Origin of the sequence: Streptomyces sp. NPDC102270, assembly GCF_044766405.1 — a bacterium.
Lineage (GTDB): Bacteria > Actinomycetota > Actinomycetes > Streptomycetales > Streptomycetaceae > Streptomyces.
The window spans coordinates 132,953-513,307 of sequence record NZ_JBIWLX010000004.1; the positions used below are offsets into that span (position 1 = coordinate 132,953).

At 69.8% G+C, this 380,355-nt stretch carries 354 protein-coding genes, 4 tRNA genes, 4 pseudogenes and 2 riboswitches; of the genes and pseudogenes, 132 read left to right on the forward strand and 230 right to left on the reverse strand.

The genetic code is table 11. The features are described from left to right. The 5 genes from ACIRP7_RS08415 to ACIRP7_RS08435 all read right to left on the reverse strand — a co-directional run. Positions 1 to 1,330, reverse strand: a 1,330-nt coding sequence (locus ACIRP7_RS08415; RefSeq protein ID WP_403655363.1) for a hypothetical protein, incomplete at its 3' end; no start/stop codon positions are given. A 172-nt stretch (positions 1,331 to 1,502) separates the two neighbouring features. Beyond that, positions 1,503 to 2,504, reverse strand: coding sequence for a hypothetical protein (locus ACIRP7_RS08420; RefSeq protein ID WP_403655365.1), 1,002 nt, complete (start codon positions 2,502 to 2,504; stop codon positions 1,503 to 1,505). Positions 2,505 to 2,728: 224 nt separating this feature from the next. Continuing rightward, on the reverse strand, positions 2,729 to 4,000 hold the full coding sequence (locus ACIRP7_RS08425) for a VWA domain-containing protein (protein ID WP_403655940.1): 1,272 nt from the start codon (positions 3,998 to 4,000) through the stop codon (positions 2,729 to 2,731). A gap of 271 nt (positions 4,001 to 4,271) precedes the next feature. After that, positions 4,272 to 6,887, reverse strand: coding sequence for a DUF5682 family protein (locus ACIRP7_RS08430; protein WP_403655942.1), 2,616 nt, complete (start codon positions 6,885 to 6,887; stop codon positions 4,272 to 4,274). Positions 6,888 to 7,145: 258 nt separating this feature from the next. Next, positions 7,146 to 8,276 carry an AAA family ATPase gene (locus ACIRP7_RS08435; RefSeq protein WP_403655367.1) on the reverse strand — a complete coding sequence of 377 codons (1,131 nt, stop codon included), beginning with the start codon at positions 8,274 to 8,276 and terminating at the stop codon, positions 7,146 to 7,148. A gap of 157 nt (positions 8,277 to 8,433) precedes the next feature. Here ACIRP7_RS08435 and ACIRP7_RS08440 point away from each other — a divergent pair, with 157 nt between their 5' ends. Both ACIRP7_RS08440 and ACIRP7_RS08445 read left to right on the forward strand, forming a co-directional pair. After that, positions 8,434 to 9,789 (forward strand): SWIM zinc finger family protein, encoded by a 1,356-nt coding sequence (locus tag ACIRP7_RS08440; protein ID WP_403655369.1) that lies wholly within the window; start codon positions 8,434 to 8,436, stop codon positions 9,787 to 9,789. A 41-nt stretch (positions 9,790 to 9,830) separates the two neighbouring features. Next, positions 9,831 to 11,453 carry a DUF5691 domain-containing protein gene (locus ACIRP7_RS08445; protein ID WP_403655371.1) on the forward strand — a complete coding sequence of 541 codons (1,623 nt, stop codon included), beginning with the start codon at positions 9,831 to 9,833 and terminating at the stop codon, positions 11,451 to 11,453. Positions 11,454 to 11,789: 336 nt separating this feature from the next. Here ACIRP7_RS08445 and ACIRP7_RS08450 read toward each other — a convergent pair whose 3' ends face one another. Next, on the reverse strand, positions 11,790 to 12,206 hold the full coding sequence (locus ACIRP7_RS08450; protein ID WP_403655373.1) for a cobalamin B12-binding domain-containing protein: 417 nt from the start codon (positions 12,204 to 12,206) through the stop codon (positions 11,790 to 11,792). A gap of 560 nt (positions 12,207 to 12,766) precedes the next feature. Here ACIRP7_RS08450 and ACIRP7_RS08455 point away from each other — a divergent pair. After that, on the forward strand, positions 12,767 to 13,630 hold the full coding sequence (locus ACIRP7_RS08455; protein WP_403655375.1) for a lipase family alpha/beta hydrolase: 864 nt from the start codon (positions 12,767 to 12,769) through the stop codon (positions 13,628 to 13,630). A 311-nt stretch (positions 13,631 to 13,941) separates the two neighbouring features. Then, positions 13,942 to 15,477 carry a M23 family metallopeptidase gene (locus tag ACIRP7_RS08460; RefSeq protein ID WP_403655377.1) on the forward strand — a complete coding sequence of 512 codons (1,536 nt, stop codon included), beginning with the start codon at positions 13,942 to 13,944 and terminating at the stop codon, positions 15,475 to 15,477. Between the two features lie 31 nt (positions 15,478 to 15,508). Here ACIRP7_RS08460 and pcrA read toward each other — a convergent pair whose 3' ends face one another. Then, positions 15,509 to 17,992, reverse strand: a complete 2,484-nt coding sequence (pcrA, locus tag ACIRP7_RS08465) for a DNA helicase PcrA (protein ID WP_403655379.1) — start codon at positions 17,990 to 17,992, stop codon at positions 15,509 to 15,511. A 311-nt stretch (positions 17,993 to 18,303) separates the two neighbouring features. Then, positions 18,304 to 18,449, forward strand: a riboswitch (cyclic di-AMP (ydaO/yuaA leader). An 8-nt stretch (positions 18,450 to 18,457) separates the two neighbouring features. Between pcrA and ACIRP7_RS08470 the strand changes: the two genes are divergently transcribed. Continuing rightward, positions 18,458 to 19,603, forward strand: coding sequence for an NlpC/P60 family protein (locus ACIRP7_RS08470; protein WP_403655381.1), 1,146 nt, complete (start codon positions 18,458 to 18,460; stop codon positions 19,601 to 19,603). 40 nt (positions 19,604 to 19,643) lie between these two features. Here the strand turns inward: ACIRP7_RS08470 and ACIRP7_RS08475 are convergent, their stop codons facing one another. After that, positions 19,644 to 19,997 (reverse strand): hypothetical protein, encoded by a 354-nt coding sequence (locus ACIRP7_RS08475; protein ID WP_403655383.1) that lies wholly within the window; start codon positions 19,995 to 19,997, stop codon positions 19,644 to 19,646. Positions 19,998 to 20,455: 458 nt separating this feature from the next. On the opposite strand from ACIRP7_RS08475, the gene ACIRP7_RS08480 reads away from it, so the two are divergent. Next, entirely contained in the window at positions 20,456 to 21,517 is a 1,062-nt protein-coding gene (locus ACIRP7_RS08480; protein WP_403655385.1) for an NlpC/P60 family protein, read from the forward strand. A gap of 3 nt (positions 21,518 to 21,520) precedes the next feature. On the opposite strand, the gene ACIRP7_RS08485 is transcribed toward ACIRP7_RS08480, so the two are convergent. Continuing rightward, entirely contained in the window at positions 21,521 to 22,231 is a 711-nt protein-coding gene (locus ACIRP7_RS08485; RefSeq protein WP_352389156.1) for a response regulator transcription factor, read from the reverse strand. Next, complete coding sequence (locus ACIRP7_RS08490) at positions 22,228 to 23,556, reverse strand: PspC domain-containing protein (RefSeq protein WP_403655388.1); 1,329 nt, start codon at positions 23,554 to 23,556, stop codon at positions 22,228 to 22,230. Before ACIRP7_RS08490 ends, ACIRP7_RS08485 begins: the two co-directional genes overlap by 4 nt. A gap of 142 nt (positions 23,557 to 23,698) precedes the next feature. Between ACIRP7_RS08490 and ACIRP7_RS08495 the strand changes: the two genes are divergently transcribed. Both ACIRP7_RS08495 and ACIRP7_RS08500 read left to right on the forward strand, forming a co-directional pair. Beyond that, the gene (locus tag ACIRP7_RS08495) at positions 23,699 to 25,168 is read left to right on the forward strand and encodes a PspC domain-containing protein (RefSeq protein WP_403655390.1); all 1,470 of its coding nucleotides are present in this window, start codon (positions 23,699 to 23,701) and stop codon (positions 25,166 to 25,168) included. Then, a complete protein-coding gene (locus ACIRP7_RS08500; protein WP_403655392.1) occupies positions 25,155 to 25,424 on the forward strand; it encodes a hypothetical protein in 270 nt (89 codons plus the stop codon). Before ACIRP7_RS08495 ends, ACIRP7_RS08500 begins: the two co-directional genes overlap by 14 nt. Before the next feature lie 33 nt (positions 25,425 to 25,457). Here ACIRP7_RS08500 and ACIRP7_RS08505 read toward each other — a convergent pair whose 3' ends face one another. Both ACIRP7_RS08505 and ACIRP7_RS08510 read right to left on the reverse strand, forming a co-directional pair. After that, complete coding sequence (locus ACIRP7_RS08505) at positions 25,458 to 25,985, reverse strand: DoxX family protein (protein ID WP_403655394.1); 528 nt, start codon at positions 25,983 to 25,985, stop codon at positions 25,458 to 25,460. A gap of 116 nt (positions 25,986 to 26,101) precedes the next feature. Beyond that, a complete protein-coding gene (locus ACIRP7_RS08510; protein ID WP_403655396.1) occupies positions 26,102 to 27,391 on the reverse strand; it encodes a hypothetical protein in 1,290 nt (429 codons plus the stop codon). A gap of 231 nt (positions 27,392 to 27,622) precedes the next feature. Between ACIRP7_RS08510 and ACIRP7_RS08515 the strand changes: the two genes are divergently transcribed. Then, on the forward strand, positions 27,623 to 28,519 hold the full coding sequence (locus tag ACIRP7_RS08515; RefSeq protein ID WP_403655398.1) for a DUF4429 domain-containing protein: 897 nt from the start codon (positions 27,623 to 27,625) through the stop codon (positions 28,517 to 28,519). 144 nt (positions 28,520 to 28,663) lie between these two features. On the opposite strand, the gene ACIRP7_RS08520 is transcribed toward ACIRP7_RS08515, so the two are convergent. After that, the gene (locus ACIRP7_RS08520; protein ID WP_403655400.1) at positions 28,664 to 29,350 is read right to left on the reverse strand and encodes a hypothetical protein; all 687 of its coding nucleotides are present in this window, start codon (positions 29,348 to 29,350) and stop codon (positions 28,664 to 28,666) included. Between the two features lie 36 nt (positions 29,351 to 29,386). Here ACIRP7_RS08520 and ACIRP7_RS08525 point away from each other — a divergent pair, with 36 nt between their 5' ends. Together ACIRP7_RS08525 and ACIRP7_RS08530 are read left to right on the forward strand one after the other, a co-directional pair. Beyond that, positions 29,387 to 30,046 carry a hypothetical protein gene (locus ACIRP7_RS08525; protein ID WP_403655402.1) on the forward strand — a complete coding sequence of 220 codons (660 nt, stop codon included), beginning with the start codon at positions 29,387 to 29,389 and terminating at the stop codon, positions 30,044 to 30,046. Positions 30,047 to 30,468: 422 nt separating this feature from the next. After that, positions 30,469 to 31,326 (forward strand): ANTAR domain-containing protein, encoded by an 858-nt coding sequence (locus ACIRP7_RS08530; RefSeq protein WP_403655404.1) that lies wholly within the window; start codon positions 30,469 to 30,471, stop codon positions 31,324 to 31,326. A gap of 66 nt (positions 31,327 to 31,392) precedes the next feature. Here the strand turns inward: ACIRP7_RS08530 and ACIRP7_RS08535 are convergent, their stop codons facing one another. Then, entirely contained in the window at positions 31,393 to 32,199 is an 807-nt protein-coding gene (locus ACIRP7_RS08535; RefSeq protein WP_403655406.1) for a class II aldolase/adducin family protein, read from the reverse strand. 140 nt (positions 32,200 to 32,339) lie between these two features. Between ACIRP7_RS08535 and ACIRP7_RS08540 the strand changes: the two genes are divergently transcribed. After that, on the forward strand, positions 32,340 to 32,807 hold the full coding sequence (locus ACIRP7_RS08540; protein ID WP_403655408.1) for a pyridoxamine 5'-phosphate oxidase family protein: 468 nt from the start codon (positions 32,340 to 32,342) through the stop codon (positions 32,805 to 32,807). A gap of 18 nt (positions 32,808 to 32,825) precedes the next feature. Here the strand turns inward: ACIRP7_RS08540 and guaA are convergent, their stop codons facing one another. Continuing rightward, a complete protein-coding gene (guaA, locus tag ACIRP7_RS08545; RefSeq protein WP_403655410.1) occupies positions 32,826 to 34,403 on the reverse strand; it encodes a glutamine-hydrolyzing GMP synthase in 1,578 nt (525 codons plus the stop codon). Between the two features lie 316 nt (positions 34,404 to 34,719). Here guaA and ACIRP7_RS08550 point away from each other — a divergent pair, with 316 nt between their 5' ends. Further along, complete coding sequence (locus tag ACIRP7_RS08550; protein ID WP_403655412.1) at positions 34,720 to 34,974, forward strand: chorismate mutase; 255 nt, start codon at positions 34,720 to 34,722, stop codon at positions 34,972 to 34,974. A gap of 573 nt (positions 34,975 to 35,547) precedes the next feature. On the opposite strand, the gene ACIRP7_RS08555 is transcribed toward ACIRP7_RS08550, so the two are convergent. Then, positions 35,548 to 36,645 carry a hypothetical protein gene (locus tag ACIRP7_RS08555; RefSeq protein WP_403655414.1) on the reverse strand — a complete coding sequence of 366 codons (1,098 nt, stop codon included), beginning with the start codon at positions 36,643 to 36,645 and terminating at the stop codon, positions 35,548 to 35,550. Between the two features lie 214 nt (positions 36,646 to 36,859). On the opposite strand from ACIRP7_RS08555, the gene ACIRP7_RS08560 reads away from it, so the two are divergent. Next, positions 36,860 to 37,885 (forward strand): LPXTG cell wall anchor domain-containing protein, encoded by a 1,026-nt coding sequence (locus ACIRP7_RS08560; RefSeq protein ID WP_403655416.1) that lies wholly within the window; start codon positions 36,860 to 36,862, stop codon positions 37,883 to 37,885. A 104-nt stretch (positions 37,886 to 37,989) separates the two neighbouring features. Here ACIRP7_RS08560 and ACIRP7_RS08565 read toward each other — a convergent pair whose 3' ends face one another. From ACIRP7_RS08565 to ACIRP7_RS08605, 9 genes are all read right to left on the reverse strand, one after another. Next, positions 37,990 to 39,768 carry a GMC family oxidoreductase N-terminal domain-containing protein gene (locus ACIRP7_RS08565; RefSeq protein WP_403655418.1) on the reverse strand — a complete coding sequence of 593 codons (1,779 nt, stop codon included), beginning with the start codon at positions 39,766 to 39,768 and terminating at the stop codon, positions 37,990 to 37,992. Positions 39,769 to 39,808: 40 nt separating this feature from the next. Then, positions 39,809 to 41,422, reverse strand: coding sequence for a succinic semialdehyde dehydrogenase (locus ACIRP7_RS08570; RefSeq protein WP_403655420.1), 1,614 nt, complete (start codon positions 41,420 to 41,422; stop codon positions 39,809 to 39,811). A gap of 125 nt (positions 41,423 to 41,547) precedes the next feature. Beyond that, positions 41,548 to 42,480, reverse strand: coding sequence for a serine/threonine-protein kinase (locus ACIRP7_RS08575; RefSeq protein WP_403655422.1), 933 nt, complete (start codon positions 42,478 to 42,480; stop codon positions 41,548 to 41,550). Positions 42,481 to 42,555: 75 nt separating this feature from the next. After that, entirely contained in the window at positions 42,556 to 43,080 is a 525-nt protein-coding gene (locus ACIRP7_RS08580; RefSeq protein ID WP_403655424.1) for a DUF3710 domain-containing protein, read from the reverse strand. Continuing rightward, entirely contained in the window at positions 43,080 to 44,663 is a 1,584-nt protein-coding gene (locus ACIRP7_RS08585) for a serine/threonine-protein kinase (protein WP_403655426.1), read from the reverse strand. The genes ACIRP7_RS08580 and ACIRP7_RS08585 overlap by 1 nt, the downstream gene beginning before the upstream one ends. A 74-nt stretch (positions 44,664 to 44,737) precedes the next feature. After that, complete coding sequence (locus ACIRP7_RS08590) at positions 44,738 to 46,348, reverse strand: serine/threonine-protein kinase (protein WP_403655428.1); 1,611 nt, start codon at positions 46,346 to 46,348, stop codon at positions 44,738 to 44,740. 58 nt (positions 46,349 to 46,406) lie between these two features. Further along, the gene (locus ACIRP7_RS08595) at positions 46,407 to 48,161 is read right to left on the reverse strand and encodes a serine/threonine-protein kinase (RefSeq protein WP_403655944.1); all 1,755 of its coding nucleotides are present in this window, start codon (positions 48,159 to 48,161) and stop codon (positions 46,407 to 46,409) included. Between the two features lie 152 nt (positions 48,162 to 48,313). Next, entirely contained in the window at positions 48,314 to 50,956 is a 2,643-nt protein-coding gene (locus tag ACIRP7_RS08600; RefSeq protein WP_403655430.1) for a protein kinase, read from the reverse strand. Between the two features lie 174 nt (positions 50,957 to 51,130). Beyond that, positions 51,131 to 53,260: a serine/threonine-protein kinase gene (locus ACIRP7_RS08605; protein WP_403655947.1), complete on the reverse strand. Its 2,130-nt coding sequence runs from the start codon at positions 53,258 to 53,260 to the stop codon at positions 51,131 to 51,133. A gap of 204 nt (positions 53,261 to 53,464) precedes the next feature. On the opposite strand from ACIRP7_RS08605, the gene ACIRP7_RS08610 reads away from it, so the two are divergent. Beyond that, positions 53,465 to 54,523 (forward strand): serine hydrolase domain-containing protein, encoded by a 1,059-nt coding sequence (locus ACIRP7_RS08610; RefSeq protein ID WP_403655432.1) that lies wholly within the window; start codon positions 53,465 to 53,467, stop codon positions 54,521 to 54,523. A 97-nt stretch (positions 54,524 to 54,620) separates the two neighbouring features. Here ACIRP7_RS08610 and ACIRP7_RS08615 read toward each other — a convergent pair whose 3' ends face one another. Continuing rightward, on the reverse strand, positions 54,621 to 56,327 hold the full coding sequence (locus tag ACIRP7_RS08615; protein WP_403655434.1) for a glycerol-3-phosphate dehydrogenase/oxidase: 1,707 nt from the start codon (positions 56,325 to 56,327) through the stop codon (positions 54,621 to 54,623). 311 nt (positions 56,328 to 56,638) lie between these two features. Here ACIRP7_RS08615 and ACIRP7_RS08620 point away from each other — a divergent pair, with 311 nt between their 5' ends. Together ACIRP7_RS08620 and ACIRP7_RS08625 are read left to right on the forward strand one after the other, a co-directional pair. Then, a complete protein-coding gene (locus ACIRP7_RS08620; RefSeq protein WP_403655436.1) occupies positions 56,639 to 57,844 on the forward strand; it encodes a nucleotide sugar dehydrogenase in 1,206 nt (401 codons plus the stop codon). Between the two features lie 123 nt (positions 57,845 to 57,967). Then, a complete protein-coding gene (locus ACIRP7_RS08625) occupies positions 57,968 to 58,567 on the forward strand; it encodes a hypothetical protein (protein WP_403655438.1) in 600 nt (199 codons plus the stop codon). Positions 58,568 to 59,153: 586 nt separating this feature from the next. Here the strand turns inward: ACIRP7_RS08625 and ACIRP7_RS08630 are convergent. The 4 genes from ACIRP7_RS08630 to ACIRP7_RS08645 form a co-directional block, all read right to left on the reverse strand. Further along, the gene (locus ACIRP7_RS08630) at positions 59,154 to 60,278 is read right to left on the reverse strand and encodes a GuaB3 family IMP dehydrogenase-related protein (protein WP_403655440.1); all 1,125 of its coding nucleotides are present in this window, start codon (positions 60,276 to 60,278) and stop codon (positions 59,154 to 59,156) included. Positions 60,279 to 60,395: 117 nt separating this feature from the next. Continuing rightward, positions 60,396 to 61,898, reverse strand: coding sequence for an IMP dehydrogenase (gene guaB / locus ACIRP7_RS08635; RefSeq protein ID WP_352389182.1), 1,503 nt, complete (start codon positions 61,896 to 61,898; stop codon positions 60,396 to 60,398). A 158-nt stretch (positions 61,899 to 62,056) separates the two neighbouring features. Next, positions 62,057 to 62,644: a sigma-70 family RNA polymerase sigma factor gene (locus tag ACIRP7_RS08640; RefSeq protein ID WP_007384137.1), complete on the reverse strand. Its 588-nt coding sequence runs from the start codon at positions 62,642 to 62,644 to the stop codon at positions 62,057 to 62,059. 286 nt (positions 62,645 to 62,930) lie between these two features. Further along, on the reverse strand, positions 62,931 to 63,542 hold the full coding sequence (locus ACIRP7_RS08645) for a response regulator transcription factor (protein WP_003948568.1): 612 nt from the start codon (positions 63,540 to 63,542) through the stop codon (positions 62,931 to 62,933). Positions 63,543 to 63,923: 381 nt separating this feature from the next. Here ACIRP7_RS08645 and ACIRP7_RS08650 point away from each other — a divergent pair, with 381 nt between their 5' ends. Then, on the forward strand, positions 63,924 to 64,250 hold the full coding sequence (locus tag ACIRP7_RS08650) for a WhiB family transcriptional regulator (protein WP_007384136.1): 327 nt from the start codon (positions 63,924 to 63,926) through the stop codon (positions 64,248 to 64,250). An 85-nt stretch (positions 64,251 to 64,335) separates the two neighbouring features. Here ACIRP7_RS08650 and ACIRP7_RS08655 read toward each other — a convergent pair whose 3' ends face one another. Next, positions 64,336 to 65,232: a LysR family transcriptional regulator gene (locus tag ACIRP7_RS08655; RefSeq protein WP_403655443.1), complete on the reverse strand. Its 897-nt coding sequence runs from the start codon at positions 65,230 to 65,232 to the stop codon at positions 64,336 to 64,338. Between the two features lie 80 nt (positions 65,233 to 65,312). Between ACIRP7_RS08655 and ACIRP7_RS08660 the strand changes: the two genes are divergently transcribed. The 3 genes from ACIRP7_RS08660 (at position 65,313) to ACIRP7_RS08670 (ending at position 67,558) form a co-directional block, all read left to right on the forward strand. Further along, positions 65,313 to 65,981: an MOSC domain-containing protein gene (locus ACIRP7_RS08660; protein ID WP_403655445.1), complete on the forward strand. Its 669-nt coding sequence runs from the start codon at positions 65,313 to 65,315 to the stop codon at positions 65,979 to 65,981. Between the two features lie 50 nt (positions 65,982 to 66,031). Beyond that, positions 66,032 to 66,805, forward strand: coding sequence for an SDR family NAD(P)-dependent oxidoreductase (locus ACIRP7_RS08665; RefSeq protein WP_403655447.1), 774 nt, complete (start codon positions 66,032 to 66,034; stop codon positions 66,803 to 66,805). Between the two features lie 63 nt (positions 66,806 to 66,868). Further along, a complete protein-coding gene (locus ACIRP7_RS08670; RefSeq protein ID WP_403655449.1) occupies positions 66,869 to 67,558 on the forward strand; it encodes an ester cyclase in 690 nt (229 codons plus the stop codon). A gap of 87 nt (positions 67,559 to 67,645) precedes the next feature. Here the strand turns inward: ACIRP7_RS08670 and groL are convergent, their stop codons facing one another. The 4 genes from groL to ACIRP7_RS08690 all read right to left on the reverse strand — a co-directional run bounded on the left by groL (position 67,646) and on the right by ACIRP7_RS08690 (position 71,725). After that, positions 67,646 to 69,271 carry a chaperonin GroEL gene (gene groL / locus ACIRP7_RS08675; RefSeq protein ID WP_403655451.1) on the reverse strand — a complete coding sequence of 542 codons (1,626 nt, stop codon included), beginning with the start codon at positions 69,269 to 69,271 and terminating at the stop codon, positions 67,646 to 67,648. Between the two features lie 111 nt (positions 69,272 to 69,382). Continuing rightward, positions 69,383 to 69,691: a co-chaperone GroES gene (groES, locus tag ACIRP7_RS08680; protein ID WP_007384130.1), complete on the reverse strand. Its 309-nt coding sequence runs from the start codon at positions 69,689 to 69,691 to the stop codon at positions 69,383 to 69,385. 298 nt (positions 69,692 to 69,989) lie between these two features. Further along, a complete protein-coding gene (locus ACIRP7_RS08685) occupies positions 69,990 to 70,781 on the reverse strand; it encodes a polysaccharide deacetylase family protein (RefSeq protein WP_403655453.1) in 792 nt (263 codons plus the stop codon). Next, a complete protein-coding gene (locus ACIRP7_RS08690; RefSeq protein WP_403655455.1) occupies positions 70,778 to 71,725 on the reverse strand; it encodes a polysaccharide deacetylase family protein in 948 nt (315 codons plus the stop codon). The genes ACIRP7_RS08685 and ACIRP7_RS08690 overlap by 4 nt, the downstream gene beginning before the upstream one ends. Positions 71,726 to 71,816: 91 nt before the next feature. Between ACIRP7_RS08690 and ACIRP7_RS08695 the strand changes: the two genes are divergently transcribed. Next, on the forward strand, positions 71,817 to 73,010 hold the full coding sequence (locus ACIRP7_RS08695; protein WP_403655457.1) for a methyltransferase domain-containing protein: 1,194 nt from the start codon (positions 71,817 to 71,819) through the stop codon (positions 73,008 to 73,010). Here ACIRP7_RS08695 and ACIRP7_RS08700 read toward each other — a convergent pair. The 7 genes from ACIRP7_RS08700 to ACIRP7_RS08730 all read right to left on the reverse strand — a co-directional run bounded on the left by ACIRP7_RS08700 (position 72,988) and on the right by ACIRP7_RS08730 (position 82,034). Continuing rightward, positions 72,988 to 75,030, reverse strand: coding sequence for a cell wall-binding repeat-containing protein (locus tag ACIRP7_RS08700; protein WP_403655459.1), 2,043 nt, complete (start codon positions 75,028 to 75,030; stop codon positions 72,988 to 72,990). The genes ACIRP7_RS08695 and ACIRP7_RS08700 overlap by 23 nt on opposite strands. A gap of 114 nt (positions 75,031 to 75,144) precedes the next feature. Then, the gene (locus ACIRP7_RS08705) at positions 75,145 to 76,422 is read right to left on the reverse strand and encodes an RNA polymerase sigma factor (RefSeq protein ID WP_403655461.1); all 1,278 of its coding nucleotides are present in this window, start codon (positions 76,420 to 76,422) and stop codon (positions 75,145 to 75,147) included. Between the two features lie 47 nt (positions 76,423 to 76,469). Next, positions 76,470 to 76,826, reverse strand: coding sequence for a YciI family protein (locus tag ACIRP7_RS08710; protein ID WP_403655463.1), 357 nt, complete (start codon positions 76,824 to 76,826; stop codon positions 76,470 to 76,472). A gap of 137 nt (positions 76,827 to 76,963) precedes the next feature. Beyond that, positions 76,964 to 78,355 (reverse strand): FG-GAP and VCBS repeat-containing protein, encoded by a 1,392-nt coding sequence (locus ACIRP7_RS08715; RefSeq protein ID WP_403655465.1) that lies wholly within the window; start codon positions 78,353 to 78,355, stop codon positions 76,964 to 76,966. Between the two features lie 83 nt (positions 78,356 to 78,438). Further along, positions 78,439 to 79,485 (reverse strand): LCP family protein, encoded by a 1,047-nt coding sequence (locus tag ACIRP7_RS08720; RefSeq protein WP_403655467.1) that lies wholly within the window; start codon positions 79,483 to 79,485, stop codon positions 78,439 to 78,441. 61 nt (positions 79,486 to 79,546) lie between these two features. Beyond that, the gene (locus ACIRP7_RS08725) at positions 79,547 to 80,890 is read right to left on the reverse strand and encodes an endo-1,4-beta-xylanase (protein WP_403655469.1); all 1,344 of its coding nucleotides are present in this window, start codon (positions 80,888 to 80,890) and stop codon (positions 79,547 to 79,549) included. 82 nt (positions 80,891 to 80,972) lie between these two features. Then, a complete protein-coding gene (locus tag ACIRP7_RS08730; RefSeq protein ID WP_403655471.1) occupies positions 80,973 to 82,034 on the reverse strand; it encodes a LacI family DNA-binding transcriptional regulator in 1,062 nt (353 codons plus the stop codon). Between the two features lie 128 nt (positions 82,035 to 82,162). On the opposite strand from ACIRP7_RS08730, the gene ACIRP7_RS08735 reads away from it, so the two are divergent. Then, on the forward strand, positions 82,163 to 84,463 hold the full coding sequence (locus ACIRP7_RS08735) for a glycoside hydrolase family 3 N-terminal domain-containing protein (RefSeq protein ID WP_403655473.1): 2,301 nt from the start codon (positions 82,163 to 82,165) through the stop codon (positions 84,461 to 84,463). A gap of 9 nt (positions 84,464 to 84,472) precedes the next feature. On the opposite strand, the gene ACIRP7_RS08740 is transcribed toward ACIRP7_RS08735, so the two are convergent. The 4 genes from ACIRP7_RS08740 to tsaB are packed head-to-tail and all read right to left on the reverse strand — an operon-like array spanning position 84,473 to position 86,982. Next, the gene (locus tag ACIRP7_RS08740; protein ID WP_403655475.1) at positions 84,473 to 84,724 is read right to left on the reverse strand and encodes a hypothetical protein; all 252 of its coding nucleotides are present in this window, start codon (positions 84,722 to 84,724) and stop codon (positions 84,473 to 84,475) included. Continuing rightward, positions 84,721 to 85,806 carry a tRNA (adenosine(37)-N6)-threonylcarbamoyltransferase complex transferase subunit TsaD gene (gene tsaD, locus ACIRP7_RS08745; RefSeq protein ID WP_403655477.1) on the reverse strand — a complete coding sequence of 362 codons (1,086 nt, stop codon included), beginning with the start codon at positions 85,804 to 85,806 and terminating at the stop codon, positions 84,721 to 84,723. Before tsaD ends, ACIRP7_RS08740 begins: the two co-directional genes overlap by 4 nt. Beyond that, positions 85,799 to 86,329, reverse strand: a complete 531-nt coding sequence (gene rimI, locus ACIRP7_RS08750) for a ribosomal protein S18-alanine N-acetyltransferase (protein ID WP_352389199.1) — start codon at positions 86,327 to 86,329, stop codon at positions 85,799 to 85,801. The genes tsaD and rimI overlap by 8 nt, the downstream gene beginning before the upstream one ends. Then, positions 86,326 to 86,982 (reverse strand): tRNA (adenosine(37)-N6)-threonylcarbamoyltransferase complex dimerization subunit type 1 TsaB, encoded by a 657-nt coding sequence (tsaB, locus tag ACIRP7_RS08755; RefSeq protein ID WP_403655479.1) that lies wholly within the window; start codon positions 86,980 to 86,982, stop codon positions 86,326 to 86,328. Before tsaB ends, rimI begins: the two co-directional genes overlap by 4 nt. Before the next feature lie 178 nt (positions 86,983 to 87,160). Between tsaB and ACIRP7_RS08760 the strand changes: the two genes are divergently transcribed. Beyond that, positions 87,161 to 87,712, forward strand: coding sequence for a hypothetical protein (locus ACIRP7_RS08760; protein WP_403655481.1), 552 nt, complete (start codon positions 87,161 to 87,163; stop codon positions 87,710 to 87,712). A gap of 71 nt (positions 87,713 to 87,783) precedes the next feature. Here the strand turns inward: ACIRP7_RS08760 and ACIRP7_RS08765 are convergent, their stop codons facing one another. The 6 genes from ACIRP7_RS08765 to ACIRP7_RS08790 form a co-directional block, all read right to left on the reverse strand. Further along, positions 87,784 to 87,957, reverse strand: a complete 174-nt coding sequence (locus ACIRP7_RS08765) for a hypothetical protein (RefSeq protein ID WP_393600353.1) — start codon at positions 87,955 to 87,957, stop codon at positions 87,784 to 87,786. Positions 87,958 to 88,106: 149 nt separating this feature from the next. Then, positions 88,107 to 88,613: a tRNA (adenosine(37)-N6)-threonylcarbamoyltransferase complex ATPase subunit type 1 TsaE gene (gene tsaE / locus ACIRP7_RS08770; protein WP_403655483.1), complete on the reverse strand. Its 507-nt coding sequence runs from the start codon at positions 88,611 to 88,613 to the stop codon at positions 88,107 to 88,109. Further along, positions 88,585 to 89,838 carry an alpha/beta fold hydrolase gene (locus ACIRP7_RS08775; RefSeq protein WP_403655485.1) on the reverse strand — a complete coding sequence of 418 codons (1,254 nt, stop codon included), beginning with the start codon at positions 89,836 to 89,838 and terminating at the stop codon, positions 88,585 to 88,587. Before ACIRP7_RS08775 ends, tsaE begins: the two co-directional genes overlap by 29 nt. 84 nt (positions 89,839 to 89,922) lie before the next feature. After that, the gene (gene alr, locus ACIRP7_RS08780; protein ID WP_403655487.1) at positions 89,923 to 91,092 is read right to left on the reverse strand and encodes an alanine racemase; all 1,170 of its coding nucleotides are present in this window, start codon (positions 91,090 to 91,092) and stop codon (positions 89,923 to 89,925) included. A 118-nt stretch (positions 91,093 to 91,210) separates the two neighbouring features. After that, the gene (locus ACIRP7_RS08785; RefSeq protein ID WP_403655489.1) at positions 91,211 to 91,834 is read right to left on the reverse strand and encodes a M23 family metallopeptidase; all 624 of its coding nucleotides are present in this window, start codon (positions 91,832 to 91,834) and stop codon (positions 91,211 to 91,213) included. Between the two features lie 113 nt (positions 91,835 to 91,947). Continuing rightward, positions 91,948 to 93,381, reverse strand: coding sequence for an NAD(P)H-hydrate dehydratase (locus tag ACIRP7_RS08790; RefSeq protein ID WP_403655491.1), 1,434 nt, complete (start codon positions 93,379 to 93,381; stop codon positions 91,948 to 91,950). A gap of 202 nt (positions 93,382 to 93,583) precedes the next feature. On the opposite strand from ACIRP7_RS08790, the gene ACIRP7_RS08795 reads away from it, so the two are divergent. From ACIRP7_RS08795 to ACIRP7_RS08855, 13 genes are all read left to right on the forward strand, one after another. Next, positions 93,584 to 94,663 carry a lytic transglycosylase domain-containing protein gene (locus tag ACIRP7_RS08795; RefSeq protein ID WP_403655493.1) on the forward strand — a complete coding sequence of 360 codons (1,080 nt, stop codon included), beginning with the start codon at positions 93,584 to 93,586 and terminating at the stop codon, positions 94,661 to 94,663. 66 nt (positions 94,664 to 94,729) lie between these two features. After that, positions 94,730 to 95,773, forward strand: a complete 1,044-nt coding sequence (locus ACIRP7_RS08800) for an RNA polymerase sigma factor (protein ID WP_403655495.1) — start codon at positions 94,730 to 94,732, stop codon at positions 95,771 to 95,773. A gap of 180 nt (positions 95,774 to 95,953) precedes the next feature. Next, a complete protein-coding gene (locus tag ACIRP7_RS08805; protein WP_403655497.1) occupies positions 95,954 to 96,898 on the forward strand; it encodes an ABC transporter ATP-binding protein in 945 nt (314 codons plus the stop codon). Continuing rightward, a complete protein-coding gene (locus ACIRP7_RS08810; RefSeq protein WP_030679597.1) occupies positions 96,895 to 97,665 on the forward strand; it encodes an ABC transporter permease in 771 nt (256 codons plus the stop codon). The genes ACIRP7_RS08805 and ACIRP7_RS08810 overlap by 4 nt, the downstream gene beginning before the upstream one ends. Positions 97,666 to 97,668: 3 nt before the next feature. After that, the gene (locus ACIRP7_RS08815; protein ID WP_306977468.1) at positions 97,669 to 98,484 is read left to right on the forward strand and encodes an ABC transporter permease; all 816 of its coding nucleotides are present in this window, start codon (positions 97,669 to 97,671) and stop codon (positions 98,482 to 98,484) included. A 5-nt stretch (positions 98,485 to 98,489) separates the two neighbouring features. After that, positions 98,490 to 99,743 (forward strand): MCE family protein, encoded by a 1,254-nt coding sequence (locus ACIRP7_RS08820; protein ID WP_403655500.1) that lies wholly within the window; start codon positions 98,490 to 98,492, stop codon positions 99,741 to 99,743. Beyond that, the gene (locus tag ACIRP7_RS08825) at positions 99,740 to 100,777 is read left to right on the forward strand and encodes an MCE family protein (protein ID WP_403655502.1); all 1,038 of its coding nucleotides are present in this window, start codon (positions 99,740 to 99,742) and stop codon (positions 100,775 to 100,777) included. The genes ACIRP7_RS08820 and ACIRP7_RS08825 overlap by 4 nt, the downstream gene beginning before the upstream one ends. Before the next feature lie 107 nt (positions 100,778 to 100,884). Next, complete coding sequence (locus ACIRP7_RS08830) at positions 100,885 to 101,865, forward strand: MCE family protein (protein WP_403655950.1); 981 nt, start codon at positions 100,885 to 100,887, stop codon at positions 101,863 to 101,865. Beyond that, on the forward strand, positions 101,862 to 102,986 hold the full coding sequence (locus tag ACIRP7_RS08835) for an MCE family protein (protein ID WP_403655504.1): 1,125 nt from the start codon (positions 101,862 to 101,864) through the stop codon (positions 102,984 to 102,986). Before ACIRP7_RS08830 ends, ACIRP7_RS08835 begins: the two co-directional genes overlap by 4 nt. Before the next feature lie 11 nt (positions 102,987 to 102,997). Beyond that, positions 102,998 to 104,284, forward strand: coding sequence for an MCE family protein (locus tag ACIRP7_RS08840; RefSeq protein WP_403655953.1), 1,287 nt, complete (start codon positions 102,998 to 103,000; stop codon positions 104,282 to 104,284). Continuing rightward, positions 104,281 to 105,558: an MCE family protein gene (locus ACIRP7_RS08845; protein WP_403655506.1), complete on the forward strand. Its 1,278-nt coding sequence runs from the start codon at positions 104,281 to 104,283 to the stop codon at positions 105,556 to 105,558. Before ACIRP7_RS08840 ends, ACIRP7_RS08845 begins: the two co-directional genes overlap by 4 nt. Then, complete coding sequence (locus ACIRP7_RS08850; protein ID WP_403655508.1) at positions 105,555 to 106,046, forward strand: hypothetical protein; 492 nt, start codon at positions 105,555 to 105,557, stop codon at positions 106,044 to 106,046. Before ACIRP7_RS08845 ends, ACIRP7_RS08850 begins: the two co-directional genes overlap by 4 nt. Positions 106,047 to 106,084: 38 nt before the next feature. Next, positions 106,085 to 106,900 carry a hypothetical protein gene (locus ACIRP7_RS08855; protein WP_403655510.1) on the forward strand — a complete coding sequence of 272 codons (816 nt, stop codon included), beginning with the start codon at positions 106,085 to 106,087 and terminating at the stop codon, positions 106,898 to 106,900. Positions 106,901 to 106,972: 72 nt separating this feature from the next. Here ACIRP7_RS08855 and ACIRP7_RS08860 read toward each other — a convergent pair whose 3' ends face one another. Then, positions 106,973 to 107,095: a hypothetical protein gene (locus ACIRP7_RS08860; RefSeq protein ID WP_403655512.1), complete on the reverse strand. Its 123-nt coding sequence runs from the start codon at positions 107,093 to 107,095 to the stop codon at positions 106,973 to 106,975. Between the two features lie 174 nt (positions 107,096 to 107,269). Next, entirely contained in the window at positions 107,270 to 107,641 is a 372-nt protein-coding gene (locus ACIRP7_RS08865; RefSeq protein WP_403655514.1) for a holo-ACP synthase, read from the reverse strand. Between the two features lie 907 nt (positions 107,642 to 108,548). Here ACIRP7_RS08865 and ACIRP7_RS08870 point away from each other — a divergent pair. Then, a complete protein-coding gene (locus ACIRP7_RS08870) occupies positions 108,549 to 109,172 on the forward strand; it encodes a histidine phosphatase family protein (protein WP_403655516.1) in 624 nt (207 codons plus the stop codon). A gap of 9 nt (positions 109,173 to 109,181) precedes the next feature. On the opposite strand, the gene ACIRP7_RS08875 is transcribed toward ACIRP7_RS08870, so the two are convergent. Continuing rightward, complete coding sequence (locus ACIRP7_RS08875) at positions 109,182 to 109,595, reverse strand: ATP-binding protein (RefSeq protein ID WP_403655518.1); 414 nt, start codon at positions 109,593 to 109,595, stop codon at positions 109,182 to 109,184. Between the two features lie 174 nt (positions 109,596 to 109,769). Here ACIRP7_RS08875 and ACIRP7_RS08880 point away from each other — a divergent pair, with 174 nt between their 5' ends. The 4 genes from ACIRP7_RS08880 (at position 109,770) to ACIRP7_RS08895 (ending at position 113,612) form a co-directional block, all read left to right on the forward strand. Continuing rightward, on the forward strand, positions 109,770 to 110,603 hold the full coding sequence (locus ACIRP7_RS08880; RefSeq protein ID WP_403655520.1) for a helix-turn-helix domain-containing protein: 834 nt from the start codon (positions 109,770 to 109,772) through the stop codon (positions 110,601 to 110,603). Between the two features lie 7 nt (positions 110,604 to 110,610). Next, complete coding sequence (locus ACIRP7_RS08885) at positions 110,611 to 110,799, forward strand: DUF397 domain-containing protein (protein ID WP_403655522.1); 189 nt, start codon at positions 110,611 to 110,613, stop codon at positions 110,797 to 110,799. A gap of 66 nt (positions 110,800 to 110,865) precedes the next feature. Beyond that, positions 110,866 to 111,822 (forward strand): hypothetical protein, encoded by a 957-nt coding sequence (locus ACIRP7_RS08890; protein ID WP_403655524.1) that lies wholly within the window; start codon positions 110,866 to 110,868, stop codon positions 111,820 to 111,822. A gap of 17 nt (positions 111,823 to 111,839) precedes the next feature. After that, positions 111,840 to 113,612 carry a M16 family metallopeptidase gene (locus ACIRP7_RS08895; RefSeq protein WP_403655526.1) on the forward strand — a complete coding sequence of 591 codons (1,773 nt, stop codon included), beginning with the start codon at positions 111,840 to 111,842 and terminating at the stop codon, positions 113,610 to 113,612. On the opposite strand, the gene glmS is transcribed toward ACIRP7_RS08895, so the two are convergent. Next, positions 113,599 to 115,446, reverse strand: coding sequence for a glutamine--fructose-6-phosphate transaminase (isomerizing) (gene glmS / locus ACIRP7_RS08900; RefSeq protein ID WP_403655528.1), 1,848 nt, complete (start codon positions 115,444 to 115,446; stop codon positions 113,599 to 113,601). The genes ACIRP7_RS08895 and glmS overlap by 14 nt on opposite strands. A 506-nt stretch (positions 115,447 to 115,952) precedes the next feature. Here glmS and ACIRP7_RS08905 point away from each other — a divergent pair. The 5 genes and pseudogenes from ACIRP7_RS08905 (at position 115,953) to ACIRP7_RS08925 (ending at position 124,146) form a co-directional block, all read left to right on the forward strand. Continuing rightward, positions 115,953 to 120,549: pseudogene (locus tag ACIRP7_RS08905) on the forward strand (RICIN domain-containing protein). 65 nt (positions 120,550 to 120,614) lie between these two features. After that, the gene (locus ACIRP7_RS08910) at positions 120,615 to 121,082 is read left to right on the forward strand and encodes a hypothetical protein (protein ID WP_403655530.1); all 468 of its coding nucleotides are present in this window, start codon (positions 120,615 to 120,617) and stop codon (positions 121,080 to 121,082) included. Between the two features lie 118 nt (positions 121,083 to 121,200). Then, the gene (locus ACIRP7_RS08915; RefSeq protein WP_403655532.1) at positions 121,201 to 122,370 is read left to right on the forward strand and encodes a CbrC family protein; all 1,170 of its coding nucleotides are present in this window, start codon (positions 121,201 to 121,203) and stop codon (positions 122,368 to 122,370) included. Beyond that, the gene (gene coaA, locus ACIRP7_RS08920) at positions 122,306 to 123,199 is read left to right on the forward strand and encodes a type I pantothenate kinase (protein ID WP_403655956.1); all 894 of its coding nucleotides are present in this window, start codon (positions 122,306 to 122,308) and stop codon (positions 123,197 to 123,199) included. The genes ACIRP7_RS08915 and coaA overlap by 65 nt, the downstream gene beginning before the upstream one ends. Positions 123,200 to 123,225: 26 nt before the next feature. Further along, positions 123,226 to 124,146, forward strand: a complete 921-nt coding sequence (locus ACIRP7_RS08925; RefSeq protein WP_403655534.1) for a DUF389 domain-containing protein — start codon at positions 123,226 to 123,228, stop codon at positions 124,144 to 124,146. Between the two features lie 223 nt (positions 124,147 to 124,369). Here ACIRP7_RS08925 and glmM read toward each other — a convergent pair whose 3' ends face one another. The 3 genes from glmM to rplM all read right to left on the reverse strand — a co-directional run bounded on the left by glmM (position 124,370) and on the right by rplM (position 126,931). Further along, positions 124,370 to 125,728 (reverse strand): phosphoglucosamine mutase, encoded by a 1,359-nt coding sequence (gene glmM / locus ACIRP7_RS08930; RefSeq protein ID WP_403655536.1) that lies wholly within the window; start codon positions 125,726 to 125,728, stop codon positions 124,370 to 124,372. A gap of 189 nt (positions 125,729 to 125,917) precedes the next feature. After that, the gene (rpsI, locus tag ACIRP7_RS08935) at positions 125,918 to 126,445 is read right to left on the reverse strand and encodes a 30S ribosomal protein S9 (protein WP_352389220.1); all 528 of its coding nucleotides are present in this window, start codon (positions 126,443 to 126,445) and stop codon (positions 125,918 to 125,920) included. A 42-nt stretch (positions 126,446 to 126,487) separates the two neighbouring features. After that, the gene (gene rplM / locus ACIRP7_RS08940; RefSeq protein WP_045559465.1) at positions 126,488 to 126,931 is read right to left on the reverse strand and encodes a 50S ribosomal protein L13; all 444 of its coding nucleotides are present in this window, start codon (positions 126,929 to 126,931) and stop codon (positions 126,488 to 126,490) included. Between the two features lie 340 nt (positions 126,932 to 127,271). On the opposite strand from rplM, the gene ACIRP7_RS08945 reads away from it, so the two are divergent. Then, complete coding sequence (locus ACIRP7_RS08945) at positions 127,272 to 128,159, forward strand: hypothetical protein (protein ID WP_403655539.1); 888 nt, start codon at positions 127,272 to 127,274, stop codon at positions 128,157 to 128,159. Positions 128,160 to 128,193: 34 nt separating this feature from the next. Here the strand turns inward: ACIRP7_RS08945 and ACIRP7_RS08950 are convergent, their stop codons facing one another. From ACIRP7_RS08950 to ACIRP7_RS08975, 6 genes are all read right to left on the reverse strand, one after another. Further along, on the reverse strand, positions 128,194 to 128,721 hold the full coding sequence (locus ACIRP7_RS08950; RefSeq protein ID WP_403655541.1) for a GtrA family protein: 528 nt from the start codon (positions 128,719 to 128,721) through the stop codon (positions 128,194 to 128,196). Between the two features lie 5 nt (positions 128,722 to 128,726). Beyond that, positions 128,727 to 129,485, reverse strand: coding sequence for a polyprenol monophosphomannose synthase (locus ACIRP7_RS08955; RefSeq protein WP_403655543.1), 759 nt, complete (start codon positions 129,483 to 129,485; stop codon positions 128,727 to 128,729). A gap of 68 nt (positions 129,486 to 129,553) precedes the next feature. After that, positions 129,554 to 131,359 (reverse strand): glycosyltransferase family 39 protein, encoded by a 1,806-nt coding sequence (locus tag ACIRP7_RS08960; protein ID WP_403655545.1) that lies wholly within the window; start codon positions 131,357 to 131,359, stop codon positions 129,554 to 129,556. Continuing rightward, positions 131,356 to 133,314, reverse strand: a complete 1,959-nt coding sequence (locus ACIRP7_RS08965; RefSeq protein ID WP_403655547.1) for an ArnT family glycosyltransferase — start codon at positions 133,312 to 133,314, stop codon at positions 131,356 to 131,358. The genes ACIRP7_RS08960 and ACIRP7_RS08965 overlap by 4 nt, the downstream gene beginning before the upstream one ends. Continuing rightward, entirely contained in the window at positions 133,311 to 134,360 is a 1,050-nt protein-coding gene (locus tag ACIRP7_RS08970; RefSeq protein WP_403655549.1) for a glycoside hydrolase family 26 protein, read from the reverse strand. Before ACIRP7_RS08970 ends, ACIRP7_RS08965 begins: the two co-directional genes overlap by 4 nt. Beyond that, positions 134,357 to 135,949, reverse strand: coding sequence for a glycosyltransferase family 2 protein (locus tag ACIRP7_RS08975; protein ID WP_403655551.1), 1,593 nt, complete (start codon positions 135,947 to 135,949; stop codon positions 134,357 to 134,359). The genes ACIRP7_RS08970 and ACIRP7_RS08975 overlap by 4 nt, the downstream gene beginning before the upstream one ends. Before the next feature lie 291 nt (positions 135,950 to 136,240). On the opposite strand from ACIRP7_RS08975, the gene ACIRP7_RS08980 reads away from it, so the two are divergent. Then, positions 136,241 to 140,647, forward strand: coding sequence for a choice-of-anchor D domain-containing protein (locus ACIRP7_RS08980; RefSeq protein ID WP_403655553.1), 4,407 nt, complete (start codon positions 136,241 to 136,243; stop codon positions 140,645 to 140,647). A gap of 30 nt (positions 140,648 to 140,677) precedes the next feature. Here the strand turns inward: ACIRP7_RS08980 and truA are convergent, their stop codons facing one another. The 50 genes from truA to ACIRP7_RS09230 form a co-directional block, all read right to left on the reverse strand. Then, positions 140,678 to 141,532 carry a tRNA pseudouridine(38-40) synthase TruA gene (gene truA / locus ACIRP7_RS08985; protein ID WP_403655555.1) on the reverse strand — a complete coding sequence of 285 codons (855 nt, stop codon included), beginning with the start codon at positions 141,530 to 141,532 and terminating at the stop codon, positions 140,678 to 140,680. Between the two features lie 72 nt (positions 141,533 to 141,604). Continuing rightward, positions 141,605 to 142,117, reverse strand: a complete 513-nt coding sequence (rplQ, locus tag ACIRP7_RS08990) for a 50S ribosomal protein L17 (RefSeq protein ID WP_403655557.1) — start codon at positions 142,115 to 142,117, stop codon at positions 141,605 to 141,607. An 84-nt stretch (positions 142,118 to 142,201) separates the two neighbouring features. Beyond that, complete coding sequence (locus ACIRP7_RS08995) at positions 142,202 to 143,224, reverse strand: DNA-directed RNA polymerase subunit alpha (protein WP_003966937.1); 1,023 nt, start codon at positions 143,222 to 143,224, stop codon at positions 142,202 to 142,204. A gap of 278 nt (positions 143,225 to 143,502) precedes the next feature. After that, on the reverse strand, positions 143,503 to 143,907 hold the full coding sequence (rpsK, locus tag ACIRP7_RS09000) for a 30S ribosomal protein S11 (protein WP_003956432.1): 405 nt from the start codon (positions 143,905 to 143,907) through the stop codon (positions 143,503 to 143,505). Between the two features lie 70 nt (positions 143,908 to 143,977). Further along, entirely contained in the window at positions 143,978 to 144,358 is a 381-nt protein-coding gene (rpsM, locus tag ACIRP7_RS09005; RefSeq protein WP_403655559.1) for a 30S ribosomal protein S13, read from the reverse strand. 186 nt (positions 144,359 to 144,544) lie between these two features. Continuing rightward, positions 144,545 to 144,658 carry a 50S ribosomal protein L36 gene (gene rpmJ / locus ACIRP7_RS09010; RefSeq protein ID WP_003998809.1) on the reverse strand — a complete coding sequence of 38 codons (114 nt, stop codon included), beginning with the start codon at positions 144,656 to 144,658 and terminating at the stop codon, positions 144,545 to 144,547. A 59-nt stretch (positions 144,659 to 144,717) separates the two neighbouring features. Beyond that, the gene (infA, locus tag ACIRP7_RS09015) at positions 144,718 to 144,939 is read right to left on the reverse strand and encodes a translation initiation factor IF-1 (protein WP_003948620.1); all 222 of its coding nucleotides are present in this window, start codon (positions 144,937 to 144,939) and stop codon (positions 144,718 to 144,720) included. A 153-nt stretch (positions 144,940 to 145,092) separates the two neighbouring features. Further along, positions 145,093 to 145,929: a type I methionyl aminopeptidase gene (gene map / locus ACIRP7_RS09020; protein ID WP_387721851.1), complete on the reverse strand. Its 837-nt coding sequence runs from the start codon at positions 145,927 to 145,929 to the stop codon at positions 145,093 to 145,095. A gap of 149 nt (positions 145,930 to 146,078) precedes the next feature. After that, positions 146,079 to 146,741 carry an adenylate kinase gene (locus ACIRP7_RS09025; protein ID WP_057607909.1) on the reverse strand — a complete coding sequence of 221 codons (663 nt, stop codon included), beginning with the start codon at positions 146,739 to 146,741 and terminating at the stop codon, positions 146,079 to 146,081. Further along, the gene (gene secY, locus ACIRP7_RS09030; RefSeq protein ID WP_403655562.1) at positions 146,741 to 148,054 is read right to left on the reverse strand and encodes a preprotein translocase subunit SecY; all 1,314 of its coding nucleotides are present in this window, start codon (positions 148,052 to 148,054) and stop codon (positions 146,741 to 146,743) included. Before secY ends, ACIRP7_RS09025 begins: the two co-directional genes overlap by 1 nt. 176 nt (positions 148,055 to 148,230) lie before the next feature. Next, positions 148,231 to 148,686 carry a 50S ribosomal protein L15 gene (rplO, locus tag ACIRP7_RS09035; protein WP_007384079.1) on the reverse strand — a complete coding sequence of 152 codons (456 nt, stop codon included), beginning with the start codon at positions 148,684 to 148,686 and terminating at the stop codon, positions 148,231 to 148,233. Positions 148,687 to 148,688: 2 nt separating this feature from the next. Then, positions 148,689 to 148,871: a 50S ribosomal protein L30 gene (gene rpmD / locus ACIRP7_RS09040; protein WP_005481207.1), complete on the reverse strand. Its 183-nt coding sequence runs from the start codon at positions 148,869 to 148,871 to the stop codon at positions 148,689 to 148,691. Then, positions 148,871 to 149,479 carry a 30S ribosomal protein S5 gene (gene rpsE / locus ACIRP7_RS09045; protein ID WP_005481208.1) on the reverse strand — a complete coding sequence of 203 codons (609 nt, stop codon included), beginning with the start codon at positions 149,477 to 149,479 and terminating at the stop codon, positions 148,871 to 148,873. The genes rpmD and rpsE overlap by 1 nt, the downstream gene beginning before the upstream one ends. Before the next feature lie 38 nt (positions 149,480 to 149,517). Next, complete coding sequence (gene rplR / locus ACIRP7_RS09050; RefSeq protein ID WP_352389235.1) at positions 149,518 to 149,901, reverse strand: 50S ribosomal protein L18; 384 nt, start codon at positions 149,899 to 149,901, stop codon at positions 149,518 to 149,520. A gap of 3 nt (positions 149,902 to 149,904) precedes the next feature. Further along, positions 149,905 to 150,444, reverse strand: a complete 540-nt coding sequence (rplF, locus tag ACIRP7_RS09055; RefSeq protein WP_403655566.1) for a 50S ribosomal protein L6 — start codon at positions 150,442 to 150,444, stop codon at positions 149,905 to 149,907. Between the two features lie 24 nt (positions 150,445 to 150,468). Continuing rightward, entirely contained in the window at positions 150,469 to 150,867 is a 399-nt protein-coding gene (gene rpsH / locus ACIRP7_RS09060) for a 30S ribosomal protein S8 (protein WP_007384075.1), read from the reverse strand. A 210-nt stretch (positions 150,868 to 151,077) separates the two neighbouring features. After that, positions 151,078 to 151,263, reverse strand: a complete 186-nt coding sequence (locus ACIRP7_RS09065; protein WP_003948630.1) for a type Z 30S ribosomal protein S14 — start codon at positions 151,261 to 151,263, stop codon at positions 151,078 to 151,080. Between the two features lie 5 nt (positions 151,264 to 151,268). After that, the gene (rplE, locus tag ACIRP7_RS09070; protein WP_007384074.1) at positions 151,269 to 151,826 is read right to left on the reverse strand and encodes a 50S ribosomal protein L5; all 558 of its coding nucleotides are present in this window, start codon (positions 151,824 to 151,826) and stop codon (positions 151,269 to 151,271) included. Beyond that, positions 151,826 to 152,149, reverse strand: coding sequence for a 50S ribosomal protein L24 (gene rplX, locus ACIRP7_RS09075; RefSeq protein ID WP_052839850.1), 324 nt, complete (start codon positions 152,147 to 152,149; stop codon positions 151,826 to 151,828). Before rplX ends, rplE begins: the two co-directional genes overlap by 1 nt. A 2-nt stretch (positions 152,150 to 152,151) precedes the next feature. Further along, on the reverse strand, positions 152,152 to 152,520 hold the full coding sequence (gene rplN, locus ACIRP7_RS09080; protein ID WP_003998823.1) for a 50S ribosomal protein L14: 369 nt from the start codon (positions 152,518 to 152,520) through the stop codon (positions 152,152 to 152,154). Positions 152,521 to 152,617: 97 nt separating this feature from the next. Continuing rightward, positions 152,618 to 152,905 carry a 30S ribosomal protein S17 gene (gene rpsQ, locus ACIRP7_RS09085; protein ID WP_007384073.1) on the reverse strand — a complete coding sequence of 96 codons (288 nt, stop codon included), beginning with the start codon at positions 152,903 to 152,905 and terminating at the stop codon, positions 152,618 to 152,620. Further along, a complete protein-coding gene (gene rpmC, locus ACIRP7_RS09090) occupies positions 152,905 to 153,129 on the reverse strand; it encodes a 50S ribosomal protein L29 (RefSeq protein WP_005481220.1) in 225 nt (74 codons plus the stop codon). The genes rpsQ and rpmC overlap by 1 nt, the downstream gene beginning before the upstream one ends. After that, positions 153,129 to 153,548 (reverse strand): 50S ribosomal protein L16, encoded by a 420-nt coding sequence (gene rplP, locus ACIRP7_RS09095; protein WP_006140905.1) that lies wholly within the window; start codon positions 153,546 to 153,548, stop codon positions 153,129 to 153,131. The genes rpmC and rplP overlap by 1 nt, the downstream gene beginning before the upstream one ends. A gap of 5 nt (positions 153,549 to 153,553) precedes the next feature. Continuing rightward, positions 153,554 to 154,387: a 30S ribosomal protein S3 gene (gene rpsC / locus ACIRP7_RS09100; RefSeq protein ID WP_352389237.1), complete on the reverse strand. Its 834-nt coding sequence runs from the start codon at positions 154,385 to 154,387 to the stop codon at positions 153,554 to 153,556. After that, the gene (gene rplV / locus ACIRP7_RS09105; RefSeq protein WP_006604878.1) at positions 154,387 to 154,734 is read right to left on the reverse strand and encodes a 50S ribosomal protein L22; all 348 of its coding nucleotides are present in this window, start codon (positions 154,732 to 154,734) and stop codon (positions 154,387 to 154,389) included. Before rplV ends, rpsC begins: the two co-directional genes overlap by 1 nt. A gap of 44 nt (positions 154,735 to 154,778) precedes the next feature. Then, positions 154,779 to 155,060, reverse strand: a complete 282-nt coding sequence (gene rpsS, locus ACIRP7_RS09110) for a 30S ribosomal protein S19 (RefSeq protein WP_007384069.1) — start codon at positions 155,058 to 155,060, stop codon at positions 154,779 to 154,781. Between the two features lie 12 nt (positions 155,061 to 155,072). Then, positions 155,073 to 155,909 carry a 50S ribosomal protein L2 gene (gene rplB / locus ACIRP7_RS09115; RefSeq protein WP_007384068.1) on the reverse strand — a complete coding sequence of 279 codons (837 nt, stop codon included), beginning with the start codon at positions 155,907 to 155,909 and terminating at the stop codon, positions 155,073 to 155,075. 38 nt (positions 155,910 to 155,947) lie between these two features. Then, positions 155,948 to 156,367, reverse strand: coding sequence for a 50S ribosomal protein L23 (rplW, locus tag ACIRP7_RS09120; protein ID WP_403655570.1), 420 nt, complete (start codon positions 156,365 to 156,367; stop codon positions 155,948 to 155,950). Beyond that, on the reverse strand, positions 156,367 to 157,023 hold the full coding sequence (rplD, locus tag ACIRP7_RS09125) for a 50S ribosomal protein L4 (RefSeq protein WP_057607914.1): 657 nt from the start codon (positions 157,021 to 157,023) through the stop codon (positions 156,367 to 156,369). Before rplD ends, rplW begins: the two co-directional genes overlap by 1 nt. 5 nt (positions 157,024 to 157,028) lie before the next feature. Continuing rightward, positions 157,029 to 157,673 carry a 50S ribosomal protein L3 gene (gene rplC, locus ACIRP7_RS09130; RefSeq protein WP_020135811.1) on the reverse strand — a complete coding sequence of 215 codons (645 nt, stop codon included), beginning with the start codon at positions 157,671 to 157,673 and terminating at the stop codon, positions 157,029 to 157,031. Between the two features lie 17 nt (positions 157,674 to 157,690). Further along, the gene (gene rpsJ / locus ACIRP7_RS09135) at positions 157,691 to 157,999 is read right to left on the reverse strand and encodes a 30S ribosomal protein S10 (RefSeq protein WP_003948644.1); all 309 of its coding nucleotides are present in this window, start codon (positions 157,997 to 157,999) and stop codon (positions 157,691 to 157,693) included. A gap of 492 nt (positions 158,000 to 158,491) precedes the next feature. After that, positions 158,492 to 159,214 carry a hypothetical protein gene (locus ACIRP7_RS09140; protein WP_403655573.1) on the reverse strand — a complete coding sequence of 241 codons (723 nt, stop codon included), beginning with the start codon at positions 159,212 to 159,214 and terminating at the stop codon, positions 158,492 to 158,494. Positions 159,215 to 159,392: 178 nt separating this feature from the next. Next, on the reverse strand, positions 159,393 to 159,746 hold the full coding sequence (locus ACIRP7_RS09145) for a hypothetical protein (RefSeq protein ID WP_403655575.1): 354 nt from the start codon (positions 159,744 to 159,746) through the stop codon (positions 159,393 to 159,395). A 75-nt stretch (positions 159,747 to 159,821) separates the two neighbouring features. After that, positions 159,822 to 161,024 carry an acyltransferase family protein gene (locus tag ACIRP7_RS09150; protein ID WP_403655959.1) on the reverse strand — a complete coding sequence of 401 codons (1,203 nt, stop codon included), beginning with the start codon at positions 161,022 to 161,024 and terminating at the stop codon, positions 159,822 to 159,824. A 287-nt stretch (positions 161,025 to 161,311) separates the two neighbouring features. Continuing rightward, a complete protein-coding gene (gene tuf, locus ACIRP7_RS09155) occupies positions 161,312 to 162,505 on the reverse strand; it encodes an elongation factor Tu (RefSeq protein WP_403655577.1) in 1,194 nt (397 codons plus the stop codon). 155 nt (positions 162,506 to 162,660) lie between these two features. Further along, positions 162,661 to 164,787 carry an elongation factor G gene (gene fusA / locus ACIRP7_RS09160; RefSeq protein ID WP_020118526.1) on the reverse strand — a complete coding sequence of 709 codons (2,127 nt, stop codon included), beginning with the start codon at positions 164,785 to 164,787 and terminating at the stop codon, positions 162,661 to 162,663. A 39-nt stretch (positions 164,788 to 164,826) separates the two neighbouring features. Next, positions 164,827 to 165,297, reverse strand: a complete 471-nt coding sequence (gene rpsG / locus ACIRP7_RS09165; RefSeq protein WP_007384059.1) for a 30S ribosomal protein S7 — start codon at positions 165,295 to 165,297, stop codon at positions 164,827 to 164,829. 2 nt (positions 165,298 to 165,299) lie between these two features. Further along, positions 165,300 to 165,671, reverse strand: a complete 372-nt coding sequence (gene rpsL / locus ACIRP7_RS09170; protein WP_003948652.1) for a 30S ribosomal protein S12 — start codon at positions 165,669 to 165,671, stop codon at positions 165,300 to 165,302. A gap of 333 nt (positions 165,672 to 166,004) precedes the next feature. Further along, positions 166,005 to 166,553: a DUF1707 and DUF4190 domain-containing protein gene (locus ACIRP7_RS09175; protein ID WP_403655580.1), complete on the reverse strand. Its 549-nt coding sequence runs from the start codon at positions 166,551 to 166,553 to the stop codon at positions 166,005 to 166,007. A gap of 256 nt (positions 166,554 to 166,809) precedes the next feature. Next, positions 166,810 to 170,709 (reverse strand): DNA-directed RNA polymerase subunit beta', encoded by a 3,900-nt coding sequence (locus ACIRP7_RS09180; protein ID WP_403655582.1) that lies wholly within the window; start codon positions 170,707 to 170,709, stop codon positions 166,810 to 166,812. Between the two features lie 100 nt (positions 170,710 to 170,809). Continuing rightward, on the reverse strand, positions 170,810 to 174,295 hold the full coding sequence (gene rpoB / locus ACIRP7_RS09185; RefSeq protein WP_352389247.1) for a DNA-directed RNA polymerase subunit beta: 3,486 nt from the start codon (positions 174,293 to 174,295) through the stop codon (positions 170,810 to 170,812). Between the two features lie 558 nt (positions 174,296 to 174,853). Next, complete coding sequence (gene rplL, locus ACIRP7_RS09190; protein WP_403655584.1) at positions 174,854 to 175,237, reverse strand: 50S ribosomal protein L7/L12; 384 nt, start codon at positions 175,235 to 175,237, stop codon at positions 174,854 to 174,856. Between the two features lie 115 nt (positions 175,238 to 175,352). Next, on the reverse strand, positions 175,353 to 175,883 hold the full coding sequence (rplJ, locus tag ACIRP7_RS09195; RefSeq protein ID WP_007384048.1) for a 50S ribosomal protein L10: 531 nt from the start codon (positions 175,881 to 175,883) through the stop codon (positions 175,353 to 175,355). 277 nt (positions 175,884 to 176,160) lie between these two features. Next, positions 176,161 to 177,012 (reverse strand): DUF1396 domain-containing protein, encoded by an 852-nt coding sequence (locus tag ACIRP7_RS09200; protein ID WP_403655586.1) that lies wholly within the window; start codon positions 177,010 to 177,012, stop codon positions 176,161 to 176,163. Positions 177,013 to 177,102: 90 nt separating this feature from the next. Beyond that, the gene (locus ACIRP7_RS09205; RefSeq protein ID WP_403655588.1) at positions 177,103 to 177,945 is read right to left on the reverse strand and encodes a hypothetical protein; all 843 of its coding nucleotides are present in this window, start codon (positions 177,943 to 177,945) and stop codon (positions 177,103 to 177,105) included. Between the two features lie 114 nt (positions 177,946 to 178,059). Continuing rightward, positions 178,060 to 178,785, reverse strand: a complete 726-nt coding sequence (rplA, locus tag ACIRP7_RS09210) for a 50S ribosomal protein L1 (RefSeq protein WP_403655590.1) — start codon at positions 178,783 to 178,785, stop codon at positions 178,060 to 178,062. 86 nt (positions 178,786 to 178,871) lie between these two features. Then, complete coding sequence (rplK, locus tag ACIRP7_RS09215; protein WP_403655592.1) at positions 178,872 to 179,306, reverse strand: 50S ribosomal protein L11; 435 nt, start codon at positions 179,304 to 179,306, stop codon at positions 178,872 to 178,874. A 166-nt stretch (positions 179,307 to 179,472) separates the two neighbouring features. Further along, on the reverse strand, positions 179,473 to 180,372 hold the full coding sequence (nusG, locus tag ACIRP7_RS09220; protein ID WP_403655594.1) for a transcription termination/antitermination protein NusG: 900 nt from the start codon (positions 180,370 to 180,372) through the stop codon (positions 179,473 to 179,475). A gap of 80 nt (positions 180,373 to 180,452) precedes the next feature. Then, positions 180,453 to 180,740, reverse strand: coding sequence for a preprotein translocase subunit SecE (secE, locus tag ACIRP7_RS09225; protein WP_403655596.1), 288 nt, complete (start codon positions 180,738 to 180,740; stop codon positions 180,453 to 180,455). A 108-nt stretch (positions 180,741 to 180,848) separates the two neighbouring features. Beyond that, positions 180,849 to 180,921: transfer RNA gene (locus ACIRP7_RS09230), tRNA-Trp, on the reverse strand. Between the two features lie 248 nt (positions 180,922 to 181,169). Here ACIRP7_RS09230 and ACIRP7_RS09235 point away from each other — a divergent pair. Together ACIRP7_RS09235 and ACIRP7_RS09240 are read left to right on the forward strand one after the other, a co-directional pair. After that, positions 181,170 to 182,396: a pyridoxal phosphate-dependent aminotransferase gene (locus ACIRP7_RS09235; protein WP_403655598.1), complete on the forward strand. Its 1,227-nt coding sequence runs from the start codon at positions 181,170 to 181,172 to the stop codon at positions 182,394 to 182,396. Positions 182,397 to 182,512: 116 nt separating this feature from the next. Beyond that, on the forward strand, positions 182,513 to 183,553 hold the full coding sequence (locus ACIRP7_RS09240) for an adenosine deaminase (protein ID WP_403655600.1): 1,041 nt from the start codon (positions 182,513 to 182,515) through the stop codon (positions 183,551 to 183,553). On the opposite strand, the gene ACIRP7_RS09245 is transcribed toward ACIRP7_RS09240, so the two are convergent. The 9 genes from ACIRP7_RS09245 to ACIRP7_RS09285 all read right to left on the reverse strand — a co-directional run bounded on the left by ACIRP7_RS09245 (position 183,534) and on the right by ACIRP7_RS09285 (position 189,529). Continuing rightward, entirely contained in the window at positions 183,534 to 184,202 is a 669-nt protein-coding gene (locus tag ACIRP7_RS09245; protein ID WP_403655602.1) for a hypothetical protein, read from the reverse strand. The genes ACIRP7_RS09240 and ACIRP7_RS09245 overlap by 20 nt on opposite strands. Positions 184,203 to 184,289: 87 nt before the next feature. Further along, on the reverse strand, positions 184,290 to 185,345 hold the full coding sequence (locus ACIRP7_RS09250) for a UDP-N-acetylmuramate dehydrogenase (RefSeq protein ID WP_403655604.1): 1,056 nt from the start codon (positions 185,343 to 185,345) through the stop codon (positions 184,290 to 184,292). Between the two features lie 480 nt (positions 185,346 to 185,825). Further along, a complete protein-coding gene (locus tag ACIRP7_RS09255; RefSeq protein ID WP_403655606.1) occupies positions 185,826 to 187,280 on the reverse strand; it encodes a DHA2 family efflux MFS transporter permease subunit in 1,455 nt (484 codons plus the stop codon). A gap of 85 nt (positions 187,281 to 187,365) precedes the next feature. Further along, a complete protein-coding gene (locus ACIRP7_RS09260) occupies positions 187,366 to 187,935 on the reverse strand; it encodes a TetR/AcrR family transcriptional regulator (RefSeq protein ID WP_403655608.1) in 570 nt (189 codons plus the stop codon). A 157-nt stretch (positions 187,936 to 188,092) separates the two neighbouring features. Beyond that, positions 188,093 to 188,521, reverse strand: coding sequence for a MaoC family dehydratase (locus tag ACIRP7_RS09265; RefSeq protein WP_403655962.1), 429 nt, complete (start codon positions 188,519 to 188,521; stop codon positions 188,093 to 188,095). 8 nt (positions 188,522 to 188,529) lie between these two features. After that, positions 188,530 to 188,982, reverse strand: a complete 453-nt coding sequence (locus tag ACIRP7_RS09270; RefSeq protein ID WP_403655610.1) for a MaoC family dehydratase N-terminal domain-containing protein — start codon at positions 188,980 to 188,982, stop codon at positions 188,530 to 188,532. Positions 188,983 to 189,084: 102 nt separating this feature from the next. Next, on the reverse strand, positions 189,085 to 189,249 hold the full coding sequence (gene rpmG, locus ACIRP7_RS09275) for a 50S ribosomal protein L33 (protein ID WP_003948671.1): 165 nt from the start codon (positions 189,247 to 189,249) through the stop codon (positions 189,085 to 189,087). Positions 189,250 to 189,337: 88 nt separating this feature from the next. Then, a tRNA-Met gene (locus tag ACIRP7_RS09280) sits at positions 189,338 to 189,410 on the reverse strand. 46 nt (positions 189,411 to 189,456) lie between these two features. Continuing rightward, a tRNA-Thr gene (locus ACIRP7_RS09285) sits at positions 189,457 to 189,529 on the reverse strand. A gap of 256 nt (positions 189,530 to 189,785) precedes the next feature. On the opposite strand from ACIRP7_RS09285, the gene ACIRP7_RS09290 reads away from it, so the two are divergent. After that, on the forward strand, positions 189,786 to 191,060 hold the full coding sequence (locus ACIRP7_RS09290; RefSeq protein WP_403655612.1) for an amidohydrolase family protein: 1,275 nt from the start codon (positions 189,786 to 189,788) through the stop codon (positions 191,058 to 191,060). A gap of 189 nt (positions 191,061 to 191,249) precedes the next feature. Further along, the gene (locus tag ACIRP7_RS09295) at positions 191,250 to 191,906 is read left to right on the forward strand and encodes an NAD(P)H-binding protein (protein ID WP_403655614.1); all 657 of its coding nucleotides are present in this window, start codon (positions 191,250 to 191,252) and stop codon (positions 191,904 to 191,906) included. A 115-nt stretch (positions 191,907 to 192,021) separates the two neighbouring features. Here the strand turns inward: ACIRP7_RS09295 and ACIRP7_RS09300 are convergent, their stop codons facing one another. Then, entirely contained in the window at positions 192,022 to 192,234 is a 213-nt protein-coding gene (locus tag ACIRP7_RS09300) for a hypothetical protein (protein WP_352390602.1), read from the reverse strand. Positions 192,235 to 192,373: 139 nt separating this feature from the next. Here ACIRP7_RS09300 and ACIRP7_RS09305 point away from each other — a divergent pair, with 139 nt between their 5' ends. Continuing rightward, a complete protein-coding gene (locus tag ACIRP7_RS09305; protein ID WP_403655616.1) occupies positions 192,374 to 192,913 on the forward strand; it encodes a hypothetical protein in 540 nt (179 codons plus the stop codon). Positions 192,914 to 193,038: 125 nt separating this feature from the next. Here the strand turns inward: ACIRP7_RS09305 and ACIRP7_RS09310 are convergent. Continuing rightward, a tRNA-Tyr gene (locus ACIRP7_RS09310) sits at positions 193,039 to 193,120 on the reverse strand. Between the two features lie 234 nt (positions 193,121 to 193,354). On the opposite strand from ACIRP7_RS09310, the gene ACIRP7_RS09315 reads away from it, so the two are divergent. Continuing rightward, entirely contained in the window at positions 193,355 to 193,843 is a 489-nt protein-coding gene (locus tag ACIRP7_RS09315; RefSeq protein WP_020135872.1) for a YajQ family cyclic di-GMP-binding protein, read from the forward strand. Between the two features lie 108 nt (positions 193,844 to 193,951). On the opposite strand, the gene ACIRP7_RS09320 is transcribed toward ACIRP7_RS09315, so the two are convergent. Further along, positions 193,952 to 194,218: a GlsB/YeaQ/YmgE family stress response membrane protein gene (locus tag ACIRP7_RS09320; RefSeq protein WP_403655618.1), complete on the reverse strand. Its 267-nt coding sequence runs from the start codon at positions 194,216 to 194,218 to the stop codon at positions 193,952 to 193,954. A gap of 212 nt (positions 194,219 to 194,430) precedes the next feature. Between ACIRP7_RS09320 and ACIRP7_RS09325 the strand changes: the two genes are divergently transcribed. Beyond that, entirely contained in the window at positions 194,431 to 195,675 is a 1,245-nt protein-coding gene (locus ACIRP7_RS09325) for an APC family permease (protein ID WP_403655620.1), read from the forward strand. 36 nt (positions 195,676 to 195,711) lie between these two features. On the opposite strand, the gene ACIRP7_RS09330 is transcribed toward ACIRP7_RS09325, so the two are convergent. The 13 genes from ACIRP7_RS09330 to ACIRP7_RS09390 form a co-directional block, all read right to left on the reverse strand. Next, positions 195,712 to 196,281 (reverse strand): SMI1/KNR4 family protein, encoded by a 570-nt coding sequence (locus tag ACIRP7_RS09330; protein ID WP_403655622.1) that lies wholly within the window; start codon positions 196,279 to 196,281, stop codon positions 195,712 to 195,714. Between the two features lie 81 nt (positions 196,282 to 196,362). Next, positions 196,363 to 196,755 carry a YccF domain-containing protein gene (locus tag ACIRP7_RS09335; protein WP_403655624.1) on the reverse strand — a complete coding sequence of 131 codons (393 nt, stop codon included), beginning with the start codon at positions 196,753 to 196,755 and terminating at the stop codon, positions 196,363 to 196,365. Continuing rightward, positions 196,752 to 197,615, reverse strand: coding sequence for a zinc metalloprotease HtpX (gene htpX / locus ACIRP7_RS09340; RefSeq protein WP_352390627.1), 864 nt, complete (start codon positions 197,613 to 197,615; stop codon positions 196,752 to 196,754). Before htpX ends, ACIRP7_RS09335 begins: the two co-directional genes overlap by 4 nt. Positions 197,616 to 197,821: 206 nt before the next feature. Beyond that, a complete protein-coding gene (locus tag ACIRP7_RS09345; protein WP_403655966.1) occupies positions 197,822 to 199,366 on the reverse strand; it encodes an NADH-quinone oxidoreductase subunit N in 1,545 nt (514 codons plus the stop codon). A gap of 14 nt (positions 199,367 to 199,380) precedes the next feature. Next, a complete protein-coding gene (locus ACIRP7_RS09350; protein ID WP_403655627.1) occupies positions 199,381 to 200,955 on the reverse strand; it encodes an NADH-quinone oxidoreductase subunit M in 1,575 nt (524 codons plus the stop codon). Between the two features lie 6 nt (positions 200,956 to 200,961). Further along, entirely contained in the window at positions 200,962 to 202,956 is a 1,995-nt protein-coding gene (locus tag ACIRP7_RS09355) for an NADH-quinone oxidoreductase subunit L (protein WP_403655629.1), read from the reverse strand. Next, positions 202,953 to 203,369: an NADH-quinone oxidoreductase subunit NuoK gene (nuoK, locus tag ACIRP7_RS09360; RefSeq protein ID WP_352390630.1), complete on the reverse strand. Its 417-nt coding sequence runs from the start codon at positions 203,367 to 203,369 to the stop codon at positions 202,953 to 202,955. Before nuoK (ACIRP7_RS09360) ends, ACIRP7_RS09355 begins: the two co-directional genes overlap by 4 nt. Beyond that, positions 203,369 to 204,133 carry an NADH-quinone oxidoreductase subunit J gene (locus ACIRP7_RS09365; protein WP_403655631.1) on the reverse strand — a complete coding sequence of 255 codons (765 nt, stop codon included), beginning with the start codon at positions 204,131 to 204,133 and terminating at the stop codon, positions 203,369 to 203,371. Before ACIRP7_RS09365 ends, nuoK (ACIRP7_RS09360) begins: the two co-directional genes overlap by 1 nt. Further along, entirely contained in the window at positions 204,130 to 204,699 is a 570-nt protein-coding gene (locus ACIRP7_RS09370; protein ID WP_403655633.1) for a NuoI/complex I 23 kDa subunit family protein, read from the reverse strand. The genes ACIRP7_RS09365 and ACIRP7_RS09370 overlap by 4 nt, the downstream gene beginning before the upstream one ends. A gap of 2 nt (positions 204,700 to 204,701) precedes the next feature. After that, positions 204,702 to 205,670, reverse strand: a complete 969-nt coding sequence (locus ACIRP7_RS09375) for a complex I subunit 1 family protein (protein WP_352390633.1) — start codon at positions 205,668 to 205,670, stop codon at positions 204,702 to 204,704. Then, positions 205,667 to 207,598, reverse strand: a complete 1,932-nt coding sequence (locus tag ACIRP7_RS09380; RefSeq protein ID WP_403655635.1) for an NADH-quinone oxidoreductase subunit C — start codon at positions 207,596 to 207,598, stop codon at positions 205,667 to 205,669. Before ACIRP7_RS09380 ends, ACIRP7_RS09375 begins: the two co-directional genes overlap by 4 nt. After that, positions 207,595 to 208,299, reverse strand: a complete 705-nt coding sequence (locus ACIRP7_RS09385) for an NADH-quinone oxidoreductase subunit B (RefSeq protein WP_403655637.1) — start codon at positions 208,297 to 208,299, stop codon at positions 207,595 to 207,597. Before ACIRP7_RS09385 ends, ACIRP7_RS09380 begins: the two co-directional genes overlap by 4 nt. Continuing rightward, the gene (locus ACIRP7_RS09390; RefSeq protein ID WP_403655639.1) at positions 208,290 to 208,712 is read right to left on the reverse strand and encodes an NADH-quinone oxidoreductase subunit A; all 423 of its coding nucleotides are present in this window, start codon (positions 208,710 to 208,712) and stop codon (positions 208,290 to 208,292) included. The genes ACIRP7_RS09385 and ACIRP7_RS09390 overlap by 10 nt, the downstream gene beginning before the upstream one ends. Positions 208,713 to 208,933: 221 nt before the next feature. Here ACIRP7_RS09390 and ACIRP7_RS09395 point away from each other — a divergent pair, with 221 nt between their 5' ends. The 5 genes from ACIRP7_RS09395 (at position 208,934) to ACIRP7_RS09415 (ending at position 215,787) form a co-directional block, all read left to right on the forward strand. Further along, positions 208,934 to 210,157 carry a sensor histidine kinase gene (locus tag ACIRP7_RS09395; RefSeq protein ID WP_403655641.1) on the forward strand — a complete coding sequence of 408 codons (1,224 nt, stop codon included), beginning with the start codon at positions 208,934 to 208,936 and terminating at the stop codon, positions 210,155 to 210,157. A gap of 110 nt (positions 210,158 to 210,267) precedes the next feature. Beyond that, positions 210,268 to 211,611, forward strand: a complete 1,344-nt coding sequence (locus ACIRP7_RS09400) for a sensor histidine kinase (RefSeq protein ID WP_352390638.1) — start codon at positions 210,268 to 210,270, stop codon at positions 211,609 to 211,611. A gap of 266 nt (positions 211,612 to 211,877) precedes the next feature. Further along, the gene (locus ACIRP7_RS09405; protein ID WP_028808164.1) at positions 211,878 to 212,537 is read left to right on the forward strand and encodes a response regulator transcription factor; all 660 of its coding nucleotides are present in this window, start codon (positions 211,878 to 211,880) and stop codon (positions 212,535 to 212,537) included. Between the two features lie 249 nt (positions 212,538 to 212,786). Further along, positions 212,787 to 214,715, forward strand: a complete 1,929-nt coding sequence (locus ACIRP7_RS09410) for a 2-oxoacid:acceptor oxidoreductase subunit alpha (protein ID WP_403655643.1) — start codon at positions 212,787 to 212,789, stop codon at positions 214,713 to 214,715. Then, positions 214,708 to 215,787 carry a 2-oxoacid:ferredoxin oxidoreductase subunit beta gene (locus tag ACIRP7_RS09415; RefSeq protein ID WP_403655645.1) on the forward strand — a complete coding sequence of 360 codons (1,080 nt, stop codon included), beginning with the start codon at positions 214,708 to 214,710 and terminating at the stop codon, positions 215,785 to 215,787. Before ACIRP7_RS09410 ends, ACIRP7_RS09415 begins: the two co-directional genes overlap by 8 nt. A 377-nt stretch (positions 215,788 to 216,164) precedes the next feature. Here the strand turns inward: ACIRP7_RS09415 and ACIRP7_RS09420 are convergent, their stop codons facing one another. Together ACIRP7_RS09420 and ACIRP7_RS09425 are read right to left on the reverse strand one after the other, a co-directional pair. Then, positions 216,165 to 216,374 carry a hypothetical protein gene (locus tag ACIRP7_RS09420; RefSeq protein WP_403655647.1) on the reverse strand — a complete coding sequence of 70 codons (210 nt, stop codon included), beginning with the start codon at positions 216,372 to 216,374 and terminating at the stop codon, positions 216,165 to 216,167. Positions 216,375 to 216,484: 110 nt separating this feature from the next. Beyond that, positions 216,485 to 216,910 (reverse strand): winged helix-turn-helix transcriptional regulator, encoded by a 426-nt coding sequence (locus tag ACIRP7_RS09425; protein ID WP_403655649.1) that lies wholly within the window; start codon positions 216,908 to 216,910, stop codon positions 216,485 to 216,487. Positions 216,911 to 217,001: 91 nt separating this feature from the next. On the opposite strand from ACIRP7_RS09425, the gene ACIRP7_RS09430 reads away from it, so the two are divergent. Continuing rightward, positions 217,002 to 217,856: an SDR family oxidoreductase gene (locus ACIRP7_RS09430; protein WP_403655651.1), complete on the forward strand. Its 855-nt coding sequence runs from the start codon at positions 217,002 to 217,004 to the stop codon at positions 217,854 to 217,856. Between the two features lie 185 nt (positions 217,857 to 218,041). Next, positions 218,042 to 218,989, forward strand: coding sequence for an EamA family transporter RarD (gene rarD / locus ACIRP7_RS09435; RefSeq protein ID WP_403655969.1), 948 nt, complete (start codon positions 218,042 to 218,044; stop codon positions 218,987 to 218,989). Between the two features lie 32 nt (positions 218,990 to 219,021). Here rarD and ACIRP7_RS09440 read toward each other — a convergent pair. Next, positions 219,022 to 220,176: pseudogene (locus ACIRP7_RS09440) on the reverse strand (MFS transporter); the annotation flags it as partial. Here ACIRP7_RS09440 and ACIRP7_RS09445 point away from each other — a divergent pair. The 3 genes from ACIRP7_RS09445 to ACIRP7_RS09455 all read left to right on the forward strand — a co-directional run bounded on the left by ACIRP7_RS09445 (position 220,175) and on the right by ACIRP7_RS09455 (position 222,200). Further along, positions 220,175 to 220,606 (forward strand): winged helix-turn-helix transcriptional regulator, encoded by a 432-nt coding sequence (locus ACIRP7_RS09445; protein ID WP_403655653.1) that lies wholly within the window; start codon positions 220,175 to 220,177, stop codon positions 220,604 to 220,606. The pseudogene ACIRP7_RS09440 and the gene ACIRP7_RS09445 sit on opposite strands and share 2 nt — an antisense overlap. Positions 220,607 to 220,645: 39 nt before the next feature. After that, complete coding sequence (locus tag ACIRP7_RS09450; RefSeq protein WP_403655654.1) at positions 220,646 to 221,098, forward strand: VOC family protein; 453 nt, start codon at positions 220,646 to 220,648, stop codon at positions 221,096 to 221,098. Positions 221,099 to 221,249: 151 nt separating this feature from the next. Continuing rightward, a complete protein-coding gene (locus tag ACIRP7_RS09455; RefSeq protein WP_403655655.1) occupies positions 221,250 to 222,200 on the forward strand; it encodes a M28 family metallopeptidase in 951 nt (316 codons plus the stop codon). 15 nt (positions 222,201 to 222,215) lie between these two features. Here ACIRP7_RS09455 and ACIRP7_RS09460 read toward each other — a convergent pair whose 3' ends face one another. Next, positions 222,216 to 223,697 (reverse strand): hypothetical protein, encoded by a 1,482-nt coding sequence (locus ACIRP7_RS09460; protein ID WP_403655657.1) that lies wholly within the window; start codon positions 223,695 to 223,697, stop codon positions 222,216 to 222,218. A gap of 140 nt (positions 223,698 to 223,837) precedes the next feature. Here ACIRP7_RS09460 and ACIRP7_RS09465 point away from each other — a divergent pair, with 140 nt between their 5' ends. The 3 genes from ACIRP7_RS09465 to ACIRP7_RS09475 all read left to right on the forward strand — a co-directional run bounded on the left by ACIRP7_RS09465 (position 223,838) and on the right by ACIRP7_RS09475 (position 226,264). After that, complete coding sequence (locus ACIRP7_RS09465; RefSeq protein ID WP_403655659.1) at positions 223,838 to 224,323, forward strand: DUF6668 family protein; 486 nt, start codon at positions 223,838 to 223,840, stop codon at positions 224,321 to 224,323. Further along, positions 224,320 to 225,588 (forward strand): amidase, encoded by a 1,269-nt coding sequence (locus ACIRP7_RS09470; protein ID WP_403655661.1) that lies wholly within the window; start codon positions 224,320 to 224,322, stop codon positions 225,586 to 225,588. Before ACIRP7_RS09465 ends, ACIRP7_RS09470 begins: the two co-directional genes overlap by 4 nt. 85 nt (positions 225,589 to 225,673) lie before the next feature. Continuing rightward, a complete protein-coding gene (locus tag ACIRP7_RS09475) occupies positions 225,674 to 226,264 on the forward strand; it encodes a flavodoxin family protein (RefSeq protein WP_403655663.1) in 591 nt (196 codons plus the stop codon). Here ACIRP7_RS09475 and ACIRP7_RS09480 read toward each other — a convergent pair. From ACIRP7_RS09480 to ACIRP7_RS09495, 4 genes are all read right to left on the reverse strand, one after another. Further along, positions 226,254 to 227,183, reverse strand: a complete 930-nt coding sequence (locus ACIRP7_RS09480) for an ABC transporter permease (protein WP_403655665.1) — start codon at positions 227,181 to 227,183, stop codon at positions 226,254 to 226,256. The genes ACIRP7_RS09475 and ACIRP7_RS09480 overlap by 11 nt on opposite strands. Beyond that, positions 227,170 to 228,168, reverse strand: a complete 999-nt coding sequence (locus ACIRP7_RS09485; protein WP_403655667.1) for an ABC transporter ATP-binding protein — start codon at positions 228,166 to 228,168, stop codon at positions 227,170 to 227,172. Before ACIRP7_RS09485 ends, ACIRP7_RS09480 begins: the two co-directional genes overlap by 14 nt. Before the next feature lie 34 nt (positions 228,169 to 228,202). Then, positions 228,203 to 229,441 carry an outer membrane lipoprotein carrier protein LolA gene (locus tag ACIRP7_RS09490; protein WP_403655669.1) on the reverse strand — a complete coding sequence of 413 codons (1,239 nt, stop codon included), beginning with the start codon at positions 229,439 to 229,441 and terminating at the stop codon, positions 228,203 to 228,205. 234 nt (positions 229,442 to 229,675) lie between these two features. Next, positions 229,676 to 230,686, reverse strand: a complete 1,011-nt coding sequence (locus tag ACIRP7_RS09495) for a polyprenyl synthetase family protein (RefSeq protein ID WP_403655671.1) — start codon at positions 230,684 to 230,686, stop codon at positions 229,676 to 229,678. Between the two features lie 524 nt (positions 230,687 to 231,210). Further along, positions 231,211 to 231,383: riboswitch (cyclic di-AMP (ydaO/yuaA leader) on the forward strand. A 5-nt stretch (positions 231,384 to 231,388) separates the two neighbouring features. Between ACIRP7_RS09495 and ACIRP7_RS09500 the strand changes: the two genes are divergently transcribed. Further along, positions 231,389 to 231,871 carry a transglycosylase SLT domain-containing protein gene (locus tag ACIRP7_RS09500; protein WP_403655673.1) on the forward strand — a complete coding sequence of 161 codons (483 nt, stop codon included), beginning with the start codon at positions 231,389 to 231,391 and terminating at the stop codon, positions 231,869 to 231,871. Between the two features lie 3 nt (positions 231,872 to 231,874). Here the strand turns inward: ACIRP7_RS09500 and ACIRP7_RS09505 are convergent, their stop codons facing one another. The 5 genes from ACIRP7_RS09505 to ACIRP7_RS09525 all read right to left on the reverse strand — a co-directional run bounded on the left by ACIRP7_RS09505 (position 231,875) and on the right by ACIRP7_RS09525 (position 237,242). Next, on the reverse strand, positions 231,875 to 232,687 hold the full coding sequence (locus ACIRP7_RS09505; protein ID WP_403655675.1) for an HAD family hydrolase: 813 nt from the start codon (positions 232,685 to 232,687) through the stop codon (positions 231,875 to 231,877). Positions 232,688 to 232,993: 306 nt separating this feature from the next. Beyond that, on the reverse strand, positions 232,994 to 234,022 hold the full coding sequence (locus tag ACIRP7_RS09510; RefSeq protein WP_403655677.1) for a LacI family DNA-binding transcriptional regulator: 1,029 nt from the start codon (positions 234,020 to 234,022) through the stop codon (positions 232,994 to 232,996). A gap of 30 nt (positions 234,023 to 234,052) precedes the next feature. Continuing rightward, complete coding sequence (locus ACIRP7_RS09515; protein WP_403655679.1) at positions 234,053 to 234,916, reverse strand: carbohydrate ABC transporter permease; 864 nt, start codon at positions 234,914 to 234,916, stop codon at positions 234,053 to 234,055. Further along, positions 234,913 to 235,908, reverse strand: coding sequence for a sugar ABC transporter permease (locus tag ACIRP7_RS09520; RefSeq protein WP_352390659.1), 996 nt, complete (start codon positions 235,906 to 235,908; stop codon positions 234,913 to 234,915). The genes ACIRP7_RS09515 and ACIRP7_RS09520 overlap by 4 nt, the downstream gene beginning before the upstream one ends. Beyond that, entirely contained in the window at positions 235,905 to 237,242 is a 1,338-nt protein-coding gene (locus tag ACIRP7_RS09525; RefSeq protein ID WP_403655682.1) for an ABC transporter substrate-binding protein, read from the reverse strand. The genes ACIRP7_RS09520 and ACIRP7_RS09525 overlap by 4 nt, the downstream gene beginning before the upstream one ends. Positions 237,243 to 237,622: 380 nt before the next feature. Here ACIRP7_RS09525 and ACIRP7_RS09530 point away from each other — a divergent pair, with 380 nt between their 5' ends. Together ACIRP7_RS09530 and ACIRP7_RS09535 are read left to right on the forward strand one after the other, a co-directional pair. Beyond that, the gene (locus tag ACIRP7_RS09530; protein ID WP_403655684.1) at positions 237,623 to 238,771 is read left to right on the forward strand and encodes an arabinogalactan endo-beta-1,4-galactanase; all 1,149 of its coding nucleotides are present in this window, start codon (positions 237,623 to 237,625) and stop codon (positions 238,769 to 238,771) included. Between the two features lie 153 nt (positions 238,772 to 238,924). Beyond that, entirely contained in the window at positions 238,925 to 239,335 is a 411-nt protein-coding gene (locus ACIRP7_RS09535; protein WP_403655686.1) for a hypothetical protein, read from the forward strand. Between the two features lie 902 nt (positions 239,336 to 240,237). Here ACIRP7_RS09535 and ACIRP7_RS09540 read toward each other — a convergent pair. Continuing rightward, positions 240,238 to 241,440 (reverse strand): FAD-dependent oxidoreductase, encoded by a 1,203-nt coding sequence (locus ACIRP7_RS09540; protein ID WP_403655688.1) that lies wholly within the window; start codon positions 241,438 to 241,440, stop codon positions 240,238 to 240,240. 50 nt (positions 241,441 to 241,490) lie between these two features. Next, complete coding sequence (locus ACIRP7_RS09545) at positions 241,491 to 242,729, reverse strand: ATP-grasp domain-containing protein (RefSeq protein ID WP_403655690.1); 1,239 nt, start codon at positions 242,727 to 242,729, stop codon at positions 241,491 to 241,493. 274 nt (positions 242,730 to 243,003) lie between these two features. On the opposite strand from ACIRP7_RS09545, the gene fahA reads away from it, so the two are divergent. From fahA to ACIRP7_RS09585, 8 genes are all read left to right on the forward strand, one after another. Further along, positions 243,004 to 244,239: a fumarylacetoacetase gene (gene fahA, locus ACIRP7_RS09550; RefSeq protein ID WP_403655691.1), complete on the forward strand. Its 1,236-nt coding sequence runs from the start codon at positions 243,004 to 243,006 to the stop codon at positions 244,237 to 244,239. A gap of 178 nt (positions 244,240 to 244,417) precedes the next feature. Further along, positions 244,418 to 245,359 (forward strand): M56 family metallopeptidase, encoded by a 942-nt coding sequence (locus tag ACIRP7_RS09555; RefSeq protein WP_393600291.1) that lies wholly within the window; start codon positions 244,418 to 244,420, stop codon positions 245,357 to 245,359. A gap of 211 nt (positions 245,360 to 245,570) precedes the next feature. Further along, a complete protein-coding gene (locus ACIRP7_RS09560) occupies positions 245,571 to 246,356 on the forward strand; it encodes a GntR family transcriptional regulator (RefSeq protein WP_352390667.1) in 786 nt (261 codons plus the stop codon). 32 nt (positions 246,357 to 246,388) lie between these two features. Beyond that, a complete protein-coding gene (locus ACIRP7_RS09565; RefSeq protein WP_007383981.1) occupies positions 246,389 to 246,616 on the forward strand; it encodes a ferredoxin family protein in 228 nt (75 codons plus the stop codon). Between the two features lie 16 nt (positions 246,617 to 246,632). Continuing rightward, complete coding sequence (locus ACIRP7_RS09570) at positions 246,633 to 247,979, forward strand: ABC transporter substrate-binding protein (RefSeq protein ID WP_403655694.1); 1,347 nt, start codon at positions 246,633 to 246,635, stop codon at positions 247,977 to 247,979. Continuing rightward, positions 247,976 to 248,866, forward strand: a complete 891-nt coding sequence (locus ACIRP7_RS09575; protein WP_403655696.1) for an ABC transporter permease — start codon at positions 247,976 to 247,978, stop codon at positions 248,864 to 248,866. The genes ACIRP7_RS09570 and ACIRP7_RS09575 overlap by 4 nt, the downstream gene beginning before the upstream one ends. After that, positions 248,850 to 249,638 carry an ABC transporter ATP-binding protein gene (locus ACIRP7_RS09580; RefSeq protein ID WP_403655698.1) on the forward strand — a complete coding sequence of 263 codons (789 nt, stop codon included), beginning with the start codon at positions 248,850 to 248,852 and terminating at the stop codon, positions 249,636 to 249,638. Before ACIRP7_RS09575 ends, ACIRP7_RS09580 begins: the two co-directional genes overlap by 17 nt. Positions 249,639 to 249,649: 11 nt before the next feature. After that, complete coding sequence (locus ACIRP7_RS09585; RefSeq protein WP_403655700.1) at positions 249,650 to 252,436, forward strand: fumarate reductase/succinate dehydrogenase flavoprotein subunit; 2,787 nt, start codon at positions 249,650 to 249,652, stop codon at positions 252,434 to 252,436. A 108-nt stretch (positions 252,437 to 252,544) separates the two neighbouring features. Here the strand turns inward: ACIRP7_RS09585 and recQ are convergent, their stop codons facing one another. Next, entirely contained in the window at positions 252,545 to 254,575 is a 2,031-nt protein-coding gene (recQ, locus tag ACIRP7_RS09590) for a DNA helicase RecQ (protein ID WP_403655972.1), read from the reverse strand. A 251-nt stretch (positions 254,576 to 254,826) separates the two neighbouring features. Here recQ and ACIRP7_RS09595 point away from each other — a divergent pair, with 251 nt between their 5' ends. Further along, entirely contained in the window at positions 254,827 to 255,369 is a 543-nt protein-coding gene (locus tag ACIRP7_RS09595) for a hypothetical protein (RefSeq protein WP_403655702.1), read from the forward strand. Between the two features lie 63 nt (positions 255,370 to 255,432). On the opposite strand, the gene nuoN is transcribed toward ACIRP7_RS09595, so the two are convergent. The 14 genes from nuoN to ACIRP7_RS09665 are packed head-to-tail and all read right to left on the reverse strand — an operon-like array spanning position 255,433 to position 271,537. Continuing rightward, entirely contained in the window at positions 255,433 to 257,082 is a 1,650-nt protein-coding gene (nuoN, locus tag ACIRP7_RS09600; protein ID WP_403655704.1) for an NADH-quinone oxidoreductase subunit NuoN, read from the reverse strand. After that, positions 257,079 to 258,650: an NADH-quinone oxidoreductase subunit M gene (locus ACIRP7_RS09605; RefSeq protein ID WP_403655706.1), complete on the reverse strand. Its 1,572-nt coding sequence runs from the start codon at positions 258,648 to 258,650 to the stop codon at positions 257,079 to 257,081. Before ACIRP7_RS09605 ends, nuoN begins: the two co-directional genes overlap by 4 nt. A 5-nt stretch (positions 258,651 to 258,655) precedes the next feature. Continuing rightward, positions 258,656 to 260,620 (reverse strand): NADH-quinone oxidoreductase subunit L, encoded by a 1,965-nt coding sequence (nuoL, locus tag ACIRP7_RS09610; protein ID WP_403655708.1) that lies wholly within the window; start codon positions 260,618 to 260,620, stop codon positions 258,656 to 258,658. 14 nt (positions 260,621 to 260,634) lie between these two features. Beyond that, on the reverse strand, positions 260,635 to 260,934 hold the full coding sequence (gene nuoK, locus ACIRP7_RS09615; RefSeq protein WP_003974374.1) for an NADH-quinone oxidoreductase subunit NuoK: 300 nt from the start codon (positions 260,932 to 260,934) through the stop codon (positions 260,635 to 260,637). Further along, positions 260,931 to 261,788, reverse strand: coding sequence for an NADH-quinone oxidoreductase subunit J (locus tag ACIRP7_RS09620; protein WP_403655710.1), 858 nt, complete (start codon positions 261,786 to 261,788; stop codon positions 260,931 to 260,933). The genes nuoK (ACIRP7_RS09615) and ACIRP7_RS09620 overlap by 4 nt, the downstream gene beginning before the upstream one ends. Beyond that, positions 261,785 to 262,435 carry an NADH-quinone oxidoreductase subunit NuoI gene (gene nuoI / locus ACIRP7_RS09625; protein ID WP_403655712.1) on the reverse strand — a complete coding sequence of 217 codons (651 nt, stop codon included), beginning with the start codon at positions 262,433 to 262,435 and terminating at the stop codon, positions 261,785 to 261,787. The genes ACIRP7_RS09620 and nuoI overlap by 4 nt, the downstream gene beginning before the upstream one ends. Continuing rightward, positions 262,428 to 263,804 carry an NADH-quinone oxidoreductase subunit NuoH gene (nuoH, locus tag ACIRP7_RS09630; protein ID WP_403655714.1) on the reverse strand — a complete coding sequence of 459 codons (1,377 nt, stop codon included), beginning with the start codon at positions 263,802 to 263,804 and terminating at the stop codon, positions 262,428 to 262,430. Before nuoH ends, nuoI begins: the two co-directional genes overlap by 8 nt. Next, entirely contained in the window at positions 263,801 to 266,305 is a 2,505-nt protein-coding gene (locus tag ACIRP7_RS09635; RefSeq protein WP_403655716.1) for an NADH-quinone oxidoreductase subunit G, read from the reverse strand. Before ACIRP7_RS09635 ends, nuoH begins: the two co-directional genes overlap by 4 nt. After that, positions 266,302 to 267,651: an NADH-quinone oxidoreductase subunit NuoF gene (gene nuoF / locus ACIRP7_RS09640; protein WP_352390680.1), complete on the reverse strand. Its 1,350-nt coding sequence runs from the start codon at positions 267,649 to 267,651 to the stop codon at positions 266,302 to 266,304. Before nuoF ends, ACIRP7_RS09635 begins: the two co-directional genes overlap by 4 nt. Then, entirely contained in the window at positions 267,651 to 268,532 is an 882-nt protein-coding gene (gene nuoE / locus ACIRP7_RS09645) for an NADH-quinone oxidoreductase subunit NuoE (protein WP_403655718.1), read from the reverse strand. Before nuoE ends, nuoF begins: the two co-directional genes overlap by 1 nt. Continuing rightward, positions 268,529 to 269,851 carry an NADH-quinone oxidoreductase subunit D gene (locus ACIRP7_RS09650; protein ID WP_398936394.1) on the reverse strand — a complete coding sequence of 441 codons (1,323 nt, stop codon included), beginning with the start codon at positions 269,849 to 269,851 and terminating at the stop codon, positions 268,529 to 268,531. Before ACIRP7_RS09650 ends, nuoE begins: the two co-directional genes overlap by 4 nt. Continuing rightward, entirely contained in the window at positions 269,848 to 270,612 is a 765-nt protein-coding gene (locus ACIRP7_RS09655; RefSeq protein WP_403655721.1) for an NADH-quinone oxidoreductase subunit C, read from the reverse strand. The genes ACIRP7_RS09650 and ACIRP7_RS09655 overlap by 4 nt, the downstream gene beginning before the upstream one ends. Then, positions 270,609 to 271,163 carry an NADH-quinone oxidoreductase subunit B family protein gene (locus ACIRP7_RS09660; protein ID WP_018528252.1) on the reverse strand — a complete coding sequence of 185 codons (555 nt, stop codon included), beginning with the start codon at positions 271,161 to 271,163 and terminating at the stop codon, positions 270,609 to 270,611. Before ACIRP7_RS09660 ends, ACIRP7_RS09655 begins: the two co-directional genes overlap by 4 nt. Positions 271,164 to 271,177: 14 nt before the next feature. Then, the gene (locus ACIRP7_RS09665) at positions 271,178 to 271,537 is read right to left on the reverse strand and encodes an NADH-quinone oxidoreductase subunit A (protein WP_007383963.1); all 360 of its coding nucleotides are present in this window, start codon (positions 271,535 to 271,537) and stop codon (positions 271,178 to 271,180) included. A gap of 734 nt (positions 271,538 to 272,271) precedes the next feature. On the opposite strand from ACIRP7_RS09665, the gene ACIRP7_RS09670 reads away from it, so the two are divergent. Together ACIRP7_RS09670 and def are read left to right on the forward strand one after the other, a co-directional pair. Further along, positions 272,272 to 273,078 carry a C40 family peptidase gene (locus ACIRP7_RS09670; RefSeq protein WP_352390684.1) on the forward strand — a complete coding sequence of 269 codons (807 nt, stop codon included), beginning with the start codon at positions 272,272 to 272,274 and terminating at the stop codon, positions 273,076 to 273,078. A 177-nt stretch (positions 273,079 to 273,255) separates the two neighbouring features. Next, positions 273,256 to 273,903: a peptide deformylase gene (gene def / locus ACIRP7_RS09675; protein WP_403655724.1), complete on the forward strand. Its 648-nt coding sequence runs from the start codon at positions 273,256 to 273,258 to the stop codon at positions 273,901 to 273,903. 105 nt (positions 273,904 to 274,008) lie between these two features. Here the strand turns inward: def and ACIRP7_RS09680 are convergent, their stop codons facing one another. Then, the gene (locus ACIRP7_RS09680) at positions 274,009 to 275,295 is read right to left on the reverse strand and encodes a geranylgeranyl reductase family protein (RefSeq protein WP_351990383.1); all 1,287 of its coding nucleotides are present in this window, start codon (positions 275,293 to 275,295) and stop codon (positions 274,009 to 274,011) included. Between the two features lie 122 nt (positions 275,296 to 275,417). Here ACIRP7_RS09680 and ACIRP7_RS09685 point away from each other — a divergent pair, with 122 nt between their 5' ends. Both ACIRP7_RS09685 and ACIRP7_RS09690 read left to right on the forward strand, forming a co-directional pair. Then, a complete protein-coding gene (locus tag ACIRP7_RS09685; RefSeq protein ID WP_403655726.1) occupies positions 275,418 to 275,942 on the forward strand; it encodes a GNAT family N-acetyltransferase in 525 nt (174 codons plus the stop codon). Between the two features lie 110 nt (positions 275,943 to 276,052). Further along, positions 276,053 to 276,370 carry a PASTA domain-containing protein gene (locus tag ACIRP7_RS09690; protein ID WP_403655728.1) on the forward strand — a complete coding sequence of 106 codons (318 nt, stop codon included), beginning with the start codon at positions 276,053 to 276,055 and terminating at the stop codon, positions 276,368 to 276,370. 65 nt (positions 276,371 to 276,435) lie between these two features. On the opposite strand, the gene ACIRP7_RS09695 is transcribed toward ACIRP7_RS09690, so the two are convergent. The 4 genes from ACIRP7_RS09695 to ACIRP7_RS09710 are packed head-to-tail and all read right to left on the reverse strand — an operon-like array spanning position 276,436 to position 281,072. Further along, positions 276,436 to 277,131, reverse strand: a complete 696-nt coding sequence (locus ACIRP7_RS09695; RefSeq protein WP_389999766.1) for a demethylmenaquinone methyltransferase — start codon at positions 277,129 to 277,131, stop codon at positions 276,436 to 276,438. 22 nt (positions 277,132 to 277,153) lie between these two features. Continuing rightward, the gene (locus ACIRP7_RS09700; RefSeq protein ID WP_403655731.1) at positions 277,154 to 278,464 is read right to left on the reverse strand and encodes an acyltransferase; all 1,311 of its coding nucleotides are present in this window, start codon (positions 278,462 to 278,464) and stop codon (positions 277,154 to 277,156) included. Then, positions 278,464 to 280,743, reverse strand: coding sequence for a bifunctional polysaccharide deacetylase/glycosyltransferase family 2 protein (locus tag ACIRP7_RS09705; protein ID WP_403655733.1), 2,280 nt, complete (start codon positions 280,741 to 280,743; stop codon positions 278,464 to 278,466). The genes ACIRP7_RS09700 and ACIRP7_RS09705 overlap by 1 nt, the downstream gene beginning before the upstream one ends. Before the next feature lie 17 nt (positions 280,744 to 280,760). Then, the gene (locus ACIRP7_RS09710) at positions 280,761 to 281,072 is read right to left on the reverse strand and encodes a hypothetical protein (protein WP_403655735.1); all 312 of its coding nucleotides are present in this window, start codon (positions 281,070 to 281,072) and stop codon (positions 280,761 to 280,763) included. Positions 281,073 to 281,464: 392 nt separating this feature from the next. On the opposite strand from ACIRP7_RS09710, the gene ACIRP7_RS09715 reads away from it, so the two are divergent. Then, the gene (locus ACIRP7_RS09715) at positions 281,465 to 282,499 is read left to right on the forward strand and encodes a chitinase (protein ID WP_403655737.1); all 1,035 of its coding nucleotides are present in this window, start codon (positions 281,465 to 281,467) and stop codon (positions 282,497 to 282,499) included. 87 nt (positions 282,500 to 282,586) lie between these two features. On the opposite strand, the gene ACIRP7_RS09720 is transcribed toward ACIRP7_RS09715, so the two are convergent. The 5 genes from ACIRP7_RS09720 to ACIRP7_RS09740 form a co-directional block, all read right to left on the reverse strand. Continuing rightward, positions 282,587 to 283,144 carry a hypothetical protein gene (locus tag ACIRP7_RS09720; RefSeq protein ID WP_403655739.1) on the reverse strand — a complete coding sequence of 186 codons (558 nt, stop codon included), beginning with the start codon at positions 283,142 to 283,144 and terminating at the stop codon, positions 282,587 to 282,589. A 7-nt stretch (positions 283,145 to 283,151) separates the two neighbouring features. Next, on the reverse strand, positions 283,152 to 284,351 hold the full coding sequence (mqnC, locus tag ACIRP7_RS09725) for a cyclic dehypoxanthinyl futalosine synthase (RefSeq protein ID WP_389999746.1): 1,200 nt from the start codon (positions 284,349 to 284,351) through the stop codon (positions 283,152 to 283,154). 82 nt (positions 284,352 to 284,433) lie between these two features. After that, a complete protein-coding gene (locus tag ACIRP7_RS09730) occupies positions 284,434 to 285,162 on the reverse strand; it encodes a prepilin peptidase (RefSeq protein WP_403655741.1) in 729 nt (242 codons plus the stop codon). Continuing rightward, complete coding sequence (locus ACIRP7_RS09735) at positions 285,159 to 286,916, reverse strand: serine/threonine-protein kinase (protein WP_403655743.1); 1,758 nt, start codon at positions 286,914 to 286,916, stop codon at positions 285,159 to 285,161. Before ACIRP7_RS09735 ends, ACIRP7_RS09730 begins: the two co-directional genes overlap by 4 nt. A 38-nt stretch (positions 286,917 to 286,954) precedes the next feature. Beyond that, entirely contained in the window at positions 286,955 to 287,803 is an 849-nt protein-coding gene (locus ACIRP7_RS09740; RefSeq protein WP_403655745.1) for a menaquinone biosynthetic enzyme MqnA/MqnD family protein, read from the reverse strand. 285 nt (positions 287,804 to 288,088) lie between these two features. Here ACIRP7_RS09740 and ACIRP7_RS09745 point away from each other — a divergent pair, with 285 nt between their 5' ends. Then, positions 288,089 to 288,292, forward strand: coding sequence for a cold-shock protein (locus ACIRP7_RS09745; RefSeq protein ID WP_003992177.1), 204 nt, complete (start codon positions 288,089 to 288,091; stop codon positions 288,290 to 288,292). A gap of 95 nt (positions 288,293 to 288,387) precedes the next feature. On the opposite strand, the gene ACIRP7_RS09750 is transcribed toward ACIRP7_RS09745, so the two are convergent. After that, a complete protein-coding gene (locus tag ACIRP7_RS09750; protein ID WP_403655748.1) occupies positions 288,388 to 288,954 on the reverse strand; it encodes a helix-turn-helix domain-containing protein in 567 nt (188 codons plus the stop codon). A 68-nt stretch (positions 288,955 to 289,022) separates the two neighbouring features. On the opposite strand from ACIRP7_RS09750, the gene ACIRP7_RS09755 reads away from it, so the two are divergent. The 3 genes from ACIRP7_RS09755 to ACIRP7_RS09765 are packed head-to-tail and all read left to right on the forward strand — an operon-like array spanning position 289,023 to position 290,672. After that, entirely contained in the window at positions 289,023 to 289,691 is a 669-nt protein-coding gene (locus ACIRP7_RS09755; protein WP_403655750.1) for an AzlC family ABC transporter permease, read from the forward strand. Continuing rightward, entirely contained in the window at positions 289,688 to 290,002 is a 315-nt protein-coding gene (locus ACIRP7_RS09760) for an AzlD domain-containing protein (RefSeq protein ID WP_352390698.1), read from the forward strand. The genes ACIRP7_RS09755 and ACIRP7_RS09760 overlap by 4 nt, the downstream gene beginning before the upstream one ends. Before the next feature lie 31 nt (positions 290,003 to 290,033). After that, positions 290,034 to 290,672 carry a class I SAM-dependent DNA methyltransferase gene (locus ACIRP7_RS09765; protein ID WP_403655753.1) on the forward strand — a complete coding sequence of 213 codons (639 nt, stop codon included), beginning with the start codon at positions 290,034 to 290,036 and terminating at the stop codon, positions 290,670 to 290,672. Between the two features lie 3 nt (positions 290,673 to 290,675). On the opposite strand, the gene ACIRP7_RS09770 is transcribed toward ACIRP7_RS09765, so the two are convergent. From ACIRP7_RS09770 to ACIRP7_RS09780, 3 genes are all read right to left on the reverse strand, one after another. Further along, a complete protein-coding gene (locus ACIRP7_RS09770) occupies positions 290,676 to 290,882 on the reverse strand; it encodes a hypothetical protein (RefSeq protein ID WP_403655755.1) in 207 nt (68 codons plus the stop codon). Positions 290,883 to 290,974: 92 nt separating this feature from the next. Next, a complete protein-coding gene (locus tag ACIRP7_RS09775; RefSeq protein WP_403655757.1) occupies positions 290,975 to 292,228 on the reverse strand; it encodes an NAD(P)/FAD-dependent oxidoreductase in 1,254 nt (417 codons plus the stop codon). Further along, positions 292,195 to 292,383, reverse strand: a complete 189-nt coding sequence (locus ACIRP7_RS09780) for a ferredoxin (protein ID WP_403655759.1) — start codon at positions 292,381 to 292,383, stop codon at positions 292,195 to 292,197. Before ACIRP7_RS09780 ends, ACIRP7_RS09775 begins: the two co-directional genes overlap by 34 nt. 310 nt (positions 292,384 to 292,693) lie before the next feature. Between ACIRP7_RS09780 and ACIRP7_RS09785 the strand changes: the two genes are divergently transcribed. The 10 genes from ACIRP7_RS09785 (at position 292,694) to ACIRP7_RS09830 (ending at position 302,960) form a co-directional block, all read left to right on the forward strand. Beyond that, entirely contained in the window at positions 292,694 to 293,269 is a 576-nt protein-coding gene (locus tag ACIRP7_RS09785; protein WP_403655761.1) for a CGNR zinc finger domain-containing protein, read from the forward strand. A 98-nt stretch (positions 293,270 to 293,367) separates the two neighbouring features. Continuing rightward, complete coding sequence (locus tag ACIRP7_RS09790) at positions 293,368 to 294,345, forward strand: LuxR C-terminal-related transcriptional regulator (RefSeq protein WP_403655763.1); 978 nt, start codon at positions 293,368 to 293,370, stop codon at positions 294,343 to 294,345. A gap of 705 nt (positions 294,346 to 295,050) precedes the next feature. After that, positions 295,051 to 296,301 (forward strand): diaminopimelate decarboxylase, encoded by a 1,251-nt coding sequence (locus ACIRP7_RS09795; protein WP_403655765.1) that lies wholly within the window; start codon positions 295,051 to 295,053, stop codon positions 296,299 to 296,301. Beyond that, positions 296,298 to 297,227: a 4'-phosphopantetheinyl transferase superfamily protein gene (locus ACIRP7_RS09800; protein ID WP_403655767.1), complete on the forward strand. Its 930-nt coding sequence runs from the start codon at positions 296,298 to 296,300 to the stop codon at positions 297,225 to 297,227. The genes ACIRP7_RS09795 and ACIRP7_RS09800 overlap by 4 nt, the downstream gene beginning before the upstream one ends. After that, positions 297,227 to 298,777 (forward strand): class I adenylate-forming enzyme family protein, encoded by a 1,551-nt coding sequence (locus ACIRP7_RS09805; RefSeq protein WP_403655769.1) that lies wholly within the window; start codon positions 297,227 to 297,229, stop codon positions 298,775 to 298,777. Before ACIRP7_RS09800 ends, ACIRP7_RS09805 begins: the two co-directional genes overlap by 1 nt. A gap of 52 nt (positions 298,778 to 298,829) precedes the next feature. After that, complete coding sequence (locus ACIRP7_RS09810) at positions 298,830 to 299,093, forward strand: phosphopantetheine-binding protein (protein WP_403655771.1); 264 nt, start codon at positions 298,830 to 298,832, stop codon at positions 299,091 to 299,093. After that, entirely contained in the window at positions 299,090 to 300,352 is a 1,263-nt protein-coding gene (ectB, locus tag ACIRP7_RS09815) for a diaminobutyrate--2-oxoglutarate transaminase (protein ID WP_403655773.1), read from the forward strand. The genes ACIRP7_RS09810 and ectB overlap by 4 nt, the downstream gene beginning before the upstream one ends. A gap of 22 nt (positions 300,353 to 300,374) precedes the next feature. After that, positions 300,375 to 300,914 carry a diaminobutyrate acetyltransferase gene (gene ectA, locus ACIRP7_RS09820; RefSeq protein ID WP_403655775.1) on the forward strand — a complete coding sequence of 180 codons (540 nt, stop codon included), beginning with the start codon at positions 300,375 to 300,377 and terminating at the stop codon, positions 300,912 to 300,914. A 34-nt stretch (positions 300,915 to 300,948) separates the two neighbouring features. Then, positions 300,949 to 302,154, forward strand: coding sequence for a cytochrome P450 (locus tag ACIRP7_RS09825; RefSeq protein ID WP_403655777.1), 1,206 nt, complete (start codon positions 300,949 to 300,951; stop codon positions 302,152 to 302,154). Between the two features lie 182 nt (positions 302,155 to 302,336). Next, on the forward strand, positions 302,337 to 302,960 hold the full coding sequence (locus ACIRP7_RS09830; protein ID WP_403655779.1) for a LysE family translocator: 624 nt from the start codon (positions 302,337 to 302,339) through the stop codon (positions 302,958 to 302,960). 22 nt (positions 302,961 to 302,982) lie between these two features. Here ACIRP7_RS09830 and kstD read toward each other — a convergent pair whose 3' ends face one another. The 3 genes from kstD to ACIRP7_RS09845 all read right to left on the reverse strand — a co-directional run bounded on the left by kstD (position 302,983) and on the right by ACIRP7_RS09845 (position 305,728). Beyond that, a complete protein-coding gene (kstD, locus tag ACIRP7_RS09835) occupies positions 302,983 to 304,713 on the reverse strand; it encodes a 3-oxosteroid 1-dehydrogenase (protein ID WP_403655781.1) in 1,731 nt (576 codons plus the stop codon). 125 nt (positions 304,714 to 304,838) lie between these two features. Beyond that, a complete protein-coding gene (locus ACIRP7_RS09840) occupies positions 304,839 to 305,132 on the reverse strand; it encodes a hypothetical protein (RefSeq protein ID WP_403655783.1) in 294 nt (97 codons plus the stop codon). Between the two features lie 179 nt (positions 305,133 to 305,311). After that, a complete protein-coding gene (locus ACIRP7_RS09845) occupies positions 305,312 to 305,728 on the reverse strand; it encodes an ATP-binding protein (RefSeq protein ID WP_403655785.1) in 417 nt (138 codons plus the stop codon). A gap of 117 nt (positions 305,729 to 305,845) precedes the next feature. Here ACIRP7_RS09845 and ACIRP7_RS09850 point away from each other — a divergent pair, with 117 nt between their 5' ends. Beyond that, entirely contained in the window at positions 305,846 to 306,700 is an 855-nt protein-coding gene (locus ACIRP7_RS09850) for a helix-turn-helix domain-containing protein (protein WP_403655787.1), read from the forward strand. Beyond that, positions 306,697 to 306,894, forward strand: a complete 198-nt coding sequence (locus ACIRP7_RS09855; RefSeq protein WP_403655789.1) for a DUF397 domain-containing protein — start codon at positions 306,697 to 306,699, stop codon at positions 306,892 to 306,894. Before ACIRP7_RS09850 ends, ACIRP7_RS09855 begins: the two co-directional genes overlap by 4 nt. Here ACIRP7_RS09855 and ACIRP7_RS09860 read toward each other — a convergent pair. Next, complete coding sequence (locus tag ACIRP7_RS09860; RefSeq protein WP_403655791.1) at positions 306,866 to 307,501, reverse strand: FG-GAP and VCBS repeat-containing protein; 636 nt, start codon at positions 307,499 to 307,501, stop codon at positions 306,866 to 306,868. The genes ACIRP7_RS09855 and ACIRP7_RS09860 overlap by 29 nt on opposite strands. Before the next feature lie 13 nt (positions 307,502 to 307,514). After that, a complete protein-coding gene (locus ACIRP7_RS09865) occupies positions 307,515 to 307,706 on the reverse strand; it encodes a hypothetical protein (protein WP_403655793.1) in 192 nt (63 codons plus the stop codon). A gap of 675 nt (positions 307,707 to 308,381) precedes the next feature. On the opposite strand from ACIRP7_RS09865, the gene ACIRP7_RS09870 reads away from it, so the two are divergent. Next, a complete protein-coding gene (locus tag ACIRP7_RS09870) occupies positions 308,382 to 311,072 on the forward strand; it encodes an RICIN domain-containing protein (RefSeq protein WP_403655795.1) in 2,691 nt (896 codons plus the stop codon). A 118-nt stretch (positions 311,073 to 311,190) separates the two neighbouring features. Here ACIRP7_RS09870 and ACIRP7_RS09875 read toward each other — a convergent pair whose 3' ends face one another. Next, positions 311,191 to 311,820, reverse strand: a complete 630-nt coding sequence (locus ACIRP7_RS09875; RefSeq protein WP_403655797.1) for a transposase family protein — start codon at positions 311,818 to 311,820, stop codon at positions 311,191 to 311,193. 756 nt (positions 311,821 to 312,576) lie between these two features. Between ACIRP7_RS09875 and ACIRP7_RS09880 the strand changes: the two genes are divergently transcribed. The 3 genes and pseudogenes from ACIRP7_RS09880 to ACIRP7_RS09890 form a co-directional block, all read left to right on the forward strand. Then, a complete protein-coding gene (locus ACIRP7_RS09880; RefSeq protein WP_403655799.1) occupies positions 312,577 to 312,834 on the forward strand; it encodes a hypothetical protein in 258 nt (85 codons plus the stop codon). Positions 312,835 to 312,865: 31 nt separating this feature from the next. Then, positions 312,866 to 313,687, forward strand: coding sequence for a DUF2637 domain-containing protein (locus ACIRP7_RS09885; protein ID WP_403655801.1), 822 nt, complete (start codon positions 312,866 to 312,868; stop codon positions 313,685 to 313,687). A 442-nt stretch (positions 313,688 to 314,129) separates the two neighbouring features. Further along, positions 314,130 to 314,537, forward strand: a pseudogene (locus tag ACIRP7_RS09890) (transposase); the annotation flags it as partial. Between the two features lie 317 nt (positions 314,538 to 314,854). Here the strand turns inward: ACIRP7_RS09890 and ACIRP7_RS09895 are convergent. Then, the gene (locus tag ACIRP7_RS09895) at positions 314,855 to 316,243 is read right to left on the reverse strand and encodes a condensation domain-containing protein (protein WP_403655803.1); all 1,389 of its coding nucleotides are present in this window, start codon (positions 316,241 to 316,243) and stop codon (positions 314,855 to 314,857) included. Between the two features lie 606 nt (positions 316,244 to 316,849). Between ACIRP7_RS09895 and ACIRP7_RS09900 the strand changes: the two genes are divergently transcribed. Continuing rightward, the gene (locus ACIRP7_RS09900; protein ID WP_403655805.1) at positions 316,850 to 317,521 is read left to right on the forward strand and encodes a chaplin; all 672 of its coding nucleotides are present in this window, start codon (positions 316,850 to 316,852) and stop codon (positions 317,519 to 317,521) included. A gap of 618 nt (positions 317,522 to 318,139) precedes the next feature. On the opposite strand, the gene ACIRP7_RS09905 is transcribed toward ACIRP7_RS09900, so the two are convergent. Continuing rightward, positions 318,140 to 318,427 (reverse strand): hypothetical protein, encoded by a 288-nt coding sequence (locus ACIRP7_RS09905; protein WP_403655807.1) that lies wholly within the window; start codon positions 318,425 to 318,427, stop codon positions 318,140 to 318,142. Between the two features lie 193 nt (positions 318,428 to 318,620). Between ACIRP7_RS09905 and ACIRP7_RS09910 the strand changes: the two genes are divergently transcribed. From ACIRP7_RS09910 to ACIRP7_RS09925, 4 genes are all read left to right on the forward strand, one after another. Further along, the gene (locus ACIRP7_RS09910; RefSeq protein ID WP_403655809.1) at positions 318,621 to 318,965 is read left to right on the forward strand and encodes a hypothetical protein; all 345 of its coding nucleotides are present in this window, start codon (positions 318,621 to 318,623) and stop codon (positions 318,963 to 318,965) included. A 703-nt stretch (positions 318,966 to 319,668) separates the two neighbouring features. Then, the gene (locus ACIRP7_RS09915; RefSeq protein WP_403655811.1) at positions 319,669 to 320,139 is read left to right on the forward strand and encodes a hypothetical protein; all 471 of its coding nucleotides are present in this window, start codon (positions 319,669 to 319,671) and stop codon (positions 320,137 to 320,139) included. Between the two features lie 191 nt (positions 320,140 to 320,330). Continuing rightward, complete coding sequence (locus tag ACIRP7_RS09920; protein ID WP_403655813.1) at positions 320,331 to 320,618, forward strand: hypothetical protein; 288 nt, start codon at positions 320,331 to 320,333, stop codon at positions 320,616 to 320,618. Positions 320,619 to 320,832: 214 nt separating this feature from the next. Continuing rightward, positions 320,833 to 321,120: a hypothetical protein gene (locus tag ACIRP7_RS09925; RefSeq protein WP_403655815.1), complete on the forward strand. Its 288-nt coding sequence runs from the start codon at positions 320,833 to 320,835 to the stop codon at positions 321,118 to 321,120. 611 nt (positions 321,121 to 321,731) lie between these two features. On the opposite strand, the gene ACIRP7_RS09930 is transcribed toward ACIRP7_RS09925, so the two are convergent. From ACIRP7_RS09930 to ACIRP7_RS09945, 4 genes are all read right to left on the reverse strand, one after another. Beyond that, positions 321,732 to 322,076 carry a hypothetical protein gene (locus tag ACIRP7_RS09930; protein WP_403655817.1) on the reverse strand — a complete coding sequence of 115 codons (345 nt, stop codon included), beginning with the start codon at positions 322,074 to 322,076 and terminating at the stop codon, positions 321,732 to 321,734. Positions 322,077 to 322,251: 175 nt separating this feature from the next. Then, positions 322,252 to 322,509 (reverse strand): hypothetical protein, encoded by a 258-nt coding sequence (locus ACIRP7_RS09935; RefSeq protein ID WP_403655819.1) that lies wholly within the window; start codon positions 322,507 to 322,509, stop codon positions 322,252 to 322,254. Between the two features lie 161 nt (positions 322,510 to 322,670). Next, a complete protein-coding gene (locus ACIRP7_RS09940) occupies positions 322,671 to 323,015 on the reverse strand; it encodes a hypothetical protein (RefSeq protein ID WP_403655821.1) in 345 nt (114 codons plus the stop codon). An 84-nt stretch (positions 323,016 to 323,099) separates the two neighbouring features. Then, the gene (locus ACIRP7_RS09945; RefSeq protein ID WP_403655823.1) at positions 323,100 to 323,342 is read right to left on the reverse strand and encodes a hypothetical protein; all 243 of its coding nucleotides are present in this window, start codon (positions 323,340 to 323,342) and stop codon (positions 323,100 to 323,102) included. Between the two features lie 203 nt (positions 323,343 to 323,545). Here ACIRP7_RS09945 and ACIRP7_RS09950 point away from each other — a divergent pair. Then, a pseudogene (locus ACIRP7_RS09950) lies at positions 323,546 to 323,706 on the forward strand (transposase family protein); the annotation flags it as partial. Positions 323,707 to 323,827: 121 nt separating this feature from the next. Here the strand turns inward: ACIRP7_RS09950 and ACIRP7_RS09955 are convergent. After that, positions 323,828 to 323,959 (reverse strand): hypothetical protein, encoded by a 132-nt coding sequence (locus ACIRP7_RS09955; protein WP_403655825.1) that lies wholly within the window; start codon positions 323,957 to 323,959, stop codon positions 323,828 to 323,830. 520 nt (positions 323,960 to 324,479) lie between these two features. On the opposite strand from ACIRP7_RS09955, the gene ACIRP7_RS09960 reads away from it, so the two are divergent. Continuing rightward, complete coding sequence (locus ACIRP7_RS09960) at positions 324,480 to 324,908, forward strand: hypothetical protein (RefSeq protein ID WP_403655827.1); 429 nt, start codon at positions 324,480 to 324,482, stop codon at positions 324,906 to 324,908. A gap of 4 nt (positions 324,909 to 324,912) precedes the next feature. On the opposite strand, the gene ACIRP7_RS09965 is transcribed toward ACIRP7_RS09960, so the two are convergent. Both ACIRP7_RS09965 and ACIRP7_RS09970 read right to left on the reverse strand, forming a co-directional pair. Then, positions 324,913 to 326,829, reverse strand: coding sequence for an AMP-dependent synthetase/ligase (locus ACIRP7_RS09965; protein ID WP_403655829.1), 1,917 nt, complete (start codon positions 326,827 to 326,829; stop codon positions 324,913 to 324,915). Positions 326,830 to 327,050: 221 nt separating this feature from the next. Continuing rightward, the gene (locus ACIRP7_RS09970; RefSeq protein ID WP_403655831.1) at positions 327,051 to 328,337 is read right to left on the reverse strand and encodes an acetyl-CoA C-acetyltransferase; all 1,287 of its coding nucleotides are present in this window, start codon (positions 328,335 to 328,337) and stop codon (positions 327,051 to 327,053) included. Between the two features lie 86 nt (positions 328,338 to 328,423). On the opposite strand from ACIRP7_RS09970, the gene ACIRP7_RS09975 reads away from it, so the two are divergent. Together ACIRP7_RS09975 and ACIRP7_RS09980 are read left to right on the forward strand one after the other, a co-directional pair. Continuing rightward, complete coding sequence (locus ACIRP7_RS09975) at positions 328,424 to 329,722, forward strand: 3-oxoacyl-ACP reductase (protein WP_403655833.1); 1,299 nt, start codon at positions 328,424 to 328,426, stop codon at positions 329,720 to 329,722. Further along, positions 329,722 to 330,651 (forward strand): MaoC family dehydratase, encoded by a 930-nt coding sequence (locus ACIRP7_RS09980; protein WP_403655835.1) that lies wholly within the window; start codon positions 329,722 to 329,724, stop codon positions 330,649 to 330,651. The genes ACIRP7_RS09975 and ACIRP7_RS09980 overlap by 1 nt, the downstream gene beginning before the upstream one ends. Here the strand turns inward: ACIRP7_RS09980 and ACIRP7_RS09985 are convergent. From ACIRP7_RS09985 to ACIRP7_RS10015, 7 genes are all read right to left on the reverse strand, one after another. Next, positions 330,636 to 331,313, reverse strand: a complete 678-nt coding sequence (locus ACIRP7_RS09985; protein WP_403655837.1) for a TetR/AcrR family transcriptional regulator — start codon at positions 331,311 to 331,313, stop codon at positions 330,636 to 330,638. The two genes, ACIRP7_RS09980 and ACIRP7_RS09985, sit on opposite strands and share 16 nt — an antisense overlap. 46 nt (positions 331,314 to 331,359) lie before the next feature. Beyond that, positions 331,360 to 331,689, reverse strand: a complete 330-nt coding sequence (locus tag ACIRP7_RS09990; protein ID WP_352390717.1) for a DUF4229 domain-containing protein — start codon at positions 331,687 to 331,689, stop codon at positions 331,360 to 331,362. Between the two features lie 96 nt (positions 331,690 to 331,785). Further along, complete coding sequence (locus tag ACIRP7_RS09995) at positions 331,786 to 332,310, reverse strand: GNAT family N-acetyltransferase (protein ID WP_403655840.1); 525 nt, start codon at positions 332,308 to 332,310, stop codon at positions 331,786 to 331,788. A gap of 58 nt (positions 332,311 to 332,368) precedes the next feature. Beyond that, positions 332,369 to 333,019: a UdgX family uracil-DNA binding protein gene (locus ACIRP7_RS10000; RefSeq protein ID WP_403655842.1), complete on the reverse strand. Its 651-nt coding sequence runs from the start codon at positions 333,017 to 333,019 to the stop codon at positions 332,369 to 332,371. Positions 333,020 to 333,402: 383 nt separating this feature from the next. Further along, positions 333,403 to 334,566, reverse strand: a complete 1,164-nt coding sequence (gene mqnE / locus ACIRP7_RS10005; RefSeq protein ID WP_403655844.1) for an aminofutalosine synthase MqnE — start codon at positions 334,564 to 334,566, stop codon at positions 333,403 to 333,405. A 56-nt stretch (positions 334,567 to 334,622) separates the two neighbouring features. Next, entirely contained in the window at positions 334,623 to 335,078 is a 456-nt protein-coding gene (locus ACIRP7_RS10010) for an Lrp/AsnC family transcriptional regulator (protein ID WP_007383915.1), read from the reverse strand. Between the two features lie 90 nt (positions 335,079 to 335,168). Further along, complete coding sequence (locus ACIRP7_RS10015) at positions 335,169 to 335,852, reverse strand: UbiX family flavin prenyltransferase (RefSeq protein ID WP_403655846.1); 684 nt, start codon at positions 335,850 to 335,852, stop codon at positions 335,169 to 335,171. 81 nt (positions 335,853 to 335,933) lie between these two features. On the opposite strand from ACIRP7_RS10015, the gene ACIRP7_RS10020 reads away from it, so the two are divergent. Next, positions 335,934 to 336,536, forward strand: a complete 603-nt coding sequence (locus ACIRP7_RS10020; protein ID WP_403655848.1) for a rhomboid family intramembrane serine protease — start codon at positions 335,934 to 335,936, stop codon at positions 336,534 to 336,536. On the opposite strand, the gene ACIRP7_RS10025 is transcribed toward ACIRP7_RS10020, so the two are convergent. The 4 genes from ACIRP7_RS10025 to ACIRP7_RS10040 all read right to left on the reverse strand — a co-directional run bounded on the left by ACIRP7_RS10025 (position 336,527) and on the right by ACIRP7_RS10040 (position 339,991). After that, positions 336,527 to 337,045: a Uma2 family endonuclease gene (locus ACIRP7_RS10025; protein WP_069762903.1), complete on the reverse strand. Its 519-nt coding sequence runs from the start codon at positions 337,043 to 337,045 to the stop codon at positions 336,527 to 336,529. The genes ACIRP7_RS10020 and ACIRP7_RS10025 overlap by 10 nt on opposite strands. Positions 337,046 to 337,146: 101 nt before the next feature. Next, entirely contained in the window at positions 337,147 to 338,070 is a 924-nt protein-coding gene (gene mqnP / locus ACIRP7_RS10030; RefSeq protein WP_403655850.1) for a menaquinone biosynthesis prenyltransferase MqnP, read from the reverse strand. Continuing rightward, complete coding sequence (locus ACIRP7_RS10035) at positions 338,067 to 338,537, reverse strand: hypothetical protein (protein WP_403655852.1); 471 nt, start codon at positions 338,535 to 338,537, stop codon at positions 338,067 to 338,069. The genes mqnP and ACIRP7_RS10035 overlap by 4 nt, the downstream gene beginning before the upstream one ends. Beyond that, positions 338,534 to 339,991, reverse strand: a complete 1,458-nt coding sequence (locus ACIRP7_RS10040; protein ID WP_403655854.1) for a menaquinone biosynthesis decarboxylase — start codon at positions 339,989 to 339,991, stop codon at positions 338,534 to 338,536. Before ACIRP7_RS10040 ends, ACIRP7_RS10035 begins: the two co-directional genes overlap by 4 nt. An 87-nt stretch (positions 339,992 to 340,078) precedes the next feature. On the opposite strand from ACIRP7_RS10040, the gene ACIRP7_RS10045 reads away from it, so the two are divergent. Continuing rightward, entirely contained in the window at positions 340,079 to 340,471 is a 393-nt protein-coding gene (locus ACIRP7_RS10045; RefSeq protein ID WP_403655856.1) for a PLD nuclease N-terminal domain-containing protein, read from the forward strand. 81 nt (positions 340,472 to 340,552) lie between these two features. Then, a complete protein-coding gene (locus ACIRP7_RS10050) occupies positions 340,553 to 341,950 on the forward strand; it encodes a purine-cytosine permease family protein (RefSeq protein WP_403655858.1) in 1,398 nt (465 codons plus the stop codon). Positions 341,951 to 342,151: 201 nt separating this feature from the next. Here the strand turns inward: ACIRP7_RS10050 and ACIRP7_RS10055 are convergent, their stop codons facing one another. Then, positions 342,152 to 343,126, reverse strand: coding sequence for an isopenicillin N synthase family dioxygenase (locus ACIRP7_RS10055; RefSeq protein ID WP_403655860.1), 975 nt, complete (start codon positions 343,124 to 343,126; stop codon positions 342,152 to 342,154). Beyond that, entirely contained in the window at positions 343,119 to 343,568 is a 450-nt protein-coding gene (locus ACIRP7_RS10060) for a nucleoside deaminase (protein WP_403655862.1), read from the reverse strand. Before ACIRP7_RS10060 ends, ACIRP7_RS10055 begins: the two co-directional genes overlap by 8 nt. Positions 343,569 to 343,661: 93 nt before the next feature. On the opposite strand from ACIRP7_RS10060, the gene ACIRP7_RS10065 reads away from it, so the two are divergent. Further along, positions 343,662 to 344,951 (forward strand): PucR family transcriptional regulator, encoded by a 1,290-nt coding sequence (locus ACIRP7_RS10065; RefSeq protein ID WP_403655864.1) that lies wholly within the window; start codon positions 343,662 to 343,664, stop codon positions 344,949 to 344,951. Here the strand turns inward: ACIRP7_RS10065 and ACIRP7_RS10070 are convergent. Continuing rightward, positions 344,909 to 345,844 carry a transglutaminase-like domain-containing protein gene (locus ACIRP7_RS10070; RefSeq protein WP_403655866.1) on the reverse strand — a complete coding sequence of 312 codons (936 nt, stop codon included), beginning with the start codon at positions 345,842 to 345,844 and terminating at the stop codon, positions 344,909 to 344,911. The genes ACIRP7_RS10065 and ACIRP7_RS10070 overlap by 43 nt on opposite strands. Before the next feature lie 183 nt (positions 345,845 to 346,027). Here ACIRP7_RS10070 and ACIRP7_RS10075 point away from each other — a divergent pair, with 183 nt between their 5' ends. Together ACIRP7_RS10075 and ACIRP7_RS10080 are read left to right on the forward strand one after the other, a co-directional pair. Beyond that, complete coding sequence (locus ACIRP7_RS10075) at positions 346,028 to 348,124, forward strand: hypothetical protein (protein WP_403655976.1); 2,097 nt, start codon at positions 346,028 to 346,030, stop codon at positions 348,122 to 348,124. Further along, positions 348,124 to 349,686 (forward strand): hypothetical protein, encoded by a 1,563-nt coding sequence (locus tag ACIRP7_RS10080; protein WP_403655868.1) that lies wholly within the window; start codon positions 348,124 to 348,126, stop codon positions 349,684 to 349,686. Before ACIRP7_RS10075 ends, ACIRP7_RS10080 begins: the two co-directional genes overlap by 1 nt. Positions 349,687 to 349,698: 12 nt before the next feature. Here ACIRP7_RS10080 and ccsB read toward each other — a convergent pair whose 3' ends face one another. From ccsB to hemL, 7 genes are all read right to left on the reverse strand, one after another. Next, the gene (gene ccsB / locus ACIRP7_RS10085; protein WP_403655870.1) at positions 349,699 to 350,796 is read right to left on the reverse strand and encodes a c-type cytochrome biogenesis protein CcsB; all 1,098 of its coding nucleotides are present in this window, start codon (positions 350,794 to 350,796) and stop codon (positions 349,699 to 349,701) included. After that, entirely contained in the window at positions 350,793 to 352,670 is a 1,878-nt protein-coding gene (locus ACIRP7_RS10090) for a cytochrome c biogenesis protein ResB (protein ID WP_403655872.1), read from the reverse strand. The genes ccsB and ACIRP7_RS10090 overlap by 4 nt, the downstream gene beginning before the upstream one ends. 3 nt (positions 352,671 to 352,673) lie before the next feature. Further along, positions 352,674 to 353,447, reverse strand: a complete 774-nt coding sequence (locus tag ACIRP7_RS10095) for a cytochrome c biogenesis CcdA family protein (RefSeq protein WP_403655874.1) — start codon at positions 353,445 to 353,447, stop codon at positions 352,674 to 352,676. A 1-nt stretch (position 353,448) separates the two neighbouring features. After that, the gene (locus ACIRP7_RS10100) at positions 353,449 to 354,057 is read right to left on the reverse strand and encodes a TlpA family protein disulfide reductase (RefSeq protein WP_403655876.1); all 609 of its coding nucleotides are present in this window, start codon (positions 354,055 to 354,057) and stop codon (positions 353,449 to 353,451) included. Between the two features lie 66 nt (positions 354,058 to 354,123). Further along, on the reverse strand, positions 354,124 to 355,410 hold the full coding sequence (locus ACIRP7_RS10105; RefSeq protein WP_403655878.1) for a hypothetical protein: 1,287 nt from the start codon (positions 355,408 to 355,410) through the stop codon (positions 354,124 to 354,126). Positions 355,411 to 355,596: 186 nt separating this feature from the next. After that, a complete protein-coding gene (locus tag ACIRP7_RS10110) occupies positions 355,597 to 356,286 on the reverse strand; it encodes a histidine phosphatase family protein (protein ID WP_403655880.1) in 690 nt (229 codons plus the stop codon). Continuing rightward, positions 356,283 to 357,602: a glutamate-1-semialdehyde 2,1-aminomutase gene (hemL, locus tag ACIRP7_RS10115; protein WP_403655882.1), complete on the reverse strand. Its 1,320-nt coding sequence runs from the start codon at positions 357,600 to 357,602 to the stop codon at positions 356,283 to 356,285. Before hemL ends, ACIRP7_RS10110 begins: the two co-directional genes overlap by 4 nt. 270 nt (positions 357,603 to 357,872) lie before the next feature. Between hemL and ACIRP7_RS10120 the strand changes: the two genes are divergently transcribed. Further along, positions 357,873 to 358,520 carry a hypothetical protein gene (locus ACIRP7_RS10120; protein WP_403655884.1) on the forward strand — a complete coding sequence of 216 codons (648 nt, stop codon included), beginning with the start codon at positions 357,873 to 357,875 and terminating at the stop codon, positions 358,518 to 358,520. 538 nt (positions 358,521 to 359,058) lie between these two features. Here the strand turns inward: ACIRP7_RS10120 and ACIRP7_RS10125 are convergent. Continuing rightward, positions 359,059 to 360,459 (reverse strand): MFS transporter, encoded by a 1,401-nt coding sequence (locus ACIRP7_RS10125; RefSeq protein ID WP_403655886.1) that lies wholly within the window; start codon positions 360,457 to 360,459, stop codon positions 359,059 to 359,061. A 104-nt stretch (positions 360,460 to 360,563) separates the two neighbouring features. On the opposite strand from ACIRP7_RS10125, the gene ACIRP7_RS10130 reads away from it, so the two are divergent. Both ACIRP7_RS10130 and ACIRP7_RS10135 read left to right on the forward strand, forming a co-directional pair. Beyond that, positions 360,564 to 361,133 carry a TetR/AcrR family transcriptional regulator gene (locus ACIRP7_RS10130; RefSeq protein ID WP_403655888.1) on the forward strand — a complete coding sequence of 190 codons (570 nt, stop codon included), beginning with the start codon at positions 360,564 to 360,566 and terminating at the stop codon, positions 361,131 to 361,133. Positions 361,134 to 361,206: 73 nt separating this feature from the next. After that, a complete protein-coding gene (locus ACIRP7_RS10135; protein WP_403655890.1) occupies positions 361,207 to 361,812 on the forward strand; it encodes a dihydrofolate reductase family protein in 606 nt (201 codons plus the stop codon). A 16-nt stretch (positions 361,813 to 361,828) separates the two neighbouring features. On the opposite strand, the gene ACIRP7_RS10140 is transcribed toward ACIRP7_RS10135, so the two are convergent. Genes ACIRP7_RS10140 through ACIRP7_RS10155 form a run of 4 tightly spaced genes read right to left on the reverse strand, consistent with a single transcriptional unit; the run spans position 361,829 to position 366,375 of the window. Further along, positions 361,829 to 363,187, reverse strand: coding sequence for a GH1 family beta-glucosidase (locus ACIRP7_RS10140; RefSeq protein ID WP_403655892.1), 1,359 nt, complete (start codon positions 363,185 to 363,187; stop codon positions 361,829 to 361,831). Between the two features lie 20 nt (positions 363,188 to 363,207). Then, positions 363,208 to 364,047 (reverse strand): carbohydrate ABC transporter permease, encoded by an 840-nt coding sequence (locus tag ACIRP7_RS10145; RefSeq protein WP_365118232.1) that lies wholly within the window; start codon positions 364,045 to 364,047, stop codon positions 363,208 to 363,210. Between the two features lie 13 nt (positions 364,048 to 364,060). Then, the gene (locus ACIRP7_RS10150; protein ID WP_403655894.1) at positions 364,061 to 365,053 is read right to left on the reverse strand and encodes a carbohydrate ABC transporter permease; all 993 of its coding nucleotides are present in this window, start codon (positions 365,051 to 365,053) and stop codon (positions 364,061 to 364,063) included. Positions 365,054 to 365,058: 5 nt separating this feature from the next. Continuing rightward, on the reverse strand, positions 365,059 to 366,375 hold the full coding sequence (locus tag ACIRP7_RS10155; protein ID WP_403655896.1) for an ABC transporter substrate-binding protein: 1,317 nt from the start codon (positions 366,373 to 366,375) through the stop codon (positions 365,059 to 365,061). A gap of 160 nt (positions 366,376 to 366,535) precedes the next feature. On the opposite strand from ACIRP7_RS10155, the gene ACIRP7_RS10160 reads away from it, so the two are divergent. Beyond that, a complete protein-coding gene (locus ACIRP7_RS10160; protein ID WP_403655898.1) occupies positions 366,536 to 367,771 on the forward strand; it encodes an ROK family protein in 1,236 nt (411 codons plus the stop codon). Positions 367,772 to 367,934: 163 nt separating this feature from the next. On the opposite strand, the gene ACIRP7_RS10165 is transcribed toward ACIRP7_RS10160, so the two are convergent. From ACIRP7_RS10165 to ACIRP7_RS10175, 3 genes are all read right to left on the reverse strand, one after another. Further along, entirely contained in the window at positions 367,935 to 368,228 is a 294-nt protein-coding gene (locus ACIRP7_RS10165; RefSeq protein ID WP_403655900.1) for a putative quinol monooxygenase, read from the reverse strand. Between the two features lie 15 nt (positions 368,229 to 368,243). Continuing rightward, complete coding sequence (locus tag ACIRP7_RS10170) at positions 368,244 to 369,884, reverse strand: glycoside hydrolase family 32 protein (protein WP_403655902.1); 1,641 nt, start codon at positions 369,882 to 369,884, stop codon at positions 368,244 to 368,246. A 236-nt stretch (positions 369,885 to 370,120) separates the two neighbouring features. Further along, entirely contained in the window at positions 370,121 to 370,243 is a 123-nt protein-coding gene (locus ACIRP7_RS10175; RefSeq protein WP_403655904.1) for a hypothetical protein, read from the reverse strand. 355 nt (positions 370,244 to 370,598) lie between these two features. Between ACIRP7_RS10175 and ACIRP7_RS10180 the strand changes: the two genes are divergently transcribed. From ACIRP7_RS10180 to ACIRP7_RS10195, 4 genes are all read left to right on the forward strand, one after another. After that, positions 370,599 to 371,615 carry a sugar ABC transporter substrate-binding protein gene (locus ACIRP7_RS10180; protein ID WP_403655906.1) on the forward strand — a complete coding sequence of 339 codons (1,017 nt, stop codon included), beginning with the start codon at positions 370,599 to 370,601 and terminating at the stop codon, positions 371,613 to 371,615. Between the two features lie 128 nt (positions 371,616 to 371,743). After that, positions 371,744 to 372,757 (forward strand): ABC transporter permease, encoded by a 1,014-nt coding sequence (locus ACIRP7_RS10185; RefSeq protein ID WP_062042051.1) that lies wholly within the window; start codon positions 371,744 to 371,746, stop codon positions 372,755 to 372,757. Continuing rightward, a complete protein-coding gene (locus ACIRP7_RS10190) occupies positions 372,754 to 373,590 on the forward strand; it encodes an ATP-binding cassette domain-containing protein (protein ID WP_403655908.1) in 837 nt (278 codons plus the stop codon). Before ACIRP7_RS10185 ends, ACIRP7_RS10190 begins: the two co-directional genes overlap by 4 nt. A gap of 77 nt (positions 373,591 to 373,667) precedes the next feature. Further along, positions 373,668 to 374,699 (forward strand): LacI family DNA-binding transcriptional regulator, encoded by a 1,032-nt coding sequence (locus tag ACIRP7_RS10195; protein WP_403655910.1) that lies wholly within the window; start codon positions 373,668 to 373,670, stop codon positions 374,697 to 374,699. A 4-nt stretch (positions 374,700 to 374,703) separates the two neighbouring features. On the opposite strand, the gene ACIRP7_RS10200 is transcribed toward ACIRP7_RS10195, so the two are convergent. Next, a complete protein-coding gene (locus tag ACIRP7_RS10200; protein ID WP_403655912.1) occupies positions 374,704 to 375,750 on the reverse strand; it encodes a CU044_5270 family protein in 1,047 nt (348 codons plus the stop codon). After that, positions 375,747 to 376,394 carry an RNA polymerase sigma factor gene (locus ACIRP7_RS10205; RefSeq protein WP_403655914.1) on the reverse strand — a complete coding sequence of 216 codons (648 nt, stop codon included), beginning with the start codon at positions 376,392 to 376,394 and terminating at the stop codon, positions 375,747 to 375,749. The genes ACIRP7_RS10200 and ACIRP7_RS10205 overlap by 4 nt, the downstream gene beginning before the upstream one ends. Before the next feature lie 155 nt (positions 376,395 to 376,549). Here ACIRP7_RS10205 and ACIRP7_RS10210 point away from each other — a divergent pair, with 155 nt between their 5' ends. The 3 genes from ACIRP7_RS10210 to ACIRP7_RS10220 are packed head-to-tail and all read left to right on the forward strand — an operon-like array spanning position 376,550 to position 380,155. Next, positions 376,550 to 377,893 carry an MFS transporter gene (locus tag ACIRP7_RS10210; protein ID WP_403655916.1) on the forward strand — a complete coding sequence of 448 codons (1,344 nt, stop codon included), beginning with the start codon at positions 376,550 to 376,552 and terminating at the stop codon, positions 377,891 to 377,893. Next, positions 377,890 to 379,260, forward strand: coding sequence for an alpha/beta hydrolase family protein (locus ACIRP7_RS10215; RefSeq protein WP_403655918.1), 1,371 nt, complete (start codon positions 377,890 to 377,892; stop codon positions 379,258 to 379,260). The genes ACIRP7_RS10210 and ACIRP7_RS10215 overlap by 4 nt, the downstream gene beginning before the upstream one ends. 52 nt (positions 379,261 to 379,312) lie before the next feature. Continuing rightward, on the forward strand, positions 379,313 to 380,155 hold the full coding sequence (locus tag ACIRP7_RS10220; RefSeq protein ID WP_403655920.1) for a PaaX family transcriptional regulator C-terminal domain-containing protein: 843 nt from the start codon (positions 379,313 to 379,315) through the stop codon (positions 380,153 to 380,155). The last annotated feature ends 200 nt before the right edge of the window (positions 380,156 to 380,355 follow it).

The following is a 380,355-nucleotide window of genomic DNA, read 5'->3' on the forward strand; positions in this document are numbered from 1 at the left end:
GCTCGACCGTGCGGGTGACCGTGCCGACGACGGGCTGAACGGCCCCGGCGACACCGTGCGCGAAGACCGGGACCTCGCCCGCGACGCCATACGCCAACGCCGTCGCACTGCCGGCCACCGGCTCGACCGTGCGGGTGACCGTGCCGACGACGGGCTGAACGGCCCCGGCGACACCGTGCGCGAAGACCGGGACCTCGCCCGCGACGCCATACGCCAGGTCGGTGGTGTGGCCCGCCACGCCGTACGCGAGCGACGGGACGTCGCCGGTGACTTCGGTCGCGAAGGGCCGGACGTCCTGCGTGACGCCGTACGCCAGGGTGCCCGCGTCCGCGACGGCCTGCCCGGCGACCGGCACGACGCCGTGCACGGCGGTGTTCACGACCGGCGGCAGCACGGCGTCGGTGGTGTCCTGGGCGACCTGCCCGACAAGACCGGCGGCGTACGGCGGCACGTCGGCGACGACGGCGTCGGCGACCGGGCGTACGCCGATGACCGTGCCGGTGGCGTACCCGGACACGCCGTCCTGGATCCCCCCGACTCCGGCGACCGTGCCGCCCACGACCGGGAAGACGTCCCCGACGACGCCGTACGCCAGCGTGGTCGCGCCACCCACGGCGCCTCCGGCGACCGGCGTCACGTCGGCCACCGCACCGGTGACGGCCGGGGGCACGCCGTCCACGGTTCGCCCGACGACGGGCATGACCTCTTGGGCGACCGGCAGGACACCGTCCACGGCGGCAGTGACGACGGGCGGCACCATCGCCGCGCCCGTCTGGTCGACGACGGGCGTGACGGTGCCGGGGACGGCGGAGACGTCGGTGATCCGGCTCTCCTCGGGGGCGAAGGCGGAGAGAGGGCCGAAGAGGTAGTCGACGCCGTGCTGGGGGGTGGTGGGTGTGCGGCGCGCGGCGGATACGGCTGCGTCGGGGACGTTGGCGGCCTTCGCGGCGGCTGCCTGCGCGGCGTTCGCCTGCGCCTCGGCCTGCGCGGCCCGGGCCGCCTTCGCGCCCTGGATGGCCGCGGCGCCCTTCACCTTGGACACCTTCGCCCTGGCGGCCTGGGACACCTTCGGGGCCACGGTGGCCGTCGTGTCTGCGGGACGGCCGGCCTGATCGGTGGTGCTGGTTGCCGTCTTTCGCGCAGTGGTGGTCGCGTCGGCGACCGTGCCGTCGAGCGTGTCGGTGACCGTGGTGGTCGTGTCGGACGCGGTGTCCGTCGCGGAGAGGGCGGTGGCCGGGAGTTCGTCCGCGTCGGCCACGGCGGAACCGAGTGCCCACGCACCGGTGACACCGGCGGCTATGACGAGGGAACGGCGGATGTTCTTGTTCATGAGTGCGTCAGATCCCTGGATCTTGGGAGGCCTGGAGAGGCTTGGGGACATCCGGAGCCATAGGGCTCCAGGGGGATCCGTCCGGAGATCTGAGGAGATCTGGGGGGTGTCCGAACGGCTGGGGCAGACCTGTTCCTCCCCCGCGCGGCAGGTCGGCGGGGGAAGGTCTGTCCTAGCCGGGGAAGACGGGGATGTCCCGGTGCCTGTCCCGGGTCCCGGCCGCGTCGACGCTCGCGGCGGCACCGGCCACGAGCCGCAGCGGCGCCCGCTGGTCGGGGGTGATGGCATGCGCGTCGGTGTGTCGCGACGAGCCGCTGTCCACCGCCGACTTGCCGCCCAGGGCTCCGCCCCGGTTGTCGGAGGGCGCCTGGTGCGCGGGCGCGTGGGCGGCGGAGGTGGAGGTAGGGGTGGAGGTGGTGCGGTGGGCGGAGGGGCGCGCGACGGACTCGGTCACGGTGCCGTGGCCGGCGAACCGCGGCCCGTACACGCCACCACCGTCCGCCGATTCCTCGTCACCGGCCGACTTCCCCGCCGCGTGATCGTCCGACTGGGGCTGCGGCGCCGAGGTGACCGGGGCGGGTGCGGGCAAGGTCTGGCCCGGGACCGCGGGCAGGCCCGGCACCGTGGGAGCACTCGGCACGGTCGGCAGAGTCGGCAGGGTCGGCCACGACGGGGACTCCGGGAACTGCGCCATCGTCGGCCACCCCGGCAGCGGGGGCTGCGCCGGTATCCCGACCGTCTCGGTCAGCCCCGTGGTCACCGTCCCGACCAGTTCTCCGACCGGCTGCACGACACCGCTGACCACGGCCCCGACGACGTCCTCGGTCACCGGGCGAAGCACCTTGTCGTCGGACGGGTGGGTGGGGGCATCGGCGCCGGGCTTGGCGGCAACCGGCTGGGGAGCGCCAGCCTTTGCCGTATCCGTGGTCGTGGTCGTGGTCGTGTCCATGGCCATGTGCGGCGTGAACTTCGGCTCCGCCGGGGGCTTCACCAGCTGACCGACCGTCCTGCCCGGCAACGCCCCGATGCCGTCCGCCGCCTGCGCCTGCTCCCCGCAGAGGAAGCCGAGCACGAACAACCCGCCCACCAGCAGCCCCACTTGCAGCGCTCGCCGTCCCACCACCGCGCGCAGCACGCGCACGGTGGCACCGGGAAAGGCTGCTGACCAGGTCACGAGGGGCAGGTCCTTCCGTGCGGCGGAACGAAGCGAGCGAAGCAAAAAGGAGCGGAGGCGCAAGGGAAACGGAGGGGAAGGGTGAAGACTCTGGAGAAAGCCGATCCTTGCACGGGGTGCCCGAGGTCGCGCAACCCCCCTGTTACCGATGCGTAGTCATGTCCGTTTTGCTGGGTGAAGCCGCAGGTCACCGGGTCGACAAATCGCCAACAGGGAGCCCGGGTTCACACCGGGTCCGGTATCGGAAGCGGCCGCTTCTCGATGGCCGCCGCCATCACCTCGGGGAACAGGTCGGGCGTGCAGGCGAAAGCCGGTGCACCCAGCGCGGCGAGCGCGGCAGCGTGCTCCCGGTCGTAGGCCGGCGCCCCCTCGTCCGACAGCGCGAGCAGCGTCACGAACTGCACCCCGGACGACTTCATCGCCGCGACCCGCTTGAGCATCTCGTTGCGTATGCCGCCCTCGTAGAGGTCGCTGATCAGCACCATCACCGTCTCCGCGGGCCGGGTGATCTGCGACTGGCAGTACGCCAGCGCCCGGTTGATGTCCGTGCCGCCACCGAGCTGCGTGCCGAAGAGTACGTCCACCGGGTCGTCGAGCTGGTCGGTGAGGTCGACGACCGCCGTGTCGAAGACGACGAGCCGTGTGTCGATCGACCGCATGGACGCCAGCACCGCCCCGAACACGGACGCGTAGACGACGGACGCCGCCATCGAGCCCGACTGGTCGATGCAGAGGACGACCTCCTTCTTCACCGACCGCGAGGCCCGGCCGTAGCCGATGAGCCGCTCGGGCACGATCGTCCGGTACTCCGGGAGGTAGTGCTTGAGGTTGGCCGAGATCGTGCGGTTCCAGTCGATGTCGTGGTGGCGCGGCCGGTTGATCCGGGCGCTGCGGTCGAGGGCGCCGGTGAGCGTGGCGCGGGTGCGGGTGGCGAGCCGCTTCTCCAGATCCTCGACGACCTTCCGCACGACGGCCCGGGCCGTCTCCTTCGTCGTCTCCGGCATCGCCTTGTTGAGCGAGAGCAGCGTGCCGACCAGGTGTACGTCGGCCTCGACCGCCTCCAGCATCTCCGGTTCGAGAAGCAGGGTGGACAGCCCGAGCCGGTCGATGGCGTCCCGCTGCATGACCTGGACGACGGAGGACGGGAAGTACGTCCGGATGTCCCCCAGCCATCGCGCCACCGACGGTGCCGAGGCCCCGAGGCCCGCCGAACGCTCCTTGCCCGCCTGTCCCTTCCCGTCTCCCCGGCCGTAGAGCGCGGCCAACGCTCCGTCCATCGCGGCATCCTGTGCACTGAGTGCGCACCCGGTGCCGTCGGCCGCCTCCCCGCCCAGCACAAGCCGCCAACGCCGCAGCCGCTCGTCGGCGGGGCCGGCGGGGTCGGTGGAGGAGGCAGACAGGGCTGCCGTGCCGACCGACGACCGTGCCGGGGCGGCGGCTGGGGCTGGGGCTGGGGCTGCGGCCGGCTCCCCGGCCGGTTGCCTCTCCATATCCATCTGCGCGTGCCCCGGACCCGTGGCGGGTTCCGTCGTCCTCGGTGTCGCCGGTGTCGCCGCTGCCGCCGGTGCCGTCAGGTCGTTCGGATCGGTCGTCATGCCCGCTCTCCCGTCCGGAACCGGTCCCAGAGCGGGACCACGGCCACGCTCGTCACCGAGCCGTGCTTCGCCCGGGACCCTGTCCTCCCGGGTGGGACTTCGCGCCCGTCCCCGACCGCGGCGGCTGCCGCCCTGCCTGCCCCGCCCCGCGGTGTCCGCGATACCTCGGTCATCATCCCGCCACCCCCGCAAGGTCGTTGTCGTCGTGCGCCAAGCCGTCGTCGTGGTCGTCGTCGTGGTTGTCGTGGTGGTTGTCGTCGTGGTTGTCGTCGTGGTTGTCGTCGTGGTTGTCGTCCAAGCCGAGCAGCAGCCGCACCACCGACAGCACGGCGTCGGCCCGGTCGCTGTCGAGGTCGGCCCCGAAACCCGGTATCCCGGAACCGGCTCCCGCCGCGCTCCCCCGCTGGCCCGGGCCCCGCCGGACCAGTTCGCCCAAGGTCCGCCGCACTCCTGGCTCGTACGCCGAGAACGTGCGCCGCAGCAGCGGCAGCACATCAGTGAACGCCTCCGCCGACACCCCGGTCAGCCAGGCGTCGACGAGTCCGAGCAGCCGCTCGTCGTGCAGGAGAAGCATTCCGCCGCCGGACCCGCCCCCGACGAAACCCTCGATCCACGCGGCCGCGTCTCCCGGCTCCGTCCCCGGCGAGAGCACGAGCCCCATGAGCCGAGCCGCCTCGTCCTGCGCCAACTCCCCATCGTCCAGCAGCAGTCGGACCGCCCGCCCGCGTATGACACCGGGCACGGTGTCCCGCAGGGACAACACCGTGAGCACGGCCTGCCAACGGCCACGGAGACCGTGGTGAGCCGGAACCGGCGCGTCCCCCCTGCCGCCCGGTTCCGAACCCGAGGCCGCGTCCTCGGGAGAAGCCACCTCACCCAGTAGCCCCACCGCCCCGTGCACCGCGTCCACATGACGCCGCATCTCCTCCGCCGCCTCCGCGTCGAGCGCGGCACAGGCCGGGGGCAGGCCGACGAAGACCCGCTCGGCGAGGCCCGCGGCGACCTCCGTCAGGGCGCCGGTGTCGGTACCGCGCACATCGCCGTAGCGCAGGGAACGGACGAGGGCCGGCAGGGCCTGGGCGAGGTGGCCGACGTCCGCGTCCAGAGCGGCGCGGTCGGCGAGTATCTGCATCACCGTGGGCAGGGCGTCGGGGAGTTCGGCCAGCAGACAGCGCTCGGCGAGGGCGGTGACGTCGGCGAGTCCCGGCGCGGAGACGGCGTCCGCCTCCGCCTTGGCCGTCGCGGCGGAGAGCACGGTCGTGCCCCACACCCCCGCCTCGGCGACCCGCACCGACAGCTCCGGCTCCCACCGCAGTCGCCACGTCTCGCGGAACGTGCCCGTGCTCCCCCGCGAGGCGGCCGGTTCACCCCACGCCACGCCCAGAAGTCGCAGCCGGTGCAGCAGCGTGCTGCGCCCGGCGTCGTTCTCCTTGCGCAGGTCCAGCTCCAACTCCCGCTCCAGCGCCTCCGGTTTGAGCCGCAGCCGCCGCTGGATCCGGTCGAGATCCCGCTGCAACGGCACCGCGGGCGCCGCCTGCGGCACCTCCCCCAGGACGTCCCCGACCACCAGCCGGTCGTGCACCAGCGCCAACGGCACGTCCGAGCCCTCGCACATCACCGCCCGCACCGCGTCGGTCGTCTCGCTCAGGCCGGGCAAGGGCCGGCCGCGCATCGCCGCGAGCGTCTCGGCCAGCCGTACGGCCTCGATGACGTGCGCCGAGGACACGATCCGGTCCTCGTCGCGCAGCAGCCCCGCCACCTTGGTCAGCCACCGCTCGACGGGCCGGTCCGGCGCGCCGAACAGATGCCCGTACCAGCCGGGCGAGTCGATACCGGCGCCGTAGCCGCTGTGCCGCGAGAGCCTGCGGTGTGTCCACGGCACCCATGTCATGTCCGCCTTGACCTTGGGGAGCCCCTTCAGCAGCGCCTTGTCGCCGGCGACCGTGCTCTTCCGCCGCAACGCCGGCACATGCCAGGCCCCGCACACCACGGCCACGTCGTCCCCGAACTCCCGCTGGGCGGCCCGCAACTGGAGCCGCATGTACGCCTCCCGCACGAGGTCCCGGTCGTGTCCGCCGGTCCCGTACGTCTCCCGCAACACCTCCATCGCCTCTTCCAGCACGGTGAACGGCTCGAACACGTCACCCTGCCCCGCTCCCCGGTGCTCGACGACGTCCTCCCACCACCGCTCGGGATCGTCGTATCCGGCGGCCTCGGCGAGCACCCCGAGCGGGTCGACACGGACGGCGTCGTGAAGGTCGGGCTGGTCGCCCGGAGGTGGGTTCCCACTGGTGGAAGAGGGCTCCGCTTCCCCCGGGGCGGCGTTCTCGTCGGCCGGAGCAGGCCGCTTCTCGGGCCCACTCGGGTCCGATCCCTCGGCGGCGGGCTCGTCCGGTCGGTCCGTCGGCCCTTCGTCCGCCACGTCCCTCCCCCACGCCAGGGTGTGCGTGGCCGGCAGGTCGACGAAACGGGCCGGGACCTCGTGCTCCAGCGCCCAGCGGATCGCCACCCACTCCGGGGAGAACTCGGCCAGCGGCCAGAACGCCGAACGGCCGGGCTCGTCCACGGCATGGGCGAGCAGTGCCACCGGCGGTCGCATGTCCTCCTCGGCGGCCAGCGGAATCAACGCGTCGGCCTCGGGCGGCCCCTCGATCAGCACGATCCGGGGCAGGGCCGCGTCCAGCGCCGCCCGCACCGCCCGCGCCGACCCGGGCCCGTGATGCCGCACCCCGAGCAGCAACGGCCCGGCGCCGGACCTCCGGCTCCCCCGAACGCCGGCGTCGGCCACCCCCTCACCGCCATGAACGCCCACGTCGACCAGCCCCCCGTCCCCGGCCCCGGCCTCTGCGGAGCCGCTCGCCGCCCCGCTCTCGACCTCACTCACACCCGTCACACCGAACCCCTCCCCTCCATGGCCACTCGGAGTCGTCCTCTCCGCCCCGCCCGGTCCCGTTGCCGCCGCCCCGCTCCACACCCGTCACGACCGCCCGTCATGACCGCCCCCCCTGTCTCCGGGTTCCCCTCAGCACGAACCCCGGGCCATCTCTCACGCACTGACCTCCCGGCAGGCCCGGTAGAAGTCCTTCCAGCCGTCCCGCTCGCGGACGACCGCCTCCAGGTACTCCTGCCAGATGACCCGGTCGGCAACCGGATCGCGGACGACGGCGCCGAGGATGCCCGCGGCGACGTCTCCGGCCCGCAGGACGCCGTCACCGAAGTGGGCGGCGAGGGCGAGACCGTTGGTGACGACCGAGATGGCCTCGGCGGTCGACAGCGTGCCGCTGGGTGACTTGAGCTTCGTACGGCCGTCGGACGTGATCCCGTCGCGCAGCTCGCGGAAGACCGTCACGACCCGGCGGATCTCGGCGATGCCGTCCGGCGCGGCCGCCAGGTCCAGGGAGCGGCCGATCTGGTCGACGCGGCGCGAGACGATGTCGACCTCGGCCTCGACACTCTCCGGCAGCGGCAGCACCACCGTGTTGAAACGGCGACGCAGGGCGCTGGAGAGGTCGTTGACCCCGCGGTCGCGGTCGTTGGCCGTGGCGATGAGGTTGAAGCCGCGGACCGCCTGCACCTCCTGGCCCAGCTCCGGTATCGGCAGCGTCTTCTCGGACAGGATCGTGATCAGCGAGTCCTGCACGTCGGCAGGGATACGGGTCAGCTCCTCGACCCGGGCCGTCATCCCCTCCGCCATGGCCCGCATCACGGGACTGGGCACGAGCGCGGCACGGCTCGGGCCGTTGGCGAGCAGCTGTGCGTAGTTCCAGCCGTAGCGGATCGCCTCCTCCGGGGTGCCCGCCGTGCCCTGCACGAGCAGGGTCGAGTCGCCGCTGACCGCAGCGGCGAGATGTTCGGAGACCCAGGTCTTGGCGGTGCCGGGCACGCCGAGCAGGAGCAGGGCGCGGTCGGTGGCGAGGGTGGTGACGGCGACCTCGACCAGGCGCCGCGGGCCCACGTACTTCGGAGTGATCACCGTGCCGTCCGGCAGGGTGCCGCCGAGGAGGTACGTCGCCACCGCCCACGGCGACAGCTTCCAGCGGACCGGGCGCGGGCGGTCGTCCTGCGCGGCCAGCGCGGCGAGTTCACCGGCGAAGGCTTCCTCGGCATGCGGCCGCAACGCCTCGGCCGGTGATCCCTGCTTCGGTTCCACGTTCGTCGGTTCAACAGACACAGACATGGCTGAGGCCCCCTCCAGCTCGGCCGGTTCGGATCTGTCACCAACCGTGCACCACGCCACTGACAATGCGATCCGACCTGCGGAAACGCGCTCACGGGGGTTGGAGCGGCCGTCGGTCCGGGGCCGATTGTCAGTGGGGGGATCTACCTTCGATGACATGACTCAGCAGGGGGTGCGCTGGACGGCGGATCAGGTGCTGGCACTGGCTCCTGACGCCGCCTCACGCAAAGCGGGAAGCAAACTCGGCGCGGCCGGGCCATGGTCCGAGGCGGGGAGTTCCGACGAGGGGACGGTGTGGGGGCTGTGCAAAGGCAGTGGCAGCAAGCCGTATCAGACGGTCATCGACGTCGCGGACGCCGCGGGTCCGGCGTACAAGTGCAGCTGCCCGAGCCGCAAGTTCCCGTGCAAACACGCGCTCGGGCTGCTGCTGCTCTGGGCCGGCGGGGAGGGAGCGGTGCCGCCGGGCCGGGCACCGGACTGGGCGGAGCAGTGGATAGCGGGGAGAAGGCAGCGGGCGCAGGAGAAGGGGACGGCGGACGCGGCGGGTTCGGGCGCCGGGGCCGGTGATCCGGAGGCGGCGCGGCGCAGGGCGGAGCGCCGGGCCGTGCGGATCACGGCGGGGGCGACAGAGCTGGAGCAGCGGCTGGCGGACCTGCTGCGGGGCGGTCTGGCGGGGGCGGAGCAGGCGGGATACGGCATGTGGGAGGAGACGGCCGCGCGCATGGTCGACGCCCAGGCGCCGGGACTCGCCGGCCGGGTGCGGGAGTTGGGGTCGATCCCGTCGTCCGGTCCGGGCTGGCCGGTGCGGCTGCTGGAGGAGTGCGCCCTCATCCACCTTCTCGACCAGGGCTGGCTGCGCCGCGAGCGGCTGCCGGACGGTCTGGCGTCGACGGTCCGTTCCCGGATCGGCCTGCCCGCCTCGGCGGACGGCCCCGGAATCCGGGACCGCTGGCTGGTGCTCGCCCAGTACGACACGGCGGACGCCCGTCTGACGACCCGCCGGATCTGGCTGCACGGCACGGACTCGGGCCGCACGGCCCTGCTCCTTTCCTACGGCGCGGCCGGCCGCGCTCCCGAACTGGCGCTGCCGGTGGGGCTGGAGCTGGAGGCGGAGGTGTCCGCCTACCCCGGTACCGGTCAGCTGCGGGCGGCGCTCGGCGAGCAGTTCGCGCCGCCCGCACCCTCGGCGACCCGCCCACCCGGAGTGACGACCGAGCAGGCGGCCGCCCAGTACGGGGCGGCGCTGCGGGACGACCCCTGGCTCGACTCCGTCCCCGTGACCCTGGACCGGGTGATACCGGCCCCGGACGGGAACTCCTGGCAACTGGCCGACGCCGAGGGCGACTCGGCCCTGCCGCTCACCGCCTCCGGTGGCTCCCGTCCGGGCCTGTGGCGCCTGGTCGCGCTCTCGGGCGGGGCCCCGGTGAAGGTCTTCGGCGAATGCGGCCACCGCGGCTTCACCCCGCTGACGGCGTGGCCCGAGGGCGCGGGCGAGGCGGTGCGACTGTGCTGAACGGAACCGACCCAGCAGCCGACCGGACGGAAAGGAACCGCATGGACAGGACCTCCGCTACGGCCAAACCCTCCGCGTCGGACGCCTGGGAGGAGCTCGTCACCTCGGCCCTGCTCGGCACCGCCCGGCGCACACCGCCCGGCATCCCGCCCGGTCCCGAGGCGCCGGTGGCCTTGCTGGACGCCGCGGCCGTGGAGACCGTACGGCGGCGGGCCGGGCTCAGGCCCGCGCGGGCGGCACAGCGGCCGCAGCCTGCGCCCGAGGACCCGCGCCCTCCCCTGCCCGCGGCGGCGGCCCGCCGGCTCGCGATGCTGCTCGCCGACCGGCCGGGCACGGGCGGCGGCGGCCGCAGGGGTACGGCACCGGATCTGGTGGAGCTGCTCCCGCAGTGGCTCTCGGCGGCGAACGCCCGCGGCTACGCGGCCCCTGCGGAGCTGCTGCCCGCGTTGCTGGACGCGGCCCGGGGGCGTACGGACCTGCGGCCGGCAGCACTGGCGTTCGCGGGTTCGCGTGCCATCTGGCTCGCCCGGCTGAACCCGGACTGGCGATTCGCGCTGCGGGCGACACCCGGCGGCGGAGCGGCGCTGCCGCCGCCGCAGGACACCGCGGGGATCCGACGTCTCTGGGAGGAAGGCCTGTTCGCCGAGCGGGTGGCCCTTCTCGGGGCGATACGGGCCCGGGAGCCCGCCGCCGCGCGCGAGCTGCTCGCGGCGACCTGGGCGACCGAGCGGGCCGAGGACCGGCTGATGTTCCTCGACTCGCTGCGGACGGGCCTGGGGCCGCACGACGAGCCGTTCCTGGAGCAGGCACTGGCCGACCGGAGCCGCAACGTACGGGCCACGGCCGCGGAGTTGCTGTCCGCGCTGCCGGGTTCGGCGCTGGCGGCGCGGATGGCGGTCCGGGCCGGGGCGTGCGTGGCCGTCGACCACACCCAGGACACGCCGACGATCGTCGTCGAGGCGCCGCACGAGTGCGACCCGGGCATGGAGCGCGACGGCGTCGTGGCGAAGGCGCCCTCGGGGCGGGGGGAACGGTCGTGGTGGTTCGGGCAGTTGGTGGAGGCGGCGCCGCTGGCGGTGTGGCCGGGGCGGCTCGGTGGGCGGACGCCCGAGGAGATCGTCGTGTTGCCGGTGGCGGACGACTGGCGGAACGAACTGCACGCGGCGTGGTGCCGGGCCGCCGTACGGCAGCGGGACGCCGGGTGGGCGCGGGCGCTGCTCGGAGCCCCTGCGGCGCCGGAGGCCGGGGGGCCGGGGGCGGTGTCACTGGCGGAGCGGGCCAAGCTGCTGGCGACGTTGGGCTCCGCCGAACGGGCCGAGTGGGTCGCCGGGTTCATCGCGACGCACGGGTTGTCCGAGGCGTTTCAGCTGCTGGGAGTGTGCGGAGTGCCGTGGGCCGGGCCACTCGGGCGGGCGGTGGTCGACGCGCTCAACATCGCCCGGGACGCGGGGAGTTACCCGTGGAGTTTCAGCGGGGTGATGGGGCTGGCGGAGCGGTGTCTCGATCCGGCCGAGGCGGGGCGCCTGGAGGGACTGATGGCGGTGCCGGACGAGGGAGAGGACGCGAGTCCCGGGGCGGGGGGCTACTGGGCCGAGGCGTTCCAGCGGCTGGTGACGACCTTGCGGTTGCGGGCGGCGATGACGGAGGAGCTGGGGGACGCCTAGGCACGCAGGCGGGCAACGGGGCGCCAGGCCATGCCGTCCGGCGGTGCAAGTTCGTCCTAACCGGTGCCGGGCGCCACATCATGCCGCCCGGGCGGCTGCGGGTTCGTCCCGGCTGCCGGTTCGTCCCGGCTGCCGGTTCGTCCCGGCTGCCGGTTCGTCGGGGCTGCAGGTTCTCGCGGCCGACCACGTCCCGCCGCGGAGCCGCCGCCGTTACAGCCCGGCGCCCAGGCCGGGGTACGGCCGGGCACGCGTGACGGCACCCGCTGAGGGGCGCGGGGAACTGCGCGACCGGCCCCCACCGGCCCGCACCCGGCATCCAACCCCTGCACGCGCCCCCTACGCCCCCGTCGGCTGCCGCACATTCGCCCGCACCCAGTCCACGATCGACTGGGTCGTCGCCCCCGGCGTGAAGATCTCCGCGACCCCCTTCTCCTTCAGCGCAGGGATGTCCCCGTCCGGGATGATCCCGCCGCCGAACACCAGGATGTCCGCGGCATCCCGCTCCCTGAGCAGGTCGATCACCGCGGCGAACAACGTGTTGTGGGCGCCGGAGAGGATGGAGAGACCGATCGCGTCGGCGTCCTCCTGGATCGCCGTGTCGACGATCTGCTCGGGAGTCTGGTGGAGGCCGGTGTAGATGACCTCCATGCCCGCGTCGCGCAGCGCCCTCGCGATCACCTTGGCTCCGCGATCATGACCGTCGAGGCCCGGCTTGGCCACCACTACGCGGATCGGACCGGCTGTCACACCCATCACTGCCTCCATGAAGCGACTGCGTCCATTCCTGCCGACTAGTACCGCACAGACCGGGAATGTGAACGAACGTTATCGCCGCCATCTCGCACCATGCTGTTTCGCAGTGGGCACCGAGGGGGAAATCATATGGTGGGACACGTTCGGGAGCCGCAACGAGGTCGCCGCACCGCCGCGCCGCAGGCCGCGCGCCACGGGGGCGCGGCGCGCCGGCGACGGCACGAAGGGCACGTAGGACAGGTAAGGCACGACAGCGGGGAGCCTCGTCGCCACACCGACAGGGCGGCTCGTCACGTCACCGGCGCACCACCAGCACCGTCAGCAGCATCGGCACCACCGATACGACCGGAAACCGCACCGGCACCGTCGGCATCGCCCGCACCACCGGTTCTGTCAGCGCCGCCGGCCCGCCCGGTGGCCCCGGAACCGAGCGCCGACCGCCGTACCCACCCTCCGCGCCCCACTCGCGCCATGTCGGCGCCGGCGACCTTCGCCGCGACTCCCCACGAGCGCACACGGGGGACGGAGCTGTCCTCCCGTGTGCCGACAGGAGGTCGGCCATGAAGGTCACCAAGGCGCTGCTGCCCTTTCTCCCGCTCTGCCAGCGTCTGCTTCCCGGCAGGCTGGCGGGACTCTCCCTGGCCCTCCTGAAGGCGACCACGCTCGAGATCGCGATCCTCGCGGGACATCTCCTCCTGTATCCGTCCGGCATCGTCCAGGAGCGCCGTTCCCCCCTGCCCCCGCTCCCGGAGGACGGCGCCGCACAGCTGCCGACGGAGGCCAAGCCCCCGGTCGTCCTGCTGCACGGCTTCATCGACAACCGTTCGGTCTTCGTGCTCCTGCGCCGCAGCCTCGCCCAGCACGGCAGGCAGCAGGTCGAGTCGCTCAACTACTCCCCGCTGACCTGCGACATCCGCGCCGCGGCTGAGCTCCTCGGCCGGCACATAGAGGGGATCTGCGAGCGCACGGGCAGCGAGCGGGTCGACGTCGTCGGGCACAGCCTCGGCGGCCTGATCGCGCGGTACTACGTGCAGCGTCTCGGCGGCGACACCCGGGTCCGCACGCTGGTGACGCTCGGCACCCCGCACTCGGGCACCCGGGTGGCGCCACTGGCGAACGCGCACCCCATCGTGCGCCAGATGCGCCCCGGCTCGGAGTTGCTCGAGGAGCTCACTGAGCCGGCCCCGGGCTGCCGTACGCACTTCGTCAGCTTCTGGAGCGACCTCGACCACCTGATGGATCCGCTGGAGACCGCCTGCATCGACCATGAGGACCTGATGGTGGAGAACGTCCGGGTGAGCGGGATCGGGCATCTCGCCCTGCCCGTGCATCCCGCCGTCGCGAACGGCATACGGCAGGTGCTCGACACCGCGCGAGCCGGGGAGGAGACGGCCGGCCGCGCGGGCGGACTGACCGTGGCGTAACGGTCGTATCGGCCACCGGACACCAGCCGCCAACTGCTCCTCACCCAGTCCGCCGACCGCTCCTCACCCAGTCCGCCGCCAGCGCGTCACACAGGCCTCCGACAGCGCTCCGACAGCCGACTGACCACGGACCAACATCGAACACTCTTCGAACACAGAGCCAAAGTCCAGCCCGCGCTCCCCCGAAACACGTCCGAATGCCCGTTTCCTGCGCGCCCAAAACCAGTTGAAGATTGTCGCGCCCGCATACCGCCGGGTACAGTCACCGCACTGCTCTGGCAGCCCCTGTTGTCGAGGCGAAAGAGAAGTTGGTGAACGACCGTCACCCGTCGGGGACCATGACCACCCCGGCTCCGGCCTCCGACGCCGACTCGTCGTACGGCACCCAGGAGGCCCAGTACGGCGACTTCACCACGTACGGCGGCTATGACGCCACTGGTTTCGACGCCCTGGGCACGACCGGCGCCCACGCCACCGGCACCTTCGAGACCGACCCGCTCTTCGGCAACATGCCGGCCGACACCACCGGTTCGTACGACTCCTCGACGTGGAACACCGGCGGTCACCAGACCCTGAACTACGACATGTACGCGGCCCAGCACCACGCCGCCTACGACACCGGCGCGTACGACGCCACGCAGTGGGGCGCCGACCAGCAGCAGCTCGCCGCGATCCCGCCGCAGGCCCGCAGCGTCGATCACAGCGGACAGTGGGACGCCAGTTCCTGGCACCAGCCCGACCAGTCCGCGGGCCCGGCCGACCAGACCCAGCACTGGGAATGGGGCACGCAGGCCTTCGACACCGGGACGTACGACGCCACGCAGTGGAACTCCGACGGCACGGCGGCCGACCCGCAGCCGACCGCCACCTTCGAGCAGGCCGGGTACGACGAGACCCACGCGTACGGCGAGGCGAACCCTTACGGCGACGCCTACGCCGAACACACCTTGCACGACGGCGAGTCGAACGCCACTACGGACACGGCCACCACCGACACCGGCGAGATGCCCGCCGTCCTCGACGCCGACGCCCCGCTCCTGGACGACCAGGAAGAGGCCCCCCGAGCCGCGGCGCCCGCCCCCGGCTCCCGCGTCGCCGCGCGCAACGCGGGCCGCTCCCGCCGCCGTATGCCCGCCAAGCGCTCCGCGCTGCTGACGATCGCCGTCCCCTCGGCGTGTGTCATGGGGGTCGCCGGGATCGCCGCCGCCTCGGTCGGCACGCTGACCGGCGACGACAAAGACACCTCGACGACCCTCGCGGACACGAGCGCCGTCAAGCCGGCCATCGCGAACAACAAGCTGGACACCCAGCTCGAGAGCCTCAGGGCCGGTGCCGACGACTTCGCCGACCGGGCCAGCCGCACACAGGAACGCATCGACCTCAAGACCCAGCAACTGGCCGAGAAGAGGAAAGCTGCGGAGGAGGCGGCCCGCAAGGAGCGGCTGCGCCCGAAGTTCGCGCTTCCGGTCGCGCAGCGGGGGCTCAGCGCCTACTTCGGCCAGGCCGGCGTCAACTGGATGTCCGTCCACACCGGCATCGACTTCCCGGTGTCGTACGGCACGACGGTGCTGGCCGCGACCGACGGCACCGTCCGGACGCAGTGGAACAGCGCGTACGGCAACATGATGGTCGTGACGGCGAAGGACGGCACCGAGACGTGGTACTGCCACCTCTCGAGCTACCGCGTCGCCTCCGGTACGACGGTCAAAGCCGGCGACCCGATCGCCTACTCCGGCAACTCCGGCAACTCGACCGGACCCCACCTGCACTTCGAGGTGCACCCCGCAGGCGGTTCGGCCATAGACCCCCTGCCGTGGCTGCGCAGCCACGGGCTGGACCCGACGTAACCTCTCGGACCCAGCCCGCCCCTTTGCGGAGCTACAGCTTCTCCACCGGCGCGTACCGCAGCAGCAGCCGCTTCGGCTTGGCCTCCCCGAAGTCGATCGTCGCCTCGGCGTTCGCGCCCGTGCCCTTCACCCCGACCACCGTGCCCAGACCGAACTGGTCGTGGGTGACACGGTCGCCGACTGCCAGGGACACCACCGGCTTCTCCGAGGTCCTGCGCGTCGCGAAGCCGGACGCGCCCGACGCCGAGGAGCGGGAACGGGACGACGACAGCGAGGCGGCGACCCCCGAGACCGGCCCCGCAGGAGCGCCGGCCGCCCCCGTGCGCTTCCAGTCCACGTGCTGCGCCGGGATCTCCTCCAGGAAGCGGGAGGGCGGGTTGTACGACGGCTGCCCCCACGCGCTGCGCAGGGAGGACCGGGTCAGGTACAGCCGCTCACGCGCGCGCGTGATGCCGACGTAGGCCAGGCGCCGCTCCTCCTCCAGTTCCTTCGTCTGGCCGAGGGCGCGCATGTGCGGGAAGACGCCGTCCTCCATGCCGGTGAGGAAGACGACCGGGAACTCCAGGCCCTTGGCGGTGTGCAGGGTCATCAGGGTGATGACGCCGGAGCCGTCCTCGTCCTCGTCGGGGATCTGGTCGGAGTCGGCGACGAGCGCGACCCGCTCCAGGAAGTCGGAGAGCGAGCCGGTCTCCTCGCCCTCGCCGGACTCCTGCTCGAACTCCAGGGCCACGGCGGCGAGTTCCTGGAGGTTCTCGATGCGGGTCTCGTCCTGCGGGTCGGTGGAGGCCTGCAACTCGGCGAGATAGCCGGTGCGTTCGAGGACGGCTTCCAGGACGGTCGCCGGGCCCGCGCCGGACTCGACGATCGTACGGAGCTCCTCCATCAGCACGTTGAACCGCTTCACGGCGTTGGTCGAGCGCGCGGCCATGCCGTACGCCTCGTCGACGCGCTTGAGTGCCTGCGGGAAGCTGATCTTCTCGCGCTGGGACAGGGCGTCGATCATCGCCTCGGCCCGGTCGCCGATGCCGCGCTTGGGGACGTTGAGGATCCGGCGCAGCGGCACGGAGTCCTCCGGGTTGGCGAGAACGCGCAGGTAGGCCAGGACGTCCCGGACCTCCTTGCGCTCGTAGAAGCGGACGCCGCCGACGACCTTGTAGGGCAGGCCGACGCGGATGAAGACCTCTTCGAAGACACGGGACTGCGCGTTGGTGCGGTAGAAGACGGCGACATCGCCGGCCTTCGCGTCACCCGCGTCCGTGAGGCGGTCTATCTCGTCGGCGACGAACTGCGCCTCGTCGTGCTCGGTGTCGGCGACATAGCCGGTGATGCGCGCGCCCGCGCCCGCGTTGGTCCACAGGTTCTTGGGGCGGCGCGACTCGTTGCGCTCGATGACGGCGTTGGCGGCGGTGAGGATCGTCTGGGTGGAGCGGTAGTTCTGCTCCAGGAGGATCGTCGTCGCGTCCGGGTAGTCCTCCTCGAACTGGAGGATGTTGCGGATGGTCGCGCCGCGGAAGGCGTAGATCGACTGGTCGGCGTCACCGACGACACAGAGCTCGGCGGGCGGCAGGTCGTGCTCGCTCGGCGGCACGTCCACCGGGTGCTCGGAGGTCCCGACCAGCTCCCTGACCAGCGCGTACTGCGCGTGGTTGGTGTCCTGGTACTCGTCGACGAGGACGTGCCGGAAGCGGCGGCGGTAGTGCTCGGAGACGTCGGGGAACGCCCGGAGCAGGTTGACCGTCGTCATGATCAGGTCGTCGAAGTCGAGGGCGTTCGCCTCGCGGAGGCGCGACTGGTACATGGCGTAGGCCTGGGCGAGGGTCTTCTCGAAGCCGTCGGTGGCCTGGGCGGCGAAGTCCTCCTCGTCGATCAGCTCGTTCTTCAGGTTGCTGATCTTGGCGCTGAAGGACTTCGGGGGGTAGCGCTTGGGGTCGAGGTCCAGATCGCGGCAGACCAGGGCCATGAGCCGCTTGGAGTCGGCGGCGTCGTAGATCGAGAAGGAAGAGGTGAACCCGAGCTTCTTCGACTCCCTCCGCAGGATCCGCACGCACGCGCTGTGGAAGGTCATGACCCACATCGCGTTCGCGCGCGGGCCCACGAGCTGCTCGACGCGCTCCTTCATCTCGCCCGCGGCCTTGTTGGTGAAGGTGATCGCGAGGATCTGGCCCGGGTGGACATTGCGCTCGCCGAGGAGGTGGGCGATGCGGTGGGTGAGCACCCGGGTCTTGCCGGAACCGGCGCCGGCCACGATGAGCAGCGGGGTGCCGGAGTGCACGACGGCCGCGCGCTGGTTCTCGTTCAGCCCCTCCAGGAGCGCGGCCGGGTCCACCACCGGGCGCGGGGCGCCGTCGCGGTAGTAGGCGTCCCGGTCCGGGGGCACGTCGAACTTCCCACCGAACAGGTCGTCCGGAACGGGTTCCGGCACGTGGTCGTCCTCGGGCGGCGGCGGGGGCTCCTCCGCATGCCCGCGAGGGGCCTGGAGGTCCGCCAGGAAGCTGTCGTCAAAGAGGCTGCTCATCGCTCTCCGAGTCTAGGGTGCCCCACTGACAGCCCGCCGCCGCCCTGAGAACATCCACCCTGCCGTCACGGTCCGTGACGGGCCCCGGACCGACGTGCCGTGCCCGGAGCGCCAGGAACGGCGAACACCCCCTCACCACGACAGATCACCCCGAATCCCCGCCATGGAGCGACGCCCGCGACGAAGGTCACGAAAATGTATCGGGCATATCGACCAGCAACCTTCACATGGGCCACACCCGTTGGCTACCGTTCCGGGCAGGCCGTACGACCCCCTCCGGCGAACGTCGCCGGGCCGCACGGCCTCCGCCGAGTCCGCAGGCGCCGCCGCGCGCCCGGAGCCGGGGACCCACCGAACCCGGGGTGAATCGGCCGACTCCCGCCCACGGGAGCGCCGTAGGGCAACCCTTCCCGCCCGAACCCGACAGCTAACCCGGTAGGCGGAGCACGGAAGGAGTCGCCTCCCTTGGCGTCGCACCGCAAGTCGCGTCCCGTCGGTACGCGCGCAGCAGGCATACGGACCCCGGCCTTCGCGACGGCCGCCCTCACCTCCGTGGCCCTGCTGTCCCAGTCGGCGAACGCCGCGCCGGCCGATGACAAGCCGAGTCTCGAAGAGGTCGAGAAGAAGGTCGACGACCTCTACCGCCAGGCCGAGTCGGCGACCGACACCTACAACGCGGCCAAGGAGAAAACGGCCAAGCAGCGCAAGCAGGTCGAGACGCTCCTGGAGGACGTCGCCCAGCGCACCCAGAAGCTCAACGAGGCACGGGAGGAACTCGGTTCCTTCGCCGCGGCCCAGTACCGCACCGGTGCCGCCGCGCCCGACACGGCGACCTTCCTGCTCGCCGACACCCCGCAGGACTACTTCGACCAGACGCAGCTGATGGGCCGCTTGACGAGCCGCCAGAAGGGCGCGGTCGACGATTACGTCTCCGAGCAGTCCGCGGCGATGAAGAAGCGCCAGGAGGCCTCCCAGAGCCTTCAGGCGCTCACCGACACGCAGAGCAACCTGAGGACCGCCAAGGCGACCGTCCAGAAGAAGCTCGCCGACGCGCGCGAGCTTTTGTCGGAACTGACCGCCCAGGAGAAGGCGCGTCTCGCGGCGATCGAGAAGCGCGAGCAGCAGGAGGCGGCCCGCAGGGCGGCGGAGCTGGCGCGGCAGCAGGAGGCGGCGGAGAAGGCCGCCCAGGAGACCGCCCAGAAGGCCACCGGCCCGCAGGTGAGCACGTCGACGGCGGCCGACTCCTCGTACGCCACCAGGGCCGCCAAGGCCCTCGCCTTCGCCCGCGCGCAGATCGGCAAGCCGTACGTCTGGGGCGCCACCGGCCCCGACTCCTACGACTGCTCAGGGCTCACCCAGGCCGCCTGGAAGGCCGCCGGCGTCGACCTCCCCCGCGTCACCTACGACCAGGTCGGTGCCGGCACCACGGTCTCCCTGGCCGACGCCCAACCCGGTGACCTGGTCTTCTTCTACGACGACATCAGCCACGTCGGTCTCTACATCGGCAACGGCATGATGATCCACGCCCCCAAGCCGGGCGCGTACGTCCGCGAGGAGTCGATCTACTACGACGGTGAGTCGGGGATCCACAGCGTGGTGCGCCCCGCCTGAGGCCGTCGGGGCGGTGCGGTCGGCTCCGCCCGTACCGCGGTCAGGTCCACAGCACCGCGATGAAGATGTTGGCCGAGGTCAGCGCGCCGACCAGGCCGAACAGGCCCTTGTCCACCTTCTCGTCGTCCCGTTTCACATAGACGAGGCCGAGGATCACGATCAGCAGGGCCAGCTTCACGCCGATCTTGATGTTGTTGACGTGCTGGTCGTCGGCCTGGTTGAGGCCGACCAGGATCATCCCGGTGACCAGCATCGTCGCGGCGCCGTGCAGCATCGCGGGGACGAACCGGGCGGCGCCCTGGCCCATCGCCTTCATCTGGGTGAGGAAGCCGCCGAGCAGCGCGGCGATGCCGATGATGTGCAGGCCGACGAAGAGATGGATGAGTACGTCCATGAGGCCGGAGCCTATGCCGGAGCCCGAGGGGCACGCGCACCGGGCCCTGTGAACGGATCTCGCATATATGCGGCCTTTAGCACTCCACGCCTGCCGTGCGCTCCGGAATCCCTACTTCGGTCAGCGCACCGCGCGAAGTCGACGGCGCCACCCCGGCATCACGGTCACCTTCGGTCACCCGGCGGTCCCCTGGCGGCAGTTCCGCACAACGCGTTACCTCCCGGACACGCTCAGGTTTAGCGTCCTCCCTCAGGTGACCGGCTCCCCACCGCCGCCCGGGCCAGGGGCGGCAGTCGGCCACCACCGCCGAGAAGGTCCGGCGGCGGCCTGCTCCCCCTGTGCGGGCCGTCGCCGGACGCGCACACCGCCCCGGGCGGGTCGTACGGCCGCTCATCCCTGGCGTTCGTACGTCCCGGAGCCCCGGGGCGGGCGATCGCAGGAAAGGACGTGCAGTCCACGTGGCAGCGCACCGCAAGCCCCGCAGCCGCTCGGCCGGCGGCCATACGGTCCGTACGGCAGCGACCATCGCCCTCGCGGGGGCGGCGACCGCGACGGGCTTCGACGGGATCGGACACGCCGAGCCGCAGCTCACACCGGCGCAGGTCAAGGCGAAGGTGGACCAGCTGTACCAGGAGGCCGAGTCGGCCACCGAGAAGTACAACGGCGCGAAGGAGAAGGCCAAGGCGGCCGAGACCCGGCTGGACAGCCTGCGGGACCAGGCGGCCCGCAGGACGGAACAGCTCAACGAGGAGCGGGACGCGCTGGGTTCGATGGCCGCGGCGCAGTACCGCGGCGGCGGCCTCGACCCCGCGATGCAGCTCGCGCTCACCGACGACCCCGACCGGTACCTGGACAGCGCCGAGTTCGCCGAACGAGCCGGCAACCGCCAGGCCACCTCCGTGGCGAACGTACGCCGGCAGCTGCGGGAGATCGAACAGCTGCGCGGGGCCGCGCACATCGAGCTGGCCTCCCTGAAGTCGCGCCAGGCGGAGCTGAAGCGCCACAAGAAGACGATCACCGGCAAACTGGGCGCGGCCCGTCGCCTGATGTCCCAGCTGTCGGCCGAGGAACGGGCGGTGCTCGGCGCCGACGGGGATCGCGCCTCACGGGCCACCACGGGTGCACGCGAGGAACTGACGTCCCCCGGCGCTGCCACTACGGCGGCCCCCAACTCCCGCGCCGCAGCGGCCGTTTCCTACGCCTACGCCAAGCTCGGCAGCCCCTATGTCTGGGGTGCCACCGGTCCGGACGCCTTCGACTGCTCGGGGCTCATCCAGGCCGCCTACCGCTCGGCGGGCATCTCCCTGCCCCGCACGACCTACGCCCAGATCGACGCGGGCAGACGCGTCGCCCGCTCCGAACTCCTCCCTGGCGACCTGGTGTTCTTCTACTCGGGCATCAGCCACGTCGGCATGTACGTCGGCAACGGGCAGATGATCCACGCTCCGAACCCGTCGGCACCGGTGCGAGTGGCGCCCATCGACCAGATGCCGTTCGCGGGCGCGACGCGGGTGGTGTGAGTGTCAGACGAGCCGCCGGGCCGTCGCCCACCGGGTCAGCTCGTGGCGGTTGGAGAGCTGGAGCTTGCGCAGGACCGCGGAGACATGGGACTCGACCGTCTTCACCGAGATGAACAGCTGCTTGGCGATCTCCTTGTAGGCGTAACCGCGCGCGATGAGCCTCAGCACCTCCCGCTCGCGCTGGGTGAGGCGGTCGAGGTCCTCGTCGACCGGCGGGGCGTCGGTGGAGGCGAAGGCGTCCAGGACGAAGCCGGCCAGGCGCGGCGAGAAGACGGCGTCGCCCTCCTGGACGCGGAAGACGGAGTTGACGAGGTCCGTGCCGGTGATCGTCTTCGTCACATAGCCGCGCGCACCGCCCCGGATCACTCCGATCACGTCCTCGGCCGCGTCCGAGACGGACAGGGCGAGGAAGCGGACGGGCTGCTCGGCGTCGGCCATCAACGGGGCGCACCGGCGCAGCACTTCGACTCCTCCGCCGCCCGGGAGATGGACGTCGAGGAGAACGACCTCGGGACGGGTCGCGGTGATGACGGTGACGGCCTGGTCGACGTCGGCGGCCTCCCCGACGACCTCGACGCCGGTCTCCTCGGTCCGGCCGATCTCGGCCTGGACGCCCGTACGGAACATGCGGTGGTCGTCGACGAGGACCACGCGCACCCGGCGCTCGGCCGCGCCCCCGGTGACCTCCGTCGTGCCATTCGCCTCGTCGCTCATGACGTCTTCTCCGCCCTCTCCATCTCCAGCTCGACCTCCGTGCCGCCGCCCGGCACCGCGCGCAGCCGGGCCGTGCCGCCATGGCGCTCCATGCGGCCGATGATCGATTCTCTGACACCCATCCGGTCGGCGGGTATCGAGTCGAGGTCGAAGCCGGGGCCGCGGTCCCGGACGGACACGAAGACCGTCCTGCCCTCGACTTCGGCGTAGACCTGTACGGCGCCACCCTCGCCACCGTACTTGGCGGCGTTGACCATCGCCTCACGCGCGGCCTGCATCTGTGCGCCGGTTCTCTCGTCGAGCGGGCAGTCGCCGACGACCACGACCTCTATGGGGACGCCGTGCTTGTCCTCGACCTCGGCCGCGTTGCGCCGCACGGCGTCGCCGAGGTCGGTGGGTTCGTCGGCCTCGTCCTTGCCGGTGCCCTCGGGTTTGTAGAGCCAGGTGCGCAGGTCGCGCTCCTGGGCGCGGGCCAGGCGGCGCACCTCGCTCGCGTTCTCCGCGTTGCGCTGGATCAGGGTCAGGGTGTGCAGCACCGAGTCGTGGACGTGGGCCGCGACCTCCGCGCGCTCCTGGGCACGGATGCGCATGAGGCGCTCCTCGGAGAGGTCCTGGGTCATGCGGACGAGATACGGCCCGGCGAGGAGCGTTATCCCGACGAGGACGGCGAGGGCCGCCTGGAGGACGGAGCCGAGGTGGGCGGTGGAGCCCTGGAGGACGAAGACCCCGGAGACGCCCGCGGTGACGAGGAGGACTCCGCCCGCGGCACGCAGCAGCGTCAGGGTGCGCCGACGGCGGCCCACCTCCATCCAGCGGGCCCGGCGGGCGTTGTCCGCCTGGCGCCAGACGAGGGCGACGCCCGCGCCGACCAGAACGGCCGGCCAGAGGTAGGCCTTGGCGCCATTGCCCACCTTGACATTGCCGACGAAGACCATGGCCACGACGACCATGAGCAGCAGGGCCACGATCTGGCCCTTGTCCGGGCGGCGGGCGACCAGTCTGCGGCGGCCGTCCGGCGAGGTCTCGGTGGTGACCAGGGACGGGGGCTTCTGGCCGCCGACCCCGCCGATGCCGAGCGGCACGAAGAACCAGAACGCGGCATACAGCAACGCGCCGAGCCCGTCTGCCATGAACAGGCCGACGAAGACGAGCCGCACCCAGATCACGGGCAGCCCGAGGTGCCCGGCGAGCCCCCGCGCCACACCACCCAGCCAGCGTCCGTCACTGCTGCGGTAGAGCTTGCGCGGCGGCCGCGGTTCGACGAGGGGCGCTGCTGCGGCTTCCGGCATGCCATCGATGGTCACACGGCCGCAGTGCGGGGGCATCAGGGTTGTCCCCCGAGACTCCCCTGATCTTCGAACGGCGCGTCTTGCGAACACCTCCCTCCCCCCTCTCAGGGCCGATATCAGGGTCCGACCAGGGTCGTTCCGACTCCCGTCCCGCCCCGGCGCCCGTCACCATGGACACATGACAGATCACCAGCACGCCGTGGGCGCCGGATCCGGCGGAGGCCCGGACCCGGGCACCGGCCCCGGCGCGGGCCCGGCCGCGGGCACCGGCCGGGCTTCGGGCGCGCACGGGCGGGCGGACACGCGGAGAGAAGGAGGCACACCGGCCCCGCCCACCGTCACCCCTCAGGACACGCCCGTCGAGGACGCGCCCCCGGCGCCCCCGCGCTTCCGGCGGGACCGACGGCACAAGCTGCTCGCCGGGGTGTGCGCCGGACTCGGGCGGCAGTACGACATGGACCCGGTGATCTTCAGGATCACGCTCGCCGTGCTGTCGGCGACCGGCGGCATAGGTCTCATCTTCTACGGCTTCGCCTGGCTCTTCGTCCCGTACGAGGACGAGGAGGAGAACGAGGTGCGCAAGCTGCTCACCGGCCGGGTGGACGGCCAGGCCCTGACCGGCGTGCTCTTCGCCCTGGTCGGCTGCGGGGTGTTCCTCACCATGCTGAGCAACACCAGCGTGCTGGCCTTCGCCGTGGTGCTCTCCCTGCTCCTCGCGGGCGCGGGGTACTGGTCGCGCAACCGCGGCACCCCGGACCCCGACCCGCTCGCCGCCCAGGCCGTCGCCGACGCCCCGCCGGAGGCCCAGGCCCCACCGGTGCCGGCCGGTTACCCGTCCTGGTGGCGCGACCCCATAGTCAAGGACGGCACCCACGTCGGTGGCACGGGCTATCTGTGGGGCCCGAGCGACTCCCGCGACCGTGACATCGCGGCGGCCGTCAACATCGGCCGGGGCGTCTCCTGGAGCCGGCGCGAGGACATCGACGCGGCCCGGATCCGCCCGCCGAAGCCCCGCGGCCCCCGTTGGATCGGCGGCTGGGTCTTCCTGCTCGCCCTGTTGGCGGGCGGCCTCGGCACCGGGGCGACCTGGCAGGACCACGCCCTGGGCACCAGCCTGCAGACCGGCCTGTCCTGCGCGCTGATCGTCCTGGGCCTGGGCATGGCGACCAGCTCCTTCCTGGGCCGCACCGGGGCGGGCTCGGTCTTCCTGGCGATCGTCACAGCGGGCCTGCTCGCCACCTCGGCCGCTCTCCCGAAGGACATCACCACGCACTGGGTCCGCACGAACTGGACACCGGCAGCGACACAGAACATCCGCGCGCAGTACGAACTCGGCACCGGAGTAGGCACCTTGGACCTGTCCCGCGTCGATTTCACCAAGGGCCGGACGGTGACGACCCAGGCCGACGTCGGAGTGGGCCGGCTGGTGGTGATCGTGCCGCCGGACGTGACGGTGAAAGCGGTCATCGACGTGGGAGTGGGCGACATCCAGTTGCCGGGCGACGACCAGGCGGACGTGGACGTGGCACCGGGCAAGCGCAAGGAGATCACCCTGAAACCGGTTTCGGACGCGAAGAACACCGCCACCCTCGACATAGACCTACGGGTGGGCATCGGCCAGGCGGAGGTGAGCCGTGCTGCGTCATGAGTTCCAGCCGGGAAAACTGATCGCCGGCCTCTTCTTGACCGTCGCGGGCATCACCTACGCCGGTGACGCGGGCGGCGCCTGGGACACCCCGTGGTTCGCGGTGATCCCCATGGTCGTCGGCGGCCTCTGCCTCGCGGGCGCAGTGGGCCTGCTGACCCGTGCCGTGCGCCACCACCACGACAACCGCCGCGACAGCCGCCGTACGACCACCGCACCGGAGGCCGACCAGACACCTCAGCCGCCCGTCACCCGCTGACCACCGACCACTGATCAGCTCCGTCGGCCGGAGCTACCGATAACCACCCGATCGCCGCCGTCGACCCTGCCAGACTGCGTCCACGGAGAACACGGAGGCCCCAGCGAGGACGAGAGGCAGCCAGGCCATCAGATAGGCGAGGTCGTTGCCGTAGTAGTAGGGGTCGGAGGCCCAACTCACGGTCAGCCACAGGCTGAGCGAGATCAGCGCACCGCCGAGTGCGGCGAGGCGGGCGAGGATGCCGAGCAGGGTGCCGATACCGACGGCGAGTTCCCCGAAGGCGATGGCGTAGCCGAAGCCGACGGGGTTCTTCAAGGACAGGTCGACCAGTGCGGGGATGGCCGAGGAGTCCCGGACGCTGCGCATCATGTCGCCGACGGAGCCCGAGCCGGAGCCCTTCATGAAGGCACTGTCGGTCAGTTTGTCCAGGCCGGCGTAGATGAATGTGACACCGAGGAAGAGCCGCAACGGCAGCAGGGCGTACTGGCCGATGCTGTCCCGCCAGGACCGTTGATCGTCGTAGTAGGGGGCGTGCGTGTCCGTACGGAAACTGTGAGTCATCGCTTCGAGCCGCCTCTCACCAGCGTGCCGAGACCCCTCACCAGACCATACGCACGAAGGGGCGGCGCCACTCAATGGATGGCGGGTTTTCCCGCGCCCCTGCCGACACGACCCCCTCAGTCGGTCACATCGATCGCATACCGATTGGTCTCCACGCCCGCCGCCGTCACCACCTGCACCTCGACCCGGCCGGGCTCCACATCGGCCGGCACCGGCACGGTCAGCACCTGGTCCGTTGGGTTGCTGAATCCCCCGGCCACCGGCACCAACGGCACATGCACGTTCACCGGGCCGATCCGCACCACCATCCGGGACAGCCGATCCGCCCCCTGTGCCCCCGGCGGCACGAATCCCGCACCCCGGATCTCGATGTCGTCCCCGGTACGGACGGGCCCGTCGAGGTCACCCGCCTCCCGCGACCGCACCACGGAAAGGATCACCGGCCGCCCGCCCTCCGCGTACTTCCCGGCGACATACGTCGCCGCGGACACCAGCACCACCACCGCCAGTCCCCACGGCAGATCCGGCAACTGGTCCGGCCGCCGGGCCAGCCGTACCGCCGCGAACAGCAGGGCGACCCCGCTGATCACGGCGTACTGGATGTCGGCGAAGGCGCCCCGTCCGGAGTCGTCCGTCAGCAGGTCGGCGGCGCGCGGCCGGTCCGCCCGCACCTTCTGCAGCCGCTGCCCGAGCACCCGCAGCCCGACCACCCGCCGCACCAGCACGGCGATCCCGCACACCACGGCCAGCACGGTGACGACCCCCGCGCCCCGGGCCAGTTCGAGCCCGGAGATCAGCCTGTCCCGCTCATGGGTGTCGGAGGCCGCGGCCAGCCGGCCCACCAGCACGAGCACCGCGTAGGCGACGAACAGCACCCACGCGACCGCGACGGCCCGCGAGGTGGACAGCCGGTTGTCCTCACCGATGACCGGCGCGAGCACCCCGCCCCGGGACCGGTGGAACCAGGACGCCGCGGTCAGCGAACCCGCGACCACCAGCGCCGCCACCAGCCCGGCCGTACGCGCCGTGGTCCACCCCGCGCCGATGGCGGTCAGAGCCTGGACGAGGAGGAGCACCACGACAGCGGCCCACACCGCGTACGCGGTTCGACGCCACAGCCGCGCGAGCCAGACGGCACCCTCCGCCCGCCCCCGCTCGGCCACGGCCTCCGCGGACTGGGTCAGTTCCTCCGAGACCCACTGCCGGGAGGCCGACGCGGAGTGCGCCACGGCCGCCGGCAGGCCCTGCCCGGCGGCGAACTCGTCGCGCTTCAGGAGGAATGCCGCCACCGCCCGCCGATGCCCGGCGCGCGCCCCGTGCGGACAGTCCCCACAGGCGCAGCCGCCCTCGTGCGCCCCCGCGGGCACACCCCCGGTCGCGCCCTGTCTCGCTTCCTGCACCGCCACGACCGACGCCTGCCTTCCCACAACGCTTGCTCTCCGGCCCCGGATGACCCCATGGCCGACCGACCGCACAACCCGCAAACCCTCGCGCCCCGCACCCCACGGAGAACCCCGGACAACTCCCCCGTGATGACAGCGAATTGTGCCCTACAGCACACCGCCCTCGCTTGGCAGGTCTGGTCAGCGCGGGTGAAGCGGGGCCCGCCGTGTTGACCCGGCTGCGAGAATTTCCCCATGGCCGAGATCATCCAGCGTGACGGGACCTGGGTCTTCGACGGCACAACGGTCAGGATCACACCGGGACTCCACCGTTCCGTGCCGCTGTTCCGGCAGACGTACGGCGAGGTCGCCGTGCCCCTGGAGGCCATCGCGGGCGTGGCGTTCGAACCGGAGCGCAAGCGCGGCCGGCTGCGGATGCGGCTGCGCGAGGGCGCGGATCCGCTGCTGCACGCGACCGGCGGCCGCCTGCCGGACCCGGCCGATCCGTACCGCCTGACCGTGGACGTCGACCGTGCCGGGGTCGCCGAGTACGTGGCCGAGGAGATCCGCCGCGCCCTCCTCCTCGACGAGATCCCGAACGAGCCGACGAAGGCATATCTGCTGTCCGGCCCGCCGGTCCCGGTCTCGGTGCGCTCCTCCGACGGCACGGTGTCCTTCGACGGCACCCAGGTCCGTATCGACTGGTCCGACACCTCCGACCGGGTGAAGCGGGCGACCGGACCGCGCATCATCGACGTGGGTGACGTCGTCCAGGTCGAGTGGCTGCCCAACTCCGGTTTCGAGGACGGTTTCCTGCGGTTCGTGACCCGCGGGACGTCGTTCTCGAAACTGCCGCCGGACAAGGACCCGTACGCCCTCGACCTGTGGGGCAGCACCCGTCGCGACCTGCTCACGGCGCTCGTCGCGACGGCGGTCACGGCCCGGTTGCCGCACCCGTCCACCCGCTGGGACCTCCCGTACGGCGACGCGGGCGCCCACCGCCACCGGCTCACCGCGGCCGCCGCCACCCCGGCCGACCACCACGACGTACTGCTGCGCAGACTGCGGGAGTTGGGTGAGCTGTACCGCGACGGGGTGCTCACGGACGAGGAGTTCGCGATGACGAAGGCCGCGGTGCTGCGGGGCTTCTAGTGCTCCGACCGCAACGGTTCACCGGGTTGGAGCGCCGACCAGCTTCACGGGCCGAGTCCATGGGGCGATCTTCGAACGCCTGCGACGCCGCCTAGCTGAAGTTGCTGCCGTCCTGCACGGACGCGGGAGCGGGCGCGGGTGCGGTCAATGCGGTAGACGGCGAGCGCGGCGCCAGGCGTTTTGCCAATGGTGCCAGAGGTCCGCGCCATTGACTCCGACGGCCAACGCCACGACGGCGATGGAGCCCAGCCCGAAGATCCAGGAGAAGGAGAACCCGGCGAGGATCGCCGTCCCCGCAAAGCTCACTCCGCCGTACAGGGCGACCAACCTCTCGGCCAGTTCTCTGTACCGGCTGTGCCCCTCGATGAGCAGCTCGCTCGCGAAGTTCAGTACGAACCAGCCGCCGATCAGGATCACTGAGAGATAGATGAGTGTCCGCAGCGGCCATGTTTTGTACAGTTCTTGCCATCGGTGGTGCGCGCTCTCCTGCCAGGCCCAGACCTTGCCCTGCAGGTCGGCGACGACCACTGTCGAGCTGTCCCGCTCGCTCCAGTGCGGCGAGATCTCGAACGCCGGCTTCGAGGCCCCGTCGAGATACACGTCCAGCATGTCCCCGCCGAACGTCTGCTTCAGCTTGACTGTTTTGGTGATGGCGGCGGTCCGCACCGGCAGGCACTGCTCGACACCACGCTCGGCGATACACGCCGACGCGACCCGTTGCTGGTGCTCGCGGTGGTGCGCCGGCCCGATGCGCCAGGCGCCCAGAGCCGCGAGGACCAACCCGAAAACGATGTTGGCGACACACCATGAACTGCTGTCTCGCCAGCGCATTCCGCAAGTAAAATAGCGAGAGGCGGAACCGTACAGGTGGCAGCGGATCCGCTGTTCCTGGCCCTCGAACCCGGGCCCCTGCAGAACCACTTGCTGCGCCGCTCCTACCGCGTCGAGCTGCTCCGCCCGGTCAACGAACCCCGTGTCCTGCAGCGCACCCGGCTCCAGGCGCACCTGTGGGAGGGGGGCCATATGCCGATCGTGGTGGTGACGTGGAGTTTGCCGTCGCGCCAGCGGATGTCGTCGATGCGCCACGCCAACGGTGAACCCCTCGTCCTCGTCGAGCGCTACGGCCCTATGCTCCTCGACCCCGACCTGCTGGCCGGCATCAAGGGCGCCGACGGCTGGGAGGCCCCGCACCCGCTCGGGCACGCCTACGGCGAACTCCTGGTCCACGAGACGGCCCGGAACATGTGGTGGTTCCCGGAGGCCGATCCGATCCCGTGCACCCAACCGCTCGGCGGTGGCCGCCACCGCGTCGTGGTCACCGGCGAGACGGCCATCGACCCCCTCACCCTGACCGACGGCCGGGCGATGGAAACCGGCACCCACGTGGTGTGGGCGAGCGCCCAACTCCTCGGCGTCGGCCGCAGGGCGAGAGTGACACGCAGCGACGACGCCACGCGCGGTGCAGGCCCCGACGTCGGCTTCGGCTCGGTAAGGGGCGGAGTCCGACCCCACCTGCACCGCCGCTAGCCGCGCACCACATCGGCCCCGCCCCTGCGCCGGACGGCCCGTAAGGTGCTCCACCACCTCCCCCGGACCTACGCCGCCGAGCGAAGAAGCCGGCACGCAGGGCCGACCCATGCAGCGGCGGCCGACCACGGCAGCCGCGGCGGTGAAGCTGAGCACGTCCCGGCCCGGCAAGAACACCGCAGCCCTGGGCGACGGACACGCACCGCCATGACGATCACAACGTCCAGCGCTGAAACCCGACGACAAGGCGGCGAGCCCGCGATGGCGAACTTCTGGCAGGTGAGGCCCTGTGTCGAGCTGGGCAGTTGTGTGTTTAGGGTGATGGTGAGTGCTTAGGCCACAGGCACACCGCGGGACGCGTCGCGAGCAAGCGTGCGCTCCTGCGGTCCCTTCGTGTCCTTATGCCCTCAGGAGGTGCCGTTGTGATCGACGAAAGCCAAGGTATGTCCGGCCCCTTGCCGGTCGGTCCCCGCACGGACGGGCCTCGTGAGGGCATACCCACCGCGTCAGCGGCTGCACTTGAGGTGCGCAACCGGCAGCTCGCGCGGGCCGCGGTCGAACCGGCACAGCGGATCCTGGTCCACCGCTACCGTCTGGCCGGTCCCGCCGCAGGGTTCGAACTGCTGAAGCAGACGTCTCAGCGCTTCAACATCAAACTGCACACGCTCGCTGATGCCGTGGCGCGCATCGCCGGCCCGGACTCCGGTGCCGTGCAGTGGTTTCCGCGCCGGGCCCGCTTCGTCGCCCCCGCGCTGCCGGATCTGGCGCTGCAAGGGGCGGGGGCCGAAAGCCACGCACTGGTCCTTCGGACGGCGCTGCGGCGGGTCCTGCACGTCACCGAAACCGATATGGGCAACGTTCAGCTCGCCGAACACGGGATGCTGCGCCTGGAGAAGCACACGGGCCTGAACCGGCATTTCACCGACTTCTTCGCCTTCGTCCAGGATTCGACCACCTTGTGCGCGCAAGCTGCCCAGCAGCGTCAGCAGATCACCGTGAAAGACGTCGAATCAGCCGACATCTTCGATGACGATTCCCGCCACGCCATCCTCCAGGCCGGCAGCCGCGCCGCCCACAGCCTCCCCCTGACCAGCCGTGGCCACGTGCTCGGCATGATCTCCTCCCACCACGAACGACCCCTGGCGGGCCTCAGCCGGACACAGCTCACCGCCTTGGAGAAGACCGGCGCCGCCGTGGGTCGGTGGCTGCACTGGCATCGCCACACCGTCGTCCTCGACGCCCTGGAACACCTCCACACCACCGCGCGCAATCACCGCTGACCGTTTCGTGTCCGGTCAGTGAGGATCCACACCCGCCCAACCCGGCGAAGATATGCGGTCAGAGCACTAGCTCAGCAGATCCGGCTCGCTGCGGCTGATGTCCTGCCACATCGGCTGGTAGTTGATCCACGCCACGAGATCCCCGCCCAGCTGCTGCCAGGTCGCCACCGCCGCCCGGTGGTCGATGAGCACGGGCCGTCCGGCGGCGCGGGCCAGCAGCTGCACCTGGCTGGACCGTTCCATCGACAGGAACCACCAGGCCGCCGCGTCCACCGAGTCCCCGACGGTCAGCAGCCCGTGATTGCGCAGCACCAGCGCCTTGCGGGACCCGAGCGCGGCGGCGATCCGGCGGCCCTCGTCGGCGTCGACGGCGACCCCGGTGTAGGCCTCGTACAGCGCGTGGTCCTCGTAGAAGGCGCAGCTCTCCTGGGTGAGCGGGTCGAGGAGCTCGCCGAGCGTGGACAGCGCCCGCCCGTGCACGGAGTGGCAGTGGGCGACGGCGACGACGTCGGGGCGGGCGGCGTGCACCTGGGAGTGCACGGTGAAAGCCGCCTGGTTGACGTGGTAGCGGCCGTCGAGCACCTGCCCGTCGGAGTTGGCGAGCACGAGGTCGCTCACGGTGACGTGCTTGAACGGCATGCCGAAGGGGTTGACCCAGAAGCAGTCGGTGAACTCCGGGTCCCGTGCGGTGATGTGCCCGGACACCCCGTCCTCGAAGCCGAGCCGGCCGAAGATCCGCAGCGCGCCGGCGAGCCGCTCCTTGCGGTACCGGCGTTCCTCCTCGACGGAGTCGTGCATCGGCGGCATCGCGAACTGCAGCTTCTCGGTGGGCAGCGGCATCGGCGGAGTGGGCCCGAGGGGCGTCCCGTGCATGTGCTCCTCCAGCACTGGGTTGCTTTACGTGGCGGAAGTTACCGTCGGTCAGCGCAAGAGAACAGGGGTGATTCGTAAAGATGGCGTGCCCGGCGGATACCAGACAGAGGATGTCGGGTATCGAAGGAACACTGTCCGGTATGAACTGGGCTGCCTTCTCCGCCGCGGAACCCGACCTCGCCAGGACCGTCGAGGACCGGTTCGCCGCCTTCACCCACCACGTCCTCGCCACGCTCCGCAAGGACGGCTCCCCGCGTACGACGGGCCTGGAGGTCCGCTTCCTCGGCGGCGAGCTCTGGCTCGGCATGATGCCGGACTCGCTGAAGGCGCGGGACCTGCTCCGCGACCCCCGCTTCTGTCTCCAGGCGAACCCCGGCGAGGGCCAGAGCATGGGCGGCGGTGACGTAAGGATCAGCGGTCACGCGAGAGAGGTCACCGATCCCGGGACCAAGGCCGCATACGGCGAAGAGGTGAAACCGCCGGAGCCGTTCCACCTCTTCCGCACCGAGCTGACCGAGGTCGTGCGGACCTCCGTCGAGGACGAGAAGTACCTGGTCCTCCAGGTCTGGAAGCCCGGTCACCCCCTGCGCACGATCAAGCGGACCTGACCTTCAGGAGCGGGAGCCCTACTCCCACTCGATCGTCCCCGGCGGCTTCGACGTCACGTCGAGCACCACACGGTTGACGTCGGCCACCTCGTTGGTGATCCGCGTCGAGATCTTCGCGAGGACGTCGTACGGCAGCCTCGACCAGTCGGCGGTCATGGCGTCCTCGGAGGAGACCGGGCGCAGGACGATCGGGTGGCCGTAGGTCCGCCCGTCGCCCTGGACGCCGACCGAGCGGACGTCGGCGAGCAGGACCACCGGGCACTGCCAGATGTCGCGGTCGAGGCCGGCCGCGGTCAGCTCCTCGCGGGCGATGGCGTCGGCGTCGCGGAGGAGGTCGAGACGCTCCTTCGTCACCTCGCCGACGATGCGGATGCCGAGTCCCGGGCCCGGGAACGGCTGGCGCTGGACGATCTCGTCCGGGAGTCCGAGCTCCTGGCCGACCATGCGCACCTCGTCCTTGAACAGCTTGCGCAGCGGCTCGATGAGCTGGAACTCGAGGTCCTCGGGGAGGCCGCCCACGTTGTGGTGGGACTTGATGTTGGCGGTGCCGGTGCCGCCACCGGACTCGACCACGTCCGGGTAGAGCGTGCCCTGGACGAGGAACTCCACCGCCGGACCCTCGTCCGCGATGATCTCCGCCTGGGCCTGCTCGAAGACCCGGATGAACTCCCGGCCGATGATCTTCCGCTTCTCCTCCGGGTCGGAGACACCCTGCAGAGCGGTCAGGAAGCGCTCCTCCGCGTCGACGACGACCAGCTTCACGCCGGTCGCGGCCACGAAGTCCTTCTCGACCTGCTCGGTCTCGCCCTTGCGCATCAGACCGTGGTCGACGTACACGCAGGTCAGCTGGTCGCCGATGGCGCGCGCGACGAGCGCTGCCGCCACCGCGGAGTCCACGCCGCCGGACAGGCCGCAGATCGCGCGCCTGTCGCCGACCTGCTCGCGGATCGCGGCGACCTGCTCCTCGATCACGTTGCCGGTGGTCCAGTCCGGCTTCAGACCGGCACCCCGGTACAGGAAGTGCTCCAGGACCTGCTGGCCGTGCGTGGAGTGCATGACCTCGGGGTGGTACTGGACGCCGTAGAGCTTCTTCTCGTCGTTCTCGAAGGCGGCGACCGGGACGACGTCCGTGGACGCGGTCACACTGAAGCCCTCGGGGGCGGCGGAGCAGGCGTCGCCGTGGGACATCCACACCGACTGCTCGTCCGGGGTGCCCTCGAAGAGGGTCGAGCCGGACTTCGAGACGTGCAGCGGGGTGCGGCCGTACTCGCGGGCGCCGGTGTTGTCGACGGTGCCGCCGAGGGTGGTGGCCATCAGCTGGAAGCCGTAGCACATGCCGAAGAGCGGGACGCCGGACTCGAACAGCTCGCGGTCCAGGCGCGGGGCGCCCTCCGCGTACACCGACGAGGGGCCGCCGGAGAGGATGATCGCCGCCGGGTTCTTGGCGAGCATCTCCGCGACCGGCATGGTGCTCGGCACGATCTCGCTGTAGACCCGGGCCTCGCGGACACGACGGGCGATGAGCTGGGCGTACTGCGCACCGAAGTCGACGACCAGGACGGTGTCGGGGGCGGCGGCGGGGTTCGCTGATGACACGGGTTGCCTTCCGGCGGTGAGCGAGGTGTGTGTGGTACCGAGTCTACCGGGAGTCGTGGAGCCGATTCGGGGCCGAGCTCCGTCTCAGGATGCGAACCCGGTTGGACCCTCCCGTCCGGCCCGGCATACTGCTGCCATGCTCACGCAGACGACCTTCCTGTTCACCTATGGCACCCGGCCCGCCGGCTGCCATGGTCGTGCTGCTTGAGCAACTGACAAGCGACTTCCCAGGCGCCCCGGGCCGACAAGGTCCGGGGCGCCTGGTGTTTTCCGGACCTTGCCGCTCGGGGGCACCCACCCCACCCAGGAGCCCCACGTGACCACCACACCGGAAGCGACCATCGCGGACGCCCGAGAGCGCATCGACGCGCTCGACGACCGGATCATCGGTCTGATCCAGGAACGGATGGCCGTCTCGTCCGTCGTCCAGCAGACCCGTGTCGCCTCCGGCGGCCGACGGGTCCACCTCGCCCGCGAGATGGAGATCCTCGGCCGCTACCGCGACGCCCTCGGCAGGCCCGGCACCTCCCTCGCCATGACGCTGCTCGAACTGTGCCGCGGTCGCATCTGAGTTCGGGCCCCGCCTCACCCGTACGGCGCGTGACCGCGGCGCGCACCGCCTCGTTGGTGGTGGTGTCCGTGCCAGCCAGGGGCGGGCCCGAGAGAACCACGCGTGGCTCGCTGGAGCGATGAGGCACACGGATCACGCCGTGCGCCGTGGGACCTCGCTCCAGGAAGTGACCGGACGGCAGGGGACAGCAGCCCGGTCACCCAAGAGAACGGCCGGCTCCGGGGACGCCCGGGGTCGGCCGGCGGGACAAGTACCGGCACAAGGCTGGGTCAAACGGTTGCGGAGGCCGCGTCCATCCAGCACGATGCCTACAAAGCCCCCAAGTCCCGCCGTAGACAACCACATCCGTATTGCGTTGCCGTACTGCCAGAGGTCCAGACCATCCGCGCGCCCCCTGCGCGCCGGGGCGCCGACCCAGGGCAGCCAAGGCAAGCGGCGCAACCCCCCGGCGCCGCTCCCAGGCACCGGCGCAGCCCTGACGTCGGTGCTGACGAAAGAAGGGCCCCGCGGCTCCGTCCCGCGGGGCCCTTCGCCTGCCTGGACTCAGGCGCTCGCGTCCTCGGGCACGTGGACTCAGACCCGGGACACCGTGCCGCAGTCCTTGGCCCGGCCGATGTCCTCGCTGCGGTCGTACGGGTCCCTGGTCTCCCCCGAGGGCTCCGGTTCCGTGGGCTGGGACGACGGGAAGTTCGGGTGCAGGAAGCCGTCGTAGACATCGCAGGAGGTGTTGCCGGCGCTCTCGTCGTGGCGCAGGACGGTGAGCCTGCCCGGTGTGACCCGGTACTTGGCCGGGTCGGGAAGCTCGACGTCGAGGACGCGGCGGACGATGGTGCGGGTGACCTCGGTGGTGCCGTCGGTGCGGACGACCGGGTAGACGAAGGTGTAGTCGGCGTGGACGGCCACGGAGGCGTGCTCGCCCGCCTTGACCGTGATCCGGCCACGGAGCTTGACCACGTCACCGGCGAGCCTGACCTCAGCGGGATCGAAACGGCTGAACATCGACAGCGGGTCGTGGTCCTTGTCCGGCGTGCGCAGGCCGGTCTCGAGCCGGTCGAGGACGTCGCCCTGCCGCGGGTCCAGCAGGGCGAGCGCCGCGGCGGGCCGTTCGCCGCGCAGCGTGGCCGGGGAGAGGTTGGACTCGACCAGGAGCTTTCTGGTCAGCTTCAGGGCCTGGCCGACCTTCGCCGCGGACCGGCCGCCCACGGCCTTCGCCTCCGGTACGACGATCCCGCCCTCGCCGTCGGCCCACTGCTTGGCCGGGGAGCCGGCGAAGGGGTCGTCGAGGGTGGGGGTCTCGGCGTCCACGGCGCCCGGGGCCGTGGTCGGGGCCGCCGTCTCCATGGGCAGCGGGGAGGACGCGGCCTCGGAGGTCCCGGCGCCGAAGGGATCGCCCGGCACCAGGGACGGCTTCACCGCCACGACGGCCACCACGACCGCGACGGCGACACCGAGAACGCCCCACAGACCCCGTCGGCTCTTCCTCTGCTGCCGGACCGGCCCGGTGCGCCAGCCCTCCGGCAGTTCACCGCGCGCTTCCTGTCGCCGCAGCCGCTCCGTCACCTCACGGGCCCGTGCGGACGGCTCCTTGGGGGCGGAGTCTCGGATGTCCCGCTCGGTATCACGGGCGAACTGTTCCCAGACGTCGTCCGGGATCTTGGGGTCTTCAGACACGTCGGTCAGTTCTGAGGCCTGGGAAAGCCCTTTCACAAGGCGAACCTGCATGTGACTCAGCCCACATAAGGTTTCTGTGAACGCCCGCACAACCATTCACAGTTGTCGCGAATCAAACGTCACGAATCACGGGCCCCACCCGCGCCCCACACGCGGAGGCCTCTCCTTGACGCGTGCCGCGGACAATGCGGCACACCTGACATCCGAGGTCTTCATGAAGCTTCGTCGTGCACTGGCCGCCGCGGCCGCGACCGCCGCGATAGCGCCGCTGGCGCTGTTCGCCGCGCCGAGCGCGTTCGCTGACGAGTCCCCCACGCCGACCGCCGCCGAGAGCACGCCCGCCGGCGAGACCACCCCGGCGGCCCCCGAAAGCACCCCGGCCGCCCCGGAGTCGACCCCGGCCGCCCCCGAGACCACGCCTGCCACGGGTGAGAGCTCCCCCGCCGCCGGCCAGTCCAGCCCGGCCCCCTCCACCAGCGCCTCGGTGAGCCCGTCCGGCTCCGCCAGCGCCAGCCCCTCGCCGAGCGAGAGCGGCAAGCCCGTCGACGAGTGCGCGGTCGAGGAGGACGACGGCCCGATCTTCAACAACAGCGACGCCCTGCACAGCTCCCTGACCGGCCTGCCCGAGAGCATCGTGGCGGGCAGCGGCTGGACGAACTTCAAGTTCAACGTCAGCAACACCGGCGACGACACGATCAAGGACATTCAGCCCATCGTCGGTGTCGGGGCGGTCGACTGGGACTTCGAGGAGGACTACAGCGACCTGCTCACCCTGCAGGTGAAGCAGGGCGGCGCCTGGGTCGACGTGACCACGGAGTTCGGTGAGGGCGGCGCGTTCAACGCCTTCTCCCTCGACGGCGGCGACTCCCTCAGCTACCAGCTGCGGGTGAAGGTCGACCGTCAGGTCCCGAGCGCCATCGGCATCGCCATCGGTCTCGCGCAGTACTCGGACGACAAGGGCTGCTGGGTCTCCTCCGACGAGAACGCCGGCATCTACTACTTCGAGGTCCTGCCGGCCGGCTCCGACGCGGGCAAGCCGAACGACTCCAAGCCGCAGACCGGCGGCAAGAACGTCATCTCCGACGTCAACACCGTCGACGCCGACGGTCAGCTCGCCGAGACCGGTTCGAGCTCGGCCCTGCCGGTCCTCGGCCTCGTCGGCGGCTTCGCCGTCGTCGCCGGTACCGGTGTGGTCTTCGCGGTGAAGCGGCGCAAGGGCGCGGCCGGCGCCCACGCCTGAGTCGTAGCGCGGTAGGCGCGACTCGGCGCAGGACAGGAGAAGGACCCGCACTCGGAGGGGGGTGCGGGTCCTTCTCTTCTGTCTTTCTTGTGTCTTTCTTGGCGCTACGACTTCTTCGGCACCGCCGGCATTCCCAGGAACGGCAGCTTCAGCGCGCCGAAGGCCTCCGCCGGGACCGCCGGCGACTTGGGCTCGACGGCGTCGAGACGGACGTAGGCCTCGCCCTGCGCCGGACGCGGGTCCTGCTCGCCCTTGTTGGGCCAGTACGACATCGCCCGCTCGGCCTGCGCGGTGATGGTCAGCGAGGGGTTCACACCGAGGTTGGCGGAGACCGCGGCGCCGTCCACGACCGAGATCCCGGGGTGGCCGTAGAGCCGGTGGTACGGGTCGATGACGCCGGTCTCGCGGGAGGAGCCGATGGGGCAGCCGCCGAGGAAGTGGGCGGTGAGCGGGGCGCCCATCAGCTCGCCGACGTTGGAGCCGGCGAAGCCGTTGATGTCGGCGGCGATCGCGGAAGCGGCCTCGGAAGCGGCCCTGATCTGCTTGGGGTTGGGCGAGCCGTGGCCCTGGCGGGCGGTGAGCAGGCCCCTGCCGACGCCGTCCGGTTTCAGGTACGTCGTCAGGGAGTTGTCCAGTGACTGCATGACCAGGCCGATGATGGTCTTCTCCGACCAGCGGCGGTTGGAGAGGGAGCGCAGCACGAGAAGCGGGTGCTTCGCGGCGTTGGCCAGCCAGGCCATGACCCTCGACGAACCCTCGGCGTAGGGCACCTGGAGGATCGAGAGGCTGCCCATCGAGTTGGAACCCCTGCCGTAGCGGACCGGCTCGATGTGGGTGTTCTCGTCCGGGTGGATCGACGAGGTGATGGCGACGCCCCGGGTGAAGTCGGCCTTCGGCGCGCCGGTCGCCCTGCGGTAGCGGCGGTCGTCGGTCTGGGCGCCGACCAGGGCCTCGGAGTTGGTGCGGGTGAGCTCGCCCAACCGGTCCGAGAGGTACGGAAGTTGACCGCCCGCCTTCATGCGGTGCAGCAGGGTCTGGGTGCCGTAGGTGCCGGCGGCGATGACGACCTTGCGGGCCTTGAAGGTGCGGCCCTTCGCCTTGCGACGGTCGTCGGTGGGGAGGGTCGCGATCGCGTAGCCGCCCTGGGAGTCGTCCGTGACCGACACGACGGTGGTGAGCGGGTGGACGACCGCGCCCGCCTTCTCGGCGAGGTAGAGGTAGTTCTCGTTCAGGGTGTTCTTGGCGCCGTGCCGGCAGCCGGTCATGCACTCGCCGCACTCGATGCAGGCCTTGCGGGAGGGGCCCGCGCCGCCGAAGTAGGGGTCGTCGACCTGCTCGCCGGGGGCTGCTTTCCACTTGCCCTCCGCGTCCTCGCCGTCGCCGAAGAAGACACCGACCGGGGCCATGTGGAAGGTGTCGCCGACGCCCATCCGTTCGGCGGCCGCCTTGAGGTGGACGTCGGAGGGGGTCATCTTCGGGTTGAGCCGTACGCCGAGCATGCGGCGGGCCTGGTCGTAGTACGGCTTCAACTCCTCCTGCCAGTCGGTGATGTCACGCCACTGCGGGTCCTCGAAGAAGGGTGTCGGCGGGACATAGAGGGTGTTGGCGTAGTTGAGGGAGCCGCCGCCGACGCCCGCCCCCGCGAGGACCATGACGTTGCCCAGGAGGTGGATGCGCTGGATGCCGAACATGCCGAGCTTCGGCGCCCAGAGGTAGTTCTTCAGGTCCCAGGAGTTCCTGGGGAGCGTCTCGCGGGTGAAGCGGCGGCCGGCTTCCAGGACACCTACGCGGTAGCCCTTCTCGGTGAGGCGAAGGGCGGTGACGCTGCCGCCGAAGCCGGAGCCGACGACGATGACGTCGTAGTCGTAGGTGTCCTGTGGCACGTGCTCTCCTCGTTGAGAACGTCGTTGAGAACCGGTGTTCCTACTTGAAGCGGAAGGCCTTCATCACCTTCAGGCTCCGGCTCATGAACTGCGCGTACTTCTCGTCGTCCATGCCCAGCGAGGGCGCCATCGGCAGCAGCCGCTGCTGGGCGATCGTCTGGGCCTCGGTGTACTTGAGGATGCCCTCGGAGCCGTGCCGGCGCCCGAGGCCCGAGTCCTTCATGCCGCCCATCGGGGACTGGACGCTGCCGTAGGCGGAGGCGTATCCCTCGTTGACGTTGACGGTCCCGGCCCGCACCCGGGAGGCGATCTCGCGGCCGCGCCTGCCGTCCTTCGTCCACACCGACGAGTTCAGGCCGTACGGCGTGGAGTTGGCGAGCTCCACCGCCTCGTCCTCGGTCGTGAAGCGGTAGATCGAGACGACCGGGCCGAAGGTCTCCTCGGTGCAGACCGCCATGGGCTCGGTGACGCCGTCGAGGATGGTCGGCTCGAAGAAGTACGGGCCGACGTCCGGGCGGGCGACACCGCCGGCGACGACCTTCGCGCCCTTGGACACCGCCTCCTCGACATGCCGGGTGACGGTCTCCAGCTGCCGCTCCCCGACCAGGGATCCCATATCGGCGCCGTAGGCGAGGGACGTGCCGAGCCGCATGGCCTTCGTACGGGCGGCGAAGCGCTCCAGGAAGGCGTCCGCGATCGACTCGTGGACGTACAACCGCTCGATGGAGATGCAGAGTTGGCCGGCCGAGGAGAAGCAGGCGCGGACGGCCCCGGCGGCGGCCTTGTCGATGTCGGCGTCCTCCAGGACCAGCATGGCGTTCTTGCCGCCGAGTTCGAGGGAGACGCCGACCAGTCGGGCGGCGGCACCCTGGGCGACCTCGCGGCCCGTGCGGGTGGAGCCGGTGAAGGAGACGTAGTCGGCGTGCCGGACGACCTCGGGGCCGACGACGGGACCCTCGCCGAGGACGACCTGGAACACCTCGGCGGGAAGGCCCGCCTCGACGAGCAGGTCGCGGGCCCACAGGGCGGTCAGGCAGGTCTCGGTGTCCGGCTTCATGACGACGGCGTTGCCCGCGACGAAGGCGGGGAGCGCGTCGCCCACCGACAGCTCCAGCGGATAGTTCCAGGGGGCGATCTGGCCGACGACCCCGCGCGGGTGGCGCAGCTCGGTGACCTTGGTGAGGGTGGGCACGGCACCGGTGTGCCGCTTCGGCTTGAGATAGGCGGGCGCTTTACGGCCGTAGTGCCGGGCTGCCACGGCGACCGCCTGCACCTCCTCGTGGGCGTGCAGCCGGGCCTTGCCGGTCTCCAGCTGGATGAGGTCGAGGACCTCCGCCTGGCGTTCGAGGACGAGGTCGTGGAAGCGGAGCAGGACGGCCGCGCGCTGCCGTACGGGGGTCTGCTCCCACACCGCCTGCGCCCGGCGGGCCGACTCGAAGGCCCTCTCCACGTCCTCGGGGGTGGATTCGGGCAGGTCCGCCAGCTTCTCGCCGGTGAACGGCGTGTGGTTGGCGGTGCGGCCGGACCCGGTCACCCCCTTGGTGAGCTGGGCGACCAGCTCCGGGGTGACCACGTCGGCCGCGGTGCGGGCGCCCTGCGGCGCGGGGGCGAGGGGGTTCGTGCCGGTCTTGGCCGGGGCCTGCGCGTCCGTCATGAGCCGCAGGGTATTCGGGAGCGGGGGCTTTGGGTACCCGTCGGTAACGGGCGTTCCCGACGACACCCACTGTGCCAGTGATGACTGGCGATGAATGTGCTGATCAGGGCGTTGGGAGGGGACGATCAGCCGCGTTCGGGTTTTTTCTGCAGCAGGAGGCCGAGGGCGGACAGCGCGGTGAGGCGGCGGGGCTCCTGGGGCGCGGTGGCCGGGTCGGGGATGTCGGTCACGGGCAGCGCGGGGGTGTGTGCCGGGGCTTCCGGGGCCGGAGGCGGGGCGGGCGTTTCCGCGGCCCACTCCGGCAGGCTCGCCCCGGCGACCTCGGCCAGCACGCGGGCGACTTCCTCCGCCGGGGGCCGCTTCTCCGGCTCGGGGACGAGGAGTCGCTCCAGCAGTGACTCCAGCGGACCGGACCGGGCGTCGTCCGCCACGGCCACCCGGAGCACCGCCCCCAACGACCACAGATCGGAAGCGGGCCCGGCGCCGGGCCCCGACGCGCACTCCGGGGCGGCGAACCCGGCGGAGGCCTCCCGGCCGTCGGTGTGCCCGGCGCCGCCGATCCCGAAGTCGGTGACGACGACGCGTCCACTCCCCGCTTCGAGCAGGACGTTGGCCGGCTTGAGGTCGCGGTGAACGATGCCGACGCCGTGGGCCGCGTGGAGTGCGCCGAGGACGGCGAGCCCGATCCGGGCGGCCTCGGCGGCAGGCAGCGGCCCCCGCCCGGCGAGAGCGGCGTCCAGCGACTCGCCCTCCACCAACTCCATGACGATCCAGGGCAGTCCGTCGTCGAGGAGTACGTCATGGATGGCGACGGCCGCCGGATGGTCGACCCACGCCGCGGCCCGTGCCTCGTGCGGCAGCCGGTGCGCGGCCCGCCGCCGCTCCTCGTCCTCCGGATCCCCGGTCAGCCGGGGCTCCTTGACGGCGACGTACCGCTCGTCCTGCTCGTCTCGAGCCCGCCACACCGTGCCGCCCGGCCCGGAGCCGACCCGTTCGACGAGCCGGTAACGCCCACCGATCAGACGTCCGTCGGGCGGGAGTTCGCCGTCTTCACTCATGGCACATGAGTACCGTGCGGATCATGCCGTTGTCGAAGTGACGGGGTCAGAGGCCCGTCAGTCCATGACGTGGACTCAGGCCCCGTCCTGCGGTTGGCGCAGGACGATCAGCGCGTCGGTGCGCCGGGGAGCGGAGGACGCGCACACGACGGTCCCCCGGAAGGTGTCGTAGGGCCACTGCTCCCCGCTGTCGGGCTCTGCCCCCACTCCCGTCACGAAGCCGCGGAGAACCCAGCCCGGGCCGTCGGAGCCGAGGACCCGCGCAGTCTGCCGGTCCTTGCCCGTGGGGCCCTGGATTCGCACCACGGCCTGGAGTTCGGTTCCCGCCCGGCCGACGCGTTCCTCGACGGAACCGCCCTGACCGCGTATCGACCGGGTCAGCCGCTCACGGACGGTCGCCCAGGAGGTGTCCGAGGGCACTCGGAAGGCCTGGAGCTGGATCGCCGTCCGGCCGCGCATGACGGTGACAGCCGCTGGGGAACCGTCACGGGACGTCATGAGCTCCGTCTTCACTCCCGGTCCGGTCGGCACCAACAGGCCCCCGAGATCGACCAGTTCGCCGTCCCGCGGCCGACCGGCGTCGAGCTCCTCCTCCGGCATCAGAGCCTGTCCACCCCCAGATTCGCGATCGCCGTCCGCGCCACCTCCCGCCCCCTGTCCGTGAAGTCCCCCTTGCCGGGATAGCTGACGGTGAGCTTGTACATGTCGCCGGTGGTGGTCCGGTAGTAGAAGATCTGGAGTTCGCGCGGGCGGGAGTTCTGGCTGTCGGTCGTGTTGTACGTGACGGTGTTCTTGGCGGCCTTCCGGCCCTGGTACGTCTGGTCCTCCGGCCGGGTCTTCGCGGTGTCCGGCATGCTGAGGTCGTACTCGCCGCTCTCCTTGAACTGACCGTCGTCGTCGTACATCTCGGCCGCCGCGGAGCCCGCGATGTTGTGGGCGGTGTCCTCGGCCTTCCGCTGCAGGGCCAGGCCGATCCAGATGCCGCCGCTGTAGTCGGTGTACGTGATCCAGTGGGTCTTGTCCGTCTTCCGGTCGGGCGTGGTGGGCCGGTAGTCCGCCGGCACCGCAAGCGTCGCGGCGACGTCCTTGGTGTGCTTCTTCGTCCAGCCGTCCGGCAGCGGTCCCGCGAACGGGTCCGCGATCACCAGATACGCCGTCACCGCGGCCGCGACGACCGCCGCGCCGAGCCCGATCCCGAGCCTGAGCCACGCCTTGCGGCCCAGCCGGAGGCCGCCGCCCACCGGCACCTCCACGGTCCGCACGACCTGCGTGGGCTCCGGGGCGGGCGGGTTGGCCGTGGCCTCCAGGAGCGCCCTGACCTGGGCGGCGTTCGGGCGGTGCGCCGGGTCCTTCTGGAGGAGGCCGTTGATGGCGTCGGCGAGCGGGCCGGGCGCGGCGGCCGGTGGCGCGGGCGTGGCGTTGAGAACGGACTGGAGGGTCGCGGGAGTGTTGCTGCGGCGGAACGGCGAGACGCCCTCCGTCGCCGCGTACAGGACCACGCCGAGGGACCACAGGTCGGAGGCGGGGCCGGGGCGCTGGCCCAGCACCCGCTCGGGGGCGATGAACTCGGGGGAGCCCACGAAGCCGCCGGTGTCGGTCAGGTTGGTCTCGCCCTCGATCTGGGCGATGCCGAAGTCGGTGAGCACGACCCGGTCGTGGCGGCCGAGCAGGACGTTGTCCGGTTTCACATCCCTGTGCAGGATGCCCGCCGCGTGCGCGGCCTCCAGCGCGCCGAGCACCTCCAGGCCGATTCTCGCCGCTTCCCGTGCCCCGAGGGTGCCCTCCTGCAACGCGTCGCCCAGCGAACGGCCCTGCACCAGCTCCATCACGATCCACGGCCGGCCGTCCACGACCGCCACGTCGTGCACGTTCACGACGGCAGGGTGGTCCAGCCGGGCCGCGGCACGCGCCTCACGACGCATCCGCTCGAAGGCGTTTCCCTGTTCGCGTTCGGGAAGGTGATCCGGGAGGCGAGGCTCCTTGACGGCCACCTCGCGGTCCACCGTCTCGTCCTTGGCCCGCCACACCGTGCCCATGCCACCGTGCCCGAGCTTGGCGAGCAGCCGGTACCGGCCCGCGATGAGCCGGCCGACGCCCGGCTCCGACTGACGGGGCCTGGGAGGTTGCAGAACATAACTCGTCGTCTCGTCGGACTCGTGGCCGACTCCCCCGCTGCTGCTCATGGTTCATCCATATCGCGCCAGACCCGCGGGCATCCAGAGGTGACGCGTTCCGGTCACACACCCGTGACGTATCCCTACCGTCTCGTGAAGGTGTCGACGGCCACGTCGAAGTGCTCCCTGGCCTCCCGCACCTTCCCGACCGGCGCCGACACCCACACGTCGTACAGCCGCCCGTTCTCCTCCCAGCACATGTCGTAGGTGTGCCGGGCGCCCTCGGCCGCGCTGAAGCCGTCCCAGGTGAACTCCCAGAGCGCGGCGGGGTGTCCGCGGTGCGTGACCGAGGTGATCCGGCCGTCGCGGTAACCGGGGTTGGCCTCCGGCCCCTTGGCGGCCGCGCGCCGCATCACGCCCAGCGGGCCCCCGGGCTGGGGGTCGGTGACCTTGACACCGAGGCGGAAGGTCTCACCGGCCGACAGATAGAAGACCCGCTCCCCCTGCGGCTCCCGGGTGAACCCGTCGGGCACGGCGAGCGCGAACCCGGCGGGGTCCTCGGCGACGTGATATCCGGAGGGCGCGGAGGGCAGGGTCGCGGTCGGCGCGGTGGGCCCAGTGGGCCCGGTGGGCGTGGGCTCCCGTGTCCCGGTGGAGCCGCTCGCGGGGGTCCCGGGCGCCGAGGTGCCGACGGTCGTACGGCCGTCCCGCCCGCCCCGGTCCATCAGCAGCACCGCCGCCGACGCCCCCGCTCCCGCCAGCACGGCGACCAGCAGCGCCGCCGTGAGCACGCCCCGCCTCGACCGCAGCGGCGCCATGAGCCCACCGTTCTTCGGCCGGTCCGGCGCCGGGGAACGCCGTAGCGGAAGATCCCGCTGGGTCGGCGTGTACGACCGCTCGGGCGCCCGGCGCGCGGGCGTGCGGCCCGTCTCCAGGAAGGCCCGCAGCATCCGCTCCGCCTCCACCGCGTCCAGCCGCCGCTCGGGATCCCGCTCCAGCAGGCCCCGTACGACCGGGAGGAGCGGCGCGGCCTGCGCGGGCGGCCGGATCTCGTCGATGACGACGGCGTGCAGGATGCCGCCCAACGAGTCGCGGCGGAACGGCGATTCGCCGCTGAGAGCCGTGCACAGCAGCGCGCCGAGCGACCACAGGTCGGCCTCCGGACCGGTCCTGACCCCGGACATCCGCTCGGGCGCGGTGTACTCGGGCGAGCCGACGAAGGAGCCGGTCTCGGTGAGCGTGGTGGCGCCCGCGACCTGGGCGATGCCGAAGTCGGTGAGGACGACCCGGCCGGTGCCGGACTCGACGAGGACGTTGGCGGGCTTGATGTCCCGGTGCAGCACCCCGGCCGCGTGCGCCGCGCGCAGCGCGCTCAGCAGGTCGGCGCCGATCCGGGCGGCCTCGGCGGCATCGACCGGGCCGTCGGCGGAGATCCGGTCGGCGAGGGAGCCGCCGTCGATCAACTCCATGACGATGTACGGCCGTTCGTCCTGCTCGACGACGTCGTGGACCACCATGATGTGCGGGTGGCTGAGCCGGGCGACCGCGCCGGCCTCGCGCAGGGTGCGCTCGCGCTGGAGCCGGGCGTCCTCGGCGGAGAGTGTCTCGTCGAGCGGGATCTCCTTGACGGCGACCTGCCGGCCGAGCAGTTGGTCGGTCGCCCGCCACACCACGCCCATGCCGCCGCGCCCGATCCTCGCCTCCAGGCGGTAACGGCCCGCGATCACACGGAAGGTGTCCCCCTCGGTCCCCATGCGCCCCATCATGCCGCAGCGGACGGATGCCCTCCGGGACGGTGACCGGCCAACTCCATCAACTGTTCGGCTCCTTCCAGCCCTGGAGCACCCTCGTGAACTGCTTGCTGGTGGTCGGCCAGCTCTCCGCGGGCGCCGACATGTAGAGCACGTACTCGACACCGTCCCGGGACATGTACGTCTCCTCCACGGCCCGGCGCGGTCCGGGGAAGGCGATGTCCTTCGCCAGCGCGGTCCAGGTGTACTCCCACCGGGCGCCCGGCCGGTCCCGGTAGGTGTTCTCGACCATGCCCACGCGGTGGTAGTCCTTGAGCCCGTCGATCTGCTTCTCCAGGTCGCGCTGGTGCTGGAGGGGATCGTCGAAGTCCGGCGAGGTGTCGATCGCGATCCGGAGGAAGTGCTTGCCCTCGTCCGGGGAGTAGTCGATCTGGGTCAGGCCGTCGGCCGGGGTCCCGAAGACCGAGCGGTCCCAGCCCTTGGGGAGGGACACACTGAAGCCCACGGGGTCGGGGTACCGGACCCAGCCGTCCAGGACCTCGTCCGAGCCCGCCCCCGCCGTGCTGCTGGGCGAGGCGCTCGAGGAGGCCGAGGAGCCGCCCCCGCCCCGCCCCTCGTCCCACTTCTGCAGCGCGACCACGGTCCCCGCGCTGACGACCGCGGCGAGCGCGACGACGAGCGCGACCGAGCGCAGCCTGCGACGCCTGGACGGACCGGCCGGGGCCGTCCCGGTGTGGTGCGGCGGGCCGATGACCGTGGGGGCGGGGGCCTGGGCGTACGGGGAACCGGAGTGGTACGTCGGGCCGGAGCCCGAGGAGTACGACGGCCCCGAGGCCGAGGGATACGACGTTCCGCCGACCGGTGTGCCCGTCGCCTGTGCGCCCGTTGGCGGTGCGCCCGTTGGCGGTGTGCCGAACCCACTGTGGGACCCGCTGTGCGCCCCCGGCTCATGGCGGGAACGCACATGTTGGGTCGGCACATACGCCTGTGCCCCGCTCGGCCGCCGTCCCTCCGCCGCCTCGGCGAGCATCTGCTCGGCCTCGGCCGCGTCGGGCCGCAGGGCGGGGTCCTTGTGCAGCAGGGCGGCGATGACGGGCCCGAGCGGGCCGGCGTTCAGCGGCTCGGCGGGCTCCTCGTCGACCACGGCCTGCATGGTGGTCAGCGGCGTCGTACGCCGGAACGGCGAACGTCCCTCGACCGCCGTGTACAACGTGGCACCGAGCGCCCACAGGTCCGCGGACGGGCCGGGGTCGGCGCCGCGGACCCGCTCGGGGGCGAGGTAGTCGACCGAGCCGACGACCTCTCCGGTGCGGGTGATGGTGGTGTCGCCCTCGATCTGGGCGATCCCGAAGTCGGTGAGCAGAACGCGGCCGTCGCGCGCGAGAAGGACGTTGCCGGGTTTCACATCCCTGTGCAGGACGCCGGCGGAGTGCGCGGCGCGCAGAGCCCGCAGCACCCACAGCCCGATCCGGGCCGCCTCACGCGCCTCGATGCGGGCGTCCTCCTTGACGGCGTCGGCCAGCGAGCGGCCCTCGACCAGCTCCATCACGATCCAGGGCCGGCCGTCGTGGTCGAGCACGTCGTGCACGGTGACGACGGCCGAGTGGTTGATCCGGGCGGCCGCGCGTGCCTCGGCGCGGGTGCGGGCGAGCAGTACGGCCTGGTCGCTCTCGGAAACATAGAGCGCGGCGGTCAACTCCTTGATGGCCACGGCCCGGTGCAGCACCTCGTCGTGGGCACGCCAGACCCGGCCCATACCGCCCTTGCCTATCGGGTCGGCGAGCCGGTAGCGCCCCGCGAGGAGCAGGCCCTGCATCTGATTCACGTTTCCCCGCAATGCTCTTGACGCAGTCAGACTAAGGACCGGCCCGCGCCGAGGGGAACCAGGGGGGCGTCAAGGAGACCTCACTGTGACGGTTGTCGCTTCCGCGAAGAACGGGTGAACCCGCGGCGCCGGTACGGCGTCCGTCAGCCGGTCACCTGGTACGTGGCCGACGCCTGCTCGTAGAGCCGGGTCACCTCGTCCCGCTCCGCCTCCGGACCGCGCACCTGCACCACGTGGTACTTCCCGCCGATCAGGATCGCGACATTGCGCACGTACAGCTCGCGCCCGTCGTCGCCGGTCCAGGTGAACTGCCCCTCGGCCATGCTCCTGGTGCCGACCTGGATCGACTTCAGCCCGGTGGCGGTGGCCCAGCTGGAGTCGCGGTACGGCTGGAGTTCGGGCTCCTTCTCGCGCTGGTAGACCATGGGATCGCTGCCGTTCGCGGCCGCGGTGTCCCGCCCGGGGACGACGATCAGCTCGAAGTTGCCCTGCGAGTAGACCACCTGACCGCGGCCGTTCCTCGGGGTGCGGTCCCAGCCGCCGGCCACCGCGACCTCGAAGCCCTCGGCGTCCGTGCGCAGGGTGAAGCCGTCGGCGACCTCGGGCCCGGCGGTCTGCGTCTCGGCGGCACCGCTGGACTGCGACGGCTCGGGGGTGGTCGGCTCGGGCCGGGGCTCACCGCCTGCCTCCGGGGACTGCGCCGGATTGGCCTGGCTGGTGGAACCCGTCTCCTGTGCGGCGCCCTTGTCGTCGGGGTCCGCCTTCGGCATGAAGTACATGGCGTACGCGATCGCCGCGGCCATCACCAGCAGGATCAGCAGCAGCAGAGTGCGGCCGAGGCGGCGTGGTGCGGGGGCGGCCTCCTCCCGGGCCCGCTTGTGCCGTCCGTGCCTCGCGGGCAGCCCGGCACGCCGCCGGCGCACCAACTCGCCCCGGCGACGCACGATCGGCAGCCGGTTCGCGTCCACGGGCGGCGCGGCGATGACATGGGCGCCGGCCTCCGGTTCGGGCGCGGACCGCACCAACGACCGCAGCCAGCCGCGCAGTTCCTCGAAGTCCAGCCGCTCGGTCGGGTCCTGCCGCAGCAGCGACTCCACGACCGGCCTGAGCGGCCCGCACTCCTCCGCGAAGGCGGGCGGCTCGGCGCACACCAGCTGCACCAGCTCGGCCGTCGACTCCTCGGGATAGGGCGCGTGCCCCTGGACGGCCCGGAACAGCAACGCCCCGAGAGCCCACAGGTCGGTCGCGGGCCCGATGGGCGCGGCGAGCTGCCAATTCTCGTGCACCGGCCCGGCCTGCTCCGGTGCCCACCGCTCGGTGACGGGCCCCACCACGGCCATCCGTGCCTGCCGGGCCCGCTCGGCGGCGAGCGCGGTGGCGGGACCGCGACGGGCGGGGGCATCGCTCGGCGGCAGGTCCTCCCGGCGGGCGGGCTCGGACGCCGCGACCGCATCGCGCGGCACCGCCCCGTGCCAGGGGGTGGGGCGCACTCCGTAGGGATGATCGGCCGTCCGCCCCGCCGCCCCGGCGCCGGGCACCTGCTCGACACCGTCCACGGCCGGATACGGCGACTGCGCAAGCCCGTTGGCCGAGGGATACGCCGACTGCGGTGGCTGCGGCACGACGTTGGCCTGTACGGCGGGGTCGGCCTCCGGTGCCGGACGGGCTCCCGGCAGGGCGGTCCTGCCGCTCTGCGCCTCCTGGACCCGGGCCGCCGCCCGTGCGCCCGCGCGGTACGCGGCGATCGCTCCGGCCCGTGCCGCCCGGATGTCCGTACCGCTGTCGGGCTCCCTGCGGACGAGTTCGGCCGACGCCCCGGTCCCGTTCGCCGCCTCCACCCCGGCGCTGGGCAGCCCACGGGCCTCCCGCGCCTCGATGGCGGCCCGCCGGGCGGCCTCGGGATCGCCTCCACCGAAGGTGAGCGCACTGCCCGGGCCCGGCCCGGTGCTCTGGGCGCCCAGTCCGAAGGCCGCACCGGCGCCGCTCTTGCCGAGAGCCGTACGAGCGCCGGCCGCCCCGCCGGGTACCCCGGCCCCACCAGCCCTGCCCGTCGCCTGCCCGGGAACCACGTGTGCACCCGGTGCACCACGCCTGTCGACCCCGGCGCCCGGACCGTCGTCCGCCCCGGGCCCGAACTCCTCGCCCCCGGCGCCCCATTCACCCGCCTCGACCGGCACCGGGTCATAGCCGCACAGTGCCTCCTCGGCAGCGCCGACCGCGAGACCGGTCAGCATGACGCGGCCGTCGTCACAGACCAGCACCGTACGGGCGGTGATGTTGCGGTGCACCCAGCCGTGCGCGTGCAGCACCCGCAGCGCCATGAGCACGTCGGAGGCGACCTCGGCCGCCCGGTACGGTGTCAGCGGCTTCTCGGCGAGCAGCGCCGCCAGCGGTCGCGCGGGCACCAACTCGCTGACGATCCACAGCGAACCGCCCTCGGCGAACACGTCGAAGACCTGGTCGAGCCGCGGATGGTCGGGGATCCGGGCGGCGGCCTGCGCGGCCTCGACGGCCCGCCGCACGGCAGGCTCGGTGGGCCGGCGTGGGCCGCGCCTCCCCGGGGTCCGCCGCGCGTCCCGGGGTTCCCGGGCCGTGAACCCGTCGGGCAGCCCCTCGGCGTCGAGCACCTCCGCCTCGACGACCTCGGGCAACGGGACCTGCCGGACCAGGACTTCCTGCCCGCTGTAGGTGTCGAAGGCGCGCGTCTCGGTGAGTTCGTACTCGTCGGACGGAGGCAGCGGCAGGCGGTAGCGGTCGGCGAGCACCCGACCCGCATAGTCGTCCACGTTGCCTCCCCCGGCCGCCCGGTTGGTCAATTCCGTTCGCCTCGCGGCCCGTTCCGCACCCGAACCTGGATGCGGACGGTCCACGAACCTTCACGATACGTGCCGGAGGCAACCCGCAAAGAGGGGATTCCAGATCTCAGGCTTCAAACACATGACCGTTTACCGCACAGCGCTTCACGACTTCGGTTCGAAGGTGCGAGCGAGCGTGTGCCATGTGTCCTTGCGCAGGCCAGTGCCCCAGTTCGCGGCTTTCGCGGTGTACATCAACGCATATCCGAGATGGCCGTTCACGACGAACCCACGGTCTATGGTCCGGTACTTCGTCCCGCTCTCCACATAGGTGAACTCCCAGTCGGCCGCGTTCCAGCCCCGGTAGCCCACCTTCTCTATGCGGATCTTGGTGTACTGCGCGCGGCGCATGCCCTGTTCCTGGCTCTTCCAGTCCGCCACCGGGTCGCCCTTGGGCGTGCTGGTCCAGGCGATGAGCAGCTTCTGCCCGTCGGGCCCGGTGAACCGGTCGCCCGCGGAGCTGCTGGTCTGGAACTTCCACCCCTCGGGCATCCCGATCGCGTACCCCTGGCTCCCCCTGTACGTCGAGGCCACCGCACCGTCATCGGCGGAGCCCCCCGAACCGGAGGACCCTTGCGAACTCCGGCCGCTCTCCTCCGTGCTGGGCGTGTTCGCGGCCCCCGCGCCCGTCTCCGGCGAAGCGGACCCGGTGGAGGACCCGTCGGTCCCGGTGCCCCCGCTCTTGTCCTCCTTGGTGCCGGCACTGGAGCTCGCGCCCGCCGTCACCTTGGCGCCGCCGCCCTTCGCCCCGTCGCTGCCGTTGTCCCCGCCGAGCGTGAGGGCCAGCACGGTACCGATGACCGCCAGCGCCACGACCACCGCGATGATCACCAGCGTCCGCCGCGGCACCACGTCGGTCAGCGGCGCCCTGGGCACCGGCCTCGGAGCCAGGTCCGGCGGCGGCGTCATCACGGGCCACCCCGAACTCCGCCCGCCGGAGACCGCGTCGACCTGCCGCGTCTTCGCGTCCCGGGCCCCGGCCGCCCCAGTGGAGGCCGACGTCGAAGCGGGCGCCGGAGCCGATGCCGGGGCCGCCTCCGCCGCGGAAGTCGCCGGGGAAGCGGGAGAGGCCGAAGCAGCCGGGGCGACCGGAACCGCCGGGGAGGCCGGAGCAGCCGAAGCAACAGGAGCCGTCGAAGCAGTCCCGGAATCCTGGGCGGGCACCTTCCCGCCACGCGGACCCGCCCCGCCCGAAGCCGCCGTACCGCTCCCGGACTTGGTGAGGGACACGGCCGCCGACGTCGCCGCCGCTCCGGCGGCCTTGCGCACGGAACGCAGCGCCCCGCGCAGCCGCTCCCCGCCCGCACGCTCCTGCGGCTGGGCCGGCAACGGCACCACCCGGGTCGCGTCGGCCGTCGGCTCCGGCTCGGACTGCTTCGGCTCGGGCGCGTGGATCACCGCGGTGAGCATGGCCCGCGCGCGGACGTCGTCGAGCCGCTGGGCGGGGTCCTTGGTGAGCAGGCCGTAGATGACGTCCTTGAGCGGACCGGCGTTCTTCGGCTCCTCCAGCGGCTCGGTCATCACCGCCGTGAGCGTCGCGATCGCGGACCCCTTGTCGTACGGCGGGGCTCCCTCGACCGCCGCGTACAGCAGCCCGCCGAGGGACCACATGTCGGCCGCGGGCCCCGGCTTGTGCCCACGGGCCCGCTCCGGGGAGATGTAGGAGGGGGCACCGACGAGCATGCCGGTGGAGGTGATGGACGGGTCACCCTCGACCTGGGCGATGCCGAAGTCGGTGAGTACGACCCGGCCGTCCTCGGAGATCAGCACGTTGGACGGCTTCACGTCCCGGTGCAGGATGCCCTCGCGGTGCGCGGACCTGAGCACGTCGAGGATCGCGAGGCCCACCTCCGCCGCGCGCTTGGGCTCCAGCAGCCCGTCCTCCCGGATGACCTCGGCGAGCGACTTGCCCTCGACGAGCTCCATCACGATCCACGGCCGGTCGTCCTCGTCGACCACGTCGTACACGGTCACCGCGCTGGTGTTGCGGATCCGTGCGATCGCCTTGGCCTCACGCAGCGTGCGTGTGATCAGCCGGCGCTTCTCGTCCTCGTCGATGCTGGACGGGAACCGGAGCTCCTTGACGGCCACCGTCCTGCCCAGGGTCTCGTCCTCGGCCCGCCACACCGTGCCCATGCCTCCGCGGCCGAGCACTCCTCCCAGCCGGTACCGCCCGGCGAGGAGACGCTCGCTCTCGTCCTGCCGGGATGCTCCCGCCCGCTCCGCGTCCGACATGCGTCCCCTCATGAACCCGCCCTGACAGAGCCTCCATTGTCCCTCACCCGACAAGTGCCCGACGCCCAGGGGTGCCGGGTCGGTTTGTGGGGCGGGTACGGGTCGGTGGGGGTTGGGGCGCGGGGAACTGCGCACAACGCCCGCCCCCACCGAACCCGCACCCCCGCAACCCTGCATGATGGCCCCGACAAGGGAGGATCCGCGATGTCGCTACTTCGGGCACTACTGGCCGTCCCGGTGTCCCTGATGCTGCTCGCCCTGACTCCCGCAGCCTCCCCGGCCCCCTCCGCCCCCGCCGCCCAGCCCACAGACACACTGCTCCCATCGCTGGTCGCGCAGGGCGGTGCTCCCGCCGCGGCGCTTCTGGCGAAGGAGCAGAGCGGCGGCGGAACCCGTTACGCCGAGGCGGGACCGGGGATCGCCCGCGCCGACCACTTCCGCGCCGGCAGCATCACCAAGACCTTCATCGCGGCCGTCGTCCTCCAACTGGCCTCGGAGCATCGGCTGAAGCTTTCCGACACGGTGGAGCAGCACCTGCCCGGCCTGGTGCGCGGAGCGGGCAACGACGGTCGCGGACTGACCCTGCGCGCCCTGCTCACCCACACCAGCGGCCTGAGCGACTTCACCACGGACACCCGGGGCCTGGTCCCCCTCACTCCTGTTCAAGCCGTCCGTATCGCACTCACCCACCCTCCGGCCGGCCCCGGCCGCTACTCCTACTCGAACACCAACTACGTCCTGCTCGGCATGGTGATCCAACAGGTCACCGGCGACTCCTACGCCACCGAGGCCGAGCGGCGGATCATCGCCCCGCTGCGTCTGACGGGCACCTCCTTTCCTGGTTCGCGCACCTCACTGCCCTCCCCGCACGGCCGCGCCTACACAACCGACGGATCCGACATCACCGGGCTCGACCCGCGGGTGGCCGGGGCCGCGGGCGAGCTGGTGAGCACCCTCGCCGATCTGGACCGCTTCTACGCGGCGCTGCTCGGCGGCCGGCTGCTGTCCCCGTACTGGCTGCACGAGATGACGGACACCCGCACCGCACACGGCCTGTACGGCATGGGCCTGTTCCCGGTGAAGCTGCCGTGCGGCACCACGGTGTGGGGGCACAACGGCCGCATCGCCGGCAGCTACGTGCGCACCGCGGCCACGGTCGGCGGCCGTCGCGTCCTCACCTTCCGTGTGAACACGACGTGGATCGCAGATCCCGACCTCGAACCGGCCCTGCTCGCCACCGAGTTCTGCCCCCGCACCTCGTAGAACGACCGGGTTCCGAACGGAGATCCCGACTCCCGACACTCGTTCGAGTGCGGTCGACGGAGAGGGCTCTTCCGGCGGACTACGCGGACTACGCGGACTACAACGGCGATATGTCCGGCGCCCCCAACCGCGCCGCGTCCGCCGTCAGGTCGTCCGGCTGCCGCTGCGACTCCCGTTCCGCCTCCACCCGCTTCTCGTAGTGCTCGACCTCGCGCTCGATCTGGTCCTTGTCCCAGCCCAGCACCGGCGCCATCAGCTCGGCGGCCTCGCGGGCGGACCGCACACCCCGGTCGAAGGTCTCGATGGAGATACGGGTGCGCCGGGTCAGCACGTCGTCCAGATGCCGCGCGCCCTCGTGCGAGGCGGCGTAGACGATCTCGGCACGCAGATAGTCGTCGGCGGCCTGCATCGGCTCGCCCAGCGTGGCGTCCGAGGCGATGAGGTCGAGGACCTCCTCCGCAAGGCTGCCGTACCGATTCAGCAGATGCTCGACCCGGACGACGTGAAGCCCGGTCCGCGCCGCGATCCGCGCCCGCGCGTTCCACAGCGCCCGGTAGCCCTCGGCGCCCAGCAGCGGTACGTCCTCCGTGACGCATTCGGCGACCCGGGTGTCGAGCCCGTGCACCGCCTCGTCGACGGCGTCCTTGGCCATCACCCGGTAGGTCGTGTACTTGCCGCCCGCCACGACGACGAGTCCCGGCACCGGATGCGCCACGGTGTGCTCGCGCGACAGCTTGCTGGTGGCGTCCGACTCACCGGCGAGCAGGGGCCTGAGGCCCGCGTACACGCCCTGGACGTCGTCCCGGGTCAGCGGTACCGCGAGCACCGAGTTCACGTGTTCCAGCAGGTAGTCGATGTCCGCGCTGGAGGCGGCCGGGTGGGCCTTGTCGAGGTCCCAGTCGGTGTCGGTGGTGCCGATGATCCAGTGCCGGCCCCAGGGGATGACGAACAGCACGGACTTCTCGGTGCGCAGGATCAGTCCGGTCGTGGAGTGGATGCGGTCCTTGGGCACGACGAGGTGGATGCCCTTGGAGGCGCGGACGTGGAACTGTCCCCGCTCGCCGACCATCGCCTGGGTGTCGTCGGTCCACACCCCGGTCGCGTTGACCACCTGCTTGGCGCGGATCTCGTACTCGCCGCCCGCCTCGACGTCCTGCACCCGGGCCCCGACCACCCGTTCGCCCTCGCGCAGGAACCCGGTCACCCGCGCGCGGTTGGCCGTCTTGGCGCCGTAGGCGGTCGCCGTGCGCACGAGGGTGGCCACGAAGCGGGCGTCGTCCATCTGGGCGTCGTAGTACTGCAGCGCGCCGACCAGGGCGTCCTTCCTCAAGGCGGGCGCGACGCGCAGGGCGTGACGGTGGCTCAGGTGCCGGTGCGTGGGCAGGCCCCGGCCGTGTCCACGGGCCATCGACATGGCGTCGTAGAGCGCGACGCCCGAACCGGCGTACAGGCGCTCCCAGCCCTTGTGCTGCAAGGGGTACAGGAAGGCCACGGGCTTCACGAGATGCGGGGCGAGCCGCTCGAGGAGCAGTCCGCGCTCCTTCAGCGCCTCGCGGACGAGGGCGAAGTCGAGCATCTCCAGATAGCGCAGGCCGCCGTGGATCAGCTTGCTGGAGCGGCTGGAGGTGCCCGAGGCCCAGTCACGCGCCTCGACAAGGCCCACGGACAGGCCACGGGTCACCGCGTCGAGCGCGGTTCCCGCACCGACCACGCCGGCTCCCACCACCAGGATGTCCAGTTCACGCTCGGCCATTGCCGCGAGTGACTCGGCGCGCTGCGCCGGCCCCAGTGTCGCTGTCCTCACCACTGCTGCCTCCAGCTGTAGATCGCGCCGGTCACGGTCGCGGGCCGGATCTTCCTTGAGGAGTGGCCCGGTCCGTATCCCTCATGCCCAATCCTGACCGGCTTGCCCGACTTCAGCCACCAGTCACCCTCAGCCTGTGGATAACTTTCACCACTGCGCAGGCCAACGCTCACAACCCCACAGGAAGACACACGGGATCAATCCCGTATATCGGTCATATTTACTCCTAGTCTGACATTGCGCTCGCTCGTCCAGTCCACAGGGCTTGCGCACCTGTCCCGCTTCGGTTACTGGGAAGGACGGCCCACGCCATGCCCGCAGATCTCGCCGTGATCGGACTCGGTCCCTACGGACTGCCCCTGGCCCAGGCCGCTGTCGCCGCCGGCATCTCCACCCTCGGCTACCGCACCGGCCCCGAGGCCGGCTCCCTCAGCCCCGCCGAACTGCGCCGGATGCTCTCGGGGGGCTTCCGGACGGCAGCGGGCCCCGCCGAACTCGGCCGGGTGCGCACGGCGGTCATCTGCGCCCCGACCCCGCCGGGCCCGGACGGCGGCCCGGACCTGAGCCAGGTGGAGGCGGCCGCCCGCACGCTGAGCACACACCTGCGCCCGCACACCACCGTCATCCTGGAGTCCCCCGTCCCGCCGGGCACCACCGAGGAATTCCTGCGCCCGCTCCTCGAAACGGGCTCGGGCCTGCGCGCGGGCCGCGACTTCCACCTCGCCTACTCTCCCACCCGGGTCGACCCCGGCAACCGCGACTTCACGCCCGCCACCACCCCCAAGGTGATCGGCGGCCTCACGCCCGCGTGCACGGAGTCCGCCGCCGCCTTCTACTCGCGCCTCACCGACAAGGTGGTACGCGCGCGTGGCCCACGCGAGGCGGAGACGGTCCAGCTCCTGGAGACCAACTACCGGCACGTCAACATCGCCCTCGTCAACGAGATGGCCGTCCTCTGCCACGACCTCGGCGTCGACCTGTGGGACGTCATCCGCTGCGCGGAGACGAAACCCTTCGGCTTCCAGGCCTTCCGCCCCGGCCCCGGCGTCGGCGGCCACGCGATCCCCCGCGACCTCAGCAGCGCCGGCCGCTCCCTGCGCATGGTCGAACTCGCCCGGCAGGTCAACGACCAGATGCCCCGTTACGTGGTCCAGCGCGCCGCGGCCCTCCTCAACGAGCACGGCAAGTCCGCGCGCGGGGCCCGTGTCCTCCTCCTCGGCGTCACCTACAAGCCCGACCTCGCCGACCAGCAGGGCACCCCCGCCCAGGAGGTCGCCGTACGCCTGATGGAACTCGGCGCCGCCGTGAGCTACCACGACCCCCACGTCCCGTCCTGGAGCGTCCTGGACCGCCCGGTCCCACGCGCGGACTCCCTCTACGAGGCGGCGGCCGACGCGGACCTGACGATCCTCCTCCAGCAGCACCGCACGTACGACCTGCAAGGCCTGTCGGTGAAGGCCCAGCTGCTGCTGGACACACGGGGGGCCACGCCTACGGGGGCGGCGCACCGCCTCTGACGTCAAAACGCAGGTGGCTCTGTCGGACCCACCTGTTAGCCTCCCCCCACTCGTCGCACAGTCGTGCGCACGCTTCTCTGCTTCACCATTCCGTTTGTTCCATCCCGTGGGGGGATTTCTGTCATGAGCCAGTCAGCACCACCGCCTGCCCAGCCGCCTGTCGAGCCTGCCGAGCCGCAGGCCCAGCCCCAGCCGGTCGACGGCAACCCGTACGCGCAGCAGTCGGCCGACGGCGCTCCGTCCGCCCCGCAGTCGGGCGCCGTACCCCCGCCTCCGGCACCGGGGGTCCCGTACGGGGCCGTCCCCGCCCCCGCTCCGGTGCGCAACAACGTCGGCCTCGGTCTGGTGGCCGCCTTCGTCGCCGCCGTGGTCGCCAGCGGTGTCTACGGCGCGATCATCGGCCTGACCAAGCACGAGATCGGCTGGGCGGCGGTCGGCGTCGGCTTTCTGGTCGGCCTCGCCGCAGGGCGTCTCGGTGGCCGCAACCCCGTGCTGCCGGTCGCGAGCGCGGTCCTGTCGCTGGGCTCCGTCTACATCGGCCAGCTGGTGGGCGAGGCCGTGATCGCCGCCAAGGAGACCCCGCTGAGCTTCAGCGAACTCTTCTTCCAGCACTTCGACGTCCTCCAGGAGGCATGGAAGGCGGACGCCGACCCGCTGACGTTCCTGTTCTTCGCGATCGCCGCGTACGTCGCCTTCACCGGCGCCAAGAAGGCGGCGCACTGACGCTGCCGGTACCCGGCGAAGGGGCGGCGCATCGGTTGTGAAGGGGGCGCGTGGGTGCGGCGGGCTCCGGGGCTGGTGGCACGCGGGGCGCGGCGCGGGTACCTTACGGAGACAGGTGGAGCCCACCGCAGCGGTCACTGCGGCAGGCTCCTGATGGTTCACGGAGTGTCCGCCCCTAGTTCTCATGGGGGCGGCCGCTCACCATCCGAAAATCCGCAAGATCCACCTCCTCCGGCACTTCACCATCCGCAGACGGAGTCGGTCCCAGCGAGTGGGCTTGCGGTGACGTCCCATGCACGCCCCCTTCCACGACACCGCCCATTGACCCGGTAGGCGGTCCATTGGAAATCGGGCCGGGCCCCGAGGAGCGGGGTCCGGAACCAAATCCTTGGAAGGGGGCGCTCCAGGAACCTGGGGCGCCGACACGGACGTTATCGCCCTCGGCCCGGCTGACCAGCCCGTTTCCACGCCGAACGCAACCGCACGCCCCCGCACCACCCCACGCGCCGCCCGCCCTGCAAAGCCTCAGGGCACGCAAAAGGCCGGCCACCCACCCGGGTGACCGGCCTTGCAGTCGCCGTGAGACCTACCGCTTGTGCTGCGAGTCCGCGACCGTCACCTCGACCCGCTGGAACTCCTTCAGCTCGCTGTACCCGGTCGTGGCCATCGCCCGCCGCAGCGCGCCGAAGAAGTTCATCGAGCCGTCCGGGATGTGCGACGGGCCCGCCAGGACCTCCTCGATGGTGCCGACCGTGCCGAGGTCGACCTTCTTGCCGCGCGGCAGCTCCTCGTTGACGGCCTCCATGCCCCAGTGGTGGCCGCGGCCGGGCGCGTCCGTGGCACGGGCGAGCGGGGAGCCCATCATCACGGCGTCCGCGCCGCAGGCGATCGCCTTGGGGAGGTCGCCGGACCAGCCGACGCCACCGTCCGCGATGACGTGCACATACCGGCCGCCGGACTCGTCCATGTAGTCCCGGCGGGCGGCGGCCACGTCCGCGACGGCCGTCGCCATGGGCACCTGGATGCCCAGCACGTTGCGCGTGGTGTGCGCCGCACCGCCGCCGAAGCCGACCAGGACGCCCGCCGCACCGGTGCGCATCAGGTGCAGGGCCGCGGTGTACGTGGCGCAGCCGCCGACGATCACCGGGACGTCCAGCTCGTAGATGAACTGCTTCAGGTTCAGCGGCTCGTGCGAGCCGGAGACGTGCTCCGCCGAGACCGTCGTGCCGCGGATGACGAAGATGTCCACGCCCGCGTCCACGACCGCCTTGGAGAACTCGGCGGTGCGCTGCGGGGAGAGCGCGGCCGCCGTGATCACGCCCGCGTCGCGCACCTCCTTGATGCGCTGCCCGATCAGCTCCTCCTTGATGGGAGCGGTGTAGATCTCCTGGAGGCGGCGGGTGGCGTTGTCCACGTCCAGCTCGGCGATCTCGTCGAGCAGCGGCTGCGGGTCCTCGTACCGAGTCCACAGGCCTTCGAGGTTCAGCACGCCGAGGCCGCCGAGCTCACCGATGCGGATCGCGGTGGCCGGGGAGACGACCGAGTCCATGGGGGCGGCCAGGAACGGCAGCTCGAAGCGGTAGGCGTCGATCTGCCAGGCGATCGAGACCTCCTTCGGGTCGCGCGTACGACGGCTGGGGACGACGGCGATGTCGTCGAAGGCGTACGCCCGGCGGCCGCGCTTGCCGCGCCCGATCTCGATCTCAGTCACGATGTGTGGCCTTTCCCTGATGCGTTGCAGCGCCTCCCAGTATCCCCGACGGGTACGACAAGGGCGGCCCCGGTGCTCCGGGACCGCCCTCACGCGCGCGTGGACTTCAGCGAAGGCTCACTTACGGCTGTAGTTCGGTGCCTCGACCGTCATCTGGATGTCGTGCGGGTGCGACTCCTTCAGCCCTGCCGAGGTGATCCGCACGAAGCGGCCCTTGGACTCCATCTCGTCGATGGTGGCCGCGCCCACGTAGCCCATGGTCTGGCGCAGGCCGCCGACGAGCTGGTGCAGGACGCTGGACAGCGGGCCGCGGTAGGGCACCTGGCCCTCGATGCCCTCGGGCACGAGCTTGTCGTCGGCGGAGACCTCGGCCTGGAAGTAGCGGTCCTTGGAGTACGACTTGCCCTGGCCGCGGGACTGCATGGCGCCGAGCGAGCCCATGCCGCGGTACGACTTGAACTGCTTGCCGTTGATGAACTGCAGCTCGCCGGGCGATTCCTCGCAGCCCGCGAGCAGCGAGCCCAGCATCACGGTGTCGGCGCCGGCGGCGAGCGCCTTGCCGATGTCGCCGGAGTACTGCAGGCCGCCGTCGCCGATCAGCGGGATGCCCGCGGGACGGGCGGCGAGGGAGGCCTCGTAGATGGCGGTGACCTGCGGGACGCCGATGCCGGCGACCACGCGGGTGGTGCAGATGGAGCCCGGTCCGACACCGACCTTGATGCCGTCGACACCGGCGTCGATCAGCGCTTGGGCGCCGTCACGGGTGGCGACGTTGCCGCCGATCACGTCGACGCCGACGCTGGACTTGATCTTCGACATCCAGCTGAGGGCGTTGCTGTTGTGGCCGTGCGAGGTGTCGACGACCAGGAAGTCCACACCGGCCTCGGCGAGTGCCTGGGCCCGCTCCAGGGCCTCGGGGCTGGCACCGACGGCGGCACCGACGAGGAGCCGGCCCTCGGCGTCCTTGGCGGAGTGGGGGTACTTCTCCGCCTTGACGAAGTCCTTGACGGTGATCAGGCCCTTGAGGACGCCCGCCTCGTCGACCAGGGGAAGCTTCTCGATCTTGTGGCGGCGCAGCAGCTCCATGGCCTCGCTGCCGGAGATGCCGACCTGGCCGGTGACCAGCGGCATCGGCGTCATGACCTCGCGCACCTGACGGCTGCGGTCCGACTCGAAGGCCATGTCGCGGTTGGTCACGATGCCGAGGAGCTTGCCGGCCGGGTCGGTGACCGGGACACCGCTGATGCGGAACTTGGCGCACAGGGCGTCGGCCTCGGCGAGGGTCGCCTCCGGGTGCACGGTGATCGGGTCGGTGACCATGCCGGACTCGGACCGCTTCACCAGGTCGACCTGGTTGACCTGGTCCTCGACGGAGAGGTTGCGGTGCAGCACGCCGACGCCGCCGAGGCGGGCCATCGCGATGGCCATGCGGGACTCGGTCACCTTGTCCATGGCGGCCGAGAGCAGCGGGATGTTGACCCGGACGTTGCGGGAGATGCGGGACGAGGTGTCGACCGCGTTGGGGAGTACCTCGGACGCTCCCGGCAGCAGCAGCACGTCGTCGTAGGTCAGCCCGAGCGTCGCGAATTTACCGGGCACTCCGTCGACGTTTGCAGTCATGACACCTTCCCCAAATGGCCTTGATCGGTGCGGATGTCCATGCTAACGGGAAGCAGGGATGTCACATTCCGCGGATTCCGCGGATCCACGGTTTCGGACCCGCTCCGGGCTTCGTATGTTCGTACGGGACGGGCGTGCCGCCTGTTCAGGAGCGCGCCCTACTGCTCGGCCAGCGCCCGCAGTCTGCTCAGCGCCCGGTGCTGCGCCACCCGGACCGCACCGGGTGACATTCCCAACATCTGACCCGTCTCCTCCGCCGTCAACCCCACGGCGATGCGCAGCAGCAGCAGTTCACGCTGGTTCTCGGGGAGGTTGGCCAGCAGTTTCTTGGCCCATTCGGCGTCACTGCTGAGCAGCGCGCGCTCCTCGGGGCCGAGCGAGTCGTCGGGCCGCTCCGGCATCTCGTCGGACGGCACCGCCGTCGAACCGGGGTGGCGCATGGCCGCGCGCTGCAGGTCGGCGACCTTGTGCGCGGCGATGGCGAAGACGAACGCCTCGAAGGGGCGCCCGGTGTCGCGGTAGCGCGGCAGGGCGAGGAGAACGGCTACGCAGACCTCCTGCGCGAGGTCCTCCACGAAGTGCCGGGCATCACCCGGGAGACGGGACAGCCGGGTGCGGCAGTAGCGCAGGGCCAGGGGGTGGACATGGGCGAGCAGGTCGTGCGTGGCCTGCTCGTCCCCTTCCACGGCACTGTGGACGAGCGCACCGATCGCCCCATGGGGATGAGCCGCCTCGTCGTCACGCATCGGTCCATGGTGCCTTGGCGTCGTTGGATCCGCGGCATCGCGCTGGTTGTTGTGCACCGAAGCGTTATGAGCAGGTGCGCCGGAAGCCATACCCTGCGCCCTCCCCTTCCGCTCGACCGAATCGTCCCCGAGAGACTCCACATCTCAAGGATGCGGCATCCGCGCCGAAACAAGCAGCGGGCGCCGATGTGACTGCCCGGCCGACCCCGCGACCGCGCCCCTTCAGGGGCGCGGAGAGCTGCAGGACCAGCCGGTGGCGACCCGCAGCTTCACTACGGCGAGGTGCTCAGCGAACCAGGCCCCACCGGAACCCGAGCGCCACGGCGTGCGCCCGGTCCGAGGCGCCGAGCTTCTTGAAGAGCCGCCGCGCGTGGGTCTTGACGGTGTCCTCGGACAGGAACAGCTCCCGCCCGATCTCCGCGTTGGACCGACCGTGGCTCATACCTTCGAGGACCTGGATCTCACGCGCGGTGAGCGTGGGCGCCGCGCCCATCTCCGCCGACCGCAGCCGGCGCGGGGCGAGCCGCCAGGTCGGGTCGGCGAGCGCCTGCGTCACCGTGGCGCGCAACTCCGCGCGTGAGGCGTCCTTGTGGAGGTAGCCCCGCGCACCGGCGGCGACCGCGAGAGCGACCCCGTCGAGGTCCTCCGCGACCGTGAGCATGATGATGCGCGCACCGGGGTCCGCGGACAGCAGCCGCCGTACGGTCTCGACGCCGCCCAGACCGGGCATGCGTACGTCCATCAGAATCAGGTCCGAACGGTCCGCGCCCCAGCGGCGGAGGACTTCCTCGCCGTTGGCCGCGGTCGTGACGCGCTCGACGCCGGGCACGGTCGCGACCGCGCGGCGGAGCGCCTCTCGGGCAAGCGGGGAGTCGTCGCAGACGAGGACGGATGTCATGGCCGTCCTCCGCAGCTGATGCACGTCACCTTGAGCCTCCAGGCTGGTACGAAATCGTCACCTGTGCGGTCGACCGTCTCGGACGCCTGCCCGAGCACTTCTTGTTTCAACCGCCTCCGCACTCTCAACGACGGTCACCCGAAAGAGTTACGGGGCTGCGCACTGTCTTCGGCACTCTACGTGAGGGGGCGGACACGGTGCAGACATGCACGACGGACCCACAACGTTTCATCACAACCCATGCCCCATTCAGACCCTTTTCTTCCCATTTACTGGTGTCTGAGGCTAGATTCGCAATGAGTCATATTTTCATCTCCTTAGATCGTAGATGTACGGTCGTAGACACCGTATCCGCCCAGAACGGCTACAAGGGGTCACGCAATGGCAGATTTCTCCCGCCTTCCCGGACCGAACGCGGACCTGTGGGACTGGCAGCTCCTGGCCGCCTGTCGCGGAGTGGACAGCTCGCTCTTCTTCCATCCGGAGGGCGAGCGCGGTGCGGCCCGGAGCGCTCGCGAGAACTCGGCCAAGGAGGTCTGCATGAGATGCCCCGTGCGTGCACAGTGTGCGGCGCACGCGTTGGCGGTGAGAGAGCCGTACGGCGTCTGGGGCGGACTGACCGAGGACGAGCGCGAGGAGCTCATGGGGCGGGCGCGGCACCGGCTGGTGTCGGCTTCATCCGTCGGGAGCGGCGCATCGAACAATTGAAGGAACGTTTCTCCATAGAGGGCACGCACGCGCGTGCCCTTCCTTCTGTTCGGCGGGCGGCGGGGCGGCTGGGCGGCGCCCCTGCCTATCGGTCGGCCGCGTGCGCCAACTGCTCCAGGGTCGCCGCCACCGCCGGCACCTGTGCCAGATCGGGCAGGGTGAGTGCGACGATCTCCCGCCGGACCGCCGGTTCCAGCGTCACCGTGCGCGCACCCCGGGGCCGTACGGACTCGACGGCGAGCTGGGGCAGGACGGCGACGCCGAGACCCGCGCCCACCAGGCCGACGACCGCCGGGTAGTCGTCGGTCGCGAAGTCGATGCGGGGCGTGAAGCCGGCGCTCTCGCACACCTCGACCAACTGGCCCCGGCAGCGCGGGCATCCGGCGATCCACGACTCCCCGGCGAGCTCCCCGATGGCCACGGACCCCGCGCGCGCCAGCCGGTGCCGCTCCGGTACCAGGGCGACGAGCCGGTCGGTCAGCAGGGGTCGTACGACGAGGTCGTCCCACTCGTCGCCGCCCGCGGCCCCCTCGTACCGGAAGGCGAGCGCGATGTCGCAGTCGCCCTCTCGCAGCAGGGTGACGGACTGCGGGGGTTCGGCCTCCTCCAGGGAGACCCGGGTGCCGGGGTGAGCGGCGCGCAGGGCGGCGAGGGCGGTGGGGACGAGGGTGGAGCTGCCGCTGGGGAAGGAGACGAGCCGGACGCGCCCGGCCCGCAGCCCGGCGATGGCGGCGACCTCCTCCTCGGCCGCGGTGAGGCCCGCCAGGATGCCGGCGGCGTGCCGCACCAGGGCCTGCCCCGCCTGGGTCAGCCGCATCTCGCGTCCGGTGCGGATGAGCAACGGCGTGCCCACGGACGTCTCCAGGGCCTTCATCTGCTGGCTGACGGCGGGCTGGGTGCAGCCCAGTTCGCGCCCCGCCGCGGAGAAGGAACCGGTGGCGGCGACGGCGCGCAGGACACGGAGATGACGGGCCTCGATCACTCTTCGAGGATAAGCCGCGCTTTGATGCGACGCCGAATAATGCCTGGCACCTTTGGGCGCCGGTCGCCTACCGTGCCGCCATGAGGCTTCTGTCGGTGAATCTGGGTCGCGAGAAGGCCGTTTCGTACACGGACAACCCGGAGGGCGTCACCGGTATCGACAAGCGGCCGGTCGACGGACCGGTGCGGGTGGCCGCGCCCGGGCCCAAGGGCATCGGCGGCAGCGCGCTCGCCGGGGACGCGGTGTGCAAGAAGCAGCACCACGGCGGCGACGACCAGGCCGTGTACGCGATGGCGCGCGAGGACCTGGACGTGTGGGAGGGCGAGCTGGGGCGCACCCTGGCCAACGGCGCGTTCGGCGAGAACCTCACGACCGAGGGCATCGACGTCTCCGGCGCGCGGATCGGGGAACGCTGGCGCATCGGGCCCGAGGTGGTGCTGGAGGTCACCAGCGCGCGGATCCCGTGCGGCACCTTCCAGGGCCACATGGCGGAGGAGCGGTGGGTGAAGCGGTTCACGCAGAAGGGCGCGCCGGGCGCGTACCTGCGGGTGATCCAGCCGGGCGAGATCCGTACCGGGGACCCGGTCGAGATCGTGCACCGGCCGGACCACGACGTGACGGTCGCCCTGGCCTTCCGGGCGATGACCACCGAACGGCCGCTTCAGCCACGGCTGTTGGCGGCGGGAGAGGCGCTCCATCCGGAGGTGCGGCAGTGGGCGCTGGAGTATGTGGAGAAGTACGGCGCCTGACGGGCCCTCGGCAAGCGGACGCTGTCGGTCCAGGTCATTAACCTTGCGCCATGACAACGGCATTGATTACGGGATCGACCGCGGGCATCGGTGCCGCGTTCGCACGACGGCTGGCGGCTGACGGGCACAACCTGGTGCTGGTGGCCCGCGACACCAAGCGGCTCCGGGAGCAGGCGACCGAACTCCACGACCGGCACGGCATCGAGGCCGAGGTCCTCACCGCCGACCTCGCCACGGACCCCGGCATCGAGGCGGTCGCCGCCCGCCTCACCGACCGCAGGTCCCCCGTCGACCTTCTCGTCAACAACGCCGGCTTCGGCAACAAGGGCCGCTATCTCGACGTCTCCATGGCCGACGAGCTGAAGATGCTCAAGGTGCACTGCGAGGCGGTGCTGCGACTGACGTCGGCGGCGACGGAGGGGATGCGGGAGCGCGGGCGCGGGGGCGTCGTGAACGTCGCGTCGGTGGCCGCGTTCGTGCCTCGCGGGACGTACGGCGCCTCGAAGGCGTGGGTCGTGCAGTTCACGCAGGGCGCGGCGAAGGACCTGGCGGGGAGCGGGGTCCGGCTGATGGCCCTGTGCCCGGGGTTCGTGCGGACCGAGTTCCATCAGCGGGCCGGGATGGGCACGGACAACATCCCGGGCTGGATGTGGCTCGACGCGGACAAACTGGTCGCCGCGGCCCTCGGTGACCTGTCCCGCGGCAAGACCCTGTCGATCCCGGATCCGCGGTACAAGGCGCTCATGGGGCTGGTGAAGGTGGCGCCGCGGGGGCTGCTGGGCGGGATCACATCGAGGACGGGCCGCAAGTACGGGCCGCAGTAGGGCCCGAAAAGGCGGACAATGGTGCCGTAATGCCGGACCCAGGGGGGCCGGAGGCGATCGCGTATGACGTTCGTACAGCTCATCGACTGCAGGACCAGCCGTTTCGACGAGATGGACCGGCTGATGGACACGTGGGTCGAGCAGACCAAGGGGAAGCGGACCGCGACGCACGCGGTGGTCGGCAAGGACCGCTCCGACGCGTCGCACTTCGTCGAGATCGTGGAGTTCCCGTCGTACGAGGAGGCGATGCGGAACTCCGGACTGCCGGAGACGGGGCGGATCTTCGAGGACATGGTCGCCCTGTGCGAGGAGACGCCCACCTTCACGGACCTGGACGTGGTGCGGGACGAGCAGCTCAACCCGGCGACGTCACGGCAGTTCTTCGAGCGGGCCGGGCGGTCCGAGACGGATCTCGTGTTCGAAGGGTTCTCCGACGACTACCTGGAGCATGTCCCGGCCTACCCCGGCGACGTGGACCTGGAGGGTTCGCGCCAGGTGTATGCCGGGTGGAGCCAGGCCTTCGATCTCGCCTTCCGGGTCGACGACCAGATCGCCCAGGGCGACCAGGTGTGCACCCGCTGGACCCTGGCCGGCCGGCACAAGGGCGATTTCCTCGGAATTCCGGCCACCGGCCAGGACATCACCATGACCGGCATCACCTGGCACCGGTTCCGGGACGGGATGATCTGCGAGGGCTGGTGGCAGTACGACCGGGCCGGGCTGCTGGAACAGCTGGGAGTGCTCGGGGAGTGACCCGCGAAGGGGGGCGTGACCCGCGAAGGGGAAGGGCCCCGGTCCGGCACTCGTGTGCGGAACGGGGCCCTTTGCGAGCGGTGAGGCTCAGTGGGAGTGGCCGTGGCTGTGACCACCGGCGGCCGGCTCCTCCTCTTCCTTCTTCTCGACGACCAGGGTCTCGGTCGTCAGGAGGAGGGAGGCGATGGAGGCGGCGTTCTCCAGGGCGGAGCGGGTGACCTTGACCGGGTCGATGACGCCGGCCTTGACCAGGTCGCCGTACTCGCCGGTCGCGGCGTTGAAGCCCTGGCCCTTGTCGAGCTCGGCGACCTTGGAGGTGATGACGTAGCCCTCGAGGCCGGCGTTCTCGGCGATCCAGCGCAGCGGCTCGACGACGGCCTTGCGGACGACGGCGACACCGGTGGCCTCGTCGCCGGTCTTGCCCAGACCGCCTTCGAGCACCTTGGCGGCGTGGACCAGAGCGGAGCCACCACCGGAGACGATGCCCTCCTCGACCGCGGCGCGGGTCGCGGAGATGGCGTCCTCCAGACGGTGCTTCTTCTCCTTCAGCTCCACCTCGGTGGCGGCGCCGACCTTGATCACGCACACGCCGCCGGCCAGCTTCGCGAGGCGCTCCTGGAGCTTCTCGCGGTCCCAGTCGGAGTCGGTGTTCTCGATCTCGGCCTTGATCTGGGCGACGCGGCCCGTGACCTCGGAGGAGTCGCCGGCACCGTCGACGACCGTGGTGTCGTCCTTGGTGACGGTGACGCGGCGGGCGGTGCCGAGCACGTCCAGGCCGACCTGGTCGAGCTTGAGACCGACCTCCTCGGAGATGACCGTGGCGCCGGTGAGGACCGCCAGGTCCTGGAGCATCGCCTTACGGCGGTCACCGAAGCCGGGGGCCTTGACGGCGACCGCGTTGAAGGTGCCGCGGATCTTGTTGACGACCAGGGTCGACAGGGCCTCGCCCTCGACGTCCTCGGCGATGATCAGCAGCGGCTTGGAGGCACCCGACTGGATGACCTTCTCGAGCAGCGGGAGCAGGTCCTGGATCGAGGAGATCTTGCCCTGGTTGATCAGGATGTACGGGTCGTCGAGGACGGCCTCCATACGCTCCTGGTCGGAGACCATGTACGGCGACAGGTAGCCCTTGTCGAAGGCCATGCCCTCGGTGAAGTCCAGCTCCAGACCGAAGGTGTTGGACTCCTCGACGGTGATGACACCGTCCTTGCCGACCTTGTCCATCGCCTCGGCGATGAGCTCGCCGACCTGGCTGTCCTGGGCGGACAGACCGGCGACGGCGGCGATGTCGGACTTCTCGTCGATCGGGCGGGCGGTCGCGAGGAGCTCCTCGGACACGGCCTTCACCGCGGCGTCGATGCCCTTCTTCAGGGCAGCCGGGGAGGCACCCGCGGCGACGTTCTTCAGGCCCTCGCGGACCAGCGCCTGGGCGAGCACGGTGGCGGTGGTCGTACCGTCACCCGCGATGTCGTTGGTCTTGGTCGCCACCTCCTTCACCAGCTGCGCGCCGAGGTTCTCGTACGGGTCGTCGAGCTCGACCTCACGGGCGATCGTGACACCGTCGTTGGTGATGGTGGGAGCGCCGAACTTCTTGTCGATGACGACGTTGCGGCCCTTGGGGCCGATCGTCACCTTGACCGTGTCGGCAAGCTTGTTGACGCCGCGCTCGAGGGCGCGACGGGCGTCCTCGTCGAACTTCAGGATCTTCGCCATGGGAGCGTGAGCCCTCTCGGAAATCTAGGGGAAAAGAGACTGCGCCCCGGGCGCCCGGCTTGTCAGTGGTCGGGGGGCCAGGGGCGCAGCTCAAAGAAATGCTTCGGTGAATTACTTCTCGATGATCGCGAGCACGTCGCGAGCCGAGAGGACGAGGTACTCCTCGCCGTTGTACTTCACCTCGGTGCCGCCGTACTTGCTGTACAGCACGATGTCGCCGACGGAGACGTCGAGCGGAAGACGGTTACCGTCCTCGAAGCGGCCCGGGCCCACGGCCAGGACGACGCCCTCCTGGGGCTTCTCCTTCGCCGTGTCCGGGATGACCAGGCCAGAGGCGGTGGTCTGCTCGGCGTCGAGCGGCTGGACCACAATGCGGTCCTCGAGCGGCTTGATGGCAACCTTGGAGCTGGTGGTCGTCACGATCCGACCTCCCCCTTCGGAGATCACGGGGTTGACTGTCTGAGGTGGCGACCAGGTGGATCCGTCGTCGCGGGTGCCGGACCTGCCCGTCGCTGTGTTGGCACTCTCCAGGGGGGAGTGCCAGACCCGAGACTATGACCGTGATTAGCACTCGGTCAAGCGGAGTGCCAATTCGCGGCGCGCCTGAGCGGAATTCGGGTGCGCGTGAGTGGGGGTTGCCGTTCTGGTGGGCTGCCGCCCCCAGGCTCCCGCTTCGGCCCAAAGCCCTCGTCCTCGATCGCCAGACGGGCTGGATTGCCTACAGATAGTCCTCCAGCCGCCCCACTGCCAGCCCCCGCCGCTGGATCTCCCGCAGCAGCCCCGTCGTGCGTTCCGTCAGGGTCGGTCCCCTCGCCTCTCCCGACGCCACCGAGACGATGTCGCCCGCCCGCAGCGGCCGCCGTGGCCCGTCCTCCTCCAGCGCCACGCTCCACAGCACCACCGCCGAGAGCCCGCAGTCGGCCGCCGCGCGCAGGGTCGTGCGGTCGTACGTGCCGTAGGGCGGCCGGAACAGCCGTGGCCGGATCCCGAAGCGGGAGCGCACCTTCTCCTGCTGGCCGCAGATCTCGGCGCGCTGGCCGGTGTACGGCAGCCCGCGCAGGGCGGGGTGGTCCAGGGTGTGGTTCTGGATGCTCGCGCCGACCGACCGCAGGCGCGCGAAGTGGCCGTAGCCGGGGCCGATGACGCTGTCCGTGAGGAACATGCTGACGGGCAGCCGCAGTTCACGGACCAGGTCGACGAAGCGCGGGTCCTTCTCCGCGCCGTCGTCGTAGGTGAGGAAGACGACCTTGTCGGACGTCGGCACCCGCTTCACCACCGGCGGCACCCGGCCCGGGTCCGCCACCGGGCGCGCCGGCACCCGCGGGGGCGACGGCAGCGGGGCCGCGAGACCCCAGTGGCGGTACGGCCGTCCGTCCGCCCTTGCCGGCCCGTACGACCCCACCCGCTGGGCCGCCTTCTTGCCCAGCCGTTCGATGGGGTCGACGGACTGGGCGCAGCCGGCGAGGAGTACGGCCGCCAGTGCGGCGGCGAGCAGGGTCCGCGGTCTCACAGGTAGTCCTCGAGGCGTGCGACGGCGTACCCCTCGGCCGTGACCTTGTCCAGGAAACGGCGGGCCATGTCGGTCATCGTGCCCTTCCAGTCCTCCCGGCCCCGGAAGTGGCTGAGCACGATGTCGCCGGGGTGGATCCTCTGGTCCCACTCGCGGTACTCCCAGTGGTCGACGAAGACCTCTTCGTTCCAGATCGGCGCGTACCCGATGCCGCAGGACCCGGCCGCGCGCAGGGTGTCCTCGTTGTAGTTGCCGTACGGCGGGCGGAAGAGCGCGGGCCGCGTGCCGTAGTGCTTCTCGATGACGTCCTGCATGCCGCAGATCTCGTGCTTCTGGCGGGCGTACGACAGCGCGGGCAGGTAGGGGTGGTGGAGGGTGTGGTTGTTCAGCACGACCCCCGCGTCCCGCATCTTCGCGAAGTAGCCGTAGTCGTCCTTGACCAGGTAGTCGCTGAGGAAGGCGGTGTAGGGGATCTTCAGCTCGCTCATCATCCGCAGGAACGCGGGGTCCTTCTCGGCGCCGTCGTCGATGGTGAGGAAGACGATCTTCTCTTCGGTGGGGATCGTGGTGAAGACCGGGGGCAGCCCCTTCTCCTCGTGGCCCTCGACCTCGAAGCCCTCGCGGGTGGTGATGCGGGGCTTGGTCACGGGCGCGGGCGGCGCCGTCAGTGGGACCTGCTTCAGCCCCCAGCGCCTGGCGGCGGCGATCCGCCTCTGCTCGGCGCGGAGCCTGGCGGCCCGGATGACGGTCTTGTCGGCCTGGAGGTCGGCGGCGGGGGCGGCCGCGGGGGCCGCAGGTGCCTTGAGGGGCCGCTGCGGCCGTGCGTCCGTCCCGGCCGGGCGGGCGCAGCCGGAGACCAGGGCGGCCACGGCCAGGAGGACGAGTCCGCCGCGGATCGACACCCTCAACGCACCATTTTTATCGTTTTGTCCTACTGTTCCCATGGCGCCGGATCCTCGCAGGTCAGGGCGGAGCACCCGGGCCGACACCGCCGCCCGGAAGCGGACCGTCCACCGACTGGCCCACAATGACCCGGTGACCGACCTCGCCCCCCTCCTCACTCCCGAGGGCCGTGCCCTCCTCGACGACGTGCGCGGCACCGCCCCCGCCGACGAACTCGCCGTCGCCACCCGGCTGCGCCGCGAGCACCCCGCCGAGCTGGTCTCCGCGGCGCTCGGCCAGGCCCGGCTGCGGCAGCGGGCGGCGGCGAAGTTCGGGGCCGAGGACGCGGAGCGGATGTTCTTCACGCCCAACGGGGTCGAGCAGTCGACGCGGGCGAGCGTGGCGGCGTACCGGGCCGAGCGGCTGCGGGCGCTCGGTGTCACCTCCGTCGCGGACCTGTGCTGCGGGATCGGCGGTGACGCGATCGCGCTGGCCCGCGCCGGGATCCGGGTCCTCGCGGTGGACCGGGACCCGCTGACGGCGGCGGCCGCGCGGGCCAACGCGGACGCGCTGGGACTCGCCGGCCTGATCGACGTACGGGAGGCGGATGTCACGGAGGTCGACACGGCCGCGTACGACGCCGTGTTCGTGGATCCCGCGCGGCGCGGCGGGCGGGGTCGCATCTTCGATCCGGAGGCCTACTCGCCGCCGCTGTCCTGGGCCGTGCGAGCGGCTCTCAAGGCCCCGCACGCCGCGCTGAAGGTCGCGCCGGGCATCCCGCACGAGGCGGTTCCGTCGGAGGCCGAGGCGGAGTGGATCTCCGACGGCGGGGACGTGAAGGAGGCGGTGCTGTGGTTCGGCACCGCGCCGGGCGCCGTCCGGGCAACGCTGCTGCCGGGACCGCGGACGCTGCTCGGGCGGGGCCTCCCCGACCCCGAAGTCCGGTCCGTGGGGCGGTACTTGTACGAGCCCGACGGTGCCGTCGTCCGGGCCCATCTGGTCGCCGAGGTGGCCGAGGACCTGGACGGCGGGCTGATCGACGAGACCATCGCCTACGTCACCGCCGACGCACTGCACCCGACGCCGTACGCCACCGCCTACGAGATCACCGACCGGCTCCCCTTCAACGTGAAGAAGCTGAAGGCGCTGCTGCGGGAGCGGGGGGTCGGGATCCTCACCGTGAAGAAGCGGGGGTCGGCCGTCGAGCCGGAGGAGTTGCGGCGCAAGGCGCTGCCGAAGTCGCAGGGGCCGCACTCGGCGACCGTGTTCCTGACCCGGGTCGCGGGGGCGCCGACCATGCTGATCGGCGCCCCCGCGAGGGCCCTTACTGGTGCTGGACCGTCCTGAGCGACTCCAGGTGCGGGTCGGCGCCGACCGGGCCGGTGCGCGCCGCGGTGGCGTTCCGGGTCTCGTCGCCGCCGGTGCGCAGGGCGCTCGTGCGGCTGCTCGCCGGCTCGTCGCCGTTGCGGAACGGTGTGTAGACGACCTGGGCGCTGTTCGCGGCGACCGAGGCGCCCGCCGAACCGAGGGTGCCCGCCGAGAGGTTGCCGGTACCGCCGAAGGCGATCACGGAGTTGGTGCTCGCGGACTCGCGCAGCAGATAGCTCGTCAGCTCGGGCGAGAGGGAGGCGCGGGAGGTCCACAGGACCGGCCCGAAGACGTTCATCGCCCCGGCCGCCGACAGCCCGTCACGCCAGGAACCGGAGTAGGCGAGGGCCACGTTGCTCGGCGTGCTCCACCAGAACTTGGCGACGGCCACCGAGAGGGCGGCCCTGGTCTTCCCCGAGATCGGGTAGTACGAGTACGAGGAGGGCCACCGGGAGAAGTCCGTGTGGGTCAGCGCGTACCTGGCGTCCGCACCCACCGGGATGAGCATGGTCTTCGCGGGGTTGAGGCCGTTGAGGTACGACTTCACCGACGAGGACAGCTTCTTGCCGTTGGTCAGGACGAGGCCGCCCGCGCTGCTCGTGCCGTCGGCGCCGGCCGCGGCGGCGGCCGGGAGGGACGCGTAGGCGTCGGTGCCGGAGGCCAGGAACACGTACTTCGGGCTGGTGGTGATCGTCTTGGCCACGGCCACCGAGGTAGCGAAGCGGTCCGCGCCGGTCAGCCGCTTGGGCGTGAAGCCGAGGGCCTTGACCTGGGAGGTGACCGTGGAGCTCAGGACGGACGGGGAGCCGAGGAGATAGACGTTGGCGCCCCGCTTCAGCACCCGCTTCAGCTCGGCCTTGACCGCCGCCGACAGCCCGCCCTTCGGGGTCGCGAGGACCGGCCCCTGCTTCTTGCCGGCCAGCGCGGGCGCGGTCAGCGCGTACGCGGTGCTGTCCTGGTTGGTCAGCACGGCCGCCTTGGCGTCCATCAGCCCCGGCGCGCTGGTGCCGACCTTGTTCCAGGTCCAGCGGGAGGCCGCGACGACGGTCGGGGTGCTGCCGGAGCCCCAGATCCGGGCGGTGTTGTTCTTGCGCAGCGGCTGCCAGCTGGGGTCGCTGCCCTGCGGGGTGCCCGGGACGGCCGTGCGCTCACCGGTGGCGACGTCGGCGTACTCGGTGGTCTGTACGTCGGTGCTGTCGCCCGTGGTGTGCGCGTCGAAGACGATCCGGGTGCCGGTGGGCGACCAGGACGGGTTGGCGACGTAGCCGGGCCCGGTGGTGAGCTGCTTGACGTCGGTGCCGTCGGCCTTGGCCGTGAAGATCTGCTGCTTGCCGTCGGTGTCCTTGCGGACGAAGGCCAGCTTGGTGCCGTCGGGCGAGTAGGCGGGCTGCCCGGCGTTGCTGAGGACCCGCTTGACCGTCTTGGCGGTCGGGTCGTAGACGTACACGCCGGCGTTGTCGTAGCAGCCGTAGTTGATACGGCGTTCGAAGGCGACCGTGCCCGACGGGCTCACCGTCGGGTCGGTGTCGCAGACGCTGGACGGCTCCAGGGCCGACGACAGCAGCGGGCGGGGCGCCCAGGAGGCGTCGGAGGGGCCGTAGGCGAGCTGGCCGCCGGTGGAGAAGACGACGTAACGGCCGCCCCACCAGAACGTCAGGTCCTGGTACTGGGCACTGGAGCGCACGCCCTCCGCCCAGGGCAGGGTGAACTTCGAGCCGCCGCTGGGGCGGATGCTGCTGATCTGACTCGCGGAGGTGACCAGACGGCTGCCGTCCGGGGCCCAGGCGGCGTAGCCGCCGTAGGTGTTGGGCACCGCGGTCTGCTTGCCGGTGGCGGTGTCGACGAGCACCGGGCCGTCGGTGAGGATCCGGCCCTCGGTGCCCGGCCAGGGGCCCGCGTCGTCGGCGGCGGCGCCGGGGGCGGCGGCCAGGGTGCCCACCGCGGCGAGCGCCGCTGCGGTCGCGAGCGCCGCGGCACGGCGGCGCGTGAACAGTCTCAAGTTGTCATCCTCTACAGGGTTTTCACGGTCTCCACACAGAGACTGAGTCACTGTAGGTCGCCAACAGGACAGCAGGGGAACGAATTTACTGATGTGCAACTGTTCGACGAAGGATTACTGACCGCACTCCCGCGCCCGGTCCAGCAGCAGTTCCCGCTCCCGCTCGTTGCGGGTCAGCGCGGCCGCCCGTGCGAACTCGGCCCGCGCCTCGGTCGTCCGTCCGAGGCGGGCGAGGAGATCGCCGCGCACGCTCGGCAGCAGGTGGTAGTCGAGCAGGGCGGGTTCGGCGGTGAGCGCGTCGACGATCTCCAGGGCCGGGCCCGGGCCCTCGGCCATCGAGACGGCGACCGCGCGGTTGAGTTCGACGACCGGGGAGGGGGTACGGGCAGCCAGCAGGGCGTAGAGGGTGGCGATGGCCGGCCAGTCGGTCTCGTCGTAGGAGTACGCGTGCGCGTGGCAGGCGGCGATGGCGGCCTGCAGGACGTAGGGGCCCGGGGCGCCGGTGGCCGTCGCGTCGGCGCGGCCCAGGGCCTTGATGCCGCGGGCGATGAGCATGCGGTTCCAGCGGCTGCGGTTCTGGTCCCTGAGCAGGACCGGCTCGCCGCGCGGTCCGGTGCGGGCGGCCGTGCGGGAGGCCTGGAACTCCAACAGGGCCGCCAGGCCGTGCACTTCGGGTTCCTTGGGCATGAGGGCGGACAGCAGGCGGGCCAGGCGCAGGGCGTCCTCGCACAGGGAGGGGCGCAGCCAGTCGTCGCCCGCGGTGGCCGCGTACCCCTCGTTGAAGATCAGGTAGATGACGTCGAGGACCGAGCCGAGACGGGCCTCGCGGTCGGGGCCGTAGGGCACCTCGAAGGCGATGTTCTTCGTGGCGAGGGTCCGTTTGGCGCGCACGATGCGCTGGGCGACCGTCGCCTCCGGGACGAGGAAGGCGCGGGCGATCTCCGGGGTGGTCAGACCGCCGAGCAGCCGCAAGGTGAGGGCGGTACGGGCCTCGGCCGACAGCACCGGGTGGCAGGTGGTGAAGACGAGCCTGAGCAGGTCGTCGTCGATGTCCTCGGGGTCGGCGGGCTCCTGGGGCGGGGCGGTCTCCGGCAGGTCCCGGCCGATCTCGACCAGCTTGCGGGCGTAGTTCTCCCGGCGGCGGACCAGGTCCACGGCCCGTCTGCGCGCGATGGCCATGAGCCAGGCGCCCGGGTTGTCGGGGACGCCGTCGCGCGGCCACTGCTCCAGCGCCGCGACCAGCGCGTCCTGCGCGAGTTCCTCGGCGATGCCGACGTCCCGGACGACCCGGGTGACGCCGGCGATGATGCGCGGCGACTCCATGCGGAAGACGGTCTCCACGACGGTCTGCACGGAGGAGCGGGCGTCGGTGGTGGGGGGCTGTGAGGTCACAACCCCCCATTCGACACCCGTACGTCCCCGCAGCCAAGGAAGAGGGCTCAGCCCTCCGCGATCTCCCGCACCTCGCAGGTGACCGTCCAGTGCTCCTCGTGCACCTTCAGGAAGCGCTTGGTCCACTCGATCGCCTCGGCCATGTCCTTGGCCTGGATGATCGCGTACCCCCCGACGACCTCCTTCGCCTCGGTGAAGGGACCGTCGGTCACCGACAGCTGCCCCTTCTCCCAGCGCACCCGGGCCCCCTGCGCGGTCGGCGTGAGCCCGGCGGTGTCGAGCAGCACCCCGGCCTTCGTCATCTCCTCGATCAGCTCGCCCATGCGCTGCATGAGGGCGTCGCTGGGGCCCTCGGCGGGGGCGGTCTTCTCGTCGATCTGGACCATCGACAGGTAACGCGGCATGGTGACTCCTCGGTCGCTACGGGGCCGGTCCTTCCCGGCCTCTCACCCATGCGTCGATCGGGAGAGGCCGGGATCGACAGACCCCGCGGATTTCTTCGGAGATTTTTTCCAGGGCCCCGAAACAGGGTCCTGACCTGCTACGACAGCACCCCGCCGAACCACGCCTTGGCGGACGGCGCCCCGATCGTCACCGGGCCGAAGGTGAACGCCGCGTCCGTCACGATGCCGGTCGGACGCCCCCGCAGCGACCAGACCGCGCCGTCGCCGGTGTTCTCGCGGGGGGCCGCCGCCGCGAGGTCCGCGTAGCCGTTGCCGTTGATGTCGAGGAGGCTGACCGAGCCGCCGAAGTTGTCGCTCGACTCCGCGGCACCGGGGACGCCGTCGGTGTCCTGGGTGAAGCCCTGGGCGGCATTGCCGGTCAGGCCGTCGTGGCTGCCGTAGAGGACGTTGACCATGCCCGCCCCGCCCTTGTCGCCGAGCGCCTCGCCGGGCGCGCCCACGGCCACGTCGGCGTAGCCGTCGCCGTTGACGTCACGGGCGGAAACCGCGTCGCCGAAACGGTCCTCCTCCTCCGTGGCGCCGGGGACCCCCTCGGTGTCCTGGCTGTACGACTTCCAGGTCGACGCCGGCTTCAGACCGGAGGCCGAGCCGAGGGCCACGGTGACCGTGGACTGGTTCGGGACGCCCCGGACGACGTCGTCGAAGCCGTCGCCGTTGACGTCGCCGAAGGCCACCTGACCGCTGCCCTCGGGGCCGGCGGCATAGGTGAAGGCGCCTCCCGAGGCGTTGGACAAGTAGAGCTGGGAGCCGATGCCGCCGTCGCCGAGGTAGACGGTCAGCGCGAGGTCGTCGCGGCCGTCGCCGTTGACGTCCCCGGCGGCGGCGTACATCACGTCGAAGGGCTCCACCTTGGTCGAGCCGAAGTCCTGCGTGGCGGTCGGCTTCCCGGCCCTGGAGATCGGGCCCCGCCAGACGGTGGCCTCGGTGCCGAGCGGGTCGTCGCCCGGGGAGCGGCCGCCGCGGAACAGGACCAGGTCCGGCCAGCTGTCACCGTCGAAGTCGCCCGCCTGGGTGGTCGCCGCGGGCACGGACACCCCGCCGGACAGGCCCTCCTTGGTGCCCCAGACGACGACCGCGTCCCGGGTCGAGGAGGCCTGCCCGATGATCAGGTCGGTGCGCCCGTCGCCGTCCAGGTCCCCCGTGGACAGCTGGTAGCCGAAGTTCTCGCCCGCGGCGGGATCGCCCGGGATCCCGCTGGTGGAACGGCTGATGATGGTACGGCTGTCCTTGGTCAGGCCGTGCGGGCCGCCGTACATGACGGTGACGTAGCCCGCCCCCTGCTTGCCGCCGACCGTGGCGATCGGGGCGCCGACGGCGAGGTCCTTGTAGCCGTCGCCGTTGAAGTCGTTCTGGACGGCCTTCGATTCGGCCGCCGCGGCGGTGCCCGCCAGGGCGGGTATCCCGCCGAGCGCGAGCACTCCGGCGATCAGCGGCACGGACCAGGCTTTGTACGAACGCGAGTTGGACATCGGTGATCCCCCTGATTACTGCAATGTGGTCACCGCAACAGACACCACTGGACGCCCGATGGTTGCAACCGTCGTCCCGTGTTTCAGCGCAGCGACTCCCACAACTCGCTCGCCGCGGGCTCCTTCGCCACCACCCGGTTCGGGTTCGAGGGCGCGGTCACGACCGGCATGGTCACCGTCTTCACGTCGTCGGCCGCCAGGCCCTTCAGGCTCTCGCCGAGGCTCATGAGCTCGGTCAGGGAGTCGAGGCCGGTGTCGGTGGTGAGGCTGCCGGTGACGGCGTCGGCGACGGAGTACAGCTTGGTGGGGCTGGCCAGCAGGTTCGTCGAGGAGATCTGCTCCAGCAGAGCCGTCACCAGCTTCTGCTGGAGGCCTATGCGGCCCAGGTCGCTGCCGTCGCCTATACCGTGCCGGGTGCGGGCGAGGGCGAGGGCCTGCTTGCCGTCGAGGTGGTGGGTGCCCGCCTTCAGATGCAGGTGGCTGTCGTTGTCGTCGATGTCCTCGTCCGTGGTGACCGTGACCCCGCCGAGCGCGTTCACCAGCTTCGCGAAGCCCGAGAAGTCGATCTCGATGTAGTGGTCCATGCGGACGTCCGTGATCGACTCGACGGTCTTGACCGCGCACACCGGACCGCCCACCGCATAGGCGCTGTTGAACATCGCGCCGTACGAGACCGCCGTGGAGCCTCCGCTCTCCAGGGGGCAGGACGGGCGGGTGACGAGGGTGTCGCGCGGGACGCTGACGACGGTGGCCGTGGTGCGGCCCGCGTCGATGTGCACGACCATCGCGGTGTCGGACCGGGCGCCGGTGCTGCTGCCGCCGCCGAGCGCCTGGTTCTCCTTGCCGCTGCGCGAGTCGGAGCCCAGGACCAGGATGTTCAGCGCCTCGGTGGGCAGCGGTGCCTCCTGCGAGACCGAGGGTGTCGGGGTCGCCTTGGCGGGGCGGTCGTCGCCGAGCGCGCTGTTGATGTCGACGCTCTTGATGTTGCTGTTGAGGTGCCAGTACGCCCAGCCCGCCGCGGCGCAGCCCACGACCAGCGCACCCGCGAGGGTGAGGCCGACGGCTTTCAGTACGCCCGGCCGCCGACCCACTCGTCTGTCCTCGTCGTCTCCGATCACAGAGAGGAACATAAGTCCGAATTATTACGAGGAACGCCTCCCGGGCGGCTTTCTTCGAAAAATCTCAGACTTCTCAACCCAGCGTCACGACCGGAACGGGATTGCTGCCGCTCCACGAGCCGTTGAATCCGAAGGTCACCGAGCCGCCGTCCGGCACCGTCCCGTTGTAGGCGGCGTTCGAGCAGCTGACCGCGGTCCCGGACTGGGTGCAGATCGCGTTCCAGGCCTGGGTGATCCGCTGCCCGGCGCCGTACGTCCAGCCGACCTTCCAGGACGACAGGGCGGCACCCGAGCAGGAGATCGTCACCTGCCCCGTGAAGCCGGTGTTCCACTGACTGGTCACGCTGTAGGCCGCGCTGCACGCACCCGTCGGCTCAGGGGTGGTCGTTCCGCCGAGCGCCTCCGCGATCGCGTGGTACGCCGGTTTCGGCGCGTAGTTCTCGTCGTACGGCGTCGCCGCGCCCTGGCCCGGGAATGTGCTCGGGATCCAGGAGTCGGAGTCGGTGAAGCCCCAGACGGTCGCGCCGACGCAGCGGGCGACCGCCACGCACGCGTTCAGGACGGCCTTGTAGTCGGCGGCCTGCTGGGTCAGCTTGGCGCTGTCGGAGGGCAGCGTCATCCGGATGTCCAGCTCGGTGATCGCCACGTCCACCCCGAGGTCGGCGAAGCGCTGGATGTTCTGTTGGAGCGTGGCCGGGACCTGACCGACGATCAGATGGGCCTGGAGACCGACGCCGTCGATCGGGACGCCCTGCTCCTTCAGCGACTTGACCAGGTTGTACAGGGCGGTGGACTTCGCGTTGACGCCCTCGACGTTGTAGTCGTTGATGTACAGCCTGGCGGCCGGGTCGGCGGCGCGGGCGGCGGTGAGGGCCTGGGCGATGTAGCCGGTGCCGAGGCCGTTGTACCAGAGGGTCTGGCGGTAGGTGCCGTCCTCGTTGAAGGGTTCGTTGACGACGTCCCAGGCGGCGAGCCGGCCCTTGTAGCGGCCCACTTCGAGCGCGATGTGGTCGTCCAGGAGCCGGCTGAGCTGGGCCGGGGTCCAGGTGCCGTTGGTCAGCCAGTCCGGGTTCTGGTTGTGCCAGACCAGGGTGTGGCCGCGCACCTGCTGGCCGTGGGACTCGGCGAAGTTCACGATCTGGTCGGCCTCGGCCCAGTTGTAGCTGCCGCGGCTCGGCTCGACCGAGCCCCACTTCATGGCGTTGCCGGGGGTCAGCGAGTTGAACTGTGTCCCGGCGAGGTCGCCGTAGGTGCCGGTGAGTTTGGACCCGGTGACGGCCGTACCGATGACCTTGCCCTTGGCTGCGGCGAGCTCGCGCAGGGGTACGTCGGCGGCGCTCGCCGTGGGGGCCGGGGCGAGCAGCGCGAGGCCGCTCAGGAGGGACACAAGGGATAAGCCGGTTCTCAGAGATCTCATTGCGGGTGCCTCCGAAAGTTTCGGTCGTGCAACCGATTGGCTTCGGAGGAGTGTGGGCGCACGCACCCCACCCGTCAATAGCTCACCCGCGGGCCTCAGCGGTACTGCTGCGCACCACCAGGCTCGTCGCCAGTTCCACCCGGGTGGCCGCCGGGCTGCCGCCCTCCCGGCCGAGGTCGAGCACCAGCTTGGCCGCGGCCTCGGCCATCTCGGTCAGCGGCTGCCGTACGGTCGTCAGCGGCGGGCCCACCCAGGGCGCCACCGGAAGGTCGTCGAAGCCGACCACGCTCAGGTCCTCCGGGATGCGCAGGCCCAGCTCGCGGGCCGCCTCGTAGAGGCCGAGCGCCTGGAGGTCGTTGCCGGCGAAGACCGCGGTGGGCCGGTCGGGGCGGCGCAGCAGTTCCAGGCCCTGGCGGTAGCCGGTCTCGTGGTGGAAGTCACCGGCCATGATCAGCCCGGGATCGACGGGCAGCCCCGCCGTCTCCAGGGCGGCCCGGTAGCCGTCGATGCGGGCGCGGCTGCACATCATGCGGGAGGGCCCGCTGATCGCGCCGATCCTGCGGTGCCCCAGCTCGACCAGGTGGCGGGTCGCGGCGAGCCCGCCCTGCCAGTTGGTCGCGCCGATGGAGGGCACGTCGGCGCCCGGATCGCCGGCCGGGTCCATCACCACGAACGGGATCGATCTGCTGCCCAGCAACGCGCGCTGGGACTCGTCGAGCCCGGACAGTACGAGGACCACCCCGTGCGGGCGGCGGGCGGCGACCTGGTCGGCCCAGGTGCGCCCGGGGGTGAGCCGTCCCGCGCTCTCGCTCAGCACGACACTGAGCCCGGCGTCGCGGGCCACGTTCTCCACACCCCGGATCACCTCCATCGCCCACGCGCTCTCCAGTTCGTGGAAGACCAGGTCGATCAGGGGCGAACGGCTCGCCTCGGCACGCCGGCGCCGGTAGCCGTGCGCGCGCAGCAGGTCCTCGACGCGGGCGCGGGTCGCGGGCGCGACGTCGGCCCGGCCGTTGAGGACCTTCGAAACTGTCGGCGCCGACACACCCGCCTCGCGGGCGATCTCGGCGAGCGTGGCCGTCTGCGGCGATCGTCCTGCCGTCGGGGAAGTCGTCCGGGTTTCAGCGGGCTCGGGGGGTGTCATGGCGGCGATCGTATCCCTGCGCGACCTCTTGACGAACCCTTCGTGCGGCCCTAGGTTCCCAAAACATTCGGATTAAATGTCGAAACATTCGCGAAGTCGGCCCGACAGTCGAGCCCGACAGGAGTTACATGACCACCGCGCCCTGGCGTGACCCCGCCCTGACCGCCTCCGCCCGCGTCGACGACCTCCTCTCCCGGATGACCCTGGAGGAGAAGACCGCCCAGCTCTACGGCGTGTGGGTGGGCGCCAGCACGGACGGGGACGGAGTCGCCCCCCTCCAGCGCGAGATGACCGCCGACTACGACTGGGACGAGTTGATCACCCGGGGTCTGGGGCAGCTCACCCGGCCCTTCGGCACCGCCCCCGTGGACCCGGCGCTGGGCGCGCAGGCACTGGCCCGCGCCCAGCGCCGTATCGCAGACGCCGGCCGCTTCGGCATTCCCGCGCTCGCGCACGAGGAGTGCCTGGCCGGCTTCACCACCTGGCGGGCCACCGCCTATCCGGTCCCGCTCGCCTGGGGTGCGAGCTGGGACGCCGAACTGGTCGAGGAGATGGCCGGCGCCATCGGCCGCGACCTGCGCACGGTCGGCGTCCACCAGGGTCTGGCCCCCGTCCTGGACGTCGTCCGCGACCCGCGCTGGGGACGGGTCGAGGAGACGATCGGCGAGGACCCGTACCTGGTGGGCACGATCGGCGCCGCCTACGTCCGCGGCCTGGAGTCGGCGGGGATCGTCGCCACGCTCAAGCACTTCGCCGGGTACGCCTCCTCGGCCGGCGCCCGCAACCTCGCGCCCGTGCGGGCGGGCGTGCGCGAGTTCGCCGACATCACCCTGCCGCCCTTCGAGTTCGCGCTGCGCGAGGGCGGGGCCCGCTCGGTGATGGCCGCCTACACCGACACCGACGGCGTCCCGGCCTCCGCCGACCCGGGCCTGCTGACCGAACTGCTGCGCGAGGAGTGGGGGTTCACCGGCACGGTGGTCGCCGACTACTTCGGCGTCGGCTTCCTCCAGACCCAGCACCGGATCGCCGGCACCGAGGCGGGTGCGGCGCACGCGGCCCTCGCGGCGGGCCTCGACGTCGAACTGCCGACGGTGAAGTGCTACGGGAATCCGCTCCTCGATGCGGTCCGGGCAGGGGACGTGCCCGAGTCCCTGATCGACCGGGCGGCCCGCCGGGTCCTGCTCCAGAAGTGCGAGCTGGGCCTCCTGGACGAGGACTGGAGCCCGGAGCCCACCGAGCGGATCGACCTCGACTCGAGGACGAACCGCGCCCTGGCACGCCGCCTCGCCGAGGAGTCGGTGGTCCTCCTCGACAACCCGGACGGCCTGCTCCCGCTGGCCCCGGACACCCGGATCGCGGTCGTCGGGCCCCGCGCCGCCGACGCCCTCGCCATGCTGGGCTGCTACTCCTTCCCCTCCCATGTCCTCACCCACCACCCCGACATCCCGATGGGCATCGAGATCCCCACGGTCCTGGAGTCCCTGCGCACCGAACTCCCCGACGCCAAGGTGACGTTCACCGAGGGCTGCGGGGTCGACGAGCCGGACACCGGCGGCTTCGAGGAGGCGGTGGCCCGGACGGCCGAGGCGGACGTCTGTGTGGCGGTGCTCGGTGACCGGGCGGGCCTGTTCGGGCGGGGCACCTCGGGCGAGGGCTGCGATGTGACGGACCTGCGACTGCCGGGAGTGCAGGGCGAGTTGCTGGACTCGCTGGTCGCCACCGGCGTCCCGGTCGTGCTGGTCCTGCTGACCGGCCGCCCCTATGCGCTCGGCCGCTGGGACGGCCGGCTCGGCGCGGTCGTCCAGGCCTTCTTCCCCGGGGAGGAGGGCGGCCCGGCGGTAGCGGGAGTGCTGTCGGGCCGCATCAACCCTTCGGGCCGCCTCCCGGTGAGCGTGCCGCGGGTGCCCGGCGGTCAGCCGTGGACCTATCTCCAGCCGCCGCTCGGCCTCGCGGGCGAGGTCAGCAACCTGGACCCGACCCCGCTGTACGCCTTCGGACACGGCCGCTCCTACACGGAGTTCGCGTGGGAGGACTTCACGGGCGGTGCACCGGCGGAGATCGGCACGGACGGCACGTACGACGTGTCGCTGACCGTGCGCAACGCCGGGGGCCGGGCGGGCGCCGAGGTCGTCCAGCTGTATCTGCACGACCCGGTCGCCTCGGTGACACGCCCGGACGTCCGGCTGATCGGCTATCAGCGGCTGGAGCTGGAGCCGGGCGAGTCCCGACGCGTGACCTTCCGCTTCCACGCGGAGCTGTCGGCGTTCACCGACCGCAAGGGCCGCCGGATCGTCGAACCGGGCGACCTGGAGCTACGGCTGTCGGCGTCGAGCGCGGAGGTCCGGCACACGGCACGGCTGCGTCTGACGGGCCCGGTGCGGGAGCTGGGTGCGGACCGCCGGCTGCGCTGCGAGACGGAAGTGTCGTAGCAGTCGCCGTCACTCCACCGACTCGAACCGCCACCGGTGCACCGCCCTCGCTGCCAACTCACCGTCCGGCTCCGGGAGTTCGGGCAGCTCGGCGTCGTAGGCCGCGTCCCACCACGTGACGACCAGGACGCGGTCCTGCGGCGCCCGGAAGGTCTCCCGCCGCAACGGCCGTACGGCAAGCTCCTGTCGGCGGGCCCAGGCGAGCAGGTCGTCGCCCCGGCCCTCGACCGCGCGGGCCTCCCACATCAACGCGACCGTCACGAGTAGAGGTTCTCCTTGCTGACCTCGTGCACGTGGTCGTGGCCCGGCACATGGGGGTCGGTCACCGGCAGGGAGGAGTCGGCGGAGAGGTCCCAGCTGGAGGCGGGGCGGTTGCGGGCCACCATCTCGGCGCCGAGCGCGGCGACCATCGCGCCATTGTCGGTGCACAGCTTGGGACGCGGGACCCTGAGGCGGATCCCGGCGGCCTCGCAGCGCTCCTGGGCGAGGGCCCGCAGCCGGGAGTTGGCGGCCACGCCACCGCCGATCATCAGATGGTCGACGCCCTCGTCCTTGCAGGCCCGCACGGCCTTGCGGGTCAGCACGTCCACCACCGCCTCCTGGAAGGAGGCCGCCACGTCACGCACCGGCACCTCCTCCCCCGCGGCCCGCCTGGCCTCGATCCAGCGGGCCACCGCCGTCTTCAGACCGGAGAAGGAGAAGTCGTACGCCGGGTCGCGCGGCCCGGTCAGTCCGCGCGGGAACGCGATCGCCGACGGGTCGCCCTCGCGCGCGTACCGGTCGATGACCGGGCCGCCCGGGAAGCCGAGGTTCAGCACCCGGGCGATCTTGTCGAAGGCCTCGCCGGCCGCGTCGTCGATGGTCGCGCCCATGGGCCGTACGTCGGAGGTGATGTCCGAGGACAGCAGCAACGACGAGTGACCGCCGCTGACCAGCAGCGCCATCGTCGGCTCGGGCAGCGCCCCGTGCTCCAGCTGGTCGACGCAGATGTGGGAGGCGAGGTGGTTCACGCCGTAGAGGGGCTTGCCGAGCGCGTAGGCGTACGCCTTCGCGGCGGAGACCCCGACGAGCAGCGCGCCGGCGAGTCCGGGACCCGCGGTGACGGCGATGCCGTCGAGGTCCTTCGCGGAGACACCGGCCTCCTTCAGGGCGCGCTCGACGGTCGGCACCATCGCCTCCAGGTGCGCCCTGCTGGCCACCTCCGGCACCACGCCGCCGAACCGGGCGTGCTCGTCGACGCTGGACGCGATGGCGTCGGCCAGCAGGGTGGTACCCCGGACGATGCCGACGCCGGTCTCGTCACAGGAGGTCTCGATGCCCAGGACAAGCGGTTCGTCAGCCATTGATCTCGGTTCCTCGTTCTGATGTCGGTCGCTCGGCGGAGCCGCTGTCGGATGCTGTGGTCAGCCGCATGACCAGGGCGTCCACATTGCCCGGCTGGTAGTAGCCGCGCCGGAACCCGATGGCCTCGAAGCCGAAGCGCTCGTAGAGCTTCTGGGCGCGGATGTTGTCGATCCGGCACTCCAGCATCACTTCGGCGCACTCGAAGGCGGTCGCGGCCCGCAGCAGCTCGGTCAGCAGCGTCGCCCCGAGTCCGGTGCCCCAGTGGTCGCGGGCGACGGCGATCGTCTGGACGTCGGCCAGCTCGCCCGCGGAGGCGAGTCCGGCGTATCCGACGATCCGTTCGCCCTCCTCGGCCACCACGAACCGCCGGGTCGCCTCGGGCCCCCGGGAGTGCGCGAGTTCGGACCAGAACATGCCCCGGGACCAGGCGTCCTCCGGGAACAGGTCCCGCTCCAGCTCCAGGACGGGCTCGATGTCCCACCACCGCATCTCGCGCAGCACAGGGATCACGGGTGTGGTCACTTGGGGGTGACCACCTTGTAGTTCTTGGGCACCTGCGCGTCCGGCCGCCGCAGATACAGCGGGCGCGGGGCGGGCAGTTCCGCCCCGGCCTCGATGCGCTCGGCGGCGAGGGCGGCGAGCGAGGCGGCCGACACGTGCTCGGGCTCGCGGGCGTCGGTGAAGGTGTCGGGGTAGAGCAGCGCCCCGGCGCCGACCGCGGGCAGCCCCTCGACCTGCTCGGCGATGTCGGCGGGCCGGTCGACCGCGGGATCGCTCACGCGGGTGCGGGGGTCGGAGTAGGTGGCCCAGTAGACCTCCTTGCGCCGCGCGTCGGTCGCCACGACGAAGGGTTCGTCGCCGACGTCGGCCGCGTAGGCGAGTCCGTCCAGGGTGCACACCCCGTGGACGGGGATCTTGAGCGCGAGCCCGAAGGTGTCGGCGGTCATGAGCCCGACGCGCAGCCCGGTGTAGGGCCCGGGTCCGATTCCCACGACGATCCCGGTGACCGCGTCCAGCTTCACCCCCGCGTCCGCGAGCACCCGGTCGACGGCCGGCAACAACAGCTCCCCGTGCCGGCGCGCGTCCACCTGACTGAACGAGGCGACGACGTCCCGCCCGTCATGCAGGGCGACGGTCACGGCGGGGGTGGCGGTATCCAGAGCGAGCAAGAGCACGCAAACAGCCTACGGCTCCGGGCGCCCCCGAGTGGCCGCAGGCCGCTGCCGGCACCCGGGGGTGTACGGGTGTACGGCTCCGCCGCTCGGGCGCGCGACCAGCCTCGACGGCGCAGCACGCCCTCGACGACCTGCTACGGTCGCCACAAATCAGGACCAAGTACTCGAGAGGTGACCGGTGGCAACCAGCAACGCGGCTTTCGTGACCGCCCTCACCACAGCGGCCCTCGCGACGGTCGGCTTCCTCGCCTACCAGGCGTCCGCGACGGTCCCCACCAGGGCGCACACCAGCAGTGTCCCGGCGGCCGTCACCTCGAAGGTCCCCCGCGACGGGCGCAACCCCGCCGCGCTGCCGCCGGGCTCGGGCGCCGGCGAGCGCGTCGTGTACTCCCTGGACGACAACCGTGTCTGGCTGGTCAACGCCGGCGGCCAGGTCACCCGCACCTTCCAGGTCATCCCCGGCACCATCGACCCCGCGCCCGGCGTCTACGTGGTGACCTCCCGGTCGAACTCCGTGACCGGCACCGACGGCACGCCCATCGAGCACGTGGTCCGCTTCACCAGCATCGACGGCGTGGCGATCGGCTTCAGTTCGGCCGTGGAGCAGGCGGGGCGTCCGGCCCCCGCCGCGACCACGGTGCCGACGGGTGGCATCCGGGAGTCCCGCGAGGACGGCGACGCGATGTGGGCCTTCGCGACGATCGGCGCGAAGGTCGCGGTCATCCACTGACTCGACCGCCTTCGGGCGGCTCAGGCCGATTCGGTGCTCAGGCCGCTTTGGAGCTCAGGCCGCTTTGGAGCTCAGGCCGCTTTGGGGCGCTCGGCGGCAGCCGTCCGCGTCGTCCCCGGATCGGGCAGCCGCGGCGGTGTGGAGACGGCCTCCGCGGCCGCGCAGGACGCCAGCAGATCACGCATGGACACACCGCCGACGAGCACGTACGGCTGCGGCTGGGGCCGGTTCTCGGTGGCCGACATGGACGCCTCCTGGAGTTCGGGGGCGGGCGTAGTTAGGCAGACCTAACCACGAGCTGGGTACCATGTGACCACGCATACGACGCACTGTGCAATATCTTGCCGACGGATTGTCGGAAACGTTCACACGACGGGCGGTGGCGGACGGCTTCTCAGGCCGTGAGCACGCTGAGGTCGGTCGCGGCCCACCGCTCTCCGACCGGCGTCAGCGTCACGTGCCGCACCTCGTCGGTCGTGTCACCGACCGCGCGGTGGATCTGCACCTGGAGCCGGTCGTCGGTCAGCTCCTCTACCTTGCCCTCGCCCCACTCCACGACGATCACCGACTCCGGCAGCGAGACGTCGAGGTCGAGGTCTTCCATCTCGTCGAGCCCGCCGCCCAGGCGGTACGCGTCGACGTGGACGAGCGGCGGCCCGTCCCCCAGGGACGGATGCACCCGGGCAATCACGAAGGTCGGCGAGGTCACGGCCCCCCGCACCCCGAGCCCCTCACCGAGTCCGCGGGTCAGTGTCGTCTTGCCCGCGCCGAGTTCCCCGCTGAGCATCACGAGATCCCCGGCGCGCAGCAGCTTGGCGAGCTTCAGGCCCAGCTCGCGCATCTGCTCGGGGGAGGTGACGGTCAGCTCGGTCTCAACCGGGTTGCGCGGTACTGCTTCCATAACCGCCAACGGTAGCCCCTGCCGGTACCGCCCCCGCGCGGGTGAGCAGGTCGGCGAGGCGGTCGGTGACCACTTCCGGGTGTTCCAGCATGACGAGGTGCCCGGCGTCGGGGACCAGCACCAGCTCCGCCTCCGGCAGCAGGGAGGCGATCGCCTCGCTGTGCTCGCTGGGCGTGACCATGTCGCCCACTCCGGCGAGCACGAGCACCGGCTTGTCCACGAAGTGGGCGAGGGCGGCGGTCTTGTCGTGGTTGTCGAACGCCGGGTAGTACTCGGCGACCACGTCGATCGGGGTGCCCTCGATCATCCGCTCGGCGAACCGGACGACGGCCGGGTCGACGTCCCGGGAGGCGAAGGAGTAGCGCTTGATGACCCCGGCGAACAGGTCGGCGGTGGCCCGTCGGCCCTTCTCCACCAGGTCGGCCCGCTGCCCCAGCGCCTTGAGGACGCCCGGCAGCACCCGCCGTACGGCGTTGACGCCCGCGACGGGCAGCCCGAAGTTGACCTCGCCGAGCCGCCCGGACGACGTACCGACCAGGGCCACCGCGACCACGCGGTCGCGGATGAGTTCGGGGTACTGGTCGGCCAGTGCCATGACGGTCATTCCGCCCATGGAGTGACCGACGAGCACGATCGGGCCCTCGGGGACGGTCGCGTCGATGACGGCTTTGAGGTCGCGCCCGAGCTGCTCGATGTCGACCGGCACCCCGTCCCGCACCTGCCGGGCACCCCGCCCCGACCGCCCGTGGCTGCGCTGGTCCCAGTGCACGGTCCGTACGACACCCCTGAGCGCCGCGCGCTGGAAGTGCCAGGAGTCCTGGCTGAGGCAGTAGCCGTGGCTGAAGACCACCGTCACCGGAGCGGGGGCCTTGCGCCCGAACAGCCGGCGCCGGCGCGGCGACAGCGCGGGAGCGGCCTCCGGATCGACGTCGTCGACCTCGTAGTACAGCTCGGTGCCGTCGTCGGCTTGCGCCTTTCCGGGGGTGCCGCGCACTGCGCCGTACGGCCCGGTCGAGTCGAGGGCGAGCCGGGCCCGCTCCCGCATGCCGCGTCCGACGGTGAGCCGCTCGAGGGCGACACCCGCCGCGGCGCCCGCGGCGATCACGCCTATCGCGGCGCCGGCGAACCCGGTCGCCCGGCGCCACCCGCCACCCGCCGCCGTAGCGGAGGCGAGGGCCACCGAAGCGGCGGCGTCGACGACGGCCTCCGCACTGCTCTCGCTCACGTACCGCTCCTGTTCGCTGGGTCGTTCAAGGGCCGGGTGATACCGGTGTTGCGGGACTGGCCGATCTGACGCGCACTGTTGCGGTTACCCCGCTTGTCCCTCATTCACATAGACGCGGGGAACGCGCGTTCCGATGCGGGTCACGATTTCGTAGGCGATGGTGCCCGCTGCCTGGGCCCAGTCCTCGGCGGTGGGCTCGCCCCGGTCGCCGGGGCCGAAGAGCACGGCCCGGGTGCCGGTGGCGGGCTCGTCGCCGCCGAGGTCGACGACGAACTGGTCCATGGCGATCCGCCCGGCGACCGTGCGCCACTTGCCGTCGACCAGCACCGGTCCGGCGCCGGAGGCGTGCCGGGGGATGCCGTCCGCGTATCCGACGGGCACGAGACCGAGGGTCGTGGCACCCGGGGTGACATAGCGATGGCCATAGCTGACGCCATGGCCTGCGGGAACGCGCTTGACCAGCGCGAGCGACGCCGACAGCGTCATCACCGGGCGCAGTCCGAAGTCGGCGGGGTCGCCGATCTCGGGGCTCGGCGAGATGCCATAGGTCGCGATGCCGGTCCGGACGAGGTCGAAGTGGCTCTCCGGAAGGGTGAGGGTGGCCGGCGAGTTGGCGATGTGCCGCACCTCGGGGCGCACGCCCTGGCCCTCGGCGTACGCGAGCATCTCGCGGAAGAGGGTGAGCTGGGCGGCGATGGAGGGGTGGCCCGGCTCGTCGGCGCAGGCGAAGTGCGACCAGAGGCCGGTGACGCGCAGGAGTCCTTCGGACTGTGCGCGCAGGGCCTCGGCGACCAGCTCGGCCCAGTCCTCGCCGGGCTGGCAGCCGCCCCGCCCGAGGCCGGTGTCGGCCTTGAGCTGCACGCGCGCGGGTACGCCGGCCTCGCGGGCCGCCGCGACGAGCTCCCGCAGCGCCCACATCCCGCTGGCGGAGACGTCGAGGTCGGCCTCGATCGCCTCGCGCCAGGGGCCGCCGGGCGTCCACAGCCAGCACATGATCCGCCCCGGCAGCCCCGCCCTGCGCAGCGCCAGAGCCTCCTCCGGCGTGGCGGTCCCGAGCCACCCGGCCCCCGCCTCGACCGCGGCGCGGGCACAGGGCACCGCGCCGTGGCCGTACGCGTCGGACTTGACCACGGCCATGAGGGCGGACCCCGACGCGCGGGCGCGCAGGGCCCGCACATTGGCCCGCAGCGCGGTCAGGTCGATCTCGGCGCGGGCGCGCAGCGGTGCGGTCGGGGCGGTTGCTGTCTCGTTCATGGCGCCCCCAGTGTCTCAGAGGCGACTGACACCGCCGATGAGCACGTCCCGGGACGCACACACACGCGTGTGGGTCACGCGTCGGGTCACGCGTCGGGTCACACGTGGGTCGCGCGGGTCAGAGGATCAGACCGTGCCGGGCCAGGTACTTCACCGGGTCGATGTCATAGCCGTACGGGCGGCGGGAGCGCACCTCGAAGTGCAGGTGCGGGCCGGTGGCGCGCCCGGTGGCGCCGCTGCTCCCGATGCGGGTGCCGGCCTTGACCTTGGCACCGCGCGCGACGGAGATGCGCGAGAGGTGGGCGTAGAGCACGTACCGGGAATCGCTCATCTTGATCGTCACGGCCTTTCCGTACGACCCCGACCAGCTGGCCAGGACGACGACGCCGGTGCCCACCGCGTAAACCGGGGTTCCCTTGGCCACGGCAAGATCCACTCCGGTGTGGTATCCGGCCAGCCAGTTTCCCCGCACGCGGTAGCGCATGGTCACTCTGGCCCGCTTCCGGATGGGGCGAGTCCACTTGGCCGCTGCGAGGGAGCGGTCGCTGACCTCGACGTCCTCGGCGGACTCGAGGAGTTCCTCGTATTCCGCGTCGTAGTCGCTGCCGCAGTTCCCGCCGTGCTCTTCCTCTAACGGTTCGGGGGTGTCCTCGCGAAAACCGAGAAGGGGACTCCCCAGAACGACTGCCGCTCCTCCCAGCAATTCACGCCGGGTGGTGCCTCGTATATTTGGCTCATCCATGCGGCCAGCGAAACATCGCCCTTTCGGCTCCGCATATTCGACCGACCGGTATTGGTCCCATCAGGTAGTAGTTCGCGGTGACTCGCCCGTTTGCCGGGCCCAATGGCCCAGGGTCACGCGTCCGTGACGTCCCGCCAGGCCGCCGGTACCGCCTCGGCCACGTCGTGGGCACCCACCGGGGCCCCGTCGGCCGCGAACCGTCCGGCCAGCCCGTGCAGGTACGCGCCCACGCTGCCGGCGTCCAGGGCGCTCAGCCCCGACGCCAGCAGGGACCCCGCGAGGCCGGACAGGACGTCCCCGCTGCCGGCGGTGGCCAGCCAGGCCGTCCCGGTCGGGTTCACGCGTACGGCCCCGCCGCCCGCGTCGGCGACCAGCGTGGTCGAGCCCTTGAGCAGCACGGTCGCGCCGTAACGCCCGGCGAGTTCCCGAGCGGAGGCCAACCGGGCCCCCTCGACCTCCTCGCGCGCCACCCCGAGGAGCGCGGCGGCCTCTCCGGCGTGCGGGGTCATGAGCGTCGGGGCGGTACGCGCGCGTACGGCGTCCCGGTCGGCGAGCCGCAGCCCGTCCGCGTCGACGAGCACCGGCACGTCCGACGCCAGCACCTCCGCGACGGCCGAGGCGTCGTCCCCGGCCCCCGGTCCCACCACCCACGCCTGCACCCGCCCGGCCTGCTTCGGCCCCCGGTCGGAGACGAGCGTCTCGGGGAAGCGGGCGAGCACGGCGTCCCCGGCGGGCCCGACGTACCGTACGGCCCCGGCGCCGCCCCGCAGCGCCCCGTACACGGCGAGCACGGCGGCCCCCGGGTACCGCGCGGACCCGGCGGCGATCCCGACGACGCCCCGCCGGTACTTGTCGCTCTCCCCGGTGGGTACGGGCAACAGCCGCCGCACGTCGGCGTGTTGGAGGGCCTCCACTCCGGCCTCCTCCGGGAGCGCGAGCCCGATGTCGACGAGCCGCACCGACCCGGCGTACTCCCGCGCGGGATCGATCAGCAGCCCCGGCTTGTGCGTCCCGAACGTGACGGTCAGGTCGGCCCGCACGGCCGCCCCGCGCACTTCCCCGGTGTCGGCGTCGACCCCGCTGGGCAGATCCACGGCGACGACGGCGGCGCGGGACCGCTCGGCGACCTCGGCCAACCGCGCCGCGTCGGGACGGAGCCCGCCCTTGCCGCCGATCCCGACGATGCCGTCGAGGAGGAGGTCGGCCCGCTCGATCAGTTCCTCGGCGCCACCTGAACCTACCGTCCTGCCACCGGCGCGCCGCAGCGCCGCGAGCCCCCCGCCATGGGCCCGCTCGGGCGCGAGCAGCACGGCGGCGACCCCGGCCCCGCGCCGGGCCAGCCGGGCTCCGGCATACAGGGCGTCACCGCCGTTGTCCCCGCTCCCGACGAGCAGCACGACCCGCCGACCGTACACCCGCCCCAGCAAGTCCGCGCAGGCGGCGGCGAGTCCGGCAGCCGCCCGCTGCATCAGCGCGCCCTCCGGAAGCCGCGCCATCAACTCCCGCTCGGCGGCCCTGACCGTCTCCACGTTGTACGCAGTACGCATGGGATCGAGTCTCCCCCGCCGCGGGCGGAGATGAACAAGGCGGGCCCGGTGCGCCGGCGCGGCGCCGACGAGCCTCTCGCCCTCTCCGTTGACGCGCGTGCGGACCCCGCCTCCCGAAATCTTCCTCTTCCGTGCGACGGACGCGCCGCCCTGCCCCGTAGAGCAGAGCAGACGACATCAGCCCACAGGGAGGGAGCACGACGTGGCAGGGCACGGAGTCAGAGGTGCCAGGGGGGCGGTGATCGCGGCGGCGGCCATGGCGGCGCTGACCGCGTCACAGGCGCCGGGGTCGGTCCCGGCACGGGCCTCCGCACCCCAGCGGGAGGCACCCGTCGAGCACGGCCAGAGCGTGTCGGGCGACACCCCGTACCGCACCGCACTCCCGCCGCTGCGGACGCGGGAGCGCAAGAGTGGGGCATCTGTGCGTGGGGCGGTGGGAACGGGCGCCGCGCTCCCGGCGAGTGTCTTCGCCGCCTACCGGCGCGCCGAGGCGGAGCTCGCGCACACCGCTCCCGGCTGCCGGTTGCGCTGGCAGTTGCTGGCCGCGATCGGCCAGGTGGAGTCCGGGCAGGCGCGGGGCGGCCGGGTGACGGCGGACGGTACGACCGTGGCGCCGATCCTCGGGCCGCGGCTGGACGGCGGCGCCTTCGCCGTCGTACGGGACACCGACGGCGGCGCGTACGACGGGGACCCGGCCTACGACCGGGCGGTCGGACCGATGCAGTTCATCCCGTCGACCTGGGCCCGCTGGGGCATGGACGGCAACGGCGACGGGCGGGCCGACCCGGGCAACGTCTTCGACGCGGCACTCGCCGCCGGGCGCTACCTGTGCGCGGGCGGGCGGGACCTCTCCGACCCGGCCGCGCTGGACCGGGCGGTCCTCGGCTACAACCACTCGCAGGCGTATCTCCGCACGGTCAGAGCCTGGTACGCCTACTTCCTGGAAGGGCACCGGGTGGTGCCGGACAGCTCCGCTCAAGGATTGAGGCGCTCCGACCCGTCGCGGCCGAAACCTGTGCCGAATCCCACGCCGAAGCCGACCCCGTCCCCCCGTCCCAGCGCCTCCCCGTCCCCGACTCCGTCGGCACCTGGCTCGCCGACCCCCGGCACGTCCCGTCCATCTGCCGGGGGCACGGAGACGGAGGAACCCCAACTCCCCACGCCCGGCACGGACATCGAACTGCCCGGCGCCGACCTGCTGCCCAGCGGCGCTCCGCTGGGCGGCAACGGCGTCGACTCGATGGCCTCCACCCCCTCCACAACCGCGGATACTCGGCGGTAATGTCGCCATCCGCCGGACAGCACGAGACCGGCGGATGAGCGCGAAGGGGCCCTCATGGCGATGGACATGCCTGACATGCCTGCGGAGATACAGGCGGCCCACGACCGTTGGCAGCGCATGTGGAGCCACCGCGAGCACCTGCTCAAGGTGGCCCGGCGCAGGTCGATGAGCCCTGAGGACGCCGAGGACGCGGTGCACGAGGCCATGCTGCGCGCCGCGGAGCGCCCCGACCTGGACGACGAACGCCTCGGCGCCTGGCTGACGACCGTGACCATGCGGCTGTGCGTCGACCGGTACCGCCAGGTCAACCGCGAGGCCGAGGTACGCAGCAGCCCCACGCTCGTCGCGCCGGGCCCGGTGCCCGTCGAGGAGGCGGTGTGCGACCGGGCCGAGGCCAAGTGGCTGGCCGTGCGCAGCGGGGAACTGCCCGCGCGCCAGGCCGAAGCGCTCCGGCTGAAGTCCGAGGACCTCGACGTCGGCCAGGTCGCCGTGCGTATGGGGCTCAGCTATCGGACCGTCGAGTCACTGCTCGCCCGGGCCCGGCGCACGCTGCGTACCTCGCTGGCCGGAACGCTGGGCGTCGCGCTGTTCCTGTGGGGGCGCGGGAAGCTGCGCGCGGGCGGACACGCGCAGGCGTTGGCGGTGACCTCAGCGGCCACGACCCTGGTGGTGGCGGGGTTCGTGGTGCCGTACATCCACGACGGGGACGGGCAGGACACTCCCCGGCCCTCGGTGTCCCGTATGGCCCAGGCGACCACGCGGACCGTCGGGCCCGACGACGTCGGCCGGCCAGCCACCCCGAACGCCCGTGATCTGTCGGCCGCCTCGACGACTCACGAAGCGACGCCGACGCCGACAGTGCCGCCCGGCGATCACGACCGGTCGCAGCTGCCACTGTCGGTGCCACGGCTGCCGGACGCCTCACTGACAGCGGTGCCGCCCGTTCCCGATGTTCCCGACATCCCCGACCTGCCGAACGCGCCCGACCTCCCCCACCTCCCCGATCTGTCGGCCACGTCCACCGTCCCGACGACACTGCCGGCCCTCTCTGAGGCTTCCGCCGCGTCCTCCGCCCCGGCCGGCGTGGCGACGCCGACCCCACTGCCTTAGAACCGCGCCGAGAGCGCCGCCGTAGAACCAGTGGTACCGCCGGGAAAGACGCCGCCGTCGACCTGGCGGAAACCCCGCCGCAAGACCCCGGAAAAAAATCCGGTGTCCGTCGCGACGGACACCCCGCCCCTCCCCGTAGAGCAGATGTCGGAGCTGCTCCATGGCTGAAGGGTGGACCGGATGGGTGTCGAGATCTGTGTGGAAGGGCTGACGAAGTCCTTCGGTCACCAGGTCATCTGGCAGGACGTCTCGCTGACGCTGCCCGCCGGGGAGGTCTCGGTCATGCTCGGCCCCTCGGGTACGGGCAAGTCGGTGTTCCTCAAGACGCTCGTCGGACTGCTGAAGCCGGAGCGCGGCTGCGTGAAAGTCGCGGGCCGGGACGTGACCAAGCTGCGCGAGCACGAGCTCTACGAAGTGCGGAAGCTCTTCGGCGTGCTGTTCCAGGACGGCGCACTGTTCGGCTCGATGAACCTGTACGACAACATCGCCTTCCCGCTGCGCGAGCACACCCGCAAGTCCGAGAGCCAGATCCGGCGCATCGTGCTCGAGAAGATGGACATGGTCGGGCTGATCGGGTCGGAAGGGAAGCTGCCCGGTGAGATCTCCGGCGGAATGCGCAAGCGGGCCGGGCTGGCGCGGGCGCTGGTGCTCGACCCGGAGATCATTCTGTTCGACGAGCCGGACTCGGGCCTCGACCCGGTGCGCGTCGCGTACCTCAACCAGCTCATCGTCGACCTCAACGCGCAGATCAACGCGACGTTCCTGATCGTCACGCACGACATCGCCTCGGCCCGGCAGGTGCCGGACAACATCGGGCTGTTGTTCCGCCGCGAGCTGGTCATGTTCGGGCCCCGCGAGAAGCTGCTGACCAGCGACGAGCCGGTCGTACGGCAGTTCCTGAACGGCCGGATGCAGGGCCCGATCGGCATGGCGGAGGAGAAGGACGCCGCCCAGGTCGAGCAGGAGCTGGCCCAGCTCGGCGACGGAGCGCACCCGAGGACTCCCGGCGGTCAGGCTCTGACGCCCCGCCTGTTGCCGGGCCCGGGCATCACCCGCCCGCCCCGGTGGGAGGCGATCGCGAGACGCGAGGCCGAGCTGCACCGGAAGGAGGTGGCGGACGCATGAGCCTGTCACCGACCGGGGCGCTCAGACAGTCGGGGAACCTCTTCGCGATGGCGCTGGACGTCGTCCGGACCGTGCCCCGACGGCCTTTCCAGGCACGGGAGTTCATCCAGCAGGCCTGGTTCGTCGCGAGCGTCACCATCCTGCCGACGGCCCTCGTGTCCATCCCCTTCGGCGCGGTCATCGCGCTGCAGATCGGCAGTCTGACCCGGCAGCTCGGCGCCCAGTCGTTCTCCGGGGCCGCCTCGGTCCTCGCGGTGCTCCGGGAGGCATCGCCGATCGTCACCGCGCTGCTGATCGCGGGCGCCGGCGGCACGGCCATCTGCGCGGATCTCGGGGCGCGGAAGATCCGCGAGGAGATCGACGCGATGCAGGTGCTGGGCATCGACCCCATTCACCGGCTGGTCGTCCCGCGCGTGCTGGCGTCGATGGTGGTGGCGGTGCTGCTCAACGGGCTGGTGTCCGTCGTCGGTGTCGCAGGCGGCTACTTCTTCAACGTCGTGCTGCAGAACGGCACACCGGGCGCCTATCTCGCCTCCTTCACCACGCTGGCCCAGCTGTCCGACCTGTGGGCGGCCGAGATCAAGGCGCTGGTGTTCGGTGCGATCGCGGCGATCGTCGCCTCCTACAAGGGACTTACGGCGAAGGGCGGGCCGAAGGGCGTGGGTGACGCCGTGAACCAGTCGGTGGTGATCACCTTCATGTTGCTGTTCGTGACGAACTTCGTGATGACCGCGGTGTACTTCCAAGTCGCCCCGCAGAGGGGTTAGCCGATGCGACCACTCCAGCGCCCCCTGCGCTCCCTCGAAGAACTCGGCGCCCAACTCTCCTTCTACGGCCGCTCGCTCGCCTGGACCGGCCGCACCCTGCGCCGCTACAAGAAGGAGATCCTGCGGCTGCTCGCCGAGGTGAGCTTCGGCCGTGGCGCGCTCGCCGTCGTGGGGGGCACGGTCGGCGTCATCGCCTTCCTGTCGTTCTTCACCGGCACGGAGGTGGGCCTGCAGGGGTACGCCGCGCTCAACCAGCTCGGCACCTCCAATTTCGTGGCGTTCCTCTCGGCGTACTTCAACACCCGGGAGATCGCCCCGCTGGTGGCCGGGCTCGCCCTGTCCGCCACGGTCGGCGCCGGGTTCACGGCGCAGCTCGGCGCGATGCGGATCAGCGAGGAGACCGACGCGCTCGAAGTCATGGGCGTCCCCTCGCTGCCGTTCCTGGTGACCACCCGGATGATCGCCGGCTTCGTCGCGGTGATCCCGCTGTACGTGGTCGGGCTGCTGTCCTCGTACTTCGCCGCCCGCACCATCACCACCGGCTACTACGGGCAGTCCGCGGGCACCTACGACCACTACTTCCAGCAGTACCTGCCGCCGGTCGACGTGCTGTGGTCCTTCGGCAAGGTGCTCGTCTTCGCCGTCCTGATCATCCTGGTGCACTGCTTCTACGGCTACTACGCGAGCGGCGGCCCGGCGGGCGTCGGCGTCGCCGTGGGCCGCGCAGTGCGCACCTCGATCGTCGCCATCAACGTCCTGGACTTCTTCCTGTCGCTCGCGATCTGGGGCGCCAACACGACCGTGCGGATTGCGGGGTGAGCCGTATGAGAGTGCTGAGACTGCGGTTGTACGGCCTGGTGTTCCTCGCCGTGCTCGGCCTGCTGCTGTCCCTGTCCGTCGCCGTGTACCAGCAGGTGTTCACCTCGGCCGTACGGATCGAGCTGGAGGCCGACAGCCTCGGCAACCAGCTCGATCCGCGGGCCGACGTCAAGCTGCGCGGGCTGCTGGTCGGCGAGGTGCGCGCGGTGCACGCCGACGGGACGAAGGCGACGCTCGACATCGCACTGAAGCCGGAGTACGTCGCGCACATCCCTTCCGACGTGCACGCACGGCTGCTGCCCAAGACGCTGTTCGGCGAGAAGTACGTCGATCTGGTCGCACCCGCGCACTCTGGGCACTCTGCGCGCTCGTCGGCTCGCCCCATCCGCGCCGGGGACGTCATCACCCAGGACCGCACCCGTGTCGGCATCGAGCTCCAGCAGTTGATGAACGACCTGCTGCCGCTGCTGCGGACCGTGCAGCCCGGCAAGCTCGACGCCACGCTCTCCGCGTTCGCCACCGCCCTCGAAGGGCGCGGCGACCGGATCGGCGACAACCTCACCCGCGTGGAGGACTATCTGCACCGCCTCAATCCCCACCTGCCGTCCCTCACCGCGGACTTCGCACGCCTGGCCGACGTCGCCGAGGTGTACGGCGACGCGGCTCCCGACCTGATGAAGATCCTGCGCAACACCGTCACCACCAGCCGCACCATCGTCGAGCAGCGGGACCGGCTCGCGTCCGCGCTCACCACGACGGCCACCGCCGCGGGCACCGCGGACGACTTCCTCGCCGCGAACGGCGACCGGCTGATCACCCTGGGCCGGATCTCCCGCCCCACGCTCGACCTCTTCGCCCGTTACTCACCCGAGTACCCCTGTCTCCTCGCCGGCCTGGTCCGTGAGGAGCACGCCTCCGAGCAGGCATTCCGCGGCGGCAAGATGCACATCACGCTCGAGGTCGTCCGCCAGCAGGGGGCGTACGAACCCGGTGAGTACCCCCGCTACGGCGAACGGTCCGGGCCCGACTGCCGCGACCTGCCCCGTCCGCCGGTGCCCGCACCCGGGGCCCACCTCAACGACGGTTCGAAGAAGGGGAGTCCGTCCGGCCCGGCCGGCGTGTCCGCCACCCGGGCCGAGCAGCGAGCCGTCGGATCACTCGTGGCGCCCGTCATGGGCGTGCCCGCCGACCAGGTGCCGCCGGTGGCGACCCTGCTGTTCGGGCCGATGGCGCGCGGGACGGCGGTGAGCGTCGCATGAGGAACACCGGAGCCCGACAGGCCGCCGCACCGCTGATCAAGTTCAGCCTCTTCGCCCTGGTGACGATCCTGGCGACGGCCCTGCTCGCCGCCACCATCGTCAACATCTCCCTCACCCCCGAGCACACGTACCGCGCGGTGTTCAGCGATGTCACCGGCCTGGAGAAGGGCGACGACATCCGGGTGGCCGGGGTACGGGTCGGCGAGGTCGAGGGCATCAGCATCAAGGACCGGACGCTGGCCCAGGTCACCTTCACGGTCAGCGCGGACCGCCCGCTGCTCAGCGGCACCGGCGCGGTCGTCCGCTACCGGAACCTGGTCGGACAGCGCTATGTCGCCCTGACCGAGGGCGCGGGAGACGGCACCCGGCTGAAGCCCGGCGCCACGATCCCGCTGTCGCGCACGCAGCCCGCGCTGGACCTCAACGCACTGCTGAACGGCTTCAAGCCACTGTTCGCCGCGCTCAGCCCGCAAGACGTCAACCAGCTCGCCACCGAGATCATCCGGACGCTCCAGGGCGAGGGCGGCACCGTGAACAGCCTGCTGGCGCACACGGCTTCGCTCACCACGACCCTGGCAGGCCGCGACGAGCTGATCGGCTCGGTGATCGACCATCTCAACACCGTGCTGGGCACGCTGGACAAGCGCGGCACCCGCTTCTCCGGGCTGCTCAAGCAGCTGCGCCGTCTGATCTCGGGCCTGTCCGCCGACCGCAAGCCCATCGGGCAGTCGCTGGTGAGCATCGGCGACCTGACGGACGCCACCTCGGGGCTGCTCACGGACGCGCGTCCACCGTTGAAGGACGACATCGCCGAGCTGACCGAACTGACCGGAACGCTCAACAAGAACGAGAAGACCGTGGAGGGCGTGCTGAAGCGGCTGCCGAACAAGCTGAACGAGCTGACCGGGACCGCGTCCTACGGCTCGTGGTTCAACTTCTACCTCTGCGACTTCGACGGCCGGATCGTGCTGCCGAAGACACAGCAGGTGCTCACACCGGAGCTGCACGTGGCCAGGGCGAGGTGCGGCGCATGATGAAGCGTTCCCGCAAGCGCCGCCCGGAGCCGTTGGTCAAGGTCCGCGTCGACCCACCCAAGCTCCCGAACATACGGCTGCCCCGCATACGGATACGCCGCCCGCGCCTGACCCCGTTCCGCGAGCGGAACCCGGTGATGATCGGAGCGGTCGGCCTCACCGTCCTCGGGCTGCTGGCCGTGGCCGCGTTCAACGCCGACAGCCTGCCGCTGATCGGTGACGGCGAGACGTACAGCGCGGCCTTCTCGGAGGCGGGCGGCCTCAAGCCCGGCGACGAGGTGCGGATCGCCGGAGTCAAGGTCGGCAAGGTCGAGGACGTCGATCTGAACGGTGACCACGTCAAGATCACCTTCAAGATCAAGGGCGACCCGGAGTTCGGCACCGAGACCGGAGCGTCGATCCGGGTCAAGACCATCCTCGGCGCGAAGTACCTCGCGCTACAGCCCAAGGGACCGGGGCAGCTGCCTGCCGGCAGCGAGATACCGCTGAAGCGGACGGTTCCGGCGTACGACGTCGTACAGGCGTTCAGCGATCTCACCACGACGACGGAGGCCGTCGACACCGACCGGCTCGCGAAAGCCCTGGACACCATCTCCACCACCTTCCAGGACTCGCCCGCCGAGGTGAGGGCGTCCATCGAGGGCCTGTCGAAGATCTCCCGGACCGTGGCCTCGCGCGACAAGGCCCTGAGCGAACTCCTGGACCACGCGAACGGCGTCACGGGCGTACTGGCCGACCACTCCAAGGACTTCTCCGCACTCGTCAAGGACGGCGACAAGCTGTTCAAGGAGATCAGCAGGCGGCGCGAGGCGATCCACAAGCTGCTGAAGAGCTCCGCGACGCTCGGCATCGAGCTCTCCGGCCTCGTCGACGACAACGACAAGGAGATCGGACCCGCACTCAAGGGCCTGGACCGCGTGGTGCGGATGCTCGAACGCAATGAGTCCAGCCTGGACCGGAGCGTCGAGCTGCTCGCGCCCTACGTACGGGTCTTCACCAACGCCCTCGGCAACGGCCGCTGGTTCGACAGCTATGTCCAGAACCTGGTCGCCGCTCCGGTGGAACCGCGAACAGGAGGCTCGCAGTGAGAAACCCGAAGAGGCGCCTGGCCCTGCTCACCGCACTCGCCCTGGTCGCCGCGCTCACCTACGTGCTGTGGCCGCGCTCCGAGTCCGTGCGCGTCACCGCGTACTTCCCCCGCACCGTCGGCATCTACCCCGGCTCGGACGTCCGCGTCCTCGGCGTCCGGATCGGCGAGGTCAAGGGGATCACGCCACAGGGCGACCGGGTGCGCGTGGAGCTGGAGTACGACGCGGGCCGCAAGGTCCCGGCCGACGCCAAGGCCGCGATCATCAACTCCTCGGTGGTCAGCGACCGTTACGTACAGCTGCTGCCGGTCTACCGCGGTGGTCCGGCGATGCACGACGGCGCCGTCATCCCCGAGCAGCGCACGGCCGTACCGGTCGAACTGGACCGCGTCTTCGACAGTCTGCACACGACGGCCGAGGCACTCGGCCCCAAGGGCGCCAACAAGGACGGCTCGCTGTCGCGGCTGCTCGGGGTGAGCGCGGACAACCTCCACGGCCAGGGCAAGAACCTCAACCAGACGGTCGAGGACCTCTCGCAGGCGGTCACCACGCTGTCCGACGGCCGCACGGACCTCTTCGGCACAGTCCGGAACCTTCAGGTGTTCACCGCGGCGCTGGCCGCCGACGACACGAGCGTGCGGTCGTTCAACACCAGCCTCGCCGACGTCGCCGGTCAGCTCGCGGGTGAGCGCGAGGACCTCGCGGCGGCGCTGCGGAACCTGGCGGCGGCGCTCGGCGACGTGTCCCACTTCGTGAAGGAGAACAAGAAGTCGCTGACCTCGAACGTGAAGGGTCTGAGCAAGGTGACCAAGGTTCTCGTCACCCAACGGGCCGCACTGGAGGAGCTGTTGAGAGTCGCGCCCACGGGTCTGTCGAACCTGAACAACGCCTACAACCCGTCCGCGGGCACCCTCGACACCCGCAACAACGCCCAGCAGGCGCAGGATCCGGCCGCGCTGCTGTGCTCCGTGCTGAGGACGACCGGCGACGAAGGCGGCAAGAACCCCGACTGCAAGGAGCTCAAGGAGCTCTTCGACTCCCTGCCGAAGGTGCCTCAGGGCTCCGCGGTGACCGGCACCACCGACCGCACCCTCGGCGGAATTCTGGGAGCCGACGCATGAGCGCACAACGCGTGAGCGCCCTGCGCAAGGGCGGGGCGGTCGCCTGGGCGGCCGTCGGCTCGCTGCTGCTGACCGGCTGCGAGTTCAACGGCTGGTACGACGTCCAGCTGCCCGGCGGTGCCGCCGCGGACGGCCACGCCTACCACGTCACCGTCGAGTTCCGCGACGTACTCGACCTGGTGCCGCAGTCGGCGGTGAAGGTGAACAACGTCACCGTGGGCGCGGTCGAGAAGGTGCGGCTGAACGGCTGGCACGCGCGCGTACGGCTGCGGGTCGCCGACTCGGTGAAGCTGCCCGCCAACGCGGTCGCCGAGCTGCGCCAGACCAGCGTGCTCGGCGAGAAGTACGTGGCGCTCTCCGCCCCGCCCGGCACCGCGCCCGTGGGCCGGCTCCGCGACGGCGACCGCATCCCGCTGTCCCGCAGCGGCCGCAACCCGGAGATCGAGGAGGTGCTGTCCGCGCTGTCCGCACTGCTCAACGGCGGCGGAGTGGCCCAGCTCAAGACGATCACCGTGGAGCTGAACAAGGCCCTGAACGGCCGGGAGAACCGGGTCAGGTCGCTGCTCAAGGAGCTGAACACGTTCGTCGGCGGCCTGGACGACCAGCGCGCGGACATCGTCCGTGCCCTCAAGGCCGTCGACGCGCTCGCCGAGCGGCTCGGGAAGGAGAGGAAGACGATCGCCGAGGCCGTCGACACGATGCCGCCCGCCCTGAAGGTCCTCGCCGACCAGCGGCGCGATCTGACGAAGATGCTCACCGCCCTGGCGAAGCTGGGCAGGACGGGCACCAGGGTGGTCACGGCCTCGCACGACGACACGGTCGCGAACCTCAGGCGACTGCGGCCGGTCCTGCAGCAGTTGAACAAGGCGGGCGACGATCTGCCCAACTCCCTTGAACTGCTGACCACCTACCCGTTCCCGCGCAACGCGGTGGACGCCGTCAAGGGCGACTACGTCAACCTCGACATGACCGCCGACCTCGATCTGTCGGACCTCTACGGGAACCTGGCGGGCGGGTCCGGCACGTCCGGCAACGGCGACTCGAAGGATCCCGGCGTCCCCGACGTACCCGGTCTTCCGGACCTGCCGGCCGTCCCGGCACCCACCGCGCTGCCCAGCGCCCCGAGTGTGCCGTCCCCCTCGGTCCCCTCGGTTCCGTCGGCCCCGTCGGCCTCGCAGGGCGGCGGCGGTCCGCTGTGCCCGCCGGTGTGCACCAGCAGCTACACCACCCGAGGAGAGCTGCCCGAGGGGATCGACCTCGCGCTCGCGGAGCTGATGCTGAAGGGGGTTCAGCCGTGATCACACGTACGGTCAAAGTCCAGTTGCTCGCCTTCGCCGTCGTCACCGCCGTCGGGGTGTCGTACGTCGGCGCCGAGTACACCGGACTGGTGGACGACGTCCTGGGCCACGGTTACACCGTGCGGGCGGACTTCGCCGACTCCGGGGGCATCTATTCCGGCGCCGAGGTCACCTACCGCGGGGTGCCGGTGGGCCGCGTCGGCGCCCTGCGGCTGACCGGCTCCGACGGGATCTCGGTCTCCCTCGACATCAAGGACGGCGCACCGCACATCCCGGCGGACACCCTCGCCGTGGTGGCGAACCGTTCGGCGGTGGGCGAGCAGTACGTCGATCTGCAGCCGCGTACGTCCCACGGCCCGTATCTGCTCGACGGCAGCTCCATCCCACGCGGCAGCACCCGCGTGCCGCTGCCCACGACGGATCTGGTCCTCAGCCTGGACCGGCTGGTGAACTCGGTCGGCAAGGACGATCTGCGGGTCACCGTCGACGAGTTGGGCAAGGCGTTCTCCGGCACCGGACCGAACCTGAGCCGGCTGGTGGACTCGGGCAACGCGCTCGTCGCGTCCGCGTCCGACTCACTGCCCCAGACGATCTCACTCATCGAGGACTCGCGGAAGGTCCTCAAGACGCAGGCCGACCAGGGCTCGTCCATCAAGTCGTTCGCACACGACCTGGCGGCGCTGTCCTCGCAGCTGAAGTCGAGCGACGGGGACCTGCGCAAGCTGATCGGCAACACGACGCCGGCCGCGCAACAGGTGAATTCGCTGCTGAAGTCCACCGGACCACGGCTGTCGGTCCTGCTGGCCAACCTGATCAGCGGCGGCCAGGTCACACGGGCGCAGCTGCCCGGCGTGGAGCAGGCCCTGGTCACCTTCCCGGCAGTGGTCGCGGGCAGCTACACGGTCGTTCCGGGCGACGGCACCACCCACTTCGGCCTGGTGGTGAACGCCGACGACCCGCCGCCGTGCACCCAGGGATACGGGACGACCCGGCGCGACCCCGCGGACACCAGCACGCGCGAGGCGAACACCGACGCGCGCTGCACGGCCCGGCGCGGAAGCAAGACGTCGGTGCGGGGCGCGCAGAACGCCCCCGGCGCGTCCGCCGCTTTTGGCGGTACGAACCAGACGGCGTACGTCACGCCGTACGACCCGGAGACCGGCACTGCCACCGGCCCGGACGGAAGGCCCGTCGAGATCGGCTCGACGGGCGGCCAACAGGCCGTGTTCGGAAAGGAGTCGTGGCAATGGCTGCTCGTTGGACCGATGGCATGAGCAGGGCCCTGACGGGCAAGGCGTGGTCGGTGGGGCTCGTCGTGGCCAGCGTCCTCACCATCGCCCTGACGATCTGGCTGAGCGTTGAGCGCTACGACCAACGCGAGGAGGAGCAGCGGCGCCAGGACATCCTGGCCGCGAGCCGCCAGTCGGCGCTGAACTTCACCTCGCTCGACTACCGGCACTACGACCGGGACAGCGCGAACGTCCTCAAGGACGCCACCGGCGACTTCAAGGAGCAGTTCGCCGCGCAGACCGGGCAGTTGACCAGGCTCGTCGCCGAGAACAAGTCCGTGTCCGAGGGCCAGGTCCTCGAAGCGGGCATCGTCCGGTCCGACGAGCACTCGGCCCGCGTCCTGGTGGTCGCCGACAGCAAGGTGACCAACACCGCCGCGCCCGAGGGCGAGGCCCGTACTTATCGGCTGCAGCTCGACCTGGTGCACCGGGGTGGCCGCTGGCTGACCTCCGACGTCGAGTTCGTCGGCTGACCGCACCCTTTCGCCGTACCACCATGAGGAGTAAGACCGTGGCGAAGACGACCACCCGAGGCAGCGGCTCCGGTCCCGGCACCCGGCGCACCATGACCGCGGCCGCCCGCGCGGCGGCCAAGCGCGCGGAGCGCGGCCGCCGCGAGCCGGGCCCGGCGGCCACCGACGAGGAGGCCCCGGGGCGGCCCGAGGCGCCGGCCGCCGGACGCACCGTGCTCGTCGAGGCCGCGAAGGATGACGGCTGGGAAGACCCGCCCGAGCCCTCGCCGGAGTCCTTCGGGGAGGACCCGCCGCAGGCGGAGGACGAGACGCCGGCGGAGGACGAGCCCGGCCCCGGTACGGCGACGCGGCGCGGTCCGCTGCGGCGACTCAACGCGGTCCTGTGCGTCCTGCTCGCGGCGGGCCTCGTCGCGGTCGGCGTGCTCGGGTGGCACTACCGGGAGGACGTGCGGGCCGACCAGGCCCGGGTCCAGGCAGTCACGGCCGCGCGGCAGGCGGCGCCCGTCGTGCTGTCGTACGACTACCGGCATCTGGACCGCGACTTCGCCGCGGCCCGCGCCCGGCTCACGGGGCACTTCCGCGACACCTACCGGAAGACCACCACGACGGTGGTCGGGCCGACAGCCAGGAAGTACCAAGGGGTGGTGAAGGCGACGGTGGCGCAGCCCGCCGGCGGCTCCCCGGCAGCCTCCGTGGTCTCGTACTCGGCGGACCGGGCCGTGATCCTCCTCTTCGTCAACCAGGTGACCCGGAGCACCCGGGTCTCAGGCTCCCGGGTGGACCTGAACCGGGTGCGGATGACGCTGACCCGTACGGCCGATGGCTGGAAGGTGAGTGCCGTCGACGCGCTCTGACCTGCGCGGACACAAGGTCGTTGAGTGCGGAGTCCGGGTCGGTCAGTACGCGCGTCAGCCGGCCGGCGAGGCTCATCGGGCACCCCTCTTGATCTGGTGGAGGATGGTCTCGTCCGTGATCTTGGTGTCGGCGGCGAGCAGGAACGCCTTGCTGAGGATCAGGGAGGGCCGTTCGTCCTCGAACGGCAGGAACACCTTGCCGTCGCCCTTGCCCTTCCCGCGTGACGGGACGATGCACAGGTAGGCGCCGTCGAGCGAGCACCGGCCGGCGATCCTCAGGCGCGGCAGGATCCGTACCAGAGCCTCGCGGCGGACCTCGGCGCTCGCCGTCAGCGCGCCGAACGTGGTCGTGCGCCAGTACGTCGGTGGTCAGCCCTCCGCGATCACCACGGCCGACGCGATCCCGGCGTCGTGGCTGAGCGACACATGCCACGACCGCACCCCGAGAACGGCGGCCCGCGCGGCGACGGTCCCCGTCACCCGCAGCCGAGGCTGCCCGCTCGCCTCGACGTACACCTCGGCATCGGTCCAGTGCAGCCCGGCCGGAGCCCCGAGCGCCTTGGCCAGGGCCTCCTTCGCGGCGAACCGGGCGGCGAGCGAGGCGACCCCCCGCCGCTCCCCGCTGGGCAGCGTCAACTCACTGTCCAGGAACAGCCGCGTGGCCATCCCCGGCGTACGCTCCAGCGACGCCGCGAACCGCTCGATCTCGGCGACGTCGATACCGACCCCGATGATGCTCATCCGGGCACTCTACGATCCGTTCGGCGCCGGTCACGAGATCGGCTTGTCGGCACTTCCGCCGTCGTCGAACAGGTCCTCGGCCCGCTCGACCGTGCGGGAACGCTCCAGCCGGGTGTCCATGCGCACCTCAAGCACGGACAGAATCCCCTTGGCCTCACCTTCCGCCCTCCCTCCGTCTTGCCTTCGAGGTAGGCCGCGTCGGCTGGGGCCTTGCGCAAGGTAGATCGATCACCGACCGGCCCATCCGAAAACCCGGGGTTACGTTCACCTTTTCGAGCAGCGCCGAAACGTTCCCCTCACAGGTCAGCCCTGCCCGGGCGTCATTGCCGGAGCGGTCGTCTCCACCGGGGTCGCCGGGCTGCCATGCGCCCGAAGTCCATTCCGGAGTGGGGGACGGCCGGGGCGGCGCGGGCGGAGGATTCTGGCCGCGGTTGGGGTTCTGGGGGACGGTGCCGGACCTGCCATCCGACCCACCGCCTGTCGTACCGGAACCACCGGCACCGGTTGATCCGCCGGGCCCACCGGACCCACCCACCTGAGACGAGGAAGTCGGCGCCCGCCGCGCCGGCGTGGACCTGGCGGACGGGGTGGTGATCGAAGGCGTGGGAGACGCGGAGGGGGATGCGCTCGGGGAAGGGGACGCCGAGGCCTTGCCCTTGAGGGCATCCGCCGTCGAGGACTCCGAGCTCGTCGGCGAACCGGCCACATCCTGGGGATCGACCGAACATCCGCCCACGCACAGGACAGTCACGACCATGGCCAGCCCGAAGGCGGCAGGGACACCGAGCGGACGTGCCGGACGCACGGGGCCTCCCCACGTTCAGGAACCAAGGTCGAAGAGAGGTCGAAGTGACCATGATCACGCCAGGTATACAGGTCCAAGAGATCGCCTACAGAGGAGCCTGCGATGACCGGCACAGCCACCCGTTACCTCTATCTCGCCCGGCACGGCGAGGCGTTGCCGGACGACAGCGGACTGACCCCGGCGGGCCGACAGCAGGCCACACTGCTCGGCCGACGTCTTCGGGACATCCCCCTTACGGCCGTTCACCACGGCCCGCTGCCGCGCGCGGCACAGACGGCCCGCCTGATCCACGACCAGCTGAAGGACCTTCCCCTACTCACTTCGGAAGTCGCGGGGGACTACGTGCCCTACGTCCCCCAGAAGGACGAACTCCCGCCCGAAGCAGCGGACTTCTACCTCCGCTTCCTCGCCGACACCACCGCCGAGGAGCGGAAGCAGGGCGCCGTGCTGGCGCGTCAGGCACTCGACCTGTTCACCGGACCGGTGGACGGCGAGGAGGACCGCCACGAGTTGGTCGTCACCCACAACTTCCTCGTCGCCTGGCTCGTCCGGGACGCCCTGCACGCCCCGAAGTGGCGCTGGCTCGGCCTCAACCACGCCAACGCGGCACTCACGGTCATCCGATACCCGCCCGGCCGAGCCGCCTCCGTCCTCGTCTCCAACGACATGCGGCACCTGCCCACCGAGCTGCGCTGGACCGGCTTCCCTGACGAGTCACACGTCTGACCGTGCCGGTCAGGCCGCGGCCAGCTCGCACCACACGTACTTCCCCCGGTTACCGTGCCGGGCCAGCGGCTGCCACCCCCACAGATCCGCGCAGGCCCGCACCAGCGCCAGCCCCCTCCCCTCCTCCGCCTCTCCCAACACGTCGAACTCCCCCGGCGGTTCGGGAGGTTCGGGGTCCGCGTCCCACGCCCCGATCCGCAGGACACCAGCCGACCAGCGCACCCGCAGCGCGGCCGGCCCCTTCGTATGGCGTACGGCGTTCGAGACCAACTCCGCCGCGAGGAGCTCCGCGGTGTCCGTCAGGCGGATCAGGCCGTGCAAGGTCAGGATCAGGCGGAGGGTGCGGCGGGCGACGGTGACGGCTCGGACGTCGTTGGGGATGTACAGGGTGTACTCCCAGGGGTCGGGCCCATTTTCGGGCATACGTCAACTCCGTTCACTTGGAGGGGGATTGGCTCCGGTGGCAGTGCCGCGCTCGCCATGGCAGGGCGGAGCGGTGCGCTTCCGTAGCGTGTTCGTTGCGTCACCGACAGTAGGGGTAACATGTGTGTCGGAGCAAGGCGATCGCGTAGTCCGACCCCGAACGAGGAGCAGTAGATGGTCCAGAGGCGCGAACCAACCGCACGTCAGATGCGCCTCGGGGTCGAACTCCGAAGGCTCCGTGAAGCTGCGGGGCTGACCACCATCGAGGCCGCGGCACTGCTAGGGGTGAACCGGGTTCAGATCACCCACATCGAATCCGGCATCACCGGCGTGAGCGAGCAGCGGGTGCGCCGCCTCGCCTCCCACTACGCCTGCACCGACCAGGAGTTCATCGAAGCCCTGATCTCAATTGCCACCGACCGGACACGCGGCTGGTGGGAGGAGTACCGGGGCCTGCTGCCCACGCCCTTCCTCGACTTGTCGGAGCTGGAGCACCATGCCCGGTTCCTGCACCACGTAGCCGTCCTGTATGTGCCGGGCCTGTTGCAGACGGAGGGCTACGCCCGTGCCGTCTTCTCGTCCAGGCTGCCCGAACTCCCTCATGAAGAGCTTGAGCTGCGCATCCAGCACCGCAAGGCGCGCCAGAAGATCGCCATCCCATACCAGGCACTGGTCCATGAGGCGGCGCTTCGCATCAGAGTCAAAGATCGCGCCACCTCAAAGGCCCAGCTCACACGGCTCCTTGAGCTCTCCGAAGCAGAGCACGTCACCTTGCGAGCCATTCCGTTCGACCTGGACGGCTTTGCCGCTTCCAGCACGATGACGTACGCGGGTGGCCCTCTGCCCAAGCTGGACACCGTGGTACGAGACGCGCCTCATGGCTCGGTCCTCATCGACTCCGAGGCGCAACTCAACATTTACCGAACTCGCTTCCATATGGTGGAGGCCGTATCACTCGAACCGAACGAGTCCCGCGACTTCATCCACAGGCTGGCAAAGGAGCTGTGAGCCCTTCATGGACCACTGGCAGAAGTCTTCATACTCGGGCGAGGGCGACGGCAACGAATGCGTCGAGATAGCCAACTCCCCCACCCACGTATCCATCCGCGACTCCAAAGCCCCCACCCGAGCCACCCTCACCCTCCCCACCCTCACCTTCACGGCCTTCATCGACGCCCTCAAGACCACCCCCATAACTCAGTAACCCCGCGTAACCCCTCCTGCTAGCCTGCGCAGCACCGCGTATCGACCAGGCCAGGGGGACCGTCGTATGGGCGAAAGTGCTGTCAGCGGGGCCAGACCACTGGTGACCGACCCGTTCGACGCGGTGCCCGAACTCGCCCCGCTCCGCACCGCCGCGTGGGACGGGGACTGGGTGGCCACGCGGGCGTTCTTCGAGGAGATCCCCTCCCCCGTCGACGTCTCCTTCGCGGCAGCGCTCCTCGCCGGTGTCGAGCGGACCGAGTGGTTCCTGGAGAAGGCCGTGAAGGCTCAGTCCACCGACCCACTCCCCCGCACCCTCCTCGCCGAGCGGTACATCCACCTCGGCCGGCGGGCCCGCGGCCGCGGCCTCGCCGAGGACCTCTCGTGGGACCAGGCCGAGCAGTCCCGCGACTGGCTGCGCAAGGCGGAGCGGCTGCTGATCGAGGTGTGTGCGGAGCAGCCGGCGTACGTCCCGGCGTGGACCGCCCGGCTGGCGACCGCCCGCGGGCTGGCGCTGGGGCAGTCCGAGGCCCGGCGGCGCTACGACCGGCTCACGGAGCACCACCCGCACCACTTCCGCGCGCAGTCGCACCTGCTGGAGCAGTTGTGCCCCGAGTGGGGCGGTTCGTGGGAGGCCGCGCACGGCTTCGCCCAGGAGTGCGTGAGCGCCGCGCCGGAGGGATCGCACGCCGGCGTCCTGGTCGCCGAGGTCCACATCGAGCACTGGGCGGACCGCCAGGACACCACCGAGGCCACCGGGTACCTGCGGGACGTATCGGTCCGCGACGAACTGCGCCGCGCCGCCCGCGCGTCCGTCCTGCACCCCGGCCACCGCCGCGACTGGCACTGGACCGAGAGCCACAGCGCCTTCGCCCTGGCCTTCTCCCTCGGCGGCCATCTCGGCGACGCCGCCCGGCACTTCGCCGCCCTGGGCAACGCGGTGTCCGAGTCCGTCTGGCGGAAGCTGCCCGACTGGAAGACCCGGTTCACGGAGTACCGCACCGCCGCGTCGGCGACGCTCTGAGGAAGGCGACACCCGACATGACCACGCACGAGCACTCGGCTGCCCCGGAACTGGACGCCCTCGACGGCCTCGTCCGTCACACCACCGTCCACGGCATCCCCACCCTCTTCTCCCCACGCCCGGGCCCGATCACCGCCGGTCTCACCTTCCGGGTGGGCCACGCCGACGAGACCCTGCCCACCTCCGGCATCACGCACCTCGTGGAGCACCTCGCCCTGTACCGCCTGGGCCTGTCCGACCTGCACTACAACGGGGCCACCGCGGACACGTACACCCTCTTCCACGTCACCGGCGACGAGGAGGAGGTCGTCACGTACCTCAACAGCGTCTGCGCGGCCCTGCGCGACCTCCCCATGGACCGGCTGGAGACGGAGAAGGAGATCCTGCGCACGGAGGCGGGCAGCCGCGGGAAGGGTCCCATGTCCCCGATGCCGCCCTGGCGTTACGGCGCCCAGGGCTACGGCCTGGCCGGCTACGACGAACTCGGCACCCGGAGCGTGACGGCCGACCAGGTGCGGCACTGGGCCGAGACCCGCTTCAGCCGGGACAACGCTGTGCTGTTCCTCAGCGCGGACCGCGTGCCGGACGGCCTCGACCTCACCCTGCCCGCCGGCCGCCGCTTCCCGACCCCGGCCGCGACCAGCGCGCTCCCCGTCACGCCCGCGTACTTCCGCGGCGAAGACGGCCACCTCGTCTTCACCTCCGTCCTGCGCCGCTCCACCGCGGCCGCCGTGTTCGCCGAGGTGCTGGGCCGCGCCCTCTTCCAGGACCTGCGTCAGAAGGGCGGCTACTCGTACTCGGCGGAGGCCGACTACTCCCCGCGCGACCCCGACTTCGCCACCCTCACCGCGTACGCCGACGCGCTGCCGCACAAGCAGGACGCCGCGGTCGGCGGATTCGTCGACGCCTTCGCCCGGCTGCGCGCCGGCCGTATCGAGCAGGCCGAACTGGACTCCGCGCGCGGGAAGTTGCTCAAGCCCTACGACACCCCCGACCTCGGTGCGGCGCTGCTGCCGTCGTACGCGCTCAGCCTGCTGACCGGCCACCGGATCCTGGCTCCCGAGCAGTACCGGGCCGAACTCGAGGCGGTCGGCCTCGCCGACCTGCGCGAGGTCGCCCGCGAGGCGTGGGACGGCGGGCTGCTCCAGATACCGACCGAGGATGCCGACTGGGCGGGCCTCACCCGCGCCCCGCACTTCTCACCGTCCGGGGTCTCCGGCACCCTGCACCCCTCCCTGGAGGACGACGACGTCACGCTGATCATCGGGGAGGTGGGCGTGACGCTGTCGACGCCGGGCGGCCTGGTCACCGTGCGGTACGACGCCTGCGCCGCGATGACCACCCGCCCCGACGGGGCCCGGTGCCTGACCGGCCTCGACGGCTTCCGCGTGGCCGTGGAGCCGACCCTGTTCGGGGACGTCACGGCCGAGCGGATCGCCGTACTGGACAAGGCGGTTCCCGCCGCCGCGGTCGTCCCCCTCCCGGCCCGCCCGGCGAAGGAGATACCTCAGCCGGGCGAACGGACGGCCCCCGCCCCGCGGACCCCGGCGGACGGGTCCAAGCAGACCGAAGGCCGGGGAGCGAGAGCGGCCGGGCGGGTGTCGGGCCGCTTCGTCCTCGTGGCCGCGCTGGCCACCGTGTGGCCCGTGCTCCTCGTCACCCTCCTGGTCAACGGAATCCAGGAACCCTCGATCAGATTGCCCGTGATCGCCGGATGCGTGCTGGAGTTCTGGCTGATCCGCGCCGCCCGCAACCTGTACCTGACCGGGCAGCCGACTACTCCACCGTGACCGACTTCGCCAGGTTCCGGGGCTGGTCCACCTCGTTGCCCCGGGCGGTGGCCAGCTCGCACGCGAACACCTGCAACGGCACGGTCGCCACCAGCGGTTGCAGCAGGGTCGGCGTGGCCGGAATCCGGATCAGGTGATCGGCGTACGGCGCCACCGCCTCGTCCCCCTCCTCCGCGATCACGATGGTCCGCGCTCCCCTGGCCCTGATCTCCTGGATGTTGGACACGAGCTTGTCGTGGATCACCGACCGCCCCCGGGGCGAGGGCACGACCACCACGACCGGCAGGTCCTCCTCGATCAGGGCGATCGGCCCGTGCTTCAGCTCCCCCGCCGCGAAGCCCTCGGCGTGCATGTAGGCGAGTTCCTTGAGCTTGAGCGCACCCTCCAGCGCGACCGGATACCCGACGTGCCGCCCGAGGAACAGCACGGTCTTCTTGTCGGCCAGCGACCGTGCCAGCGCCCGGACCGGCTCCATCGTCTCCAGCACCCGCTCGACCTCACCGGAGATCTGCGCGAGGTCCCGGACGACGGCGGAGATCTCGTCGCCCCACTTGGTCCCCCGCACCTGCCCGAGATACAGCGCGACCAGGTAACACGCCACGAGCTGCGTCAGGAAGGCTTTCGTCGACGCCACGGCGACCTCGGGGCCCGCGTGCGTGTACAGCACCGCGTCCGACTCCCGGGGGATCGTCGACCCGTTGGTGTTGCAGATCGCCAGCACCTTGGAACCCTGCTCACGGGCGTGCCGTAGCGCCATGAGCGTGTCCATCGTCTCGCCGGACTGGGAGATGGCGATCACGAGGGAGCGTGGCCCCAGGATGGGGTCCCGGTAGCGGAACTCGCTCGCCAGCTCCACCTCGCAGGGGATGCGGGTCCAGTGCTCGATGGCGTACTTGGCGATCATCCCCGCGTGGAAGGCCGTACCGCAGGCCACGATGACGACCTTGTCCACCTCCCGCAGCTCGGCGTCGGAGATCCGGACCTCGTCCAGCGTGAGCGACCCGGCCGCGTCGATACGGCCGAGCAGCGTGTCGGCGACCGCCTTCGGCTGCTCGGCGATCTCCTTGAGCATGAAGTAGTCGTAGCCGCCCTTTTCCGCGGCGGAGGCGTCCCAGTCGACGTGGTACGGCTGGATGTCGGCGGGGCGGCCGTCGAACCCGGTGACGGTCACCCCGTCCCGGCGCAGCTCGACGACCTGGTCCTGGCCGAGCTCGATCGCGGAGCGGGTGTGCGCGATGAAGGCGGCCACGTCCGACGCCAGAAACGCCTCGCCCTCGCCGACGCCGACCACCAGCGGCGAGTTCCGCCGAGCACCCACGACGACGTCCGGTTCATCGGCGTGCACGGCCACCAGGGTGAACGCCCCCTCCAGCCGCCGGCACACCAGCCGCATCGCCTCCGCGAGGTCGGCCGTCGCCGAGAACTCCTCGGCCAGCAGGTGCGCGACGACCTCGGTGTCGGTCTCAGAGGCGAGCGCGTGCCCCCGCTCCTCCAGCTCGGCCCGCAGCGCGGCGAAGTTCTCGATGATCCCGTTGTGGACGACCGCGACCCGGCCGGCATTGTCCAGATGAGGGTGCGCGTTGGCGTCGGTCGGCCCGCCGTGCGTGGCCCACCGGGTGTGCCCGATACCGGTGAGCCCCGCCGGCAACGGCCGGTCCACCAGCTCCTTCTCCAGATTGACCAGCTTCCCGGCCTTCTTCGCCGCCGCCATCCCACCGTCCGCCGCCACGACGACACCCGCCGAGTCGTACCCCCGGTACTCCAGCCGCTTCAGCCCGGCCATCACGACATCGAGCGCCGACTGCGACCCCACGTATCCCACGATTCCGCACATGCGCGGCAGCCTAGGGGCCGACGGCGGTCGGAACACGGCACTTCGTGCCCGATTCCGGATATTGCGACGGGAGCGGAATCGAGCCAACTCGGTCCGCTCCACCCCCCATGATCCTCACCGACTCGCCACAGAAAGAACACAGGCTTCCCTTGTATCCACAGGGCAGGGGCCCTCCGTGTGACCGCCTCCAGACCTGGCGTGGCTTTACGCCAGGTAGCGGAAAGCCCTTGCCCACACCGCGGAGAACCTGCCTAAAGTAGCCCGCGCTTGACCGGACCATGACCAATCCCGGAGTGCGTGCACGTCAGTCAGCGACCGGGGGAACGGTGTCGCTACGGGGGAGGGACCTTCTATGTCGCAGTACCTGCAATCCGCGCGTCCCACGCCCGCCTGCCACAGGCGTCCCTGACGCCAGGCAGGACGAGGCCAACTCGCCAGTTCTTCAGGCCCCTGAGCCGCCATCGGCAGGCTCCCGGTCGGTTCCTTGCGACGAAAGGGATGCGCTCTTGCGTTCCAGACCACCCGCCTTCCTGACCCCGGCGTCGGGAAGGCAAGGGCTCTTCGCCCGTGTCGTTCTTCTTCTGAGTGCGGTCGCGGTGCTGGCCACACTCGCCGTGCGGCCCGAGCTCGCGGGACTTCTCGCGGGTGATGCCTCGACCAGCTCCAGTGACAGGCCGGACGACTGGTTCGACACCACGGCCGACGAACAGCTGCGGTTCGACCAGTGCCTGATGGCCGACGCCGTGCGTCTGGGCGGACCGGGCATGTACGGCCTGGCCCAGGACGCGCTGAACCAGACACCGCAGAAGCTGCGCGAACTCGCCGCCATGGACGGCGCCGGGTTCGACGGTCCCCTGCTTCAGGCCCATGAGAAGGACGAGAGCGCCTGGAAGGCCAACTGGGAGCGTCTCCACGCGGAAAGGAACGCCTGGGAGAAGCCCGTCCACGGTCTGGAGACCCCGGGCGGGTTCAGCGACACCGAGTTCATGTGGGTGCCTGGCGTCCACGACGGCGAGGACTTCTACGAGCAGACCGGCCTGGGCAAGTGGGCCGGCGGCCCCGACTGGAACGAAGAGTTCAACTTCTACGACCCGACTCCGGAGGCCGATGACAAGACCCTCAAGGCCGTCAAGGACCTCGGTTCACCGCTCTACGGCGAGAAGCCCTACGACCCGTCACTCCCGGCCGAGGAGCGGAACCGGCAGTACTACGAACGGAATGCGTTCGAGGCACTGTTCGATTCCTTCCGCGGCAAGGGCGCCGACGACGCCCGTCTCTTCCTGGCCTCCGGCGGCTTCCCGCGTACCGTCCCTCAGCCGGGCACTGTCGAGTACCGCATCGCCGTCGAGGACATGAAGACCCGCTTCGCGTCCTGCGGGTGGCAGGACCCGATCGACCCGAACAAGACGCTTCGCCAGGTGGAGGACACCGCCGCGGCGGAGTGGCAGCAGGAGATCGCCTCCCAGGCCGCCCAGCGCAACCAGATCCTCACCGTCAACCGCGACGCCACGACAGCGCTGACCAAGGGCGCCGAGTCGATGGCCGATCTGCTCGGCCAGTCGTGGATCGCCGATCACCTGGCCCGCTGGCAGGACTACTGGTCCCCCGGTGGCCTCGGCTGGATCGGTGACTCCCCGGCGGTCATCCAGGTCGAGGCAGCTCAGGGCAAGTGCCTCGACGTGGCCGGTGCGAAGGAGACCGACGGCACCCCCCGTACAGCTGTACACCTGCAACAACACCGCGGGACAGCAGTGGAGGTTGGAGGCGTCCGGTGACGCCTACGCCCTGGTCAACGTCAACTCACAGAAGTGCCTCGACGTCCAGAGCAGCAACCCCGCCAACGGCACGAAGATCCAGATCTGGACCTGCAACGGCAGCAAGGCCCAGCAGTGGAACTTCGACGTCCGCGCGGCGGGCGAGCTCCGCAATGTGGTCACGGACAAGTGCCTGGACCTGCACACCTTCGACAACAGCCAGGACTCGTGGCTGTGGACGTGCAACGGCACCAATCCGCAGAAGTTCCGGATCGTCCCCAAGGGCCACAACGGCACGGACAGCCTGAGCTACCCGGACAAGGCCCAGTTCGACCAGGCCAAGGCGGGCATCACCGCGGCGCAGACGCAGGCGAAGAAGCAACTCGACGCCATCAAGGCACAGTTGGCCGCGGCGAAGAAGGCCGCCACCGCGAGTGACGCCGCGGAGCAGGCCGCCTACCGGATCGCGGACGCGGGCGGTGCCCCGCGCGGCCGAGGACTGTTGGTGGGTCAGCAGAAGGCCCAGGTGACGAAGGGGGCCGTGGCCGGACTGGAGGCTCTGGCGAAGGCCGCTGAGACCGCCGAGGCGGCCACCCGGGCCTCCGCCGGGGACAGCAAGACGATTACCCAGCGGGCGCTGGCACAGGCGGCGCAGTCGAAGGCCGAGTTCCGCAAGGCCGCCGCCGCGGCGGCCGAGGCGCAGGCCAAGGCCGCGGCAGACGCGGCCAAAATGCACCGGGACAACGCCAAGAAGGACAAGGAGACGGCGGAGGCCAAGCTCGCCGAGACCCTCAAGGCCGAGGGCGACGCCAAGGCGGCCGCCGCCGACGCCCACGCCAAGCGGCTGGCCGCCGAGGCCGAGGAGAAGACGGCCAAGGCGGAGAAGGAGACCGCCGCCGCCAAGCAGGCCGAGGCCAACCAGCGCAAGCAGAACGCCCAGACGGAGGCGGCCAACGCGCAGGACTCCAAGAAGAAGGCCGAGGCCGCCGAGCAGACCGCGGTCGCGCGCAAGAACGACGCGGTCACGGCCCGCGACAACGCCAAGGCCAAGCGGGACGACGCCTGGGAGGCCGAGCAGAAGGCCGACGCCACCCGCGCCAAGGCCGACGCGAAGGAGGCCTACGCCCAGTCCCTTGACGCGGGCGACGCGGCGACCGCGGCACGTGCCGCCGCCGACGAGGCCGACCGGCACGCGAGCGACGCCGAGGCGGCCGCGGGCCGAGCCCGCTCCGAGGCCGACGCGGCGACCCGGGCAGCGGCCGAGGCGGACGCGGCCGCCACCCGTGCCGAGGCCGCCGCCGAGCGGGCCCGCGCGAACTCGGACGCCGCCCAGGCCGCCAAGCTGAGGGCCGACGCCGCAGTGCGGACCGCGACCGCCGCCGTGGCGGAGTCGATCGCCGCCGCCCAGCACGCCGCCTCCGAAGCGAAGACGGCGGTCCAGCTCGCTGCCGAGGCCGAAGCCCACGCGAGGACCGCCAAGTCCCAGGCGAACGCGGCGCGGGCGGAGGTCGCCAAAGCCATGGCCGCCTCGGCGAAGGCCGTGGGCTTCGCCCACGTCACCGCGCAGGCGGCCGTGGACGCGGGGAAGGCAGCCGCGCAGGTCGCCAACCCGGCCAACGACGCGATCCAGCTCGGTTCCCCCTATGTGGACACCGACTCCGCCGCGAGCCTCGTCGTCCTGACAGGGCAGGCATCGAAGTCGATCGCCGAGCAGCAGAAGGCCGTCGCCGACGCCCACGCCAAGAACGCCCAGGCGGAGGCCGACGCAGCCAAGTCCCTCGCCGCCCAGGCGACGGCCGACGCCAAGGCCGCCTACCAGCACGCCGCCAACGCCTCCGGTTACGCCAGGGACGCCCGCGGCTACGCGAAGGAGGCCCTGGGTTACGCGGCCGACGCGGCGAGTGCCGCGGCCAAGGCCACGCAGTCGCTGGCCCGCACGGTCGAGTACGACCGCCAGGCCACCGAAGACGCGGCCGCGGCCGACGCGGCAGCCGGCCGCGCCGAGGGCTACGCCACCACGGCCCGAGCTTCAGCCGACCATGCCGCCCTCGACGCGGAAGCGGCCCACGCGGCAGCAGCGGAGGCCGAACAGGCGGCGAAGGACGCCCGAGCGGCGGCAGACCGCGCGGACGCGGCGGCGACAGAGGCCGAGCAGGCGGCGAAGGATGCCGACAAGTACGCGAAGGAGGCGCAGGAGGCGGCCGACAGGACCGAGCGGCAGGACAACGCCGGCCAGATCGAGACGGGCACCGTCTTCAACGAGGTCGGCGGCTCCATCGGCAACATGTTCTATGTCGTCGACCACTACAACAAGATCGGCCAACCGGAGACCGTAGAGAAGACGGGCGGCTGCGACGGCTGGTGGGACAAGCTCTTCTACAACGGCGACTGCACGATGACCGTGAAGATCCGGTTCACGGCGGTCCTCGATGTGTACATGTGCACCGCGGAGGACCTGGATCTGGAGCAGTACAGGTGCCCGTCCGGCGCGACGATGTACGTGGACGAGGTCCAGACCAAGGAACTCTCCACCAAGGTCACGCACACCATCACGATCGCGGAGTACCAGAAGAACGTCGACCCGATCGACATCCTCTTCGGCAGCTGGATCAAGTGCGCTCAGAAGTTGACGCCGGGCGGTGCGGCAGGAGACGGGGTGGGGTGCGCCTGGGCGATCGTGGATATCGCCAGCCTGTTCGCCGGCAAGATCCTCCGACCCATCGCTGACGCTGTCAAGGCGGCGGACGCCGCAGCACGGACCGGCATCGGCTTCGCGGACGCGTGGAAGGGCCTGCGTGCCGTCGGCCTCACCGAGGCCGCGGTCGAGGGCATCGGGGCGAAGATCCTCAACACCTTCATCACGTGGTGCACCGCCAAGAAGCCACTCCCTATGGCGGCCGCGAGCGTCGATCCATGCCGGGGGATGATCGCCTACGGCAGCACCGAGATCGCTCTGATGGCATACAACGCCAGAAAGGCCGCGGGGATCAGTTCGGGCCGGAATGTCGCCGTCGCCAGGGTGCCAGGGTGGAACGACTCCCGGACCGGTGACTTCGTGGTCGGTTTCAGCAAGGGGAACAACTACCACTCGGAGAACCACATCCTGGACCAGCTGAAGGGAACCAAGTTCAAGCCGACCGATATCACTGAGCTGTACACCGACCGAAGCCCGTGTCCTGTGTGCGAGCCCTTGCTTGCAGACCAACTCAAGCCCGGGACCCCGATCTCCTGGGCGGTGCCCGACGGACCTGGTTCCTCGAACCTCCTCTACAGGTTCATCCAGCAGTTCGAGGGAAAGGCGTCCTTCCGGCCCGCTTCCCGGACCGCCGAGCCGTCCGCCGAGCAGTAGGGAACGTTCTGGGGGTGGTGGGCATCCATACGATGTCCACCACCCCCTCCTGAAGAAGAAGGGCCATGTCCGAGTACGGTTTTGTCCACGCATCCAGTGAAGTCCTCGACGCCCGGAACGCGTTGGCCGACCAAGTGATCCAGGCACTCCGACGTTCCGGCCTGCCTGCCTTCCGCGAGCGGGAACCCGCGACGGTGGACCGAGCGGGCGCCGTGGTTCATGTCGAACCCGACGCCGAGACCGCCTCGGCGTCCGTGTCCGTGGAATGGAGATGCGACCCCGGCGCGATCCAGACGGCCGTCGACAGCCTCTCTTCGGGCAATCCTGACGCGCCGGTCGTCCGCTATCCCGGCGTGATCGGGCTGCACATGCAGAATGCGCTGATCAAGATCCTGTTGTCGGCGGGGATCATCGCCACACAGGACAACGACACCATGAACCCGGAAGGTGTCCTGGTCTTCGGGCTGATGACCGACCTTCCGCCCGCCCTCAGGCCCACTTTCGTTCCCCCGGGGCGGGAGACCGATGACTGAATCGGACCTACACGGATGGCGGGGAGGTCTTGACCGCCTCTGATCCGCTCGCTTTCCAGGCCCCGCCGAAGTCGGACCACACCGACTTCGGCGGGCCGGCCGCATTCCAAGGACCCACATGGGTTACAGCCTGTACCTCTGCCGTTTTGCCGACGGACAGCCCATCCCCATGGACGAGACCGCGATACGCGACGTCCTCGGCCCCGTCACCGTCGGCGGCATGCCGGCCACCGGTCTCCCGGGCCCCTGGGACCTCGAAGCCGAGGACGGCGGCGGATCGGAGGTCTACGGCGATGCCCTCGGCCTCACTTACCACCGCTTCTCTCCCGGGCAGATCCTGGACCGCGTGGCCGAACTCGCCCGCCGCACCCGTGCCGCCGTCCTGCCGCTCGACTGCCCGGTGATCCTCACGAGTGAGGCCGACCGGAGACACCTCCCGGAGAGCCTCCGCGCGGAGGTGATCGTGCTCGCGCCCGCCGCTCTCACCGGAAGCGCGATCCAGCTCCTGATCTCCTGGCCGGAACCCCGTCAACGCCCCGTCCTCCCCCGGTTCCCCTACCACCCCAGCCCGGTCGCCACCGGCTCCGTCACCACCTCCGACGCCCCCTGCGTGTGCTGCGGGCAGGAACGCGGCTGGGTGTACACCGGCCCCGTCTACGCCGCCGACGCCCCGGACAGCGGCATCTGTCCGTACTGCATCGCCTTCGGCAACGCCGCCGAGCGCTACGGCGCCACCTTCATCGACGGTATCGAGGGTGCCGTACCCCAGAACGTCGCGGAAACCCTCCTGAAGTGCACCCCCGGATTCCTCGCCTGGCAGACCCCGAACTGGCTGACCCACTGCGGCGACGGCGCCGAATTCCTCGGTCCCGCCGGAGCAAAGGAGCTCGAGAAGTACCCGGACGCCGTCGACCACCTCCGCCAACGGTGGCCGGACGACCGGTTCGACGACTTCCTCGCCTCCCTCGACAAGGTCGGCCGGCCCACCGCGTACCTCTTCCGCTGCCGGGTCTGCGCCACCCACCTCGCCTACGCGGACTTCACTGACCACGCCAGAAAAGGCACCCCACAGCCCGACGTGACCCACTCCACCCCCCACCCCGTTCAAACTCCGTTAACAATGGACTGTGATCTCCCCGGTCTCCCCGATGCCCCGGAGCGCCCACCGGCACAAGCCGGAGGCGACTCCCTACGTCGACCTCACCCGCTCCGAGTGGAGTGCGCTGCGCGAGAAGACGCCGCTCCCGCTGAACGCCGAAGAGGTCGAGAAGCTGCGGGGTCTCGGTGACGTCATCGACCTCGACGAGGTGCGGGACATCTACCTCCCGCTCTCCCGGCTCCTGAACCTCTACGTCGGCGCCACGGACGGTCTCCGAGGCGCCCTGAACACCTTCCTGGGCGAACAGGGCTCCCAGTCCGGCACCCCGTTCGTCATAGGGGTCGCCGGATCGGTCGCGGTGGGGAAGTCCACCGTCGCCCGTCTTCTCCAGGCCCTGCTCTCCCGCTGGCCCGAGCACCCGCGCGTGGAGCTGGTCACGACCGACGGGTTCCTGCTCCCCACCCGGGAGCTGGAGGCCCGCGGGCTCATGTCGCGCAAGGGCTTCCCGGAGTCGTACGACCGCCGCGCGCTGACCCGTTTCGTCGCCGACATCAAGGCGGGCAAGGACGAGGTCACCGCCCCCGTCTACTCCCACCTGATCTACGACATCGTCCCCGACCAGCGGCTCACCGTCCGCCGCCCCGACATCCTGATCGTCGAGGGTCTCAACGTCCTGCAGCCCGCCCTCCCCGGCACGGACGGCCGCACCCGCGTCGGTCTCGCCGACTACTTCGACTTCAGCGTGTACGTCGACGCGAGCGCCGAGGACATCGAGCGCTGGTACCTCAGCCGGTTCAAGAAGCTGAGGCAGACCGCCTTCCAGAACCCCGACTCGTACTTCAGGAAGTACACCCAGGTCTCGGAGGAGGAGGCCGTCGACTACGCGCGCACCCTCTGGCGCACCATCAACAAGCCCAACCTGGTCGAGAACATCGCCCCCACCCGCGGCCGCGCCACCCTCGTCATCCGCAAGGGCCAGGACCACAAGGTGCGCAAACTCAGCCTCCGCAAGCTCTAGAAACCCGCGCCTGTTAAATAGGCGCCATGCTGCATCTGCGCCTGATCACACCGGCCGACAAGACCGACGACGTGGTCCGACTCATCGAGAAGACGGTCGGCACCACGCACCTCGTCGTCATGCCGGGCGCCGCCCGCAACCCGGCGGGTGACGTCGTGATGTGTGACGTGGCCCGCGAAGCCGGTGACGAACTCATCGGCGAGCTGCGGAAGTTGGACCTCGACAAGACCGGATCCATCGCCGTCGAGAACATCGACCTGTCCCTCTCCGACCGCGCGGACAAGGCCGAGGACGACGCACCGGGCGAAGGTGTGGACGCGGTCATCTGGGAGCACCTGACCGACGCGACGCACGAGGAGTCGACGCTCTCCATCACCTATCTCGCCTTCATCACGCTGGCCACGATGATCGCGGCCTGCGGTGTGGTGCTGGACAACGCGATCCTGATCGTGGGCGCGATGGCGGTGGGCCCGGAGTTCGGGCCCCTGGCGGCCTTCAGCACGGCGATCGTGCAGCGCACGCCACGCCTGGCGGTGCGCTCACTGATCGCCCTGCTGGTGGGCTTCGCGGCGGCGATGGCGGTGACGGTCGGCTTCACCTGGTTCATGGACGCCCTGAACCTGTTCCACAAGTCCGACCTGGAGGGCGACCGCCCCAACACCGCCTTCGTCTACGCCCCCGACGCCTTCTCGTTCGTGGTGGCGGTCCTGGCGGGAATCGCCGGCACCCTCAGCCTGACCTCTGCGAAGTCGGGGGCCCTGGTGGGAGTGGCCATCTCCGTCACCACGGTCCCGGCGGCGGCCAACGCGGCGGTGGCCCTGGCCTACGGCGACATGGACCAGACGGTCGGCTCCACGAACCAACTCCTGCTGAACCTGCTGGGCATCGTCCTGGCAGGCACCCTCACCCTGCTCTTCCAGAAGTGGCTGTGGCGCAAGCGCTCCTGAAGGGGCGCGGGGCTGATCAACCCTCCCGCGTATCAACCCTCCCGCCGCGTCGCGGGTACCTACGACCCGAACGCCGCGACCAGCTTCCTGCCGCACACCGGTCCCGGGAACCCCGCCGGCGCCGCCGACCCCCCACCGCCGTACTCCGGCATCGCGGCACGGCCGATCCGACGGCCGTCATGCCGCCGGTGCCGCCGGTGCCGCCCGGATCCTGCCCGGCAACTCACCCCAGCGCCGACTTCACCGCATCCGCCAGCCGCCCCGCCACCGACCGGGCCTGATCGATGTCCGCCGCCTCGACCATCACCCGCACCAGCGGTTCGGTCCCCGACGGTCGCAGCAACACCCGCCCGGTGGCGCCCAGGTCACGCTCGGCCTCGGTCACGGCCGCCGCCAGCTCGCCGGAGGTCGAAACCCGCGACCGGTCGACGTCGGGCACGTTGATCAGCACCTGAGGAAGCCGCTCCATCACAGAGGCCAGCTCCTTCAGTGACCGCCCGCTCTCCGCGACGCGAGCCGCCAGCATGAGCCCGGTCAGCGTCCCGTCCCCGGTCGTGGCGTGGTCGAGGATGATGACGTGCCCGGACTGCTCGCCTCCGAGGGCGTACCCGTGCTGCTTCATCTCCTCCAGCACGTACCGGTCCCCGACGGCGGTCTGGACGAGCCGGAGCCCCTCCCGCTCCAGCGCCAGTTTGAAGCCCAGGTTCGACATGACCGTCGCGACGACGGTGTCGGACCGCAGCGCCGACCGATCCCTCATCGCCAGCGCGAGTACGGCCATGATCTGGTCGCCGTCCACCTCCTCGCCGGTGTGGTCGACGGCCAGGCACCGGTCGGCGTCCCCGTCGTGCGCGATGCCGAAGTCGGCCCCGTGCTCGACGACGGCGGCCTTCAGCGGTCCGAGATGCGTGGAGCCGCAACCGTCGTTGATGTTGAGCCCGTCCGGCTGGGCCCCGATGGTGATCACCTCGGCGCCGGCCCGCGAGAACGCCTCCGGTGACACCCAGGCGGCAGCGCCGTGGGCCTCGTCGAGGACGATCTTCAGCCCGTCGAGCCGGTTCGGCAGTACGGCGATCAGATGGGCCACGTACTTGTCGAAGCCCTCGGTGTACTCGCGGACCCGGCCGACACCGCCGCCGGTCGGCCGCTCCCAGGGCTCACCGTGCCGGTGCGCGTCGTAGATCGCCTCGATCCGGTCCTCCAGCTCGTCGTCGAGCTTGTGCCCGCCGCGCGCGAGGAACTTGATGCCGTTGTCGGGCATGGCGTTGTGGCTGGCGGAGAGCACGACGCCGAGGTCGGCGCCGAGCACACCGGTGAGATACGCCACGGCGGGCGTGGGCAGCACGCCGACCTTCAGCACGTCCACGCCGGCGCTCGCCAGGCCCGCGACCACGGCGGCCTCCAGGAACTCCCCGGACGCACGCGGATCCCGTCCCACCACCGCGGTCGGCCGGTGGCCCTGGAACGTACCCGCCTCGGCCAGTACGTGCGCCGCCGCGACGGACAGACCGAGCGCCAGCTCGGCCGTCAGATCCGCGTTGGCGACACCGCGCACGCCGTCCGTGCCGAAGAGTCGTCCCACTTGTCCTCCTGAGGAAGCGTCAGTTACGGAGATCATCCGATCACATGAGCCTTTGAGCGCCTTGTGCCGTTATACGCCCGAGGCTGTGATAAACGAACGCCCCGGCGGCACTGTGGCGTGCCGCCGGGGCGAACGGACGTACTGCTGACTCGCGGGAACGAGCCGGTACGAGCAGAACAGGCAGCGAGATTAACGCTTGCTGTACTGCGGGGCCTTGCGGGCCTTCTTGAGACCGGCCTTCTTGCGCTCGACCGCACGGTCGTCGCGACGGAGGAAGCCGGCCTTCTTGAGGGCGCCGCGGTTGTTGTCCACGTCGGCCTCGTTCAGCGCGCGGGCGACACCGAGACGGAGCGCACCGGCCTGGCCGGAGACGCCGCCACCGGAGATGCGGGCGACGACGTCGTAGCGGCCCTCGAGCTCGAGCACCTTGAAGGGCTCGTTGACTTCCTGCTGGTGCACCTTGTTCGGGAAGTAGTCCTCGAGGGTGCGACCGTTGATCTTCCACTTGCCGGTGCCCGGGACGATCCGGACGCGGGCGATGGCGTTCTTACGACGGCCCAGGCCGGCGGCCGGCTGGGGGTCGCCGAAACGGCCGGCGAGCGACTCCGAGGTGTACTCGCCCTCGACGGGCACCTCGGACTCGGTGGTGTAGCTGTCGATGTCGACGAGCTCGGTCTCGGTCTCTTCGACCGGCTGCTCAACAGTGGTCTCGGCCACGATGCTCCTCAGATTCTTTTCTGTCTTAGGGGGTGGCCGGAACTACTGCGCGACCTGGGTGATCTCGAACGGCACCGGCTGCTGGGCAGCGTGCGGGTGCTGGTCGCCCGAGTAGACCTTCAGCTTGGAGAGCATCTGACGGCCCAGGGTGTTCTTGGGGATCATGCCCTTGATGGCCTTCTCGACGGCCTTCTCGGGGTTCTTCGCCAGCAGCTCGTCGTAGCGGACGGAGCGCAGACCACCCGGGTAGCCGGAGTGGCGGTACGCCAGCTTCTGGGTCTTCTTGTTGCCGGACAGGTGAACCTTGTCGGCGTTGATGATGATGACGAAGTCGCCCATGTCCATGTGCGGGGCATAGGTCGGCTTGTGCTTGCCACGGAGGAGGTTCGCAGCGGTGGTGGCCAGACGGCCCAGGACGATGTCCTGAGCGTCAATGACGTGCCACTGGCGAGTCACATCGCCGGGCTTGGGGCTGTACGTACGCACTTCGCAGCCTTCTTCTTCAGTGGATGGGTGCTGACACATGGCATCACTGAAGCGATCGTGCAGCTGGGGACGACAATGGCCGGGGACGCTGCCCGTATGCCGCCCACTGGTAACTGCTCCAGGGAACCTACGTAAGGGCCTCTCGCGTGAGAACGACCAAGCCGATACGCATAACAAACCGCAAGGTTACCCGCGCTGCCCCGGACGGGTCAAAACGAGTCGGCCGCGGCAAGCGTCACAGCACCTCGGGGACCGAGATGTGCACCCCTGCCGGAAAGGTCCCCGGGAGCCCCGCGAGAGGCCCCGCAGCACCTCCCGTCCCCCGTCTAAGATGCGCCCCATGAGCTTTGGGCAGCAGGGGGGACCCCCGTCCCAGTGGGATCCCTGGAAACCGCAGTCACAGCAGCCGTGGGGCGACGGCGGGAGCGAGCAGACTCCGGACTGGGCCGCGCTCGCCGAGGCCTCCGAGATCCGCAACCGACGGCGTCGGCTGTTCTTCATCGTCGGCGGCGCGCTCGCCACGGTCGCGATAGGCACCGCCGTGGCGATGGCCGTCGTGTCGGCGAACGGCGACGACGGGGCGAACAAGCCGACGTCCTCGCTGTCGGCCGCCGCGATCCCCAGCGCGACCGGGACCGCCCCGTCGTTCGCGCCGACCAGCGCCCCGCCGCCGCTGGACCCGAAGGACTTCATCGCCAGCAAGGCCAAGGACACGGCCCCGCTCAGCACGAAGATCCTCTTCCCGGGCACCCAGCTGACCATGGGCTCGACCGTGTACAAGAAGGGCACGACCTCCGACACGAAGAACTGCGCCGCGGCCGACAGCGTCCAGGCCAGCCTCGGCAAGATCCTCAACGCCCACGGCTGCACCCAGTTCATGCGCGTCAGCTACACCAAGGACGGCGTCTCGGTGACGGTCGGCGTGGCCGTCTTCGACACCGAGACCCAGGCGACGAAGGCGAAGAGCCAGGTCAACACCAAGAAGGACATCGTCAAGTCGCTGTCCGGCGGCGCGGTCAAGGCCTTCTGCAACTCCGCGATCTGCCGCACGACCTCGAACTCCTACGGCCGCTACGCCTACTTCACCATCGCCGGCTTCGCGAGCGGCAAGAACGTCACGGAGAAGGACACCGCGGTCTTCGGCATCGGCGACAACCTGGCCGAGTTCACCTTCCGCCAGATCCACCGCCGCGGCGAGGCACAGGCTTCGACGGCCGCGGGCGAGTGACCCGGCGCGCCGAGGCGCGCCGGGTCCGGTCAGGTCAGGTCCGCTCCCCGGAGCCGCTCAGGGCGGCCTCGGGATACGGCACGACGGGTTCCGGCAGGCTGCCGGCCGTCCGCCGGCTCCCGGCCGTCCTGAAGACCCAGGTGCGGTAGGACCAGAAGCGGAAGAGCGTCGCCACGCCGATGCCGATGAACTTGCTGACGTTGGTGGCGAGCGTGCCGTCCCAGCCGAACCCGTAGGTCGTGGCATAGAGGACCGAGTTCTCGATGACCAGTCCGATCGCGCTGAACAGCAGGAAGAGGGTGAGTTCCTTCCTGCGGCTGTTGCGGTCCTCCTGAGCCCGTTTGCGGTACGCGAAGTACCGCAGCCCGAGGTAGTTGCTCAGGATCGCGACGACCGTGGCCAGGACGCTCGCCCTGACCGTCTGCCAGTCCGTGACAGTCCTGACGAGGTTGAAGACCGCGAGATTGACCACGAAGCCCGAGGCCCCCACCATGCCGAACTTCGCGATCTCGCGGTACAGCTTCCCCCACCGGGAGGGAAGCGCGTGGCGTCCGCTCACCATCCCGCTCAGTCCCGTCGGTTGCGCATTCGCAGTCGCAGCGGCACCAGCGCCGACTCCAGCTGCGTCGCGAGGTTCATCTTGGAGACGCCCTCGGTGCGCTCCTCGAAACGGATCGGGATCTCGACCGCGCTGTGACCGGCCCGCACGGCCTTGAACTTCAGCTCGACCTGGAAGCTGTACCCGGCGCTGTCCAGGGTCGCGAGGTCGATGTCACGCAAGGTGGCGGCCGACCACAGGTTGAAGCCCGCGGTGATGTCCCGGATCTTGGTGCCGAGCACGGTCCGGGCGTACCGGTTGGCGAAGCGGGAGAGCAGGACGCGGTGCCTGCCCCACTCCTCGTCCAGTGAGCCGCCCTCCACGTACCGGCTGCCGACGACCAGGCCCACCCCGGACGCCACGGCCGTACCGAGCATGCGTGGGACCGCTTCCACCGGGTGGCTGCCGTCGGCGTCCATCTGGACGACGTACACGGCGCCCTCGTCCAGGGCGGCGCTCATGCCGGCGACGTAGGCGCGCCCGAGGCCGTCCTTCTCGGTCCGGTGCAGCACGCTCATGCGGCGCCGTCCGTCCGCGTTGTACTTCTCGGCGAGCTCCTCGGCGATCTGTCCTGTACCATCCGGACTGGAGTCGTCCACTATCTTCAAGTGGAGCCCGCTGAGCGGCAGTTGAAGCACCGCCTCGGCCATTCTCGGCAGGTTGGCGGCTTCGTTGTACGTGGGCATCACCACGGTGACAGGCACGTCCGCCCCCACGTCGTACGTCATCTTCTTTTCCCTCCCCAATTGATTACTCCCCCCGCCGGACGCGGGTCGTCCCGCGTCCGGAACCCGGCTCAGGTGTGCACCTTGCGCTTGGCGGCGTCGTCCTTGTCCTCGGACGGGTCGTCCGTCGCCGCGCGTGTCCTTTCGAGGAGCACGAGCTGGAGGTAGTTCAGCTTCTTGGTCCGCACGACCTTGAAGCTCTTCTGGATCACGGTCGCCGTCGTCTTCGGCATGCCGCTGAACGGCTGCCCGTCGAGCGTCGTCGACACGAGCCACAGTCGGTCGGCCTTGGCCAGGCACCTCGCGGAATCCGGGCATTCGAGCGCGCCGAACGACCCCAGTTCCTGCGGAGTGCGGTACATCAGCGAGTCGCGCGGGCGGCCGGCGTCGTCCCGGAGCTCGTAGTCCATGGCCCGGCGCTCGGACATCACACCGCTGAAGACGATGCCGTCGCCCTTCTTCTGCCCGGCCTCGATGAGCTGGGCGGCGCCGCGGAAATCAGGCTCGCCCAGTGCGTTCTGCCGGGTCTCACGGATGCCGGGCAGCGACTGGAAGGCGAGCCCGGCAACCGCCGCCGCCACGAGCGCCCAGCCGAGGCCTCGCCGCGCCGCCGCCCCCGTACCGGCCTTCGCGCCGACCACCGGCCCTGCAAGCCGGACCACGGCGACGGCCGCGAGCAGTACCCAGGCGGGCGCGGTGAAGAGCAGGTAGCGCGGCAGGAAGAGGTGCAGCTGCGCGGCGGTGGCGTAGGTCGCCACGGGCGGCAGCACGATCCAGACGGCCAGCGGAAGGGCACGCCGTCCCGCGAAGAACAGCCCGAGCGCGCCGAGCGCCATGACCGGCACGGCCACCGCCCAGGACCCGAAGAGGTTCTTGGGGAAGTCGAGCAGGTCCTTGAGCACCGGATTGTTCCAGGCGATCTGTCCGCTCTGCCCCGAGCCGGAGACGGCCATGGGAATGACGAAGCACATGCCCAGGGTGCAGGCCGCGGCATAGGCCCAGCCCACGATCTTGTCGCCGGCCCGCCGGGCGATGAGGATCATCACCAGATGCGCGCCCAGGACGGCCATCGAGGCCAGGTGGCTCCAGCCGATCAGCGGCACCGACAGCGTGTAGGCGACCCACACCTTGAACGACGGCTTGTCCAGCGCCCTGGCGAGCAGCAGTGTCGACAGCAGCACCGCTGCCACCGCGAAGGCGTACGGGCGGATCTCCTGCCCGTACCGCGTGGTGACCGGCACGACGGCGAAGGCGAGCCCCGCGAGCAGTCCCACCTGTGTGGTGAACAGCCGCCGCCCGAGCAGGGCCAGCAGGCCCGCGGAGGCCGCCATGGCCACCGCACCGGGGATGCGCATCGCGGTCGGGGAGTCCCCGGCGAGGGCGATCCAGAGGTGCATGAGCACGTAGTACGGCGTGAACACGACGTCGATGGAGCGGATCAGCAGGCTCAGGTCGTGGAAGGACAGCGTGGCCGCCCACCAGGTGGCGTGCTCGTCGCGCCACAGCTGGCGGTCACCGATCCCGCGCAGGATCAGAGCGAGGGCGAGCGCCGTGGGCACGAGAAAGACCACCGCGGTGGCGAGCCGCCCGCCCTTTTGGCCCTCGGGCTCCTTCTCGGCCGGCTCGTCCGCGGGTGGCTGTGGGTCGACCGGTTCCGGAGCGGCGGGCTCGGGAGCGTACGAGTCCTGCCTGCCCGGATACCTGCCCGGATCGGCGTACTGGCCAGGAACGCCGTACGCGCCCGGGTCGGCGTAGCCGCCCTGGCCGCCGGCGTACGTGCCCTGCCCGGCGTAGGCGCCCTGTTCCGCGTAGGGATCGTGGCCGCCCGCGGCATCGGGGTAGCCGCCACCGTACGGAGCGGGGGCATGGGGACTCATCGCTTCACCCAAATCCGGTAGGCGTGATCTCCGCTGCTCGTGGTGTACGGGAACACGGCCGCCAGCCGGTAGTGGGAGTTGTTCTTCAACCCCTCCTTCACCGCTTCGTACGTCACCGGGCTGACGTTGCCGTGCATCACGATCGCGTCGAACTTTCCGTCGCGGACGGCCTGGCGGAACGCGTCGGGGCCGGTGTACTGCTTGCCGTCCTTGCCGCGGTAGTCCATGAAGTAGGAGTTCTGCCACTGCGTCCAGTCGGTCCTGTCCCGCAGGTAGTAGGCGGGGACCTCCTGCTCCTCGGCGAGGTAGGTGCCCTTCTTGTCGACGACCGTGCGCAGGTACGCGGTCATCTGCGTGGAGTCCGGGAAGCTGTACGCCCGTTGGGCCTGCACCATGCCGAACACGAGGGTGACGACGTACAGCAGGATCCCGAGCTGTGGATGCCGGAAGTGCGGGCCGACCAGGCGGGCCATGCCGAGGCCGGCCAGCGGCGCGGCGAAGAACAGTCCGAAGCCGACGTGCTTGTAGAGCGAGATCTCGGTGTGGAGGTGGATCTGGTAGGCGGGAGCGAGCAGCGCGGTGCCCGTCAGTACCAGGCCGAGCGCGGCCCGCCGCCAGCGCCCCGGGGTCTCGCCGCCGATCCACGGCATCTCGCCCATCCGCGCGCGCAGTGCGTAGGCGATCGTGCCGCCGAGCGCGGCCAGAAAGACCAGCCCGCCCCACTCCGCGCTGTGCTGGAGCATCGTCGCCGCCGCGTCCGTGCCCTTCGCACGGTCGGTGGTGGTGGAGCTGATGCCGCCCAGCGGACCGGAGAAGTAGTAGCCGATCCCGAGCAGGACCGCGATGCCCGTCCCCAGCACGACGCCCCGGCCCAGCGCGCGGGGGCCGCGGTGCCGGTGTGCGGTGATCACCGCGAGAACCACCAGGGTCGGAAGGTACAGACCGGAGGCGTACTTCACGCCGAAGGCCAGTGCGGCCGGCGGTGCCGCGAGCAGCACGGCCATGGACTTCATCCGGTCGGTGCGCACCACCGCCCAGGCGGACAGTCCGAGCAGGAAGATGGCAGCGGCGTCGTACGTGGCGAAGTTGCCGAGCACCATCGTCGACTGGAGCACCGAGAAGAGCGCGGCCGCGCCGAGCGCGGCGCGCAGGTTGAACAGCCGCCTGGTCAGCGAGTACAGCAGCGTGGTGGCGCCCAGCATGAACAGCAGGCTGACCACGCGTACACCGGCGAGGCCGAACTGGCTGTCCACGGCGCCGGCGAGCACCGGATACAGCTTGGGGTGCCCGGAGAAGTAGGCCGCGAAGTCCACCGGCAGTTTGGTGCCGTGCAGCAGGTTGGCCAGCTCGTAGTGGCCCGACGCGATGTAGAGCGCCTCGTCCTGGAAGGCCGTCCCGGTCAGCCGCAGGGAGAGCCCCGCCTGCACGAGCAGAATGCACAGCAGCACCCCGCGCCCGAGCAGCTTGCTGCGCCGCGTGTCCACCGCCCACGACGACTCCGCGACGGGCGGCAGCGTGTAGGCGGCCTTTTGCGGCTCCGGCTCCGCGGCCGTGGGAGCCGCCGGTTCGGGCTCGACGGCGGTGTAGGAGGCGTACGGGTCGAAGGGCGCGAAGGTGTCGTACGCCTGCTGGTCGGTGTACGAGGACGTCCGGTCGTGGACGTCGAAGCGCCAGCTGCCGGTCTCGGTGAAGTGGCCGGGCTGATAGCCGCCGGCCTGTTCCTGGTCCGGCGAGCGGTCCGACGAGCGGTCCGGCGAGCGGTCCGGCTGCGCCTGGGGGCGGGTCTGGGCCTGCTGCGCATACTGCCGCAGGCTCTCCCGCTGCGCGTACCGCCGCCCGCTGTCGTCGGTGTGACCGTACTGCTGCTGATTCCCCTGGCCGTGCTGCTGCCCGTACGCGTATGCGTCACGCAACTCGGAGTCGTCCGCCCACGTGGGCGTGGTGGGATCGCTCATGGCTTCGTCACATCGAATCCGAAGTCCGGGTCCGCGGCCTGCTCCTTGAAGGTCTTCTCGGACAGCGGACCGCTGTTGATGCGCCAGTCCGTCTCCTTGTCGAAGTTGAACCAGACGAACCCGATGACGTCGTCGCGCTCGGCGGTCCCCCGGAAGAGGGACTTGATGTCGGCGGGCTTGCGCTCACCGGCCTGCGCGGCGGTCTCCGCGATGATGAACGGTTTCTTCGTGAAGGCACGGATCTGGGTCATCGTCGGCCCGTACAGCGTCTGGTACGTGCTCGGGCCGGTGGCCCCGTAGTAGCCGATGACACCGACCCAGTCGACGTAGTCGTCGCCCGGCCAGTACGGCTTGAGCTTCACCTTCGGCATCGGGTGGGTGACGTTCGGGCTCCACACCCAGATGACCTGGGTGGCGCCCTCGTCGTCGAAGATGTCGTGGATGTGCTTGTACGCGGCGGTGAACTGGGCGGCGGTGGTCTTCTTGGTGCCCCACGGGTACCAGAAGCCGTTCATCTCGTGCCCGAAGCTGATCGCCACGGGCAGGTTCAGTTCCTTGACGGACTGCGCGTACTCGTGGATGTACGCGTCCTCCTTGCCCGAGGCGATGTCCTTCATGCTCGTCTTGAACGGCTCCCAGGCGATGAACGACACCGCGCCGTAGTCCCAGGAGTTCTGCACGAGCCGCTGCTCGTACTGGTCGCCCCAGGCCGAGTAGAACTCCAGCAGGTTGGGCTTCTTGCCGGCCCGCCCGGCGAAGTCCTCGACGGATGTCATCTTGGCGGGGGCGCCGTCGGCGGCAAGGCCCAGGTACTTCTTCTTCGGCTCCAGCAGCGGCCGCACGTCGTACGGCGGCTCGGGCTTGGCCGACCCGGTGGCCTCGGCCGTGCCGGTGGCGTCCGGTTGCTCGCCCTGGCTGCGCTCGTACTGGGAGCGGCCCTCGTCGGAGAACGTGCTGCATCCGGCCGTCAGCGCGCCGGCGAGCAGGACGGCGGCCAGCACCCGCACGGGACGCAGGGCTCGTACCTGGCGTACGGAGAGACTCATGCGGTCGCTTCCTGCATTTCCTGGGCGTGCGGCTGGACGAGAACACGGCCGACGACCATGGCGTAGAAGAGGCCGGCGGACAGCATCAGCGCGAAGTCCGGCGGATAGAGGGTGAGCATGCGCCAGGCCGCGATGATGATCCAGGCCACGGCGGTGCCGCCGGTCCAGAGGATCATGCAGTTCCAGTAACGGCGCATGCCGTTCTTCTTGGCGCCCGCCGAACCGGTGGGCTTCCAGCCCATCGGGCGGCCCCGCATCACGTCCCAGACGGCGAAGACATGCGACCACCCGTACATGATGCGGACGGCCCAGGCCTCCAGCCGGTACGGCGCCCGGTGCCAGAGCGGCAGCACCAGCGTCACGTACGCGACGCTCGGCAGCACCCAGAGGGTGGCCTCGGCGCGCATCAGGTCCGGGCGAAGGATCATCAGGCCGAGCGGGATGATCGGCGCGATGAACGTGGCGAGCGCGGTCTGGAGGTAGTAAAGGAAGCCCGAGACGTAGCAGAGCCGCGTCTTGAACTTGAGGTCCATCTCCCAGAACCGCTTGCTGGTGAGCAGCTCCAGCGAGCCCATGCACCAGCGGTACTGCTGGTTGTGGAACGCACCGGCCGTGTCCGGGCACACGCCGGCGGACAGCGCGACGGGCACGTAGCGCAGCTTCCAGCCGAGGGCCCGCAGATCGAAGCCGGTGTACATGTCCTCGGAGTGCTCGATCAGCGTGATGCCGCCGGTCTGCTCCAGGGCCGCGCGCCGGTAGACGGCGCACGAGCCCACGCAGATGGACCCGTCATGGTCCTCACGGGAGGTCTGGACGGAGCGGTAGAACTGCTCCTGCACGGCGCCCGCGCCGCGCTCGATCCAGTTCTGCGCGTCGACGATGCGGAAGAACTGCGGCGACTGCACGATGGCGACCTTCTCGTCGTCGTCCATGTGCGGCAGCAGTTCGTCGAGCAGGTCGGCGCGCGGCGCGAAGTCGGCGTCCAGGATGAGGATGTGGTCGCCGTCGGTCTTCTCGAAGGCGTGGTTGAGGTTGCCGGCCTTCTTGAACCAGCCGCGGTTGGGCCGCACCACGTAGTGGAACCCGAAGTCGGCGGCCATGGCCCCGACCTCGTCCTCGGCGGCGTCGTCGAGGACGTACGTCTTCACGACGCCCTGATAGCTGGCGGCCAGCCGGTTCACATGGACCCAGGTGTTGTGGAGCACCTCCAGGGGCTCACCGCACACCGGCAGGAAGATGTCCACGCTCGGATACCTCGCGGGCCGCCACGCGCGGACGAGGCGCTTGTGCCCCTTGACGTCGAAGTCCTTGCTCAGCCCGTCCAGGTACAGCGAGATCAGGTAGTCCGCGACCACGAAGGCGAGCAGCGGCATCGTCAGCCAGAACCACGGGCTGGACGCGGTGAACAGGAGCTGGCTCACGGCCAGGCACGCGAAACTGATCAGTGAGCCCACCGTCAGAACCCACAGGTGTCGGCGCGTATAGGAGTACTTCTCGGCGTCGTCCGGCGGCTGCGGCAGGAGTCCGTGGTTCTCCACGACCCGCCTGCGCCTCCGAGGGCGCGCGGCAGCGCCAACTGCACTAGTCATCAAACCCCCCAGGACCGCACCGGCCCTGCCTACCCCACCCGAATACCGGCCATCCCCATAATTCGAACTCTCGACCGGACCGCGAAAGCATAACCGGATTTTCGCTTTACGTCTCAACCTTCATGTTAAGTGAGGGTTTCATCACGGGTCACAGGGGTAACAGCGACGCCCCAGTGCACAATCAGCCCAACTGATGATAAGAACAACCACTCAGTCTTCACGTTTGTGCCGTACCTGTGACCGCTCCGGGCGCGGACGCCAGAGGGGGGTTCCGATTTGCCCGGGTTTCTCATGCCCGCACGCGGTGGCCGTCACCGCAGCCGACGGCGCACATGGCTGCTCTCCGTCGTCGCCGCAGCCGTCGCGGCGCTGATCGGCACGACGATCAGCCTGATCGCGTCCTCCGCCCAGGCCGACCAGAACACCCAGGGTGTGGACAATCTGCGCACCAACTGGGACCAGGACGAATCCTCGCTCTCCCCCGCGGTCGTCCAGTCCTCCGCCTTCGGCCGGCTCTTCGCCACCAAGCTGGACGGACAGATATACGCCCAGCCGCTGGTGCTGGGCGACCAGGTGATCGCGGTCACCGAGAGCAACACCCTGTACGGCCTCGACCGCACGACCGGTGCGATCGAGTGGAGCAAGAACTACGGACCGGCCTGGCCGGCCTCGGCGATCGGCTGCGGAGACCTGGTGCCCAACGTGGGCGCCACCGCGACCCCCGTCTACGACTCCGCCACCGACTCCCTCTACTTCACCACCAAGGTCGACGACGGCACCTCCACGCACCGCCACCCGAAGTGGCTGATGCACGCGGTGGACCCGGCCTCCGGAGCCGAACGCGCCGGGTGGCCGGTCACCATCGCCGGAAGCCCCGTCAACGACCCGGGCAACGAGTTCGACGCCTTCTACGAACAGCAGCGCCCCGGCCTGCTGTTGATGGACGGCGTCGTCTACGCGGGCTTCGGCGGCCACTGCGACGCGTGGCCGTACCGCGGCTATGTGGTCGGCGTGAGCACCACCGGACACAGCATCACCTCGATGTGGGCGTCGGTGACCGGTGCCAGCACGGGCGGCGCCGGTATCTGGCAGTCCGGCGGCGGACTGGTCTCGGACGGGTCCGGCCGGATCTTCTTCAGCACCGGCAACGGCATCAGCCCGGCGCCCGGGCCCGGCAAGACCGTTCAGGGCACCCTCGCCGAGTCCGTCGTACGCCTCCAGGTGGGCGAGGACAACAGCCTCAGCACCGCCGACTTCTTCAGCCCCAGCGACGCCGCGACCCTGGACCTGACCGACCAGGACATCTCCTCGGGCGCCCCGATGGCGCTGCCGGACGGCTTCGGTACCAGCGAGCACCCCCACCTGCTGATTCAGCAGGGCAAGGACGGGCGCATCTTCCTGCTCGACCGCGACAACCTCGGCGGCATGGGCCAGGGCCCCCAGGGCGGCGACGCCGCGGTGAGCAAGTCCGGCCCCTACCAGGGCATGTGGGGACACCCCGCGTTCTGGGGCGGCGACGGCGGCTATGTCTACGTCGTCGGCAACCAGGGCCCGCTGCGCGCACTCAAGTACGGCGTGCGCAACGGCGGTACGCCCGCGCTCACCCTCACCGGCCAGAGCCAGGACACCTTCGGCTACACCAGCGGCTCTCCCCTGGTCACGTCCGACGGCACGGACGAGTCCAGCGCCCTGGTGTGGATGACCTCCGCGAGCAACGCCTCCGGTGCCGACGGCACCCTGCGCGCCTACAGCCCCACCCCCGACGGCAACGGTCTGCTCCAGCTGCTGTGGTCCGCGCCCATCGGCACGGCGACGAAGTTCAGCACGCCGACCGCAGCCCACGGCAAGGTGTACGTCGGCACCCGCGACGGTGTCCTCTACGGCTTCGGCAGCCCCGCCAGGACCGCCCTGACCGCGTCCTCGCTGGACTTCGGCCAGGTCGCCACGGGCAGCAGCGACTCGGCCGCGATGAAGCTCACGGCCACCCAGGACGTCAGCATCACCGGGCTCAAGGCCTCCGGCGCGTTCTCGGTCGACCCGTCCGCCGTGCCCACCCCCGAGCAGCCCACCGCGCTGGCGCAGAACGCCACCCTCGACGTGCCGATCACCTTCGCCCCGACCACCACCGGCGGCATCAACGGCACCCTGACCGCGAACCTCTCGGACGGCCAGAAGCTGGTCTTCGCCCTCCACGGCGTCGGCACCCGGCCCGGTCTCGGCGCGGCACCCGCCGCCCTGGACTTCGGGGAAGTGCCCACCGGCAGCACCTCGACGCGGAACCTCCAGGTCACCAATACCGGTACCGAGCCGGAGACCATCGACTCGATCGCCGCGCCCGGCGGCGCGTTCACCGCCTCGGGGCTGCCGAGCACGGGCACGGTGGTACCGGCCGGCGGTTCGTTCGTGCTCTCGGTGACCTACGCGCCGCAGAGCGACCAGGACGACAACGACGCACTCGTGCTCAGCAGCAGCGGCGGCGGGGCCACGCACACACTGAGCGTGCCGATCACCGCGACCGCCATCACCGGGCAGGGGCACCTGGAGTTCTCCACCGACGCGCTGGACTTCGGACAGGTCCCGATCGGCAGTTCCAGGTCGCTGTCGTTCACGATCACCAACACCGGCAACATCCCGGTGAAGGTGACCAAGGCCAAGGCGCCCACGGGTGACTTCAACAGCCCGGTGCAGCTGTCGGAGGGCCTGGTCATCGGCCCCGAGCAGACCGCCGTGCAGAGCGTGACGTTCACCCCGCGATCGGCGGCGGACCTGACCGCCTTCTACGAGGTCACCGGCACCGGGACCGACGAGAACGGCAACGCCCAGGGCGCCATGTACGTGCCGATCAAGGGCACCGGTACCGGCACCGCCACCACCACCTCGGTCGCCGACGGACAGTGGCAGACCAACGGCTCGGCGGTGGCCGCCGACGGCGGCGGCGTCCAGCTGACCCCGGCCACCGACTACCAGGCGGGCACGGCGGTGTACGGCAAGGCGCTGCGCACCGACGGTCTGCGGGCCACCTTCACCGCGAAGTTCGGTCCCGGCACCGGCGGGAAGGGCATGACGCTCTCGCTGCTCGACCCGGCCCAGAACTCCGCCTCGGCGCTCGGCGCGAACGGCGACGGCCTCGGCATCGCGGGGCGGCCGGGCACGGTGATCGCGTTCGGCACCGGCTTCAACAACACCGTCCAGGCGATGAACTTCGTGGGCGTGGGCCGCAGTTCGGCCGGCTCGACGGCGATCGACTACCAGTCGGTGGTCCCCCTCACCACGGCCCTGCGCCAGGGCACGCATCAGATCGACGTCCAGATCGACGCCGGCCATCTGTACGTCCGGATCGACGGGACCCAGGTGGTGGACGCGACACCGACGCTGCCGTCCAGCGCGCTCCTCGCCTTCTCCGGCGGCACCGCCGACAGCCCCGACGTGCAGACGATCAGCGCACCGGTCGTCAGTGAGGCGCCCGCGGCTCCGGACCCCAAGGCGGCGGCCTCGCTCCAGTTCACCGCACCGGCGACGGCGGTCCCGGGCCGGTCCCTGACCGTCACCGGCACCCTGACCTCGACGGCGGCGCTCGCCCCGGGCCAGGTCGTCAAGGTGACGCGCAACGGCACCGCGCTGCCCGACGCGACGACAACGGCGAACGGCTCCTTCACGTTCACCGACACCCCGTCGACGGAAGGCACGTACACCTACGCGGCGAGCTACGCGGGGGACGCGACCCATGAAGCGGCGAGCGCCACCGGCCTCGTCCAGGTCGCCAAGCTGCCCACCTCGGTCACCCTGACGGCTCCGGCCACATCCGGCCGCGCCGCCGCGCTGACCGTGCCGGGCAGGCTCTCCGGCGCGCCCTTCGTCGCCGGTCAGGTCGTCAAGGTGACGAAGACCGACCTGGCGCATGCGTCCGGTGTCGCCCTCGCCGACGCGAAGGTCGCCACGGACGGTTCGTTCACGATCAAGGACACCCCGCAGATCGGCGGCGCCAACACCTACAAGGTGTCCTACGGCGGCGACGTATCGCACAAGTCCGGCAGCGGCACCGCCACCGTCCAGGTGTCCCGGGCCTCGACGTCCCTGACCGTCACCACGGACCACTCGACCTACAACTACGGTCAGTCCGCGAAGATCACCGCGCACCTCGGCACGACCTACAACAGCCGTACGGTGTCGATCTACGCTCAGCCGTACAGCGGCACGAAGGTCCTGCTGAAGTCCGGGGCGGCGGACTCCCACGGCAATCTGACGGCGTCGTACAAGCTCGCCCGCAACACCACGTTCAGCGCGGTGTTCGCCGGTGACTACCGGTACGACCCGAAGACCGCCGCCCACGCCGTGCACTCGTACGCGGGGGTCGCGGAGAAGCTGTCCGGCTACTACACGAACACGCACTACGGAAGCACCCTCTACCGGGTGTACCACCGCACCGCCAAGGAGCGGCTCGACGTCACCGTCTCGCCCAACAAGGCCGGCCAGTGCGTTCTCTACCGCGTGCAGCGGTACTACAGCGGCGCCTGGCACACGCAGAGCACCTCGCCCTGCTCGGCCCTCACCTCCGCCAGCACCGGCAGCCAGCAGATGTCCCTCACCAACGGCGTCAACAACAAGTACCGGGTGGCCGCGCAGTACGTCCACAGCAGCCGGGACAACACCAACCTCAGCACCTGGGGGGCCTGGCAGTACTTCACCGTCAGGCAGTGACCCCGACTGCGGTCCTGCGTCGGCGGCCGGTCAGCAACCGGCCGCCGGCAACGACCGCCGGTTCCGCGCTTCCCTGCTCCGCGCCGCCAGCAACTCGTCGGCGGGGTAACCGACTTCCTCCAGCGTCAGCCCGTGCGGCCGTACGACATGGACGGCACTGTCCCGGACACCGGCGTCCAGCACCTTTCGGGGCCACTCCGCGCCGCGGTGTCCGTCTCCCACGAACAGCAGGGCACCCACCATCGACCGCACCTGGTTGTGACAGAAAGCGTCGGCGCGGACCTCGATCTCGACGACCCCGTCCGCTCGGCGCCGCACACCGAAGTCGAGGATCTCGCGGATCGTCGTCGCCCCCTCACGCTTCTTCGCGTACGCCGCGAAGTCGTGCTCCCCGATGAGGGACTTGGCGGCGGCGTCCATGACCGCGATGTCCAACTCCCAGTCGTGCCACAGCACATGGTTACGCAGCAACGGATCCACGCCACCGGGCCGGTCCCCCACCCGGTAGATGTACCGGCGCCACAGAGCGGCGAAGCGCGCGTTGAAGCCGGCCGGAGCCTCCCGGAGCGACCACACCCGCACATCCTTCGGCAACCGCCCCGCCAGCCGCTTCAGCAGCTTCTCGCGATGCTCCTCCCACAGCCCCTCGGGCAGATCCACATGCGCCACCTGCCCCCGCGCATGCACCCCGGCATCGGTCCGTCCGGCCACGGTCAGCTCGTACGTCACGTCCTTCGACCGCGTGACCGTGCGCAGCGCGTCCTCGATCTCACCCTGTACGGTCCGCCGGCCACCGGCCTGCTTGGCCCATCCGGAGAAGTCGGTGCCGTCGTAGGACAGGTCGAGGCGGACACGGACGTAACCGGGCTGTACTTCGTCGCTCACCCCTGGATCCTCTCAGGAACGTGTGACGGGCCCGCCCCCCGAAAGGGGCGGGCCCGTCACGACGCGGAAGCGTCAGGCGTCCTTGGCGTCACCCTCAGCCGCGTCCGCGGCCTCGTCGGCCTTGGTCGTGTCGACCTTGGTCTCCTCGGCGGCCGGAGCGGCCTCGGCGTCCTTGGCGGCACGCTGGGTGGCGGCCTCGGCCTCACCCGTCGCCTGCTGCGCGACCGTCAGCGCCTCGACCAGCTCGATGACAGCCATGGGCGCGTTGTCGCCACGGCGGTTACCGATCTTGGTGATGCGGGTGTAACCACCGGGACGGTTCTCGTAGCGCGGGCCGATCTCGGTGAAGAGCGTGTGGACGACGCTCTTGTCCGTGATCACCTGAAGCACCTGACGGCGGTTGTGAAGGTCGCCCTTCTTGCCCTTGGTGATCAGACGCTCGGCGTACGGGCGCAGCTTGCGCGCCTTCGCCTCGGTGGTGGTGATACGGCCGTGCTCGAAGAGGCTCTTCGCGAGGTTCGCGAGGAGCAGCTTCTCGTGCGCGGCGCTGCCGCCCAGACGGGCACCCTTGGTGGGCTTCGGCATGTGTTTCTCCTTGGTATCTGCCCCGGCCGTATCAGGTACCGGGGTCAGGAACCCGGCGAGCGGATGCTCACCGGCAACAACCGATCAGTACTGCTCGGTCTCCACGAAACCCGCGTCCGCGTCGTCGTCGGCGCCGAAGGCGTCGGCGGCGGCGGTCGGGTCGAATCCGGGCGGGCTGTCCTTCAGGGCCAGGCCCATGCCGGCCAGCTTCGCCTTGACCTCGTCGATGGACTTCGCACCGAAGTTGCGGATGTCCAGGAGGTCGGCCTCGGAACGCGCCACGAGCTCACCCACGGAGTGGATGCCCTCACGCTTGAGGCAGTTGTACGACCGAACGGTGAGCTCCAGCTCCTCGATCGGCAGGGCGAGATCAGCGGCAAGGGCGGCGTCCGTGGGGGACGGGCCCATGTCGATGCCCTCGGCGTCGATGTTCAGCTCGCGGGCGAGACCGAACAGCTCGACCAGGGTCTTACCGGCCGATGCCATGGCGTCACGGGGACGCATGGCCTGCTTGGTCTCGACGTCGACGATCAGCTTGTCGAAGTCGGTGCGCTGCTCGACACGGGTCGCCTCGACCTTGTACGTGACCTTCAGCACGGGGCTGTAGATGGAGTCGACCGGGATACGGCCGATCTCCTGGCCCACCTGCTTGTTCTGCACGGCGGAGACGTAACCGCGGCCACGCTCGACCGTGAGCTCCATCTCCAGCTTGCCCTTGCCGTTGAGCGTGGCGAGGACGAGGTCGGGGTTGTGCACCTCGACACCGGCCGGGGGCGCGATGTCGGCGGCGGTGACCAGACCCGGGCCCTGCTTGCGCAGGTACATCACGACCGGCTCGTCGTGCTCCGAGGAGACGACCAGCTGCTTGATGTTGAGGATCAGGTCGGTGACGTCCTCCTTGACGCCCGGCACGGTGGTGAACTCGTGCAGAACGCCGTCGATGCGGATGCTGGTGACAGCGGCACCGGGGATCGACGAAAGGAGGGTGCGGCGGAGGGAGTTGCCGAGGGTGTAGCCGAAGCCCGGCTCCAGCGGCTCGATCACGAACCGGGAGCGGAATTCGTCGACGACCTCTTCGGTCAGTGACGGACGCTGAGCGATCAGCATGTGTGGATCAGATCCTTCTTTCGTGGACGCCCGCTATTTGACGCCCGACGGACCCGCACCGGTGAAAGCGCGGGGTACTGCAAGGGTACGGGCGGCACCGCCCCGAAGAGCCGTACCGCCCGCAACCTCAAGACAGCCGAGCTGCCCTGGGCCGACGCGTCAGACGCGGCGACGCTTCGGCGGACGGCAGCCGTACTGCGACATGTGGGGGGTAACCCCCACACCCCCAGCCGAAACCGCCCGCAGCCAAGGCTGGCCTGCGCCAGACGCGGCCTGCGTCAGACGCGGCGACGCTTCGGCGGACGGCAGCCGTTGTGCGGGGTCGGCGTGACGTCCTGGATCGAGCCGACCTCGAGGCCGGTGGCCTGGAGGGAGCGGATCGCGGTCTCACGGCCGGAGCCGGGACCCTTGACGAACACGTCCACCTTGCGCATGCCGTGCTCCTGCGCGCGGCGGGCGGCCGACTCGGCGGCCATCTGCGCGGCGAAGGGGGTCGACTTGCGCGAGCCCTTGAAGCCGACGTGGCCGGCGGAGGCCCAGGAGATCACGTTGCCCGAGGGGTCCGTGATCGAGACGATGGTGTTGTTGAACGTGCTCTTGATGTGCGCGTGGCCGTGAGCGACGTTCTTCTTTTCCTTGCGGCGCACCTTCTTGGCAGCGCCCTGACGACCCTTGGGGGGCATCTACAAACTCCTACGGGGAGGTGGTCGGTCCTACAGCGAAGACCGCTGATGAAGCGTTGTCCGCTGAGGACTACTTCTTGCCCGGCTTCTTCTTGCCGGCGATGGCGCGACGCGGGCCCTTGCGGGTACGAGCGTTCGTGCTGGTGCGCTGACCGCGGACGGGCAGGCCACGACGGTGGCGAATACCCTGGTAGCAGCCGATCTCGATCTTGCGGCGGATGTCGCCCTGGATCTCGCGACGGAGGTCACCCTCGGTCTTGAGGTTGTTGTCGACGTACTCACGAATCGCGACGAGCTCCTCCTCGGAGAGGTCGCGAACGCGGGTGTTCGGGTTGACGCCGGTCTCGGCCAGCGTCTTCTGCGAAAGGGTCCGGCCGATGCCGAACACGTAGGTCAGGGCGACCTCCACGCGCTTTTCGCGCGGGATGTCAACACCGGAAACGCGTGCCACTTCAATGGCTCCTGGTGATCTTCGGAGGTCTTCCGCAGGACCGGCTCCCAGCCGCCGTACCAGGTACGAACTGGGTCCCCGGCCTCCGAACCGGGGGTGTCAGACGAAAGTCGTCTGGGTCCTGCGTATGAACATATTCAGCTTGCGTCGCGCGAAACTCTGCGAGAGCAGAGGGTCGGTCGTGCGTCAGCCCTGGCGCTGCTTGTGGCGCGGGTTCTCGCAAATGACCATGACCCGACCGTGACGGCGGATCACCCTGCACTTGTCGCAGATCTTCTTGACGCTCGGCTTGACCTTCATGGGATTGAGGTTCTCCGGGTCAGTGCCACCACCCCGCCGCAGCGGGATGCGGGCAAGATCTACTTGTACCGGTAGACGATCCGGCCACGTGTCAGGTCGTACGGAGACAACTCCACCACGACCCGGTCGTCAGGGAGGATACGGATGTAGTGCATACGCATCTTGCCGCTGATGTGAGCCAGGACCTGGTGGCCGTTCTGGAGCTCGACCTTGAACATGGCGTTCGGAAGAGACTCGACGACAGTGCCCTCGATCTCGATGGCACCTTGCTTCTTGGCCACGCTTCGCCCTTCGAATCGACTACCTTGATCGGTTCTCCTGCATTTCCCAGAAGGGCGCATGCGGACATGCGGGTGCACGAGAGCCGACGAGTCAGTCTACGTCAGGCCACTCCGAAACACGAATCGAGGAAGGATGCCCCGGAACGGAGATCGTTAAGCGAGAGGGTCGGGAGCGGCCGTGACACCGTGCTCCGCCAGCTTCGCCCTGCCCCCGTCGGGAGCCGTCAGGACCAGCGGTCCCTCGTCCGTCAGCGCCACCGAGTGCTCCCAGTGGGAGGACCACGTGCCGTCCGTCGTGATGACCGTCCAGTCGTCCGACAGGACCTCCGTCTTCGGCGTGCCCAGGGACACCATCGGCTCGATCGCCAGGCAGAACCCGGTGACCAGCTTCGGCCCCTTGCCCCGGCGCCGGTCGACGTAGTTCAGCAGGTGCGGGTCCATGTGCATCTCGGTGCCGATGCCGTGGCCGCCGTAGTCCTCGATGATCCCGTAGCGGCCGCCGCCCGGCTTCGGCTGGCGGCGGATGTACGTCTCGATGGCCCGGGAGACGTCCACGAGCCGGTTGCCCTGCTTCATCGCCGCGATGCCGGCCCACATGGACTCCTCGGTCACCCGAGAGAGCTCGAGCAGCTCCGGAGCGTGCCCGGAGCCCACGAACGCGGTGTAGGCCGCGTCCCCGTGCCAGCCGTCGATGATCGCGCCGCAGTCGATGGAGATGATGTCGCCGTCCTTGAGGACGACCTCGTCGGACGGGATGCCGTGGACGACGACCTCGTTCACGGAGGTGCAGATCGTCGCCGGGAAGCCGCCGTAGCCGAGGAAGTTCGGCTTGGCGTCGTGCTCCGCGAGGACCTTGCGCGCGACCTGGTCGAGATCCCTGGTCGTGGCCCCGGGCACCGCGGCCTCTCGCGTCGCCGCGTGAATGGCGGCGACGACCAGCCCCGCCTCGCGCATCTTGGCGATCTGCTCGGGGGTCTTGATCTGCACCATGCGGCGGAAGCCTTTCTGAAACCGGGGGAACCTGTGGAGAGCGCCTTCGACAAGGCGTCTTCAACGATACGTGCACCCACACAGCAGCCGCGGCCCCCTGGGAAGGGAACCGCGGCTGTCGTACGCGAAAAACCGCTGGGGAAGACCGCTTACGCGGCGTCGCCCTCGTGCTGGAGCGCCTCCATGGCACGGCCGGTGACGTCCTCCACCTTGCCGAGCGCCGAGATCGTGACCACCAGGCCCTGGGCCTTGTAGTAGTCGATGATCGGCTCGGTCTGGGTGTGGTAGACCTCCAGGCGCTTGCGGACCGTCTCCTCGGAGTCGTCGTCACGCTGGTACAGCTCGCCGCCGCAGACGTCACAGACGCCGTCCTGCTTCGGCGCCTTGTACGACACGTGGAAGACGTGCGCCGAGTCGTTGCGGCAGATGCGGCGGCCGGCGATGCGCTTGACGACCTCCTCCTCGGGTACTTCGAGGTCCAGCACCGCGTCCAGCTTCATGCCCTCGTGCTGCAGCATCTCGTCGAGCGACTCGGCCTGCGAGACGTTCCGCGGGAAGCCGTCGAGCAGGAAGCCGTTCTCGGCGTCCGGCTGCTCCATGCGGTCCTTGGCCATGCCGATGGTGACCTCGTCCGGAACCAGGTTGCCCGCGTCCATGTAGGACTTCGCGAGTTTGCCGAGGTCCGTCTGCCGGCTGATGTTGGCGCGGAACAGGTCGCCCGTGGAGATGTGCGGGATCGACAGGTTCTGGGCGAGGAACGCGGCCTGCGTTCCCTTACCGGCGCCCGGCGGCCCGACGAGGACGATACGCATCAGCGGAGGAACCCTTCGTAATTGCGCTGCTGGAGCTGGCTCTCGATCTGCTTCACCGTCTCGAGACCCACACCCACGATGATCAGGATGCTTGTCCCACCGAACGGGAAGTTCTGGCTTGCCCCGAAGCCAACCAACGCCATCGTCGGTACGAGTGCGATCAGACCCAAGTACAGCGAACCCGGCCAGGTGATCCGGTTGAGTACGTACGACAGGTACTCAGCGGTCGGTCGGCCAGCCCGGATGCCCGGGATGAAGCCACCATACTTCTTCATGTTGTCGGCGACTTCCTCGGGGTTGAAGGAGATCGCCACGTAGAAGAACGCGAAGAAAACGATGAGCAAGAAGTACATGCTGATGTAGATCGGGTGGTCGCCCTTGGTGAGGTTGGCCTCGATCCAGGTCTTCCAACTCGACGTACCACTCGAGAACTGCGCCACCAACGCCGGGATGTACAGCAGCGACGACGCGAAGATGACCGGAATCACACCGGCCTGGTTGACCTTCAGCGGGATGTACGTCGACGTACCGCCGTAGGAACGGCGGCCGATCATGCGCTTCGCGTACTGCACCGGAATGCGGCGCTGGGCCTGCTCGACGAAGACCACCAGACCGACCATGACCAGGCCGACCGCGATGACGGTGCCGAACTCGATCCAGCCGCCGGCCAGGGTGCCCTGCTTCTTGATGGCCCACAGGGCGGACGGGAAGGTGGCGGCGATCGAGATGAACATCAGGATCGACATGCCGTTGCCGATGCCACGGTCGGTGATGAGCTCACCGAGCCACATGACGACGGCCGTACCGGCGGTCATCGTGATGACCATGACGATCGTGGTGAAGATCGCCCGGTCCGGGACGATGCTCGACGCGACGGTGCAGCCGGAGAAGAGGGCGCCGCTGCGGGCGGTGGCCACCAGGCCCGTGCCCTGCAGGATGGCGAGCGCCACCGTGAGGTAACGGGTGTACTGCGTGATCTTCGCCGTGCCGGCCTGGCCCTCCTTCTTGAGGGCTTCCAGGCGCGGGATGACGACGGTGAGCAGCTGCAGAATGATGCTCGCCGTGATGTACGGCATGATGCCGAGCGCGAAGATCGTGATCTGCAGCAGCGCGCCACCGCTGAACATGTTGACCAGACCGAAGAGTCCCTGGTTGCCGGACGCCTGGTCCACACACTCCTGGACGGACTTGTAGTTGACGCCAGGGATCGGGACGTGGGTACCTACGCGGTACACCACGATGATGGCGAGCGTGAAGAGCAGCTTCTTGCGCAGGTCGGGCGTCTTGAACGCCCGGGCGAACGCGGTGAGCACGGTGCCTCCTGCGACCCCCGCGCTACTGCGTCAAGGGTGACGGTCTTGAGGTTCGACGAATATGTGGGTAAGCAGTGCAGGCCACCTTACCCGGGCCGCCGCCTGCCGCGGAACGACCAACCGGGGATACCTCGTTGTGAGGTATCCCCGGTGGGTACTGCTTCAGGTCATCGTGCTCAGACGAGCTCGGTGACCGTGCCGCCGGCGGCGGTGATCTTCTCCTTGGCGGAGCCGGAGACGGCGTCCACCGTCACCTGCAGTGCCACGGAGATCTCGCCCTGGCCGAGGACCTTGACGAGGCTGTTCTTGCGAACGGCACCCTTGGCCACGAGGTCCTCGACGGTGACCTCGCCACCCTCGGGGTACAGCGCGCCCAGCTTGTCGAGGTTCACGACCTGGAACTCGGTCTTGAACGGGTTCTTGAAGCCCTTCAGCTTCGGAAGACGCATGTGGAGGGGCATCTGGCCACCCTCGAAGCGCTCCGGAACCTGGTAACGGGCCTTCGTACCCTTGGTACCACGACCGGCCGTCTTACCCTTCGACGCCTCACCACGACCCACACGGGTCTTGGCGGTCTTGGCGCCCGGGGCGGGACGGAGGTTGTGGATCTTGAGCGGGTTGTTCTCCGCCATGATCAGTCGACCTCCTCGACCGTCACGAGGTGGCGGACGGTGTGCACCATGCCGCGGAACTCGGGACGATCCTCCTTGACGACCTGCGTGTTGATGCCCTTGAGACCAAGGGAACGCAGGGTGTCACGGTGGTTCTGCTTGCTGCCGATGTACGACTTCGTCTGCGTGATCTTGAGCTGTGCCATTACGCAGCACCAGCCCCGGCACGCGCACGCAGCAGAGCCGCGGGAGCGACGTCCTCGAGGGGCAGACCGCGGCGGGCCGCGATCTCCTCGGGACGCTGCAGGCCCTTCAGGGCCGCCACGGTCGCGTGGACGATGTTGATCGCGTTCGACGAACCGAGCGACTTCGACAGGATGTCGTGAACGCCGGCGCACTCGAGCACGGCACGCACCGGGCCACCGGCGATAACGCCGGTACCGGGGGACGCCGGCTTGAGCAGGACGACGCCCGCCGCCTTCTCACCCGTGATCGGGTGCGGGATGGTGCCCTGGATACGGGGGACCTTGAAGAAGTGCTTCTTGGCCTCCTCAACACCCTTGGCGATGGCGGCCGGCACCTCCTTGGCCTTGCCGTAACCGACACCCACGGTGCCGTCACCGTCGCCCACCACGACCAGCGCGGTGAAGCTGAAGCGACGACCACCCTTCACAACCTTGGCGACGCGGTTGATCGCGACAACGCGCTCAACGTACGCGGTCTTCTCGGCGGCAGCAGCGCCGCCGTCACGGCCCTTCCGGTCCCGCCGCTCGCCGCCACCGGCACCGCTTCCACGGCGCTGGGGTCCAGCCATTGGATTACCTCTCTCTTTCCGCTAGCTACGGAAGCGGCTCAGAACTTGAGCCCGGCTTCGCGGGCGGCGTCCGCCAGGGCGGCGATGCGCCCGGCGTACTGGTTGCCACCACGGTCGAACACGACAGCTTCGACACCGGCCGCCTTCGCGCGCTCGGCGACCAGGGCGCCGACCTGCTTGGCCTGCGCGGACTTGTCGCCCTCGCCACCGCGGACCGTGGTGTCCAGGGTGGACGCCGACGCCAGGGTGTGACCCTTGATGTCGTCGATCACCTGGGCCACGATGTGGCGGTTGGAGCGGGTAACGACCAGACGGGGACGCTCCGCCGTACCGGAGAGCCGCTTGCGGATCCGGATGTGACGGCGCTTGATCGCGGCGCGCTTGTAGGCGTCGCCCTTCAGGATCTTCTGTCCGTATGCCATGGCTTACTTACCCGCCTTTCCGACCTTGCGGCGGATGACTTCGCCCTCGTACTTGACGCCCTTGGCCTTGTACGGGTCAGGCTTGCGCAGCTTGCGGATGTTGGCCGCAACCTCGCCGACCTTCTGCTTGTCGATGCCCTCGACCTGGAAGCGGGTCGGGGTCTCCACCTTGAAGGTGATTCCCTCGGGCGCCTCGACGGTGATCGGGTGGCTGTAGCCGAGCGCGAACTCGAGGTTCGAACCCTTGGCCTGAACGCGGTAACCGACACCGCTGATCTCGAGCTTCTTCACGTAACCCTGGGTCACGCCGGTGATCATGTTCGCCACCAGCGTGCGGGACAGGCCGTGCAGGGCCTTGCTCTGACGCTCGTCGTTGGGGCGGGTGACGTTCAGAACGCCGTCCTCACCCTTGGCGATCTCGATCGGCGCCACGACGGTGTGGGTCAACTCGCCCTTGGGGCCCTTGACCGAGACCGTCTGGCCGTCGATGGTGACATCCACGCCGGCGGGAACCGTGATGGGGAGCTTGCCAATACGCGACATAGCTGTTTCCTCCGTTCCCTTCCGCTACCAGACGTAGGCGAGGACTTCCCCACCCACGCCCTTCTTGCCGGCCTGCTTGTCGGTGAGGAGCCCGTGCGACGTGGAGATGATCGCCACGCCCAGGCCGCCCAGCACCTTCGGCAGGTTGGTGGACTTCGCGTAAACCCGGAGACCGGGCTTGGAGATCCGCTTGATGCCCGCAATGGAGCGCTCACGGTTCGGGCCGAACTTCAGCTCGAGAACGAGGTTCTTGCCAACCTCGGCGTCCTCGACCTTCCAGCCCGTGATGAAGCCCTCCTGCTGGAGGATCTCCGCGATGTGAGACTTGATCTTGGACGCCGGCATCGTCACGGAGTCGTGGTACGCCGAGTTCGCGTTCCGCAGACGCGTAAGCATGTCTGCGATCGGATCAGTCATGGTCATGAATTGGCCTTCGGCCTCTCTCGCCGGGGTTTCCAGGTGCCCATCCCTCTCCTCGATCCGAGACGAGGCGGGTGCGGTGCGGTGGACCTACGGCGTAGTAAGTCGTATGGGCGTCCAGGCGCCCAACCCTCCTAGCCTAAGCCATGGAGGGGTGGGCACCTGACACTGCCCTTTACTTACCGAGAGTTCCTGCAGTCCCGAAGTAGGGGACTACCAGGAGCTCTTGGTCACGCCCGGCAGCTCGCCACGGTGAGCCATCTCACGAAGGCACACGCGGCACAGGCCGAACTTGCGGTACACGGAGTGCGGACGGCCGCAGCGCTGGCAGCGGGTGTAGCCACGCACACCGAACTTGGGCTTGCGAGCAGCCTTGGCAATCAGAGCCTTCTTCGCCATCTCGCTCACGCCTCCTTGAACGGGAAGCCGAGGTGACGAAGGAGCGCGCGGCCCTCAGCGTCGTTGGTCGCCGTGGTGACCACGGTGATGTCCATGCCCCGGGTACGGTCGATCTTGTCCTGGTCGATCTCGTGGAACATGACCTGCTCCGTGAGACCGAAGGTGTAGTTGCCACGGCCGTCGAACTGCTTGGGGGACAGACCACGGAAGTCGCGGATGCGCGGCAGCGCTAGCGACAGGGTGCGGTCCAGGAACTCCCACATGCGGTCGCCACGAAGTGTGACGTGGGCACCGATCGGCTGGCCCTCACGCAGCTTGAACTGCGCGATGGACTTACGGGCCTTGGTGACGGCCGGCTTCTGACCGGTGATCGTGGTGAGGTCGCGAATCGCGCCGTCGATCAGCTTGGAGTCGCGGGCGGCGTCGCCCACACCCATGTTGACCACGATCTTGACGAGGCCGGGGATCTGCATGACGTTCTCGTACTTGAACTCGTCACGCAGCTTGCCCGCGATCTCCTCGCGGTACTTCGTCTTGAGACGCGGAGTCGTGGTGGTAGCCATCAGATGTCCTCACCCGTCCGCTTGGCAACGCGGATCTTGTTGCCCTCGTCGTCGAAGCGGTAACCGACACGCGTGACGACCTTGTTGCCGTCCTTCTCAACGACCAGCTGGACGTTGGAGACGTGGACCGGCGCCTCGGTCGTGACGATGCCACCGGCCTGCGAACCGCGAGCGGTCGGGCCGGCCTTGGTGTGCTTCTTGACCCGGTTGACACCCTCGACCAGGACACGGTCCTCGCGGGGGAAGGCCGCGATGACCTTGCCCTGCTTGCCCTTGTCCTTACCGGTGATGACCTGGACCAGGTCGCCCTTCTTGATCTTCATGCTTACAGCACCTCCGGCGCGAGCGAGATGATCTTCATGAACTTCTTCTCGCGCAGCTCACGGCCGACGGGGCCGAAGATACGGGTGCCGCGAGGGTCGCCGTCGTTCTTCAGAATGACGGCGGCGTTCTCGTCGAAGCGGATGTACGAGCCGTCCGGACGGCGGCGCTCCTTGACGGTGCGAACGATGACCGCCTTGACGACGTCACCCTTCTTCACGTTGCCACCGGGGATCGCGTCCTTGACGGTGGCGACGATGACGTCACCGATGCCCGCGTAGCGGCGACCGGAGCCACCGAGCACACGGATGCAAAGGATTTCCTTCGCACCAGTGTTGTCGGCGACACGCAGTCGCGACTCCTGCTGGATCACGTCTATCTCCTGTTTGTCTGCCGGTTCCCCGGGAGCCGCTCAGCGAGCGGCTCCCGGAGCCTGGCGGAACTGTCCTGCGGGATGATCCCCGCAGGAATTACTTGGCCTTCTCGAGGATCTCGACGACGCGCCAGCGCTTGGTCGCCGACAGCGGGCGGGTCTCCGCGAGGAGGACCCGGTCGCCGACGCCGGCAGCGTTCTGCTCGTCGTGCGCCTTGAGCTTGTTGGTACGGCGGATGACCTTGCCGTACAGCGCGTGCTTGACGCGGTCCTCGACGGCGACGACGACGGTCTTGTCCATCTTGTCGCTGACGACGAGACCCTCACGGGTCTTGCGGAAGCCGCGGGCCTCTGCAGTCTGCTCAGTCACGTTGCTCTCACTCATCAGGCGCTCTCCACCGTCTCGATGCCCAGCTCGCGCTCACGCATCAGGGTGTAGATCCGCGCGATGTCCTTACGGACGGCCTTGAGCCGACCGTGGTTCTCGAGCTGACCGGTCGCCGCCTGGAAGCGGAGGTTGAACAGCTCTTCCTTGGCTTCGCGGAGCTTGTTGAGAAGCTCCTCGTCACCCAGTTCGCGCAGCTCGGACGCCTTGGTACCGGCCGACATCACGCTTCACCTGCCTCGCGCTTGACGATCCGGCACTTCATCGGCAGCTTGTGGGCTGCGCGAGTAAGCGCCTCACGGGCGATCTTCTCGTTGGGGTAGGACAGCTCGAACATGACCCGGCCCGGGTGCACGTTCGCGATCCACCACTCCGGCGAACCCTTACCGGAACCCATGCGGGTCTCGGCAGGCTTCTTCGTGAGCGGGCGGTCCGGGTAGATGTTGATCCAGACCTTGCCGCCACGCTTGATGTGGCGGGTCATGGCGATACGGGCCGCCTCGATCTGGCGGTTGGTCACGTACGCCGGCGTGAGGGCCTGAATGCCGTACTCGCCGAACGAGACCGTCGTACCGCCCTTGGCCTGACCACGACGCTTCGGGTGGTGCTGCTTGCGGTGCTTGACCCTACGGGGGATCAGCATGTCGGTCAGGCCTCCGTTCCGGTGCTCTCAGCCGGAGCGGCAGCCGGAGCCTCGGCCTTGGGGGCCTCGGCAGCGGGAGCCGTCTGCGGCTTACGACCGCGACCGCCGCGCTCGCCACCACGGCCACCACGGGCCGGGCGGTCGGCGCCGCCGCCACCACGGGCCGGGCGGTTGCCGGCGCGGGCAGCAGCGTTCTCGGCGCGGACCTCAGCGATGTTCTTGACATCGCCCTTGTAGATCCAGACCTTCACACCGATGCGGCCGAAGGTCGTCTTGGCCTCGAAGAAGCCGTAGTCCACGTTCGCGCGGAGCGTGTGCAGGGGCACGCGGCCCTCGCGGTAGAACTCCGAGCGGGACATCTCGGCGCCGCCGAGGCGGCCACCGCACTGGATCTTGATGCCCTTGGCGCCGGCCTTCATCGCCGACTGCATGCTCTTACGCATGGCGCGGCGGAAGGAGACGCGGGAGGAGAGCTGCTCGGCGACGGCCTGGGCAACCAGCTGAGCGTCGGTCTCGGGGTTCTTGACCTCGAGGATGTTCAGCTGGACCTGCTTGCCCGTGAGCTTCTCGAGGTCACCGCGGATGCGGTCGGCCTCGGCGCCACGGCGGCCGATGACGATGCCCGGACGAGCGGTGTGGATGTCCACACGCACACGGTCACGGGTGCGCTCGATCTCCACCTTCGAGATACCGGCGCGCTCCATGCCGGACGTCATCATCCGACGGATGGCGACGTCTTCCTTGACGTAGTCCTTGTACAGCTTGTCGGCGTACCAGCGGGACTTGAAGTCCGTGGTGATGCCGAGCCGGAACCCATGCGGGTTAACCTTCTGGCCCATTACCGGGTTCCTTCCTTGCTGCTGACGACCACGGTGATGTGGCTGGTCCGCTTGCGGATCCGGTAGGCACGGCCCTGGGCGCGCGGCCGGAACCGCTTCAGGGTCGGACCCTCGTCGACGTACGCCTCGGAGATGACGAGGCTGCCGGCGTCGGTGTGGTCGTAGTTGTGTGCGGCGTTGGCGATGGCGCTGTCGAGCACCTTGCCGACGGGCACGGAGGCGGCCTGCGGAGCGAATCGCAGGACCGCCTGAGCCTCCGTGGCGTCCATGCCACGGATAAGGTCCACCACGCGGCGGGCCTTCATGGGCGTAACGCGGATGTACCGCGCCTGGGCCCTGGCTTCCATGGTTGTCCCTCTCAGTTACTTACGTGTCTGAATGCGATCCGCGTTTAGCGGCGCTTCGACTTCCGGTCGTCCTTGACGTGACCCCGGAAGGTGCGCGTCGGCGAGAACTCGCCGAGCTTGTGGCCGACCATCGACTCGGTGACGAACACCGGGATGTGGGTCTTGCCGTTGTGCACCGCGATCGTGTGGCCGAGCATGGCCGGGACGATCATCGAGCGACGGGACCAGGTCTTGATGACGTTCTTGGAACCGGCTTCGTTCTGGGCGTCCACCTTCTTGATCAGGTGGTCGTCGACGAAGGGCCCCTTCTTGAGACTGCGCGGCATCTAAACCCGCTCCTAGCGCTTCTTGTTCGTCTTGCGGCGGCGGACGATGTACTTGTTCGAAGCCTTCTTCGGCGAACGAGTACGACCCTCCTTCTGACCCCAGGGGCTGACCGGGTGGCGACCACCGGAGGTCTTGCCCTCACCACCACCGTGGGGGTGGTCAACCGGGTTCATCGCCACACCGCGAACGGTCGGGCGGACGCCCAGCCAGCGCTTGCGGCCGGCCTTACCCCAGTTGATGTTGCTCTGCTCGGCGTTGCCGACCTCGCCGACCGTGGCGCGGCAGCGCTGGTCGACCAGGCGGATCTCACCGGAGGGCATACGAAGGTGGGCCATCGTGCCCTCCTTCGCCAGCAGCTGCACGGAGGCACCGGCGGAGCGGGCGAACTTGGCGCCGCCACCGGGACGGAGCTCGATCGCGTGGATCGTGGTACCGACCGGGATGTTGCGGAGCGCCAGGTTGTTGCCCGGCTTGATGTCGGCCCCGGGACCGTTCTCGACGCGGTCACCCTGCTGCAGGTTGCGCGGGGCGAGGATGTAGCGCTTCTCGCCGTCCGCGTAGTGCAGCAGCGCGATGCGCGCGGTGCGGTTGGGGTCGTACTCGATGTGCGCGACCTTCGCCGGCACGCCGTCCTTGTCGTGACGACGGAAGTCGATCACTCGGTAGGCGCGCTTGTGTCCGCCACCCTGGTGGCGAACGGTCACACGACCGGCGTTGTTACGGCCGCCCTTGCTGTGCAGCGGGCGGACCAGCGACTTCTCCGGCGTGGACCGCGTGACCTCGACGAAGTCGGCGACGCTGGAGCCACGACGGCCCGGCGTAGTCGGCTTGTACTTGCGGATTCCCATTTCTCAGTCCTCGTCCGATATCGGACGATCCGACCCGCTTACGCGGACGGACCGCCGAAGATGTCGATACGGTCGCCCTCGGCAAGGGTCACGATCGCGCGCTTGCTGTCGGCACGCTTGCCGAAGCCGGTGCGGGTCCGCTTGCGCTTGCCCTGGCGGTTGATCGTGTTCACCCCGGTGACCTTGACCGAGAAGACCGCCTGGACGGCCTGCTTGATCTGGGTCTTGTTGGCGCCGGGAGCCACGATGAACGTGTACTTGCCCTCGTCGAGAAGCGCGTAGCTCTTCTCGGACACGACCGGCTTCAGCAGGACGTCACGGTGGTCCGTGAAGGCCTTGCTCGCCGGCGTGACGACGGTGTTCTTGCCCTCGGTCTCGTGGCGACGCGCCTTGGCGACGCGCGCGACCTTCTTGGCCTTGGCGGCCTTCGAGGCGATGCTCGGGTGACGCGTAGCCATCAGGCTTCGCTCCCTTCGGTGTCAGCGGCCTTGGGGCCAGACACGAAGGACTCGAAAGCGGCCTGGGTGAAGACCACGTCGTCCGAGACGAGAACGTCGTACGTGTTCAGCTGGCCCGGCTCCAGGATGTGCACCTGGGGCAGGTTGCGGGCGGACAGCCACGCGGCCTCGTCGGCACGGTCGATCACGAGCAGCAGGTTCTTGCGCTCGCTGATCTTGCCGAAGAGCGTCTTCGCGGCCTTCGTCGAAGGCGACTCGCCCTCGATGACGCCGGAGACGACGTGGATGCGGTTGTTGCGGGCCCGGTCGGTGAGGGCGTGGCGCAGGGCCGCGGCCTTCATCTTCTTCGGGGTCCGCTGCGAGTAGTCACGCGGCGTGGGGCCGTGGACGACGCCACCGCCGGCGAACTGCGGCGCACGGGTCGAACCCTGACGGGCGCGGCCGGTGCCCTTCTGGCGGTACGGCTTCTTGCCGCCACCGCGGACCTCGCCACGACGCTTGACCTTGTGCGTGCCCTGACGGGCGGCGGCCAGCTGCGCGACGACGACCTGGTGAAGCAGCGGGATGCTGATCTTCTCGACGTCGAAGATCTCGGCCGGGAGCTCTACGGTCCCGGCGGTGTCGCCGGAGGGCGACAGAATGTCAATGGTGCTCATAGTCCTCAGGCCCCCTTGGCCGCGGTGCGGACCAGGACGAGGCCGCCGTTCGGACCAGGAACCGCGCCCTTGATGAGCAGCAGGCCCTTCTCCGCGTCAACGGCGTGAACGGTCAGGTTCTGGGTGGTGACCCGCTCGTTGCCCATACGACCCGCCATGCGGAGGCCCTTGAACACGCGGCCCGGGGTGGCACAGCCACCGATGGAACCGGGAGAGCGGTGCTTGCGCTGGGTGCCGTGACCGGCGCCGAGGCCCTTGAAGTTGTGACGCTTCATGACACCGGCGAAGCCCTTGCCCTTGCTCTTGCCGGTCACGTCGACCTTGATGCCGGCCTCGAACACCTCAGCGGTGATCTCCTGGCCGAGGGTGTACTCGCTGGCGTCAGCGGTACGGATCTCGACGAGGTGGCGGCGGGGAGTGACATCGGCCTTGGCGAAGTGGCCCTTGAGGGGCTTGTTCACCTTGCGCGGGTCGATCTCGCCGAACGCGATCTGGACGGACTCGTAGCCGTCGACATCGTTCGTACGGACCTGGGTCACGACATTGGGGCCGGCCTTGACGACGGTGACCGGAACAACACGGTTGTTCTCGTCCCACACCTGCGTCATGCCGAGCTTCTCGCCCAGGATGCCCTTGATCTGCTTAGCCATCGTTCAGATCACCGGCCTCAGAGCTTGATCTCGATGTCGACACCGGCCGGGAGGTCGAGTCGCATCAGAGAGTCAACGGTCTTGGGGGTCGGGTCGAGGATGTCGATCAGACGCTTGTGCGTGCGCATCTCGAAGTGCTCGCGCGAGTCCTTGTACTTGTGCGGCGACTTGATGACGCAGTACACGTTCTTCTCAGTGGGCAGCGGCACCGGGCCCGCGACCGACGCACCAGTACGCGTCACCGTCTCGACGATCTTCTTCGCCGAGCTGTCGATGACCTCGTGGTCGTAGGCCTTGAGCCGGATGCGGATCTTCTGTCCCGCCATGGCTACTCGTTAGTCCTGTCTCTCTACAGCTCTGGAACCCGGTGTTCCCTTGACCTTCTCCGACCCACGCGGTCGGGTGTGTCGCACTCTCACTGACACAGATGTCCCTTGTCCGAACATCTTTTGCCTGAGAAAGAAGTTCACCGGGTGCCTGGTCGGCGCCGCACTGACACTTCCCGAAAGATTCCCGTACGTCCGCCCCAGCGCTGCCTTACGGCAGTTGGAACGACGAGTACTGTGGGACTCGCTTCCGGTCCTCCCGGCGGGAGGCGCGCAGCATCAACACTCGACCGAGCAACCCCGCTAGTCTGCCATACGGGGCAGGGGCCTGGCCAATCGAGCCGGAGACAATACCCCGGACGTGACGCAGGTCAAACACGAGTCCTCTTCACAGTGGCACACGGGTCACGCTACGAGCCCCTGGCGCCCGTACGGACAACAGGCCGCGCCCGCTGGCGAGTCGGGGCGCGGCCTGCCGCTTGCGGAGTCGGTTCAGCGCACGTCGAGGTGGTCCCCGCCGCTGGTCGCGGCCCCCGTCGTGTCGTTGCCCCCGTACGACCAGCGCCAGGTCCCGTCCTTCGAGGCGGTGACCGTCGTCCTCAGGGCTCCGGTGCTGCTCGACGTGACCTTCTTCACCGTGACGAAGGAGCTGGTGCCCGTCTCACGGAACTGCAGGGTGACCGAACGGCCGCCGTAGGCCCCGTACTTCTTGGTCTCCCAGTTCGCACGCGTGAGCTTGCCGGTGACGGTGATCTTCTTGCCCTTGGCGACCGGCTCCGGCGCGGCGTTCACGGTGACGTTCGCGGTCCGCTTCAGCCAGACGGTCAGGGACCGGGACTCGTGCTCCTCGGCCGCGAGGCTCCCGCTGGCCTTGAACAGGCGCAGGGTCACGCCGGTCTTCCACGTGGTGGCATCACTGTTGGAGTCGACCTCGTCATGGCTCGGGTGGGGGTCGATGTAGAGGGATCCCTCGCAGTCGGCCTTCTTGTCGCTGCGCTCGTAGCAGGTGTAGCCGCCCGGACCGATGTAGTTGTCCCCGGTGTCGGCCGCGTGCTTCAGATCTCCGCGGTAGAGGAAGGGGAACGCGTCATACCGGAACGGGTCGCTCGTGCTGTACCCGGACGGCAGGGTGATCTTGAAGGTGATGGACGGCTCGACCGGCTTGGTCGTGCCGACGACGATCGGCTTGCCCTTGTTGATCACGATGTCGGACACCGTGATCCCGGTGTCCTGGGCCTGGGCCGCCGGGGCGTTCAGGAGCGTGAGGGCCAGGGCCCCCCACGAGCGCGATCCCGGTGGCCGCGCGTCTGCCAGTGGTCATGCCACCTCTTTCGTGGTGCAGGACAGGAACCGCGCAGACTATCCCATGACCTGATCATGACGTGCGCTTGCCCTACGGCCACTCCACCAGCGCCGCGAACACGACGTACACGACCGGCACCAGCGCCGGTGCCGCCAGTGCGAGGCCCGTCCGGCGGGCCGTGTTGCGGCGTTCCCACGGCAGGGCCCATCCGGCGGCCAGCAGGAGCAGGGCTGTGCCCAGGCCTCCCAGCAGCACCGGGAAGGCGATGCCGAAGCTCGACTCGAAGCGGTCGGCCTCGGGGGCCGCGCAGGAGTCGCAGGCCATCGCGGAGAGGCCGCCGAAGACGTAGGCGAGCAGACACGCGGGCACGGTGAGGAGTGTCGAGAGCAGCGGGGCGACCCAGGCGCCGTTCGCGCGGTCGTCGTCGAGCATGAGGTCCGGCATGGGTCCATCACAGCGCCCGAGCGAGTCCGTTCACATGAGCGTTCGTACTCAGATGGCCGGGCCGTCGTACGGGATTCAGGCGCCGGCGTTCCTGAGGCGTGCGAACGACGTGTCCAGACCCCGCTTCAGCAGCCGTGCCACCGGCCGCTCCACGAACCGGTGCACCAGCCAGCTCAGCAGCAGGAACCCGGCGATGACGCAGACGACCAGCAGACGGGCGTCCATGCTGTCGTGCAGGCGGTTGATGACCGCCGTACCCGCCGCGTAGTGCATCAGGTAGAGGGGGTACGTCAGCGCGCCCGCCGTCACCAGCCACTTCCAGCGGATGCGGTCCGTCGCGCCCAGGGCGATGGCGACCATGACGAGCAGGAACACGGTGAAGATCGCCACGCTCCCCCGCCAGCCCGACACATGCTCGACCTCGTCGATCCTGATGCCCAGTTCGCGCTGGCCCATCAGCCAGGCCATCGCGAGGATGCCCCACAGCAGCAGGTCCTGGCCGAAGCGGTGCATCAGGTAGAGGGAGAGGCCCGCGATGAAGTACCAGGCGCCCTCCGGGTTGGCGACCAGTTCCAGGAGGGGGAGCTTCGAGATCGGGGCGAGCATGGCCGCGGCGCCCCACACGCAACAGAAGACGACGACCTTGCGGTAGGTCAGGCCGCTCCGCACGACCACCAGGAAGAGGAGGTAGAAGCGCAGCTCCGACCAGAGGGTCCAGTAGACGCCGTCGACGTTCGTCACGCCCGAACCGGACTGCAGCATCGTGAAGTTGAGGAGTACGTCCCGAGTGCGCAGCCGGTCCCACACGCCGGGCAGGGCCACCAGGACGGCCGTCGTGAAGACGATGGCGAACCAGTACGCCGGGTACAGCCGGATCACCCGTGACGTGAAGAACTGCCTGGGGGTACGGCCCCAGCAGGACATGCAGATCACGAAGCCGCTGATCACGAAGAAGATCTCGACGCCGATCCAGCCGTAGGAGGCGAAGCGGAAGACCGTCGGCATGATGTCGGAGACCGGGCGGTCCCAGATGCGGTTGCCGGGCTGGTCGACTCGGTTGGTGCCGGCGTAGTGGTGTAAGGCGACCATCAGGGCGGCGAGGAGCCGGATGCCGTCGATGGCGTAGAGCCGGCGGCCGGCCCGGTCGCGTACGACGGCGTGCCGGGCGGTGCGGGCGGGCCGGCCCGGCGGGGCGGGCACGGCGAGAGGCGGAAGGGGCTGCTGCAGGCCGCTGACAACCCGCCGTGGTATCGACCGTCTGCTGTCCGCGTCCTGCATCGACACCTGCGGGTCCGTCCGTCCTCACGAGGGAATCCCGGGCCGGGAATGGCCACCGGACGCCTCAGGCTACGACCCTCACAACCACCCCACAGTGGCCAGACAGGAACAATCGGGGCAGCCTCGCCGCACAGTTGGCCGAAGCCTCGGGAAGACGTCCCGCGGAGTTCGCCCACTCTTCACCCGCCGGGAGGGCAACCCCATACGACGGCGAAAGGGCCCGTACGACCGAAGTCGTACGGGCCCCTTCAGAGACCTACCGGGTCAGAGACCCGACCGGGCCGAGATCAGGCGGTGATCTTGGTGACCTGGCCGGCGCCGACCGTCCGGCCACCCTCACGGATGGCGAACTTCAGGCCCTCTTCCATGGCGACGGGCTGGATGAGCTCCACCTTCATCTCGGTGTTGTCACCCGGCATGACCATCTCGGTGCCCTCGGGGAGGGTCACCACGCCGGTCACGTCCGTCGTCCGGAAGTAGAACTGCGGACGGTAGTTGTTGAAGAACGGCGTGTGGCGGCCACCCTCGTCCTTGGACAGGATGTAGGCCTGGGCCTCGAACTGGGTGTGCGGCGTGACCGAACCCGGCTTGATGATGACCTGGCCGCGCTCGACGTCCTCGCGCTTGATGCCACGGAGGAGCAGACCGACGTTCTCACCGGCCTGGCCCTCGTCGAGCAGCTTGCGGAACATCTCGATGCCGGTGACCGTGGTGGTGGTCTTCTCGGTCTTGATGCCGATGATGTCGACGGTCTCGTTGACCTTGAGGACACCACGCTCGATACGACCGGTGACGACGGTGCCACGACCGGTGATCGTGAAGACGTCCTCGATCGGCATCAGGAACGGCTTGTCGACGTCACGCTCGGGCTGCGGGATCGCCTCGTCGACGGCGGCCATCAGGTCGAGGACCGTCTGGCCCCATTCCTTGTCGCCCTCGAGCGCCTTGAGCGCCGAGACCTTGACGACCGGCAGGTCGTCGCCCGGGAACTCGTACTCGGAGAGGAGCTCACGAACCTCGAGCTCGACGAGCTCCAGGATCTCCTCGTCGTCCACCATGTCGGCCTTGTTCAGGGCGACGACGATGTAGGGGACGCCGACCTGGCGGGCCAGGAGCACGTGCTCCTTGGTCTGCGGCATCGGGCCGTCGGTGGCGGCGACCACGAGGATGGCGCCGTCCATCTGCGCCGCACCCGTGATCATGTTCTTGATGTAGTCCGCGTGACCGGGGCAGTCGACGTGGGCGTAGTGACGCGTCTCGGTCTGGTACTCGACGTGCGCGATCGAGATGGTGATACCGCGCTGGCGCTCCTCGGGAGCCTTGTCGATCTGGTCGAAGGCCGAGGCCTCGTTCAGGTCCGGGTACGCGTCGTGCAGCACCTTGGTAATGGCGGCCGTAAGGGTCGTCTTACCGTGGTCGATGTGACCAATGGTGCCGATGTTGACGTGGGGCTTAGTCCGCTCGAACTTCGCCTTCGCCACGGGGTCCTCCTGTGGAGTGGTTCTGAACGCCTTGCTTCATCGGCGCCAGGTGATCTTTGCTGGAAAGCCTCGGCCCGGGGGCACTCTCCCCGCAAATGCGGGTGAATGCCCCTCCGGGCTCCGGAGTCAAGCCTAAAGCGTGCGAACGCGGTGCGTTACTCGCCCTTGGCCTTCGCGATGATCTCCTCGGCGACGTTCCGCGGAACCTCGGCGTAGGAGTCGAACTGCATCGAGTAGCTTGCGCGACCCGACGTCTTGCTGCGGAGGTCTCCGACGTAGCCGAACATCTCCGAGAGGGGCACGAGGCCCTTCACGACGCGGGCACCGGCCCGCTCCTCCATGGCCTGGATCTGACCACGGCGGGAGTTGATGTCGCCGATGACCTCACCCATGTAGTCCTCGGGCGTGGTGACCTCAACGGCCATCATCGGCTCGAGCAGCACGGGGCTTGCCTTGCGCGCGGCCTCCTTGAAGGCCTGCGAGCCGGCGATCTTGAACGCGAGCTCGGAGGAGTCGACCTCGTGGTAGGCACCGTCGAGAAGCGTGACGCGAACGCCCGTCATCTCGTACCCGGCGAGGATGCCGAACTGCATGGCCTCCTGCGCACCGGCGTCCACCGAAGGGATGTACTCCTTCGGGATACGGCCACCGGTCACCTTGTTCACGAACTCGTACGAGGCGTCGCCGCTCTCGATCGGCTCGATCGCGATCTGCACCTTGGCGAACTGGCCGGTTCCACCAGTCTGCTTCTTGTGCGTGTAGTCGACGCGCTCGACGGCCTTGCGGATCGTCTCACGGTAGGCGACCTGCGGCTTGCCGACGTTGGCCTCGACCTTGAACTCACGGCGCATACGGTCGACCAGCACCTCGAGGTGCAGCTCGCCCATACCACCGATGATGGTCTGGCCGGTCTCCTCGTCCGAGTGGACCTGGAAGGAGGGGTCCTCCTCCGCGAGACGCTGGATGGCGACACCCAGCTTCTCCTGGTCACCCTTGGACTTGGGCTCGATGGCGACCTGGATCACCGGCGCCGGGAAGTCCATGGACTCCAGGATGACCGGGTTCTTGTCGTCGCTCAGCGTCTCACCGGTGGTGGTCTGCTTGAGGCCCATGACGGCGACGATGTCGCCGGCGCCCACCGACTCGATCTCCTCACGCTTGTTCGCGTGCATGCGGTAGATCTTGCCGATGCGCTCCTTCTTGCCCTTGACGGAGTTCAGCACCGCGGAGCCGGACTCCAGGCGACCGGAGTAGATCCGGACGAAGGTGAGCTTGCCCAGGTGCGGGTCGCTCATGATCTTGAACGCCAGTGCGGACAGCGGCTCGTCGTCGGACGGCTTGCGCTTGACGACGACCTCGGGGTCCTTGACGTCGTGGCCTTCGATGGCCTCGACGTCGAGCGGGGTCGGCAGGTAGCGCACGACCGCGTCGAGCAGGGGCTGGACGCCCTTGTTCTTGAACGCGGTCCCGCAGAACACCGGGGTGACGGTGACGCCGTCGGACTTGCCGGACGCGATGGTGATACGACGGATCGCGGCGTACAGCTGCTCCTCGGTGGGCTCCTGGCCCTCCAGGAACAGCTCCATGATCTCGTCGTCGTTCTCCGCGACGGCCTCGACCAGCTTGCCGCGGTACTCCTCGGCAGCCTCGGTGTGCGTGGCCGGGATGTCGACGACGTCGTACATCTCGCCCTTCGCCGCCTCGGCGGACCACACGAGCGCCTTCATGCGGACCAGGTCCACAACGCCCTTGAAGTCCATCTCGGCGCCGATCGGCAGCTGCATGACGAGCGGGACGGCGCCCAGACGGTCCGAGATCATGTCCACACAGCGGTGGAACTCGGCGCCGGTACGGTCCAGCTTGTTCACGAAGCAGATGCGCGGCACGCCGTAACGGTCGGCCTGACGCCACACCGTCTCGGACTGCGGCTCGACACCCGCGACACCGTCGAACACCGTGACGGCACCGTCGAGGACGCGGAGCGAACGCTCCACCTCGACCGTGAAGTCGACGTGCCCGGGGGTGTCGATGATGTTGATCGTGTAGTCGTCGTCCTCGAGCGGCCAGTGACAGGTGGTGGCAGCAGAGGTGATCGTGATGCCACGCTCCTGCTCCTGCTCCATCCAGTCCATGGTGGCGGCGCCGTCGTGGACCTCACCGATCTTGTAGCTGACGCCGGTGTAGAAGAGGATCCGCTCGGTGGTGGTCGTCTTGCCCGCGTCGATGTGGGCCATGATCCCAATGTTGCGGACCTTGGCCAGGTCAAGTGAAGTGGTAGCCATAAGGCTTCAGTCTTCTCTCGGTCTCGATGGGGTCTGCGACTACCAGCGGTAGTGCGCGAAGGCCTTGTTGGACTCGGCCATCTTGTGGGTGTCCTCGCGCTTCTTGACGGCCGCACCGAGGCCGTTCGAAGCGTCGAGAAGCTCGTTGAGCAGACGCTCGGTCATGGTCTTCTCGCGACGGGCGCGGGAGTAACCGACCAGCCAGCGCAGCGCCAGCGTGTTGGCGCGGCCGGGCTTGACCTCGACCGGCACCTGGTAGGTGGCGCCACCGACACGGCGGGACTTGACCTCAAGCGTGGGCTTGATGTTCTCCAGCGCGCGCTTCAGCGTGATGACCGGGTCGTTGCTGGTCTTCTCGCGCAGGCCCTCCATGGCGCCGTACACGATGCGCTCGGCGGTGGAGCGCTTGCCGTTCAGCAGCACCTTGTTGATCAGGGAGGTGACAAGAGGAGAACCGTAGACCGGGTCGATGATGACCGGGCGCTTCGGGGCGGGGCCCTTACGAGGCATTCTTACTTCTCCTTCTTGGCGCCGTAGCGGCTGCGGGCCTGCTTGCGGTTCTTGACACCCTGGGTGTCGAGCGAACCACGGATGATCTTGTAGCGAACACCGGGCAGGTCCTTCACACGGCCGCCGCGCACGAGCACGATCGAGTGCTCCTGCAGGTTGTGTCCCTCACCCGGAATGTAAGCAGTGACCTCGATCCCGCTGGTCAGACGCACACGCGCGACCTTACGCAGGGCCGAGTTCGGCTTCTTCGGGGTGGTCGTGAACACGCGCGTGCAGACGCCACGGCGCTGGGGCGAACCCTCGAGCGCGGGCGTCTTGTTCTTCTCGACCTTGTCCTGCCGGCCCTTCCGGACCAGCTGCTGGATCGTAGGCACTACTTCTCCGGTTTCTGTGTGCCGAGTGTGAAGCTAACCTGGAACTTCGCCGACCCACGCGGTCGGGTGTGTCGAAGCCGCGGACTCCCGCCGCAAGGCGAAAAGGGCGCAGATTACGGTGGCCGCTTACGACTCCCCCTATGCGGTTGAAGGCACGCACGGGAGCCAGGGCACACCCCAGGCACAAGGTCTGAGCGTACCCAGCTGATTCGCTGCGGTCAAAACAGATGGACGAGCGCAACCTCTCGCTACGGCCGGTGTCAAGCCCCTACGCCGTGGATGATCTTCGATTTCACATGGTGCACACGCACGAGCGGCGTCTTCTCGCGGCGCTCACCCGGAGGCGAGGCCCACCGCGATCAGCAGCGTCATCACGACCGACCACGCGGCGATCGACAGCCAGCCGAACACGAGCCCGGTCAGCGCGAGCCCGTCACCGCCTTCTCCGGTCCGCTCCATCTCCGCCCGCGCCGCGTGGCCGAGGATCACCGCCGGAATCCCGGTGAACCCGAAGGTCGGCACGCACAGCAGCCCGCACACCGCGGCTCCGACCGCCTTCCCGTTGGCCCGCGGCCGCGGGGCGGGCAGGAACGTCCGCGGTACGGCCATGACGGGCACAGGCTGCGGCATGGGCCCGAGCGGCAGGTCGGACACCAGCAGCGCCAGCTCCCCGACGGTCCGCGCGCCGTAGGCCCGCTCCACCCGCTTGTCGAACTCGCCCTTCTCCAGCCGCCCCTCGCCGTACCCGGCCCGCAGCACATCGACGGCCCGCTCACGGTCGGCGTGGGAGGCGAGCATGGCGGAGGCGACGGGCTGCGGGGCGGCGTACGGGGGCCAGGGATGGGCCACAGGGGCACCCGCGCCGGACCAGGGCCCCGCCACGGGGCCGTCTCTTCCCGGCCCTGACGGCGGCTCGTCCTTGCCCTGCCACGGTTGCCACGACGGTTGCGACACAGGAGCACCCCCTGGGCGGTCGAATGCCTCCATGATGCTCCAACGCTGCGATACCGGGACAGGTTCCCGCATCTCCAGCGGGAAACCCCCGGCCGGCCCAGCCCCGAGACGCCCGGATACCGCCCGAGCACGCCGGAGGGCGGCCACCCCACAGGGTGACCGCCCTCCGACTCAAGCAGCCCGATTACTGGTTGTACGGCCCGTAGTCGTAGTCCTCCAGCGGAACAGCCTGGCCGGACCCCGTGCCGAACGGCGAGTAGTCGATGTCGTCGTAGCCGACGGCCGAGTACATCGCGGCCTTGGCCTCCTCGGTCGGCTCGACCCGGATGTTGCGGTAGCGGGACAGACCCGTACCGGCCGGGATGAGCTTACCGATGATGACGTTCTCCTTGAGGCCGATGAGGCTGTCGGACTTGGCGTTGATCGCCGCGTCCGTCAGAACTCGGGTCGTCTCCTGGAAGGAGGCGGCCGACAGCCAGGATTCCGTCGCCAGCGAGGCCTTGGTGATACCCATCAGCTGCGGACGACCGGAGGCCGGGTGACCGCCCTCCTGGACCACACGACGGTTCTCGGTCTCGAACTTCGAGCGCTCGACCAGCTCGCCGGGCAGCAGCTCGGCGTCGCCGGACTCGATGATCGTCACACGGCGCAGCATCTGCCGGATGATGATCTCGATGTGCTTGTCGTGGATCGACACACCCTGCGAGTTGTAGACCTTCTGGACCTCGCCGACCAGGTGGACCTGGACGGCACGCTGGCCCAGAATGCGCAGCACGTCGTGCGGGTTGGTGGCACCCACGGTGAGCTTCTGGCCCACCTCGACGTGCTCGCCCTCGCTGACCAGGAGTCGGGCGCGCTTCGAGATCGGGAACGCCGTCTCGTCGCTGCCGTCGTCCGGCGTGATGACGATCTTCTTGGTCTTCTCGGTCTCCTCGATCCGCACGCGGCCCTGGGCCTCGGAGATCGGGGCGACACCCTTCGGGGTACGGGCCTCGAAGAGCTCGACGACACGCGGCAGACCCTGGGTGATGTCGTCACCGGCCACACCACCGGTGTGGAAGGTACGCATCGTCAGCTGGGTACCGGGCTCACCGATGGACTGGGCGGCGATGATGCCGACCGCCTCACCGATGTCGACCAGCTTGCCGGTGGCCAGCGAGCGGCCGTAGCACATGGCGCAGGTGCCGACGGCGGACTCGCAGGTCAGGACCGAGCGGGTCTTGACCTGGGAGACGCCGTGCCTCACGAGCTCGTCGATGAGGACGTCGCCGAGGTCGGTGTTGGCCGGGGCCAGCACCTTGCCGTCGACGGTGATGTCCTCTGCCAGCGCACGTGCGTACACGCTGGTCTCGACGTCGTCCGCCTTGCGCAGCACGCCGTCCGCGCCGACCTCCGCGATGTTGAGCTTGAGGCCACGGTCGGTGCCGCAGTCCTCCTCGCGGATGATGACGTCCTGCGAGACGTCCACCAGACGACGGGTCAGGTAACCCGAGTCGGCGGTACGCAGGGCGGTGTCCGCCAGACCCTTACGGGCACCGTGCGTGGAGATGAAGTACTCCAGCACGGACAGGCCCTCACGGAAGGACGCCTTGATCGGACGCGGAATCGTCTCGTTCTTGGCGTTCGACACCAGACCACGCATACCGGCGATCTGCCGCATCTGCATCATGTTTCCTCGGGCACCCGAGTCAACCATCATGAAGATGGGGTTCGTCTTGGGGAAGTTCGCGTTCATCGCCTCGGCGACCTCGTTGGTCGCCTTGGTCCAGATCGCGATGAGCTCCTGAGTGCGCTCTTCCTTGGTGATCAGACCGCGCTCGTACTGCTTCTGGACCTTCTCGTCCTGCGCCTCGTAGCCCTTGACGATCTCCTTCTTCGCCTCGGGAACGACGACGTCGGAGATGGCCACGGTGACGCCGGAACGGGTGGCCCAGTAGAAGCCCGCCGCCTTCAGGTTGTCGAGCGTCGCCGCCACGATGACCTTGGGGTAGCGCTCGGCCAGGTCGTTGACGATCTCGGAGAGCTGCTTCTTGCCCACCGAGTAGTCGACGAACGGGTAGTCCTCGGGCAGCAGCTCGTTGAAGAGCGCGCGGCCCAGGGTGGTGCGCAGGCGGAAGGTGTCCCCCTGCTGCCACTCCGGCTCGCCCTCCTCCTGCGCAGGCGGCGTCCAGCCACGCGGCGGGATGGTGCCCACCGGGAAGCGGATGTCGATCTGCGACTGGAGTGCCAGCTCGCCGGCGTCGAACGCCATGATCGCCTCGGCCGTGGAGCCGAACGCGCGGCCCTCGCCCTTGGTGTCACGCAGCTCGCCGTCGGTGGTGAGGAAGAACAGACCGAGGACCATGTCCTGGGTCGGCATCGTCACCGGACGGCCGTCGGCGGGCTTGAGGATGTTGTTCGAGGACAGCATCAGGATGCGGGCCTCGGCCTGCGCCTCCGCGGACAGCGGAAGGTGTACGGCCATCTGGTCGCCGTCGAAGTCCGCGTTGAACGCGGTGCAGACGAGCGGGTGGATCTGGATGGCCTTGCCCTCGACCAGCTGCGGCTCGAAGGCCTGGATGCCGAGGCGGTGCAGGGTGGGAGCACGGTTCAGCAGCACCGGGTGCTCGGCGATGACCTCTTCGAGGACGTCGTACACGACCGTGCGGCCGCGCTCCACCATGCGCTTGGCGCTCTTGATGTTCTGCGCGTGGTTCAGGTCCACCAAGCGCTTCATCACGAACGGCTTGAACAGCTCCAGCGCCATCGCCTTCGGCAGACCGCACTGGTGCAGCTTGAGCTGCGGACCGACGACGATCACGGAACGCGCGGAGTAGTCCACGCGCTTGCCGAGCAGGTTCTGACGGAAACGGCCCTGCTTGCCCTTGAGCATGTCGGACAGCGACTTCAGCGGACGGTTGCCGGGGCCCGTGACCGGGCGACCACGACGGCCGTTGTCGAAGAGCGCGTCGACGGCCTCCTGAAGCATGCGCTTCTCGTTGTTCACGATGATCTCGGGCGCACCGAGGTCAAGGAGCCGCTTCAGGCGGTTGTTGCGGTTGATCACACGGCGGTACAGGTCGTTCAGGTCGGAGGTCGCGAAGCGGCCACCGTCCAGCTGCACCATCGGGCGAAGGTCCGGCGGGATGACCGGGACGCAGTCGAGGACCATGCCCTTGGGGCTGTTGGAGGTCTGCAGGAAGGCAGACACGACCTTCAGCCGCTTCAGCGCACGGGTCTTCTTCTGGCCCTTGCCGGTACGGATGATCTCGCGGAGACGCTCGGCCTCCTCGTCGAGGTCGAAGGACTCCAGGCGCTTCTGCAGCGCCGCGGCACCCATCGAACCGTCGAAGTACGTGCCGAAGCGGTCACGCAGCTCGCGGTAGAGCAGCTCGTCACCTTCGAGGTCCTGGACCTTGAGGTTCTTGAAGCGGGTCCACACCTCGTCGAGGCGGTCGATCTCGCGCTGCGCACGGTCGCGTAGCTGCTTCATCTCACGCTCGGCACCCTCGCGCACCTTGCGGCGCACGTCGGCCTTGGCACCCTCGGCCTCCAGCTCGGCCAGGTCGCTTTCCAGCTTCTTGGCGCGGGCCTCGAGGTCGGCGTCACGACGGTTCTCGACCTGCTGACGCTCCACGGAGACGTGCGCCTCCAGGGAGGGCAGGTCACGTGTGCGGCGCTCCTCGTCGACGTACGTGATCATGTACGCCGCGAAGTAGATGACCTTCTCGAGGTCCTTGGGAGCCAGGTCGAGCAGGTAGCCCAGACGCGACGGGACGCCCTTGAAGTACCAGATGTGCGTGACGGGGGCGGCCAGTTCGATGTGGCCCATCCGCTCACGACGCACCTTGGCGCGAGTGACCTCGACGCCGCAGCGCTCACAGATGATGCCCTTGAACCGGACACGCTTGTACTTGCCGCAGTAGCACTCCCAGTCCCGGGTCGGACCGAAGATCTTCTCGCAGAAGAGTCCGTCCTTTTCGGGCTTGAGCGTGCGGTAGTTGATCGTCTCGGGCTTCTTGACCTCGCCGTGGCTCCACTGACGGATGTCGTCGGCGGTGGCCAGGCCGATCCGGAGCTCATCGAAGAAGTTGACGTCGAGCACTATGCGTCAATCCCTCTCAGGGTTGTAAGTCTTAGGGGTCTGAAACGGGGGTCCAGGGGCCGGCCGGAGGTCCTCACCAGGTCCTCCGGCCGGACTCCCGTCAGACCTCTTCGACGCTGCTCGGCTCGCGCCGGGACAGGTCGATGCCGAGCTCTTCCGCAGCGCGGAAGACGTCCTCGTCGGTGTCGCGCATCTCGATGGACATGCCGTCCGAGGACAGCACCTCCACGTTGAGGCACAGGGACTGCATCTCCTTGATGAGCACCTTGAAGGACTCGGGGATGCCGGGCTCGGGGATGTTCTCGCCCTTGACGATGGCCTCGTAGACCTTCACGCGGCCGGTGACGTCGTCGGACTTGATGGTCAGCAGCTCCTGGAGGGCGTACGCGGCGCCGTATGCCTCCAGCGCCCACACCTCCATCTCACCGAAGCGCTGGCCACCGAACTGGGCCTTACCACCCAGCGGCTGCTGGGTGATCATCGAGTACGGACCGGTCGAGCGGGCGTGCAGCTTGTCGTCGACCAGGTGGTGGAGCTTGAGGATGTACATGTAGCCGACCGAGATCGGCTCCGGGAACGGCTCGCCGGAGCGGCCGTCGAACATCCTCGCCTTACCGGTGGGCTGCACCATGCGCTCACCGTCGCGGTTCGGGATGGTGTGCTGCAGCAGACCCGCGAGCTCGTCCTCACGCGCACCGTCGAAGACGGGGGTGGCGACGTTGGTGCCCGGGTCGACCTGGTCGGCACCGATGACCTGCAGGCGCTTGGCCCAGTCCTCGCCGAGGCCGGAGACGTCCCAGCCGCGGCTGGCGAGCCAGCCGAGGTGGATCTCCAGGACCTGTCCCGGGTTCATTCGGGACGGCACACCCAGCGGGTTGAGGATGATGTCGACCGGGGTCCCGTCCTCGAGGAACGGCATGTCCTCGATGGGCAGGATCTTGGAGATGACACCCTTGTTGCCGTGCCGGCCGGCGAGCTTGTCACCGTCCGTGATCTTGCGCTTCTGCGCCACGTAGACACGAACCAGCTGGTTCACGCCCGGCGGCAGCTCGTCGCCCTCTTCACGGTCGAAGACGCGGACGCCGATGACCTTGCCGATCTCGCCGTGCGGCACCTTCAGCGAGGTGTCACGGACCTCACGGGCCTTCTCACCGAAGATCGCACGGAGCAGGCGCTCCTCCGGCGTCAGCTCGGTCTCGCCCTTGGGCGTGACCTTGCCGACGAGGATGTCGCCGGCGACGACCTCGGCACCGATACGGATGATGCCGCGCTCGTCGAGGTCGGCGAGGACCTCCTCGGAGACGTTCGGGATGTCCCGGGTGATCTCCTCGGGGCCGAGCTTGGTGTCACGGGCGTCGACCTCGTGCTCCTCGATGTGGATCGAGGAGAGGACGTCGTCCTGCACGAGGCGCTGCGACAGGATGATCGCGTCCTCGTAGTTGTGACCCTCCCACGGCATGAACGCCACGAGCAGGTTCTTGCCCAGCGCCATCTCGCCGTTCTCGGTGGCCGGACCGTCGGCCAGGACCTGGCCCTCGATGATCCGGTCGCCCTCGTTGACGATGACCTTCTGGTTGACCGAGGTGCCCTGGTTGGAGCGGGCGAACTTGGCCAGGCGGTACGTGATGTACGTGCCGTCGTCGTTGGCGGTGGTGATGTAGTCCGCGGAGACCTCCTGGACCACACCCGCCTTCTCGGCCTTGACCACGTCACCGGCGTCGACTGCGGAGCGGTACTCCATGCCGGTGCCGACGAGCGGGGCCTCGCTCTTGATGAGCGGCACCGCCTGACGCATCATGTTCGCGCCCATGAGGGCACGGTTGGCGTCGTCGTGCTCGAGGAACGGGATCATGGCGGTCGCGACCGACACCATCTGGCGCGGCGAGACGTCCATGTAGTCGACGTCGTCACCGGGGACGTAGTCGACCTCGCCGCCACGACGGCGGACCAGGACACGGTTCTCGGAGAACCGCATGTCGTCGTCGAGCGTGGCGTTGGCCTGCGCGATGACGAAGCGGTCCTCCTCGTCGGCCGTGAGGTAGTCGACCTCGTCGGTGACGATGCCGTCGGTGACCCGGCGGTACGGCGTCTCCACGAAGCCGAACGCGTTGACGCGGCCGTAGGAGGCGAGCGAACCGATCAGACCGATGTTCGGGCCTTCGGGCGTCTCGATCGGGCACATGCGTCCGTAGTGGGACGGGTGCACGTCACGGACCTCGAAGCCGGCCCGCTCACGGGAGAGACCACCCGGGCCAAGAGCCGACAGACGGCGCTTGTGGGTGAGACCCGACAGCGGGTTGTTCTGGTCCATGAACTGCGACAGCTGGCTGGTGCCGAAGAACTCCTTGATGGAGGCGACGACCGGCCGGATGTTGATCAGGGTCTGCGGCGTGATCGCCTCGACGTCCTGGGTCGTCATGCGCTCACGGACGACGCGCTCCATACGAGCCAGACCCGTACGGACCTGGTTCTGGATGAGCTCGCCGACGCTGCGCAGACGACGGTTGCCGAAGTGGTCGATGTCGTCGGTCTCGACGACGATGCTGCCACCGCTGTCACCGACCGTCTCGGTCTCGCCCGCGTGCAGCTTCACCAGGTACTTGATCGTCGAGATGATGTCCTCGACGGTCAGGATGCCCGCGTCCAGCGGAGCGTCCGCACCCAGCTTCTTGTTGACCTTGTAGCGGCCGACCTTGGCGAGGTCGTAACGCTTCGGGTTGAAGTAGAGGTTCTCCAGAAGGGTCTGGGCGGCCTCACGGGTGGGGGGCTCGCCCGGACGCAGCTTGCGGTAGATGTCGAGCAGCGCGTCGTCCTGGCCCTGGGTGTGGTCCTTCTCCAGGGTGGCGCGCATCGACTCGTACTCGCCGAACTCCTCCAGGATCTGCTCGGTGGTCCACCCGAGAGCCTTCAGGAGCACGGTGACGGACTGCTTGCGCTTGCGGTCGATGCGGACACCGACCATGTCGCGCTTGTCGATCTCCATCTCCAGCCAGGCACCCCGGGACGGGATGATCTTGGCCGAGAAGATGTCCTTGTCGGACGTCTTGTCGATGGAGGAGTCGAAGTAGACACCCGGCGAGCGGACCAGCTGGGACACCACGACACGCTCGGTGCCGTTGATGACGAAGGTGCCCTTGCCGGTCATGAGCGGGAAGTCGCCCATGAAGACCGTCTGGGACTTGATCTCGCCGGTCTCGTTGTTGGTGAATTCGGCCGTCACGAAGAGCGGAGCCGCGTACGTGAAGTCGCGCTCCTTGCACTCGTCGATGCTGTTCTTCGGCGGCTCGAAACGGTGGTCGCGGAACGTCAGCGACATCGACCCGGAGAAGTCCTCGATCGGGGAGATCTCCTCGAAGATCTCCTCCAGACCGGACTTGGTGGGGACGTCCTGACCGGACTCAAGAGCCTCCTCGACCCGACTCTGCCAGGCGGAGTTCCCGAGCAGCCAGTCAAAGCTCTCGGTCTGCAGCGCGAGCAGGTTGGGAACCTCGAGAGGCTCCTTGATCTTTGCAAAAGAGATGCGCAGCGGGGCGGTGCTGGCGGCGTTGTTCGTATTCGCGGTCGAGGCAGTGCGCGAGGCGGCCAAGAGGGGGTCCTTCCGAGGGCTCGGACTCACTACGCGCTCCCCGGGCCCTCCTCCGCGACACAGGGACAGGTCTCTCCGATTCGGCCGAGAGGCCAGGTCAGAGATGTCCGGTCGTCAGTGCTGAGGCGAGGGCAGACCCCTGGTGACGGGCAGGGGGCAGCTAACAGGCAGCGCAAAGGGTCAGTGTAGCCACTTGGCGCACTGATGTCCAGCCCCGCTTTTCTGCCCAGTCTTCAAAAACTCTCGCTGCCCTCAACGTCCTCTGCATGGTGCCCTCAACGCACGTTGATACTGCCCTCTTCGTCGCCGATCCATGCCTCGGAATCGGACCGTTCTGGCGACGCGTCCTGAGAATTGCGCGCTGCGTGCGGTTCGTCAAGGCCCCCCTGCCCGAACCTGAGATTCCGGGAGACACGAACGAAGATCACCATACCCCTCGCCCACGAGGCCGCAAGGCAACCGTGACCGCGCCTCCAGGAACGCCGAAGAGCGACCACCCGGATGGATGATCGCTCTTCGGCGCTTGCGCGTTACAGGCCGATCGGGGCCTGTGGGGTGTTACTTGACCTCGACGGAGGCGCCGGCGCCCTTGAGGGACTCGGCGGCCTTCTCGGCGGCGTCCTTGGCGACCTTCTCGAGGACGGGCTTCGGGGCGCCGTCCACGAGGTCCTTGGCCTCCTTCAGACCCAGGGAGGTCAGCTCACGCACGACCTTGATGACCTGGATCTTCTTCTCGCCCGCACCGGTGAGGATGACGTCGAACTCGTCCTTCTCCTCCTCGACCGGGGCAGCCGGGCCACCCTGGGCCGGGCCCGCGACGGCGACGGCCGCGGCGGCGGTGACGTCGAACTTCTCCTCGAAGGCCTTCACGAACTCGGAGAGCTCGATGAGGGTCATCTCCTCGAACTGCGCGAGCAGGTCTTCCTGGCTGAGCTTCGCCATGAGGGGCGATCCTTCCACTAATGTCGGCAGGTGCCGGTTGTATCGATACGGCGGGCGTACTTACGGCCCGCTACGACCCGCGCCTCAGGCGGCGTGGATCAATGCGCGAGCCGAGTTACTCGGCACCGCCCTGCTCGTCCTGCTTGGCGCGAAGCGCGTCCACGGTGCGGACGAGCTTCGACGGGAGCGCCTGGAAGACCTGAGCAGCCTGAGTCTGCTTGCCCTTGAAGGCGCCCGCCAGCTTGGCGAGCAGAACCTCGCGGGACTCGAGGTCCGCGAGCTTCTTGATCTCATCGGCGGACAGCGCCTTGCCGTCAAGGACACCGCCCTTGATGACGAGGTTCGGGTTGTCCTTGGCGAAGTCACGAAGACCCTTCGCCGACGTCACCGGGTCACCGGTGATGAAGGCAACCGCTGTCGGACCGTTGAACAGGTCGTCGAGCGTCGAGATCCCGGCCTCGTTGGCCGCGATCTTGGTCAGCGTGTTCTTCACCACGGCGTACTGGGCGTCTTCACCGAGCGAACGACGCAGCGTCTTGAGCTGCGCCACGGTGAGACCCCGGTACTCGGTCAGCACGGCGGCGTTCGAGCTGCGGAACTGCTCCGTCAGCTCGGCTACCGCGGCAGCCTTGTCGGGCCTTGCCATAGAGCGTCGGCCTCCTTCCGGGTGATGAGGACCGCTCGGAAGGGGCTGCACAAAACGAAACGCCCCGGCGCAGGCGCACGGGGCGTTGCTCTACCGGAATCACTGACGCGATCCTGGGAGCACTTCCACGGTCACCTGCGCGGGTCGTCCGCAGTTTTCAGCGGATCCTTCGGCCACCGCCCCCTCTTACGAGGACACGGCAACGACCAGCGGTCTTTGGCTTCTGTAGGAGCGTACGGGACCGGATCCCTGTCAAGCAAATCCGGCCCTACGGCGTTCAGCTGTTCTGGAGTTCCTTCATCATCTCGGCCAGGTCCGCGGTGTCCTTGGCGGGCGGCGCCGTGACGGTCACCGGCTTGTTGTAGTCGAGGAAGGTGAAGGTCATGTCGAACTTGCCCTTGTCGGCGTCGCCCCGCATACGGAACTGCTTGGCGTGGTCCTCACCGTCGACCCACATGTCCATCGTGAACTTGTCCAGGCCCAGCTTCTCGATCTGCTCGGTGCTCTTCTCACGCTGCTCACGGACCGACTTGTCGGCGTCCTTGAAAGAGGCCTTGAGCTCGGCCAGGGTGACGTCGCCCGCGTAGTGGGTCGTCTTGACCCCGTCGACGGTCTCGGTGCCGACCTTCTTCACGTCCTTGGCGCTGTTGAGGAAGGCGGACATGCTGGCCGGGTTCTGGTCGGCCTGGCCGGCGCCGGGAGCGGTCGCGCCGAGGCCGCCCTCCTTGTCGAGCCCGGACAGGTCGAACTTCATCCACTTCTTGCCGTCCATCTCCTTGGCCAGCTCGGCGTTGCCGCCGATGTACATGGCCTTGTCGACGAGCCGGATCTCGGCGGAGCCCTCCTTGGGCGAGGTCATCTTCATGCTCATCGCGACGTCGGGCTTGGTCCGCATGGAGGCCTCGGCCACCACCTGCCCCTGCTCGGGGATCTCGCCCTTCATGCGGTAGCGGAAGGAGGTGATCTCCTCCGTGTTCTTCGCCGCCTTGGCGACCGCCGCCGCGGGAGTCATCTCGGGCGACTCCTCGCCCCCCTTGGAACAGCTCACCGCACCCGCGGCGAGAGCCACGGCGGCGAGCCCGGCGCCGATGGTCCGACCGCGCACGGAACGTCGTACATAAATAGACATTGATTCCCCCCAAGGAACACATGGTCGATTCACAGCAAGACCGCGAGTTTATCCGAGAGGGACGCGAGGGGTCCGTGAATTCCCCGCTGCTCAGGTGGGGTTGATGCTCGACTGTGACAGGAGGGTCTTGAAGTCCTCGGTGTCGGCGGCCGGCGGCTTCCGTACGGCGACCTTGACGCCGTAGTCGCTGTAGTGGGCGGTCTGGGTCACCCGGCCGTTCGCCGTGCCGGTCTTCTCGATCTTCTTGACCAGCAGGTTCTTCTCGTTGACCCAGATGTCGACGGTCTCGGCAGTGACCTCGGCGTCCTGGAGGCGGCGGCGGAGCTCGGTGTCGGTGACGTTCTGGACGTCCACGGTTCCGGTGTAGTGCGTGGTGCTCTGGCCGTCCACGGTCTCCCGGCCGAGCTCGCGCACGTCGTCGGAGTCCAGCAGCAGCCGCACCGACTGGTTGGGGGTGGTGGAGCGCATCTGGTCGGCGAGGTCGGCGCCGCCGCCGAGGGTCTTCAGGTCGTCGTAGGCGTACCTGAGCCAGTGCTTGCCGCCCGTCTTGGCGGCGAAGGTGTCGCCCATGCGCGCGTAGTAGGCGTCGGAGAGGTAGCGGGCCTCCATGGAGGTGACGCCCAGATCGCGCATCGTCTCGGCCGCGGTGCCGCCGGTGTAGTCGATGGTGAGGGCGCCGGAGAGGCCGTCGCGCCAGGCGAGGACGCCGTGGGCGGTGAGGGAGAGCTGGGTGCCCATCACGGTGGTGGATCTCACCCGGGCGGTGCTGGCCCGCTCGGTGGAGTGCTCGGCGGTGCGCAGGGCCGGGAGGGGGGCGGGGGCCGAGGCCGTGTGCTTCTCCTTCTCCGGCCGGTCGGAGGAACCGGAGGACGTGCAGGCGGCGAGTCCCGCCAGTGCGGCGGCCGTGGTGAGCCGGACCGTCGTCCTCTTCATGCGTCCCCCTGGTGCAGGTGCCCTGCTCGCACGCTAACTCAGAGCACGCTCCCCGCACATGGGAACGGGCCCCGCACCTCGGAAGGTGCGGGGCCCGTGAGACCTGCCGGTGGCTCAGACCGCGGCCGGGTCCTCCTCGACGAGGAGGTTGCGGGTGCGGTTGGAGTCGAGCGGAATGCCGGGGCCCATCGTGGTGCTGATGGCGGCCTTCTTGATGTACCGGCCCTTGGCGGCGGACGGCTTCAGACGGAGGATCTCCTCCAGCGCCGCGCCGTAGTTCTCCACCAGCTTGGTGTCGTCGAACGACGTCTTGCCGATGATGAAGTGCAGGTTCGAGTGCTTGTCGACGCGGAACTCGATCTTGCCGCCCTTGATGTCGTTGACAGCCTTGGTGACATCGGGGGTGACGGTGCCGGTCTTGGGGTTCGGCATGAGACCACGGGGACCGAGCACGCGGCCGAGGCGGCCGACCTTGCCCATGAGGTCCGGGGTGGCGACGACGGCGTCGAAGTCCAGACGGCCCTTCGACACCTCGTCGATGAGCTCGTCGGCGCCGACGATGTCGGCGCCCGCGGCACGAGCGGCCTCGGCACGGTCACCGGTCGCGAAGACCAGGACCCGGGCGGTCTTACCGGTGCCGTGCGGGAGGTTCACGGTGCCACGGACCATCTGGTCCGCCTTGCGCGGGTCGACACCCAGACGGAAGGCGACCTCGACGGTGCCGTCGAACTTGGAGGTGGAGGTCTCCTTGGCGAGACGGACGGCCTCGAGCGGGGCGTACAGCTTGTCCCGGTCGATCTTCTCGTCCGCAGCGCGAAGGGCCTTGCTGCGCTTGCTCACTACTGCTCCTGTGTGTTCTGAAAGGAGTCGTGGTACGGGCCGAGCAGGCCCTGCCACTTCTGCTTGATGTACGGGGGGGGTGGGGCTCAGCCCTCGACCGTGACGCCCATGGAACGCGCGGTACCGGCGATGATCTTCGCGGCGGCGTCCAGGTCGTTGGCGTTGAGGTCGGGCAGCTTGGTCGTGGCGATCTCGCGGACCTGCGCCTGGGTGATCTTGGCGACCTTGGTCTTGTGCGGCTCGCCGGAGCCCTTCTCGACACCCGCGGCCTTGAGGATCATCTTCGCGGCCGGCGGCGTCTTGGTGACGAAGGTGAAGGAGCGGTCCTCGTAGACCGTGATCTCCACCGGGATCACCCAGCCACGCTGCGACTCGGTCGCGGCGTTGTAGGCCTTGCAGAACTCCATGATGTTGACGCCGTGCTGGCCGAGCGCGGGGCCGACCGGCGGGGCCGGGTTCGCCGCGCCGGCGTTGATCTGGAGCTTGATGAGCCCCGTGACCTTCTTCTTCTTGGGAGGCATAGCTCTCCGGGTCCTTTCGATTCGGGTCCTGCCTGCCTACGGGGACCACCCGAACGCAGGCATACCGCACAACGATAGCGGGTATAGATGCGCGGCCAAAAACCGAGCAGGTCAGACGAGCTGTGACAGCCCGCCTGACCTGGTCGGAAGCTCTGTCCGGAAGAAACTAGTTCTTCTGGATCTGGTCGAAGCTCAGCTCGACCGGGGTCTCACGGCCGAAGATCTCGACGAGGCCCTTGACCTTCTTGGAGTCGGCGTTGATCTCGTTGATCGTGGCCTGCAGCGTGGCGAACGGGCCGTCGGTGACGGTGACCGAGTCGCCGACCTCGAAGTCCAGGACCTGGACCTCGACCTTGCGCTGCGGAGCCGGCTTGCCCTCGGCCTCGGCGGCCTCGCGGGCGGCCTTCTCCTCGGCCTCCGGGGCGAGCATCTTGACGATCTCGTCCAGGGTCAGCGGGTACGGGTCGTAGGCATTGCCCACGAAGCCGGTCACGCCGGGGGTGTTGCGGACGACGCCCCAGGACTCGTTCGTCAGGTCCATGCGCACCAGCACATAGCCGGGGAGCTTGTTCTGACGGATGGTCTTGCGCTCGCCGTTCTTGATCTGCGCGACCTCTTCCTGCGGCACCTCGGCCTGGAAGATGAAGTCCTCGACGTTCAGCGAGACGGCACGCTGCTCGAGGTTGGTCTTCACGCGGTTCTCATAACCGGCGTAGGTGTGGATGACGTACCACTCGCCGGGCAGGGTCCGCAGTTCCTCGCGGAGGGCGGCGACGGGGTCGACCGGCTCGGCCGGCTCCTCCTCGGCGTCCGCCTCTTCCTCGTCCTCGACGGACTCGATGTCGCCGCCGGACTCGACGTCACCGCCGGACTCGACGTCACCGCCGGACTCGTCCTCGGCGTCGTCGTCCTCGGCGTGGAGGGCGGCTTCCTCGGCGGGCTCGCCGGCCTCGGCGTCGGCAGCCTCGACCTCGTCCAGGTCCTCGTCCGCGCCCTCGACGATGTCGAGCTCGTCGTCGACAGACTCGTCGGGCTCGATGGCGTCGTTCAGGTTCTGGTCAGACACGGTGGCTGCTTCTTCCTGGATACAAGGGGTGGAACATGCGAAAAGGGGCGCCGGTAACCGCGGCGCCCTTCGCTCTGTGCTCAGCCGAATACGTACTTGGCGGCGTGGTTGAGTCCATAGTCAATCACGGTCACCAGGCCGATCATGACGAGAACAAAGACGATCACCACGGTCGTGTACGTCGTCAGCTGGTTCCGCGACGGCCAGACGACCTTGCGGAGTTCTGCGACGATCTGCCGGTAGAAGGTCGCAAGACGCTTCAGCGGGCCCTTCTTGGCACGCTTGCCGCCCTTGCGGACCTTCTTCTTGGTCTCCGGCACTTCATCCTGGGCGCCAGGCGTGTCGATGGAGCCCACGGCATCCGCCATTCGTCCTCACCTGTTCCCGGGTCGTGGCCGTGCCGCGCCCGGTTGGAGCCGCACGGCGGTGCATTGCTGTACGTACATGCGCACACATCCTGGCGAAGGTGTGTGTAGCAGGGCCGGAGGGACTTGAACCCCCAACCGCCGGTTTTGGAGACCGGTGCTCTACCAATTGAGCTACGACCCTTTGTGTGTCCCCCAACGTACCGCATCCGACCGGGTGCTCGGTGTGCACCTGGATGGGCGGCGGCTGAAGGCCAACGAGGTGAGAGTGTACGTGGTCCACGGCCCCCCGTCGAACAGAAAGCGCCCGTACGGGGCTTGGGGGAGGAAGATCGCCCAGCGTGCGATGCGAATCCGGACGGTTGTTCAGCCGATGTTCAGTCTGTGAAACCCGTGTGCCGGGGGAGTTTCCGGTCTGGAACGATGGGGCCCATGAGCGCTGCAACCCCTCCCACCGAGCGCCGGGTCTCCGCCCGAGTCGGCGCGATCTCCGAGTCCGCCACCCTCGCCGTGGACGCCAAGGCCAAGGCCCTCAAGGCCGCGGGGCGGCCGGTGATCGGCTTCGGCGCCGGTGAACCGGACTTCCCGACCCCGGACTACATCGTCCAGGCCGCGATCGAGGCCTGCTCGAACCCGAAGTACCACCGCTACACGCCGGCCGGCGGGCTGCCCGAGCTGAAGGCCGCGATCGCCGCGAAGACGCTGCGCGACTCCGGCTACGAGGTCGAGGCGTCCCAGATCCTGGTGACCAACGGCGGAAAGCAGGCGATCTACGAGGCCTTCGCCGCGATCCTCGACCCGGGCGACGAGGTCATCGTCCCGGCGCCGTACTGGACGACCTACCCGGAGTCGATCCGGCTGGCCGGCGGTGTCCCGGTGGAGGTCGTCGCCGACGAGACGACCGGCTACCGGGTCTCCGTCGACCAGCTGGAGGCGGCCCGCACGGAGAAGACGAAGGTCGTCCTCTTCGTCTCCCCCTCCAACCCGACCGGTGCCGTCTACAGCCAGGCCGACGCCGAGGCGATCGGCCGCTGGGCCGTCGAGCACGGCCTGTGGGTGCTGACTGACGAGATCTACGAGCACCTCGTCTACGGCGACGCGACGTTCACCTCGCTGCCCGCGCTCCTGCCCGAGCTGCGCGACAAGTGCGTCGTCGTCAACGGGGTCGCGAAGACGTACGCCATGACCGGCTGGCGGGTGGGCTGGATCATCGGTCCGAAGGACGTCGTCAAGGCCGCGACCAACCTGCAGTCGCACGCCACGTCCAACGTGTCGAACGTCGCCCAGGTCGCGGCCCTCGCCGCGGTCTCCGGCAACCTCGACGCGGTGGCGGAGATGCGCACGGCCTTCGACCGCCGCCGCAAGACGATCGTCCGCATGCTCAACGAGATCGACGGCGTGCTCTGCCCCGAGCCCGAGGGCGCCTTCTACGCCTACCCGTCGGTCAAGGCCCTGCTCGGCAAGGAGATCCGCGGCAAGCGCCCGCAGGACACGGTCGAGCTGGCCGCGCTGATCCTGGAGGAGGCGGAGGTCGCGGTCGTCCCGGGCGAGGCCTTCGGCACGCCGGGCTATCTGCGGCTGTCGTACGCGCTGGGTGACGAGGATCTCGTCGAGGGCGTCTCGCGGATCCAGAAGCTGCTGGCGGAGGCGCGGGACTGAGATCGCCGTAGCCGTGGGACCCCCTCACATGAGGGGGTCCCATTTTTTTGTGCGAGCAAGACCACTAAAGGGGAAAGCGGTACCGGGACACCGGTGACGTACGGCAGGATCCTCGAATGGAGCGTGTACGTGATGTCTCTGAACTGCCGAAAGCCCATCTGCACCTGCACTTCACCGGATCCATGCGGCCGGGGACGGTTCTGGAGCTGGCCGACAAGTACGGCGTGCGCCTGCCGGATGCGCTGACCGAAGCACTGACCAGCGGGGAACCGCCGAAACTGCGGGCCACGGACGAGCGGGGCTGGTTCCGTTTCCAGCGCCTGTACGACGCGGCCCGCTCGTGCCTCAGAGAGCCCGACGACATCCGGCGGCTGGTGCGGGAGGCCGCGGAGGAGGACGTCCGCGACGGCTCGGGGTGGCTGGAGATCCAGGTCGACCCGACGTCGTACGCGCCCATGCTCGGCGGGCTGATCCCCGCGCTGGAGATCATCCTGGACGCGGTGGAGACCACCTCGCGGGAGACGGGGCTGGGGATGCGGGTGCTGGTCGCCGCGAACCGGATGAAGCACCCCCTGGACGCGCGCACCCTGGCCCGGCTGGCGGTGCGGTACGCGGACAAGGGCGTGGTCGGCTTCGGTCTCTCGAACGACGAACGCCGGGGCCTGGCGCGGGACTTCGACCGGGCGTTCCACATCGCACGCGAGGGCGGGCTGCTGTCGGCGCCGCACGGTGGCGAGCTGGCCGGACCGTCCTCGGTACGGGACTGTCTCGACGACCTGGACGCGAACCGGATCGGGCACGGGGTGCGCGCGGCGGACGACCCGCGGTTGCTGAAGCGCCTGGCGGACCGGCAGGTGACGTGCGAGGTGTGCCCGGCGTCCAATGTGGCGCTCGGCGTCTACGAGAAGCATGAGGATGTGCCGCTGCGGAAACTGTTCGAGGCCGGGGTACCGATGGCGCTGGGCGCCGACGACCCGCTGCTGTTCGGGTCCCGGCTGGCCGCGCAGTACGAGATCGCCCGCCGGTGGCACGGCTTCTCGGACGCGGAACTGGCAGAGCTGGCCCGGCAGTCGGTACGGGCCTCGGCGGCACCGGAGGACGTGAAGACCAAGCTGCTGTCGGGGGTGGACGACTGGCTCAGCGGCCCGGTGGCTTGAAGTGGGCGTAGGGCGGATAGGGCTTGAAGCAGATCAGGACCTCGCGGCGGTGTCCGCCGCCGGGCTCGCCCTTCAGCCAGATCCCCGTGACCATGGCCGAGCGTCCTTTGCCGACGCCTTTCCTGCGCGGTCCCCAGCCCGCGGCGTAGGCGAAGTTCACGGCCGCCCCGGCGAAGGCGTCCCGACTGCCGAACAGGAAGAACGTGCGCGCGTGCGTGGCGTGCCGCAGTTCGTCCCGGAAGTCAGCGCGCGTGTGTCGTTGCCTCCAGGCGTCGGCGTCCTTGTGCGTACGTGCCTCGTCGGTGCAGACGGACAGGGGGGTGCCGGCCTTGAGTGTGCGCCGCAGCTCGGGCCACTTGCTGGGGCGCAGGCCGTACGAGTGGTGTGCGAGGACTAGGTCGACGCGCTGCCCCTGGCCCTCGTCCGGCGGGATGCCGTCCCGCAGGGGTACGTGGACGATCGTGTGCCGTGAGCAGGCGGCGAAGGAGAACAGACCGGCGAGCCGGTTCAGGCCGTCGTGGTCGCCGAGGAGCAGGCCGATCGGTTCCGGCGCGGTCAGCGAGGTGTGGCGCAGGGTGTGACGGGGCTGGACTACCCGGTGTTGGTGCGGGCCGGTGCGGGGTCTGAACTCGGTGAGACTCAGCCGCATGCGGGGGTCCTGGACGTCATGGGGCCCAGCGTGGCCGCCGGGGTCGGGCGTCGGCAAACGGTATTCCGCGGGTTCTCGGGTGCGGGCCTACAGGGTGACGCCGACTGTCACGGGTTCGTTGACCAGGGTGATGCCGAAGGTGTCCCTTACGCCTGCCACGACCTCTCGAGCCAGGGCGAGGAGGTCCTCCGTGGTGGCGTTGCCGCGGTTGGTGAGGGCCAGGGTGTGCTTGGTGGAGATGCGGGCCGGGCCGGTGCCGTAGCCCTTGGTGAAGCCGGCCTTGTCGATGAGCCAGGCCGCGGAGGTCTTGGTGCGGCCGTCGCCCGCGGGGTAGGCGGGGGGTTCGGCGTCCTCGCCCAGGTGGTGCTTCACGCGCGCGTGGAACTCCGCGAACTGGGCGGCCGTGAGAATGGGGTTGGTGAAGAAGGAGCCTGCCGACCAGGTGTCGTGGTCGTCGGGGTCCAGGACCATGCCCTTTCCCGCGCGCAGCATCAGGACGGTTGCGCGGGCGTCGGTGAGGGGGACGCGGTCGCCGGGCTCGACGCCCAGGGTGCGGGCGGTTTCGGCGTACTTGATCGGCGCGGAGAGGCCACCGGCGTCCTCCAGGTCGAAGTGGACGCGCAGGACGACATAGCGGGCGGGGTCTTCCTTGAAGCGGCTGTGGCGGTAGGAGAAGGCGCAGTCGTCGTTGGTGAGGGTGACGGTTTCGCCGCTGTGCCGGTCGTAGGCGATGACCTCGGTGATGGTTGTGGACACCTCCTGGCCATAGGCGCCGACGTTCTGGATGGGGGTAGCGCCCGCGGAGCCCGGAATGCCGGCGAGGCACTCGACACCGGCGAGTCCGGCGTCCACGGTGCGTTCGACGGCGTCGGTCCATACCTCGCCGGCGGCGAGCTCCAGGTGGGTGCCGGTGAGCTCGAAACCCTTGGTGGCGATGACGAGCGCGGTGCCCTCGAATCCCTTGTCCCCGATGACGAGGTTGGACCCGCCGCCGATCACGAGGAGCGGCGTGCCGGTGGCGTCGGCCTCGCGGACGACCTCGATCACCTCGGCGTCGGTCGTCGCGGTGACGAGCCGGGTGGCGGGGCCGCCGAGGCGGAAGGTGGTCAGGGGGGCGAGGGGGGCGTCGTGTCGTTCCTGCACGCGGTACAGGGTACGGGGGCGTGGGCCTCCGGCGGTTGAGCGGTGTTTGTCCGCGGGTTCGGTGGGGGCGGGCGTTGTGCGCAGTTCCCCGCGCCCCTGGATGCCTGCGGCGGCCTGTTCCGGTCCGGTGGGGGTTTGTGTAGCGCGTGGGGTTCGGTGGGTGAGTCGGTGCCGGACGCCGGCCGCTGCGGGCGGATACCCCCCACCCCGTCCCCTCGCCACCGTACGCGGGTGCACGAGTCCCACCCAGGGGCGCGGGGAACCGCGCGACCAGCCCCCACCGGCCGGTAGCCGCCCCACGACCTGACCCGGCACCCCCATAGGCGCCCCGCTCAAGCCCAGCGCAGCGGCACCGCGGGGAACTGCGCGACCAGCCACGATGCACCCGCATCCGCCCGACAACCTGACCCGGCACCCCACCCCAACGCCCCCCACGCCAAACGGCCCCGTCCTCCCGGACGGGACCGTCGACTCACAGGCTCAGCCGGCCACCAGATCCCGCTCGCGCTTCTCCACGGGAGCCTCCTGCTCCACCCCCCGCTTCCGCGAGGGAATCAGCAGAGCCGCAACCCCGGCGAGCGCCACCACGGCCGCTCCGGTCACCAGTGCCGGTCGCAGGCCGTCGACGAAGGACTGGCCGCTCTCGTATCCGCCCTGCGAGGAGAAGATCGACGCCATGACGGCGATACCCAGCGCCCCACCCACCTCACGCAGCGCGTTGTTGGCGCCGGACGCGATGCCCTGCTCCTTCGGCAGCACGCTCGACATGACCAGGTTGGAGGCGGGGGCGAAGAAGAGAGCCATGCCTATGCCGCTGAGGATGAGACCGGGAAGCTGCGCACCGTAGGACGCGTCGACGGTGACCACGGACGACATGTACGCGAGGCCCGCCGCCTGGAGGAAGAGGCCCGTGGCCACCACGGGTCGGCCCCCGATGCGGTCGGAGAGGATCCCGGCGATCGGCGCGACGAGCATCGGCATGCCGGTCCAGGGCAGCATGCGCAGGCCCGCCTCGGTGGGCGAATAGCCGAGGACGCCCTGCATGTACTGGCTGAGCAGGAAGATCGAGCCGAACATCCCGAGGAACATCAGCAGGCTCGCCGCGTTGATGCCGGAGAAGGCCCGGGAGCGGAACAGCCGCATGGGGAGCATCGGGTTCTTGGCCCGCGTGCTGTAGAGGACGAACGCGGCGAGCAACGCGGCTCCCGTGAACAGGGCCAGGAGGACCACGGAGTCGGTCCAACCGTCGGACGGGCCGCGGACCAGGCCGTAGACGATGCCGAAGAGGCCGCCGCTGGCGAGCAGGGTGCCGGGGATGTCGAGGCGCGCGCCGGTGCCGTGGGACTCGGCGAGGCGAAGGCGGGCGAGGGGAAGCAGGGCGACACCGAGCGGGACGTTCAGCCAGAAGATCCACTGCCAGGAGATGTGTTCGGTGAGGCTGCCGCCGATCAGCGGTCCGGAGGCGACCGCGAGTCCGTTGACGGCGCCCCAGATGCCGTACGCCATTCCGCGCCTGGCCGCGGGGACGGCCGCCGTGAGGAGGGTGAGCGTGAGGGGCATCATGATCGCCGCTCCCACGCCCTGGACCGCGCGGGCCGCGATGAGGGAGTCGATGCCGGGGGCCAGGGCCGCGGCCGCCGACGCGCCGGTGAAGATCGTGAGGCCGACCAGGAAGAGTCGGCGCCGGCCGAAGCGGTCGCCGAGAGCCGCGCCGGTCATGAGCAGGACGGCGAAGGTGAGTGTGTAGGCGCTGACCGTCCATTCGAGGTCGTGCAGCGCTCCGCCGAGGTCCTCGCGGATGGAGGGCAGGGCGGTGGTGACGACGAGGTTGTCGAGGGCCGCCATGAATCCGGCGACGCTGGTGATGACGAGGGCCCAGACGGCTCCCCCGCGACGTGCGGTGGGTGTGGTGGTGGCTTGTGCTTGCTGTGACATCGCTCCCCCAGCGGGTGTATCGGTGATTAGTTATTGATTACTAAGTTTCGCGATCATGAAGAGGCGCCTGTGATGCCCGTGGTACTCAGTGCTCCAGCCGACCCTTGGACTGCGCCGACGGGTACATGCCCTCCCAGACCCGGTGCTCGGGCGGAAAGCCCATCGCCACCAGGCAGTTGATGAGCATGCCGTACGCCAGGAAGTTCGTCGTCTCCTTGACGTCGGCGCCGAGCGGACCATGGACGGAGTCCCACAGCCGCATCCAGCCGGCTCGCACCGCCTCGCCGAACTCGTGGTCGCCGTCCTGCTCGGCGGCCCCCACCGCGACGTACATCTGCATCTGCATCATCAGCCACTCGGGCCGCTCGGCGATGACCTTGGTGTACGCGTCCGCCATGGCGTGTTCGGCCTCTTCGCCCTCCAGGCCCTTCGAGGCCTCCTCGAAGGTACGGATGGTGTCCTCGACGCAGCGCTCCGCCGCAGCCAGGAAGATCGCCTTCTTTCCCGGGAAGAGCCGGAACAGGTACGGCTGCGAGACCCCCACCCGCTTGGCGATCTCCTCGGTGGACGTGCCGTGGTAGCCACCGCGGGCGAACTCGATCATCGCCGCGCGGATGACGCTCTCACGCCTGTCCTCTGCGCTCATCCTGACCATGCGAGTAAGTTAGTACTCAATCACTAACTTGGCAAGGGGTGGGGTCCAGACGTAGTTCGGGGTTCCAGAACGCAGTGCAGTGTTCCAGAACGCAGTGCAGTAAGGAGCGCCCCACCATGGAGAGCGCCCCTTACATCGGCAGCCGGACCGTCGGCCCTCAGGCCAGTCGTACGACCGCTCGCGACATCCCCAGCACCTTCTGCCCGGCGCTGGTCACCGTGAGGTCGACCCGGACCGTGTTGTCGTCGAGCTTGGCGGCGACCTTGCCGCCGACCTCGATCGTGGCGCCCTGGTCGTCGTTCGGGACGACGACGGGCTTGGTGAAGCGGACGCCGTACTCGACGACCGCGCCCGGGTCGCCGGCCCAGTCGGTCACCACGCGGATCGCCTCGGCCATGGTGAACATGCCGTGCGCGATGACGTCCGGCAGTCCGACCTCCTTGGCGAACTTCTCGTTCCAGTGGATCGGGTTGAAGTCCCCGGAGGCGCCCGCGTACTGGACGAGGCCGGCGCGCGTCACGGGGAAGGTTCGGGCCGGCAGCTCGGTGCCGACCTCTACGTCGTCGTATGCGATCTTCGCCGTCATGTTCTTCGTCACGCCTCCTCTGCCGCGCGCGCGACCAGCTTGGTCCAGGCGGTCACCACGTGTTCGCCGGCCTCGTCGTGGACCTCGCCGCGGATGTCCAGGATGTCGTTGCCGGCCATGGACCTGATCGCCTCGATGGTGGAGGTGACGGTCAGACGGTCACCGGCGCGCACGGGGCGGACGTAGGCGAACTTCTGGTCGCCGTGCACCACGCGGCTGTAGTCCAGGCCGAGCTGCGGGTCCTGGACGACCTGCCCGGCGGCCTTGAAGGTGATCGAGAACACGAAGGTCGGCGGGGCGACGACGTCGGGGTGGCCGAGCGCCTTGGCGGCCTCCGGGTCCGTGTACGCGAGGTTGGTGTCCCCCACCGCCTCGGCGAACTCGCGGATCTTCTCCCGGCCCACCTCATAGGGGGCGGTGGGCGGATAGGTCCGCCCCACGAAGGACTGGTCGAGCGCCATGGGCTCGGCACCTCCTGCTTGCTCTACTGGCCGGTATCGGGTCCCTCAACGACGCGAGGCCGCCCCCGATCTCTCGGGGACGGCCTCGCGTACGAGCCTGATTTATCGCGTCTCGCGGTGCGCGGTGTGCGCGTTGCAACGCGGGCAGTGCTTCTTCATCTCCAGTCGGTCCGGGTTGTTACGCCGGTTCTTCTTGGTGATGTAGTTCCGCTCCTTGCACTCCACGCAGGCCAGCGTGATCTTCGGGCGGACGTCGGTGGCAGCCACAGGAGTGCTCCTTGACGAACGGATGGGACAACTAACGCATAGAAGAGTAGCCGATCGAAGGACCGACCCCGCAATCGGCTACTGTCTGTAGCGGTGACCGGACTTGAACCGGTGACACAGCGATTATGAGCCGCTTGCTCTACCGACTGAGCTACACCGCTGTGATGCGATCCGTTCCCGCCTCGCGACGGGAACCTCACACACCAGAGCCCCAATACGGAATCGAACCGTAGACCTTCTCCTTACCATGGAGACGCTCTGCCGACTGAGCTATTGGGGCGAGCGATGAAGACATTACACGCTCCGCCGCCGTTCGCCCAAATCCGTTTCGCGGCGCCCTGGGGGCCTTGATCCACGGGGTTCCCGGAGCCCTCAACAGCCCCTCCAGCACGGCGGACCACACCGGTACGACTATTGCGCTCCTCCCCGTCGCAGGCGCGCCGCCACCCTAGGCTCGACTCACTCTGCGTGATCTTGCGTCCCCTTGCGCGGTTCCGGCGGCTCCGGGCTTGCGCAGCCCGAGCCCCTGGAGCGCGATGCCCGACAGCCAGCCGCAGCCGCCCCACTCCTCGTCCTCGTCCTCATCCTCGTCCGGTGCCGCGTCGTCGGGCCCCTCGGAGGCGGCCGGTCTCCTGTTGTGCGGGGCGCGGCTCACCGACGGCAGGACCGTGGACGTACGGCTGGGCGGCGGGCGCATCGAGGCGGTCGGTACGGCTGGGAGCCTGGCCGTGGGCGGCACACGCGCGTGCGGCGCGCGCGTGGATCTCAACGGCTATGTGCTCCTGCCGGCCCCGGCCGAGCCGCACGCCCACGGCGACACCGCCCTGTCGGCCGACGCGGACGGGCCGCTCACCTACGACCCGCACGACGTCCAGTGCCGGGCCACGGAGGCGGCCCTGCTGCAGCTCGGGCACGGGGCGACCGCGCTGCGGGCACACGTGCGCGTGGGTGACGTCCAGGGGTTGGGTGCGATGGCCGCCGTACTCCAGGCGCGGCGGTCGCTGCGCGGGCTCGCCGAGCTGACGACCGTGGCGATGCCCCGGGTGCTGACCGGGGTGGCGGGGGCGGAGGGGCTCGCCATGTTGCGGGACGCGCTGAAGATGGGCGCCTCGGTGGTGGGCGGCTGTCCGGATCTCGACCCCGATCCGACCGGCTACGCGGAGGCGGTCCTGGAGGTCGCTTCGGAGCACGGCTGCCCCGTCGACCTGCACACCGACGCCACCGACCCGGCCCGGCTCGCCCGCCTCGCCGCCATGGCCGGGGGGCTGCGGCCCGGTGTGACCCTCGGCCCCTGCGCGGGCCTCGACCGGCTCCCCCCGGAGGTGGTCTCCCGCACCGCCGACCAGCTCGCGGCGGCCGGAGTCGCCGTGGTGTGCCTGCCGCAGGGCGGCTGCGCGGGCGTGGACCGCCGGGGCACGGCTCCGGTACGGCTGCTGCGCGCGGCCGGGGTCCGGGTGGCCGCCGGCAGCGGCGCGCTGCGGGACGCCTGCAACCCGGTGGGCCGCGGGGATCCGCTGGAGGCCGCGTACCTGCTCGCCTCCCGGTACGGACTGCGGCCGGAGGACGCCTACGACGCGGTGAGCACGTCGGCGCGAGCCGTGCTCGGACTGCCCGAGGTCCGCGTGGAGGCAGGCTTCCCGGCCGAGTTGCTCGCGGTACGCGGAGACCGTCTGGCCGGTGCGCTCTCCCTGGCGTACAGCCGGATCGTGGTGCACCGGGGGCGCGTGGTGGCACGGACCAGCGCCGTGCGCGAGTACTGCAACTCGACGGCGGCCGCGGAGTTGGGGCTGCCTCGGCAGGGGCGGGGGTAGGTGGCGGTGTCGGCAGGGGCGGGGGTAGGTGGCGGTGTCGGCAGGGGCGGGGGTAGGTGGCGGTGTCGGCAGGGGCCGGGGAGGTGGCGATGTTCTGGTGCGGGGTGTGTGCCCCCTGTGCGCCCCGCGGCCCCACCCGGCACTCCCCTGACACGGCGTTCGCGGATGTTCCGGCGTACGGTCGAAGGCATGCGCATTGTCATCGCTGGTGGTCATGGTCAGATCGCGCTGCGGCTGGAGCGGTTGCTCGCCGCGCGCGGGGACGAGGTCGCGGGGATCATCCGCCGCCCGGAACAGGGCGACGACCTGCGGGACGTCGGTGCCGAACCGGTCGTGTTGGACCTGGAGTCGGCCTCGGTCGAGGACGTCGCGGCGGCTCTGCGGGGCGCGGACGCGGCGGTCTTCGCGGCGGGCGCGGGCCCCGGCAGCGGCGCGTCCCGCAAGGACACCGTGGACAAGGCAGCCGCGGTGCTGTTCGCGGACGCGGCGGTCCGGGCGGGCGTACGGCGCTACGTGATCGTGTCCTCCATGGGCGCGGACCCGCGGCACGAGGGCGACGAGATCTTCGACGTGTACCTGCGCGCCAAGGGCGAGGCGGACGCCTACGTGAGCGGCCTGGATGCCCTGGACTGGACGATTCTGCGTCCCGGCGCGCTCACGGACGACGCCGGCAAGGGTCTCGTCCGCCTGGAGGCGCACACCGGCCGTGGCCAGATCCCGCGCGACGACGTGGCCGCCGTACTGGCGGAGTTGCTGGACACACCCGCGACGGCAGGGCTGACGCTGGAGCTGGTGAGCGGTTCCACACCGGTGTCGGTGGCGGTGAAGTCGGTGGCCGGCAACTGAGGATGTCCGCGGGTACGGGTTCGGGTACGGATACGGGTTCGCGGAGGGCGAGCTGGTGACGCGGACGGGTGTGCGGTCGGGGGCGTAGTCTCCCGGCGCCCGGCGCGTCAGAACATCAGAACAGGGGTAGCTGGCCGGATACGACGGGGACTGCGTACCCGTCCAACGACGGCTGGGCCGCTCCGAGTTCCGCCTGCCTGCGGGAACCCGGGCACGAGACGAGCTGGCCCCTCTCGCGTGCGCCGGGCGGGTCGTGCCGGGCGAAGCGGCCGGCGACGACGGCGATCTCGCGACGGCATTCGGGGCAGAGCCTGCGACGACTGGACATGCAGTCAGTGTGCCCCGGGCGGAAGGGGTTCGTGTGTCTGGAGTAGGCGGCTGTCTTGTGACCCGCCGTCAATAGGCGCCTGTCGAAGGGGTATTCGGAAGCGACAGCGGTTTCCGTCGATTCCGAGGAGGTACCTGCCGTGCGCTCCTTCAAGCGCTGGCTCGACCGCAGTCTGGCCGCACAGGCGGTCCTGATCTTCCTTCTGGGTGTGGGTGCCAGCGCCTTGTTCCGCCGGGACGACCATCCGGTGTTCTGGGTGGTTCAAGGGGCCCTCTACGCCGCCATCGCCATCACATTCGTGGCCGTGCAGCGTCGCCGGGCAAGCCGCGCGGCGGGCACCGACCCACACGGCCTCGTCGAGCTCGGCCGTAGGATCCGGCATCGCGAGGTGCCGAGCGAGCCCGGGGAACGGGAGTCGATGCGACGGCTGGTCGACGACCAACTGAGCCTGCTGGAACGCAGGCGCCGGTGGCTGCCGTACTCGCTGGGCTTCATGGGCCTGACCGCGGCCGCCCTGCTCGCCCTCGGGGTGGCCACCGGATCAGTGGTCTTCCCGCTCGTCTTCGCGGCCTTCGTGATCGGCTTCTGCTGCTGGGCCGTCTGGATGCGACGCCGGACCCTGGACCGCTACCACTACATGCGCGCAGCACTGCGGGAGGAACACGAACGCGTGTCCTGACCCCACGGCACCGACGGCCAGACACAACACCCCGCACCGGAACACCCGAAACACGGAACCCGAAATACGAAGAGACCCCCTCCGCTCTGCGTTTCCGCAGTTCGGAGGGGGTCTCTTTCTCAGCGTGGCGGCGCCAGGATTCGAACCTGGGAAGGCTGAGCCGGCAGATTTACAGTCTGCTCCCTTTGGCCGCTCGGGCACACCGCCGGGGTTGCTGCCCTTCGAACCGTCTTTCGGCGGTGCTCCGTGGCAACGACGTAAACAATACCCGATGCCGAGGGGTGCTTCGCCACCCGATTGATCTGCGCCCGGAGGCCATGGGGTGACTAGGCTTGGGCGGATGCGGCCCGGGTTCACACCGGCTCGGCGACCGCCCCCGCGTACGCCGATACGCGTCCGTACACACGCCGACACGCACCCCGATACAAGGAGCCACAGGACATGGCCGACTCCAGTTTCGACATCGTCTCGAAGGTCGAGCGGCAGGAGGTCGACAACGCCCTCAACCAGGCCGCCAAGGAGATCTCCCAGCGCTACGACTTCAAGGGCGTGGGTGCCTCGATCTCGTGGTCCGGTGACAAGATCCTCATGGAGGCGAACTCCGAGGACCGGGTCAACGCCGTCCTCGACGTCTTCCAGTCCAAGCTGATCAAGCGCGGGATCTCGCTGAAGGCGCTCGACGCGGGCGAGCCGCAGCTCTCCGGCAAGGAGTACAAGATCTTCGCGTCGATCGAGGAGGGCATCTCCCAGGACAACGCGAAGAAGGTCGCGAAGATCATCCGTGACGAGGGCCCGAAGGGCGTGAAGGCCCAGGTCCAGGGCGACGAACTGCGGGTCAGCTCGAAGAGCCGTGACGACCTGCAGTCCGTTATCTCCCTGCTGAAGGGCAAGGACTTCGATTTCGCGATCCAGTTCGTGAACTACCGGTGAGCTGATTCATCGATCGGCACCGATCGGCTTCGCTCGACGCCGATCCACGAGGAAGGGTGGGCACCTGGCCGGTGCCCACCCTTCTCGCCTGCTGGCTGCGGTTCGGGGTCAGTCGCGCGAGTTGCCGAACAGGAGACGGTAGGCGATCAGGAGCACGAGGGAGCCGCCGATCGCGGCGGCCCAGGTGGGCCCGTCGTAGAAGCTCTTGGTGACCGGGTGGTCCAGCCAACGGGCCGATATCCAGCCGCCGATGAACGCGCCCGCGATGCCGATGAGGGTCGTCCCGATGAAGCCACCCGGATCCCGGCCCGGCAGCAGGAACTTGGCGATGGCTCCGGCCAACAACCCCAGGATGATCCAGCCGACGATGCTCATGCCCTGAACCTGCCCTTCCGCGCTGTGCCCGCACTGTCCGGGGACTGTGATCTACGTTCCGGCAGACCGGGTGGCTCCTCGTGCGCATGGGTCGCACGTCGTATGTGTGCGGCTTGCGCGCGGCGTTCGTCGAGCGGGTGTTCGTGTGTCGTTGCCGAAGAGGACGTCAGGGCCGCATCCAGCGGTTGCATGCGATCAGTAGGGTGCGGCTCATGACGCATTCCGGTGCCGAACTGCGGCGCACCTTGGGAGTAGGGGACGCCGTCGTCATCGGGCTCGGCTCGATGATCGGCGCGGGGATCTTCGCCGCCCTCGGGCCGGCAGCGCACGCGGCCGGATCCGGGCTGTTGCTCGGACTCGCGGTCGCCGCCGTGGTCGCCTACTGCAACGCCACGTCCTCGGCACGGCTGGCCGCCCGGTATCCGGCCTCGGGCGGAACCTATGTGTACGGGCGGGAGCGGCTCGGACCGTTCTGGGGTTATCTCGCGGGCTGGTCGTTCGTGGTCGGAAAAACGGCCTCCTGTGCGGCGATGGCGCTGACGGTGGGTGCGTACGTCTGGCCGGGTCAGGCCCATGCCGTGGCTGTCGCGGCCGTGGTGGCGCTGACCGCGGTGAACTACGGCGGAATCCAGAAGTCCGCCTGGCTGACCCGGGCGATCGTGGCGGTGGTCCTCGCTGTCCTCGCTTCCGTGGTGGTCGTGTGTCTGGGGTCCGGGGCCTCACAGGCCGGGCGACTGGATGCCGGGGTCTCCGGCGGTGCGGGCGGGGTGCTGCAGGCGGCCGGTCTGCTGTTCTTCGCGTTCGCGGGGTACGCGCGTATCGCGACCCTCGGTGAAGAGGTACGGGACCCGGCGCGCACCATCCCCCGCGCCATCCCCCTGGCGCTGGGCATCACGCTGGTGGTGTACGCGGGTGTGGCGGTGGCTGTCCTTTCCGTGCTGGGCGCCGATGCTCTGGGTCGTGCGGACGCGCCGCTGGCCGAGGCGGTGCGGGCGGCCGGGGTGCCCGGGCTCGTGCCGGTGGTGCGGACGGGTGCCGCCGTGGCCGCACTCGGCTCGCTGCTCGCCCTGATTCTGGGCGTCTCACGGACGACGCTGGCGATGGCCAGAGACCGGCATCTGCCGGGCGCGCTGTCCGCCGTGCATCCCCGATTCCAGGTTCCGCACCGGGCCGAGTTGGCCGTGGGTGCGGTGGTCGCGGTCCTCGCCGCCACGGTGGACGTACGGGGCGCGATCGGTTTCTCCTCCTTCGGTGTGCTCGCGTACTACGCGGTGGCCAACGCGGCCGCCTGGACGCTCGGTTCGGCTCCGGCGGTCCGGGTGGTGCCGGTGGTGGGGCTGCTCGGGTGTGTGGTGCTGGCGTTCGCGCTTCCCGGGGTTTCCGTGGTCGTGGGCGCCGGGGTGCTGGCGGTCGGGGTGCTGGCGTACGGCGTGCGGCAGTGGTGGGCGGCTCGGTAGGTCAGCAGCAGGTGCCCCAGGGTTCGGCTCGGCTCGTCAGGTCGCGGGGGTCGGCGGTGCCGTGCGTATCCGGAACTCCGCCCAAGGAGTCATCTCCAGCTCCTCGTTCATCTCCTCGTACCAGCCGGTGCCGTCGACCCAGGCTTGCAGCCAGTCCGTGAGGGCCGGGGCGTCCACGAACCAGGAGTGATCGTGGTCGCCGGCGTTCGGCTCGAAGAGGAGGACGGTGGCTTCCGGGCTGTGGCAGTCCACGCACGCGTACATCGCACAGCCCCAGTGGGATATCGGCAGGACGCCCTCGGGCCAGGGCCAGTCGGGGTCCTTGCGGCCGCTCTTGCGGTTGGCCAGGTACTGCACGACGGCTGCGGGCTCGCCTGCCGGGGAGCCGTCGAGCAGGGGCAACAGGCCGTACTCCGGGCCGAATCCGCCGTCTCCTATCTGCAGGTAGAGGTCGGCGAGCAGTGGGGGCAGGTGGAAGCCCAACGCGGCCTCGGCTCGGGCCAGGGTGGGCGGGTCCACCGGCTCGGGGAGGGAAGCCCAGCCCCACGGACGGGTGTTGCGGGCCTTGTCCGCCACCCGTGCCAGCAACTGCTCGCTCTCGGTCATGCATTCATGATGCAGGGCGGCACTGACAGCCGGGCAGGCCTGTGGACAACCCACGGATTGTGGAAAAACCCGAGTCGTCCGTCAGCGGGCTGCGAACGGCTCGTCCGTGGAGACGATTTCGCGGCCCAGTGGGAACAGGGACACGGGGATCAGCTTGAAGTTCGCGATGCCGAACGGGATGCCGATGATCGTGAGGCAGAGGACGAGGCCCGTCGCGATGTGGCCCAGGGCCAGCCACCAGCCGGCGAGGACCAGCCACAGGACGTTGCCGACGAAGGAGGGCGCGCCCGCGTCGCGGCGCTCGACCGTGGTGTACCCGAAGGGCCACAGGGCGTAGACGGCGATGCGGAAGGCCGCGATTCCGAAGGGGATGCCGATGACGGTGATGCAGAGCAGCGCGCCCGCGGCCAGGTAGGCGAGGAAGAGCCAGAAGCCGCTCAGGACGAGCCAGATGACGTTCAGGATGGTTTTCACTGGGGGCGACCTGCCATCTTCTCGAGCCGGGCGATGCGCTCCGCCATGGGCGGGTGCGTCGAGAACATCTTGGACAGTCCCTGGCCGGGGCGGAAGGGGTTGGCGATCATCATGTGGCTCGCGGTCTCGATGCGTGGCTCGGGGGGCAAGGGCAGCTGTTTGGTGCCCGATTCGAGCTTGCGCAGGGCGCTGGCGAGTGCGAGGGGGTCGCCGGTGAGCTGGGCTCCGGAGGCGTCCGCCTCGTACTCCCTGGAGCGGCTGATGGCCATCTGGATGAGGCCGGCCGCCAGCGGTCCGAGGATCATGATCATCAGCATGCCGAGGAGGCCAGGACCGTCATCGTCGTCGGAGCGGCCGATCGGGATCAGCCAGGCGAAGTTGACCAGGAACATGATCACGGAGGCGAGGGCGCCGGCGACCGACGAGATCAGGATGTCGCGGTTGTAGACATGGCTGAGTTCGTGGCCGATGACACCGCGCAGTTCGCGCTCGTCCAGCATGCGCAGGATGCCGTCGGTGCAGCACACGGCGGCGTTGCGCGGGTTGCGGCCGGTCGCGAAGGCGTTGGGTGCCTCGGTCGGAGAGATGTACAGGCGCGGCATGGGCTGACGGGCCTGGGTGGAGAGCTCACGGACCATGCGGTACAGGGCCGGTGCCTCGAACTCGCTCACCGGGCGGGCACGCATCGCGCGTAGAGCCAGCTTGTCGCTGTTCCAGTACGCGTACGCGTTGGTGCCCAGCGCGATCAGGACGGCCACGACCAACCCCATGCGGCCGAAGAAGCTGCCGATGACGATGATGAGTGCGGACAGTCCCCCGAGGAGGACTGCGGTCCTGAGCCCGTTGTGCCGGCGGTGCACGGTACGCCCTCCAAGTGGTGCAGCAGGGGAACCCTTTGCTTGCTGGTCTCCGATGTCTTCCGATGCCACCGGTCCGTGGTGTCACGTCCAGTGGACCTTCCCGTCTTGCTCAACGCCAGGCGCGGGCCACTAGTTCCCTTGTGCGCACGGAGGCCCAGGTGAGCCGTTCGGGTGACGGTCCTGGGTTCAGGTTCGGGAAGGCCGGTTCAGAAGAGTCCGGTGCCGGTGAAGCGCAGCACCAGTTGAGGTGCGCCCGACAGGGCGACGCCGAGGACGCCGGTCAGGGCGAGCGCGGCGGTGAGGGGGGCGGGGACACGGTGCGTGGCGGGTTCGCCCTCTGGTGCCCGGAACAGCAGGGTCGTCCACTGGAGGTAGTAGAACAGCGCGATCACGACGTTGACGGCCATGACCACGGCGAGCCAGCCGAGGCCCGCGTTCACGGCCGCCGAGAAGACGGTGACCTTGGCGAACAGGCCGATGATGCCGGGCGGCAGTCCTGCCAGGCAGAGCAGGAAGAAGGCCAGCAGGAGGGCTGCGAGGGGGTTGGTCGCGTAGAGGCCGCGGTAGTCGGTGATGCGGTTCGCGGTCCTGGTGCGGCCCACCAGGGCGGCCACGGCGAAGGCGCCGAGGTTCACGGCGGCGTACATGAGGGCGTAGGCGACGGTGGAGCCTACGGATCGCTCGGCGTCGTCGGAGTACGCGGCGGCGGCGACCGGCACGAGGAGGTAGCCGGCCTGACCGACGGAGGACCAGGCGAGCAGCCGTACGGCGCTGTACGCGCGCGTGGTCTGCTGTCGGAGGGCGCCGAGGTTGCCGACGGTCATGGTGAGGGCGGCCAGCGCGGCGAGGGCCGGGCCCCAGACGTCGGCGTACGAGGGCAGGGCGACGACGGTGACGAGGATCAGGCCGGAGAAACCGACCGCCTTGCCGACGACCGACAAGTAGGCGGCGATCGGGAGTGGCGCGCCTACGTAGGTGTCGGGCACCCAGAAGTGGAAGGGTACGGCGGCCGTCTTGAAGGCGAAGCCGACGAGGGTGAGGACGACGCCGGTCTGGGCGAGGGTGTGGAGCTGTCCGTCGACGTGCTGGATGCGGTCGGCGACCTGGGTGAGGTAGAGAGTGCCCGTGGAGGCGTACACGAAGCTGATGCCCATGAGGCTGACCGCGGTGGCGGTGACCGAGGACAGGAAGAACTTCAGGGCCGCTTCGGAGGACTTCCTGTCGCCGTGCCGGATGCCGACGAGGGCGAAGGCGGGCAGGGAGGCGACTTCCAGGGCGACGATCAGGGTTGCGAGGTCCCGGGAGGCCGGCAGGAGGGCGGCGCCGGCGGCGGAGGAGAGCAGCAGGAACCAGTACTCCCCTTCGGGGAGTCTCTTGTCGGCGTCCTTGAGGGTGGTGACCGACAGGAGGGCGGCCAGGAGGGCGCCGCCGAGGACGAGGAACTGGAGGACGAGCGTGAAGCGGTCGGCCGTGTAGCTGCAGATGTGGGGATCGCCGGTCAGACAGAAGGTGCTGCGGTCGCCGTCCAGGAGGGGCAGCAGCAGGAGCGCGGAGGCGGCCAGGCCCGTGACCGAGACCCACCCGAGCAGGCTCTTCTTCTGCTCGCCGACGAACAGGTCGGCGACGAGGACGACGAGTCCGACGACCGCCGCGACGGTGGGCGGCGCGATGGCGAGCCAGTCGACGGACTGGACGAGGTTCGCGGCCGTCGCGGTCAGCGGCTCGGCCGATGATGCCAATGGCTGGGCCATGGCGGCGGGGGTGCTCATCGGTTGCCTCCTGCGAGGAGCTGCTGGACGGCCGGGTCGGTGAGGCCGAGGAGGGCCTTCGGCCACAGGCCCGCCACGACGGTGAGGGCGACGAGCGGCGTCCAGGCCGCGAACTCGTACGTGTGGACGTCGGCGAGCTGGGGGGCGTCCTGGGGTACGGCGCCCATGCAGACACGGCGGACCACGACGAGCATGTACGCGGCCGTCAGGAGGGTGCCGAACGCGGCGATCGCCATGAAGGTGAGGAAGGCGGGACGGCTGAGGTCGTCGGCGGGCTTGAAGGCGCCGAAGAGCGCCAGCATCTCGCCCCAGAACCCGGCGAGGCCGGGCAGGCCGAGCGAGGCGACCGCGCCGAAGGCCAGCAGGCCGCCGAGGCGGGGGGCCTTGCCGTACAGGGCGGCGCCGGTCTCCTCGGCCAGGGTGTCGAGGTCAGTGGTGCCGGTGCGGTCCTTCAGGGCGCCGACCAGGAAGAACAGAAGGCCGGTGATGAGGCCGTGGGCGATGTTGGCGAACAGGGCGCCGTTCACGCCGGTCGGGGTCATGGTGGCGATGCCGAGCAGGACGAAGCCCATGTGGCCGACGGAGGAGTAGGCGATGAGGCGTTTGAGATCGCCCTTGGCGCCCCGCTTGGCGAGGGCCAGGCAGGCGAGGGATCCGTAGATGATCCCGACCACGGCGAAGGCGGCGAGGTAGGGCGCGAAGTCGCGGAAGCCGTCGGGCGCGATCGGCAGCAGAATGCGGACGAACCCGTACGTACCCATCTTCAGTAGGACGCCGGCCAGCAGCACCGACCCGACGGTCGGCGCGGCGGTGTGGGCATCGGGCAGCCAGCTGTGCAGCGGCCACATCGGGGTCTTGACCGCCAGCCCGATCCCGATTGCCAGAACGGCGATGACCTGCACGGATGTGGTCAGCGACCGGCCGTTGTCAGTGGCGAGTGCCACCATGTCGAATGTGCCCGCCTTGGTCCCGATCAGGAGCAGGCCGAGCAGCATGACGACCGAGCCGAGCAGTGTGTAGAGGATGAAGCGCCAGGCGGCGGCCTGGCGGTCCGCGCCGCCCCAGCGGGCGATGAGGAAGTACATCGGGATGAGCACCGTCTCGAACGCGAGGAAGAACAGCAGCAGATCGAGGACGGCGAAGGTCGCGAGGGTGCCGGACTCCAGGACGAGCAGCAGCGCGACGAGGGCTTTCGGGGACGGTCCCGAAGGCATCTTGAAGTAGGAGTAGAGCGCGCAGAGGAAGGTCAGCAGCGCGGTCAGGACCAGAAGGGGGAGGGAGATGCCGTCGATGCCGAGGTGGATGCGCACGTCGAGTGCGAGGATCCAGCTGATGTCGGTCGTGGCCTGCATCTTCGACGGATGGTCGTGGTCGAAGCCGAGCGCGAGGACGATCGCGGCGATGAGGATCACGCCGGTGACGGTCACGCCGTGTCGCAGTACGGCCTGGTCGGGTGACTTCCCCTTCAGTCCGGGCGGGGCGGGCAGTACGGCCGTGACGGCGCCGAGGAGCGGGCCGACCACGACGAACGCCAGAAGGAACTGCATCACGGACTCGTTGATATCGATCACGCCTGCTCACGCTCCCGTGGCGACGAGGACGACGGCGACCGCGAGGACGACGGTGCCGGCGAGCAGCGCGCTCACATAGGTCTGCAGATTGCCGGTCTGGGCCCGTCGTACGGCGGTGCCGAGCCAGCGGGGCAGCGTTCCCGCGCCGCGCACGTAGGTCTCGACGACCTCGCGGTCCAGGAACCGGACCAGGTCGGCTCCCGCTTGGACCGGGCGGACGAAGAGGGCCGTGTACAGGGCGTCCAGGTGGAAGCCGACGGCCGCGTGGCGGTGCAGTGGGCCGAGCAGCAGCCGGCCGGGGTCCGCGGGGTCGGGCGTGTAGGCCACGTCTCCGTAGGCGGGCTCGTGGGTGGCGATGGCCTCTGCCTCGACCAGTCCGGCGTCGCCCTCGGGGTGGGCGGCGACCGCGCCCAGCGGGACGCGGGCCGCGATCGCGCTGGTGTGCCGCCAGGCCGCGTAGGTGACGATGCCGCCGACCAGGGCCGCACCCGTGCCGACGACGGACGTGGTGAGGGCCGGGGCGAGGTCGCGGCCGTCGAACCAGTCGGGCAGCAGGCGGTAGGCGAACGCACCGAGGGCGAGGGAGGGAGCTGCCAGGACCCACAGGACCACGTTCATCGTCAGCGGCTGCCGACCGTGGTCGGGGGCCTCGGTACCCCGTCCGCGGAAGGCCAGCAGCCACAGGCGGGTCGCGTAGGCGGCGGTGAGCACGGCCGTGAGGAGGCCGGCGACCAGGGTGATCCAGCCCGCGGCGCCGGGTGCGTGTTCGGTGTGGCCGGTGGCGACGTGCTCGGCGGCGCCGAGGACGGACTCCTTGGAGAAGAAGCCGCTGAAGGGCGGGATCGCGGCGAGCGCGAGGAGCGCCACGGTCATCGTCCAGAAGGCGTCGGGAATGCGGGCAGGCAGGTCCTTCATACGGGACATGGCGGCCAGTGAGTTGGTGCCGGCGGCGTGGATGATCACGCCGGCCGCGAGGAAGAGCAGCGCCTTGAAGGCGCCGTGGGACAGGAGATGGAAGACGGCGGCACCGCGGTCGCCGACGGCGAGGGCGCCGGTCATGTAGCCGAGCTGGCCGATCGTCGAGTAGGCGAGGACGCGCTTGATGTCGTCCTGGGCGAGTGCGGCGAGACCGGAGCCGAGCATCGTGACGGCGGCCATGACGGCGAGGACCACCATCGCGGCCTGGGAGGCCTCGAAGACCGGGAGGAGACGGGCGATGAAGTAGACACCGGCGGCGACCATCGTCGCGGCGTGGATCAGCGCGGAGACGGGCGTGGGGCCGGCCATCGCGTCGGGCAGCCAGGTGTGCAGCGGGAACTGCGCCGACTTGCCGGCCACGCCCGCGAGGAGGAGCAGGGCGATCAGGGTCGGATGGTCGAGTCCGCCGTGCGTGACGGCGTCGAGGACCTTGGTGATCCGGAAGGAGCCGACGTCGGTGGCCAGTGCGAACAGGCCGATCAGGAAGGGGACGTCACCGAGTTTGGTCACCAGGAAGGCCTTGAGGGAGGCGGCGCGGGCCTCCGGGGTCTCCCAGTAGTGGCCGACCAGGAAGTACGAGCAGATACCCATGATCTCCCAGCCGACCAGCAGCACGATCAGGTCGCCGGAGTAGACGACGAGCAGCATCGCGGAGGTGAAGAGGGAGACGAGAGCGGCGTACGAGGGGTAGCGCGGGTCGTCGCGCAGGTAGCCCGTCGAGTAGATCTGCACACAGGTGGCGACGAGGCCCACCAGGACGGCGACGAGCGCGGCGAAACCGTCGATGTGCAGGGCGAGTTCGATGGGAACCGAGCCGGTCGGGGTGAGTTCGGTGGCGGCGTTCACCGCCTGGTCGCCGCCCTGGCGCACGGCGACGACCGCGGCGAGGGCGAGGGCGGCCAGGGGAGGCAGGACGGCGAGCGGGCGGACGAAGCCGGGGGCCGTGCGGCCGAGGAGCAGGCCGGCCGCGGCGCCCAGGAAGGGGAGGACGGGGACGAGGACGGCGAGGGTGGTCGTGGTCACGCGGTGGCCTCAGCCTTCCCGGTCCGCCCGGATCGTGCGGCCTGCTCGGCCGGGCGGGCTTCGCTGTCGGAGTCGTCGCGGTCGTCGGGGTCGTGGCCCTCCGCCGTGTCGCGGAGTTTGTCGATGTCGGCGGTGCCGCGGTTGCGGTGGACGGCAAGGACGATCGCGAGGCCGATGCCGATCTCGGCGGCGGCGATGGTGATGGTGAACAGGGTCAGGGCCTGGCCGGAGTGCAGGGTCTCCTCGGCGGCCTTGCTGAGCCAGACGTCGAAGGCGACCAGGTTCAGGTTGACGGCGTTGAGCATCAGCTCGACCGACATCAGGATGAGGATCGCGTTGCGGCGAGCGAGGACGCCGTACAGGCCGGTGCAGAAGAGGAGGGCGGAGAGTACGGCGGGATAGGCGAGGTGCATCAGCGGGCGCCTTCCTGTTCGGCCGACTCGGCTTCCTTGGCGGACTCGGACCCCTTGGCGGACTCGGACCCTGTGGCCGACTCGGAGCCCTTGGCCGACTTGGAGCCCTTGGCCGACCCAGTTCCCGAGATCGACTCATTTCGCCTGAACGGGCGATTACGGGAATCCGGGACGGATGGGGAACTACCGCTCGCGGCTCGGGAGTTCACAGGGGGAGAGCTCGACTCCGCCTTCGCCTTGCGGGACAGGACGATCGCGCCGACCAGTGCCGCGAGGAGCAGGACGGAGAGGGCCTCGAAGGGGAGGACCCAGTTCTGGAAGAGGCTCGCGCCGGTGGCCTCGGTGGAGCCGGCGGCGGGCCCGTCGAGGTCGATCCAGGTGGTGCGGAAGGCGTCGACGACCACCCAGACCAGAGCGGCCGCTGCGGCGAGGGCCACGACGAGGGCGGCCCATCGGTTGCCGGAGTCGGCGTCCGGGGAGCGGCCGATGGGGGCCCTGGTGAGCATCAGACCGAACAGAAGGAGGACGACGACGGAACCCACATAGATGAGGACCTGCACCCAGGCGATGAACTCGGCGGTGAGCAGGAGGTATTCGACGGCGAGGCCGCCGAGGGCCACCACCAGCCACAGAGCGGCGTGCACCAGTTGCTTGGTGGTGACGGTGACGATCGCGGCGCCGAAGGTGACCAGGCCGACGAGGAGGAAGGCGATCTCGACACCGGTCGGGGAGAGGAAGCCGTGCGCCTCCTGAGCGAGGGTCACGACTCTTCCCCCTGGGCATCGCCCGGCGCGGTCGGCTCGGCCTGGGCGGCCGCCAGCTTCTCGGCGGTCTTGCGGGCGGTGGCGATCTCCTTCGGTTCCTCCGCGCCGGGGTCGAGGGCCGGTGGGGCCGGGACGGTCCACATCCATTCCCGCAGCTTGTCCCGCTCGTGGGTGAGGTCGCGGATGTCGGTCTCGGCGTACTCGAACTCCGGGGACCAGAACAGGGCGTCGAAAGGACACACCTCGATGCAGATCCCGCAGTACATGCACAGGGAGAAGTCGATGGCGAAGCGGTCGAGGACGTTGCGGCTTCGTTCGCGGCCACCGGGGGTCGCCGCCGGGACCGTCTCCTTGTGGGAGTCGATGTAGATGCACCAGTCGGGGCACTCACGGGCGCACAGCATGCAGACCGTGCAGTTCTCCTCGAACAGGCCGATCACCCCGCGGGTACGGGGCGGGAGGTCGGGCTGGGCGTCGGGGTACTGCTCGGTGACGGTCTTCTTCGTCATCGTGCGCAGGGTGACGGCCAGGCCCTTGGCCAGACCGGAGCCAGGAATGGGGGCCATGGTTACTGGATCACCACCTTGACGATGCCGGTGAGGGCGATCTGGGCGAGGGAGAGGGGGACGAGGAGGGTCCAGGAGAGCTTCTGGAGCTGGTCCTCGCGCAGGCGGGGGTAGGTCACGCGTAGCCAGATGACGACGAAGGCGAGCACGGCCGTCTTGAGGAGGGTCCAGACCCAACCGAGACCGTCGGCGCCCCAGGGGCCGTGCCAGCCGCCCAGGAAGAGGACGGTGGTCAGACCGCACAGGACGACGATTCCGGCGTATTCGGCGAGGAGGAACAGGGCGAAGCGAAGGCCGGTGTACTCGGTGTAGGCGCCGAAGATGATCTCCGAGTCGGCGACCGGCATGTCGAAGGGAGGGCGCTGGAGTTCGGCGAGGCCGGCGATGAAGAAGACGATCGCGCCGACGATCTGCCAGGGCAGCCACCACCACTCGAAGGCGTCGAGGATGCCCGGGAGGGAGACGGTTCCGGCCGCCATCGCCACCGAGGCGGCGGTGAGGAGCATCGGGAGTTCGTAGGCGAGGAGCTGTGCGGCGGTGCGCAGGCCGCCGAGGAGGGAGAACTTGTTGGCGGAGGCCCAGCCGGCCATGAGGGAGCCGAGGACGCCCACACCCATCACGGCGAGCACGAAGAACACGCCGGCGTCGACGACCTCGCCGACGGCGCCCTCGCCGGGGCCGATCGGGATGGCGAGGAGGACGAGGAGGTAGGGCAGGAGGGCGACGGCGGGGGCGAGTTGGAAGACACGGCGGTCCGCGCCCGCGGGTACGACGTCTTCCTTCTGGGCGAACTTCACGCCGTCCGCCACGAGTTGGGCCCAGCCGTGGAAGCCGCCGGCGTACATCGGGCCGAGGCGGCCCTGCATGTGGGCCATCACCTTGTGTTCGGTCTGACCGATGATCAGAGGGAAGGTGAGGAAGACGACGAAGACGATCAGGAGTCGCAGGGCGACGTCGAGAGCGTCGTTCACTGCGGGCCTCCTGCGGGCTTGTCGGGGGTGGAGTCCTTGGTCTTTTCGGGTCCTCTGTCTTCTTCGGGGACCGTGGACTCCTGGGAGGCCGGCTCGCCGGAAGCAGGCGGCTCCTCCCGAACCTCGGGACCTTCGGAAGGCGCGGGTTCTTCGGAAGGCTCGGGGCCTTCGGAAGTCGCGGGGCCTTCTGGGGCCGAGGTTTTCGAAGGCGCTGGCTCCCTGGTGGTCTTGCGCGCTTCGGGCTCTCCAGGGCGTTCGGAGACTTCGGTGCCCTCGGGCGTGGGAGACCGCTCCGGTTCCGGGTTGTCGAAGGCCGGGCGGGCGTGGTGCCACGGTGCGTCCGGGCTGCGAGGAGCCGCGGGGGGCTTCGGCGGCGCGGGGTTCGTCCTCGCGTCGTCGGCCGACGGCTCGGAGCCGGTCGCGGTGGCCCTCTGACTCGCGGAACCGTCCGAGGCGGTACGTGCCCGACGGGGCCCGCTCGGGGCACCCCCCGCCGCGGCTCCCCGAGGCTGAGGTGCTGGCGCTTCCGACGCCGAGCTGTCCGACCCGGTTGCGGGCGCGTCTGGCGCCGGGCCCTCCGACGCGGGTACGGGAGCATCGCGCACCGGGCTCCCCGACACGGGTGCGGGTGATCCCAGTACCGGGTCATCCGTCGCGGAAGCAGACGAGCCAGGTGCCGGAGCTTCCGACCCGGGGGTGCCGCCGGCCGGGGCAGCCGTACCGGCGCCGGTGGCGTCGGCTTCTGGTGCCGTCTGGCCGGCCGAACCCTGCGCGGCGGTACGTGGACGCCGGGGCACACCCGTCGGTGAGGTTGGGGCAGCATCCGTCGCCTCGGGCGCGGTCTGGCTCGCTGAGCCTTCGTCCGCCGTACCCGCCCGACGCGGACCAGCCCCCGACGCGCCCTCCGCATCCGACGCCCCTGCCGCATCCAACTGGCTCGTCGAACCCTCCGCAGCGGAACGCGCCCGACGCGGACCGCCCGCGACCCCAGCCGCATCCGCCGACCCCGGGGCCTCAGACGCCTCCGCCTGACTCACCGACCCCTCCGAAGCCGAACGCACCCGACCTGGACCAGCCCCCGCACCCTCAGCGGCACCCGCCGCACCGGATGCCCCTGGCGCCCCAGTCCCCTCCGCCTGACCCGCCGACCCCTCCGCAGCGGAACGCACCCGACGCGGACCGCCGGCGGCCCCAGCCGCACCCGGCGTACCCGCCACGCCCGCCGCGCCCGCCGGCCCCGACGCCCCAGACGCCTGACTCGCCGACCCCTCCCCAGCCGAACGCGCCCGGCGCACCGGACGGTCGCCCGTCGGGCGGGCTGGCCGTTCTCCTGGGGTGCGGCGGGTGGGGGCCGGGGGGAGTTGGCCCTTCAGGGGGCCCCATTCGTTGGGGTCGGGGACGCCTGGGGGGAGCATCTGGCGGCGTTTGGGGCCGCCGTGTTCGGACTCGCCCGGTTCCTTCGCGCCGGGCCAGGCCTTGGCGACGCGGGCCGCCAGGACGAAGTCCTTGCGCAGGGGGTGGCCCTCGAAGGTTTCCGGCAGCAGGAGGTGGTCCAGGGAGGGATGGCCCTCGAAGGTGACGCCGAACATTTCGTGGGTCTCGCGCTCGTGCCAGGCCGCGCCCGCGTAGATGTCGACGGCGGTGGGCAGCACCGGCGTGTCGTGGGAGACGGTGGTGCGCAGGAGCAGACGTCGTACCGGAGAGAGGGCGGCCACGTGGGCGGCCACGCGGAAGCCGGTGCCGGGTTCGTCGACTGCGCTGAGCCAGTCGAAGAAGGTGCAGCCCAGGTCGTCGCGGGCGACGCGCAGTGCGGTGAGCCAGGTCGCGGGCGCAACGTCGACCGTCAGAACCTCGTAGGACTCCTCGGCGGTGGCCTCGGGGCCGAAGAGTTCCTCGGCGGGGGCGGGGAGCCAGCCGACGGCGGTCACTGCGAGTCCTCCTCGTCCGGAGCCGACGCCGCCGCCGGCGGCTGGACCAGCCCGCTCTGCAGCGCGGCCGCCGACGGGCGTGCCGCGGACGTCCCGTACCCGTACCGCTCCCCCAGCGACTCCCTCGCGATCTTCTCCTGAAGCTTCAGGATGCCCTGGAGCAGCGCCTCGGGGCGGGGCGGGCAGCCGGGGACGTAGACATCGACGGGGATGATCTGGTCGACGCCCTTGGTGACGGAGTAGGAGTCCCAGTAGGGGCCTCCGCAGTTGCTGCACGCGCCGAAGGAGATGACGTACTTCGGCTCCGGCATCTGTTCGTACAGGCGCTTCACCGCCGGTGCCATCTTGTCCGTGACCGTGCCGGAGACGACCATCAGGTCGGCCTGGCGGGGGCCCGGGGCGAAGGGGATGACGCCGAGGCGGATGAAGTCGTGGCGGGCCATGGACGCGGCGATGAACTCGATGGCGCAGCAGGCGAGGCCGAAGTTGAAGACCCACAGGGAGTAGCGGCGACCCCAGTTGAGGATCACCTTCATCGGCTCGGGGGCGAGGCGGGAGAGGGCGCCCAGCCGTTTCGGCTCCGGGAGCAGTACGGGCTCCGGGAGCAGTACGGGCTCCGGGGCGGCGGGGCCGGCCGCGAAGCTCGCGGAGGAGTCGGCGACGGAGTACGAAGGGGACTCGGCGGCGGGGTTCACGTCCATGTCAGGACACCCTTCTTGTACGCGTACAGGAGTCCCACGGCGAGGAAGCCGAGGAAGACGAACATCTCGACAAGGGTCGTCGCACCGTAGCCGGGGGCCGCGAAGACGGTGGCCCAGGGGAACAGGAAGATCGAGTCGACGGCGAAGATGACGTAGAGGAAGGCGTAGACGTAGTAGCGAACCTGGGTGTGGGCCCAGCCCTCGCCGACGGGGTCGACCCCGCACTCGTACGTCAGCAGCTTCTCCGGGGTGGGGACCACGGGTCGCAGCAGCCGTCCGGCGCCGAAGGCGACCGCGACGAACAGCACGCCGACGACGGCGAGCAGTCCGACGACCGAGTACGACTGGAAGTAGTCCGCCGCGACGACGGTCGGATCGACGACGGTTGCATCGACGACGGTCGGTTCCGGCACGTCCGCCCCTCACTCCCTGTGAGCACGCTGAACACAGTGGTCACGCTGGACACCACTGTTCGACGATCTGTATGCACGGGAGTCTAGGCCCTGATAAAGGCACGGTAAGCAGCCCGTCACCCAAGGAAAGCCATCCGAAGGGCGGGGGTGGGGTTTTCCCCAGCACGGCGCGGCGGTCCGCCTCATGGCGCACGGCGGTCGCGCGCGGCACGCTAGCCCATATGACCGAACGCCACTCCTCACCTAGCCGTGCCGTGATCACCGGCCCAGACGGCGGATCCGACGACGGCCGGCCGCCGCCGGCCCGTTTCGCCTACGACGCGCACACCTGGAAGGAGATCGCGCATCTGCTGGCGAATCTCCCGGTGTCGGTCCTCGGCTTCACCTATGTCGTGACGGTGCTGTTCACCGGCTTCTGGCTGACCGTCACGGTGATCGGGTTCCCGCTGCTCGCGGCGGGTCTGCTGGGCGCGCGGCAGCTGGGCAAGCTGGAGCGGGCGCGGGCCCGGGCACTGCTCGGGGTGCGGGTGGACGAGCCGAGCCGCCTGCCGTGGCGCACCAAGAACGGCGGCAACGGCTTCTTCGCCCAGCTGTGGAGGGGGGTGAAGGACCCCGTGGGCTGGCGGACGGTGCTGTACGACTTCATCCGGTTGCCGTGGGGGGTGCTCACCTTCACCATCACGCTGACCTCGTTGTTCGTGCTGTGGCCGGTGCTGCCGTTCATCGCGCGGGGCCTGGCCAACGTCGACCGGGCGATGGTGCGCGGGCTGCTGTCGCCCTCCGACGAGCTGGAACGCCGTATCGCCGAACTGGAGTCGGACCGGGGGGTCGTGGTGGACGCGGCCGCGTCCGACCTGCGGCGTATCGAGCGGGATCTGCACGACGGGGCACAGGCCCGGCTCGTCAACCTGGCCATGGGGCTCGGCCTCGCCAAGGAGAAGCTTCTGGAGGACCCGGAGTACGCGCAGGCGATGGTCGCGGAGGCGCACGGCGAGGTGAAGCTGGCGCTCCAGGAGCTGCGGGATCTGGCGCGGGGCATCCATCCCGCCGTGCTGACCGACCGCGGACTCGACGCCGCCCTCTCGTCGGTCGCCTCACGCTGCACGGTGCCGGTGAAGGTGACCGCCGACCTCGACGCGCGGCCGGTGGCGGCGATCGAGGGGATCGCCTACTTCACCGTCTCCGAACTGCTCCAGAACATCAGCAAGCACAGCGGGGCGCGGTCGGCGTCGGTCGACGTGTGGCGGTCGGAGAACCGGCTGCTCATCCAGGTGTGGGACGACGGCCGCGGCGGCGCCCGGCTCGACGGCGGCACCGGGATGCGCGGGCTCGCGGAGCGCCTCGACGCGGTCGACGGGCTGTTCGTCATCGACTCCCCGCCGGGTGGACCGACGATGGTCACGGCGGAGCTGCCGTGGCGGGACCGGGCCGCGGACAAGAGGTAGGGAAAACCCCCCTTCGAAGACGCCGACGACCTCCATGGTCCGTCGACCTGCGGCCCAGCAGGGTGGAGGTACGACACGACAGGCGCGGGACGAGAAGAAGGACGACGTCGATGGCCACGGACTACGGGTACGACAGTGGGCTCGGGTTCCCCGGGACGGTACGGCGGCACCGGGTGCCGGCGGGGCTGCGGGCGCCGTTCGAGGGGCGGACCTGGCGGGAGTTCGGCTATGTGCTGCTGAGCCTGCCGATCAGCATCCTGATGTTCACGTACGCCGTCACGATGATCTCGCTCGGTGCGGGCCTGCTCGTGACCTTCCTCGGGATTCCGGTCTTCGCGGCCGGGCTCGCCGGGTGCCGCGGGCTCGGGGCGCTGGAGCGGGCGCGGGCCCGGGGGCTGCTGGGTCTCGAGGTCGGCGATCCGGAGCCGCTCAGGATCGGGAAGTCCGGGTTCATGGGGTGGATGGGGGCGGTGCTCAAGAGCGGGACGTCGTGGCGGACGCTGCTGTACTCCGTGCTGCAGCTGCCGTGGGCGGTGTTCTCGTTCGTCGTCGCGGTGAACTTCTGGGTGTACGGCTGGGCGCTGCTGACGTATCCGCTGTGGTTCTGGGTCTTCCCGGCGTACGCCGGTCAGGACGGGCTCCAGCTCTACGGCGACGAGACCCACCACATCTATCTGAACAACCCGTTCGAGATCGGTGTGACGGCGCTGGTGGGCCTGCTGTTCACGCTGTCCACGCCGTGGATCGTGCGGGCGCTGACGACGGTGGACCGGGTGATGGTGCACGGGCTGCTGGGGCCGACCCGGCTGTCGGCGCGGGTGGTGGAGCTGGAGTCGGACCGGGGGGTCGTGGTGGACACGGCGGCGGCGGATCTGCGGCGCATCGAGCGGGATCTGCACGACGGGGCGCAGGCCCGGCTGGTGGCGCTGGCGATGGATCTGGGGCTGGCGAAGGAGAAGCTCACCGAGGACCCGCAGGCCGCGGCGCGGATGGTGGACGAGGCGCACGGTGAGGTGAAGACGGCGCTTCAGGAGCTGCGGGACCTGGCGCGCGGGATTCATCCGGCGGTGCTGACGGACCGGGGGCTGGACGCCGCGCTGTCCTCGGTGGCGTCCCGGTGCACGGTGCCGGTGCAGGTGGAGGTGGATCTGCCTTCGCGGCCCGCGCCTGCCATCGAGGGGATCGCGTACTTCACGGTGTCCGAGCTGTTGCAGAACATCAGCAAGCACTCCCGGGCGACGTTCGCCGCGGTGGATGTGTGGCGGGTGGAGGACCGGCTGCTGCTGCAGGTCGTGGACAACGGAGTGGGCGGGGCCGACGTGTCCTCCGGGTCCGGGCTCGCGGGCCTTGCGGAACGGCTGGACGCGGTCGACGGGATCCTGGTGGTGGACTCGCCGGCCGGGGGGCCCACCCGGGTGACGGCGGAGCTGCCCTGGCGGAGCGAACGGGTGTGACGGGTTCTCCGTAAGGGGGCGGCGGGGCGTTTTCGCCTCCGCCGCCCTTCCCCGTTCCCGATGCGTACGGCTCTGCTGCGCCGCGCCTGCGGCCGCCGAACCTGGCCGGATTCCGAGCGTGGCCCCCTGCTTTCGGGGCTTTGTTCGGATTCAGGGGCCCCTATTCCCGTTGCCCGCGCCCGCCCGCATCCGAATGCTGGAATGCTGGACTTGTCCAGCAGGTGGGCAGGCAGTGGGCTGGGGGGCCGAGAGTCGTGGAGGACAGGGTGCGGGTGGTCATCGCCGAGGATTCAGTGCTGCTGAGGGAGGGCCTGACCCGGTTGCTGACCGACCGCGGGCACGACGTCGTGGCCGGTGTGGGCGACGGGGAGGCACTGATCAAGACCATCGGTGAGCTGGATGCCCAGGGCGAGCTGCCCGACGTCGTGGTCGCCGATGTGCGGATGCCTCCGACACACACGGACGAAGGCGTGCGAGCCGCCGTACAACTGCGCAAGGCACATCCCGGACTCGGGGTACTCGTACTCTCGCAGTACGTGGAGGAGCGGTACGCCACCGAGCTGCTGGCCGGGTCCAGTCGCGGGGTGGGGTATCTGCTCAAGGACCGGGTCGCGGAGGTGCGCGAGTTCGTGGACGCGGTGGTGCGGGTGGCCGAGGGCGGCACCGCCCTCGACCCCGAGGTGGTCGCTCAGCTGCTGGGCCGCAGCCGGAAGCAGGATGTGCTCGCCCATCTCACTCCCCGGGAGCGGGAGGTCCTGGGGCTGATGGCCGAGGGGCGCACCAACTCGGCGATCGCGCGGCAGCTCGTCGTGAGCGACGGGGCCGTGGAGAAGCACGTCAGCAACATCTTCCTGAAGCTCGGGCTGTCCCCGAGCGACGGGGACCACCGGCGGGTGCTGGCGGTGCTGACCTACCTGAACTCGTGAACGCCTGACACCGTGTCAGGCCAGCGGGGCGGACCGGGAACCGAGAACCGAGAACGATGAGGGAGCGTCTTCAAGGAAAGCGCCGGGGGGCGAGTAAATCGTGACAAGTCAGGTCTTTGAACCGTCTCAAAACGACGTTCATCATGCGAATGGCCGAGGGAAGGCGACCCCCGCGGTCGTAGGGTTGATCCTGGGAAGGCCTGCGGGAAGGCCGCTCCCGAACAGCCGCCCAGAGGGAGGTCCAGTTCAGTGACCAGTCAGGTCAGCAGCCCAGCGGAGCAGGCCGACGAAGCCGTCGTGGGAGAGCAGCGCAAAGAGGCCGGCGTGAAGGACGTCCGCCGCCTCGACCGGGTGATCATTCGTTTCGCGGGCGACTCCGGTGACGGGATGCAGCTCACCGGGGACCGTTTCACCTCGGAGACCGCGTCCTTCGGCAACGACCTGTCCACCCTTCCCAACTTCCCCGCCGAGATCCGGGCCCCTGCCGGAACCCTGCCGGGTGTCTCGTCCTTCCAGCTGCACTTCGCCGACCACGACATCCTCACGCCGGGTGACGCGCCCAACGTGCTCGTGGCCATGAACCCGGCCGCGCTCAAGGCCAATATCGCCGATCTGCCGCGCGGCGCGGAGATCATCGTCAACACGGACGAGTTCACCAAACGGGCGATGCAGAAAGTGGGGTACGCGGCCTCGCCGCTGGAGGATGGCTCGCTCGACGGGTACAGCCTTCATCCGGTCCCCCTGACCACGCTGACCGTCGAGGCCCTCAAGGATTTCGACCTCAGTCGCAAGGAGGCCGAGCGCAGCAAGAACATGTTCGCGCTCGGCCTCTTGTCGTGGATGTACCACCGGCCCACCGAGGGCACGGAGAAGTTCCTGCGCACGAAGTTCGCGAAGAAGCCGGAGATCGCCGAGGCGAACCTGGCGGCGTACCGGGCCGGCTGGAACTTCGGCGAGACGACCGAGGACTTCGCCGTCTCCTACGAGATCGCGCCGGCCACGAAAGCCTTCCCGGTCGGCACGTACCGCAACATCTCCGGGAACCTCGCCCTGTCCTACGGGCTGGTCGCCGCGTCCCGCCAGGCGGACCTGCCGCTGTTCCTGGGCTCGTACCCGATCACCCCGGCCTCGGACATCCTGCACGAGCTGAGCAAGCACAAGAACTTCGGCGTACGGACCTTCCAGGCCGAGGACGAGATCGCGGGCATCGGCGCTGCCCTGGGCGCGGCCTTCGGCGGCTCGCTCGCGGTGACGACGACCTCCGGTCCGGGCGTGGCCCTGAAGTCGGAGACGATCGGGCTTGCGGTCTCCCTGGAGCTGCCGCTTCTCGTCATCGACATCCAGAGAGGCGGCCCGTCCACCGGTCTGCCGACCAAGACCGAGCAGGCGGACCTGCTGCAGGCGATGTTCGGGCGCAACGGCGAGGCGCCGGTGCCGATCGTCGCCCCCTGCACGCCGGCCGACTGCTTCGACGCGGCGCTGGAGGCGGCCCGGATCGCGCTGACGTACCGCACACCGGTGATGCTGCTGTCGGACGGCTACCTGGCCAACGGCTCGGAGCCCTGGCGGATCCCGGAGCTGGACGAACTCCCGGACCTGACCGTGCAGTTCGCGCAGGGGCCGAACCACACCCTGGACGACGGCACCGAGGTCTTCTGGCCGTACAAGCGCGACCCGCAGACCCTCGCCCGCCCCTGGGCGGTTCCCGGTACGCCGGGCCTCGAACACCGCATCGGCGGGATCGAGAAGGAGGACGGGTCGGGCAACATCTCCTACGCCCCGGCCAACCACGACTTCATGGTCCGCATCCGCCAGGCCAAGATCGACGGGATCGACGTACCGGATCTGGACGTGGACGATCCGCACGAGGCACGCACGCTGGTGCTGGGCTGGGGATCGACGTACGGCCCCATCACGGCGGCGGTACGGCGCCTGCGGACGGCCGGCGAGTCGATCGCGCAGGCACACCTGCGCCACCTCAACCCTTTCCCGCGCAACCTGGGCGCGGTGCTGAAGGCATACGACAAGGTCGTCATCCCCGAGATGAACCTCGGGCAGCTCGCCACCCTGGTCCGGGCGAAGTACCTGGTCGACGCGCACAGCTACAACCAGGTCAACGGTATGCCGTTCAAGGCCGAACAGCTCGCCACGGCTCTCAAGGAGGCCATCGATGGCTGAGACGTCCACGGAAGGCACGGGCACGATCGAGGCACTCTCGCTCGTCCCCAAGGCCGAGGCCCGCCAGAGCATGAAGGACTTCAAGAGCGACCAGGAAGTCCGCTGGTGCCCCGGCTGCGGTGACTACGCGATCCTCGCGGCGGTCCAGGGCTTCATGCCGGAGCTGGGGCTGGCCAAGGAGAACATCGTCTTCGTCTCGGGCATCGGCTGCTCGTCGCGGTTCCCGTACTACATGAACACGTACGGCATGCACTCCATCCACGGGCGGGCGCCGGCGATCGCGACGGGGCTGGCCGCGAGCAGGCGGGACCTGAGCGTGTGGGTCGTCACCGGCGACGGCGACGCGCTGTCCATCGGCGGCAACCACCTGATCCACGCCCTGCGGCGGAACGTGAACCTGAAGATCCTGCTGTTCAACAACCGGATCTACGGCCTGACGAAGGGCCAGTACTCCCCCACCTCCGAGGTCGGCAAGATCACGAAGTCGACGCCGATGGGGTCGCTGGACGCCCCCTTCAACCCGGTGTCCCTGGCCATCGGCGCGGAGGCGTCCTTCGTGGCGCGGACGGTGGACTCGGACCGCAAGCACCTCACCTCGGTGCTGCGGCAGGCGGCGGCCCACCCCGGCACCGCGCTGATCGAGATCTACCAGAACTGCAACATCTTCAACGACGGCGCGTTCGAGGCGTTGAAGGACAAGCAGCAGGCCGAGGAGGCGGTGATCCGGCTGGAACACGGTCAGCCGATCCGCTTCGGCGCCGACCTGTCCAAGGGCGTGGTCCGGGATGCGGCGACGGGTGACCTGAAGGTGGTGCCGGTGACCGCGTCGAACGAGGCGCAGATCCTCGTCCACGACGCGCACGCGTCGTCCCCGACGACGGCCTTCGCCCTGTCCCGCCTGGCCGACCCGGACACGCTCCACCACACCCCGATCGGGGTGCTGCGCTCGGTGGATCGGCCGGTGTACGACACGCAGATGTCGGATCAGCTGGATTCGGCGATCGAGCAGAACGGCAAGGGAGATCTGGGGGCGTTGCTGGCCGGGGGTGACACCTGGACGGTCGTGGGCTGACGCCCGTCCCGCGTGCCGGTCCTGGATGTCGTATGGCATCCAGGACCTGCGCACATCAGCAGTCAGGGATGTCCCTCTTGGCGCGAATGAGGGTCTCGCGTCGGCGCCGATGACGGCGAAACTGCCGTCGCTGAGTTCGAAGAGGTCCGGGCAGGTTGCGCCGCTCGTACTGCCTCTCCGACAGGGTGGATCGCCTGGACGTCGGACAATCCGGCCGGGCAGGAACTCGTCGTACAACGTGGTCTCGTCTTCCAGCCGCTCCTCCATGATGGCGTCGACTGCCCTGCCCACCCGAGCCTCGAAGGACTCGGGGGGCAGACTCCTGCGGGCCCAGGCGGTCCGTTTCCAGCACTCCACGAAAACGGTGTTGGTCCGCATCACCGGGCCAGCAAAATGAGCCCATACTGTGCGTTGGCGTTCGGCAGTTGCCGACACTTGTCGACGGGTAGATCGGGCCGGCCGCTCAGCGTCTCGGCCAGCATCGGATCGTCGATGGCGCGGGTCAGTTGCGCGAGGAAAAGGCTGTGCGGCCGGATCTCGTTCGCCCGGTGCAACTCGTCGGCGATCCTGTTCAGTCCGTCCGCCACACGATCGCACTGCTCAGCGCTGTGTCGAATTGACTCCCCTGCCACTTCGTCCTGATGGGGCACCCTCATGCCACCACCCCTGGTCGGCTGAGCGACAACACATCCGACCATCAGGGTGCAAGCAGGCTCGCGCAGCGAAAAGGGGGCGCTGAAGCTCGGTTCTTCGCCGCGTCATACTCCTCCCGCGCCTCCTGCACCGCCGACATCCGCTTCGCGGTCCACTCCGCCAGCCCCCTCACCTGTTCCGCCGCCTCGCGGCCGAGGTCGGTCAGGGAGTAGTCGACTCGTGGTGGGATCACCGGCTTGGCGTCGCGGTGGACCAGGCCGTCGCGTTCCAGGGTCTGGAGGGTCTGGGTCAGCATCTTCTCGCTCACCCGGCCGATCGCCCGGCGGAGTTCGCTGAAGCGGTGCGGGCGGTCCAGGAGCTGGATCAGGACCAGGACGCCCCAGCGGCTCGTCACGTGTTCCAGGACGAGGCGGTGGGGGCACATCGCCTCGCCGTCGGAGATCAAGGGGCTCGCTGCACTTACTGCCATGCCAGTACCTTACTCCAAAGTGGGTACTTTCCAAGAGTTAGCGCTTCACCTATGGTTAGTGTCACCGCACCCCACAAGGAGATCGCACATCATGAGCATCGTCGTCACCGGAGCCACCGGAAACCTCGGCCGTCACGTCGTCGAGCAGCTGCTCGAGAAGGTTCCGGCCGAGCAGGTCACCGCCGTCGTCCGCACCCCGGAGAAGGCCGCCGACTTCGCGGCGAAGGGCGTGAAGATAGCGGTCGCCGACTACAACAGCCCCGAGACCTTCGACAAGGTCTTCGCGGCCGGCGACAAGGTGCTGCTGATCTCCGGCAACGAGTTCGACAAGGGTCGCCCCGCCCAGCACCAGGTCGTCATCGACGCCGCCAAGGCCGCGGGCGTCGCGCTCCTCGCCTACACCAGCGCACCCGGCACCCTGACCGCCGCGCTCGCCGACGACCACCGGGCCACCGAAGAGGCCCTGCTCGCCTCCGGCCTGCCTTACTCGCTGCTGCGCAACGGCTGGTACAACGAGAACTACACCGAGAACCTCGCCCCCGTCCTGGAGTACAACGCGGTCGTCCAGGCCGCCGGTGACGGCCGTGTCTCCACCGCCTCGCGCGCCGACTACGCGGCCGCCGCCGTGGCCGTGCTGACCGGCGAGGGGCACGAGAACACGACATACGAGCTCGGTGGCGACGAGCCCTGGGGCTTCGCCGAGTACGCGGCCGAGCTGAGCCGGCAGACCGGCAAGGAGATCGTCTACAACGCCGTGTCCGTCGACGACTACATCGGGATCCTGACCGGTGCCGGGCTGCCCGCCCCCTTCGCCGCGACCCTCGCCGGCGTCGACGCCTCCATCGAGAAGGGCGAGCTGGTCGTCACCTCCGGCGACCTGGCCCGGCTGACCGGCCGTCCGGCCACCCCGATCGCCGCGTCGATCGAGGCCGCGCTCAAGGGCTGACACTCCCCCAGCGGACCCTTGGGCGCTCCACCCCCGGCTGTCATGACCGTATAGCGATACGGGCATGACAGCCGGGGGTGCTCGGCGTTACCTTCGTGCAGGCGAGGACGGTGCGAGGAGGAGAGTCCGTGAAGTCGAGGGGCGAGCGGCACATAGGTCTGCTGAACGGCTTCGCCGCGTACGGGATGTGGGGGCTCGTGCCCCTGTTCTGGCCGTTGCTCAAGCCCGCCGGCGCCGCCGAGATCCTCGCCCACCGGATGGTGTGGTCGCTCGTCTTCGTGGCCGTCGCGCTCCTCGTCGTACGGCGCTGGGCGTGGGCCGGTGAGCTGCTGCGCCAGCCCCGGAAGCTGGCGCTGGTCACCGTGGCCGCCGCCGTCATCACCGTGAACTGGGGCGTCTACATCTGGGCCGTCAACAGCGGTCACGTGGTCGAGGCCTCGCTCGGGTACTTCATCAACCCGCTCGTCACCATCGCGATGGGTGTGCTGCTGCTCAAGGAGCGGCTGCGGCGCGTGCAGTGGGCGGCTGTCGGGATCGGGACCGCCGCGGTGCTCGTCCTCACCGTCGGATACGGCCGGCCGCCGTGGATCTCCCTCACGCTCGCCTTCTCCTTCGCCACGTACGGCCTGGTCAAGAAGAAGGTGAACCTCGGCGGGGTCGAGTCGCTGGCCGCCGAGACCGCGATCCAGTTCCTGCCCGCGCTCGGATACCTGCTGTGGCTGAGCTCGCGGGACGACCTCAGCTTCGCCTCCGAGGGCCCGGGGCACGCGGCGCTGCTCGCCTCGACCGGCATCGTCACCGCGCTCCCCCTGGTCTGCTTCGGCGCGGCGGCGATCCGCGTGCCCCTGTCCACGCTGGGACTGCTCCAGTACATGGCCCCGGTCTTCCAGTTCCTGCTCGGCATCTTCTACTTCCACGAGGCCATGCCGCCGGAGCGCTGGGCCGGGTTCGCGCTGGTCTGGCTGGCGTTGACGCTGCTCACCTGGGACGCCCTGCGCACCGCGCGGACGCTCAGGAGGGAGATCACGAGGCCCAGCACCACCATGACCACGGGCACGGTCAGCGCCGCACGGAAGGCGGAGAGCCTGGCCTCGGCACCGGAGCCGCCGGCCTCGCCCGCCGCCAGGCCGTAGACGGCCGTCACCGCCGAGATCCCGATCGCCGAGCCGAACTGGGTCGCCGTGTGCAGCAGCCCGCCCGCCAGGCCCTGCTCCGACTCGGCGACCCCGTCCGTCGCCGCGATCGTCAGCGGCCCGTACGCCAGCGCGAAGGCGGTGCCCGCGATGAACAGCGTCGGCAGCATCGCCAGGTAGGGCCAGTCCATGCCGACCGGCAGGAAGAGGCCGTAGGCGAGCACCGCCAGCAGGAAGCCGCCGACGATCACGCGCGCGTTGCCGAAGCGGGCGACGAGCCGCGGGGTGAGGGTGGGCGCGAGGACCGCGCCGCAGCCCATGATCACCAGGGCGATCGCGGTCTGCACCGAGGACCGGCCGCGCAGTTCCTGGAGATAGAGCGTCACCACGAACTGGAAGCCGAAGAAGGCCCCGACGAACAGCAGCGCCCCGAGGTCGGCCCGCACGACCGGGCCCGTGCGCAGGAGCCCCAGCCGCACCAGCGGATGCGCGGCCCGGCGTTCCACGGCGACGAAGGCGGCCCCGAGCAGCAACGCCCCGAGGACGGACGCAGCCGTCGACCGCCACGCGTCCAGACCGTGTTCCAGGCGTACGACGGTGTAGGCGGCCAGCAGCATGGCGCCGGCGGCGGTGAGGGTGCCGGGGAGGTCGAAGCCGTGTCCGGTCGGGGGCGCGGTCACCGGGCGCGGGATCAGCCGGAAGGCCGGAAGGAGCAGGGCGCCTGCCATCAGCACCGGCGCGAAGAACACCCAGCGCCAGCCCAGCGCGGTGAGCAGGCCGCCGATCACCAGGCCGAGCGAGAAGCCGCCGGCGCCGGTGCCGGCGAAGACCAGCAGGGCCTTGTTGCGCTGCGGGCCCTCCGGGTAGGACGTGGTGATCAGGGACAGCGCGGCCGGGGTCATGAAGGCGGCGGAGACACCGGTGACGAAGCGGGCGACGACCAGCATCCAGCCCTCGGTCGCGAGACCGCCGAGGCCGGAGAAGGCGAGGAAGACCGATCCCGTCGATCCGGTCCGACCTGGGGCTCGCGACCGACACCGCGGCCTGGGATGGGGGTACCTCCCGGCTCGAACGAAGTTGAGAGCTGGGGGAGAGCGCCTACGTGCTGAGGGTAGGGGGGAGTTACCGGATCGAGGGTCAGTTCCCTCTTGTAACCACCCCCAGCCTCGGGCAGCATCGACGGACATGGAAGAAGGCACTTCGAAGTCACCGAGTAACCGCGCGGGCACCGACCACGGCGACACCGATCCCTTCCAGTGGGCCACCCGCGAGGACTGCCAGGTACGGCAGATCCTCGACCGGGTCGCCGACAAGTGGTCCCTGCTCGTCATCGCCCTGCTGGAGAACCGGCGCCTGCGCTTCACCGAACTGCGCCGGGAGATCGACGGGGTCAGCCAGCGGATGCTGACGGTGACCCTGCGCTCGCTGGAGCGGGACGGACTGGTGAAGCGGACGGTCCACCCGGTCGTACCGCCCCGGGTGGAGTACGAACTGACTCCGCTCGGCGGCACCCTGCACGCGACGATCCGCTCCCTGGTGACCTGGACCGAGGCGCACCAGGAGGAGATCGCGGCGGCACGGTCGGCGTACGACACCCGGGCGGCCGAGGCGGTGTGAGCGGGGCCGCTGTCAGTGCGCACCGCTATAAGTGACGGCATGACACCCGTGCACTGGAAAGTCGTGATCGACGCCGAGGACCCGCACGCCCAGGCCGACTTCTGGGCCGCCGCACTGCAGTACACGACCGAGGACAACGACGCCCTGATCCAGCGGCTGCTGGAGCTCGGTGCCCTGCCGCGCGAGGGCACCGTCGAGTACCACGGCCGTCTGGCCTTCCGGGATCTGGTCGCCGTACGGCATCCGGACGACCCGTACGACAAGGACAGCGGCACCGGTCTGGGGCGGCGGCTGCTCTTCCAGCGGGTACCGGAGCCGAAGACCGTCAAGAACCGGCTCCATCTGGATCTGCACCCCGGGGAGGGCAGCCGCTCGGCCGAGGTGGAGCGGCTGACGGGGCTCGGGGCGCGTGTGCTGCGCGAGGTGCGGGAGCGGGGCGGTGAGTGGGTGGTGATGGCGGATCCGGAGGGCAATGAGTTCTGCGTGCAATGAGACCGTGAGAGCCGTGGCGTCCGTTATGCGAACGGCCCTGACCGGATTCCGCCCTTGACGGAGAGTCAACCTCAGCTTCACCATCCAGGCACCCATTCGCTGTGGAATCCCTGTGAGTTCAGGGATTCCCACGGAATTCGGAGCCCCCCACATGAAGCTCTCGGTTCCCGGACGCGTCACGGCCACCGCCGTCGTCGCCACCGTCTCCCTCCTGGCCGGCGGATCCATAGCCGGCGCGGCCCCCGCGGGACAGCCCGCGGTGGCCGCGGCCCCGGACATCCCGGTGGCCAACGTGAAGGCTCATCTGACCCAGCTCCAGTCCATCGCCACCGCCAACGGCGGCAACCGCGCGCACGGCCGCGCCGGCTACAAGGCCTCGCTCGACTATGTGAAGGCCAAGCTGGACGCCGCCGGATTCACCACGACGGTCCAGCAGTTCACCTCTTCCAGCCGCACCGGCTACAACCTGATCGCGGACTGGCCGGGCGGTGACACCAGCCAGGTGGTCATGTCCGGCTCGCACCTCGACAGCGTGACGGCGGGCGCGGGCATCAACGACAACGGCTCCGGTTCGGCGGCCGTCCTGGAGACCGCGCTCGCCGTGGCCCGGGCCGGCTACCAGCCCACCAAGCATCTGAGATTCGCCTGGTGGGGCGCGGAGGAGCTGGGCATGGTCGGCTCCCGCTACTACGTCAACCGCCTGTCCACCACGGACCGTTCGCGGATCAGCGGCTACCTCAACTTCGACATGATCGGCTCGCCGAACCCCGGCTACTTCGTCTACGACGACGACCCGGCGATCGAGAAGACATTCAAGGCGTACTACGCCGGCCTCGGCGTCCCAACCGAGATCGAGACCGAGGGCGACGGCCGCTCCGACCACGCGCCGTTCAAGAACGCGGGCGTGCCGGTGGGCGGGCTGTTCAGCGGCGCCGACTACGTCAAGACGGCGGCGCAGGCGGCCAAGTGGGGCGGTACCTCGGGGCTGGCCTTCGACCGCTGCTACCACTCCTCGTGCGACACCGCGGCCAACATCGACGACACGGCCCTGGACCGCAACAGCGACGCGGTGGCGTACGCGGTGTGGGAGCTGTCGCGGTAACGGCCCTCCTCCGGGCTACTGGTCGGCCTTCCGGGCGCGTTCCGCGAGGCGGAGCATCCGGGTGCGGGCCGACTCCAGCTTGTCGGGGTCCTCGGCCGCCGGGCCCTCCCCGGCGGCCAGGTCCGTCCACAGAGTGAGCAGGTCGCGGCCGAGCTCCAGGCCCCGCAGCGGATCCCGTACGGCCTTCCACGCGGTGGCCGCGCTCTGTACGTTGCCGTAGGCCGCCTCGGCGTCTCCGGCGCGGTGGTGGATGCCGGCCAGGTCGAGGGAGATCTCCGCGGCCTGGACGGGCTCGCCGCCCAAGTAGGCGATGTACGCGGCGAGTTCACGTACCCGCAGCACATCGGGATGCTCGGCGCCCAGGGTCTGCGACGCCTCGCCGACAACGCGCTCAGCCAACTCGGCGGCCACATCAGTCCGTCCCTCGCGCACGGCCTCGCTGATCCGTCCGACCGGCTCCGCGAGCACCGCGCCCTCGTCGACCACCAGCCCCTCCCCCATGACGGCTTCGGCCACGGCGTCGAACCCTCGCACGGGCGTCGGCCGGGGACCGGGATCGTCCAGGAGGGGGACCGGGTCCATGAGGGGGGCGGCGGCCCGGGGAGCGGGCGAGACCGACGGAAGCGGCCGAGGCACGACGGCGGCGAAGCCGGCCGTCGGGAGGGGCAGGGGTTCGGGAACGGGGCCGGGCTGAGGTCGGGTGGTCGGGACAGCGGTGTCGGACGGTGGTGGGCCGGGGGTGTCGGCCGGGCCGGGCTTCGCCCAGGCGGGGGTACGGACCGGACCGGACGGCGGCGCGACGGGGGGACGAGCGGGACCGGACTGCGGCGGAGCCGGCGTCCGGGGCAGAGGGCTGGGTGTGTAGGCGGGGTCGGTCGGAGACAGTGGGGCCGGGGCGGAGGCCGGGCCGGTGTCCATCACGGGGGGCGGGCCGAACTGGCCCGTCGGGGGCAGGGCCGTCCCGGGGTGCGGAGCCGAGCCGGTGGCCTGAGGGTCCGGCAGCTGTCGTAGGACCTGGGTCGGGAACGGTTCGGCGTCCGTCGGCCGCGACTCGGGCAGGTTCCGCATCCGGAAGGTGGGGGCCGGGTCGGGGCCGTCCTGTTCGTGTGCGGGAGCCGGGGACGGCCAGGACGTCTCCGCCGGGTCCTCGGTCGCGGGAGCCGGGGACGGCCAGGGCGTCTCCGCCGGGCCCTGGGGCACGGCAAGCGGCATCCTTACCGGCTCCGCCGTGAAGCGGCTGGCGCCGTCCGTCGCGACTTCCAGGGGGACCACGTAACCGATGCGGGCATCATGGATCGTGGCGTGGACGGCGTGGCCGTCGGCGAGGGCGAGGTGGTGGAGGTGGGTCAGGACGGTCTGGTGGAGTTCCTCGCCGGGCGGCGCGGTGACCTGTGTTCCGGCCACCGTCGCGGACTCACCCGTCAGGGGGACGCGGACATCGATCGGGGTGGCCCCCCGCTGCTGGTCCCGCTTCTTGTCGCGGCTGAGTCGAGACATCTCATCCCTCACGGTCGTGCACGTACTGTCGAGTCTCTCCGCTCGCCCCCGGTTCTCACGTCACCGTGATGTCACAGGCCTGTTCCGAAGGGGCGGGGCGGGCGGGATGACAGGATCCAAGCGCGGTCAGGTGAACTGACGTGCGGCGAGAGGCGGAGAGCGTGCAGCAGGGGCCGGAGATCTGGATCCGCGGGCCGGTGGCCCCGACCGGGAGGCGGTTCGCGTGGGTCGGCACGCACGGCGGTGCCGGCGTCTCCACCCTGGCCGCCGTCTACGGCGGTCACGACAGCGGACGTGACTGGCCAGGCCCCGGTGACCCCACCTCCGTCCTGCTCGTCGCCCGTACGCACGCCGCGGGCCTGCTCGCCGCCCGCCGCACCCTGGAGTTGTTCCGGCGCGCGGAGCACCCGCCGGGGCTCGACCTCGACGCCGTCGTCCTCGTCGCGGACGCTCCCGGACGGCTCCCGCGCCCGCTCGCCCAGCAGGCCAAGGAGATCGAGGCCGCGGTCGACGTGTACCGCGTGCCCTGGGTCCCCGCGTGGCGCCTCGGCGACCTGAACGGGACGCCCCCGCGCTCCACCGGGGCACTGGCCCGGCTCACCCGGGCCACCGCCACCAACCCATGACGGCCACCGCCTCCCTCTCCGCCACCGACCTGGCGGCGGCGGTACGTTCGCGCTCGCTGCGGGCGGTCGACGTCGTCGCCTGCGCGCTGGAGCGGATCCGGCGGGTGGATCCCGAGCTGTGCGCGTTCGCCGAGGTGTGGGAGGAGGAGGGGCTGCGGCGGGCACGCGAGATCGACCTGCGCGTCGACGCGGGTGAGCGGCTGCCGCTCGCCGGGGTGCCGATCGGGGTGAAGGGGCGGCACGGGCTGCGCGGTGCGGCACCGCTTCTCGCGGCCGGGTGCGTGCCCGTCGGCGCGACCTCCGTGCCCGGTCCCGGAACTCCCTGGCAGACCTGGGGACTCGGCGCCCACGGCCGTACCGTCAACCCCTGGCGCGCCGACCGCACCCCGGGCGGCTCCTCGGCGGGCTCCGCGGCCGCGGTGGCCGCGGGACTCGTCCCGATGGCGACGGGGAGCGACGGGGCCGGGTCGGTACGGATCCCGGCGGCATGGTGCGGGGTGATCGGTCTCAAGATCACGAACTCCGGCCACGGCCACGCCCCCACCGGCGGGACGAGCGCCCGCCCGGACCGGACCGGCCCCACTCCCGGCCCCACCCGAGCCGCCTCTCCGCGCCCCGGCCTCACCGCCCCCGGCATCCTCGTCCGCCACGCCGGTGACGCGGCCGCCTACTGGGACGCGCTCGCCGGCGACGGAAACGGCAACGTCCACGGCCACGGCAATGACGGCGACGCCCGCGAGGGCGATGGAGACGGCACGCCCGAGCCGCCCCCCACTCTTCCCGTCACCGCCGTCTGGTCCCCCGACCTCGGCTTCGCCGACCCGGACCCCGGGATCCTCCGCATCGCCCGCGCGGCGGTCGGGCGGCTGGCCGACGCCGGTGTCGTACGGCTCGCCCGGCCCCGCATCCCGCCGCGCCTGCACGATCCCGCCCCCGCCTGGCTCGCTCTGCGCACCCCGGGCTCCGATCTGCGGGAGGCCGACCGGATCCGGGCCGCCAACGACCGTCTCTTCGACGGGATCCTCACCGGCACCGACCTGCTGCTGACGCCCACGACCCCCCACCCGCCGCACGGCCACGAAGGCCCCGGTGACCGCCACTCCACCGCCCTCACCTGGGCGTTCAACCTGTCCGGGCACCCGGCCCTCAGCCTCCCGGCCGGACTGGACCCGGACGGCTGCCCGGTCGGACTCCAGTTGGTGGCCCGGCACGGCGGCGAGGCGCTGCTGCTGGAGGTGGCGCGGGCGGCACAGGCGCGCACTTGAGGGCCCGGGCCCTGGACAGATACTTGCGTACGCATATAATGCATGTGCGAGTATTCACCGTACGCCGATCAGCCGGGAGATCTCCATGACGCGCCGTTTCCTGTTCGTGCTCGGCAGCAGTCGCAGCGACGGCAACACCGAACTGCTGGCCCGCCGGGCCGCCGAGCAGCTTCCCCCTGATGTCGAGCAGCAGTGGATCGACCTCACGGAGCATCCGCTGCCCGACTTCGAGGATCTCCGGCACGACACGGACCATGTGCGTCCGACGATCGGCCACACGGCACTGCTCTTCGACGCGACGCTCGCGGCGACGGACATCGTGATCGCCTCTCCGCTGTACTGGTACTCGGTCTCCGCGCACGCCAAGCGCTACCTCGACTACTGGTCGGGCTGGCTGCGCACGCCGGGCGTCGAGTTCAAGGCGACCATGGCGGGGCGCACGCTGTGGGGTGTCACCGCGCTGGCGCACGAGGAGTTCGAGGTCGCCGACCCGCTGATCGGCACCCTCAACAACTCGGCCGCGTACATGGGGATGCGCTTCGGCGGGGTGCTCCTCGGAAACGGCAGCAAGCCCGGTGACGTCCTGCGGGACACCGGTGCCCTCGCCCGGGCGAAGACCTTCTTCGACCAGGAGGCTCCGCTCGCGCGGTTTCCCTACGAGCAGCTCACGCCGTGATGTCCTTCGCCATGAACCTCGCCCACGCGGCCGAGCCGAACACCGCCGCGTACAGCGCCTGGAGGCCGAGGTTCTTCACCAGGTCGTCCCAGTAGACCGGCTCGCGCATGAGGTCGGCGAAGGACAGCCAGTAGTGGGAGAAGAAGTACGGCTGCAGAGCGTGCAGTTGGGGTATCTGGTCGAGGATCTGGACCGTGATCAGCAGGCCGACCGTCGTGGCCATCGCCGCGATGCCGCTGTTCGTGAGCGTCGACACGAACAGGCCGAGGGCCGCCACGCCGGTCAGTGACGCGGCCACCACCAGGGCGATCAGCAGGGCTCTTCCCAGGCCCTCGGCGAAGGTGATCTGGGTGCCGGAGATCGTCGTCAGGTCGCCGAGCGGGAAGAGGATGGCCCCCACCGTCAGCGCCGAGAGGGCGACCACGAGGGTGGCGACCAGGCAGAACGCCATCACCGTCGCGTACTTGGTCAGGAGCAGCCGGGTGCGGCCCGCCGGGGCGACCAGCAGATAGCGGAGGGTGCCCGCGTTGGCCTCGCCCGCGATCGCGTCGCCCGCGATGACGCCGATGGACATCGGGAGGAAGAAGGGGAGGGTCGCGGCGAGGGCGGTGAAGACGAGGAAGAGGCCGTTGTTGGTGATCTGGGAGATGAACGCGGGGCCTCCGCCACCACCGCCGGCCGAGTCGCCGTCGCCGGTCTCGATCTTCACCGCGATGCCTACGAGGATGGGAACCGCTGCGAGTACGGCCAGCAGGGCGAGGGTGCGCCAGCGGCGGAACGTGACGTGGAGTTCGTTGCGGAAGAGGGTGGCTCGGAAGGTCGTACGGCGGGCTGCGGCTTGTGGGGGCCGGTCGCGCCCCCGCGGCGGAGCCGCACATGTTTCGGCCCCGGGCCCCTTGATTTCCTCAGCCTGCGACATCGAAACCCTCCCCTGTCAGCGCCACGAATGCGTCCTCCAGGGAGGCTCGTTCCATCGCGAAGCCTCTTACTCGTACACCTGCCCCCACCAGTGCCGCGTTGATCTCCGCCAGGTCGCGATCAGGAGGATCGGATGTCACCCGGTCCTCGGCGACGACCACATCACCGACGCCCTGTTCCTTCAGCACCCTCGCCGCGTCCGCCGCGTCCGGCGTCGTCACGACCAGCCTCCCCCTCGCCCCCGCCGCCAGCTCCGCCACCGAACCCTGGGTGATCAGGCGTCCCTGGGCCATCACCGCCGCGTGGGTGCAGACCTGCTCGATCTCGTCGAGGAGGTGGGAGGAGAGGAAGACGGTGGTGCCGTCCGACGCCAGCTCCCGCACCAGGGAACGGATCTCGCGCATGCCCTGCGGGTCCAGGCCGTTGGTCGGTTCGTCCAGGACCAGGAGTCTGCGGGGCTGCAGGAGGGCCGCGGCCAGGCCGAGGCGCTGTTTCATGCCCAGTGAGTACGCCTTCGCCTTCTTGGCGGCGGCGGCCGCCAGGCCCACCCGGTCCAGGGCGGCCGCCACGCGCGTGTTCCGGGTGCGCGGGTCGGCGGTCGGGTCGGCGGCGTCGTAGCGGACGAGGTTGTCGCGGCCGGAGAGAAAGCCGTAGAGGGCCGGGCCCTCGATGAGCGCGCCGACGTGCGGGAGGACGGTCCGGGAGGCGCGCGGCATGGGCCGGCCGAGGACGCGCGCCGAGCCGGAGGTCGGTTCGATGAGGCCCATCAGCATGCGGATGGTGGTGGTCTTGCCCGAGCCGTTCGGGCCGAGGAAGCCGAAGACGCTGCCCGCCGGGACGGTCAGGTCGAGACCGTCCACGGCGAGCTGTCCGCCGCGGTAGCGCTTGGTGAGGGCCCGGGTGTGGATGGCGCTGTCACCCACACCCTCCGAAGCACCCTCGTCCGACCCCTCCGGGTCCGGCTCCGTGGCGGACGGCTGGTCCATCGGCTCCCTCGATTCGTCGTGCTCCGCGGGGGAGCTACTTCCCCGCGTCGGCCGCCTTCACCAGGGCGTCCTTGGTGACCGCGCCGACGTAGACCTTGCCGTCGTCGGTGATCAGGGCGTTGATCAGGCGGGTCTTGAAGACGGTGCCCGCACCGAACTTGCCGGAGACCTTGTCGCCGAGCGAGTCCAGGAAGCCGCCGACGTCACCGCCGACCTCGGAGCCGGACGGGACGCCCTGGCCGCCGGTGTCGAAGGTGGCTATGGAGTCCCAGCCGTCCCCGATGACGTTCAGCCCCTCGGGGCCGCCCTTGCCGAGGTCGCCGGAACCCTTGCCGAGGTCGTCGGCCGGGCCCTTGCGCAGGCCCTCGCGATGCTCGGGTGCCTTCTTGGCGTCGCCCTCCTCGACCTTCGCCCCCTTCGGCGGGGTGAAGTCGAAGGTCGAGGCGGCCGGCCTGGCGAAGCTGACCTGGGTGAAGCCCGCGTCGACGACGGCCGCGCCGCCGCTCGCCGGTGTCAGCGTGAACTTCAGCGGCAGGCCGGTCTTCGCGTCCACGGCCACGGTGATCTGACCGACCGTGGAGCCTTCGTCCTTGGGCTTGATGACCAGTCGGTAGGCGTCCCGGCCCGCGACCTGGGCGGTGCCCTCCACCGTCACCGACGTGGTCTTGTCGGCAGCCTTGAGGGCGTCCTGGGCGAGGTCCTTGGGGGTGGCGGGGAGCTCCTCCTTCTGCTTCCCGTCGCTCTCGGAGGCCGTGGTGTGGAAGACCGAGTTGGACTTGCTGTCGTAGCCCCAGACGTCCTTGCCGTTGTGGATGAGGCTGTACTCCGCCGCGTTCTCCAGCAGCGAGACCTTCTGCCTGTCCTGGCCGTCGGCCGCGACGCGCAGTGTGTGCGTGCCGGAGGCGAGCTCGGTGAGCTTGGTGGTGGGGTCGGCGGACGAGCCGTTGCCCGAGCCGGAGGGCCCGGCGGCGGAGCCGAGCGAGTTCTCCAGGCCGCCGAGGTCCGGCAGACCGAGATCGGTGGTGATCTTCACGGTGCCGGACAGCTGCTGCACGTCCGACGCGGCGATCTTCTCGATGAGTTCCTGTGCGCTGATCTTCGGCAGGTTGGGGTCGCCGGAGTCGGCGAGCGCCGGGACGAGCCCGATGGTCGCCGCCGCGACTCCCACCACCGTGGCCGGTACGACGTACCGCGCGGCCTTGCGCCGGCGCGCGGAACGCAGCTCTTCGGCGTCCGCGGCGGTCACGCTGTCGTCGGATTCGTACGGTGCCATATGTGCCTTACCTCCGTCGTCGGCGGCGGCTGTCCACTCAGATGCATCCACCCGTAGCCGCCATTCTCACCCGAATCGGTGAGGAGTGGTGTTTTCCGTGATGTCCATCTGACCAAATCGGCCATGAGAATGCGTCAGACCTCGGAGCCAACTCCGTGTACACCTGGGGTATGACACGACATGCCGACGCCCCCTCCGACCCGTAGGGGGCGTTCGCTCTGTCGGGCGGCCGGCCTAGCCCGCTCGATGCACCACCGCGTCGCACAGCTCCATCAGCGCCGCCTTCGCGTCGCACTCCCGCAGCGGTGCCAGGGCCGCGCGCGCGTCCTGCGCGTAGCGCACGGTGTCCCGGCGGGCCTGCTCCAGCGCGGGGTGCGTGCGCAGGGCCGCCAGCGCCTCCGCGAGCCGGGCGTCGTCCGTGAGGTCGGAGTCGAGCAGCTCGCACAGGGCGATGTCCTCGGCAAGGCCGAGCCGGGCGGCCCGCTCCCGCAGCCGCAGCACGGGCATCGTGGGGATGCCCTCGCGCAGGTCGGTGCCCGGCGTCTTGCCGGACTCGCGGGAGTCGGAGGCGATGTCCAGCACGTCGTCGGCGAGCTGGAAGGCGACACCGAGGCGCTCGCCGTACTGGGTCAGGACGTCCACGACGGTCTCGTCGGCGCCCGACATCATGGCCCCGAAGCGGCACGAGACCGCGACCAGGGAGCCCGTCTTGCCGCCGAGCACGTCGAGGTAGTGCTCGACCGGATCGCGGCCGTCCTGCGGCCCGGCCGTCTCCAGGATCTGGCCGGTGACCAGGCGCTCGAACGCCTCCGACTGCACCCGGACCGCCTCGGGCCCGAGGTCGGCCAGGATGTGCGAGGCGCGCGCGAACAGGAAGTCGCCCGTCAGCACGGCCACCGAGTTGCCCCAGCGGGTGTTGGCGCTGTCGACGCCCCGCCTGACCTCGGCCTCGTCCATGACGTCGTCGTGGTAAAGGGTCGCGAGGTGGGTCAGCTCCACCACTACGGCGGACGGCACCAGGCCCGGCGCATAGGGGTCACCGAACTGGGCGGCGAGCATCACGAGCAACGGCCGAAACCGCTTTCCGCCCGCTCGCACCAGGTGCTGGGCGGCCTCCGTGATGAAGGGGACCTCGCTCTTGGTGGCCTCGAGCAGTCCCTCCTCGACAGCCGTCAATCCGGCCTGGACATCGGCTTCCAGAGCCTGGTCCCGCACGCTCAGCCCGAACGGCCCGACGACGGTCACGAGGGGTCTCCTGTCTGCTGGTGTCTACTGGCGGTCACACGGAATGTCGATAGGTCGCTGCCATCACTCAAGTCAGCGTATCCGGTCACCTTTGGATCACCGATAGCGCCCGCCCCGTCCATGCCGGGCGGTATCGGATCACGGCCGGTATGTTTTCGATCATCTGATAAGAACAAATATCTACCGACTTGTACGGAATCGGCCGCCATTGCGGGACGGGCGCGGGAGCAGCGAATCCCACGGGCTGCCGGTTGAACATGAGTTGAGACTTCTTGCCCCTTTTGCACCCCTTGCACTCCAGTGTGACTTGACCCACTTGTGCTGGTGAACCGGCATGAAACCGGAATGCACTGATCCGCCTTTGCCCGTGCGCGAGTTGAGGCTTGGCGAACGCAAAGGATCAAGTACCTCAAATGCCTCCTACCAAGGTCAATAGGCACCTCATGTGAATTCGCCACTTGTTCCGGACATGTGCTCTCGCATACGTTCCCGGCCTGTCGGGCGGACGCCGAATCCTGCCACCGCCCGTACACCCACCGAGAACCATGGCAGGAGCGGGGGAACCAGGTTGACCGCCGGACCGGGCGTCTTCGGACATACCGGCACGGCTTGGGGTGAAGTCACGCCTTTCGTAGGCGTGGCCGGGCATCTCCCGCCCGAACCCGACAGCTCACCTCGCAGGCGACGGAGAGGAACTTCACCATGTCCGCTGCCGCTCAGCACCGACGTACCCGCACCAGCCGTCTCGTCCGCAAGCTCGCCGTCGCCGGCACCGGGGCCGCCGTACTCGCGCTCCCCCTCATCGGCGCCACCACCGCGTCCGCGGCCACCCCGACCGTGCAGACCGCGACCACGCTCGGCTACTCCAACACCCTCGACGGCTGGATCCGGGCCTCCCTCGCCGTCATGGCGGAGCACGGGATTCCCGGCTCCTACGACGGCATCTACCGCAACGTCATCCGCGAGTCCTCCGGCAACCCCTACGCCATCAACCTCTGGGACTCCAACGCGGTGGCCGGCACGCCCTCCAAGGGCCTGCTCCAGGTGATCGACCCGACCTTCAACGCGTACCACGTGGCCAACACCTCGTGGGACCCGTACGACCCGGTGGCCAACATCACCGCGGCCTGCAACTACGCGGCCCAGCGGTACGGGTCCATCGACAACGTGTTTGGCGCGTACTAGGAACTACGCCGCACGGAACAGTCTTTCGAGGACGACGGCGACGCCGTCGTCCTCGTTCGACAGGGTCACCTCGTCGGCCACGCCCCTGAGTTCGGGGTGGGCGTTGGCCATCGCCACACCACGGGCCGCCCAGTCGAACATGGGGATGTCGTTGGGCATGTCCCCGAAGGCGATCGTCACCTCGGGGCCCAGACCCAGGTGCCGGGCGGCCAGCGCGAGGCCGGTCGCCTTGGTGACGCCGCATGGCTGGAGTTCGACGGTCCCGGGCCCCGACATGGTGACCGTCGCCAGCGAGCTCACCACCGCACGCGCCGTGACCGCCAACTCGTCGTCGGACAGGTAGGGATGGCGCAGCAACACCTTGCTGATCGGCTCGCACCACAGGTCGTCGCGCCTGCCCACCCGTACGGCGGGCAGGGTCGGGTGGGGCATCAGATAGCCGGGCTCGATGAGCGTGAGCCCCTCGACACCGTCCTGGTCCACGGCCGCGTACACCTGCCCGACCTCGGCCTCGATCTTGCCGAGCGCGGTCTCGGCCAGCTCCCGGTCCAGGGTCACCGACCAGAGCAGCCGGTCCGCGCCGGCGTCGTACACCTGCGCGCCCTGTCCGCACACCGCGAGCCCCGTACTGCCGAGGTCGTCGAGCAGGGACCGCACTCTGGGCGCCGGCCGTCCCGTCACGACGAGATGCCGGGCTCCACTCTCCGCCACCTTCGCGAGCGCGGCCAGCGACCGGTCCGAGACGGTGTCGTCGGCGCGGAGCAGCGTGCCGTCCAGGTCGGTGGCGATGAGTGAATATGCGGTGGAGGCGGCCATGATCAGAGAATACGGATGGTTGGCCCCCGCGACTCGACGCGAACCGGACGGCTCCTGCTTTCACATCCGTTGACGGCAGTTCCGGTTCCGGGGGTGCGGCGGCGCGGGACGGCCCGCCGGTATGCGCCACGAGACCGGGCAGGCCGGGCCGGGGCATGTCCGTTGCGGCTCCGCCCTGTTGACGCGGCGGCTGGACAGGGAGCGGTGCGCAACGGCCGGGCCGCCGTGCGCCGCGTCACCATGCCTCGCCTCGCCCCCACCTGCGTCGTGCGGGCGCCCGCCACCGCACCGCGCCTCGGCGGAGCGCTACGCGGAGTCCCGTACCACCAGTTCCGTGGGGAGGATCACTCCGGCCGTGTCCTCGCCCGCGATCTGGGCCAGCAGCATGCGGACCATCTCGGCGCTGATGCGGTCGAAGGGCTGGCGCATGGTGGTGAGGGCGGGGGTGATGGCGGTGGCCGCCGGGGAGTCGTCGAAGCCGCCGACTGCGATGTCCTCCGGGACCGAACGCCCGGCCTGCTGAAGGACGCCCACGACCCCGAGGGCCATGAGGTCCGAGGCGACGAACACCGCGTCCAGGTCCGGGGCCTGGGCCAGCAGTCGGCGGGCCGCCCGTTCACCGCCGCTGCGCCGGAAGTCGCCCTCGACGACGAGCGCCGGGTCGTAGGGCAGGCCCGCCTCGGCGAGGACATCCCGGTAGCCACCGAGGCGGTCGGGGCCGCCCGGCATGTCCAGCGGCCCGGTGACCATGCCGATGCGGCGGCGGCCGCCCGCGAGGAGATGGCGGACCATGTCCTGCGCGCCCTCCCGGTCGGCGGCGGCCACGTAACTGACCTTGGTCCCCCGCCCTATCGGCTTGCCGCAGACCACCAACGGGATCCCCGCGTGGTGCAGTTCGGCCGCGACCGGGTCACCGCTGTGGTTGGAGAGCAGCAGCACCCCGTCGACGTGACCCGAGGTGATGTACCGGGTCAGCCGGCGCCGGTCGTCGTCGCTCTCGGCCAGCATCAGCAGCAGCGGGATGTCGTGCTGGGCGAGCCGCTCGGTGCAACCGCGCAGCAGGATGTTGAAGTTGGGGTCCTCGAAGAACTTCTCCTGCGGCTCGGTCAGCAGGAACGCCACCGAGTCCGACCGGCCCGTACTGAGGCTGCGGGCGTGCCGGTTGACCACGTAGCCGGTCTTCCTGACGGCGGCCTCGACCGCCCGCCGGGCGGCGGGCGAGACGTAGTGGCCGCCGTTCAGGAAGCGGGAGACGGTGCCCCGCGAGACGCCCGCCTCCCGGGCCACGTCGTGGATGGTCGGTGGCTTGCGGCGTCCGTTCGCGCTGGTGGTCATGTTCCTCGTTCGTGAAAGTGGTCCGGGGCCTCAGGCCTTGACCGCGCCGCTCATCAGGTCCAGCGACCAGAACCGCTGGATCACCAGGAAGAGCCCGATCAGCGGCAGGATCGCCAGCAGACATCCGGTGATGACCAGGGTGTAGAGCGCGGGCTGCGAGGCGCCCTGGGCGAGCAGCGTGTACAGGCCGAGAGTGATCGGGAACTTCTCGTCGTCGGCCAACATGACGAAGGGCAGCAGGAAGTTGTTCCAGATGCCGACGAACTGGAAGAGGAACACCGTGATCAGCCCGGGCATCATCATCGGTACGGCGATCCGCGAGAAGATCCTCCACTCGCTGGCGCCGTCCATGCGGGCGGCCTCCATGAGCTCGGCGGGCACGGACGCGGCGGCGTAGATGCGGACCAGGTAGACGCCGTACGGCGACAGGATCGACGGCAGCAGCATCGACCAGTACGAGTCGGCCATGCCGAGCTTCGACAGCAGCAGGTACTGCGGTACGGCCAGCACGATGGACGGCACCAGGACGCCGGCCAGGATCATCTTGAAGACCGCCTCACGGCCGCGGAAGCTGTAGCGGCCGAGCGCGTAGCCGCCGGCGGCGGAGACCGCGGCGGAGAGCAGGGCGCCGAGACCGGCGTAGAAGGCCGAGTTGGCCATCCAGCGCCAGAAGATGCCGTCGCGGTAGGCGGTGAGGTCACTCAGGTTCTGGAAGAGGCCGGTGCCGGGGGCGAGGGTGAAGGTGGAGAAGAGCTCCGACCGGTCCTTGGTCGCCGCGACGACCACCCAGGCGATGGGGATCAGGCAGTACAGCGCGCCGAGGATCAGGACGATCGTGGGCACCCAGGCGGTGCGGCCGCCCTTGGGCCTGGCGGTGAGGGTGAGGGGAGTCATGCCCGGTCCTCCCGGGTGTAGCGGTCGGAGATGCGCAGCAGGGTGAAGGAGAGGACGAACGTGGCCAGGGCCAGGACGACCGCGGTGGCGGAGGCGCCGTAGATGTCGGACTGGAGGAAGGCCTTGTCGTAGATGGCCATCAGCGGGCTCCACGAGCTGGGCAGGCCGTTGGTGAGCGGCTTGAGTGCCATCGGCTCGGTGAAGACCTGGAGGGTGGCGATCACCGAGAAGAAGAAGGTGAGCACCAGGGAGGGCATCACGATCGGGATCTTGATCTTCAGGGCGATGCTCAGATTGGTCGCGCCGTCGATCCTGGCCGCCTCGTAGATGTCCGCCGGGATCGCCCTGAGGGCGGTGTAGATGACGATCATGTTGAAGCCGGTGCCGCCCCAGACCGCGATGTTGGCGAAGGAGAGGTACAGGTTGCCGCCGTCGAACAGGTCAGGCTGCGGGAGGCCGAACTTGTCCAGCAGGTAGTAGAAGGGGCTGACGTCCGGCAGGTACAGGAAGCCCCACATGAGGGCGGCGATGATGCCCGGCACCGCGTACGGCAGGAAGATCATCAGCCGGGCGAAGGGAGCGCTGCGTGCCTTCGGGGTGTCCAGCATCAGCGCGAACAGCAGCGCGAGGCCCAGCATGGTCGGGATGACGATGAGGCCGTATCCGAAGGCGCGCAGCACGCTGTGGCCGAACTCGGAGTCGTTCAGGACGTCGGTGTAGTTGCCGATGCCGTTCCACACCTGCTCGCGGGCGCCCTTGCCGAGGCCGATGCCCTTGACCCGGACCTTGTGCAGGCTCAGCCAGATCGCGTACCCGATGGGCACCACGGTGAAGGCGGCGAACAGGGTCAGGGTGGGCACCAGGAACCAGTACGGTGCGCTGCGGCCACGGCGGCGGGGGCGGCTGGGGCGGACGGACGGGGCGGTGCCGGTGCCGTCCGCCAAGGGCCCGGCCTCGATGAGGTCGGAGCCCTTGAGCGGAGCGCTGGTCATGCCTCGGTCACCTCGAAGCCCTGCTTCTTCATGTCGGCGAAGGTCTTCGACTGCACGGTGGCGAGGGCGGAGTCGAACTGGGTCTCCTTCTTCGCCTTGGTGGCCTTGCCGAAGGCGTCCTGGAAGGTGGTGTAGGCCGTGTTGACGTTGGGGCCCCAGGCCGCGGCGGCGGTGGTCGCGGCGATCTCGCCGGCCGTCGTGTAGAAGTCCGCCTGGTGGGAGAAGAACTCCGGCGTGGTCAGGACGTCCCCGGACTGGCCCTTCGTCGCGGCCGGGTAGATCGCGACCTCCTTGACCAGGGCGGCAAGCGCCTCCGGGTCGGTGTTCAGCCAGGTGGCGAACCTGGCGGCGGCCTCGGCGTGCTTGGAGTCGGTGGAGACACCGGTGGAGGAACCGCCCCAGCTGCCGGTGACGTTCTCGCCCGACTTCCACTGCGGCAGCGGGGCCATGCGCCACTTGCCCTTGGTGTCGGGCGCGGAGGAGACCAGCACCCCGGGCGCCCAGACGGCGGAGACCCAGGCCAGGTGGGTGCCCTTGTTAAGGGCGTTGTTCCAGGCCGGGGTGTACATCGGCTGGTTGTCGATGACGCCCTCCTGCACGAGCCCGCCCCAGAACTCGGCGACCTGCTTGGTGGCGGCGTCGTCGATGCCGACGGTCCACTTGCCGGCCGAGTCGACGGTCCACCACTTGCCGCCGGCCTGCTGGGCGAGGCCCGCGAACAGACCGGGGTCGTTGGCGGAGAAGGTGGTCAAGTAGGCGTCCGGGACGGCCTTCTTGGCGGCGCGGGCGGTCTCGGCGAACTCCGTCCAGGTCTTCGGGACGGTCAGTCCGTGCTTCTTGAAGAGGTCCTCGCGGTAGTAGAACATCAGCGGACCGGAGTCCTGCGGGATCGCGTAGAGCGCGTCCGAGCCGAGGGTGACCATGCCCCACAGGCCCGCGGCGAACTCGGACTTGGTGTCACCGGCGTACTTGGAGATGTCGGCGAGGACGTCGTTGGAGACCAGGGTGGGCAGCGACTGGTACTCGACCTGCATGAGGTCGGGGGCGTTGCCAGCCTTCTTCGCGGTGATCAGCTTGGACAGGATCTCCTGACCGCTGGCCTGCTTGGACACGGTGACCGTGATGTCCGGGTTCTTCTTGTTCCAGATCGCGGCGACCTTCTCCATGTTCGGCGCCCACGACCAGTAGGTCAGCTTGACGGGCCCGCTGCTGTCGCCGGAGTCCTTGTCGTCGCTACCGCCGCAGGCGGCGAGGGTGCTCGTGAGGCCGAGGGCTGTGGCCCCGGCAAGGATGCTGCGCCTGCTGATCTGGCGGCGGTTGATCGACATCTTCATCTCCCCTGACTTGGAACCAGCCGGTCTCGGACATCCGCGTACGCGGCAACCGCCGTGGGGGGAGGTTCTGCGGACGTGACCGAGAAGCTGTGCGCGAGGGCCGCGCGGCTCTGTGATCGTGCACAGTAGAGAATTGTTTCGGCCCCTTGTCAATGGCGGGAGCGTGGGGTTACCTACTTGTTGCCCGCCGATGACAGGGGTGAGGGGAGCTGTGCACGATCACAGAAAATGAGGGTTTTCCTTGGTCGTCCGGCGTTTCGCCGGCTCCCCTCACCCCGTTCCCCGATCCGTCCCCCGGCCCGCCCTCGGGCCTCCCCCCGGCCGCTGAAGTCACCGCAGAGCCGGTGACCCCGTGACCGCCTGTGAAAGGACCCTTTGAGATGCGCAGACGCAGTGTTCTCACCGCTGCCGGAGCGGCCGCGCTGGCCGTTCCCGTACTGGGGGCGGCACCGGCCGTGGCGGCGCCCGCCGCCGCTTCGGCGGGCGGCCGGAACCGGCTGGAGATCCGGGGCATCGACATCTCCTCACTGCCGAAGAACGAGGACCACGGCGCCGTGTACCGCACCGCCGAGGGCCACCGCCAGGACCCGGTGCGCCTCCTGGCGCAGGCCGGCGTCACCCACGCCCGCCTCAAGGTGTGGGTGAACCCGGCCGACGGCTACAACAACAAGGCGCACATCCTGCCGCTGGCCCGCCGCCTCAAGCGGGCCGGGGTCGGCATCTGGATCGACTTCCACTACTCCGACAGCTGGGCCGACCCCGCCCACCAGACCAAGCCGGCCGCCTGGGCGGGCCTGGACGTGGCGGGCCTGACCAGGGCGGCCTACGACCACACGGCGGACGTCCTCGGCGCACTGAAGCGGCAGGGCACCCCCGCTCAGCTGGTGCAGATCGGCAACGAGTTGAACGGCGGCCTGATCTGGCCCGAGGGCAACTGGGAGCACTTCGACAACATGACCGCCTTCCTCAAGGCCGGTCTGAGCGCGGCCCGCGACACCACCCCACGCGTCCGCACGATCCTGCACCTGGCGAACGGCGGCGACAACGGGCTGTACCGCTGGTGGTTCGACAACGTGGTGTCGTACGGCGTCGACTTCGACATCATCGGGCTCTCCTACTACCCCTTCTGGCACGGCCCGATCGCGGACGCGGCCGCCAACATGGCCGACGTGACCGCGCGTTACGGCAAGCCGTGCGTGATCGCCGAGACGGCGTACCCGTTCACGCTGGAGAGCGAGGACGACGTCAACGACATCATGAACAGCCCCTCGCAGCTGACCGAGGGCTATCCGGCGACGCCCGAGGGCCAGGCCGCCTGGGTGCGCACGGTGGCCGACCTCGCCGCCGGTGTGCCGGGCGGGCAGGGTCTCGGCTACTGCTACTGGGAGGGTCTGTGGACCTACCGCGCGGGCGACGGCTGGGACCCGGCGGACCCGTCCTCGGGCAACGCGTGGGAGAACCTGGCGCTGTTCGACTTCCAGGACAGGGCGCTGCCGGGGTTGCGGACGCTGGGGCGGTATCGGTCCTAGCGCGCTGGGTCCGGCGTGCAGCGCGGTACACCCCGCATACGGCAGTCAGCTCCCTCGTGGCCGGGGCCGGGGGGCGGAATCGTGAACGGCACCGAATCCCGCCCATCGCATTCCGCCCATCGCGTCCCGCCCCGAGAAAGGTTGGCCACAGCCATGCGCCGTCGCCGTAGCCGTAGCCTCACCATCGCCACCGCCCTCACCGCCGCCGCCCTCACCGCCGTCCTCGCCACCGGCTGCGACCCGGACGACGTGGACAACTCCCTGGACTGCGTCTCCCACGCCGACACGATCGCGGACAGCGTCAAAGCCATCCACGAGGCCGGCTGGGACGCCGTGAAGGACCCCTCGAAGACCGACGAGTCCATCGCCACGATCGACAAGAACCTCGACGAGATCAACAAGGTCCGGGACGAGTCGGGCGACGGCGAGGTCGACAAGGCCGTCAAGGACCTCGACAAGGCGATCGAGGACTACAACAGATCCATCCTCAACGGGGACACCGACCCCGACTCCGCCAGGATCGACGCGGCGGCCGACCGGCTGAAGGCGGCGTGCACCTCGTGAGGCCGGGCGAGGGGGCCCTCCGGCGCGGGCTCGGGTGACGTCGACGCGGGAGCCGGGCACTGGGTCTCACGGCCGCCGGACGCGCAGGGTCTCGTGGCAGCCAGGGGGCCCGCCCGGACCCGGCGACGTCGGCGCCCTCCGCCCGGAAAGGCCGTCGACGGCCCGCCGGGCAGGGTGTAGGCACGGACCACCCGAGCAGACCAAGCCGTGGGCCGCAGGACAGGCCGTCAGCGCAGACCGCCGGGCGCACCGGACCTCGCAACCGCCAGGGCGGCCCACCGGACACCGTGAGATCGGTGCCCTCCGCCCGGAAAGGCCGTCGGCGTGGTCCGCCGCGCAGGGCGTCAGCACGCACCGCCCGGGCAGGCCAAGCCGTGGGTCGCAGGACAGGCCGTCAGCGCAGACCGCCGGGCGCACCGGAACTCGCAACCGCCGGGGTGGCCCGCCCGGACACCGTGAGATCGGCGCCCTCCGCCCGGAAAGGCGTCGGCGTGGTCCGCCGGGCAAGGTGTTGGCGTGGTCCGCCGCGCAGGGCGTCAGCACGCGCCGCCCGGGCAGGCCAAGCCGTGGGCCGCAGGACAGGCCGTCAGCGCAGACCGCCGGGCGCACCGGACCTCGCAACCGCCAGGGCGGCCCACCGGACACCGTGAGATCGGCGCCGTCCGCCCGGAAAGGCCGTCGACGTGGTCCGCCGGGCAAGGTGTTGGCGTGGTCCGCCGCGCAGGGCGTCAGCACGCACCGCCCGGGCAGGCCAAGCCGTGGGCCGCAGGACAGGCCGTCGACGGGCGACACCGGCCACGACGTCAGCCCGGACCGTCCGGAGGGGCCATCGGCGCAGACCGCCGGACACGGCGTCAGCCCGGACCGCCCGGACACGACGTCACCCCAGCCCCCTGACAGGCCTAACCGTGAGCCCCCGCCAGATGGTGGGCCAGCCTCGGGGAGGCGAACTCCGTGCCGCACACGAAGCGCATCACCGGGCCGTAGGACGCCGCCGCCGGGAGGCCGGTGAAGTAGAGGCCCGGTACGGAGGAGACGTATCCGGCGCCGAGCCTGGGCGTGCCCCGGCTGACCGCGAGGGCGGTGCGCAGTTCGTGTCCGAGGAAGTCCATCGCGGCGAGGTCCACGCGGTAGCCGGTGGCCGCGATGATGTGGTCGGCGGCGAGGCGGTCCATGGTCCCGGCGTCGGTGCGGACCTCCAGGGTCGGATGCCCCTGTGACGTGTCCGCCTTGAGGATGCGGTCCACCTCGGTGACCTGGACCTTGCCCTCGAAGCGGTCGCGCAGCCACCACGCGCCGAGCGGGCCGAGGACCCGTCGGACCAGGTAGTGGCGGGCGCCGGCCGGGAGGCGGCGGTAGGGGTGCGGGTAGTAGGTCAGGGCCCACAGCGACCAGGCCCGGCCGAAGGGCGACTCGGGGCGCAGCCTCGGCTGCTTCCACGGCGGTGCGCCGAAGGCCACGCTGCCGCGTCCACGGGCGACCACCCTGACCCGGACACCCGCCTCCGCCGCGAGGACGGCCGTCTCCAGCGCCGACTGCCCGGCGCCGACGACGATCAGCTCCTTGCCGGCGTAGCGGGTGAGGTCGTGGTGCTGGGAGCTGTGGGAGACCGGGCCGGTGGGCGCCGGTCCGTCGGGCAGGGCGGCGGCCAGTTCCCGGGGCAGGTGGGAGAGCCCGGACAGACCGGTGGCGACGACGACCGCCCGCGCGGTGAACGACTCCCCCGAGTCGAGCTTGAGCTGGAAGTCCCCCCGCTCGCTGCGGTCCACGGACACCACCCGCACCTGTTCCAGCTCGGGCACCAGCTTCTGCTGGAACCACTGGCCGTAGGCGATGAAGGTCTCGACGGGGACGATGTCCTGGTCCGTCACCAGCCGGGGGATCCCCGCCGCGTCGCAGTAGTCGACAAGGGTGTGCCCGGGCTGGGGTGCGTCGAGGTTGGAGGCGGCCGGGGTCGATTTCAGGAGCATGCCCGCGGGCATGTGGTCGCGCCAGCTGACCATGGGGTCGCCGAAGACGCGCACGGGAATGCCGCGCGCCCGCAGATGGGCGGCGGTCGACAGGCCGAAGGGCCCGGCGCCGATGACTGCTACCGGTTGGATCACGAAGTCCCTCCCCAGGACGTCACTTCGTCACTTCGTGGTGGTACGGCTGTTCAACTGGTCGTACTGCCGCGGCGGTTGGCCCGCCACAGCTGATAGAGGTGCCTCGCGCCGGGCCGCACGAAGCGCCCGAGCATGGTGAGGAACGGCAGCGGGTCGTCACCCGCGAACCAGGCCAGCTCGGTCCCGCTGGGCCGCGCCGGCGCGTGCGGCGTCGTATAGCCGCTGCGGCGGTAGGCGAGCAGGGCGGGCAGGTCGATGTTCTCCACGACATAGCGGTGACCGGCCCGCTGTTCCCCCTCCGGAACGGCCCGCCCGGTGAGGTCCAGGTGCATGGCGCGGACGACGTCCACCCCCGACTCGCTCTCGAAGAGCCGGAACTGGGCGCCCATGCGGGGGTTGAAGTCGAGCAGTTTGTACTGACCGTCGCGCCGGTCGAAGCGCAGGTCGAGGTCGATGACGCCGGTGTAGCCGATCTGTTTGACGAAACGTGCGGCGAGGTCCGCGAGTTCCGGGTTGTCGACGACGTACGCGTTGGCCGTCATCCCCGCGTGCGGCGGCCAGGAGCGCACCTTGACGCCGGTGAACAGGGCGAGCGGGGTGGAGTTGGCGTCGAAGTAGGCGTGCACGATCCAGTCCTCGGCCTCCTCTCGCGGCAGGTACTCCTGGAGGATCACCCCGGGCCGCTCGCCCCAGTCACGGGCGAGGGCGAGCAGCCGCTCACGGGTGGTGATGCGCGTGGTGCCGTTCACCGCGGGCCGTCGGCGCCGTACGAACGCCTCGCGGTTCTTGGCCACCATCGGGAAGCGGGCCGTCTCGGCGAAGGCCACGATGTCGTCGTACGACTGCGGGAAGGCGGCCTGCGGGCTCGCGATGCCGTGCTCCGCGCACAGTTCGTGCAGCCCCTGTTTGCTGGCCAGTCGGCGGGTGAGGGCGGGCTCCACGCGCGGGAAGAGGAACCGGCCGAAGAGGTCGCGCTGGTGCTCGGCGATCAGGACCGCCGCCTCCTCGTCGGTCGGTACGAGGACGGCGGGGCGGCCGATGCGGCGCCCGATCCGAATCAGTCCCTCGACCAGCCGGCCGGGGTCCTCGGTGCCGGTCGTCGGCCAGACGAACGCGCGCGTGAGGTATCGGGAGGCGGCCGCGGGCGTGTAACGGTCCTCCGTGATGGCGTACATGGGCACGCCGAGGCGGCCCAGACTGCGGATCGCGCCGACTCCGCCGTGGTGCAGCGGGTAGTCGCCGAACTTGACGATCAGGGCCGGTACCTCACGGTCGGCCTCGAATGGCACACTGCTCGCGCTCCTGGCCACGGTCCCCCCACGCGTCCCCCCACGGACGCGATCCCACCCATCCCGTCCGTGCTCGCAAAGGACGCTAAGCCGGAATGGAAGCCTCCGACCGCCCCTTAACAGGACATTGCTAACTCTTTAGCCACATCGCCAGCCCTTTGGACACTCCCGTGACCGGCGACTCGGCCGTAACGTGTGGCGCGACCACCCGGACCGCAACGTGTGCCCCGACCACCCGGCCGGCACGGCACGCGCGAGAGTGAGGCAGCACCCCATGCCCCCCTTCGTTGGCCCCTTCGACGTGCCCGAGGGCGACCCCTTCGGCCCGCACAACCTTCCCTACGGCGTCTTCTCGCCGTCGGACTCGGCCGAGCGGACCGTCGGCGTCCGGCTCGGCGACCACGTCCTCGACGCGGGCGCGGCCGCCGCGGCCCTCGGCTCCCCGTACGTCTCCCTGCTCGCCCGGCCCTCCCTGGACGCGCTCCTCGCCGCCGGCCGCACGGCCTGGTCGGACGTGCGGCGCGCGCTGACCGCGTGGGTGACGGTGCCGGCGCACCAGGAGGCGATCGCGGGCTTCTTCCACCCGCTGTCCTCGGTCGACCTCCACCTCCCCTTCGAGGTCGCGGACTACGTCGACTTCTACGCCTCCGAGAACCACGCGCGAAACGTCGGCCAGATCTTCCGCCCCGACGCCGCCGACTCCCTGACCCCCAACTGGAAGCACCTGCCGATCGGTTACCACGGTCGCGCGGGCACGGTGGTGGTGTCGGGGACGGATGTCGTACGGCCTTCAGGGCAGCGGAAGGCCCCTGACGACGCGACTCCCGTCTTCGGGCCGTCCGTGCGGCTGGACATCGAGGCGGAGGTCGGCTTCGTGGTCGGGACGCCCTCGGAGCTGGGCCGGCCGGTCGGTCTCGGTGACTTCCGGGAGCACGTCTTCGGGCTGTGCCTGCTCAACGACTGGTCCGCGCGGGACATCCAGGCCTGGGAGTACGTCCCCCTCGGCCCGTTCCTCGGCAAGTCCTTCGCCACCTCGGTGTCGGCGTGGATCACCCCGCTGGACGCGCTGGAGGAGGCCCGGGTGGCGCCGCCGGAGCGGACCCACGAGCTGCTGCCGTATCTGGACGACGCCGCTTCCGACGTGGAGCCGGGCGGCTACGACCTGCGGATCTCCGTCGCGATCAACGGCCACGTGGTGTCGGAGCCGCCGTTTTCCACCATGTACTGGACGGCGGCCCAGCAGTTGGCGCACATGACGGTGAACGGGGCCTCACTCAGGACGGGCGACCTGTACGGCTCGGGCACGGTGAGCGGGCCCTCGGCGACCGAGCGGGGGTCGCTCCTTGAGCTGACCTGGAACGGACGGGACGCGCTGGAACTCCCCGACGGCAAGCGGACGTTCCTCGAGGACGGGGACGTGGTGACGCTGTCGGCGTGGGCTCCCGGTCCCGGCGGGATCCGGGTGGGCCTGGGGGATGTGGTGGGACGGGTGGTGTCCGGGGACGTGTGAGGTGTCGTGTGAGGTGTCCGGAGCTGTTCGAGTCCTGCCGCGGGGCGTCCGCTCACGGCATACTGGCGACGGGCGGCATACGTGGACGACGTGTCGACCGCCCGGCAGCGCCTCACCGCACAGTCCCACCGCACAGCCCCATCTCCCCTGTCTCCGATCAGGATGCGGAGCCCGTGGCATGACACTCTGCCTGCTCCTGCTGAGCACCGTCGCCGTGGCGGCCGCCGTGCCGGTGCCGCGCGCGCTCACCCGGGCCGCGTGGCCCGAACGGGAACCGGTGGTCGGGCTGTGGGTGTGGCAGTGCCTGGTCGCCACGGTGCTGCTGTCCTGCCTGACCGCGCTGGTGCTGGGCGCGGCGGCCGTCTTCCACACGGTCCGCGACCATGTCTTCGCTCCGGCCCCGCCGGCCGTGACCGCGGCCTACGACCTGTCGGCCGCGCCGCTATGGGCGGTCGCCGCGACCCTCCTGCTGGCGGCCGGGGCCGCGTGGACCACGGCGATGCTGGCCCGTGAACTGGTCGAGGCCCGGCGGCGCCGGGGCCTGGCCCGTGAGCATCTGCGCGAGCGCGCGCCGGATCTGCCGGCCGGGCTCGGCGCGGCGACGCGCGGTCCGCTGCTGGTGCTGGAGGACGAGTACCCGGACGCGTGGTGGATGCCGGGGAGTCCGCCGCAGCTGATCGTGACGACCGGTGCGCTGCACCGGCTGACCGATCACCAGCTGGACGCGGTCCTCACCCACGAGCGCGGGCACGCGCGGGCCCGCCACGACTGGCTGCTCCACCTCTCGACGGCACTGGCCACCGGGTTTCCGCGGGTGCCGCTGTTCGCCCACTTCTGCGACCAGACACACCGGCTGGTGGAGCTGGCCGCGGACGACACGGCGTCGCGGCGGTGCGGTCACCTGACGACGGCCCTGGCGCTGATCGAGCTGAACCAGCATCGGGGGGTGCTGTCGTGCGCCTCCAGTCATCGGTTGCTGGGTGAGCGGGTGGACCGGTTGCTGGAGCCTCCGCCGCGGTTGCTGCGCAGGCAGCGGGCGCTGACGTCTGCGACGGCTGCGCTGGTGCCGTTGTTGCCGTTGCTGATCGTTTTTGGGCCCGGGTTGTCTGCGCTGGCGTAAGGGTTGTTTGTCAGCTGCAGGCCGGTGGGGGCTGGGCGCGCAGTTCCCCGCGCCCCTGAGTGGGTTCGCCCTCGCCTGTTGTCTTCCACAGGTGGCACATCTCACCCCACAGCTGTAGAAACCGCAGGTCAGCGGCGAAACCGTCGCTCCGTCAGGTGGCGCAACAATCCGGCAACACTGGTTTTCCTACCGGCTCGGTATGGTTCCAGCCATGCCATCCACCGACCGTATCCGGGACCACGCGGGGCAGGGCGCGACCACCGTCGCCGCCCGCGCCCGGCGCCGGCTGCGTGCGGACCAGGCGCGGCAACTCGCCGATCTCCTGCGCCAGCAGGTCCTCACCGGCGGCTTCGAGAGCGGCACCCTCCCCCACGAGACGACCCTCGCCGCCGACTACGGCGCCTCCCGCAACACGGTCCGCCAAGCCCTGGACCTGCTCCGCGCGGAAGGTCTGGTGGAGCGCCTCCCCGGCGTCGGCACGGTGGTCGTCGGCCAAAAATACCCCCACGGCCTGGACCGTCTGATGGGTCTCGCGGAAACCCTGCGCGAACACGGCACGGTCACCAACGAGGTCCGCACCATGGGCCCCGCCCCCGCTCCGCACCCGGTGGCCCAGCGCCTCCAGGTCGATCCCGGCACCGACGTCCTCTACATAGAGCGTCTGCGCCGCCTGAACGGCCTGCCCCTCTCCCTCGACCTCACCTACATCCCGCTCGACCTCGGCACCGCCCTGCTCGGCGCCGACCTGGAGAACACCGACGTCTTCCGCCTGCTGGAGACGATCACCGGCCAGGGTCTCGGCCACGCCGAGATCACCCTGGAGGCGGTGAACGCGGACGCGCACTCCGCCGCCGTACTGGAGGCTCCCCGCGGCGCGGCCGTCCTGATGCTGGAACGCCTCACGCACCTCGCCGACGGCCGCCCGGTCGACCTGGAGTTCATCCGCTTCCGCGGCGACCGCATCACCATGAGCGGCCTGCTGCACCGCTCCCTCTGACCTCTTTTCCGAGCCGTTTCCTGGAGACAGCCATGCCCTTGGTGCCCCAGCGGGCCGACGTGCCCGTGACCATCGACGAGTCCAAGTGCATCGACGGCTGCACCCTGTGCGTGGACATGTGCCCGCTGGACTCGCTGGCCATCGACAACAGCAGCGGCAAGGCCTACATGCACGTCGACGAGTGCTGGTACTGCGGCCCGTGCGCGGCCCGCTGTCCCACCGGAGCCGTCACGGTCAACATGCCCTATCTGCTCCGGTGAGAGGCCCAGAACTCCCATGAAACGCACACCACTCGCAGCTTTCGCAGCACTCCTCCTGCTCCCCCTCACCGGCTGCGGCGGCAACGCGGCGGCCGGGGACGGCGGCTCCACGGTCACCGTCACCGTCGGCTACCAGTCCAAGACCATCAACACGGTCACCGCCGGTACCCTGCTGCGCTCCCTCGGCTACTTCGAGAAGGAGCTCAACTCCCTGCACGACGGCAAGACCTACAAGGTCGACTGGCAGGACTACGCCACGGGCGCGCCGATCACCGCACAAATGACCGCGGGGAAGATCGACATCGGTTCGATGGGCGACTTCCCGCTCCTCATCAACGCGGCCCGCGGCAAGCAGCTCGGCAAGCCCACCCGCCTGGTCTCGGTCACCGGCTACAACCTCCGCGGCGGCCTCAACACCATCGTCACCTCCCCCGGCTCGAAGCTGGCCTCTCTCGCCGACCTCAAGGGCAAGAAGGTCTCCACCAGCGTCGGCTCCGCCGCCGACGGCACCCTCGTGCGCGCCCTCCAGCGGGCCGGCATCGACCCCGACAAGGGCGTCGAGAAGCTCAACCAGCAGCCCGCGGTGGGCGCTTCGGCCCTGTCGGCGGGCAGCACGGACGCGCTCTCCCAGTTCGTCGCCTGGCCCGGACTGCTCACCTACCAGGGCAAGGCCAAGGCCCTGTACGACGGCGCCGAGCTGAACCTGCCCACCTTCCACGGCGTCACCGCCCGCGAGGACTTCGCCACCAAGCGCCCGGCAGTCCTGGAGGCGTTCCTGAAGGCCCAGGCCGAGGCCACCGACTACCTCAACGACCACCCGGTCGCCGCCGCCGAGTCGGTCGCGAAGGCCACCGGCCTGCCCCCCGAGGTCGTCTACCTCTACAACGGCGCCCACGGCATCGCCACCTTCGACCCGGCGGTCAAACCGCAGCTGGTCTCCGCGCTGAAGCAGGACGTCTCGGTGCTGAAGGCGGCCAAGCTCACCGGTGACATCGACGTGGACTCCTTCGTCGACGACCAGTACGTCAAGAAGGCCCTCGGAGCCGGCTACGCCAAGCGCCTCGCCGCTGCTGCCGCTGCCTCGGCGAGCGAGGTCTGGCCCAAGGGCGCCTCCTCGACCCGGAGCTTCAAGACGCCGGCCGAACTCCTCGCCTACGTCTCCACGCACAAGGACGGCATCCGCGCCGCCTACGTCCCCGACGCCACCACCGGCACCCTCTGGTTCGCCGACAAGGCGGTCTGGGTGGCCGACGGCAACCGACTCCTGCCCTTCGTCGCCCCGGAGACCGCGCGGGCCTACCTCTCGGCGCACGGCGGCGCCCGGGTCGTCACATACGCCGACGCGCTGGAGCAGGCGTCATGAGCCGGCCCCTGCCGAAAGCCGGCCGGTACGCGCTGCGGGTGGCCTCGCTGGGGATCGCCCTCGGCGTGTGGCAACTGCTGACCAGCCTGGACATCGACCTGTGGCTGCGCTTCTCGCAGTTCCCCACGGTCGCCGACGTGGCCCGCGCCTTCGCCGACCGGCTGTCCGGCCCCGACTACTGGACGGACCTCACCGACAGCCTCACCCGCATCCTCACCGGCTTCCTGCTCGCCGCGGTGCTGGGCGTCGCGACGGGCGTGCTCGTGGCACGCTCCCGCCTCGCCGAGGACCTGCTCGGGCCGGTGCTGGAGGTCGTCCGGCCGATCCCCGCGATCGCGCTCGTGCCGGTCGCGATCCTGCTGTTCCCCTCCAACGAGCAGGGCATCGTCTTCATCACCTTCACCGCCGCCTTCTTCCCCGTCCTGGTCTCCACCCGGCACGCGGTCCGCGCGCTGACCCCCGTGTGGGAGGAGGCGGTGCTGACCATGGGCGGCGGCCGGTGGCGGATCCTCGCCTCGGTCGTCCTGCCGGGCGCCCTGCCCGGCATCTTCGGCGGCCTGTCCGTCGGCATCGGCGTCTCGTGGATCTGTGTGATCTCCGCCGAGATGATCTCCGGCCAGTACGGCGTCGGCTACCGCACCTGGCAGGACTACACCGTCGTCAACTACGCGGGCGTCTTCGTCGGCATGGTCACCATCGGCGTCCTCGGCTGGCTGACCTCCACCGCTGTGGAACTGCTGGGGCGCCGGCTGACGCGCTGGCTGCCGCGGACGTCGTACGTCGCCGGGGCCCGGCACAGGACACCGCGCGCCGCGACCCCGCCCGCCCCCCTGCGCGAGGCAGCCGAACCCGAGGCCGAGGAGGCACGCGATGAGCATCTCGTCTGACACCCTCTTCGACACGGCCGGCCAGACCCCGCCCGCCACACGCGGCACCCGCCTCACCCTCCGGGAGGCCACCCTCGGCCGACCGGACGCCCCCGTGGTCACCGGCGTCGACCTGGACATCGCCCCCGGCGAGATCCTCACCGTCGTCGGCTCCTCCGGCTGTGGCAAGTCCACACTGCTGCGCACCCTGTCCGGCCTCCTCCCCCTGCTCTCGGGCGAGGTCGCCCAGGACGGCCGGCCCCTCACCGGCCCCGGTGCCGAACGCGCCCTGGTCTTCCAGGAGGACGCCCTTCTGCCCTGGCGCACCCTGCGCGCCAACGTCGAACTCCCGCTGGCCATCAAGGGCCTGTCGCGCACCGAGCGCCGCGCACAGGCCGAGTCCTGGCTGGAGCGGGTCGGCTTGGCCGACCACGCCCGGCAGTTGCCGCACCGCGTCTCCGGCGGGCAGCGCCAGCGCGCCCAGCTGGCCCGCGCCCTCGCGGGAGCACCCCGCGCCGTCCTCATGGACGAGCCCTTCGGCGCCCTCGACGCCCAGACCCGCGCCGGCATGCAGGACCTGCTGGTGGACGTGCTCCAGGGCACGGGCGCGACCGTCGTCTTCGTCACCCACGACGTGGACGAGGCACTCTTCCTCGGCGACCGCGTGGCGCTCCTCGGAGGCGGCCGCCTGACCGCCGTACGCGAGGTGCCGCGCCCGCGCGACCGTACGGCGCTCGACGATCCCGCGCGCGTGGCGCTGCGGCGCGACGTCCTCTCCTCGCTCGGAACCTGAAAGGCCCCCCGGTGACCACCTCCGTGAACCCGCCCCTGGAGATCCCCGCGCTCACCGACGCCGAGGAACTCACCTGCGACGTCCTCGTCATCGGCGGCGGCACCGCCGGCACCATGGCCGCCCTGACCGCCGCCGAGCACGGCGCGAACGTGCTGCTGCTGGAGAAGGCCCACGTCCGGCACTCCGGCGCCCTCGCCATGGGCATGGACGGCGTCAACAACGCGGTCATCCCCGGCCGCGCCGAACCCGACGACTACGTCGCCGAGATCACCCGCGCCAACGACGGCATCGTCGACCAGTCCACCGTCCGCCAGACCGCCACCCGTGGCTTCGGCATGGTGCAGCGCCTGGAGTCGTACGGCGTGAAGTTCGAGAAGGACGAGCACGGCGACTACGCGGTCCGCCAGGTCCACCGCTCCGGCTCCTACGTGCTGCCGATGCCGGAGGGCAAGGACGTCAAGAAGGTCCTGTACCGGCAGCTTCGGCGGCGCGAGATGCGCGAGCGGATCCGCATCGAGAACCGGGTGATGCCGGTGCGGGTGCTGACGGCTCCCGCGGACGGGCGTGCGGTGGGCGCGGTCGGCTTCAACACGCGTACCGGCGCGTTCGTCACGGTCCGCGCGGGCGCGGTGATCCTGGCGACCGGCGCCTGCGGCCGCCTGGGCCTGCCCGCCTCCGGCTACCTGTACGGCACGTACGAGAACCCGACCAACGCGGGCGACGGCTACGCCATGGCCTACCACGCGGGCGCCGAGCTCACCGGCATCGAGTGCTTCCAGATCAACCCGCTGATCAAGGACTACAACGGCCCCGCCTGCGCCTACGTCGCCAACCCCTTCGGCGGCTACCAGGTCAACCGGCACGGCGAGCGCTTCGTCGACTCCGACTACTGGTCCGGCCAGATGATGGCCGAGTTCGCGGCGGAGGTCGCGTCCGACCGGGGCCCGGTGTACCTGAAGCTGAGCCACCTGCCCGAGGAGTCCATCTCGTCCCTGGAGTCGATCCTGCACTCCACGGAACGGCCCACCCGAGGGACCTTCCACGAGGGCCGCGGCCACGACTACCGCACCCATGACATCGAGATGCACATCTCCGAGATCGGTCTGTGCGGCGGCCACTCGGCCTCCGGCGTCCGCGTCGACGACCACGCCCGGACGACCGTCCCCCGCCTCTACGCAGCCGGCGACCTGGCCTGCGTCCCGCACAACTACATGATCGGCGCCTTCGTCTTCGGCGACCTCGCGGGCGCGGACGCCTCCCAGTACGCGCCGTACGAAGGGCAGTTGCCGCTCGACCAGCTCCGTGAGGCGCACGAACTGATCTACCGCCCGCTGCGCAACCCGGACGGCCCGCCGCAGCCCCAGGTCGAGTACAAGCTGCGCCGCTTCGTGAACGACTACGTGGCCCCGCCGAAGTCCGGCGCCCGTCTCTCGCTGGCCCTGGAGTCCTTCGAGCGGATGCGGGAGGACATCGCCGCGATGGGCGCCCAGACCCCGCACGAGCTGATGCGCTGCGCCGAGGTCTCCTTCATCCGCGACTGCGCCGAGATGGCCGCACGCGCGTCCCTGGCCCGCACGGAGTCCCGCTGGGGTCTCTACCACGACCGTCTCGACCACCCCCATCGCGACGACGCCTCCTGGTTCCACCACCTCGACCTGCACAAGTCCCCCTCCGGTGCGATGGAGTTCACGGCCCGTCCCGTGGCTCCCTATCTGGTTCCGATCGACGAGTTCACCCCGGTCGGCGGCCCCTCCCGGCACATCGGCGAGGTGCACGCCGAGGAGGTGGCGACGGCGGGGGCGCGTGAGCTGGCCCCGGTCGCCGCCGGGCGACTCGGCGGCGCGGACGAGACCGCCGACCGTCCGGGTACCGGCACCGTGACGGACACCCCGGTCTCACCCGCCCCGGTCTCACCCCGTCTGCTCGGCCTCCTCGCCCTCGCCGAGCAGGAACCCGAACTGGCCGCCCTGCGGACCTACTTGTCCGACCCCGACCCCGCCGTGCGCCGTACGGCCGTCAGCGTCCTGACGGAGACCGCGCCGCCGGGGACCGGCCCGGTGCTCGCGGAGTCCCTCACCGACCAGGACCCCGGGGTCCGGGCCGCAGCGGCCGCGTCACTGCGCGAACTCGTCGAGACGCTGCCGCCGGAACCCGCCCTCCGCGAGGGGCTCGCCGCCGCCCTGGCCGAGTCCGACCCGGTCGTCCGTGCCGCCGCCCTGGACGTCCTGCGTGCCCTGCGCCTCGGTGACACGGAGCTCTTCGCCGGGGCCCTCGCCGACGCGGACATCGCCGTCCGCATCGAGGCCGTCCGCGCCCTCGTCTCCGTGGACGCCGCCGGGGAACTCGCCCGCGCCGCTGCCGGCGACCCGTCCCGCGAGGTCCGTGTGACGATCGCCAAGGCGCTGGCGACGGTGTCGGCGGAACGCCCGCTGGACGTCACCCTCGACGCCCTGACCCGTCTCACCGAGGACCCCGACGCCCTGGTCCGGGGGGCCGCTTACGGAGCACTGGGCACCACCGGCTGCCCCGCGCCCCTCGCCGCCCGCGCCGTCACCGCCCTGTCGGCCTCCGCCTGGCAGGTCCGGTCGGGTGCCGCGACGGCACTGTCCGCCGCCGACCCGGACGTGGCCGTCCCCGCCCTCGCCAAGGCCCTCGCCGACCCGAACGCCGATGTCCGCAAGGCGGCCGTCCTCGCCCTGACCCGGCACTCGGCCACCGAGGACGCCCGCGCGGCCCTGGCCACGGCGACGACGGACTCGGACGCGGACGTCAGGGCGTACGCGACACGCGCCTTGTGAGGTGAGGTGGGGTCAGGTGAGGTGGGACGGGGGGCACGTGCCCCTTGTCACGCGACGCAAGGGCCGCGCGCCCCCACCCCCGCACCCTTCGCCGGAGCCCGGCGGCGGCTATATCCAGTCGTCCTCGGGCTCCGGGTCCGCGTCCATCTCGGGCCAGTGATCCTCGCCGGGATCCGCGCCGGGACCCGCCCCCGGATGCGCGTCGCCGGCCTGGCTCGGGATCTTCGCGGCCGCACCGCCGTCGGCCAGCCCGGCGAGCACCTCGATCACGCCCTCCCCGTATGTCACGAGCTTCTTCTCACCGACCCCGCCGACGCTTCCGAGCTGTGCCACGGACGTGGGCCACACCGTGACGATCTCCCTGAGCGTGGCGTCGTGGAAGATGACGTACGCCGGGACGCCCTGCTCACGGGCCTGCTCGGCGCGCCAGGCCCGCAGCGCCTCGAACGCCGGCACCAGTGCCTCGGGCAGCTCGGCCACCACGGCCTTGGCCTTGCCCCGCCCGGACGAGGACGAGGAGCCCGACTTGGCGGTGGCGGGCTTCTTGGGCTCCTTGCGCAGCGGCACCTCGCGCTCCCGCCGCAGCACCGCGCCGCTCGCCTCGGTCAGTACCAGCGTGCCGTAGTCCCCCTCGACCGCGAGCAGCCCCTGGGCCAGCAACTGCCGTACGACACCTCGCCATTCGCCCTCGGAGAGTTCCTCGCCGATGCCGAACACGGACAGCTGGTCGTGGTCGAACTGGATGACCTTGGCGGTGCGCTTGCCGAGCAGGATGTCGACGATCTGCACCGCCCCGAACTTCTGCCCCCGCTCCCGCTGGAGCCGCACGATCGTCGACAGCACCTTCTGGGCCGCGACCGTGCCGTCCCAGGTCTCGGGCGGGGTGAGGCAGGTGTCGCAGTTGCCGCAGCCCATCGGCTCCGGTTCCTGGCCGAAGTAGTTCAGGAGCTGCCCGCGCCTGCACTGCGCGGTCTCGCACAGCGCGAGCATCGACTCCAGGTGGGCGGCGGCCCGGCGCCGGAACGCCTCGTCGCCCTCGCTCGACTGGATCATCTTGCGCTGTTGAATGACGTCATTGAGGCCGTAGGCCATCCAGGCCGTGGACGGCAGTCCGTCCCGCCCCGCGCGGCCCGTCTCCTGGTAGTAGCCCTCGACCGACTTGGGCAGGTCGAGGTGGGCCACGAAGCGGACGTCCGGCTTGTCGATACCCATGCCGAAGGCGATGGTCGCCACCACCACCAGGCCGTCCTCGCGCAGGAAGCGGGACTGGTGGGCGGCGCGGGTGCCGGCGTCCAGGCCCGCGTGGTACGGGACCGCCTCGATGCCGTTGCGGGAGAGGAACTCGGCCGTGGCCTCCACAGACTTGCGGGAGAGGCAGTACACGATGCCCGCGTCGCCCGCGTGCTCCTCGCGCAGGAACGCGAGCAACTGCTTCTTGGGGTCGGCCTTGGGAATGATCCGGTACTGGATGTTGGGCCGGTCGAAGCTCGCCACGAAGTGCCGGGCCGTCGGCATGTTCAGCCGCTGGGTGATCTCGTCGTGCGTGGCACGGGTGGCCGTCGCGGTGAGCGCGATCCGCGGGACGTCGGGCCAGCGCTGGCCGAGCACCGACAGCGTCAGATAGTCGGGGCGGAAGTCGTGGCCCCACTGCGAGACGCAGTGCGCCTCGTCGATGGCGAAGACGGCGATCTTGCCGCGGGAGAGGAGATCCTGGGTGGCGTCGAGGCGCAGCCGCTCCGGTGCCAGGTAGAGCAGGTCCAGCTCGCCGGCCAGGAACTCGGCCTCCACCACGCGGCGCTCGTCGAAGTCCTGCGTGGAGTTCATGAATCCGGCGCGCACGCCGAGCGCCCTGAGCGCGTCCACCTGGTCCTGCATCAGCGCGATGAGCGGTGAGACGACAATGCCCGTGCCGGGTCTGACCAGGGACGGAATCTGGTAGCACAGCGACTTGCCGGCGCCTGTCGGCATGAGGACGACGGCATCCCCGCCGGCCACCACATGCTCGATGACCTCCCCCTGCTCGCCGCGGAAGGCGTCGTATCCGAAGACCCGGTGCAGCGTGGCCAGTGCCTCGCTGTCGCTCGCGTCCGGTGTCCCGGTGATCCCTGGCATCTCGCTGATACCGCCCATCCCGCCCATAGTCCCGTCCCCCGTACGTCGTCCCTCGACCACTGCCTCCACGATAGGGGTCGGCACCGACAGCGTCGGAGTTATCCACAGGCCGGACCGGTGACGGTCCGTGCTCATTCGATCGGCCGATGTCACATGGCGCAGCCGTTCGAGGCGGCACATGCTGCTGGGGCGGGCTGTGAGACCCGTCCTCCCCGCGGACGCGCCTCGCAGCACCCTGTCCCACCTCAAGCGCCTCAAGCGCCTCAAGGAGAACGACCATGGCCCCTCGGCCCCTGAAGGCAGTGCTCACCGTCGCGGCAGCGGCGGCGTTGTCACTGACCGCCGTCCCCGCCCAGGCAGCCGACCCGGACCCGCTCGTCTGGACCGAGCTGGCCAAGACGTACGGGGCCACCGGCCTGTACGCGTATGAGCCTTACGCGGTCGCCGACGGCTTCACCCCCACGTCCTGTGTGCCCGGTGTGGGCTACCGCTACGTCAACGAGGAGAACGTCGGGGCGACCGACCCCGAGACGCCCGCGGCGCTCCTCTACGAGGACAGCCCGTACGGGCGCAGGCTCGTCGCGGTGGAGTGGACCGTGAAGGCCGAGTCGGGTGTCGCCACGCCGACAATGTTCGGCCAGACGTTCCAGGATCCGGTCGGCCTGCCGGACCTGGGCTCCAGCTACACCCTGCACGCCTGGCTCTACAAGACGAACCCCAGCGGTCTCTTCAACTCCACGCACCCCGATGTGACGTGCTCCGCGGACCAGGACCAGGACCAGGACCTCAGCCCGGACCTGGACCTGAACTTGGGCATCTGACCGTACGGGGCGGGCCCCGGCTCCCTCGAAGGGAACCGGGGCCCGCCCCGTACGTGCCGCAGGTCAGCGCACGAACACTCCCGCCTGGTTCGCCAGGTTTAGGAAGTACTGCGGCGCGACACCGAGGACCAGGGTGACCGCCACCCCGACCCCGATCGCCGTCATGGTCAGCGGCGAGGGCACGGCGACCGTCGGTCCCTCCGGGCGCGGCTCGCTGAAGAACATCAGCACGATCACCCGGATGTAGAAGAACGCGGCGATGGCCGACGAGATCACACCGACCACGACGAGCGGCGCCGCGCCGCCCTCCGCCGCCGCCTTGAACACGGCGAACTTCCCGGCGAAGCCGGAGGTCAGCGGGATACCGGCGAAGGCCAGCAGGAACACCGCGAACACGGCGGCCACCAGCGGCGAACGACGGCCCAGCCCCGCCCACTTGGACAGGTGCGTCGCCTCACCACCGGCGTCACGCACCAGCGTGACCACCGCGAACGCGCCGATCGTCACGAACGAGTACGCGGCCAGGTAGAAGAGGACCGACGACACTCCGTCCGGTGTGGTCGCGATGACACCGGCGAGGATGAACCCGGCGTGCGCGATCGACGAGTACGCAAGGAGCCGCTTGATGTCGGTCTGCGTGATCGCGACGATCGCACCGCCGAGCATGGTGACGATCGCGACGGCCCACATGACCGGCCGCCAGTCCCAGCGCAGGCCCGGCAGGACGACGTAGAGGATCCTGAGCAGCGCGCCGAAGGCGGCCACCTTGGTCGCCGCCGCCATGAAACCGGTCACCGGCGTCGGCGCACCCTGGTAGACGTCCGGGGTCCACATGTGGAACGGGACCGCGCCCACCTTGAACAGCAGCCCCATGACGATCATCGCGGCGCCGATCAGCAGCAGCGCGTCGTTGCCCATGGTGTCGGCGAGCGCCGGGTCCACGGTGCTGATCGTGCCGTCGACGACCTTGGCGATGGTGCCGTACGACACCGAGCCCGCGTAGCCGTACAGCAGCGCGATGCCGAACAGGGTGAACGCGGAGGCGAACGAGCCCAGCAGGAAGTACTTGACCGCGGCCTCCTGCGACATGAGCCGCTTGCGGCGGGCCAGCGCGCACAGCAGGTACAGCGGGAGCGAGAACACCTCCAGGGCCACGAACAGCGTCAGCAGGTCGTTGGCGGCCGGGAAGATCAGCATGCCGGCCACGGCGAAGAGCAGCAGCGGGAACACCTCGGTGGTGGTGAACCCGGCCTTCACGGCCGCCTTCTCGCTGTCGCTTCCCGGTACGGAGGCGGCCTGCGCGGCGAACGAGTCGACGCGGTTGCCGTGTGTCTCGGGGTCGAGCCTGCGCTCGGCGAAGGTGAACAGGCCGACCAGGGAGGCCAGCAGGATCGTGCCCTGGAGGAACAGGGCCGGTCCGTCGACGGCGATCGCGCCCATGGCGGCGATGCCCGCCTTGGTGGTGCCGTATCCGTCGGCGGCCAGTGCGACGACCGCCGCGAAGGCGGCACACAGCGCTACGACGGACACGAACAGCTGGGCGTAGTAACGGGACTTGCGCGGAACGAAGGCCTCGACCAGCACTCCGATGATCGCCGCGCCCAGGATGATCAGGGTGGGCGACAATTGCCCGTATTCGATCTTCGGCGCGTCGATCTTCGAGATCGGGTCGGCCGCGGTTGTCCACAGGCTGTGGACGGCTGTCGCAGTCACTTGGCCGCCTCCACCTCGGGCTTGGGGTCCTTCTTGTGTACGTCGGACATGGTCGACTTCACCGCCGGGTTCACGATGTCCGTGACGGGCTTCGGATAGACGCCCAGGAAGATCAGCAGGACGACCAGCGGAGCCACGACCACGAGCTCACGCGCGCGCAGGTCGGGCATCGCGGAGACCTCCGGCTTGACCGGGCCCGTCATCGTCCGCTGGTAGAGGACGAGGGTGTAGAGCGCGGCGAGCACGATGCCGAAGGTGGCGATGATGCCGATCGCCGGGTAGCGCGCGAACGTGCCGACCAGGACCAGGAACTCACTCACGAAGGGTGCGAGCCCGGGCAGGGACAGGGTCGCGAGGCCGCCGATCAGGAAGGTGCCGGCGAGCACCGGGGCGACCTTCTGGACCCCGCCGTAGTCGGCGATGAGCCGCGAGCCGCGCCGCGAGATCAGGAAGCCGGCCACCAGCATCAGCGCGGCCGTCGAGATCCCGTGGTTGACCATGTAGAGCGTCGCGCCGGACTGGCCCTGGCTGGTCATCGCGAAGATGCCCATGATGATGAAGCCGAAGTGCGAGATCGACGCGTACGCCACCAGCCGCTTGATGTCCCGCTGGCCGACCGCGAGCAGCGCCCCGTAGATGATGCTGATCACCGCCAGGACCAGGATCGCGGGCGTCGCCCACTTGCTGGCCTCCGGGAAGAGCTGGAGGCAGAAGCGGAGCATCGCGAAGGTGCCCACCTTGTCGACGACCGCGGTGATGAGCACGGCGACCGGGGCGGTGGCCTCCCCCATCGCATTGGGCAGCCAGGTGTGCAGCGGCCACAGGGGCGCCTTCACCGCGAAGGCGAAGAAGAACCCGAGGAACAGCCAGCGTTCGGTGTTGGTCGCCATGTCGAGCGAACCGTTGGCCCGTGCTTCGGCGATCTCCTGGAGGCTGAAGTTCCCGGCGACCACGTAGAGGCCGATCACCGCGGCCAGCATGATCAGACCGCCGACCAGGTTGTAGAGCAGGAACTTGACCGCGGCGTACGAGCGTTGGGCCGCCGCCTTCTCGTCGGAGCCCGCGTGGGCACGGTCCCCGAAGCCGCCGATGAGGAAGTACATCGGGATGAGCATGGCTTCGAAGAAGATGTAGAACACGAAGACGTCGGTGGCCTCGAAGGAGATGATCACCATCGCCTCGACGGCCAGGATCAGGGCGAAGAAGCCCTGCGTCGGCCGCCACCGCCTGTTTCCGGTCTCCAGCGGGTCGGCGTCGTGCCAGCCCGCGAGGATGATGAACGGGATCAGCAGCGCGGTGAGCGCGAGCAGCGCCACCCCGATGCCGTCCACGCCCACTTCGTACCGGACCCCGAAGTCCGCGATCCAGGCGTGCGATTCGGTGAGCTGGTAGCGGGCGCCGTCCGGGTCGAAGCGGACCAGGACGGCGATCGCGAGGGCGAGTGTGGCCAGCGAGACGAGCAGCGCCAGCCACTTGGCCGCGGTGCGCCGTGGGGCCGGCACGGCGGCCGTGGCGATGGCCCCGATCGCCGGGAGCACCGCCGTCGCTGTCAGGAGAGGAAAGGACATCGGTATCAGACCGCCCTCATCAGCAGGGTCGCGGCGACGAGGATCGCCGCGCCGCCGAACATCGAGACCGCGTACGACCGCGCGTAGCCGTTCTGCAGCTTGCGCATCCGCCCGGAGAGGCCGCCGACCGAGGCCGCCGTGCCGTTGACCACGCCGTCGACCAGGGTGTGGTCGACGTAGACCAGGGAGCGCGTGAGGTGCTCTCCGCCACGGACCAGGACGACGTGGTTGAAGTCGTCCTGGAGCAGGTCGCGGCGGGCGGCCCGGGTGAGCAGCGACCCGCGCGGGGCGACGACCGGGACGGGTTTGCGGCCGTACTGGGCCCAGGCGAGGGCGACGCCGATCAGCAGGCACACCATGGTGGCGCCGGTGACGGTGGCCGCGCTGAGCGGGGAGTCGCCCTCGCTGTGCCCGGTAACCGGCTCCAGCCAGTGCAGGAAGCGGTCGCCGATGCTGAAGAAGCCGCCCGCGAAGACCGATCCGAAGGCCAGCACGATCATCGGGATCGTCATGGACTTGGGGGACTCGTGCGGGTGTGGTTCAGCGTGCTCACCGTGGTGCTCGGCGGCGGGCTCGGCGCTCGGGGCCTCCGGGGAGCGGGTGGGCTGGTTCTTCCAGCGCTCCTCTCCGAAGAACGTCATCAGCATCACGCGCGTCATGTAGAAGGCGGTGATGGCCGCGCCCAGCAGGGCCGCGCCGCCGAGGATCCAGCCCTCGGTGCCGCCCTTGGCGAAGGCCGCCTCGATGATCTTGTCCTTGGAGAAGAATCCCGACAGGCCCGGGAAGCCGATGATGGCCAGGTAGCCGAGGCCGAAGGTGACGAAGGTGATCGGCATGTACGTGCGCAGGCCGCCGTACTTCCGCATGTCGACCTCGTCGTTCATGCCGTGCATGACCGAACCCGCGCCGAGGAAGAGCCCGGCCTTGAAGAAGCCGTGCGTCACCAGGTGCATGATCGCGAAGACGTAGCCGATGGGGCCGAGGCCCGCGGCGAGGACCATGTAGCCGATCTGCGACATCGTCGAGCCCGCGAGGGCCTTCTTGATGTCGTCCTTCGCGCAACCGACGATCGCACCGAACAGGAGCGTGACGGCACCGACGACGGTGACGACCAGCTGGGCGTCGGGGGCGAGGTTGAAGATGTTGGCGGAGCGGACGATCAGGTAGACGCCCGCGGTCACCATGGTCGCCGCGTGGATGAGGGCCGAGACCGGGGTCGGGCCCTCCATCGCGTCCCCGAGCCAGGACTGCAGCGGCACCTGGGCGGACTTGCCGCAGGCGGCGAGCAGCAGCATCAGGGCGATGCCGGTGAGTGTGGCCTCGGAGGCGCCCTCGACGAGCCCGGGCTTCTCGTGGCTGCCGAGGACCGGACCGAAGGCGAAGGTGCCGAACGTCGTGAACATCAGCATGATCGCGATCGACAGGCCCATGTCGCCGACGCGGTTGACCAGGAAGGCCTTCTTCGCCGCGGTGGCCGCGCTGGGCTTGTGCTGCCAGAAGCCGATCAGCAGGTAGGAGGCGAGACCGACGCCCTCCCAGCCGACGTACAGCAGCAGGTAGTTGTCGGCGAGGACGAGCAGGAGCATCGCCGCGAGGAACAGGTTCAGATAGCCGAAGAAGCGGCGGCGCCGCTCGTCGTGCTCCATGTACCCGATCGAGTACAGGTGGATCAGCGAGCCGACGCCCGTGATCAGCAGCACGAACGTCATCGACAGCTGGTCGAGGCGGAAGGCGACGTCCGCCTGGAAGCCCTCGACCGGCACCCAGCTGAACAGGTGCTGGGTGAGCGTGCGGTGCTCGGCGTCCTTGCCGAGCAGGTCGGCGAAGAGGATGGCGCCGAACACGAAGGAGGCGCCGGCGAGGATGGTGCCGATCCAGTGGCCGACGGCGTCCAGCCGCCGGCCGCCGGTGAGCAGGACCGCCGCTCCGAGCAGAGGCGCCGCGATCAGCAGCGCGATCAGATTCTCCACGATTCAGCGACCCCTTACAGCTTCATCAGGCTGGCGTCGTCGACCGAGGCCGAGTGGCGGGAACGGAACAGCGACACGATGATCGCGAGCCCGACCACGACCTCCGCGGCGGCGACGACCATCGTGAAGAAGGCGATGATCTGGCCGTCGAGGTTGCCGTGCATCCGGGAGAAGGCGACGAACGCGAGGTTGCAGGCGTTGAGCATGAGCTCGATGCACATGAACACGACGATGGCGTTGCGCCTGATCAGCACGCCGGTGGCGCCGATCGTGAACAACAGGGCGGCGAGGTAGAGGTAGTTGACGGGGTTCACTTCGACGCCTCCCTCTTGAAGGTGGCCGGTTCGATCTCGGTCCGCTCCAGGCGTTCCTCCGCGCGCTGCTCGAGCGCCTTGAGGTCGCCCAGCGCTTCGGCGGACACGTCCCTGATCTGGCCGCGGTCGCGCAGTGTCTTGCTGACCGTGAGCTCGGACGGGGTGCCGTCGGGCAGCAGGCCCGCGATGTCCACCGCGTTGTGCCGGGCGTAGACACCGGGGGCGGGCAGCGGCGGCACGTGCTTGCCTTCGCGGACGCGCTTCTCGGCCATCTCGCGCTGGGTCAGGGCGCGCTCGGTGCGCTCGCGGTGGGTGAGCACCATGGCGCCGACGGCGGCCGTGATCAGCAGGGCGCCGGTGATTTCGAAGGCGAAGACGTACTTGGTGAAGATGAGGGTCGCCAGGCCCTCCACATTGCCGCCCGCGTTGGCCTGGGCGAGGCCGTTGAACTGCTTGAGGGAGGCGTTGCCGATGCCGGCGAACAGCAGGATGCCGAAGCCGAGCCCGCAGATCAGGGCCAGCCAGCGCTGGCCCTTGATGGTCTCCGTGAGGGAGTCCGCCGCGGTCACGCCGACGAGCATCACCACGAACAGGAACAGCATCATGATCGCGCCGGTGTAGACGACGATCTGGACGACGCCGAGGAAGTAGGCGCCGTTGGCGAGGTAGAACACCGCCAGGATGATCATGGTGCCGGCGAGACAGAGCGCGCTGTGCACGGCCTTCTTCATGAAGACGGTGCACAGGGCGCCGATCACGGCGACGGTGCCGAGGACCCAGAACTGGAAGGCCTCGCCGGTGGAGGTGCCGGCGGCCAGAGTGGCGGTGGCGGCGAGCTGGAGTGGTGCGGTCATCGCCCGATCACCTTCTTCGACGCCGGCTCGTCCTCACCGAAGGTGGAGTCGGCCTCCTGGACCACCTCGCCCTTGGAGACGGCCACCTGGGGCACGGTGCCGGGCGCGGCCTCCGTGACCAGGCCCCGGTAGTAGTCCTGCTCGTCCATGCCGGGGTAGATGGCGTGAGGCGAGTCGACCATGTTCTCTTCGAGGCCGGCGAGCAGCTGCTCCTTGGTGTAGATGAGGTTGGCGCGGCTGGAGTCGGCCAGCTCGAACTCGTTGGTCATCGTCAGCGCGCGTGTGGGGCACGCCTCGATGCACAGCCCGCACAGGATGCAGCGGGCGTAGTTGATCTGGTAGACGCGGCCGTACCGCTCGCCCGGCGAGTAGCGCTCCTCGTCGGTGTTGTCGGCGCCCTCCACATAGATGGCGTCGGCGGGGCAGGCCCAGGCGCACAGCTCGCAGCCGACGCACTTCTCCAGGCCGTCCGGATGGCGGTTGAGCTGGTGCCGTCCGTGGAACCGTGGAGCGGTGGTCTTCTTCTGCTCCGGGTACTGCTCGGTCAGCCGCTTCTTGAACATGGCCTTGAAGGTCACACCGAAGCCGGCCACGGGGTTCATGAAGCCAGGCTTCAACTGCTCGGTCTCCTTCGGCTCCTCAGCCATCGGACGCCTCCTTTCCATCCGTAGAACCACTCAGCGGTCCGTCACTCTGAGTATCGGGCCCGCCACTGACAATCAGCTCCCGCTCCTGGCGCGAGCGGCGCCTGGGCACCGGCGGCAACTCCTGTCCGGGCAGCGGCGGGACGGGGAATCCGCCCGCCATCGGGTCGAATCCGGCCGACTGTTCGGCGGGCTGCGCGGCCGCCTTCGACTTCTCGCGGAACATGTCGGCGACGAAGGAGAGCAGCAGCAGGACCAGGACTCCGCCGCCCACGTAGAGGGCGATGTCGGCGAAGTCGTAGTTCTCGTTGCGCAGGGTCCGCACGGTCGCGACGAGCATCAGCCACACCACGGAGACCGGGATGAGGACCTTCCAGCCGAGCTTCATCAGCTGGTCGTAGCGGACCCGCGGGAGCGTGCCGCGCAGCCAGATGAAGAAGAACAGCAGCAGCTGCACCTTGATCACGAACCAGAGGAGCGGCCACCAGCCGTGGTTGGCGCCCTCCCAGAAGGTGCTGATGGGCCAGGGGGCCCGCCAGCCGCCGAGGAAGAGCGTGGTCGTCACGGCCGAGACCGTCACCATGTTCACGTACTCGGCGAGCATGAACAGCGCGAACTTGATCGACGAGTACTCGGTGTTGAAGCCGCCGACGAGGTCGCCCTCGGACTCCGGCATGTCGAAGGGGGCGCGGTTGGTCTCGCCGACCATGGTGATGACGTAGATGATGAAGGAGACGGGCAGCAGGACGATGTACCAGCGGTCCTGCTGGGCCTCGACGATCGCCGAGGTGGACATCGACCCGGAGTAGAGGAACACCGAGGCGAAGGCGGCGCCCATGGCGATCTCGTACGAGATCATCTGCGCGCAGGAGCGCAAGCCGCCGAGCAGCGGATACGTCGATCCGGAGCTCCAGCCCGCCAGGACGATGCCGTAGATGCCGACCGAGGCGACCGCGAGGATGTAGAGCATCGCGATCGGCAGGTCGGTGAGCTGCATCGCGGTGCGGTGGCCGAAGATCGAGACCTCGTTGTCGGACGGTCCGAAGGGGATCACCGCGATCGCCATGAAGGCCGGGATGGCCGCGACGATCGGCGCGAGGATGTACACCACCTTGTCCGCGCGCTTGACGATGACGTCTTCCTTCAGCATCAGCTTGATGCCGTCGGCGAGCGACTGGAGCATGCCCCAGGGGCCGTGCCGGTTGGGGCCGATGCGCAGCTGCATCCAGGCGACGACCTTGCGCTCCCACACGATGGAGAACAGCACGGTCAGCATCAGGAAGGCGAAGCAGAAGACGGCCTTGATGACGACGAGCCACCAGGGGTCGGTGCCGAACATCGAGAGGTCTTCCGCGGCGAGGTACCGGCTCATGCCTCCACCTCCTTGGGAGCTTCGGCCGCGAGCGTCGCCGGGCCGATGCGGACGAGGGAGCCGGGACGCACCCCGGCGTCGGAGGCGACGCCCCGGCCCGTGGAGTTCAGCGGGAGCCAGACCACGCGGTCGGGCATCGCGGTGATCTGCAGCGGCAGTTCGACGACTCCGGTCTTGCCGGTCACGGCGAGGAGGTCGCCCTCCTTGACGCCCACCTCGGCGGCCGTCGCGGCCGACACACGCGCGCGTGCCGCGTGCCGGGTCCCGGCGAGCGCCTCGTCGCCCTGCTGGAGGAGACCCTGGTCGAGCAGCAGCCGGTGTCCGGCCAGGACGGCCTCGCCGGCGGCGGGCCGCGGCAACTGGGCCGCGGTCCCGAAGGATTCGGTGCCGCGCGGTCCGTCCCAGGGGCCGAGCCGGTCGATCTCCGCGCGCGCGGTGCGCAGATCCGGCAGGCCCAGGTGTACGTCCATGGCGTCGGCCAGCATCTGCAGCACCCGTGCGTCGGTGGGCGCGAGGTGGCGGGTCATCTGGTCGGGCTTGAGGGCGGCCTCGAAGAAGCGCACCCTGCCCTCCCAGTTGAGGAAGGTGCCGGCCTTCTCGGCGACCGCGGCCACCGGCAGGACGACGTCCGCGTGCTCGGTGACCTCACCGGGCCGCAGTTCCAGCGACACCACGAACCCGACCTCCTGGAGCGCTTCACGCGCGCGTGCCGGATCGGGCAGGTCGGCGATCTCGACGCCCGCGACCACCAGGGCCTGGAGTTCGCCGGACAGCGCGGCCTCGACGATCTGACCGGTGTCCCGGCCGTAGCGGTGCGGGAGTTCGGCCACTCCCCAGACCGAGGCGACCTCCTCACGCGCGCGTGGGTCGGTGGCCGGACGCCCGCCCGGCAGCAGCGACGGCAGCGCGCCCGCCTCGACGGCACCGCGCTCTCCGGCCCGCCGCGGGATCCACACCAGCTGCGCGCCGGTCGCGGAGGCGGCCCGTACGGCGGCGGTCAGTCCGCCCTCCACGGCGGCCAGCCGCTCGCCGACGACGATCACCGCGCCCGCGGTGCGCAGCGCCTCGCCGGCCCTGCTGCCGTCACCCTCCAGACCGGCTCCGCCGGCCAGCGCGTCCAGCCACTCGGTCTCGGTGCCGGGGGCGGCGGGCAGCAGTGTGCCGCCCGCCTTCTCCAGACCGCGCGTGGCGTACGTGGCGAGCGAGAAGACCTTCTGACCGTGCTTGCGCCATGCCTTGCGCAGCCTCAGGAAGACGCCGGGCGCCTCCTCCTCGGCCTCGAACCCGACCAGCAGGACCGCCGGTGCCTGCTCCAGAGCGGAGTACGTGACGCCCGTACCGTCGAGGTCACGGCCGCGGCCCGCGACCCGCGCGGCCAGGAAGTCGGCCTCCTCGCTGCTGTGCACGCGTGCGCGGAAGTCGATGTCGTTGGTGTCGAGCGCCACACGCGCGAACTTGCTGTACGCGTAGGCGTCCTCGATGGTGAGGCGGCCGCCGGTGAGGACACCGGCCCGGCCGCGCGAGGCGAGCAGCCCCTGGGCCGCGATCTGGAGCGCCTCCGGCCAGGACGCCGGCACCAGCTCGCCCTCGGGGTTGCGCACCAGCGGGTGCTCCAGCCGGTCCCGCTGCTGCGTGTACCGGAAGGCGAAGCGCCCCTTGTCGCAGATCCACTCCTCGTTGACCTCGGGATCGTTGGCCGCGAGCTTGCGCATGATCTTGCCGCGCCGGTGGTCGGTGCGGGTGGCGCAGCCGCCGGAGCAGTGCTCGCACACGCTCGGGGAGGACACGAGGTCGAAGGGGCGGGAACGGAATCGGTACGCCGCCGAGGTGAGCGCGCCGACCGGGCAGATCTGGATGGTGTTGCCGGAGAAGTACGACTCGAAGGGGTCGCCCTCGCCGGTGCCGACCTGCTGGAGCGCGCCCCGCTCGATCAGTTCGATCATGGGGTCGCCCGCGACCTGGTTGGAGAAGCGGGTGCAGCGGGCGCACAGCACGCACCGCTCGCGGTCGAGCAGCACCTGGGTGGAGATGGGGACGGGCTTCTCGTAGGTCCGCTTCTTGCCCTCGAAGCGGGATTCGGCCTGGCCGTGGGACATCGCCTGGTTCTGCAGGGGGCACTCGCCGCCCTTGTCGCAGACCGGGCAGTCCAGCGGGTGGTTGATGAGGAGGAGCTCCATCACACCGTGCTGGGCCTTCTCGGCGACCGGCGAGGTGAGGTGGGTCTTCACCACCATCCCGTCGGTGCAGGTGATGGTGCAGGAGGCCATCGGCTTGCGCTGGCCCTCGACCTCGACGATGCACTGGCGGCAGGCGCCGGCCGGGTCGAGGAGGGGGTGGTCGCAGAACCGGGGGATCTCGATGCCGAGCTGTTCGGCGGCCCGGATGACCAGAGTGCCCTTGGGCACGCTGATCTCCACGCCGTCGATGGTCAGCGAGACGAGATCCTCCGGCGGGACCGCCGTCTCTCCCCCTCCCGAGGGAGTGCTCGTGGTCACCGTCATGCGTTCACCTCCGTGCGGGAGTCGGCCCAGACCGTGGACTTGGCCGGGTCGAAGGGGCAGCCGCGGCCCGTGATGTGCTGTTCGTACTCCTCGCGGAAGTACTTGAGCGAGGAGAAGATCGGCGAGGCGGCGCCGTCGCCGAGGGCGCAGAACGACTTGCCGTTGATGTTGTCGGCGATGTCATTGAGCTTGTCGAGGTCGGACATCACGCCCTTGCCGGCCTCGATGTCGCGCAGCAACTGCACCAGCCAGTACGTGCCTTCACGGCACGGGGTGCACTTGCCGCAGGACTCGTGGGCGTAGAACTCGGTCCAGCGGGTGACGGCGCGCACGACGCAGGTCGTCTCGTCGAAGCACTGCAGGGCCTTGGTGCCGAGCATCGAGCCGGCGGCGCCGACGCCCTCGTAGTCGAGGGGGACGTCGAGGTGTTCGTCGGTGAACATCGGTGTCGAGGAGCCGCCCGGCGTCCAGAACTTCAGCCGGTGGCCCGGCCGCATCCCGCCGCTCATCTCCAGGAGCTGCCGCAGGGTGACGCCGAGCGGGGCCTCGTACTGGCCGGGGCTGGCGACGTGGCCGCTGAGCGAGTACAGCGTGAAGCCCGGGGACTTCTCGCTGCCCATCGACCTGAACCAGTCTTTCCCCCTTTGGAGAATCGCGGGAACCGAGGCGATCGACTCCACGTTGTTCACAACAGTCGGGCAGGCGTAGAGGCCCGCGACCGCAGGGAAGGGGGGACGGAGCCGCGGTTGGCCACGGCGGCCTTCGAGCGAGTCGAGCAGTGCGGTCTCCTCACCGCAGATGTACGCGCCGGCGCCCGCGTGCACGGTGATGTCGAGATCGAGGCCGCTGCCCAGGATGTTCTGTCCGAGGTAGCCGGCCGCGTAGGCCTCGCTCACGGCCGAGTGCAACCGCCGCAGCACGGGGACGACTTCACCACGCAGATAGATGAAGGCATGCGAAGACCTGATGGCGTAACACGCGATGATCATGCCCTCGATGAGGCTGTGCGGGTTCGCGAAGAGGAGCGGGATGTCCTTGCACGTCCCGGGCTCCGACTCGTCGGCGTTGACAACTAGATAGTGCGGCTTTCCATCTCCCTGCGGAATGAACTGCCATTTCATTCCGGTGGGGAATCCGGCGCCGCCGCGGCCGCGCAGCCCGGAGTCCTTGACGTACGCGATCAGGTCGTCCGGCGACATCGCGAGCGCCTTGCGGAGTCCCTCGTAGCCCTCGTGCCTCTTGTAGACATCCAGCGTCCAGGACTTGTCCTCGTCCCAGAAGGCCGACAGCACGGGTGCGAGCAGCTTCTCCGGGCTGGTGTCTTTCAGTTCGGGTGCCAAGGTCATCACTCCCCCTCCTCGGCGGCGGGCCCGGCCGGGTGGGCCGGGTCGGAGGCCGACGTGTCCTGTGGCGCGTCATGTGAGCTCAGGTGCTCCGACGGGGACGGCTCGTGGGCGCCCCGGTCCTGCGGTGCGCCGTCGCGGCCCTGCGATGCTCCTTCGCGCGGATGGACCACGCGCGCGGGTGCGGCCTCTCCCCTGGCCAGGCGGAGGCCCACCAGCGACGCGGGTCCGGCCCCGCCGCTTGCCTCGACGGCTCCTGGCCGCTCGTCGGGGAAGCCGGCGAGGATCCGCGCGGTCTCCTTGAAGGTGCACAGCGGCGCCCCGCGCGTGGGCTCGACCGGACGCCCCTCGCGCAGGTCGTCGACGAGCCGCTTGGCGGTGGCCGGGGTCTGGTTGTCGAAGAACTCCCAGTTGACCATCACGACCGGCGCGAAGTCGCAGGCCGCGTTGCACTCGATGTGCTCCAGGGTGACCTTGCCGTCGTCGGTGGTCTCGCCGTTGCCGACGCCCAGGTGCTCCTGGAGCTCCGAGAAGATCTCGTCGCCGCCCATCACCGCGCACAGGGTGTTGGTGCAGACCCCCACCTGGTAGTCGCCCGAGGGCTTGCGCCGGTACATGGTGTAGAAGGTGGCCACCGCGGTGACCTCGGCCGTGGTCAGCTCCAGCACGTCCGCGCAGAACTGCATCCCGGTGCGCGTGACGTGCCCCTCCTCCGCCTGCACGAGATGCAGCAACGGCAGGAGCGCCGAGCGGGAGTCCGGGTAGCGGGCGATGATCTCGCGCGCGTCCGTCTCCAGGCGGGCTCGGACGTCGTCCGGGTAAGCGGGTGCGGGCAGTTCGGGCATGCCCAGGCTGACGCCCCGCTCGGAAGAACTGGTGGTCACCGGTCGACGCCTCCCATCACGGGGTCGATGGACGCGACAGCGACGATGACGTCGGCGACCTGGCCGCCCTCGCACATCGCCGCCATGGCCTGAAGGTTGGTGAAGGACGGGTCGCGGAAGTGGACCCGGAAGGGACGGGTGCCGCCGTCGGACACGGCGTGCACCCCGAGCTCGCCCTTGGGCGACTCGACGGCCGCGTACGTCTGTCCCGGCGGGACGCGGAAGCCCTCGGTGACCAGCTTGAAGTGGTGGATCAGGGCCTCCATGGAGGTGCCCATGATCTTCTTGATGTGGTCGAGGGAGTTGCCGAGCCCGTCGGGGCCCAGGGCGAGCTGGGCGGGCCAGGCGATCTTCTTGTCGGCGACCATGACCGGACCGGGCTGGAGCCGGTCCAGGCACTGCTCGACGATCCTGAGCGACTGGCGCATCTCCTCCAGGCGGATCAGGAAGCGGCCGTAGGAGTCACAGGTGTCGGCGGTCGGGATGTCGAACTCGTAGGTCTCGTAGCCGCAGTAGGGCTGTGCCTTGCGCAGGTCGTGCGGCAGGCCGGTGGAGCGCAGGATGGGGCCGGTGGCGCCGAGGGCCATGCAGCCCGCCAGGTCCAGATAGCCGACGTCCTGCATACGGGCCTTGAAGATGGGGTTCCCGGTGGCGAGCTTGTCGTACTCCGGGAGGTTCTTCTTCATCTTCTTCACGAACTCGCGGATGTGGTCCACCGCGCCGGGCGGCAGGTCCTGCGCGAGTCCGCCGGGGCGGATGTACGCGTGGTTCATCCTGAGGCCCGTGATGAGCTCGTAGATGTCGAGAATCATTTCACGATCACGGAATCCGTAGATCATGATCGTGGTGGCACCGAGTTCCATGCCGCCGGTGGCGATGCACACCAGGTGCGAGGAGAGCCGGTTCAGCTCCATCAGGAGCACCCGGATGATCGTGGCCCGGTCGGTGATCTGGTCCTCGATGCCGAGGAGTTTCTCGACGGCGAGGCAGTAGGCGGTCTCGTTGAAGAAGGACGTCAGGTAGTCCATGCGCGTCACGAACGTGGTGCCCTGGGTCCACGTGCGGAACTCGAGGTTCTTCTCGATGCCGGTGTGCAGGTAGCCGATGCCGCAGCGGGCCTCGGTGACCGTCTCGCCGTCGATCTCCAGGATCAGGCGGAGCACCCCGTGGGTGGAGGGGTGCTGGGGCCCCATGTTGACGACGATGCGTTCGTCGTCGGCGCGGGCCGCGGACTGGACGACCTCGTCCCAGTCGCCACCGGTGACCGTGTAGACGGTGCCCTCGGTGGTCTCGCGCGGAGTGGCGTGCTGTGTGCTCATGAGTACGACCTCCGCTGGTCCGGAGCCGGGATCTGGGCGCCCTTGTACTCGACGGGGATGCCGCCGAGGGGATAGTCCTTGCGCTGCGGGTGGCCCTGCCAGTCGTCCGGCATCATGATCCGCGTCAGGGCCGGGTGGCCGTCGAAGACGATCCCGAAGAAGTCGTAGGTCTCGCGCTCGTGCCAGTCGTTGGTCGGATACACCGAGACCAGGGACGGGATGTGCGGGTCGGCGTCCGGCGCGCTGACCTCCAGGCGGAGCAGCCGGTTGTGGGTGATCGAGCGCAGGTGGTAGACGGCGTGCAGTTCGCGGCCCTTGTCGTGGAGGTAGTGGACCCCGCTGACGCCGGTGCAGAGCTCGAAGCGCAGGGCCGGGTCGTCGCGCAGGGTGCGGGCGACGCGCAGCAGGTGCTCGCGCTCGATGTGGAAGGTGATCTCCCCGCGGTCGACGACCGTCCTCTCGATCGCGTTGCCGGGGAGCAGTCCCTGCTCCTCCAGAGCGCCTTCGAGTTCGTCGGCGACCTCGTCGAACCAGCCGCCGTAGGGGCGGGTCGCCGGTCCGGGCAGGCGGATCGAGCGGACCAGGCCGCCGTAGCCGGAGGTGTCGCCGCCGTTGTCGGCGCCGAACATGCCGCGCTGGACGCGGATCTCCTCACCGCCGTCACCGCGCTGGCCGGGGAGGTTGGAGGCGGTGAGGTCCTTCTCCGGGTTCACCCCTTCCCCGGACCTGTTGACGCCGTTGGCGCCGTTCGCGTCGCTCACCGCAGCAGCCCCTTCATCTCGATCGTGGGCAGGGCCTTGAGCGCCGCCTCTTCCGCCTCACGGGCCGCCTCCTCGGCGTTCACGCCGAGCTTGGAGGACTGGATCTTCTGGTGGAGCTTGAGAATCGCGTCCATCAGCATCTCCGGCCGTGGCGGGCAGCCGGGCAGATAGATGTCGACCGGGACGATGTGGTCGACGCCCTGCACGATCGCGTAGTTGTTGAACATGCCGCCCGAGGAGGCGCAGACCCCCATGGAGATGACCCACTTGGGGTTCGGCATCTGGTCGTAGACCTGCCTGAGCACCGGCGCCATCTTCTGGCTGACCCGGCCGGCGACGATCATGAGGTCCGCCTGGCGGGGTGAGCCGCGGAAGACCTCCATGCCGAAGCGGGCCAGGTCGTAGCGTCCGGCGCCGGTGGTCATCATCTCGATGGCACAGCAGGCCAGGCCGAAGGTGGCCGGGAAGACGGACGACTTACGCACCCAGCCCGCGGCCTGCTCGACGGTGGTCAGCAGGAAGCCGCTCGGCAGCTTTTCTTCGAGTCCCATGAGTTAAAGGCCCCTCAGTCCCATTCCAGGCCGCCGCGCCGCCATACGTACGCGTACGCGACGAAGACGGTGAGCACGAAGAGCAGCATCTCCACGAGCCCGAAAACACCCAGGGCGTCGAAGGTGACGGCCCAGGGGTAGAGGAAGACGATCTCGATGTCGAAGACGATGAAGAGCATCGCCGTCAGGTAGTACTTGATGGGGAAGCGCCCGCCGCCGGCCGGCGTGGGGGTCGGCTCGATCCCGCACTCGTAGGCCTCGAGCTTGGCCCGGTTGTACCGCTTCGGACCGATCAGCGTGGCCATGACCACGGAGAAGATCGCAAAGCCTGCCCCGAGGGCTCCCAGTACGAGGATGGGCGCATAAGCGTTCACCGCTCCTCGCTCCTCTCAGTCGGCACTGACTGCTGGCGATGGCATCGGACTCACACCCGACTCATACGTCCCTCCGACCTCCGTCTGTCTCAACGAAGATCGCGAACATGTGAAGCAGGTCACAAGCCCAACTGACCCGCATCTTATGCCTGCCGGTCTGTGATCTGCGACACGGGGTATTGCACAAGCTTTGTGATCTCCACCACCAGACGAAGGATCATGAAGTCGGATCAGCGGTGATCTTCATACGAGAAGCGTCCGAGTGATCACCAGAGGTGACATTTGCGCTTGTCGGCGCAGGTCGGGAAAGGCGTCTCAATATCAAGAGACTTCCGCTGCATGCAAATTGGCGCTGGACGGGGCCGCTTGGTAGGGGGCCGCGTTCACACATCAGAGGGAAGCGCGAGGACGGGTGTGGACGCGTGCACACATTCACGAGCGCCGATCGGCTCCGGACGCAGCGTCCGCCGTAACCGTTGCGTGACCTCCGCCACATGCATGAGAGATCCATAAGAAGGGGGCTTGGCCATCGGCCCCAACGGATGGTAGCCGCGGGGCAATTCGGGCGTAACAGCGAAAGTCCATGATCACAGCCATGATCATCAGAGTCCGCAATGTCCGTTACGGCGTCAATAAAGAGCGGCACACCAGGTATTCGGGCCGCCGATTGAACAACTGTGGCGCAGCACACGTTTCTTGAAGGTATGGAGGAGCCCCTGATACCAGTTGGTCTCATGTCCCACACCGCTCACATACGCAGCCACCGGAAACCCCGCCGCAGCGCGACGACTTCGATCGCCGTGCGCGCCGGAGTCGCCGGTGGTGTGCTCAGCATGGCAGCGGCGGGCGCGTCGGCTTCGGCGTTCGCCGCCGAGTCGACGACGCAGACCCTCGAACTGCCCACCCTGTCGGCCGACCTGGGCAGCCAGGTCGCCGAGTCCGCCGACGCGATGCAGCAGGCTGCCGCCAACTACCAGCTGCAGGCCGAGCGTGACGCGGCCGCCGCAAAGGCCGCGAAGCAGGCCAAGGCGGACCTCGCGGAGGCCAAGAAGAAGGCGGAGGCGAAGAAGAAGGCCGAGGAGGCTCGCAGGGCCGCCGCTGAGGAGGCCGCCTCGCGCAGCTCCCAGCGGGCCACCCTGTCCGCCTCGGCGAGCGCCAGTGTCTCTACGAGCTCGTCCACGGCCACCGGTTCGGCCGCGGCCGTCATCGCCTTCGTGAAGGCACAGGTCGGTGACGCCTACGTCTCCGGCGGCACCGGCCCCAACTCCTGGGACTGCTCCGGCCTCGTGCAGGCGGCGTTCAGCCAGGTCGGCATCGACCTGCCGCGCGTCTCGCAGGACCAGTCGACCGCGGGCACCCAGGTCTCGCTGAGCAACCTCCAGCCGGGCGACATCCTGTACTGGGGCGGCGCGGGCAGCGCGTACCACGTGGCGGTGTACGTCGGTGACGGCATGTTCGTCGGCGCGCAGAACCCCTCGACGGGTGTCGCCGAGAAGCCGCTGTCCTACGACCCGCCGACCGGAGCGGTGCGGGTTCTCTGACCCGGTAGCAGCTTGGCAGGGCCGCAGCCGCTCGGGGGCTGCGGCCCTGCTGGTGCTTCCTCCTCGACCTCCGCGGGTTCACGGCTGTGGCCCGTCTGCTCCCCCGTCCGCTCCTGGGGCTGTTGGATGTGTGCTGTTGTCCGCATCCTCAACACCCACGGGACAGGAGAGACCACCATGCCCAGTGTGTTCGTCCAGGGCAGGCCCACCGACAGCTACCCGCCGCTCGCCCCCGAGGCCCGGCGCGGGCGGGTCCGGCGTATCACCGAGGTCGGCGAGGAGGTGCTGCGCAGGCCGTGCCGGGACGTGACCGAGTTCGGGCCCGATCTCGCCGCGCTGATCGACGACATGTTCCTCACGATGTACATCGCCGAGGGGGCGGGACTCGCCGCGAACCAAGTCGGCGTCGGTCTGCGGCTCTTCGTGTACGACTGCCCGGACGACGACGGTGTCCGGCATGTCGGGCACATCGTCAACCCGGTGCTCGACCCGCTGGACCCCGCCGCGCGCAGGCTGCTGGAGGACAGCGAGGGGTGTCTGTCGGTGCCGGGCGCCGTCATGGACGTACCGCGTCCGGACCGGGCCGTGGTGCGCGGGTTCGACCGGGACGGCGGGCCGCTCGTGATTGAGGGGACCGGGTATTTCGCGCGCTGCCTCGCCCACGAGACCGACCATGTGAACGGACACGTCTATCTGGACCGGCTGTCCAAGCGGGAGCGCGAACAGGCGCTGCGGCAGATGGCGGACCGGCGGGACGAGGTGTTCGCCCGCCGGGCGGCCAACATCGAGGCGCTGAACGGCGCTCAGGGCACGCTCAGCGCCTGAGGGAGTGGACCAGCGCCCACACCGACACCGCGATGAGGATGACGAACACGGGTAGCGCGACCCCTACGTCCATCCCTCCACGGTGCTCCCCTCAAGGGGTGCCCGTCACGCCTTCGGCGCCACTTTGCTCAGCCCGTTGATGATCCGGTCCATCGCGTCGCCGCCCGTGGGGTCGGTGAGGTTGGCGAGCATCTTGAGGGTGAACTTCATGAGCAGCGGGTGGGTCAGGCCGCGCTGGGCCGCGATCTTCATGACCTTCGGGTTGCCGATGAGCTTCACGAAGGCGCGGCCCAGGGTGTAGTAGCCGCCGTAGGTGTCCTTGAGGACCCGCGGGTAGCGCTGCAGGGCGATCTCCCGCTGGGCGGGCGTCGCGCGGGCGTGGGCCTGGACGATGACGTCGGCGGCGATCTGGCCGGACTCCATGGCGTAGGCGATGCCCTCGCCGTTGAAGGGGTTCACCATGCCGCCGGCGTCGCCGACCAGGAGCAGGCCCTTGGTGTAGTGCGGCTGGCGGTTGAAGGCCATCGGCAGGGCGGCACCGCGGATGGGTCCGGTCATGTTCTCCGGCGTGTAGCCCCAGTCCTCCGGCATGGAGGCACACCAGGCCTTCAGCACCTCGCGCCAGTCGAGCTCCTTGAAGGAGTCGGAGGTGTTCAGGACGCCGAGGCCGACGTTGGACGTGCCGTCGCCCATGCCGAAGATCCAGCCGTAGCCGGGCAGCAGCCGGTCCTCGCCGGGGCCGCGGCGGTCCCACAGCTCCAGCCAGGACTCCAGGTAGTCGTCCTCGTGGCGGGGGCTCTCGAAGTACGTCCGTACGGCGACGCCCATCGGGCGGTCCTCGCGGCGGTGCAGGCCCATCGCGAGGGAGAGCCGGGTGGAGTTGCCGTCGGCGGCGACCACGAGGGGGGCGTGGAAGGTGACTTCGCGCTTCTCCTCGCCGAGCTTCGCGTGCACGCCGGTGATGCGGCCCGTGCGGTCGTCGACGATCGGGGCACCGACGTTGCAGCGCTCGTAGAGCCGCGCTCCGGCCTTCTGGGCCTGGCGGGCGAGCTGCTCGTCGAAGTCGTCGCGCTTGCGGACGAGGCCGTAGTCGGGGAAGGAGGCCAGTTCCGGCCAGTCGAGCTGGAGGCGTACGCCGCCGCCGATGATCCTCAGGCCCTTGTTCCGCAGCCAGCCGGCCTCTTCGGAGATGTCGATGCCCATGGCCACGAGCTGTTTGGTGGCACGCGGCGTGAGGCCGTCGCCGCAGACCTTCTCGCGCGGGAACTCGGTCTTCTCCAGCAGGAGCACGTCGAGCCCGGACTTGGCGAGGTGGTACGCGGTCGTGGAGCCTGCCGGCCCCGCGCCGACGACGATGACATCGGCGGTGTTCTCGGACAGGGGCTCGGTCACGGCGGGATCTCCCCAGGCTCGGAATCAAGTTCGGAATCAAGTTCTGAATCCGCGTGCCGACCGGCACTGGACATGGGCAGTCTATTCAGCAGAATTGATCACCCGGCTGAAGGGCTGCCCCAGTGAACCGAGCTCTGCCCGTAGTACGGCTGCGTGTCCCCACCGACGAGGACGCCGTGGCCTGGCACCGGGTCTTCGACGACCCGGACGTCATGGAGTTCCACGGCGGCCGGTCCGCGGAGCTGTACGTCTATGAGGAGCTCACCGCGCGGCAGCGCCGGCACGACGCCGAGCGTGGGTTCTGTCTGTGGACCATGGTTGACGAGGGCGGGCAGGTCATCGGGTTCACCGGTGCCCAGCCCTGGCCGCGGGACTGGGGGCCGACGGGCGAGATCGAGATCGGCTGGCGGCTCGGGCGCACGTACTGGGGCCGGGGGTACGCCACGGCGGCGGCGCAGATGACGCTGGAGCGGCTCAGGGCGGCGGGCGTCCCGGACGTGGTGGCGATGGTCAGACCCGGCAACGAACGGTCGATCGCGGTCGCCGAGCGGCTCGGGATGGAACTGGCGGAGACCTTTCCGCACCCCCGCTTCCAGGAAGAGGCGCTCTGCTTCCGGCTCTCCCTCCAGGCCGGTCACGGAGGGTAGCGGTCTGCTACAGAAAGACATCCGGCACTTCCGGTCGCCGCCGGGCCGGAGTTACCCTGCCAGTACCGCTGGGGGTGACATCTGTGCGCATACCACCCAAAACACCCGAAGTGCGCGTACCGCGACTGGTCGGACTCATGGCCGTCGACGCGCGCGAGACGGCCCAGGCGCAGGGCCTGTTCGTCAGCGCGCCGGACCGCAAGGACTTCCATCTGGCCGTCGTCGACTATGTCGTACGCCAGTACCCGCAGGCCGGTGCGGAGGTGCCGCGGGACTCGGTGGTGTACGTGTGGTTCGACCGCGGCCCGGGTGAGGGCGGCGGGGGCGTCCATGAACCCCGCGTTCCCAGGCCTCCCCGGGGCGGCCTCCAGCGCGAACTGGACGAGCCGGGAGACCCGTACGTGGTCCGCTGCGTGACGGGACTCTGACGAAGGACGAAGGACGAAGGACGAAGGACGGAGAGCGGAGAGCGGAGCGGAGCGCGCCGGGCCGCTCAGCTCTCCTTGACGCCCCGGTGCAGGGCCACGATCCCACCCGTCAGGTTCCGCCACGCCACCTTCGACCAGCCCGCCTTCTGGAGCCGCTCCGCGAGGGCCGGCTGGTTCGGCCAGGCGCGGATGGACTCGGCGAGGTAGACGTAGGCGTCGGGGTTGGAGGAGACCGCGCGGGCGACCGGCGGCAGGGCGCGCATCAGGTACTCGGTGTAGACCGTGCGGAAGGGCGCCCAGGTGGGGTGGGAGAACTCGCAGATGACGACCCGCCCGCCGGGCCTGGTGACCCGGTACATCTCGCGCAGCGCGGCGTCGGTGTCCTGGACGTTGCGCAGTCCGAAGGAGATGGTGACGGCGTCGAAGGTGTCGTCCTTGAAGGGCAGCCGTGTCGCGTCGCCCGCGGTGAACGGCAGCCAGGTGTGCTTGCGCTTGCCGACCTGGAGCATCCCGAGCGAGAAGTCGCAGGGCACGACGTAGGCGCCGGTGCGGGCGAAGGGCAGCGACGAGGTGGCCGTGCCCGCCGCCAGGTCCAGGATCTTCTGGGCGGGGCGGGCGTCGACGGCCCTGGCAACCTCCTTGCGCCACACCCGGTCCTGGCCGAGCGACAGCACGTCGTTGGTCAGGTCGTACCGTTCCGCCACGTCGTCGAACATCGAGGCGACTTCGTGCGGCTGCTTGTTCAGGGAGGCGCGGGTCACGGCCCCATTCTTGCAGCCGCCCTCATGAAGAGGCCCGACGCCCTCCCGGCAGCAGCCGCGGCTTCTTCTTCCCGGCCACGTCCTCCACCCATCCGCACAGCAGCACGAACACCGCGATCAGGATCCACCCGACGCCGAACATGAACCACTGGCTCTCCAGCGGCAGCCACTTCTCGAACGCGGGCACGTTCCAGAACTGGTCGATCAGCGGCACGGCGAGGATCAGCGCGATCTCGTGCCACAGGTAGATCGTCACCGCGCGGGAGTTGAAGACCGTGACGACCCGGTCGGTCCGCCGGAAGTGGGTCAGCCAGGCGAAGTCGATCCCGAACCACGACTTGGCCCACATCAGCAGCATCACGTACCCGGCGGACCAGAAGGCCTGCGCGAGGGGGATGTCGTCGAGGTCGTACGACCCCGTCTCGGCCTGGTGGGTGAAGGCGTACCAGCCGCCGAACCCGATGGCGGCGAGCGAGAGGGCGACGACGGCCACCGGCTTCAGCCGCTCCAGGACCTTGTCCCGGTGGGCGAAGCCGAGGATCCAGCAGAACAGGAAGGTCGCCAGGTCCGTCAGCGCGCTGCCGAGGCGGTTGTCGGGCGGTTCCCGCAGGAACTGGAAGACCATGATCGGGGCCAGGGACAGCAGCAGGACCGGCACCGGGGCCAGCCGGAACACCTTCAGCAGGAGCGGGGACAGCAGCACGAACCACAGGTACGTGCGCAGGTACCAGAGGATCTCCCAGGCCTGCTCCCCCCACGCGTTGCCCGGCGGATCGCCGAGCGGCACGATCCAGTAGACGATCTGCCAGCCCGGCATCCAGTCGTGGACCAGCATCGCGAGGACCACGAAGACGCCCCAGAACCAGAACGGCGGCAGCAGGCGGCGCAGCCGGCTCCTGATGACCGTGGCCGCCGGGCGCTCCAGGGACTTCGCCATGAGCGTCCCGGCCAGGCCGAACATGATCCCCATGGAGGGGAAGACCATGCCGGCCCAGGCCCACCCGAACGTGTGATAGGTGACGACGCGGATCAGGGCGACGGCCCGCAGGGTGTCGAAGTAGCGGTCGCGGCCCGGGGGCCGAGACGGAGGCTTCTCCTCCTCCGCCTCGGCGTCGGTGGGAGCGGCGGGCACCGGTGGCTGCGGCTCCGGCTCCACACCCTGTCCGTAGTAGCCGTGGTCGACGTACTCCTGCGGATACGGCTGCTGCGGCTGCTGCGCGTACGGCTGCGGCTGTGGTTGCGGCTGCTCGACGTACCCCGAGTACCCGTACTCGTAGCCGTACCCCTGCTGCTGATACCCCTGCGGCTGGTACCCCTGCTGCTCCCAGCTCATCAGCCGACCCCCGCCGGTGTGCCGACCTCGCCCGTCCGCTTCAGTTTCTGCCAGCGCAGGCGGCCGCCGGTGAGCGCGGTGATGCAGGAGTGGATGAGGACGAGGTACATCATCTGGCGGTAGGCCAACTGCTGGAGCGGCATCATCAGCAGATAGCGGTACTGCTCCTTGTCCAGCTTGAAGGCGTACGCCGCGCACACGAGCTGGACGCCGAGGACCGCGAGCCACGCGTACAGCGCCGCCCGGAAGTCGACGAAGATCATCGAGTAGGCGGTGAACACGTCGATCAGCGGGGCGAAGACCGGCGTGACGATCTGGAAGAGCACCACCAGCGGCATGCCGACCCGGCCGAAACGGCCCGAGGGCCCCTTGTCGGTGAGGGACTTGCGGTGCTTCCACAGCGCCTGCATGGTGCCGTACGACCACCGGTAGCGCTGCGACCACAGCTGCTTCAGGGAGCCCGGCGCCTCGGTCCACGCGCGTGCGTGCTCCTGGTAGACGACTCGCCGGCCCGCGCGGTGCATCGCGATGGTGATGTCGGTGTCCTCGGCGAGGGTGTCCTCGCTCATGCCGCCGACCTGGAGGACCGCCTCGCGGCGGAACGCGCCGATCGCGCCCGGGATGGTGGGCATGCAGCGCAGCAGGTCGTACATCCGGCGGTCGAGGTTGAAGCCCATCACATACTCGATGTGCTGCCAGGCGCCGATGAGCGTGTTGCGGTTGCCGACCTTGGCGTTGCCGGCGACTGCGCCGACCTCGGGGTCGGCGAAGGGCTGCACCAGCTGGTGCACGGCGTCCGGTTCAAAGACGGTGTCGCCGTCCATCATGATGACGATGTCGTGACTGGCGTTGCGGACACCGTTGTTGAGGGCGGCCGGCTTGCCGGCGTTCTCCTGGCGGATCACCCGCATGTTCGTCATGCCGAGGGCCCTGGCCGCCTCGCGCGAGATCTCGGAGGTGCCGTCCGACGAACCGTCGTCGACGACGATGATCTCGATCGGGTGGGTGCTCTTCGCCAGCGACTGAAGGGTGTTGGCGATGCACTCCTTCTCGTTGTACGCCGGGACGATCACGGTCACCGGCCGGGTGACCGTGGGCCCCCAGCTGAAGCGGCGTTTGTTGCGCAGTCTGTAGTGGCGGCGGGCGAGGATCAGCATCATCCCGAACCGGCCCATGACGGCCACGCCCACGATCACGAGTCCCACCGACAGCGTGGGCACGGTGTACTCGGCGACGGCGACGGCCACGACGAGTGCCTTGCCCTCGTAGAGGGTGGTGCCGGTGGCCTCGCGGTGCGCGGCCTGGAGGCGTCCGGTGCCGTTCCGGTTCCCGCCCTGGAGCTGTCCGCCCGCGGTGCCGGCCGGTGCGTTCGCCTGCTGTCCCGCGCGGGCCGCGGTGTTCTGCGCCTCGATGACCCCGCTGACGGTGGTGAAGGTGTAGCCCTTCGCCCGCATCTGCTCGATGTACTTCGGCAGTGCCGCAACCGTCTGCTCACGGTCGCCGCCGGCGTCGTGCATCAGCACGGCGGCGCCCGAGGTCCCGGACGGCGTGGCCCATTTGACGATCTTCGAGACGCCCGGCTTCTTCCAGTCGTCGCTGTCGGTGTCGACGAAGACGCTGGTGTAGCCCTCCTCGCCGAGCTTCTCGTAGACGGGCCAGCTGTAGTTGTCGATCGCGTCCGTCTCGGAGGAGTACGGCGCCCGGAACAGCGTGGTGGTGATGCCGGCCGCGCCCGCGAGGGCGAGCTGCGTCTGGGTCATCTCCCGCCGGATGCGGGCGTCGCTCTGGTAGGAGAGGTCGACGTGGGTGAAGGTGTGGATGCCCACCTCATTGCCCTGGTCGACCATGTCCTTCACGATCCCCGGGTAGCGCGAGACCATCGAGCCGACCAGGAAGAAGGTGGCCGGGACGTCGTACTTCTCCAGGATCTTCAGGACCTGGGGCGTGTACGTCGGGTTCGGGCCGTCGTCGAAGGTGAGCGCGATCGTCTTGGCCGGCACGGAGACAGTGGTGGCCTGGCCGCCCCGGAAGCTGATGATGGGCCCGCCGTTGATGATCTTGTCGGGGACCTTGCTGGAGCTGGCGCCGTCGCGGACCCGCTCGTCGCCGCCGACCTCGGCGCGCAGATAGCCGTCGAGCAGCATCACGCTGGTCAGGCCGAGCAGGAGCAGCAGGGCGAGGATGACCCGCGGTTTCTGCAGCGCCGCGGCCTTGCCCGCTGCCCGCTCGATGCGGGAGGGGGCACGCCGGCGGCCGCGGGAGGGCGTCGTCGTGGTCATGTGGTGGGCCGTTCCGGTCAGTTGGAGGCGGAGGCGGTCGCGGTCGGGGCGGCGCTCGGCGGAGCGCCCGTGGCGGTACCGGCGGGCGGAGCACCGGTGGGCTGGGCCGGCGGGGTGCCGATCCCGCCCTGCGGCCGGGCGCCGCCGGGGCCGGAGTTCAAGGAACCGCCGGGGCCGCCGCCCGCGAAGGGCAGCAGCGTCGTGCTGGAGACACCGATGCCCATGAAGGCCAGGCCCAGCACGACGGCGTAGCCGAGGGACAGGACACCGAGGAGAAGGCCGATCCGGCGCAGCATCTTGGAGCGGCGCCCGGAGTTGTCAACGAACACGGGACCCTCGGCGGACCCGTTACTACCGCGTTTGCGGCGGTGACCGCACATGTCGGCGCGGTTTTCGGTGGCAGGCTCGGAATGCATTCCCCAGACGTTAAGGAGTCTTTATGTGACCGAGTCGGCCGTTCTTGTGAGACGCATATGAGAAACGCCTTAACCTGTCTTTTCCCTGAGAGACTTCGTGAACGCCTGCGCGGGTCGCCATGGAGGCAAGTGCACCGAATGCCCCCTTCCGTTCGCCCGATTAGCCTGATTCAGGCAATGCCGCCCGTGGATCCCCTATGGATCGACTGTCGCTTTGAACACCGGCTCCGCATGAGACGTTCTCTATTTGAATGAGCCTTTGTTTCGAGCCTGAGACGAACATCACGAGAGCGGGTGCATGAACAATGCAGGGTTTCCTGAGGCCGGCCGCCGGGCTCACTTTTCTGTTCGCCCTGGCCGTGACGGGGTGCTCCGCCGAATCGGGCATCGCCTCGGACGCGGAGCCTCCGGAACGGAGCAGCGCGTCACCGTCGGTGTCGGCCACCGAGTCCACGTCGTCGGTCACCGCGTACGCGCCCTATGTCAGCGCTGACGAGGCGTCCGACAACGACTCCGCGGGCTCGCCCTCGGTGTACAACCTCGCCTTCGTGATCGCCGACGGCAGTGGCTGCACACCGTCCTGGAACGGCACGTCGGCTGTCGGCGACTCCTCCGTCGCGTCCCGGATCAGCGCGCTGAAGGAGGACGGGGCGAAGGTGCGGGTCTCCTTCGGCGGCGCGTCCGGCAAGGAGTTGGCCGAGACCTGCTCCAGTGCGGCGAAGCTGGCGGCGGCCTACGGGAAGGCGCTCGACGCCGCTGGATCCTCCCTGGCCGACTTCGACATCGAGGGGGACGCGCTGACCGACTCGGACTCGGTGGACCTGCGGTCCGAGGCGATCGCGTTGCTCCAGCAGGAACGGAGCGGTCTCGCCGTGTCGTTCACGCTTCCCGTGATGCCGTCCGGGCTCGACGACGACAGCGTGGCGTTGCTGCAGTCCGCGAACGACAAGTCGGTTCAGGTGTCGACGGTCAACATCATGACGATGAACTACGGGGAGTCCTACGACGGGGACATGGGGGATTACGCGATCACTTCGGCGAAGGCGGCGCAGGCGCAGTTGAAGGAGGTTTTCGGTACGTCCGACTCCACTGCGTGGCGGGCCATGGCGCTCACGTCGATGATCGGGACGAATGATGTGGACGGGGAGACGTTCACGTTGTCCGACGCGGCTCAGTTGCGGGAGTTCGCCGCGTCGAAGGAAGTGGCGTGGGTGTCTATGTGGTCCACGTTTCGGGATCAGGAGTGTCAGTCGGGGAACGCGGATCAGGATGACGCGTTGACCGATTGCAGTGGGGTTTCTCAGTCGGCGGGGGCGTTTGGGGAGGCGTTGGGCGGTTGAGTTTTGGGTGCGGGCCGGTGGGGGCTTGTCGCGCCCGCGCGGCGGAGCCGCACATCGATACAGCCCCGCGCCCCTGAATGCCCTTACTTACCTGCGCCGGTGTAGCAAGCGGCCCTTGATCACCGTCGCCACGCAGGTTGTCAGGTCCGGAGTTTCGAAGGCGGCGAAGGTCGCCTCCATGCCGGGGAGCAACGGGTTCAGGGGCCCCTCTGTGAAGCTGTCCTCGATCGTCAGGCCCGACCTGTGGACGGCGTCGATCACCGCGGGGCGTCGCAGCGGACCCACCACCGCCACCGTCCCCTGGGCCAGCATTCTCTGTACGCCCCGCCTCGCGCTCGCGCCCCACCTCGCGTCGGTCATGACGAGGGACGCCAGCGCCTCCCCCGTGAGGGGCTCACTGCCCAAGTCCTCTCGCGGGTCCGGATGGTAGGCCTGCTCCAACAGCTCCGGGCCGTGCGGATTCACCAGGCCCGGGGTGAGAACTCCCGGCCAGCGGCGCACCCGTGCCGAAGGATGCGCGGCCGCCAGATCCTCGTACACCGCCACCGCCGCGAGCTGCCGTCCCTCGACCAGTACCGCCCCACCGGGCAGCGACGGCCTTCCGTCGCCCGGGATCAGCAGGTCGGCGGTGTGGATCGTCAGCAAGGCGGGCCTAGTTGGACGCGAGGATCTTCAGCTCGGGATGTGCCGTGCCGCCCTCGATCGCCGTGGAGGAGATGTGGGACACCACGCGCGCGTCGACCGGGTCGTTCGCCGGGTCGTCGTGGACGACGAGGTGTTCGTACGTCGTGGAGCGCTGGGCCGGGACCCGTCCCGCCGTACGGATCATGTCGATCATTTCCTGGAGGTTGGAGCGGTGCTTGGCGCCGGCCGCCGAGACGACGTTCTCCTCCAGCATGATCGAGCCGAGGTCGTCCGCGCCGTAGTGCAGCGTCAGCTGGCCCGCGTCCTGGCCGGTGGTCAGCCAGGAGCCCTGGATGTGGGCGATGTTGTCCATGAAGAGCCGGGCGATCGCGATCATCCGCAGGTACTCGAAGATCGTGGCCTGGGTGCGGCCCTTGAGGTGGTTGTTCATCGGCTGGTACAGGTACGGGATGAACGCGCGGAAGCCGCCCGTGCGGTCCTGTACGTCACGGATCATCCGCAGGTGCTCGATGCGCTCGGCGTTGGTCTCGCCGGTGCCCATGAGCATGGTGGAGGTGGACTCCACGCCCAGGTTGTGCGCCGTCTCCATGATCTCCAGCCAGCGCTCGCCGGACTCCTTGAGCGGGGCGATGGCCTTGCGGGGGCGCTCGGGGAGCAGCTCCGCGCCGGCGCCCGCGAAGGAGTCGAGACCGGCCGCGTGGATGCGCTGGATCGCTTCCTCCACGCTCACCTTGGAGATCCGGGCCATGTGCTCGACCTCGGAGGCGCCCAGCGAGTGGATCACCAGCTGGGGGAACTCCTTCTTGATGGCGGCGAAGTGCTTCTCGTAGTACTCGACGCCGTAGTCGGGGTGGTGGCCGCCCTGGAACATGATCTGGGTGCCGCCGAGTTCGACGGTCTCCGCGCACCGGCGCAGGATGTCGTCCAGGTCGCGGGTCCAGCCCTTGTCCTTGGCCGTGGGCGGGGCGTAGAAGGCGCAGAACTTGCACGCCGTGACGCACACGTTGGTGTAGTTGATGTTCCGCTCGATGATGTACGTCGCGATGTGCTCCGTGCCCGCGTACCGACGGCGGCGCACGGCGTCCGCGGCGGAGCCCAGCGCGTGCAGCGGGGCGTCCCGGTAGAGGTCGAGCGCCTCCTCCGGAGTGATGCGCCCACCCTCTGCGGCACGGTCGAGGACGGACTGAAGGTCGGCCTTCTCGGTCACCGGGGCGTGCCTTTCGTCAAGGATTCGGGCGGTCCCGGCCAGCCTACGCCAGCCCTCCGACATGCAGGATGTCAGGCCGATGTCAGGCCGTGTACGCGCCGATCAGCAGCCCCGCGTACGCCCCCGTGATCAGGAACGGCCCGAACGGGATCGCCGTCTTGCGCCCCGCCCTGCCCGCCAGGACCAGGACACCGCCGTAGAGCGCGCCGAGCAGGAAGCCCGCGAAGGTGCCGAGGAGCACGGTGTCCCAGCCGTACCAGCCCAGGACCGCGCCCGCCCCGAGCGCCAGCTTCACGTCACCGAAGCCCATGCCGCCGGGGTTGATGCGCCACAGCACCCAGTAGCCGGCACCCAGGGCGAGGGCGCCGTACAGGGCGTTCGGCCAGGTCCCGGTGTGCTCGGGTACGAACGAGACGACTCCGAGCAGCGCGAGCGCGGCGGCCGCGAGGGGGAGGGTGAGCGGGTCGGGCAGCCGTCGTACGCGCAGGTCGACGACGGCGAGCAACACGCCCACGGGGGTGAGCAGCAGCCAGACGGCGATCTCCGGGCGGGTGCCGGTGGCGGCGGCGAGGGCGGCGCACAGGAGGGCGGTGAGGGTGGCAAGGAGAGGGCCTCCGGGGCCGTACGACTGCTGTGTGCCGCAGGTCCCGCACCTCGCCCGACCGAGCCAGCCGGCCAACGGGTGTCCGTCGGGGCAGGTGTCGCGCCACGGTTCCTCGGGCGGGACGGAGAAGCGGTACGCGGCGCGCGGCAGCAGTGCGCCCGTCACCGCTCCCCACAGCGCGGCCAGGACGGCGAGCAGCTGCGTCACCGTCCGACCTTCGACATCCGGGCCTCGGGGTATCCCTCGGCCTCGCTCTCCGAGGTGTACTTGAGGTCGTCGCCCACTCTGGCGAGGCGGACCGTGTGGGCGGTGGGGTTGCAGCCGGCGTGGTTGTCCCCGGCGCCCACGGCGGTGGTGACGAGCTCCGTGTCCGTGACCTTCTTCAGGGTGAGGACGTCGGTGCAGACCGCGCCGATCGCGTCGGTCTGCCGCAGCCGGCCCAACTCCTCGCCGAGGCCCACCTTCTTGACAGTGATCCGGAAGGTCCCCATCGGCAGACTGCCGCCGAGACCCGTGCCCTGGCCCTCCCAGGTGCCGAGATAGCGGGCGGGGACCTCGGAAGGACCGCCCGACGCCTCGCTCGACGCCCCGCTCGACGGCGACGGGGAGACCGAGGACGGCGACGGCTTGGAGGCCGACGGCACCGAGCTCGGCGCCGAGGAGTACGCGTCGTTGCCGGGCCCGGAGCTCGCCGAGTCGTCATCGCCCCGCCCCGGCAGCAGGTCGAACACGAACACCGACCCCACGGTCACCGCGGCCAGCGCACCCGCGACGGCGAGCGCCACGGTGCAACTCAGCCGACGACCGCGTCCGTTCTCGCCGGAGGCCGAGGTAGCGGCCACGGAGACGGAGAGCTTGCCGGGGCCGGAACCGGGTTCGGGTTCGGGCCGTCGGTCGGAGGGCACCACCGTCTCGGGCGTGACCGGAAACGCCGGGGGCCCGGCCGCGTCAGCCGGAGGCGCCCCCGCAGAGACCGCCGGCATCACCGGCGGCGGCCCGAACGCACCCACCGAAGGACTGCTGAACCCCACCGGCCCCGACGCCTGCTCCCCCGTCCGCTCCCCCACCGCCTCGAGATTCAGCAGCTGTACGGCACTGCGCCCCACCTGCTCCACCAGCGCACCCGGCAACCATCCCGCCGCCACCAGCCGTGCCGCGCCCTGCGGAGCCAGCCGCCGGGCCACCTCGCCCGGAGTGGGCCGCTCCTGCGCCGACTTGGCCAGGCAGGTCTCCACGACGTCCCGCAACTCGCCGCCCAGTGATCCGAGTTCGGGCTCCTCGTGGACGACCTTGTAGAGCAGGGAGGCCGAGGAGTCCCCGGGGAAGGGCGGTGCCCCCGTGGCCGCGTACGCCAGGACCGCGCCCAGGGAGAAGACGTCCGCCGCGCCCGACACCCCCTTGCTGAGGATCTGTTCCGGGGACATGTAGCCGGGGGAGCCGATCGAGACTCCCGTCGACGTCAGCGATGCCGTGCCGTCCGTGGCGCGCGCGATGCCGAAGTCGATCAGCAGCGGGCCGTCGACGGTGAGCAGGACGTTGGAGGGTTTCACGTCCCGGTGGACGAGCCCCAGGGAGTGCACGGCCGCGAGCGCCTCGGCGAGGCCCGCGCCCAGCACGCGTACCGAATGCTCGGGCAGCGGGCCCCCGTCGGTGACCGCCGCGGCCAGGGAGGGGCCCGCCGCGTACCCGGTGGCGACCCAGGGCACCGCGGCCTCCGGGTCCGCGTCGAGGACCGGCGCGGTCCAGGCCCCGCCCACTCTGCGCGCGGCGTCCACCTCACGCCGGAAGCGGGCGCGGAACTCCTCGTCGAGCGCGAAGTGCGGGTGCACGATCTTGACCGCGACCGTGCGGCCCCCGGCACTGCGGCCGAGGTAGACCCGGCCCATGCCGCCGGAGCCCAGTCGGCCGAGCAGCCGGTAGGGACCCACGGCGGTGGGCTCGTCGACTCCCAGCGGCTGCATGCTGCCTCCCCCATAGCCCCAGAAGGTTCAGATGCACATTAGGGCTGAAGCAGTTCCACCTTCACGTCCGCGGGGAAACCCGTCGTCGGCCCGACCCTTCGCGCGAACTCGGCGACCGCCGCCAACTGCGGTTCACCGAACCGGAAGTCCAGCGTCGTGAAGTACTTCTCCAGGACCTGTTCGTCGAAGGACTCCCAGCGGGCCGCCTGTTCCGCGACCTTGCCGACCTCCTCCAGGGAGAGGTTCCGGGAGGCGAGGAAGGCCTCGTGGACCTTGCGGGTGATGACCGGCTCGCGTTCGAGATAGTCCCGGCGGGCCGCCCACACCGCGAAGACGAACGGCAGCCCCGTCCACTCCTTCCAGAGCGAGCCGAGGTCGTGCACCTGAAGGCCGTAGCGGGGGCCGTCGAGGAGGTTGGCCCGCAGCGCCGCGTCGCCGATGAGGACGGCCGCCTCCGCCTCCTGCATCATCAGGCTGAGGTCGGGCGGGCAGGTGTAGTAGTCGGGCTGGACGCCGTAGCGCTCGGCGAGGAGGAGTTGGGCGAGGCGGACGGAGGTGCGCGAGGTCGACCCGAGGGCCACCCTGGCGCCGTCCAGCTCGTCCAGCGGGACCTGCGAGACGATGACGCAGGACATGACCGGGCCGTCGCAGCCGACGGCGATGTCGGGGAAGGCGACCAGGTCGTCCGCGTTCTTGAGGAACTCGACGAGGGTGATGGGTGCGATGTCGAGATCTCCCTGCACCAGCTTCTCGCTGAGCTTCTCCGGGGTGTCCTTCGTGAGCTCGAAGTCGAGAAGAGTGCCCGTCCTCGCGAGCCCCCAGTACAGGGGCAGGCAGTTCAGGAACTGGATGTGGCCGACGCGCGGCCGGGTGCGAGAATTGTCCACATCGCGACACTAGCCCCCTTGCAGTAGGCTTCGGAGTTCGACCCCGAGGTCAACCTCTCCTCGATCTTCAAACATCCGGGTGACGTGATCTTGGCCTCTATTGCTTTCGGCTGCCCGCGTGCTAGGCTCGCCGCAAGTTGCAGTTTGGTTTCCCTTGCAGTACAGAGCCTGCGGAGCATGTAACCGCAGGCTCTAGTCGTATTCAGAAGAATGCAGTTGTGCGGCACTGTTTTCACACTTGCAGGTTCTGGAGCAGGGCAACCCTTTTGGGCCCAAGGAGGGCTTATGGCTACCGGAACCGTGAAGTGGTTCAACGCCGAAAAGGGCTTTGGCTTCATCGCCCAGGAGGGCGGCGGCCCCGACGTCTTCGTCCACTACTCCGCGATCAACGCGAGCGGCTTCCGTTCGCTGGAGGAGAACCAGCAGGTCTCCTTCGACGTGACCCAGGGCCCCAAGGGCCCGCAGGCGGAGAACGTCACCCCCGTCTGATCCCGTCTCACAGGCGCTCCAGCCTCTGATCCGGACCTGAATGCAGTACCCAAGGAGCCCCGCGCCGCACGGCAGCGGGGCTCCTGCCTTTGCTTTTACGTGTGCTGCATGACCAGCACGAATGTCGTGCCGGGGGTGAGCGCCTCGTACGCATGGGCCACGTCCCCCCGGTACGTCATGTAGTCGCCGGGCTCCAGCTCGACCTCCTCCCCCACCGGTCCGGCCTTCACTCTCCCCGCGCCCACGATCAGATGCTCCACAGTCCCCGGAATGTGCGGCTCCGATTCTCGTACGGCCCCGGGTTCGGCCTGCAGGTGGTAGATGTCGCGCCGCGCCCCGGGCGGGCTCGCGGAGAGCAGGGTGGCCGCGAACTCGGCCTTTTCCGAGGCCACGGTCGGCCCCTGTCCGGCCCTGATCACCTGCACGGACGGCGCCGGCGGCTCCACCAGTGCGCTGAACGGCACGCCGAGCGCCACCCCCAGCGCCCACAGCGTCTCCACGCTCGGGTTTCCGCCCGCCGTCTCCAGCTGGGACAGCGTGGACTTCGCGATGCCGGCCCGCTTGGCCAGCTCGGAGAGGGAGAGGCCGGCGCGGGTGCGCTCGCGACGCAGGGAGGCGGCGATCCAGTCCAGGGGGAGCCGGGGCGGCGGGCTGTCGGACATGCTGTTCGCTCCATCGGTACGATCGTTCGCCTTGACGAACAGGGCGGCTACCGTCCAGTGTAGTGAACATGCGTACGGCACAGCGAACAGCCTTGGTCCGTGACAGTGCGCTCGTGTGGCTCGCGAGCGGGGTCGTGGGCGTCTCCTTCGGCGCCATCGCCGTCACCGGCGGCCTGCCGGTGTGGGTGCCGGTGGTGATGTCCCTCGTCGTGTACGCGGGCTCCGCCCAGTTCAGCGCGGTCGGCGTGCTGCTGGCCGGGGGCGGTCCGGTCGCCGCGGCTGCCACCGGCCTGCTGCTCAACACCCGTACGGCGGCCTTCAGCCTCGCCGTCGCCGACCTCCTCGGCCCGGGCAGACTCGCCCGCTTCCTCGGCGCGCACCTGGTCACCGACGAGACGGTCGCCTTCGCTCTGGCCCAGCCGGATCCGGCGCGGCGCCGGGCGGCGTTCTGGGTCTCCGGGCTCGGCCTGTTCGCCGTATGGAACGTGACCGTCCTGCTGGGCGCGCTGGCCGGCGGCGCCCTGGGCGACACCGGCGCCTACGGCCTGGACGCGGCGTTCCCGGCCGTCCTCGTCGCCCTGGTGCTGCCGGTCCTGCGCGGGGACGGCGCCGTACGGCGGTCCGCGCTGCTCGGCGCCGCCCTGGCCCTGGCGGTCACCCCCGCGGTCCCGGCGGGAGTGCCGGTGCTGGTGGCACTGGCCGGCCTGGTCGTCCACGGCGGCAGGAGGCCGGTGTGAGCGCGACGGTCGTCATGATCCTGGCGCTGGCGGTGGGGACGTACGCCTTCCGGCTGGTCGGGCCGGTGCTGCACGGGCGGGTCGACATCCCGCCGCGGGTCCAGGAACTGCTGTCGGCCGGGGCGATCGTCCTGCTGGTGGCGTTGCTGGCGACGGGTGCGCTGACGGAGGGCGGCGGGTTCGCGGGGTGGGCGCGGCCGGCCGGGGTGCTGGTGGGGGCCGTGCTGGCGTGGCGCAGGGCGCCGTTCGTGGTGGTGGTGCTGGGGGCGGCGGCCACAACTGCCGTACTGCGGGCGGCCGGTGTGGGGTGAGTGTCAGTGGGGGCCGCTAGGGTGCCCGGCCATGACCGACACCGACTTCGTGACCGCCACCCGCACCTTCTACGACAGCGTCGCGGAGGACTACGCCGCCCAGTTCCGGGACGGGCTCGCCGAAGCACCCCTGGACCGGGCGGTGATCGCCGGGTTCGCCGAACTCGTGGGCAACGGCGGGACGGTGGCCGACCTGGGCTGCGGGCCCGGGCGGCTCACCGGACACCTGGCCTCCCTCGGGCTGTCCGTCTTCGGGCTCGACCTGTCGGAGTCGATGCTGGCCATCGCCCGCCGGGAGAACCCGGGGCTGCGGTTCGAGCGGGGCTCGATGCTGGAACTGGATCTTCCCGACGGGTCGCTCGCCGGTGCGGTGTCCTGGTACTCGTCCATCCACACCCCGGTGGACGAACTCCCGCGCCTGTTCGCCGAGTTCCACCGCGTGCTGGCGCCGGGCGGGCACCTCCTCGTCGGCTTCCAGGCCGGCGACCAGGACCGGCACCACGACCGGCCCTGGGGGCGCCCCGTCGCGCTCACCTTCCTGAGGCGGCAGCCGGAGCAGATCATCGAGTTGCTCCGGGCGGCCGGGTTCACGCTCGTCTCGCGGACAGTGCGCGAACCCGGCCCCGAGGAGGTGTCACAGCAGGCGGCTCTGATCGCCCGCCGCGACTGACGCTCAGCCCACCGTGCAGGAGTACGGGATCCCGGTCAGCTCGGAGCCCATGACGCCCGAGAAGGCCGAGTCGGAGTCGACGTAGACCGTTCCGTGGACGACCGTGCCGACGGAGGCGGTCGGGGTCATCGCGGGCCCGATCGTCGAGCCCGCGCCCGCGTAACTGTGGGCCGGGACGACGCGAGCACCACGGCCCTGCACGGTCGTCAAAGGCGGACGGGGCCGGTCGGCGACGTGATCGTGGCCTGCCCCGGTCAGGCGCTGTCGGCTGTCGACGCCGGCGATAAGGTTCCGGAGCCCCTTCAGCGCTCTCTCAACGACTTCAAGAGTTTTATATAGGCACTGTTGAGCCGAGCGCCTTTGTCCATGTAGGCAGCCCCGACCATCTCGCCTTCCCGGAGGTACGCGACGAGAACTCCCTGGTCCAGTTGATCCAGATCCCCGCAGAGGATCTTCATCGAATCCGCCGCCTTCGGGTTGCCGGCGATCTGGATACGCAGTCCGAGTACTTCCGTGGACATGCTGGGGAAGTACTTGATCCGAGAGGCCACCGAGCCGTAACCCAAGGCCGACGCCAGAGACCTGCCCGCAAGATCACCGGTGTCGATGGCATTCTTCCAGAATTCCATGCGCGTCAGCCTCCCGGCCGCCCACGGGTCCGGATAACGAGCAATATCACCGGCCGCGAACACATTGCCCCACGGTGTCACGCGCATATGTTCATCGACACGCACCCCGTCGGACAGATCCAGGCCGTTTCCATGCAACCATTCCACATTGGGAACACTTCCGATCGCCTCGATGAAGAGGGATCGATCGGATGACGGCTCCGGATTCGACGGTTTCGCATCACAGAGCAGTTCCCTTGCGGAATCGCCCGTCAGAAACGTGATGCCATGCTGAACGAGCCAGTCGCGAAGCGCCACCGAAACACACTCACCCAGGATGCTCTCGAAAGGCCCGCGACGCAGCGCTTCCAGCATGAGGACGTCACGACCGTACTCCCTGGCCAGCGAAGCAAGCTCGCAAGCAACGAATCCGGCTCCTACTATCGTGACCTTTTCGTCGGCTTGGAGCCGCTGGTGCATGTATCGCGCATCGTCCAAACAGCGCAGGGTTCGATGCGTATGAAGCTCGCAGTCCCCGTTGCTCCGGACCGAGGTTCGCGGGCGTACACCCGCAGCGATCACCAGACCGTCGTACCCGAATGTTTCACCTGAACTCAGACGCAGAACACCGTGACGCAGGTCCGCAGCCTCGACTCTGGTGCCGAGGCGCCAGGTCAGAGCGTCGTTCCGGTCTCCATGCACCTTCACGTCCTCGGCGATCGTCATTTCGAGCGCATCCGTCACGGGATACCGCTTCTTCGTCAGACCTGGCCGGTTGTAGGTACGGTGAGTCTCGTCTCCGAAGATGACGATCCTGGCGTCGACCTTGCATTTGAGCATCGCGTTGGCCGCTCGCAGCCCGGCTATACCAGAGCCGACTATGCCGATAAGCGGTCGCCCATCAGCCACCGGCATCACGATTTCAGCAGGATCGCTTGCAGGGGGCATGAGTCGACAGCATCCTCGATGTCGCCGATGTTCTCGTCATCGAAAGCTTCCTGGTATTGAAGCTCACCATTGGCGTCGAGCTCGAAGTTGGTCGGGGCCGAGATCGCGCACTGCCCGTGATTCTGGCACTTGACCCTGTCGACAAAAATCTTCATGGTCCCTGGCCTTCCCTCGCTCATCCCTTTCGCCGGTCCACTCCCCGGCGATCACGACCCTAAGATCCCCCGCGCCGGGAAGGAAGAAATGACGGGTGGCCTGAAGCGGTCCTGGCCTGTTCAGGCCCCTACCGGGCGGTTCAGCGGCCGGCCCCGCGCGACCCTCGCTCCGCGCCGGGTTTCCTCAACTGGCCGACGGGCACCCGAGTTTGACCTTGGAGGGCCTGCGGGATCCCCGAGTCACGTAGAACCACCTGGGCAGGTTCTCGTATGCTTGCACTGCAGGAGGCAACCGGCTGAGGTGGTTTTCATGGCGGTGGTGCATTTTCCCGAGTTCCGTACAGGCAAGGTGCTGGCGACCTGCTTCACGGGGACCCTGTCGGAGCGTTACGGCGAGGCGCTGGAACGCATTCCTGTGCCATCCCGGCTCGCGGACTGGCTGGCAGGCAACGGACTCGCCGTCGACTCCTGCAGCCAGGCCCAGCTCGACCACGCCCGGGAGCTGCGGGAATCAATCCACGTGGCTGCGACCGCCGTCGCGAACCAGGACCCGCTGCCCTCTCCATCTGTCCAAGTGATCAATGACTGCAGTGCTCACGGCCTGGCCTCGGCGATCTTGACGCCGGGGGGCAGCCGGGAGTGGCGGCTGGGTTCTGCTTCTGTGGAAGACGCGCTCAGCGTGATCGCCGCCGATGCGATCAGCCTCCTCGCGGGAGAACGAGAGGGAATGATCTCGTTGTGTGCCTCGCCGACGTGCCGAGCCGCGTTCGTCGACACCAGCCGCGGCCACACCCGCAGATGGTGCGATATGAACACGTGTGGGAATCGTGAAAAAAAGGCACGCTTCCTCGCCAACAAGCGCAACAAGTCGACCCGCGCCGACTGACCGTCCTGTCCGATCGCCGGTCACCGTCAATTCACTGTATCGACACTCTCGCGCTCCGTAGCCTCACTGCCGCACGCTGCTTAAAAAGGGGGAATCGCATGTTCGACGTTCTGGGAATGGACGCCACGGCCGAGGTGGTCTACCGCGAGATGCTGGCGCACCCGCAGGACGGGGTGGCCGACCTGACGCGCCGGCTCCATCTGACCGAGCAGACGGTACTGACAGCGCTCGACACGCTCAGCGAACTGGCCCTGATACGGAGTTCCGCCGAAGACCCCCAGAATTTTCACGCGGTCGCCCCGCACCTGGCCGCAGACATTCTGCTGGCAAGGCAACGGGCCGAGCTCGCCGCGCAACAGAAACGTGTGCAGGAGGCTCAGGCCGCCGCCGTACGTCTCAAATCGGAGTTCACCCAGGACAGGGATGAGTTACTTCGCCTGAACGGGGTCGACTGCGTCCGCGACTACCTGGCGACTCTGTACGACAGGGTCGAGGACGAGTTATTGACGTTCGCTCCGGGCGGAGCCCAGACGGCGGCCAATGTGCGCAGTTCGCGGCCGCTCGCCGAGAGCCTGCTCAAGCGTGGTGTGCGGATGCGCACCGTCTATCTGGACAGCGCCCGCAGTGACCCTGTCACGGTGGCGCACGCGGAGTGGCTGGCCACGCTCGGCGGGCGAATACGGACCGTCCCCTCCTTACCGAACCGCATGATCATCTGCGACCGGAGGATCGCCGTGGTCGCCGCTGACTGTGATGACACCGCTGCCGGAGCGGTGGTTCTGCAGACGCCAGGAGTGGTCTCGTCGCTGTACGCCCTGTTCGATTGTGCCTGGCAGTCCGCCCGGCCGCTGGGCGCGACCGCCTCACCCGCGGATACGCAGAGGCTGAGTGCGCAGCAGTCGGAAGTGCTGCGGCTGTTGTCCCAAGGGCACACCGACGAATCCGTCGCGGCGCGATTGGGAGTGTCCGCTCGCACGGCACGCCGCATCGCCACGAAACTCATGGACCACCTCGGCGCCCGAAGCCGCTTCCAGGCCGGTGTTCACGCGGTCGCGAGGGGGCTCATCCGGCCATGACGGCGCGTACAGTCGCTGTTCGACCAGCAGTCAAGAGGTCGACGAGCCGAACAGGACAGCTGCCTCATGTACCTCGTCCATCTCGCTGTCTCCCCTCCAGGCGATGTCCCCCTGCCCGCTGAGATCAGGCAGATGCTGGAGACCACCGCTCCGGACGTCCTTGAACACGTCAGCGTGCACCTCCAGTCACGACCTCACCCTGTCATCGGTCTCTTCCTCCGCGTCGCGTCTCTGAACGAGGCCGAGTCGACCGCGGAGCAAATCTGGTTGCGCGCAGCCGCCGCGTGCCCTCAGCTGGCTGACTGGCGCCTGCGACGCGCTGAAGCGCCGCTCATGCACTACGAGTTGGATTGAGACCCGTCGCACCCGCGGCCGTGCCGTCTGTGTGGATGCCTTTGACGGCCTTTGCGACCGCTCTTTTTCATAAGTTTGATTCAGCATGCACGGGGAATATAGCGATCGCTGACAACTCATTCGGCCCATACCAATCCGTCCGACGTCCTGAATAGGACAGGACCGATTCAGTCCACCCGTCAGCACTTCCTTTGTCGCGCAAGAGCTCGCAGAATCGTTCTTACTGGAAAACGAACCGGTAAGGGAGGCGAGCGATGAAAGAGCGTACATCCACCCCAGGCAGCTCGTTCGACGACGGCGGATGGCAGTGATTGCATGGCCACCTCGAACGACCGCATTCAGGGTAATTCCATGGCGGCACTCGCCGAGGAGTTCGGCACCCCGCTGTTCGTCTACGACGCGGACGTCCTGGAAGACACGTATCGCAGACTGCGCGGCGTGCTCCCCGCCAGTGTCGATGTTTTCTACTCACTCAAAGCCAACCCGAACGTCAGTGTCTGCGCACTGCTGAACTCTTTCGGTGCCGGCGCCGAGGTCTCCTCCTATGCCGAACTGGTCACCACTCTGCGCGCCGGGGTCGCGCCCGAGGACATCATCTTTCTCGGTCCCGGCAAGGACGAGCGAGAACTCACCGCGTGCATCGAAGCCGGAATCCACGCGATCGTCTGCGAATCGCTGGACGAACTCGACCTGCTGGACTCGCTGCTGGCAACCGCCGACCGCCACGAGTTCCCGGTGCTCCTGCGAGTAAACCCTGCCTTCGGCAGCAAGGGGTCAGGACTGGCCATGGGCGGCAAGCCCCGCCAGTTCGGCATCGACGAAGCCCAACTGCGTGACTCCAAGCACCGCCTCGCGGCCCTGCGCCACATCCGGGTGAAGGGGGTGCACGCCTACATGGGGACGCGGTTCCTGAACCACGCAGACCTGGTCCACAACACCCGGCAGATCCTCGCCACCGCGGAGGATCTGTCCGGACGACTCGGCTTCCCCCTGGAGACCGTGGACTTCGGCGGCGGGCTCGGCGTCGCCTACTTCGAGAACGAGGAGGACTTGGACCTCGCCGCGCTGGGAACCGGACTGGCGGACGTTCTCTCCTCCTTCTCCGCGCGCAACCCGCACTGCCGGATGATCATGGAGCTGGGCCGGTTCCTGACGGCCACGGCCGGCACTTACCTCATCCGGGCCCGCTATGTGAAGAACTCCATGGGAGAGAGCTTCGTGGTCGCCGACGGCGGCACCAACCACCACATGGCCGCCGTCGGTGTCGGAAGCTTCGTCAAGCGCAACTTCCCGATCCGCCACGTGGGGAACCGGGCTGCCGGAGCGCTGCGGCCCTACAGCGTGACCGGGCCGCTGTGCACACCCAACGACGTCCTCGCCAAGAAGGTCCGGCTTCCGGAGGTGCGCCCGGGGGATCTGCTGGCAGTGGAGCGGTCCGGGGCCTACGGGCCCACCGCCTCACCCGGACTCTTCCTCAGTCACGGTTTTCCGGCCGAGGTGATGGTGCACGGCGGGCGGGCCCATCTGATCCGGGCGCGCGACACCACAGACGATCTGCTGGCCAAGCAGCACCTCGTCGACTTCCGCACAGCGTCCGTATGAGCACCGCGGCAGACCGGGACGTCCGGGTCGGGGTGGATGTCCTCGACTGCTCGGAACTGCGCCGCCTGGTCGAGCGCCCCTGGTTCCTGCGCTTCAGCTTCGCCCCGGAGGAACTGGTCCATGCCGAGACCCTCGGTGGCGCTCGGCGCCTGGAGTTCCTCGCCGGCCGTTTCGCCGCCAAGGAGGCCGTCCTCAAGGTCTTGGGGCTGGGCTTCCTCCAGGGCGTGGCGCCGCGGGAGATATGCGTGGAGCACACACCGCACGGTGCCCCCGTCGTCCGCTTCCGCGGGAGAGCCGCCCACCTGGCCCCGCCCGCCGTCTCCGTGTCCATCACCCACAAACAGAGCGTCGTGGCCGCGGTCGCCATCGGTGTCCCCGACGCCGGCGACGCGGCGGCCGGGAACGAACGAACAGCATCCACAGAGTTGAAGGAGCCTGACGCCATGTCACCGCCCAGCACCAACACGACAGCCCCCGCCCAGCAGAGTGCCCGCGGTGAACAGACCTCGCAGACAACGGCCTTCCTGCGCGTACGAGTCGGCCAGGAAGAAGCCCACTACGGAGGTGACCTGGTGGACGGCGCCCGCGTCCTGCGACTGTTCGGCGATCTGGTCACCGAGATCACCATCCGCACCGACGGCGACGAAGGGCTGCTGGCGCAATACAGCGATGTCCGCTTCGCCGCCCCCGTGAAGCCCGGCGACTACATCGAGGCACGCGGGCGACTGGTACGACAGACCAGGCTTCGCCGGGTCGTCGAACTCGAGGCGTACAAAGTCCTCAGCGCCCACGCAGGAGCGGGAGAGAGCGCCGCCGCAGTACTCGAGGCCCCCCAGCTCGTCTGCTCCGCCACCGCCACCACTGTCGTCCCTTACCGCAGGACGGACACGGCGAGCGCCCTCAACCCCGTTGCCGAGGAGACCTGATGGCCCGCACAGCGCAGTTGCTGCACGAACTGCTGGAGGAGGCCGCTGACCGCAGCCCTCGATCTGCCGCCCTGAGTTCGCAGAGCCACAGCCTGACCTACGCAGAACTCGCCGCCGCCACCACCAGGACGGCCGCACTCCTGCAGCGCGAAGGACTGCGGCGCGGCGACCGGATCGTCGTCACCGCGGCCGACGGGATCGGCATCGCCGTCCTGCTCTACGCGGCCTCCCGCCTGGGCGCCGTCTTCAGCGTGCTGCACGAACAGGTACGCGGCGGCCCTCTGGAACATGTGCTGCGGGACTGCGAACCCAAGCTGCTGGTCTCCGAGGATCCCGATGCGGGACGTACCGCCGCCGAACACGGCGTGCGTTTCCTCGGGCTCGACGAGCTCGTCCGGACCGCGCTCGATGCGGGCACCGACGTGTCGCTCACCCCCAGTGGCCAGAGCGCCCTGACCGTGGACCCGGTCAGCCTGATCTACACCTCGGGTACCACCTCGCTGCCCAAGGCCGTGGTCAGCACGCACCAGCAGGTGCTCTTCGCCGTCTCCGCGATCCAGGAGTGCCTGCGGTATCGCAGCGACGACGTCGTGTACTGCCCGCTGCCGCTCTCCTTCGACTACGGCCTCTACCAGGTCTACCTCGCGGCACTGAGCGGCGCCCGACTGCACCTGGGCACGGTCGCCGAGGTCGGTCCCCCGCTGCTGCGCAGCCTGGAGGAGGCCGGGGCGACCGTGCTGCCCGCCGTGCCCTCCATCGCCGATCGGCTCGCCTGGCTGCTCCGCCGCAGCAGCGGCGGACCGAGCCGACTGCGGTTGCTCACCAACACCGGAGCGGCCCTGTCCGAAACCACGATGTCCGCGCTGCGCGCCGCACTGCCCCAGCTGAGGATCCAGGTCATGTACGGCCTCACGGAGTGCAAGCGCACGGCGATCATGCCGCCGGACGGAGACCTCGACCATCCGGGCTCCTGCGGACTGCCGCTGCCGGGCACCGAGGTCTTCGTCATCGACGACGACGGGAACCGGCTGCCTCCCGGACAGATCGGCCAGTTCGTCGTGCGCGGCCCGAACGTCATGGCGGGCTACTGGAAACGCCCCGAGCTGACCGCCGAGCGCTTCCCTCGTGCGGAGGGACTCTTCCCCGAGCTGCGCACCGGTGACTACGGCCGGCTGGACAAGGAGGGCTACCTCTACTTCTCCGGCCGCCGGGACGACCTGTACAAGGAGCGCGGATTCCGTCTCAGCGCCACCGAGGTGGAAGCCGCCGCGACCCGCGTCGACGGCGTGACCTCGGCCGCCGTGCTGCCGCCCGAGGGCAGGCGGGGCGCGCTCCTCGCGGTGGTCGCCGACATCACCGCGGACGAGGTGCGCGAGGGCATGCGCGACCACATCGAGCCCTTCAAGATCCCGCGGCGCTGCGTCCGACTCGACGCCCTGCCCACCAACGGCAACGGCAAGGTCGACCGCAAGAAGCTGGCTGCCCTGATCGAACAGGACTCGGCCACCCCGGTCACCGCCCAGGCCCCGCGGGCCGGCCTCGCCCACTGATCCTCTTCCCACCCGACCGCAGCAACTCCTCACTCCACCAAAGGACATGACCATGGATCGCCAGAACGTCGTCACCGCCCTCGAGACCGCCCTCACCGACGTCCTCGAGCGTCCCGTCACCGGCCTCACCGGCGACGTGAAGCTCTTCGACGACCTGCACCTCGACTCGACCACCATGCTCGAGATGCTGATGGCCCTGGAGAACTCCATCGGTCTGGTCGTCGACCCGGAGGACCTGGACGCGGACGACTTCGTCTCGGTGGACACCTTCACCGACTTCGTCCTCCGCACTCGGCTCGAGCAGGTCTCGGCATGACGCTCATCCAGCCCGACCTGAGCGTCTTCACGACCGTGGAGTCGGAGGTACGCAGCTACTGCCGCATCTGGCCCACCGTGTTCGACCGGGCGCAGGGCAGCAGGCTGTACGACGACGACGGGCACGAGTACCTGGATTTCTTCGCCGGCGCCGGATCCCTCAACTACGGCCACAACAACCCGGTGTTGAAGCGCGCCCTGCTCGACTACCTGGAGCGCGACGGCGTCATCCACGGGCTGGACATGTCGACCACGGCCAAGCGCTCGTTCCTCGAGTTCTTCCAGAACATGATCCTGCGCCCGCGGGACCTGCCCTACAAGGTCATGTTCCCGGGACCGACCGGCACCAACGCCGTCGAGGCCGCCCTCAAGCTGGCGCGCAAGGTCAAGGGGCGCGAGACGGTCGTCTCCTTCACCAACGCCTTCCACGGTATGTCGCTCGGCTCCCTGGCAGTGACCGGCAACGCCTTCAAACGGGCCGGCGCCGGCGTACCGCTCGTGCACAGCACTCCCATGCCCTTCGACCACTACATGGGCGGGAAGACGCCCGACTTCCTGTGGTTCGAGCAGTTGCTCCGGGACCAGGGCTCGGGGCTGGACAAGCCGGCCGCGGTGATCGTGGAGACGATCCAGGGCGAGGGTGGCATCAACGTGGCCCGCCCGCAGTGGTTGCGGGGCCTCGCCCGGCTCTGCCGGCAGCACGACATGCTGTTGATCGTCGACGACATCCAGATGGGCTGCGGCCGCACCGGGGCGTTCTTCTCCTTCGAAGAGGCCGGGATCACCCCGGACATCGTCACCGTCTCCAAATCCATCAGCGGCTACGGACTGCCCATGTCCCTGTGCCTGTTCCGACCGGAGCTGGACGTCTGGGAGCCTGGTGAACACAACGGCACGTTCCGCGGCAACAATCCGGCCTTCGTCACCGGAACCGCCGTTCTCAACACCTACTGGGCCGACGACAGGCTGAAGCAGCAGACCCTGGCCCACGGCCGGACCATCGAAGCCGCGCTGCGCGACACCGCCGCGCAGCACAGCGGATCCGCCTATCGCGGCCGCGGGATGGTATGGGGCCTGGAGCTGTCCGACCCCGGGCACGCCGGCCGCGCCGCACGCCGGGCCTTCGAACTCGGACTGCTCATGGAGACCTCCGGAGCACAGGGCCAGGTCGTCAAGCTGCTGCCCCCGCTGACCATCACCAGCGACGAACTCGACCAAGGGCTGCGCATCGTACGGCGCGCCGTCGACGAAACGGTATGACGAAGAGGAAGGCGGTCTGACCATGACAATCGGCACTACCCCCTCGGCCGACGCGGACCAGAACACCGTCGCGAACAAAAAGGCGGCCTTCCGGGCACCGGTGCCCGAGGACGGCCCAGCGGTGTGGAAACTGGTCGAGAACACCCCCGGCCTGGACTCCAACAGCATTTATTACTACTCGCTGTGGTTCCGCGATTTCGCGGACGGTTCGCTGATCGCGACCGTGGACGACGAGATCGTCGGCTTCCTCACCGGTTACCGCCGCCCCGACGAGCCCGAGACCTACTTCGTCTGGCAAACGGCCGTCAACCCGCGCCACGGCATCCCCTTCCTCGGGGTGAAGCTCTTCCAGGCCGCGGCCGACCAGCAGGTGGCCCATGGCGCCCGGTACGTCGAGGCCACGGTCTCCGCCGAGAACAAGGCGATCCTCATGGTGCTGAAGCAGTTCGCCAAGAAGCACGCGGCGCACATCGAGACGCGCGTGCTGTTCCCCGGCAGCCTCTTCCCTGACAGCCACCACGACGAGGTCCTCTACCGCATCGGCCCGCTGACTGCCGGTTGATTCAGCAGTGTTCGACGATCAGGAGTCGTTTCGCATGGCGCAGCAACCCACACCTCTGCACCTCGACATCAATGACCCGTACTTTCGCATGGACTCGGAAGAGGTGCGGAAGGCGCGAGCTGCACACTGGTGCGCAGAAACCGACTGGGGAATTGCCGTCCTCTCGTACGAGGACAACAGTTTCCTGCTGAAGAACCCCCGTCTGACGCAAGGGTCGGCCAAGTGGCCGGCTCATCACCGAGTGGTCGAGGGGCACTTCGACAGCTGGTGGAAGAAGACCCTGCTGGTGCTGGAGGGTGACGAGCACAACAGGATCCGGCGCCTGGTGAACCCCGCGTTCTCTCCGCGCCGGATAGAGCCCTTGCGGCCCCGGTTCCGATCCCTGGCGGACAGCCTGATGGACGAGTGGATCGAAGACGGGCAGACGGAATTCGCCAGTCGCTTCGCGGCACCCTTTTCGACCAGGGTCCTGTGCATGATGCTGGGAATCGACGAGCGTGACTGGAAGAAGATCAATCAGCTGGCATCCACGATCGGGCTCGGCATCGGCATCACCATCCAGGAGAACATTGCGCAGATCGACGAGGCTGTCGTCGAACTCAGCCAATATGCGGAGTCCTTGGTTCGAAGCAGGAGGGAGGAACCTCGGAACGACATCCTCAGCACCCTGGTGGAAACGCGGGACGAGGATGACGGCAGGCTCTCGGATCAGGAACTGATCAATCTCATCATCCTGCTCATATTTGCGGGTATCGACACGACTCGGAACCAACTGGCGCTGGCTGTCGAATCGTTCTCAAGGCAGCCGGATCAGTGGGAGAAGCTGGCCGCGGACCCTGACCGCTACGCCGTCAAGGCAGTCGAAGAAGTGCTCCGCGTCAATCCGATCAACCGATGGACCACGCGCGAAGCGGCAGAAACGTTCCAACACAAGGAGCGCAGGATCGAGAAGGGCACAACAGTCCACCTGTTCACCCTTTCATCGGGAACCGATCCCGCCGAATTCGACAACCCGGACCATATCGACCTCGACGCCGACCGCTCGCCTCATTTCGCGTTCGGCGGTGGCCTGCATCATTGCCTGGGGCACTTCGTCGCACGGACGGACATGAATGTGGCTCTTTCGGCGATGGCTGCGCGGATGACTGATCTGCGTGTCGGGGACGGCGCCGAGTGGCTGCCTGACTCCGGAAACACGGGCGCGAGGAAACTGCCGATCACATTCAACCGGCGTTCCTGACTTCTGCGCACGGCGTAGCTCCTGGCGGACGGGGCCGTCTGCAGACCGCCCGTGCCCACCAGGAGCCACGTGTGTACGATGGAACCACCTTAGGTGGTTCCGCCTCGACCGGGAGATCGCATGACACCCCCCAAGGCCGGCGCGGTTCCCGTACGCCCCACCAAGGCTGGAGGTCGCTGACGATGGTGGATCTGACGGTGCTGCCGGGCTACGTGGCAGTGATCCTGCTCTTCCTCGGTCCCCCCGGGCCCGATATGGCCTACATGCTCGCCGTGGGCCTCGAAGGCGGTCGCCGGTCCGCGGTGAAAGCCATCCTCGGCATCGGAACCGGCATGAGCGTCTACGCCACCGCCGTCGTCGCCGGAATGGGAGAAATCGCCCGATCGCACCCAATGGTACTGAATGCGATCAGGATTTTCGGTGCGGTGTATCTACTGTGGTTGGCGTACGTGACGATGCGTCACGCACGTCGTGCGATCAGTGGGCACAGTGATGTTCCGGCAGGTCACTGGTATCTGCGAGGCATCTTGGTCAGCATCACGAACCCGAAGATCATTCTCTTTTTCCTTGCGGTGCTCCCGCAGTTCATCGGAAGTGCGGAGAACCCGGGATTACAGATGGCGATTCTTGGTGCGATCAATGTTCTGATGGAGGTCATCCTTTACGGATGCATCGGAGTTCTGGCGGGCTTCTTTCACGCACGTCTTGTCGACTCGACCAAAGCCACGGCCGTGCTGAACTACATGGCGTGCACCGTTTATGTCGTGCTGGCCGGGACAATCACCGGCGAGATCCTGCTGGCTTGATCATTGGTCCGGGGGCCCTGGCCTAGAGCGCCCCGGCGATGTCCCGGGCCGCGATGTACCCGAACGTCATCGCGGGCCCGATCGTCGAGCCCGCGCCCGCGTAACTGTGGCCCATGACGGCCGCGCTGGCGTTCCCGGCGGCGTACAGGCCGGGGACGACGGAGCCGTCGGACCGCAGGACGCGGGCGCGGGCGTCGGTCACCAGGCCGCCCTTGGTCCCCAGGTCTCCCGGGACGAGCCGGAAGGCGTAGTACGGGGGCAGCCAGAGCGGGGCCAGGCAGGAGTTCGGGAGGACGGTCGGGTCCGTGTAGTAGTGGTCGTAGGCGCTGTCGCCGCGTCCGAAGTCCGCGTCGTCACCCTTCAGGGCAAGGGAGTTGAAGCGGTCGACGGTGGTGCGCAGGGCCGCGGCGGGGACGCCGATGGAGGCGGCCAGGGCGTCGAACGACCATGCCTTGTGGGCGGCACCCGAGCTGTACCAGTCGTCGGGCAGGACGAAGGTGGGCGCGATGTCCCTGAAGAGGTACCGGTTGCGGTAGTTCTGGTCGACGATCAGCCAGGCCGGGATGTCGGGGTCGGTCGGGTTGCGCTCGTACATGGTGTGGACGACATCGCTGTAGGGGGCGGCCTCGTTGACGAACCGCCGACCGGCCGCGTTCACGATGAGCCCGCCGGGGAGGGTGCGTTCGGCGAGGCAGAAGTACGGGTCGCCGGGGAGCGGGATGGCCGGCCCCCACCAGGCGTCGTCCATCAACGCCACGTCGGCGCCCAGTCGCTGCCCGGCCCGGATGCCGTCCCCCGTGTTCTCCTTCGCGCCCACGGTCCACTCCGTGCCGATGGGCTGCCGCTGGTACTGGGCCCGCATCGCCGCGTTGTGCTCGAAGCCGCCGGACCCGACGATCACACCCCGGCGGGCACGGTAGAGGCCGCCCGGGGTCACCGCTCCGGCGACGGTGCCGTTCTCGACGTGGAGCTCGGTGAGAGGGGTGCCCAGCCGGACCGGCACGCCCGCGTCCAGGAGCCCTTTCCTCAGCCCGGCGGCCAGTGACTGTCCCATGGTGAGCGGGGTCTGCCCGAGCAAGGCCGCTTTCGTGCCCCGTGCCAGGCACTCGGCGGCGACGGCGGCGCCCTTGACGCTCACGGCGGACAGCGCGAGCCACTTGTAGTCGGCGCTGAACACGACCAGTCCGGCGGGGACTTCGAGGTACGGCGGGTTCAGATGGGCGAGTTCGGCGCCGAGGAGCTTGCCGTCGAACTGGTCGGGCTCGATGGAGCGGCCGCCCGGCAGGCCGCCCGGCAGCTCGGGGTAGTAATCGCTGTACCCCTCCATCCAGCGGAAGCGCAGCGGGCTGTTGGCCAGGACGAAGGAGATCATCGCGGGGCCGTGCGCGAGGAAGGCCCGCTGCCGGGCGGCGGGGACATCGGGCCCTACGACGGCGGCGAGGTAGGCCGCCGCCTTGGCCGGGGTGTCCGGGACACCGGCGGCGAGGATGACGGGATTGTTGGGGATCCAGATCCCGGCCCCGGAACGGGCGGCGGATCCGCCGAAGGTGGGTGCCTTCTCCAGCACCACGGTGCTGAGCCCCTGCTTGGCGGCGGCGAGCGCGGCGGTCATGCCGGCGGCGCCGGAACCGATGACGACGACGTCGTACGTCCCGATCGTCGGCAGGTCGGCGGCGCTCGCGTCCTGCTGCACCCCGGCGGCGACGGCCGCCCCGGCACCGGCGGCCAGCAGGTGTCTTCGGGTCACGCTCATGGTCGGGTCCCCCTGCGGTTGGTATGGACGAAGAGGTCCGGAACGTCGCGCGGGGGTCTTGAGAAGTCAAGAGGTGTGGAGGACGGCGAGGGCGTCCCGCCGAGCGGGGGGTACAGGCCCTCCGCTCAGAATCCGGGAGCGGGGAGGAAGCCGGGCCACCACGGTGGTACGCCGCTGGGGCATTCGTAGGTGGCGCCGCTCCAGAAGAAGGAGACGGCACACCAGCACAGAGCGGGGAGCACCACCGTGAGGGCGAGTGCATGGAGGAGGGCCAGTCTCCCCAGGACAACTCCCACCATCACCCAACTCAGGGTCAGAAGGCCCCAGAGGGACGGGATGAAGAGAACGACGAGAAAGGTACCGTTCGCCGCGCCGTTGACGCCGGCGTCGCAGGCGCTCAGCGCTCTGCCGAGAAGCATGGCAGTGAGTACCGCGAGCGCAAGCCCCATCACCGTTCCGAAACATCCGTGAAGCCGCCGCTCACGCATAGATCTCCCCATCGCTGTCGGCTTTCCATTCCTTTCCCCGCATCCCACCGCTCACGCTGTGTCCCAAGCCCCCGGGCGAAGCGCGCCTGTGGAGCCGATCGTCGGCGTCATCACCCGAGTCCGATCTCGGCCCACACCGTCTTGCCGACGTCCCGCTCCGTGACGCCCCAGGTGTCGGCGAGGAGAGTGACGAGGATCAGGCCCCGGCCGTGTTCGCCGTCCTCGTCGTTGACGAACCGGAGCCGGCGATCGCCTCGCGCGTCGCTCACCTCGACACGGAGCGTGTTCCCCGGGAGCCGGAGGAGGCGCAGCTCGAAGTCCCTTCCGGGTACGCGGCCGTGGGTCACCGCGTTGGCGGCGAGCTCGGCGACGAGGTGCTGCGCGGTGTCGTTCACGTCGGTGTCGTGGGCGTGGCCCCATTCCGCGAGCTGGGTGGCCGTGAGTCTGCGGGCCAGGCGGGCGCCTCGCGGGGTGGCGCTCAGACGCTGGGTCAGTTCGTCGGTGGGGGTGGAGATTTCGGCGTTCACGTGACTGAGCGTGCTGGGTTGTCTCTACGCTGACCAGGTGCGACTCGGCGACGCTGAGTAGCTGTACGGGTGCGGTCGGTTCGGTGTACGGGTTGTCGCGTGGGAGGGGTGAGGCGTGTGGGTGAGCGGAGGCCGGAGACGCCTGCGGAGGCGGACGGTACGGCGGGGCTGTTCGTCGCGCTGGGCAAGATGGTGAAGCTCTTGCGGGAGCGGAAGGGGCTGACGCAGAAGGAGTTCGGGGAGCTGGTGGGATACGGCCCCGACGCGGTCTCCTCCATGGAGAGGGGGGTGCGGACACTTCGGCCGGAGGTCCTGATCAAGGCGGACGAACTCCTTGACGCCGGGGGCCTGTTGAAGGAGGTCCTTCCCGAGGTCGAGGAGGCGATGGCGAAGACTCGGACGCGGCATCCGGAGTGGTACCGGAACTATGCCGGGCTGGAGGCCGAGGCGGTCTCCCTGTACGACTACAGCACGATGGGTGTGCTGGGCCTGCTCCAGACGGAGGACTACGCCCGGGCCGTGTTCACGCAACGGCACCCGCCGCTGGACGAGGAGACCATCGAGAAGCGTGTCGCCGACCGGCTCTCCCGTCAGCAGCTCTTCGAGAAGTGGCCGCCGCCGGAATGCAGCTTCGTCCTCGAACAGGCTGTACTGGAACGGCCGATCGGCGGCCCCGCCGTGCACGCCGGTCAGCTTCGGCGGCTGCTGCACATCGGGCGGATGCGGAATGTGCAGCTTCAGGTGATGCCGACGGGGCGGGACGAACACCCGAGCCTGGGCGGCTCGTTCACGATGCTCACCCCCAAGGGAAAGGAGCAGGTGGCGTACATGGAAATCCAGGGCTACCCACGCTTGATCACCGGCCGGGAAGAGGTACGCATCCTCGCCGCCCGCTATGGGATCATCCGTGCTCAGGCCCTCAACCCGTACGAGTCCCTGGACTTGATCGAGAAGATGCTGGAAGAGCGATGACCATAGAGAAGCTGAACTGGTTCAAGTCGAGCTACAGCGACGGCGAGGGCGGCCAGTGCCTGGAAGTCGCCGTAACCCCCCACACCATCCACCTCCGCGACTCCAAGAACCCCACCGGCCCTCACCTCACCCTCTCCCCCACGGCCTGGTCGGCCTTTCTCTCCCCTACTGCGGCAACTGCGCGATCACGTTGAGCTCGCGAGCCCCTGCCGTCCCGATGCCGGACTCCGTGCCGGGGAGCATCAGGCTCGGGCTGTAGTACGTGCTCGACACCAGCAGGTCCTTGTCCCCGTCGCGGTCCATGTCGCGCAGGCGGACGAAGAGGCCGAACATCTCGTACTGGGCGGGACTGCCGGGGACGCCCGCCGTCGCCCGGCTGAACCACTGGGACTTCGTGCCGGTGAGGCCGGACCTGCCGCCGCGCAGCACGTGGACGCCGCCCGCGTACTTCACGGCGCCGACCTTCTCCTCGGGCACGCTGACCGCGAGGTCCGGGTAGCCGTCGCCGTCGGTGTCACCCGCGGAGAGCCGGTACTTCGTGGTCGGGCCGGTGCTGCCGCCGCGCCAGACGACCACGGAACCGGCGCCACCGCCGTACGGGACGTCGCTGACCGCGAGGTCGCCGTAGCCGTCCTTGTCGAAGTCGGCGACGACACCGGTCGGGTCGTAGTCGGGCTGTGAGCCGTTGATGACCGTGGCCTTGCCGGGCTTGACGGTGGAGCCGCCGCGCAGGAACCAGGCGTCCTGGGTCATCTTGTCGTTGTGGTAGCCCCAGGGCTGATTCAAAGTCCTGGTGATCATGTGTTGGTGCAGGTCAGGTGAGTCCGAGCAGGTCGAGTGGGTGTGTGAAGGGGTGGTAGGAGGCTTGTCGTAGCCCGGCGGCGATGCTGCGGTGGCCGGCGTCGCGGAGTGTGTTGACTGCGAGGTTGCGCAGTGTGGCCATGTTCGCCGGGCCGTGCCCGGTGCGGATCTGGGAGGCGTCCTCGGCGAAGGTCGTGTCCCTCACGTGGTGGATCGACTCGATGCCCCAGTGGCCGCGGGCGAGTTGTCCGAGATGCTGCGGGGATGCCTGGTGGGAAGGCCGGCGCGGGGCGCTGCAACTTCAGAGCGCGCGTCGCCCAGGAGGGGTGAGCGCTCACATTCAGTGTGAGGGGTCCAGGTGTGCGCAGTCGGTCAGCGGGGGCACGGCCCCGGTCGAAGGGTCGAAATGAGACTGACACATCTGTCGACGCCACCTCAAGGGGTGTGCGATACGAGCCTGTTCCGGCGCTGTCCCCGCGCGCCAGCCGTCCGCGCGGGGACCTCGGCTTCTGGCGCCGAAGCACAGGGGCGCCCAGGGCAAGGGTTGGGACGGGAGGTCGCACCGATGACCGGGTGAATCGGTTCGTGTCGTGAGGCTTGACACGCCAGGGGCGCAGTTGCACGTTCTTGTATCTGAAATATCTGTCCCTCCAGTGACGCCATATCTCCGACCGATCCGTATATGTGAGCGCTAACGCGGTGGGTGTCTGTCAGGCGCGCCGAGGGGTCGGGCGGTCCGGGCGGCCCCCTTCCCCCTGGTTGTCGGCGAGTTGTGGTGGGACAAGGCCAACCCGGAGGGTCGCCCACCGCCTTACGGCTTCAGCGCCGCCCCGACCGGTTCGCCACCTGCCCGTGCCTGGTCGTTTACAAGGAGGATCGTGTGAAGCGACAACACGTACAGCCGCCGCGCCGTCGACGCCTGGCCCTTTGGTCCGTGGCCGTCGTGGCGCTGCTGACCGGAGCTGTGGGAACACAGCCGGCCACGGCGACCGCCCCTCGGGCCACGCCGGCCGCTGCCTCGCCGGCCTCCGCCCCCGATGGCGTCACCGCGGGCAACGCCGCGATCGCGTCGGTCGATCTGGCCGGCACGTGGGGGTTCACCCCGGTGGGCCGGTCGGCGACGTCGATCACGGTGCCGGGAGGCGGTTGGTACAAGCAGGGCTTAACCGATGTGAACGAGGCGGTGTACTCCCGCGCGATCACCGTGCCGGACTCCGGGCAGCCGCAGTCGACATGGATCGAGTTCGGCGCGGTGAACCACCAGGCGACCCTGTCGGTCGACGGGAGGACGGTGGCGACCAAGACCACCGCCTTCACGCCGTCGAAATTCGACATCAGCGCGTACGCGGCACCGGGTACCACGCACACCGTCACGGTCGACGTGAAGGGCAGGGGCGCCCTGAAGAACCCCGCGAACGGCAGGTATCTGGTGCCCGACGCGGCCGACTGGGCCGAGGCCGTACCGCAGGGGATCTTCCGTTCGGCGTTCCTGCGCGTGTATCCGGCGGTGTACGTCAGCGACACGTTCGTCCGCACGTCGGTGGCGAACAAGACCCTCACCTACGACGTCTCCGTGACGAACACCTCGGCCAGTGCCCGGTCGGTGACGCTGACCGGCTCGCTCGCCTCGGACAACGGCACGTCGTTCACCTACCCGTCCCTGCCGAGCAGCACGGTCAGCGTGGCCGCCCATTCGACGGCCAAGGTGACGGTCGGGCCGGTGGCGTGGAACCTGGGCTCCTCCTCGTACTGGTGGCCCAACGTCCCCTACCGGCAGGGGTATCGCGCCCAACTGCACCGCCTGACCGTCCACGCGGCGACCGACGACGGACACACCAGCGACGCGACCTACCGTTTCGGATTCCGGGAGAGCAGCCAGAACGGCGAGTACTACTACCTCAACGGCGTGCGGGTGAACTTCCGCGGCGACAACCTTCAGGGCGCCGACTACGACCGGGTCAACTACGGTGGGAAGAGTGACGCCTACGACACCCTGCCCGGCTTCCTGGCGCCCTCCTCGGGCAACGGCGGCTGGCCGCAGGCGGTCGACAACTACCAGCGGCTGAACTACAACGTGGTCCGCATTCATCAGGAGCCGGCCAGCCCCTACATGCTCGACGTGGCCGACGAGATGGGCCTGATGATCATCGACGAGACCGGCATCCGTGGCTCCAACAGCCTTCAGGACTTCGTCGCCGGGCACGACAACATGGTCGACCACGCCCGCGCGCTGACCCTGCGCGACCGTAACCACCCGGCCGTGATCCGCTGGAGCCAGAGCAACGAGCCCGGCAGCAGCGGTGACGACTCGGAGCAGTTCGAGAAGGACCTGTACGCGGCGATGAACGGCAACGACGGCACCCGGCCGGTCAGCGTCGACGCGTGGGTCGGCGCCCCGGCCAACCCCTACCCCACCATGACGTACTCCAACTTCGATGTCTTCGGGCACTACTTGGACGGATTCGGCCAATACGGCGAGAAGGTCGTGTCGGTGGCCGGCCGGCCCGACGGCGAGGGCGAGTACATCTGGCCCAAGTGCAACACCAAGCAGGGCTTCGAGTGGTTCGCCACCACGATGGTGGCCAAGCGCGCCAAGGACGCCAGCGACTTGCGCCCCTACACCCTGCTGTCCGCCTGGGCGGGCGTCATACCTGGCGTGCGCACCACCGACTTCACCCCCGAAGAGGGCGGCCATCCCGTCTACGGCGCCGACAACCTCTCCGACCCGTGGAGCAATCCGCAGTTCCAGCGCATCCAGGCCGCGTTCGACCCGGTCGCCGCGATCGACCTGCCCTATTGGTCGGCCTCCGGTGTGTCGGACTCCAACGGCACCTTCCCGCTCCCGCAGGCGGTCCCCAGCTACGCCGCCAACAGCACCGTGAACCGCACCATCACGGTCTTCAACGACGACTTCGCCAACACCGCCGTGGACTTCGCCTGGAGCGCCCACCTCGACAGCGCCACCGGCCCGGTGATCGCCTCCGACAGCAAGACCCTCACCGTCCCGCTCGGTTCGAAGACGACGCAGACCGTGTCGTTCACCGCGCCGTCCAGCGGCTCTCGGGTCTACCTCGTCCTGTCCACCAGCAAAGCCGGGACGACCGTGTTCAGCGACGCGGTCGAGTACTTCACGTTGAACGGCGGCGGGAGCACCGGTCCCACACCGGGCACGTACCGCATCGTCAACCGCAACAGCGGCAAGCCGCTGGCCATCGCCGGCAACTCCACCGCCGACGGCGCCAAGGCCGTCCAGCAGACCGGCGGCGGGACCTGGACCCTCAGCACCTCGGGCAGCGCCTACACCCTGCGCTACAACCCCACCGGCAAGGTGCTCGACGTCAACGGCGGTTCCGCCACCGCCGGCCTCCAGCTCCAGCAGTGGACCGCCAACGGCGGTACCAACCAGCAGTGGTACCTACGGCCCACCGGCGACGGGTACTACACCATCGTCAGCCATGACAGCGGCCTGGTGGCTGACGTGAGCGGCCAGTCGACCAGCGACGGAGCCGCCGTCGTGCAGTGGAGCGCCAACAACGGCGCCAACCAGCAATGGCAGCTGACACCGGCCTGAGCCGGCCGCCCGCCTGCCGGATGTGCCGCCACCTCCCGTGGCGGCACATCCGGGGCGTGCGGACATCCCGGGGGCCCAGGGCTGATTCGAATTCCTGGTGATCATGTGTTGGTGCAGGTCAGGTGAGTCCGAGCAGGTCGAGTGGGTGTGTGAAGGGGTGGTAGGAGGCTTGTCGTAGCCAGGTGTGCAGTGCGTCGGCGGTGACCGTCACGCCGGTGAGGTCGAAGGGTGCCAGCAGCGCCGGCAGGGCGGTGACCTCGGTGGTCTTGCCGGGCACCGGAAGCTGGGAGATGACGCGTCCGGAGCCGGTAACGGCCCACAGCAGGTGAACGGCGTCGTCGGTGCCGGTGCGTGAGCCGCGGGCGCTCTTGCCGTCCACGGCCACCTGCCCGGCGCCGGCCGTGGCGGCGCCGAGCAGGTCGGCCAGCCCACCGGGGCACACCGAAGTGAGCACGCGGCGGATCGTGGAGGTGGCAGGAGCACTCCGCAGGCCGAGCGGGCCGCGGGGACGGACGCCCAGGCGGGCGAGGGCATCCTGCGGAGCACTGTGGGCCCACTGGCCGATGGCCAGGTAGGAGCGGGCCCCGGACAGCACCGCGGTCAGCAGCACCGACACCAGCGAGTGCCGTCGACCACGACGGTCGCGCGGGTCCGGCAACGTCGCCAACCGCTCAGCGACACCCGGCAGTTCACGCTGGCGCGGCGAAGGCGACTTGGTCAGACAGACGGTGGCAGACTGGCGGCACATCGAGGCTCCAGTGGTGCAGGGCGACTTCGTAGGTCACCCCGTCAACCGGAGCCTCGTTGTCTTCGTAACGGCCCGCAGCACCCCGCTTCGTGCGCACGACCAGCGCCCCTGCAAGATCACCAGCACTGTGAATCAGCCCTGGCACGGACACCGAGTCACAGAAGTGTACATTCAGGCCGGAATTCATGCCCGCAATGTGTCGGCGCCAAATTCCCGAAAGACGGAGACGGCATGCGGGACGCGCGGTATGGACACTTATCATGAGTGCATCTGCATTCACCTTCGGCTCAGTATTCCTGTCCTATCGGCGGCTGCATCGTAACGATGCAATGGGACTGCGCCGACATCAACATATGATCGACGTACTGGGGGATATTATCCGCCCGCGGCGCAACATACATCCACTCGATTACGCCGAATAGAGTACCCAGTCGCCGACATCACCAATTTCCGAAAATGATTCCGGCATCCCAAGCTGACAGTCGAACCGTGCATGTAAGCATTTCCGCAGATCAGCGCACCCGCTCTGCATTTTCATACAGCAGTGGAGTGAGGACCCCTGAGCCGGCCCGATCTGGCCCGCCATAGGCCACTCGGGGGCTGCGGGGCACGTCTCTGCCTGTGGAATTTTAAACCTTCCGCTGTCTCATACGATCGCCTGTAGGTCGGTCCGGTCCCTGCAACAACGTGTTTGTCGGGCTATTCATTCACCCGTTCAGACCGCATCCGCCAAGAGGTGCCGCCGTTAGTCGCTATATGACGAAGCCGATCAGGGAATTGATGATCAAACCTCTCCCGAAGAGGACGCCCGCAGTAGGATACCGAGTCACCCGAATGGGCCCCTTCACTTACATCCCGAAACCCGGACGTGACGACACCGTGCACGGGATTCTCGCGAAGGGAGGACTGTCCGTCCCGCTGGATGTGACCGGGAAGGACCTGCAGGATCTCATGCACGCCTTGAACGTTCTGGAAGAGGGTCTTTCAAGACGCTGGACGGAGTTGGAGATCTGAGTATTGGTGCAACGAGACGGGCAGCCACCCCATGTACGACGAGAGAACAACCCCCTATCCGGGTTTCTCCGCGGAATTTACCTACGGCTATGAGGGAGCCAGCGGATATCAGGAACCCGTTGGAACTCTGTATCCGCCTTTGATGCAGCAGGAGTCAGGCTGGGATCCCGCAGAGGAACTGGCCTATATGCTGCGGGATGCTGCCGAGGCCGAGCAGCCCAGAATGCAGGCCGCGCGCGGCGAGGAGCCCCCGACTCCCAGCTCCCACCGAGAGACGCTGGTCCAGATCACCGCAGAGTTGGGCCCCGTGAAGGCCGCGACCCGGGGCCATCGCAAAACACGGGAGCGACGCCAAGACAAGCTCCTCACTCTCAGTTACTGCATTGCCGCAGCAGCGACCGTCATCGCGTCGACGGTCAGCGTGTTCGGCGGGTTGATCGCTTACGACCCGCTGATGTTCATCGCGACGGGCCGTACCGAGAGCAGTGTCGCCTCCTGTTGGCCTCTGCTGGTCTTCGGGCCCTGGCTGGTGGCGTCGCTGTCCATCCTGCGACACGCACTGCACCAGCGTCGATCTTTCCACTCTTGGTCTGTGGTCTTGGTGTTCTCCGCCATCGCCATGGCCATGTGTGTCGCCCAGGCCCCCAGCGACCTCATGGCCAGAGCGGCGGCTGCGCTGCCGAGCTTCGCGTCCTTGGCGTGTTTCCAGCAATTGGTACGCCAAATCACTCTGACCAGGCCACCCCGGCGCTCACTGCGCCGGCATCGACAGCAGCCCAGGGAGGCGCCCGTCGGTAAAGCCCCGTCGGACCGCGGCTTCAGACTTGCGCCCGAGCACAACTCCTGTCTGTGAAGCCGGCCAACGGCCGTTCCTGAAAGGGCAGGTCAAGAGCATCGCCCTCTGCGACCCGGTACGGGAAATCACTGACACGGACCGCAACGGCATCTGCCCGGGGAAGCACTGTCGGCCCTGGCATCACAACACGCCGGCACCGCATCCGGGCGCACCAACGGTCACGCAGTCCTGAGGACTCTTCCTCGAGATCTTGGCCTCTCCTCTGTTATGCCGCGAGGGCATGTTTGATGCAACTGCCTGGTCTCGGCGTGGGCGGTGGCCCGGTCCCGCCTTCTGCAGCCGCATTTTCACAGCACCATCGGGTGCATCCGCAGCTGTTGTGCAGCCCCAACTCTCTGCTTTATCCGCAGAATTGGGCCGAGGCTGTACTGGCTGCCGCCGTCACTGTGGATCAGGCAGCCGGGCTCGCCATCAGGCGCGGTAGAGCCGGCCCTAGTAGTGCTTCGTCAGGTTCGCCTCGGTGCGGCGCAAGTCGATCCAGCCGATGGCCCAGCGGCTGCCGGACGGGAACATGCAGGCCGTGCAGCAGTTCGTCAACCAGTCGCCGTGGACGCCGGTAACGGCGGCGGATCGCCGAGCGGCTGGTCCAGGTGGTCCAGCCGGAGGTTCGGGTCATCGATGACGTCGCGTTTCCCAAGTGCGGGCGGGCATCGGTGGGGGTGGCCCGGCAGTACTGCGGAGCGTTGGGCAAGCGGGCCAACTGCCAGGTCGCCGTCAGCGTGCACGCGGCCACCGATCGTGCTTCCTGCCCGTTGGAATGGGAGCTGTTCCTGCCGGGAAATGGGCCCACGACACCCAGCGACGCACGGCCGCGGGCGTGTCCGACGAGGTCGGCCATATGACCAAGCCCGCCCAAGGAGATCGATGGCGTCCCGCCGAGTGGTGTAGCCGATCAAGCTGGCGGAATCCGCAGGTCGCGGCCCGAACCGCCCTCGCCAGAGGACCTGTTGAGGCTCGCCGAGCCGGGACCAGCTGTGATCGCACAAAGGCCGCGCAGCGCCACGTACCCGGACGCTCCGAAGCGGAGGCGACGGACCGTGATCGGCTACACCACAACGGGGGACACGACCAGGAGATCGCCCACCCGCTGCCGTCCCTCATCTGCCGCCCTGCCAAGGACTTGGGCCGCCCGGGCAGCCAGTGTCTCCATCAAGGAGACAGGTCCTAGTGAAGGGGAGCAGGACAAACCGACATGATCAGCTCTCGAAGCTTCTCAATATAGAGGCGTACGTTCTTACAAGCGACGTCTGTATCCGGGTACCGACATGCGAGCCACAGTCCCTCGTGAAGCCGGTTGACCCAGGCGCAGACCTGATCGCCATACGACACACGGAGCAACCCATACGCCTTCTGTTCGGTCCAGCAGGCCGAACCGGGAATGAGGCGGGCATCCACATATGAAACGATTGAGTACAGATCAGGTGAAGTAGGGCGGAAGTCCTCGCCCAGAAGGTGCAGAACCCGGGCCAGAGGAATGCGCGCCAACGACCGATTCGCCTGCAGTTGCGCCCGGACAGAGGCAAGAGCGGCGTCGAAGTCCTGTGCTGCAGGTACTTCGATCGGCGCGCCACCGACATACCAGCCCACGGACTCTGACCATGCGGACTTCAGGCGGGTATGGAACGGCACGACCGTGCGGTAGACCGGTTGCCCACCAAGTTCGTGGACGATGAGGCTGGTCGCGGCCAGGACACCCACCAGGCTGCCGCCGTAAGGTCGGCAATACGTCTCGAACGCCGCGGCCGCGTCCGCATCGACGAGCGGCTCGCGCATCAACTTTTGGACCGGCAACTGGTCACCGGGCTGCAGGCCGAGATCGACAGGAAACTCCGGAAGCCTTCCGTCGCACCGGCCGATGAACTCCCGCCAGCGCGCGACGATCGCGTGTGTGTCGTCGATGGTGTTGGCGTTCGCCCGCTCCTGCTCGCAAAAGTCCACGTAGCTGGCGACCTGCGTCATGGTAGAGGGCCGCCCTGCGACAAGCGCTGTGTACAGCTCCTGAACCTCGTTCGGGATACGCTGCAGCGAGTAGGCATCGACATTAGTGTGATCGAATGCCAGGTACACGCTGGTGGAGTCCTCCCGGACGATCGCCGCGTAGATGAGGTTGGGCCAGCCGAGAGCGTCTGCTGCCTCGTCGAAACGGTCCTGCAAATGCCGGACCAGCAGGTCCGGATCCTCGAAGATACCAACCACCTCGCGCTGGAGTGTGACGTCGTCTTCGTCGAGAGTGAACCGGTGCATCTCGTCGCCGACCCACCTGAACCCACTGCGCAGCGTCTCGTGGCGCAGTGTCCAGCCGCGCAGAGCCTGTTCCAGCACATCAAGGTCCACCTGGCCGGCTAGGTCGAAAGCCGTACCGAGCCAGGTCGGCACGAACAAGCCGCCCTCGCGCACCGACCGCGCGGTTCTGATGTGTGATTCCTGGATGTACGCCGGGGGCCGAGGATCCGTCGGCAGTACCGCCGCGGCCGCAACGGTTTCAGGGCTGAGCCTCCACTCCACAAGCTGTCCGGGCCGAACCTCGCAGCGCTGAATATCAGAAATTCGCACAGTGGCGTCTCCTTGTCGGAAAAGCACAGATCTGATCAACGTGGAGTCGTGTGCGAGTGCCATGTGCCATATCGCCCGCGAACCAGCAGAATTGTGACACGTCGAGTGGTGAAACGACTCATCCATCGCTCCCTATCGAGCGGCTATTCACCGCCTTGCCGCCCGTGGTGGTTGGGGGAACCCCCGTGGGGCGGCGAACGGGGCGTGACGGATAGCGGGCAATGTCGTTGAAGAGGCAGCACGGCACGTCCGCAGTCAGGAGGCCTCTGACTACCTTCTTCCCTTCGGTGGTCGGCGGCCCTCGGAGAGGGGCCTGATGGCCCGGGACTGGCCACCCTTCAAAGAGGCCGTACGGCTCAGGATCATGCCGTGAACTCCCGCAAGGAAGCCTGGAACACCAACGCCCCAGGGGAACCTTCGCTCGTCGTCGAGCAAACCGAGTCACAGGCCGACAGTCACATGATCGATCAGCTGACGGGGCTCCTTAACCCAGTACAGCGACTTGGAAGGGGCCACGCCATAACCCCGTTGCTTTTCCAGCGTTTACAGACATGCGGGTAAGTACCCGCAGTGATGCAAGGAAGGTAAGGATCTATGAGACGGGCCATGCAAAACCGCGTGCTCGCCGTTGCCGCCGCATCCGGCGCGATGGCCGTGGCACTTCCGGCGTCTGCCGCCTTCGCGGCCGACGGTGCTGACACCGCGGCTACGGCGGCCGGTTCGCCCGGAGTGCTCTCCGGGAACAACATCCAGGTTCCGTTGTCTCTGGAGCTCAACCTCTGCGGCAACACGGTGGATGTCGTGGGGCTGCTCAACCCGGCCATGGGCAACGCGTGCGAAAACCGGGAGGTTGCGAAGACCGCCGGTGCGGAAACCGACGGTGGATCATACTCGTCAAGTGAGACCTCGTCGACGCACGGCCGCGTCACGGACTCGCCAGGGCTGATCTCAGGCAACGGCTTGCAACTGCCGATCGATCTTCCGTTGAACGTTTCTGGGAACAGCGTCAACGCGGTCGGCGTGGGGAACCCGGCGTTCAACAACCAGTCGATCAACGGCCACCACACGCATCCCCACATTCCGCGTCAGACTGCGGCCCCAAACCCCCGGGCGTCGCAGCCGGCCCCCGGGCACCATGCCGTTCGGAACATCCCGGATACGGCGAGGTCCACACTGGCCCACACAGGAGCAGATGTGACTGTTCCCGCCCTCGCCGGCGGCGTCATGTGCATCTTTGCGGGTGCGATCTTGTACCGCCGCTTCCGTCCAAGGTACTGACTTGGACGGCCGGTACAGCCCCGCTGGGCGTGTCTGGTGTCGCGCAGTCAGGCTGTCAGTCGGCCGCCGTGCGCAGCGTTAGGAAACTGGTTTTGCAAGCAACGGTGTTGAGCCCGACATCGTCGCAGTGCGCGAGAGCAGCCGGTCTGCCCATAACCTCTCGAGCATAGAGTCGTTGAAATAGGTGCGTTCCTTTTCGGGGGCCCCAGGAGGTCAAGGCACTTCCTTCTGGGGCCTGACGCATTTGATCTGCACGGCACTTCGCACCCGGACGATGCGGTTGATCCCATATGCACAAGGCAACGCACGCCCGCTGTGCCGTCCTGCGCCACGTACGCGGCCAGCAAGTCCACCCCCCGCCGGATTCTCGCCAGCCATACCCGCAGGGTCGCGGAGGCCGCGCGCTGCGGGAGCGGCGGCCTGAGGCGAAGGCAGTTACCTGCGAGCCCCACGGAAAACGGAGGCGGCGTGGACGCATCATTCGTCCACGCCGCCTCCGCGCAGCAGCGATGCAGGGTGGCGCCGGCTAAAGCGAAAAAGTGCACAGGCAAGAAGCCTTGGGCGCGGATCAGCAGGGGCACCGCGCCGACGGAATGAAAGCCCTGCCTCCCAACTCGGTCAGATCGCCCGGCTGTTGCATCCCATTTCGGAACCGAGGTGGCTCTGCTGTGCGCCCGCGGCCCCTTCGCCGTTCAGCAAGTTGCCGGCCAGGCCGGTGAGGGCTCCGATGCTGCCGAGCACCTCGATGTTCATGTCGTGCGAACGGCACTCGACGCCCTGCGTGATGTCGAAGTCGCTGCCGGTGTCGTGGCCCGGTTCGCCGTGTGCGAAGGCAGAGTTGGCACCCACGGAGCCGATACTGCCGAGAAGGGCGCTCAGAACAACTACCTTGTGCAACTTGCGCATTTGAAGCTCCTTGGGCGGATGCGAAAACCGGTATGTCAAGTTCAGGCGTGCGGAGTGCGTAGAGGGCGAGCTATCAGCCGAGGCGAGGAAGTCCCATTTGCCCGAGGGGAGGCGCCGCGATCTGCCCGAGGCCGACCGGAGCCAGCTGGGGCGCGCTATCAGGTGTGATCGTCGGGTTGACGAGCGGGTTCACTTGAGGGTTGAGCTGCGGGTTCACCTGCGGAGCGACGGCCATCGGAGGCTCGGAGTATGCCTGGGGTACTGCCAACTGCGGCGCCACCTGCGGCATGACCTGGGGCATGACCTGCGGGACGACCTGCGCCGGCTGGACGGGCGCGGCCTGCTGAACGGGCACGGCCTGCTGAACGGGCGCGGCCTGCTGAACGGGCACGGCCTGCTGAACGGGCACGGCCTGCTGAACGGGCGCGGCCTGCTGGACAGGCACGGCCTGCTGAACGGGCGCGGCCTGCTGGACAGGCACGGCCTGCTGGACGGGCGCGGCCTGTTGGACAGGCACGGCCTGCTGCAGGTTCGGTGAACTGGAGGCCTGGGCCGTGCCTTGCGATGAGGCAGAGGCCGAGGCGAATCCGGACTGCTGCGGCCCGGATGGAGCAGCCTGTCGCGCCGGTTCGGGAGCGCCGACCGGAGCAGCTGGCTGATCCGGAACCGAAGCCGGAGTGGCATTGAGCTGCCCCTCCGAGGGGTTGGCATAGCTGTTACCAGCGCCCACGCCGGCCAAACCACTGGCTGCTGCGACGATGAGCGCGGCCTTGTGAAGCTTCCGCATGAAACCCTCGGCCCTTCGTTACCTGAAATGTGAGTCAATTGCATTCAATGCGGTCACGCGTGCAGTTGGTGCGTTACTCGCATCGCGCCGGAGGCTACGGATATCTCGAGGAGCACGCGGACTTCGTATCGGAGTTGGCAGCAGGCCCTGTGCCCTTGCTGAAATGGGTAGCCGCCCTCTCCTCCGGGGAACGACGTGTCTGCCCCGGGGTCACGGCACTCAATGACTCATCACCCATTTGCCGTCCACCGACCCGGATCTCATGCCCTGCGTCAAACGGGTGACCAACCCCCCGGCCACCGTGTCGAGTTGAAGCCTGGGTCGTTCCCCACGGGGCGATAGGGATGGCCCATCGCAGCCGAACAGGGCAGCAAGGACAGCGAAGGACCGGCGCTGCCCCGTCGGTCATTCGCTCCGTACACAGGTCAATTGAAGAGCCGAGGAACACATGCGCATGCTTCACAAGGTCGCGCTCGTCGCCGCAGCAGCCAGCGGCCTGTCCGGCATCGGCGCCGGCGCAAGCTCCGCCGCCACCCCCTCCGCCCCCAACGGCGCTGCGCCGCCCCCGGTTTCCCAGCCCGACGCCCAGGCTGCCTCTGCGTCCTCCGCTCAGGCGACCGCGCAGACCTATGGCTCACCGGCTCCGCAGCAACCGGCACCTTCCCGTGGCACTCAGGTTTCCCCGCAGGTGAACCCGCAGGTGAACCCGCAGGTCAGCCCGCACATCTCTCCTGCAGCGCCGCAGAGGCAGCAGGGCGCTTCAGCGGGGCAGGCCAACTTGTTCCGTCCCTACCAGGAGTGCAGCCCCCAGACGCTGCTCGACGCCAACGTCCCCGTCGCCCTGCTTGCCGCGTCCCAGACCCGGGGCGTTGAGTGCACCCAGGCCAACAGCCAGTCGAACTCTTTCGCCAGCGTGCAGCGCTGACAGACGGCCACGTCGACGTCGCCCCACAACCGCGGACCACAGGGTTCAGCTGATTCCGCGATATGGCTTTCATACTTTCTCGGCGGCACCAGGTCGGCGTGTCATTGTCCAGTTTGCGGCTTTTGTCGCTATAGTCACGTCCTGTAATCGCGATCTTATGTGGATCGCAAAGACTCACCCTCGGAGATGAAATGCGCAAGCTTCGCAACGTTGCGGTCGTGGCCGCTGCCATCGGCAGCATCGGGCTCATGGGTGGTACGGCCTACGCCGGAGGCCACGGCGAGGACGGCAAGGGCGGCGACCAGTTCAGCGTCACCCAGAGCTCCAACTGCAAGTCGCACGACCTGAACCTCGACATCCTCGGCCAGGTCGGCGTGCTGAACGGCCTGCTGGGCAACGCCCTCAACGGCGAAGGCAACCCGGGCGCCCAGTCCACCGACATCGGCTCCACCATGGGCTGCAACAACAGCGCCTTCTGAGTCTCCTCCGGCGCAGAGACGCCGAACAGTGAATGGTCCCGGCACTGGGCCCCAGGCAACGTGCCGGGGCCATTCACGTGCACCAAGTCACTTCCGACGCGGCGCAGCGGAGAGCTGGACGTTTCCAGGTACTCGCTTCCGGCGCCGTTTCACCCTCCGTCCACACGAGGCGATCCTCCGCGGATCCCTTCACCTCACGTCTTCTGGAGACAACATGCGCAAGTTCCGTACGGTCGCATTCCTGATGGCCGTACTCGGGAACCTTGGCCTTCTGGGCGCCGGCGTCGCCCATGCTGATCAGGGCTGGGGCGGCGACAGTGGCAGCCTGAACATTACGCAGAGCAGCACCTGCCAGTCGCACGACAGCAACATCGACATCCTCGGTCAGGTCGGCATCGGCAACGGGCTGGGCGGCAACCTGCTGAACGGCGAGGGCAACCCAGGCGCCCAGCGCACATCATTGGGCTCAACCATGGGCTGCAACAACAAGTTCGGCCGCTGACAGGCGCCGTGCCAGAACGCAGAAGGCTCCCGTGCCGCTGGGGTAAGTGTTCGAAGTCTCAACCCACCGGCACAGGAGCCTTGCTGGTTCCGTAGGTGGCCACCGATTCCTCGTGCTGCCAGTCGAAGCACAAGCCGCGGTGGAGGTGTCAACTGAAGCCCCGGCGTTGCCGCTGATCTTCCCTGAGCCGCGGGTTGCTGGCCGGGCATGCTGGTGATCACGTGAGGGTGTGGTGCTCGCGAAACCGGGCTTCGCTGGCCTCTCCGAGCCCGCGACGTGCTGGGTGAGGCTGATCACCTCCGTCGCCACCGCGCGTACCCGTTCAGCAGTGAGCGTCTCGCCGGCCAGGCTGGTGTGCTGGCGTTCGGTGGCCAGCAGGGCAGTCTCGCGAGCTGGTTGGCACGGAGGACTTTGCGGTCCTGGAGCCAGGTGGCAAGGTGATCACTCCGAGTCGGCGAAGGGCGCCGGTGTGGGTGGCTCATCTCGCCCGAAGAGTCGTCGACGGGACGCTGATCCCGCCTGAACGTCCAGGTCATCACAGATCCGGATGGAACGCTCAGACGAAATGCTGGCCCGGGGTCCCTTCCCGGACCAGCATTTCCCATACGCGCTCAAAAGTTGATGTGCGGCTTCTTGAATCCTTCAGGCAGCTTGGCCGTGTTGGAGCACTCCACAACTGGTCCCGTCTTGACAGTTTCGCTCCCCAACAGTTGATCCTGCTGCGTGACTACGTGCGGCCGGTCTGTCGTCGAGCATTGCTGGTCCTGCTTGACAATGTGCGTGCCGTCCTCGTCGACGTATGTCTCTCCCTTCTGTACGCACATGACACCCTCCTGCACGGTAGTGGGGCAGCCATCCGCGTTTTCTTCAGCATGGGCGTGTGTAGCGCCGAGGCAAATGACCGCGAGGCTTCCGACGAATGCTGCGGCGGCCGCAGTCTTCTGCGAAAAGAGCATGTATTGCATTCCTTTAGTGGAAGATTGTCAAGGAAAATGAGCCCTTGCCCGCTGGCGGGACGGCTGTAGCCCGGACGCGATCTCGGCGTCCGGGCTACCTGCACCACGGGTGTCACTCAGCGCACCGCTTGTTACGCATCCCCGACGCCGAGTGAGGCCGCGGCGAGTCCTGCTCTTAGCCGTTGCTGCCCTGCTCCTCCGGCTGAGCCTGCTCCTCCGGTGCAGCCTCCGGCTGAGCCTGCTCCTGCGGTGCAGCCTGCGGCTGGAAGTAGTAGCCACCCCCGACGGCCACGGCGTTGGCAGACGAGTTGGCAACGGCGCTGACCGGCACAGGCGCGCCGTCGTTGCCGTCGGCGAAGCTGATGCCGGCACCGAGGGCGGACAGCCCCATGATCGCCGCTGCTACAACCGCACCACGCTGAAACTTACGCATTGCATGACCCTTTCCTGACCAGGCGTACACCTGGAGTGAATACTCAAGGTAATCATAAGCACACTCTGTGTAGTCATTAGGGATCTGTGAGTTCTGGCGCGCCGGTGCCCTGGATGACGAAAGCCAATGAGGCCAGGGTGAGGCCTCAGCCATCGCGCTCCTCAGGGCCGGAGGTCGAGCGGTTCCCGCTGCCTGCCAATCATTTGAGGTGTCTCAGATGTGGCAGTCGAGCAGGTCACCTTGGGGCCGAGTTGCGTCGTGCCATTGCCTGTGGCGGCGGGCAGCGTCAGGGACTCCACCGGCAGGCAGGTCTCCTGATGAGGAATGGTGCCACCGTCTCCGGGGGTTTTGCCTTCGATGTGCTGCACACAGACGACGTCGCCCTGGAGGGTGTGAGTGCACGGTGCCGCACCCCCCGCAACGTGCGCATAGGCGATGCCGGTGGATGCCGCGGCGAGCCCGCCGATGAGCCCGAGGAGGGCCGCAAAGTATTTTCTGCTGAACATGCAGTGCGTGTCCTTAATGTTGGCGAGGGCTCGGGGCCGGGAGGGACCCCATACCAACCGTCACGGCGGTGAGCGCCTGTGACCTCAGCCGGTGAAGGCGGTGTTGTACTGGCCGCAGGTGGTGTCCAGAGTCTGACCGAGACCGAGCACTCCGATCGGAACATCGTTCTCCGACACCGTCTGCGGGCTGCACTCCTGGTAGGGACGGTAGACGTCCAATACCTGCGGTCCGCTGTCGGTGTCAGCTGCAGCCGTTCCGGCGCCCATGGCGGACAGGCCGCCGGCCGCTACTGCTGCTGCGATGACGACCTGCTGAAACCTACGCATGAAACCCTCGCTTCTTCATTGCTCACATGTGGCGGCTAGTTGCCTAGCGTGACCGGGCGAACACTACCAGTAGCGTTGAGTGGTTGGCGGCCGTGGGTCATACGTGTTCCCTCGTGGAGGACATCTGCGTTGTGTGGCTGAGGCGTTGAGGGCTGAGCGGGTGTAGGCGGCGCGAGAACGCGCGATGACGTCTGGGATGGGAGCGGCCATGGCGGTTCCCGTTGGCCAAGCGGGAGTTGCTGGGGGAGGTCCACTACCGCGCGAACCCGACCATGCGGCAGCTCGCGCCGCTTTTCGGAACCTCACCGGCGACCGTCTGCCGGGTGATCCAGCGCCTGGTCTCCTACTCGCACTTGAGCCCGTACGGACGCCGCAGGTTGCCATCGAGCTGTCGATACGGCCGAAGGGGCTGCGGGAGATCTGCTCGAGGGGCTGGGACGCCGTCGCCTGATGCGGCACCAGCCAGTGCTGCCCTGAATCCGTCGTCAGAGTGCGCGGTCGTGCGCGGCGTCCTCAGGCTCGGAGGGGGGAAAGAGCCAGTTTTCGAAGGCGTCCAGGGCGAAGAGGACGGCCATCATCAGGAGGGGCAGTGCGAGCGCGAGCGCGAGCACGATCACAGGACCTCCCTTGGGCTGTGGGCCTGGGACTGAGGGAGTGACCGGACTTCAGGATGCAGGCGTATGGCTGATGCCGCACGTTGGCCCCCGCCCTGGCCCGCCGACACGACAGCCGCGGCCGGGGCGCAGGGCAGCGGGGCCGTGCCCACAGCCGCGGAGCACTCGTTCACACGACATGGAGGAAGATCCGCGGCCCGGACGGGCCAGCCTGCTGGGCGCCTGCCGGTCGGGCTCGCCACCCCCGCCACCAGAGCGCTGCGCGTGCCGGGAAGACGGCTGGCAGGGACGAGCATGGTGTGGTGGATCGAAGGTCACGTGGCTGCGTTCGGGCATAGCGGTGCTGGCGTGGAGCCTGGTCGTCACCGCCATGCTGGCCACCATCACGAAGTAGCTGCCCGCACCGGCGCAGGCGGTGCCGCCGAACGGTGAGCACACCCTGCGGTGGACGGACGGACATCGCGGACCGTGGGGTCCGGCCCCAACTGCGTCGCCGCTCCGGCCGCGACGTAGGACACGGAGCGTGCCGACCAACGTCCTGGTGTGGCAGGACGCCCACAAGTCGGTGGTGACGGGGTCCGTGACGTCGTACAAGAAGGACGCTCCCGCCGTGGGCAACTCCCACGGCCGGGGCACCACGACCGTCGAGCGGACACTGACCACGGCGATCGACCACCAGTGGACGCCCGACGAGAACACGGACAACCAGGCCGGGACCTGGGCCGATCGCCAACTCGTCACGTCCAAAAGCGAGTTGACCCGCGCGACCGCACCTACAGCCTCGACGGCCGCTCCACCAGCGACAGCGCGAACAGCCTCCGGAGCCCGCGAGGACCGGCACGCGGTGGCCACGACGAGCGAGCGGTACCGGCTGAGCGGGCCCGGCACGTGCTACGACCACACGCTCGCCACCGAGCAGGGGGTGCTGACGAAGGACGTGCACCGCTGCTGACGGGTCACTCCCTCACGTACAGGCCCTCGATCTCCCCCGCGAAGTCCCGCATGACCGCCTCCCGGCGCAGTTTCATCGACGGCGTCAGATGGCCGGCCGCCTCGGTGAGGTCGGTCGGCAGGACAGTGAAGCGGCGGATGGACTCGGGGCGGGAGACCATCTTGTTCGCCTCGTCCACGGCCCGCTGCAGGACCTGCCGCAACTCCTCGTCGTCGACGAGGAGTTCGGCGGGGACGGGGTGCTTGCCGTTCATCTGTCGCCAGTGGTTGACGCCGTCCATGTCGAGGCTGATCAGGGCCGAGATGTAGGGGCGGCGGTCGCCGAGGACCATGCACTGCGAGATCAGGGGGTGGGAGCGCAGCCAGTTCTCCAGCGGGGCCGGGGCGACGTTCTTGCCGCCGGCCGTGATCAGGATCTCCTTCTTGCGGCCCGTGATCGTCAGATAGCCCTCGTCGTCGAGCTGTCCGATGTCGCCGGTCGGGAACCAGCCGTCGGTGGAGGCGGGGGCCACCCCGTCGCCGAACGGGTCCCAGTAACCCCGGAACACCTGACCGCCGTTCAGCAGGATCTCGCCGTCCGCCGCGATGCGGACCCGGGTGCCGGGCAGGGGCCAGCCCACCGTGCCCAGGCGGGACTTGAGCGGGGGCGTCACCGTGGCCGCGCCCGTCGACTCCGTCAGGCCGTAGCCCTCGTAGATCTCCATGCCGGCGCCCGCGTAGAAGGCGGCGAGGCGGCGGCCGAGCGGGGAGCCGCCGGAGATGATGTGCCGGATCCTGCCGCCCATGGCGTTGCGGATACGGCGGTACACCAGCGAGTCGTAGAAGGTGCGGGCCGCCTTCAGGGCCGCGCCCGGACCGGAGCCGGTGCCGGCGAGCCGGGACTCCATCGCCTCGCCGTAGCGCACGGCGACGTTGGTCGCGCGGTCGAAGACGGAGACCCGGCCGCCGCTCTCCGCCTTGGCGCGGGCGTTGTTGAAGACCTTCTCCAGCATGTACGGGATCACGAGGAGGAAGGTGGGTCTGAAGCTGGCCAGGTCGGCCATCAGATCCTCGGCCTGGAGGCTCGGCGCGTGGCCGAGGCGGACCCGGGCACGGACGCAGGCGACGGCGACCATGCGGCCGAAGACGTGCGAGATGGGCAGGAAGAGCAGGGTCGCGAGGTCGTCGTCCGACTTCGACTTGAACACGGGGTAGAGGAGCTCGACCGCGTTGTCGACCTCGGTGAGGAAGTTGCCGTGGCTGAGCACACAGCCCTTGGGGCGGCCGGTGGTGCCCGAGGTGTAGACGACGGTGGCGACCGTGCCCGGGCCGAGCATGCCCCGCCGGACGCCGATCTCCTGCTCGGGGACGGCCTGGCCGAGTTCCCCGAGGCGCTCCACATGACCCTTCTCCATGATCCACATGTGGCGCAGGTCGGGCAGGCGGCTGAGCTCCGGGCCGAGGGCGGCGGCCTGGGCGGCCGTCTCCGTCACCAGGGCGACGGCGCCGGAGTCCTGGAGGATGAACCGGGTCTGGAAGACCGAGGAGGTGGGGTAGATGGGGACCGTCACCAGGCCCGCGGCCCAGGAGGCGAAGTCCAGCAGCGTCCACTCGTACGTCGTACGGGCCATGATCGCGACCCGGTCGCCCGGCATCAGGCCCTCCGAGATCAGCCCCTTCGCGACCGCCAGCACCTGCCGCGCGAACTCCGCCGCCGTGATGTCGATCCAGCGGCCGTCGTCCGTGCGGCGGCTCATCACCCGCTGCTCCGGGGCCGCCTCCGCGTTGTCGAAGGGCAGGTCGGCGAGCGAGCCGTGCGTCACCGGCGGGACCAGCGGCGGCACCGAGACCTCGCGGACCTCACCGTCCAGCCGCACGATCTCTGGTTCCACGAGCACGGGCGCGCCGTCGTAGTCGTGGCCGGACACGTACGAGAGGGACATGGTCAGCTCCTGGGACGTGCAGCTCGGTGGCGTTCCGCTGCATGAGGTACGCAGGGGACGTACCGGGGCGTTCACCCGCGAGTGCGCCGGGAAGGGTTACCAGGGGTTAGGACGGTGATCCTAAGTGTCCCAAGTGGTGAGTCTGTGCGGGTTCGTTGATGGTCCGGAGCCGGGACTGTGCAACCTCGACCGCAAAGTGAGACTTTGTCAGCTATCGGCGCTTACGGCCGCTCCAGAATCGCCGTCACCCCCTGTCCGCCCGCCGCGCACACCGAGATCAGCCCGCGGCCCGGCCCCTCCCGCTCGGCCAGCAACTTCGCGAGCGTGGCCACGATCCTCGCGCCGGTCGCGGCGAAGGGATGCCCGGTGGCCAGGGAGGATCCGGTGACGTTGAGCCGCTCCCGGTCCACCGGGGCCAGGCCCTGCTTCTCCCAGGCGGCGAGGGTCGCCAGGACCTGGGAGGCGAAGGCCTCGTGGATCTCCACCAGGTCGAAGTCCTCCATGCCTAGACCGGCCCGCTCCAGCATGCGGGGGACGGCGTACGCGGGGGCCATGAGCAGGCCGTCCTCCCCGTGTGCGACATCCCCTTGTACGAAGTCCACGGCCGCCGTCTCGTACGCCGTGAGGTACGCCAGTACCTGAAGGCCGCGCGCCTTCGCCCACTCCTCCGAGGCCAGCAACACGAGCGCCGCGCCGTCCGTCAGCGGGGTCGAGTTCCCGGCCGTCATGGTCGGGTCGGGGTCCTTCAGGCCGAACACCGGCTTGAGCCGGGCGAGTTTCCCGGCCGTCGAGTCGGGACGGAGGTTCTGGTCGCGGTCCAGGCCCCGGAAGGGGACCACCAGGTCCCGGAAGAAGCCCCACTCGTACGCCGCCGCCAGCCGCTGGTGACTCGTGGCCGCCAGCTCGTCCTGGGCCTCGCGACTCACGCCCCAGGCGCGGGCGGTGACGGCCGCGTGCTCGCCCATCGACAGGCCGGTGCGGGGTTCGGCGTTGCGCGGGATGTCGGGCACGAGGTGGGACGGGCGGATGCGCGCGAGCGCCTTGAGGCGGGCGCCGGCCGACTTCGCGCGCCGGGCCTCCAGCAGGATGCGCCGCAGCTCGTCGTTGACGCCGAGGGGCGCGTCGCTCGCGGTGTCCGCGCCGCCCGCGATCGCGGACTCCGTCTGGCCGAGGGTGATCTTGTTGGCGGCGGCGATGACGGCCTGCAGGCCGGTCCCGCACGCCTGCTGGATGTCGTACGCCGGGGTGCGGGGGTCCAGCTTCGAGCCGAGGACCGTCTCGCGGGCGAGGTTGAAGTCCCGGCTGTGCTTGAGGACGGCACCGGCGACGAACTCGCCCACCGCGCCCGGCTCCTGGAGCCCGTGGCGCTCCACGAGGGCGTCGAGGGCGGCGGTGAGCATGTCCTGGTTCGAGGCGGTGGCGTACGGGCCGTCCGAGCGCGCGAAGGGGACGCGGGTACCGGCGACGATCGCCACGCGTCGGGCGACCGGCGGCTTCAGGGGGCTCATCTCCCGGCTCCTCACCTCGAAAATCGACTTACCTACGGTAACCTTACTCCAGAGTAAGGAATCTGCGACCGACCCGGGAGATGGACATGGCCGACCGCTATCTGAGCTTCACCGGTACCGCGCCGGGCCGGTTCCTCACCCGCCGCCTCGGGCTGCCGCAGCCCACGGTGCTGCGGCGGTGGTCGCAGGACTCCCCGGGGTTCGAGGGCGGGGTCCTGCAGCTGACGGCGGGCAAGTCGGAGCTGGCCGGGCTTTCCGGGCTGGCCGGGCTGAAGTTCCCGTCCGCGTCGGACGCTCCCGCGGCGGTCGTCCTCGACGCCACCGGCGTGCGGGACGTCGAGGGGCTCGCGGAGGTCCACGCGGCGCTGCACCCGGTCGTACGGTCGGTCGCCGCGAGCGGGCGGATCGTCGTCCTCGGGGCGCCGCTCTCCTCGCAGGATCACCACCAGGCCGCCGCCCAGCAGGCGCTGGAGGGGGTCACGCGCTCGCTCGGCAAGGAGATCGGGCGGGGCCGGACGGTGAACCTCGTACGCCTCTCGGACGCGTCGGCCGCGGAATCGACCCTGCGCTTCCTGCTCTCCCCCAAGTCGGCGTACATCAGCGGCCAGGTGATCGAGGTCGGACCGGCGCAGGAGGCGGACATCGACCGGTCCCAGCCCCTCGCCGGGCGGACGGCGCTCGTCACCGGCGGCGCGCGGGGTATCGGTGCGGCGGTCGCCGAGACGCTGGCCAGGGACGGGGCGCGGGTCGTCGTACTCGACGTGCCGGGGGCGTCGGCGGATGCCGAGCAGTTGGCCGCGCGCCTCGGGGGCAGTGCCCTCGCGCTGGACATCACGGCCGCGGACGCGGGCGAGCGGATCGCCCAGGCGCTGCCGGACGGGCTGGACGTACTGGTCCACAACGCGGGCATCACCCGGGACCGGCGGCTGGTCAACATGCCCGCCGAGCGCTGGAGTTCGGTGCTCGACGTGAACCTGGCGAGTGTGCTGCGCACGACGGACGCGCTGCTGGAGCGGGGCACGCTGCGGCGGGGCGGGCGGATCGTGGCCACCGCGTCCATCGCGGGGCTCGCCGGGAACACCGGGCAGACGAACTACGGCGCGAGCAAGGCCGGTGTCGTCGGACTGGTGCGCTCCCTGGCGCCCCGGGCGCTGGCCGAGCACGGGGTCACGGTGAACGCGGTCGCCCCTGGGTTCATCGAGACGAAGATGACGGCGGCGATCCCGCTGTTCATCCGGGAGGCGGGACGGCGGATGAACTCCCTCGGACAGGGCGGACTCCCCGTCGACGTGGCCGAGACGACGGCCTGGCTGGCGAATCCGGCGTCCGGCGCGGTGAACGGGCAGGTCGTACGGGTGTGCGGCCAGAGCCTGCTGGGGGCGTAGTGGGAACCCACGCGGACGACACGCAGGCCGACTCGTACGGGGAGGGGGAAGGGGCCCAGGACTCGGGCAGCCCCGGCGCGGTTCCTTCCACGGTCCTCGACCGGCCCCCCGCCCTCCTGCCCCTGCTCGCCCTGGGCGCCCTGCGCTCCCCCTTCAAGCGGCCCTCCGCCACCGCGGACTTCCCGCGGACCCGGCTGGTGCTGCCCCGGCTGCGGGTGGACCTCGCGCGGCTGGCCGCCTACGAGCGGGTGTGCGGGTTCGCGACCGGGGAGGACGCGCTGCCGGTGACGTATCCCCATGTGCTGGGCTTCCCCCTGGCCATGAGCCTGATGAGCGGACGGGACTTCCCGCTGCCGTTGCTCGGACTGGTGCACACGTCGATCGAGATCACGCGCTACCGGGAGCTGGCCGCGTCGGGCGAGTACGAACTCACCGTGTACGTCGACGGGTTGGCGCGGCACCGACGCGGTACGGAGGTCTCGGTCGTCACCGAGCTGCGGGTGGGCGAGGACGTCGTGTGGGAGTCGGTGAGCACCTATCTGGCGCGGCACCGCACACCGAGGACCGGCGGGGAGCCGGAGCGCGAGAAGCACGGACCGCTGCCCGGCGTCGACGAGTGGCGGCTGGCCGGGGACATCGGCCGGCGTTACGCCGCCGCGTCCGGCGACCGCAACCCGATCCATTTGTACCCGCTCACGGCCCGCCTCTTCGGCTTCAAGAGGGCCATCGCCCACGGCATGTGGACGGCGGCCCGCTGCCTGGCCGCGCACGGCACCCCTCAAGCGGTGCTGGTGCGGGCCGAGTTCAGGGCGCCGGTGCTGCTGCCGGGGACGGTGACCTACGCGGCGGACGGGGAGCGGTTCGAGCTGTGCGGCGGGGAGCGGGTGCACCGCGTGTACGTGAGCGGGGGCGTCTACCCGCTGACCTGAAGGGGGGTGCCCCCGGCGGAGGTGTCCCGGAGGGTCCACGGCCGGCCCTCCATCAGGTTCCCGAGGCCGGCCCACGCGAAGTTCATGAGGGTCGCCGCCGACTGCCGCGCCGTCATGCCCGGGGTGGCGTTGGCCCAGGCGGCGAGCGACTCGGCGGCGCCGACGAGCGCCTCGGCGAGGCCGGCGACCTCGCGCTCGGGCAGGTCCGGGTCCCGGTGCGCCTCACGGGCCGCGACCACGATCAGATGGGTCACGAACGCCACGATCTCCTCGCGCATCGCGGTGACCTCGGCGGCGAACGCCTCACCGTGGATACGGGCCTGGAGATGCAGCACGGACCAGCCGTGCGGGTGGTGCGAGGTGTGCGTGAAGAACGCCAGCAGGCCGTCCCACAGCTGACGGTCGGCGGCCAGGTCGGTGCGCACCCCCGTCCGCACGGCCTCGGTGAGCGCGGCCGCCTCCCGGCGGATGCACGCGGTGAAGAGGTCTTCCTTGGAGTTCAGGTACAGGTAGACCAACGGCTTGGACACACCGGCGAGTTCGGCGATCTCGTCCATCGAGGCGGTCATGTACCCGCGCTGCCCGAAGATCTCCACAGCGGCGTCCAGCATCTGCTGCTCCCGCACGGCACGCGGCATCCGCTTGCTCTTCACGACACCCATGCGCAAAGCCTACGGTCACGCGGGCGCGGCAGCGGAGGCGTTGGGCTCAGGAGGTCTGCGGGGCCTGCGGAGCCTGCGGGGTCTGCCCCTGGGGACGGCTCGCCTCGTCGACGGCCTCGTCCTCCTGGCTGCGGTTCGCCTCCAGGTTGGCCTTCATGCGGTCGACCCGCTGGACGACCTGGATGGAGGCCCGGTCGCGCTCCTTGCGCAGGACCACGAAGCTGATGGGGGCCGAGAGCAGCAGGGAGAGCAGAACGATCCACATGCCGTTGGAGTCGCCGAGGCCGCGCGGGGCGAGGCCGGAGTAGACGAGGCCCCAGACGACCACGAGGCAGCCCACCAGGATCCCGAGGCGCATCAGCGTGTAGCGGAGCATGTCAATCCACTCTTCCGTATCCGTATCGAACGGCCTGAACACCCCAAAGAGGCACTGTCCAGTGAAGCACGCCGGGCACCGGATCTTCGAACGGGGTCAGTCGAGCGGCAGCAGCATGATCACGTCGTCCCGGTCGTCGCCGGGTGCGACCCGGATCGCGCCGGGCACGCGGCCGACCTCCTTGTAACCGCAGGAGCCGTAGAAGCGCTCCAGGCCGAGGCCGCTGCGGCAGGTGAGCCGTATCGCCTCGACGCCCTCGAAGGTGCGGGCCGCGTCGGCCGCCGCCGCGAGGAGGTCACGGCCATAGCCCCGGCCCTGGTGGCGGGGGTGGACCATCACCGTGTACAGCCACACCCAGTGGGTCATGAGCCGGTGCGTGTTGAAGGCGAAGAAGGCGGTGGCGGCGACCTGACCGTCCTCGTCGTGTCCTGCGAGCAGCCGCGTCCGGCCCTCAGCCATTCCCACGAAGTGCTTCACCAGCTCGGGGCGGATCGTCTTCCGCTCGACCGGCGCCACGAAGCCGACGGCTCCGCCCGTGTTCGAGACGTCCGTCCACAGGTCGAGGACTCCGTCGCGGAGGGCGGGGGTGACGGCCGGGTCGAGGGTGAAGGTAAGGGGCATGGGGCGAGGCTAGACATTACGTCTCCGTCGCCTCAAGCGGGTTCCGGCGTCACGTACGTCACCCGAGCGCCCGGACCGCCACCTCCAGGTCCGCCACCAGGCCCCGGTACGCGGCCTCCCTGTCGTCGGCCCGCAGTACGGCCGAGGGGTGCACGGTCGGCACGAGCCGCTCCCGCCTGCCGTGGATCTCCTCCTCCAGCACGGTCCCGCGCACCTGCGTCACCCGGAACGAGGAGCCGAGCAGCGCCTTGCCCGCGGTGGCGCCGAGGACGACGATCAGTTCCGGTTCGACGAGTGCCAGTTCTTTTGCGAGCCAGGGGCCGCAGGCCGTCATCTCCCGGAGGGTGGGGGACTTGTGGATACGGCGTTTGCGTGGCTCGGCCTGCGTGAACTTGAAGTGCTTCACGGCGTTGGTGACGTAGGTGTGCTCGGGTTCGATACCGGCCTCCGCGAGGGCACGGTCGAGCAGCTTGCCCGCGGGACCGACGAACGGCTTCCCCTGCCGGTCCTCCTGGTCGCCGGGCTGCTCCCCCACGAGCATCACGCGCGCGTGCGGGTCCCCGGTGCCGAACACCGTCTGCGTGGCGTCCCGGTACAACGGGCAGCCCCGGCAGCCGGCGGCGGCCTTCCGCAGAGCGGGGAGTCCGCCGCGGGCGGGAACGAAGGGTTCGGCGGTGTAGGCGTCCTCGGGTGACGTGGTGCTCACCATGGGGGGCGAGTACCCGGGGTGGGGGAACGCGAACGAAGGGGGCGACTTGTGGGTCATGGCGGCTGCGGGCCGGTGGGGGCTGGAGCCGACGTCGGTCACCAGGAGGCGTTGCTGCGGGCAGGCCCGCGCAACCGGAGGGAGCACTTGGGCCGGATCGCGGCCGCGGGGCGGTGGGGGCTGGTCGCGCAGTTCTCCGCGCCCCTAGGGGGCTGCAGCGGCCGTTCCGCCAGGAGGCCGCGTCGCTGTGAGCGGGAGAACGAAGGGGTCGGCGGTGTCGGCATCCCCGGGTGCCTTGGCAACCATGCGGTCCGAGTACCCCCAGGGGCGCGGGGAACTGCGCGACCAGCCCCCGCGGCGCCGCAGACGAAGAACCGCCGGAACCTTCAGAAGCGCATCGACTGCGGCGACTCCCGGCGGGCTGGGTCCGGGGCGTCGTACTCGCGGATGATCTCGTAGCGGGTGTTGCGTTCCACCGGGCGGAAGCCTGCGTCGCGGATGAGGTCCAGGAGGTCCTCGCGGGTGAGTTTGTTCGGGGTGCCGTAGTTGTCGGCGTCGTGGGTGATCTTGTACTCGACCACCGAGCCGTCCATGTCGTCCGCGCCGTGCTGGAGGGCGAGCTGGGCGGTCTGGACGCCGTGCATGACCCAGAAGACCTTGACGTGGGGGACGTTGTCGAAGAGGAGGCGGGAGACCGCGAAGGTCTTCAGTGCCTCCGCGCCCGTGGCCATCTGCGTCCGGGCCTGGAGGCGGTTCCTGACCTTGCCGTCCTGCACGTCCACGAAGTCGTGCTGGTAGCGCAGCGGGATGAAGACCTGGAAGCCGCCGGTCTCGTCCTGGAGCTCACGCAGGCGCAGGACGTGGTCCACACGGTGCCTCGGCTCCTCGATGTGGCCGTACAGCATGGTGCTCGGGGTCTTCAGACCCTTCTCGTGCGCCAGGCGGTGGATCCGGGACCAGTCCTCCCAGTGGGTCCGGTGGTCCACGATGTGCTGACGGACCTCCCAGTCGAAGATCTCCGCGCCACCGCCGGTCAGCGACTCCAGGCCCGCGTCGATCAGTTCGTCGAGGATCTCGGAGGCCGAGAGACCGCTGATCGTCTCGAAGTGGTGGATCTCCGTCGCGGTGAACGCCTTCAGGGAGACGTCCGGAAGCGCCGCCTTCAGCTCGCGCAGCGACCGCGGGTAGTAGCGCCACGGCAGGTTCGGGTGCAGGCCGTTGACGATGTGCAGCTCGGTGAGGTTCTCGCCCTCCATCGCCTTGGCGAGCTTCACCGCCTCCTCGATGCGCATCGTGTACGCGTCCTTCTCCCCCGGCTTGCGCTGGAAGGAGCAGTACGCGCACGACGCCGTGCACACGTTGGTCATGTTGAGGTGACGGTTGACGTTGAAGTGGACGACGTCACCGTTCTTCCGCGTCCGCACCTCGTGCGCGAGGCCGCCGAGCCAGGCCAGGTCGTCCGACTCGTACAGCGCGATGCCGTCCTCACGGGTCAGCCGCTCACCGGCCCTGACCTTCTCCTCCAGCTCGCGCTTGAGTCCGACGTCCATGCCCACACCCTTCTCACGACAACCCCGACGACTCCGACAACCGTACGTCCACGCCGTTACGCCTCTTCGGGCAGCTCTCCGACCCGGTTCTCCCACTTCGTGGAGAGGACGATCGTGGTACGGGTCCGGGAGACCCCCTCGGTCCCGGACAGCCGGCGGATGATCTTCTCCAGGCCGTCGACGTCGGGCGCCCGGACCTTCAGCATGTACGAGTCGTCACCCGCGATGAACCAGCAGTCCTCGATCTCGCCGAGGTCCCGGAGCCTGCGTGCCACGTCCTCGTGGTCGACCGCGTCCCCGAGCGAGATACCGATCAGCGCGGTGACGCCGAGGCCGAGGGAGGCGGAGTCGACGGTGGCGCGGTAACCGGTGATGACACCGGCCGCCTCCAGCCGGTTGATGCGGTCGGTGACGCTGGGTCCCGACAGACCGACGAGGCGCCCCAGCTCCGCGTAGGAGGCCCGGCCGTTCTCCCTCAGGGCCTGGATGAGCTGCCTGTCCACCGCGTCCATGGGATCGAAGCCTTCCGCTGAAAAGTGCCTGAAGTGATGAGAGGTACTGCCACGTGCCGTACTGACCGCTTGCCCTACTGCCCGCTTGCCCTACTGACCCGACGGGCCGCCGCCCAGTTCGCCCTGCCAGCGCCGGTACAGGTCGTGCCCGACGCCCGCCGCGTCCAGCACCCGCCCGGCAACGAAGTCCACCAGATCCTGGATGTGGGTGGCGCCCGCGTAGAAGCCCGGCGAGGCCGGGACCACGCTCGCGCCGGCGTCGTCGAGCGCGACGAGATGCCGGAGCGTCTGGCCGTTCAGCGGAGTCTCCCGTACCGCCACGACCAGCGGCCGCCGCTCCTTCAGCGTGACGCTCGCGGCCCGCTGCAGCAGGTCCTTGGACAGGCCGAGGGCGACTCCGGCGACGCAGGCGGTGGAGGCGGGGACGATCAGCATCCCCTTGCTCGGATACGACCCCGAGGACGGCCCCGCGGCCAGGTCACCGGCGTTCCAGTACCGCACGGCGTCGAGGTCCGCCTCGAAGGTGCCGGGCTTGCCGTCGGCCCCCCGGCCCAGCCATTCCCGCAGGTCCTCGCGCCAGTGCGCGTCCCGGAAGGAGATCCCCGTCTCGTCGAGGAGGGTGAGCCGCGAGGCACGCGAGACCACCAGGTCGACGCTCTCACCGGCGGCGAGCAGTGCGCGCAGAACGGACGCGGCATACGGGGTGCCGGAGGCGCCGGACACCCCTACGATCCAAGGCGTACGCCGCGTCTCTCCTGGCTTGACTGGGTTCACACCCCCGAGCCTATCCGGCGTCGCGGGGTGGGAACCGGCCAAGGGGGGTCGGGCGTTCTTCTGAAGGGGAGGGGAGTTGCCATGGCCGGTGGAGAACTCGAGTGGTCGCGCGGTGACCGTGCGAAGGCCGCGGCCAAGCTGATGATGGGCTGGGTCGCGCTGCTGTGGCTGCTCGAAGTGGTGGACGTGGCGAGCGGACACGCCCTGGACGGCCTGGGCATCACGCCCCGCACCCCGTCCGAGCTGGTGGACGTCGTCCCGGCCGCCTTCATCCACTTCGGCTTCGCCCACGTGGCCGCGAACAGTGTCCCGCTGCTGGTCATGGGCTTCCTCGCGGCGCTCGGGGGCCTGCGCCGGTTCGCCGCGCTGTCCCTCGTCATCATCGTGGCCGACGGACTGGGTGTGTGGCTCATAGCCCCGGCGCACACCAACACGGCGGGCGCCTCGGGGCTGATCTTCGGCCTGTTCGGCTACCTGCTGGTGAGCGGTTTCGTGGAGCGCCGCCCGCTGGGCGTGCTGGCGGGGCTGCTGGTGGCGGCGGTCTGGGGCACGTCGATCCTGGTGGGCCTGGCGCCGACGCAGACGGGCGTCAGCTGGCAGGGGCACCTGCTGGGCCTGGTGGCGGGCATCGGGGCCGCGTTCGTCTTCCGGCGGCGGCCAGGTCGGAGCGTCGCTCAGGTCTGAGGCCGGGCCTTCGGGTCGACGGGGAGTCGGGAGGTGGGGATCGTCAGCTTGCCGAGCGGGGAGTCGACGGCCAGGTCGGGGCCGTAGGGGAGAGTGTCGCGGCCTCGGTACCCGTCGGGTCCTGGGTTCCACATGGCGACGGCGTGGCCCTGCAGCGGATCGAGGATCACGTAGTTGGCGATGCCTCGGGAGGCGTACCAGCGCGGCTTGATCTCGTAGTCACGACGCACGCTCTCCGGCGACACCACCTCAGCTACGAACTCGATCAGATCAGCGGGGTAAGAGCTACGGTTCTCGGCCTCTGCCTCTGCTGGGATGACGGCGATGTCCGGGCAGAACTCGTTGGCGTCGTCGAAGGGGAACGCCACATCACTCACCAGGGCCCACTCCGGTGACAGTTGCTCCTCAAGGCCGGCTGACACCCTGAGGATCGTCTTCCCGTGGAACGGCCTGACCGGGTTCATCACGATGCTGCCCTCGACAATCTCCGTCAGATAGCCGGGGAACATGTCCTCCAGCTTGCTGAGCTGCGAGTGCAGGCGGTCAAGGTCCGAGATGACAGTCACGGTGGCCTCCTGAGGTCCTGCCCTCGATGGTAGGCGCACCGTACTTACACGGTCAGACCACGAACCAGGAGATCCAGCAGCGCGCACACGAACAGGGCAATCCCGATGAAGCCGTTGACGCTGAAGAACGCCCGGTTCAGCCGGGACAGGTCGTGCGGCCGCACGATCGAGTGCTCGTACACGAACGCACTCGCCACGATCATCAGTCCCACCCAGAAGAACCCGCCCGCCTCCGTGGCGACGGCGTACCAGATGAGGAGGGACGTCGTCAGGAAGTGACAGACCCGCGCCCCCCGGATCGCCGCCGGGATGCCGAAGCGCGCCGGCACCGACATGACGCCGATCTCCCGGTCCGTCTCCACGTCCTGGCAGGCGTAGATCAGGTCGAAGCCACCGATCCAGATACCGACCGCGAGGCCCAGGATTACCGCGTCCCAGGACCACTCCCCCGTGATCGCTAGCCAGCCGCCCACCGGACCCATCGCCTGGGCGAGGCCCAGGATGGCCTGGGGGAAGTTCGTGAACCGCTTGCCGTACGGGTAGACCACCATCGGGATGACGGCGACCGGGGCCAGCGCCAGGCACAGCGGGTTCAGCAGCGCCGCCGAGCCGAGGAACACCACGACCGCGACCAGCGCACCGGTCCAGGCGTGCTTCACCGACATCGCCCCGGTGACCAGCTCCCGCTGTGCCGTCCGGGGGTTCCGCGCGTCGATCTCCCGGTCGATGATCCGGTTGACCGCCATCGCGAAGGTCCGCAGGCCCACCATGCAGATCGTCACCAGAAGCAGCCGCCCCCAGTGGATGTTCTTGTCCCACTCGAACATCGCGGTCAGCGCGGCGATGTACGCGAAGGGCAGCGCGAAGACCGAGTGCTCGATCATCACCAGGCGCAGGAAGCCCTTCACCTTCCCGGTCGGCTGCGACGCCGGGCCCGGGCCCACGACCCCGTCGGCGGTGGTCATCATGCGAGGCTCCCGAGGAAGGCGTCGAGGTCGGTCAGGAGTGCGGCGGCGGGCAGCGGACCCGTCTCCACGGTCAACGGTGTCGCGTCGTCGTCGGGCGGGATGACGTGCGCCGTGAAGGCGTAGCCGTCCGCGCCGGCCGGACGGGCTTCCAGCCGCAGCGCCGCTCCGCCGTCGACCGTGAACGGACCGTCCGCCGCGGCGAGCCCCGCGCGCAGCCGCTCCGCGAAGTCGGCGGGTTCGGCGTCGCGCACACCGGGCAGCTCGAAGCCGTCGCCCTCGCCGCCGTGCTCGAAGAGGACCGCCCAGGTGTCACCGGGGCCGGCGAGTTCCTCCGGCGTGACGCCCGCCTGCTCGGCGGCCAGCCGGACGCCCGGGTCGGCCGGGTCCAGTTCGGGCCGCACGAGCGCCACGTAGTCGGTGTCGGTACCGATGAACAGGGCCGGACCGCCCACGGCAAGGGGACTCACAGGCCGTACTCCTTCCACCGGCGGTCGACCTTCGCCGCCGTTTCCGGGTCGGACTCCACCATCTCGGGCCAGCCGCCGTCCCGTGTGTAGCCCTCCTCGGGCCACTTCTTCGTCGCGTCGATGCCCGCCTTGCCGCCCCAGAACTGCTGGTAGGAGGCATGATCGAGGTGATCGACGGGGCCCTCGACGACCGAGAGGTCACGGGCGTAGTCGGTGTTGCCCAGCGCCCGCCAGGCGACCTCGTGCAGATCGTGCACATCGCAGTCCGCGTCGACGACCACGATCAGCTTGGTCAGGGACATCATGTGTGCCCCCCACACCGCGTGCATCACCTTCTGCGCGTGCTTCGGGTACTTCTTGTCGATCGAGACGATCGCGCAGTTGTGGAAGCCGCCCGCCTCGGGCAGGTGGTAGTCCACGATGTCCGGCACGATGATCTTCAGCAGGGGCAGGAAGAACCGCTCCGTGGCGCGGCCCAGCGGTCCGTCCTCCGTCGGGGGGCGGCCCACGACGATCGACTGGAGCAGCGGCCGTTTCCGCATCGTCACGCAGTCGATCTTCAGCGCCGGGAACGGCTCCTGCGGGGTGTAGAACCCGGTGTGGTCCCCGAAGGGCCCCTCCGGCAGCATCTCGCCCGGCTCCAGCCAGCCCTCGATGACGACCTCGGCCTGCGCCGGGACCTGCAGCGGGACCGTCTTGCAGTCCACCATCTCGATCCGCTTGCCCGCGATGAACCCGGCGAAGAGGTACTCGTCGATGTCTCCGGGCAGGGGGGCCGTGGAGGCGTAGGTGACGGCGGGCGGGCAGCCGAAGGCGATGGCCACCGGGAGGCGTTCGCCCCGCCGGGCCGCGACCTGGTAGTGGTTGCGGCTGTCCTTGTGGATCTGCCAGTGCATGCCGATGGTGCGCTTGTCGTGGCGCTGGAGGCGGTACAGACCGAGGTTGCGGATCCCGCTCTCCGGGTCCTTGGTGTGGGTGAGCCCCAGGTTGAAGAAGGACCCGCCGTCCTGCGGCCAGGTGAAGAGGGCCGGGAGCTGGTCGAGATCGACGTCGTCCCCGGTGAGGACGACCTCCTGGACCGGGGCGCCCGCGGACTTCACCTTCTTCGGCGGCACGTGCGCCATCGCGCCGAGCTTCCCGAACGCCTCGCGTACGCCCACGAACCCGTGCGGCAGCTCGGGACGCAGCAGCCCGCCGATCTTCTCGGAGATCTCGCCGTACGACTTCAGGCCCAGGGCCTTGAGCAGGCGCCGGTCGGTCCCGAAGACGTTCATGGCGAGCGGCATGGCCGACCCGCGGACGTTCTCGAAGAGCAGCGCGGGGCCGCCCGCCTTCTGGACCCGGTCGACGATCTCCCCGACCTCCAGATAGGGGTCGACCTCGGCCTTGATCCGCTTGAGGTCTCCCTCGCGTTCCAGTGCCCTGAGCAGGGAGCGAAGATCGTCGTAAGCCATGGGGTCAAGTATCCCCGAGCCGCTACCCTGACCCCGTCAGGGGCCCGTCACAGGCTCCACACCACGTTCCCTGGGGGGCCAAAGCACATGTTCCGGCTGCTGATGTACCTGATCCCGCTGGCGCTGACGATCTACGCGTTCATCGACTGCCTCAACACCCCCGAGGACGAGGCCAAGCACCTTCCCAAGATCGCCTGGGTCTTCATCATCCTGCTGTTCTGGATCGTCGGCCCCGTGGCGTGGCTCGCGGCCGGCAAGCAGCGCACCGTGCCGGCGGACGGCCGTACGCCCTCGGAGTGGCACCGCAACCACCGCACGCAGTACGTCGCTCCCGACGACAACCCGGAGTTCCTGAACTCCCTCAAGGCCGACAACAAGAAGGACGAGGCCCTCCTCAAGGACTGGGAGGCCGACCTGCGCCGCCGCGAGGAGGAGCTGAAGCGCCGCGAGTCCGGCGAGGACCCCAAGGACGCCTCCTGACAAGGTGTACGTCGGCGGGCTCCCCGAAACGGACAGTGCGCCCCTGGGCGCAGGCCGGTACGGACCGGACACTTACCTCGCATGACGACAGCTCCCGCCGACTCCGCCGGCACCCTCGCTCCCGCATACGGTGACAAGGTCATCGCCGTCGAGTCGGCGGGCTCGGAACCCATCCCCGAGTCCGAACGCCACGGCGGCCCGCTCCAGCTCCTGTGGACCTGGGCCTCCCCCAACATCGAGTTCGCCACGGTCTTCATCGGGGTGATCGCGGTCCTCTTCTTCGGTCTGAGCTTCTGGCAGGCCACGGCCGCCATCGTGCTCGGCACCGCCCTCGGCGCGCTCACCCAGGGCGTGCTGTCCCTGGACGGACCCCTCTTCGGGGTGCCGCAGATGGTGATCGGCCGCCTCTCCTTCGGCCACCGCGGCAACATCCTGCCCGCCGCGGCCAACGGCCTGGTGGCGGGCGTCGGCTGGTTCGCGGTGAACAGCGTCAGCGCGGCCTTCGCCCTCAACACCCTGACCGGGCTGCGCCCGTTGCCGTCCCTCCTGCTCGTGGTGGCCGCCGAGATCCTGATCGGCTTCATCGGCCACAACTTCGTCCACGTCTTCGAGAAGTACGCCTTCCCCGCCCTCGCGGTGATCTTCCTGCTCGCCGGGGTGTGGACCTTCAAGGACGCGCACCTCGGCGGGGGCGGCACCGGCGGCGGTATCGGCGGCTTCCTGCTCGCGTTCAGCGCGGCCTGGGGGTACGCGGCGGGCTGGAACCCGTACGCCTCCGACTACTCGCGCTATCTCCCCCGTACCGCGAACCGGTTCAGGACGATCCTCTACCCGGCTCTCGGTCTGTTCCTGTCCGTCTCGGTGGTCGCGGTGATCGGCGCGGCCTCGGCGACGATCGTGTCCCCGAAGGACGCCACTCCCACGGCGGCCTTCACCGGCCATCTCCCGGGCTGGCTGGGCGATCTGGTGCTGCTCGCGATCATCCTGGGCGCGGTGTCGGCGAACGCCCTCAACGTGTACTCCGGCGCGATCTCGGTCGCCTCCTTCGGTCTGAACCTCCCCGCCTGGCTGAGCCGGAGCGTGCTGGTCGTGGTCTCCGGGGTCGCGGGCACGGCGGCGGCGTGGGCCTCGCTCTCCGACGCGGGGGCGTCCTACGAGGCGTTCCTGCTGGTGATCGCGTACTGGGTGGCGCCCTGGCTGGGCGTGGTCCTGGTGGAGCGGTGGCTCCGGGCGAAGGTGCCTCACGAGCAGCTGGCGGCCCGCCTGACCGACCGCGCCTTCACCAACTGGCCGGGGCTTGCGGCCCTGTTGATCGGCGTGGCGGTCTCCGTGCCGCTCTTCTCCAACCAGGAGGACTACGTCGGCTACGTGCCGGAGCACTGGCCGTCGTTCGGGGACATCACCCCCGTGGTCGGGTTCGCGGTGAGCGCGGTGCTGTACGCGGCGCTTCGCGTACGCCGGGCGACAACAGGCCGGTGACAGAGGGGAGTTGAGCGGCGTCGGGTTCGTCCTGAGGGCGGCTCGGCCCACCTTCCGGCCCGGTGTCCGTCGCCCGGGCCGGCGCCGTGGACACCGGCGGCCGTGGCCCGCCGAGGACACCGGTCAGGTTGTCCTCTGCGGAGACCGGCCTCCTGTCCCACGGGGCCCTCGCCCCGCCCCCGCCTTGGGAGACCGGTCGTCTCAGTCCACCGTGATCGAGTCCAGCTTCTCCCGCAGATACGCATGCGAGTCCACCGCCTCGTAGGCCACCCGTCCGACCGGTGCCGGGACGGACTCGACGGTCGTGCCCGGGGTGCACTCGCCGAAGTAGACGAGGGACATCAGCTCCTCGGCGGGCGCGTCGGCCGGGGGCGGCAGCACCCGGTGCCGTCCGGACCGCCACCGGTCTCCCGTCCAACGGGCCATCAGGTCACCGATGTTGATGGTGAAGGCGGCCGGGTCGAAGGGTGCGTCCTCCCAGCCGCCCTCGTCCGTGAAGACCTGGAGGCCGCCCTTGCCGGCCTGCCGGTCGAGGATCGTGACCGTTCCGAAGTCGGTGTGCGGGCCGATGCGGAACTGACCCGGCTGCGGCTCCCCGGTCACCTCGGTGCCCGGATACCAGTTGATGTTGAAGCCGTACGTCGGATGGTCCATGTGCCGGGAGAAGAAGTCGGCTCCGGGACCGAGGGCCTCCCCGAGCAGGGAGAGCAGCTGCTTCTCCAGCTCGGCCATCTTCTCCAGGTACTCCTCGCACAGGGTCCGGAGCTCCGGTACCTCGGCGGGCCAGACGTTCGGCGCGTACCACTCCGCGTTGACGACCGGGTCCTCGAAGGGCTCGTGGGTGGCGAAGGTCAGCGACTCCTTCAGGTCCGGCGGGGTCTCGGTGCCCTCCGAGTAGCCGTTGGCCTCGGCGCCGGGACCGAGCCAGCCGCGGCCGCCGACCTTCGCGGTGTACGGCTGCTTGACGTCCCCGGGCATCCGGAAGAACGTCCGCGCGGCCTCCCGGATGCGGGAGCGCAGGACCGGGTCGACGCCGTGTCCGGTGACCAGGAAGAACCCGGCGGTCTGCAGGGCCTCGTCCAGGGTGCGGGCGATGGCGGCGCGGGCGTCGGGGTCCGTGGAGAGCCAGGACCCGAGGTCGATGGTCGGGATGCGGGGCTGGGGGGTGTCACTCACCGATGTCCTCGTTCCACAGTGCCGGGTTCTTCTCGATGAAGTCGCGCATCAGCTGGACGCACTCGGGATCGTCGACGAGCACGATCTCCACGCCGTGTTCGGCCAGCCAGTCGTGGCCGCCGTGGAAGGTGGTGGCCTCGCCGACCACGAGCCGTCCGATCCCGAACTGGCGGACCAGTCCGGAGCAGTACCAGCAGGGCGAGAGGGTGGTCACCATCGTCGTCCCGCGGTACGTCCGCTGCCGTCCCGCGGCCCGGAAGGCGGCCGTCTCCGCGTGCATGGAGGGGTCGTCGTCCTGGACGCGCCGGTTGTGGCCGCGCCCGAGGAGGGCGCCGTGGGCGCCGTAGAGCGCGGCCCCGATGGGGATACCGCCCTCGGCGAGCCCGGCGCGGGCCTCCTCGACGGCGGTGGCGAGCCACTGGTGTGCCTGTGCCTGATCCATGTCTCTCACTCTCCTGTGGCCGAAACACGAGGGCAACGTGCGGAAAGTACTCTCCCGGCAGCCCACAGCCGGACGAACTGTCGGGAGGCGTCCATGCCCGCACTCACCCTTCGCGAGATCCTCGCCCTCGATCCCGTCCGCGCCGCCGAGCCCGAGCTGCTGGCCGGACACACCGCGCTGGACCGCCCGGTGCGCTGGGTGCACTCCAGCGAGGTGTACGAGGGCGCGAACTTCCTGGACGGCGGCGAGCTGCTGCTCACCAACGGTTTCGGGCTGACGGACGCCGCCGAGGAGGTCCGACGGCGGTACGTCCGTGAGCTGGCCGCCCGGGGCGCCGCCGGCCTCGCGGTGGAGGTCGGCCGGTCCCTGCCGGTCATGCCCGCCGAGGTGGCCGACGAGGCCCGCCGCCTGGGCCTGCCCCTGCTGGCGTTGCACCGGGTCGTGCCCTTCGTCCGGCTCACGGAGGCCGCCAACCGCGCGATCGTGGCCCGCGGACTGTCGGGCCGTACGGTCGTACGACCCTGGGGCGACGACCATACGGCGGCCCTGCTCGCCGACCTCGCCGACCGGGCGGCGCTGAACCAGCCGGAGGTGGAGGCGCGGGCCGCGCTCGCGGGTTTCCATCCCGGCCCCGGTGCCCGTCTGGTCGGGGTGTCCCTGCACGGCACGCGGGAGGTCGCGACGGTCGACCGGGCGGTACGGCTGCTGGGCGGGGCGGGGGTGATGCGGGCCGCGTTCCCCGGGGACGTCCTGGCGCTGCTGTCCCTGCCGGAAGCGCGCACCGGTGACCCGGTGAAGGCGGTGCAGGAGGCCTTTCGCACGACGGCCGCTCCCGGCCTCACCGTGGCCGTGGGGCACGCTGTCGCCGGGGGCGGCGGCTGGCTGCGCTGGAGCGACACGCTGCGGACGGCCCGTACGACACTGGAACTGGCGTTGACCGTCCCCGCGGCCGAACCGGGCGTCCCCGAAGGCCCGTTGGTGACCTCGTCGCGGGCGCTCGCGCTGGAGCGGGAGCTGACGCGGGGCGGGGTGGACGCCAACCGCGAGCGCCTGGCGGCCCTGGTCCAGCACGCCCTGGGGCCCTTGCTGGCCTGGGAGGCGGCCCACCCCAGCGACCTGGTCCGCACCCTGGAGGTCCACCTCCGCAACGGCTGCTCCCCGACCCGCACGGCGTCCCTGCTCCACATAGGCCGCCAGTCCCTGTACCAACGCCTGGACAGAATCGAGTCGTTGCTGGGTCTGGACATCAACGACCCGGACCTGTTGGGCGAGTTGCTGACGGCGACCTGCGCACACCGGGTGGCCATGACGGCGCGACACTCGGAGTCCCAGCGAACCGCCTACCGCAAGGTCACCAGGCTCGTCCCGTTGAACGGCGCGTAGCACGTCACCGTCCGAGGCGTCCGCAACACGTCGTCCTCGGTGAACAGCTTCCGCGCGGCCGCGAACGAGACGTCCCCGCTCACCACGGGCGCCACCCGGTCGTAGAACTCCCGCGACGCCTCGGGCAACGGCGTCCCCGGCTCCCCGTCGTCCTCACCCCAGACGTCCCACAGCAGCGTCTCCACCTTGTTCACCGCGGCGAGGTCGAGCCGGATGTTCCCGGCCACGAACCGCTCGCCGAAGAAGGGTCCGTCCTCGGGCCGGTGCAGCCCGAACTCCGTCTCGTCCGCACCGCCCTCTCGGATCGCCCGCCAGGCCTCCCCGGCGACAAGGAACCGCGCCCGGGGGACGTCCATCGGGTCGAAGTCCACCGGCCAGTGGGCGGTGATCTCCGGGTCGGTCAGCTGCGCGTCCGCCAGCAACCAGCCCCGTTCCGCATCCCAGTACTCGGTGACCACGTGGTCACCATGGAAGCCGGACGGCGAGAAGTAATCGGCGAACCCGGACCGCAGCCGGGCCGGGATGCCGGCATGGCGCAGGAGCGAGACGTGCAGCAGCGTGAAGTCGCGGCAGACCCCGACGAACCGGTCGCCCGGCTCGCGCCGCACGGTCAGCGGGGCGTGGTTCCGCTCGACGAGGATCCGCAGGACGTCGTCGATGTAGCGGGACTCCGCGTCGTTGTGGAGGCGGTCGGCCGGGTGGGTGTGCCCGAAGAGCTCGCCTTCGACACGATGGATCATCAGATCGCGTACGACACGGGCCAGTTGGGCGGGATCGCGCGGCAGTCCGTCGTAGCGGGAGACGAGATCGCCCGGGTCGGAGAACGCGCTCTGCTCGGCGTAGAAGGAGAGGGAGAGGGGCACCAGGGGCCTCCCGAAGGCGTCATCGACCACGCGTTCGATTACGGGCCGGCGCACTCCACCGTGTCAAAATTCGCCGCCCCCTGTCCATGGTCAGGAACCAGCCAGGACGGGTCTCGCGACGACACTTTCGTAACCCAACGGACATCACGCGATCTAGTCCGAACCAACTCCCCTTCCTTACCCTGATGTTGATAGACAGCGCGCATGGGGGGAATGCGGGTGCACAGACAGCTGCACGGGCGCGGGGCGCTGTTCGACGCGGATCCGGCGGGGCTCGCACCACGGCTCGTGGGGCTGCGGCCGCACCAGCACCGGGCCCTCACGGTGGAACATCCGCAGGAACTGCCCTTCGTCGTGCTCACCGGCGCCCGCGGCATGGGCAAGAGCGCCCTGCTCACCGAGTTGCGGGAGGCCTACAAGGGGCACACCCCGGTCGCCCTGATCGACTGCGAGGCGGCCGAGTTCGCGGCGCCGCCCGCGGGCCGGGACGCCGAGGCCTGGTCACCGGTGTCGCAGGCCCTGCTGATGATCGCCGAGCAGCTCGCGGAGCCGGTGACCGGAGCCGGGCGGATCACCTTCCCGCGGCTGATGTCGGGCCTTGTCGCGGTCGCCGCAGGAGGATGGCGGGACGCCGACTCGGAGCGGATCCGGCGCGAGGTCGAGCGGATCCTGCTGCTCAACGAGAGCGGGTCGTGGATCGCCGGGTTCGCCGGGCGCTGGGCCGGGCGGGTCGCCGCCAACGTGGCGGCGGCGGCCACCGGGACCGGGCCGCTGCTGTCCTCCGCCATCGAGGCCACCCTGGAGTCCATCTCCGACAGCTTCGTCCACCGACGCCGGCAGCGGGCGGCCACCTGGTGGCGGGACTACCCCAACGCGAGTCGCAACGCCCGGCGCGGACTCATGCTGCTGTCCGGGCACTTCAGGGCCGGCGGCACCTCACGCGAACACGCCGAACGCCATCTGGTGCGGGCCCTGCTCGCCGACCTCACCGACGCCTACACCGGCGTACTGCCGCGCATGCAGCGCCTGGGCCGGCCCGTCGTCCTCGTCGACAACGCGCAGTCCGCACCCGGCCCCGGCCTCACCGACCCCGTCCTGCGCGACCGCTCCGAGGGCATCGCCGACCAAGTCGTCTTCATCACCGCGCTGCGCGGCACCGGCCGCCCCGCCCTGCGCAACGCCGTACGGCACAGCCTCCCCGAGGTCGCCCGGCGCAGCGACTGGACGCCCGATCCCGCGTCCCCCTCCTCCCGCGCCCTGCTGGTCTTGCTGCCGCCGCTGACCGCCGACGACACCCTGCACATCGTCGACGAGCACCAGGTGCCGCCCCACCTCCCGCACGCGGTGCACCGGCTGACCGGCGGCAACCCGCTCGGCATCACCCTGCTCACCGAGTCCGCCGCCCAGAACGGCACGGCCTCTCTCGGCGAACTGCTCCTCTCGGACGTACGGCTGCACGAGGACCGCGACGGCAGACCCACCTACGTCGAACTCCTCGACCGGCTCGTGCCCGCCGACCGGCTGGAGGAGCTCACGGTGCTGGCCGCCGCCCACGACCACGACTCCGCCACCGCCCTGGCCGAGGCCCTCCTGCCGGACGACTTCGGCCCGGCCGACGTACGGGCCCTGCAGACCCGGCTCGTCCAGGAGGGGCTGCCCGAGGTGCCGGGCCGGTTCGTCGGCGACCCCTTCGTGCGGACGCTGCTGCTGCTCCGGCTGCACCACCGCTCCACCGACCACGGGCGCTGGCGCGAGGCCCACGAGACCCTGATCGCGCACTACGCGCCCACCGGCCAGGACGAGGCCCACGCCCGCTACCGCCTCCACCACGAACTCGCCCTCGGTACCACGGAGTCGGCCGTCGCCCACCTGCGCGACACCTTCACCGCCCTGGACACCCGCACCTGGCTGCGCACCCTGCGCTTCGTCGCCTCCGCGCCCTACTTCCACGCGCACGACGCCGAGGGCCACGACTTCGCCGCCCGCGACGACCGGCGCGCGGCGATCGCGCTCGGCCACACGGACGCCGTCCAACAGGTGCCGGCCGACGTGGACCCCGTACTGCATCTGCGGATACGGCGGCTGCTGCACGCGGTGTGGCAGCTGACGGACCCGCTCGCACTGCCCGATCCGAAGGTCGGCGACCGGCTGCGGTTCGAGCTGGAGCAGCTGTCCAACCTGCGCCCGGCCGGCAACGCCCTGCTGTGGCGGGCCTCCCGGGACTGGCCCGAGGACGCGCTCGCGGGACGCCCGCTCAGGGTTCCCGACGGCAACGACGACGGCGACAACGACGGCGAGGGGGACGCGTGATGGCCGGCCGAGGCTTCGGAACATGGCTGCGGGAGGGCGTCTGGGAGATCCCCCTGCGCCGGTACATCGCCCTCCTGCTGACCCTCGTGGTGCTGGGCGGCCTCGGAGCCGGGGGCTGGAAACTCGCCCAGGACGACCGCTCCTGCGCCGAAGGGGTCGTCAGACCGGAGGGCAGCGACGAGTGCGTGGGCGTCTCGGCGACCGGCTACGACTGGGGACGGGCCCCGTTCACAGCGGTGGTCAAGGCGATCGACCGGGAGAACAGGACCATCAAGGGCCCATACGTCACCGTCGCCCTCTTCGAGCCCTTCACCGCGACCGACGCCGACAACCTCGGTGACGTGCTGCACGAGCTCCAGGGCGCGTATCTCGCGCAGTACCAGGCCAACCACCGGTCCAACGGGACCGTCCCGGCGATCCGGCTGGTGCTCGCCAACCCGGGTGCCACCGGCGCCCACTGGGAGCACACCGTCGACCAGCTGGCCGGCATGACCGGCGGGAAGGACCGGCTGCGGGCGGTCGCCGGGGTCGGACTGAGCACCGCCGACAACAAGCGGGCCGTCACCGCGCTCACCGCCCGCGGCATCGCGGTGATCGGCACCTCCATCACCGCCGACAACCTCGCCAACGGCCAGGGCGGCAAGGATCCCTTCCCCGGGCTCGCCCGGGTCGCCCCCACCAACACCGACGAGGCCCGCGCGCTCACCTCCTTCGCCCAGGTCGCCGCCGACAAGGCAGTCCTGGTCCACGACCAGAAGGCGGACGACCAGGACAACGGCGACCCCTACTCGCTGACCCTCCAGCGCTCCTTCGAGAAACTGCTCAAGGGATCGCCGTACGCCCCCTGGTCGTTCAACCCGCCCGACGACCGCAGCCTGGAGGGCTCCACCGCCAACGACTTCGAGCAGATCACCCACCTGGTCTGCGACACGGACGCCGGCACCGACACCATCCTGTTCGCCGGACGCCACACCCAGCTGCGCCAGTTCATCAACGCGCTCGGCGAACGCGGCTGCCAGAAGCGGAGGTTCACCCTGCTCACCGGCGACGAGGCGTCCTACCTCACCGGTGACAAGGACCTGAACCGCGACGCCCTGAACCGCAACCTCACCGTCCGCTACACCGCCCTCGCCCACCCGGACGCCTGGCTGAAGTCCGCGCCCCCGACCGGCGGTTCGGCCGCCGACGCCCAGGTCCTCCAGGAGCTGGTGCGCGAGGGCCAGGGCGACAAGGTGGGGCCGATCGGCGACGTCGACCTGGAGGACGGGCAGCTGATCATCGCCTACGACGCGATGCGCCTGACGTACCAGGGCATCCGGTTCGCCAAGGGCACCAAGGACATCCCCACCCTGGAAGAGGTCCGCAACGAGTGGCGGCTCATCAAGGGCACCCAGCAGCGCGTCAACGGCGCGAGCGGCTGGATCTGCCTCGACAACCACGGCAACCCGTACGACAAGGCCGTACCCATCGTGGAACTGACCCCGCAGGGCACGGCCCGTTTCGTGCGGATCGCCTGGCCGGAGGGCAGGCCGCCGGCGAAGGAGTGCCTGCCGCCGTCGTAACCGGCCGAGGGGTCAGACGCCGGCGTACGAGTGCTTTCCGGAGACGAAGATGTTGACGCCGTAGTAGTTGAACAGCCAGCAGCCGAAGGCGATCATCGCCAGGTAGGCGGCCTTGCGGCCCTTCCAGCCGGCCGTGGCGCGGGCGTGCAGGTAGCAGGCGTAGGCGACCCAGGTGATGAACGCCCACGTCTCCTTCGGGTCCCAGCCCCAGTAGCGGCCCCAGGCCGACTCCGCCCAGATCGCGCCCGCGATGATCGTGAACGTCCACAGCGGGAAGACGGCCGCGTTGACCCGGTAGGAGAACTTGTCCAGGGTCGCGGAGGCGGGCAGCCGCTCCAGGAACGAGGTGGCGAACCGGCCCGGCGTGCCACCGCTCGCCAGCTTGCTCTCGTAGGAGTCCTTGAACAGGTACAGGATCGTGCCGACGGCGCCCACGTAGAAGACCGCGCCGCACAGGATCGCGGTCGAGACGTGGATGTACAGCCAGTACGAGTGAAGGGCGGGAACCAACTGGTCGCTGGCGGTGTACAAGACGGTGACGGCGATGCCGAGATCGAGGAGGACCGTCGTGATCAGGAACAGGCCGAGCCAGCGGACGTTCTTCCGCAGCGCGAGCAGCGTGAGGTACACGCCGACGGCGACCGTGGAGAAGGTGATGTTGAACTCGTACATGTTGCCCCACGGGGCCCGCTCCACCGAGGCCGCGCGGGCGACGACCCCGGCGAGCTCGACGAGGAAGGCGACCACGGTCAGCGACACGGCGATACGGCCGTAGAGATCACCCTGCTCGTCCCCACCGTGCGCCCCGGGCCCGTCGGGCACGTCCCGCGCCCCGGCCGCGGCCCGCACCACGACCTGCGGCCGCTCCAGTACGGCGGTGCTGCCGCCCTTGCTCACGGTGACGGCCGGCGCCTTGGCCTTGCCGGCGGTGCCGGTGAGCGCGGCGGCGGTCCGGCCGACCTTGCTGCGGCTGCCGAGGAGCCATTCGGCGATGTAGGCGAAGAAGGCCAGGGTGTAGACGGCCATCGCGGAGTAGATCAGCGTGTTGCTGATGTTGGCGAGGTGCTCGTTGGTGGCGGTGGCCAACTCGGTTGCGGCGGCGAGAGTCATTTCGTCTCAGCCCCTTCGGAGGGTGTGACCTGGGGGTCGGGGGTGGGGTGCTCGGTGCTCGGCTCAGGGGCGGGGTCGGCGACCGGGGACTTGGCGGGGTGCTGAGCGTCGGTGGCAGCACCTGCGGCCGGTTCGGTCCGCTCCTTGCCGGTGCCGGGGGCCGACCCGATCGGCGCGGGCGGCTCGTCGGAGGCGGCGTCGCGGTCGGGTGCCCCGGGCGTCTGGTCGAAAAGAACTCCCGCCAGCTCGCCCAGCTCCTCCGGCAGCTTCGCCGACTCGCTGCGGCCGAGGCCGGCCATCTCGACGACCGTCACGCCGTCGTCGCCGCGCACCGCCCGCACCCAGACCCGGCGGCGCTGGATGAACAGGGACGCGGCGAGGCCGAAGATCGCGGTGAGGGCGCCGGCGAGGGCCCAGCCGCTGGCGGGCTGCTGGACGACCTGGAAGTTCGCCCACTGCTTGGTGCCGTCATAGGTGACCGAGCCGGCCCCGTTCGGGAGCTGCATGGTCTGGCCGGGCTTCAGGTTCTCCCTGAGCTCCTGTCCCTTGGCGTCCTTGAAGTCCTTCATATGGGACTTGTCGAGCTGGTAGACGCTCTGCGGGATGCCCGAGTCGACGCCGAGGTCGCCGTGGTACGGCGTCAGGTTGAGCACCGGGTTGTTCAGCGCGGGGAAGGTGGAGGCCGTCTCGCTGCCCTTGGTGTAGGTCGGCAGGAAGAAGGCCGAGATGCCCAGCTGCTCGCTGACGCCCTTGGCGTTCTTGTAGCCGTCGAGGACCTTGACCACACCGGTGGAGGTGACGTTGGAGTCCAGCGGCAGCATCGGCACGGCGTCGCGGTAGACGACGCTGCCCTTGCCGTCCCGGACCGTGACCACGGGCGCGTAACCGTGGGCGGTGAGGTAGACCTTGGCGTCGCCGATCTCCAGCGGCTCGTTGACCTTGACGAGGGTGTTGCGGTCCTTGCCGTAGGCGCCCTCGCTGTAGGTGACGGCGGCCTGGAAGAGGCGCGGGGTGCCCTTGGTGGGGCCGCTGGTCTCGTAGGTGCCGGTGAACTTGTCCAGCCTGAAGCTGAAGGGGACCAGGTCGCCGGTGTCGAAGAGGTTCCCGGACTTGAAGTCGTCGTACTGGGTGAGGGTGTTGGAGAACCCGTCGCCGTCGCCCTCGACGACCAGCTTGTTGCCCTCGGACTTGAAGAGCTGGCCCCAGGCGAAGGCGGTCAGCATCACGATCAGCGCTATGTGGAAGGCGAGGTTGCCGACCTCGCGCAGATAGCCCTTCTCCGCGGCGACGTTGTCACCGGCGAGGTGGGCGCGGAAGCGCTTCTTCCGCAGCAGGGCGAGCGCGGCCTCGCGGACCTGCTCGGGCTCGGCCTCGGTGCGCCAGGTGGTGTAGGCGGGCAGCCGGGTCAGCCGCTTCGGGGCGCCCGGCGGCCGGCCGCGCAGCTGCCCGACGAACTGCCAGGTGCGGGGGATGATGCAGCCGATGAGGGAGACGAACAGCAGGATGTAGACCGCGGAGAACCACACCGAGCTGTAGACGTGGAAGAGGCCGAGCTTTTCGTAGACGTCCCCGAGGGTGGGGTTGTTCTTGACGAAGTCGGCGACCTTCGTGGCGTCGGTCCCGGACTGGGGGATCAGCGAGCCGGGGATCGAGCCGAGCGCCACCAGCAGGAGCAGCAGCAGCGCGACCCGCATGGAGGTCAGCTGACGCCAGAACCAGCGGGCCCAGCCGACGACACCCAGGGCGGGCATGTTCAGGCTCTCGGCGGGCGCGGTGGACAGCTGGGCGCCCGCGGCGCCGAGGTCCTGGTCGCCGGCGGAAGCCTCGGGGGCGTGGGGGGTGACGGGTTCGGTGGCGGGTGTGGTCTTGCTCATGGATCAGATCCCCACAGTGAAGCCGGCGGACCAGGACTGGAGGTCCTGCACGAGACGGTCCCACACGCCGGTCAGCAGCAGCAGTCCGGTCACGATCATCATGATGCCGCCGATGCGCATGACCCAGACGTAGTGGCGCTTGACCCAGCCGAAGGCGCCGAGCGCCTTGCGGAAGGCGACCGCGGCGAGCACGAAGGGCACGCCGAGGCCCAGGCAGTAGGCGACGGTCAGTATGGCACCGCGGCCGGCGCTGCCCTGCTGGGCGGAGAGGGTCAGCACGGAGGCCAGGGTCGGGCCGATGCAGGGGGTCCAGCCGATGCCGAACAGCGCGCCCAGCAGCGGGGCACCGACCAGGCCCGTGGTGGGCCGGTTGTGGAAGCGGAACTCCCGCTGGGTCATCCAGGGCATCAGGCCCATGAAGAAGACGCCCATGAGGATCATGAGCACGCCCAGCACCTTGGACAGCACGCTCTGGTTCTCCTGGAGCGTCTGGCCGAAGTAGCCGAACAGCGCCCCGCTGGAGACGAACACCGCGGTGAAGCCGAGCACGAACAGGGAGGCGCCCGCGACCATCCGGCCCCGGCGCGCCTCGGCCAGATCGGTACCGGTGACGCCGGTGACGTACGACAGATAGCCGGGGACCAGGGGCAGGACGCACGGGGAGAAGAAGGAGACGAGGCCGCCGAGGACCGCGAGGGGCAGGGCGAGCAGCAGGGCGCCGTTGAGGACAGTGCCGTTGTAGCCCGTCTCGGCGGCGAGCGTGACGACTGCACTCACGTCACTTCTCCGCGAGGACGGGGTCGATCATCTTGCGCAGCTTGCTCTCGCTGAGCGCGGCCAGCGAGCGGGCGGCGATCTTCCCGTCCCGGTCGATGACGAGCGTGGAGGGCACGGCCTGCGGGTTGAGGGTGCCCTTCGCGAAGCGGAGCATCAGCTTGCCCGTGGGGTCGTACAGGCTGGGGAAGGTGATGCCCATGTCCTTCTCGAAGGCGCGGGCGTTCTGGACGCTGGTGTCGCGGGTGTTGACGCCGACGAACTGGACGTCCTTGCCCTTGAGCTCGTTGTGGACCGCTTCCAGGTTGGGTGCCTCGGCCCGGCAGGGGGCGCACCAGGAGCCCCACATGTTCAGGACGACGACCTTGCCCTTGTAGTCGGCGACGTCGAGCCGTCCCCCGTCGACGGTCTTGCCGGACAGGTCGGGGGCGGTGCCCCGGTCTCCCTGCTTGGCGGTCGAGATGCCGTCCGCGCCCATGATGAAGTTGGTGTTGCCGCCTCCGCCCGAGGTGCCGCCCGAGCCGCAGGCGGACAGGGTCAGCGCCGCGACTGCGGCACCCGCGCTGAGGAGGGTGGTACGGACTCGGGAGCGGCTACGGCTGGCGGCACTCATGTGAAAAGTTTCGCATGCCCGTTCCGGGGATCTTGCGCACCCCCCTTGCGGGCGGAAACCTGTATTTCAGGCAGCGTTCGAGGAGGCTGTCGAGGACGGCGACGAGGTCGCTGTCGGGGCCCCCTTGAGGAACGTCCTCCAGCCGCCCGCCGGCTCCTGTCCGACGTCGAGCGTGCGGAGCTTGGCGAGCACCTCCGGCTTCTGTACGTCCATCCAGTCGACGAACTGCCGGAAGGAGACCATGCGGACGTCGGCGCCCTTCTCCTTCTCCTGCGCGATGTACGTGAAGGCCCGCTCGACGGCATCCATGTAGAGGCCGCCGTTCCAGTGCTCGAAGTGGTTGCCGACGAAGAAGGGGGCGCGGTTGGTCTCGTAGGCCCGCTTGAAACCGGCGATGTAGGCCCCGGCGGACTGCTCGCGCCAGGCCGGGTAGTTGTACGCGGGCGCGTTGGTCGAGTTGATCGACTGGTTGGCGAGCATGTTGTAGTCCATGGACAGGACCTCGAAGCTGCGGCCGGGGAAAGGTATCGCCTGGAGCGGCAGGTCCCAGAGGCCGTTCTTCTTCTCGGGCCAGACCTGGCGGCCGCCGGGCGAGGAGGCGTCGTAGCGCCAGCCGAGCTCGCGGGCGGTGGGCAGCAGGTTGTCCTGGCCGAGGAGGCAGGGGGTGCGGCCGCCGACGAGTTCCTTGTCGTAGTCGAAGGGCAGCGACGGCAGGTCGGTCCAGCCGGTGTTGGTGCGCCACTGCTTGACGAAGGACTTCGCCTGCTCGATCTCGCTCTTCCACTGCTGGGGCGTCCAGTTGCCGACGGTGCCGTGGCCGGAGCAGAAGTGGCCGTTGAAGTGGGTGCCGATCTCGTGCCCCTCGAGCCAGGCCCGGCGGACGTTGGTGAGGGTCGCCTTGACGTGCGCGTCGGTGAGGTAGCCGATGTCGGAGGCGCCGCGGGGGTTGTTCGGGGGGTCGTAGAGCCGCTTCTTCGACTCGGGCAGCAGATACAGCCCGGAGAGGAAGAAGGTCATGTGCGCGTCGTGCTTCCTGGCGAGGTCGAGGAAGCGCGGGAACAGGCCGTTGCCGACCTCGCCGGCGCCGTCCCAGGAGAAGACGACGAACTGCGGCGGGGTCTGACCGGGCTCCAGCGGCACCGGCTTGCCGGGCTGGTGGGGCTGCTTGCCGGTGAAGGAGGTGGAGCCGTCGCCGATGGGGCGGGCCGTGGGGGCCGGCTTCTTGCTGGGCGTGGACCCGCCGGCGTGGCTCACCCCGTCCGACCCGGTGAGGGTTCCGCACCCCGAGAGCCCCACGGCGGCCGCGGCGCCCGCACCGAGGCCTATTGCTCCCCTTCGACTGAGAGTGGGCATGTTTCCCCGATTCGTCACGTTCTCCGGTGGTCACCCAGTCAGAGGAGACGAGGAGGGGAAAGGTTCCGGCACTCTTTCCGGATTCGGTAACAGGAACGCGCCCCAAAGGGGCGCGGGGAACGGCGCGCCCAGCCACGACGGACCCGCAGCTCCCCACGGCCTTCATGCCCGGTTTCCCGCGGAGCGCTACGCCCCGAACCCCTTGCTCCCGCCCTTCACCGGCTTCGCACCCGCCCGGAGATGGACCGGCACAAGATCGATCGCGGGCTCGCTGTAGCCGACGGAGACGATCCTGTCGCCCTGGTAGGTGAAGGACGTGAGGGAGGCGAGCGTGCACTGCCGCTTGCGCGGGTCGTGCCACAGCCGCCGCTTCTCGACGTAGGACCGCACGATCCAGATCGGCAACTGGTGGCTGACCAGCACCGCCTCATGGCCGCGCGCCCGGTCCCTGGCCGCGTCCAGCGCGCCCTTCATCCGGACGACCTGCTCGACGTACGGCTCTCCCCAGGACGGCTTGAAGGGGTTGACGAGGTGCTTCCAGTTCTCGGGGTTCTTCAGCGCGCCGTCGCCGACGCCGAAGGTCTTGCCCTGGAAGACGTTCTCGGCCTCGATGAGCCGCTCGTCGGTCGCGAGGTCGAGGCCGTGCGCCTTGGCGATCGGCGTGGCGGTCTCCTGCGCCCGCTCCAGCGGGGAGGCGCAGACGTAGGTGACGTCCCGGGAGGCGAGGTGCTCGGCGACCCGGTCGGCCATCTGCCGCCCGAGCTCGGAGAGGTGGTAGCCCTCGAGACGGCCGTAGAGAACACCGTCGGGGTTGGCGACCTCGCCGTGGCGCATGAGGTGGACGACGGTGATGTCGCTGTTGGTCGGGGTGCTCATGCTGCCGTGGCCTCCGCCGCCGCTCGGGCCGCCGCCGGAAGGGCGTCGGCGATCCGCTGAACCGCCTGCTCGTCGTGGGCCGTGGAGACGAACCACGACTCGAAGGAGGACGGCGGCAGGTAGACGCCGTTCTCCAGAAGGGAGTGGAAGAACGCCGTGTACCGGAAGGACTCCTGCGCCTTGGCGTCCTCGTAGCTGCGCACCGGCCGGTCGGTGAAGAACACCGAGAACATGTTGGAGGCGCTCTGCACGGTGTGCGCGACGCCCTCCTTGGCGAGCGCCTCGGAGACCAGCGACTGGATCTGCCCGGAGACGGCGTCGATCCTGACGTAGGCCGCGTCGTCGAGCAGCCGCAGCTGGGCGAGGCCGGCGGCGGTGGCGACGGGGTTCCCGGAGAGGGTGCCGGCCTGGTAGACGGGTCCGGCGGGGGCGAGGTGGGCCATGACATCGGCGCGGCCTCCGAAGGCGGCGGCGGGGAAGCCCCCGCCCATGACCTTCCCGAAGGTCAGCAGATCGGGGCGGACCCCGTCGATGCCGTACCAACCGCTGCGGCTGGTCCGGAACCCGGTCATGACCTCGTCGGAGATGTAGAGGGCGCCGTTCTGCGCGCAGGCGTCCTTCAGTCCCTGGTTGAACCCGGGGAGCGGCGGCACGACGCCCATGTTGCCGGGCGAGGCCTCGGTGATCACGCAGGCGATCTCGCCGGGGTGCCGGTGGAAGGCCTCGTGGACGGCCTCGAGGTCGTTGTACGGCAGCACGATCGTGTCGCCGGCCTGGGCACCGGTGACGCCCGGGGTGTCGGGAAGCGCGAAGGTGGCCACACCGCTGCCCGCCGCGGCCAGCAGAGAGTCGACGTGACCGTGGTAACACCCGGCGAACTTGATGACCTTGGTGCGCCGGGTGAAGCCGCGGGCGAGCCGGATCGCGGACATGGTGGCCTCGGTCCCGCTGGAGACGAGCCGTACCTGCTCCAGCGGCTCGACACGGGCGACCATCTCCTCGGCGAGCGCGACCTCGCCCTCACCGGGGGTGCCGAAGGAGGTGCCCTTCGACACCGCCTCCTGGACGGCGGCGATGACCTCGGGGTGCGAGTGCCCGAGGATCATGGGTCCCCAGGAGCAGACGAGGTCGACGTACTCGCGTCCGTCGGCGTCGGTCAGGTAGGGGCCGGTGCCGGACACCATGAAGCGGGGGGTGCCGCCCACGGCACGGAAGGCGCGGACCGGGGAGTTCACGCCGCCGGGCGTGACGGCGGACGCGCGGTCGAACAGGGCCTGCGAGACAGGCACATCGTACGAATAGGGCAATTCAGTCATGTCTTGCGACTACTCCGACCTTTTCCGGTGTGTTCGGCTTTCTCGGACTCCGTTGCCGGTGACTACCTCAGGGTAGGCCAGCCCTCGGAACGCCCCGGCGCCCCACGATCTGCGAAACTGGATGCAGATACACACAGAGGGGCTGCGAAGATCCTGCGGACAGGTGTTTCAACGCACGTTTCGGCGGGCGGCCGTGGGGGAGGTCACTGACACGATGATCGGGTTGCGCGGCGGGGGTCGCGCGTCCTAGAAAAGCAGTCGGGTGGAGATATGCATCGCGGTGGCGGACTGGGCGAGGGGACCGATGACCTGGGTCCTCGACGTGCCCGGCGGGGAAGGCACCGGCGCGAGGCGGAGGAAGCGGCCGAGACACGTCAGGGACGCAGCACCTCGGGCGCCCCGGATGAGTCGGAACGCGACGAGCGACGTATCGAACGTCGGATCGATCCGTTGAGGGCGGGAAGCAGGAATGGTGGTCGGGTGGGGGTGACGTACAAGTACTTCGGCGCGCCCGACGGCGCGACCGCGGCCCGCGTCCCGATCTCGATGCGCCCCGAGGAACTCGGCGGCGACGAGCTCGGCATGAACGGCATGTTCACCAAGATCAAGCCGGAGACCATGGCGGCGATGGTCCTCACCGGCATCGAGGGCGTCCCCCTGAACAAGGTCCCCCCGCTCGAACTGGTCGTCCTGCACCCCGACTACGCGGTGGTCAAGCTCCCCATGACGGTCGTGGACCCGCTGCGCGGCATAGGCGAGGAAGCGGTCGGCGCGGCGGCGTTCATCTGGTCGACGGTCCCGGACCGGGGCGGCCCGCGGGACGCGTTCAACGTGTACCAACTCCTGCACGAGTGGCAGGACTTCAGCCACCGGTTGCATGAGGCGGGGCATCAGCCGTATTGCCTTGTGTGGCCGTGACCTTGGGTTTCGCGGGATTCGGGCGGGGTCTTCGGGCCTCGCCCTTTTTGGTGCCGGCAGCAGGTGCGTGTACGTCCGCAGCGTGAAGCCCGGGTCCGAGTGGCCCAGGTACTCGGAGCGCACCTTGATGCCCTCCCTGGGCCACAGCTGTCAGGTCGTAGCCGGCCATGCCAGGTACCAGTCTCGGAAGTCTGGTCCCGATCCTCCGTCGGCGACATCCTTGAGGAAGCTGCGGTAGGAAGCGGGGAGCCGGACACCGTGCTGCTGCTCGAACAGCCAGATCCGAAACGCTGACGCCCAGGGTCTCCTTGGGCCATGGCGGCGACACGGGCACGGACCGCGGGCGGTCGCCCTTGTCACTGGTCACAGCGGCACGGTACCGGCGGTCTCCGCGTCGCCGCAGGTCCACCCCGCGCCAGGCGGCGGACCACGGGACACCCGGAGGAGGTTCACCGAGTGCGCCGCGCGCCGAGGTCCGGGCGCTGCTGCGACGCAGGCGCGGGCGCGGGCGGCGGACCACGGGACACCCGGAGGAGGTTCACCGAGTGCGCCGCGCGCCGAGGTCCGGGCGCTGCTGCGACGCAGGCGCGGGCGCGGGCGTCGGCCGGGACCCTGCCAGCCACAGGCCGGTGCCCACCGCGGCGGCCAGGGTGACGGCTCCGGCCACGGCGAAGGCGCTGTCGAGACCGGCCTCGAAGGAGGCGCCACCGGACTGCCGGGCGCGCACCACGGCCCCGAGCACCGCCACGCCGAGCACCGCGCCGATCTGCCGCGTGGTGCTGCTGATGCCCGACGCGAGACCGCCCTCCTGCGGGTCGACCGCCTGGATGGCGGCGCCGGTCAGCGGGGACATGGTCAGGGCGAAGCCGACGCCGACCGTGGCGAGCCGCCACGACACGTTCGCGTAACCGGTGTCCGCGTGCACCCCGCCCAGCGCGAGGAGCCCCAGCCCGGCCAGCACCAGACCGCCGGTGACCACGGACCGGTAGCCGTACCTGCCGGCGAGGCGTCCCGCGAAGGGGCTGACGACGACCATGGCGAGGGTGGTGGGCAGGGTCTGCAGTCCGGCCCGCAGAATCGAGCTGCCCTGGACGTACACGAAGAACTGCGAGAAGAAGAACGACGAGCCCATGAGCGCGAACCCGACCACGGTCATGGCGGAGTTGGAGACGGTGAACAGCCGCCGGCGGAACAGGCCCGGCGGCAGCATCGGTGCGGGGTGCCGCCGCTCCACGGCGACGAACGCGGCGAGGAGGGCGGCCGCCGCGGCGAAGCCACCCAGGATCACTGGTGAGGTCCAGCCGCGCGAGCCGCCTTCGATCAGGGCATAGGCCAGGGTGCCCACCCCGAGGACGGACAGGATCGTGCCCGGGATGTCGAGGGCGCGGGCGTCCGGATTGCGGGACTCCGTGAGGACACGCCGGCCGGCCACCAGCAGGATCACGCCGATGGGCACGTTGACCAGGAAGATCGCGGGCCAGCCGAACGCCTGCGACAGGACGCCTCCGGCGACGGGCCCGGCGGCCAGGCCGATGCCGCTGAGCCCCGCCCACAGCCCGATCGCCCTGACCCGTTCCTGCGGGGCGGGATGCGCGGCCACCAGGAGTGCGAGCGAGGCGGGGCTCAGGGCCGCGGCCCCGACCCCCTGCAGCACCCGCCCGGCCACCAGCCAGCCGACCGAGGGGGCGATGCTGCACAGCACGGACGCGGCGGTGAACACCGCGACACCGCTCAGGTACACGCGCTTGCGGCCGAAGCGGTCGGCGAAGACTCCGCCGGACAGCAGCAGCATGGCGACCAGCAGGACGTAGGCGTCGACGATCCATTGCAGTCCGGTCAGTCCTGTGTCCAGACGGTGCTGCATGTCCGGCAGTGCCGCGCCGACGATCGTGTTGTCGAGCAGCACCATGAACTGCCCCAGGCAGGTCACCACGAGCATGACGTCCCCTCCCCCGCACCTAAAGCAGCCATCAGCTGCATTAAGCGCACGGTAGAGCGACTCGGCACGCAAACGCAAGTGCGGGCTGCTTTAAGGTGGGAGGCATGGACGAGCAACAGCGCACCCGGCGGCCCGGCGGACGCAGCGCCCGCGTCCGCGCGGCGGTGCATCAGGCCGTCACCGACCTGGTGGGCGAACGCGGGTACGGCGGATTCACCGTCAGCGAGGTCGCGGCCCGCGCGGGAGTCGCCGACACCACCGTCTACCGGCGTTGGGGCAGCCTCGAAGCGCTGCTCACCGACGTGACGCTGACCCGCCTCAATGCGCGCTCACCGATGCCCGACACCGGAGACCTGGTCGGTGACCTGCGCACCTACGCGGCCGCCGTGGCCCGCGAGATCACCGGACCCGACGGTCTGGCCGTGCTCCGCCTGGCCGTCGCCCTGTCCGCCTCCGGACCCGAGGGCCTGCGCCTGCGCGACGACTTCCTCGCCGAACGAGCCCGGCAGTTGCAGTCCATGCTCGACCGGGCGCGCGAGCGCGGGGAGCGGGCCCCCGACGCGTTGGCCGTCGTCGACCACGTCATGGCCCCGATGTACATCCGCGTCCTGTTCGGCGCGGGCCCGCTCACCCCGGAGTACGTGGAGGGCCTGGTCGACCGTCTGCTCCGATGACGGCCGGGCGGCCAAGTCCGCCGATGAGTTTCCGGCGGTCGCGCCGTCTACCCCTCGACGAAGGGAGCGCACCATGCGCAAGATCACCGTTTGCACGTTCCTGACGCTGGACGGCGTCATGCAGGCCCCGGGCGGTCCGGACGAGGACGCCGAGAGCGGCTTCGAGCACGGCGGCTGGCAGAAGCCGGTGTCCGACGACGAGGTCGGCACGGCCATCGCCGGCTGGTACGAGCAGTCCGACGCGATGCTGCTCGGCCGCAAGACGTACGAGATCTTCGCGTCGTACTGGCCGACCGCCGATCCCGGCAACCCGTTCACCGACCGGATGAACGGCATGCACAAGTACGTGGCGTCTCGGACCCTGACGTCCGTCGAGTGGCAGAACTCCACGCTGCTGGAGGGCGATGTCGTCGATGCCGTACGCAAGCTGAAGGCCTCCGACGGAGGCACCATCAACGTCGTCGGCAGCGGCGACCTCGCCCAGACCCTCATGCGGCACGGCCTCGTCGACGAGTACCGGCTGACCATCCACCCGGTGATCATCGGCACCGGCAAGCGGCTGTTCGCCGACGGAGCGATCCCCACCGCGCTGGAGCCGGTCAGCGTCTCGTCGACGAAGGGCGGCACCGTCGTCGGCGTCTACCGGGTCAATGGTGAGCCCGGCTACGACAGTTACTGAGGGGCCGGAGCCCGGTTCAAGCAGCCCTGCGGTCCCTCTCGCGGTGCGCCCGGATGACGTCCGCGTACCGGTACCCCGTGCCCTTGATCGTGCGCCGCTGGGTCTCGTAGTCGACGTGGACCAGGCCGAAGCGCTTGTCGTAGCCGTAGGCCCACTCGAAGTTGTCCAGCAGGGACCAGGCGAAGTAGCCGGCCAGCGGGGCGCCCTTGCGGGCGGCGGACGCGCAGGCGGCGAGGTGGTCGCTCAGGTACTGCTGGCGTTCCGGGTCGTCGACCGTGCCGTCGGGGCGTACGACGTCGGGGTAGGCGGAGCCGTTCTCGGTGACGTAGAGCTTGCGGGCGCCGTACTCGTTCGTGAGGCGGAGCAGGAGGGTCTCGATGCCGTGCGCGTCGATCTCCCAGTCCATGCCGGTGCGGGGCACGCCGGGGCGGGCGACCTGACGGGCCCGTGGCGCCGGTCCGGTGGGGTCGTCGGCGACGGTGACCGGCATGTAGTAGTTGAGGCCGAGCCAGTCCAGGGGGGTGGCGATCACCGGCAAGTCGCCTTCCCGTTCCGGGAGTTCGACGCCGTAGACCTCGCGCATGTCCGCCGGGAAGCCGCGGCCGTGGACCGGGTCGAGCCACCAGCGGTTGGTGTGGCCGTCCATGCGGCGGGCGGCGGCGAGGTCCTCCGGGCGGTCGGTGGCCGCGTGGACCGTGGAGAGGTTGGTGACGAGGCCGACCTGGGCGGACGGGGACGCGGCGCGGATCGCCTGTGTGGCGAGGCCGTGGCCGAGGAGCAGGTGGTAGGAGGCGCGGACGGCGGCCGTGAGGTCGGTCAGGCCGGGGGCCATCTTCCCCTCCAGGTGGCCGATCCAGGCCGAGCACAGGGGTTCGTTGAGGGTGGTCCAGTGGTTGACCCGGTCCCCCAGCCGCCCGGCCACGACCGAGGCGTATGCCGCGAAGTGCTCGGCGGTCTCGCGTGCGGGCCAGCCGCCGCGGTCCTGGAGCACCTGGGGCAGGTCCCAGTGGTAGAGGGTGACGGACGGGGTGATGCCGGCTTCCAGCAGGGCGTCGATCAACTGGTCGTAGAAGTCGAGGCCCTTGGGGTTGACCGGGCCGTCGCCGCCCGGGATCACGCGCGGCCAGGCGACGGACAGGCGGTAGGCGTTGGTGCCGAGCCGGCGCATGAGGTCGATGTCCTCGCGCCAGCGGTGGTAGTGGTCGCAGGCGACGTCGCCGGTGTCGCCGCCCGCGACCTTGCCGGGGGTGTGCGAGAAGGTGTCCCAGATCGACGGCGAGCGGCCGTCCTCCGACACGGCTCCCTCGATCTGGTAGGCCGCCGTGGCCGTGCCCCACAGGAAGTCGTGCGGGAATGCGGCGAGGTCGATGGTCACGAAAGTCCTTTCACGGTCGGTCACTTGACGGCGCCCGCCGTCAGCCCGGCGACGAGATAGCGCTGGAGCAGCAGGAACCCGGCGACCACGGGGACGCTGACGACCAGCGAGGCGGCCATGATCTGGTTCCAGTACACGTTGTTGAGCGTGGAGTAGCCCTGGAGGCCGACGGCGAGGGTGCGGGTGGTGTCGTTGGTCATCACCGACGCGAAGAGCACCTCGCCCCAGGCGGTCATGAAGGCGTAGACGGCGACCGCGACGATCCCGGGGATCGCGGCCGGCACGACGACCCGGAACAGCGCGCCGAACGGCCCGCAGCCGTCCACCAGCGCGGCCTCGTCCAGATCGCGCGGCACCGAGTCGAAGTACCCGATCAGCATCCAGATCGAGAACGGCAGGGAGAAGGTCAGATACGTCAGGATCAGCCCGCCCCGCGAGCCGAACAGGGCGATCCCGGTGGCGTTGCCGATGTTGACGTAGATCAGGAAGAGCGGGAGGAGGAAGAGGATCCCGGGAAACATCTGCGTGGACAGCACGGTGACCGTGAAGACGCGCTTGCCGCGGAACTCGTAGCGGCTGACCGCGTACGCGGCGAACACCGCGATCACCACCGAGCAGACGGTCGCCGCGCCCGCCACGATCAGCGAGTTCACGAAGTACCGCGCGAGCGGGATCGTCGACCAGATGTCGATGTACGGCCGGACGGTCAGCCGGCTCGGCAGCCAGTGGAACTCGCCCGTGACGTCCGCGAGCGGCTTCAGCGAGCTGGAGACCATGACGTAGACCGGCAGCAGGACGAAGCCGGTGAGCAGGGTGAGGAAGATCCGCCGGGACCAGAAGAACGAACGCGGCGGCGCCATGGGCGAGCGGGGGCTAGACATCGGCCGGCTTCCTTCCCCGGGAGGTCAGCAGGAGGTAGACGCCCGTCACCACGAGCAGGAACAGCAGCAGGAGTACGGACATCGCGGAGCCGGTGCCGAAGTTCCAGGTGACGAAGGACGCCTGGTAGATGTGGACCGAGATGAGGTCCGCGGCCTCCGGGGCCGACTTGCCGAACAGGACGTACGGCGTGTTGAAGTCGTTGAAGGTCCACAGGAACAGCACCAGGAGCAGTACCTGGTTGACCGGGCGCAGGGACGGCAGGGTGATCCGGCGGATCTGCTGCCACAGCCCGGCTCCGTCCAGGGCCGCCGCCTCGTACAGCTCGCCGGGGATGTTCTGGAGTCCGGCCATGACGATGAGGAAGGCGAACGGCCAGCCCTTCCACACCGAGACGGTCAGCAGCGCCCAGAAGCTGTTGTCGCCGATGAGCCAGAAGGACGGCTTGTCGGTGAGGTGGAGCTGGCCGTGCAGGACGTGGTTCACCAGGCCGTTGTCGTGCTGGAACATGAACACCCAGGTGATGACGGCCGCGTAGACCGGCAGGGCGTACGGCACCAGGAACAGGGCGCGCAGCAGGCCCCGGCCGCGGAAGGTGTCCTGGAGGTAGACCGCCGCCGCGGTGCCGAGCAGCCAGCACAGGCCGACCGACAGCAGGGTGAAGGCCACGGTGACGAGGAACGAGTGCAGCAGCGCCTGGCCGACCGGGGCGTCGAAGTCCACCGACACCTGGTAGTTGTCGAGGCCGGACCAGGGCGCGGCGCCCCAGTCGCGGATGTAGAACTGCGTGAGCTCCTTGAAGCTCATCACGATGCCGATGACCATCGGCACCAGGTGGACCAGGAGTTCCAGGAGCAGGGCCGGCAGCAGGAGCAGGTACGGCAGGCCGATGCGGCGGAGCCTTCCGGGGCGGCGGCGGGGACCGGGCTTCGCCGCCCCGGAAGAGTTCGTGGGCACGGCGGCCTCCGCGGGCGCGGTGGTGGTCATCGTGCTCACTTCGCCGGCATCTGCTGCTGGGCCTTCTCCAGCGCCGCCTTCACCGACTCGGTGGTGACCGCGCGCCCGGCGGCCGCGTCGGCGAACAGGTCCTTGACCGCGGTCCCGACGGTCGTCTCGAACTGCGACTCGTCGGCGACCTGGGGCAGGGCGGCCGCGCTGGTGGCGAGGGTGCTCTTGAGGACCGCGTTGGCGCCCGAGCTGAAGACGGAGTCCTCCTGGACGCTCTTCACCGGCGGGACGGAGCTGTAGGCGGTGTTGAGGATCTTCTGCTCGGCGTCGCCGGTCATGAACTTCACGAACTTCTTGGCGCCGTCGATGTTGTCGGTGTTCTTGAAGACGGCCAGGTTGATGCCCATGACGGCCGAGTTGACCTGGGTGCCGGCGCCCGGGGTGCCGGACTGCACGGGCACGGGGGCGATGCCGTACTTGTCCGCGCTCATACCCTGGGACTCGAGGTTGGAGGACGCGGACTGCCACAGCAGCATGGCCTGCTTGCCCTTGGCGAAGTCGCTCACCGACTGGTTCTGGGCGTACTCGGCGTCGCCGGTCGGGATGGCCTTGTCCTTGGCCATGAGGTCGACGTACTGCTTGACCGCGGCCACTACGTTGTCGTTGGTGAAGTCGGGCTTGCCGTCGGCGGTGAAGAAGTCGCCGCCGTGCTGCTTGGCGAAGACGAAGACGTGGTGGATGTTCTCCGAGAGGTTCGCGCCCTCCGCGCCGAGCGCGGACTTGCCCTTGGCCTGGATCTTCTTGCCGTCGGCGATCAGTTCGGCCCAGGTGGCCGGGGGCTCGGTGATGCCGGCGTCGGCGAAGATCTCCTTGTTGTAGTAGAGGGCGTACGCCATCGAGTAGAGCGGGACCGCGGCCGGGTCCTGGCCCTGGGCGCCGGTGGAGCCGAGCGCGGAGTCGACGAAGCGGTCCCTGCCGCCGATCGCGGCGAAGTTCTTGGCGTTCCAGGGCAGCAGTGCGCCGGTGGCCTGGAGGGAGGCGCTCCAGGTGTTGCCGATGTTGAGGACGTCGGGGCCCTGGCCCGAGGTGGTCGCGGTGAGGATCCGGTTGAGCAGGTCGGCCCAGGGCACGACCTCGACCTTGACCTTGATGCCGGTCTGCTTCTCGAACTTGTCGAGTTCGGGCTGGAGGACCTTCTTGTCGACCTCGACGCTGGCACCCTGGTTGGAGGCCCAGTAGGTCAGGGTCTTCGGTGAGTCGTTGGACCCGCCGCTCGTCGACGAGCCGCCGCCACAGGCGGTCACGAGAGTCATGAGGGAAACGGTGACCGCACCGGCGGCCGCGGCTCGGGTTCTGCGCATGGCTCTGGAGTCCCTTCCAGGGAGAGACCCCGGGTGCGTTCGCTTCCCGAACACCACCCCGGAGTTAATTTATGGCGTGATTTAAGACGCGAAGGAAAGTCGCGTCAAGAGTCGGCGCAGCGGTATCTTGCAGGTCGAGGCGGCGTCGGAAGGGATCCACATGGCGGGGCGGAACGGGCGGACGGTGCGTGACCTGCGACGGGGCAATCGGACCGCCGTACTGCAACGGTTGTATTTCGACGGGCCCATGAGCCGCTTCGAGCTGGCCCCGGCCACCGGTCTGAGCGGCGGCTCCATCAGCAACGTGGTCGCGGAACTGGTCGAGGACGGTCTGGTCGAGGAGGCCGGCACCGTCGAGTCCGACGGCGGCCGCCCCCGCACCCTGCTGCGCGTCGCCCCCACCGGCGGCCACATGATCGGCGTCGACGTCGGCGAGACCCGCGTCCGCGTCGAGCTCTTCGACCTCGCCCTCACCGAACTCGCCCGCACTGAACGGCCCCTGGCGCATCACGGCTACGACGTCGAGGTGATCGTCGGCCACATCCGCGACGGCATCGCGGAGGTCCTCGCCGACACGGACATCGCCCCCGAACACCTGCTGGGCGTGGGCATCGGCGTTCCCGGCATCGTGGCCCGCACTCCGGAGCAGGGCGCGGTCGTTCACGGCCAGACGATCGGCTGGGACGCCGTCCCGCTGGAGTCCCTGCTGCGTACAACCTGTGAACTCCCGGACTCCGTCCCGTACTTCATCGACAACGGCGCCCGCACGCTGGGCCAGGCGGAGCTGTGGTTCGGGGCCGGCCGGGGCTCCCGCAACGCGGTCGTCGTCCTCTTCGGCTCCGGCATCGGAGCCTGTCTCGTCACCGAGGGGGTGGAGTACGGCCGCCCCCTGGAGTGGGGCCATGTGACCGTGCGGGTCAGGGGGCGCCGCTGCCGCTGCGGCGCGCTGGGCTGTCTGGAGGCGTACGCGGGAGCGGGGGCGCTCGTCGACCGCTGGCGCGAGGCGGGCGGCCACCCGCCCGAGGACGTCGACGAGGAGACCGCGCTGGCCGCGCTGCTCGCCGCCGAGGACCCGGCGGCCCTCGCCGTCCTGGAGGAGACGGCCGAGTACGTCGGCGCCGGCCTGTCCGACCTGGTCAACCTCTTCCAGCCCGAACGCATCCTCATCGGCGGCTGGGCGGGCCTCCAGCTCGGCCCCCGCCTCCTGCCCGCCGTACGCCGGTACGCCGACGCCTACGCCCTGCGCCACCCCGCCGACCGCGTCTCCATCGACCTCGGCAGACTCGGCCCGGACGCGGTCACGGTCGGCGCGGCAAGCCTGCCCCTGGCCGACCTCTTCGCCCGGGGCGGGCGGCCCGCAGCACGCGGGCGTGACCGCGAGAGCGCGACCGGCTGACCGGAGCCGGATCACGAGGACCCCGCCGGACCGACCCGGAGCATCGACAAGACTGAAGCACGTCGGGGCGAGGCCGACCGGCCCCGGGGCGCGAGCGGCCAGGACACGGCCGTCGGCGTCACCGGCGGATCAACACCCCGTCCCCGACACTCCGCCGGCCCCGTCAGGCCACCGGGTCGAGGAACGTCAGCACGGAGGCGGTCTCCTCGATCAGCGGGGTGAGCGCGGCGTTGAAGGGGCCGCCGTACGGGGCGTTCAGGTGCGCCTGGAAGGCGTCCTCGTCCCGGTACACCTCGAAGATCCAGAAGGCGCGGGGGTGCGAGGCCTTGGTGTAGACGTCGAAGGCGAGATTGCCTTCCTCCGCACGCACCTTGTCGGCGTACTCCACGATCATGCGGGCGACCTCGTCCTGCGCTCCCTCACGGGCGGTGAACTCGGCGAGCAGGGTCTTCTTCACGGTTTCGTGTCCTTGTCAGTCGCGGTAGGAGCCGAGGTGCCGCACGCGTGCGCGGTCCAGCCTCACCGAGCCGTTCTCGGCGAAGACCTGCACCCCCTGGCTGTCGGGGTCGGGGAAGATCTGGTCGGTGATCACGGCCTCGCCGCTGCCGCCGAACACCTCGACGGAGGACCAGTCGACGAGGATCCGCAGCTCGACCTTGCCGTTCTCGGCCTTGAGCGGTGCCCGCTGGACGCCGGGGAAGGCGCTGCTGAAGTCCGAGGCACCGGAGCGGGTCCGGTCGACGTACAACTCCTCGGTCGTGGTGTCGTAGCCGATGACGGTCTCCTCTCCCCCGGCGCCGGTGCGCACCTTGAGGCCGAAGCGTTCGGCGTCCCGGAGGGAGAAAGTGGCCTCGATGTCGAGTGCCTTGCCCCGCGCGTTCGGACCGGTCAGCGGCTGTGAGGCGCTGGTGACGGTGACACCGGAGTCGGCGAGGACCGTTCCCTGCGGTGTGGTTTCCCGTTCCGGCACGGTCCCGTCCTGGTGCGGGTGGTCGCCGCCGCCAACCTTGAAGTTCAGATAGCGGCTCGCGACCGTGAAGGGCTGCGAGGTGAGGGTGCCGGTCGCGGAGTCACCGCCGTGGAAGCTGTCGGCGAAGCCCTTGCCGTCGTATCCGGTGACCGCTCCCTGTCCGTCCAGCGCGCCGGTCGCCGGTGTCTCGCCGAACGCCGTCCCGGTGGTCGTCCACGGGTCGAATCCGGTGCCCTCGAAGTCCTGGACGACCGTGCCGGCGGGCGGGGTGTAGCCGCCCTTGTCGTCGGCGGTGAACTTCTTGCCGTCGAAGTCGCCCACGAAGTACTGGGCGCCCGAACCGCCCGCGATACCACCGGGGTTGATGTTGACGACGAGGACCCACTTGATCTTCTTCGGGTCCCCGTCGACCGCGAGGGGGAACAGGTCGGGGCATTCCCACACCCCGCCGGTCGCGCCCGCCGGACCGAACTCGCTGAGCTGCTCCCAGTCCTTGAGGTTGCTGGACGAGTAGAACCGCACCTTGTGCTCGGCGGACAGCGACACCGTCATCAGCCAGCTCCTGGTCGGCGCGTACCACTGCACCTTCGGGTCGCGAAAGTCCTTCGAGCCGATGTCGATGACCGGATTGCCCCGGTACTTGGTCCAGGTACGGCCGCGGTCGGTGCTGTAGGCGAGCGACTGGGCCTGGGCGCCCGTGCTCTTGTCGTGGCTGGTGTAGATCGCCACCATGGGCGGGTTCTCCCTGGTGCCGAACCCGGTCGTGTTGTTCCGGTCGACGACCGCGCTGCCGGAGAACACCATCTCCTTGTCGTCGTGCGACAGGGCGAGCGGCAGCTCCTTCCAGTGCACGAGGTCCTTGCTGACCGCGTGCCCCCAGGACATGTCTCCCCAGGAGTTGCCGCTCGGGTTGTACTGGTAGAAGAGGTGGTATTCGCCCTGGTAGTACACGAGGCCGTTGGGGTCGTTCATCCAGTTCTTCTGCGGTGTGTAGTGGAACTGGGGCCGGTAGGTCTCGGTGTACGACCGGGTGCCGGCCGCGGCGGCCTGCGGGGCGAGCGGGGTCGCGGACAGGGCGCAGACGGTCGCCGCCGCCGCGATCATCCGTGTGCGGGCATGCCGGGATACACGTCCAGAAGTCATGGGTCTCCTGTGGTGGTGACGCCCTGGGACCGGCGCTGTCCTCCGCGGCGCCGGCAAGAAATGTCAGCGTTGACCTATGTCATCGTTGACACCGAGGCCTGATGATGAATGCAATCCGCACGGCTCGTCAACGGTGGCGGCGCGATCGTTTCCCGCGGAGCTCGCTGTCCGTCACGCGCCGCCGACGGTCGCGAACTGTGATCACGACGCAGTGCTCCGACGGCATGCCGGACGTCTTACGCCTGCTCGGGCGCCGTGTACGGCAGCAGGAGTCCGCAGCGGCCGGGCAGGGCGTCGAGGGCGAGCCGATGGTCGCGTGGGACGCGGGCCGCCGCCAGGAACTTCCTCCACCGCCGCACCGCCGGACTCCCGGACCGGGGTCAGGGGCCCGGCGTGCACCAGGCCCGGCGGTGTCCTGCGCGTGGAAGGAGAACGCGGCCCGGCCGTGGGCGTCCAGCGCCGCCAGGGCAGGCATGCCGGGCCCCGCCGCCGTGTTCGTAGGTCCGCCGTTTCCTCTGGAACGTGCGCCGAAACGGGCACGGACCGGGCCCCTCCGCCACCGTTGCGGACTTGTGACAGGCGCGGGGCATTGACGTTGCCGGGAGACGGGGTCATCATCCTCGGCAGTGTCAACGATGACATAAGTCAACGATGACACCTAGGGACGGCATGCTCCGATGCCGCCGCTCGCCCGCAATCCCGCTGGAGTCGTTCATGTCTCGCACCCCTCGACTGCCTTCCTCCCTGCTCAGAGTCGCCGCGTGCACGTCGGTCGCGGCCCTCGCCCTGACGGCCTGCGGTTCCGGCTCCGGATCGGGCTCCACGAGCTCCGGATCGGGCACGGTGAAGGTCGGGCTGATCACCAAGACCGACACCAACCCGTTCTTCGTGAAGATGAAGGAGGGCGCGGAGAAGGCCGCCAAGCAGGACGGCGTCCAGCTCATGACCGCGGCGGGCAAGTTCGACGGGGACAACGCCGGTCAGGTCACCGCCATCGAGAACATGGTCGCCGCCGGTGTGAAGGGCATCCTGATCACCCCGAGCGACTCCAAGGCGATCGTGCCCGCGATAGCGAAGGCCAAGGCCAAGGGCGTGCTGGTCATCGCCCTGGACACGCCGACCGAGCCGGAGAGCGCGGTCGACGCCCTCTTCGCCACCGACAACCTCAAGGCCGGCGAGCTGATCGGCGAGTACGCCAAGGCCGCGATGAAGGGCAAGACGGCGAAGATCGCCGCCCTCGACCTCGCGCCCGGCGTCTCCGTCGGCGTCCAGCGGCACAACGGGTTCCTCAAGGGCTTCGGCGCCACCGAGAAGGACGTGGCGTGCGCCCAGGACACGGGCGGCGACCAGGCCAAGGGCCAGACGGCGATGGAGAACTGCCTCCAGAAGGAACCCGGCATCAACCTCGTCTACACCATCAACGAGCCGGCCGCCCTGGGCGCGTACACCGCGCTGAAGGCCAAGGGCCGGGAGAAGGACGTCCTGATCGTCTCCGTCGACGGCGGCTGCACCGGCACCCAGGCCGTCAAGGACGGCAAGATCGCGGCCACGTCGCAGCAGTACCCGCTGAAGATGGCCGCCGAGGGCGTCAAGGCCGTCGTGTCGTACGCCAAGGGCGGCAAGAAGGCGTCCGGTTACACCGACACCGGCGTCACCCTGATCACCGACAAGGCCCAGACGGGCGTCGCGTCCAAGGACACCGCCTTCGGCCTGGAGAACTGCTGGGGCTGAGTCCGGCCCCAGCGGACGTACGACTTCGCCTCTCCCCCAAGCGGGGCGGCCGGCCCCGCACCTCCCCGACCCGGGGACGGCCGCCCCCGTGTCCCACCAGGACTTCTGTCTTCCGACAAGGACTTCGCATGACCGCCACGTCCACGCCTCCGAGCACCTCATCGCCGTACGCCGAGCTCAAAGCGCCGACCACGGCCCGCAGGCTGCTCACGGCACCGACCACCGGCCCGCTCGTCGCCCTCCTTCTCGCCTGTGTCTTCTTCGCCGTCTCCTCCGACCAGTTCCTCACCGGCGGGAACTTCTCGCTGATCGTGCAGCAGGTCATGGTCGTCGGCACCCTCGCCATCGGCCAGACCCTGATCATCCTCACCGCGGGCATCGACCTGTCGTGCGGCGCGGTGATGGCGTTCGGCAGCATCGTGATCGCCAAGATGGCCGCCGAGGGCTCACTGCCCCCACTGGTCGCCATCGCGCTGGGCCTGGTCGTCTGCGGCGGCTTCGGTCTGGTGAACGGGCTGCTGGTGCAGAAGATCCCGCTGCCGCCGTTCATCGTCACGCTCGGCATGCTCAACGTGGCGTTCGCGCTGACCCACATCTACTCCGAGGAGCAGACGGTCACCAACCTGCCCGGCCCGCTGACGGCCCTGGGGCAGACCTTCCCGATGGGCCACACAGACATCACCTACGGCTCCCTCGTCACGATCGCCCTGTTCCTGCTGCTCGCCTACGCGTTGAGCAGCACGGGCTGGGGCCGGCACGTCTACGCCCTGGGCAACAGCCCGGAAGCCGCGCGTCTGAACGGCATCCGCACCTCCCGCCTGACCATCGGCGTCTACACCGTCGCCGGTCTCCTCTACGGCGTCGCCGCCCTGCTCCTCATCTCCCGCACCGGAGTCGGCGACCCGCAGGCCGGACAGACGGACAACCTCGACAGCATCACGGCCGTGGTCCTCGGCGGCACCAGCCTCTTCGGCGGCCGCGGTTCGGTCCTCGGCACCTTCATCGGCGTCCTGATCGTCGGGGTCTTCCGCAACGGGCTCCAGCTGATGGGCGTCGCCTCGATCTACCAGACCCTGATCACCGGAGTCCTGGTCATCCTCGCGGTGACCGTCGACCAGATGTCCCGGAAGAAGGCCCGATGACCGCCCTCGACTCCCCCACCCCGATCCTTCAGGCCCGCGGTCTCGTCAAGCGCTACGGCCAGGTCACCGCCATCGACGGCGCCGACTTCGACCTGCTGCCCGGCGAGGTGCTCGCCGTGATCGGCGACAACGGCGCCGGAAAGACCAGCCTCATCAAGGCACTTACCGGTGCGGTGACGCCCGACGCGGGCGAGATCCGTCTGGGCGGCGAGCCCATCCAGTTCTCCGGGCCGCAGAGCGCCCGCGCCCACGGCATCGAGACGGTCTATCAGGACCTGGCCGTGGCCGCCTCGATGGACATCGCCTCGAACGTGTTCCTCGGCCGCGAGTTGCGCCGGCCCGGTGTCCTCGGCAGTGTCTTCCGCATGCTCGACAAGAAGCGCATGCGCCAGGAGGCCGCCGAGCACATGGCCGACCTGAAGATCGGACTGCGCTCGCTGACCCAGTCGGTCGAGACCCTCTCCGGGGGCCAGCGGCAGGCCGTGGCGGTCGCCCGTTCCGTCGCCTGGGCCCGCAGTGTCGTCGTCATGGACGAACCCACCGCCGCGCTCGGCGTCAAGGAGTCCGGACAGGTCCTCGACCTCATCCGGCGGGTCCGGGACAAGGGCATGCCGGTCGTCCTGATCAGCCACAACATGCCGCACGTCTTCGAGATCGCCGACCGGATCCATGTGCACCGGCTGGGCCGGCGGGCCGCCCTGATCAAGCCCTCCGACTACTCCATGGCGGAGGTCGTCGCCATCATGACGGGCGCGCTCACCGTCGATGACGCCGGAGGTACTGTCGTAGCGGATTCCGAGGCCGCGAAGGCCGCGGGCGTCCAGGCCACCTGACCACAGCACTCGATACTCGACGGCATCCGGCCGAGGCCGCGGCCGGAACCCGACGAGCACAGGAGACGGTTTCCTCCATGGCAGCGAACCGCCGCCCGACCCTGGCCGACGTCGCCCGCGAAGTGGGCGTCAGCGCCAAGACGGTCTCCCGCGTTCTCAACGAGGACGGGCCCGCGTCGGCCGAGACCAGGGAACAAGTGCTGGCCGCCGTGGCCAAACTCGGCTTCCAGCCGAACCTCATGGCGCGCAACATCCGTGTCGGCGGGCCCGACACCACCATCGGTCTGGTCGTCCCCGACCTCGGCAACCCGTTCTTCGGAGCGGTGGCCCGCAGCATCGAGGACACGGTCCGCGACCGCGGACTGACCCTGCTCATGGGCTCCTCGGCGGACGACCCGGACCGGGAACGCGCCCTGACGGACAAGTTCCTCTCCCGCCGCGTCAGCATCCTGCTGGTCGTGCCGTCCGTGGGCGCCGACCACTCCCACCTCAAGACGCACCGGGCCACGGGGCTGCCCGTCGTGTTCATCGACCGTCCCGGAGCGGGCCTGGCCGCCGACAGCGTCGTCAGCTCCAACCGCACCGGCGCCCACGACGGTGTCGCCCACCTGATCGCCCACGGCCACCGACGGATCGGCTTCGTCGGTGACCTGCCGGTCAAGCTCTACACCCGCCGTGAGCGCTTCGCCGGGTACCGCGAGGCCCTCGATCGGGCCGGTCTGCCCTACGACCGTTCCCTGGTCACCAACGCCCATGACCAGCAGGGGGCTTCGGCCGCGACCTCTCGGCTCCTCGGCCTGGCCGATCCCCCCACGGCCCTGTTCGCCGGCAACAACATCGTCGCCCTGGGGATAGTGGCCGAACTCGCCCGCAGCAGACGCAAGGACGTCGCCGTCGTCTCCTTCGACGACGTCCCGCTCGCCGAGGCGCTCGAACCGGCCCTGACCGTCGTCGCCCAGGTCCCCGAGGAGATCGGCAGAACGGCGGCGACGACGGCGCTGTCCCGCCTCGACGGCGACCGCACCCGGGCCCGGACCATCACCGTGCCGACCCGGCTGATCGTGCGCGGCTCGGGCGAGCGGCCCGCCCCGGAGCTGCAGCGGGCCTGACCCGTCAGCCCGCCTGCCCCGGCACCTCCTTCATCTCGTTGACGACCGCCCGCTCGGTGATCGCGACGGTGAAGGTCACGGTGCCCTTCTTGAAGGTGTCGCTCGGTTCCACCTGCACACTGCGCTCACCGAGGAACGCGTACGTCTTCTTGTCGAAGATCCACTCCGTGCGCTGCCCGCTCTGCTCGTCGAGCCGCGCGATCGCGACCCCGTGGCGCCCCACCGCGTCGACGGCGTCGTCCACGGCGACGACGCCGGGGATCTCGGCGGCGGCCTTGTAGAGCGCGGCGGTGAGGCGGGCGGGCGGGTAGCTCTCGGTCAGCAGGTCGCCGATGGCGACGAAGGCGGCCTGGTCGCGGGGGACTTCGGGGTCCCGGTTGGCGTCCGACTCCTGGTAGATCTTCCGCAGGAGGGCCCCCGGTTCGGTGGGCAGCTGGGCGAGCCGGTGGTAGGCCGAGGTGAGCGGGTTCGGTCCGGCCAGGGTGATGCCGTCCTCGCTCGTGTTGCCCGGCTCGATCAGCCAGCCGTCCCTGCCGTCGGGGGACTCCCAGACCTGGCGGGAGTGCAGCTTCTCGCTGACCACCGTGGTCTTGTCGTCGACCGTCTTCTCGTAGGTGCTGGCGACCTTGGACGCGATGTAGACGAACTGGTCGTCGCGCACGGCGGGTTCGGAGGTGTCGGCGGCGGCCAGGGAGATGTGGTCGAGCAGGCGGTCGGCGCCCCGGGCGTCGGCGGTGCCGATCCGGGTCGTCAGGGCGGGCCCGGTGGCCAGGGAGGTGTTCGCGTCACCGTCGCCGGTCAGGGCGAGGCCGCCCACGACCGCGCCGGCCAGGGCACAGGCCATCGCGGGCAGCAGGACCGCCCGGCGCAGGAACGGGTTGCGGCGTACGGGGGCGATCTCGGTGGTACGGAGGTCTTCGCGGATCTGGGCCATCATCTGCTCCTTGTGGAACTGGTGGCGGCCCGCCGGCAGATCCCGCTCCACGGAGGGCAGAAGACCCTGGGTCTCCGTCCACTCGGCCGGGTGCGGCTGGGAGGGGCTGGCGTTCATCGGTTTCCTTCCTGTGCGGACCGGATCACGTAGTCGCGATCACCTGTTATCTGCCGGTTTGTTCGGGTGAGTTCCCTGTTTTTTCGTGCTGGTTGGGCCAGTTCGGCCTCGGCGAGCTTCCGCAGCCTGCCGCGGGCCCGGGACAGCCGGGAGCGGACGGTGCCGACGGGGATACCGAGGGCGCGGGCGGCGTCGGCGTACTCCAGCCCCTCCCACAGGCACAGCACCAGGACCTCGCGTTCGGGGCGTCTCAGGGAGCCGAGCGCGGTCAGGGTGGCGGCGATCCGGCGCCGGTCGTCGACCCGCCCGGCGGTCTCCTCGGCATGGTCGGCGACCTCGGCCACCCCCGCCGCGGCCGCCGCACCGGCCGCGGCCCGGTAGCGCCGGTTGCTGCGGTAGTGGGACCGGGAGACGTTGGTGGCGATGCCGAGCAACCAGGGCCGCAGCGAGCCCCCGTCGGCCTCGATCGACGTCCGGCGCCGCCAGGCCTCCATGAACGTCGCCGACATGACGTCCTCGGCCACGGACCAGTCGGCGGTCAGCCGGAAGGCGTGGTTGTACACCGAGCGCGCGCACTCGTCGTAGAGCTCCGCGAAGGCGTCCGGATCCCCGGCCCGTATCCGGGTTCGCATATCTGTGGTCACGCACTCAACTGCCTGGGCGGATCAGCGGGTTCCAGTGATGCACGTCACGCCGCCCCCCCCCCATCACTTCTCTGTCAATGTTGTGCACTTTATTGACGACGGTCACCAGACAGCCTAATTTCGCGGTGTCCTTCCCCCGCTCAAGGGAGACCGCGATGTCCCCGTCCCCCACCGCATCAGAACGCACCCGCCAACTCCGCCGAGTCGCCCTCTCCGGACTGCTCGGCACCGCCGTCGAGTTCTACGACTTCCTCGTCTACGGCACCGTCGCCGCCCTCGCCTTCGGCGAACTGTTCTTTCCCGGCGCCGACCCCGCCGTGGGCACGATCGCCGCGTTCGGCACCTTCGCCGCCGGATACGTGGCCCGCCCGATCGGCGGCGTCGTCTTCGGCCATTTCGGCGACCGCCTCGGCCGCAAGAACATGCTGCTGCTCACCATGGGCCTGATGGGCGGCGCCAGCTTCCTCATCGGCCTGCTGCCCACGTACGACACCATCGGCGTCTGGGCCCCGGTCCTGCTGATCACCCTGCGCGTGGTCCAGGGCATCGCCATCGGCGGTGAGTGGGGCGGCGCGACGCTGATGGTCGTGGAGCACGCGGGCGAGCGCCGCCGTGGCCTGTGGTCGAGCTTCACCCAGATGGGAGCCCCGCTCGGCTCCCTGATCTCCGCCGCCGTGGTCGCCCTGGTCTCCACCCTCCCCAAGGACCAGTTCGCGGCCTGGGGCTGGCGCGTGCCGTTCCTGCTGAGCCTGCTGCTGCTCGGCGTCGGCCTGTTCGTCCGTCTCAAGGTGGTCGAGAGCCCGCTGTTCGCCGAGGTGAAGAAGGACCGCGCGGAGTCGAGGCTCCCCGTCCTCGACGTCCTGCGCCACCCGAAGCCCGTGCTGCTGGCCTGCGGTGTCGGCATCGGCGCCTTCACCGCCCAGTCCCTGCTGACCAGTTACCTGATCGCGTACGCCACCGGCATCGGCTACCCCCGCCCGCAGGTGCTCACCGCGCTCACCGTCTCCGCCGCGGTCGCCCTGGTCGTGCTGCCCTGCGGCTCCGCGCTCTCCGACCGGTTCGGCCGCCGCCCGGTCGTCCTCACCGGCGCGATCCTGTCCGCCGCCACCGCGTTCCCCGTCCTCGCGCTGGTCGACTCCAAGTCGTCGGGGGCCCTGATCCTGGCCGTCGTCATCGGCCACGGCATCTCCCAGTCGCTGATGTACGGCCCCCTCGGCGCCCTGTTCAGCGAGATGTTCGGCACCAAGGTCCGCTACACCGGCGCCTCCCTCGGCTACCAGGGCGCCACCCTGGTCGGCGCCGGCTTCTCCCCGGTGATCGCCGGCAGCCTGGTCGCGAGCAGCGGCAACGGCACCCCCGTCGCCATCCTGCTGTGCGGCGGCTCGCTGATCACGGCCCTGACGGTGTGGTTCGTCCGCGAGACCAGCCGTACCTCACTCGGCGACGAACCCGCCCCCGAACTCCCCACCACCCCCCACACGGAGGAGATCACCGCATGAGGCACGGCACCCGCATCGCCTGCGCGACGGCGCTTCTGCTCACCCTGACCGCCGCACCCGCGGCGACGGCCACCACCGACACCACCACCCACGTGGACGGCCAACTCCCCTCCGGCGCCACGTACATGATGGACGTCCCCACCAACTGGAACGGCACCGTCCTCTTGTTCAGCCACGGCTACAACGCGGGCCCCGCCAACCCCGCCCAGGACGCTCCGGACGCCGCCACCAAGCCCCTTCTCCTCCAGCAGGGTTACGCCCTCATCGGCTCCTCGTACGCGTCCACCGGCTGGGCGGTCACCGCCGCGGTCCCCGACCAGATGGCCACCCTGAAGGCCTTCACCACCCGCTTCGGGCAGGCCTCCCGCACCCTCGCCTGGGGACGGTCGTACGGCGGCCTGGTCACCACGGCGATAGCCGAGCGCCACCCGGACGCGATCGACGGCTCGCTCTCCATGTGCGGCCTGGTCCACGGCGGAGTCGCCAACTGGAACAACACCCTCGACCCGGTGTTCGCCCTCAAGACGCTCCTGGGCTCCGACGTCCCCCTGGTGAACCTCCCGAGCCAGCAGGCGGCCACCGACGCGGCCAACACCCTCACCGCCAAGGTCGACTCCGCCCAGTCCACGGCCGAGGGCCGGGCCCGTATCGCCCTCGCCGCGGCCCTCCACAACATCCCGGTCTGGAACGCGCCCACCCAGACCCGCCCCGCCGCGACCGACTGGGACGCCCAACAGGCCAACCAGTACGACGCCGTCAAGGGCCTGATCAAGATCGCCGCCTTCAACCGGCGCCAGGAGGCCGAGGCCCGGGCGGGCGGCAACATGTCCTGGAACACCGGCATCGACTACGCCCGTCTGCTCGGGAAGTCCTCCGTCCGCAAGGAGGTCACCGAGCTGTACAAGAAGGCGGGCCTCTCCCTGACCAAGGACCTTGCCACCCTCAACCGGGCCCCGCGCATCAAGGCGGACCAGAACGCCGTGTCGTGGATGAGCAGCACCAGCAGCTTCACCGGCAAGCTGGCCAAGCCCCAGCTCTCCCTCCACACCATCGGCGACCCCCTGGTCCCCGTCCAGACGGAGAGCGCCCTGCGCCGCGCGGTGACGGCCGCGGGCTCCGCCCCCCTCCTGCGCCAGGCCTACGTCGACAACGCCGGCCACTGCACCTTCAGCCCCGCCGAACAACTGGCCGCCCTCCACACCCTGGAGGACCGCCTGACCACCGGCCACTGGCAGGGCACCGACCCGGCGTCCCTCAACGCCCGCGCCACCGCGGCCGACCCCACCACCCCCGCCCGCTACGTCCGGTACCACCCCACCCCCTACCTGCGCCCCTACGACCTTGCCCACCCCGCCGACCGCCGGTGACCTCGTACGACCGCCTGCCGCACGGTCGGCGGGCGGCCGTACCCTTGCCCCCGTGGAGGACGACGACATCCTGGACACCGCGGAAGGGCCGCAGCCGCGCCCGCAGTCCCTCATGCTCACCTTCTTCGGCAACCACGTCCTGGAGGAGGGGAACCTGGGCGTCTACTCGGGCAGCATCATCGACGTCCTGGGCCGCGTGGGCGTCGGCGAACAGGCCGTACGCTCCACCCTCACCCGCATGGTCAACCGGGGCCTGCTCCAGCGGCAGCGCGAGGGCCGCAAGATGTTCTTCGGCCTGACCCCGCAGGCCACCCGCGTCCTGATCGACGGCCGCACCCGCATCTGGAAGCAGGGCGCCGTCAACGACGACTGGGACGGCTCCTGGACCCTGCTCGCCTTCTCCCTGCCCGACTCCTGGAAACGCCAGCGCCACGACCTGCGCTCACGCCTCACCTGGTCCGGCTTCGGCGCCCTGTACAGCGGGCTGTGGATCGCCCCCGGCCACGTGGACGTCTCCGCGGTGGTCACCGACCTCGGTCTCACGGCCCACGTCAAGATCTTCCACGCCCAGGCAGCCGAGGTCACCGACATCGAGCAGATGATCCGCGACACCTGGGACCTGGAGTCCATCGCCGCCCGCTATGTCGCCTTCGACAAGCGCTGGAGCGCCCACCTGGTCAACGGCACCGACGACGACCCGATCGGCACCCGCCTGCGCCTGGTCAGCGACTGGCTCCGCACCATCCGCACGGACCCGAGACTCCCGGCCCGCCACCTCCCCCCGGCCTGGCCGGCCCGCCCGGCCCAGGAAACCTTCCACCGCGTAGCGCAACAGACTCACCCGGCCTTGAAGGCAGCCCGAGCAACGCTGGAAACGACACCACTGCGTGCCTAGGGCACGTTTGAGGTTGTCGAGAGCGGCTGCCGGCCAGTGGGGGCCGGTCGCGCAGTTGCCCGCGCGCCACGACGGGCCGTTGGCCGCGTACGGCGGGAAGGGGACGGGGTGGGGGGTGTCCGCCCGCAGCGGCCGGCGTCCGTCACCGGGCACCACCCAAGACACGGCATCCGCCGGACCGAGGACGGACACCCCCCCCC

Bases quoted from the DNA above. Each gene is read 5' to 3' on its own strand.
- ACIRP7_RS08425 (WP_403655940.1), bottom strand. From the start codon at position 4,000: ATGGATATGGAGAGGCAACCGGCCGGGGAGCCGGCCGCAGCCCCAGCC.
- ACIRP7_RS08435 (WP_403655367.1), bottom strand. From the start codon at position 8,276: ATGTCTGTGTCTGTTGAACCGACGAACGTGGAACCGAAGCAGGGATCA.
- ACIRP7_RS08440 (WP_403655369.1), top strand. From the start codon at position 8,434: ATGACTCAGCAGGGGGTGCGCTGGACGGCGGATCAGGTGCTGGCACTG.
- ACIRP7_RS08445 (WP_403655371.1), top strand. From the start codon at position 9,831: ATGGACAGGACCTCCGCTACGGCCAAACCCTCCGCGTCGGACGCCTGG.
- ACIRP7_RS08450 (WP_403655373.1), bottom strand. From the start codon at position 12,206: ATGGGTGTGACAGCCGGTCCGATCCGCGTAGTGGTGGCCAAGCCGGGC.
- ACIRP7_RS08455 (WP_403655375.1), top strand. From the start codon at position 12,767: ATGAAGGTCACCAAGGCGCTGCTGCCCTTTCTCCCGCTCTGCCAGCGT.
- pcrA (WP_403655379.1), bottom strand. From the start codon at position 17,992: ATGAGCAGCCTCTTTGACGACAGCTTCCTGGCGGACCTCCAGGCCCCT.
- ACIRP7_RS08475 (WP_403655383.1), bottom strand. From the start codon at position 19,997: ATGGACGTACTCATCCATCTCTTCGTCGGCCTGCACATCATCGGCATC.
- ACIRP7_RS08485 (WP_352389156.1), bottom strand. From the start codon at position 22,231: ATGAGCGACGAGGCGAATGGCACGACGGAGGTCACCGGGGGCGCGGCC.
- ACIRP7_RS08490 (WP_403655388.1), bottom strand. From the start codon at position 23,556: ATGCCCCCGCACTGCGGCCGTGTGACCATCGATGGCATGCCGGAAGCC.
- ACIRP7_RS08495 (WP_403655390.1), top strand. From the start codon at position 23,699: ATGACAGATCACCAGCACGCCGTGGGCGCCGGATCCGGCGGAGGCCCG.
- ACIRP7_RS08505 (WP_403655394.1), bottom strand. From the start codon at position 25,985: ATGACTCACAGTTTCCGTACGGACACGCACGCCCCCTACTACGACGAT.
- ACIRP7_RS08515 (WP_403655398.1), top strand. From the start codon at position 27,623: ATGGCCGAGATCATCCAGCGTGACGGGACCTGGGTCTTCGACGGCACA.
- ACIRP7_RS08520 (WP_403655400.1), bottom strand. From the start codon at position 29,350: ATGCGCTGGCGAGACAGCAGTTCATGGTGTGTCGCCAACATCGTTTTC.
- ACIRP7_RS08535 (WP_403655406.1), bottom strand. From the start codon at position 32,199: ATGCACGGGACGCCCCTCGGGCCCACTCCGCCGATGCCGCTGCCCACC.
- ACIRP7_RS08540 (WP_403655408.1), top strand. From the start codon at position 32,340: ATGAACTGGGCTGCCTTCTCCGCCGCGGAACCCGACCTCGCCAGGACC.
- ACIRP7_RS08560 (WP_403655416.1), top strand. From the start codon at position 36,860: ATGAAGCTTCGTCGTGCACTGGCCGCCGCGGCCGCGACCGCCGCGATA.
- ACIRP7_RS08570 (WP_403655420.1), bottom strand. From the start codon at position 41,422: ATGACGGACGCGCAGGCCCCGGCCAAGACCGGCACGAACCCCCTCGCC.
- ACIRP7_RS08575 (WP_403655422.1), bottom strand. From the start codon at position 42,480: ATGAGTGAAGACGGCGAACTCCCGCCCGACGGACGTCTGATCGGTGGG.
- ACIRP7_RS08580 (WP_403655424.1), bottom strand. From the start codon at position 43,080: ATGCCGGAGGAGGAGCTCGACGCCGGTCGGCCGCGGGACGGCGAACTG.
- ACIRP7_RS08585 (WP_403655426.1), bottom strand. From the start codon at position 44,663: ATGAGCAGCAGCGGGGGAGTCGGCCACGAGTCCGACGAGACGACGAGT.
- ACIRP7_RS08590 (WP_403655428.1), bottom strand. From the start codon at position 46,348: ATGGGGACCGAGGGGGACACCTTCCGTGTGATCGCGGGCCGTTACCGC.
- ACIRP7_RS08595 (WP_403655944.1), bottom strand. From the start codon at position 48,161: ATGCAGGGCCTGCTCCTCGCGGGGCGCTACCGGCTCGCCGACCCGATA.
- ACIRP7_RS08605 (WP_403655947.1), bottom strand. From the start codon at position 53,260: ATGTCGGACGCGGAGCGGGCGGGAGCATCCCGGCAGGACGAGAGCGAG.
- ACIRP7_RS08610 (WP_403655432.1), top strand. From the start codon at position 53,465: ATGTCGCTACTTCGGGCACTACTGGCCGTCCCGGTGTCCCTGATGCTG.
- ACIRP7_RS08620 (WP_403655436.1), top strand. From the start codon at position 56,639: ATGCCCGCAGATCTCGCCGTGATCGGACTCGGTCCCTACGGACTGCCC.
- ACIRP7_RS08625 (WP_403655438.1), top strand. From the start codon at position 57,968: ATGAGCCAGTCAGCACCACCGCCTGCCCAGCCGCCTGTCGAGCCTGCC.
- guaB (WP_352389182.1), bottom strand. From the start codon at position 61,898: ATGACTGCAAACGTCGACGGAGTGCCCGGTAAATTCGCGACGCTCGGG.
- ACIRP7_RS08640 (WP_007384137.1), bottom strand. From the start codon at position 62,644: ATGCGTGACGACGAGGCGGCTCATCCCCATGGGGCGATCGGTGCGCTC.
- ACIRP7_RS08645 (WP_003948568.1), bottom strand. From the start codon at position 63,542: ATGACATCCGTCCTCGTCTGCGACGACTCCCCGCTTGCCCGAGAGGCG.
- ACIRP7_RS08650 (WP_007384136.1), top strand. From the start codon at position 63,924: ATGGCAGATTTCTCCCGCCTTCCCGGACCGAACGCGGACCTGTGGGAC.
- ACIRP7_RS08660 (WP_403655445.1), top strand. From the start codon at position 65,313: ATGAGGCTTCTGTCGGTGAATCTGGGTCGCGAGAAGGCCGTTTCGTAC.
- ACIRP7_RS08665 (WP_403655447.1), top strand. From the start codon at position 66,032: ATGACAACGGCATTGATTACGGGATCGACCGCGGGCATCGGTGCCGCG.
- ACIRP7_RS08670 (WP_403655449.1), top strand. From the start codon at position 66,869: ATGACGTTCGTACAGCTCATCGACTGCAGGACCAGCCGTTTCGACGAG.
- groL (WP_403655451.1), bottom strand. From the start codon at position 69,271: ATGGCGAAGATCCTGAAGTTCGACGAGGACGCCCGTCGCGCCCTCGAG.
- ACIRP7_RS08690 (WP_403655455.1), bottom strand. From the start codon at position 71,725: ATGGGAACAGTAGGACAAAACGATAAAAATGGTGCGTTGAGGGTGTCG.
- ACIRP7_RS08710 (WP_403655463.1), bottom strand. From the start codon at position 76,826: ATGCCGCGTTACCTGTCGATGGTCCAGATCGACGAGAAGACCGCCCCC.
- ACIRP7_RS08715 (WP_403655465.1), bottom strand. From the start codon at position 78,355: ATGTCCAACTCGCGTTCGTACAAAGCCTGGTCCGTGCCGCTGATCGCC.
- ACIRP7_RS08720 (WP_403655467.1), bottom strand. From the start codon at position 79,485: ATGTTCCTCTCTGTGATCGGAGACGACGAGGACAGACGAGTGGGTCGG.
- ACIRP7_RS08725 (WP_403655469.1), bottom strand. From the start codon at position 80,890: ATGAGATCTCTGAGAACCGGCTTATCCCTTGTGTCCCTCCTGAGCGGC.
- ACIRP7_RS08730 (WP_403655471.1), bottom strand. From the start codon at position 82,034: ATGACACCCCCCGAGCCCGCTGAAACCCGGACGACTTCCCCGACGGCA.
- ACIRP7_RS08735 (WP_403655473.1), top strand. From the start codon at position 82,163: ATGACCACCGCGCCCTGGCGTGACCCCGCCCTGACCGCCTCCGCCCGC.
- tsaD (WP_403655477.1), bottom strand. From the start codon at position 85,806: ATGGCTGACGAACCGCTTGTCCTGGGCATCGAGACCTCCTGTGACGAG.
- ACIRP7_RS08765 (WP_393600353.1), bottom strand. From the start codon at position 87,957: ATGTCGGCCACCGAGAACCGGCCCCAGCCGCAGCCGTACGTGCTCGTC.
- tsaE (WP_403655483.1), bottom strand. From the start codon at position 88,613: ATGGAAGCAGTACCGCGCAACCCGGTTGAGACCGAGCTGACCGTCACC.
- alr (WP_403655487.1), bottom strand. From the start codon at position 91,092: ATGAACGAGACAGCAACCGCCCCGACCGCACCGCTGCGCGCCCGCGCC.
- ACIRP7_RS08785 (WP_403655489.1), bottom strand. From the start codon at position 91,834: ATGGATGAGCCAAATATACGAGGCACCACCCGGCGTGAATTGCTGGGA.
- ACIRP7_RS08790 (WP_403655491.1), bottom strand. From the start codon at position 93,381: ATGCGTACTGCGTACAACGTGGAGACGGTCAGGGCCGCCGAGCGGGAG.
- ACIRP7_RS08800 (WP_403655495.1), top strand. From the start codon at position 94,730: ATGCCTGACATGCCTGCGGAGATACAGGCGGCCCACGACCGTTGGCAG.
- ACIRP7_RS08805 (WP_403655497.1), top strand. From the start codon at position 95,954: ATGGGTGTCGAGATCTGTGTGGAAGGGCTGACGAAGTCCTTCGGTCAC.
- ACIRP7_RS08810 (WP_030679597.1), top strand. From the start codon at position 96,895: ATGAGCCTGTCACCGACCGGGGCGCTCAGACAGTCGGGGAACCTCTTC.
- ACIRP7_RS08815 (WP_306977468.1), top strand. From the start codon at position 97,669: ATGCGACCACTCCAGCGCCCCCTGCGCTCCCTCGAAGAACTCGGCGCC.
- ACIRP7_RS08820 (WP_403655500.1), top strand. From the start codon at position 98,490: ATGAGAGTGCTGAGACTGCGGTTGTACGGCCTGGTGTTCCTCGCCGTG.
- ACIRP7_RS08825 (WP_403655502.1), top strand. From the start codon at position 99,740: ATGAGGAACACCGGAGCCCGACAGGCCGCCGCACCGCTGATCAAGTTC.
- ACIRP7_RS08850 (WP_403655508.1), top strand. From the start codon at position 105,555: ATGAGCAGGGCCCTGACGGGCAAGGCGTGGTCGGTGGGGCTCGTCGTG.
- ACIRP7_RS08865 (WP_403655514.1), bottom strand. From the start codon at position 107,641: ATGAGCATCATCGGGGTCGGTATCGACGTCGCCGAGATCGAGCGGTTC.
- ACIRP7_RS08870 (WP_403655516.1), top strand. From the start codon at position 108,549: ATGACCGGCACAGCCACCCGTTACCTCTATCTCGCCCGGCACGGCGAG.
- ACIRP7_RS08875 (WP_403655518.1), bottom strand. From the start codon at position 109,595: ATGCCCGAAAATGGGCCCGACCCCTGGGAGTACACCCTGTACATCCCC.
- ACIRP7_RS08880 (WP_403655520.1), top strand. From the start codon at position 109,770: ATGGTCCAGAGGCGCGAACCAACCGCACGTCAGATGCGCCTCGGGGTC.
- ACIRP7_RS08885 (WP_403655522.1), top strand. From the start codon at position 110,611: ATGGACCACTGGCAGAAGTCTTCATACTCGGGCGAGGGCGACGGCAAC.
- ACIRP7_RS08890 (WP_403655524.1), top strand. From the start codon at position 110,866: ATGGGCGAAAGTGCTGTCAGCGGGGCCAGACCACTGGTGACCGACCCG.
- ACIRP7_RS08895 (WP_403655526.1), top strand. From the start codon at position 111,840: ATGACCACGCACGAGCACTCGGCTGCCCCGGAACTGGACGCCCTCGAC.
- glmS (WP_403655528.1), bottom strand. From the start codon at position 115,446: ATGTGCGGAATCGTGGGATACGTGGGGTCGCAGTCGGCGCTCGATGTC.
- ACIRP7_RS08910 (WP_403655530.1), top strand. From the start codon at position 120,615: ATGTCCGAGTACGGTTTTGTCCACGCATCCAGTGAAGTCCTCGACGCC.
- ACIRP7_RS08915 (WP_403655532.1), top strand. From the start codon at position 121,201: ATGGGTTACAGCCTGTACCTCTGCCGTTTTGCCGACGGACAGCCCATC.
- ACIRP7_RS08925 (WP_403655534.1), top strand. From the start codon at position 123,226: ATGCTGCATCTGCGCCTGATCACACCGGCCGACAAGACCGACGACGTG.
- ACIRP7_RS08945 (WP_403655539.1), top strand. From the start codon at position 127,272: ATGAGCTTTGGGCAGCAGGGGGGACCCCCGTCCCAGTGGGATCCCTGG.
- ACIRP7_RS08950 (WP_403655541.1), bottom strand. From the start codon at position 128,721: ATGGTGAGCGGACGCCACGCGCTTCCCTCCCGGTGGGGGAAGCTGTAC.
- ACIRP7_RS08955 (WP_403655543.1), bottom strand. From the start codon at position 129,485: ATGACGTACGACGTGGGGGCGGACGTGCCTGTCACCGTGGTGATGCCC.
- ACIRP7_RS08960 (WP_403655545.1), bottom strand. From the start codon at position 131,359: ATGAGTCCCCATGCCCCCGCTCCGTACGGTGGCGGCTACCCCGATGCC.
- ACIRP7_RS08965 (WP_403655547.1), bottom strand. From the start codon at position 133,314: ATGAGCGATCCCACCACGCCCACGTGGGCGGACGACTCCGAGTTGCGT.
- ACIRP7_RS08970 (WP_403655549.1), bottom strand. From the start codon at position 134,360: ATGAGTCTCTCCGTACGCCAGGTACGAGCCCTGCGTCCCGTGCGGGTG.
- ACIRP7_RS08975 (WP_403655551.1), bottom strand. From the start codon at position 135,949: ATGACTAGTGCAGTTGGCGCTGCCGCGCGCCCTCGGAGGCGCAGGCGG.
- ACIRP7_RS08980 (WP_403655553.1), top strand. From the start codon at position 136,241: ATGCCCGCACGCGGTGGCCGTCACCGCAGCCGACGGCGCACATGGCTG.
- rplQ (WP_403655557.1), bottom strand. From the start codon at position 142,117: ATGCCGAAGCCCACCAAGGGTGCCCGTCTGGGCGGCAGCGCCGCGCAC.
- ACIRP7_RS08995 (WP_003966937.1), bottom strand. From the start codon at position 143,224: ATGCTGATCGCTCAGCGTCCGTCACTGACCGAAGAGGTCGTCGACGAA.
- rpsK (WP_003956432.1), bottom strand. From the start codon at position 143,907: ATGCCCCCCAAGGGTCGTCAGGGCGCTGCCAAGAAGGTGCGCCGCAAG.
- rpmJ (WP_003998809.1), bottom strand. From the start codon at position 144,658: ATGAAGGTCAAGCCGAGCGTCAAGAAGATCTGCGACAAGTGCAGGGTG.
- map (WP_387721851.1), bottom strand. From the start codon at position 145,929: ATGGTGCAGATCAAGACCCCCGAGCAGATCGCCAAGATGCGCGAGGCG.
- ACIRP7_RS09025 (WP_057607909.1), bottom strand. From the start codon at position 146,741: ATGCGTATCGTCCTCGTCGGGCCGCCGGGCGCCGGTAAGGGAACGCAG.
- rplO (WP_007384079.1), bottom strand. From the start codon at position 148,686: ATGGCGGAGAACAACCCGCTCAAGATCCACAACCTCCGTCCCGCCCCG.
- rpmD (WP_005481207.1), bottom strand. From the start codon at position 148,871: ATGGCACAGCTCAAGATCACGCAGACGAAGTCGTACATCGGCAGCAAG.
- rpsE (WP_005481208.1), bottom strand. From the start codon at position 149,479: ATGGCTGGACCCCAGCGCCGTGGAAGCGGTGCCGGTGGCGGCGAGCGG.
- rplR (WP_352389235.1), bottom strand. From the start codon at position 149,901: ATGGCATACGGACAGAAGATCCTGAAGGGCGACGCCTACAAGCGCGCC.
- rplF (WP_403655566.1), bottom strand. From the start codon at position 150,444: ATGTCGCGTATTGGCAAGCTCCCCATCACGGTTCCCGCCGGCGTGGAT.
- rpsH (WP_007384075.1), bottom strand. From the start codon at position 150,867: ATGACCATGACTGATCCGATCGCAGACATGCTTACGCGTCTGCGGAAC.
- ACIRP7_RS09065 (WP_003948630.1), bottom strand. From the start codon at position 151,263: ATGGCGAAGAAGGCTCTGATTGCCAAGGCTGCTCGCAAGCCCAAGTTC.
- rplE (WP_007384074.1), bottom strand. From the start codon at position 151,826: ATGGCTACCACCACGACTCCGCGTCTCAAGACGAAGTACCGCGAGGAG.
- rplX (WP_052839850.1), bottom strand. From the start codon at position 152,149: ATGAAGATCAAGAAGGGCGACCTGGTCCAGGTCATCACCGGTAAGGAC.
- rpsQ (WP_007384073.1), bottom strand. From the start codon at position 152,905: ATGAGTGAGAGCAACGTGACTGAGCAGACTGCAGAGGCCCGCGGCTTC.
- rpmC (WP_005481220.1), bottom strand. From the start codon at position 153,129: ATGTCGGCCGGTACCAAGGCGTCCGAGCTGCGCGAACTGGGTGACGAG.
- rplP (WP_006140905.1), bottom strand. From the start codon at position 153,548: ATGCTGATCCCCCGTAGGGTCAAGCACCGCAAGCAGCACCACCCGAAG.
- rpsC (WP_352389237.1), bottom strand. From the start codon at position 154,387: ATGGGCCAGAAGGTTAACCCGCATGGGTTCCGGCTCGGCATCACCACG.
- rplV (WP_006604878.1), bottom strand. From the start codon at position 154,734: ATGGAAGCCAGGGCCCAGGCGCGGTACATCCGCGTTACGCCCATGAAG.
- rpsS (WP_007384069.1), bottom strand. From the start codon at position 155,060: ATGCCGCGCAGTCTCAAGAAGGGGCCCTTCGTCGACGACCACCTGATC.
- rplB (WP_007384068.1), bottom strand. From the start codon at position 155,909: ATGGGAATCCGCAAGTACAAGCCGACTACGCCGGGCCGTCGTGGCTCC.
- rplW (WP_403655570.1), bottom strand. From the start codon at position 156,367: ATGGCTACGCGTCACCCGAGCATCGCCTCGAAGGCCGCCAAGGCCAAG.
- rplD (WP_057607914.1), bottom strand. From the start codon at position 157,023: ATGAGCACCATTGACATTCTGTCGCCCTCCGGCGACACCGCCGGGACC.
- rplC (WP_020135811.1), bottom strand. From the start codon at position 157,673: ATGGCTAAGCAGATCAAGGGCATCCTGGGCGAGAAGCTCGGCATGACG.
- rpsJ (WP_003948644.1), bottom strand. From the start codon at position 157,999: ATGGCGGGACAGAAGATCCGCATCCGGCTCAAGGCCTACGACCACGAG.
- ACIRP7_RS09145 (WP_403655575.1), bottom strand. From the start codon at position 159,746: ATGCCGGACCTCATGCTCGACGACGACCGCGCGAACGGCGCCTGGGTC.
- ACIRP7_RS09150 (WP_403655959.1), bottom strand. From the start codon at position 161,024: ATGCAGGACGCGGACAGCAGACGGTCGATACCACGGCGGGTTGTCAGC.
- fusA (WP_020118526.1), bottom strand. From the start codon at position 164,787: ATGGCTACCACTTCACTTGACCTGGCCAAGGTCCGCAACATTGGGATC.
- rpsG (WP_007384059.1), bottom strand. From the start codon at position 165,297: ATGCCTCGTAAGGGCCCCGCCCCGAAGCGCCCGGTCATCATCGACCCG.
- rplL (WP_403655584.1), bottom strand. From the start codon at position 175,237: ATGGCGAAGCTCAGCCAGGAAGACCTGCTCGCGCAGTTCGAGGAGATG.
- rplJ (WP_007384048.1), bottom strand. From the start codon at position 175,883: ATGGCAAGGCCCGACAAGGCTGCCGCGGTAGCCGAGCTGACGGAGCAG.
- ACIRP7_RS09200 (WP_403655586.1), bottom strand. From the start codon at position 177,012: ATGTCTATTTATGTACGACGTTCCGTGCGCGGTCGGACCATCGGCGCC.
- ACIRP7_RS09205 (WP_403655588.1), bottom strand. From the start codon at position 177,945: ATGAAGAGGACGACGGTCCGGCTCACCACGGCCGCCGCACTGGCGGGA.
- rplK (WP_403655592.1), bottom strand. From the start codon at position 179,306: ATGCCTCCCAAGAAGAAGAAGGTCACGGGGCTCATCAAGCTCCAGATC.
- secE (WP_403655596.1), bottom strand. From the start codon at position 180,740: ATGGCGGATGCCGTGGGCTCCATCGACACGCCTGGCGCCCAGGATGAA.
- ACIRP7_RS09235 (WP_403655598.1), top strand. From the start codon at position 181,170: ATGAGCGCTGCAACCCCTCCCACCGAGCGCCGGGTCTCCGCCCGAGTC.
- ACIRP7_RS09240 (WP_403655600.1), top strand. From the start codon at position 182,513: ATGGAGCGTGTACGTGATGTCTCTGAACTGCCGAAAGCCCATCTGCAC.
- ACIRP7_RS09245 (WP_403655602.1), bottom strand. From the start codon at position 184,202: ATGCGGCTGAGTCTCACCGAGTTCAGACCCCGCACCGGCCCGCACCAA.
- ACIRP7_RS09255 (WP_403655606.1), bottom strand. From the start codon at position 187,280: ATGTCACAGCAAGCACAAGCCACCACCACACCCACCGCACGTCGCGGG.
- ACIRP7_RS09260 (WP_403655608.1), bottom strand. From the start codon at position 187,935: ATGGTCAGGATGAGCGCAGAGGACAGGCGTGAGAGCGTCATCCGCGCG.
- ACIRP7_RS09265 (WP_403655962.1), bottom strand. From the start codon at position 188,521: ATGACGGCGAAGATCGCATACGACGACGTAGAGGTCGGCACCGAGCTG.
- ACIRP7_RS09270 (WP_403655610.1), bottom strand. From the start codon at position 188,982: ATGGCGCTCGACCAGTCCTTCGTGGGGCGGACCTATCCGCCCACCGCC.
- ACIRP7_RS09290 (WP_403655612.1), top strand. From the start codon at position 189,786: ATGCCCGACAGCCAGCCGCAGCCGCCCCACTCCTCGTCCTCGTCCTCA.
- ACIRP7_RS09295 (WP_403655614.1), top strand. From the start codon at position 191,250: ATGCGCATTGTCATCGCTGGTGGTCATGGTCAGATCGCGCTGCGGCTG.
- ACIRP7_RS09300 (WP_352390602.1), bottom strand. From the start codon at position 192,234: ATGTCCAGTCGTCGCAGGCTCTGCCCCGAATGCCGTCGCGAGATCGCC.
- ACIRP7_RS09315 (WP_020135872.1), top strand. From the start codon at position 193,355: ATGGCCGACTCCAGTTTCGACATCGTCTCGAAGGTCGAGCGGCAGGAG.
- ACIRP7_RS09320 (WP_403655618.1), bottom strand. From the start codon at position 194,218: ATGAGCATCGTCGGCTGGATCATCCTGGGGTTGTTGGCCGGAGCCATC.
- ACIRP7_RS09325 (WP_403655620.1), top strand. From the start codon at position 194,431: ATGACGCATTCCGGTGCCGAACTGCGGCGCACCTTGGGAGTAGGGGAC.
- ACIRP7_RS09330 (WP_403655622.1), bottom strand. From the start codon at position 196,281: ATGACCGAGAGCGAGCAGTTGCTGGCACGGGTGGCGGACAAGGCCCGC.
- ACIRP7_RS09345 (WP_403655966.1), bottom strand. From the start codon at position 199,366: ATGGCCCAGCCATTGGCATCATCGGCCGAGCCGCTGACCGCGACGGCC.
- nuoK (WP_352390630.1), bottom strand. From the start codon at position 203,369: ATGCACCTCGCCTATCCCGCCGTACTCTCCGCCCTCCTCTTCTGCACC.
- ACIRP7_RS09370 (WP_403655633.1), bottom strand. From the start codon at position 204,699: ATGGCCCCCATTCCTGGCTCCGGTCTGGCCAAGGGCCTGGCCGTCACC.
- ACIRP7_RS09385 (WP_403655637.1), bottom strand. From the start codon at position 208,299: ATGGACGTGAACCCCGCCGCCGAGTCCCCTTCGTACTCCGTCGCCGAC.
- ACIRP7_RS09395 (WP_403655641.1), top strand. From the start codon at position 208,934: ATGACCGAACGCCACTCCTCACCTAGCCGTGCCGTGATCACCGGCCCA.
- ACIRP7_RS09400 (WP_352390638.1), top strand. From the start codon at position 210,268: ATGGCCACGGACTACGGGTACGACAGTGGGCTCGGGTTCCCCGGGACG.
- ACIRP7_RS09415 (WP_403655645.1), top strand. From the start codon at position 214,708: ATGGCTGAGACGTCCACGGAAGGCACGGGCACGATCGAGGCACTCTCG.
- ACIRP7_RS09425 (WP_403655649.1), bottom strand. From the start codon at position 216,910: ATGGCAGTAAGTGCAGCGAGCCCCTTGATCTCCGACGGCGAGGCGATG.
- ACIRP7_RS09430 (WP_403655651.1), top strand. From the start codon at position 217,002: ATGAGCATCGTCGTCACCGGAGCCACCGGAAACCTCGGCCGTCACGTC.
- rarD (WP_403655969.1), top strand. From the start codon at position 218,042: ATGTGGGGGCTCGTGCCCCTGTTCTGGCCGTTGCTCAAGCCCGCCGGC.
- ACIRP7_RS09445 (WP_403655653.1), top strand. From the start codon at position 220,175: ATGGAAGAAGGCACTTCGAAGTCACCGAGTAACCGCGCGGGCACCGAC.
- ACIRP7_RS09450 (WP_403655654.1), top strand. From the start codon at position 220,646: ATGACACCCGTGCACTGGAAAGTCGTGATCGACGCCGAGGACCCGCAC.
- ACIRP7_RS09455 (WP_403655655.1), top strand. From the start codon at position 221,250: ATGAAGCTCTCGGTTCCCGGACGCGTCACGGCCACCGCCGTCGTCGCC.
- ACIRP7_RS09460 (WP_403655657.1), bottom strand. From the start codon at position 223,697: ATGTCTCGACTCAGCCGCGACAAGAAGCGGGACCAGCAGCGGGGGGCC.
- ACIRP7_RS09470 (WP_403655661.1), top strand. From the start codon at position 224,320: ATGACGGCCACCGCCTCCCTCTCCGCCACCGACCTGGCGGCGGCGGTA.
- ACIRP7_RS09475 (WP_403655663.1), top strand. From the start codon at position 225,674: ATGACGCGCCGTTTCCTGTTCGTGCTCGGCAGCAGTCGCAGCGACGGC.
- ACIRP7_RS09480 (WP_403655665.1), bottom strand. From the start codon at position 227,183: ATGTCGCAGGCTGAGGAAATCAAGGGGCCCGGGGCCGAAACATGTGCG.
- ACIRP7_RS09485 (WP_403655667.1), bottom strand. From the start codon at position 228,168: ATGGACCAGCCGTCCGCCACGGAGCCGGACCCGGAGGGGTCGGACGAG.
- ACIRP7_RS09490 (WP_403655669.1), bottom strand. From the start codon at position 229,441: ATGGCACCGTACGAATCCGACGACAGCGTGACCGCCGCGGACGCCGAA.
- ACIRP7_RS09500 (WP_403655673.1), top strand. From the start codon at position 231,389: ATGTCCGCTGCCGCTCAGCACCGACGTACCCGCACCAGCCGTCTCGTC.
- ACIRP7_RS09505 (WP_403655675.1), bottom strand. From the start codon at position 232,687: ATGGCCGCCTCCACCGCATATTCACTCATCGCCACCGACCTGGACGGC.
- ACIRP7_RS09510 (WP_403655677.1), bottom strand. From the start codon at position 234,022: ATGACCACCAGCGCGAACGGACGCCGCAAGCCACCGACCATCCACGAC.
- ACIRP7_RS09515 (WP_403655679.1), bottom strand. From the start codon at position 234,916: ATGACTCCCCTCACCCTCACCGCCAGGCCCAAGGGCGGCCGCACCGCC.
- ACIRP7_RS09520 (WP_352390659.1), bottom strand. From the start codon at position 235,908: ATGACCAGCGCTCCGCTCAAGGGCTCCGACCTCATCGAGGCCGGGCCC.
- ACIRP7_RS09525 (WP_403655682.1), bottom strand. From the start codon at position 237,242: ATGAAGATGTCGATCAACCGCCGCCAGATCAGCAGGCGCAGCATCCTT.
- ACIRP7_RS09530 (WP_403655684.1), top strand. From the start codon at position 237,623: ATGCGCAGACGCAGTGTTCTCACCGCTGCCGGAGCGGCCGCGCTGGCC.
- ACIRP7_RS09535 (WP_403655686.1), top strand. From the start codon at position 238,925: ATGCGCCGTCGCCGTAGCCGTAGCCTCACCATCGCCACCGCCCTCACC.
- fahA (WP_403655691.1), top strand. From the start codon at position 243,004: ATGCCCCCCTTCGTTGGCCCCTTCGACGTGCCCGAGGGCGACCCCTTC.
- ACIRP7_RS09555 (WP_393600291.1), top strand. From the start codon at position 244,418: ATGACACTCTGCCTGCTCCTGCTGAGCACCGTCGCCGTGGCGGCCGCC.
- ACIRP7_RS09560 (WP_352390667.1), top strand. From the start codon at position 245,571: ATGCCATCCACCGACCGTATCCGGGACCACGCGGGGCAGGGCGCGACC.
- ACIRP7_RS09565 (WP_007383981.1), top strand. From the start codon at position 246,389: ATGCCCTTGGTGCCCCAGCGGGCCGACGTGCCCGTGACCATCGACGAG.
- ACIRP7_RS09570 (WP_403655694.1), top strand. From the start codon at position 246,633: ATGAAACGCACACCACTCGCAGCTTTCGCAGCACTCCTCCTGCTCCCC.
- ACIRP7_RS09575 (WP_403655696.1), top strand. From the start codon at position 247,976: ATGAGCCGGCCCCTGCCGAAAGCCGGCCGGTACGCGCTGCGGGTGGCC.
- ACIRP7_RS09580 (WP_403655698.1), top strand. From the start codon at position 248,850: ATGAGCATCTCGTCTGACACCCTCTTCGACACGGCCGGCCAGACCCCG.
- recQ (WP_403655972.1), bottom strand. From the start codon at position 254,575: ATGGGCGGGATGGGCGGTATCAGCGAGATGCCAGGGATCACCGGGACA.
- ACIRP7_RS09595 (WP_403655702.1), top strand. From the start codon at position 254,827: ATGGCCCCTCGGCCCCTGAAGGCAGTGCTCACCGTCGCGGCAGCGGCG.
- ACIRP7_RS09605 (WP_403655706.1), bottom strand. From the start codon at position 258,650: ATGTCCTTTCCTCTCCTGACAGCGACGGCGGTGCTCCCGGCGATCGGG.
- ACIRP7_RS09620 (WP_403655710.1), bottom strand. From the start codon at position 261,788: ATGACCGCACCACTCCAGCTCGCCGCCACCGCCACTCTGGCCGCCGGC.
- nuoI (WP_403655712.1), bottom strand. From the start codon at position 262,435: ATGGCTGAGGAGCCGAAGGAGACCGAGCAGTTGAAGCCTGGCTTCATG.
- nuoH (WP_403655714.1), bottom strand. From the start codon at position 263,804: ATGAGCCGGTACCTCGCCGCGGAAGACCTCTCGATGTTCGGCACCGAC.
- ACIRP7_RS09635 (WP_403655716.1), bottom strand. From the start codon at position 266,305: ATGACGGTGACCACGAGCACTCCCTCGGGAGGGGGAGAGACGGCGGTC.
- nuoF (WP_352390680.1), bottom strand. From the start codon at position 267,651: ATGACCTTGGCACCCGAACTGAAAGACACCAGCCCGGAGAAGCTGCTC.
- ACIRP7_RS09650 (WP_398936394.1), bottom strand. From the start codon at position 269,851: ATGAGCACACAGCACGCCACTCCGCGCGAGACCACCGAGGGCACCGTC.
- ACIRP7_RS09660 (WP_018528252.1), bottom strand. From the start codon at position 271,163: ATGGGACTCGAAGAAAAGCTGCCGAGCGGCTTCCTGCTGACCACCGTC.
- ACIRP7_RS09670 (WP_352390684.1), top strand. From the start codon at position 272,272: ATGTCCCACACCGCTCACATACGCAGCCACCGGAAACCCCGCCGCAGC.
- def (WP_403655724.1), top strand. From the start codon at position 273,256: ATGCCCAGTGTGTTCGTCCAGGGCAGGCCCACCGACAGCTACCCGCCG.
- ACIRP7_RS09700 (WP_403655731.1), bottom strand. From the start codon at position 278,464: ATGAGCTGGGAGCAGCAGGGGTACCAGCCGCAGGGGTATCAGCAGCAG.
- ACIRP7_RS09705 (WP_403655733.1), bottom strand. From the start codon at position 280,743: ATGACCACGACGACGCCCTCCCGCGGCCGCCGGCGTGCCCCCTCCCGC.
- ACIRP7_RS09715 (WP_403655737.1), top strand. From the start codon at position 281,465: ATGCAGGGTTTCCTGAGGCCGGCCGCCGGGCTCACTTTTCTGTTCGCC.
- ACIRP7_RS09735 (WP_403655743.1), bottom strand. From the start codon at position 286,916: ATGCAGCCGCTGGGAGTCGACGAGCCCACCGCCGTGGGTCCCTACCGG.
- ACIRP7_RS09745 (WP_003992177.1), top strand. From the start codon at position 288,089: ATGGCTACCGGAACCGTGAAGTGGTTCAACGCCGAAAAGGGCTTTGGC.
- ACIRP7_RS09750 (WP_403655748.1), bottom strand. From the start codon at position 288,954: ATGTCCGACAGCCCGCCGCCCCGGCTCCCCCTGGACTGGATCGCCGCC.
- ACIRP7_RS09755 (WP_403655750.1), top strand. From the start codon at position 289,023: ATGCGTACGGCACAGCGAACAGCCTTGGTCCGTGACAGTGCGCTCGTG.
- ACIRP7_RS09765 (WP_403655753.1), top strand. From the start codon at position 290,034: ATGACCGACACCGACTTCGTGACCGCCACCCGCACCTTCTACGACAGC.
- ACIRP7_RS09775 (WP_403655757.1), bottom strand. From the start codon at position 292,228: ATGCCCCCTGCAAGCGATCCTGCTGAAATCGTGATGCCGGTGGCTGAT.
- ACIRP7_RS09780 (WP_403655759.1), bottom strand. From the start codon at position 292,383: ATGAAGATTTTTGTCGACAGGGTCAAGTGCCAGAATCACGGGCAGTGC.
- ACIRP7_RS09785 (WP_403655761.1), top strand. From the start codon at position 292,694: ATGGCGGTGGTGCATTTTCCCGAGTTCCGTACAGGCAAGGTGCTGGCG.
- ACIRP7_RS09790 (WP_403655763.1), top strand. From the start codon at position 293,368: ATGTTCGACGTTCTGGGAATGGACGCCACGGCCGAGGTGGTCTACCGC.
- ACIRP7_RS09795 (WP_403655765.1), top strand. From the start codon at position 295,051: ATGGCGGCACTCGCCGAGGAGTTCGGCACCCCGCTGTTCGTCTACGAC.
- ACIRP7_RS09800 (WP_403655767.1), top strand. From the start codon at position 296,298: ATGAGCACCGCGGCAGACCGGGACGTCCGGGTCGGGGTGGATGTCCTC.
- ACIRP7_RS09805 (WP_403655769.1), top strand. From the start codon at position 297,227: ATGGCCCGCACAGCGCAGTTGCTGCACGAACTGCTGGAGGAGGCCGCT.
- ACIRP7_RS09810 (WP_403655771.1), top strand. From the start codon at position 298,830: ATGGATCGCCAGAACGTCGTCACCGCCCTCGAGACCGCCCTCACCGAC.
- ectB (WP_403655773.1), top strand. From the start codon at position 299,090: ATGACGCTCATCCAGCCCGACCTGAGCGTCTTCACGACCGTGGAGTCG.
- ectA (WP_403655775.1), top strand. From the start codon at position 300,375: ATGACAATCGGCACTACCCCCTCGGCCGACGCGGACCAGAACACCGTC.
- ACIRP7_RS09825 (WP_403655777.1), top strand. From the start codon at position 300,949: ATGGCGCAGCAACCCACACCTCTGCACCTCGACATCAATGACCCGTAC.
- ACIRP7_RS09830 (WP_403655779.1), top strand. From the start codon at position 302,337: ATGGTGGATCTGACGGTGCTGCCGGGCTACGTGGCAGTGATCCTGCTC.
- kstD (WP_403655781.1), bottom strand. From the start codon at position 304,713: ATGAGCGTGACCCGAAGACACCTGCTGGCCGCCGGTGCCGGGGCGGCC.
- ACIRP7_RS09840 (WP_403655783.1), bottom strand. From the start codon at position 305,132: ATGCTTCTCGGCAGAGCGCTGAGCGCCTGCGACGCCGGCGTCAACGGC.
- ACIRP7_RS09855 (WP_403655789.1), top strand. From the start codon at position 306,697: ATGACCATAGAGAAGCTGAACTGGTTCAAGTCGAGCTACAGCGACGGC.
- ACIRP7_RS09860 (WP_403655791.1), bottom strand. From the start codon at position 307,501: ATGATCACCAGGACTTTGAATCAGCCCTGGGGCTACCACAACGACAAG.
- ACIRP7_RS09875 (WP_403655797.1), bottom strand. From the start codon at position 311,820: ATGTGCCGCCAGTCTGCCACCGTCTGTCTGACCAAGTCGCCTTCGCCG.
- ACIRP7_RS09880 (WP_403655799.1), top strand. From the start codon at position 312,577: ATGACGAAGCCGATCAGGGAATTGATGATCAAACCTCTCCCGAAGAGG.
- ACIRP7_RS09885 (WP_403655801.1), top strand. From the start codon at position 312,866: ATGTACGACGAGAGAACAACCCCCTATCCGGGTTTCTCCGCGGAATTT.
- ACIRP7_RS09900 (WP_403655805.1), top strand. From the start codon at position 316,850: ATGCAAAACCGCGTGCTCGCCGTTGCCGCCGCATCCGGCGCGATGGCC.
- ACIRP7_RS09905 (WP_403655807.1), bottom strand. From the start codon at position 318,427: ATGCGCAAGTTGCACAAGGTAGTTGTTCTGAGCGCCCTTCTCGGCAGT.
- ACIRP7_RS09915 (WP_403655811.1), top strand. From the start codon at position 319,669: ATGCTTCACAAGGTCGCGCTCGTCGCCGCAGCAGCCAGCGGCCTGTCC.
- ACIRP7_RS09920 (WP_403655813.1), top strand. From the start codon at position 320,331: ATGCGCAAGCTTCGCAACGTTGCGGTCGTGGCCGCTGCCATCGGCAGC.
- ACIRP7_RS09925 (WP_403655815.1), top strand. From the start codon at position 320,833: ATGCGCAAGTTCCGTACGGTCGCATTCCTGATGGCCGTACTCGGGAAC.
- ACIRP7_RS09930 (WP_403655817.1), bottom strand. From the start codon at position 322,076: ATGCTCTTTTCGCAGAAGACTGCGGCCGCCGCAGCATTCGTCGGAAGC.
- ACIRP7_RS09935 (WP_403655819.1), bottom strand. From the start codon at position 322,509: ATGCGTAAGTTTCAGCGTGGTGCGGTTGTAGCAGCGGCGATCATGGGG.
- ACIRP7_RS09940 (WP_403655821.1), bottom strand. From the start codon at position 323,015: ATGTTCAGCAGAAAATACTTTGCGGCCCTCCTCGGGCTCATCGGCGGG.
- ACIRP7_RS09945 (WP_403655823.1), bottom strand. From the start codon at position 323,342: ATGCGTAGGTTTCAGCAGGTCGTCATCGCAGCAGCAGTAGCGGCCGGC.
- ACIRP7_RS09965 (WP_403655829.1), bottom strand. From the start codon at position 326,829: ATGTCCCTCTCGTACGTGTCCGGCCACGACTACGACGGCGCGCCCGTG.
- ACIRP7_RS09970 (WP_403655831.1), bottom strand. From the start codon at position 328,337: ATGAGCCCCCTGAAGCCGCCGGTCGCCCGACGCGTGGCGATCGTCGCC.
- ACIRP7_RS09975 (WP_403655833.1), top strand. From the start codon at position 328,424: ATGGCCGACCGCTATCTGAGCTTCACCGGTACCGCGCCGGGCCGGTTC.
- ACIRP7_RS09985 (WP_403655837.1), bottom strand. From the start codon at position 331,313: ATGGGTGTCGTGAAGAGCAAGCGGATGCCGCGTGCCGTGCGGGAGCAG.
- ACIRP7_RS09990 (WP_352390717.1), bottom strand. From the start codon at position 331,689: ATGCTCCGCTACACGCTGATGCGCCTCGGGATCCTGGTGGGCTGCCTC.
- ACIRP7_RS09995 (WP_403655840.1), bottom strand. From the start codon at position 332,310: ATGCCCCTTACCTTCACCCTCGACCCGGCCGTCACCCCCGCCCTCCGC.
- ACIRP7_RS10000 (WP_403655842.1), bottom strand. From the start codon at position 333,019: ATGGTGAGCACCACGTCACCCGAGGACGCCTACACCGCCGAACCCTTC.
- mqnE (WP_403655844.1), bottom strand. From the start codon at position 334,566: ATGGACGTCGGACTCAAGCGCGAGCTGGAGGAGAAGGTCAGGGCCGGT.
- ACIRP7_RS10010 (WP_007383915.1), bottom strand. From the start codon at position 335,078: ATGGACGCGGTGGACAGGCAGCTCATCCAGGCCCTGAGGGAGAACGGC.
- ACIRP7_RS10020 (WP_403655848.1), top strand. From the start codon at position 335,934: ATGGCCGGTGGAGAACTCGAGTGGTCGCGCGGTGACCGTGCGAAGGCC.
- ACIRP7_RS10025 (WP_069762903.1), bottom strand. From the start codon at position 337,045: ATGTTCCCCGGCTATCTGACGGAGATTGTCGAGGGCAGCATCGTGATG.
- mqnP (WP_403655850.1), bottom strand. From the start codon at position 338,070: ATGATGACCACCGCCGACGGGGTCGTGGGCCCGGGCCCGGCGTCGCAG.
- ACIRP7_RS10040 (WP_403655854.1), bottom strand. From the start codon at position 339,991: ATGGCTTACGACGATCTTCGCTCCCTGCTCAGGGCACTGGAACGCGAG.
- ACIRP7_RS10045 (WP_403655856.1), top strand. From the start codon at position 340,079: ATGTTCCGGCTGCTGATGTACCTGATCCCGCTGGCGCTGACGATCTAC.
- ACIRP7_RS10050 (WP_403655858.1), top strand. From the start codon at position 340,553: ATGACGACAGCTCCCGCCGACTCCGCCGGCACCCTCGCTCCCGCATAC.
- ACIRP7_RS10060 (WP_403655862.1), bottom strand. From the start codon at position 343,568: ATGGATCAGGCACAGGCACACCAGTGGCTCGCCACCGCCGTCGAGGAG.
- ACIRP7_RS10065 (WP_403655864.1), top strand. From the start codon at position 343,662: ATGCCCGCACTCACCCTTCGCGAGATCCTCGCCCTCGATCCCGTCCGC.
- ACIRP7_RS10075 (WP_403655976.1), top strand. From the start codon at position 346,028: ATGCGGGTGCACAGACAGCTGCACGGGCGCGGGGCGCTGTTCGACGCG.
- ACIRP7_RS10080 (WP_403655868.1), top strand. From the start codon at position 348,124: ATGGCCGGCCGAGGCTTCGGAACATGGCTGCGGGAGGGCGTCTGGGAG.
- ccsB (WP_403655870.1), bottom strand. From the start codon at position 350,796: ATGACTCTCGCCGCCGCAACCGAGTTGGCCACCGCCACCAACGAGCAC.
- ACIRP7_RS10090 (WP_403655872.1), bottom strand. From the start codon at position 352,670: ATGAGCAAGACCACACCCGCCACCGAACCCGTCACCCCCCACGCCCCC.
- ACIRP7_RS10100 (WP_403655876.1), bottom strand. From the start codon at position 354,057: ATGAGTGCCGCCAGCCGTAGCCGCTCCCGAGTCCGTACCACCCTCCTC.
- ACIRP7_RS10105 (WP_403655878.1), bottom strand. From the start codon at position 355,410: ATGCCCACTCTCAGTCGAAGGGGAGCAATAGGCCTCGGTGCGGGCGCC.
- ACIRP7_RS10110 (WP_403655880.1), bottom strand. From the start codon at position 356,286: ATGAGCACCCCGACCAACAGCGACATCACCGTCGTCCACCTCATGCGC.
- hemL (WP_403655882.1), bottom strand. From the start codon at position 357,602: ATGACTGAATTGCCCTATTCGTACGATGTGCCTGTCTCGCAGGCCCTG.
- ACIRP7_RS10120 (WP_403655884.1), top strand. From the start codon at position 357,873: ATGCATCGCGGTGGCGGACTGGGCGAGGGGACCGATGACCTGGGTCCT.
- ACIRP7_RS10125 (WP_403655886.1), bottom strand. From the start codon at position 360,459: ATGCTCGTGGTGACCTGCCTGGGGCAGTTCATGGTGCTGCTCGACAAC.
- ACIRP7_RS10130 (WP_403655888.1), top strand. From the start codon at position 360,564: ATGGACGAGCAACAGCGCACCCGGCGGCCCGGCGGACGCAGCGCCCGC.
- ACIRP7_RS10135 (WP_403655890.1), top strand. From the start codon at position 361,207: ATGCGCAAGATCACCGTTTGCACGTTCCTGACGCTGGACGGCGTCATG.
- ACIRP7_RS10145 (WP_365118232.1), bottom strand. From the start codon at position 364,047: ATGGCGCCGCCGCGTTCGTTCTTCTGGTCCCGGCGGATCTTCCTCACC.
- ACIRP7_RS10150 (WP_403655894.1), bottom strand. From the start codon at position 365,053: ATGACCACCACCGCGCCCGCGGAGGCCGCCGTGCCCACGAACTCTTCC.
- ACIRP7_RS10155 (WP_403655896.1), bottom strand. From the start codon at position 366,375: ATGCGCAGAACCCGAGCCGCGGCCGCCGGTGCGGTCACCGTTTCCCTC.
- ACIRP7_RS10160 (WP_403655898.1), top strand. From the start codon at position 366,536: ATGGCGGGGCGGAACGGGCGGACGGTGCGTGACCTGCGACGGGGCAAT.
- ACIRP7_RS10170 (WP_403655902.1), bottom strand. From the start codon at position 369,884: ATGACTTCTGGACGTGTATCCCGGCATGCCCGCACACGGATGATCGCG.
- ACIRP7_RS10180 (WP_403655906.1), top strand. From the start codon at position 370,599: ATGTCTCGCACCCCTCGACTGCCTTCCTCCCTGCTCAGAGTCGCCGCG.
- ACIRP7_RS10185 (WP_062042051.1), top strand. From the start codon at position 371,744: ATGACCGCCACGTCCACGCCTCCGAGCACCTCATCGCCGTACGCCGAG.
- ACIRP7_RS10190 (WP_403655908.1), top strand. From the start codon at position 372,754: ATGACCGCCCTCGACTCCCCCACCCCGATCCTTCAGGCCCGCGGTCTC.
- ACIRP7_RS10195 (WP_403655910.1), top strand. From the start codon at position 373,668: ATGGCAGCGAACCGCCGCCCGACCCTGGCCGACGTCGCCCGCGAAGTG.
- ACIRP7_RS10200 (WP_403655912.1), bottom strand. From the start codon at position 375,750: ATGAACGCCAGCCCCTCCCAGCCGCACCCGGCCGAGTGGACGGAGACC.
- ACIRP7_RS10210 (WP_403655916.1), top strand. From the start codon at position 376,550: ATGTCCCCGTCCCCCACCGCATCAGAACGCACCCGCCAACTCCGCCGA.
- ACIRP7_RS10215 (WP_403655918.1), top strand. From the start codon at position 377,890: ATGAGGCACGGCACCCGCATCGCCTGCGCGACGGCGCTTCTGCTCACC.